This window comes from Cohaesibacter sp. CAU 1516 (genome assembly GCF_005771485.1).
GTDB classification, from domain to species: Bacteria; Pseudomonadota; Alphaproteobacteria; order Rhizobiales; family Cohaesibacteraceae; genus Cohaesibacter; species Cohaesibacter intestini.
On the sequence record NZ_VANT01000003.1, the window covers coordinates 1 to 438,220 of the forward strand.

Consider the following 438,220-nt stretch of genomic DNA (forward strand, 5'->3'; position numbering starts at 1 on the left):
CAAAATCAAACAGTTCCGCGCCATCGCCACCAGATATGAAAAGAACCCGCTGAACTTTCTGGCGGCCATCAAACTCGTCGCAACACTTGTCTGGATCAGAAGTTTATGAGTCTACGGCCTAGTATTTCAAAGGATCATGGAACGTCTCCATATGGGCGCGCACCCAGTCGAGAGGGTCCTGCACATCAGGCGAAGGCTGGGTTGGTGCCTCCTCGCCCGTCACGTCTAGTGGGGCTTCGCGGGTTTGCCCATCGACCCAATCGTCGCCTTGCCCATAGATCGGACGATCATTGGGTTGCGAGGGTACCTGACGTCCGGACGGATAGCCGGGATAGATCCATTTGCTGTGGGCCCAGCCTTCAAGGCCGCCTTGTGTGCGGACGTAATACCAAACCCCGTCGGCATCCAGAACATCAAGGATGGTGTTCGGTGCCATGCGAGCCAGTGGCCGGGACTTGGATGAGGGATATTGTCGCAGGGTGAGAAAATTGTCGCCATAGGGGTTCAAGCCACCGACATAGTCGGCATTGGCTGGAAGCGGAAGGGCCCAACTGAAAACCAGCGATGCGGTGGCAAACAGAAAGCTTCCAATAACGAGGCGACGGTTGATCGCATGGCCGTGTGGTTCTGGCATTGTCATCACATCCTCTCCTACTCGAAGCCTTTTTGCATTTCTTGCAGCAGATCCTGCATGTCCTTGTCTGCATCCTTGTCGACATTCTTCTCTGCGGAGGTGTCTGGCTTCTCTGCTGTGGTGTCTGGCGCATCGCCCGGTGGGGGTGCGGCGGCAGAGCTTGGTGGTTCGGTTTTGCTGAACAGATCCGCGCCCGGGCCTTCAAACGAAACGAAACCGGACGGACCGAACAAGGCTGCAAAAGGGTCCTGATCGGATGGCAACAGGGAGAAGGCAGAAATCAGCGCCAATCCGTCCGGTGTTCGGATGATAACCGTGCGGCCACTGACTGGCAGCAGCCCTCCGGCGCGCAGATCGATATGACCGTCGACATCTTCGCCCGCCACTTCGAAGCGCCCGGACTGCATGGCAAAGGGGGCGCGCCGCGTCACTTGTTTCAGAAAGCCGTCGGCGACAATATCGGCGCTTTTCCGCTGCATGGCATCAAGGTGATCGCCTTTGAGCGGATCATAGCCAAGGAAAGAAACGGTCACAGCAATGAGACCGGATTCCTTTGGCACCGGATCCCAGCTTTTGGCCCGGAAATGCCAAACCTCGATGGCTGCGTCCTCACGGGTATCCACCTTCCAGCCCCGTTCTGGCAAATGGACACCAATGCCGCTGGTGCCCAGCTCGATGGCACCAACCTGGCTCCATCCCGCCATCAGTGCCCACGCCAAGCCCGCCAAAGCAACTATGGCCATTTGTCTGAAAGTCTGTCTCATGTTCCACCATCTCTCATTGTTTGCTTGCGGTGAGTCGGAAGCGCTTGCCACCGTCCCGCTCTGTCATGACCAAGGCAATGGCCCCTTGTTGCAGTGTGCCGGTGACATCCACGTCCCCCGCATAGCCATAGGAGGCGCTGTAGCGGAAGGAGGCGTTGAAGCGATCATTTTCCAGTCTTGCCGAGAATTGGCCACGGGCCTGATAATTGTTTGTGCTCAAGCTGCCGCTGATCTGATCGCCTTTCACCTTGATCGTCACGGTGGGCCGGACATCGCTCATATAGGCAAAGCTGCCCCGATAGGTGCCGTCATGCTGTTTGTTCGCCTCGTCGTCTTTCACCCGACGTGCTGCAAATTTGAAGTGGTCCTTTTGCTTGTTGGCGGGACCAATGTCGCCGCTGATCTGGTCCTTGGTCACCGTGCCCGTCATCCGCATCGAAACCGTCTGACCACCGGGGCCATGCAGGGTGAAAGTCTGATCGAACCGGCCATTGCGGACCGTCGTCTGGAAGCTGTGCGATACATTGCCGTGACTGATGCGGAACTTGCATGTCAGACGGTTGCCGCTTCTTTCGAACTCAATGGGCTTTTCCCCCGGTGCAAGGCGGCTCGAAATGGCGATTTCGCCTTTATAGCGTCCATCCTCTGCGACGCCCGTATCCCCTCTTGTGCCGCGGGTGTTTGATGGTGCGGTTTCGAAGGGATTGGTCGCTTCGTGGTTTTCCCCGTCCGTCTCCGGCTCGCCAAACGGGTTGGCATTTGGAACCGTTTTTGTTGTCCCATTTCGTGTTTGCGGGCTTGTTGGAGTGTCGGTTGACGGGCTACTCGGATCATCCTTGGCCTTGCTATCGGACGGGGGTTGGTCTGGCTGTTTGCTTTGGGTCTGGTTTCGGATTGCAGATTGGTTGACCGCCGTCTCAAATGGACTCTTGGTCTTGCTGGCGGAGAGTTTTCTCTTCAGAGTCGCGATCTGCTGCTGCCTTCCCTTGTCTGGGCATAGAGAAACACTTTGCTGGAAACTGGCGAGCGCTTGCTGATTTTGCCCCAGCCGCAAGGCATTGAGGCCATCGCTCCATTTGGTCCGCGCCTGCTGATAGCGTGCATTGCCGTTTGCACAGGGGTTGGCAGCCTTGATTTTTGCGGCTTCCTCACGGTCTTTTTGCTGCTGCATCAGTGTCTGCAGCTTGGTGCGCATTTGCTCCATCATCGATTGCCGTTTGGCATCGGGACAAAGCGCGAGGCTTTCCTGCAAATGGGCAATGGCGCGGGGATAGTCGCGGCGACCTGCACTTTGCAAGCCCTCCGTCCACATATATTCCGCTGCCTTGCGCTCGGAGGAACCCGATTTGCAGCTTTGGACTGGAGCCACCGGCTTTGGTGGTTCAGGCGTTGGGGACGGGGCGGAGGCGTGGTCGACAGGCTTGTCTGTCGGTTTTGTTTTCGTTGGACCAAGCAATTTCTTGCGCAGGCCTTCCACCATCTGTTGCCGTTTTGGGTCAGAACAAAGCGCAAGGCTCGCCTCGAAATGGGCAAAGGCGCGGTCATAGTCGGACTGGCTGACAGCGCTCAGTGCCGTCTGCCACATTTGGGCCGCAGCCTTGTGCTGATTGCTGCCCGGCGCGCAAGGGTCAACCGGCGGCTTTGGAGGGTTCGTCGGATTGGCAATGATGGTTTGCGGATCTCTGGCACCTTGCTTGTCGCCCTCTTTCTTAGACGACTTGTCGTCCGCACTGGAGGTGGCCGGACTGGTGGTCGTTGGACTGGTGGTCGTTGGACTGGTGGTCGTTGGAGGCTTGCCTTTGGTCTTTGCTTTGTCAGGAGTCGTCTTTGCTGACGGATCAGGCTTTTTGCCCTTGTCCGGCTTTGTTTTTTTGTTGTTGATGCTCGGTTTAACCGGCTTTTTCAAGAAGGAAACGGAGGTGTTGGCGCTCGCCAACTCCTTGCCGTTGCGATCAAGGATTGTCAAACGGATCGCAGACGTTCCAGCCTCCGAGCGCGTCAGGGTCGGCCAGGAGCCGGCCGGATTCGACAGACTGTCTCCCTCCCCCCCTTGCCAGCGCCATTTGATGGCGTCCGGCTTCTTGCCGGAGCCGAAGTCGGCGGACAGATCAATCGCCTCACCCACATAAAAGGTGGTCGGGGTGGCATCAATCAGGCCTTTAGATTTCGCATCCCAGACTTTGACGGGAGGCCCGCGCCGTTTTGCCTTGATGGCTAGGGCTATGGTCGCGAAGTGATATGCTTTGCTGACCGAAGCGAGCCTGTCACCCGTCGCAGCCAGCGCCACATCGGCGGCAACCGGCACCGTTTCTCCGGTTCCTCCGGTAAAGGACAGGCTTCTGCTCGTGTTGCTCTTGTCTTTGCGGTCAGATTGTTGGCGATTGGCTTCTGGCGGGTCAGGCCATTGGACCGCGATATAGCGATCCTCAAGATCCGGGCTGGCGGTGAGAGAGGCCGTGACGCTCTGGCCCGCTGCGGCTGCCTTGGCCGGACTGAACTGCAGATCGAAGGTCGGGATCAGGACCTTCAGTTGCGCCATCTGGCTTTTGACCGTCTCGCTGCCGTTGGAAATTTCGGCCCAGATTTTGACCGGGCCCGGACGGGTGAAGGTCACCTTGCTGCGACCATCGCTCGAGACGGCGGGATCGAAGGACAGCGCAGGGCTTGATTTCCAAGCGTAACGAACCTTGGCTGGCGGCAGCAGGTCTTCAGTATCGTCGGCAGCACCAATATAGATTTCACCGGCTTTGGATTCGGGAACAGCAACCCCGGATGTCTCAAAGGTCGGCGCTGCCACCGACAGGCTGTGGCTTTGGCCCAAATAGGCACCATCCTTGCCAAAACCAAGGGATATGGCGGGTCCTGTGCCGCTGATCGTCACTGACGGCTTGTCAGGTTTGGTGGATTCTTTATTCTTTTGCGGTTGGGTCCGGTCGTCCTCGTCAATTTCTGACTCGTCAATTTTTGGCTCGTCAATTTCCGGTTCGGTTTCCGCGTCCCCGATTTTGAAGGGATCGCTCCCCTTGTCATCGCCCGTCATCACTTGTCCCGGGTCATTGGTGTCCTTTTGCTGACCCCAAGGGCTGCTGCTTTCGGGAGACGTGGCCGTGTCGCCTGCCGTGTCGCTTGTCGGGACGTCGCCGGCGGGCTCGTCGGTGGGGAAGAGGTCAGACAGGGCATCATCAACGGCAGTGCCCGACGGTTTTGGAGGATCGGACGGCGTCTCATCTGCAGGCACAGGGTCGGGACGCTTGACGTCCGGTTGCTTGATGTCGGGCTTCGGCTCGATGCGATCCATATACAGAACCGTGACCTTCGCCTCATCGCCCCTGATTGATTTGGCAAAGCGCAAGGGCTTGAAGCCGGGGGCTGACAGGGCATAGCGAATGCGCCGCCCCTTGGTCACGATCACAGGCAGACGCACATAGCCAGCCTGCGCGCTGCGGCGCATCCAGTCTCGCCGAACAATATGATCACCATCGCTGAGGCTGAGACCGGAAATAACGGGAGGGTCACCACGATCCCGTGCATGGATTTGCAGAATATGGATCTGCTTGGACCGGTAGCGCTCGATCAGGCGCTTCATGGTCATTCTGGCATCGCGGTCAAACAGACACAGGCCGATATATTCCTGCCGTGCCATGCGGCCAGCAGCCAATATTGCCTCGCCGCCAAGATTCACCACACGGTCGATCTGATCGGTTTCCCCCGCCAGTTTGAGGATGTTGGCGAAGGCCTTGGTCTGGAAGGTCTTTGCATGGCTGGAACAAAGATCATAGCCGGGCAGATAGCGACGTGCAGCGGGCTCAGCGCGCCCGCGCTCGGACGCGAAGGTCGCCAGTTCCATGAAGCGGTCTGTGTCCGCTAGGCCGCGATTGCGGCTCCATCGGCTTTGCCGCAAGGCCTGAAAGGCCCCGAGCAAATTGTGAGCCTGAAGGCTCGACAGGAAGGCATGGGTACCATCGGGTGCATAGAAGAAGGCCGCATCCGCCTCGAAATGCTGCCAGGCCTGCACTTTGTCCAGCGCGGCTTCAGCCTCGTAATAGGTGAAGAAGCGGAAGCAATCCAAGGCGGCACGCCGGTCAATCAGAAAACGGGTCAGTGCCTTTTGCTGGTCACCACCAATGCCACCGCAAATGGAGCCCATGCGGGCTTCATGCAGCTTCTTGTCAAGCGCCTTCAGCGCCTTGGCAAATTCCTTTGTGGCAGCAGAATAGCCCTCGATGATCTTGCCGATACCCGGCACATAGCCAGAGAAGGTCTGCATATATCCCAGAACACCGTCAATCGCGTCCAGCCGAGAGATGGGATTGTTGGGATCAACATTGCCCGGGTCAAACACGGCAACGAAATCGACAACCTTGCTGGCATCATCGATATAGCCTTCGGCACTTTTGAACATGTCCGCCACCTTCTGGACCGACTTGAAGACCCCTTGATGCCGCATTTTTCGTTCCAGCGCGCTGAGCTGATACATGTAGCCATAAAGATCATCGGCTCCAGTGGCGGACTTCAAGGCTTTGTCGAGTTGTTCCCCATTGGGCAAGAACTCGAACCCGACCTCCTCCTCGAAATCCTTGAGCATCTTGAGAGCATCGTCCCCCAATATGGTCTTGATCGCAGTGTCGCGCACCTCCCCCGTGGTTTCGGTGATCAGTCCCTTGACGCCACTGATGCTGTCCTTCTGGGTCCGGCGGGTCGTTGCGTTGCGCCAGTTGGAGATATGGTGCTGGAAGGTTGCCAGCTTTTTGTAGATGCCCTTGAAATGGCCATGGGTCTTTTGAAATTTGTCACGCAGATCATCCCGCGCCTCGACATAGATTTTCTTTTCCTGATCGATGGGGCTTTCCGCGCATACAGGCAGCGGCATACAGGCGCTCACCACAAACACCATCGCCGCGATGACAACAAGCCACCGGCCCAACCAAGGTGAAAGGTCAAGCAGAGATCTTTGATGTGGGCAATGGAGCATGATGAACCTCCCGGGCCTGGCGCGACACGCACGAACGGCGACAGGAGAGGGTCCTTGCCGAACCTCGGCATCACACCCTTCTACTGTCTCAAAATGCAGGCAGACACACCATACTACATCTGTCTTCTGCGACAATCTGACAGAGAAGATAACCTTAGCTTGTCTGGTTGAAAGCAAATGAGATGGGCGTGCCGTTAGAGCAGCCGACCCGCGACCAAGAGGCGGGTGGAGCGCTGGCACATATCCACTGACGCATGGGATAAAACGTGCCGGTTTCCGGCCTGACGCCCAGTTTCCCGCCATGGTTGAGATGCACAAAACTCTTCCCTCTATAAATGGTTGAAACTGAAAATTTCGAGCCCTCCTCCACCATATGTACCTTCACGCAATCGACTGAAATGCAACACTATCTAACTCATCAAATGTCCATATTATCGTTATAATTCAATGATATAATCAAATGTAAAATAGCATTTGACATTTGTAATTTGCTTCTCTAGCCTCTGGATCATGCAATGCGTTCCTTGTCCGCCGGGAGTGGACATGGCTCTGATGGCCGTAAGGACAAAGGCGCAGGAGGAGTGGAAATGTCTTCCAAATTCTATGATGGCCAAATGGGCTTTCTGGCGCTGATCAACGCGCTCGTTTTGATAGCCTCTTGGTTTCTGGTCGGCCCCAAATTTGTGGGCCTGTACAATATGCAATCCATGGCAACTCAGGTTTCCGAACTTGGTCTGCTGGCCCTCGGCGTGATGCTCGCCATGGCAGCCGGGCGGGGTGGCATTGATCTGTCCGGGATCGCGCTTGCCAACCTGTCCGGGGTGATTGCCTTCATGTTGACCCCGCTCATCACCACCGCACAGGAAGCCCCGCTGCTCTATTGCTGGACGTTTGCCGGCATTTCCCTCGTGGTTGGTTTTCTCGGCGGGGCAGTGAATGGCGCTCTGGTAGGCTATGCCGGGCTAACGCCCATCATCGCAACATTGGGCACACAAATGGCCTTCACCGGCATTGCCGTGGGCCTGACTGGTGGATCGGCCCTGCGCCTTGGTTATATTCCGCCGCTGGATGATTTCGCCAACATGCCGTTTATGGGCGTTCCGATCAGTTTCGCTCTGTTTGTCGGGGTCGCGTTGGTGCTGGCGCTAATGCTTCGTTACACATCCTACGGCATGCGCCTGTTCCTGCTGGGCAGCAATGATCTGGCTGCGCGCTATAGCGGCATTCCTGTACGGCGCATGTATTTCATGACTTACACCATCGCAGGCATGCTGGCCTCCTTGGCCGGTGTCATCATCGCGGCGCGCACATCATCGATCAAGTGGGATTATGGCTCCTCTTATGTGATGGTTGCGATCCTCATTGCCGTGATGGCCGGTGTGAAGCCCGAGGGCGGCTATGGACGCGTGATCTGTGTCCTGATGTCGGCCTTTGCGCTGCAGGTCATGTCGTCCCTGTTCAACTTCATGCATTTGTCGAATTTCTTCCGCGACAGCGCCTGGGGGCTGCTGCTGCTGCTCTTCCTGGCCGCCTCGCGCGTGGATCTGACGACCTATCTGCATTTCAGACATCCAGCCGTACCCAAGAAGGCTTGATGCAAAGGACTTTCCATCCGGACCGAAGGTGATCTGGATGGGCTTGGCGATCCGGGCGGCGCCCCTTGCGCCCGAAGCATAGTCGCACCGCGGGCAAGAACCTTGTGTGGAGGAAAGTTATGAAACATTCTCAGCTGCTTCTGGCTGGCATTTCAGCTCTGGCGATGGTTGGCGTGAGCCTTCCTGCTCTTGCTGCCGACAAAGAAATCGTAACCGTTGTAAAGGTCACTGGCGAAAACTGGTTCACCCGCATGGATGAAGGGGTTCAGGCCTTTGACAAAGACACCGACGGCATCAAGGCGCGTCAGGTCGGTCCGGCCAAGGCCGATGCGGCCCAGCAGACCGCCATCATTCAGGATCTGATCGCGCAGGAAGTCGACGCCATCACAATCGTACCGATGGACCCTTCCGCGCTTGAAGGCATTCTGCGCCGTGCCATGCAGCGTGGCATTGTTGTCACGACCCATGAGGCCGATAATCTGCAAAATACACAGGTCGACATGGAAGCCTTCGACAACCATGAATTCGGCGCCCACTTTGCCAAGCAGATTGTCGATTGCATGGGCGGTGAGGGCAAATGGACTTCCTTCGTTGGTTCTGTCGGCAGTCTGACCCATGTGCAATGGGCAGATGGTGGCGAAGCCTATGCCAAAGACTTCCCTGGCATGGAACTTGTTTCTCCCAAGAACGAAAGCTTCAATGACGCCAACCGTGCCTATGAACTGGCGAAGGAAATCCTGCGCACCTATCCCGACATCAAGGGTTTCCAGGGTGGATCTGCGATTGACGTGATCGGCATTGGCCGCGCCGTCGAGGAAGCTGGTCTTGAAGACGAAACCTGCGTCATCGGTCTTGGTCTTCCAAAAGATACCGGTCCATATCTTGAAACCGGTGCGGTTGACTCCATCGCATTCTGGGATCCAAAGGATGCCGGTTATGTGATGAATATCCTGACCAAAATGACCCTTGAAGGCACCGAAATCAAAGACGGTATGGATCTGGGTGTTCGGGGCTACAACAATGTGAAAGTCTCTCAAGGTCCCGGCGAAGGCATCATTGTTCGCGGCCAGGCCTGGGTCGATGTCGATAAGTCCAACTACAACGACTATCCATTCTAAGACTTGAGGTCTTTCTTCTGGTCCGGCGGTCAAATGTCGGGCCAGCCTTGGGCTTGAGGCTCAACCATTTTCGCAAATCAGGAGCTGTTGTGGTGACTAAGTCGGGTTCAGGTTCAGAGCATCCACAAGACAATGTGGTTCAACTCTCCGGCCATCAGCATGCCGAGCCGTCCACGCCCTTCCTTGAAGTGCGCGATCTGCACAAGCGCTTCGGTGGTGTGCATGCGCTGCAGGGCGTGAGTTTGAAGATCGAGCGCGGTCAGATCTATCATCTGCTCGGAGAAAATGGCTGCGGCAAAAGCACATTGATCAAAGTGATTTCAGGGGCGCATCTGCCCACCGAAGGGCAGTTGATCGTCAATGGCAAGGAGCAAAAGGACTTCAGTCCCATCAAGGCGCTGGAAGCCCGGATCGAGACCGTCTATCAGGATCTGTCTTTGTTGCCAAACCTGACTGTCGCCGAGAATATCGGCCTGTGCCAGCAATTGGTCAGCTCCAACGGTGCCCTGTTCCGCCGTCTCGATGGCGGACAACTACAGGATACAGCCATCCGCGCCCTGCAAGTGGTGGGCCTTCCCATTGATCGGCGGTTCCGCAACACTGAAGTGTCCCGTTTGCCGATTGCCACGCGCCAGCTCGTTGCCATTGCCCGCGCGGTGGCCAGCAAGGCCGGGCTGGTGATCATGGATGAACCCACAACCGCCCTCACCCATTTCGAAGTGAAGAATCTCATCGCTGTGGTGCGTCGCCTGCAGGAAGACGGTGTTTCCGTCCTGTTCGTGACCCACAAGCTTGATGAATGCAAAGCCATCGGCGGGCATGGTCTGGTCATGCGCGATGGCAAGCTTGTCTGCAATTGCGACATTACCGATATCACGACCGCGCGTCTTGGCTATCTGATGACCGGCCGCGAGCTTAACGAGGGACGCTATCGGGAAGCCCAGAAAGCAGGCGATCCGTTGCTCCGCCTCTCCGGCCTTGGCAAGTCCGGCGCTTTTGTCGATATTGATCTAGCTCTCGCACGCGGGGAAATCCTCGGTGTGACCGGATTGCTGGATTCTGGCCGAAACGAGTTGGCCAAGGCGCTCGCAGGCGTGGAGGTTGCCGATACCGGAGAGGTTTTCCTTGATGGTGCGCTGGTCGATCTGTCCTCACCGGGCGACGCCAACAAAGCGGGCATCGGATACGTGCCGGAAGATCGCCTGACAGAAGGCCTGTTTCTGGAGAAACCCATTCTCGACAATACGGTGATGGGCATTCTGGCGCGACTGCGCAACAAGATCGGACTGCTGGACAAGAAACGGGCCGTCGCCGAAACGGAAGAAATGATTGACGATCTGCAGATCGTTGCACCGGATGTCTCTGCACCGGTTCAGTCACTGTCCGGTGGCAACCAGCAAAGGGTGTTGATTGGACGCTGGCTGAAAACCACGCCCAAACTCCTCATTCTTCACGGACCAACCGTCGGGGTCGATGTCGGATCGAAAGACACGATCTATCGCATCATCCAACGGCAAGCCGAGGCAGGCATGGGGATCCTGATCATCTCCGATGACCTGCCGGAATTGCTGCAGAATTGTGATCGCGTCGCGGTCATGCGCAAAGGCAAAATTGCCTCGATATTCCCGGTAGAAGGCCTGACACAGGACAAGCTCTATGCCGAAATGGGCGCCGGACTCGATTTGAAAAAAGACATGGCCAGTCAGGGAGCGAGCTGATGACCGACGCAACCTTTGAAATTCAGACGGGAAAGCGGGAAAGCCTGTTTGCCAGAACCACCGATTGGTTCGCTCGCAACCCGATTGCCTTTCCGATCCTGCTGATCGTGATTGTTTGCCTCGTTGTCGGCAGTATCAATCCGGCCTTTTGGCAATTGGCGAATGTCTTCGACATTCTGCGGGCCTCCGTTATTCGCGGATTGTTTGCCCTTGGCGTGCTGGTGGTTCTCGCAGCCGGTGGGCTGGAAGTGTCCTTCTGCTCGGTGGCCGCCCTCGTGATGTATTCCGTTACCATGCTGGTGGTCAATTTTGCTCCTGATCTTGGTATGGTGCCGATCCTGCTGATGGGGGCTCTTGGGGGCACCTTTCTGGGACTGATCAACGGCCTTTTGGTCAACAAGCTCAAGGCACCGTCGCTGATTGTCACAATCGGCACGCAATATGCTTTCCGCGGTTTCCTGCTGACTTTCATCGGCACCTCGCTGTTCATGAACATTCCAGCCTCAATGGACAATTTCGGGCAGTTGACCCTCGTCACCCTGACCAACGAGTCCAATTTCGAAGTGAAACTGCCCGCCTATGTTCTGATCCTCGTGCTGGCGGCCTTGGTGACATGGTACATTCTCAACAAAACCCTGATCGGACGCGCCATCTTCGCGATTGGGGGCAAGTCGGATATTGCTGAACGGCTCGGCTTCAGCGTGTCGCGCGTGCAGCTGTTTGTCTTCTCTTATGCCGGATTGCTGGCAGGCATTGCAGGAATTCTGCATGTCTCGGCAAACCGGCTCGCCAATCCGTTTGATCTCGCCGGAACCGAGATGCCTGTGATTGCTGCGGTGGTTCTGGGTGGTGCCCGGATTACCGGTGGGTCTGGCACCGTCGGGGGCACCATGTTGGGTGTCATTCTGATCACGCTGGTGTCCAATGTGCTCATTCTGGTGGGCATTCCTTCCACCTGGCAAACCTGTATTCTGGGTGGTTTCATCCTTGTCGCCGGGCTGTTCTTTATCTTGGCCGACAAGAAATAGAGCGGTCTTCCGATGCCCTGCCAATTGCATTCAAGGCCCGTCAAGCGGCCAAATATTGAAATAGGAGCTGCAAATTATGCAAAGGTTCATCAACAATCCCGATGACATCGTGGATGAAACGGTCCGTGGCTTCGTTAAAGCCCATGGCGATCTGGTTAAACTCGATCCGGGCAACGCGCGTGTCGTGGTGTCACAAAGCGCCAAGGCAGAGGGACGGGTCGGCATTGTCACCGGCGGCGGCTCTGGTCATGAACCAGCCTTTGCCGGCTATGTTGGTCGCAACATGGTCGACGCTGTGGCCGTTGGTGAGCTCTTTTCTTCGCCAACCGCCAAGAGTTTCCATGATGCGATCCGGGCAGCCGACAATGGCGCAGGCGTCGCTATTCTGTACGGCAACTATGCCGGGGACAATATGAATGTGAAAATGGCCAGCAAACTGGCCAAGAAAGACGGGATCCCGGTCGCCACCGTGGTTGCTAATGATGATGTCTGCTCTGCGCCGATGGCAGAACGCGAAAAGCGTCGCGGCGTCGCAGGCGAGATCTTTATGTGGAAGATCGGTGGTGCCAAGGCTTCGATCGGAGCCTCCCTCGAAGAGGTTCAGGCATCGGCCCAGAAGGCCATCGATCATTGCCGTTCGGTCGGGCTTGGTCTTGGTCCCTGCACCCTGCCCGCCGTCGGTCATCCCAACTTCAAGATCGAGCCGGGCAAGATGGAAATCGGCATCGGCCACCATGGCGAACCGGGAACCCGCGTCGAGGATCTGGGCACTGCTGACGAGATTGCCGACCAGATGGTTCAGATCGTGCTGGATGATCATGATCTGGCCAAGGGCACCGAGGTCGCCGTTCTGGTTTCGGGATTGGGGGCGACCCCTGTCAACGAGCTGTATGTGCTCTATGATCGCATGGAAAAGCAGATCGCCGAACGCGGCTTGTCGGTTTATCGCGCCTATGTCGGCAACTATTTCACGTCGCTGGAGATGGTCGGGGCCACCCTGACCGTGATGGCACTGGATGATGAGCTCAAGGGGTTGCTCGATATCGAGGCAGAAAGCCCCGGATTCAAATGGAGAGGATGATGGCTGAATTTGCAAATGCAGGGGCTGGCGGGCTGGTTGCCGATCTGGCGAAAGTCATTGTCGACAACAAGGCCTATCTGTCCGAGATCGATGGCAAGATTGGCGATGGAGACCACGGCGTCAACATGGCCAAGGGTTTTGGCAGGTCAGCCGAGCGGCTGACCGGAGAGGAAAGCCTGAGCGACGCGTTTTCCCTGCTGTCCGATGTTTTGATGAGCGAAATCGGCGGCTCGATGGGCCCGCTCTATGGCATGATGTTTTCCGGCATGGCCGAGGCTATCGAGGACGAGGACATGATCGATGCCGATGTGTTCGGCGCGATGCTGCAGAACGGGCTTGATGAGGTGATGGATATCGGTTCGGCCAAGCTCGGCGACAAGACGCTGCTGGATGCCTATATCCCGGCAGTGGCAGCCTACAAGGCAGCCCTTGCGGATGGCGGCACAATGCCCGCAGCCCTCGACGCCCTGTGTTCTGCTGCACAGGCCGGTCGCGACAGCACCATCGACATGGTTGCCAAGGTTGGCCGTTCGGCCCGTCTGGGGGATCGGTCAAGGGGGGTGCTGGATGCCGGCGCAACCTCGTGCAGCCTCATTCTGTGCAGTCTGGCGGATGGGGTAAAACAACGCCTTCAGGGGTGAAGATCATCTTGCGGAGGACGGGGCCGCAGGATATATTTCCGCCCATGAAGCAAGTAGGTGTTGACGATATTGTTGCCGTGCTGCGCGAGGCGGCCGTGCGCATTGGTGATTGCGTGGATTATCTGGGTCGGCTCGATGGAGAAATCGGGGATGGCGACCATGGATATACGATGGCGCGTGGCTTCACGGCCATGGTGCGAGCACTGAACGAGATAGAGACGCAAACGACGGATTTGACGTCTCTTTTCTCGCTCTGCGCCAGCAGTTTTCTAGATTCCGTCGGCGCTACGACCGGCCCCCTTTACGCCTCTGGCCTGTTGCGCGCGGGTCGCTATGCGGAAGGCCGTTCATCATTGGATGCCGATGAGGCCCTGATGCTGCTGGTGGCCATTGGGGACGGGATCGGTGATCGCGGAAAAGCGATTGCAGGCGACAAAACCATGATGGATGTATGGCTGGCCGTGGGCCAAACGATCAAGGCATCCCGGCAAAATAGCCTCCCACTCGAGCAAACACTTACGGACATCAAGTCTGTTGCCAGACATGCTGTCGAGAGTACCCGTTCGATGATGGCTGTGCGCGGACGCGCCTCGCGGTTGGGCGAGCGTTCTTTGGGTCATATCGATCCCGGTGCCGCCTCAGCTGCGATCATCGTGGAGTGCTTTGCGGATATTCTGTCGCAAAGGATTCTCTGATGGCTCAGAAACCTACTGCGCAATCTGCACGAAGTGAGCGACTGGCAAGCGATGATGACACTGCCATGCCGCTGCGCTTTGGCAGGGATCCACTCCTTTGGGCCTCATGGCTCTATTACGAAGAAGGCATGACCCAGAGTGACATTGCCCGGATCATCGGGGTGTCGCGCGCCACTGTCATCGCCCATCTGGCGGAAGCCCGCACACGCGGTATCGTCAACATTTCGATTGAGACCAACCGGCTGCGGTCGCTGTCGGTGTCAAAGGCCTTGAAGGATCATTTCGGCCTTAAGGATTGCCTTGTCATTCCCGGTGAAGGGGGCGAGCGGTCTCTGATTGAGCGACTGGGGGCTGCGGGCGCGCAGGTGCTGCAAACGCTGTTGAAATCCGGAGACACAATCGGGGTAGGATGGGGGCGCACCGTTCTGGCGGTCGCCGAAGCTCTAACCACCTCCAGTCTGCAGGATATGCGCGTCGTTCAGATCACCGGGTCCACCTCGGCTCATGTGCCCTATGCCCCGGCGGCTTGTGCATCGAAGATGGCGTCGGCGATCAATGCCGAATGCATCCCCTTGTCCGCACCCGCCATTGTTTCCAACCCGGACCTCAGGTCGATTTTGACCGAAGAACCCCTGATCCGTGAACAACTGGCCTGTCTTGATGCGTTGGACCGGATCATTTTCGGCATTGCCTCAATGCGTCCCAATTCGACCTTGCACAATTCGGGCTTCTTTCACAATGACGGTGCCATGAGCAACGCCTATGCGACCGCAGTTGGGGCCATCGCCGGGCGATATATCGATGATCGCGGTCATCCGGTGCATGGGCCCCTAGACCCGCTGACGGTGGGCATCACCCTGTCCAAATTGCACGCGGTCAAACAGCGGATCGCCATTGCGGGGGGAATTGACAAGGTGCCGGCCATTCTGGCGACCTTGCGCGGCGGTTATGCCAATATTCTCATCACCGATGTCACCACCGGGATGGGTATCCTGAATGCCGAAGGCAAGAGCCATCTGGTTCAGCGCATGCCGCATGAACCGGAAGAAACCGAAGTCATTCAGCGCACTCAGGTGAAGAAATTCCTCAATGCTGCCGAGGATATGGTGGATGAAGCATTGGAAGGGGCCGTGATGGAACATGCTGCCTTCCTTGAGCCCGCCAAGCAATCCAATCGGGCACTGGTTGCCAGGAATGGCCCGCGCCCGGGCAAGGTCGGACTGGTGATTGGCGGGGGGGCAGGACATGACCCCGGCTTCCTTGGCTATGTCGGGCCCGGCCTGGCAGATGCCGTCGCCATCGGCAATATTTTCGCTTCGCCTCCCCCTGCCCCGATTCTTGACTGCACCCGCGCGGTGAATCGCGATGCTGGCGTCGTGCATCTGTTTGGCAACTATTCGGGCGACATTCTCAACTTTGAAATGGCCGCAGAAATGGCGCAGGCAGAGGGCATCGAGGTGCGCACGGTGATCACGACAGACGATGTCGCATCTTCTCATCTTGACGACCGCGAAGGGCGTCGCGGGGTGGCGGGCAACGTGTTTGTCTTCAAGGTGGCGGGCGCTGCCTGCGACCAGATGATGAGCCTTGATCGCGTCGAAGAACTTGCCCGCAAGGCCAATGAGCGCACCTGCACATTTGGCGTTGCCCTAGAGCCTTGTTCCATGCCGGAAACGCGCCGACCAACCTTCCTGCTTGGCGAAACCGAAATGGAGGTCGGCGTCGGCGTCCATGGGGAGCCGGGTATCGCACGTCAAGCGGTGATGACGGCAGATGATGCCGCGGACTTGATGGTTGATCGCATCCTCGCGGACATGAGCCTCGAGAAGCTGGATGAAGTGGCTTTATTAATCAATTCGCTTGGGTCAACGCCCTTGATGGAGTTGTATATTATTGGCCGCCGGGTCCGTCAGCGGCTCAATGCCAAGGGTGTGAAGATCATCCGCAGCTGGACCGGCAACTATTTCACCTCACTGGACATGGTGGGTGTGTCCATATCGATGATGCATCTGGATCATGAACTGCTGACCCTGTTGGACCATCCCTGCAATTCCGCCTTTTTCAGGATCGGGGATCACTGAAGCGCACACTGTTCTTGCCAATGCCCGTGGCGCCTTCAACGCTCGTCGCGTCGATGGAAAGACTGTGGTGAAGGCTGCGGTTTCACCCTCTAGCTCATGTTTGAAAGCGCTCCTGCATACCGAGCCACGCGATCAGTCCAATCATAATTCATGCTCGCACCGGCCGAAACAAGACGCCTCATTGTTTCATGGGCTGTGGTTCCGTCTCTTGTTCTGGCTCTGGGGACGAAGCGGCGTCTATCAGCCAGTTCTCGAACAGGTCATATGCGGGACTATGCTCCTTCGTGGTCAATCTGGTTATCCAATACCTGCCCGTTGTGATTTCTTCTTCAAAACACCGCACAAGGCTGCCCGCAGCCAATCGGGATTCAAACATCCTGAAGGGCAGCAAGGCGATGCCATATCCGTCCGTCACCAGATCTGCCATTGCCACTGAGGAGTCAAATATCGGCCCTTCCAGAAGCGGCGCAGCCATCCCCGCCTTGCTGAACCACAAAGGCCACTCATCGGAGCGGTATGATCTGAGAAGCCTCTGCTTGTGCAAGCTGGTCTTGCCCTCCAGCCTTGCTGCAACAAGCGGCGCACAAAGCGGTGTCAAAGGCGCTGTCATCAGAGGTTTCGCCTCCAGCCCGGGCCACCGGCCCTCCCCGAACCGGATCGCTGCATCCAGCCCTTCCTGCGCGATGCTCACCCGGTTGTTGTTTGTGTAAATCCTGATGCGTATTTCGGGATGCAGATGCTCGAACTCTCCCAACCGTCTCAGGAGCCATCCTGTGGCAAAGGTGGTGACGACCCCGAGATTGAGTGTCTCCTCAAAGCGCCTGCCCTGAAATCTGTCGAGAAGCCCCCCGATCCGGTCGAAGCTGGTGGAAAGCACGGGCAGGAGCAATCGCGCTTCTGCTGTGAGCAAAAGTCCTCCGCGGGTTCGGTGAAAAAGCTGAAAGCCCAACAGGTCTTCCAGCCGTGCAATCTGATGACTGACCGCCGCTTGCGTCACACGCAGCTCAACAGCGGCATTTGTGAAACTGCCCTGCCTTGCGGTTGCTTCAAAGGTGCGCAGGGCATTCAGAGGGATATCCGGGCGATCCATTTACATGACTCAATCTTATGCTGATCAGGAAAATTAGTCGTTTGATAGCATATTTCGTCGCGTGCATAGTGATAAAAATGACTTTTCTTAATGATCCCGTCATCCTGCTTGCCGATATTCACCAAGATTTTTGGCACCCTCGGCGACATCATCGGCGGCATCTTCACGCGTCAATCAACAGGAGTAAATCCATGACAGAAAATTGCCGCCCTTCGCTGAGGGCCGTCTTTTTGGGCTTTGCGCTGTATGCAGCCTTTTCCAGTCTCGCTGTGGCACAAGAGCTTGGCGAGACCGTTGCCGCATGGGAGACCAAACTGGATGGCCGCATCGGCGTGATCTTGCGCGATACAGCGTCCGACTGGACCTATAGCCATCGCTCAGATGAACGCTTCCCCATGGCCAGCACTTTTAAATCCTTGCTTTGCGGCGCGGTTCTGGGAGAGGTTGATGCAGGCCGCGAAAGCCTGACCAATCAGGTCACATACAGCAAGAAAGATCTGGTTTACTGGTCTCCCATCACCAAAAAGCATCTTGCCAGTGGCTTGCCAGTCTCAGCTCTGTGCGAGGCAGCGGTCACCATGAGTGACAATGCCGCTGCCAACCTGTTGCTCAAACGGGTGAACGGGCCTGCTGGCCTCACTGGCTTTTTGCGAGGGATCGGCGATGCGACAACCCGTCTGGACAGATGGGAACCTGAGATGAGCAAAGGCACGCCGAAAGATCCCAGAGACACAACAAGCCCGCGTGCCATAACGACCTCGTTGCACAATCTTCTGTTTGGCGGTGCCCTTCAGCCTGCGTCTGCTGCTCTGCTCAAGCAATGGATGATTGATGATCAGGTCGCCGACAAACTGATCCGCCCCCATGTTCCAGACGGCTGGATCATCGGCGACAAGACCGGCAGCGGCGGTCACGGCACGCGGGCAATCGTTGCCTTTTTGCAAACGCCGAAGGGTCAGACCTTTATGGCAGCGATTTACATCACGCAAAGCAAGGCAGGAAAGGATGCGCGGAACCAAGCCATCTCGGCAATTGGTCGAGCCATGATTTCCGAGATCAAGAAGCACTTTTGAAATACGAAGCCACGTCTTTCTACTCGTTTTGTGCGCGGTGGATGGCTCGGATGCTCAACTGCGAAGACAAGCGCCACATGATCGATACAAGTGCGATCGACACCACCCCATCCAATAGATAATGCCAGGCGAGAAGGAAGGACCCCAAAAATATCAGGATTGCATAGGAAAAGCCGATGATGAAAGCGGTGTATCCGTATTTCTTGAATGAAATCGCGATCAGAAACGCAAGATAAACATGGATACTCGGCATCGCCGATATGCCGGAAACCGGTATGTCGGCATTGCTGTATGCGTCCAGCAGCAAGCCTTGCAGAACAACTGCCCACACACCGCTTGTTCGCGCGTGGATATCATTCAGTGTCAGGTTCAAAGCGTCATATGCATCGATTCCGGCAAAAAAACTCCCATGGAAGACAGGGCCGACTGAAGAGAAAAGCAACGCAAGAATATTTCCGGCCACAAGCAACCCGAAAACATAGCAATAGAGAATGCGGATCTGCTCTTTTGCGTCCTTTTTGAGGGACAAATAAAAAGCAAAAATCACGATGATGGCCGTCCAGCCAAGATAAAGGGCGTCCAGAAACACAATCAGATACTCATATTGATAGACCCAGCCGAACAGTTCATGCGGAAACTGACCAAAGAACAATCGGTGTTCCAGATCTGCTATGGCCGGATCGGCATAGAAGGGAACCAGTTTCGGGATCGTGGATTTGAATATGGAGAATGAGGTGTAGGCAATTATGAAAATGCAATAGGCATTCAAGAATTGCCCCGCCCGATGCCCATTCCGCAAAGCGGAATAATAGCTTTGCATCAAGGACAGGAACGGTCTTTCAGTGCCCTTGAGGCGTATTTTTGTATATCTGAGTAAAGTGAGAACAAGAAAATACGAAAAGAACAAAATGAATGACGTGTAGAAATAGGCAATCCCAACGCGAAAGACCGGAGTGATGCCTTTCAAGTATGAGACCGTCAAAAAACCAGACATATGCAGGATGACGATGATGTAGAAATCCCGGTAGAGTTTGCTGGCTTGAAGAAAGCCGTGAAGGAAAATGGAAATGGCTTCCTTCGGATAGGGAACATTCTCCAATTTCGTTGGAAAACTGGCACTTCTCATTATCCTGATCCCAACAGATTTGGTCTCGTCAAGAGAAGTGTGAAGAAGAAAAGAATTGGTTTCAAGTGAACTAGTACACAATAACAGGGCAGTACTGGACCAAAGAATATATCGATGGGTCGTCGGATCTTGTAAGCTTTATCTAACTCAGCATCGGGGTAAGGCGCCCGCAACGCAACCATTTGGCGTTTGAGTGCTGTTGGGAGACAAACAGCAATCTGGTTTCCCCGCTGCACGACTAACACACGAAGATCTGGTGGTAGAAGATGGTTGTCAGTTTTGGTCTCGAACGCCTTGGGTTGCTTTCCCAGAAATATCCAAGATCGATGCTCGGTGCCGTTCTCCTTGCCTGCATCTTCTTTTTATATGGGGCGGCTCATCTTGGCATTGATAGCAATATCCGTGACTTGTTCAAGTCCGACAACGCTGCCTATGGCAAATTCGAAGAAGCCACAAAACAGTATCCCAGCCGGGAAAATGACATCCTGCTGCTTGTCGAAGGCGACAATCTGCTCGACCCGGACATACTGCATCGCTTGGGCGAGCTATCGCTCGACGTGATGCTGCTGGATGGTGTGCAAAAGGTCATCTCGATTTTCGATGCCCAACATGTTCCCTCCCAAAGCAATCCTTCGTCCGGCTTCATCATACCCGACGCGTTTGACCCAACCTATGACAGGAATGAAGTGGCAGCGGCCCTCAAGAAGCACCCCTTTGTCGCCAAGACTCTCCTGTCAGATGACGACAAGGCGACGCTATTCATCATCAATCTCGATGAGGGGCTGACGGATCTTGCGCAAGTGCGTTTGCTCTGTGATGAAATCAAGCAACTGGCGAAAACAGGCACCGCTGGACAATCGGTTCGGGTCAGCCTGACCGGTATTCCCGTTGTGCGTACATTGTTGCTGGATGTCCTGAACTCGGACAAGTTGACGTTCCGACTGGCATCCTACTTGCTCAGCATATTGCTCGCATGGCTCTTTTTCGGACAGTTCCGGTATATGATCCTGGCTATTGCGCCGCCTCTGGTTGTCACCATTTGGCTGCTTGGAGGCATGGGATGGACCGGACGCAATATCAACGCCATCACCAATGTGGTGCCGACCTTGGTGATGATCATTACCTTTTCCAATGCCATCCATTTCCTGATTGCTCTTCGGCGACACCAATTGGCGGGGCTGTCGCGCGATGATGCGATCGCAACAACCATCCGGACAGTCGGACCGGCCAGCGTCCTGACATCCATCACCACGGCGATTGCCCTGATATCCCTCACCCTTGCCGGTCAGCCCACAATCACAACCTTTGCCCTCACCGCTGCCTATGGAACAGCTCTGGCCTTCATTGCCGTTCTGGCCATCATTCCCGCGCTGGCAACCCTTTTGCTCAAAGAAGGGCATGTCCCGTCGGGTGGCCACCGTTTTGCAAAACTGGTTGCGTATCTGAGCGAAGCTGCCAGCAGTCTGGTCATGAAATGGGGCAGAGGGATTGCCCTGAGCGGGGCGCTGATGGTCGCCGCCGGCGGGTACCTCTATTCACTCAACGAGCCCCATTTCTTCTATACCGATCATCTGCCACGGGACAGCGACGCCTATCATGCGATCAAGACGATCGACCAGAAGCTGAGTGGCACGAGCAACATTCAGGTTTTCTTGCAGTGGCAATCGGCACGCAGCGAGGTGAGCGCGGACATGATCGACCTGATTGGAGAGGTGCATCGGATCCTGAAGGCTGAGCAGGACATCAGGCAGGTCTGGTCCCTTTACAGCCTCTATGATTGGCGGCGCAAGGCAGGCAAGACCGATGCAGAGATACGGGCCTTTTTCCATGAGAATGTGGATTCCCTCGGGACATTCATATTGCTTCCCCAACGCTCGGCCCTTGTGAGTGGCCAATTGCCCGAGATGGATGCGCAGCAACTCAACCCCTTGCTCGAGAGCCTTGAAACGAAGCTGTCACAGCTGGCAATGCAGTATCCTGACGCCGATATCACGGTCACGGGCATCGCTGCACAAACGGCGCGGTCCACCAGAGATATCATCGGCAATCTCAGCGCCAGTCTTGCGGTCGCGATTGTCCTGATCATTGTTTTGATCGGTTGCCTTCTCCGCTCTCCCATCACGGCTCTTTATGCAATCTTGCCGAACCTGCTGCCGCTGACCAGTGTGGGCGCTTTTCTTTATCTCTCCGGGCATGGTTTGCAGTTCAACAGCATCATCGCCTTGACGGTTGGATTTGGCATTGCGGTGGATAGCACCATTCACATGCTGAATTACTATCATGGCACCAGGGCCGCCTTGCCGATCTGGCAGGAAAGGCTCAATGAGACCATCAGACATATCGGGCCGGCTCTAATCGTTTCGACATTGGCCTTGCTGACAGGGGGCGTGACGATCCTGAGCCCGATGCCAACAACCCAGCTTTACGGCATTCTGTCTGTGATGGTGCTGGTGATGGCGCTGATCGGCGATCTTCTGGTCCTGCCCGCCATCATCAGGACGTGGGAAAGCACCCGCCCCAAAGCTTCGTGATGCAATCCGGATCCCGGTTTGACTCCATGTTCGCCCCCCTTTGGCGACGAACTCCCTGCGACAATGCCGGATGAATGCGGTGGCATCATCGGCAGGTTCGATGCAGGGCCGAAATATCAGCGCACCGGGCTGCCATTTGCATCGAAGCGGTAGGCTCGGCTCATATCCGGTGTCAGATAGACCGGACCGTGGGTCGTGAATGGTGCTCGCCCTGCCGCACGCACCACCAGTGGCTTGTCGCAAAAATCGGTTTCGACATGCAGATAGGTGTCCGAGCCCAAAGCCTCGGCAAGGATCACCTTGCCCTGCCATTCTCCACTCTCGCAGGAGGCGTTGATATCTTCAGGCCGCAGGCCAAGCACATGAGCCTTTTGTTTTTCCGCAAGGGCACCGGTGATGAAGTTCATTTTCGGGGACCCGATGAAACTGGCAACAAACTGGCTCGCGGGCTTGTCAAAAAGCTCCATCGGCGTGCCGACCTGTTCGATCTTGCCACCATTCAGCACGACAATCCGGTCTGCGAGCGTCATGGCCTCATACTGATCATGGGTCACATAGATCATGGTGGTATCACTCAGTTTCCCGTGAAGGCGAGCGATCTCGACACGTGTGTCCGAGCGTAAAGCGGCATCCAGATTGGACAGAGGTTCGTCGAACAGGAAGACCCGCGGCTTTCTGGTTATGGCCCGGCCAATGGCCACACGCTGGCGCTGTCCGCCTGAAAGCTGCTTGGGCTTTCGATCCATCAGTTCGGTGATCTGTAGCATTTTCGCTGCTTCTTCGACCCGAGAGCGGATTTCCTCTTTGGTCAGTTTCGCCTGCTCCAGCCCGAACGCCATATTCTCGAATACATTCATGTGCGGATAAAGGGCATAAGACTGGAAGACCATCGACACCCCCCGATCAGCGGGCAGAACGTCATTCATATTCTCGCCATCGATAAGCAGGTCCCCTTGCGTGATATCCTCAAGGCCGGCAATCATCCGCAGAAGGGTCGATTTTCCGCAGCCCGAAGGCCCGACGAAAACCACAAACTCTCCCTTTTGAAGCGAAAGATTGATATCGCGCAGCACCTCGACCCGGTCGTAGCATTTACGAACATTGATCAGCTCAACAGTGGCCATGGTTACCCCTTTACCGCGCCTGCAGTCAGGCCGGATATGATTTTTCGTTGAAAGGCTAGAACGAGCAGAATAAGTGGCACGGTGACAATCACCGAAGCCGCCATGATATTGCCCCAGGGCACCTCAAACTCGGATTGACCCGAAATCATGGCAATGGCAACAGGGACCGTGCGTTGCGCGTCTGTCGACAGGAAAGTGAGGGCGAACAGGAACTCGTTCCATGCATGAATGAAGGCCAACAATCCGGTTGTCACCATAGCGGGCCACAGAAGCGGCAGGAAAATCCGGCGAATGATGGTCAAGGGTTTGGCGCCGTCCATGATCGCTGCCTCTTCCAGCTCGATCGGCAGTTCACGCATGAATGTCGTGAGGACCCAGACCGTGAATGGCAGGGTGAAGATCATGTAGGAGAAGACCAGAGACCAAAGCGAATTGAACAGGCCGAACGCGCGGATCATTGCAAAGAGCCCCGAAAGCACAGCGATTTGCGGGAACATCGATACCGACAGGATCGTGAAAAGCAATGCCCCCCGACCACGGAAGCGGATGCGCGCCAAACCATAAGAGGCCGTAACCGCCAGCACGAGGGAGGCAATCACCACGACAGTTGCCACGAAGACCGAATTGAGGATCTGGGAGAAGAAATAGCCGTCTTCGAATGCGGAAATATAGTTCTTTATATCGAAATCGCGCGGGAAATAGTCCACTTCAAACAGGGACTGTCCGGATTTGAAGCTGGTCAGGATGGCATAGTAAAAGGGAAACAGGGCCTGCAGTACAATCACCGCCAGAAGGATATAGAAGCCGAAACTCTTGAGCAGGTTGACTTGTTTACGCGTCATGACTTGTCCCCTGAAAGATCCATTTTGGTGCCATAGATGAAGCTGATTGTGATGAGGGCAATGATCAGGAACAGAAGCGTCGACGCCGCCGACCCATAGGCGAAATTGTCATAATCAAAGAGATTTTCCCGCGCAAAGACCGACATGGAGCGCGTCTCGTCGGAATTGGGCGTCATGATATAGACGACATCGAACACGCGTAGGGCATCAAGGGCACGAAAGACGATGGCGACCAGCACGGCTGGCATGACCAGAGGCAGGGTCACCTTGCGAAACAGCTTGATTGGTCCGATCTGGTCGAGACGCGCCGCCTCATAGATGTCACGCGGGATCATCTGCAGTCCAGCCAGAATGAGCAGGGCCATGAAGGGGGTCGTCTTCCAGATGTCGACGATCAGGATTGCGGTCATGGCTGTATCAGGCGACGCTGTCCATGCGATCGGTTTGGAAATCAGACCGAGAGTCAACATCAGGTCATTGATGATGCCGAACTGGTCATGGAGCATCCAGACCCATAATTTGGCAGACACAACAGTCGGAATGGCCCACGGCACCAGAACGGCGGCGCGCACAAAACTGCGGCCAGCAAACTGCTTGTTTAACACCAGAGCGATAATCATGCCGAATACTGTTTCCAGCGAAACCGAGATAAAAGCAAATCGCAATGTGTTCCAAACGGCTTGCCACCAGCGTTCATCCGCCAGAAGGCCGAGCCATTCCCCGTCGCCATCGCCATAGTCAAGCCATTCGAGGTAATTCTGAAGCCCGACGAACCGGGCGCTATCGATGGAATTCAGCGAGGCATCCGTGAAGCCGTACCAGATGGTTTCGGCCAGCGGGTAAAGGGCAACGATGGCCAACACGACCAGCATGGGAGCGACAAACATCCAGGCAGAACGGGTGCGCTGCCTTATCAGTCCCGTCTGCCGGGCTCCCGATCCAGAAGTCATTGGTCCACTCCTCATGGCGCACTTGGATATGCTCTTGTGGGTGGGTCCGGCACCGAGCGCCGGACCTTTGTGATTGCTTTGTCAGAAGGGCTTGAGCCCTATTTCCAACCCGACCCTTTCAAGCGTTTCAGGCGTGCGGCGAGCTTGGCCACCGCTTTGGTGCCTGTGGTCTTTCCTTCCAGAACATCGTGGGCTGCGGTCCAGATTTCCGACGATGCCTCATTATAGGAGGTTTTGGTCGGAGCGGATGGGCGGATGATGGCATTCTCGATCACCGGTTTCCAAAGCGGAATGAACTCGACTTTCTCTGCCACTTCCTTGTCATCATAGACAGGCATCAAGGTTGGTGGACGCGAGCTGTCGATTGCCCGGGCCTTCTGACTCTCGTAATTGTTGAGGAAACGCACCAGATCAATCGCCTCTTCGGGATGCTTGGAATATTTGGAAACACCCAAATGCGAACCGCCCAGAATGGAGGCAGGAGAATGGGTGCCATCGGATGGCAGGACGGTCACGGCGACGCCATCCTTGATCGGGCTGTCATCTCCCTTCACCAGCGCATAGGCATAGTTCCAGTTGCGCATGAAGACCGCGTTGCCAGACTGGAAGATGCCGCGCGCGTCTTCCTCGGCATAATTGAGGACACCTTCAGGCGAGATGCCTCCGATCCAGGTGGCCGCCAGATCAAGAGCCTTGGCCGCCGCCTCGTTATTGACCGAAATCGTGCCATCTGGTTCCACCACCTGACCACCGCCGCTCGACGCAATCCATTCCATCGCGTTGCAGGTCAGGCCTTCATAGGCGGCCCCCTGAAAGACATAACCCCACATGTCGGTGTGACCGGCGGCGCGCTCCGCATCCATCACGTCCTTTGCGGTTGCCGTCAACTCTTCCCAGGTTTTCGGGACGGGCTTGCCATATTTTTCCAGAAGGTCAGCCCGATAGTAGAGGGCTGGACCGCCAAGGAACATCGGCAGAGCGACCAGCTTGCCATCCACCTTCTGGGACTGCAGCGCCATTGGCGAAAAGTCATCAATGATGTCCTTGGTGGCGTCGGTGAGGTCAACAAAATGATCGGCGATCTGTGGTGCCCAAATGACATCAAGACGGTAGACATCAATGTCGGCATTCCTCGCGGACAGCCAGAGCTTGAACTGGGCAAACTGGTCAGTGGTCCGCTCGGGCATGGAAACGATTGTCACCTTGTTGCCACTCTCAACCTCGTAGCGATCAAGTGCTGCGCGCAGAACATCATGATCCCGTCCGACGGCACCATGAACAATAGAAAGATCAGTTGCCAGAGCGCCTTGCGCCATCAGCATGGTCGATAACAGGCCCAAAGCCAGAATTGTCTTGTTTCTCATCATCGTCATTCCCCTGTTTGGTGATTTTATCTCATGCGCCGCTTCGGCAGTAGATGGGGCTTGCCCAAGCCATCTGACCACCCGCCTGGCGTAGGCGTAGATAGACATTTTCGCCATCCTTAAAAACTCCGAGCGGCACCGTACCCTGCCACTGCCATTGCCGAGGCAAAGGCAGTGGATGAAAGCGGTAAGCTGGCGTGTCGATGACGCCGAGATTGCCCGAAAGAGCGCCTTCAAGCAGCCGGGATGCAGGGATATCGAGATGCACGCCGCAAAGATCTGCATGGACCACGCTGTTGGCCGACAGGCGGCAGTGCAGCGCGATGCCCTGCGTCGCTGATGTGGCATTGTTCGGATTGGCTTCGGCAGTCACGCAGAAAGCTGCCCGATTGTCCGTTAGCAGCGCCGTGGGCAGGGCATAGCCTGCATCATCGCCTTCAAGAGGCGAGACAACTTCGGCGCCCCTGAAGCGCGGTTCCAGACCAATGATTTCGCCATCAGAGAGCGCGATGCTCCCCTCCCAGAGATGCGACCTGCCACGCGCCCCCCACCCCATTTCCAGATAGAGGATGGTCTCGAAGGTCTCATCCGACGAACAATCTGCGGAAACCGGGTTCGGGTCGAGTGTTGGAGACACACGGGCAAACAGCTCACCATTGCGGATCACGTCGATCATGTCGATAAATCCGCCGCCAATGGCTTCGATTTCCAGCATCGTATCCTGCTGAGGTGCAACGACACTGCCCTGGATCGCGTCGCCGATGGCACTGAGCAGATGAATGCGGTCGCCGGTCAGCGCGTTGGTGTGGCGATCGGTCATTGCCTGCCAGATATCACCGCGTTCCCGCGACGGCCCATAAGCAGCCATGCGACCATGGCCATAGGAGCCGGGAAATGCACTGTGATGGTCCGTGTTGCCGACAATGCCGAAAATGTGGCCCTGTTTGAGCCCCCAATCCATGGTCGAATGGCCATCAACCGGCCCCATGGAATGCAAATAGCCGCGCTCGGTTTCTGACATTTCGGCACAACCATGCATGGAGATCATTTCAACAAAGGGCGAGAGGTCTGCATCAAAGCTGTTCCAATTGATGCCGCGCGCCCCTTGCCGATAGCCGATATGATGGGGAAAGGCGAACGCCTTGCCCGGCAGGTCGCTTTGCAACACATCCTTGAGCTCGCCGGGACTGTTTGCCAGATGGAGCGGCTGAATGGTGAGATCCCGATAGACGATGGTGTAGTCGCCATGCGCGTTGGAGTGGATTTCGTAGCCGGGATAGACCACGAAGCCGTCCTTGCTGGCATCGGCAAGGGCGCTGAAATGTCCGCTCCAACCTGCAATGAGCTTGGCAAATCCCTTGACGTGAAAATCGACGATATGTGTCACACTCGGCTCGTCCACCGGCATGTCTGGCCAGTGAGCATGGCCAGTGATCGAGAGGAAGTCCAGTTGCAGGGCGGCACGTGCCAAGGCATCGGCAAAGCGCCCGTGCCCATAGGAAATGTCACAGTGATTATGGATATCACCATAGGCTGGCACAACACCAAGTCGCTTGGCCAGTGGCATCAGATCGGGATTTGGCAGGGCGATTGGATCGACGGGCATCAGATGAACTCCAGAGTCTCTAGATTGACGGTGCGACCGCCCGAAGAGAGGGACTTGTGCGCAGCCGTTACAAGGCGCAAAGACGCAACGCCTTGCGCAACACCGACCGGCGGGACATCGCCATCGACCAGACGTCGCAGGCTGCGCACCAATTCCTTGTCAGCCCCGAAATGCGAGCTGTCCCGATCCGGGCTTGCCATGGGGATCACCTCTCGTTTGCGGCCATAGTCACTCACAAGATCGATCGCGCCTGAGGCTCGCTCCATCCGCAGCCGCCCGGCGCTGCCAATGATTTCAAGGGTTTCCTGATCCTCCGAATAGGGACCGAAGATCGCAAAGAAGAGTGTGGCCACCATGCCATTGTCATATTGCACCGTTGCAACCATGTGATCGTCGATGTCGGAACCGGGTAAATAGACGCAATTGTCATTGCGGTCTTCTGGTGCGGTTGCCGTCAGCCACGATTTGTTGGGCACCCGTGCAACACCTTCAGCGATGTCAATGAGGGTTTCATGACGGCGATAGGGACAATCCCGGCTGCATTCGGAACAACGCTCGGGCGCGTCCGGGTCAGCTTTGAATATTTCGGATCGGCCACCAAAGGCCGAGAGGGACACCGGGCGGGCACCGGTCACCCAGTTGAGGACATCGAAATGATGGGAGCCCTTGTCGTTGATCGCACCACCAGATGCGGCATTGGTCCGGTGCCAAAGCTGAAGATAGCGTGTATAGGGGATGACAGAGCGCAACAGCACCATTTGCGGGTCACCGATGCGCCCATTTCGCGCGAGATTGAACGCTTCTATCCATGGGCGCTCATAGCGGCGGGTGAATCCCATCATGATCGGCTTGCCCGATGCTTTCTCGACATCTGCAATGGCTTCCGCATCCTTAAGCGTGACCGAGATCGGCTTATCGAGGTAAATCCGCTTGCCCGCCTTTGCCGCGATCTCGACCGGCTCCAAATGGGCGTTGGTATGGGTTGTCACGAGGACCAGATCGACATCCTCGCGCTCTATCGCCGCTTTCATGCTGTTGGATGCTTCGACCTGATGATCGAGACCGGCCTGAATATAGAGATTGGTGAGATGCTCTGCGGCAAGCGCTGTCCGGTCTGGCAGACGATCATGAACCACTTTGATCCGCAGACCGGTTTCACCTGCCAGCTCTGCCATGCGACTGCCGACATAATAGATCCCGCGTTCCCCGGCACCAATGATGGCGACGCCGATGGTTTGATCTGGTACGGGATGAGAGGAGGAAACAGCGGACATAAATGATCCTTTTCGAGGTCTTATGCCGCCAACGCTAGTTGAGTACAACTATTCTGAAAATGGGATTTGTACCCACTTTCAAAGAATCTACCTATCCTTCCTCTATTCGGTCAGGTCATCCACGCTGCCAAAACGCTGCAATCGGATTGGCAGATAATGTGTTTGGGGTTCCACATCCTCTCCTGCGACCCTTAACAACATGATCTTCTCAAACCAGTCGAGTTTTTCAGCGTTGCTGCAGCCGACAACGTCAAACAGGTTCATATGCTCTGAGGCAAAGTCAACACTTCCGAGCATCACGACGGACAGATCCCGCCCTATTTCAACACCGAGCTCGCGCAAGACCATCTCGAGCCCGTAGCCTTCCACGATGCCCCATACAATCAACGCGGTGAAGGGAAAGGCACCCGACGCGTCTCTTGCTCCGGCAAGGCACGTCCGGATCTGGTCACTCTTGTAGGACCCGGGCAAGGCATCGATTTCGTAAAGCCAGCTTTGCCCGCCATGATCAGCCCGCGAGAGCAGCTGATATTCACGGCGCGCCATGGCAATCTGGCGCGCTGCATGAGCGGATGTGAGATAGGCGATCTTCTGATGCCCCAGATCCTGAAGATAGAACCAAGCGGACGACAATGCCTCGCGCCAGTTGGTGCCAATGCCATCAAGCCCCACTCCGGTCGCGGAAATGCCGTCGACAATAACGCTGTTGGCGTGTTGATGAAGTTTTGCCAACAAAGGCAACGGGATCAGGGCAAAATGCACTTGCACCAAACAGGTGCGAAAGCGCCCCAACCTTTGCAAAACGGATTCTGCATGGCTGTTGTCGGCAAAACCCAAAACCAAAATACTGACACCGTGCCCTCTCATGCGTTTTTCGATTTCGAGCAGCAGATTGTTTGCCAGTCTGCTATCGGAGAGCCGGTAAAGCACGAGCACGTCGGCTTCATATTCATCCTGTTCGGGGTCCGGCTCGCTTGCGATGGTGATGCCCGCCCCGCTCCGCGCGGTGAGCCGCCCCTCGGCAATGAAGGGGGCGAGAGCAGACTGGATGACACGCTGGGCCGTCGAAAATTGCTTCATCATCGTGCGCACGGGTGGAAGCTTTCCCCCCGGCCCACGGCGCTCGATTTCGTCGGCTATCCATTGAGAGACTTCGTCGCGGCGATTGCCCTGTCGATCGGCCTTGGTCATGAAACTTCACTAGAATATTGGTGATGAATGCGCCGACATGCTACCCGGAGCACGGCGGCCTCACAAGATGACATCAGCTACACAAGGTGACATCTGGTTTGAACGATAGCAACTTTCCCGTCAATTTGTTCCCAGTCCGGATCCTCCACCAAATGGCTTGGAACCGAACTCGATGACCCCGATGAAGGATCCGCATCACTCTCAGTCATTGCCATGGCAAGCCTCCAGATGTCAGGAAGGGCCTTCGCGATTGGCACGCAGCGATTGCAGCAGATGAAGCTTTGATCCGGAAATAATTTTTTTGAGTTCAGCATTCATCTTTGACAATTGTCAAGCGAGCGACATATCACCTGCTATATCCTCCCGCCCATGGATCTGCTTCGTCAACATCTCGCACCCAAAGGCGTGCCATCGAACATGTGGTTCGATGCGGTACGGCGACAAGCAACACTGCTCATGGGGCTGTGTGTTGTTTTATCGCTGACGCTGATGCAATGGCAGGTCTGCACTTCGGCTCTGGCCAATGAGTCCAGCTTGATGGTGATCTGCACAGATGGTGGCATTTCAGTCGTGGAAGTGGCTGGAGAACAGAGCAACAAACAAAAATCCTGTAACCGTTGCCCCGATTGCCAAACATGCTCAAGCGGCGCTTTTGGCATGCCCGATTCCGTTTCGGAATTCGTAACCTTCTTCTCTTCTGGCCACTATTCCAAGTCGCTTTATGAAACGCTTCATATCGGCACGCCTGACCATTTATTGCCCTTCTCGGGTGCCCCCCCTCCTAACGAGCTAGACCAGACCATGTTGACCTCTCTTTCAGAGTCGGTGCGTTTTGCATCGTCCGAAGTAAGCATAATGCCGGAGTCGATCTCATGGCATTAGGCAATCAAAACCAACCAGATCCCCATTGTCGCCATAGAACCATTTCCAAGGCACACGTCCTGAGTCTGATCGTGTTTGTCTTGACGATTTTGTGCCTTCCCTTTGCGTCCCAAGCACAGAATGGCACCCCGGTTCTGACAAAATTCCTCAAAGAGGTTCCAGCCCAGGAGCTTGTTGCAGAAGCGACCGCATATGGTCCGATCAGCAGCGATGTTCCCATAGCGCCGCTTATGCGCGGCAATGATCTGTTGGGCTACGCTTTCATAACGTCTGATTTCGTGAGCACGACCGGTTACTCTGGCAAGCCCATCCATGTGATGGTGGCAATTTCGCCGGAAGGCAAGTTGCTGCGGACCAAACTCGTCAAACATTCGGAACCCATCGTCCTGATTGGCATTCCCAATCACAAGATCGAGGCCCTGACCGACACCTATTCGGGGTTGAATATCGTTCACGAAGCGGAGACCGGTGGGGCTGGACACGATCTGGATATCATTTCGGGTGCGACAGTCACCATCATGATCATCGATGATTCAATCGTGCGGTCGGCCATCAAGCTTTCCAGAAAGCTGGGGCTGGGAGGATTGCAAGCCGAGATCGGAAGTGACTTGCCTCCCCGCAAACTCAAGTCCGACTATCTGGAAGACACCGACTGGCACACATTGGCGGGAGACGGCTCGATCCGTCGATTGACGCTCGATATCGGTCAGGTCAATTCGGCCTTTGAGAAGACCGGAGACGAACGATCCATCAAGCGCCCGGAACCAGGCGAGCCGTCAAACACCTATATCGATATGCATGCCGCTCTGGTATCTGTCCCGGCCATTGGGCGAAACCTGCTTGGCGAGGCGGAGTATAAGAATCTCACAGACTGGCTGGAAGAAGGCGAGCATGCAATTCTGCTGCTCGGACGCGGCGTCTATTCCTTCAAGGGGTCGGGCTATGTCCGTGGTGGTATTTTCGACCGGATCCAACTGATTCAGGGCGACAATTCGTTGCGTTTCCGTGACCGTATGCACCGCCGTCTGGGGGCCTTGGCTGAAGAGGATGCTCCGAAATTTACTGAGCTGGACATTTTCAAGATTCCTGCCGATGCGGAGTTCGACCCGGCAAAAGCCTGGCATATCCAGCTGCTCTTGAACCGGGCCGTCGGGCCGATTGAAAAGACATTCATCACCTTCGATCTGGGCTACAAGTTACCCGAACACTATTTTGAGCCACGGCCAATGGCGCCGCCAGCTACCAGCGTGGTGGATAAGGATGAAGATGCCGCTGCCCGCTCATTCCTATGGAAACGGGTATGGACTGAAAAGCGGGTGGAAATTGCCATCCTTGTGGCAATGCTCACTGTTCTGACCGGAACCTTCTTTTTCCAGATGCAAGTCACCCGAAACGCACGCGCCTTCTATTGGTTCCGCATGAGTTTTCTTGTGGTGACGCTGGTCTTCGTTGGCTGGCATCAAAATGCCCAATTGTCTGTGGTCAACCTGATGGCACTGGGTTCCTCTTTCGTGGAAGGCTTCAGTTGGGACGCCTTTTTGCTCGATCCACTGGTCTTTATCCTGTGGTGCTCGGTTGCCGCCGCCCTTCTGTTCTGGGGACGGGGTGCTTTTTGTGGCTGGCTTTGCCCGTTTGGCGCCTTGCAGGAATTGACCAACCAGATTGCACGCTTCTTCAAGGTGCCGCAAATCGTCGTTCCCTGGGGGCTCCATGAACGCCTTTGGCCGATCAAGTATATCATCTTCATGGTGCTTGTTGGTCTTGCAGTCGTCTCCGTTCCGATGGCTGAGGGATATGCCGAAGTTGAGCCTTTCAAGACCGCGATCATTTTGAAATTTGTCCGTGCATGGCCCTTTGTGGCTTTTGCGGTCGTGTTGCTGATCGCCGGCCTCTTCATTGAGCGTTTCTATTGTCGCTACCTGTGTCCTTTGGGGGCTGCTTTGGCGATCCCGGGGCGTATTCGCATGTTCGACTGGCTCAAGCGGTACAAAGAGTGCGGCAGCCCGTGCCAGATTTGCGCCAAAGACTGCTTCGTTCAAGCCATCCATCCAACAGGAGAAATCAACCCGAACGAATGCCTGTCCTGTCTGAACTGTCAGGTTCTGTATCAGGATGATCAACGATGCCCGGTCCGGATCAAGATTCGCAGGAGTCGGGAAAAAATCCAGAGAAGCAACGCTCAATCGGCGGGGGCTTTCGAAAAAGTTCTTGCTTCACCAATCAACAAAACTCAGTAGGAGAGAAACATGACAACAGAAAAGAAACCGAAAGAAGGCATCTCACGCCGCGGACTTCTTGGCGGTACAGGGGCAGGTGCGGCTCTGGCGACGTCCATGGCGGTTGCTGGTGGCTCAATGCTGTCTTCCACCGCGCCCGCGGCTGCAAAGAACAGCTCGCACCTGGAACCGGGTGAGCTGGATGAATATTACGGCTTCTGGTCATCCGGGCAATGCGGTGAGATGCGCATTCTTGGATTGCCATCGATGCGCGAATTGATGCGCGTGCCTGTGTTCAACCGCTGCTCGGCCACCGGCTGGGGCAGCACTAACGAATCCAAGAAAATCCTGACGGAAGGTCTGCTGCCCGAAACCAAGGAATTCCTGGCCAAGCGCGGCATGGAAACCTATGACAATGGTGATCTCCACCACCCTCATATGTCATTCACCGATGGCACCTATGATGGTCGCTATATCTTCATGAACGACAAGGCCAATACCCGCGTGGCCCGCGTGCGCTGTGATGTGATGAAGTGCGACAAGATCATCGAGATCCCGAATGCCTCTGACATCCACGGCCTGCGCCCGCAAAAATATCCGCGCACCGGTTACGTCTTTGCCAATGGCGAGCATCGCGTACCGTTGGTCAATGATGGATCCACCCTTGATAGCCCGGAAGACTATGTTGCGATTTTCACGGCCATTGATGGCGACACCATGGAAGTTGCATGGCAGGTTATCGTTGACGGCAATCTTGACAATGTCGATGCGGACTATCAGGGCCGTTATGCCGTATCGTCCTGCTATAACTCTGAAAATGGCGTGAACCTCGCAGACATGACCGAGTCCGAAATGGACCATGTGGTCATTTTCAACATTGCGCGCATCGAAGCTGCCGTTGAGGCGGGCGAATATGAAGTCCATAACGGGGTCAAGGTTCTGGACGGCCGCAAGGGTTCCAAGCTGACCGCTTACATCCCGATTCCAAACAGCCCACACGGTGTAAACTCCTCACCGGACGGCAAATATGTCATGGTCAATGGCAAGCTGTCGCCAACGGTATCCATTATTGAATATGACAAAGTGGAAGCTGTCTTCAATGGTGCAGAGCCGCGCTCCTGTGTCGTCGGTGAACCTGAACTGGGCCTTGGCCCGCTTCATACCGCTTTTGATGGCAAGGGCAATGCTTACACCACGCTGTTCCTGGACAGCCAGTCGGTCAAGTGGAACATCGACAAGGCAATCCGCAAATATGCTGGTGAGGATGTCGATCCGATCCTCTCGAAAGTTGATGTCCAATATCAGCCGGGCCACAACCATACCTCGATGGGTGAAACCAACGAAGCTGATGGCAAATGGCTGATTTCACTCAATAAATTCTCCAAGGACCGTTTCCTGAATGTCGGACCTCTGAAGCCAGAGAATGAGCAGTTGATCGACATTTCCGGTGACGAAATGAAAGTGGTGCATGACGGCCCGACCTTTGCCGAGCCCCATGACTGCATCATCGTACACCGCTCCAAGGTCAACCCTGTCAGCGCCTGGAAGCGAGATGACCCGACTTGGGCCGATGCGCAAAAACAAGCGGAAGCCGACGGCGTGGATCTGGAATCCGGTCACGATGAAGTCATTCGCGATGGCAACAAGGTTAGGGTCTACATGTATTCCGTAGCACCGACCTTCTCCATGGAGAAATTCACCGTCAAGCAGGGTGACGAGGTCACGATCTATATCACCAACCTCGACGACGTTGATGATCTGACCCACGGCTTCACACTTGGCAACCATGGCATTGCCTTTGAAATTGCGCCACAGGCAACCGCCTCGGTGACATTCACCGCAGACCGCCCTGGTGTTCACTGGTTCTATTGCCAGTGGTTCTGTCATGCACTCCATATGGAAATGCGTGGCCGGATGCTGGTTGAACCTGCTTAAGAGAGTGGAGAATCGATGCTTCGCACATTGTTCATAGCCGTATTGTTTCTTCAATCATCTTTCGTGATGGCAAGGGAAATACGCGTTCCTGCACATAGCGGAGCGTTGGTTGATGCTCTCAAGAATGCGAAGGCGGGTGACATCATCCGCCTTCAATCCGGCACCTATGAAGGCTCGTTCACCATTGACACCCCGATCACGCTCGATGGTGCGGGCAAAGCCGCAATCGTCGGCAATGAGATCGGCTCTGTGATTTCAGTCCTGTCACCTGATGTAACAATCAAAGGGCTGACGGTTACCGGATCTGGTTCCAAGGGCGATGGTCGTGACGCCGGTATCTATCTGAGCAAGAAGGCGACCAATGCCGTGGTATCGGACAATCGCATTTTGGGCAATCTTGTCGGGGTGGACGTACATGGATCCAAGAATGCTCTGGTCACCCGCAATGTGATTGAGGGACGACAGGATTTCCGAATGAATGATCGGGGCAATGGCGTGTATGTCTGGAACGCGCCCGGTGCCAAGGTCATCCAGAATGATTTTCGCTGGGGGCGCGATGGTATTTTCGTGAATACATCGAAGCGGAATGAGTTTTCCGGCAACCGCTTTCGCGATCTGCGGTTCGCCGTGCACTACATGTATGCCAACGACAGCATCGTTACCAATAATCTCTCCGAAGGAAATCACTTGGGATACGCCATCATGTATTCGAGGAATGTCGTGATTAAAGGCAATTACTCCAAAGGGGATCGCGATCACGGTATCATGATGAATTACACCAACAGCAGTACCGTCAGCGGCAATCACATCGAAAGCGTTGATGACAAGTGCGTCTTTATCTACAACGCACATAAAAACAGGTTTGAAGGCAACTATTTTGCCGGTTGTGGCATTGGCATTCACTTCACGGCTGGGTCTGAACGCAACCAGTTCAGCGGCAACGCCTTTGTCGCCAACCGAACCCAAGTGAAATATGTCGGCTCCCGCTGGATTGACTGGAGCGTTGATGGAAAAGGCAACTACTGGTCTGATCACGCAGCCTTCGATCTTGACGGCAACGGAATTGCAGACAACGTCTATCGCCCAAATGACATTATGGACCACATTCTTTGGACGCAGCCAGCGGCCAAAGCACTGCTCGGCTCACCTGCCGTGCAGTTGATCCGTTGGTCTCAGTCAACTTTTCCTGCACTTTTGCCCGGAGGTGTTGTTGATCGTGCACCCCTGATGCAACCCAAACTGCCAAGTCGCACGATCTGGGAGGATTTCTGATGCCTGCGCTCGACATTAAGAACCTGTTCAAACGGTATCATTCGCTGCAAGCCGTCTCTGACGTCAGCCTGCAGATCGAAGCGGGAGAACGGGTTGCGCTGCTGGGCCACAACGGAGCAGGCAAAACGACGATCATCAGAATGATCCTTGGCCTGACCGCGATTTCTCAAGGCAACATCTCCATTCTCGGGGCTGAACCGGGAAGCCGGAAGGCGCGGAACGTAACCGGTTTTCTGCCCGAAAGTGTTGCTTTTCATGGATCCTTGACCGGCAGGGAACAACTGCATCATTGCGCAAGACTGAAATCTGCGCCGCTTTCGCAAGCTGATGCCCTGCTTGAACGTGTGGGTCTGGCCCACGCTGCCGACAGAAAAATCCGCACCTATTCAAAGGGCATGCGGCAGCGGGTCGGGCTGGCTCAAGTGGTTTTGGGTGATCCCAAACTGGCCATTCTTGATGAACCGACCAGCGGTCTTGATCCGATTTCTCGTCATGAATTCTATGATATCGTCGAGGAACTGGCCCAGAAAGGGGCCGCTATATTGCTGTCATCCCATGCGCTGACCGAACTGGAGCTGCGCACGGATCGTATTTCGATCCTGAGCAAGGGCAAACTGGTTGCCAATGACAGTCTTTCCCGGTTGCGCATGTCCGCAGACCTGCCGATCCGGGTCACGGTTACGGCCACTCCGGAAACGGTCGGGGACATTCACGGCAAGCTTGGAGGGCATCGGGTGAATGGCCAGTTGATCGAATTCTACTGCCAACCACAAGAGAAGGTGCAATTGCTTTCCTCGATCACCGCGCTTGGCTCCATTGTCAAGGATGTCGACGTAACCCCTGCCAGCCTCGAACAATTGTATCGTCATTACAGCGGCGTGAGTGAGGAGATGCATTGATGTCTGTATTTGCCATTGCTCGTTTGGAACTGCTCATCGCCCGGCGCAATTTGTGGGTCACCATCGCTGTTATGGTCATGGTTCTTTTTGACATTGTCCTGACCTTTGCCGGGGATGCTCCCACTGGAATCCTGGGCGTTAACCCCTTGACCATCGCGTTGACATCCATCACCACCTTATCGGTCTATCTCATCCCGCTCATCGCTCTGCTTCTATCTTTTGATGCTATTTCCGGCGAGAGAGAGCGCGGAACCCTGACCCTGAGCCTCTCCTACCCGCTGTCCAGACTTGAAATCCTAATCGGCAAGTTCATTGCTCATTTCAGCGTGTTGGCTATCGCCATAGGCATCGGGCTTTGTCTGACGGCAACCCTTGTCACATTCAAGCATGGTGCCGAGCATCTCGCCCTCGCACCCTTGTTTAAACTGTATGTCACCTCCCTTGCCCTTGGCTCCTGTTTTCTGGGGTTGGGGTATGCGATCTCAATCACCGTGCGCCAGTCCGGGGCTGCTTCTGGCATCGCCATCGCCCTGTGGTTGGTTTGTGTTGTGCTCTACGATCTGGCCCTGCTCGGTGCGCTGGTTTTCGATGAAGCCGGCTATTTCACCAAGAGCGTGTTCCCGTGGCTTCTGGTCTCCAACCCGGCTGACGCCTTCCGGTTGATCAATACCCCCTTCTCCGACGGTGGCATGATCGGGTCTGGCGTTTCATCCGCCAGCCATGCGATCGGGCTTGTCGGACAAGTGGTTTCCCTTGCGCTTTGGCCTTTGATCGCCCTTTCGATTTCTTCGTTCTTTTTCAAAAGGATGGAACCATGAAACAACCGGCCGTCGCCCTTCTTTGCCTCCTGACAATGCTCGGAGCCTGCAGTGAGGAAACGCAACAAAGTGCCATCCCGGCCCCCATTGCGCTGACCGATGAAGCCGCAGGGCATTATTGCCAGATGGCGATCCTGGAACATCCAGGTCCGAAAGCGCAATTGTTCGTCGAGACCCTGCTCCATCCCCTCTGGTTCTCTCAGGTCCGTGACGGGCTTGCCAAGATCAAGTCTGCAGAACGGAGTGCGGACATCATCGTTCTGTATGTCAACGACATGGGGGCTGCGAAGAGCTGGGAAGAGCCGGGAACTGAAAACTGGATCCGCGTGGAAAAGGCCTATTTTGTGGTCGGATCGAATGCCATGGGTGGCATGGGGGCGCCTGAATATGTTCCCTTCTCCGACAAAGCCAAGGCTATGGACTTCATCACCAACCATGGTGGCAGCATCATGCGGTTTGAAGACATCACGGCTGAGGAAGTGCTCTCGCCCATCGATGTTGCCCTGCCCGTTTCAAGTCCTACAGAAAAAGGCTAGGCTCAATGTGTCTCACCAAGCCCAGCCTTGCGCACTTCAGGTTTATGGGGAGCGGATTACTCAGCTGAAGAGATCAATCGCCTGAGTTTGGCAACAGCAGAGTCATGGCTCTCACCAAAGCCAATGGTCGCACTGAGTCTGTTGCCCTTCGCCATCAGGTAAACTGTGGCTGTATGATCAATCGTGAAATATCCCTCTTCACTATTCGGCTCGTTTTTCTTCGCATACACTTTATACGTCAAGCACCTGCTGCTGCGTCCCATAAAGGCCCACAAGCTGATCGAAAAAAGCACCAACATAGGAAGCCAACGTTTCCTGATCATCCCGCTCAGCATCAACGGAGACAAACACATAGTGTAGAGCGTTCGCCTCTTCGCCCAGATCTTCAACCCAGCCGACCATTTCTGCCAGAGTTGTAGGGCAAACATCCGGACAAAAGGTATAGCCAAAGAAAATGACCATGGGCTTGTCATTGAAATCGGCCTCGGTAACCGCGCGACCGGTGTGGTCGGTCAGATTAAATGCACCAGCTATGCTCACCTTTTGACCTCCAGAGGGCGGCGCGAAACTCTCTACCACCAGTTTGTCGAGCCCGCACCAAGGCAACAAAAAAGGCCGGTTGCCCGACCCTTTTGTTCACAAAAATAGCAAGACAGCTAGACAGGCTGTTCCAACGCAGACGTCAGCTCATCGATAAATGTCAGGCATTGTTCCAGCTGGTCAATCTCGACAAACTCGTTCGGCCTGTGAGCCTGCTTGATCGAGCCGGGCCCGACAATCACCGACGGAATATTGCCCTCGGTCTCAAAGACACCCCCTTCCGAGCCATAGGACACTTTGCCACCCCATTCCGGCATCAGATGGGCATAGCATTCAAAAGCCGCACTGCCACGCGCCTCCCCCATGGCGGGATAGGCAAAGATCCGCTCCCATGTGACACCGCTTGACGGTGACTTGGCTTTCATTTTGGCAACCACATCAGCCTCAATGCCTTCCAGCAAGGCCTGCATGTCGCCCTCGGCATCCATGCCACTAATCGAGCGCAGTTCGAAAGTGAAGCTGCATGTGTCCGGCGTCACATTGGTTGCGACCCCGCCCTTGATCATCGTCGTCAACATGGTGGCATGGGGCACGGTGAAGTCCGCATCAAACGGCCCTTCGAGCTGATAACGGTCGGCGCGCTCGGCAATCGTCGCGATGATCCGGGTGGCATATTCCACCGCATTGACATGGTCGGGGGCAAAGGAAGAATGACCAGACGTGCCCTTCACATGGGCTCGCATCGCGATTTTTCCCTTCTGGCCGGTGATCAATTTCATCTCCGATGGCTCGCCAATGATGGCAAGTTCCGGTGGCACATCCAAAGCCGCCAGCCAGCGGGCAATGGCCGGAGCTCCCAGACATCCCACCTCTTCATCATAGGAGAAGCAAATATAGACCGGGCGTTTGAGATCAGCCTTAGCGATCACCCCGGCCTTGGCCAATATGCAGGCAGCAAAGCCTTTCATGTCACAAGAGCCGCGACCATAGATTCGACCCTCCCGTTCGTCGGCCACGAAGGGCGGGGTGATCCATGTGTCTTCCTCGGCAGGCACCACATCCGTATGACCGGATAACACAATGCCGGGTTGGTCGGCCGGACCAAAGCGGGCAATCATATTGGCTTTGGTGCCGTCTTCATTGGGCAGGATGGTGATATCCGCCCCCAATTTAGCGAGAGTTTCGGCTGCATAGTCGATAAGCGCTCGGTTTGAACGACTGGATACGGAATCATATCCAATCAAAACCCCCAAATGCGCCTTTGCCCACTCAAGAGCTGAATGCTGGAGCGTAGGGGCTTCGATGGTGAGGCTCATTGGTCTCACGCCTTTCTATTTCTGGATTTGAGGAATTCTCGTCGCACCGTGAAGCCGACGACTAGGACGATCAGCACCGCAAAAATAGCCGTGATGGGAGAGGAAATCAGGACGGATGGATCGCCACGGGAAATGGCTAAAGCGCGGCGCAAATTCTCTTCGATCATCGGCCCGATGATGAAGGCAATCAGGAAGGGAGCCGCCGGGATGTTGAGCAGGAACATCCCAAAGCCTGCAACGCCCATGATCAACAGCACCGCCACATCAAACATGCTCGACGCGATGGAATAGATGCCAAACAGACAGAGCAGCAGAACCACCGGCGCCAGCAGGGTTTGCGGCACGCGGGCCACATGGGAGAAACCATGCATGATCACCTTGCCTGCAAAAAACAGCAGCACCGACGAAAACAACATGCCGATAAACAGCATATAGACTTCATGGATGTTGGTCTGGAACAGCAAAGGTCCGGGGGTCAGCCCCTGAATCATGAAGGCCCCGAGCATGACGCCGGTAATGACGTCACCGGGCACGCCCAGCGCCAACAGCGGGATCATGGTCGCACCACAGGCCCCATTGTTGGCGGCTTCTGACGCGGCGATGCCTTCCAGCTCGCCTTTGCCGAAATTGTCGCTGTTTTTCGACGTCCGCTGCGCTTCGCCATAGGAGAAGAAAGCCGCCGCCGATGGCCCGATGCCCGGAATGGCCCCAAGCACAGCGCCGATGGCCGAGCCACGCAGGATCGATTTGAGCGAGCCCAGAAACTCTTCCCGGGAGACCTTCTGATCCCCCAATTTGGCGGCTTCATCCTTGTGCGCCGCCCGGAAGACAATCAGCTTCAGCAATTCCGGCAAAGCAAAAAGGCCGATCAGCACCGGCGCAACCGACAGCCCCGCCTGCATGTCATCGGTGAAGGCAAAGCGGAAGGAACCATATAGATCTTCCCCGGCGGTGGCCAACAACAGACCAAAGCAGGCTGAAATCAGTCCAAGCAGCAAAGAGTTACCAGACACGCCCGCAACGGTTGTGAGGGCAAACAGCATCAACATGCAATATTCCGGCGGGCCAACGCGCAAAGCCAGAATGGCCAAAGGCGCTGCCAGAAAGATCAGCGACAAGTTGGAGATAAAGTCCCCTATCACTGAGGAATAAAGCGCCATATTCAGCGCCTTGCCCGCCTTGCCCTGACGGGCGAGCGGATAGCCATCAAGCGCAGTACAGGCCGCAGAAGCCGTGCCGGGGGTCTTGATGAGGATCGCGGATACCGAGCCGCCATAGGTTGAGCCCTTGTAAAGCGCGACCAACAGCAGGATCGAGGGAACAGGTTCCATGTAAAAGGTAAAAGGCAGGGCGAGGGTGACGGCCATGGTGCCGGTCATGCCGGGAATTGCCCCGATGATCACGCCGCCCCAAATGCCAGCGGCCATGATCAGAAGATTCTGCCAAGTTGCAACCGCCTGCAGGGCCAGAAGAATGTCTTGCGCCATCTATAGTTCCGATCAAAAGCCAAAGGGTTTGGTCAGGATGCCGACCGGGAACTGGGTTCCCAAGGCTGAGTGAAAGATCAGCTGCAGCAGGACCGGGCCAATAAGGGAGAGTCCCGCAATCCAGTAGCGATAATCACGCTCGCCGGTCAGCAGAATCATTGCGCCGGTCAACGCCATCGAGGCAAGCAGGAAGCCGACATAGGGCATCAACAGAATAAAGGCGACAAAGGCCACCATAGCGCCGATGAAGCGGATGATTTGGGTCGGAATCGATGACCCGTCGCTTTCAATCAGCTCACTTGCGGGCATCCGGCCCGTCAGAGCCAGAATGAACAGCAGCACGCCAAGGCCAATGCCAATGATGGAGATGGTACGCGGCCACATGTCCGGCGGCGGCGCAAAGCCGGGAATGAAGGCCGGGCGAGGCACATAAACCGGGATCAGGATCAGGATGACAAAGGCGAAGAAGGCGACAATTGTCACTCCACTGAACCACGGACTGCGAAAAATGGAAGTCTGCATGGCGGGGAGTTCCCAACAAAGGGCGAGGCCTGAAAGAGGCCCCGCTTACTGTCAGATGGAGGTGTTTTTGATTGTTATTAGTTGGGCAGATAGCCGAATTTTTTGGCAAGCCCATGGAACAGGTCATACTGCTCTTTGGCGTAAGCGGTCATGTCAACCGAGCCTACGGTGGAGATAGAGCCACGACGGGCAGCCAGTTCCAGCCAGGTCTTGTCGGTCGCGACCTTGCCCAGAACCTCATGCCATTTGGCAACAACAGTGTCCGGCAGACCCTTTGGTGCATAGAGCGCGCTCCAGCCGGTAACCTGACCGGCCTGTTTGTAACCAAGCTCGGTTGCGGTTGGCACGTCTGGCAGCTTGTCCATCCGCGATGGAGCGAAGACCATCAGCGCTTTCATGTCGCCGCTTTCGATATGCGGAATGAGCGAACCGGCAGAAATGGCAAGAAAGTCGACATGGCCACCAAGCAGAGCCGTCGCCAGTGCACCGCCGCCTTTATAAGGCACCAAAGTGGCAGCGGTCAGTGGGTCAAGGCCAACGTCAGACAACAGAGCCTGCGAGGTGAAGCCGTCAATCGCCGTCGCGCCAGAGGCCGCATAGGTCATCGCGCCATTGCTGTCTTTGACGGCTTTGAGCAGATCATCCACGCTGTTGTAAGGGGAATCGCCTTTGACGGCGAGGATCATCGGGGTTGCTTCCAGCGCTCCGAGGAAGGTGTAGGCATCCCAATCAACCGAGGCTTGCGGATTGACGGCCGGGGTCAGCGCCATGCCAACGCGGGCCAGCAGCAGGGTATAACCGTCCGCATCAGCCTCGGAAACAGAACGAGCACCGTTCATGCCACCGGCACCGGGCTTGTTGACCACGGTGATTGGCTGGCCGAGATAGCCTTTTGCGGTTTCGGCCAAAGCACGACCGGCAAGGTCGGATGCACCACCCGGGCCATAAGGAATGACAAGGGTAACAGCTTGTGTCGGATAGCTGTCTTCAGCCATGGCAGCGCCAGTGAAGAGAGCTGTCGCCATCGCGAGGGCGGACACAATTTTTTTCATTGTTTTTGAACCTTTTAGATTGCGGCCCGAAACAGACCTTTGGAAGGGGATTGGATAATCCACACAGAATTTGTTCCACAGTATTCCTTTTTTTGCAAGAAAATATGATAGTATGCAAAATAGTAATACTGAGACGAAAAGAAATGATGAAAATCCGCGAATTACAGGCTTTTGACGCCTATATCCGGTTGGGGGGCATGGGCAGTGCCGCAGAGGAGTTGAATCTCAGCCAACCGATGATCAGTCGTCTGTTGACGGCGCTTGAGGCACGGGTGGGATTCGCCCTCTTTCTGCGCAAGCGCAACAAGCTGGTGCCAACGCCAGAGGCCTTTCAGTTTCATCAAACGGTGGTGCGGGGGCTGGAAAGCATCCGGGCGCTAACAGAAGAAGCCAGCGCCATAGCCAACAACCAGCGCGGCCATCTGATCATCGCGGCCCAGCCAATCTTCTGCGATACATTCCTGATTGACGCCATTGCCGATTTCCAGAAAAGCCATCCCCATGTCAGTGTTCGCCTGCGCGACAGCGGGATGAGCGAGATCATGCGGATGGTGCTGGAACGCAGTTGCGATCTCGCTTTTGGCATCACCCTTGATGCAGACCCCTATGGCGCCGATGTTACTTCACTGGCCACCTGCGAGGCCCGCTGCCTGATGCCCAAGCACCATCCGCTAAGCGGGGCGAAGGCCCTGACTTTGCAACAATTGAAAAAGGAGACCTTTGTCGATCTTGCATCGGGCAGCCCCCTGCGGATGCGGATCGACTATATGATGCATTCCATCGATGTGGAGCGCTCGATTGTCGCCGAAATGCGCACCCTGCATGGCATCGTCCAGCTGGTGGAAAAGGGTGTCGGACTGGCCATTGTCGACCCGGTCGCCGGGCTTTTGCTCGACCATGACAAGGTGGTCGATTGCCCGCTTTTGCCAGCCATTCGCTGGGACATTGCCCAATTCGTGCCAAAGGATCGCCCGCTAAGTGGCATCGGTCAGGCTTTCTCCGATGTGGTGGCCAACCAGATCAGCTATCTCAAGACCGAAGGCGTCATCAACTGACGCCCCCGGTCACACTTGTTGTGAACAGGCGTCTCCCTGGTGTTTAGTCCGCTTTATCGCTCTGGGCTGAAGCGGCTGTATTTTGGGGAGTTTCGACATCCAGACCGGCAAGCTCCGAGGTGATGCCATTGATGTCGCCCCCCTTGATCCCGACTTCCTTGAGCAAAGAGTCCAGAAGTGGTGCCTGTGCCCGATAGCGCAAGGCGCTATTTACGACATTGTCTGCCAGATTGCCATCATGCCCAGCCTGGGGAGTGCCGTTGCCACCGCTTCCAAGCCCCTCAACCTGCACAATTTTAATGCCGTCGATTTTTTCGATCGGCTTGACGCTTTCGCGAATGATGCTGTCCAGATTTTCAATCAGCTTGATCTTGATCTGCATGGCGATCTGCTCTGCAGAGAGGAGGTTCTGGGCTTCGTTCATTGATCGCGTCCCTTCTGCGTCAACGCGATAGCGAATTTCAGCGGCTTCAGCCCGCAATTTGTCTGCGGTCGCTTCCCCTTCGGCTTCCTCTCGCAAGGCTTCTGCGCGGTCACCGGCAGCCACTTTCTCGGCTTCAGCCTCTACCTTGATGCGGATCGCGCTGCGTTCGGCTTCCTTGCTCGCTTCGATCAGCTCAATCGCCTTCAAGCGTTCGGCAATTTCGTTCTCGCGCGATGTCGTTACTTTTTCTTCCGCCTGAACAGCTTTCGCTCTGGCGATATCGGCTTCGGCTTGTGCCTCTGACTGTTCCTTGGACTTTTCGGCGATGGCAATTTCTCTCACCTGTTCGGCCAATTCAATTGCTTTTTGCTTTTCAATTTCTCTTTCGCGCACCAGACGTTCCATCTCGATGCGTTCTTCTGCCACGGCCTTGTCGGCGAGGATTCTCGATTTCTCGACATGTTGCTTGGAGTTGATCTCAGCCTGCTCGGCCTCTTGCTCTCGCTCGGCTTTGTTTTTAGCAATCTCGGCAGACTGAGCTGCTTGACGTACCTGCACTTCACGTTCCTGCTCCATGCGTGCATATTCTTCGTCCCGTCGAATATCGAGACTGAGCTTCTCACTCTCCAGATTCTTGGTCTTGATTTGAATCTGCGTGTCCTGTTCGATGTCGTTGCGGATTTTCTTGCGCCGCTCGATCTCTTCGGTCAGGCGGGTCAAACCTTCGGCATCAAACGCGTTGGATGGGTTGAAGTAATCCATGCTGGTTTGATCAAGGCCAGTCAGAGAGACAGACTCGAGCTCCAGACCATTCTTGAGCAGGTCTTCCATCACTGCCTGTTGCACTTTCTGGACAAAATCCGTGCGCTTTTCATGCAGTTCTTCCATTGTCATTTCCGCCGCAACGGATCGCAGGGCATCAACGAACTTGCCTTCAACCAGCTCTTTGAGTTGTTCGGGCTGCATGGTCCGGCGACCAAGGGTTTGGGCCGCAGCCGCGATGGATTCCTCGGTCGGTTGCGCCCGGACATAAAATTCTGCAACCACATCAACGCGCATCCGGTCACGCGTGATCAAGGCTTGGTCATTGTCACGTCGCACAGCCAGACGTAGCGTGTTCATGTTGACCGGGATGGTTTCATGCAAGACCGGCAGCACCAACGCACCGCCATTCATGATCACCCGTTGACCACCAAACCCGGTTCTGACGAACGAGATTTCCTTTGATGCGCGCACATATAGACGCGCCAAAATCATCCCGATGACCAAAAGCGCAATAACGATGATGATGGCTGTGGTGCCAACGCCTAGCAAACCACTGAATGTGTTCTGTGTTTCATACATTGTAGTAGATCCATTGAAAGAACTTGAAAATACCCGCTATTTCAGAGCATTAGATGTCGATTGAATGCCGTAATAGGTGTTGTCGTGCAGGCGGACCAGCAACAACCGATCTCCTTGCCTGTAGCTTTCGTCCTCATTGTCCGGGGCGAGCATGATATAGTGAGTGAGGCCAAACCGGTCGGTTACCTTGGCTTGGGCCGGGAAATCATGTCTCGCTTCCCCCAGAGTGATTGTTGCGATTTTACCAATCAGCCGATTTCTGGATATGGCTGATGTCTCATCTCTTGGCAGGACAAGGGCCAGAAATCGTTTGCCGAGGCTTAGCACCGGAATGGATAGAAGAAGGGCCGGCAAAACCGCAACGATGGCAGGCAGTGCGCTTCCGAATATTGACAGGCTCAGACCTTGGATCGTCAAACCGATCAAACCGAAAGCAACAAGCAAGACGATCAGTGAAAAAATCACCGGTACCCGCCCCAAGCGTAACCAAGACAGGAATTGACCGGTCATTGAAGGTGTCTGCATGTCCGGTACATCGACATCAATGTCGAGCTCCGTACCCAGATCAATATCTGGCAGCAGCCCATCCAAAACCCCGAAAATGCCCGCGCCAATCAGCAGACCGACACCTTCAATCGCTGCCAAAACGAAGACTACGAACAAAGCCACCAGAAAAGGATGGTTTGCTGGCTCGCCAAAATAGGACAGCAAAATCATGACTTGAGCCTATTCTTCAAGGCGAGACTTGATCGCTGTCAGTCTTTCCTTGATCCGGTTATTCTGGCTGAGTTGTTCCAACTCTTGCATTTGAGCGGCGGTTTTTGCGCTTGCGGCTCCCTTGGAAGGCGGAATGCCTTGCCGTTCCATTATGCGATCGAAGGCTTTGGTTGCCTTGGAGATGTCGGCTTGGGCTGCAGATGGACCGCCAGTCTGGCCGGTTTGTGATGCGGCCTTTGCCTCGCGAAAGGCTTTCAACTCTTCAGCCATTTCCCGCTTTTTGGCTTGCAGGGCCGCAATATACCCTTCGAGTTCCTTTTCATTTTCGGATGCATCGGCGATGGTTTGCTCCAACACTGGCAATTGGGCTTCGATATCCAGTTGCTGAGCGATGGCTGCTTCTGCAAGATCTTCGCGCTTTTCGGTCAGCGCGATCTCGATTTTGGAACTCAAATCGTCGTGTTGAGCATTCTTGTCGGCCAACTTTTTGTTCGCGACATGCTTGGCGGCAATGATTTTGCCCAGTTCGGCGCGCACATCTTCGATGGCATCATCAACTTCGCGGATGGCTTGCTCCATCATTGCCTCAGGCGCAGCATCTTCAACCGTGTCCAGTAGGGCATTGAAGCTGCCGCTGATGATCCGCCCCACAATTCAAGACATCTGAGGCATTTCGTTCGCAACCCAGAAGGCATTTGCTGCTCTGCACTGGCAAAAATACTGTGCTCTGCTCAAATGGCAGGAAGGACCAAGCGGCTCAGCGGCAATGCCATATGGCGACTGTCGGGACCAAGCCGCGATTGCTTGTCACAAACTTGGATGGCGGTTTCGCATGAGCACGCACTGCACGCGTCCAATCCGAGCCCATTTGAGACCTTGGTTCAAGGAATGATAATTGAAGAAAGTTCGCAACACAGGTTCATGAGGCATGGTTGAAAAATAAAGAATAGTAAGATATTGTGAGTATAGTTACTTATATATCAAAGATTGATTGGAATAATATGACTAACAAATACCGAAGTTTTTTTCGTTTACTCGCTTTTGTATTCGTATTCATCAGCACTCAAAACCTCGCCCAAGCGGGGTTTTGTGGGAACTATATTCAAACCGCATCAAACGCTGGGCAATGCAAAAACTGCCGTCTGACGATTGCGGATAACCCGGAAATTCAGAAATATTTCGTCACAGCTAACAACGGTTGGCAAGCTGAGCTGACATGGACACATGGCGACGATTCGAACGCTACAGGCTCGGGAAATTGGAACAATGGACAGCATTTTGACATCGATTTAAGCCAGCAAGGACGTCGACTTAATCTAATTATGTCCAATCCTGGTAGCGGTCCTATCCGGGCGACGTTTAATTGCCTCGATGCAAAGACTTCTCCAAAGAATTGTGTCGATCACGACAGAAATGGGAATCCATTTCGCATCCCATGCCCGAATAGGAATGGATAGAAATTCATGAGAGCCCAGCCTCATAAAAAGCAGTTTAGCGGGTCTCTCCGGGACGATTGCCCGCCCAGGTGAGGAGCGCATCAAGCGCGGGGCAAAGCGATTGCCCCCAATCGGTCAGGCTATATTCCACTTTCGGCGGCACCTCAGGATACACCGTTCGCTTCACGATGCCATCGCCTTCCATTTGCCGAAGCTGTTGGATCAGCATCTTCTGCGACACCCCGGGGATCGCGCGTTCCAGTTCGGAAAAGCGCAGGACCCGCCCTCCGAAAAGATGGAACAGGATGATCAGTTTCCATCGTCCCTCGATCATGCGAAGGGCGGCTTCAACGCCTTCGGTTGCACTTTCCTGTGTGTATTCGCGGGGCGTATCCATCTGATCAGTCATAAACATACTTTCAGGTAAGTATCTGACTTATTTGTGTGTTCTTGTTGTTTTGCCAGCCTAGCAGTACATGTTCTCCAGATCAAATAGAAACGGAGACATATACGATGACCAATACTGTACCTATTGCTGTTCTGCGCTACTTCGCAGCCCGATCACCGCAGGCCGTTGTTAACTGTTTTAGTGACGATGGCACCGCGATGGATGAAGGCAATATGTATCATGGCAAGGCCGAAATCCTTCAATGGCGTGAGGCCGCGAGCAAGATCCAGTTTGAAGAAGAAATTCTCTCCTCAAGGCAAGACGGGTCGCAAACAATCGTGTCCTGTCGTCTGACCGGCGACTTCAAGGGAAGTCCTGTGAATCTTGACTTCTGTTTCGAGTTGGACGGGGACCAGGTCAGCAGACTGGAGATTGCGTGATGACGTTTAATCTTGAGCTTGCTGGCAAGCGTATTCTTGTAACCGGTGGCACGGGGGGAACGGGTGCAGCTGTGGCTGAGTTCTTCGCAGAGCAAGGTGCTCGCGTTATGATCACGGCACGAAAGCCCCCTGTACGTTTGACAATAGCCGCGAGCTTTGTCGCTGCCGATGTCACCACATCTGAAGGATGCACAACTGTTGGCAAAGCGGTTGAGGATCAATTCAACGGGCTTGACATCCTTGTCCATGTTCTTGGTGGGTCAGCCGCACCGGCTGGTGGGTATTCTGCTCTGACAGATGAGGAGTGGGATCGAACCATTGCTCTCAATCTCATGGCAGCGGTCCGTCTTGATCGTCTGCTGCTGCCCGGAATGATCGCACAAGGCAGCGGTGTCATTGCCCATGTCACGTCAATCCAGCGTCAGATGCCACTGCCGGAGTCAACAACGGCTTATGCCGCCGCAAAAGCGGCACTATCAACCTACTCGAAAAGCCTGTCCAAGGAAGTTGGGCCGGCAGGGGTCAGGGTCGTCAGGATCTCGCCCGGCTGGATCGAAACAGACGCAGCACTGGCATTGGCCGATCGTCTGGCAGCAGAAGCCGGAACCGACCGTGAAGGCGGCAAACAGATCATCATGCAAGGCCTTGGCGGGATCCCGATTGGTCGGCCGACACAACCTGAGGAAGTTGCAGAATTGATCGGATTCCTGTGTTCGCCACGAGCAAGCGCCATTACAGGCAGCGAACATGTGATTGACGGAGGAACTGTACCTGTAGCCTGAAGTGAAGCTTCCGAAGCTTGTCGCCTGTTAGCCCTGACTTATTGCATGCAGTCGGAGTGCCCGCTTTGAGAAAGGGGCCGCTCGATTGGTCACGAAGAAGGAGGGCTTGGGAAAGAACAAGCCGTGAAAACCCTATGAAAACTATTTGAAAACCGCGGCTATGAGCGTTCCCATAATAGTCTCTAAGCCATTGAAAGAGTGATGGAGCGGGTGAAGGGAATCGAACCCTCGTCGTAAGCTTGGGAAGCTTCTGCTCTACCATTGAGCTACACCCGCTGAGTGGGTGCAATATCGAGCATTTGGGTTTTTATCTCAAGGGTGTCACACAGGTTTTTTGACATATTTTTGACAGACGAGACCGCTCGGCCCTCTGAGCTGGTAAAAGCCCTTATTTTTGCAGCAAAATGCTTGCAATGGAGCACACTTGCTGGAAAGAAAGCAAATCAGCACCATATGAGTTCAATTGATAATTGTTGATTTGAGAGACAGGGTTTTCGCGATGCTTGATCGAATCAAGACCATTTTGGCGTCCCGCACCTTTGAAATGGCCATCACGGCGGTGATCATTCTCAATGCCATCACGCTGGGGCTCGAAACATGGCCGGCCGCGCTTGACATGTTCGGTCCGTTGTTTCACTTCATCGACAAGTCGATCCTGGTGATTTTCGTCATTGAGATCACCTTGCGTCTGATTGTCCACCGGCTGCGTTTCTTCACTGACCCATGGTCGATTTTTGACTTTGTCGTGGTGGCGATTTCCCTGATGCCCACCACTGGCGCCCTGTCCGTGCTGCGTGCTCTGAGGGTCCTCAGGGTCTTGCGGCTGATCAGCTTTGTTCCCTCTTTGCGACGCGTCGTCGGCGCGTTGCTTGAGGCCTTGCCGGGGCTTGGCTCGATTTCGCTGCTGCTGGGTCTGCTCTATTATGTCTTTGCGGTGATGGCGACCAAGCTTTACGGTACGGAATTCCCTGACTGGTTCGGCACAATTGGCGAATCCGCCTATACCCTGTTTCAGGTCATGACGCTGGAAAGCTGGTCAATGGGGATCGTGCGTCCGGTCATGGAGGCTCATCCGCTGGCCTGGCTGTTCTTTGTGCCCTTCATTTTGATGACCTCTTTCACGGTGCTCAATCTGTTTATCGGCATCATTGTTTCGGCCATGCAGTCCGAACATGAAGCCACAGCCGAGGCCGACCGCGCCGCTCTGCATGAAGAAACATCGACCGTGATGCTGGAAGTCAGGGCGATGCGGGGTGAGATAGCCGAGTTGAAACAGTTGCTCGCCGAGCAACGCAAAGGCTGACACGGCCTTCTGTCGACTGACGTGCCGAAAGGACGATGATGATGACCCGCCCGCTGCTTTATTCCTTTCGCCGTTGCCCTTATGCCATGCGGGCACGGATGGGATTGTGGGCATCCGGCATCACCGTAGAGCTGCGCGAGATCGTGCTGAGGGCCAAACCGGCCCATATGCTGGAAATTTCACCAAAGGGCACCATTCCGGTGCTGCAATTGCCCGATGGCACCGTGATTGACGAAAGCCTCGACATCATGCTCTGGGCTCTTGATCAGCATGATCCACAGGGCTGGCTCACACCTGAAGCCGGCAAGCGGGCCGAGATGCTGGATTTGATTGCCGAGATGGATGGCGGTTTCAAGCACCATCTGGACCGCTACAAATATGCGACCCGCTATGAGGATGTGTCAGAAAAGACGGAACGGGACCTGGCCCTGACAGCGCTCAGTCCGCTGATCGACCGTCTGATGCGGCATGATCAGTTGTTTGCAGACCGGATAGCGCTGGCCGATATCGCTTTGTTCCCCTTTGTACGGCAATTTGCCAATACCGATCGAGACTGGTTTGATGATGCCGTGCCGCCGCGTCTGCTTGCATGGCTTCAGGGCCATGAACAATCAGCGCTGTTTTCGTCGATTTTCAGGAAATGGCCAGTCTGGCAGGACGGGGATCCGGTGACCCTGTTTCCGGGGCCTGATTGACGCACAATGCGGTGTTAATTGGACATCCAGCGCAGGAGGTTGTTGCCAACCTTCTGTTTGTGCATCAGATCAGCGACCGTTCGGCCCATGGTTCCAAGCATGGAAGAGGCGTGCCACAGGGTATAGATCGCTAAGGGTTTGGTCCCGAATTTCGCCTTGTAGGGTTCATCGCCAACCGTCAGATCGAAGGTCTTGATACCGTCCTTGATGCAATCGCGAATGATGTCCTCGGTCATCAACAGGCCGGGTGAGTATTTGCCCATGCGCTCATAATCCACGCCCATGATCAAATAGAGATAGCGGTCGCCGTCATGCAATCCAAACTGGACAGCAACGATATCGCCGTCATAGGTGAAACTATAGGTGCGCGAGAAGCCTGACTCGGCCGAATGGCAGGCAAGATCGACATAGAAGCGGAAACTGCTGCCATCCTGAAGCATGTCCTTGCCGGGGCGATCCGCGAAGCGCTCCTTGTGATAGAGCTTGAGATGGTTGAAGGCCTCGGTGATATCGGCGGGATCGGTCAGGCGATTCATCTGCCAATCCCCATTGCGCATCATGGCGCGGCGTTTTTTGTCGCGGCTCTTGCGCTCAGCCTTGGAGATGACGTCCGTCCGCCAGCTGTCATAATCGCTGCCCAGTTCCGCGACATGGGCGCTGAATTTGGCTCGCTCCATACAGGCGTTGGGCAACAGGCGCAGGAAGTTCGGATCGTTCGACGGCATATGCTTGATACGCAGCATGTCATAGCGGCCCAGCACCCGATCAAGCTCGACACTCAGGGTGGAGGGGTTCGGAACCCATTGCCAGAAATTGGTATGCAAAGTGGGAAGGGCGTAATCAACCAATCCAAGATTGGCAAATTCAAGAATGTTGGTGCCCATTTTCTTGCGGGCGACAAGAGGCAATATGCCGACAAGCTGACCGCTCTTCTTACAGCGGAATTGCAGGGTTTTGTTGCGCAGGCCGATTTGTTTGCGCACATGCTGTTGCATGGCGGTTTGCCAGACAGGATGCTGAAAGGCGGTGCAATCAGATTGGGTATACAGATCTGAATATTCCTCGGATTGGAAATCAAAATCCTCGGAAACGTTCAATTCCATCATCTTTCGCTCTCATCATCTTTTGCATATCGAGCAACTGCAACCTACACAGTCAGATCGCTATATTTGGCTCCCGAAACAGTGACGCACGGGCGCTCCGATACTCACACAATAATCATAAGCAAGTGTAAACTCATATCTTCTGCGCGTTTGAGCGGCATAGAGCCTTTTGGGCAAGGTGGAGCAAACGCCCATTGGTTATGCAACCAAAAGCTTTAAATTTGATTTACTGAGCCTGTGCGACAAATGTCCCTGCGGCGGGATGACCGGTTCCGTTCCCTCAATAGAGGTTCAACTCGTGCAGAAAGTCTTTCATGGCTTCGATTTGCGCTTCCGGCCCCTCGACCAGAATATCGACGCCGGTTTCGGTATAGTGACGGTCTTGTACGTCGAGCCTGAGGAGACCGATCTGGCGTTCCAGATCGGCGGTCTGATCGAAGCGGCCCTTAACCGTATATTGCATCAGGCGCTGCCAAACGACAAGCTGTGCGGCATCGATCGCCCGGCTGGCTGCGCCGGAATAGGCTCTGGCCAATCCGCCCGCACCCAGCTTGGTACCTCCGAAATACCGCACCACGATCACCCCACAATCGATCAACTCGCGGCCAATCAGCACCTTGAGCATCGGCATGCCAGAAGTGCCAGCCGGTTCGCCATCATCCTTGGCGCCTTCCTCGATATGGTCGTCGTCATGAATGCGGCGAAAGGCGGTGACATGATGGCTGGCTTTGCGATGCTCAATGCGCAAGGCCTCCAGCCGGACCTCGAACTGATCAATCGGCACCAGAAAGGCCAGAAAACGTGATTTCTTCTCTTCCAGCTCGGCGTAAAATTCGGCTTCTATGGTCTTCAGTTCGGCCATCAGACGGCCTTGAAATGCTTGGATAGCTTCAAGCCCTGCGCCTGATAGTTGGAGCCGATGCCAGAGCCATAGAGCGCCGTTGGGCGGGCGCGCATTTTCTCATAGGCAAGGCGACCAATGATCTGGCCATGCTCGACAATGAAGGGCACTTCGTGGCTGCGCACTTCCAGCACGGCACGGCTGCCGGTGCCACCGACTTCGGAATGACCAAAGCCGGGATCAAAGAAGCCCGCATAATGGACGCGGAATTCGCCGACCAGCGGATCGAAAGGCACCATTTCGGCGGCATAGAGCGGCGGCACATGGACCGCCTCGTTCGAAACCAGAATGTAAAATTCATCCGGATCGAGGATCAACTCGCCCCGGCCACGGCCTGGGATCGGCTCCCAAAAATCGAGCATATCGAGGGCGTCGCGCTGGTCGACATCAATGACCGCCGCATGGCGTTTGGCGCGATAGCCGACAATGCCGTCGCCGGCCAGATCAATCGAGACCGCAATGCCATCGGCGATGAAGGGATCTTGACTGGCGACCAGTGTCTCAGCGGCATGGAGCGCGCGATGCTCTTCGTCGCTCAGCACCACCCGGCCCTGCCGGAAGCGGATTTGTGTCAGGCGCGAGCCTGCACGGGCAAAAATGGGAAAGGTGCGTGGGCTGACTTCCAGATAGAGCGGGCCTTGATAGCCTTTGGGGATCTTGTCGAACTGCTGCGCCCTGTCAGCAATGATGCGGGTGAAAATGTCGAGCCTGCCGGTCGAGCTTTTCGGATTGGCAGCGGCGGCAATGAAGTCGGGCAGTTTCAGACTTTCCATCAGCGGCACGATATAGACGCAACCGGTTTCCAAGACCGCCCCTTCGCTTAGATCAATCTGGTGGAGCTGCAGGTGATCAAGGCGCTCTTTGACGGACCGGTTGGGGCCGGGCAGGAACGAGGCCCGCACACGATAGGCGGTGGAACCGAGGCGCAGATCAAGGCTGGCTGGCTGGATCTGGTCAGCGTCTCGTGGCCTATCAAAACCAATCGCTTCGGCCTGGACCAGAGCGGCAATATCCGCATCATTCAAAATACCGGTGCCGGGAAAGGAAAGAGCGCTCATGGATCGGGCCTTGCAGGATGGAGTGGATTTGATTGTGTGTAGCAAGGGGAGAGAGGAGGAGCAATCGCGAACTTCGCCACTAAGTGGCAGATCGTCTGTTTGGGACGCCCTGAAGATGCTCTTCTCACACATATCTCTTGCCGCAATTCTGACAACCGCTATTGTGCTTACGGAGTTTCGCGGGCGGGTGCGAGTCGCACGCAATGAGTCAAATTTTTTCACGCATTTTGTCATTGCATTTGATCGAGCAGAGGAGAGATCAATGTCCATTTTGAAACGGGGCCTGAAAGGTGCACCGGTCAAGCGGTTGCAGGAAAAACTCGGCATTGATGCCGACGGGGATTTTGGTCCGGGCACTGAGAAAGCGGTCCGGGCGTTTCAACAGGCCAACGGCTTGGCGGTTGACGGCATTGCCGGGCCGGACACATTCACCGCCATGGGGCTGCATGAGCTGGTCTTGCTGCGGGTTGGCTCACGCGGGGCAGCGGTCAAGGCGTTGCAGGAAGATCTTGGCATCGGGGCTGACGGCATTTTTGGTGCTGGCACCCGCAAGGCGGTGATGGCATTCCAAGAAGAAAACGGCCTTGATGTTGACGGCATGGCTGGCCCTGCAACGCTCTCCAAAATGAAGAGCTTTGCCTCAGTGGTCACCGATGCGGTGGTTGAAAAAGCTGCTGTGAAAGCCGATGAAGAGCATTTTGAAAGCGAAGACCTGCCGGAACTAAAGGGTGCGGACGTGGTCAAGGGCTCGGTCGAGGCCGCCCCAGACAATTCCATCTGGGGCAAGGTTAAAGGCTGGTTCGGGTGAGATAGACGCCATTTGAAACCATTTCTGAAGAGAGACAACCACGGTTGCCTCCCTTCTTTTGTTCAAACCGCCAATTTGTTGACAGCCCTGCCCTTTCGCCTTATAAGCAATGCACTTCGTGGTCATTTGAGCCGGTCGGCTTGCCGCCACGTTAAATAAGGATGCTAAAAGGCCGGGGGACGAAGAGATGAACCCGGTCGTGCTTTAACAAGCGTTGCCGGGTTTTGTGTATCTGCTCCCGGCTTTGAAGAGACAGGATTGTGTTATGTCAGAGACCAAAAAGCCTTCCACCCTACGTCCGGCCACCGAGATGGTCCATGGCGGCGTGATGCGGTCCCAGTGGGGCGAGACATCCGAGGCTCTGTTCATGACGCAGGGCTATGTCTATGACAGCGCCGAAAGCCAGGAAGCCCGCTTCAAGGGCGAAGAGCCGGGCTATGTCTATTCGCGCTATGCCAACCCGACCATTTCGATGTTTGAAGAGCGGATGGCTCTGCTGGAAGGGGCTGAAGCGGCGCGCGGCACCGCCTCTGGCATGGCGGCTGTGACGGCGGCGATGCTGTCCTGCGTCAAGGCGGGCGACCATGTGGTTGCGGCCAGCGCCCTGTTTGGCTCTTGCCTTTATATTGTCAGCGAGCTGCTGCCGCGCTTTGGTGTGGAATGCACTTTGGTCGATGGCACCAATCTTGACGCATGGAAAGCGGCGATGCAGCCCAACACCCGCGCCTGCTTCCTTGAAAGCCCGACCAACCCGGTGCTCTCGGTGATTGATATTGCAGCCGTTGCCGCCATTGCCCATGAAGCCGGTGCACGGCTGGTGGTCGACAATGTGTTCGCCACGGCCCTCTGGCAAAGCCCGCTGGCGCTCGGCGCCGATGTGGTGATCTATTCGGCCACCAAGCATATTGATGGTCAGGGGCGTTGTCTGGGCGGTGTGGTGCTTTCCAGCGAGCAATTCATTGAAGAAGAACTCAAAGACATTCACCGGCATACCGGCCCATCCCTGTCGCCTTTCAATGCGTGGGTGATGCTCAAGGGTCTGGAAACCTTCCCGCTGCGCGTCAAGGAACAGACCCGCAGCGCCGGATTGCTGGCCGATCGGCTGGCCGGTCACAAGGCGATCGAGCGGATCTATTATCCGGGCCGCGACGACCATCCGCAGGCGGAGCTCTGCAAGCGGCAGATGCGCGGTGGATCGACCATGGTGGCGATTGATGTGGCTGGCGGCAAGGGCAAGGCCTTTGCGCTGGAAAATGCCCTCAAAGTGATCAAGATTTCCAACAATCTGGGCGATGCCAAGAGCCTGATCACCCATCCGGCCACCACCACCCACCAGCGTCTGGATGATGATCAGCTGGCCGCCGCTGGCATTGGCCAAGGCACGTTGCGCCTGTCGGTCGGTCTGGAGGATGTCGAAGATCTGTGGGACGATTTCGAGCAGGCTCTGGCGCGTCTTTGAGGGCATTTGTGGGACAAAATACCCACTTGCTTTTGCGGTTATCTTCGCCAGATTGGAGCTTTGATCAGATTAGCAGGTGGTTCATGTTTCCCGACCCGAAAATCCCGTTTGAACTCGACATCACCATTCAGCCCTCTGATATCGATGAGCTGGGCCATGTCAACAATACGGTCTATTTGCGTTGGGTGCAGGATGCGGCGGTGACCCACTGGGGTCATGTGGCGCGTCCGCATGAATTTAACAGCCTGTTCTGGGTCGTGATGAAGCACGAGATCGAATATAAAAGACAGACCTTCCTTGAAGATGATGTCTATGCCCGCACATGGATTGGCGGGCGGCAAAATCGGCATTTCGAGCGCTTCACCCATATTCTGCGCCGCAATGATGGCAAGCTGCTGGCCAAGGCACGCACCATGTGGGTGCCGATCAGCGCCGAAACGCGCAAGGCGGTGCCGCTGACCGACGAGCAGAAGGCCCGCTATTCGGTCGCACCGGATCAGCTTCACACGCTGGAAACCTATTGATGCAAAAAGCCTCCAAACAAAAAGCCCGGTGGGATGTCCCTCCGGGCTTTTCTTTTGTCTGATGATGTCAGCGCCGCTTATTTGCTGGGAGGCACCAAAGCGCAAAAGGCTCCGCTGGCGGCTTCGTTCGAACCCAAGGCGATGGCTGCGGGCGCGCTGTAAGGATTGAGCGGCTTGCTGTTGGACAGATCGACCGCCAAAATGGCCGCCAGTCCGGCAAAGGTGGCAAAAGCTGCCATGGCACGGCTTGTCACAAAATTGGCCATCATCAGCTCTCCAATCCAAACGGTTTGCGCAGGCGGATGCCGACCCAAGAGCCAGCAAAGGCGGTGGCGAACCAAACCCAGCCATGCAAGCTGCCGGTGGAAATGCCCGAGAAAAAGGCTCCCACGTTACAGCCCAGCGCAAGGCGCGAGGAGTAGCCCAGCAGGAAGCCCGCTACAATGGTGGCGATCCATGCCTTGAGTGGCAGTTTGGGGATTTGCGCCCCAAGACCTGAACGCCAGACGGCAATGATGAAGGCTCCAAGAATAATGCCCAGATTGGTCAGCGAGGTATAGTCGGTCAGCAGGCTGCTGATCAGCCGTTCGTGATGCACCTCGTTGGCCCAGAAAGGCGAGGCAGACAGGTCCGCGCCCAAGGCGGTGGAGACTTTTGCCCCCCAAAGGCCAAGGCCATAAACCACGCCCCATGGCTGCCCGGCAACGACAAAGTTGGCCAGAGCCAAAGCGGCCAGCAACAGAGCGGCAATGATCAGACGACGCGGGATCTTGCGGGCTTCCCTAGGGGCCAAGGCCCAGACCAGAAGGCCGATCAGGGCAAGGCCCGCAAGGGTGATGCCAAGGCCGGTGGTGCCTTCAAGCACGATCAACGGCAGGGAGCCCAGACCATTCCACCAGAGCAGATGGTAAGAGCCAGCAAAGGCACCGATGATGAAGAAGGGCAAAGCGACGACACTGACCGGGTTGCCACTGCCCGCATTGACCAAGGTGCCAGAGCCACAGCCCAAGACCAACTGCATGGCCATGCCAAAGACAAAGGCTCCACCAACCATGGCATAGCCGACAGCACCATGGGCACCGATCAGTTCGGGATTGTCTCCGGCCAGCAACGGGAAGGCCACCAGTGCCACCAGAGCAATGGCCAGCAATTGGGCGATCAGGCCAGCAGGTTCGCGGCGCAGGATCATCGCCCGCCATGGACCGGCAAAGCCGAAGCGCAAGCCTTCGAGCGTTAGACCGAAGCCAATGCCGATGGCCAGAACCAACCCGTAACGGACGCCCGCGGCGGCCATGAGAGCCAGAATGAAAAACAGGGCCACCCCGCCAAGGGCCGCACCTGAAAGAATGCGAGCCCCCTTTTTCGGGGGCTCGATGCTTGCTGTGATATCAGTCACCGGATTAGCTGCCCGTTACCTGTTTGATGAGGGTCTGGAACAGACCCGGGGTGTTGGCCATGTCGTGACCGGCATTGGAATAGCCAACGAGAGAATCTGGGTAGAGCTTCACATCGTCCAGTTCCGCCAGTTCAGACAAGGCGAACCAGTTGGTGGCAGCCCAGTGGCCGGTATTGCAGAAGCTGACCAGCTGTTCGCCACTTTTGAAACCAGCCTCGGCTGCCAGTGCCTTGGCTTTGGCAGCGTCCGCGATGACCGGCTTGCTGTCGAACCAGCTGGAATGGACGAAATATTCCGACTGCGGCAGTGTGCCTGGTTTGGCGGCTGCCGGGTGCTTCTTCTCGCCTTTCCAGAATTCTTCCGGACGGGCATCGACCAGACGGGCTTTTTCTTCGCCATTGACGATTTTCAGCACGTCATCGGTGGTCGCCAGCCACTGGCTGGAGAAGGTGACCTCGATGGTGCTCGGGGTCAGGCTTGCTGCCCCTTTGGCCAGTGGAAGGCTGGCTTCCGTCCAATTGTTCAGGCCGCCATTGAGAATGGACAGATCCTTGAAACCGGCGGACTTGAGCGTCCAGTAAACACGGGCAGCGGCACCGAAGTCGGAGATGTTGGCACCCTGATAGGCAATCACTGTGGCGCGGTCCTTGGTGGCGCCGATCTCACGCAGTACCTTTTGTAGATGCTCCGGGGAGACCAGTTTGCCGGGATTTTCCTTGGTGCCACGGAACAGGCCGTAAGGCGCATTCACAGCCCCTTGGATATGGCCCTGCTCAAACAGGCTGACGCCGTCTTTGCCTTTGCCACGAATATCGATGATCAGCGGATTGGCATCGGTTGTCGAAAGGGTCTGCGGGGAAACCAGCGGGCCAAAGGTTGCAGCGGCAACCGGCGCGGTCAACAGGCCAAAGGCGGCCAGGGCGAGGGTCATCAAATGTTTCATTATGCTTCTCCTGATCGGGTCGCAGCCAAGGGCCGCACCGCAATCGCGCTGGGGTTCGGGAGGAATGGGAGTGTGCGGGAACTGTTTTTGTTCTGGATGCCCCTGACGACATCCCCTTTGTTCGTTGCGGCCCATTGTGCATCTGATGCTAAAAAACGCAAGAAAGGCTATCTTAGAGTCATCGCGATGGAGGAAAAATCATTCCAATAGTCAGCTCTTAGTTGGGTTCAGTTACCCTATCTGACACCATGCGTCCGAAATTCAAGAAAATCATTCTATACTCCAATAGAAGATCACGTCTTTTGTTCTCTTTTTGTTTTCTTTTTCTGACACGCGCGCTGTGATCTGTTAGGCTGGCGACAAACCAGAGAGAATGAGGGATCAATATGGAACCGAGACTTTCAATTGTCACGTTGGGCGTGGATGATCTTCAGCGCGCGGTCGCCTTTTATCGCGACGGGCTGGGCTGGGAAACGGGTTACAAACCAGAGGATGGCATTGCCTTTTTCAAGACAGCCGGGACGGTTTTTGCGCTCTATCCGATCGACAAAATGGCAGAGGAACTGCCCGACCCAGATTTCAAACCCAAAGCGGGGGCCTGTGGCATCGTGTTGGCGCATAATTGCCGCGAGCGGGCTGAGGTGGATGGCGTGCTGACGCTGGCAGAGACAGCAGGCGGCAGCATCAAGAAACCGGCGCAGGATACCTTTTGGGGTGGTTATTCAGGTCATTTTGCCGATCCGGATGGCTATTTGTGGGAAATCGCTCATGGGGCTTTCCCGATTGGCGACGATGGGCATTTGATCCTGCCGTAAGGGATCAGGCCCCTTTGGCTTGACAGCCGCAGGCTTGTTTTTTGCCGGACACTTTGTCAACCCCTTTGCCAGATGCCTCACCTGCCACTGGCTTTTGTTGGCAATCATCGGCCCACAGGGCTGCGGTTTCGATCCGCAAATAGATGAGTAGATCATACAAAGCCTGCGGGCTGTAGGTATGCGGGTTCGGGATCCCGATCAGCGCCGCGCAGAATTCCGAGCAGAACCAGCGGCTTTCAGAATGGCGATTGAGAGAGAAGACATGGCTGAGCAGGATGCCGGGATAATCATAGCGCGCGCCGGCAGATTCTGTCAGCAAGCGATCCGCCCGTTCGGGATCAAAGAAACATAGGGGCAGATGAACCAGATCCCAATGGTCCGGATGCAAGTACACGTCCTTGGACCGAACGCCTCCATCTCGCGAGGAGGAGGAATGGCACAGCACCGTTTGCTCCAGTTCCGCAAGGGAGAAGATCACTTCGCAGTGGGAATAGTGCGATCTGGTCGACCAACGAACGAGTTTGTTCTGAAAATCGCCCCGCGCCTTGTAAAAGGCGAAGGTCAAACCATCGATTGCACAGTGAGAAAGCTTCATGTCCGGGACGTATCCTCGTCTGACAGATCATCATGGCTGAACACTCTGGTCGCCAGCACGATCCGCGAAATGGTGGTGATAGCAGTAACGCCAGCAAAGACATAGGCGATCAGAGCGAAATGGTCGGGGAAAATACAAAAGGCGGCGAAAACAGCGAATGTTTCACCGGCCTCTGCCAATCCACCCGTGAAGTAAAGCGACTTGGATCCATGGCTTTCGGTGTTGATCTGGCGCTTCTCGGCCATGATCGCATAGGCCAGAAAACTTGCCCCGTTGGCATAGAAAGCCATTAGCAAAACGGCCGCCGGCAGGGCATTGTCTTCCGGACGCGCGAAGGCAAAGGACAGCGGGATGAGGCCGTAGAATATAAAGTCGAAGACAATGTCGAGATAGCCGCCCAGATCGGTTTTGCGGCTGGCGCGGGCCACCGCACCGTCAAGGCCATCCATAACCCGACTGACCAGCAACACCGACAAACCCAGCCAGTAGGCCTCCATGACAATCGCCGCTCCCGCCAAGCCCCCCAGCAGCAAACCAAGACTGGTGATCTGGTTGGCCGTGATGCCGTTTCGGGCAATCCATCGTCCGGTTTCATTCATCGGTGGATCGATGAAGCGGCGCAGGCGGGCGTCAAACATAATCGTCACTTTCCATGCAGCTCAGTCTTGGGGCGCTTGTGTCTCGTGGACTGAACCAAGGGCCAGTCCGGGGGCTTTGTCATTCATAAGGGGCTTGGCCGACCAAATTGCCATGCACATTTGATAACTTTTTCGCTAGAAACACTTGAAGTCCATTGGTTTCTCTGTCTTGACTCGACGGGAAATCATGGCGACCAAATGATGGGCAGACCGTCAGGCGACCGCTCCCGAGGATAAAGCGTGTATACCTATAAAGCGATAACAGATTCGGTGCAGGTGATGGTTGAAACGGAATATCAGCCCCACCGCTCTTCACCGCAAAAAGGCCACCATGTCTGGGCCTATCACATCGAAATCAGCAATCTGGGACAGAGCGATGTCCAGTTGCGGTCACGCTATTGGCGAATCATCGACGGGCAAGGCCGCCTTCAGGAAGTGCGCGGCCGTGGGGTCGTCGGCGAAGAACCGCTGATCGAGGCAGGCGATTCTTACTCCTACAGTTCTCAATGTCCGCTCGACAGCGAGTCCGGTATCATGTCGGGACATTTTCAGATGGAAGCAGAGGATGGTTCGCTGTTTGAGGTGATCATCCCGTCCTTTTCGCTTGATATCCCGAACCGAAGCATCACACTGAACTGACCCTGTCCACATGGCCCTTCGCGGCCTGCTGTGACAAGATTGTCTCTTTGAGGAAGGCACTGCTCTCAGATGTTGCTCGATGTAAGGCCTGTCTTGCTGGTGATCGGCGCACTGCTTTCCGTGCTGGGAGCAGCCATGTTCCTGCCCGCCCTCGTCGATTTCGCCATTGGCGACCCGCAATGGCGGGTGTTTGCCACCTCAGGCGCAATCACGGTCTTTGTCGGCGGCGGGCTTTGGCTGGCAACGCGGAGTGGCAAGGTGGACTTCACCCTCCGGCAGGCCTTTGTGATGACGGTCCTGTCCTGGTTTTCTCTGGCGGCCTTTGGGGCCTTGCCGCTTCTATGGTCAGGAGCCGCCCCAAGCTATACGGATGCCTTCTTTGAAAGCATGTCGGGAATCACCACCACCGGTTCGACCGTCCTGTCAGGCCTTGACCAAATGCAGGCAGGCGTTCTGCTCTGGCGGGGCATTCTGCAATGGCTTGGCGGGTTGGGTGTGATCGTGATGGCAATTGCCGTCCTGCCGATGTTGCAGGTGGGTGGCATGCAGCTGTTTCAGGCAGAGGCCTTCAGCACAGCGGAGAAGATCCTGCCGCGGGCGACGCAGATTTCTGCTGGACTGACGGCTCTTTACATCGTCTTTACCGCGCTTTGCAGCATTCTGTATCACGCTGCCGGGATGGATGCGCTGGATGCGGTCGTCCATGGTATGACAACGGTCGCCACAGGCGGCTTGTCCTCGCACGATTCCTCCATCGGTCATTATGGCAGTGCCCAGATCGAAATCATCGCCATCATCTTCATGATCATCGGCTCCCTGCCCTTCATTCTGTATATTCAGGCACTGCGCGGCCACAGCAGGCGCCTGTTTTCGGATTCCGAAGTGTTGACCTTTTTCGGTCTGCTGGCTTTTTTCACCTCGATCGCGGCCTTCTATGCCATCGAGTCCGGCCTGTTTCAGGGCGGCGAAGCCTTGCGCCATGCAGCCTTCAATGTGGTCTCGATCATGACCGGCACCGGATATGCCTCGACCGATTATCAGGCATGGGGGCCGTTCACCATCGCCTTTTTCTTCTTCATCATGTTTATCGGCGGCTGTCAGGGATCAACGGCTTGCGGCCTCAAGATTTTCCGGTTGCAGGTGATGTTTCAGGTGATCAAGCAGCATATCAACCGGATCGTCTTCCCCAATGGCGTTTTCGTCAAGCGCTATGGCGGCTATCCGCTTGATGACAGTGTCTCGGTCGCGGTGATGAGCTTCTTCTTCCTTTATGTTCTGAGTTTTCTGGTGCTCGGCATATTGCTACAACTCACCGGTCTGGATTTTGTCACCGCCCTGTCGGGGGCAGGCACGGCCATTGCCAATGTCGGGCCGGGTGTCGGCCATATCATCGGCCCGGCAGGCAATTTCCAACCTCTCAATGATGTTGCAAAATGGTTGCTTTCTTTTGGCATGTTGTTGGGGCGCCTCGAATTGCTAACCGTACTGGTGCTGTTTCTGCCACGCTTCTGGATGGATTGAACGAGAATGACCCCTGAGAAAAGAAGACTGGCGCCGGATGATGCTGCCGCCAATGGCTATATTCTGGATAGCGGTCCCCTGAACCGGTTGGCGCACGCTCGCTGGACCTTGGTGGTTGCGGCCATAGGCCTGTTGTGGCTGCATCTTCAGGACCAGATCCAGCTTCTCCATGTCGCGCTTGTCATGGGCGCTGTGGTCTTGGCGACCATGATCCTGCCGCGCCGCCCCAAGGTGACGAGGCTAAAGGTGCGAGCCGAAGCACGCCGCCTGACCATGATGCCGGACATTCACATGCGCAAGCTGGCGGCTGCACTGCCGGACCCTTGCTTCATTCTTGACCGGCGCGGCATCGTGCGGTTCACCAATCAGGCTGGCTCGACCATCTTCGGCAATGTTAAGGAAGGGGACCCCCTATCCTTTCGCATCCGCCAGCCGGACATGCTGGCGGCGCTGGATCATGTGCTGGATGGCGGGCAGATGCAGAAGGTGGAATATTCCCTTAAAGACCATAGCGAGCGGCTTTACGAGGCTTGGGTGACGCCGATCCATCTGTCCGGCGACCAGCCAGCCGGGGAAAGCCCGGACTTTATCTTGATGTTGCTGCATGATCAGACCGAGCAGAAGAATATCGAGCGGATGCGGGCCGACTTCGTGGCCAATGCCAGCCATGAATTGCGCACGCCTTTGGCGTCTGTCATTGGCTTCATCGAAACCTTGCAAGGGCCTGCCAGTGGCGACAAGGTGGCAACCGAGCGCTTTCTGGGCATCATGCTCGATCAGGCTGAACGGATGTCACGGCTGATCTCGGATCTGTTGTCCCTGTCGCGGATTGAAATGAAAGCCCATGTTCAGCCGGACACGCGGGTGGATCTGAGCAAAATCGTGCGCCATGTGGCCGACGCCCTGACCCCGCTCTCCAAGGAATATGATGTTGCCATCACCCCCTGTGACTGTTCGGTTAGCCGCTGGGTGTCAGGGGACCGGGACGAGCTGGTTCAGGTGTTTGAGAATCTGGTCTCGAACGCCCTCAAATATGGTCAGAGCGGCAAGCGCGTTGAAATTCTCTGCGACCTTCTGGATGATCCAGCCGACGGGAAATCCTATTATTCGGTGAAAATCAGAGACTTCGGCCCCGGAATCCCGGCAGAGCATTTGCCGCGCCTGACCGAGCGTTTCTACCGCATTGATGTTGCCTCATCGCGTGAGCAAAAGGGCACTGGTCTGGGGTTGGCGATCGTCAAACATATTTTGACTCGCCATCGTGGCAAGTTGTTGATTGAGAGCAAGGCAGGGGAAGGTGCGACCTTTGACGTGCGACTCCCTGTCACAGAGATCGACACTTTGTGACAAGAAAATGACTATACAAAAAATTCTCCAACAAATACAGACTCTTAAATTGTCATAATACTGAAATATAAGTGTCATATACCCATCACATCCGAGCGATAGGGTCCGCCTGTCTCGAGCGATTGACGGCTTTTGCGAGCGCACATTTCGTGCCCGATGCCAAGACGCCCGTACCTATCAAGAACGGTCATGTTGGGTCATAGAAGACCTGTCCGTTCAAAAAACTGACTTATGGAGAGGTCACGTGAAATTTGCTTCTTTTGCTAGTGTAGCTGCTCTTGCTGCAACCACCATTCTCGCCGGCACCGCTGCTCAGGCCCGCGATCAGGTTCAGGTTGCCGGTTCTTCCACCGTTCTTCCTTACGCAACCATCGTTGCTGAATCTTTCGGTGAAAACTACCCAGACTTCAAAACCCCAATCGTTGAATCTGGTGGCTCTTCCGCTGGCCTGAAAGAATTCTGTAAAGGCACCGGCCCAGAGACCATCGACGTTGCCAACGCTTCGCGCAAAATCAAAGATTCCGAAGTCAAGTCTTGCGGCGAAAATGGCGTCAAGGAAATCGTTGAAGTCAAAATCGGTTATGACGGCATTGTCTTCGCTTCTGACATCAATGGCGCTGACTTTGCATTCGAACCAATCCACTGGTTCAACGCTCTGGCACCAAAAACCGTTGTTGACGGCAAGCTGGTTGACAACCCGAACACCAAATGGTCCGAAATCGACGCTTCCTTCCCAGAGTGGGAAATCGCTGCTTACATCCCTGGTGAAAAGCACGGTACCCGTGAAGTGTTCGAAACCAAGGTTCTCGAAGCTGGCTGTAAAGCCGCTGGCGCTTTCGATCTGTACATGGCTTCCGGCCTGGACAAAAAAGCAGCTGCCAAAGAGTGCTTCAAGGTTCGTAAAGACGGCAAGTCTGTCGACATTGACGGCGACTATACCGAAACCCTTGCTCGCATCGACTCCAACAAAACCGGCATCGGCGTCTTCGGTCTTGCTTTCTACGAAAACAACACCGACAAGCTGAAAGTTGCCACCATGTCCGGTATTGCTCCAAACGCTGCCGTGATCGCTGATGGTACCTATCCTGTGTCCCGTCCTCTGTTCTTCTATGTCAAGAAAGCGCATCTGGGCGTCATTCCTGGCCTGAAAGAGTATGTTGACTTCTTCATGTCCGACGACATGACCGGTGAAGGTTCTCCGACCGCTGAATATGGTCTGGTTCCTGCTCCTGCTTCCGAGCGTGATGCGATCCACGCTGCAATCAAAGAAGGCAAAACCCTCTAAGGGTTGCCGTCTGGCCATGCGCGCGATGCGCGCATGGCTTTTTTTGTACCCAGATTTCAGCCGCTTCTTGCCATTCGGCTGAGCCTCCTGACAGGCTCTGGTAATCGACACCATGCCCGCCGTCAGGAACCTTCATTGAGGCGTTTTCCGGCCTTGGCCTGACATTCGTTGCGCGAGGGCAACCGCGAAACAGATGGGGCAGACCGGAGAAATCTCAGAGTTGAAACTGCGTCACTAACGCATTGTTCAAGGGACAGGTCGCTATGAGCCCGCTTTGGCTTCTGGCTGCTATTTTTGTTTTCGCACTGGTGGGATCCTTTCTCGGGCGCAGCCGCGCCATAGCCAGCGTCAACGGAAATGTGTCAGCTCTCCATTCACGACCCGGATATTACGGTTCCTACGTTCTAATCTGGACTGCACTCCCAGCTATCGTTTTCATGGTGGCTGTGATGATTGCTCAGCCGATTGTCAACAATTCCGTGGTCGATACCGAATTGCGGACAGGCTACCTGCAGGCCTGTTCCCATGCAATGGGCGGCATCGAAGGGGAACAGGACGCAGACCAGCCGAAAATCTGCTCTGACAAGGATGAGTATGAAGCCCACGACACCCGTCGGGCTCTGATGTTTGGCGTCGTCAGCAATGTCGCCGATGGCCTGACCTACCTGTCCGAACACGAACGGATCCAGCTGCGCAGTGGCCTGATTGCAGTGCGGCCAACCCTTGCAAAATATGGCGTCGCACTTGCAGAGAATGTCAACAAGACCGTTGTTCACACCGCCTATCGGTTGAATGAGGTCAAACAATTGACCAGCTATGTGATGTATGGCGGCATTGCGCTGTTGCTGTTTCTTGGTCTGTTTCTGTCCTATCGTCGCATCCAGCCAGCCTTGCGGGCCCGCAATCTGGTCGAAGCCAATGTCAAGGTTGCCCTGATCCTGGCCTCATCGATTGCCATCCTTACCACGGTCGGCATCGTCTTCTCGATGCTGTTCGAGGCAATCCACTTCTTTGGCCATGTCAATCCGCTGGACTTCTTCTTCGGCACCTCTTGGGACCCTCGTTTCTCGTCAGTTGGCCGTCAGGTCGATTCAGAAGGCGGCACCTTTGGCCTCATTCCGCTGCTTTGGGGTACGCTTTATATTTCGATGGTCGCCCTACTGGTGGCTGTGCCAATCGGTCTGTTCGCCGCCATCTACATGGCGGAATATGCCACCAAGCGGGTGCGGGCTACTGCCAAGCCTCTGCTGGAAATTCTGGCCGGTATCCCAACCATCGTTTACGGTTTCTTCGCTCTCGTGACGATAGGCCCATTCTTCCGCGATGCGGGTGCTTCGATCGGCCTGACCATCTCGGCCAACTCGGTGCTGACAGCCGGTTTCGTGATGGGTATCATGCTGATCCCGTTCATCTCGTCCCTGTCGGACGACATCATCACCGCGGTGCCGCAGTCGCTGCGTGATGGATCGCTCGGTCTGGGCGCCACCCGATCGGAAACCATCAAGCGGGTGATCTTGCCTGCGGCCCTGCCGGGCATTGTCGGCTCGATCCTTCTGGCCGCCTCACGCGCCATCGGCGAGACGATGATCGTGGTGATGGCTGCGGGTATTGCCGCCAACCTGACCGCCAATCCGTTCGAAGCCGTGACCACGGTGACAGTAAAGATTGTCAGCCAGTTGACCGGTGACCTTGAATTCACCTCGCCGCAGACCCTTGTTGCCTTCGCTCTGGGGATCACCCTGTTCTGTATCACGCTAGGGCTCAACGTCTTTGCCTTGCACATCGTGCGCAAATATCGGGAGCAGTATGACTGATGACTGATACCACACCAAATCAAGTCGACTCGGTTGTTGAAAATGCCCATCGCGAGGTCGGTCTCAAGAAACGCTACGCGTCGGAAACGCGCTTCCGTCTGGGCGGGGTTGCAGCGATCGCAATGGGCATCCTGTTTCTGATCATCCTGTTCTGGTCGATCGTCTCAAAGGGCTATACCGCCTTTGAACAGACCCAGGTCCGTCTCGATCTTTATCTTGACGAGCAGGTTATCGACCCGTCGGGCAACCGATCCCGCAGTGAATTGCAGCGGGCCATTCGCTACAACAAGATTATTGAGCCGGCCTTTTATCGCGCTCTGGGCATTGATCCCAAGGACAAGACCAAGCGCAAGGAAATGCGGGAAGCCAAAAAGCTGATTTCCCGCGGTGCCGCCATTGAAATCCGTGACATGGTTCTCAACGATCCTTCGCTGATTGGCAGCCGGAAAACCATGTGGCTTTTGGCCGACGGGGATGTCGACAGCTTCGTCAAGGGACAGATTTCCCGCGACATTCCTGAAAGCCGTCGCCAAATCAGCGACCAGCAAATTGGCTGGATCGACGATCTGCGCGAACGGGGCATCATGGACAAGAAGTTCAATACCGGCCTCTTCACCTTCGGTGCTTCGTCCCGTGCCGAGACGGCCGGTATCGGGGTTGCGGTTGTCGGGTCAATCTTCATGATGATCACCGTTCTGGTTCTGGCTCTGCCAATCGGGGTGGCTGCATCGATCTATCTGGAAGAGTTTGCACCCAAAAATCGCTGGACCGACCTGATCGAGGTCAACATCAACAACCTTGCTGCGGTGCCTTCCATCGTGTTTGGCCTGTTGGGTCTGGCCGTCTTCATCAACTTTGCCGGTCTGCCACGGTCCGCATCGATTGTCGGCGGTCTCGTTTTGACGCTGATGACCCTGCCAACCATCATCATCGCTACCCGCTCTGCCTTGAAGGCGGTTCCACCGTCCATCCGGGAAGCGGCCCTCGGGGTTGGTGCATCCAAGACACAAGCCATTTTCCACCATGTGCTGCCCCTTGCCTCTCCGGGCATTCTAACCGGCACCATCATTGGTCTGGCTCAGGCCCTTGGGGAAACCGCACCGTTGCTGATGATCGGCATGGTGGCGTTCGTCAAGGATTTTCCAGTCAATCCGTTTGATCCGGCGACCGCCCTTCCGGTCCAGATTTACATGTGGGCCGGTGCAGCGGAACGCGCCTTTGTCGAGCGCACCTCGGCTGCCATCATGATCCTTCTGGGCTTCCTCGCCCTGATGAATATTTCTGCGGTGCTTCTGCGTCGCCGCTTCGAGCGTCGCTGGTAGTCAGCGACGCCGTGAACCAACGTTATTCCCGCGCTCGCCGATGACCACAGGTCAATCGAGTTCAGAACAAGCGAGCCCCGAACAGGATAGTGAAAGCATTGACCATGCAGGATACCAACCCGAATATTCAGAACGCCTCCGCGCGTGCGAAGCCGATCAAGATGTCCGGCGAGAAAGTCACCGTCCATTATGGTGAGAAGCAGGCTCTGTTCGATGTCGATCTGAAGATCGAAGAAAATCAGGTCACCGCACTGATCGGCCCGTCCGGCTGTGGCAAGTCGACTTTCCTGCGTTGCCTGAACCGGATGAATGACACGATCGACATTTGTCGCGTCGGCGGCGCCATCAAGCTTGGCGACAGTGACATTTACGACCCAAAGGTGGATGTGGTCGAGCTGCGTGCCCGCGTTGGCATGGTGTTCCAGAAGCCCAACCCATTCCCCAAGAGCATCTTCGAGAATGTGGCCTATGGCCCGCGCATTCACGGTCTTTGCCGCAACAAGGCCGAGATGGAAGAGGTTGTTGTCTCTTCCTTGCAGAAGGCCGGTCTGTTTGAAGAAATCAAGGACCGCCTTGATGAGCCAGGCACCGGCCTGTCCGGTGGGCAGCAACAGCGCCTGTGCATTGCGCGCGCCATCGCGGTCAGCCCGGAAGTCATCCTGATGGATGAGCCCTGCTCGGCCCTTGACCCGATCGCCACGGCAAAGGTTGAGGAGCTGATTGACGAATTGCGCGAGAATTACACCATCGTCATCGTGACCCACTCCATGCAGCAGGCTGCCCGTGTGTCTCAGCGCACCGCTTTCTTCCATCTTGGCAATCTCGTCGAGGAAGGCCAAACCGATATGATCTTTACCAACCCGAAAGATCAGCGGACGCAGGACTATATCACCGGCCGCTTCGGCTAAGCTTTTTGACTTCGCGGCAGGCTGGAATCAGCACATTCTGGCCGCCAAATGAGCGACTATCAGGGGAATACCAAGAATGTCTGATCATATTGTCTCGTCCTATGATGACGACCTGCGCGAGCTGACCGGCCGCATTGCCGAAATGGGTGGCCATGCAGAGCGCATGGTGGAAGAAGCTGTTAGTTCTCTGGTCCGCATGGACATGAGTGCGGCCCATGCAACGGTCGCAAAGGATGCGCTCATCAACAAGCTGGATCAGGAAATCGAAGAGAAAGCCGTTCTCACCATCGCCCGTCGCCAACCAATGGCGAAGGATTTGCGTGAGATTGTGGCAGCCCTGCGCATTTCCATCGATCTGGAGCGCGTTGCCGATCTGGGCAAGAATATTGCCCGCAACGCCTTGGCTCTGGAAGGCCGCAGCCATCCAAAGCAGTTGATGCACGGCATCGAGCATATGGCCGAGATCACCCTTGACCAGCTGCGCCGGACGCTGGATGCCTATACCGCCCACGACGAGAATGTGGCATTGGCCGTGGTCCAGAAGGACCGTGAAGTGGATGCCCTGTACAATTCGTTGTTCCGTGAGTTCCTCACTTACATGATGGAAGATCCACGCAACATCACCGTTTGCACCAACCTGCTGTTTGCTGCCAAACATCTCGAACGCGTCGGAGATCATGCAACCAACATCGCTGAAACGATCTATTATGTGAAAACCGGGCATACGATGGATGATCGTCCCCTGTGATGCTCAAGGAGCCGTCTGGTCTCCTGACATCGTCCATCAAAAACGGGCATGACGTCGTCTTGGATGTCGTGCCAACTTGAAGGTATGATCCGATTTTTTGCCCCTGCAGGCACGGATCTTCGGAATGTGGAACATTTGGCTATGAGCCCCAAAGTAATGATCGTGGAGGATGAAGAAGCCCTTAGCCTTCTTCTGCGTTACAATCTGGAAGCCGAAGGCTATCAGGTAGAGGTTATTGCCCGCGGTGATGAAGCGGAGAGCAGGTTGCAGGAAACCCTTCCAGACCTGTTGCTTCTGGATTGGATGCTGCCGGGACTGTCTGGCATCGAATTGTGCAGGCGCTTGCGTGCGAAACCGAAAACCCTCAAGCTCCCCGTCATCATGCTGACGGCGCGGGGCGAGGAATCCGAGCGCATTCGCGGACTTTCCACCGGTGCTGATGATTATGTGGTCAAGCCCTTCTCCGTACCAGAGCTGATGGCCCGTGTGCGGGCAATCCTGCGCCGGGCCAGCCCGGATCTGGTCGCAACCATCCTTAAGGCCGGAGATTTGGAGCTAAACCGGGAGACCCATCGCGTCAAACGCGCCAATCGCGAGGTCAATCTGGGCCCGACCGAATATCGTCTGCTGGAATTTCTGATGCAGAATCCGGGCCGTGTCTATTCCCGCGAACAGCTGCTCGATGGGGTCTGGGGCCATGATGTCTATGTCGACGAGCGGACCGTAGATGTCCATGTGGGGCGCCTGCGCAAAACCATCAATCGGGGCCGGGTGAAAGATCCCATCCGCACCGTGCGTGGCTCAGGCTATAGCTTCGACGACCAGTTCTCTGTCGAGTGATCCCGCACCGACCCTACCATAAGAAAAAAGCCCGGATCTTTTGCAAGGTCCGGGCTTTTTTGATTGTCAAATGGTCGCGCCTCTAGTTGCTGGCGACCTGCGCACTATTGCGCTTCTTGAACAGGCGGAAGATGCCGCGGCTCTTTGGCTTTTTTACTGTTGCGACCGAGCGCTTGGGCTTGGTGATTTTTCTCACCACGCGCTGTTTCTTGACCTTGGCCGGCGTCTTCTTGGCATATTTCGGCAAGGAGGGTTTGGTCAACACAATGAAATCCGTGCCTTGTGGCGTGGTTTCGCGGCTGAAGCCTCGATCGGATATGGTGAGCGATGCACCATTGCCAATCAGGTGATTAACCTGCGCGCGGACATGATCAGGAATGATGACACGATCGAGAATGTCTGTGGACGCCACGATCCCATCATCGGCGCCCGGATCAGTCACCCCATAGCGGTCTTGCAGCCTGGCTGTCAGCATGTCACCAAGAGCCAGCGCCCGCCAATCAAGCTTACCCTCTTCTTCACGCGAAAGCGACGCGGTGAAGAGGTGAGCGCCGAGCACTTGCTCAGGATTGCGGATCTGGATCGGAGCATCGAACAGGGGCTTGAAATTGTGACGCACAAAGAGGTGGCCAGTCGGCACTGCGCCCTTGCCTGCTGCCTGATACAATTGCGCCAGCAGGGTCTGATCGATCTTGGTGGAGATTGAAGACTGGCGGCTTTCGATGCTGTCTTTCTTGGAGGCGACAAAAGCGTTGACAGCACTCAGTGTCATTTTGCCCACAAGGCCATCGGGCGCGCCCGCATCAAAGCCCAGTTTGTTCAGCAAGGTCTGGACTTCATGGACCAGATTGCCTTTGGCCTGACGGGTGATGAAAATACGCAAGGGCTTGTCGCTCTGGCGGATTTCAGCAAACCGGTTGAGGCGCTTGGCCATTTGATGGGCCAACGGATCAAGCGGTGGCTTGTCGGACAGGAGGGCAACCTTGCCAAAGGTCTTGCTGGCCTGCCGTTCGACTGCCTGTACGGACGACAGTTTGTCGAAAGAGGTCATTTCCTCTGGCTGGAACAGCGCCGGATGGGCAATCAGTTCCGGTGCAGCATCACGATTGGCAATCACCACATGGGCGCCACGCTCGGTGAGGCTGAAAAGCTTTTTGGCAAAGCCGTTGGGCAACCGGATGCAGCCATGGGACGCCGGATAGCTCGGCACAGAATTGGATTCATGCAAGGCAATGCCAGACCATGTCAGGCGCTGCATGTAAGGCATCGGCGCGCTGTTATAGAGGTTGGAGAAATGGCGGCGACGCTTTTCCAGAATGGAATAGATGCCGGTCGGGGTGGTGTGGCCGCGCTTGCCGGTCGAAACACGCGAGGTCGCAATTTCCTCACCGCCCTTGAAGACCCGCAGACGCTGATCCTTGCGCGAGACAATGATCTGCACAGGCGCGTCCAACGTAGGATCCAGATGTTTTTCAGCCTTGCTGGAAACAGGCAGTTGCGAGACAGGCGTGCCAGCCGCAGCTCCGACAGCGGTGCTGGACAGAAGCACGGTAACAGTGAGCATCAGCTTGCTCGGCGCTTTCCCTTGGTGAACCAATTCTTTTCCCTCATTCGATCGGAAACCACCCCATCCTTGGTCAAACGTTCCATACGTCAGGCCCGGATTTTCCGGCTGGCTTCAATTCAACATTCGGGCCGAAGGATGATCCTGAGAACCACCCACGCCGGCAGCAATACACATTCGAGAATATCGTATCAGTATATCTGTCTATATTGGTCAGACAAGAATATTTTCCTCAGGAGAGGCGTTTTCACCCAGCGCGGTGCCAACCGGAAAAAGCGCTCTATTCTGCCATTTCCCCATCCCCATCGGAGTCTGTCTCACGCAAAGTTGATCGCCTTACCCAAACGTCAAAAAGGTGACAACCCTGCAAAGAGAAGCAAAACTTAACTTTTCTTAACGTTTTGCGCAAGAATACTTTAGCGACACTCCCTAAACCAAATAGATACGCCATATTTTTAAACAATCTATTTAAGCGCAGGAAATTTCGACTCTCGCACTTGTGTTTGCCGGGAACTTTATCTGTCCATAACCTCGAAATGCCCCTGATTGCCCCGACTTTATATTGACACCGCTACTAGGGTGCTTATGGTTTGGCCGAATACTCGTGCAAGAGGGTGTGTGCGGGTGATTGAAGCATGTGCCATATCCAATCTTGACTGGCCCAGAGATGGATGTTGTACAGAGACAGTTTCCGTCTTTGCAATGACCGAGCCATCTCGCTTGGTGCAAGAAACGGAAGACAGATTGCGCCGTTCCCCGCACCGGCTCACCGTGGCTTTGTCACCGGAACCGGGCAGGACGTGCACTTGAGAAAAAGGCAAAAAGACATGACGCAGGTTGACTTGGCTTCCCTTCAAACAATGATCGACGACGCGTTCGAGAAACGCGACAGCATCACCAACACCACCAATGGTGACATTCGCGGCGCGGTCGAAAAGGCGCTGACCTTGCTGGATAGTGGTCAGGCGCGCGTGGCTGAAAAAGGCGCTGATGGCAATTGGGTGGTCAATCAGTGGCTGAAGAAAGCCGTGTTGCTGTCTTTCCGCCTCAACCCGATGGAAATCATCAAGGGTGGTCCGGGCGATGCAACCTGGTGGGACAAGGTGCCTTCCAAGTTTGACGGCTGGAGCGGTCTTGATTTCGAGAAAGCCGGTTTCCGTGCCGTGCCAAACTGTATCGTGCGCCGCTCTGCCCATATCGGCAAGGGTGTGGTGCTGATGCCATCTTTCGTCAATCTGGGGGCCTTTGTTGGTGAAGGCACCATGGTCGACACCTGGGCAACTGTTGGCTCCTGTGCCCAGATCGGCAAAAATGTGCATATTTCCGGCGGCGCTGGTATTGGCGGCGTGCTGGAACCCTTGCAGGCCGGTCCGGTGATCATCGAAGACAATTGCTTCATCGGTGCGCGCGCCGAGGTTGCCGAAGGCGTCATTGTCCGTGAGGGCTCAGTGCTGTCGATGGGTGTCTATCTTGGTGCCTCCACCAAGATCGTCGATCGCAATACCGGTGAAATCTTCATGGGTGAAGTACCGCCTTATTCCGTGGTTGTCTCCGGTGCCATGCCAGGCAAGCCGCTGCCAGACGGGTCTGCTGGTCCGAGCCTTTACTGCGCGGTCATCGTCAAACGTGTCGACGAGCGCACCCGTTCCAAAACCTCGATCAACGAGCTGCTGCGCGATTGATCCCCTAAAGATCTTTGACATTCTCGAACCCCGCACTGTTCCAGTTGCGGGGTTTTTGTTTGTCTTATCCCCAAGGGCGCTTGCCCCAGAGTGCATTCGGAGCGCCAGATGAGATCGTCGCTCCCCTGACCGGTGGGCTAGAGAATGAAAATGGTGATGACGGTTAAGAAAGTCCCCCTTTTGGGGACAAATGGCGTTATCCTTTCAAACATCCAAATGTGCATACCTTCAGCACACCACCTGTAAGATGTCACGGTCACCTCACACGGGCCGAAGCCCCCCGAGGTGTCCGGATGGATTGGATCATGCTATGACCTTCGAACAGCTGCTGTTTGACAGCCGGGGCACAATCAATCGCCAGCAATTCTGGCTGGCCCATCTGTGGCTCTTTCCGCTGGAGATTGCGGCGGCCTTTTTGTTCCGTGTGCATGAAAACTATCTCTGTGCGATGGATCCCACCACGACCCTCGGTCAGGTCTATTATGGGGCACTGGCCGTGATGGCGGCGACCTTCTTTTTCATGTGGTACTGTGTCGTCATCAAGCGGTTGCGGGCGCGCGGTCGGGGGCATCTGAGCTTTTTTGCCTATGCCCTGCCGATCCTTGCGACGCTGAGTGCTTTGGCCCCCCATTATCCCTTGTCCTGTTCTATACCCATTGAGGGGCGGATTGGGTATCTGGCACTGATCCTGCCCTTCTGGCTGATCTATTTCATCGATCTGGGCCTTTTGAAAAGCAAACTGTCCACAAAGGATCCCGCTCCTGACGAAGAAGCAACACAAGAGGATCAGGTGCATCGCAAGACGGATGCGAGCGCAACCTCCGACAATTCTGCCAATTTCCCGGTTGCGGGAAAATAACCAGTCGGGTCAGCATGTTTGCATTGCTGCTTCCTGGATATTCGGGATTGAAGGCTGGGCGCGGCTTCACTATGGTAGCGCCCGCAGACTTCGATTTGCAACGTCGCAATCTTACGTCCCGCAAATCATCGATTTGTCGCCTGTTGCCAGATTTCTGTCGCAGACGGGCCCTAGACTGCGTGACACCGAGCAAATCGGTTCTCTGTGCCATGAAGCAATCCTGCGCATGTCCATTTGCCGATTTGCTGCCGTGATGCCCGTGCCGTTCGCCCCGCTTCCTGCGGATGAGCGGCTTGAGACTTTGTTGTGCACCCGATCCAGACCGGCCAAGCCTACCGAGGTGGCCGAACCGGTTGCCGGGATCCGTCCAGACCATGAAAGCAGCCTCTGTCATGACCAACGCCCCCACCGCATTGGAAGTCACCCGAAATCTTATTCAATGCCCCAGCGTCACTCCGAAAGAAGGTGGCGCGCTCGCCTATCTCGACACATTGCTGAGCCCCAAAGGCTTTGAAGTGCAGCGCCCCGTCTTCAGCCAGGACGGCACGCCGGACGTGGAAAATCTGTTTGCCAAGATTTCGGGCGGCGAAGGCCCGCATCTGATGTTTGCCGGACACACCGACGTGGTGCCAACGGGGGATGAAAGCCTTTGGACTTTGCCTCCCTTTGCCGGTGAGACTAAGGACGGCAAGCTCTATGGCCGCGGTGCGGTGGACATGAAGGGGGGCATCGGTGCCTTTGCCGCCGCTGCGCTGAAATTCATCGAACTGCATGGCCTGCCGCAGGGCAGCATCTCCTTTCTGATCACCGGCGATGAAGAAGGCCCGGCGCTCAACGGCACCATCAAGTTGCTCGAATGGGCCAAGGAACGTGGCGAGAGCTTCTCTGATGCCATCGTGGGCGAGCCGACCAACCCGGACGCTTTGGGGGATGCCATCAAGGTGGGTCGTCGTGGCAGCCAGTCAGGCACCCTGACGGTGACCGGCCAGCAGGGCCATGTGGCCTATCCACATCTGGCGCACAATCCGGTGCCGGTTCTGGCAGACATCGTTGCCCGTCTCAACCATGCCATCCTTGATCATGGGACGGATTATTTCCAGCCGACCAATCTGGAATTCATTTCCTTCGATGTCGGCAACGAGACCTGGAACCTCATTCCGAAATCAGCCAAAGCGCGTTTCAACTGCCGCTATAATGATGTCTGGAACCCTGAAAAGATCGCCGATTTTGTCCTCAGCCACGCCAAGGACATGCTGCCAAATGACAATTTCGACGTGACGCTGGATTTGCAGCCGGACATTTCGCAGGTCTTTCTGACCAAGTCGGAGAGCCTGATCAACAATTTCACCGCGTCGGTTGAGCGCATCACAGGCCGCACGCCGGATCATTCCACTGATGGCGGCACATCGGATGCCCGCTTCATCAAGAATTATTGCCCGGTCATCGAATTCGGTCTGGTCGGCCAAACGATGCACAAGATCGATGAGAATACCGACATCAAGGATCTGGAGACCCTGAGCGAAATCTATCTCGACTTCCTCGAGCATTATTTCGGCATCAAGGGATAAATCTCGTTGAAAGATCGATCGGAAAAGGGCTGGCATTGCTGGCCCTTTTTTGTTTCGACTTGCTTGTAAAGAACAGGGGCATTATGTCTCTGCCCATCGGCACCTTTCATCCGTGGTTATTCCAAAGAGGCCCCATGTCTTACATCCTTTATCATCTGGAACTGGCCTGGGCCTTTGTTCGCGGGCAGGATGACGCGCTGTATGGAATGGATGTGTCACGGCGCGGGCTATGGCTGTCCTTTCTGGCCATTGTGATCGTCGAGCCGATCCGCCTGCTTTATGCCTTCCTGTTTGGTCAGATGGACAATTTCTTGCTGTTCCGCGAGGGGGGATTGGGGCTGTATGGCTTGGAATTGCTGTTGGACTGGGGCATGGGTCCGCTGGTCTTTTTCGGCTTTTGTACGATCTTTGGCTTTCGCGACCGGCTGGTGCCGCTGATTGTCAGCATGAACTGGCTCGGCGTTGTGGTGCTGATGATCATTCTGTTGCCCGGCGCCTTTGCCTTGTTGAGCTTTGTGCCCGCGATCCTCGCATTGATGGTCTTGCTGGGCATTTATGGCTTCACGCTCTGGATTTCGTACCGGCTTTATCGCTTTGTGCTTGGTTGTCCACCTAGCATGGCAATTGGCCTTGCGGTGTTGATGCTGGTCTTGGCGCTATGGTCGATCATGGTGTTTGACCGCCTGACCGAAGCCCTGCCTGCCGCTTAGCCCTTGCTATGGCCGCGCCATGGGGCTTCGGGGATGACGAAATCGGCATCTTCCGGATAGTCGACTTGCGTTAGGTAAAGCCCGTCCGGAGGCGCAACAGGGCCGCAGGCGCGGCGGTCGCGGGCTTCCAAAATGTCACTGACCCATTCGACCGGCTTGCGGCGTGATCCGACCTCGGCCAGCGAGCCGACGATCGAGCGGATCTGGTTATGCAGGAACGAGCGTGACATGGCGTCCAGATAGACCCACTCGCCCTCGCGGGAAATGGTCAACTTCTCCATCGTCCGCCACGGGCTTTTGGCCTGACAGGCGGTGGCGCGGAAGGTGGTGAAATCGAAATGGCCAATCAGCCGATTGGCGCCTTCCTGCATCAGATCAACATCAATCGGATAGCTATATTGCCAAGCGCGGCCCATTTCAAAGGTCAGCGGTGCCCGACGATTGCAGATGCGATAGCGATAATAGCGGCGGGTGGCCATGAAGCGGCTATCGAAGGCATCCGTCACCTTTTCGATGCCCAGAATAGCGACGCCGGTTTCCTTCAAAAAGTGATTGAGCGCCTCGCGCACTTTCTGGCTATGCCAATCGCGCATCAGATCGAAATGGGCAATCTGCCCGGTGGCATGGACACCGGAATCCGTTCGCCCCGCACCAAACAGGGTGACCTGCTCGCGGGTGAATTTGAACAGGGATTGTTCGATCAGCCCCATCACGGTCGGCGCATTGTCCTGCCGCTGCCAACCGGCAAAGGGACGGCCATCATATTCAATCAGAAGCTTGTAGCGAGGCATCCTAGCCGATCACCTCACCGACTTTCAAATCTGCACCGCGCTGGAACTCGTCGGCCTTCATCGCGCCCTTGCCGGCCCGTTGCAGCTCGATGAGGCGAATGGCCCCTTCGCCGCATGCGACCGTCATGTCGTCGCCAAGCAAAGTGCCGGGGGCGCCTTGGCCATCGGCCAGCTCGGAGCGCAGGATTTTCACCCGCTGGGCCTTGCCACGAATGGTCATTTCGCACCACGCACCGGGGAATGGCGACAGACCACGGATCTTGTTGTGGATCTCGGATGCCGGGCTGGCAAAATCGATCCGCGCCTCGGCCTTGTCGATTTTCTTGGCGTAGGTGACGCCTTCCTCAGGCTGCGGCTGCGAGCCAAGGGAGCCACGGGACAGGGCCGCCAAGGCACGGACCATCAGGTCAGCACCAAGCACCATCATCCGGTCATGGAGGTCTTGGGCGGTCATGGTGTTCGTGATGGCAATGGTCTCGGACATGGCAATATCGCCGGTATCGAGCCCTTCATCCATGCGCATCACCTGCACACCGGTTTCAGCATCCCCTGCCATGATGGCCCGCTGGATGGGGGCCGCGCCGCGCCAACGAGGCAGCAGCGAGCCATGCAGATTGAGGCACCCCTCAACCGGTGCATCCAATATGGCTTTGGGCAGCAACAGGCCATAGGCGACAACCACCGCAACATCGGCATCAAGGGCGCGGAATTTTTCCTGCTCTTCTTCCGATTTCAGCGAGGTGGGGGTGAAAACCGGCAGGCCAAGCAAAGAAGCCTTTTCATGCACCGGCGTCTTGCGTTCATCCATGCCACGACCGGCGGGACGCGGCGGCTGGCTGTAAACCGCAACCACGTCGTGGCCCTGCCCGACAATTTCCATCAGGGTCGGAACCGCAAAATCCGGGGTTCCCATGAAGATGACACGCACCATGATTGATCCTTGCTTCTGGTCTTGGCGCCTTTCGCCCGGGGCGATGACAGCGCAATGGGCATTTCAGCGCAAGCGCCCTAAAGTATGCCCTGCTTTTCCTGCTGCTTGGCAAGTTTGGCGAATTTCTTGATCACCCGGTCGCGACGCAATTTCGAGATATAGTCAATGAAGAGCGCACCATTCAGATGGTCGAATTCATGCTGCACACAGGTGGCCAACAAGCCATCGCAATGCATTTCCTGATCCTTGCCAAACTGATCCATATAGCGGATCTTGATCTCGGCGGGACGCTCGACCTCGGCATAATATTCCGGGATCGACAGGCAGCCTTCTTCATAGGTGCTGATCTCTTCCGATTTCCAGATGATTTCCGGGTTGATGAAGCAGAGCGGCTTCTTGTCGTCGCCTTCCTTGGCACAGTCGACGGTGAAGAGCCGTCTTGTCACACCAACCTGCACGCCCGCCAGACCAATGCCCGGTGCGTCATACATGGTTTCAAACATGTTTTCGACAAGGCGTCGAAGGTCATCATCGACGCGCTCGATGGGAGCCGATTGCTCGCGCAGGATCGGGTCCGGCAATTTTACGATATCCATTACAGCCATGGGAGGTGATGTAAGGCCTGGCATGGCTGGCGTCAATCACAAACAGGGCCAATCGGGCCGATTTCCGGGGGTTTTGTCGAAAAGGAGGAGGCGGTGTCCGACTGCCGTGTTCTCTTTTTGTTTCTGACTCTGACGAATCGATCTATAGTGCGCGGCATGAATGAGATCGCGATCACCATTGGCCAGCATGGCTTTACCCTGTTTGACCTGCTTCTTGGCGCCATCGGCCTTTTCGGGTTGATGCTTGTGTGGGTGCTGATATCAGTCCAAAAGCAGTCTCGCGAGCGCGATGATGCGTTTGCCGAAGCGCGGGCGCAACGGGCACAGGTGGAAGAACTGACACGGCTGCAGACCGAGATGACCGGACGCATGCAGACCATGTCGGAGATCTTTTCCTCCCGCCAGAGTGAAATGGCCCAAGCCCTGACCAACCGGATGGACGGCATGGGCCATCGCCTGACCCAGACCGTCTCCAAGAGCCTGACCGACAGCCAGAAGGCGACAGGGGACAATTTGCGGGCCCTGCATGAAAGGTTGGCAGTGATCGACAAGGCACAGGGCAACATCACCGAACTGTCGGGCCGGGTGGTCGAGTTGCAGCAGATTTTGGCCAACAAGCAGACCCGAGGCACCTTCGGACAGGGGCGGATGGAGGCCATCATCGAGGATGCCCTGCCGCCTCAGGCCTATGATTTCCAATATACCTTGTCCAACAACAACCGCCCCGATTGCGTCATTCACATCCCGAATGACGCGGCCGTTCTGGTGATTGATGCCAAATTTCCGCTCGAGGGCTGGAGCGCCGTAAAGGATGCTCAAAATCCGGACGAGGACAAGCAAGCCCGGACACGCTTTCGCAACGACGTCAAGAAACACATCAAGGACATTGCCGAGCGCTATTTTCTGGTTGGCGAGACGCAGGATACGGCCTTCATGTTTGTGCCGTCCGAGAGTCTGTTTGCCGATCTGCATGAGCAGTTCGAAGATATTGTCCAGCTGGCGCATCGCAGCCGGGTGGTGATTGTGTCGCCCTCTTTGTTGACCCTGTCGATACAGGTGGTGCAATCGGTGCTGAAAGATGCCCGGATGCGCGAGCAGGCCCATATCATCCAGCGCGAAGTGGCTTTGTTGATGGAAGATGTCGCCCGGCTTGATGATCGGGTGTCCAAGCTGCAAAGCCATTTTGGCCAGACCCAGAAGGACATCGACCAGATTCTCACCTCGACCGGCAAGATCGTCAAACGGGGTCGCCGGATCGAGGATATCGATGTCAGCGAAGCCGAACTGGCGATCCGCGATGGGCAACATGCCCCTCAAGCCGACGTGGCCAACGCAACGGCTGCATCGGCCCCGACTGCCGAGCCGCACCCTCAAGAGATTGCTGGTTCGCCTCAGCCACGCCGCCCCTTTGGCATCGCATCACCGGACAAGCCGCGCGAGAACGACCCGACCGAAGCCCAGATCGAGGCGCGGATGGCCTCTCTGTTTCATATGGATGATCGCTGATTGCTTGCCGGTCTCACCGGGCGGTGGGCTGACTATGACCGCTGGCTCAGTCATCAAACTGCAACACCCCTTGCTTATCTATCTTTGCTCTCCCTCTTCCCTCAATCAGAGGCGTTCCATGACCCTGTCCTCCCTGCCTAAAGAGCTGCATTTTTTCTCGTCCACGCTCAGCCAAACGCCGTTGCGCCATATGGGCATCCGGCACACAACAGATGGTGTCTTTCTGAAAGAACCGGGCAACACGATCGTGTGTCACTTGGTCAAGGATTCTCTCTCTGCCAAAGCCGTGCTCGATGCGCGCACCCGCATGCAGTCGCTGCCAGAGGCTGAGAAGCTTGCCTATACCGCGGTAAGCAGTCTGCATATGACGCTGTTTCAAGGCATCATCGAAGGGCGCCGGGCGCTGCCCTATTGGCCGGAGGATCTGGCCCTTGATACGCCGATCGACGCGATGACCAAGGCCTATATCGAGCGGCTCGACGGTTTTGAAGCGCCGGGTCGTTTCAAGGTGGAAGTCATCGGTGCGACGCCCAATGGCCTCACGGTGGCAGGTGTCACAGAAAAGGACCGGCAGGGGATGACGGTCTGGCGTGACAAGCTGGCCGGTATTTTCGGCTATCGCCATCCTGATCACGAGACCTATATGTTCCACATCACCTTTGCCTATCTGCTCGAGCGCTTCAGCGATGAAGCGATGCTGACATGGGAAAAGGCTTTGAAGGAAATTGTCGATGATCTACGCGAGGCCGCGCCGATCATCGAACTGGCACCGCCTGCCTTCTGTTCGTTTGAAGACATGAACCATTTCGAAGAATTGGTTGTGCTGAAATAGATCTCAGCCGAACGCCTTGCGGCTGCGGATGGCCTGCAACAGGGTGCCTTCATCGAGATAATCCAGCTCGCCGCCAATGGGTACACCATGGGCGAGCTGGGAGATGGTCACTGGCTCGAAGCTCGGGTCGGCGGCTTGCATGGCTTTGGCCTGAGCCTGCAATTGATCGGTGATATAGTGGGCCGTGGTCTGGCCTTCAACGGTGGCATTGACACCGAGAATGATCTCCCTGATTTCACCCTTGGCGGTGCGGGCCAGCAGACCGGCAATGTTGAGATCATCCGGACCGACGCCATCAAGCGGCGACAGGGTGCCGCCAAGCACATGATAGCCGGCATTGATCACCGAGGCGCGTTCGAGCGCCCAGAGGTCGGAGACATCCTCGACCACCACCAGCAACGACGGGTCGCGGCGTATGTCGGTGCAAATGGTGCATGGGCTGGCACTGTCGATGTTGCCGCAGGTCTCGCAAACCTGCACCTTCTCGACCGCTTCGGCCATGGCGGCGGACAGAGGGACGAGGAGCTGTTCCTTGTTCTTGATCAGATGCAAAGCCACACGGCGGGCCGAGCGCGGCCCCAATCCCGGCAACCGCGAAAGCAATTTGATCAGCGCCTCGATTTCCGGACCAGCCATCGATTTTGCCATTGTCGTCTCTTCTCATCTCAAGCCGCACAATGCGGGCAAATGATCATGCTTTGTTGGCGATGGCGGCAGCGGCGGCCTCCATGGCGGCAGCGCCGGTCTTGTGAGTGTTTCTGACCGCCTGTGCGATCAGAAAGGCAGCTTCATGCCTGCAGGCAAGCCAAGGTCACCTGTCATTTTCTGCATTTCTTCCTGCATGGCCGCTTCGACCTTGGCTTTGGCGTCATTGTGGGCTGCCATGATCAGATCTTCGAGAATTTCCGCATCGTCCGGGTTGATCATCGATGGATCGATGGAGATGGCGACGATTTCGCCCTTGCCGGACAGGGTCACCTTGACCATGTCGCCACCGGACACGCCGGTTGCCTGCATCTGGGCCACTTCTTCCTGCATCTGAGCCATTTTGGCCTGCATTTCCTTGGCCTTCTTCATCATTTTCATCATATCCATGATGGTCATCCTCGTCGTTTGTCGTTGGGCGATCGCCTCGGCTTGTCCCGAAGAGTCGAGACAGGGACGGATCGCATATATCGGCTTCTGCCGCCGGTTATTTCAGAAAGCCGCTTTCAAAAAAAGCCGGATAAAGGTCTGTCTGGATAAGGGGCCATCGATGACCCTGCCTGCAAGGGGCTAGTCGTCAAAGCCAAGCTCGGACCCGTCATCAAGCGCAAAGACCACGGCATCCTCATCCTCGTCTGCCGGGTCTTCGATGACGGGGGCAAGGAATTCTTCTTCAAAATCACGATGGATGCGGACGTCGACCACTTTGGAACCGGGGAAAGCCTTGCGCACCGCTTCGACCAGCGGATGTTGGTCGGCGGCTTCGCGGACTTCGCGCTCGCGCTCTTCCTTGCGCTCGGAGAGGGTGGCTCCGCCCCCTTCATTGGCCAGATCCACATGCCAGCGATCACCGGTCCATTCACTGAGTTTGCGACCGATTTTCGATTGGAAGCCTTCACTGTCGAAACCATCATAGGCAATGACCAGATGGCCCGGTTCGACCGAGACAGGCCGCACGGCGCTTTCCAATTGCAGCTTCAAAGCAATGTCACGATTTTTGTGAGCCAGCGCCACGATCTGCTCAAAGCGGGTGATGACCGGTTTGACCGATTGATTGCTTGGCTGCGGGCGGTTGGCGTCGACCGCTTGCGGGCTGCGGGCCGCCAATTGCTTTTCGCTCTGGCTGGCAACCAGACGCAGGTTGGCCCTGTCGTCTCGGTCCTCCCTGTCTTCCTTGATCGGCTCGACATGCCCCATTGGCATGGCAGCGGGTGTGGTCGCGGTGCCAGCCCCCGCATGCATCGCGGTTGGGGCACCACTTCCGCCATTATTCCCATAGGGTGGCGGATCACTCGGTGTAGCACGGGCCTCTGATCCAGCCGGCAGACGGGCATCTGGCGGGGTGGATGGGCCCGACCCAGCGCCTGATGGCATTGGCGGGCGATAATCCTTGTTGGTCAGCATTTTCAGCGCTTCATCCGGGCTTGGCAGATCGGCGACATAAGCAAGACGCACCAGCACCATCTCGGCAGAGGCCAGCGGGCGGGGCGAGGATTGCACTTCGGTCAGCCCTTTGAGCAGCATTTGCCAAGCGCGCGACAGAACCCGCACGGACAGCTGGGAGGCAAAATCGCGCCCGCGCTTCTTCTCAGCCTCGGTTGCGGCCGCATCGGAATTGGCGTCCGGGGTCAGCTTCAGCCTTGTGACCAGATGGACAAAGTCGGCCAGATCGGACAAAACCACCGCCGGTTCAGCGCCGATATCATATTGAGCTTTCAGTTCCTCCAAAGCAGTGGCGATATCGCCCTTCATCACCGCTTCGAACAGATCAATCACCCGGGCACGGTCGGCAAGACCGAGCATCTGGCGGGTGGTCTCAGAGGTGATTTTGCCTGCCCCGTGGGAAATGGCCTGATCGAGCAGAGAGAGCGAGTCGCGGGCCGAGCCTTCGCCAGCCCGGGCGATCATCTGCAGCGCGTCCTCCTCGATATCGACCTGCTCTTTTTCGCAAATGGTCTTCATATAGGCGGCCATCTCGGCTGCATCGATGCGGCGCAAATCAAACCGCTGACAGCGGGACAGGACCGTCACCGGCACCTTGCGGATTTCGGTGGTCGCGAAAATGAATTTCACGTGCTCGGGTGGCTCTTCCAGCGTCTTCAACAGGCCGTTGAAGGCGGCGGTGGAGAGCATATGCACCTCATCGATGATATAGACTTTGTAGCGGGCGCTGACCGGTTTGTAGCGGACCGCTTCGATGATCTCGCGGATGTCATTGATTGAGGTGTGAGAGGCGGCATCCATCTCCATGATGTCGACATGGCGGCCTTCCATGATGGCCTGACAATGGGAACCCATTTCTTTCATGTCGATGGTCGGCTGATCGATCTCGCCGGGAATTTCATAATTCAGCGCCCGGGCCAGAATGCGGGCCGTGGTGGTTTTGCCCACCCCGCGCACCCCGGTCATCATATAGGCCTGCGCAATGCGGCCGGTCGAGAAAGCATTGGTCAGGGTTCGGATCATCGGATCCTGACCGATCATGTCATCAAAGTTCGCGGGGCGGTATTTGCGCGCAAGAACGCGATAGCCCTGATCTGACTGATGATCCGCAATGCTCATAAAGCTGTCCTGACCTAAAAAGCTGAGATTCTATCCCTATCCATAGCAGAGGAGGCGCAAGCCCGTCACCTGTCTTGTGGCATACGGGGACGATCTGTTGACAGGCAGCAGGGCGCACAAAAGCACTGGCTGGAACAGCGGCTTGGATAAATTTTCTGGGAATAAGTGGAAGGCTGAACAGATGACCCGCTCTGGACTCGTTGGGGCTGCTTCCTTCCGGACCTGACCCGATTGGCGAGGGGAACGTCCATTGCCAACCTTCCGTCTGTTCATATGTCACTTGTTGCATGCTAAAGCAAGGGGCATAGTCGATTCATTTTACAAAAGCGGAGCTTTGGTATGAGCCAATTCACACTTGATCCCCAACTTGGCGCCGACAGTCTGCCTTTGCTCGAACTTGATCTGTGCACCCTGCGGGTGATGAATGATGCGACCTATCCATGGATATTGATGGTACCAAAGCAAGCGGGCCTTGCGGAGCTGATCGACTTATCGATAGAGGATCAGCATCGATTGACCGACGAAATCCGGGCGGTTTCAACCGCGCTGCAAGCGGTGACCAAGTGCGACAAGCTGAATGTCGCAGCCCTTGGCAATATGGTGCGCCAACTGCATATCCATGTGATTGCCCGCTTTGAAGGGGATGCAGCCTGGCCCGGCCCGGTCTGGGGCAAGGTGCCAGCGGTGGCTTATGATGAAATGGACGGCAATGCCTTGATTGCTGACATGAAGAGAGCCATCATGGCAGAGCTTTAAGCCGTTTCTGGCTTTGCCCTGCCCTCCTCTTGTTTGCCTCCCCTTTTTTGACCAAAACTTCTATTGAAGACCCAACGGAGTTGACCATGTCGGACTTTTTCGCCGGACCCCGCCACAATCCATCATTTGAGGGGTTGGGATATGCCCACAATCGACTCGATCGGGACACCGAGCATCGCACCGAGGCCACGCTCAAGGATCGAATGGCCCACGACCGGGCCCGCTTTTATTTGTTTGATGGGGATCGGTTGCTGGTGCGGGTGAAGCCGGATCGGTTTGATCCGCTCTATTGCCAAAAGATGGCTTCCGAGCTGGGTGCGGATATGGATCGGGTGATCCTGCTTGGCACCGACCCTGTCGAGGACAATGCCCCACGGCTGGCGGCCCCGCTGTTGCCAGAGCGGGCAGCGGCCTATGAAGAGCATGCGGACTATCAGTTGGAGACCGTGCGGGCCGTTGGCTTGAAAGACATGCTGCCCGCGGATCAGCTGGGTGCGGTGGCGCAGGCGCGTAGCTTGCTCAATTGGCATGACACCCATCAATATTGTGCCAAATGCGGTGCCAAGACCCATGTTGCGCTGGCTGGTGCCCGACGGGATTGTCCCTCTTGCGAGGCGGTGCACTTCCCGCGCACGGATCCGGTGGTGATCATGTTGGCGATCCATCGCGATGCGGAAGGCGTCGAGCGTTGCCTGCTGGCGCGGCACACCCGGTTTGAAGATCCGATGTTCTCAACGCTTGCCGGTTTCATGGAACAGGGTGAGACACTGGAAGATGCGGTCCGTCGGGAGATTTTCGAGGAAGCGGGTGTCCGGATCGGGGCGGTGCGCTATCTCGCCAGCCAGCCCTGGCCTTTCCCTTCGTCGCTGATGCTTGGCTGTTTTGCCGAAGCGCTGTCGACGGATCTGACGCTCGATGACACCGAGCTGGGCGAGGCCCATTGGTATAGCCGTGAGGCGCTGAAGGTGATGATGGAACGGCCGGTCGGCTCGCCGGAGCCGCATGTGCCCGGTGGTTTTTCGATTGCCCACTGGCTGATCAAGGAATGGGCCGAGGCAGATCCTGCATAAAAACCTGCTTTTGGGGCCCTGCCCGCTTATTCTGCCGGAATGGCACTGGCCCGATCTGAAGCTTTCTGTCTTTTGGTTTTGCGGCTTTCTGCAAGGCACAGGATCATCGCACGCATCGGCTGTTCGATCTGGCGCGCCGAGATCATCGCTACGATGGTGCTGGCAATGAGGCCGACAATGAGAATGGCTGTGAAGGGCACAGTCTGCATTGGTTCAAGGATGTGCCGCCAGCCAAAGCCGAGCAGGGTCACGGCCAAAACCGGGTGCCAGAGATACATGCCAAAGGACACGGCAGCAACAGGCATCAGTGGTCGCAGGTAACGGCCCTTTTCGGGGGATACCAAATCGATGCAGCCCGCAACATAGAGCGACAGCGCAATCACAGCGATGGTCAGATATCCCGACGAAACGCCACTGATCATCATGATCATCGACAGCGCGAACAGGCCCCATGGGGCAAGATGAGACTTCACCTTGACCGGATGACGCAGAATGCAATCGGCCAGAATTGCTCCGAGCACAAAGTCCGCCAACACCCGATAGGCCCCCCACGTATTGGCTTCAAGCCAGGTGGGGAATGGCATCAGTTCGAGTTTCGTTGCCCCTTCCAGGACTGCAACACAGCAAAGCAGCAGGGTGACCAAACCGATCAATCCATTGCGGCGATAGATGAACACGATCAAGGGAAAAGCCAGATAGGCGAACCATTCCGCTGACAAAGACCAGGAAACATAATTGTAACCCAGCACATCGCCTGTCCCCCAGGCGTTGATCAACAACAGCTCTCGCCCGAGTTCCACAAGACTGTAGCGCTCCGGATCAGCGGTGGAAACCACTCCGAAATGGACGGCCAGTGCGACAACACAAAAGAAGCTTAGCGTGACCAGATGCAGCGGATATATCCGCGCCAACCGCCTGACGATAAAGACGCGCAGAGACTGCCAGTTCTGGATCCGATCAGCATAATGAAACCAGATCAGCAGGCCGGAAATGATGAAAAACATGTCGAGCATCGGCGTCAGGCGTTCCATGCCAATGTTCAACGCCTGATAGAATTCCGGGCCGTAGGCGCTGAAATGATAGATCATCACCAGAATTGCTGCGATCAGGCGCCAGACAGCGAATAGTCCAAAATGTGGTTTTGCTTTTTCTGTCATGCCTTCATTCTGCTTTTTGTCTTGTCTAGTCCCGTCAGACGCCAATCAACGCCACGATTTGCGTTGTTCGGTGAAGGATAACTGAAATGGATAAAGGCACCTACAATGGGAAAAGAATAATTCCTGTTAACCTTACCGATTCAGTAACCAAAGTCCGGGCGCAACGTCATTGGTGGGCGGCAAGGCGGCACTGGTCACAAAAGCGTGTTCACCGATCAGGTAATCCGGATGATAGGATCTTCACGTAGGAACCGTGTGCTTTGCGCATTTTTCTAGGGGAGATAGAAATGGATATGAAGATCAATCGACGCACAGCGATGCTGGCTGCTGCTGGTGCAACCGGTGCGATGCTGGCCCCGAAAGTCAGTTTTGCCAATGGGGATAACAAGGCAATGATGCCGATGGCCAAGGCACGGGGCTTCAAGGTCGGCTCCTTGGATGTCGTGGCTTTGCTGGCGGGCTCGGTGCCGCGCGATAACCCGCACGGCATTTTCGGCCTGAACGTGTCCGACGACGACTTTGCAAAGGTCAGTGCGGCAAACTTCATTGGCACCGATATGGCACAATTCTATTTCACGCCGACATTGGTGCGGGCGGGTGGCAATGTCATCCTGTTCGATACGGGACTGAATGCCGCAGGCATCACGGCTGCTCTGGCCGAGGCTGGCACAATGCCGGAAGATGTGACCCATGTGGTCATCACCCATATGCATGGCGATCATATTGGCGGTCTCATGGATGGGGATATGCCGACCTTTGCCAATGCGGTCTATCTGACGGGCCAAAAGGAATTTGATCACTGGTCGAAGGCCGACAACAAGAATTTCGACGCCAAGGTCAAACCGCTGGCAGAAAAGATGACCTTCCTGAATGATGGAGGCTCGGTTGCATCAGGCATCACCGCGGTTGCCGCCCATGGTCACACGCCGGGCCACATGGCCTATATGCTGGAGAGCGACGGGCAGCAATTGTTGCTGATGGCCGATACGGCCAACCATTATGTCTGGTCGCTGGCCTATCCCGACTGGGAAGTGAAGTTTGATATGGACAAAGCAGCCGCTGCGGCAACCCGACGCAAGATCCTTGGCATGCTGGCAGCGGATCGGGTGCCATTGATCGGCTATCACATGCCCTTCCCGGCCGCCGGGTTTGTGGAACAACGCGACACCGGCTTCCGCTATGTCCCGGTGAGCTATCAAATGATGCCGGCCTGAATGTCCGCCCGCCCGACTGTTGGCTGACTGTCAGGATCATTGAACTGACGTCATGAAACGACAAAGGACAATGGGGCTCACCGAGCCCCATTGTCCTATGGCTACACAGTCGGTCTGATCCTCACTTCGCGATCAAGTCGCGGCAACCCGCCATGCGTTGGAGCCGGTTGATGTGTGATGATGGCGGTAGAAATCCTCCGCCGACAGGGGACGACAGAAGGCAAAGCCTTGCAGGATGTCGACCCCCATGATGCGCAAAATCTCGGCATGTTCCATGCTCTCAACCCCTTCAGCCACCGAGCCGATGCCAAGAGTGCGGCCGATATGGATGATGGAATGGACCAACTCGCGCTGGTCTTCGCGCTCGATGATCGGCAAGACCAGTTCACGGTCAATCTTCAGACGGTTCGGTAGCAGGTGGGTCAGGCTGACGATCGAGGCGTAAGCGGTGCCGAAATCATCGATTTCAATGTCGATGCCCATATCGCGAATTTGCCGGATATTGGCCGCAACCTGCGCGTCGCTACGGTCCAGGAAGGTGGATTCCACCAGCTCGAAGGTCAGACTTTCGGGATTGATATCGAGCTTTCTGAGATTGCCAATCAGATCCTTGTCACCAAGACGTTTGGCAGAGACATTGACCGACAGGCGCGGCACGACAAAGCCCTGTTGATCGAAGCGCTTCTTGGTGGCAATCACGTGGTCAAGAATCTGGGCGTCAATCGCCCCCATGACGCCAAGGGCTTCAGCCGTTTCGACAAACTCGAACGGACTGACCAGGCCGCGCTCTGGATGCTGCCAGCGTGCCAGCGCCTCGGCTCCGACCAGCTCGTGGGTCTTGGCGGAATATTGTCCCTGATAGAAGGCGATAAACTCGCGGTTTTCGATGCCGCGCAGCACATCGTCGGCAAGACGGCGTTGCTGTCGGGCTTTCTGAACCAACGGCTCACTGAAGAAGCTATAACGCCCCTTGCCTGTCTGTTTGGACTGATAGAGCGCAAGGTCCGCATTGGACAACAGCTTGTCCGGATCGTTTTTGGCATCCACCGAGAGGGCAATACCGATGCTGGCCCCGATGCGGCATTTCCTGCCGTTGAACTCGATCGGGGTCTGGAGGGCTTCGAGCACCTCACCACACAGGGCGACGGGACGCTCCAGTTCTTCATCGGTTTGGCAGAGAATAATGAACTCGTCGCCACCAACACGGGCGGTGAATTCCTCCTCGCTGATCACTCTACGCAATAAGGAAGCCACTTCAACGAGGATCGCATCGCCTGCGGCGTGACCGTAATTGTCATTGACTTCCTTGAAGCCATCGAGATCTATCTTGATGAGACATGTCTGATCATCAATACAGGGACCGTCACCGTTGCGTCGGTGAAGCAAGTCGTCAAGATAGCGACGATTTGGCAGTCCGGTCAGGAAGTCATGCAGGGCACTTTCCCGGATTTTCACCTGAGCCTGTTCCAGTGCCAGATAGCGGCGCTCGCTTTCGGCGCGCGCTTCTTCGAGTTCGTGCTCGCGGGCGACATCTTCCGAAATGTCCCAGTTGACCCCAATCAGCCGGCGCTCACCACTGGCACTGACCAGCAACGAGCCGACAGCCCGGATGGTGAGTTCCTTGCCACCTGCAGGTCGGATCCGGAATTGCGATTTGAACAGGGTGCCATTCTCGACCGCAACACGAATCTCCTCGATCACCCGGTCCCTGTCATCGGGGTGGAGTCTGTCACGCCAGAATTGATCCGTGACATCTTCATGGAGAGGCAGCCCATGCAACTCCTTCATGCGCTCGTCCCAATGGGTTTTTTCCAAGGCCGGATCGAACTCCCAAACCCCGATTTTCGAGGTTTGCAACGCCATTTCCAGACGTTTGGTCATATGGGCGAGTTTTTGCTGATTGGCCAGATTGTCTGCCAGATGAACCCCGCGTTCCTGATAAAGGCGCCCAATCCCGTAAATCGGCACAACAACCAAAAAGAAGATGCACAATCCGACGGCACGGATGAACCACACATTTTTTGAAGTGGTCGCCCATCCCCCCTTTGGAATCGCATAGAGGATCCATTGTCCCGAGCCGAAGTCAATAAAGTTGCTGACCGGATCATTCTCCAGAATCTTCGCATCACCAAAAAACTGATTGCCGGCAAAACCTCGTCCATCACGCCCCACCAGCGCGAATTCAACCTCAGTGTTATCGACGATCCCCGATAATTTCAGCAGCGTGTCGGCATCAATGACCGCCGCCAGAAGACCCCAGAATTGCTCTCTGCCGTTGGGGAGACGATTGAAAATCGGATAGCGGGCAATGAACCCACGCCCACCCTGCACCAGATCGACTGGCCCGGCAAATATCGTCTCCTTTGTATCCCGGGCCTGCAAAGCCATGGCCTGTTGTGCTTCATTGGTGCGATAGTCCAATCCAAGCACTGCCTCATTGCCCTCGAGCGGGTGGACCATGGAAACGACAAGGTCCGGTGCGACGGCAAAGCTCTGGATGTCGCTGCGGGCATTATCAAGACTGTTGGCGAGAGCAGTGAAACGCTCCTGATCAATGTCGGAATCCGTTGCAATGGTTGCGGCCAAACCACGAACCAGCTCGACATTGGCGGTGATGCGGCCCTGCAAGCGAGATCCGATCAGGTTGGTTTTCTGCTGAAGGTACCTGCGCATGTCATTGTGCTCGAATTCACGACTGACATCTTCGGCAACGAAGGTGGCGACCACGACCACCAATGCAGCAAAAAACGCGGGCAAAGTCGAAAGCGCGAAGAATCGCGTTCGTGCTTTGGAAGCAACAATTTCACTGGTTTGCGTTCGAGTCGTCACTGCAAACACCCATTTTTTTGTTCGCGGTCATTTTTGTTTTTGTCTGGTCGAAGGTAACAAGAAAACATTGACAAAGGGTGAGCGACATCAATCCTTTTTAGGAATAAACTGCACAAAATCCGAGCAACATGAGGCTTCGATCAGAGACAAGGCTTACCAAGATAGAAAAAACCAAATGCATTGACTGATGCAGTTTCATTTTATTCAACGTTGTATTTATCTAATCTCCTCTCGTTTCACTTCCAGCCTTTGCCGTAAGCAGAATTGCTTTCCCGACCGTGCCGATGCATGCTAGGTTTGTAGGGAGTTTTGATGTATTTTCGGGGGGATTTAAAATGACTATTCGGTGGTTTCAAATAAATATAAACAAAACAATCCTGACCTTGATCCTTGCCATGTCTTTCGGCATCGCGTTGCTGCCGACGGGTCAGGCCTCTGCCGACAGCTGCTGGTGGCACAATGGGTCGTTGATGCGCTTGGTGGCACAAGGCAATAACCGCTGGTTCTATTATGAACAACCCCGCGCAGGCCTTGCGGTCGGTCCTGGTACGCTGCTGTTCAACGGCAACAAGCAGGGGAACTGGTATGTCGGAACGGCACGGGTTTTCTCAAAATATTGCCCCGGATCTCCCCTGCCCTATCATGTCGAGGGCCCGGTCGCGACGAACCAGCTGAAAGTGACTGTGCAAGGCAACAGGGAAGTGCAAAATCGCTGCCGCCCGACTGGTCGCTGGACGACAGACACACTGGTCTTCACCTACGCCTATCGGTGCTAGAGCCACCCAAAGCCCGCATCAACCGGGGCTGCCCCTTTAGCGGTTGGTCCGCTGCACTGCCAAAGGCCCCATGACCCGAGCAGGCCATGGGGTTCGGTCTTGGCTGTATCAGACCATGGCTGATCAAACATCCGGACTTGGACGCAGAGCACGGTTGGCTTCCGGTTCGGCATTTGTGTTGCGATAGCTATGCGCTGGATAGACTCCGAGAATCTTGAACTCGGCGGAGAAGAAGCGCAACTCTTCGAGTGCCAGCTCCACGCGAGGGTCATCCGGGTGCCCTTCAATATCGGCGTAGAACTGCGTAGCGAAGAACTTGCCGCCGGTCTGATAGCTTTCCAGCTTGGTCATGTTGACGCCGTTGGTCGCGAAACCACCCATTGCCTTGTAGAGCGCGGCGGGCACGTTGCGAACCCTGAAGAAGAAGGTCGTGACCACAGGCCCAACCCCGTGGTCGGCCTTGATCGGATATTTCGACAGGATGATGAAGCGGGTGGTGTTGTGGGTTTCATCCTCGACATCCTGTTTGAGAATATCCAAATCATAAATGTCAGCGGCCAAGTCCGAGGCAATGGCTGCCTGAGAGGGATCCTTGCGCTCTGAAATCTGCCGGGCGGAGCCTGCTGTGTCCGCTCCGATCACCGCACGCACGCCCATTTCACGAATCACCTTTCGGCATTGGCCAAGGGCCATCACATGGCTCTGAACGCTTTTCACCTCATCGAGAGATGCCCCCCGCACCCCCACCAGTTGGTGATGAATGGGCAGGAAATATTCACCGATGATGTGCAGGTCCGAGGTTGGCATCAAATGGTGAATGTCTGCAACGCGGCCAGCCACCGAATTCTCCACCGGAATCATCGCCAGATCGGCATCATCATTCTGAACCGCATTAAAGCAATCTTCAAAAGTCGCCATCGGTACCGCTTCAAAGTCGGGATAGACATTGTTGCAGGCAATATGGGAATTGGCTCCGGGCTCTCCCTGAAAGACGACTTTCTTGATGGTCATGTTGGCTCCTTGGCGAGCGAGCGCATGGCTTGCCACGCCTCTATTGGGATGAAGACCCCGGCTGCCGCACGACAGCCGGGGTCAGATATCTGTCTATTTTTCTTGCCTTTTCCTCTTGTCTTTCACACACGTCCCGGTGGATCCGGTGTCAATCAGGATTGGAAGGCAAGGATGGCTTTAGCTTTCTCAAGATCGGCAGGCGTGTCAACCCCGAGCGGCACGTCGTCAACGATCGACACATCGATCCGCATGCCAGCTTCAAGTGCCCGCAATTGTTCCAGTTTTTCGCGCCCTTCAAGGGGAGAGACATTCAGGCTGATAAAGCGTTCCAAAGCCTTGCGGCGATAGCAGTAGAGGCCGATATGGTGATAGAGCGGACCATCACCAAAAGGGGCGGTCGCACGGGTGAAATACAGCGCCCGCATGCGGTCCTTGCTCAACGGAGAACCAACGACCTTGACGACATTGGGATTGGTCTTTTCGGCTTCTTCACGGATCTCGACCGCCAGCGTGGTGATATCGACCTCAGGGTCTTCCATCGGCTCAAGGCAGGAACGGATCACGGCTGGATTGATGGTCGGCAGGTCCCCTTGCACATTGATCACATAATCGATGCGCTTGTTCGGGTCGATATGCTCGAGCGCTTCAAAGATGCGGTCGGAGCCAGAGGCGTGATCGGGATTTGTCACGACGGCGTCGCCACCTGCATCACGCACTGCCTGAGCGATCTGGTGACAATCTGCGGCAACCAAAACCTGCCCGACGTTGGCTTGCATGGCACGCCGCCATACATGAACGATCATCGGTTCCCCTGCAATATCGAGCATGGGCTTGTTCGGCAGACGGACAGATGTCATCCGAGCGGGAATGAGAATGACCGATTTCCCTGGATGATTTACAGCCGACATCAAAAATTCCTCCAATATTGTTGAAAACGAAGCAATCTGTGGCGAAAGTCGATCCATCTTAGCCGGTATTCCTATGGACATTTATTAGTAAAAGCTAGTAGTTTCCGCTTCAAATAGTTATTGCAACAGTCATGAGCGCGACATGGGCGCGCGATGCTGTTAGGATAATGTCCGTCACAAAGACCCCGGAGCAAGGACCAATGAACTTTTTCGAACTGAACAAAGCCTTTGGCGCGCTGTTGGCCGCGCTGATCTTCATCATGGTGACAGGCATGGTCACGGGTTACATTTTCCATGAGGAAACACCCGAGACACCGGGTTACGTGATTGAGATTGCAGACGCATCCGATACCGGCGGTCCGGCCAAGGAAGCCGAAGAGGAAGTGGATTTTGCCACCCTGTTGGCTTCAGCCGATATCGACAAGGGTGAAAAGGTCACCAAGAAATGCCAGTCCTGCCATACGTTTGAAGCCGGTGCCGGCGCCAAAACCGGTCCGAACCTGCATGATGTCTTTGGCCGTGCGGTTGCCAGCGTCGATGGCTTTGGCTATTCCGATGCCATGACCGAATTCGGTGCAGGCAAAAGCTGGGATGCAGACACGCTCAACGCCTTCCTGACCAAGCCAAAGGATCTTGTTGGCAAGACCTCCATGGCCTTTGCCGGTCTGAAGAAGGATACCGACCGCGCCAACCTGATCGGTTATCTGCAAAGCCTGAACAACTGATCGCCGCCTCAAGCGCAAACAGGGTACAAGGCCGGGGATTTCCCCGGCTTTTTTTGTGCCCGGATCTAGGCAAGAAGAGGCTGGAATAATCGATCAGGACCGAATAGTCTTTGCATGGCTGCAACCAGGCCATACGGAAGAAGAAAGGCACCCCCATGAAAAGCGTGTCCCATCAAGCTCTTATCATTATTGACTTGCAAAATGATTTCTGCCCCGGTGGTGCGCTGGCCGTGCCGAACGGCGATGCCATCATCAGCCGGATCAATCAGATGCAGCAGAGCTTTGACCATATCGTGTTGACGCAGGACTGGCATCCAGCGGGGCATAAATCTTTTGCCTCAAGCCATCAGGGCAAGACCGCTTATGAGCATGTCACCATGCCCTATGGTGATCAGATCCTCTGGCCCGACCATTGTGTTCAGGGCAGCGAGGGCGCCGCCTTCCACAACGATCTGGAAACGGACTGCGCATCCATGATCTTGCGAAAAGGCACCAACCCGGCGATCGATAGCTATTCGGCCTTTTTTGAAAATGATCATCACACGCCAACCGGGCTCGAGGGCTATTTGCGCGAAAGGGGCGTGGTTGCCTTGATGATGGTGGGTCTGGCCACCGATTTCTGTGTGCGTTATTCGGCTGTGGATGCAGCCAAGCTGGGCTTTGATGTGTCCGTCGATCTGGCGGCTTGCCGGGCCATCGACATGGAAGGGTCGCTCGCCGCAGCGTTGCAGGATATGCGTGACCATGGGGTCCAGTTCTTCGACTGATCCTGTTGTTTCTGTTTGTCGCTTCGGACCTGACCCTTAGGGACAGGCCACAAAAAGGACTTGCAACCGACGGTCTGCTGGGCCAGCCTGTCGTGCAATTTGAATTCGGGTAAGGAGACTCCATGCCAACGGATCTCGCCGCGCGCGTCTACAGCCATCGCTGGAAAATCGATCCCATCGTCCGATCGCTGATCGATACTGATTTCTATAAGCTCTTGATGGCCCAGTCGGTCTTTCACAACAGATCGAATGTTCATGTCACCTTCAGTCTGATCAATCGGTCAAAAGATGTGCCATTGGCCAAGCTGATCGATGAAGGGGAGTTGCGCGCCCAACTCGACCATATCCGAACCCTGCGCCTGTCGCGGGGGGAAAGCACGTGGCTGCGTGGCAACATGTTCTATGGCAAACGGTCGATGTTTCATCCCGATTTCATGGAATGGTTCGAAAATCTGACCCTGCCACCCTATCATCTGGAACGGGTCGGCGATCAGTATGAGTTGAGCTTTGAAGGGGACTGGCCGGCAGTGATGCTGTGGGAGATCCCCGCTCTGTCGGTGCTGATGGAACTCAGGTCGCGAGCAATCCTGCATGAGATGAAGCAGTTTGAGCTGCAGGTGCTTTATGCCCGGGCAATGACCAAGCTTTGGGAAAAGGTCGAGCAGCTGCGGACCATCGGGGATGTCAAGATTGCCGATTTTGGCACCCGCAGGCGTCATTCCTTCCTGTGGCAGGACTGGTGCGTGCAGGCAATGCATGAAGGCTTGGGCGAGAATTTTGTCGGCACCTCCAATTGCCTGATTGCCATGCGACGCGAGCTCGAAGCCATCGGCACCAATGCGCACGAGTTGCCGATGGTCTATTCAGCGCTCGCCACCAGCGACGAAGAGCTGGCCAACGCCCCCTATCAGGTGCTCAAGGACTGGCAGGCAGAGCATGACGGCAACTTGCGGATCATCTTGCCCGATACCTATGGCACCAAAGGCTTTCTGGAACGGGCACCGGATTGGCTGACCGGTTGGACCGGCATCCGCATCGACAGCGGCAATCCGGCGGAAGCGGCAGAAATTGCCCTTCAATGGTGGCGTGATCGCGGCGAGGATCCATCCGAGAAAAGGATCATTTTCTCCGACGGGCTGGATGTCGAGATGATCGCCGAGCTCTATCAGCAATTCAACCATCGTGCCCGCATTTCCTTTGGCTGGGGCACCTTGTTGACCAATGATTTCCGCACATTGGTCAAAGGCGATGGGCTGGCGCCTTTTTCGCTGGTCTGCAAGGCGGTGTCGGCCAATGGCAACCCGACGGTCAAACTGTCGGACAATCCGAACAAGGCCATGGGGCCCGCCAGCGAAATCGACCGCTACAAACGTGTGTTCCGGGTCGGAGACCAGACCGCGCAAGATGTCATCGTATGACAAGGAAGACCGAAGCATGAACCAGCCAAACCAGCACAAACCGAAGAAAAGCTCGAAGGATCGGGTCCGCGAGGCTGGCGAGGCGCTTGGTCTGGCGATTGAGATCGTGACAATGCCCGCCTCCACCCGCACGGCGGAAGAGGCGGCAGAGGCCTGTGGCTGCGCAGTGGGGCAGATCGTCAAGAGCCTGATCTTCGAACGCCACGACAATCAGCATCTGGCACTGTTGCTGATCGCGGGGGACAATCGGGCGGATATGGATCTGGCGGCTCGGGTGATCGGCACCAGCCTTGACCGGGCGGACCCGAAAAAAGTGCGTGCGGACACCGGATTTGCCATTGGGGGCGTCGCCCCGATTGGCCATTTGTGCGAGATGGAAGTCTATATGGACCCGGCCCTATTGACCCACGCCACCGTCTGGGCAGCGGCAGGGGCGCCGAACTCGGTGTTTGAGGTCAAGCCGGATGCCTTGCAGGCGGCCACCAAGGCAACCTTGCTCGCCTAGCTGCGATTGTCATGACCATCCAGTGTGCTTTGGTAAGGTGATGGACAGCTCCATTGGGCCTATGATTTTGTATGCCTTACGAAAAGTTCATTGAAACTTGACAGACAACGCCACAATAGCGTCCGATTGCATCACAAAAGTGATTTGAAAATCGTACTTTGCGACTACATTGCATTTTGTGCTCATAATTTCGCCTACTCGACCCGACGCAGCTTTGCTAAGGTCTTTGCAGGTTAGTCCATTCAAAGGAGAAGTCTTCGTGCCTCAATCCATGCGCCAAAGCTGTTTCAAGTCCCTGCGCGCGCCCCTGATGGGGCTGCTGCTGCTGTCGAGTGGAGCCGTTGGCGCACTGGTGGAACCGGACCGGGCCGAAGCACTGGAATTCGAAACCTGGCTGCATGGCACCTCGCTGATGGGGGATGTGAAATATCCTACCGATTTCACCCGCTTCGATTACGTCAATCCCGACGCGCCAAAGGGTGGCACGGTCAAGATGGCGGTGCAGGGAAGCTATGACAGCTTCAACCAGATCATCACCAAGGGCGATCCGGCCAGTGGCCTTGGCTATCTCTATGATACGCTGATGGCGGCAAGCTTTGACGAAGTGTCGACCGAGTATGGCCTGTTGGCCGAGGCAATTTTTGTGGGGCCGGATTTCTCCTTCGTGAAATTCCGCCTCAGGGAGAATGCCACATGGCATGATGGCCAGCCTATCACGGCGGAAGATGTGGTCTGGTCGTTTGAGCAGCAAACCAAACTCAATCCTCAGGTCGGCTTCTATTATTCCCATGTCACCAAGGCGGAAGTGACCGGCGAGCGCGAAGTGACCTTCAGCTTCGATCAGACCGGCAACCGGGAATTGCCCCATATTGTCGGCCAGCTTTCGATCATGCCGAAGCATTGGTGGACGGGCACAGATGCAGACGGCAACCCGCGCGATATTGCCAAGAGCACGTTGGAGCCTCCGCTTGGCTCCGGGCCCTACAAGATTGGAGAATATTCGGCGGGCAAGAGTGTCACTTTCACGCGGGTGGATGATTATTGGGCCAAGGATCTCAATGTCAATGTCGGACGTTACAATATGGATGAGATCCAGATTGAATATTTCCGCGACGACACCGTGATGTTCGAGAATTTCAAGTCCGGCGGCTATGACTATCGGGTCGAGACCACGGCCCAACGTTGGGCGGTGCAATATGACTTCCCGGCGGCCAAGGATGGCCGTGTGGTCACCGAACTGTTCCCCGATACAGCACGCGGCGTGATGGTGGGGTTCATTCCCAACCTGCGACGCGAGAAATTCAGCGATATCCGCGTCCGCAAGGCGCTCAATTATGTCTTCAATTTCGAGGAAATGAACCGCACCCTGTTCTTTGATCAATATAGCCGCATTTCGAGCTACTTCTTCGGCACCGATCTGGCCAGCAAGGGCGCAGCTGAAGGGCGGGTTGCTGAATTGTTGAGCGCGTTGGGCGACAAGGTGCCGCCCGCTGCCTTTGAGCCTTACACCAATCCCAAGGTCGAGAGCCGGGAAGATTTGCGCGACAACTTGAAAAAGGCACTTGAGCTGTTCAAGGAAGCGGGCTGGGAGCCACGCACCGAGGTGGATGAGGAGAAGAAACCGCAAGGCTTTTTCCATTCCATCATGGTGACGCTGGGGTTGGCGAGCGACCCGACCAAGGTCGTCATGCGCAACGACAAGGGTGAAGCCTTCGAGATTGAATATCTGCTCAACAGTTCCGGGTTCGAGCGGGTCGCCTTGCGCCTGCAGGCCTCGCTGGAGCGGGTCGGGATCAAGCTCGATATCCGGATGGTCGACAGCTCGCAATATATCAACCGTCTGCGCAGCCGCGATTATGATCTGATCTATTCCGGCTGGGCGCAGAGCCTGTCGCCAGGCAACGAGCAACGGGAATATTTCGGCACGGAAGCGGCGGACCGTGATGGCTCGCGTAACTTTGCCGGCATCAAGAATGAGGCTGTCGATGCTCTGATCGACAAGATCATCTTCGCCACTGACCGGACCGAACTGGTGGCAGCAACCAAGGCAATGGACCGGGTGCTGCTGGCCAATCATTATACGATCCCCGGCTGGACCCTGCCTGCGGACCGGATTGCCCGCTGGGACAAATTCTCCCATCCCGCCCCGCTGCCGATGATGAGTGTGGGCTTCCCCGATATCTGGTGGTGGGACAAGGACAAGGCTGCTGCGGTAGAGGCCAAGAATTGACCTCCATCTTTGTCAAAGCGATGGAGCAAGCCAACGGATTATGGAGCAAGACGCAATGCCAAAAGGGATAGCCCCGACCCAGCCTTTGACGCCCCCCCTCACCCGGCGCGCCTTTCTCCAAAGCAGCGCAACGGCGGCTCTCACCCTTGGCACGGTTGCTTTGGCGATGCGGCCACTGGTGGGCTTTGCCAGCGTCGAACGGCATGGATTGTCGGTGTTTGGCGAACTGAAATATCCGCCGGGCTTTGCGCAGTTTGGCTATGTCAACGCCACAGCCCCCAAGGGTGGGCGGTTTTCCTTCTCGGCGCCAAGCTGGCTCTATAACCAGAATCCGCAGACCTTCAACACACTGAATGGCTTTGTGCTGAAGGGCGACGCGCCTCCGCGGATCGAGCTGTTGTTCGATATGCTGATGGTCCGCGCCCATGATGAGCCGGATGCGGTCTATTGCCATTTGGCGCAATCGGTCGCTCTGTCTCCCGATGGCAATCACCTCAGCTTCCGGCTGCGGCCAGAGGCTCGCTTCCATGATGGCTCCAAGGTGACCCCTGACGATGTCGCCTTCAGCTATCTGGCAATCAAGGAGAAGGGTCATCCGAACCTGAAGCTTGCCTTGCGGGCGCTGGACATGGTCGATGTGGCCGATGACATGGTGACTCTGGTGTTTGACGGGACCCAGTCGCGGCAGGATCCACTGGAGGCAGCCTCAACGATCCCGATTTTCTCCAAAGCGGATTTTGACGGCAAGGCCTTTGACGCCTCCTCCCTCACCCCGCCGGTCGGCTCTGGCCCCTATAAGATCGGGTTGATCAATGCGGGCAGCGTGATCGAATTTCACCGCGATCGCGATTATTGGGGCAAGGATCTGCCGACCGCCGTCGGACACAACAATTTCGACATCATCCGCCTTAGTTTCAGCCGGGATTCCACCACGACCTTTGAGAGCTTCAAGAAGGGGGATCTGAATTTCTGGCTGGAATTCTCCTCCAAGCGCTGGGCGACGCAATATGACTTCCCGGCAATCCATGATGGGCGGGTGAAAAAGCTCGAACTGCCCGATGACCAGCCATCGGCGGCACAAGGCTGGTTCTTCAACACCCGCCGGAGCAAATTTGCAGATCCCCGGACGCGGGAGGCAATCGCCACCACCTTCGACTTCGAATGGTCGAATGAAAAGCTGTTTTTCGGCCTCTATCAGCGCACCCAATCCTTCTTTGAACGCACCAAGATGAAGGCGAGCGGCAAGGCGGAAGGCAAGGTTTTGGCCCTGCTGGAGCCGTTTCGGGATCAGTTGGACCCTGCGGTGTTTGACGAGCCTTACACGCCACCGGTTTCGGACAGCTCCGGGCGGGATCGCAAGCTTTTGGCCCGCTCAATCCAGCTCCTCAAAGAGGCCGGTTGGACCCAGACCGAGGTTGGTTGGGTCAACGGATCGGGCGAGACGCTGGAGATCGAACTGCTCGGCAACACTCCTCTGTTTGAGCGGATCATCAATCCATGGGCCGAACGTCTGGCGCTGATTGGGGTGCCATTGCGCTTCCGTCTGGTGGATCCGGCCCAATTCCAGCGACGGCTGGATGAGTTTGATTTTGATCTGGCCGGGCGGCGTTATTCCATGTCGGCAACCCTTGGGCCTGCGACACGCTCGGTCTGGGGATCAGCTTCAGCAGAGACCAATGGCAGCTATAATCTGGCGGGTCTGAAGCTTGCCGCGATGGATGCCATGATCGATGCGGCGCTGGCTGCTGAGAGCCGCGAGGATATGGAAGCGGCCGGACAAGCCATCGACCGGATCTGGCGGGCCGGACATTACTGGATTCCCAACTGGAACAAGCCGGTCCACACGATTGGCCTTTGGCAAGGCATTCAGGCCGGTGAAACTGCCGGACTTTACGAATTCTACCCTGAAAGCTGGTGGTGGATGAAAGGTTGACGCCTTACTCGTTGCACATTCTGTGTGCCAGACTGTATCAGCGTCAAAAGAGAGATCTTGGTTAACAAAGTGTTATGAGCCTTTGTGCATCACTGAAGACCAAAGAGAGAAGAACCACGTTCGCGCAAGAGGCGTAACAATCAAACGCAACAAACTGTCCACGCGCGAAGGGAAATGGAGAGGGAATGGGCGCCTATATTTTACGACGTCTGTTGCTGATCATTCCGACATTGATCGGGATTATGGCAATCAATTTCGCAGTCATCCAGTTTGCCCCCGGCGGACCGGTTGAACGGATCATCGCGCAGGTGACCGGCACCGATGTCTCTGCCACCGAGCGGATTTCCGGTGGCGGTGATTTTGCCGGAACCGGCACCGGACCATCTGCCTCGAGCGGCGAGGACATCACCTCGCGTTATCGTGGCGCACAGGGGCTGGATCCCGAATTCATCAAAGAGCTGGAAAAACAGTTCGGCTTTGACAAACCACCACTCGAACGCTTCGGTCAGATGCTGGTCAATTATGCCACCTTCGACTTCGGCGACAGCTATTTCCGCGATATTGGCGTGCTGGAACTGATTGCCGAAAAGATGCCGGTATCAATTTCACTTGGTCTCTGGATGACGCTGATTTCCTACATGATTTCCATCCCGCTTGGCATTCGCAAGGCGGTCAGCGATGGCAGCAAGTTTGACGTCTGGACCAGCGCCGTGGTGATCATCGGCTATGCCATTCCGGGCTTTTTGTTTGCGGTTCTGCTGGTGGTTCTGTTTGCCGGTGGCTCCTTCTTTGACTGGTTCCCGCTGCGCGGACTGATCTCGGACAATTTCGACCAGTTGAGCTGGTGGGAGAAGATCCTCGACTATTTCTGGCACTTGGCCCTGCCGCTCACCTCGATGGCACTGGCGGCCTTTGCCACCACCACGCTTTTGACGAAAAACTCCTTCCTTGATGAAATCCGCAAGCAATATGTGGTGACCGCAAGGGCAAAGGGCCTGACTGAACGGCAGGTGCTGTATGGCCATGTGTTCCGCAATGCCATGCTGATCATCATTGCGGGCTTCCCCGGTGCCTTCATTGGTGCCTTCTTTGGCGGTTCCCTGCTGATCGAGCAGATTTTCTCCCTCGACGGGCTGGGGCTTTTGTCGTTCGAAAGCGTCATCAACCGGGATTATGCAGTGGTCTTTGCGACGCTCTATATCTTCTCGCTAATGGGACTGGTTGTCAGCCTGATTTCCGACCTGACCTATATGTTGATCGATCCGCGGATTGATTTTGAAAGCCGGGAGGTCTGATGATGCGATTGCCATTCAGCCGCAAAAAAGACCCGTCCAAGCAGACGCCGGGCTTCTTTGCCAACCTGTCGCCGATCAATCAGCGGCGGTTGAAGAATTTCAAATCCAACCGGCGCGGCTATGTTTCGCTCTGGTTGTTTGCCGTCCTGTTTGTTCTCACCCTATTTGCCGAGTTGCTCGCCAATGACAAGCCGTTGCTGGTCTCTTACAAGGGCGAGTTGCTGTCCCCCTTGGTAACCGACTATCCGGAAAGCAAGTTTGGCGGGTTCCTGCCCAAGACCGATTATCATGATCCGGTGATTCAGGATGAAATCAACGAGAATGGCTGGGTCCTCTGGGCCCCGGTGCGCTATGGCTATCGGACGGTCAATATCGACCTGCCAACCCCGGCCCCTTCACCGCCGAGCTGGATGCTCGACAAGGAGGTGCGTTGCGCGCCCTATGACATGGGCGTTGAAGATCGCAATTGCTCCATTGGCAACTGGAACTGGCTCGGGACCGATGATAGCGGCCGGGACGTGCTGGCACGCCTTATCTATGGCTTTCGGATTTCGGTGCTGTTCGGCCTGACGCTGACGCTGTTCTCGTCGGTCATCGGGGTTGCTGCGGGTGCGATTCAGGGCTTTTTCGGCGGTCTGACGGACCTTCTGTTCCAGCGCTTCATCGAGATCTGGACCTCGGTACCACAGCTCTATCTGTTGCTGATCATTGCCGCCATCATCACCCCCAGCTTCTGGATTCTTCTCGGCATCCTGTTGCTCTTCTCCTGGGTGGCGCTTGTTGGGGTTGTGCGCGCGGAATTCCTCAGGGCGCGAAACTTCGAATATGTGTCCGCCGCCCGTGCCCTTGGCGTCTCCAACGGGACCATCATGATGCGGCATCTGTTGCCCAATGCCATGGTGGCGACGCTGACCTTTATGCCCTTCATTCTCAATGGATCGATCACCACGCTGACCTCGCTCGACTTTCTCGGCTTCGGCCTGCCGCCCGGCTCCCCATCGCTTGGGGAATTGCTGGCGCAGGGCAAGAAGCACTGGGAGGCGCCGTGGCTGGGGCTCACCGGTTTCTTCTCGATTTCGATCATGTTGAGCTTGCTGATATTTGTCGGCGAAGCCGTGCGCGATGCCTTTGATCCGCGCAAGACATTCCAATGAGGGGTGAAAGAATGAACAACAATAAAACGCCCCTTTTGCAGGTCGAGGATCTCTCCGTTGCCTTCCGTCAGGATGGCACGGAAAAGCTGGCCGTCAACAAGGTTTCCTTTAGCCTCAACCGCGGTGAGACGCTGGCTCTGGTCGGGGAATCCGGCTCGGGCAAGTCGGTGTCGGCCCTTTCGGTTCTCAAGTTGCTGCCCTATCCGTCCGCATCCCACCCGTCAGGCAAGGTGCTGTTTGATGGCATTGATCTGCTCAATGCCAATGACAAGCTGCTCCGCTCGGTGCGTGGCAACCGGATTTCGATGATCTTCCAGGAGCCGATGAGCTCGCTCAATCCGCTTCATACGGTGGAGCAACAGATCGGCGAGGTTCTGTCAATCCATCACGGCATGGGCGAGAAACAGGCCCGTGCGCGGGTGCTGGAACTGCTCGAGGATGTTGGTATTCGCGAACCGGAAAAGCGCCTCAAAAGCTATCCGCACCAATTGTCCGGTGGCCAGCGCCAGCGGGTGATGATCGCCATGGCGTTGGCCAATGAGCCGGAAATCCTGATTGCGGATGAGCCAACCACCGCACTGGATGTGACCGTACAGGCGCAAATCATCGAATTGCTGCGCGCCTTGCAAAAGAGCCATAACATGGCGCTGCTCTTCATCACCCACGATCTTGGCATTGTCGAAAAGCTGGCAGACAGGGTGTGCGTGATGACCGATGGCGAGATTGTCGAAACGGGTCCGACGGCCGAGATTTTTGCCAATCCACAGCATCGCTACACCAAACATCTCCTGTCGTCCGAGCCAAGCGGCAAGGCGCACCCGGTGGCACAGGATGCTCCAATTCTGCTGGAAACCGAGGATCTCAAGGTCTGGTTCCCGATCAAGCGCGGCTTCTTGCGCCGCACCGTTGGTCATATCAAGGCGGTGGACGGCATCTCGCTGTCGATCCGGGCTGGTGAGACGCTCGGCATTGTCGGGGAATCCGGGTCTGGCAAAACCACGCTGGGGCTCGCGCTGTTGCGAATGATTTCGTCCGACGGTCCGATTGTCTTTCAGGGCAAGGGCCTCGATCAGCTCGACAACAAGGCCATGCGTGACAAGCGGCGGGACATGCAGATCGTGTTTCAGGATCCGTTCGGCTCGCTGTCGCCGCGCATGTCGATTGCCCAGATTGTGGCAGAGGGTCTGGCCATTCATGCACCCGACCTCAGTGTCGAGGAACGGGATGCCAAGGTGGTGCAGGCCTTGAAGGAAGTGGGCATCGACCCGGAGACCCGCCATCGCTATCCGCACGAATTTTCCGGTGGTCAGCGGCAGCGCATTTCTATAGCGCGGGCCATGGTGCTGGAGCCATCCTTCGTGATGCTCGATGAGCCGACCAGTGCGCTTGACATGAGCGTGCAAAGTCAGGTCGTTGATCTGTTGCGTGATCTTCAGGCCCGCCACGGGCTGACCTATCTCTTCATCAGCCACGATCTCAAGGTGGTGCGGGCCCTGTCCAACCGGGTGATGGTGATGCGGCAGGGCAAAATCATCGAGCAAGGCGATGTCGAGCAGATTTTCGACGCGCCGGAAACCGACTATACCAAGGCCCTGATGGCAGCGGCCCTTCGGATGGAGACCGCCCCAACGGGGGTCGTTGCTGACTGAAGGCTCTTCTGAAAGATCAAGACAATGATTATTCTCCTCTATGCCAATGGCTGGGACATGGATGCGTGGGCAACACGCATTCGCAAGGAACTGCCCCACGCGACGATCATCTCGCCGGACACGCTCACCAATCCGGCCAGTGTCGATTATGCGATGGTCTGGAAGCCGGAACCGGGCTATCTGGCAGGTTTTCCCAATCTCAAAGTGATTTGCTCGCTCGGTGCCGGGGTGGATTTCCTGATGGCAGATCCCGATTTGCCAGCGGTCCCGGTGGTGCGGGTGATTGACCCGGATCTGACGGGCCGGATGAGTGAATATGTGCTGCTGCAATGCCTATTGCATCACCGCCGGACCCTCTCCTATCTGCGTTATCAAGCCGCCGGTATCTGGAAGGATCAGGCCGATGTGGCGGCCCGCGATATCCGCGTCGGGGTGCTTGGGCTGGGTGTGCTGGGCCTTGATGCGGCCAAGAAACTGCAAATGATCGGCTATGATGTGGCTGGCTGGAGCCGATCACCGAAACTGATTGAGGGTCTGTCAACCTATTCCGGGCCTGACGGGCTTGATGCGATGGCCGCGCGGACAGACATTCTAGTCTCGCTGTTGCCCCATACGCCTGAAACCGAGGGGATGCTCAATCTGGATCTGTTCCGCAAGCTTGCGCAGAACGGGCCGCTGGGTGGTCCAGTGGTGATCAATGCCGGGCGCGGCAAGCTGCAGGTCGAGCGTGATATCATGGAAGCGCTTGATGAAGGCAGCCTGATCGGCGCGTCTCTGGATGTGTTCGAGGAAGAGCCTTTGCGGGACGGCAGTCCGATCTGGTCGCATCCTTCGATCATTCTCACCCCACACAATGCCGCGGTCAGTGACCCGATCGCCACAACGGCCTATCTGGCTCGTCAATTGACGCTATTTGAGGCGGGCGAGCCGATGGAAAGCGTGGTTGATCGCAACGCGGGATACTGACCCCCGCACCTTTGTTGTCTTGTCTTGCAAGGCTGCGGATCAGGGGCCGCTTGGTCCGGCTTTCTCTTTGACGGTTGACTTCAACCGCAATCAACGCTCTCCTATGGCAATATACCAAATTGCATTTTCAAGGAGACCGGATTTTGAAGAGACTGTTGTTGCTTTTGATTTTTCTGACCCCGTTGCCCGCATGGGCGGACGGGTTCGGCTTTGAAACGCCTTCGGGCAATATCTATTGCAATGGGCATATCAGCGACGGTGGAGGCATTTCGTGCGAGATTGTCGTACGACAGGGCCCGCCAGCCAGACCCAAACCGTCCTCCTGTCGCCAGAGTTGGGGCCACAGTTTTTCTCTGCAAGGATCAGGGTCGGCCGAACTGATTTGCGGTCCCAAACCGTCGCGGGTCGGCTATTCCGAGATCGCTGCCTATGGGCAGTCGGGCACGTTTGGCGATATCACCTGTTACTCGGAGCGCACCGGCTTCACTTGCGAAAATCGAAGCGGGCATGGCTTTTTCCTCTCCCGGCGCAAACAGGAAATTTTCTGACACAAAAACGGCATGGGATGCACTTTGCCTTACTGACAGGCCGACGTCCCTCGCCTTCCCACCCTAGAGCGCCAACCGTCTCACGGCGCGCAGATCACCATATTCGTTGGCCGCGATCCGCTTGAGCGCATCAGACAGCGGTTCCTTGGCCACAGCCATATGATGGCCGTTGGCATGGAGCAGCGTCTGCGCGTCGCTCATCACGCCGACATGACCGGGCCAGAAGAGCAGATCGCCACGCTGCAGGGACGAGAGCGCAGTGTCAAGATCAAGGGAAGTGCCCGCTTCCTTTTCCTGCATCGAGGCATCACGCAACATCGGGATGCCCGCCATTTCGCAAGCAAGCTGCACCAAGCCGGAGCAATCGATGCCAAGGGAGCTTTTGCCACCCCAGAGATAGGGCGTGCCAATCAGGCTTTCTGCAACACTGACGAAATCGGTCGCTTTATGCTGACGCTCCACCACATGCTGGGCAACGACCCATCCGGCTTCGCCGTTTGGCATCGGCAAGTTGACCAGTTTGCGATAAAGGGTGCCGCGGACCTCTTCCTCTTCGCCCAGCACGAGGCCAGCCCCCATCGACAGGAAGGTGGCGGCGGGGAATTTCAGATCCGGCCCCGGATAGACAAAGGTGCGTACGGCGCTGACTTTGTGGGTTGGTTCCCCGGCGGCGAACTCATCGGACAGGTGGCCTGAATAAGGCCCAATGGCGTCCGTTGGCATATAGCCGACATAGCCGTCCCCCGCCAGTTGAACCCAGCACCAGCCCTTGTCATCCTGCTCGAAAACATGAACCACCTCACCCAGCAGGGCCTGACTGTCAAGGCCACTGCGTCCGTCCGGCGCAGCTTTCAGAGGCGCGACGGGGACGCGGACACGCATCACATGGGGGGTTACGAACCGTTCGGCCTCGACCTGCCCTTCAAGACGTTTATCGGCTAGGTCGGGACGAAAGGCATTGAGGGACGGATTGAGCATGGTTATTTCCTGATTGGAGATCTTTTGCGCTAGAGGTAACTGCCTTGCCCTCACTCTGCAAGGGCGGCGGTCGTCTCAACGATTTTGTGGCCCAGATCATGCACATAGAGCGCTCCCTTGACCGTACGCAGGATGACGACATTGCGTTTGTCCTGATCATCGCGGCGGCGGGTCAGAAGGCCCATGCGGCCCATTGTGTCGAGTGCTCTTGTGATGGCGGGCTTGGTGACACCGAGCTTGGCTGCCAATCCGCGCACCGTGTGGGGTGGCGTTTCGAGATAGACGGTCAAAAGCACGGTCATCTGCCGAGCGGACAGATCCGTGTCATCTTTGAGCACCAGATCGTGGGTGACATCGTGCCATAAGTTCAGCGCCTGACTCGCGCTCATTGTCGTCGCCATGCAACACCTTGCCTGTGGGCCAATTCTATCTCGTTCCGGCTCCGGTATAATGTGCGCTGATTCACAGCTTGGATGCAAGTGCGAAGGGAATTGCCGCAAAGCGACAATCCCCGTTTGCGAGGCCTTACTTGGCGTATTTTGCCTTCAGATGGCTGTAAATGGCGCGAATGGCTTGTGCTTCGCCGCCCTTTGGCCGGGCCGGTTGCGCCGCTGGTGCCCAGCCATAAATGTCGAAATGAACCCAGCTGCGGCTCTTGTCGACAAAGCGGCGCAGGAACAGGGCCGCGGTGATCGATCCGGCAAAGCCGCCGGTGGAAATGTGGTTCACATCGGCAATGTCTGACGACAGATTGCCGTCATAGCCCGGCCAGAGCGGCATGTTCCAAAGCGGGTCCCACTGGCTGCGGCTTTCCGCAGAAAGAGAGGCAACCAGGTCCGCATCATCGCTGTAGAAGGGGGGCAGATCGGGGCCGAGCGCCACACGGGCTGCGCCGGTCAGGGTGGCCATATCAATCATCAGCTCTGGCTCTTCCTCATCGGCCAGTGCCATGGCATCGGCCAGCACCAGACGGCCTTCGGCGTCGGTGTTGCCGATTTCGACGGTCAGGCCCTTGTGGCTCTGCAGCACATCGCCGGGACGGAACGCATTGCCGGAGACCGCATTCTCAACCGCCGGGATCAGGACACGCAAGCGTACGGGCAATTGCGCCGACATAATCATCGAGGCAAGGCCAAGCACGTTGGCCGCGCCGCCCATATCCTTTTTCATCAGCAGCATGGACGAAGAGGGTTTGAGATCGAGGCCGCCTGTATCGAAACAGACGCCCTTGCCAACGAGAGTGACCTTTGGCGCGCTCTCGTCACCCCAGACAAAATCAAGCAGGCGTGGCGCGCGCGGAGACGCTCTGCCGACCGCATGGATCATCGGGAAATTATGCTCCAGCAGCGCTTCACCCTTGATGACGGTGAGGATCGCTCCATGGGTATCAACCAGCCCCTTGGTTACCGCTTCCAGCTCATCCGGGCCCATATCATTGGCGGGAATGTTGATCAGATCGCGGGCCAGATTGCTGCCCTTGGCCTGACGCAGGACATCCTCGCGATCAACCCCTTCAGGCCAATCAAGCTCCGGCATGGGTTTGGTATTTTCCTTGTAGCGATCAAACCGATACGCCCCCAGATGCCAGGCCAGCACCGCCAGAAACAAAGCCTGATCATCCTCTGCCAAGACATCTTCGATCACATAGTGATAGCGGCCTTCCGGCAAACGTACGGGCAGCAGACCGGCGAGCAATGGCGACCGATTGGGGTTGCTTTGCTTGCCAATGCCAAACAGGACCGCTTCGATGGATCCATCAAGGGAGGGGATCAAACAAATCTCCCCTTCCTTTGCCGCAAAGCCGGTGCTTTCCGCCCATTGGGTGCCAGCTGCCGACATGGCCTTGGGCACATGGCTTTCCCCATCGGAGGCGACGAAATGAATTGGCGTGGACTTGGCTTGTTCAGACATGCTTTGAGAATTTCCCGAGTGGTTGCCCGATGCCCGATATGGCGGGATGGCATCGGATGGAATCAGACCGCCGATCAAGGCCAAAGATTACTGCAAGCGCCTGCGGAAGGGAATGACCGAATGGCTCCCCTGTGCTGGCTTCGCGCGCCTTTCGGAGGGCTTTTTGCGAAGGGCGGAGCATAGAATGCATGCAAATTGCACGAATTAACCAAGCATTAGGGTTAATTGTTTATTGCTGAGGGAAGAAAGCATCGTGCATCAGTCCGCCCGCAATCTGTGGGACTGCCTGTTGCCGTTCTGCACGAGGATTGCGTCATGACAAGTGGTTCCTTCACCCGCTCCCCTTCCCCAGCACGGGCCCGCAAAGCCTTTCTTGTGGCTTCTGTCGCGCTGCTGGTGGCTGTGTCGGGTTGTTCATCGAACAAGAAGAGCGTCTCGGCCTCTGATCATCAGCGCACGGGCTATGCCAGCGAACAGGCCTTGCAGGATTCCATCCACTATTGGGAAAAGCGTTACAAGAACAATCCCAAGGATGTCAAAGTCGCTCTCAATTACGGCACGGCACTGCGCCATGCCGGTCGTTATGAGCAATCTCTGGCGGTGATTGAAACCGTGGCTGCCACGGAAACCAAGAACCGTGTCGTGCTGGCAGCCTATGGCAAGGCACTGGCCTCGATCGGACGGTTCCAGCAGGCCCTCACCGTGTTGCAGCGCGCACAAACCCCGACAACCCCGGACTGGCGGCTGGAATCGGCCATGGGTGCCATTCATGACCAGTTGGGCAATTTCTCCACCGCGCGCGACCATTATGACAAGGCCCTGTTGCAGGCACCCGGCGCTCCGAGCGTGCTGAGCAACTATGGCCTGTCCTATCTGCTGGAAGGCGACCTTGCGTCTGCCGAGGGGTATTTGCGCGAGGCGGCCAAACAGCCGGGGGCGGATAGCCGCGTGCGGCAGAATTTGGCTCTGGTGCTGGGACTGCAAGGCAAGTTCAGCGAAGCGGAAGCGATTGCCAGCAACGAGCTGTCACCACAGCAGGCCGCAGCCAACATGGCTTATTTGCGCACCATGCTCAAAGAGCGTGGCAATTGGAAGACCCTGAAGAAACAAGGCTAATCACCAACATCCCTATCTGAAATGACAAAAGGTCGATGCTGCTGCATCGACCTTTTTTGTCTCTTGGGTGGGGTTTGGGCTTGTTGTCCCGATCAGCCCCAGAAGGAAATGGCCGCCGGTCCCAGAACGGCAACAAAAATTGCGGGCAGGAAGAACAGGATCATCGGCACCGTCAGTTTCGGCGGCAGGGCCGCTGCCTTTTTCTCGGCTGCTGTCATGCGCATGGTGCGGTTTTCATTGGCCATCACACGCAAGGCATCACCAAGCGGCGTGCCATAGCGTTCGGCCTGAATGAGTGAGGTCATCACCGCGCGTACACCTTCCAGCCCGGTGCGGGTCGACATATTCTCATAGGCAATCTTGCGATCCTGCAGATAGGACAATTCGGCGGTCAGAAGGGTCATTTCCTCGGCCAACTCAACGCTCGACTTGCCGATTTCGGCAGCCACTTTCTGAAAGCCTGTTTCTGCTGTCATGCCGGATTCGACGCAAATCAGCAGCAGATCGAGCGCGTCGGGCCAAGCGCGGGTGATCGAAGCCTGCCGCTTGGAGATCAGGTTGCGAATATAGAGCGCCGGGGCGTAGTAGCAAGCATAGGCAAACAGCAGCGACAGAAAGATCTGGACCATCGGCGGATAGTCAGGCTTGAGGACAATGAACAAATAGAAGAGCGCCACCATCAGACCGACCATCGGCCCGACGATCCGGGCAAAGGTGAAGGTCATCAGGTGATTTTCACTGCGAAAGCCCGCCTGTTTCAACCGAATGCGGCTTTCCTTGTCGGCAAAAGCATCGCGCATTTTGAAACGGTCAACGATGTTCAGGATCACCGCCTTGGGCTCCTGGCGCAGAGAGGGTTTGCCGCGACCATCGTTGTTCAGGGCTGCCCGCTCCCGGCGGCGGATCTGTTCGCGTTCAGTCGCCACCTCTTTCATACGGCTGCCAAGCTTGTCCGTTTCAAGGAATGGCATGGCTGCAGCAAGGATCGACGCGACCACGGCGATGGCCGTCATCACCGCAAAAATGTCCTGAATATCAAAGCCAATCATGTGCCATATTCCTTGTCAGACCCAGAGATTTCCCGACAGCTCAGCAGTCAGGATTTCCGGGATCAAATATCGAAGTTGATCATGCTGCGCATCATGATGATGCCAATCGCCATCCAGACGAAGGTCGCCGCCATGACCATGTGCCCCATCGGGTGGGTGAACATCACCATGATGTAGTCGGGCGAGGTCAGATAGGTCATGAAGGCAATGATGAAAGGCATCGCCGCGATGATGGCCGCAGACGCCTTGGCCTCCATCGACATGGCCGAGATCTTTTCCTTCATCTGGGCACGGGACCGGAGCACGCGCGACAGGTTGCCTAGAGCCTCGGACAGGGAGCCACCGGCCTGGGCCTGAATGGCAATGACGATGGCAAAGAAGTTGGTCTCGGCAATCGGCACCCGTTCATGCAGGCGCGGCACAACCGCAGACAGGGGTAGCCCCATGGCCTGCTCGTCCACCAGACGCTTGAATTCGGAGCGAACCGGCTCGGCGGTTTCGGAGGATGCAATGACGATGCAGTCGCCCAGTGGCAAGCCTGTACGAATACCCCGGACGATGACGTCGATGGCATTGGGGAACTCGGCGATGAACTTGTTTATCCGCTTCTTGCGTTTGCGTGCCAGCCAAAGATTGGGCAGGCCGATAAGGCCGACAATACCAATGCCCAGTGAAACCAACAGGCTCATGCCACCAATCAAGGCACCCAGAAAACAGATGGCCCCGCAAATCATGCTATAGAACCAGAATGTGCGCGGCTTGATTTCCAGACCGGCCTGAACCAGACGGGCGGACAGGGTCTGTTTTTTCTTGGCACCCTGCTTCTGGGCCTCTTCGATCTTCTTCAGGCTGGTTTCGAGATCCTTGCGGCGATCAGCGCTTGCGGCCTTGATCCGTTTGTCGGCCAGATGGACACGGCTAATCGAAATGGTTTCCATCCGCTGACGGCGCCGATGGTCCTTGGAAAGCTTGGGGTAGAACAAGCCCCACGCAATGCCAACCACCGCGAAAACCACGAGCGCAAACAACGCAATCGTGAAGATCAGGTCATCTGTGACAAAATCCATGCTCGCTCCTTGTCAGCCTTCTTTTCTACCCAGTGTGCAGTCTCCCGGTTTGGCCTTTGCCGGACAGGAGGCTTTGTGTCGTCTGGCCTATGCATTCGGAATGCACCGTTGGAAAGGCCAAAAATCAATAGCCATCGCTATCTGAGGCCGCATCGAGAGCGGCAGCCAGATTGGCTTCTTCGTTATAATATCGGGCCCGCTCCCAGAAAGCCGGGCGCCCGATGCCGGTGGATTTGTGCTTGCCAATAATCTTGCCGTTGGCGTCCTCACCCTGGATCTCATAAAGGAACAGATCCTGCGTCGTGATCACATCCCCTTCCATACCCGTGACTTCGGTGATGTGGGTGATGCGGCGCGAGCCGTCCCGCAGGCGCGAGGCCTGAATGATGACATCAATCGAGCCGACGATCATTTCGCGGATGGTCCGGGTGGGCAGGTCATAGCCGCCCATGGTGATCATGGCTTCCAGACGCGACAAGGCTTCACGCGGCGAGTTGGCGTGCAAGGTGCCCATTGAGCCGTCATGGCCAGTGTTCATTGCCTGCAAAAGGTCAAAGGCTTCAAAGCCACGCACCTCACCGACGATGATGCGTTCGGGACGCATACGCAGGCAGTTTTTGACGAGGTCGGTCATGGTGATCTGTCCCTCGCCTTCCAGATTCGGCGGGCGGGTTTCCAGACGGACCACATGGGGCTGCTGCAGCTGCAATTCGGCGGCGTCTTCACAGGTGATGACGCGCTCATCGACCTCGATATAGTTGGTCATGCAGTTGAGCAACGTGGTCTTGCCTGAACCGGTACCACCCGAAATGACCACATTACAGCGGACCTTGCCGATGATCTTGAGGATCTGGGCACCTTCCGGTGAAATCGAACCGAACTTGACCAGCTGGTCAAGGGTCAGTTTGTCTTTCTTGAATTTACGAATGGTCAGGGACGGACCGTCGATGGCCAAAGGAGGCGCGATGACGTTGACACGAGATCCGTCGGGCAGGCGGGCGTCACAGATCGGGCTTGATTCATCCACGCGACGACCAACCTGCGACACGATCCGCTGACAAATATTCATCAGCTGGCCATTGTCACGAAAGCGGACGTTGGTCAGATAGACTTTGCCCGAGGTTTCAATATAGGTTTTCTCGGCCCCATTGACCATGATATCGGCGATGTCGTCGCGGGCCAACAGCGGCTCCAGCGGACCATAGCCAAGCACGTCGTTGCAGATGTCATCAAGCAGGTCTTCCTGCTCGGCAATCGATAGGACGATGTTTTTCAGCGCGATGATCTCGGAAACGATATCGCGAATTTCCTCGCGCGCCGTCTCTGCGTCCAAGCGCGCCATCTGGGCCAGATCAATGGTATCGATCAGGGCCCCGAAGACGGAGGTCTTGATGTCAAAATACTGTTCGGAACGGCCTGCCTGAGAGGATTCTTCAATCCGCTGATAATTCACTTCGACCGCTTGCTTGTAAGCGCTGTCGTCCTGCTTCTTGGCCTCTGGCTTGGCAGGAGAAGGCTTGGGTGCCACCGGGGCCTTCCGCGCACTATCTGTTCCACGTTTTCCGAACATATACTCTCACCAGTTACTTCGACTTTTTCAACTTGCCCAACAGCGGGGCAAGCAAGGATTTGCTGGCTTTCGGTGCATCAGAGCGACCGGTGATGCCTCCAGCAATGGTATCGAAAATGTCTGCGGTTTTTGCATTTGATCCCAGTTCACTGATCATCTGGCCATTATTTGCTGCCATACCGAAGGTAGCGGCATCGAATGGAATTTCGACATAGTTGGTCAGTTCAAGAGCCGTTGCAAATTCCTTGGCCTTGATTTCCGGACGCTTTTGCATGCCGGTCTGGTTGATCACCAGATGAGGCGGCCTGTCCCCGCGCCGTTCCTGCCCGAGCAGGTCGAGCAAATTTTTGACATTGCGCAGGTTGGCCAGATCCGGTGCCGCCGTGATGACAATTTCGTCGGCATTGAGCAGCAGCTGGCGGTTCCATTCGGTCCAGACATGGGGCAGATCCATGACGATATAGGGGGCGCTATTTTGCAGCAGCTCCATCATGTGGCCGAAAAACTCACCGTCATAATCGCAGGTATTGTCGAGCACGGCGGGCGCCGTCAGCAGGCTCAGGCGCTCGGAACATTTGGTCAGCAGACGTTCGAGAAACTGGTCATCGAGGCGGTCAGCTGCCTTGATGGCGTCGGCAATGGTCTGGGGTGGATCTTCGTTAAAATCGAGCCCGGTGGTCCCGAAGGCGACGTCGAAGTCGGAAATGATCACGTCCTGCTGGAATTTCGAGGAGATCGACCAACCGACATTGTGAGCGAGAGTGGAAGAGCCGACTCCACCCTTGGCGCCAATGAAAGCAACGGATTTGCCAAGCGGTTCGGCTTCCGGGCTACCGAACAGGTCGCTGAGGGACTTGATCAGCTCGATCTGGCCGACGGGTGCTACGATATATTCCGACACACCACGGCGAACAAGATCGCGGTACATCTGCACATCGTTGATATGACCGATCAGCACCACTTTGGTGCCGATGTCACAGACTTCCGCCAGCTTGTCGAGATCGTCGACCAGTTGATCATAACTCTGATTGGCCTCAAGCAGGATGAGGTTCGGCGTCGCGGCTTCGGAGAAGAATTCCGTCGCCGAGCGAATGCCACCCATCACCGCTTTCAGATGAACACGCGCCATCCGGCGGTCGGCGGCAACCGCCTCGACCGTCTCGAGAATTTGCGGCGTATCGCAGAAAGCATGAATCGACACACGGGGGAGCGGGCGAATTTCCGCCAGTTCTTCAACGCCCGCGCTGGCAAATTCCTGCTCGAACGCAGCCAAGTCATTGTCCAGCTCAAAACCAGACTCAGGAGCTCTTTGTTCGCTCATTTGCTAACCTCTGAACTCGATCCAACGGAGGTCCCCAGATCTTGTGACCAGGAGGCTTCGCCGTTGCGATATTTTTCGGTGGTCGTGGCTCGGCGCATGCTGTCGCGGGCATCCCAGCCACGCGGTTGCACCAGATCCTGCGGATTGGCGACCATGGCGGCGAAGTTTGCCTGCGTGGTGCACCCGAAATCGAAATGGCTGCGATTGTCCTTCTGCTGCCCCAGATCCGCAGGATGCGTGCCGCAAGGCAGGGTTTTGGCCACAACGCGGGGATAGGCCAAGCGGACCGGCGCATCGCTCGCATTGGCTGCACCATAGGAGATCATGTCGATCTGGCCAGGCTTGACACCGGAACGCATCAATTCGGTCCGCACCTGCTTGGCCATGTAGCCAGCGCTGCTTTCATTCTCGGCCCCGGATGGCACCATGATCTGGATGACGGCCGCATTTTCATGCTTGAAATCGCGAGCATAAGCGGCAACAGCCGACCGGGAGGATGGGGTCAGATTTTCGCTATGAATTCCGACCGGAATGTCGATGGTGCGAGCCGCTTGCTGCAAAGTGATCGGATGGCGCAAGCGATAATCATCACTCACGGAACCGGTGATTTCACGTTTGCTGTCGCAGGCAACCAGCGTCAAGGCACAGGCGGCGATTGCGGCCGCTTTCAGCAACCGGCCAGAAGACAGTGCGTGCGGTTGTGTGTCGGACATCGAAACGACCTCTTTCCAATATTTCATCTCTCTGCCCTCAATCATAGCTGTAGCCAAAGCGGCCGTGATACCGGACCCCACGGCGCCCCTTGCCACCGCTCATATCGTAGCGACGGGTAAGCTGACCGAGGAAAATGGCGTTCATGTCGGATGCCGGCTCGACATTCTTGGTTGGCAGCGAGGCCTTCGACTTGGCGATGGGTTCAACAATGTATGGGGTGACAAAAATCACCAGTTCGGTCTGGCTGCGTTTGAAGTCGCGCGAGCGGAACAACTGGCCAAGCACTGGCAGATCCTTGAGGAACGGGAAGCCATCAATATTCTGACGAATTTCATCGCGCAACAGACCGGCCATGGCCATGGTGCCCCCGGATGGCAGCTCGACGGTGGTCGAGGAACGCCGCACCCTGAGGCCGGGAATGTTGACCGAGTTGGTCACGCTGCCCAAACGAACAGAGGTATCCGAGGAGATTTCCGACACTTCAGTCTTGATCTGCAAACTGATGCGGTTCTCCGACATCACCACCGGGCGGAAACCGAGCCCGACACCGAAGGGCTTGAACTCGATGCCGATCCGGCCATCTTCAACCCCAACGGGGATCGGGAATTCACCACCTGCCAGGAAGTCGGCCTTTTCGCCCGAAATCGCGGTCAGGTTCGGTTCAGCCAGCGTACGGATGAGGCCGGCGCGTTCCATCGCCTGCAAAGTACCGCTCGCATAGTTTGAAGCGGAGCCGACGCGCAGACCAAGCACAGTCTCGGACAGGTTGACCAGCGTCGCAGAAAAGGGGTTTTCGGTCAGGCCAGCACCGGAAACATTGCCTGCGGTGAAGGAACCCTGAAGGTTGACGCCCAGCTGTTTCAGGGCGGTCCGTTCGACCTCGGCAACGGTTACGCGCAATTGAACCTGCTCGCGGGCCTGCACGGAAATGTAGTTGCTGACCTTTTTCTTGTCACCAACATAGGTGGCAGCCAGATCCATGGCTTTCTGTGAGTCGGCCGGGTTGCGCACGGCACCGGACAGGGCCACGCCTTCGCCGACACCCTCCACCTGAATGTTGGATCCCGGAATCATCCGGCGCAGCAAGGCAGCAAGGGCGGTATTGTCCCGCGCCACATTGATTTCGAAACTGGCGATTTGGCCGCCACTGCCGTCAAACAGGACGACATTGGCCTGTCCAACCTTCATGCCGATGATATAGACGCGTCGGGCCTTGCGGACGACGGCATCGGCAACGGTGGGGCTGGATACCAGCACATCGCGCACATCGCGCGGGGTCTCGATGACAATCGATTTGTTGAGGCCGACCGTGATGTGACGACCATGGGCGCTGGCGGACTGAAGCCGTACGGTCGAGTCTGCGCTAACGGGCGCTGAGCCAAGGCCAAAATAGACAAGGCCGATGACGGCCAGCATCAGGGCTGTGAGACGGGCCGCCTGCCACAACCAGATTTCAACGGCTGCCGACAGGGTCCTGGAGCCATTGGCGGGCTCGCTCGAGAAATGTCTGCTCATTGCTTTACCGTCCTCTTGCTCAACTGTCCTGAACGCACAAGGGTGATCGTGCCGCTCTGCGCCTCCTCGCGGCGTTCATCGCCACCAGCATCCTCAAGGGACCTGAGGGCGAGGGACAATGCACCCTGCTGCTGGGCGGAAACCAGAATTTCACTCTGGCTTGGAGAAAGTTCCAGCGTTGCTGTCTCACCAACCACCACCTTGGTGCCGTCCTGATCTTCGATGGTCTGGTCGATCGCCAGAACCTGAATATTGGTAAGGATCGTCTCGGAGGTGACCCGCTTGTCGCCTTCTTCGGTCAGGATGACGTCAACGCGATCCTTGGGCAGGATAAAACCGCCTGCACTGGTTTCCGGAGAAATGCGGGTTGCCACCGCACGGAAGCCCTTGGGCAGGATCGATGACATGAAACCCTTGCCGGCGATGGCGATCTTGCCTTCATTGATCGGCTCTCCTTGCAGGAAAGAGCCACGAGCCACCGCACCGACCAGTTCGCTGTCTGCCTCTGGGCGATCGTCACGCAGAATATAGCCCGGGCTGGTGCTGTCGGCTGGCCATTTGCGCCAAACGAACATGTCAGCGGTGAAACTGGAGCCCAGCGATACGGTTTTAGCTGCAGTGAGGACTTCCACCACGTCCAGTACCGGCGCTGCAACCTCCTGCTCAACCGGTCCTTCCGGCTGCTTGTCACCCATGGAGCGGGCAAGCATCATGGCAATCAGGCCAGCAAGCACAGCAACAACAACAACAGCTATACGCGCAACTTTCATAACTCGGATTCCCGTCCTTATGCGATGACAGTCAGCAACAGGCGCACCTGCTCCTTTGCTGTAGTGTCCAACACTTATGGTTAACGACAAGTAAGCGAGCGTGCTTAATATGCCGTTAAAGTCGCATTTTGCGGCAAAGAGGGAGGCGAGACTTAAGGGTAGACGCACAAAACGCCCGGACGAAGACGGCCGAGCGTTCGATCAGATGGTACGGTTGAAGGCGCTTCGGGTCAGGATATCGCCAGACGAATGCCGGTCTGCATCCAGTCCGATCCCGCATAGATCTGCAGGCCTGCAATGGCAAAGGCAACACCATAAGGAATGCGTTTGATGCTGTGCAGGCGATAGACCCAGTTCGTCCGGATGAGGAATTTGGGTAGCATCTGGGACCGAAAATAGAGAAAGAAAATCCCCATCAAGGCGCCATAGACGGACGTCAATGCAAAGAACAGCAATGCCAGTTCAGGCCCGAGCCACAGGGAGGCCACAGCTGCGAACTTCGCATCACCACCGCCAATCGCCTTGACCATCCAGAGGCCGAAACAGATGACCAAAGTCACCACGGCCACACCAAGATGGGTAAAGGCCTCGGTCCAGCCCATACCGATGCCATAGGCAAAAAGCGGAAATGGCACCATGAAGATGAGGGCCACCCGGTTGGAAATGCGCATATTGAAGATGTCCGAGCTGCCAGCATAGGCAAAGACCAGCGGCGCAAACAAAAGCAAGGCCCAGGCAAAGATGGTGTCGATCATGTCATAGGCTCCCGTCGGTTGGATATCTTCAAACAGAGCTTGCGCCCGTCGCAAAGATCATGCGGGAAAATCGTTATCAAAGCATTGATTTTCTTGATACAATCTTCCAAATCGACGAAAAAAGGCCGCCCGTTGAGGCAGCCCTTTTCCAATCAAGACCGGCGCGCCAGCAAGCGGCGCATTGCCAGCTGGACATTACTTCACAGCGTCCAGTTTGCCTTTGATGGTGCCGAACAGGGACGTGATGGACCCTTCGAGGTTACCGGCTGCGGTCACGATGCCAACGCCAATCAGGCCAGCGAGCAGAGCGTATTCAATAGCGGTTGCACCAGATTCGTCTTTCATAAAGCGAGCAAAAAGTTTCATTTTGGACTCCTAGAAATTCCATTTGTTGACAGCTCTTCCGTCTGGCGGCTTTTGCTTTTATTGCGTTTTGACTGCGCCCCTCAGACAAGAATACTTTTAGGGCAAATCTCTTTCTAACTGGTTAAATATCACAATAACACTCGCTCAATCGCAACCATCGGTAAGTCATGGTTAAATTTTTACATACAACGCATAAGCCTAAATGATATATTAATCCAACAAAAGCATGGTTAATTGACCCTTTAAGGTCAATTTATACTTATATTTATTAAAATCATCCGATCATATCGTCAAATTAAACACAAATAATATTGCATGAGAGATGGATAGAAGCCCAACTCTTTTACATGCAGTCACCAAACTTGGGGCTTCCAATTCTCACTTCCCGGTGTCTTTAAGGCTTCCTTCACCATTTTTTTCCATGATTGGCATGAATGTTCAGGCTTTTAGGGCCTGTTTTGTCGTCGCCAAACAGTTGGTTGTGCAAACCACAGGTATGAATGCACTTTGTGTTCAATCCCGTTCAATGAGATTGCAACCGCTGACGGGGTGCACAAACCATGTGGGAAGTATGGGCAATCACGCCGGAAGAACCGGTGCCCTTCGGAGGTTGAAATGAAATTTGCGTCCGCACTCTTTGCTCTGCTTCTGGCTGGCGGCTCGTTGGCCCCTTCCCTCAGCCTTGCGCAATCCTATCCGGTGATCGACGTGAAGGTGGATCGTGCCAAGGTGATGCGTGTCTCTCGGCCCGCTGCGATGATCATTATCGGCAACCCGGCCATTGCGGATGCGACGATCAAGGACAGCCAAACCCTGATTATCACCGGCAAGCAATATGGCTCGACCAACCTGATTGTTCTGGATGCTGAAGGGGAGCCGATTGCCGATGAGTTGCTTAATGTGTCTGCGGCCAACGAGAACAGCGTAACGGTGTATAAGGGTGTGACACGGCAAACTCTCAATTGCGCACCGGACTGTTCACCTGTTTATCGCATGGGTGACGAGGAAAAACACTCCGTGGCACTGGCCCAGCAGATCGAGACCTACAAGCGGATGTCAAAGGGCGAGCAAATCGAGATCGATGGCAACGAATAAGTCCTCTACCTCTTGTATGACCCCAATTCCAAAGGCACGGTCTTCCGTGCCTTTTGCTTTATATATAGGGGCACATGGCGCCAACCCCACCGTTCGGCACAATTCCAGCCTCTTTTGCATTGTCCCTTCCCGGCGCGGTCCACGAAGCAAGAAGGGGGTGTTTCCCCCTCTCCCATTAACAGTTGCATTTTCTCAGCCTTCGTCGTGGGCTTGCCGTTAACCACCTTTCCCAATCATTCCTAAACTCTTTCCTGTCATTCTTAACCAGAATTCGCGCCAGAGATGCGTCTTCATTCCACTGTCCACTCTGAGTGCGGTGGGGTGAGATGCCGCTGTCCGGCGCGCTTGTCCTGTTGGAAGCATCATCTGTTCAGACAAAACGCGACAAAGCTGTCTGTTGGTCAAGGGGAATGGCATATGCATGCATCGTCAAAAAGGTCCGGAATGGTCAGCAATAGCCGCTTTGGCAGACTGCGCGCCCAGTTCGGGCAAGGTGTCCGGCGATTCTTCTGCACAGATGAGTCCGGTGCAACGGCTGTTGAATTTGCCATTCTCGCCGTCCCCTTCATCATCACCATCGGCCTTAGCCTGTTTTTCGGTTACATCTATGTGATGACCATTTCGCTGGAGGATGCGGTCAGCGAAATGGGGCGCCAGATCCGGGTGGGCAAGATCGACGCGCAAGGGATCACCAAAACCGGTTTCAAGGCGCTGGTCTGTGACGAGGTTGTGTTCAGCAAGGACAATTGCCTGGACAATCTGGTTCTGGATGTTCACAGCGCTCCGGACCTCAAGGATGTGTCGCAAGACAAACCATTTACCAACGGCCTGCCGGACAAGACCAAAGAAAAATACAAACCGGGCGAGGGCAGCGACTATGTCATTGTCTCTGCCTATCTGCCGGCAACAGAATATGTGACGCTTCTGAACTCCTTCAGTTCCTTTCCCAACAAGGAACTCATCCTGACGGCCCGGACCGTGTTCCGCAATGAGCCCTTCTAGAGAGTCAACATGAGCGATCACGCGCAGTTCAGACAGGATAAAGCCATGACATTTTTCGCGAAAATTCGATCCTGCTTCCAGTCATTCCGACGCGATGAGAGCGGAACGTCAGCGGTTGAGTTTGCCATCGTCATGCCCATCCTGCTGGCGGTGGTCATTCCGCTTTCGTGGGAAGCATTGAATGCGGTTCTGGTAAAAAACAAGGCCAACCAGGCCGCCACGCTGCTTGCTGACCTGACCACGCAAGGCACCAACTTGTCAGAGGACAAGTTCAATATTCTCAAAAATGAGATCATCAAGGAATTTCTCTATCCCTATGACAACCTGACCTACCGGGTGCGGCTGATCGGGGTGAAAGTGGATGCCAACAAGAAGATCATCAAGGTCAAGGATATGGATCACGGCACTGCTGAGCTTGACCCCTATGCCCTGCCTGCGGGGTTGGTCGTGCCAAACTCCTTCTACGTCATGGCGGCAGCCGAGATCGATTTCGAAGCCAGAATTGGCAACAGCATCTTTGGTGGCATGACATTCAAGGACAAGGCGATCATGGTGCCGCGTCTGACAGCCGAGATTGCGGCGAAGTAAGCGGATCAAGCTCCGCCGTCCCGTACAAAAAAGGGTGCTGATCACAAGATCAGCGCCTTTTTTGTTGGCCATCCGGTTTGCCGTGTCTCACCCGTCTGCTCAGCGCGCCGTGGCGACCGCAATCAGCGGCGCATAGCTTTCCAGTGTGACGGACTGAAAGCCTGCATCATAATAGCGCTCGACCGCATCATAGGCATCCGGGTCATCCTGCTTCATGCGTTTCAATATCCTGATCAGCTCTGCCCTTTGTTGCTTGGGCATTTGATTATGGACCGCATGAGGGCCCGCTGGGATCGGTCTTGAGCGCCAGATGGAGAGGAAATCCGGTTGGGCGGGATTGGGGTTGCGGCTGGTCTTCTTGGCTGCCAGATAGGCAGCCACCGCGCCTTCGCTGGTAAAGAGCGACTGGTTGAACTGGGTTGTTGACCAGACAAGGGCGGCATCCACTTCGCCTTTCTCCAGCATGTCAAGGGCATCCTGCGGGGTCTCGCGGCGATAGAGCGCTGACAGATCCCTTTCGGGATTGAGCCCCTGCAAGCCGAGTTCATGCAGGGCGACATAGAACGGCAGCGCGCCGGACTTTGACGACAGGGCCATTGAGCGGCCAGTCATGTCCGCCAGCGTTCGGATGTTGCTATCCCCGCGCACCACCAGCAACATATAGATGCCATCGGGTGCCTGTGTCGAAAAGGGAGCAACCAAAGGCATCAGGCAGCCGCAGGAGGCATGGGCCATGGCAAAGGTGCTGGCCGGATAGATGGCATAGTCAATTTGACCGGATGTGTGCGCGGCAATCAGCGCTTGCATGGCTCGAAAGCCGACCACTTCGACCGGCTGACTGAGGCTTTGTTGCAGATAGCGCCGAAATGGCTCGATGCGCCCCTGCAAATAGGCAACACCGCGCTCGGCAACCATCCCGATCCGCAACGGCTTTGGCATGTCTGTCAGATCAACCGGATTTTCGGCTCCGCTCCCCTTGTCAGGCATGGGCTGGGACAAGTCCACAATGGACGCACTATTCGGCGCGGCTGTTGTATCGGGCTGGCCTGTCACATCGGGATCAGCCGTGCCTGTCAGATTCGGGTCGGTTTGCGTGGGTAGTGCAGGCAAAGCGCGTGTTTCCACGGCACCTTGCGCAAAGCCGGTCACAGGCATGCAGACCACAAGCAACAACACCAGCCATGAGGCCGCCAACAAAGGCCAGTGCTGGCGTGTTGACCCGTGGCTTGTCCGAAAGTTTCCCATTGTCACTCAATACCGCGTTTTTTGAAGTTCGAATCATATATTGGACATCATGCTGTGTTACGGCTTCAGGATCAATCACGCTCGGCATGTGAAGCGCCTTTGAAAAGCGCGCCAAACAGAGCGATTTGCCTGAAACTTTCTGCCCCCCGGAGCCGTCCGACCCTTGCTGGCCGGATTGCAACAGGATGGCAAAACACCACGTCACATTGCTCAAATCTGACGGCGAATAATGGGGCTTTTATGACCAAGAATCCGACTATTGTGGTTTTCGACATCGGCAATGTATTGATCCGATGGGATATGCATTTTCTCTATGAATCCTTTTTCCCCGACCGGGCGGCGACCCAGGCCTTCATTGATGAGACCGGGCTGGCAGACTGGAATTTGCAGCAGGATATGGGCCGTGACTGGTGCGAGGCCGAAGACGACCTGATCGGCCAGTTTCCTCATTATGAGCAGGAAATTCGCGCCTTTCGCGCCCGCTGGCATGACACGGTGCCGGGGGTCATTGCCGGGGCCGTGTTGATCAAGGAACGGCTGGAAGAGCAGGGCGTGCCGCTTTACGCAATCACCAATTTTGCTGCTGACACCTTCGCTGAAGCACAAGAGCGGTTCCCGACGCTGCGCGCGTTCAGGGACATTGTCATTTCCGGTGAGGAGAAGGTCATCAAGCCTGATCCGGTCATTTATCAGCGTTTGCTAGAGCGCAATGGCCTTGAGGCTGCTGACTGCCTGTTCATTGATGATAGCGAGAAGAATGTGGCTGGCGCACGGGCCGTTGGCATGCACGCCCATCATTTCCGCAGCCCCTATTGGCTGGCAGAAGATCTCAAACGCCATGGCTTTGCCATTTGACTGGACGTCGGGCTCTAGTGGCGGGACACCCTGTGCCGTCACCCTCTCGCGCTCTGCCGGGGTTAGTCAATTTTCGAGGACGAGCTTGCCGTTGCTGATTTCAAACCGCTTGAGCTGTTTCAGATAGCTCATGCCCAGCAACGTGATATCCAAAACACCCTCAGGTGCGATGGTTGCCTTGATGTTGCGCTCTTCGGTTCGACCAACGCGGACGGACCGCAGCTTGGCGCTGGCGAAATAGGTCCGGCCATTGGCCGTGTTGACCGGGATGGTGAAGTCCGACCTTGTCGGCCGAAGGCCAAGCCGGCGGGCATCGTCATAGCTCAGCGCGATCATGGTTGCGCCGGTATCGACCAGCACCCGGATCGATTTGTTGTTGATGTGGGCACGGGTGAAGAAATGGCCGTTTTTGTTGGCCTTGAGGATGGTCTTGCCGACCCGTTTGACGCTGCTCTGGTGATAGGAAGATTGCGATCCGTTCGGCGAGACCTGCGTGCTCTTGGCTTCGACCGCGTCGCTTTCCAGATAGCCATTGGTCTTGAGCCAGTCACTGGCCAGCATGGGGATCTGGGTGAAGATACCAATCGCCAAAATCGCCATGATCAGATAGCGCGCCATGGATGCCTCTCTTTTCCGTCCGTCGTTGGTTCATCATGACGGGCACGGCACGGAAAAGTCGTTAAGTCGCGGCAGCACCAACCGGTTTTTTGGCCCATAAAGTAAACAAGGCCTGAAGCGGATGCTCAGGCCTTGCTCTCATTGTTTCATTTGCAGATTGTTGCCCGCAATGATGCTTATTTGGTGCCATACATCCGGTCACCGGCGTCACCCAGACCCGGCAGGATGTAATTTTTCTCATTCAGCTTCTTGTCGAGCGCTGCGGTGATGATCGGCACATCCGGATGGGCTTCGGTGAAGGCCTTGATGCCTTCAGGGGCGGCCAGCAGAGAGACGAAGCGCAGATTCTGTGCGCCGCGCTCTTTGAGCTTTTCGATCGCCAGAATGGCCGAGTTGGCAGTTGCCAGCATCGGATCAACGGCAATCACCAGACGGTCTTCGAGATCTTCTGGTGCCTTGAAATAATATTCAACGGCTTCGAAGGTCACCGGATCGCGATAAAGGCCCACATGGGCGACGCGGGCGGATGGAACCAGATCGAGCATGCCTTCAAGCAGACCATTGCCCGCGCGCAGGATGGAAGCAAAGACCAGTTTTTTGCCAGCCAGCGTCGGGGCATTCATTTCCATCAGAGGGGTCTCGATGGTTTTGGTGGTCATTGCCAGCTCGCGGGTGGCTTCATAGCACAGCAGATGCGAGATCTCCCGGAGCAGCTGGCGGAAGGAAGCGGTGGAGGTGTCTTTCTCACGCATGATGGTAAGCTTGTGCTGGACAAGCGGATGATCGACGACGGTGACCTGCTTCATTGCTCTCATATCCTTCGCTAATGGCCAATTTTGCCATTCTTAGCCCAAGGACGTGGAAAAGGGCAAGCTGCCAGCGGTGCACATCTGCGATGATGAACCGGATTCTGGCCTGCCCTTTGGTTCCAATTGCGCCTTAGGACGCATCAAGGCGAGCGAGGAGGCCGTCTCGCGTCTCTTCATCAACAAAAGCGGCCTGAAGCGAGCGGCGGGTGAAGCCTTTCATCTCTGATTCTTGCCAGCCATGGAGCGCAGCGAGCGAGTCATACTCTTTGCCAATGGTGGTGGCAAAGAAGGGAGGGTCGTCGGATGATATGGTGGTCAGCACTCCAGCATCCATCAGCCTTGGCAGTGGGTGGGTGGCAAGGTCTGGATAGAGCCCCAGCGCCACGTTGGAATGCGGGCAGACTTCAAGCACGATGCCCTCGTCCCCGAGCCGCTTGATGAGATCTGCATCCTCGATCGAGCGCACCCCATGGCCGATGCGTTTGACTGGCAAATGATCAAGGGCGTCGATGACACTTTGTGGCCCGCCAAACTCCCCTGCATGGGTGGTGCAAAGAAGACCGGCATCCGCCGCGATGGCAAAGGCTGGAGCAAAGGCTTCCTGGCTATGCATGCGTTCGTCGCCGCCCATGCCAAAGCCCGTCACCAAAGGATGGGGCTTGGCAGCCACGGTCTTGGCGACGCCAACCGCTTTTTCCGGCCCCATATGGCGCACACAGGTGACGATGAAACGGGCATCAATGGGGAAGCCATCAGCCACGCAAGTGGCGCGCGCCCGCTCATAGCCCGTTGCCACCCCCTCCAGCAAATCATCATAGGACATGCCCAGCAGGGCGACATGGTCGGGAGAGATGAAGAATTCGGTATAGAAGCAGCCTTCTGCAGCGTTGCGCAGAAGATAGTCTTCGGTCAGGTCGGCATAATCTTCGGGCGTGCAAATGACCTCGGCCACCTTGTCCCAGCATTTAAGGAAGGTGGTGAAATCGGACCAGATGTAAGTGCCGTCATCGCGCATGAAGTGATCGAGATTCTTGCCGTGACGGGCGGCCAGTTTGCGGACAAGTTCGGGATGGGCGCCGCCTTCGAGATGGAGATGCAGCTCGGCTTTCAAAAGGCTTCGCCCACTTGGTGTGATCGCATTGTCTTTGATGGTCTTTCCTTGCATGGCATTTCCTTGTTTTTTTCTTTGTTTTACTGGCTTTGTTTTGGGGACCGCTGGGCTTCGCACCAAGTGCAGAAAACCCGCCGATGGGCGCGATGGGCGACCGGCGGGTCTGATGAGGCGCTGTGTGGATGCTCAGTTTTCCGTCAGGAAGGAGCGGCCATGTTTGCCCGGCGCAAGGCCCAGATGGTCGGCGACCATCTCGCCAATATCGGCAAAGGTGGCTCGCTGGCCTGCATAGCGTCCCTTGATGTCAGGACCAAAGATCAACACAGGCACCTGCTCACGGGTATGGTCTGTACCTTGCCAGGTTGGATCACAACCATGATCGGCGGTTAGGATGACCATATCGCCGGGTTGTAGCATGGCTTGAAGTTCCGGGATGCGCTGGTCGAAATATTCAAGCGCGGCAGCATAGCCCGGCACATCGCGACGATGGCCGAAATGCATGTCGAAATCGACAAGGTTGGAGAAGACCAGATCGCCATCCTTGGCCAGTTTGATGGCTTCGAGGGTGGTTTCAAAAATCTCCGGGTTGCCGGTGGCTTTCATCTTCTTCGTCACTCCTTGGGCGGCGAAAATATCCGATATCTTGCCCACCGCCAGCACGTTGCGGCCCGCTTCTTTGGCCCGGTCGAGCAAGGTCGGCTCCGGTGGCAGGACGGAAAAATCGCGGCGATTGCCGGTGCGTTCGAAATCGGCTGGCGTCTCGCCGATGAAAGGACGGGCAATGATGCGGCCGATGTTGTAAGGGGCGACCAGATCATAGGCGATTTCGCAGATCTCATAGAGCCGCTCAAGGCCGAAATGCTCTTCATGGGCGGCGATCTGATAGACCGAGTCCGCAGAGGTGTAACAGATCGGCATGCCGGTGCGGATGCTTTCCTCGCCCAGCTCGTTGATGATCACTGTCCCGGAGGCATGTTTGTCGCCCAGAATGCCCGGCAGGCCGGTTTTCTCAAGAAAGGCTTGGGTCAGTTCAGGTGGGAAGGTGGGTTTGGTATCCGGGAAATAGCCCCAATCGAACGGCACCGGCACCCCGGCAATTTCCCAATGGCCGGACGGAGTGTCCTTGCCTTTGGAGACTTCGACCGCATTGGCGCAGATCCCCGTCGGCTCACCTTGATAGGTGAGGCCATCTGGGCGCTTGCCGGCGGCTTTTTCCGCCACCAGACCAAGGCCGAGCCGGTCCATATTTGGGATGCTCAGCGGACCGGAGCGCAAGCCCTGACGGTCGCCTTCCCCTCGTGCGCACCGTTCAGCAATATGGCCGAGCGTGTTCGACCCCTTGTCCGAGGTTGGACGCCCATATTGCTCCGCATCGGGTGCATTGCCGATGCCGAAGGAATCGAGAACCAGTAGAAATGCCCGTGCCATAACGCACCTCCTTTATATTTCGGGGAGCGACCGGTCTATTCATTTGTGACGGACCGCTCGACCCGCTTGTTTTTATGTTGTCGTTACTCAGTGTCGTGATCGATGATCTGATAGACTGTGCCGCTTTCGACCGGCGCATCGCCGAGGCGATAGGCACCCTTGATGCGGGCAGCGGCAGCGTCGATCTGATCCTGACTGTTGGCATAGACCCGAGCAATCGGGCGATGAGCGTCAATCTTGTCGCCAAGGCCTGCCAGATTGTCGAGGCCGACGGAATGGTCGATGGCGTCAGCAGCGCGCACGCGGCCCCCGCCCAGTTCAACCACGGCGATGCCCACTTGCCTCGTGTCAATTGCGGAGACGAAACCCTCACCATCCGCATGAATATCAGCCACCAAGGGCGCCAGCTTCAAGTGATCTTCCATATTGTCAATGAAGTCAGCCGGGCCACCCAAAGCGGTGACCATCTGGCTGAATTTCTCGGCCGCAGCCCCGGAGCGGAAGGCTTCCTCGATTTTGGCCGTGCCTTCTGCGCGGTCAGCGGCCAAGCCGGTGATCAGCAACATTTCGGTGCACAGCGCGACCGTGATGTCCCAATTGCGCGGATCGATGGCGTCACCAGTGAGGAAATTGACCGCATTTTTCGTTTCGATCGCATTGCCTGCGGCACTGGCCAGCGGCTCATTCATGTCAGTGATCAGCGCCGAGGTCTTCACCCCTGCCCCATTGGCAACCGTGACGAGGCTTTTGGCCAGCGCGACACTGTCCTGATGGGACGGCATGAAGGCACCGGAGCCGGATTTGACATCCAACACCAAGCCTTGCAGACCGGCAGCCAGTTTTTTCGACAGGATCGAGGCGGTGATCAGATGGATCGATTCCACCGTCGCGGTGACATCGCGGATGCCATAAAAGCGCTTGTCGGCAGGGGCCAGATTGGCGGTCTGTCCGATGATGGCGCAGCCGACTTCCTTGGTTACCTTGCGGAATAGGTCATTGTCGGGCTGGGTGACATAGCCGGGGATGGAATCGAACTTGTCCAGCGTGCCGCCGGTATGACCAAGGCCGCGACCGGAAATCATCGGCACAAAGGCCCCGCAAGCGGCCAATGCCGGGGCGAGCATCAGGGAGGTGTTGTCACCAACCCCGCCGGTTGAATGCTTGTCGACCACCGGGCCGTCGAGCTCGGACCAATCCAGCACGGTGCCGGAATCGCGCATGGCCAAGGTTAGCGCCACCCGTTCATCGAGCTCCATGCCCTGAAAATAGACCGCCATGGCAAGGGCCGAAATCTGACCTTCGGTGACATCGCCTGAGGTGATGCCATCGACGAAGAACTGGATTTCCGCCGCAGTCAGTGTGCCGCCATCGCGTTTCTTGCGAATGATTTCCTGAGGTAGCATCAATAGCCCTCGCTTGCTTCGGCCTCTTTGCCGTCCATGACAGCCAAAAGCGCATCAAGCACACCAGAGGCGCCAAAGCGGAAATGGGCAGGCGTTGCCCAGTCGGACCCCATAAATTTCTCGGCGATAGCGAGATAGGTGGCGGCATCGTCCAAGGTGCGGACGCCACCTGCTGGCTTGAAGCCAACGGGCTTGCCGCTCTGGGCGATGACATCGAGCATGATTTCGGCGGCTTCCGGGGTGGCATTGACTTCGACCTTCCCCGTAGACGTCTTGATGAAATCCGCTCCGCCTGCAATGGCCGCTTCGGCAGCCTCGCGGATGACGTCCGCGTCTTTCAGCTCGCCGGTTTCCAGAATGACCTTCAGTTTGACATCGCCCGACAGGGCTTCCTTGACACGGACCACCATGGTTTCGCCATAGCCACGACGGCCATTGGCAAATGTCTTGTATGGCAAGACAAGATCAATTTCATCAGCGCCATCGGCGATGGCAGCTTTGGTTTCCTCGATCGTGGCGAACAGATCATCGCCGCCGTGAGGGAAATTGACCACAGTCGCGACCTTGATACCGGTCCCCTCAAGGCAGCTTTTCGCCTTGGCGACGAACCGGGGCCAGACGCAGACTGCTGCGGTGTTGCCGTGTGGGGTCTGGGCTTTTTGGCAAAGCGCCTCAATGGCGGCCTCGTCGCAATCATCGTTAAGATTGGTCAGATCGAGCAGGGAAATGGCTTTTGCAGCCAATTGCTTGTTATCCATGGATGCGTCTCTCACAGTGTGGCCTTTGGCCAATTGTTTCTTAGAAAGACAGAAAGACAAGCCTCGCGCTGGGACGCGCGAGACGCTCTTCCGTCTTGTTTATTCTTTATAACGCGCCTGTCAGGCAGCCAGTGCCTGCAAATAGGCCCGAATGACCTTGATCAGCTTCTGGGCTCCGATAGGGCCCACTTCCTTGGTCTCTTCATGAGACAATTCGGTACCCGTCATGCCTGCGCCATAGTTGGTGATGGTGGAAATGGCAGCAACGCGCATCCCCATCCAGCGTGCGAGAATGACCTCTGGCACAGTGGACATGCCCACGGCATCGGCCCCCAGCATCCGCACGGCGCGGATTTCCGCTGGCGTTTCAAAGTTAGGCCCGGAAAACCAGGCATAGACGCCGGACTTGAGATCCACCGAGGCGCTGGCGGCCGCCACCGTGAGGTTGGAGCGGAGTTGGGCGTCATAGGCTTCGGTCAGACCGACAAAGCGATCGTCGGTTTCCACACCAATCAAGGGTGAACGCCCGGACCAGTTGATATGATCGTCAATCAGCATCAACTCGCCGGGAGCGATTTCCTCGCGCAGGGACCCCGCCGCGTTGGTCAGCAGAATGTGATCGCAGCCCAGCGCCTTCAGAGTCGCCAAAGGCTGTTTCATGATGGTTGCGTCTCCACGCTCATAGAAATGGGCGCGACCCGCAAGAATAGCAACCTTTACCCCCATCAATGTGCCAACCACCAGCTCGGAAGCATGGGAAGAGACAGAGGAAACCGGAAAGCCCGGTAGCTCGTGATAAGGAAAACGAACGGCATTTTCCACTTCATCGGCCAAGGTGCCGAGACCGGAGCCCAGCACCATGCCGACCTCGATGGGGCCCTTGATTTTGTCGAGAATGCGTTGCGCGGCATCGTGAGCGAGACCCTTGATGGTCATTGTCGCTTCTCCTGTATTGCGCCTGCCGTCACCCTCTGAGGGATGGCAGGAATGAACTGAATGAGAGCGAGGCGGGCAATGGCCCCTTATGGCTGATCGCCTTCGGGCCTCGCCCTGCTCGTCTTGATGAATTTAAAGACCGAAGGCTGCGGGCAGCAAATCACCAAGCAGAAAACTCTGCTTGATGCCGTCAAGATCGGCGGCATGGACAATTGTGTCCGGTCCGCCAAATTCCTTGATCCGCTGACGACAGCCGCCACATGGGGTGATGGGTGGTGTGTGATCGGCAATCACCACCAGTTCGACAATCTCGCGACTTTCCACCCCATCACAAGCCATGATCATGGCAGAGATGGCCGAGGTTTCGGCACACCAACCTTCGGGGAAGGCCGTATTTTCGATGTTGCAACCCGCATGAACACTCCCTGCCCGGGTGCGCAAGGCGACCCCGACCAGAAGCCGTGAATAGGGTGCATAGGCCTGAAGTCGTGCCTTTTGGGCGAGGCGCAAGAGCTCCAGGCTCTGTTCGGTAACGTTTGTAGACACCGTAACTGGGGACATCTTTGGTTGATACTCCTAGCGTTCCTTGGTGTAAGGGGTGCCGCTGGCTTTGGGCGGGATGGCCTTACCAATGAAGCCTGCAAGCAGGATCACTGTCAGAATGTAAGGCAGGGCCTGCATGAACTGCACCGGCACCTGACCGACGAGTGGCAAACTGGCGCCCTGCATGCGAATGGCCACCGCATCAAGGAAGCCGAACAGGAAGCAGGCGCCCAACGCATTGACCGGTTTCCATTTGGCAAAGATCAGGGCGGCCAGCGCGATGAAGCCACGACCAGCGGTCATGTCCTTGGAAAAGCCTGCCGACTGGGCGATGGCAAGGTAGGTGCCTGCCAGACCACAAAGTGCACCGGTGATCATCACGGCGCGATAACGCAACCAGGCAACAGAGATGCCTGCGGTGTCCACTGCGCCGGGATTTTCGCCAACCGCCCGCAGGCGCAGACCGAAGCGGGTGCGGAACAGGATCCACCAGGTCACGGCAACGGCGACCACCGCGACATAGACAAGAAGATTGTGACCCGACATCAATTCCGAATAGAGCTGACCTATGATCGGCACATCCTTGAGGCTTTCGGCAAAGGGCAGATCGATCGAATTGAAGCGGGCTTCGCGCTGCAATTGTGGGGTCTTGCCACCCATCGAGAACCATGCCTGCCCCAAAAGGGCGGTGAGACCGGCAGCGACGAAATTGATGGCGACGCCAGAGACAATCTGGTTGCCACGCTGGGTGATCGAGGCATAACCGTGGATCAGCGCAAAGAAGATCGAGACGACAATCGCCATCCCCATGCCAAGCCAAGCCGAGCCAGTGAGCGCGGCAACGGTCCCGGCGGCGAAGGCCCCGGCCAACATCTTGCCTTCAAGGCCAATATCGACCACACCGGAGCGCTCGGAATAAAGGCCAGCCAGACAGGCCAAGAGCAAAGGCACCGACAAGCGAACGGCAGAATCGAGGATCAGGGTGAGGGTAATCAGAAAATCCATGATCGCTCTCCCTTACGCTTCGCTCATGACATCTTTGGAGCCCAAGGCTGCAAAGAGGCGGATGAGAGCCGGGCGGAACATATGCTCCATGGCCCCGGCAAACAGAATGACCAGACCCTGAATGGCGATGATCATGTCGCGGGTGATCTTCGGCATTTCAAAGGCCAGCTCGGCCCCGCCCTGATAGAGCATGCCGAACAGCAAGGACGCCAGAAGGATGCCGACCGGGTGATTGCGGCCCATCAAGGCCACCGCAATGCCAACGAAGCCATAGCCGGTGACATAATCGAGCAGCAGGCGGTGCTGCACGCCCATTACCTCATTCAGCGCCATCAGACCGGCAAGGCCACCGGAAATCATCATGGTGATGATAATGATGCGCGGCACCTTGATACCGGCATAGACGGCAGCATCGGGGTTGGTGCAGATGGTGCGAATGGCATAGCCAAGGCGGGTGCGCCAGACCATCATCCAGACCAAAGCCGAAGCGACAAGGCCAACCACGAAGGACAGGTTAAGTGGTGATTTCGCCACCTTGATACCGAACCAGCCCAGAGCGTCATGCATGAATGGCAGACGTCCGCCTTCAAGGAAGGTACGGCTTTCCGGCTGCATCGAGCCCGGTTGCTTGAAAATTTCGACCAGCAAATAAGCCATCACCGCTGAGGCGATGAAGTTGAACATGATGGTGGTGATAACGATATGGCTGCCACGTTTGGCCTGCAGATAGGCCGGGATCGCCGCCCAAGCCGCCCCAAACAAAGCCGCGCCCATCAGGGCAAAGGGAAAGGTAATCCACCATGGGACATAATGATCAAGCGCCAGACAGGCGAGTGCCACGCCGAGGCCGGCAAAATAGGCCTGCCCCTCGCCGCCAATATTGAACAGGCCAGCATGGGCAGCGACCGCCACTGCAAGACCGGTGAAAATGAAGTTGGTGGCGTAATAAAGGGTGAAACCGACGCCTTCGCCATAGCCAAGCGAGCCTTGCACCAGCCAGTAGACCGCTTCGAGTGGATTCTCACCGATCAACAGCACCACCAGACCGGACACCAGAAAGGCTGCGGTCAGATTGAGCAGAGGGATGAGGCCGTAATCGACCCATTTGGGCAATTTTGCAAGGGGAGCACTCATTTCTCGCCTCCTTTGGCTTCTTGCGAAGCTCTTTCCTTGTGTGATTGGACCTTGGAGGTGTCTTCCACACCCGCCATCATCAGACCCAGCTCCTGCTCGGAGGCCGTCGGCGGACGTTCGCCAACCACCTTGCCCGCAAACATCACCAACACACGGTCGGAAAGGGAGCGAATTTCATCGAGCTCGACAGACACCAACAGGATCGCCTTGCCCGCATCGCGCATTTCGATCAGACGCTTGTGAATGAATTCAATCGCCCCGATATCGACGCCGCGGGTTGGCTGGCCCACCAGCAAAATATCCGGATTGCGTTCCATTTCGCGGGCCAGCACCAGCTTCTGCTGGTTGCCACCCGAAAAGTTGGCCATCTTCAAATGCGGATCCGGCGGGCGGACGTCAAAATCCTCCATATGATGCTGGGTTTCCGCCAAAATGGCATCGAGATCAAGGAATAGGCCCTTGCCATATTTTTCCTGATCCTGATAGCCCAAAATCATGTTCTCCCGAGCGGGGAACTTGGTGACAAGACCGGTGCGGTGGCGATCTTCAGGCACATGGGCCATGCCACGATGGCGCAGCTCCAAGGCGTCGGCGTTCTCGGCAACGCCAATCGGCTCGTCATTGAGCAGCACCCGGCCCGAGCGGGCCCGGATCATCCCGGCAATGGCTTTTATCAGCTCGCTCTGACCGTTGCCAGACACCCCAGCAATGCCGACAATCTCGCCTGCGCGCACGGAAAAGGACACATCCTTGACCAGATCGACACCACGCTTGTCGGTGACGGTGAGATTTTCGACCTTGAGGACTTCCTTGCCCGGATTGGCCTCACCCTTTTCCACCCGCAGCAGGACCCGACGGCCGACCATCATTTCGGCCAGCGCCTCAACAGAGGTGTCTTTGGTGTGGACATGACCGACCATCTCGCCACGGCGCATAACCGATACTTCGTCGGTGATCGCCATGATCTCACGCAGCTTGTGAGTGATCAGCAGGATGGTTTTGCCCTGATCGCGCAATTGTTCGAGAATGCGGAACAAATGGTCTGCTTCAGCCGGGGTCAACACCCCGGTCGGCTCGTCGAGGATCAGGATGTCGGCACCCCGATAAAGCGCTTTGAGGATCTCGACCCGCTGCTGCAGCCCGACCGGCAGATCTTCGATCAGCGCATCGGGGTCGATGTTCAACTCATATTCGTCTGCCAGACGCCGAAGCTCCTTGCGGGCCTTGGCAAAACCGCCAGCCAACGTCGCTCCGCCTTCGGCGCCAAGCACGATATTTTCCAGAACCGAGAAATTATCGACCAACATAAAATGCTGGTGCACCATGCCGATGCCGATGCTGATCGCCTTCTGGCTGTCGGAAATCAGTTCCTTCCGGCCATTGACAAAAATGTCGCCAGCGTCGGCCTGATAGAAGCCATAGAGGATCGACATCAGGGTGGATTTGCCCGCGCCATTCTCGCCGATGATCCCATGGATCGAGCCTTTATTGACCGTCAGATCAATGTTCCGGTTGGCATATACGGGGCCAAAGCGCTTTTCGATGCCCTCCAGGCGAATGGCTGCGACGGGATCAGTCGGCCCGTTGCCGGCCCCACCTTCAGTGTTTCCGCCTTGCTTTTGCGTCGTCTCGTCCAAATGCAAAGTCATGTTCCCCATTTCAAACCCCTCCCGGCATTTCTGTCTGGTCGGTCAGAAGCGGTTCTGGCCAACACTCCGGTCACAGAGATTCAGGACCCGCTTTCGCTTGAGCGTCTTTCACCACAAACGTGGTGTCAGCGCATGGCATCAGCGGTGTGGGTGGGCGTTTCCCAACGGACCGTGTGGCCCTTCGGCTTATCCGGCGTCTCCGGGGATACGGCGACGTCGTGTTGTGTCTCTTTGTGTCTCTGGGATACGCCCCGCCGAAATAAGCGGGGCGTTGAAGCAGATTGCCTTAGAATGGGCAGGTATTGTCGGCACGATAGTCATGCACAACGATTTTGCCTTCGACAATGTCTTTGGACGCCTGAGCCACAGCAGCACGCATGTCTTCGGTGATCAGGTCCTTGTTGTTGGCATCGTCAGCCCATGCCACGCCGCCTTCAGCAAGACCAAGCACGTTGATGCCCGAGCTCCAATTGTCGTCGGCCAGATCTTTGAAGGCTTTGTAGACAGCGATGTCGACGCGCTTAACCATGGAGGTGAGGACTTTGCCCGGATGCAGGCCATTCTGGTTGGAGTCAACACCAATGCCCAGTTTGCCAGCGTCAGCGGCTGCCTGCAGGACGCCAGCGCCCGTGCCGCCAGCAGCATGATAAATCACGTCAGCGCCACGATCGATCTGGGATTTGGCCAGTTCGCCACCCTTCACAGGGTCATTCCATGCAGCGCCAGTGGTGCCGGTCATGTTTTCAAACACTTCCAGATCCGGGTTGGCTGCTTTGGCACCCTGCTTGTAGCCGCAGGCAAAAGCACGGATCAGCGGAATGTCCATGCCGCCAACAAAACCGACTTTGCCCGAACTGGCCGCTTTGGCAGCCAAAAGACCAACAAGGTAGGAGCCTTCATGCTCCTTGAAGACCACGGAGCGGACGTTTGGCAGATCGACAACCATGTCGATGATGGCAAACTTGGTTTCCGGGAATTCCGGTGCCACTTTCTTCAATGCTTCCGCATGGGAGAAACCGATAACGACAATCGGGTTGTGACCTTTTTTAGCGAAGCGGCGCATGGCCTGTTCGCGCTGGGTGTCATTCTGAATTTCAAAATCGCGGTAAGCGCTACCGGTGTCTTCCTTGTATTTCTCAGCGCCGGCATAAGCGGACTGGTTGAAGGACTGGTCATTCTTGCCGCCGAGGTCATAGACAACGGCAGGATTGATGTCTGCAGCAAATGCAGCGCTTGCAGCCATTGCGGCAGCAAAAGCAGCGGCACCCATAAATTGACGCAACATGTAAAACCCCTTTTGTCGATATCTGTTATGCTTGTTGAACCGATCTGACGAACGATTTTCGTCATGCCCTGCCCCGCTTCAGTCCAAGCCGCCCGAAATTGGCAGCGCCTGATAGTCCGCAGGGGCGGCATTGGACGTTAGTCTGGCACGGTCCGCCCTTGATTGCAGCCAGAAAATTTTATTTCCCCCATCGTGATAGCGCATTGCTTCACGCCAAGGACTGCAATTGATGCATATGCCGCTGCGACATTCTGTATTCAGGGTTTATCCGGAGGGTTAAGCACGCTTTTTGCGTCCACACCTACGCCAAAATGCGATCATCCGCCGAACAAGTCTGGATCAATGATCTGTTTTTGAGATCATTCAATATACAACCGTTGCCTTTTGTGCGACTTTTTGACAGTTGATAACTTGAACGATCGTGCGAACTTCCTGCCTTTTTCACACTGATGTCGTCAAAAACAAGTCAATCGGAGCGTTGAACAAGAGACTCAGTCGGCAAAAAGACCGCTTTTCGCGTACTCAAAGCGCTATGAATCGCCTTTGGTGGGTTTCTTTCGCGCTGGTGATTTCACGCTCGCTTCCCCTTTGAGCGCGGTTACCCCTATTTGCCCCGTGGTTTGGCCCGCCGTGTTGCTTGTGTCGTCAACGGATCATCGGGCCAGACATGCTTCGGATATTGGCCGCGCATGTCGGCTTTGACATCCTTCCATGAGCCACGCCAGAAGCCCGGCAAATCGCGGGTGACCTGCAAGGGACGATGGGCGGGCGAGAGCAAATGCAGCAACAGGGGCAATTTGCCACCCATGATGGACGGATGGCTATCAAGACCGAACAATTCCTGCACCCGCACGGCCAGAACCGGTCCATTTTCTGCCCCGTAATCAATCGGTATTTTCGAGCCTGTCGGCACGACAAAATGGGTCGGCAGAACAGCATCCAGCGAAGCAAGGCGGTCATAGGGGACTTGGGCTTGCAGAGCCGACTGGAGATCGCCGCTGGTGATGTCAGACAGGGCCGTTTTGCCGGCAAGGAAGGGCTGCAACCAATCCTCGAGACTTTCCAACAGCCCGGCATCGGAAAAGTCTGGCCAACCCTCCTCCCGCTCGGCGACGAAGCGAATGCGACCGCGCCAACGCTGGGTTTCCTTCGAGAAGGGCAAGACCCGCAGGCCTTCCTTGCGGATGGCGGCAATCAGGGCTGCGCTGATGGCGTCCGGGGATGGCTGCTTCAAGCGCTTTTCTGCCAGCACGATCCGACCAAGGCGAGTTTCGAGCTTGGCGGAGACAGTTCCGGTCTGGCGATGATAGGTGACAGCTTCTTCTTGAGTGATCAGGTCGGCAAAGTTGTCGACCACCGTCTTGCGGTCAATCGGGGCTGCCAGCGTGATGCGGGCATTGCCTGCAGCACCTTGCAAGTCCGCCACCACCAAAAACATCTCGGTGTTGAGCGGGTCTTCCGGGTCGAGCACCCCGCCCCGCCCAGAGGCCAGCAAATAGCGCCCCGCCGCGCCGCGCCGCATGGCGATGCGGTCGGGATAGGCCAGTGCCAGAATGGATCCAGCTTCTTCGGGTGGGATTGCGCCTTTGCCAGATGCCTTGCTCCAGCGGCTGGCCAAGGCCTTGATGTCTCTGGCCCTAGGCAGGCGGTTGCTGTCGAGATCCTGCAGCAGGCGTCTTAGATCATTGTGCCGCATGCGGCCGCCTTCGGTCAGCAAAGCCGCGATGCGGGCAGCCAGAGGTTCGCCCCCCTGCCTGCGACTGAGCACCAGCATATGGGCCAAACGCGGCGGCAGAGGCAAGGTCGCAATGGCCTTGCCATGGGCGGTCAACAGGCCCTTGTCATCGAGGGCACCAAAATCCGTCAGAAGCTTGACCGCCTCGCTCCATCCGGCAGCCGGGGGCTGATCAAGCCATTTGAGATTGGTTGGGTCGCTCTCTCCCCACAAAGCCAGATCAAGCACCAGTCGGGAGAGATCGCTTTCGAGAATTTCCGGCGGCTCAAAGGCCGGCAGGGCAGCGGTTTGCCCCTTGTCCCACAGACGATAACAGACACCGGGCTCGGTCCGGCCAGCGCGGCCCTGTCGCTGGTCGGCGCTGGCGCGGGAGACACGGACGGTTTCCAGTCGCGAAATGCCCAGATTGGGTTCAAAGCGCGGTCGGCGAACCAGCCCCGCATCGATGATCACCCGGACGCCATCGATGGTCAGCGAGGTTTCGGCGATCGAGGTGGCCAGTACGATCTTGCGTTTGCCTGCGCCAACGGGGCGGATGGCGAGATCCTGCGCCTTGCCATCCATTGCGCCATAAAGCGGGGCAAGCAGGATGTCCTTTGGCAGGCGCTTGGCGAGACGCTCCTCGGTGCGGTGGATTTCGGCCTGACCGGGCAGGAAGACAAGCTGGGATCCTTCCTCTTCCTCCAAGGCCTGCATGACGGCGGCGGTGACGGCATCCTCGAGCCGGCCTTGCGGTTTGCGCGGCAGATAGCGGGTCTCGACAGGGAAGGTGCGGCCCATGGATTGGACAATCGGCGCATCGTCAAGGATTGAGGCGACGCGACCGCCATCAAGGGTGGCCGACATGACAACGAGACGCAGATCATCGCGCAGGGCGGCTTGCACTTCCAAGGTGAAGGCCAGCGCCATGTCGGCATCAAGGCTGCGTTCGTGAAACTCGTCAAACAGCACCAATGAGACCCCTTCCAACCCCGGATCATCGACGATCATCCGGGCAAAGACCCCTTCGGTGACCACTTCTATGATCGTGTCTTTCGAGATGCGGCTTTCTATGCGGACGCGATAGCCGACGCGCTTGCCAACCGGCTCGCCTAACAGCTCGGCCATGCGGCGGGCGGCGGCACGGGCGGCCAGCCTGCGCGGCTCCAGCATGATGATCTTTCCCTCTCGCCATGGCTGATCGAGGCAGGCGAGCGGCACGCAGGTGGTCTTGCCCGCGCCCGGTGGAGCGATCAGCACCGCGCGGCCCGCATCACCCAGCGCGCTCAACAAAGACGGCAGGGCTTCACGAATGGGAAGATCAGGCAAGGGGATGGCATCAAATTTCGACATGTCTTCGCCTACCCGCTTCGATACAGGAAGGCAAGCCATTTGCTGGCGCAGCCGCTGGTTCAGCCGGTGACCAGTTTGGGAACATCAAGCCGAATGACCCGACCACCAGCCGCGTCGGCATCGGCTTCATCATGGGTAACAAGCAGGATCGGAAGGGCACGCTGCCGCGCTTCCTCAAACACCCAGTGGCGCATCTGCTGCCTGAGATTGGCATCGAGCTTGGAGAAAGGCTCATCCAGCAACAGGGCGCAAGGATTCGACAACAGGATCCGGGCAAGCGCCACGCGGGCTTTCTGCCCTCCGGACAGGGTGGCTGGATCGCGGTCGGCAAAGCCGGTCATCTCGATATGATCAAGCGCCGCTTCAATATGCCCCCGTCTCTTGGCCCCACGCAAGGAGGATGCCAGACCGAAGGAGAGATTGTCTCCCACCGACATGTGCGGGAAAAGCAAGGGATCCTGAAACAGAATACCAATATGGCGTTTTTCCGCAGGCAGCTTTGTGACGTCCCGACCCTGAAGCAGGATCCGCCCTTCCGCCTCGAATTCGGATGACAGAAAGCCACCGAGAAAGGACAACAATGTTGACTTTCCAGACCCTGATGGCCCCATGATGGTGAGGATTTCGCCAGCTGCGACCGACACGGACAGATCGATCAGCAGGTCTCCCCTGAGGCGGATGCGGACCTTGTCCAGTGTCAGGTCCCTCTCATTGCCAGATTGCTTTGCCATCATGTCGGGCATTGTTTCAAGGTTGGATTTTTGTGCGGGCTTTTGGAGCACAGTATCAAGCATCGTTGGTCTCTCCTAGCCGTGTACCGGCTTCATATCGCCGCGATTGCGGAATACCAGCGCAGGCAGAGCCGTTGCCAGCAGAAAGCCAGCGAATGGCAAAGCCATTTGCACCAGAGCATAGACACCGATGAGGCGACGGTTGCCGCCAGCACTCAGGGCTACGGCTTCGGTGGTGATCGTGTCCCAGCGGCCGCCGCCGATTAACAGGGTTGGCAAATATTGCCCGATGGAAACCGCAAAACCGACGGCGGCGGCGGTGAGGATCGGGCGCAGTAGCATCGGCAGGCGCAGGCGCAGGAAGGCCACCCACGGTCCACAGCCCAAAGACGCTGCGAGCTGGGCGTAGCGTGGGTCAAGACTGCGCCATGGGTCGGCCAGTGACAGAAAAATATAGGGCAATACGAAAATCAAATGGCTCAGAACCAAAGTCGGCAAACTGTGGGCGCTGCCGCCAAGCAGAAACAGCAGTTGCAAGCCGAACAGAAAGGCGACTTGCGGCACGATGAGCGGCACATAAAGCAGCATCAGGCTGCGGCGGGATGTCTTGCGGCGGGATCGGTTCTCCGATTCCAGACAGGCGATGGTTACGACCAGCGCAATCAACGTGGCCAGAGAGCCGATCAGGACGGAGTTGATCAACGGGTCCCCCATCATCGTGGCTTGCCGCTCCCAACTGCGCATGGACAGGGTCGCGGGAAAAGCATCGGGGAAGCGCCACAAACCGGCAACCGACCACAACCCCATGCCTGCCAAGCCGAGCACCATCACCAGAACAGCGGCAATGGTTGCCATCGCGGCAGCCCCTCGCAAAAGCAGATCCTGTTGAAAGCGCGCACCTGAAACCGCCAGATGCCGAAAGAGTCGACCGGTCAATTTTTCACCGACCCACCAGAGCAGAAGAGCGAACAAAGTGACAGCCAATTGCAGAATTGCACCGGCCGAGGCGAGAAAGCGGTATTCAAGATCCGGGTCACTCATCCAGCGGGTCAGCTGCACGGCCAGTGTTGGTGGGTTTGTGGGGCCAAGGATCAGCGCCACATCGACCACCGAGGTGGCATAGGCGATGACGGCAAAGACCGGCAAGCGGATCTGGGCATAAAGGCGCGGCCAGACCGCATAAATCCAGGCAGACATCGGACCGTATCCCAATGTCCGTGCGACATTTGCATGGCGGCGTGGATTGACTTGAGGCAAGGCCGCAAGGCTGACCAACAGCAAGAAGGGCAGCTCCTTGGTCGCAAGGCCGGCAATCATTGCCAGCCCCAGACCGTCATGGGGGAAGATCCAGTCCGGCGGTCGGCTCCAGCCAGACAGGTCAGGGGAAATCATCCTTGTCAGCCAGCCCGATGGAGCGAGCAGGAAGGCGAAGCCCAACGCGGTAGCCGCATGCGGAATGGAGAGCAACGGGCTGACCAACCGCTCGATCCAGCGAAAGAAGGCTGTCCCCGACCATGCACCGAGCAAACCGATGGTGATCAACAGCGCAATCAGCGTTGTCACCAGACCCGCTGCCAAACTGAGCATAATGGACTTGCCAAGTCCTGCTGTGGCAAACAGGGCGCGAAATGGGTCGAGCGTCACAGCATCGGCTCCCAGCACCGGCAGCCAACCAAAGGCAGGCGCCAGCGATCCTGCAAGGCCCGCAAGAATCGGTCCCAGCATCAGGATCAAAGCCACAGCGGGCGCTATGAGGGTGGTGCGTGAGGACATGGGGCTTATGCCTGCTTCCTGTCAGAGCGAAGGGTTCCTGTCGACGTTAAGGCTGTCAGCGAAGGGCACGTCTTGTTGCCTAAGACACTGGGCGGGGCATTGTAAACACCCCGCCCGATTGCTCGGCTCGGTGCCTATTGCACGGCGTAGCGTTTGGTCCAGTCGGCCTCGAAGCGGGTCAACCAGGAGGCGTGCGGTTCCGACAGGGCCGGGCCGAATTCTTCTGGCTTCAGGGTGGCGATACCAAGATCAAGCGCCTCAAAGCGGGCCTTGTCCTTGGCACTGAGGCTGGCGATATTCAGAACCGTCGGATCACCCCAGACCTGCGGGTCCTGCTTCACCGCCTGGGCTTCGGGCGACAGCAGGAAATCGGCCAAGACCAAAGCACCAGCCTTGGCGTTGGCATTGAAGGGGATCGCGACAAAATGGCTGTTGCCGATGGTGCCGCCCTCGAAGGTGAAAGAGCGGACGGTGTCTGGCAGTTCCTGATTGGCAATCGACGCGGATGCATCGCTTGGATTGAAGGTGAAGGCGATTTCTGTTTCGCCGTCGGCCAGCAAGTTTTTCAGGCTCGAGACATTGTCCGGGAAGGCCTTGGCCTGCCGCCACAGATGGGGGTGTAATTCGTCCAGATAGGCAAACAGTTTGTCGGCGACCGGCTGATAGGTGGCATCTGTTGCCTCGCTTGACAGGACGGCGGGATCCTCAGCCAGTTCCAGCGCCAGTTGCTTCAAGAAGGTGGAGCCGATGAAATCCGGTGGCTTTGGATAGGCAAAGCGGCCGGGATTTTTCTTGGCCCAATCGAGCAATTCGGCGGCGGATTTTGGCAGGTCTGTGGTGATCGCACTATCATAAAAGAAGGACAGCTGCGCCATGCCCCACGGGCTTTCCAGTCCATCGGTGGGAATGGTGAAATCGGTGGTGAGGGTCGGCTTGCCATCGATATCGGCATATTGGTAGTTGGGCAGATCCGGAGCCCAGCTCATGGGCAGCAGCAAGCCTTTTTCCTTCAGGGAGGCGAAGTTTTCGCCGTTGATCCAGACCAGATCAACCGAGCCACCTTCTTCCTTGCCTGCTGCTTTTTCCGCGATGATCTGGGAGACCACATTGGCGGTGTCGCTCACCTTCACATGCTTGACGGTCACATCATACCGCGCCTTGAGCTGTTGGCCTGCCCAGTCGATATAAGCATTGATCCGGTCACCGCCGCCCCAGGCGTGGAAATAGACGGTCTGGCCTTTGGCCTTGGCAAGAACTGCCTGCCAGTCCTTGACATCAAGGTCGGCGGCAAAGGATGCACCGGACGAAAGAGCAAAGCTGCCAGCCATCAGAGCCGAGCCAAGCAGCAGGGTTCGACGTGTGAAAGTTTGGGGCGAAAACAGGTTGTGAAGGGCAGACATTCCGGTTTCTCTCTCCTTTGCGTCCCAATCGCCAGACTTGTGCGACGATGTGGACATCAAATTCTCTGTGTTTCTCGACTTCGCGGCAATCCAAGAGATCAGACCCCTCTTAGAGCAACGGGACTTGCACACTTCCTCCTTTGCGCCTGTCCGGCCAATGTTGGCATCAAACAACAAACCGGACCGCAGCACCATAAAAATAGCGCTATAGGGGATGAGTGCCTGTGCTTGTTGTTTCAGTCGGGCAAGCACACGGTCAATTCACAACTACTTGAAATCCATAACAATCACGACGCTTCACACAGCAAAAAGGCCCGCATCCGGCTGGATGCGAGCCTTGGTGTCAGCAATGATGCCGGGCGCGATCAGTCGCCAGCGCCAGCATCTTCAGCCTGCAGCTGGGCATATTTCTGATCGCCAAGCTGGTCGAGCAGATTGAGCTGGGTTTCGAGATAATCGATATGGCCTTCTTCGTCGGCCATCAGCTCTTCGAACAGCTTCATGGTGATATAGTCGCCGGCTTCGTTGCAGCATTCGCGGCCTTCTTTATAGAGCGCGCGCGCAGAAATCTCACCTTTCAGGTCGCTTTCCAGAATTTCCTTGATGGTCTGACCAATCATCAGTGGATCGAGCTGCTGCAGGTTTGGATGGCCTTCGAGGAACAGGATGCGCTCGATGAATTTATCGGCATGTTCCATTTCCTCGATCGATTCCGCGCGCCATTTGGCCGCCATTTTGGTGTAACCCCAATCGTCGAGGAGACGATAATGCAGCCAATATTGGCTGACCGCCGTCAGTTCACTGCGCAAACCCTTGTTCAAATACTCAATGACTTTTTCGTTACCCTTCATGATGGTCCTCTCCACGATGGTGTGTGGTCAATCTTCAATATGTCCGGCAGCCGTCCACAGGCCATGGAGCGGCGGTGCTTGATGTCGCATCGAGTCGTCTTTGGCGGAAAGTATACCGCCGGTATGAGACTGCGGATATGCGGCAAACTACCAAAGTGCTGGCGGGCAAAGTCCACTATCTTAGAATGATTCTAATTTAGAGACACAAAGGGGTCTCGTCAAGGTAAAATGCGCAGGATTGACGCAATCAGCGCTTATTCTCCGGCTTCCACTTTTTCGCGATCAAGATAGTGCGGTACGCGGATTCGGGCGATTTCATCTCTTTGGGCAATGGTCACATCATAGCCCTTGGAAAGCAACAGGGCATCGATCGAGGGTCGGCAACAGCCGCATTGGGGACGACAGCCACAGCCACGATAGATCAGATTGGACCGGATCGGACGATCGGGATTTTCGTTCCGCAAACGATCTGCAACTTCAATGATTTGCCCATCGGTGATGCGATTGCAATGACATATGATCATGGAGGGCGATTCCCGGTTTCTTGCCTGCTTAAAATTTGAGCCTGAAATTCACATATAGGCGGTCACCAAAGGATTGGCAAATCCGCTTGCGCACCTTATCTTGAGTTGGAAAGGAATTTGGCATGACCAATAGCGACAAAAAGACACTGGTGCTAACCGGCGCGAGCCGCGGCATCGGACATGCAACTGTGAAGCGCTTCTCCAAGGCGGGATGGCGGGTGATCAGTTGCTCCCGACAGCCATTTTCCGACAAATGTCCGTGGCCAATGGGGGAAGCAGATCATATCCAGATCGACCTGTCGGACCCGGACAATCTGGGTGTCGCGGTCGGTGAGATCCGCAAGCGACTGGCGACCGAGGGCGGCAAACTGAATGCGTTGGTCAACAATGCGGCCATCAGCCCGAAAAATGAAGAAGGACAACGACTTGACAGCCTCGAGACACCAATGCATTTGTGGCGACAGGTCTTTCAGGTGAACTTCTTCGCGCCGATCATGTTGGCCAGGGGCCTGTTTTCGGAACTCAAGGCAGCGGAAGGGTCGATCGTCAATGTGACCTCGATTGCCGGTATGCGGGTGCATCCTTTTGCCGGCACGGCTTACGCAACCTCAAAGGCGGCCCTGGCGTCACTGACCCGAGAAATGGCAGCCGATTTCGGACCGCACAATATCCGGGTGAATGCCATCGCGCCGGGCGAGATTGACACCTCGATCCTGTCACCGGGGACGGAGAAAATCGTCGAGACCATTCCGTTGCGTCGCCTGGGCGCCCCGGGTGAGGTAGCCGACACGATCTTCTATCTCTGCTCAGAGGAAAGCAGCTATGTCACGGGCAGCGAGATTCACATCAACGGCGGCCAGCACGTTTAGGCCTCCAGCGATATTTCCTCCCAATTTCAATCACTTATTCGCAGAAGGCCCCTGATTGCGAAAAAATGAATACTGCAATGCACATTATAATTTTTGCATTGATTCCAGTATTTTACAGAAGTTTTTCGCAACAGTCTGTCAAGTTATGCTGCGACGCATTATCATTTCTTGCAAATGTGACATTGTGTCGCACATAATTCCCGCTAGGATGGTCTCATACGCAGAAACGCGAATGAACCGACAGGCAGAGCTAACCCCTCTCAGTACATCATACAAAGAGGGCGGTTTTGTCTGCTGGCGGGAGGACCCAATGACAGACGCAATCGATGCCGGATCCGTAACTCTTGAGGGCAAACACAAGGATGCAGCACCGGCACGCAAGATGCCCAAGCCGATTATCCAGACCCTGACAACCGACGATCTGACCGAAGCGCTCAGTGCGGGCTTGCGTGACTTTCAGGCCACCGCGATGTATGGGCTGTTCTTCGGCGCCTTCTATGCCATCGGCGGCTGGTTGCTTCTGTGGCTGATGAGTTCCTACAATCTGCCCTATCTGGCCTATCCACTGGCTTCCGGCTTTGCACTGATTGCACCCTTCATTGCTGCTGGCCTGTATGAAATCAGCCGCCGCCGTGAACTGGGACTACCGCTCGGCTGGTCCCATGTGCTGGGCGCGATCTTCAGCCCCCAGAGCAAGGAGTTGCGCTGGATGGCGCTGGTGACCGGCTTTGCGTTCATCATCTGGATCGATATTGCCATCTTCCTCTATGTGATCTTCTTTGGCTTGCAAAGCATCAATGTCAGCGAACTGATCACCACCATTGTCACCACACCGGAAGGGGCGCTGTTCCTGCTGGTCGGCAATCTTGTCGGGGCGGCGCTGGGCGTGGCGGTGTTCTCCATCACCGCCATTTCCTTCCCGTTGCTGCTCGACAAGGATGTCGACTTTATCACAGGCATGATCACGTCGATCAAATGTGTCCTGACGAATCAAAAGGCTATGCTGAGTTGGGCCATATTCATCGCTTTCATGCTGATGATCAGCCTTGCCTCTTTCCTGTTGGGACTGATCTTCGTGCTTCCTTTGCTCGGTCATGCAACCTGGCACCTATACAAACGTGCAATTCTCTTTGAAGAAGCAACATTTTCTGATGCAACCGATGATATACAGTGATAGAGTGAGGGGTAGTTTCTTTGGCTCGTCCCCAAAATTGGCCAAAGAGACCGAGTTCATCTGACGAGATGACCGATCGCGAATATTGCGAGGAAAGACCGGAGCCTACCTGCTCCGGTCTTTTTGCATGTCAGAGCGATATTTGCAGGCAGCCTGCCCGACAGTTACAGCGGATTGGCGCGACAAGTCCTGCCTGTATTTTCCAATTGACCCCAACCAAAAACGGCCCTTCTGTATCAACGAGAAGGGCCGTTTGTTGTGTGATGCGCCTGCGTGAGCGGGCTGTGGTTTGTTTGAGGTCTATTCCGCAGGCTGTGTGCCACCGGAGGACCGTTTGGACGATCCATGCAACAGCAGGGAAACAAACCTGCGGATGTCTCCGCCAACGCCGAACAGGCTGGGCACGAGGAACAGCACAAACAGGGTTGCGACCGCAAGACCGAAGACAATGGTGATTGCCATTGGTTTGAGGAACTGCGCCTGAAGGGATGCCTCGAACAACAGCGGTGTCAGACCACACACTGTGGTCAGGGAGGTCAACAGCACAGCGCGCAAACGGTCGCAGCTGGCCCCGATGGCGGCTTTGCGCAAGGACTCCCCATGGGCAAGACGCTCATCCAGCCGGCTGACCAGAATGATCGAGTCATTGACCAGAATGCCCGCCAGACCCAACAGGCCAATCAGCGACATGATGGTCAACTGGAAGCCCAGCAGGTAATGGCCGAGCACGGCACCAACCACACCAAATGGAATGATCATCATGATGGCGAAAGGCCTTGTGTAGGAGGCAAAAACCCATGAGAGCACGATAAAGATGGTTATCAACGCGATGACCACACCGAGTTTCAAGTCAGCAAAGGCATTCATCCGCTCTTCGTTGCGTCCGGAAAAGTGGTAGTCCACCCCATATTTTGCTGCCACTTCGGGAACCAGACTCTGACCGAGATCGGCCACCAGCTCGGTGACTGTCACCACGGCGGAATCCACATCACCAGTGACAGCCAGCGTCGTTTTGCCATCCTCGCGCAGGATGGAGGAGAAGCCCTGACGGTCCCGCAAGGAGACCACTTCAGTCAATGGCACGAACTTTCCACCCGGACTTTTCAGCCAGATGGACCGCAGATTGTCTTCGTCCGTGCGCTTTATCTGCTGGATACGGACATCAACCTCTTCATCCATGATCGAGAGTTTGCGGGCCACACGGCCATCAACCAGATCGCGCACCTGTTCACCGACCGTTTGGGGGGTGAAGCCAAGGGAACGCCCCCGCGCAGTCAGCTCTAGCACCAACTCGGGCTTGCCGTAGGGCATGTTGTCGTCCAGTTCACTGACACCGGGATAGCTCGACAGGCGCTCCTGCAGCTCCAGCGACGCCAGTTTGAGCTGTTCTGGACGTGCTCCGGTGAGGCGAATATCGAGGTCAGCCCCCGGAGGCCCGCCGCGACGGCCCCGGATGGATGCACGTTTGAGACCCGACAAGTTGGGCAAGTTGCGACGCAAGGCATTCTGGAATAAAGGTGTACGCACGGTGCGTATCTCGGAACTGGTCAAGCGCACCTGCAGAGAGGCCACATTGTCAGCGGTCGCATATCCCGACTTGCCAAGGGTGACGAAGGTACCCGTGACGAGCGTCTCGTCGCCACCGACCTGCTTTTCGGTCTGATAGACAATCTTCTCCACTTCATCTGCGATTTCGCGCGCCCGTTCTTCCAGAATACCGACATTGTAGACCAGCGAGATGGTGATGCTTTCCGCTTCAGCCGAAGGGAAGAAGACAAAGCCGACACGTCCGCCCTTGACCACGCCGACAACAACGATCATGGCCGCCACACAGAGGGCCAGCGTGGTGTAACGCCAATTGTAGGACAGGGTCACCAGCTTACGGAAGGGACCGTCGCGAAAAGCAGCAAACCCATTGTCGAACGCGGCGCGGAAGGCACTGTCCTTCGGGCGACCGGCATTGGTGCGGATGTCGACTTTGCGTGCCCTTTTCACCAGCACAAACTCGATCAGGCAGGCAAAGACAAAAGCAAGCCCGACCAGCGAGAGGAGTGGCATCAATCCCGCTCCGGGCAGATTGGCATGAACCCAGTGCCAGCTGGACTCGGTGACACCACCAAATTTGGCGACCAGCTCTTCGGACATGCCATAGAACAGCACCAGCAAGGAGACGGTGACCAAGCCGATCACGATCACCCGCTGGACGTTCCAGCCGCGATGATGGCTTGGGGTCATGGAATGGGCAAGGTGACCGGGCAAAATGAAGAAACATTCAATCAGGCTGGCGACCAGAACTGAAATCACCACGATGGGCAGCACACCCATGATCTGACCGATCGTGTCGCCAATCAGCAGAATGGGTGAAAAGGCAGCCACTGTCGTCAGCGATGCTGCGGTGACCGGCATCAGCATGCGAATGCCCGCCCCTTCGGCGGCCACGGGTCCGGGCATGCCGGACTGGAAACGGGTGGTGGCTTCTTCACCAACGACAATTGCGTCATCGACAATGATGCCGAGCATCATGATGAAGGCAAACAGTGACATCATGTTGATGGTTTGGCCCAAGGCCAGCATGACGATACAGGCTGCCAGCATGGCAATCGGGATGCCCGCCCCCACCCAGAGAGCGGTCCGGATATTAAGGAACAGGGCAAGGATCAGCATCACCAGCACCAAGCCCGAAGCAGCATTTTTCACCAGAAGAAGGATGCGATCGACAAGGGCTTCGGAGCGGGAATCATACTGGATGACCTGCAAGGTCGGCGGGAAGGTGCCTCTGACCTCAGAAAGATACTCATTGACGATGGCGGAGGCCTTGAGCGAATCCGAACTGGCGGCCCTGCGTACGGTCACCTGAATGGCAGGCTGCTCCTTCATCCGCCCCTTGACGGCGTCCGGGTCCAGTCGACGCTGGATCGGGGCGATGTCCTCCAATGCCACCGTTGAACCATCGGCTTCGGACTTGATCTCGATCTGCGACAGGCTTTCGGGATTTTCCTCCACTGCCAACGTACGGACCTGCTTTTCGATGCCATCCTGCACCTTGCCGGATGGTTGGTCGCGGCTGTTCCTTGAAACCTGATCGGCCACATCCTTGACCGTCAGACCCAGTCGACGCAGGTCATAGTCGGACAGACCGACATAGAATTCCTCGTCCCGCATCCCGGTGAACTGCACCGTATCGATGCCCCGGTCAATCAGATCATCCCGGATGGACTTGGCAAATTCTCGCAAGGCGCTTTCGGCAAAGGGGCCGGTGATAATCAGGCGTGCGACATCATCGCGGAACTGTCGGAAGGAAACCTCCGGCTCGTCCGCCTGATCGGGCAAGGTGGTCACCGTGTCGAGATTGGCCTCGATATCGCGCAAGGCCATTTGCATGTTGGTGCCTGGCTTGAATTCGAGCGTAATCGAACCAGACCCTTCACGCGCATAGCTGTCGACATTCTTGACGCCATCGACAAAGCGGATCTTCGGTTCGACAACCTCCAAAATCCCGGCTTCGACATCTTCGGCACTGGCGCCTGTCCATGTCACGGACACACGGATGGTGTCTGTCGCAATGGAGGGAAAGAACTGGCTGTTCATGCGTGCAAGGGAAAATAGCCCCCCGATTAACAAAAGAGCCATCAACAGATTGGCGGCATTGGGATGATGGACAAAGAAGGAAACCGCCCCGCCCCGGCGAGCCTTGTCAAATCGGCTCATTCCTTTGCTCCCTGCTTGGTCTGTTTGTCTGTGCCTTCAGCTGCGGGCCTGCCGCGCTTGTCGGCTTTGGTTGCGGATCCGGGGCGCACCTCTTCGCTGCCGGGCAGCAAGACTTTGAGGCCCGGTCCTGCCTCTGCAACACGGGTCGAGACGATCTGATCTTCAGATGTGAAACCTGAACCATCGATCAACACATCGTCGCCGAGATAGGCAAGAATGGAGACCTCACGCGGCTGCATTCGGCCATCCTCCACCACATAGATCAGATTGCCCTGATAGATGGCAGCCTGCGGCACGGTGATGGCATTTTGATAAAGCTTGTCAGGCACCTGCAGCTCGACAAAGGTGCCCGAACGCAAGGCCGAACCTTTGGTCAGGCGGGCATAGACCTCGATCCCGCCATTGGCTGCGTTGACTTCCGGGGTGATCCGTTCGATCACCGCGTCGTGGCTCTGCACCCTATCGCCAAGCTTCCAGAGTACCTTGATGTCGCGGCCTTTCAGCGCAATCCCGTCCGAAAGCAAGCGACCATATTGGGCGTCCGAGAGAGTGAAACGCACATCCATCTGGTCAGGATCATAGAGTGAAACAAGGGTATCGTTGCCGGATACGGAGCGACCGAGATCGACATTCTTGCTCTGAACAAGTCCAGTGAAGGGGGCTTTCAGGCTGGTGTCGGCCAGATTGCGGCGCGCCTGCTTCAACCGCCAGTCAAGGCGTTCGATATTGGCATTCTGCTGTTCGACCCGGGCCCGCAGGACCGCCAGATTGTTGACCCGTGCATTGACCGACTGTTCCCGCTGAGACAGGGTCAGTTTTCGGTTTTCAAGGGCTTGTTTGGTCAGGCTACCGCTTTCCACCAGGGTCTGGGCGCGCTGCAGATCATTGGCGGCAAAGTCGCGCTGCTCAATCAGGAAGGCAAGTGCGGCCTCATCACTGGCAAGCGTCGCCTTCGTTTCGGCGAGCTTGGCCTTGGCCTCCATCAGATTGGCTTCGGCTTCGGTAACGCCGCCCTCATAATCGAAGGGATCGATGCGGACCAAAGCGTCGCCCTCCTTGACCAGCTGCCCTTCGGCCAGCGCTGGATTAACCCAAATGACCTCGCCATTGACCAAAGTCCGCAGTTCAACCTTGCGGCTGGCAGACACAGTGCCATACAGCCGGATCTTGGGGCGGTAATCGCGGACCAAAGCAGGCCTTGCCTGAACCGCATAGGCCTTTTCACGCGGCGCCCGTTTGTGAACCTCGGGTTTGGTGACAACCAATTGCCAGGAGAGGAAGCCAGCCCCGGCAATCACGAGAAGTGGCAAGAAGAGCTTGGAAAAGACATTGACAACGCGCATTGCACCGCTCTGCCGATCAGTCCGGGAGGCAGAGGACTCGGTTTGGCTCTGATCAGGCAAGTCGGTCACGTCAGCACCGAGAGCGGCTTTGCCTCGGCTGGGTGCGGTCTTGTTGGTTTCGTCCGTGTGATAATTCATGATGTCGGGTCAATCGCTCTTGCCAAAAGATCAGGCTTGGTTCGGCCTGTTCAGGTTGGCGTCGTGGTCGTCTTGGAACTGCTCCGGGCACCCGGTCAGTCTTGATATACCCAATGGGCAAAAAGAACTTTGTGGTTGTTGCATATAGCTATGAATGAACCCCTTCTTTTCCAGGCCAATGAGGCTAAAAGGGCATCCGTCCAACCAATTTTCCGTCTCGTCTCTTGCGAGACATCCTATCAATCTTCCAACAAAGCGCCGAAATCTGCCTATTTCAAGGCGCTTAACACATATGCTTCGCAAATGCAGACCGGGCTTGTTCCCTTGCTGCTTGTCAAAGGTATCTCAAGCAACCCACCCTCTGGCAAACATTTCTTTGCATCAAAGTGTAACAGCTTTTTTCTCAGCTTATGGAATTGATACAATTCGGGAGTGCAAGCAGATCACCTTCAAGGGCAATGTTTGGCAACAAAAAAGGCCGCCGGGATCACCGACGGCCGAAAGCAAGCAGGTATGGTCTGAACTGCCTTGGATGGCCTCTACTGATCGCGCCCTGTTACCTGATCTCGCGCAAAGGCATATTTGGACGAGCAGAATTCGCAGGTGATCTCGATCTTACCATTCTCGATCATGCCATCGAGCTCTTCGGCAGTGAAATTGTTGAGCATCGTCTCGATCCGCTCATGGCTGCAGCTGCAACGATCCTCGATTGGCATGGCATCAAAGACCCGTGGACCATTTTCGTGAAACAGACGATAGAGCAGGGTCTCGGCGGACACCGCCGGATCGGTCAGTTCGTGGTCGTCAATGGTCGCGACCAGCGCTTCGCATTCGCGCCATGCATCCACTTCGTCGACATGCAGGGTTTTTTGCTGCTCTGGATCGGGATGATCACCGGGATGCAGATCACGATGCGGGATCTCACCACTGGATGATGGCAGATACTGCACCAGCAGCCCGCCGGCAATCCATTCGGATTTCGGCTCGCCGCCTTCCTGCCGGGTCATCATCTGGGTCGCTGCCAGCCGCACACGCGTCGGCAATTGCTCGGACTGCATGAAGTAGCTGTGGGCGGCTTCCTCTAGGCTTTTGCCGTCAAGCACCACGACCCCCTGATAGCGGTTCATATATTGTCCCTGATCGATGGTCATTACCAGATGCCCTTCGCCAAGCAGCTGTTCGGGGCGTGTTTCGCCCCGCTCGATCAGGTGCGCCACGGCTTCTTCGTCAAAGCGGACATAGGCCCGCACAGCATCGGGGGCATCGAAATCGACCACCAGCATGTTGACCGCGCCCTTGGTCTGGACCTGCAGGATCAGTTTGCCCTCAAACTTGAGGGACGATCCCAGCAGGGCCGTCAGGGCAATGGCTTCCGCCAACAGACGGTTGACGGCATCGGGATATTGATGGCGGGTGATGATGTTGGTGACGCTGTCGTTCAAATGCACCATCCGGCCACGGACATCCAGTCCGTCGACCTGAAAGGGCAGAACGCGGTCCATTTGCTGAGCAGTTTTGGCCATCTGCGTGGCAGTCTGTTCGGTCATTGGCTTCCCTCTTGTGGCACCAGATCTCGGCTACGGCTTGTTGCCATCAACCGCACTCCGGCCCGCTGGATGCATTGAAGAGGCGGGTTTGTCCCCGACAATGCGCACTCCTTATGCATCGCTAATGGCAAATGGCAAAAGGGTGGATGTGTTTCCATCCACCCTTTTCAAGAATAACACATCAGCGTCAAGTCACGGCTTTGCTACACGCGACTTTGTCGGCCTCAGTCACCAATTGCCTTGTTGAAACACCAAGCCATGATGCCTTTTTGCGCATGCAGGCGGTTTTCCGCCTCGTCAAACACCACCGACTGCGGACCATCGATGACCTCATCGGTCACCTCTTCGCCGCGATGGGCAGGCAGGCAATGCATGAAAAGCGCATCATCCTTGGCAAGGCCCATCAATGTGGTATTGACCTGATAGGGTTTCAAGAGATTGTGCCGATGCTCGGCATCCTCATCGCCCATCGACAGCCATGTGTCGGTGATGATCAGGTCGGAGCCGTCTGCCGCGTCCCCTGCGGTATCGCACAATTCAATCCGGACGCCGCGCTCGCGCAAGCGGTCGATGACCGTGGTTTCGGTCATCAGCTCATCGGGAATTGCCACGCGAATGGTGAAGTCAAAATGCTCGGCAGCATGCATCCAGGAGACCAGCACATTGTTATAGTCACCGACCCAAGTGACCGTCTTGCCCTCGATGGAGCCGCGATGCTCCTCATAGGTCATGATGTCGGCCATGATCTGGCAGGGATGGGAATAGTAAGTCAGACCATTGATCACCGGCACATCGGCATTCTTGGCCAGCTCTTCCACTGCCTGATGATCGAGCATACGGATCATGATGCCATCGACAAAGCGAGACAGAACGCGCGCGGTGTCAGGGATGCTCTCACCACGACCGAGCTGCATTTCCGCACCGGTCAGCATCAGGCTGTCGCCGCCCAGCTCGCGCACACCGACATCAAAGGAAACGCGCGTCCGGGTGGATGGCTTGTCAAACACCAGCGCAATAACCTTTTCATCGAGGATGTCGGTCCGGCGCTTGGTTTTGCGGTCGGCCTTGATTTTGTGTGCGGTGGCCAGAATGGTCTTCAGATCATCGGCCTTCTGGCATTCGAGATCAACAAAGTGGCGAATAGGATCGTTCGACATAATCGCAATCCTCCCTTACTTACCGTTATGCGCCCCATGCGCGGCACAGGTCTGCAACGCATTTTCAAGGGCTTTGACTGCAAATTCGATTTCGTCCTGACTGACCGTCAGGGGTGGCATGATACGCAGGACATTGTCCCCGGCAGGGACGGCCAGCAATCCTTCGGCCCGGCAGGCTGCAAGCAGCTCGACGGGGGGCATGGTGAGTTTCAACCCCAGATGCAGACCGCGACCACGCACTTCGACAACCTGCTCAGGAAAGCTGTCTTTGAGCGCAGCAAGCTTTTGCTTGAGCAGCAAACCAGCCTGACGCACATGATCAAGGAAGCCGTCTTCAAGCACCACATCAAGCACCGCGTTGCCGACGGCCATAGCGAGGGGATTGCCACCATAGGTTGAGCCATGTGTGCCCGGGATCATGGCTTCCGCCGCCGCCTCGGTGGCCAGACAGGCACCAAGCGGAAAGCCGCCACCGATGCCCTTGGCAATGGCCATCAGGTCTGGCACCGCACCGGATTCTTCATAGGCAAACAAATGGCCGGTCCGTCCGACTCCGGTTTGAACCTCGTCATAAATCAACAGGATGCCATTTTCGTCGCACAATTTGCGCAGGGCTCTGAGGAAGCCCGGATCGATTTCACGGATGCCACCCTCGCCCTGAATGGGTTCGATCAACACGGCAGCCGTCTCGTCATCAATCGCCGCCTTGACCAGATCGATGTCCGGGGCGGCAAGACTGACAAAGCCAGCCGCTTTCGGGCCAAAGCCTTCGAGATATTTCTCCTGCCCGCCAGCAGCGATCATGGCCAATGTCCGACCATGAAACGCGCCCTCGAAGGTCAGGATCGCGGTTTTCTCCGGATGGCCCTTGGCAAAGTAATAGCGGCGCGCGGTTTTCACCGCGCATTCCAGCGCCTCCGTGCCAGAGTTGGTGAAAAACACCTTGTCGGCAAAGCTTGCGGCGCAGAGCCGGTCACCCAGCTTCTGCTGACCGGGAATGTCATAGAGATTGGAGACATGCCACAGATTTTCTGCCTGATCCTTGAGGGCAGCAACCAGATGCGGGTGGGCATGACCAAGACTGTTCACGGCGATCCCGGCCGCAAAGTCGAGGAATCGTCGGTTATCTTGCGTTGTCAGCCAGGCGCCCTCTCCCTTGACGAATTTGAGATCCGCACGTGCATAAGTGGCAAACAGCGAAGATTGGGTCATTGTCTTTATCCTCGTCCCAAGGCCTTGGTCTCCATTGCGCTTCCTGTCGGGATGATCGGCCCATTATCTTTAAAGGCGCGCCCGATCATCACATCGCTTGCAGGGGATGAAGGCAATGACGCAAATGCGATATCCCCACATCCTCACAGCCGGAAGGCTTTCAACAAAAAAAGCTGCCCAACCGGCAGCCAAGAAAGCACCACTTGTGCAGTATGGCTAATGCTTTGTCAATTCCGCGTTTTGAGGATATTTTCGATATTTTCTGCTTTTGATCAGGTAATCCACAAAATTATCTGCGCCAAAATCCAGATTACTAGCCCATCAGTTCAAAACCCGTCACTGAGCCACCAATCAGGGCGCATTGGATGCCATTGAACTCGACTGCTCAATATGCACTAAATGCACGTCATGGCCTTTTGGACACGTTTTCATGATCAGGGCGTTGTGATTTATTCCGGCGCGCACAGAGCCAGGAGCATCTGTTCCCTGCTGATCAATGAGGATGTGAAACAATGGGTCTGACCCTATGTGACTCAAAGGGAAGCGAGAGCTGCTCTTTTGGTTATCACATGCCTTTTCAAGCCTTACAAACAGCTTATCCACAGGGTATGAACAGTTATTGGGGAATAAACGCAAAATTAATTTGTTCCTCCATTTTTGGACACGGTTTGATTCGAAATTCTGGGGAAAAGGATTAATTCAAACCGGCCACCTGTTGTAACGCTGAGTAACCATATAGTAGTTTACCATTTATTAACGACTATATATCGTGCGGCAAAACCAAAAATCTCATCAGAAGGCAAAAACCTTTGGTTGCAACATGCAACCGGGGTGCGGCGGTACTTTTTGCCTTTTGACCAGTCTAGACGGAGGCTAAATTTATGTCTTGGACTGACGAACGTGTAGAACTATTGAAGAAGCTCTGGGCCGATGGCCTGAGTGCCAGTCAGGTAGCAGCGGAACTTGGCGGAGTGACGCGCAATGCCGTGATTGGTAAAGTTCATCGTCTTGGCCTGTCCGGCCGGGCAAAAACAACCACCACTGCGCCTCGCGCGCGCCGGAGCCGACCTCAATCGTCTCGTCCGGCCCGCCCGTCAAGCGGACCTGCGCCAACGGTTGGCGCAACGGCCTTGAAGGCCGATGCGAAACCGCAGGCAACTCCGCAGCCAAAAGCCGAGCAGAAACCAGCAGTCGATGCTGTGGTCGTGCCGATTTCCAAGCGCGCCACGATCCTGACCCTGACCGAGAATACCTGCAAATGGCCAATTGGCGATCCGGGCGACAATGACTTCCATTTCTGCGGATGCAAATCCGAACAAGACTCGCCCTACTGCAAGTATCATTCTGAAATTGCCTATCAGCCGAATGCTGACCGGAGACGCGCCAAAAAGGCCAGCTGATCTCCTTCACCGTTGCTCGATATAGACCATGAAAACCGCTCCGATCCTTCATCGGGGCGGTTTTTTGTGCCTTTTTCAAATGAGCGAGTTGATCCTTCCCCCAATTCTTCCCATCAATGGCCACACTCTATCGGTATGCTCCGGACGACCGCAGTTCAAACGGATCTGTTCATGCCTTCCCGTTACTCAAAGCGCACCCTCTGGCGCACCGCCGCCGGCCTCTTCCTGGCCCTTCTGGTCGGCGCCGCTCTCACCAGTCTGGCAGGCGTCTGGCTCGCGGGACCTTCCGCTGTCGCGGCCCCTGCCCTTGTGGCAACTGGCCTAAGAGCCGATGCCCTGATCGTGCGCAAGGGTGACCGCACGATGACACTGATGCGCGCAGGCAAGCAAGTTGCCCAATATAGTATCCGGCTGGGCTTTTCTCCCAAAGGCGACAAAATGCAAGAAGGAGATGGGCGCACACCGGAAGGTGTCTATCGCATCAACCGCCGCAACCCACGCTCCCGGTTTCATCTCTCGCTCGGACTTGACTATCCCAAAGCAGACCAGCGCGCCAAAGCCCGTCTTGCGGGACGCAATCCGGGAGGAGACATCTTCATTCACGGTCAGCCAAATGCCCTGCGCCCCTTTGGACTGACCCTGCCGCATAATTGGACCGATGGGTGCATTGCTGTCTCGAACAGGGACATGGAGGACCTCTATGCCCGTGTCCCTGTCGGCGCGAGGGTAACAATCCTGCCCTAAAGCCGTTTTTTAACTGCGCGAGCAGAAAGCCCGACCCGGTAAGGGTCTCCTTTTAGAAGCCGCTTGAAGAACGCTCAGACTCGCCCCATATTGGAAGAGAACCCGGATGCTCAGCAGAGGTCTGGAAAACAGGGTGTGGTTTTGCCTGCCCTTTATCTTTCAACGACCCTATGACGGTGACACTGGACGTAGCACCGAACGTAGGGACAGCGCGTCGCTTAACAAGAAGGACCGCCAATGTCTCGCATGTCTGCTTTTTCCAGCCCTTTTCTGCTTGGCTTTGATGAAGTCGAGCGCGTTCTTGACCGGGTGGCCAAGGGCGCCAATGAAGGCTATCCCCCTTACAATATCGAACGTCTGGATCCCACTGAGTGCAAGTTGCTTGAAGGCAATGGAGGCAGCGGCGACGTGCTGCGCATCACCCTTGCTGTGGCAGGCTTCACCCGCGACCAGCTTGATGTGACCCTGGAAGAGAGCCAGCTGGTCATTCGCGGTCGCCAGATTGATGATCAGACCCGCCAATATCTGCATCGTGGTATCGCCGCCCGCCAGTTCCAGCGCTCCTTCGTGCTGGCCGAGGGCATAGAAATTCTTGGAGCCGAACTGAAAGACGGGCTATTGTCCATCGATCTCGCCCGGCCCGAACCAGAGAAAGTTGTCCGTAAAATCGCAATTGACGTCAAAGAATAAGGCCCTTCCCTCAGGTCCGGCGGTCTGTTCAACCTCCCATGAATGCCGCACCGCTCGACCCAACATGTGAGCAACGCCATGTATGAAGACGAAATGTTCGAAAGCGAAGAGATGGAAGACGGTTTGGAATCCATCATGCTCGAGCGCCGGATGGCTTATGTGCGTCAGGTGACAATGGATGATGTGATGGAAATGTTTCCCGAGGCACCGGAACTCCCGGTCAGTCAGGAATTGTGGGCTCTGCTGGATGTGCAGGGGCAGCCGATCGCCTTGGCCGGCTCGGAATCCGCCGTCAAGCTGAGTGCCATGCGCCATGACATCGAGACCGTCAGCGTTCACTAACGCCAAATGGCTACATAGCAATCACACCAATGCAAGACCGGTCAGGCTTCCCTGATCGGTTTTTTGTTGTCTGATTGCCAACCCTACACAAGGGCAGGTATCAGACCGATACCAATACCAAGCGCGCTGGTCACACCAAGGCAGGCAAGGACCGACCATTGCCGCCAGTGCAACAAATAACCAGCAGCCAAAGCCAAGCCGAAGACAGCAGGGTTGAAACTGTCCCACTCGGGCAGATGCAACAGGATCGGCCCAAATGCCTGCTGTTGTACCGTGCCAAACAGCACATGCAGGGCAAACCAGACCGAGAGATTGAGGATGACGCCGACGACCGCTGCGGTGATCGCCCGCAAGGCTTCGCGCAGGCGCGGGCGGTGGCTGATCCATTCGATATAGGGAGCCCCGGCAAAGACCCAGAGGAAGCAAGGGGCGAAGGTCGCCCAGAGGGTCACCATTGCTCCGACCAGTCCAAGCCAGAGATTGACGCCTCCGTCGGCCCGAGCGGCGGCCAGAAAACCAACAAATTCAGTCACCAGAATAAGCGGACCGGGTGTGGTTTCCGCCAGTCCCAAGCCATCCATCATTTCGCTGGCAGACAGCCAGCCATGGGAATTGACGGCGTCCTGGGCCATATAGGCCAGCACCGCATAGGCTCCACCGAAGGTAACGGTTGCCAGTTTGGCAAAGAAGAGACCGATATTGCCGAGCATGGCGGGTTCCACCAGCCAGCCGATCAGGCCAAGAGGCACCAGCCAGAGCGTGAGCCAAACAAGGATGGTGGCGAGGGTTTGCCTGAAGGGCACAGCCTTGACCGCCTCACCCTCGTTGCCTGCAGCCCCTGCAGGCATGCGACCGGCGTGCCAGACGCCATAAGCGGCCGCAAGCGCGATGATCAACGGAAAAGGCCATTGCAGAAAGAAGATGCCGACAAAGGCCAGACCGGCAATCAGCCAATGGGCTGTTCCGTCGAGCGCTTTTCTTGCCACTCGCAACAAAGCTTCAACAACGATAATCAGGACAGCGGCCTTGATGCCCATGAACAGGGAGGCAGCCAAAGGGGTTTGCCCCGCCAGTGCGTAAAAGGCTGCCAGTGCCAGAATGACAAGCGCACCGGGAATAACAAAGGCCAGACCGGCCATCAGCCCGCCGAGAGATCCATGCAGCCGCCAGCCTGAATAGGTTGCCAGTTGCATCGCTTCCGGCCCGGGCAGCATCATGCAGAAAGACAGGGCATTGAGGAACTGCCGCTCGCTCAACCAGCCCTTTTCGTCGACGATCATCCGATGCATCAGCGCAATCTGGGCAGCCGGACCACCAAAGGAAAGAAGCCCGATATGCCACCAGACATGATTGGCCTCAGCCAGCGTTGGAGACGGGTTTGTCGTCGGTGCAGTTGCCGACGGATCCTGCTGCTTGTTGGACACGCTTTTCCTTCCTCAACGGGCCGCTTGTCAGGCGGCTGCCATTCCTGTCAGCAGATATGACCCTGCCAAGACTGCCTTTGTGGCCTGTTCGTTTGACAGGTCGATAACAAGGGGAGGAGAAAATAGGCTCGTCGGGAGCGCTTCAGCCCGGATGCTCAGAAGCGCATTCAGGCAGCGTTGGATTCCTGAACGACACTCAAAACAGCGCGGATCTCATCGCCTTCGGTTGCGGCGCGCAGTTTTTCCAGAGTGCCTTCACTGCGCAACACGCGGGCAATGCGGGCAAGGGCCTTGAGATGGTCGGCTCCAGCCCCTTCGGGGGCGAGCAGCAGAAAGACGATATCGACCGGCTTGTCATCCATCGCGTCGAAATTGACCGGCTTGTCCAACAGAGCGAAAATGCCGTGGATGCGATCCAGATCCGGCAACTTGCCGTGCGGAATCGCCACACCTTGACCGACACCCGTCGAGCCGAGGCGTTCGCGTTGCAGCAATTTCTCGAAAATTTGACGCTGAGACAAACCCGTCAATTGGGCGGCTCGCTCTGACAGCTCCTGAATTACCTGTTTCTTGCTGCTGGCCTTGAGCAACGGAATGATGGATTCAGGGGCGAGAAGATCGTTCAGTTCCATGAAACTCTCATCTGTCAAGCATTCCACCCCCGCATCATCTCTACGCTGGCAGAATGCTTCTGTTTCTTGAGCGACCAACCACACTGCCCCCGACATGACTGTTCGGAGGCAGGTTGATCTCGAGCCAACACCATCGGTGTCGGCATTATCAGGCTTTATTTGGTGAGGGAAGGATTGACCCAACCAACATGGCCGTCCTTGCGTTTATAAACCACGTTAATAGCATCATCTCCCGCATTTCGGAAGACCATGACCGGGGCTTCGGTCATGTCGAGCGCCATCACGGCATCGCCAACGGTCATCGTCCGGATGGGCGACGTGGATTCAGCAATGACCACCGGGGTGAAGTCTTCAGGGACCTCATCCTGCGTATCAGGATTCTGGATCACGCCATATGCCACTTCAATCGCCTCAGGCGATCCGGCACGTTCCGTCCGATGGCTTTTCAGGCGACGTTTGTAGCGCCGCAAGCGCTTGTCGATGTGCTCGTTTGCATTCTCGAAACTTCGCTGCGGGTCAGCGTCTGAACCGCTTGCTTGCATGACCATCCCGGTATCGAGATGGATGACCAGATCACTCTTGAATCCGATCCCCTCTTTCTCCAAGGTCATATGACCTTTATAGCCACCATCGAAATATTTTTGGACGGTTTCGGCAACGCGATCTTCGGCATAACTGCGCAGTGAATCACCAACATCTACTTGTTTGCCTGATACTCGAAGCGTCATGGAACCCCCTATTTTTCTTGGGTCAATGGGATGACCAACCTGTCTTCATCCCTTTATCAACGCGCGCCGTATAATCCTGCTATCGGTTAGGATGCGGCCATCCGCGTCAGTACATGGTTGAGTGTCGGGTCGGCCAAAGCATGGCACATGGTCCCGGTACAGTCACATGCAACCGGGCAGCGCACACATATGCGCTGGGCCGATGAATGTCAATGTATGGGAAAATCTGTCATGCATAGCTTCAGTCTGCCAAATAAATGCGGCATTGACCAGAAGACATGACAAACAGGGGACAGAAAGCGCATGGCATGCGCATTTATCCACTAACTTTCATGAATTGAAATGAATGAAATGTAGAAACTACCAAAGTATTAAGAAAATTTCACAATCACGCATAGTTCCTGTTTTCAACTGCAGGATTTCAAGTCTTGACAGACCGCTTTTTTGCTTGTTCAAAACCGGGCAATTCTGCCGATTCAATCACCGCCTTCGTGACAAAAAGCAGCTACCAAAGCGAGAATCAATCAGCCTTGAGCGGCTTTTTTCTCGCGCCGCCGCTGAACGGACGACGGAATATGCATCGCTTCGCGATATTTGGCGACCGTCCGCCGAGCAATATCGATGCCGCTGTCCCGCAACAAGGTCACAAGCGCATCGTCGGATAGAATCTTGCTAACGCTCTCGCCGTCGATCGCTTGACGAATGCGGTGCTTGACTGCCTCAGCCGAGTGACTGTCGCCGCCCGAGGTGGCCGCGATGGCCGAGGTGAAGAAATATTTCATCTCGAAGGTGCCGCGGTTGGTGGCGATGAATTTGTTCGAGGTCACACGACTGACCGTGCTTTCATGCATCTGGATGGCATCTGCGATGGTGCGCAGATTGAGGGGTCGAAGATGGGTCACACCATGGGTGAAGAAGGCATCCTGCTGCTTGACGATTTCGGTCGCGACCTTGAGGATCGTCTGGGCACGCTGATCAAGGCTCTTGACCAACCAATTGGCGCTTTGCAGGCAATCGACCAGAAATTCCTTTTCCTTCTTGCCCGATGCGGTCTGGTTGATCTCCGCATAGTAGGTCCGGTTGACCAGCACCCTTGGCAGGGTGTCGCTGTTCAATTCCAACCGCCAGCTGCCGTCACTTGCCTGCTTGACAAAGACATCAGGGATGATTGGCTGGACCGTCAGATGGCCAAAGCCACCACCGGGCCGGGGATTGAGTGCCCGGATCTCGGCCACCATCTCGGTCAGATCATCCTCGTCAACCGCGCAAAGCTTGCGTAGGGCAGCGAAGTCCCGCTTGGCCAGAAGTTCCAGATTGTCCAGCAGTGCAGCCATCGCCGGGTCGAACCTGTTCTGTTCCTTCAGTTGCAAAGCCAGACATTCAGACAGGGTGCGTGCAAAGACACCGGCCGGCTCGAAGGTCTGCAACACAGCCAGAACCGCCTCAACTTCCTCATCATCCACACCAAGCCGATTGGCAACCAGGGTCATGTCCGATTGCAAATATCCGAAATCATCGAGTTCATTGATCAGGAATTGTCCGATGATCCGCTGTTTCGGGTCAGCAATCGCGGTCGACAACTGCTGTTCAAGATGATCACTGAGGGAAAGCTCGCCAGCCAGCACGGCTTCCAGATCATAGTCGGGGTTTGCCCCCCCATTGCGCATGGGGGTCGACATCCACGGATCATTCAACTGAGGGCCGCTTTGCTCGGCAGAGCCGTGATCATCCGGAAAGACATTGTCGAGGCGGGCATCGAGGTCATTGGAAATGGCTTCCATATGCTCGGGTCGCTCGTCGCCAAACTGCTCGGACAGGTCGGGACCACTGCTTTCCCCGCCAAAGTTTTCGCCATCAGAGGCTTCGCCTGAAGCCTCCGTGTTGCTGCGTTCCGCATTGGCAGGAGCATCCCCGTCAAAACGATCGCTGTCAGAGGTATCACCCGACTCGGAGCTGGACGTCTCGTTGGCATATTCACCACCCGTCGCCTCCAGCAAGGGATTGCTTTCAAGCTCCTGCTGGACATAGGAAACCAGATCGAGATTGGACATCTGCAACAGCTGAATGGCCTGCATCAGCTGCGGCGTCATCACCAGCGATTGGCTTTGGCGAATATCCAGTCTGGGTGTCAGAGCCATTCTTGATCCCGTTCCGCGTGAATTGGTACGACTTTTGCTTGTTCTTTATATCAGCCCTTTTGCCATTTGCACAATTTCTAAAACTGCCTCCCGGCATAAAGGGGCATCGGGTTGGTCTTAACGTGTGCCTGGCACAAGACCAAAATCATAAATATCTATTTATTTTCTAGAGCTTACGATAAAATTTGACCGTCAACCATAAAACGCGCATTTCCGTGTGTGGCTCTGAATTGTCGTTGAAAACTGACCTCGGCAGCTCGAATGCGGTATTATGTTTGCACAAAATACAAGCAGTTGGAGCCGCGTCCTGGACCCATTGGGAGAGGTGCTGACGCACAGAATGGAGCGTTATCCAGGCTCAAAAGATCACATCGAGAAGCCTTCGCCCAAATAGAGGCGACGGACATCCGGGTTCTGAATGATCTCTGTCGGTGTGCCATTGGTCAGTACGTTGCCAGAATGAATGATATAGGCACGATCGATCAAGGACAGGGTTTCGCGGACATTGTGATCGGTGATCAAAACACCGATGCCGCGGGCCGTCAGATGGCGGACCAATTGCTGAATATCGCCAACCGCGATGGGATCAACGCCGGCGAAGGGTTCGTCAAGCAACATGAAGGATGGACGAGAGGCCAGAGCACGGGCAATTTCCAGCCGACGACGCTCACCACCGGACAAGGCAATCGCCATGGATTTGCGCAAATGGGTGATGGAGAATTCTTCCAACAGCTCATCGAGCTGTTCACGACGCTTCTTGCGATTGCGTTCAACCAGCTGCAGCACGGCCATGATATTGTCTTCGACATTCAAACCACGGAAAATCGAGGCTTCCTGAGGCAAATAGCCGATGCCAAGCTTGGCGCGACGATACATCGGCATGCGCGTGATGTCGAAACCGTCGAGGGAAATATACCCCTTGTCCGGGCGAACCAGGCCGGTGATCATGTAGAAAACCGTCGTCTTGCCTGCCCCGTTGGGGCCCAGAAGACCAACCGCTTCCCCCCTTTTGACAGCCAGTGAGGCCGATGTGACCACCGTGCGGCGCTTGTAGCTCTTGCCAATGTCATGAACAACCAGCCAGCCGGGGCCATCCTGCATCAGGGGGTCAAACTCCTGATCAGCCTCAGCATCCCTATCAAGTTGGTTCTGGCCGTTGGTCTCTTGCATCGATTGCGCGGGTCTTCTTGATCATGGCGACAGGGTCGTCATGCCAGTTTCAACATGTCACTGTCAGTTTGGGGTCGAAACTGGTTACAAGCACCGGCTTCGGGTTCGGTGTTCGGGGCTTTCGGGCTCCGAACAGATTGTCATTGCTCTTAAATCCTAAGCGACGCATTGTCGAGGAGTTTCAGGCTGGATCCTTGTGTTTCTCTATTTTCGATTGGGTATGAACAGGCCCTGAACCCGCCCCTTGCCTTTTCCATTGGCATTGCCGGTTTTGGCAGCGGACAGCATCTGGGCAGCCCCACTTTTCATGTTCACCGTCAGCTTCGAGCCTCGCAGCACATTCTTGCCCTGCGTCAGGACCACATTGCCGCTCAATGTAATGACCTCGCGGACCATGTCGACATAGGCGCGATCGCCCTTGGCATTCTGATCCTTTTGTGAAATGCGGACACCGCCATCGGCCTCAAGCCGGGTGATGGACTGCGCAGTTCCCACTCCCCCCCCGGAATAATGGACCGTCAGGCGTGCGGAATTGACAATGGTGTCCCCTTGTTTGGCGCGGACACTGCCTTTGAAGACGGCGATCTTCTCCTTGTCGAAGATATCGAGTTGATCGGCTTCGATTTCAATCGGCGCATCGGGATTGGTCCTCAGACCTGATGTGACTTGCGCCATGCCTTGCGCGGATACCCCACCTGTCAGCAATGCAAGCATCAGCAACATGGTAAGGGTGAGCGTAGCGAGTTGCATTTTGGCAGAGGTCGTTTCCGCCTTTGCCGTGACCTGCGCACGAGCCGCTGGACGGGGGCGATGATGCATACTGAAAGAATCCATGACTAATTGCTCCCTTGTTGCGGTGCTGCACTGCTTTCACCATTGATCAATGCGGTGTCGATGCGCAGTCGAACATTGCCCGTAAAACGGATCAGATCTCCGCTATCAATCGCCTCGAGTGTGTCGGCTTGCAGCAAAATGTCCTTTGAGGCAATGCGAACCGGCTCGGTGGTGCGCAGATAATTGTCCTTCATCTTCACTTCCACCGCTTCTGTTTTCAGGCCATAGCCCTGAGAAGATTTCACATCGACCGCGCCGCTCAGCTCCAAAAACTCGTCCTTCTGATTGAAGCGGCCTGCATTGGACGTGAAGGTGACCCAATCGGCGTTGGGCATGGTGATCCGGGCAGACAGATCTTCAAGATTGACCACGTCAGGCTCGGAGAGCTTCTGAATGGCCTTCACCGCCTTCACCTCATAGGCCCGGTCATCGGAAAAGCCGTTGAGGTTCGGGTTTTGCATGATGATCTCATCCTGCTTGAAGGCCTCTTCGTTGCTTACAACCTCTTCAGGCAGCGGAACAGTTTTTTGATTGACGGCCCATGTGGTGAAGCTTCCGATGATGCCAAGCGCGATGAGTGGCAACAGCCATTTCAGCCATGTCACCCGGCGGGTGTGGCGCTGGGCGGATCGAAACGCCTTGTGCTGCTCATCCTCTGTGATGATGCGCATGTTGGAGAAGGTGGAGGCGCCATCCTTTGTCGGTTGGATTGATGTCGGATGTAGCGGTTCTGGCCCCAGATCTGCCGAGATATGATCGGCTTCGATGAGATCCGATTCAACTCGTTCTGCCTGTTCGTGTTGAACGCCCCCCTGACGAACAGCCTCGCGACGCGCCGGATCCGGAATGGCTGGGCCACGGCGCGTTTGAGGAAACGGGTCGTCCTTCGGGTCGGTCATGAATGGTCTCTCTGCTCTTCAGCTGTCTGAGGGGCGCACCAGATTTTGTTGGCAGTTCGGGCGACCGTCACACGACGGGCACCTCCCATACAGGGGATCATGTCTGGCATATGGCGTATATAGCAGGGAAATCAAGGCGCAAATATGCTGTCTTCTGCCCCTGTCAGCCTGTTGCCGGGCCTTCCGGAAGGGACTGTCGCCCGACAGGTTGAGGGGGGGGGATGACGCCCCCTCCCCGTGATCCCGTTGGGACCATTCAATCAGGAATGGGCGAAAATGTCATTCTCGTCCCAACCGGCCAGATCGAGCTTGGCGCGGGTTGGCAGAAAATCGAAACAGGCCTGTGCCATGTCCTTGCGATCCTCACGGGACAGGCGGGCCCGGAAAATACCCATCAAACCATGCAGATACAGCACATCAGATGCCGCATATTTCTTCTGGGCATCGGTCAACATGTCCGCGCCCCAATCAGAGCTTTGCTGCTGTTTGGAGATATCCACTTCGAGAAACTCCCGACAGACATCCTTCAGACCATGGCGATCGGTGTAGGTGCGGGTCAGTTTGGAGGCGATCTTGGTGCAGAAGACCGGGTCCGGCATCACCCCGAAGGTGTGATAGAGCACGGCCAGATCAAAGCGGGCAAAGTGGAAGATTTTGGTGACTTTTTCATTGGCCAGCAAGGTGCAGAGATTGGGCGCTTCGGTCTGTCCCTTGGCGATCTGGACCAGATCGGCAGATCCGTCTCCGGGGGACAGTTGGACAACGCACAGGCGATCCCGATGCGGATCGAGCCCCATTGTTTCGGTGTCAATCGCCACCGCATTGACCTGATCATAATGGTTGAGGTTGGGGAGATCGCCTTGATGCAGCCGTATGGTCATCTATTTGCAATACCTTGGATAATGAAACGGGGTAAGACCGCGTTGCATGATTGTCGAATGGGCGATGAGCCCGGATGGCCCATCGATGGTGAAACAAAGCTTAAAAGGTTCGTTAACGACTCTCAAGACTTGATCGGCGGTAGCGCACATGATCACCACCCTTTCGGTCAAGCCTTATAATGATCGGTAGGCTGGCTCAATATTGCACCTTGCAGATGTAACGCTCGAAAACCCAGCCGGATGGATAGGCGTCATGGGGAGCAAAGAGATAGGGCAGCACCTGCACCTCGCGCCAGCCGGCAGTGCCGCTTGGCTCGAAACTGCGCAATGGCGTTTCCGGTCCAAGGCGCATGATTTCAACGCAATGGGTTGCACCACAGCTGCGCAGAGAGAGATAATTGTCACCGTTGGGATCAAGACGGCAGGTGACATAATCCTCACCGTCATAAGCAACGGCCACAGGGGCAGAAACGGTGATACCTGTCGCCAAGGCAATATCCACGGCGAGGATGATCGCCAGTTTGGTCAGTTGTGATTTGATAGAAGCCATCAACGCCTTCCTTCCAAGTCTCATGCCAAGAATGTACCGGGATCCCCTGATCCTAGCATTGCGCAGTCCCCTGCATGAAGCGCAACTGCGACAGCGCTACCATTGGGCGCAGGAAAAGCGGTCTTGATGCCCACAGCTAAGGCTTTGCGCTGGTGCTCGGCGCTGTCAGGGCCTCAAGCACATAAGGATCCGGCAGAGTTGTCTCTGGATTGACCATGGCAAATCCGTCAGAAAAATCCCAATGGGCCCAGCCCAGACAATGGCTTTCAGCCGCCGTGCGCACGGCGCGCAGCCAATCAGTACGGGCAAAGCGGTCGACATCGAAGTCGAGAACCCCAAATTCGTTGATGATCACGGCAACCCTATGCTGACGCGCCCAAGAGGCGGTGGCCGACAGCTCGTCCCTGATGCGCACGGCATCCCATGGGGTTCCATAGGCATTGCGGATCTCCTCGACCGCATCCGTTTCTCCCGCCGCAGAGAACAGCCTGATCTGTTCCTGCACCGCTGGATGATCGATACTGCCCGGGAAAGGCAGTTGCTTGAGACGGGACATAAAGGATCCCTCATCCCACGTCATGGCCTGATGGGTGAAGAGGAAGGGATCATAAAAATGGATCGCATAGATGATGGTGTCGCCTTTGAGCGGGGGGGACTCCACCAACGGTTCGTGGCGCTGGAAGACAGCCGGGCCGACCACGAGCCGACGGCCCTTGTCCACGTCATTCAACCAGCTGATCAGCTTTTGGGCCTGCGGCCACCAGACATTCTGGGGCGGGGTCGGCTCGTTGAGCAGCTCGAAATAGACCTGTTCACGCGGCCAGTCGCGCCCGCGTTCAACAACATGCTGCCAGGCTTCCTGCAATTGTCCGAAGGCCCGTTTGGGGGCCATGCTGTGCAGCTTTTGAAAGCGGCCTGCTGGGTGCATGTCGACCGAGACCGCAAAGCCCAGCCCGACAAGGCGGGTGACGGTTTCATCAAGTTGATCAAGATAGGCCCGCCGGTGATCGGCGTCATGATAGGCCGATATCAAATTTTCGCCATCGACCGGTAGACGGATATGCTGCAGGCCCTGCTGTTTGAGGGCGGATAGCAAGGCATCATCGGGCTTGAAACCACTATAAAGTGGATCCCAATTGGGCAGATTGAAACCACGCGCCAGCAAAGCCCGATCATTGCCCCGCCTGAATGGATGATCCTGCGGGCAGTGGGCATAGGGATCCGAAGGGTTGGTGCCTTCGTCTGCGTGAAGAATTGCAGCGGGCTGCCCCACCGAGATGGCCAACGCCAAAAAAACGGATTGCAGCCCGAGGGACAGAAAAGAACGCATGACTTGCCTCAGTGGGTTTTTGTCAAAAGCAGCCAGACCGCATGGGGATTGGTGGTGACATAGCGCCAGAAAAGCCGTTTGGGTTCCTGTCCGATGCGGTAGACCCATTCGAGTCCCGATTTCTGCATCCATTGCGGCGCGCGTTTATTCTTGCCCGAGAGGAAATTGAACAAACCACCAGAGGTCTTGATGACGCCAACACCGGTAAGGCGAGCCTTGTTGCGGGAGACAAAATCCTGCTCACGCGGCACCCCCATACCAAGCCAAAGGATATCCGGCTGGGCTGCATTGACTGCCTCGATCACCGCATCCTCTTCCTCCGGTTTGACATAGCCGTTGCGGAAGCCTGCAATAATCAGCTTGGGATAGAGCGCCTTCATGTTGGCCACAGCACGTTCGATTTCATCTTGCGAAGCACCGAGGAAATAGAAGCTCACCTGTTCGGCCTCGGCCATACGCGCGGTGTTGTGTACCAGATCGGTGGTTGCAACCCGTTCAGGCAGTTTGGATTTGGCCAGTATTCTGGACGCCCTGACCAAGGGCTCGCCGTCGGCATGGATGATGTCAGCTTGCTCGAACAAAGCCTTTACACCGGGCTCCAGTGCACACATGGAGAGCACCTGACCATTGGCAGAGGTGGAATAGAGGGGAGGCTGGTCCATGCCCCTCGCCGCGACTGCGTGATCAATCATCCGCCTGGCTGCGCCGTCCAGATCCTCGACGGTAATCGGCAGGCCACCAATGATCGGCTTGGAAAGGTCTGTCATGCTTCTTCGAAATCCCCCAAATACTCGATTAGAATGTTCGGGGGATTATAGGCAGGAAAGCTTAATTTTGGGTTTGGTCCATCACCAGCCCGACGGCATTTTCCTCTGCCCAGTCCTGCCATTCGAGCATCTCGTCGGACGGCAAATTCTGCTCGTCGAGCACCAGAACGGCCGCATCGGCCAACTGGATCAGATCTTCAAGCACGGCCGGATGGGCAACCTGATGGGTTTCGAGAATGACAAAGCCATAGCGATCCTTGCACAGGGTCAACAGGCTGGTCAGTTCGCGGGCAAGCTCGTCTTCAAGGCCGTTTTCCATCAGCAAGGCGGAGCCGATCAGGAAGGGTATCTGGTCGAACCCTTCAAATTCCTGCAAGCGGGCAACCCGCTCGGGGGCCGCAACCGTGCTGCCTTTGCGGGGCGGCGGCAGGTCCTTTTCGGCCTGATCCTGCAGCGAAATGACCACCGGATGAAATCCCTCATCAAAGGCGAATTCCCGGAACAGGTCGGAGGTGGCTTCCTGACGGACCCCATCCTGCGCGGCAGCAACCAGCAGGCAAACATGGTCTTCTGCCAATCCAGCGGCCAGAAACTGCTCCAGTTTGTCCTGATGCGTGTTGAGCATGGTATCCAGCACCCGGTCCCGGTTATCCACGTCGTGATACGGCATGGACATCAGAACGGCAGAGGATGTGAGGCGGGTCCGGCGTCGAGACGGGCGCTTTTCCGCACGCGCGGCCTCACGGGTCCTCGTGGCAGCGGCGATCCGTTCTGCACGGGCGGATTGCCGGGATTTTGGCTGGGTCTGCTTCAGGTGAACCACTCGGTCTTCCAGCTCCCCTTCAGCGTCGACAGCGCTGAGATCGCCTTCGTTGGAAGTCAGCTGCGCTTCATCGAGGGAAAGCTCTGCCTCTAAAAGGGATAGATCTTCCTGCAAGGCCGTGTTGTCGTTGTCGTCGGGCTGTTCCGTCACAAGGGTGGACTGAGAATGCGGTTCCTCCGCATCGGTATCCAGATCCACATCCGGGGTCGATACGACATCTTGATCGACGGTGTCCGAGACGGCAACGGTCTCATTTGCCTTGGTGGCATCATCTGCTATCGCCTCGTCCGGATGGGCCTCGTCCGGCTGCGTGTCGGTGTCTGACGGCAGCGAACGCAAATCGCGTGCCGCAACCGCCTCAAGCAGGGCTTCGGGCGGGCAATCCATCACATCCACCCGGCGGGAATCGGACGGTGCCATCAAAGGGGGATCTTGTGGCCGGATTGCCGCATCCGCAGACCTCTGGTGCTGCAGTGATTGTGGCAATGGCAGCATCATTGCCTGCCGCACCATGGCTAGCAACAAACCAAGAAAGGCTCCCAGCACCACAAGAACCGGCAGAACCAGCTTCAGGGATGGCTTGTTGGACTTGATTGGCACAGGCGCAGGCGACACGATGCGGGCTTCGCTGAATTGGAAATTGCTCTGCTCGTCCGTAATCTTGTAACGCTCAAGAAACTGCTCATAGAGATTGCGGTTGGCGGTGGCCTGTCGTTCAAGATTGGCAAGCTCAACGCGGGCCGTGTTTTGCTTGATGGCTCGCTGGCGGGCATCGGCCAACTGGCTCTCAATGGATTGTTTCTTGGCTTTGGCCGTTTGATAGGCCTGATTGGTACGCTGAACAAGGCGGCGACGCTCCTGCGCAACCTGACCGGCAATGATGCGTTGCTGTTCGGCATTGGCAAGCACGCGTGGATGGCGAGAGCCAAGGGTCTGGTTCAATTCCGCGGCCTGACGGCGCAACCGGTCCTGTTCCTGCAACAATTGATCAAGATTGACAAACTGGTTGCTCTGGCCATTGTTGGCACTGGCCGGTTCGCCATTCTTGCTGGCCTGCAAATAGCGGGCACGCGCTTCGGCCAACTCGGTTGAGACGGTTGCCAGTTGCTGGACCAGAGAGGTCAGCTGCTGGTCATCCAGCGTTCCCTGCGCCCCGGCATTGACGATGCCCGAACGGGCCTGAAAGGCGGCGACCGCATCTTCGGACTTCTTCAGATTGGCCTGCAACGCAGTCAATCGCTCCGAAAGCCAGCGAGAGGCATCGGCACTGGTCTCGGCGCGGAAATCCCTCTGATCCCGGACAAAGGCTTCTGCCACGCCATTGGCATATTTGGCTGCATTTTCCTTGTTTTTGGACTTGTAGTAGACCTCGACAATATAAGTAGCGCCCTGCCGATAGGCCGACAGGTTGCTGCGGAACATACCGATCAGTTCGGTCTTGCTGGTCGCCTTGGCAAAGGTGGGATCGGATTTTACATCCAGCTCATCAACCACCTTGCCAAGAAAGCCATCGCTGTTCATCACTTCGACATAACTGGTCAGGGCGGCGGCATCGCCACCGATACCGGAAAGCACCGCTTCGTTGTTGGTGACGCGCGGCTGACGCGGATCCACGAGAATGAGAGCCTTGGTGCCGTAGGTGTTCGGCACCAGCAGATAGATCCCCATTCCCACGATCAGCACAACGAGCGCAACTTTGATGATGCTGCGCAAATTGCCAAGCAGGAATCGGGCAATGGACAAGGGGTGGATCAGTCCGGCCCACGTGTCGCCACCGGCTCCCTCACTGGCTGATGGATAAAGCGGCTCAGCCCGTCGAGGTTGCGGATCGGTGTTGATGGGGGAATGTGCACGCACGCCCTGATCGTTGTTGACTAGCTCTTCCCCGGAAGGTTGCCAGTCCAGATCCTGTTTCCTGGTCTTCTTCTTGCGTCCAAACATTCCACTGATTCCGTTGTCAGAAGGCATGACAAAGGGCGAGCTGACAGCCCACACTTGCGGCTAGTATCACTGGACGATATTGAGGTTTGGTTAACCATAAGTGGAAATGACGAGCCTTTCGCTTCCATCTCTTTTCATTGACAGCGAAGGGCTATGTCTCAAAGGGGTGCCGGGTGCGTGGCTCAGCGCGAGCCTTTCGGGCGATAGATCCTCTCGGCAATCCAGCGCAGCAGGGACCATTTTGGCCGCAAAATCGCACCATCGATCACTTCCAGATTGCCAGCCCGATTGAGCGTGTGAAGTTTGCGCCCCGGCCAGTGGCTGTTTGGTTCGAGCGTCTTGATAACCCGTTGCTCGTAATGCTCCGGCGAAAGGTGTGTCACCTCGACCAGTTTCAGCGCGGCCCCATAGGAGGTCGTGCAATCCTGCACTGGGCGAAGCAGACTTTTGCCACGCACAATCATATTGCCAGCCGGGCGAGCGGTTGCCTTGTCGATCAGCACCGGATTTTGCGCGTGCGGTTGCCATGGTCCGAACAGATCATCAGCATAAAAGAGCGACAGGCAATCGGAATAGCCCCCAGCCCCGTCGCGGGTGACGCAGAAGATCCACCAGCGGCCCTCCCATTGAGCGATGGTCACATCGGCGGCATCAAGTCCGGTCAGAAGCACCTTTTCACGCTGCCAGCCAACAGGAAACGCCTCCGTCCTGTAGAGCGCCACGTCCCCATTGGCCGAGGTTTCCGGGATCATGTAGGTCTGATCCTGATGGCGAATGAGATAGGGGTAGGACAGGTGATAAGGTTCTTCAAGGCAGCATTCGACAGGGCCGGGTTTGCCCGCCTCATCGAAGGTCACGACCGACAGGACCCCTTTCTGGGTGCGCTGATCGAGGTCTTCAAAGAACAGATAATGGCGGCCACCTTCTTCCCAAGGCACCGGGTCGGCATAGAAATGGGTTTCCTTGTCCCGTAGCACCTGCCATGTTTCACCCGCCAAGGACTGACGGCTCCAGACATCCTCGTCCTCGACAAACCGCCAGCCGACCCGCCAGTGGCTGGGGCGAAATAGGCGGTAATAGATCTGTTTGAGCCTGTCCTTGAAACGAGATTTGGCGGTTCGCTTCTTCAGGATCCCGGCATCGGGCAGGCGGGCCAAACGGGAAATGAGCGGCTGAACCCAGCGGTGGTGATGACCAATCCAGGCATCAATAAGCGTGATGACCCGGGCGAAGACCTGATCCATCGAGCCTGTAACCCCAGCGGCCAACTCACCGGAAGGAGCTGCCGTCGCGACGATTTTCCCCGTGCTGGTGCGCAAGGCAATCTGCGGCATACCGGAGGCCATGATCGAGGCGACCAGCGCCTTCTCCCCTGCATGACCATTATATAGCAGCGTGACACTTTCATTGCTGGAAGGAGGACGCCCATCTCCAACCAAATCAATCACCAGATCGAAGGTCTCGTCCGGTTGAGCCCGTTCGTGGAACCGTTCCAGCTCACAGACATCCATCGGCGTCGCACCATGGTGCTGATTTTTGTGATAAGAGCCTTCCTCGGCTTGGAACAGATGTTCGATATGCTCCGGCAGGGGGGACGCATCCGACACGGCAACATGAATGCTGGCGGCGTGATTTTCGGTCAGGCGACGGGCGAGGCTCTCCATCCATTGGCGACAATGGGATGGGTCGATGTAAAGTCCAATTTTCATGCGGCGGCCTCTTCGGCCCGTGTTTGTATTGGCTTGCCCTGATCCATGATGAGCTGATCATAGGCATTGATCATTGCATCAAGGGAGTAGAGTTTCTTCAATTCTCGGGCCGATTCTGCCATTGCGGTGGCACGTCCCTGATTGGAGAGCAGCTCGCGGATCGGCTCGAAAAAGCTGTCCGGCTCATCAGAATTGGCAAAGAGGGCGCAAGGGCCAAGCTCGGTCTGTAGAACTTCGCGCAAAACCGGCAAATCGTTGGCCACGATGGGCAAGCCGGCCTGAGCGGCTTCGACCGCGGCGAGGCCAAAGGTTTCGGCTTCGCTTGGAAAGACAAAGAGATCGAGGGCGGCGAGAAAATCCCCCACCTTGTCCGGTCCCATCTCACCGGTGAAATGCAACCGGTCAGCCACTCCCAACCCTTCGGCGATGGAGCGAAGACGCAACTCATCTGGCCCCTGCCCCCCAAGCGCAAGATGCCAGCATTCATTGTGGGTGAGCGCCCGGATGGCCACATCCAACCTTTTGAGCGGATTGAGACGGGCGACCGAGCCAAGCAGGATCACATCCTGTGGCAGACCAAATTGTTGGCGCGCTGCTGATCGGCCGAGATTGGAGCTTTTGTCGCGGAATCCGTGGGGCACATGAAGCATGCGCTTTTCATACCGGTCCGGATATCCTGCATAATCCCCTGCGGTGTCGGCGGAATTGACGGTGATCACATCATACATGCCAATCCGGCCCCACAGCTTGTCGATGGCGCGGATCTTGTCATTCATCGTCTTGGGTGCAGAGACCTGATTGGCAATCACATGACGCACCCCTGCCAGTCGCGCGGCGGGTGCGCCAAACAGGTTGCCATAATGCTGGAAGGTCAGCACCACATCGGGTTTGATGGCTGCAATCTGCCTGATCAGCCGGAACAGGAATTTGGCAAAAGCCATCGCCGAGCGCGGGCGATCCTCGACACAGAAGACCGTGTTGGGAGGCGCCTCGAAACTTGAGGATTTGCGATAAAAGAAAAGGTGATGGATGTCATAGCCCTTGGGATCAAGCCCCTCGCCCAACAGGCGCGAAATCTCCTGTGCTCCAGCATTCTCGGCCTGGGTCTGAATGAACAGAATCCGCGGTCGCGATGACATGGCTAACTCCCCTTGGTCTTTCTCGTTCGAAAATACACGTTCAAACACATGAAGGCGTGATGTGGGCTATTGATCGGTTTCGGGCTGGACGTCCGGACTTTCATGCAGGAAGCGGAAGATGGACGGGTCCATGCCCGTCTTGCTGCGGCATTGGATATTGAGCCAGATTGCCATGATCACCATCACAGCCGCCGTCACCATGGCAGCCCCCGTGATGCCATAATGCGGGATCACCAGAAAGAAGCCAATCACCCGCAGCACAACCGATAGGGTGACCGTTGTCATATAGGGGCTCTCGTGGCCCGTCAGCATCAGGAAGCTGGGGGATGGACCATTGGCCGCAGTGATTGCCGTGCCGATCGACAGGATCAACAGCACGTGGAAATAGTCCATATAGATGTCGCCAAACAGCAACAGCATGTAATGGCCGAGCAGCAGCACGCAGCCCATGCCGCCCACCACGATGATCAGCGTCATGCCTGCCATCAGATTGAGGCTATGCTTCACGGCTTCGACGTCCCGGGCGAAATAGAGGCTTGGAACGCGGCGGGTGCCGAAGGTGTTGATGCCACTGGCGGCCAGTGCAAAGGCATTAGCCAGACGGGACGCCACAAAATAAGCCCCGGCAAGCATCGGATCGAGCAGCAGGCCGATCAGGAATACTTCCAGATGCTGATTGGAGGCTTCCATGATGGAAGCGAGCCATAGACGCACAGAACGGGGCGTCCATTGGGCGAAATCATATTCGGGCGTCGGGGTGCCGATCTCGGCCCGGACGCGGCGCCAAGAAAGATAGGCCTGCGAGGCAATGACAAGGGTCAACCCCACCGCAAAGACGGCAAGGATCTCGGCCGTGTCGACCATTCGCCCCATAAGCAGACAGACAGCAAGAAAGACAATTGCCAATCCTCGCCATGTCAGCTCATAGTGGGCGTCGCCGAGTTTGATGCCGACCACCACACGGGCCACGTGCGAGCTGAACAGCGACAAGGTGTTGGTGGCCATGAAGGCAATGACGGCCACCACAAGAAACCATTTTTCCAGTCCCGTTCGCTCGGTCCAGCTGTCACTGAATGCAAAGAACAGAAACAGCAAGGCGGAGACAATGATCACCCCGAACACGGAAGAAATCCAGCCATAGCGCAAGGCCCCAAGCGCCAGACCATGCTGGCCGCTGGTGCGATATTCGCTCCAGTTGCGGACGATCTGCAGCTCTTGGCCGGCTGCAGCGACAATCGACAGCATTGAGGCGACAGAGAAAAGGACTGAAAAGTGCCCGAACTCTTCGGCACCGGCCGCGTTGGCTGCCAACGAGAAGAGGCCGAAGGCAATCACTGCACTGACCACCTTCATGGCCAATGTCCCGGCAATGCCCTGGGCAACCTTGTTGCCGATAATCTGTAGAAGACGCGCCCGCAAGGAGAGGGACGCCTGCGCAATATCTGTCATACCTGTTTCCTGCCGAACCAGTCAGTTCCCCCAATGGCGCCTGCCGCATGCCCCCATAGGATCCAGCAGGCGAAAGACCTGAAATCAGAATGCAAGCATGCATGCTGGTGCGGCTCTTCAATAGAAAGACTATAAACAGGCTTATAGAATATTCCGTTACCTGACATGTTTAACTAGGTCTTAATCGCGTTTGGTGTCGGCCACACCTGTCGTCAGCGCTTTACCAGTCGTGGGGGTCCCCGGTCCAATTGAGGAAGGATCCGGTGTCCTCAAGGGTCAGCCGATCGATGACGTCGGCCATCTGGCGGGCACTGTCTTGGGGTGTGATGTCGGCCTCAACGCCGCCCATATCAGTCTGGACCCAACCGGGATGGAACAGGATGCAGGCGATATTCTCAGGCTTCAGGTCCGCCGCCATCAGCTTCATCACCATATTCACCGCTGCCTTTGACGACCGATATGCATAGCGGCCTTTGCTTTGATAACTGAGTGCACCGAGCTGGCTGGAGATGGTGACGATCTTTGCCCCGTCCGTTTCTCGGGCGGCGGTTTTCAGGTTTGGCAGCAGGCTTTGGACCACACGCATCGGCGCCATGCTGTTAACCGCAAAGACGTGCGACCATGCATCATAGTCCATGTCATCGATGGACTGTCGATCACCGCCCATGATGCCCGCATTGTTGATCAACAAATCAACGGCCTGCCCCTCAAGTCTTCCTGCCATGGCATCCAGACTGGCTTGGTCGGTGACATCGGCCTTGTGCAAGGTGACACGGCCAAGATGATTGGTGACCAGTTGGCGCAAATCATCGGCCTTCTCTGGTGCCCGACAGCAGGCATGAATATGCCAGTCGGGGCGATCAAGATAGGCACGGGTCAATTCCAGCCCGATGCCGCGATTGCTGCCGGTGATGATGCAGTGTTTCATAATGCCTTGCCCCTGTGTGATCTGCCAACAAGTGATTTCCCCCTGTTTGAACAGGATCCGGATGTCACAAGCAAGACAGTATTAACTTGCTTTCAGGAATGATTGCAATCCAAGGTAGATCTGACATAAAGAATTGTTTATATCCTTATTGCTTTGTGCAAAGAGCCACGGTATAACAGGGCCAACAAACGGGCTGATCGGTATATCGCGCCCGTTTTCGTGCTTTATGTGACACAAAAGACGGGCCTTGATGCGGGCCCTCAGGCAAAGGAATGAACATGGCTGACTATGTTGTCAAAGACCTGTCCCTGGCGGACTGGGGCCGCAAGGAAATCGCAATCGCCGAGACCGAAATGCCGGGCTTGATGCAGACCCGTGCGGAATATGGTCCAACCCAACCGCTGAAAGGCGCCAAAATCACCGGCTCGCTGCATATGACGATCCAGACCGCTGTGCTGATCGAAACCCTGCAGGCACTGGGCGCTGAAGTCCGTTGGGCGACCTGCAACATCTTCTCCACCCAGGACCATGCCGCTGCGGCCATCGCCGCCACCGGCACCCCGGTCTTTGCCGTCAAGGGCGAAACACTGGTAGAATACTGGGATTATGTTGACCGCATTTTCGATTGGGGCAACGGCGAAGGCCCGAACCTGATCCTCGATGATGGCGGCGATGCGACCATGTATGTGTTGCTCGGTGCCAAAGTCGATGCAGGCGAAGAGATCATTCCAAATCCGGAAAATGAAGAAGAGCATGTGGTCAAGGCCCAGATCCTGAAGCGCGCCAAGGCGACACCGGGCTGGTTCACCAAAATCCGTGATGGCATTCTGGGCGTTTCCGAGGAAACCACAACAGGTGTGCACCGTCTCTATCATCTGGCGAAAGCCGGTGATCTGCCGTTCCCTGCAATCAACGTCAACGACTCTGTCACCAAGTCGAAATTTGACAATCTCTATGGCTGCCGTGAGTCCCTTGTCGATGGCATCAAGCGTGCAACCGACGTGATGATTTCCGGTAAAGTTGCCGTGGTTGCCGGATTTGGCGATGTGGGCAAAGGCTCGGCTGAATCCCTGCGCTCTCAGGGTGCCCGCGTGATTGTCACCGAGATCGATCCGATCTGCGCATTGCAGGCCTCCATGCAGGGCTATGAAGTCACCACCATGGAAGATGCCGTGCCACAGGGAGACATTTTCGTCACCACCACCGGCAACAAGGACGTCATCACCATCGAGCATATGCGTGGCATGAAAGATCGCGCCATCGTTTGCAACATTGGCCACTTTGACAGCGAGATCCAGATCGGTGCCCTGAAAAACCTGACCTGGCACAATGTCAAGCCGCAGGTTGATGAAGTCGAATTCCCCGATGGCAAGCGCATCATCGTTCTGGCCGAAGGTCGCCTCGTCAACCTTGGCTGCGCCACCGGTCACCCATCCTTCGTGATGTCAGCATCCTTCACCAACCAGACACTGGCCCAGATCGAGCTGTTCACCAATCATGGCGGCTATGGCAAGGATGTTTATGTCCTGCCCAAAGCGCTGGATGAGAAGGTTGCGATGCTGCATCTGGAAAAACTCGGCGTCAAATTGACTCAGCTGAGCAAGGACCAGGCAGACTATATCGGCGTGCCTGTGGAAGGACCGTTCAAGCCAGAGCATTACCGCTATTAACAGAATAATTAACCAAATGTTAAGGAATGGCAGAAATCCAATAGGTTCGACTGCCTGAACCTTTCATCTGTAATGAATGCGCCCTTTTCGTCAGTGAATAGGGCGCATTTTTTTTACTCAAATGCATTGCGGACTCTTCTGCCAGAGTCCACGAAGCGGTAATGTAAAGTGATTCGATTGGAACCGGTGGAGGCCCCGGCTCCGGTCACCAAGATGCGTATTCAAGCTGTAACATTTGCGTGTGCCCGAGGCAGTCTTCATGAATCAATCGATTCAGGGATCGTGGGTGGATTCGGTCAACGTCATGTGGATTGACCAGATTTTCCACACGCAAAAGTCATGTTGCAAACAGCGCAAACGAGATAATGAACCGGCTTCGTCCGGTTCTGATCACCTGCTGAGATGGGGGCATCGATACAGGGGATCAAAGAGAGGAAGAAGATCACTCCGCACCGCCCAGAGCGCTGGAGGGTGGATCTGATCAAGCGGCGAAAGGGCGAGCAAGATGCCGATCAACGGCCTGTTCGGAAACAAGAGCAACAATAGACGTCTCAATTCTTCTATCACCTCCTCCAACCGGACGAAGGGGTCTCGCACCTCCATACGCATCGGATTGCTGGGACTGATTGGCATCACCTTCACCAGTCTCATGGTGCAGGCGCAGGAAGGGATGACAAATCAGACCGTAACGACACCGTTGTCGCCAGAGGCGTCCGGTTTGTCGCTTGAGAGCGGTGCGGCGCTGATTGCGCCCTTGACCGGAATGGTCACAACAGCGGAATTGCTGGTGCTTGTCCTGCTCACGGCCAGTCTGTTGTTTGCTATCGGAGCGGGCGCAGCCTTCATCGGCGAACGGCGCCGCAATCGTGCCAATCTGCGCTCCGCCCATGAAGCCATCACCACAATCCAGTCCCGACTTGATCAATCCGAAAGCCTGCTCAATGCCCTCGACCAGCTGATGATCATCTGGAATGGCGCCCAGCGCGATCCGGATTTTCGCGGCAATCTGGGCAACAATGCCCATTTGTTTCCGCAAGGCACGTCGATCCTTGCCTTCGGTAACTGGTTGCATGTGGAATGCGCGCAGGAAGTCGAGCTCGCCATCGAACAATTGCGCAGCACCGGACAGCGCTTTTTGCGCACCGTGGAAACCCTTGACAATGCGCTGGTCGAAATCAGCGGACGAACGTCCGGTGCACGAGCCATTGTCCAGTTGCGCATGCTTGATGGTGCGGAATATGACCGCGCCCGTCTCGATCACGAGGCCGCCCGTCAGGCCAGTGAACTGTCCCGCCTGAAGCATCTGCTTGATGCAGTACCAATGCCGATCTGGTCGCGCGATGAAGACGGTCATCTAAGCTGGATGAACAATGCCTATCTGTCGGCGGTCGAAGCGGACAGTCTCGATCATGCCCTGCGCAATCAAACGGAGTTGCTCGATCACCGCGGTCGGGATGCCGTTCAGCAGGCCCATGGCGACGGCTCCAGTCTTGATTCCATCACCCACCGCCTGCCGGTGATCGTTGCTGGCAAACGGCAGATTTTCGAGGTGCTCGACATCACTGCCCATATGGGCACCGTGGGCATCGCCATTGATGTTTCCGAAATCGAGGCAAAGGAAAAGGCACTTGAGCGCACCCAGGCCTTCCACACCTCAACAATGGATCAGCTGACCACTCCGGTGGCAATTTTCGACTCCAATCAGAATTTGCACTATTACAATGCCGCCTACAGCCAGCAGTTCAAGCTGGATCCGGTCTTTCTTGATGGCCATCCAAGCGAAAGCGCTGTTCTGGACCGAATGCGGGCCAATCGCAGCCTGCCCGAGCAAGCCGACTTCCACGGCTGGAAACTCGATTTCCTTTCCGCCTATCGCAATGTAGACCCGAGCGAGCATTGGTGGCACCTGCCCGACGGCCAGTCTCTGCGCGTGGTGGCGACCCCCAATCCGGATGGGGGCGTGACCTATCTGTTCGACAATGTCACCGAACAGTTGGAACTGGAAAAGCGCTACAATTCCCTCATTCGCATTCAGCAGGAAACCCTTGATCATCTCAATGATGGCGTGGTGGTGTTTGGCTCGGGCGGACGCCTCAGGGTCTCGAACCCTGCCTTTTCCAAGGTTTGGAATTTCCCCACGGATCGTCTGGAAGAATCGCCACACATCGCTGCCGTGCTTGAATGGTGTCGCCGCAAATGCAACGATGAAGTCGCCTGGAATGAATTGAAGCGCAGCATTGTCGGTCTGGAAGACAAACGCATGAGCGTGCAGGGCCAGCTGGAATGCAATGACGGCACCTTCCTTGACTATGCGTCGATCCCGCTGCCTGATGGTGCAACCATGGTGACCTTTGTCGATGTGACAGACAGCGTCACCGCCGAGCGCAACCTGCAGGAACGCAACGAAGCGCTGTTGGCCGCCGATCAGCTCAAGAACACCTTCGTCCAGCATGTCTCCTACGAGCTGCGCTCGCCGCTCAACAGCATCAGCGGTTTTACCGAGCTGCTGCAAGGCGAGGCCTTTGGAACGCTCAACGAAAAGCAGCGCGAATATGTCGATCATATCATGACCTCGAGTTCGTCGCTGCGTGCCATCGTCAATGACATTCTCGATCTGGCGACCATCGATGCGGGCATCATGCAGCTCGAGCTGGAACAGATCGACCCGGTGGAATCCATCCGCGCCGCCGCCGAAGGCCTGCAAGACCGCCTTGCCGATAAAGAAATCCACCTCGATATATCGGTCGCCGAGAATATGGGCCAGTTTGTCGGTGACGAAAAACGCGTGCGGCAAGTGCTTTTCAACCTCATATCCAACGCCATTGCCTTCTCTGAGGATCATGGCGAAATCTCGGTCCATGCGGACCGGCTGAGTGATGCCATCACCTTTGCCATTCAGGATCATGGCTGTGGCATCCCTGAGGATTATAAAGAGACGATCTTTGATCGCTTCGAAAGCCGCAACACGGCGGGGAACCGACGCGGGGTCGGGTTGGGATTGTCGATCGTCAAGAGCTTTGTCGAATTGCACGGCGGCAGCATCCAGATTGACAGCAGCGAGGGAGGTGGGACAATTGTCACCTGCAGCTTTCCCATTGATCCTCATTTAGCCCGCGCCGGAGAAAGTGCGGCTGCGGAATAAACTCGACAGACGCCCTCGCAATGGGATAAGACGGAGCCCGCATTTTTCTTTCGGGTTCCGGTCACTGACAGGCATCCTGCCATCCCCTCAAAGATCAGGCCGAAAGCCGTGCAAAATTCCGGTTGATAGCCCAGCAGGTTGCCAATGTCAGACCCAACATGTCCCTCTTCCGAACGCAATGAAACCGTCTGGTCCTTTTGCTTTGCATCACTGGATGAAGCGGCATCCGTCGCTCTGGCCGCCGATCTGGCGGGCGTGATCGGGACCGGGGATTGTCTGGCACTGGACGGTTCCGTTGGCCTTGGCAAGAGCACCTTTGCCCGCGCCTTGCTGCGTGGCCGGGCGGAGGATCCCGCACTCGAAGTGCCGAGCCCGACCTTCACGCTCGTTCAAACTTACGACATGCCGAGCGATCAAGAGGATCAGGAAAGCCTGGAGATCAGCCATTTCGATCTCTATCGGATCGGCGACTTCGATGAGCTTTATGAAATCGGCCTTGAGGAAAGCTGGCAGCAGGGAGTGGCCCTGATCGAATGGCCAGACCGGGCCGAAGAACTGCTACCTGAGGACGCCCTGTGGCTGCAATTTGAACCCGGAGCGGATGACGATCACCGCAAGCTCACCCTGTCAGGGACAGGGGCGTGGGGCAACAGGCTGCAACGGCTCTGCCTCAAGCGCGCCTTGCTGATTGCATCGGGTTGGGGCGGCGGGATGATCACCCCGATCAAGGGCGATCTGTCGCCGCGCAGCTATGGCCGCGTTTCGCTGAGTGATCAGGCATCGCAAGACAGCTTTGAGGTGGATAATGCGGGCGCGCAAAAACACGCCATCCTGATGGATATGCCAGCCCGGGACCCCGGTCCCATTCTTGCCGACGGCCGGGTCTATGATCTGGTGGCCCATCGGGTGACTGCGTTGGCTCCGATGGTCAGCATTGCCGAAGGGCTTGCCGACCTTGGCCTGCGGGTGCCTCAGATTTATGGGGTCGATCAGACCCATGGCCTGATGCTGTGGGAGGATTTTGGCGGCGTCACCTTGGCCGAAGGGCCGGAGGAACCGATCGCCGAGCGCTATATTGCCACCGCCCAACAACTGGCCATGCTGCATCGCCAGCCATGCCCGAAACGGTTCGAGGGCACGGGTGGGACGCATCTGCTGTCGCCCTATGATCACGCGGCTTTTCTGGTCGAGCTGGACGTGTTTCTCGATCATTATTGGCCCCATGTCAAAGGCAGGGCCTGTCCCCAAGAGGAACGGGCACGCTTTACAGCCCTTTGGGCGCCTCTATTGAATCGGCTGCAAGAGGCCGAGCAGGTGCTTGTTCTGAGGGATGTGCAGGATCCCAACTGCTTTTGGCTGGGAGATGCGCCAGATGGTCAGCCCGTCGGCTTCATCGATTTTCAGGACTGCCTGATTGGACCGGTGGCCTATGATCTGGCGGCCCTTGCAACCGACGCCCGGGTCACCATATCCGATAGACTGGAAGAGGATATCCTGTCGGCCTATCATTCGGCACGCGATATCACCGGGGAAAGTCGGGAAGACTTCGCTGTCCTCTATTGCCTTTGCGTTGCCCAGCGCACTATGAAAAATCTCGGTGCTTTCGCACGCGCTGCCGATCAATGGAACCGGCCTTCCTATCTGGCCCATATTCCTCGATCTCTGAATTATCTTGGCAAGGCATTGGCCCACCCGCTGCTTTCGGACCTGAAAGACTGGTATGACAGCCATCAGCTTGACGGCTGACCCAGCCGACACTCAAACAAACCAAAGACAGACGGAACTCTGCAATGACGACATTTTCGCGGCCCACAACTGGCATGATCCTCGCAGCAGGCCTTGGCAAGCGCATGCGCCCTTTGACAGCGATCACGCCCAAACCCCTGATCCCGGTGGGCGGGCATGCGATGATTGATCGAGCGCTGGATGCGCTCATTGATGCAGGCGGCAAGCGGGCGGTGATCAATGTGCATTATCTCGCTGATCTTGTGGAGGTGCATGTGCGTCACCGCAAAGACATTGACATCAAGATTTCCGACGAACGGGAAGAATTGCTGGAAACCGGCGGAGGCATCACCAAGGCACTGCCGTTGCTGGGTGATGATCCATTCTATTTGCTCAATTCAGACAGTTTCTGGATGGAGGGGTCGATCCCCAACCTCGATTTGCTGGCCCAGCATTGGCTGTCAGATGATATGGATGGTCTGCTTTTGCTGTCCCCTACGGTGGATGCGGTTGGCTATCATGGCCGAGGGGATTTTCAGATGGATCCGTTTGGCCGTCTGCGCCGCCGCAAGCCGCATGAAGTCTCACCTTATATCTATGCGGGAGCTGGCATCTTGCATCCACGGCTGTTCGAGGGCTCCGTTGCAACCCCCCACTCTCTCAACGTACAGTTTGACAAGGCAATCGAATCGGGGCGACTGTTTGGCCTGATCATGGATGGCCAATGGCTGCATGTGGGCACACCCCACGCCATTCCATTGGCCGAACGTGCCATTGCCCATAGCGCAACACGGGGACTGAATACCTGAGGCGCGCCTCCCAGACCAATTGTCAGGACCCAAAATGGACGCCGCGCCCTCGATATTTTCCATCTCGCCCACCAGCCCCTTTCTGGCGACCCTGATTGATGCCTTGATCGAGGGGCGATTGCTGCCGCATTTTCGGGCCGACAATCCGGCTGATCTGGGACGCGCCATTGTCTATGTGCCGACCCAACGTACGGCGGATGCGCTCAAAGAAGCGTTTCTGCCGCACCTTCAAAGCCGTGGCTGGCAAAGCGTCATCTTGCCCAGAATCCATGTCATCGGCGACATGGATGAGGATCTGATGCCGTTCAAGGTGGCGGCTGGCGGCGATGATGGCTTTTGGCAATTGCCAACCGCGATGGACAGTCTGCAACGGCGGCTTTCCATGACATCGCTCGTCCATCGCTGGGCGCAGAATTATGCCCGTGAAGCCCTGTCCCTCTCGGCCAGCGAGACGCTGCATGTGTCCAACACACCCTCGGATGCAGCTTATCTGGCAATTGATCTGCTGGCCTTGATTGATGCGGTCCATCGCGAGCGCTCCGACTGGGCCTTGCTGGAAGGGTTGGTGCCCGAGGACTACAGCGCCTTTTGGCAGATCAGTCTCAAATTTCTTGAAACCGCCACCAGCCTCTGGCCGGATTATCTCAAAGCTTTGGGGCTGGTTGATCCGGTCGAGCGGCGCAACGCTGTCCTCAAAGCCGAGATCGAAGCCATCAAGGCCCATGACGGGCCGGTGATTGCCGCTGGCTCCACCGGCTCGATTCCCGCGACCGCCGATCTGTTGCAGGCGGTGGCCCATCACGCCCAAGGGGCCCTGATCTTGCCGGGGCTTGATTGCCATCTTGACGAAGAAAGCTGGCAGGCCATCGGCGCTTTGCATCCGGCGATTGGTCAGGCGGCTGGGGTGGCAGGTCATCCGCAGTTTAACCTCAAGCAACTGCTCGACCAGATCGGCGCGAAACGCACGGACGTGGTCGATCTCTCTAGCCTTTCCCAGACGCAAAGCGACCGGATCCTATTGGTCAGCGAAGCCTTGCGGCCAGCGGAAACCACAGACAAATGGGGCGAGAGCCTTGGCCGCCTCAGCGATGCAATGCGTCAGGAAGCGCTCTCTGGTGTGGCCTTGTCTGAGGCGGAAAATGAACAGGAAGAGGCCCGCATTGCGGCGCTGGCCTTGCGGGAAGTGTTGGAGCGGCCTGACGCGCGGGCGGCTTTGGTGACCCCGGACCGGGCTTTGGCGCGGCGGGTGCTGCTGGAGCTGAAACGCTGGAATATCGACGTCGAGGATACCGCCGGGATGCCACTGGCGGAGACGCCGCCTGCTTTGTTGCTGCGCTTGATGGTGGAATGTGTCATTGATCGTTTTGACCCGGTGCGGCTGTTGGCTTTGCTCAAGCATCCGCTGACCAGCTTTGGCCTGCCGCGCAGTGAGGTGCGCCGGGCGGCCCGCTTCCTTGAATTGCAGGTGTTGCGCGGGCCACGTCTTGGGGCGGGCATTGAGCCGATCCGGCAGGAATTGCAGCGCAAGCGTGAGGAAGCTGAAAAGCGCCATGAAAGCGGTGATTTCAAGACCGAAATCTGGGATCTCTGTGCGGGTCTGATCGATCAACTCGAAGCCTCACTCACGCCCTTGTTGGCACTGACGGAGCAAAAAGACAGCGCCCATTTTGCCCAATGGATGGCAGCGGTGATTGCGTCGCTCGAAAAGGTGGCAGCAGATCAAGAAGGCACCCCGGATCGGCTTTATGATGAAGCGGCGGGACGGGCTTTGCTCAACTTCTTTGACCGGGCGGGCCAATGGAATGAGGGTGCTTTGGCGCTCGATGGCCGCGATGTGCCACCCTTCCTTGTGGCGCTGATGTCGGGCGAGACGGTGCTTTCGCACGGCGAAGGCGACCCGCGGCTGCAATTGCTCGGCACGCTGGAAGCCCGCCTGCTCGATGTCGACCGGGTGGTGATTGGCGGGCTGAATGAAGGCTCGTGGCCGGGGGAAACCAAGAGTGATGCCTGGCTGTCGCGCCCGATGCGAGCGGGCATGATGCTGGAGCCGCCGGAGCGCCGGATTGGTCTGGCCGCTCACGACTTTGCCCAAGCGATGGGCCGGGCCGAAGTGGTGCTGATCCGGTCGCTTAAAACAGGCGGCCAGCCGACGGTGCCCAGCCGCTGGCTGCAACGACTGGAAGCGGTTTCTGGCCCTCTGGCGCGGGCCGCGATGCGTGAGCGCGGGGCTTGCTATGGACGCTGGGCCAAGGCGCTTGATGCCCCGCAGCGGGCTGTCACTTTGGCGCGCCCGGAGCCAAAGCCGCCGCTTGAGGCGCGACCACGCCATTTGTCGGTCACGGAAATCGAGACTTGGGTGCGCGATCCTTATGCGCTTTATGCCAAGCATGTGCTGGGCTTGCGGCCTTTGGATGACATTGGCACCGCGCCGGGCGGGGCAGAAAAAGGCTCGATCATTCACGATATTCTGGGGGACTTCACCCAGAGCTGGACCGGCCCTTATGATGAAAGCGCCGTTGAAAAACTGCTGGAACTGGGGCGCGAGGCTTTCCAGCGGCTGGAGCATTTCCCCGAATTGCTGGCCTTCTGGTGGCCGCGTTTCGAGCGGATTACCCGCTGGTTTGTGCTGGAGTGGGAACAGCCACGCGCTCACGAGATTGCCGGACGCTATGCGGAGATTTCCGGCGCCATCACCCTGCCTGTGCGCGGTGGCGACTTCCATTTGCGCGGCCGGGCCGACCGGCTGGATATCAGCCTTGATGACCGGCTGCATGTGATTGATTTTAAAACCGGCACGCCGCCAAACGCCAAGCAGGTTTTGCCCGGCTTTGCGCCGCAATTGGCGCTGGAAGGCTATATGGCCAAGCTTGGCGGCTTTAGCGACATTCCGCACGGCATCGAGATGGCCGATATGGCCTGGATCCGCCTGTCAGGCGGGCGCAAACCAGGCGAAGTCAAAAGCGGGGTCGAGAAGGATTATGCAGCGGAAGATGTGGTTGAGCTGATCGGAAAACGCCTGCTGGCGCTGATCACCGCCTATGACGACGTGGCCAAGGGTTATCCATCGCGGGCGCGTCCGATGTTTGAGCGGTTCGAAAGCCCCTATGACCATTTGGCGCGGGTCAAGGAATGGTCTTTGCATGGGGAGGAGAGCTGAGATGGCCTTTCAAATTCCAGCCGATACGCTGCTGGCGCAAGCCAATGCCTCCCACCCGGATTATTCCGCATGGGTGAGCGCCAATGCGGGCTCGGGCAAGACCTTTGTTTTGGCCCGCCGCGTGATCCGCCTGTTGCTCAATGGCACCGAACCCTCGCGCATTCTCTGCCTGACTTTCACCAAGGCGGCGGCGGCGGAAATGTCGAACCGGGTCTTTGCCGAATTGTCCGGTTGGACCGAATTGCCCGATGAGGCTTTGCGGGAAAAACTCACTGAGATTGAAGGCAAAGCCCCAACGGACGCCATGCTGCAACTGGCGCGCCGCCTGTTTGCACGGGCGCTGGAAACGCCGGGCGGGCTGAAAATCCAGACGATCCATGCCTTTGCCGAGCGGTTGCTGCATCAATTTCCGCTGGAAGCCAATGTGCCTGCGCATTTTGAAATTCTCGATGACCAATTGGCCATCGAGCTGATGCAGAACGCCCTTGGCCATGTGATGCGCTCGGCGCGGCTGGGTCATCGCCCTGACTGGCAAGAGGCGCTCAATCTGCTGATTGATCATATGGGGGATGGCGACATCCAGACCGCTTTGGCCGATCTGGTGCGAAGGCGCGATGGCTTCGGCCGCTTCCTTGAAATGAGCGAAGGCACAAAAGCCGCCGATGGGGAAACCGGGCTGGAGGCGGCATTGGCTGCGCTCGCCCATGGGCTGGATCTCAGTCCCTCTGACAGCCTTGCAGACCTGACCGCCAGCATTCCATTCGGCCCCGGCTTTGATCGCGATGCGATTGCCGCGCTCGCCCCTTTGTTTGAGACCGGCGGCAAGCGCGACAAGGATCAGGCGGCCTTGATGCGGGCTTTGCTGGCAGCCGACAATATGGCCGAGCAAGTCAGCCTGTGGCAGCAGATTTTCCGCAAGAAGGACGGCGCGGCCAAGGCCGACAGCACCTTTGCGTCGAAAAAAATGCGCGAGGCGGAGCCGTCCCTTTCGGGCCGCACCGACCGCGAGCAGGCGCGCCTTGATGCCTTGGCGGACAAACGCAATGCCCTTGTGACCCTTGAGGTCAGCCGGGCGCTCTTCACACTGGCGGACGGCGTGATTGGCCATTATGAACGGGCCAAGGCGGCACGTGGGTTGATGGATTTTGACGATCTGATCCTGAAGGCCGCAGATCTGCTGCGCCCGGTCAATGCGGCGGCTTGGGTGCATTACAAACTCGATCAGGGGATTGATCATATTCTGGTCGATGAGGCGCAGGATACCAACCCGCATCAATGGGCGATCATCCGCCAGCTTGGGGAAGAATTTTTCTCTGGCGACGGTGGCCGGGTTGAAAATCGAACGATTTTTGCGGTTGGCGACGAGAAACAATCAATCTATTCTTTCCAAGGGGCAGAGCCCAAATGGTTCGCCGACATGCGCCGCTTCTTCAAACAGCGCGCCAACGAAGCGAAAAAGCCGTTTCATGACATCAAGTTGCGGCTGTCCTTCCGCTCGACGCCGCATGTGCTGCGCTCGGTGGATTCGGTCTTCTCGATTGAGAGCACCTATGATGCCCTGTCGTCCGACAAGGAAGCCACGGTGCATGAACCGATCCGTCAACGCGACCCCGGACTGGTGGAAATCTGGCCGCTTTATGAGCCGGTTGAGCAAGAGATTGATGAGGATTGGGCCAAGCCGCTCGATGCGCAGGGGGATCTCAGCCCGCCGGTCCAATTGGCCCGAACCATTGCCCGCACCGTGCGCCACTGGATTGAAACGGGCGAGCGGCTGGAAGGCAGCGGACGCGCCATCACGGCTGGCGACATTCTGGTTTTGGTGCGCAAACGCGGGGCCTTCGTCACGGCGGTCAATCGGGCGCTGAAGGAAGAAGGCCTGCCGGTGGCAGGCGCCGACCGGTTGGCGCTGCTTGATCATATCGCTGTGATGGATTTGCTATCCCTGGGGGATGTGATGCTGTTGCCAGAGGATGATCTGTCGCTCGCCGCTGTGCTAAAAAGCCCGCTGTTCGGCCTGTCGGAGGAGCGGCTGTTTGACCTTGCCCATCAATCGGGTGGACGCCGCCGCAGCCTGTGGGACAGCCTGAAGAGCCGGGCCGAAAGCGGCGCACCGGCAGACGCCGACTTTGCCACTATTTTCGCGCAATTGTTCCGCTGGCAGAGCCAGATTGACTTCCAGCCGCCCTTTGACTTTTTAGCCCAAGTGCTGGGGCCGGATGGCAAACGGCAAGCCTTTGTTGAACGGTTGGGACCAGAAGCCGATGAAGTGATCGACGAATTGCTGTCACGGGCGCTCGATTTTGAAAAGACCCAGACGCCGAACCTGCAGGCCTTTCTTGCTGCGATGCGACAGGGTGGCGCGGAAATTAAGCGCGATATGGGCGCCGCTGATGACCAGATCCGTGTCATGACGGTGCATGGCTCGAAGGGTCTGGAAGCGCCGATTGTCTTTCTGGTCGATGGCACCGGACAGCCAGCCAATGCACGCCACCATCCGCACTTGGTGACGCTGACCCATGACGATCCTGATCCTCTGTCCGACCATCCCGACCTGATGGTCTGGAAAGCGCCGACCGCCAACCAGCCGACCCCGGTGAAGCAGAGCCTGAGCAAGCTTGACCGGGAAGCGGAAGAGGAATATTTGCGCTTGCTTTATGTGGGCATGACTCGGGCCGAAGACCGGCTCTATCTCTGCGGCTATCGCGGCAAACGAGAGGCTTCGGAAAATTGCTGGTATGAGGTGGCGCGTCGGTCCTTGTCGGACAAATTGCTTGAGGTGGCCCATCCGCTGAGCGGCGATGTGGTTCATCGCTGGCAATTGGAGGGAAGCTTTGTTGCCAAGGATGGCAAACAAGAGGGGCAAAAAAACGCTGATATCCCGCACGCTCCCTTGCCGCACTGGCTTAGGCAATCGGCAAGCCCTGCCCCTACGGCTCAGTCGATGCTGCAGCCTTCGCGTGCTGCGGATATGCAAGAGGCCGAGCACAGCCCTGTGCCAACCCTTGGTTCTGATTTGGCCGGGACGCGGACACCACAGATCCACGATTGGGAACCACGGCGGCGCGGGTCGCTGATGCATGCTCTGTTTGAGCATCTACCACAGGTGAAGCAAGCGGATCGGTCTGCGGCAGCGGATGCCTATCTCGCACGGATGGCAAGCGACATGCCTGCCCCCGCCCGCAAAGCCCTGCTCGAGGAAGTCGAACGCCTGCTCGATCACCCGGACTACGCGGCTCTGTTCGGCAAGGATAGTCTGGCAGAAATTTCCATTTCCGGTCAGGTGGTGATCGAGGGAGAAATACGGTCGGTTTCCGGCCAGATCGATCGGCTGCTGGTGGAAGAGGATCAGGTGACTTTGGTCGATTACAAGACGAATCGTCTCGTTCCGACCGACCCGCGCGACATCCCCTTTGCCTATCAGGTGCAGCTGGCGCTTTATGGTCATTTGCTGGCACCGCTCTATCCCGGCAAGGCAATCACATGTAAACTGTTGTGGACGGCCTCCCCCGCCATGATGGCGCTTTCGGCGGATCAGCGGCATTCAGCATTGCGTGAGATCGGCGTTGATCTTGCTATTGGTTCTTGACGCGCGCTGGGGGAATACCTACCTTCAAGGCAACAGACCAATATTCACTTATCAATGAATATTGATGAATAACCAGCCCTGACCGTTTCAATATCCCGATCGGCAAGGGCGCATATGGAAAAGAGGCATGTTATGGCTATCGTAAATGCGACAGACGCGAATTTTGCTGAAGAAACCCAGGGCGATGTGCCTGTGGTCGTGGACTTCTGGGCAGAATGGTGCGGCCCCTGCAAAATGATCGCTCCGATCCTGAATGAAATCGACACCGAGAAAGCCGGTGCGGTGAAAATCGTCAAGGTCAATGTTGATGAGAATCCGAACACTGCTGCTCAGTATGGCGTTCGCTCCATCCCGACCCTGCTGCTGTTCAAAGGCGGTGAGCCGGTTGCCATGAAAGTTGGCGCGGCTCCAAAATCCGACCTTGAAAAATGGATCGAAACCGGCGCTTGAGCCGTCGATCCCATTTTCGGTTAGTACAAAACCCGGTCAGCCCAGCTGATCGGGTTTCTTTTTGGGCACATTCCACCTCACAAAAGCCGGAGTCTGGTGGCAAGGGAGATCGCCCGCAAGGCACGACAGCACGATCGCCGCCACAAATTGGGCGACACGGCGTGCGGATGGGGTATTTTTTTGGAAAAAGTCTCCCCAGAATAACGAAAGCCCACCGGGGGAGGAGGTCCGGTGGGCTTCGTTGCAAGATCCAAAACCGGGAGGAGGATGTTTTGGATCTATCAGGCTTTTTGGGAGGAGAAGAAAGCCTGAATTTGCAGAAACTGTGGGCTTTCGCTTGAGACAAGTCAGAAGCGAAAGTCTTTATTACACGCGGGCAGCTTCCCGAGCGATAGAGGTGATGTCTGCGCGGGAGATACCCAGATCGTTCAGATCGCGGTTGCTCAAGCGGCTCAGTTCATCAACAGTGTCACGGTAGTTGCGCCACTGACGGTAATTTTTCACAACGTTATCAAGCATGATAATCATCCTTTCACTGTGGCTTCGGTATCGAGTTCTTTTTGTTTCTCTTTGCAACGAAGCGGGCCGTAACTCGATTTAAAGCGTCGCTCCGTTGTGTTGATTTGTATATAGCTCATAGCTCGGGCATTTACATCGCTCAGTTTTGCATAGCTGTCTTGCGAAACATGCAAAACCATTGCTACTCATTTTTTATCCATGCATAAAACGCATGGCTTGAGGTGCTCAAGAATATTATTCCATTTTTTTCAATGACTTAGCTCGATTTACTACGCAAATCACCTTACAACCTTGGTTTAAGACAAGCGTTTGTATTTTACAGGTTTGGAGCGTTTTAAACCGGCATTTGGGGCCCGAACGCAAAATTTTGAAGCAATTCTAATCAGTTACGGAGCTGCGTCCTTCTGACCCACGCTAGAAGCATTCAAAATTGTAACGATTTCCATTCCAACCGACGGAACGGGTCTCCGGAAGTTTCAGGCAAACGTTTGCGCGAAATGCTGCTTTTTACGGCATTTGCCTAGCCGAATGGAGCGGTTATTGAGCACACACTCCAGTTTCTTGTCAAAAAATGCATATCTCGAAAAAAATTTTAGCCGTGATGCACGGGGCTTGACCCTGTGCGAAACTCGTTTTGGAGCGCCTTTTTTACACAGGCGGGGTGCCATTGGCCGCCAAAACGGCGCCTGCGAGATAAAGAGATCCACAAATCAGGATGCGTGGAGCCCCCTGAAGCTTCTGTAGATCGAGTTTTTTGAGGGCTTCTTCCAAAGATCCAGCGGCGGAAGCCGGAATTCCGGTTTCCTGAGCAATGCGCGCCAGCTCCACCGGTTCGATTCCGGCGGCTGACCCGGAGACTGGGACGGTGATGATCTCTTTTGCCAACCCCTTGAAAGGCGTAAAATAGCCCGACGGATCCTTGGTGCTGAGCATGCCAACAATCATATGCAGCGGTCGGGGGGCTTTTTCTTCCAGATCCGCCAAGGCCGAGGCCAACGCCAAACCGGCTTGCGGATTGTGGCCACCATCGAGCCACAGTTCGACCTCGCGCGGCAACAGATCAAGCAATTGACCCTGTGCCAGCCGCTGCAGACGCGCTGGCCAGCGGACATTGATCAGCCCAGCTTCGATCGCTTTGTCATCAAAATCCGGCATGACCGCTTTCAAGGTGGCAATTGCCACCCCGGCATTCATCAACTGATGACGTCCGCCGAGGCGTGGCAGAGGCAGATCTAGCAATCCCCTTTCGCCCTGAAAAACCATGCGGCCATGCTCTTCGTAGCTCATCCAGTCCTGGCCGCCGATCAGCACAGGCCCGGCGCGCACGGTACGGGCTTCAGCCTCAAGCACTTTGCGGACCACATCGCCCTGTGATGCAAAAATAGCCGGCACACCAGGTTTGAGAATACCGGCCTTTTCCCGCGCGATGCCCTCAAGATCAGGCCCGAGAAAATTCTCGTGATCATGGGCGATCGGGGTAATCACACTGGCAAGCGGCTTGTCGATGACATTGGTGGCGTCAAGGCGCCCGCCCAACCCCACTTCGAGCACCAACAAGTCGGCGGGATGTTGGGAGAAGAGCAGAAAGGCCGCCACAGTGGTGATCTCAAAGAAGGTGATTGGTGCACCGTCATTGGCTTTCTCGCAGATCTGCAAGGCCTCCACCAAGGCTTCGTCGCTGACAAAGCTGCCTGCAAGACGGATCCGCTCATGGAAATGAACCAGATGGGGCGAGCTGTAGACATGAACCTTGAGGCCAGCCGCTTCCGCCATGGCGCGGATGAAGGCTGAGGTCGACCCTTTGCCATTGGTTCCGGCCACATGGATGGTGGGCGGCAGGGCATGGTGCGGATTGCCCAGCTTGTCGAGCAGGACATGCATGCGTTCCAAGCCCAGATCAATGCTTTTGGGATGCAGCGCGATCATGCGCTCGAGTATCGCTTCTGCCTGTTCCATCATTGCCGACCAGTGTGTTGGATTTTGGATCGGTTCTGTATATCCGTCGGCCAAGCCCGTGGCAATCGACAAGTGTGGCTCTCACGTCAGGCCAAACGGGGCGTCACCACAAAAAAGCCCGGCCTCTTCCGAGGTCGGGCCGAATGATGGCAGGTAGGCAAGCCATGCCACCAACAAGAAAGGGCTTAGCCCTTGTTGTTGGATGTTTCTTCCGCAGCCTCGTCAGTTGCCTTTGGCTCGTCCTCAGCGGCAACCGTCTCTGCTGGATCAGCGGCTTGTGCAGCGACCGGGGCTTCTTCAACCGCCTCGACCGGCTCTTCTTCAACGAGATCAGCCATGGGCACGGGGGCCTCTTTGGGCTCTGGGGTGTCGGTGTTGGTGAAGAAGCGGCACAGGCGGGCAATGGTGCTTGGCAGATCATGACGATGGACAACCATGTCGACCATGCCATGCTCCTTGAGATATTCGGCACGCTGGAAGCCTTCTGGCAGTTTTTCGCGGATCGTCTGTTCGATCACGCGCTGACCGGCAAAACCGATCAAAGCCCCCGGCTCGGCCAAATGAATGTCACCAAGCATCGCGTAAGAGGCCGTCACGCCACCGGTCGTCGGATCGGTCAGGACCAGAATGTAAGGCAATCCTGCTTCGCGCAGAGCCTGAACGGCGACGGTCGTGCGCGGCATCTGCATCAGAGAGAGAATGCCCTCCTGCATGCGTGCACCACCAGAAGCGGTGAACAGAACGAAAGGCGTTTTGTCTTCGACGGCACGCAGCATACCGGTGATCAGTGCCTCACCTGCGGCCATGCCAAGGGAACCGCCAAGGAAGGTGAAATCCTGCACGGCGGCGGTGAGCAACAGGCCCTCGACCGTGCCTTGCGCGACAGAGACCGAATCCTGCTTGCCCGTTTTGGCGCGCGCATCGCGCATGCGGTCGACATAGCGCTTGGTGTCGCGGAACTTCAGCGGATCCATCGACGCTTCTGGCAACTCCAGCAGGCTATAGTCGCCATCATCAAACAGGAAGCCGAAGCGCTGGGTTGCATTCAGCCGCATGTGGAATTCAGAGTTCGGCACGACGAACTGATTGTTTTCCAAATCCCGATGGAACACCATTTCTCCGGTGACCGGGCATTTGATCCAGAGATTTTCCGGTGCTTCCCGCCGGTTCAAAATCGAGCGAATTTTCGGTCTGACGACAGTGTTAATCCAGTTCACGAACCACTTCCTGATCTATGCCCTTTTGGGCTTGTTCTGCTGCATCCCTATCCCGGCTTGGATGAAGCCAGGGTGAGATGCCTTCCCGTTCTGTTGCATCCCGCCCGAACCATGCCCTCGCATGAAGGTCACTGGCAGCGTAGGCGTGGCCCTGACCCCATGAGACCGCCAGCCCCTGCAAGTGGGGCGGGTTCCTCTGATCATGAGACCGAGCAAGGTCAATCCCCGCAGCAGCGCGAGGTGTTCACAATGTTGGTGGCTAACAAAAAGGCCTCAAACGAGGCCGTTGTCAGGCCGTGCCATACAATACACGCAAATGTGACGATGGCACGACCTTATTTCAATGCCTGAAGCGGGTTTCAGGGTCAGTTATTGACGAAAATCCCCCTAAAGGGCAGGGCGACCTTCCCTAACGTAATTAGATTCAGACCCGACTGATCGGGCCCTGACAGTCAGCTTCTGGCTTCAGCGCAGCCCTTGGCAAGGCCTGCAACAATGTCCGTTACAGCGCTAACGGTGGAGGCAGTGGGTTTGCCATTGTCATCGAGGCTTTCTCGAATGGCATTGACCAGCACCGAGCCGACCACAACCCCGTCAGCGGTCGCGCCGACAGCAGAGGCTTGCTCTGGGGTTTTCACACCAAAACCGACGGCGACGGGCAGATCGGTATGGCCTTTGATCTGCTTGACCGCAACCGCCACTTTGTCGGCATCCAGTGCGCCGGTGCCGGTGATACCGGTGACCGAAACATAATAGACAAAGCCGGAGGTGTTCTGCAGCACTTTGGGCAGGCGGGCATCATCGGTGGTGGGCGTTGCCAGACGGATGAAGTTGAGGCCGCCGTCCCGGGCCGGAAGGCACAGTTCGTCGTCATGCTCAGGCGGCAGATCGACGACAATCAGCCCATCGACGCCTGCAGCTTTGGCATCGGCGACGAATTTTTCAGACCCCCAGATATAGATCGGATTGTAATAGCCCATCAGGATGATCGCGGTTTCATTGTCTTCCTTGCGGAAGTCGCGCACCATCTGCAGGGTCTTTTCGATCGTGTGGCCACCGGCCAAAGCCCGCTGGGTGGCCAGCTGGATCGGCACGCCTTCGGCCATCGGGTCGGAGAAAGGCATGCCCAGTTCGATCACGTCGATGCCCGCTTTTGGCAGAGCCTTGAGCAGGGTCAGTGAGGTGTCGAGATCCGGATCCCCGGCGGTGATGAAACCGACCAGAGCGGGGCGATTTTCGGCCTTGCAGGCAGCAAAGCGGGTATCAATACGAGTTTTTTCCATTGCTTTTGTTCCTGCTGCTTATTCCGAAATCGAGCCAAGACCGAGATACTTGCTGACGGTATTGACGTCCTTGTCGCCACGTCCGGACAGGTTGATCACGATGATCTGGTCCTTGTCCATGCTCGGTGCCCGCTTGATGACTTCGGCGATGGCGTGGGAGCTTTCGAGCGCAGGAATGATGCCTTCGGTGCGGCAGAGCAACTGGAAAGCATCGAGGGCTTCTTTGTCGCTGGCCGAGACATAGTCCACACGGCCGGAATCGCGCAGGTAGGAATGCTCCGGCCCGATGCCCGGATAATCAAGACCGGCAGAGATGGAATGACCTTCCAGAATCTGGCCATCCTGATCCTGCAGCAGATAGGTACGGTTGCCATGCAACACACCCGGCTTGCCTGCATTCAATGAGGCGCAGTGGGCTTCGGTATCAAGACCGTGACCGGCCGCTTCGACGCCGACAATCTGAACGCCTTCATCCTCAAGGAAAGGATGGAACATGCCAATGGCATTGGAACCACCACCAAGGCAGGCGACCAGCATATCGGGCAAGCGCCCTTCAGCAGCCTGCATTTGCTCTTTCACTTCCTGACCAATGATCGACTGAAAGTCCCGCACAAGGCGCGGATAAGGATGCGGGCCGGCGGCGGTACCAATGATATAATAGGTGTTGTCGACATTGGTGACCCAGTCGCGCAGGGCTTCGTTCATGGCATCCTTGAGGGTGCCAGCACCAGCGGTCACCGGATTGACCTTGCCGCCAAGCAGCTCCATGCGGAAGACATTCGGGGCCTGACGCTCCACATCGGTCGCCCCCATATAGACTTCGCACGGGAAGCCGAAGCGGGCGCAGACGGTGGCTGTGGCCACCCCGTGTTGACCGGCACCGGTTTCGGCGATGATCCGGGTTTTTCCCATCCGTTTGGCTAGCAGGATCTGGCCAAGGCAGTTGTTGATCTTGTGGCTGCCGGTATGGTTCAGCTCTTCGCGCTTGAGATAGATCTTCGCGCCGCCCAGCTCTTCGGTCAGGCGCTCGGCATAGTAAAGCGGGCTCTGACGACCGACATAATGTTTGTGCAAGTCGGCCAGTTCGGCATGAAAGGCCGGGTCGGCCATGGCTTCATTATAGGCCTTCTCGAGCGAGAGGATCAGCGGCATCAGGGTTTCGGAGACAAACTGGCCGCCATAGATCCCGAAAAAGCCGCGCTCGTCCGGCCCCTGAAAGCGGGAGTTTGGCAGGGTCGATGTATCTGTCATGGCAATTTCCTTGCGCATATCTGGCTGTCTTTGGCGGAAGGCTGACGCCTTCAATCCGGCACCCTTTATGCGGCGCCTTTGGCTGCAAAGACAAAATCAATGATCTTTTGCCGGTCCTTGACGCCCGGCTCACTTTCCACCCCGGATGACACATCCACCCCTTGGGGATGGATCAGGCGGATTGCCTCGGCCACATTGTCCGGGTCAAGACCACCTGCCAGGATGAGCGGTTTCGATAGCTTGAGATTCTTGATCAGTTGCCAATCAAAGCTGATGCCATTGCCGCCCGGAAGATCGGTTTTCATCTCCTTGGGGGGCTTGGCGTCCAACAACAGCATGTCGCACACGGCTTCATAGGAAGCGATGGGTGCCAGATCTGTTTCATCCCGAATGGCAAGCGCCTTCATGACCGGACGGCCGAAGCGTGCCTTGATGTCTGCCACTCTTTGAGGGGATTCAGACCCGTGCAATTGCCAGATATCGGGATTGATCGACTGGTCGATGGCCTCAAGCTCATCGTCACTCGCATTGACAGTGAGGGCGACTATGGACGCTTTGCCGCGTACCGGACCCACCAGTTCCTTCGCTTTCCCATATTCCACATGCCTCGGGCTTTTTGGAAAAAACACAAACCCAATCCAGTTTGCACCGGCTTGCAGGCAGGTCTCGATCATATCTGGTGTCGATAGCCCGCATATCTTTACATACATGGCCAACCCTCTCGATGCAATGGTTTTGGGGGTTTTGGGGTTTTGGGGTTTTGGGGTGATGGCCCGGATGCATCTAGGTCATCTGTTCGTATATATATCGTGCCGCGGCCAGATCCTCAATGGCGGTGCCGACCGACTTGAACAGGGTGATGTCTTCGTCACGAACCCGTCCCTTGCATTTACCCTGTGTGAGGCCAAACAGATCACCGCGAATGTCGTCAGGCTCCAAAATACCGGTTTGCAGAGGCTGGACGATATCGCCGCCCTCCTTGGTCGCCCCGGCAATCGTGTCCAGATAGACCTCGGCACGTGTGATGCATCGATTGTCCGATTCCCGCATATCCGGCCGGAAGGCGCCGACCAGATCGAGATGGGCACCGGGCTTCAGCCATGCACCGTCAATCAACGGCTGGGTTGCCATGGTGGCACAGGAAATGATGTCGCCTTCCGCCACGGCCTTGGCCCGGTCATCGGCCACCTCAACCGTCACATCCAGGCCATCGAGCCCAGCGGCAACCCGTTCGGCCTTGCCTTTATTGCGACCCCAAATGATGATCCGCCTGATATCGCGCACGCTCATATGGGCGCGGATCAGATGCTCGGACAGCGCACCGGTCCCTACCATGGTCAAGGTCTTGGCATCCTTGCGCGCCAGATAGTCGGCAGCAAGCGCTGAGGCGCAGGCGGTGCGCCAGACTGTAAGCGAAGGCCCATCCATAATGGCGCGCACCGTGCCGCTTTGTTGATCGAGCAGGAAGTAGGCTCCAAGGATCGACGGCAAACTGACCCGCGCCTCATTGTCCGGGAAGACTGTCACCATCTTGATGCCGATATAGCCATTGTAGGAGGTGCCGTTGGCTTGAGCATCACTCCATGCAGGCATCAGCAACAGGGTTGCGTCGGACTGATCCGGCAGGGAAATGGTATGATGATGGCGTACTGGAGTCACATAGCGCGCCTGAAAGGCCTGCCGGAGTGCCTCCACTAGCGCCTTGTAATTCATGGCCCGGTTGATGGTGGCGGCATCCAGAAACTGCATGGAGGACCCTTTCTTGGATTGGATACAATGTTCAGCTGTCTCTTTATATAACGAGCCTGTCTCCCCGGCGCAATCGCCTCGCGCATCAACAAGGGCCCACATGCGGACATAGGGGTCAGCTGAATACAAAAATGCCAGCCTCAAAGGCTGGCATTTTCACTCGCATTTCCAAGCTTGCGCCTGTCTTGCCTGACGTCTTCTATGTGCCGCGGTCTGTGACAGCAGACATCGGCCGGAATGATCAGGCCGCCGGGCGGGCGATATTATCGTCCGAAGGCGCAGGCAGAGCCGGCGCGTCACTTTGCGGTAGCGTGGTCAGCTTCTCGACCCGCTTCTGCTGGCGATCGGCTTCATTGCGCCATTTGCGTGCTTCATAGCGTTTTTCGCGGGCTGTGCGGCGGTGGCGTCCCTGCTTCATCCAAGCCATGAAGCCACCAATCAGGATGCCCACCAGAAGGGATCCGAACATGACGACATAGAGCGGGACCGAGAAGTCCAGCGCAGGCTGTTCAGGGGAGAAGGGGTCGAGCGCCAGATTGACGCTATGACGGTTGGCTACCGCGAGCGATACAAGCACAATGCCGACCGGCACCAGTATGAGCAACTGGAAGAGACGCTTGATAGCTTTCATGATCGTGTGAAATCCAAGTTAGCGGCCAAGGAGTTATTCTCCCGCATCTTCGCCATCATTGAGGCGTTCGCGCATTTCCTTGCCGGTTTTGAAGAAGGGAACAAATTTCTCGGCCACAGGTACTTTCTCACCGGTTCTCGGATTTCGGCCGACTCGCGCCGGACGATTCTTGACAGAAAAGGCCCCGAAGCCACGCAACTCGACCCTGTCGCCGCGCGCAAGCGCATCGGAGATTTCATCAAGTATGGCATTCACGATATGCTCAACATCCCGTTGATAGAGATGTGGGTTCTGTTCTGCGATAGTCTGTACCAGTTCGGACTTTATCATCGTCCGCTCCCCTTCGTTCCTGTGCCCTATATGGCGAGATACGTACGCGCCATGTCCCCGGCTGATGCAAAAGCGTAATATGCTATTATTGTTCGCTTTTTTGAGCCTGCCAAACTGAAACCAGTCCGTCAAGTTTCCCAACCTGTTTTCGTGTGTCAATCAGGTCAAAAAGTGGTGCTGGTACCCATTTTGAGAGGAATTTGCTGGCCAAACCGAACGGAAGGTCGTCCCGCAGTGGAGCAGGCTTCCATTCTATGACCTTCAGATCGGCGCTCAAATCATGCTGTTTGATCAGCCAATCCTTGGCTGTTTCCGGCCCTCCAAGCTCATCGACCAGCTGCAATTCGACCGCCTGACCGCCGGTTACAACCCGACCATCGGCCAGCTTGAGGGTGGTTTCCCTGTCGAAAGGACGGCGGTTGGCGACAAGATCGACAAACCATTGGTAGGAATCGTCAATCATCCGCTGGATCATTGCTTCGGCTTCGGGATTGCGCTTTGAGAAGGGATTCGGTTCCGCCTTCAAGGGCGTGCTCTTGATGGCACGCATTTCAACTCCCACCGTGTTCATCAGCTTGGTCACATCGGTATATTGGAAGATCACGCCGATCGAGCCGGTGATGGTCGAGCGTCGGGCGAAGATCCGTTCCGCTGGCAGGGAGACCATATAGCCAGCAGAGGTCGCTATGCCATCCATGCTGGTGACCAGAGGCTTTTTCTTGGCCAGCTTGCTCAGGGCCTCATACATCGCTTCACCGCCAGAGGTGGAACCGCCGGGACTGTTGACCGACAGAATCACTCCCTTGACCGCATCGCTTTGCTCGAGCTTGCGGATCAGGTCGAGCTTGCGCTGTTCCCCGAGAATCACACCGTCGATTGTCAGCTTGGCGATATGCGGACTGTTGCGCTTGAGATCGGGACTGTTGGCCACAACCGAGTAGCCGGCAACAGCTACCAACAAAATGAGAGACAGGATGGCAACAATGCGCCAGATGGACAGTTTGCGGCGCATTTGGCGCCGTTCGAGCGCGTGGTCTGTATCGAATATCATCTTTGCTTCCCGCATCGCTCAGCCATGGCTGCGCAAGGCTCCAAGTCTTTGTTGGTTTCAGTCGTTGGCTTGATGGACGGATCCTAACCAAGAGTATCGGCTTTGATTTAATACCCGCCTTGGACGGATTTGCAACGATCTTGACCGGTCGAGTTTAAGAAAGGGTTTGGGTGAACGGCAATTGGGCAGATTTTCGCATCAGGCAAAAGTCTTGCTTGATCAGCCGCATCGCCCATATTCCGCTCTGCCGCAAGGCAACAAAAAACCGCAGATGCAAGGCATCTGCGGTTTCTCATTTCAAATGTCATCCCTTGCGGGGCGACAGCAAATCTTAGTCGTCGTCGCGGGCTTTCAGTGCAGCACCGAGAATGTCGCCAAGGGATGCGCCAGCATCGGAAGACCCGAACTGTGCAATGGCTTCTTTCTCTTCTGCAACTTCCAGCGCCTTGATGGAGACGGACAGTTTGCGGTTTTTCTTGTCGAACTGGGTGATGCGTGCGTCGACTTTTTCACCAACCTGGAAGCGGTCGGTGCGCTGGTCGCCACGGTCACGAGCAAGGTCACCACGGCGAATGAAGGCGGACATGTCGCTGTCAACAACTTTGACTTCGAGACCGTTTTCTTTCACTTCGGTGATTTCACAGGTTACGATTGCACCACGCTTCATGTCGCCGGAAGCTTCCTCGAACGGATCGCTTTCAAGCTGCTTGATGCCAAGGGAAATACGCTCTTTGTCGACATCCACATCGAGGATGACGGCTTTGACCATATCGCCTTTGTTGTATTCTTCGAGAACCTGCTCGCCAGGACGGTTCCAGTCCAGATCGGACAGGTGAACCATGCCGTCGACTTCGCTTTCGAGGCCGATGAAGAGACCGAATTCGGTCTTGTTCTTGACTTCGCCTTCGACAACGGTGCCGGCTGGGTTTTTGTCAGCAAAGACAGCCCATGGATTGTCGAGGGTCTGTTTCAGGCCGAGGGATACGCGGCGTTTCACAGGATCGACTTCCAGGATCATCACTTCCACTTCCTGAGAGGTGGAAACGATTTTGCCAGGATGGACGTTCTTCTTGGTCCAAGACATTTCAGAAACGTGGATCAGGCCTTCGATGCCTGGCTCCAGTTCAAGGAATGCGCCGTAATCGGTGATGTTGGTCACGCGACCGGTGAATTTGGAACCAACAGGGTAACGCTGTTCGATCTCGGTCCATGGATCAACTTCAAGCTGCTTCATGCCGAGGGAAATGCGGTGCGTTTCCTGATTGACGCGAACGATCTGAACCTTGACGGTCTGGCCGATGGTCAACACTTCGCTTGGATGGTTGATGCGGCGCCATGCAATGTCGGTGACGTGCAGCAGGCCGTCGATGCCACCCAGATCCACAAATGCACCATAATCGGTGATGTTTTTGACAACACCCTCGACGGTCTGGCCTTCTTTGAGGTTCTGAACCAGCTCGGTGCGCAGTTCGGCGCGGGTCTCTTCCAGAATGACACGGCGAGACACAACGATGTTGCCACGACGCTTGTCCATTTTCAGGATCTGGAAAGGCTGTGGGTTGTGCATCAGTGGGGTCACGTCGCGAACCGGGCGGATATCCACCTGAGAGCGCGGCAGGAAGGCAACAGCGCCATCCAGATCGACGGTGAAGCCGCCTTTGACCTGGTTGAAGATGACACCCTGAACTTTTTCTTCTGCTTCGAAGGCTTTTTCCAGCTTGCCCCAGCTCTCTTCACGACGTGCTTTGTCGCGGGAAAGGACAGCTTCGCCCATCGCATTTTCGATACGCTCGAGGTAGACTTCAACCTCGGAGCCAATCTCAAGACCACCGTCTTTTGCCTGTGCACCAAACTCCTTCAGCGCAACACGGCCTTCGACTTTCAAGCCAACATCGATGATTGCCATGTCTTTTTCGATGCCGACAACCGTGCCTTTGATCACGGAACCTTCATGTGGCTCCGTTTCACTGAAGGACTGGTCGAGCAGCGCGGCAAAATCGTCCATGGTCGGATTAAGATCGCTCATAAAATCTCCTAAATAGCCCCCGATGGGGCCCGGCGCGCCAATTGGTTCGTGTTTCACAAAGCTTCCTTCCGACCCTGTCTTTTTACAAAGACAAGCCCACCCTTTTTGAAAAAGGTATGGTCCGGCGCGTAAACGGCCGGTCAGAAGCCGAATTTTTTGATATTCCGTCCCGAATCCAGGGAGGGTGTGGACAGGCCCGTCAAGGTCCCCTTGCTCAACTTGCCCGCATCCCCCGTTGCATCCTGCCGTACATATCAGAAAAAGATCAACCGATCAGTCACTTAGCGACGACAAAAAGGGCACATCTGCGCCCTCGCCTGTCAGAGACTGCAATTTTTCTTTTCCTCAACGATGCGCACGGCATGCTGGAATGCGCTTTCTATATCCAATTTTGATGTATCAAGCAAGTGGGCATCTGCTGCAGGCACCAGCGGCGCAACCGCGCGGTTTTGGTCACGTTCGTCCCGCTGTTTGACGTCAGCAAGCACCTGCTCATAGTCAGCCGCCTCCCCACGGGAGAGAATCTCGTCCGTACGGCGGCGCGCGCGCACCTCGGCGCTGGCGGTGACAAACAGCTTCACATCCGCATCCGGGCAGACGACCGTACCGATATCGCGACCATCAAGCACCGCACCGCCAGGGCGGTTGGCAAAGGTGCGCTGGGCTTCCAGCAAGGCTGTACGCACCTTTGGCATGACGGCGACCTTGGAGGCTGCATTGCCAATTTCATGGGCGGACAGAACCAAGCGATCAAGACTGGCAAGGTCAAGCGCTGCCGCCGCTTCGGCAGCCAGATCCTCGTTATCCAGAGGCAGGCCAGCGCGCAGCAAGGCGTGCGCCACGGCGCGGAAGGTCAGACCCGTATCCAGATGAGGGATCTCAAGCATCGCAGCGAGTTTGCGTGCCATGGTCCCTTTGCCCGATGCAGCCGGGCCGTCAATTGCGATAATCATGCACCAATGTCTTTCCAATGGATGGCCAATGGACGGCCAATGGACGGCCAATGGACGGCCAATGGTCGGCATGCGGGCCTCAGAGTGGGCCTCTGCATAGTCAGGCATTCATGTATCCGAGTCGCCGTGCGAGGGACAGGCCTTGGAAGCGAGAAACTTGGCAAGGGGTAACCTTATCCGTGCAACGGTGAGGATTCCGCAATCAGGTCAATTGGTTCGCTTCGAGAAATTCCAGTGCCCGGATGCCATACCAGCAGAAGGCCTCGCCATCGACAAAGGCGTGCGGGAATGGCAGGTCCTCCAAGATGGCCTTCTTTTCCAAAAAGGGATAGGGCTCTGAAGCAAACAGTAGAAGGGTCGTGGCCGGATCGTGGCCGTCCAGATTGATCGTTGGATAGGCCTCTTCGAAGGTGGGAATCTCCAGACCGACTGATGACAATATGCTGCCGATGAATGTGTCCCGACTGACCGCTTTCCAGGGATCTTGCCAGATGACATAGAGGATGGTGTCAATCGGGCCGGTTGGCTTTCGGCCCCATTCGATCAGGCCGGGCAGTGTCTGGCCTGACGCCCATGCTGCGGTCGGTGCGGACGCAATGCGCGCCCATCGGTCTGCTAGTTCATCAAGGTGTGGTGATTTTAGCAGGCCTGCCAGCCGCCTTGTCTCCTTGGTGACATCGGCAATGCTCTTCACATGGGTCGCGTGCCACGCAAAGTCCGTTTGCTCGGTCATGAAGCGAGCATTTTCTTCCCTGTCCAGCAGAATCAAATCCGGCTGCAGGGCCTTGATTGCAGGCCAATCCCAATCCTTGGTGCCGCCGACAATCGGGATGGATGCCAGTTGGTCAGCCGGATGGATGCAATATCTTGTGCGCCCGACGACGTTGACGCCGCAGCGCACAAGCGTTTCAGTCCAGCTGGGGACAAGGGAGATTACCCGCAAGGCCTCACCCGAATTTTGCCCCAAGGCCTGCCATCAGATCGGCAAAGCCCGGGAAGGACGTATTGATGATGGCCGCATCGTCAACGGTGACCGGCTTGTGGCCAGCCAGCCCAAGCACCAGGAAGCTCATGGCAATCCGGTGGTCTAGATGGGTGACCACCGTGCCTCCGCCAATCGCATTGGCACCGCCAGTGACCACCAACGTATCCTTGCCTTCCACATGGGGCACGCCATTGGCTTTGAGGCCAGCGGCAACGGCGGCCAGACGGTCGCTTTCCTTGACGCGCAATTCTTCCAGCCCTTCCATCCGGGTTTCGCCCTTGGCAAAGGCAGCCGCAACGGACAGGACCGGATATTCATCGATCATCGACGGGGCGCGGTCCGCAGGCACGGTCACACCAGTCAGACTGGAGGACCGCACACGAATGTTGCCGATCCGCTCGCCGCCACTTTCACGCTCATCCTCAATGGTGATGTCACCGCCCATTTCGATCAGGGTGGAGATCAGGCCGGTGCGGGTATCATTGAGCAGGATGTTTTCGATCAGCAGATCGGAGCCCGGAGTGATCAGGGCTGCCACAATCGGGAACGCGGCGGAAGATGGATCGCCCGGAACGGTAACAGTCTGGCCTGTCAGCTCCTGCAGGCCTTCGATGGTGAGGACGGTTTCGCCCGCTTCATTGATTTCTTCCCCCAACTCGGCGCCAAAGCCGCGCAGCATCTTTTCGGTATGGTCGCGGGTTTTGATCGGCTCGATGACAGTGGTGGTGCCAGCCATGTTCAGCCCGGCCAGCAGGACGCAACTCTTGACCTGAGCCGAAGCCATCGGCACCCGATAGGTGATCGGGCTTGCTGGATCGGCCCCCTTGATTGTCAGAGGCAACCGGTCGCCAGAGCGCGAGAGGACCTGTACGCCCATCTCCCGCAACGGATTGAGCACCCGCCCCATCGGGCGTCCAGACAGGGAGGCATCGCCCAGGAAAGTGGTGGAAAAGGCATGCGCCCCTGCAATCCCCATGACAAGGCGCGCACCGGTGCCCGAATTGCCAAAATCAAGCACCTGGTTCGGTTCGATCAGCGAACCGGTGCCAAGGCCTTCCACATGCCAGACCCCGTCATCATCTTTTTCAACTTTTGCACCGAAAGCGGCCATCGCCTTGGCGGTGTTGATCACATCTTCTGATTCCAGCAATCCGTGGATGGTCGTCTTGCCGCGCGCCAGAGCGCCGAAGATCAGAGATCGATGCGAGATGGATTTATCTCCCGGAACGCGCAAGCGGCCTTTCAGTCCGCTGGAGGTCTCTGCCGAAAGCGGAGACATGTTGGTGGCGTCGTGAGCCATACTATCCCTCATTCCTATTTTTTTATGTGGCCGCGCCTGATTGCTCTTGTCTCGTCTCTCACATCAGGGGCCGTAATTATGATCAAACAGGCACCGACTTACACCAAATGACGCACTACGTCACGCCACTACACATATAAAAACGCAAATTGGCCCCGGTTTCGCCTTTTAGCTTTTGACAGGCAGCGCAAGGTTAGATAAGGGAGATGGTCAAACTCACACAAGATTCAACAATTCAAGTCGAAGAGGCAAAGCTGTGGCACGACCAGAATTGGGTACAAAGCGCGTCTGTCTGGAATGCGGCGCCAAATATTATGACCTGAACCGCGATCCCATCACCTGCCCCAAATGTGGCACCATCTTTGAAATGGACACTCCGAAACCCGCCGAAGTGGCAGAGGTGGAAGAGCAAGAAGATGAAGTCGTCGCCGAAAGCGATGATGCTGCAGAAGAAGCTGGGGCAGAAGTCATTTCTCTGGAAGACGCCGACGCAGAACAGGCATCAGACATTGATGTTCCTGATCTCGACGACGACGACAGCAATGATGACGATGACGTTTTCCTTGACGATGAGGAAGATGAAGAAGCGCTTGGCGCCATCGGTCTCGACGTTGCGGTTTCTTCCGACGACGAAGACTAAGCTGAACAGGTGCGCTTCGGCGCAAATGACCAGATCCGGACCACCCAACCGGACCCCCAAAAAGCGCGACGCTTGCCGTCGCGCTTTTTTTTCGTATGAGCCTTGTTCAAGCGTTCACGCCATCTTCCGGAAGGGCGCGACCAGCGTCTCACTCCACAAGCTGTGGCTTGTGACGCCCTTGATTTTTCACAAGCTTTGGAAAAATCACAAACTGATGAAATTGGCTATTGATTTCACTGAAACCGTTCAATATGTTCCGCTCACCACCGACGGACACCCGTCACAAAATGTGGGGCTATAGCTCAGTTGGGAGAGCGCGTGAATGGCATTCACGAGGTCAGCGGTTCGATCCCGCTTAGCTCCACCATTTCTTCCCATGTCATCTATATCTCTCAATACCGTTTGATTTCAGGCGTTTAGTTTGCTGTATTGGTACACAACACTGGTACACAAAGACAGAGAACACCCCTTTGCCACGCGCCACTCGCTTGGCTCGTTCAGAACGCAATCTTGGCTTTGAAATCGGCGGAATAGCGCTTTCTCTTCGTCATGTCGGATCGTCTTTCTTTTCAGGCGATCCACCTTAACATATGGTCCAAATTCCAGAACCACCTCTCTAGGTCGATCTTGGTGAGCATCTCAGCCATCTTCCCGGCCCACCGATAAGCACGACGTTTTCAGCATTTTCTGTGAACTCGCCGCGATGGAGTTGTCGGACGATGAGTTGAAGAAATGTTGCGTCTCAATCGAATGTCCCGAATGCGGAAACTGGCTACAGGGAAGAAGCCCCTTGCGAGGGTCCGCTGAGGGCCGCGATTGCTAGTGCAGTCGCAAACCTTGTCTCGGGGCCGGAGGACTAGGCTACCTCCCTTGCAGCCTAGCCTCCCAGATACATGCGCCAACTATATTCTGGCCTGAAGCCAAGCAACCTTTTGGCTTTGTCGTTGGAATAAAAGGTCTCCGTGAGGCCCATCTCTCGACAAGGCACACCCTGATAATATGTCTCGGTCAGTTCAGATGTGCTTGCTGCAACCGAATGATCGTCATTTGATACGTTGAAGATCTCGAAGCCGAGCCCGTCAGTCTGAAGGCAGCGGTCAACCATCTGCCCCAGATCCCGCGCATCGATATAGGCGAAGATATTGCGCCGCCGCAGCGAAGCGTCGGCCAGATAGGCAGGGAAATCCTGTTCATATTCGTGGGGTTCGATCACATTGTTGATGCGCAGCCCATAGATATCGAACCCACTGCGCCGCTGAAACGAGCGGGCCGTTACTTCATTGGCAACCTTCGACATGGCGTAGCTGTCTTCGGGAATGACTGGATGTTCTTCATCAATCGGCAAATAGTCCGGTTTGCGCTCGCCGTCGGCAAAACAGACGCCATAGGTCGTCTCGGACGATGCGAAGATGATCTTGCGCACCCCGAATTTCACCGCCGCATCGATGACGTTGTAGGTGCCGATCGTATTGACCCGATAGCATTCATTGTCCGAGGTCAGCAGCAAGCGCGGCACCGCCGCGAAATGCACAACAGCATCGAACTTTGGCACCCCTTCGCCCGGCTCCAGTTCGTCAAATCCGGCATAGCTTGCCATGACATCGAACATTTGACCTGCATCTGTGACATCGGCCAAACGGTTCTCGACACCGGGTAGATCCAGTGGAACCCGATCAACATTGAGCACACGATGGCCTTTTTCAACCAGATAAGACACAGCATGGCGTCCCGCCTTGCCCGATCCGCCGGTAAACAAAATCCGCATGAGAGTCCCCCTCCAATTTTACAGGCATCACCATACGCCCAAATCCCTGACCACTCAAATGGATGCAACCAGAGAATGAGCAGATTGGTGGGGAAAGACACAAGCATGCTGCCCTTCGATCCCCCCCTTCAATCCAAACAACTCAGCAGATCGATAGAGGCATAGCGAATGTCTCGAACGGTCGTTCTGGCTGCCCAGCGGTCACAGGGCCACAGGAAATGCTGCACTCCGTTCGAATGGCAGAACATCAGAAGCTGAGGCGTGTCCATCACGCAGGATTTGCCCTTTGAACCTTTCCGTGAAGGCGTAAAGGTCCACTATCTCTGGAGCGTAGAAATGCAAATTGGTCACGGACGGTGTCAAGTCTTGCTCGCTGGCAGCGTTTGAACGCGCGGCAATTTCTAAGGGCAACCTATTGCACCATTTGGACACCGGCAAAAGCTTGTTAATCGGGCCTGAAGCGGATGTGCAGTGCGCCGTTGTCATGCGTCACTTCGGCATTGGTTCTGAAAACATCCTGTATCAAATCTTCCGTCAATACCGCGTGTGGCGTGCCGCATGTGTGCATGGCTCCGGCTTCAAGGATCATGATCCGGTCGCAGAACATGGCTGCGAGATTGAGATCATGCAGGGCAATCACACTGGTCAGATCGAGGTCGCGCACCAGTCGCAAGATTTCTATCTGGTGGTGGATATCGAGGTGATTGGTCGGCTCGTCAAGGAACATCACTGTCGGGTCTTGAGCCAAGGCTCTGGCAATATGGACACGCTGGCGCTCGCCGCCCGAGAGGGTTTGCCAGGCTTGCCCGCTGTGGCTTGACATATCCACGCGCTCAAGGGCTGTCACCACAGCAACCTCATCAGCATCCGTCCAACCGGACAAAGCGGAGCGATGCGGCGTCCGGCCCAATCGCACCACATCGCGCACCGTCACATTGGTATCTGTTGCTGCATTCTGATGCACAAAGGCGATTTCACGCGCCAAGGCACGTCTTGGCACTTTGGCAATATCCCTGTCGTTGATTGCCACCTGGCCGGACTGCGGCGATTTGAGACCTGCCAGCAACCGCAGCAGTGAAGACTTGCCGGACCCGTTTGGGCCGATGAGGCCGAGGGTTTCCCCTTCGCTCACATCAAGGGAAACGTCACGCACGATCTCTCTGCGCTTGACGCCCCAGACGAGATTTTGGGCTCTCACGCTCATGATTGTGGCCTCGCACGATAGAGAATGATGGCAAAGAATGGCACACCAACCAGCGCTGTCACGACCCCGATGGGAACCGTTTGCTGACCTGCGACCACGCGCGATGCGATGTCGGCAACCACCATGAAGATGGCCCCCACAATGGCTGAAGCCGGCAACAGGCGCAGATGCATCGGCCCCACCACATAGCGTGCTGCATGGGGTACCACCAATCCGACAAATCCGATTGCCCCGACCATGCTGACGATGGTTGCTGTCATCAAGGCGGTCACCGCAAACAGGATCAGACGGATCCGCGCCACCGGCACGCCAAGAGCGGCGGCATCCTCATCACCAAATGTGAAGGCGTCAAGCGCCCGTCCCATCCAGATGCAGATTGCAAGGCTGGTCGCGATAACAATCAGCAAAAGCTGGAAATCGGGCCAGCGAACACCGCCAAAGCTGCCCAGAAGCCAGAACATGACATCCCGGGCCTGCTGGGCGTTGCCCGACGTTGTGACAATATAGGAGGTCAGCGCATTGAACAGTTGGGAGGCTGCGACACCGGCAAGAATGGTATGGTTCGGTCCGCTGGTGGCGCCGTTCGAAAGCAAAGCCACCAAGCCGAATGCGGCAAAGGCCCCAGCAAAGGCGCCGAACGGCAAGGACATGCTCCCCGCACCGATCCCCAGCACGATCACGCAAACCGCACCAGTGGATGCGCCTGCAGAAATGCCAAGCACAAATGGCTCAGCAAGGGGATTGCGCAGCAAGGCCTGCAAAATGGCCCCACAAATGGCCAAACCAGCCCCGGCGAGGGCCGCCACAAGCGCACGGCTCAGGCGCAAGCTCCAGACCACGCTTTGCTCGATCGCAGGAATATCGGCTTGTGTGAAGCCAAGCTCATTGGTGATGGCCAGAAACACTGTCCGGAGGCTGATATCATAAGCGCCAATCGCCGTCGCAAAGGCGACGGCGAGAGCGAGTGCAGCCATTGACAGGCCCAGAAGCACAAACAAACGAAGGGCTCCGGGTTCCGGCTTTTTAAGTCGTGTCACGGCAAATCAAGCGTCTTGAGTTGTTCGGCAACCTGCTCCGCCCCATAAAGTGTGCGGATGCTTGGATTCATCGCCGCACCGCTCATCACCACGACACGCCCTGATTTGACAGCCTCCATTTGGCTAACGGTCGGGTCGGACTTGAGGAAGTTGATTTTGTTCTCAGCGGTGTCCAGATCCCAGCGATTGCGGTCGACTTGAGCGGCGACAAACACCGTTGGTTTGGCAGCGATAATGCCTTCCCAGCCAACGGCGGGCCAATCGGCTTTGGTCTGTACCGCGTTTGAGCCGCCCAGAATGTCCGCGATATAGCCTGATGGGCCGTTTCCGCCGCCCAGATAGGCATCGTCTGCGGGCGATGGGCTGGAGAACCAAAACAAAAAGGTCAGATCCTTCTGGTCGGCAAATTCGGCGCGCAACTTGGCTTCGCGTGCCTTGAAATCTTTGATCAATGCCTGACCGCGATCGGCCACATCGAAGATCCGGGACAGATCGTCAATCTCCTTGTAAAGCAGATCCATGCTCCACAATGCGTCGCGGGAGCCATAGGCGTCACCAGCATCGAGTTTGGTGGAACAGGCGCTTGGGGAGAGATAGGATGGAACGCCGAGCGCAGTCAAATCGTCTCTTTTGGCCACCTTGCTGTCAGGGCCAAGCAGGGTTGTCAGCATCGCTGCCACGAAATCCGGCTGCTTTGAAAGCACGGCTTCCAATGTCGGGAATTCAACAGAGAGCAGATCGACCTTGCTGTTGGCATTGGCGAGGTTAGGCAACACCTTGTTCGGCCAGAAGGCGGTTGCAGCCATGCGGTCTTCAAGGCCGAGCAGCAACATGATTTCAGCGCTGTTCTGCCCCAGAGCAACAGCCCTCTGAGGTGCCTTCTGGAACGTCACAGACTGACCACAATTCTCGATCGTCAGAGGGTAGGTTGTTGGTTCCGCATGCACGGCAGAAGAGGCGATGGCACTTGCAGCGCTGGCAACAAGAGTGATGGACCTGAGGGACATAATACTTCCTAATTATGAATACCAAATTCAGGTTATCGACTACAAGCATTCCATTTTTAAATCAAGAGTATCATACTCAAGTTTACACGGTTTTGGATAGGGTTTGCAGGATTGATCTGTTCCTCCAGCATTCCCTCGGCTGGGAGATACCGGTTTTCAAACCAGATGCAGCCAAGTGTCGAAGCGACCAACGGGGTTTTCTGGCCACTTCGACAGCAAGTCACAATCAGGCCGATTTGGCGATGCGCTCGACGGCGTCATCGGTCCACCAGACGCCATTGGCGACCATGCGGAAATTGATGATGGCAGCGAGATAGCCGTCACCTTCGGGCACCTTGGCACCAGCGGTGGCATCGCGCACCACGGCCACTTCATAGCCAAGCTCGAGCAGATCATAGAGATGGGCCTGGGTGCAGAGATTGGCCGACATGCCAGCCAGAATGACCTTGTCGATGCCGCGTTTGCGCAGCTGCAGGTTCAAGTCATTTTGCGCCGGGCTATAAACCTTGTGTGGCGAGCAGACAATGGTCTCGCCATCTTCGATATATTTCTTATATTGCGGCATCCAGTCGGCACCGGAGCCTTCGAAATTCTCGACATTCAGCGGCCCGAGACGATCGAACATGCCGATCGAATGCATGGTCTTTTCCAGCGTCCCCTCAAACTGCCATTTATGGTCATGGGGGTAATAATAGTGTGGTGAGATGAAGACCGGCATGCCAGCAGCTTTGGCAGCCTTGAACAGGCGCTCGATATTGTCGACGGTGCCCTGCTCGGTCACGCTCTCGCCAACCACGCCCCAGGTCACGCCTTTTTCCGACAGAAAGTCGATCTGCGGATCGGTGACAACCAGAGCCGTGCGGCCCGGATCGATGTCCATGTCCACCTGCGGCAGGCCCGGCTTTTCTGGGTCAGCATAAAGCGCCATGGCTTCTTTGGTGGCGGCCATGGCAGTGCCAGCAGATGAGGCCATGCCAACGGCACCGACAGCGGCGGCCCCTGCGGCGCGCGCCAACAGACGGCGGCGAGCCAGATCAACGGATTCTTGCGTGACATCGCATCCGCATTCGTGGTGATGATCGTGTTTGATGGTCATGATTTGCTCCTTGAAACTGTTGAAGAAAAGGTTGTCTTTCTTTGGCTTGGTCTTGAAGGCAGAGAGGAGAAAAGCCGTTGGTCAGGACACAGCTTTCCCGATCGCGGGCATCAACGCCCACGGCTTGTTGTTCGCAGTCCACTTTCCAGTTGGGTTGGCACCCGGCAGTTCTCAGCTGGAGGCCGAAGGTCAGGGGTCAGCCAGCCATTGGAGGCTGGATGAGCTTTTGTTTTGGCCCGACCTGATAGCGCTTGAGGCCACAGGCATTCGGGCGCGAAGGCTCTTGCCGTCTGTCCTGCGCGTCAGGGCGTTGGGCGGGGATCCAGAGGGTCATCGAAGCCCCCTGGCCGGTTGGCCGGTTGCTGGCTTCCACCCGGCCGCCATGGCGTTCGGCGATCAGGCGGGTGATCCATAAGCCAAGGCCACTGCTCTCTTCCCCGTTCCTTGCCCGCGCCGACAGCCGGGTGAAGGGACGAAAGGCCCTGTGCAAGTCGCCCTCCTGAAAGCCCGGTCCTTCATCGTCGACCCGCAGGTAAGCCGTGCCATCCTCTTCGATCCCCACTTCGCATTTGATCTTGGAATTGGAAAAACTGTGGCGCACTGCATTGCCAATCAAATTATCAATCGCTTCAAACAGCAGGTCCTGATCGCCACTGACCGTCACAGGCGTCAGGGCACAGCTCTCAAAGGTGATCCCGCGCTGTCGGGCCCGGGGTTGATTGACCGACATGGCCAGTTCCAGCACGTCGATCAGGTTGACCCTGTCCTGACGGCAGGAGAGCGGGTCCCGCCCTTCGCGGGCCCGTTCCAGCACCGCACTGAGCATTTTGCTCAGCTGGGAGATGATCACATCCGCCTTGGCGGCATTGCGAGCGGTGCGGCTGCCGGCTTCTGCGCTGTCCTCAATCGATTCGATGAGCAGCGACAGATTGGCCAAAGGTCCCTTCAGATCGTGGGTGACAATCGACAGGGCATTGGCATACGCGGACGGATCAGACGTCTCGTTCAGCGCGTCTGTCTTGGGAGGATTGATGCCGCGAAGCAAGGCAGCCATATTGGCCGTGCCTCCGCCACTGTCTCGATAGTTGTTGGTATGCATGGATAGACCCCTCTTGGCAAATTCAAGAGCCTGACGCCAGCGGCGTTTGCTCTCATTTGCGATAGGGAGACGTTAACCCAAATGGTGGGGGCAAGACTTGGCAGCATCCGCCAACATCATTGCAGTTTCTGCCAATGGTATATGTGCGTATTCAGGAAAGTGTCGCTTGCCGGTAGCGCGCGGGCGCCTGCCCTTCCCATCGCTTGAAGGCGCGACTGAAGGTGCTCTGTTCCGAGAATCCGGTCAGAAAGGCGATTTCGGCAATGGACGCTTTGCTCTCGCGCAACAACTCTCTGGCTAGCGCAGATTGTGCCTGTTCAACCACATCGCGATAAGTCATCCCTTCCTCGGACAAGCGGCGGTAGAGGGTTCGCTCACTCATGCCCATATCGCGAGCCATCGCCGCTGCATGCGGCACGCCACTGCTCAAGTTCGCTGTCAAGCGATGGAGCAGTTCATTACGTGTGGCGGAGGTGTCGGCAAGAGATTCGATTTCTGTTTCGAGATGGCCAACCATGAAGTCGAAGACCGCCTTGTCCCCCACACGATTGGGCAAATCCAACATAGTGGGATGCATCGCGATGCTATTTTGCTCTGCCTCGAAAATGACAGGACATTTGAAATAGTCTGCATATCGTTGCGGATCGGAGCGGCACGCATGGCGGAACGAAACAAAATCCAGTGTCAGCGATGGGCCAACAAACTGGTACATATTGCGAGCAAAAGCTGCTAGCGCACATTCATTGCGCAGATCAAGCGCCGTGTGATGCTCGGTTTGCTCTTCAAACAACAACGCCGCACGATCTGTCTCTTCCTTTAATCGGTAGATGGCTGTGTCTGTGGCCAAACGATAATAGCGCTCAAGACGCGCCAAAGAGGTGCGTAGGGTCGGCGCAGTTTTGATCGCCAGCCCCAAAACACCCAGATCTTCGGCTTGGAGTAAATTGGCATAGGTGGCAACAAGTGCCACTTCATCTCTCTGATGGGTGCGTATCCATTCAATGAGATCGAAATATTCCGTGCCGATGAGACGCCCGTCCGCCGGTTGAGCAACCCGGTGAACAATTTCACCATCGCTCCAAAGGCAGCCATCTTCCGATAATGACATGCCCGCGGCCTTGGCCATTGTGCGGGCAAATACAAATGTAACGTTGGGCATGCGGCAAATGACATCAGAAAGAAACAAATTGAATGGAGTTCAAACGCCAATAGAATTGGGCAAAAATAACAGCCCCGTTCAAACCGACGATGCAAATAGTGCGAGACTGGGACACTGCCCAAAGATCACAAATATTTGAATATCTCAAATCTAGCAGTTAACTGCATTGGTCGCAACTTTGTTTGGTGCTGATGGAAGCTGGCTGAATTGGTCTGCAGAGGCAATAGTCAGACGGGATCGCGTTACGGTCTATAGGGCTCCAGAATGATGGGTTCGGCAATGATCTCCGGCGATTTGAGGGTCATTATCAGATTGTCCTGCTCGGCGAGCAATGTCATCTGGCCATTCCGGCTGTCTTGGAGGGTCAGGATGGCACCGGACCAGCTCACAACAGGCTCCTCCTTGAGCGGCGGGGCAGACCATGTGATGAAGCTTTGCAGAATATCCTGACGATCATGCACCATTTTCAAGGTGATGGACCTTTTGTGCCCCAGACGAGCGCAAAGGATCTTCAACTCCAGCAGGGTTGCATTGGGATTGGTGCCAGTGATCTGGCAATGGAGTGTGCGGGTGATGCCATCTTCTGTCTGGGTGACAGATCCAGACCCGCGCCATTGCCCCGTGTAAAGGTCAACCACTTCGTCAGCATTCAGCAGCTCCCCTTCGGTCGCGCCGATGGGCGTCGTGGGGAGAAGATTGACCGCTTGCGTGGCATGGGATGGCCTCAGGACAGCCAAGGTGACGCATATGATCATTGCAAGCCGGGCAAATGGCATCAGGTTTTTATTGGTCATGGTCGCGTTCATTCCTTGGAAAGACAGGTCCTCGACAGGCTGGCTTGAGTAAGGCTGGCAAGATCAGCAAATCTGCTATCCATGCTGCAATCAAGGCAAGGGCAATTGCGGCCCCCATCAAGAACAGGCCGGGCAAGGCACTGGAGAGCAGCAGGCCAAAGCTGATGATCAGCACGAGGCTGGTCAACGTGATCGGCTCATGGGTTGCAAGGATGCCTTGGCGAATGGAAAATTGCTTGTCCGCCCTTTGCTTGCTGTTCCAGATCAAATGCGCCGTATCATCCACGATGATGCCAGACGCAATGACCAATGCAACTGCCATTGCGACATTAATATAGCCGATTGTAAGGGCAAACAGAGCATGAACCAGCAGCAACGGCAGGGCGTTGGCGATCAGAGCGGCCACGCCCATGCGAGCAGAGCGATAGAGCACAGCAAAGAAGGCCGACTGCAACAAAACTGAGATGGCCAGAACAATTTGCAATCGCTTGATGGAGCGGGTGACTGAATCAGCGACCAGAACAGGATAGCCGGTGATATCGGCCTGATAGTTTGGACCAACTCGACTTTTCACATCCTGCATCAAGGCCTTGATTTGCCGGGCGTCGAAGGCAATCGGCATGTGGATTGGCGCAATCAGACGATTGTGCTCCGTGACATTTCTGAGCAAAGGATCGATCTGGGTTTTGGAAAGCCTTTGATGATAGATCCGGTCCAGAACAGCTCTGGCATTCTCTACACTGATATTGGGTATGGTTGCGAAGACCGGTGCCAGAGCGAGATCGGCCTTGGCTGCGACATGCAGCCCCTGTTTGACGGATCCGTCGGGCAGATTCTCGTCAAACTGAAAGTTAACCGGGGTCAGCAGAGTTACGACGAGCGCCACCGTCAGGAAACTGAGGGATGTGATCTGGATGGTCCGTTTGCTGCGCATGGTGGCTTTGATGATCCTCAAGAGGATCGCCAGAGACCGCCTCTTGAAATTCTTCTTGGGCACGGCGGCCGGGGTTGCGGCGATGCAGATGTCGCTGACAAGCAGGATTGCGCCATACAAGCAGACCATGCCCAATGCACCGCAGAGGGCCAGACGGCTCAAAATCTCGCTGCCCTCGAAGGCTAGCGACCCAAAGGCTGACGCTGTGGTCAGGGTGGTGAAGGTGATGGCAGGCAACACATGAACCATTGCCGCTCTGGCATCGCGCCGTGTGGCCTTCCTGTGGTGCATGGCGCGCTTGATATGCAACATATCGCAAAGCCCGAGGGTCAGTGCAATGCTGGGGATCAGGCTGTTGAAGCTGTCGAGGGGGATGCCGAAAAAGGCGAGCGTGCCAACATACCAGATCACCCCGACGGCGGGGGGCACAAGGAGCAGGAAACCGGTCTTTGCGCTGCGAAACCAGAAGGACAGGATGGCAAAGACAACCAGCCCGGTTATGGCGGGCAAATACTTGTTCTCAAGGGTCAACTGGCTGGTGATGGCCTGCTCGATCGAGATCATCCCGATGCCTTTGACACAGTGCTGGTTGGGATTGTCGCAGGATAGATGGGGTTTCAGGGATGCTTCCAGCCCTTCCTTGGGGCCCTGAAGAATGATGACACTGGTTCTGAGGTCGGGACCAAGAAGAGACTGAGCCAGCATATTGTTCTGCCGAAAGGCACTCAGAACCATCTGTGCGTCGCCCTTGCCCCCCAAAGCCTGCTCGAGATCCTGATCTGGCGACGAGGCTGGCACGGAAAAGATCGAGACGACCTGTTCGATGTTGGGATCGAATTGAAGGTCGAGAACCAGATTGCTCAGAAAGGTCAGATAGTCCGCAGCTGAGGCGTCTTTCGCAGTGACCAGTAGAGCGGCTGACGGATTCTGCCAACCGCTCAGCTCGTGCTGTTCCACAGCCTTGGGGCGCTGGATGATGGCGCTCATGTCGGCTTCTATTCTGACATCAAGCGCATGGATCGAACAGGTCAGTGTCAGACCAATCAGCACAAGAAGTCGAGCCAGGAAAGCCGCTTGCCTCGCCATGCCTATTTATCCTTGAGAGCAAGCAACGGCGCGTCCGGCTCAAGGGAATGCGATTTCATGTGGCTGCCACTGGCCAATCGCACCAGCAAATAGCGCAACAGGGGCAGACTGTGCATCACTACAAAGCCCAGACGACGAAAGCAGGTCATTGTGAAGCCACGCAGGGAGAAAACAAACAGCAGCATATCGGTGGTGGCAGACATCAACCGGGCATCGCGTGTGCGCCGCGCATTGTAAATATCCAAAGCAGCCGCCAGATCCGTTGTTTCCCATTGGTTCGTCAAACCCTGCCGGATCACCGGAATCAGCTCTGCAATGTCTCGGAAGGTGTAATTCACGCCCTGTCCGGTGATCGGGTGGAAGGTGTGGGCAGCATCACCAACCAATGCCAGTCGCTCAGCAACAAATGCGCTGGCCATACTGGTGTTGAGAGGAAAGCTGGCGATCTCGCCTGCCAGCGCGCAATCACCCAGATGACGTTTCAAGTGGGGCGCACAAGCAGCCATAAAATCCTGTTTCGACAAAGCCTTTAAGCGCAGCATCTCTGCGGTGGGGACACTCCACATGATGGAGCTTTTGGACACACTGAGCGGCAACACTGCCAGTTGCCCGCCTTTGAAAAAGGTCTGGTACGCCGCACGCCTGTTCTGCATGGCATGGGAGACCGTGAAGACAAAGGCATGCTGATTGCGTGCCTTTTGCGTGCGCTTGATGTTCATCTTAGCCGCAGTATGGGAATTTTTTCCGTCACACCCCAGAACCAGCCCTGCGGACAGGCTTTTCCCCGAATCCAACCGCGCCAGACAGCCCTTCTGCGTCAGTTCATAGGTTTCGACAGCGCAATCGAACAGAATAGTGATGGATGAATAGGAAGAAATTCTGGCAATCAGAGCCTCCATCAAGACATGCTCCCTGACGATGTAGCCAACTTTTTCCGATTGGCTGCGATCATGGCTGAAGGACAGAGATTGCATCCAGCCAAAGCCATGGTCTTTGATGGCTGTGCCAAGGCCGTCATAGATCCGGATGGTGGTGATTGGATAGTCTTTTCCCTGCAAATCGTCCCAGATACCAAGGGCTTCGAGAATCCGCCGGGTATAGTCAGACAGGATGAAAACACGGTTGCCAGATGTTGCGAAACCTTGCTGCTTTTCAACGATTGTAACGGAAGCGCCCAACTGAAGGGACACCAGAGCGGCGGTCAATCCGGCAACGCCCGCGCCTGTGATCAATAAATCGGAACGAATAATTTGCTTCATGCATCTTGCCCGAAAAATATATATGCTTTTTAAATACCTTATATCGAAATATTTGTCGACTTTGACAAAAATGGCAAGTCCTATCCGTTCTGGACGGCTGAAGGTCCACGGGCTTCAAGGCCTTCCTGATAGAGAGATAACGCAAGGGTTGCATAAAAGGTTGCAGTGCCCGTGTAACAGCAATACCAGACCCCAGCGACTCCGGAGGAAAAAAAGTCTATGTCATGCCATCCGCCATCGGCTTCTTGTCGCCGGATCAGCCACTGCGCAGCCTGTTGCGCCTCAGGGCAACCAGCCTCCCCTGCCGCTACATAACACATCAGGACAGATGCGGTATGAACGGTGCTTGATGGCGCTGGTACATACTGCTTGGCATGGAATGAGCCGATGCTTTCGCCATAGCCTCCATCTTCCTGTGCGATGCTCTTGAGCCATCGGACGGCCCGCTTGACGCTAGGTGAATCGGCTTCTCCCGCACTGCAAAGGGCTTCAATGGCCGCGCAGGTGGCCGCGAGATAATGGACGAACCAGGAGCAAACCCATTTGTCTTCTTCTTGGGATGCATGAAGATAGGCCACCCCGTCCTGCATGGCTTGCCTCGCCTTGGGGATGTGCGCCTCCAGCCCCGCATAGGTCCGGGCAATCAACTGGGCATTCAAACAGACATTTCTGGCGGTGATGAAGGGGCATGACGGATCATACATGAACCAAGCGCCCCCTCTTAGGAATTTAACCCAGTTTTTCTCCCCCCTGCTCCAGCTGGCCCATGCTCCCTTCCCGTCTTGCATCGCCCAGAGCCAATGAAAGGCCGAGAGGACCGAGCGCCGTTGCTCCGGCGTGTTTTGCCAATTGGTCAACACACCCATCACGGCCAAAGCAGTATCATCGGCATCAGGGCAATAAAGCCCATAGCGGTGGAACGTCCAGGCACCGCTTTTCGCCGGATCGTAACTGCGATCACGGGCCACCAGTTTGTGCTCGACATCAAACACATGAAAACTCTGGCTGGATATCAAGAAATCGCTGCCTCTGGCGATGGCTTCGGCTGAGTCTTCCTTTGACATATGTTCAAGGGCACGCAGGGCATGGCCTGTGTCCCATGTGGCCGAGTCACAAAAGCCCTGCGCTCGGCCATCCGGGGTGTCGGCTTGCCATGTCTCAAGCGCCCTCAAGGCCCGATCAATGACCGCTCGATGGGCATCGGCATCGGCACAATAGAGGCTATGAGCAGAAAAGATTGTCATGTGAACCAGCGAGAAGAAAGTGCCATCCTCTTCCACATGGCCCAGCAGCCACTGGACAGCCTTTTCAAAGTGCTTTGGCGTTCCAATCAGGGCACAGACACCCTTGAGCAGAACATTGACCAGACGGGGACCTCTACCGAAATTGCGGCGGGCACTTGCAAGCCAGTTGGACTGCCATTGCGCCGTCGGAATGCGGGTCTTGGTGTGGGGGGCAGTGCAGGCAAACCCGCTCTGGATGATACTGAGCGGGATCAAGCCCCACTTCAAAACCCCGATGTCATAAATATTCGGATGCCACCAGTGCGGCAGGGAGACAATCCATGTGGGACAGAAGGGAATCTCGTCATAGGAGAGGTGGCCCGTGAAGGCAAAATAGCCCAGCCAGAAAGCATCCAGTTGCGGAGTTGGCTGACTGTCCAGCCAGTCCCGCGCCTTCAAACCCGCCTCGCGCCCTTCTCGGGTTTGTGCCTGTTCCAGCGCAATCGCGCAAATGGCCGTGACATCCGGATCCGCCACGCCATCAGGCAGGGCTGGCCATGCACCGCAGGCAAGTTGACTGTTGGCCAGATAAAGCTCCAGCGGCACAACAGGAAAAGTGTCATATCTGCCCATGGCCTGCAGGCCTTGCAGATAAAAACCCGTCGTGCGCGCATCATTATAGACCGGCCGGTCCCACGATCCGTCGGCCAGTTGCCAAGTATGGAGTCTGTCTCGCGCCTTCTGCAAAACATCTTCAAGTGTCTTGAGGGCCATCATTGAGCGTTCCACATATCAGATCACATCCAGCAGAGGAGAAACCCTGCAAAGCCCGGTTCTTTGCCTGCTAATTCAGGGCCCTCACGATACCGGACTTGATGTCCTTGCCATGGGACAGGCCCTGTACCTTCTCAACGATCGCAGCGGCATCAATCCCGTGGTGGCGATACAGATCGCCGATGGTGCCCGTTTGGCCAAAATGCTCGACCCCGAGCGAGATGGTCTGATGACCAATCACACCGCCCAACCAGGCCAATGTGGCCGGATGGCCGTCGATCACCGTGATGATTTTGCAGTGGGATGGCAAGGCACTGAGCAGGCTCTCGATATGGGAATAGGCCGCCAGATTGCCACGGGAGCGGGCGCGTTGCGCTGCGGTCCAGCCGGCATTGAGGCGGTCTGCCGAGGTGACGGCCAGCACCCCGATGTCGCGACGGGCTTCGGCGATGGCGCCAGCCGCCTTGATCGCTTCACTGGCAACCGCGCCCTGATAGGCAATCACCACCTCGCAGTTGGGGCCCGGCTCGCGCAGCCAATAGGCGCCGTCAATCACCCCTTGGCGATAGGTGTCATTGGCTCGCTTGACCGGTTGCTCGATCGGGTTGGTGGTCAGGCGCAGATAGACCGAACCGCCGGTCTCATCGCGCAGCCAAGTGCGTTCATCCGGGTCCCCTTCCCCATCGCGCTGCATATAGTCAAAGGCCCATTGCATGATGATGCCAAGCTCGTCGGCAAAGGCCGGTTCAAAGGCCGCCAGCCCATCCTGACTCATGCCGATCAGCGGTGTACCGACCGACTGATGTGCCCCGCCCTCAGGGGCAAGGGTCACACCGGATGGCGTGCCGACAATCATGAAGCGGGCATCCTGATAGCTGGCATAATTGAGTGCATCCAGACCACGACAGACAAAGGGATCATACACCGTGCCAATGGGAATCAGCCGTTTGCCGAAAAGGGAATGGGACAGGCCTGCGGCACCCAGCAGCAAAAACAAGTTCATTTCCGCGATGCCTAGCTCGATATGCTGGCCAGCCGGATCAAACACCCATTTTGCCGTCGAGGGAATGCGATGCTCGATAAAGGCATCTGCCAGTGCTTTACGCGCAAACAATTTGCGGCGATTGACCCACGGGCCAAGATTGGTTGTACCGGTCACATCCGGTGATGTGGTGACAATGCGGGCCGCCAGCTCGCTGTCCCCCTTGGAAAGATCATCGAGGATCTTGCCAAAGGCGGCTTGTGTCGAGATGGCGCGTTCTGTGGTCAGCTCGATGGCTGGCACAGCGATTTTGTCGTCGTGATAGCGGCGGGTGCCCTTGGCAAAGAAGGGCACGTGATCCAGAAAGGCCTTGAAGGCCTCGACATTGTCGATTGTAGCAAGGGGGTCCCATTCGTCGCCCTTGGGGACACCCATGTGGGATTGCCAGTCTGCCATCTGGCTTTTGTTCATCAGGCCGCCGTGATTGTCCTTGTGGCCGGCAATCGGCGTCCCCCACCCCTTGACGGTGTAGGCAAGGAAGCATGTCGGCCGGTCATGGGTCACAGAAGCGAAGACATCGGCCATCGTGGTGACGCAGTTGCCACCAAGATTTTCCATCAGTGCGGCCAAGGCTTCATCCGAGCGCTTGTCGATCAGAGCGGACACATCCCCCTGATCGCCCAGATCATCCATCAGACGCTTGCGCCAGACCGCGCCGCCCATGAAGGTCAGCGCAGAATATTGCTGATTGGGGCAGGCGTCGATCCAGTCGCGGAGCTTGTTGCCGCCCGGCTCCTCGAAGGCCTCTCGCTGGAGCTTGCCATATTTGACCCGAACCACGTCCCAGCCGAACGCATCGAAGATCTTTTCGATCCGCTCGAACAGGCCCTCCCTGACGATGCCATCAAGGGACTGCCGGTTATAGTCGATGATCCACCAGCAGTTTCGCAGGTCGTTCTTCCAACCTTCCTGCAGGCATTCGTAAATGTTGCCCTCGTCCAGTTCGGCATCGCCCACCAAAGCCACCATGCGGCCCAAGGCCTGATCCTGTCCCCAGTTTTTGGCTGCGATATAGTCCTGAATGAGAGAGGCAAAGCTGGTGATGGCCACCCCGAGCCCGACAGAGCCGGTGGAGAAGTCGACATCATCGCTATCCTTGGTGCGCGACGGATAGGATTGCACCCCGCCAAAGCCGCGAAAATTCTCCATCCGCTCACGGCTGAGATTGCCCATCAGATATTGCATGGCATGAAAGACCGGAGAGGCATGCGGCTTGACCGCAACGCGATCTTCGGGTTTGAGGGCCGAAAAATAGAGTGCGGTCATGATCGAAACCATCGAGGCCGAGCTGGCCTGATGGCCACCGATCTTGATGTCATCGGTCTTGGGGCGAATATGATTGGCGTGATGGATCATCCAATGCGAGAGCCACAACAGGCGCTGTTCGATGGTCTTGAGGTGGTTGTGGCTCATTTTACTCTCCATTGACAAGTTCAATCTGAACGATGCCTCAGCCGTCCTGCGTCTCAAGGGACTGGTGCTCCGCTTGAGACGCAGTTAATCACTCTAGCCGTCTTTGTAATAGTAGCTATAGCCATTGAGGGCCGGTGCGCCACCCAGATGTGCATAAAGCACCTTCGAGCCCTTCGGGAAAAAGCCCTTCTTGGTCAGATCAATCAGGCCCTGCATGCTTTTGCCTTCATAGACAGGGTCCGTCATCATTGCTTCAGTGCGGGCCGCAAGGCGGATGGCATCGTTGGTCTCATCCGAGGGGACACCATAGGCCGGGTAGGCATAGTCCGGATTGATCACGATTTCATCTTCTCGCACCTTGCGGCCCAACCCGACAAGCTCTGCAGTGTTATCAACAATGGAGCGAACCTGTGAACGGGTTTGTTCAAGCGTGAAAGAGGCATCGATGCCAATCACACGATCCGCGCGATCCTGCGCCGCAAAGCCGACAATCATGCCCCCTTGCGTGGAACCGGTCACCACACAGACGACGATATAGTCGAACTTGAAGCCAAGCTCTTCTTCCTGCTGGGCCACTTCCTCGGCAAAGCCGATATAGCCAAGAGCGCCAAATTTGTGCACCGATGCCCCGGCCGGGATAGGATAAGGTTTGCCCCCGGCATCCTTGACCGACTGGATGGCATCTTCCCAGCTTTTGCGGATACCGATGTCAAATCCGTCATCCACCAGACGGCTGTCAGCCCCCATCAATTTGGTCATCAGGATGTTGCCCACGCGGTCATAGACTGCGTCATAGTGCGGCACCCATTTTTCCTGAATGACCACGCATTTCATGCCAATTTTGGCGGCCGTCGCCGCCACCATGCGCGTATGGTTGGATTGCACCCCACCGATGGAGACAAGTGTGTCTGCCCCCGAGGCAATCGCATCGGGCACGATATATTCCAGTTTCCTCAGCTTGTTGCCACCCATGGCAAGGCCGGAATTGCAATCATCGCGCTTGGCATAGATCTCAACATCTCCGCCCAATGCGTCCGTGAGGCGTGGCAGATATTCGATCGGCGTGGGACCGAAGGTCAGGGGATATTTCTCGAATTTATCAAGTAACGACATGAGCAGGTCTCCTGTTGGAATTGCCCCAAACGCTAGCAATTTTTCCATGAAAGGTGCTCTCTAATTTACCTCATAAATTTCCTTGAACTATCGAATTTTTCTCCATATTCTCAATTTTTCTCCATAAATTGAACAAATTTGGAAGATTCTTTCATGCCAGAACTGGACCGGATAGACCGAAACATCCTGCGAGCGCTGCAAGAGGAAGGTCGCCTGTCCAATGCGGACCTTGCAAGCCGGGTCAATGTCAGTCCCGCGACCTGCCATCGTCGCACCCAACGCCTGTTTGACGATGGCTATATCGAAGGGGTGAGTGCACGCATCAATCCCGAACAGGTCGGCATGGGGGCATTGGTCATGGTGGGCGTGGTTCTTGATCGCTCCACGCCAGAAAGCTTTGCCGAGTTCGAGCAGGCGGCAAACCGGATGTCGGTCATTCTGGACTGCAATCTGGTTGCTGGAGACTTTGATTATCTGCTGAAGATCAGAGCCAGGGATATGAACGACTTCAACAAGTTGCACGGGGAGCAATTGATCGCCTTGCCGGGCGTGCGTCAGACCCGAACCTTCTTTGTGATGAAAGAGGTCAAGAACAACGCCCCGCTGACCTTCTGAGCCCCAAACCTTCTGTGTCCCAGACATTTCAACGCCACGAGCAGCCAACTAATGGGCGAGGACAGATCGCCCTTGTGGCATCAGCGCCCGGGTCCAGTGCGCAGCCGAGCCTTCCATCATGTCGGCGAGGATCAATCCGGTCGTCGGCCCGAGGGTCAAGCCCTGATGCCCATGGCCGAAATTGAACCACAGGCCCTTGTGGGCCGGAGCGGCCCCGACCATTGGCAGCATGTCCGGCAGGCAAGGGCGATGGCCGAACCAGACATCGTCCGGTCTTTCCTCTCCGACCTTCAGAATCTGTCTGGCGCTGTTCAAACCGTGGCGCAGCTGCTTGAGATTGACGCCTCGATCCCGTCTGGTCAGTTCCGCGCCGGTCACAATGCGCAAAGCGTCACCGATCGGGGCCAGTACAACGCCATTGGCAAAATCATGCAGGGGTCGGGTGGGGGCATCCGTCACGTCATACTGCTTGTGATAGCCCCGTTTCCAGACCATTTTCAGTCGATAGCCGTGCCTTTCAAGAAGGTCCGGGGCCCATGGGCCCAGCGCGATGACAATATCGGATGCTGTGATTTTGCCTTCGGCGGTGGTCACCGCCCATCCCGCCCCTTCCGGGGTCAGGCTCATCGCATCGCCCTGCAGCAGCAGTCCTCCACGCCGCACAAACAAGGCCTTGTAGGCCATTGTCAACGCCAAAGGATCTGTGAGGCTCCAGCTGTCGGACCAATGGATCGCACCGGCCAGCTGTGTGGTGATTGCCGGTTCTTCCTTGGCCAGCGTCTGGCCATCAATCACGCGCAACGGCACATCATAGTGGGTCTGAAGATAGTCGGCCTCCAACGCCTTGGCATCCATCGCTTTCTGATCACGGCAGATCGAGAAAAAGCCATCGCGGCGGATCAGGTCTTGCGCCCCTGATGCATCAATGAAGGGGGTGTGATCACGCGTTGCGCGATAGGCAAGCTGGGCGTAGGTTTTGGAGATTTCTGCATGCTTGCCAGCTTCAGAATAGCGATAATAGGCAAACAGGGCGGGCAAGAGTCGGGGCAGATCGCGCCAATGATAGACAATGTCATTGGTCAGCCCGAGGCCATAGCGCAGCAACGTCGGCAGATGATGGGTGATGTTGTAAGGCTCAACCGCCTCTCGCTGGATGATCCCTGCATTGCCATAACTGGTCTCCATACCGGCCTGTTGCCGGTCGAGCAGGGCAACGGAATGTCCACGCTCTTGCAGGGCGAGCGCGGAGCTGAGTCCGACGATGCCCGCTCCGAGGATAAGTGTCTCGGTCATAGCCTGTTCGTCTTTCTTCTTTCTTCCCGTTCCCCGATAACGGGGCTTTTCCCATTGGCGTCAATCATCGAGGCGCAACCGATTATCGGTCTCACTGACAATTGTTGGTCTCACTGGCAGCGCGTTGGCTGGATCGGAGCTCATGTCGCAGTCTCTTTTGAAAGACTGGTAGGGTGTCCCAATTCCATACCCCGGTCAACAAAGGCCTGAAATTTCAATTCCGGCACAAAGGCTCCTCCCGTTGCCCAGACCACATGAATGGCGTTCGAAAGGGGCTTGCTGAGCAGATGCCGATCAGCGAATGCCTGTCCCTCCAGACTGTTGGCAATGAAGTGCGGCCCCGCGAAGCCGATGGTCGCAGAAGGTTCCAATTGCAGCGAAGCGCCATGATAGGCCGTGGCGACCCAGCGAAACAGATCTTCATCGCCAACCGTATAAACACCAGCCAGCCGGGTCTGCATGCGTTCAGCAACCAGATCCGACATGGTTGCCACTGCCATGCCATCGGCTTCTGTCCGATTGGTCAGGCCAACATCATAGACTGAGATCCGGGCGTCCCGGCCATGCATCATGCGCAGCATGGCTGAAGCAGACTGGCAAGGTTCGGCAAAAAAGCAATGAACATGCGCCCCGAACAGACCGCGCGCGCCGTAGGCAATGCCGCCGGGAGCCCCGCCGATGCCGCAGGGCAAATGAAGAAACAAGGGCTGATCAGGACCAACAACAATGCCCGCCTCGCGCAGCTGTATGTCCAGTTCGCCAGCCGCTGCCATATAGCCTTGGAACAACAGCTCTGAATGCTCGTCATCGACAAAATAGGCCAGAGGATCATACCGGGCTGCATCCCTTGCCACGGCAACCGCATGATTATAGTCACCGCGATGCTGCATGACCTTGACACCATAGCGTCGCAGCCGTTCGATCTTCCACGTCTTGGCGTCGGATGACATATGCACGATGCTGTTATATCCGAGATTCTTGGCGGCCACACCGACACTCAGACCGAGATTACCCGTTGAGCCCACGGCAATCGTGCGCTGCGAGAAAAAGGCGCGTGCAGCGTCTGATGCCAGTTTGCAGATGTCATCATTTTCCGAAAGGAACCCTTCCGCAAGGGCCTGTCGGCGCGCGGTCATCAGGACTTCGAACAGACCGCCACGTGCCTTCACCGACCCGGCAACCGGCAGATTGTGGTCGCCCTTGACAAACAGGCGACCAAACTTTGGATCCTCATAGCCCAGTGGAGCCTTCAGGCTCTCCACTTCGATCAGCTCGGATTGGATCTGACCTCCGCTCTGTTCAAGGACCGGGAACAGTTTTTGCAACAAGGGTGCCAGCATAGCCCAGTCTTTATGCACCTGTTCCAGCGTCTGGGCGGCTTCCCCATCGCAGGAGGGTTGATAATTGGGATTGCACCAAAGCGTCGGCTCCGCCGCTTTGGCTTTGTCGAATGTCGACTGGTTGGCAAAAGGCGGCAGTTTGCTGGTCATCCCATGATTGCCTTTCGAAGCATGTTACCCGCCAGCAGCAGAATGGTGCAGGCAAAAACCAGACGCAGTTGTCTGGGTGACAGGGCGTGGGCCATCTTGACGCCAATCGGAACGGTCAGCATCGTCGTGGCCACAATCATCACGACGGCGGGCAGATTGACATACCCAATGGTCATGGGCGGTTTGCCTGTAATCTGCCAGCCGGTGGCCAGAAAGGCGATGAAAGCGGGAATCGAGATCATCAGGCCAAAACCGGGGGATGTTGCAACAGCCTTGTGGGGCGGCACATTGTAGGCGCTGAGCAACGGCACAGTGAAGGAACCGCCGCCAATGCCCATCAGCGCCGAGAAAAATCCGATGATTGCCGCATAAAGAGAGCTGAGGATGCGACCGGGCAATTGATCGGCCAGCCGCCAGTCCTTTTTGCCCAGCAACATGTAGAGCCCGATCAGAACACCGATGCACCCGAAGACAAACTGAAGTTCCTGTGACCGCAGAGAGGCCGCGGCAAAGACCCCAAGAATCGAACCGATCGCGATGAATGGCCCCCAGCTTCTGATCAGTGAGAAACTCACCGCCCCCCTCTTGTGATGGGCCATCACGGAGCGAAGGGACGTGAAGATGATGGTACCAGTGGATGTCGCCACACAGATCTGCATCAGCTGGTCAGGCTGATATCCAAGGCTGGTAAAGGCATAAAAGAAGGCCGGGACGAGGATAATCCCGCCACCAACACCCAGCAAGCCGGAAATGATACCGGCAATGCCGCCGGCAAGGGCCAGAATGAGCACCAGCGGGAGCAATTGTGTCATGAAGGCAGGTCCTCTTCGATTGTGTCGTTGCTGAGCGCTATATCCCAGAACAGTCCCTCACCGCCAGAAGGGCTTCGCGGAGCAGGGACTTAAGAATTGGCTCATTTGGAGCATGCTGGCTGCAGGCAGCATAGAGATGGGGACTCCAGACTGTAGGCAGTCCGAGCACGTTTGCAAACCAGTCATTGGCAAGAGAACCGCCCAGATCGGGCAACAAATGCGGCGCTTGGCCGGTTGTCTTTTCGATGGAGGTTTGTGCAAAGCGCACTGGGATGGGGTCTGGATCGAGGCGGCTCGCCGTGAGCATGCCCCGGCTGACCTCGATGAGGTCTAGCATGGCGACCCCATACGCGTCGAGATGGCGTCTGAGAGCAGGACCATAAAGATTTTTTTGAAAACGACAGTGGCAGGTGATTCTGGAGGGCTATTTTGGCGGACACTGCCGCGTGGGCAACGAAAGAATGCGCACGCGCATCCGCGCAGCCGGCAATTGCTATCATTCGCACTTGGCCAGCCTGACAGGCATACCGGTGGATGAAATCAGAACCGGTTGATAGGGGTCTTTACCCTTGACCCTGAGGCGATGGGGCGTCCAGGGCTGTTTTCTCCAGATGCCCGGCTGATACCTGACTGATATCTGGCCCTGATCTCTGAAGCAATCGGGAGCTATCGGTTAAAAGCAACCTTTGATTTTGGCGCCGGATGCGGTCGTTTTGACCTTCACGCTCTGACCCGGAGGGCACTCAGCGCCATCACCATAGACAACGGATGTTCCGTCATCCCGCGCGCAAACCTTTGCTTTGGCACAATATCCCTGCACGACCTTGCCCCCTGTTGAGAGATGGTCGCGCCCACCCATGGGGCTCATGCAGCAAATCTCGCCAGCGGAGCAATCATTCTTGTCCTTGCATGCATAAGCATCGGACCACGAGATGGTCGAAACCACCGCGAGGCTTGCGACCAGAATAAACCCAGACCGTATAAGCATGAAATCGCCTCCCTTTGGCACTCAGTTGACTGTTGCTTCACATCGGGTTCGATTTTGCTCTGGCGGTGAGACTGCAACAAGGCTGCAAATTGTCCCGCTTCATTTGTACCAATTGCCCAGACTGCAGCACAAGCGCACACTGGGATGACCGTTGAGACAGACGACCAGCCGGGAGGCAATGATGTGGATGATTCTCCGTAATTCCTTACTGTGGGGTCTGATTGCAGCCTTTATGCTGCCTTTCCCATTTGTCCAACGGGCTATCGCTGGCGGCGAGAGCGCAGAAGTCGCCAAGCGGGCCCTGTGCGAAACCCAAATGTCGGTGTGTGAAGAAAGATTTGGCAGGTCTGACACCTGCGACACCGGATATCAGCATTGCATCGACAAAGGTGCCTTCCCGATGCCTGACATGTTGCTGGATCCGATAGAGGATGACGGATGCGAAAAACAAATGAGGGAATGTCTGGATCCGGATTGGGAACCTCTGTCGACCCACAGTGACGGCACCCCGGTGCAAGGCGACTGATCTGTGAAGATGGCTGTGAGCTGTGCGTCGAGAGCACGGCCTGTGGTGCCGGGAATGGCACCAAGGCGAGCACCGACCGGAGATGCTCTGATATCCAGTCGGTTGATCCATGCAGATTAGGATGCAGGCAGCAGGACTTTGTCGATGACGTGGATGACGCCATTGGACTGTTCCACATCCGCGATCGTCACGTTGGCGACGTTGCCCTTGCCATCCTTGAGCATGACCGTGCCGCCATCATACATGGCAGTGAAGGTGCAGCCACCCACGGTTTTGACCGGGTGGGCACCCTTGTCGTCATCCACCATCTTCATGATGGCATCAGACATGGCGTCGGCAGCCACGACGTGACAGGTCAGGATCTTTGTCAATTGATCCTTGTTTTCCGGCTTCAGCAATGTCTCTACCGTGCCTGCAGGCAAAGCGGCAAAGGCGTCATCGGTTGGCGCAAAAACGGTAAACGGCCCCTCGCCGGACAGAGTATCGACCAGACCAGCTGCTTTCACCGCAGCGACAAGGGTTTCGTGATCCTTGGAGTTCACGGCGTTTTCGATGATATTCTTGGTTTCATACATAGCAGCACCACCGACCATCGGATTTTTGTGATCGTCCGCATAAGCGAGGCTTACGGCGGAGGTCATGGCGATGGCAGTGGCAGCAAGAAAGGTTGTCGTACGTGCAAAGGTCATTGTGTCTCTCTCCAAACTGTTTTTTTCACGACCGCTTTTTTGCGGACATCAATAGACACGAGAGACCCGTCACATGAGTTTCAGCTTTTTTTAAAAAATTTTTATATCTGAGAAATAGCACCGACCGCCAGAACCGGACCTGTTGCCTGACCAGTTGGGGATCCGCCTGCCGGTTCATCACTGATTGCCAGCACACCACCGGGCATTTTGGCGCGCAAGGCAGCGGGCACCTGAAGCGAGGCATGCGCTTCTCTTGGCAGCACACCAAGGGAAATGGGCGCGTTGTCCCCTTCGATCAGCCACAGCTCAAAATCCCGCTCAGCAGCCGCTTCCCCCTTGGTCCGGTTGAGCCGCAATTGCCCGGAACTGGCTTCATAGAGCGCAACCAGCTGGACCAGATTCGCCTCACCCGAAAGGTTGGCGACATAGGTTCCCTCCGGCGCATCCGTGGGACGCAGTGTGGCAAATAACAAGGAGGCCATCACAACAATGGCAACCAGTGAGGCAAAGGCCAGACCTCGCCAAAAACCGATGCTTGACCACAGTCCCTTGGGCGTGGCTGGTATTGAGGACGCACCGAACAGGCGTTGCTCGATCAGACCATACATGGCCGGTGGAGGCGGGGTCGCTTCGATCTCGTTGGTCAGCGGTTCGAAATGGCCTTCCCAGACATCGACCTCTGCACGCAGATCCGGCTCCTGCTCCAGACGTGCGGAAAAGCGCTGACGCTCCGCATGGGGCAATACGCCAAGGGCATATTCCGCCGCGAGCAGCCGGTCATCGCGATCCATTTTCTTGTCCACCGTCATGCTTCAAGACACTTTCGCAAAGAGATGAGGCTGCGCCGCAGCCAAGTCCGCATTGTATTCAGGGGCACACTGAATTGTTCTGCCAACTCCTGATAGCTGTATCCTTCCAGATAGGCCCCCCGCACCGCATCGGCGCGCCGGGTCTCAAGCTCTTCAAGGCAGGCAGTGATGCGTGCACCCGTTTCGGCACTGATCACCAATCGCTCGGGATCGGGGCTGTCATCTGCTCCGGCCAGTTCCTCATCAAGCTCGACCGTCTCCGGGCGCCGTGCCCTGAGCCGGTCAATGGCATTGTTGCGCGCAATCGCAGCGAGCCAGGAAATCGGACTGTTGCCGGTCACAGTAAAGCGCGAGGCGTTGTTCCAGACCTTCACATAGGCTTCCTGCAACACCTCTTCCGCCTCAGCCCTGTCTTTCAAGACACGCAGACAGATGCCAAAGAGTTTCGCACTGGTTGCCTCATAAAGCGCAGCAAAGGCAGACCGATCACGCAGGGCAACGCGAAAAATCAGTTCGGAGATCGGATCGGCCATGTCTATCCTTGGAACAGATTGTCTCTTTGTGGAAGGCACCAAGTCTTGGCATCCACACGTCAGATGCCACGCGCGGTCCCTCATAACATTGCGGTCAGCCCGGTTTGAGCCTCTTCTCTTCGCCTTCGACTATGCAGGAACAATATGGAGGCGTCCAGCCGAATAAAGAGAGAGAGATCGACATCGCATTTGCCCCGGTAGAGAACGGAGCTTTGCGATATCGTTGATGTGAAAGCTTGAATGCAGCCGGATTGATCAGGTGCTGGATCGCACGATCAGCTCATAGCCGATGTCGATCTTTGCCTCATCAGCCGACAGGCTGGCGCCATTCATACATTCGACCAGCATGGTTGCCGCCTTGTGACCCATTTCATAACGCGGGGTGCGGATGGTGGTCAAAGGTGGATTGATGCAGCGCGAGGGTTCAAGATCGTTGAAACCGGCAATGGCGATCTGGTCAGGTACCGCAATCTGACGGCGCTGGCATTCAAAAATCGCCCCCATCGCCAAGTCATCATTGATACAGAAAACCGCATCAAGGTCCGGTTGCTTGGAGAGCAGATCATGGAACAGGTCACCACCGATCTTGACCGAGGATGGTGCGTGAGAGACGGAGCGCCCCTCGATATTGTCCAGTCCGGCATCCTTCAGCGCCTGAAAGTGGCCCTGCATCCTTTTCTGGGTGCGAGGATCCATCTGGGCACCAATGAAGCCGATATGGCGGCGACCACGATCGATCAAATGGCGGGTGATGTCATAGCCCGCCTGATAATGTGACAAGCCGACATTCATGTCGATGGCCTGACCATCATAGTCCATGATCTGGACGATGGGGACGCCAGCGGCCTCTAGTGTCTTGCGGCAGGTGTCTGTCTGATCAACCCCCGACAAGATCAGGCCATCGGGATTGTGTTCGAGAAACTTGGAGACCAGCTTTTCCTCCTCAATCGGGGAATAGCGGGTGTTGCCAATCAGAACCTGATAGTTGGTGGCGGAAAAGACGTCATCAATCGCCCGCATGACATCGGCGAAAACGATGTTGGTGATCGAAGGAATGATTGCGCAAACAGTGTAGCTTCTCGCCGAGGCCAACCGGCTGGCCGAGAGGTTCGGGATATAACCGAGTTTCGCCACGGCCTCCCTCACCCGCTCACGTGCCTTCTGCGAAACCTTGTCAGGTTGTCGAATGGCTCGGGATACAGTGATGGGACTGACGCCTGCATGTTTGGCGACATCCTGCAATGTGGCTCTTCTCGTTGAACGCCTTGAACTTTCGTCAGCCATCATGGTCTCTTGATCTGGTTCCAGCCCTGCGGCATCTTCGCTCGCTTCAGCGATAGAGAATTGAATCTGCAAGGCTTCTCATCCAATCTAGCAGTAGCTCGGGGCTGAGGCAATATGCCTTCCATCCACAGGGAGAAAAGGGGCATGATAGATTGTCGTCAAAATGATAGCGCTATCATTTTTCTTGGTGTATAGTTTCCGGTAGCCGAGGAAGCTCAGTTATTATGATCCCAAAATGATAGCGCTATCATTTTGGTGATGGGAGAGGAACGACTGCATTGCGCGGAGAAGGCATGATCATCGTCGTTATGGGAGTGAGCGGGTCTGGCAAGACCACGGTGGGAAGTGCGTTGGCCGATAAACTGGGCTGCGCCTTTCGGGATGCGGACGCCTTGCACCCGGCTGAGAATGTACTCGCCATGGCCGAGGGAAAACCCTTGACCGACGCCATGCGAGAACCATGGCTGACGGTTCTGGAAAGCTTGCTGTTTGACCATCAAAGCCGAGGCGAGGCGCTGGTACTGGCCTGTTCCGCTTTGAAACGGGCTTATCGGGATCGGCTGTTTGAGCGGATATCCGGCGGCCTGTTTGTCTATATCGCAGGGACCCGCGATCAGATCCTGCCACGTCTTATGCAACGGCAGGGGCATTTTTTCCCATCCAGCCTGCTTGATAGCCAGTTCAGGGATCTGCAGGAACCCGCAGAAGATGAACCGGTCCTGACCGTGCCTGTGACTTTGTCGGTGGAACAGGCCGTTGCGGAAATCCTGCCTCATCTATCACATGACGCTCAGACACGGGAGGAATGAGCTCCATAAAATCAGGTCAAGACATGGACCGGGTCCATTGCATGATCCGATCCGGATCACACTGAATTCTATCTCAATCGAGAAACCTGGGAGGTTACTGATATGAAATTCTCTACTCTTGCACTGGCAGCCGCCTTTGCTGCCACTCTGGCTGCCCCTGTGGCGGCGGCCGACAGCTACAAGCTGAAATTCCAGTCGAGCGATAATTCGGGCAACCCGAACTATGTCATCCAGCAGGAATGGGCCTCTCGCGTTGGCGTCATGACCAATGGCCGTGTTGAAATCGAAATGCTGCCGGTCGGTTCAATCGTCAAGCACACTGAAACCCTGACCGCAATCAAGGCGGGTGTGCTCAGTGGTCATGTGACCGCAACCGGCTATTTCTCCGGCAAAGACCCTGCCTTTGGCCTTCTTGGCAACACGGTTGGTGCGTGGAGTGATCCGAACGAAATGCTGCTCTTCATCGAGCATGGTGGCGGTCGCGAACTGTATGAAGAGCTGCTGGCTCCTTATGGTGTTCAGTTCATCGGTGCCTCTGCGACCGGTCTTGAAGCCTTTGTTTCCAAAGTGCCGCTTGATGGCGTTGACGATCTCAAGGGCCTGAAACTGCGTGCGCCTGAAGGTCTGGTCCAGTCGGTCTTTGCTGCAGCAGGTGCCGCTCCGGTGAACCTGCCCGGCTCCGAAGTCTACACCTCGCTTGACAAGGGTGTGATTGACGCCGCCGACTATACCGTCTTCTCGACCAACCACCAGCAAGGCATGCATAAAGTGGCCAAGCATCCGGTCTATCCGGGCTTCCACTCCCTGCCCACCATCGAAGTCTCGATGAACAAGAAGACATGGGACTCCATGCCAGCAGATCTGCAGGAAATCCTGCGCGTTTCCGTGCGTGACTTTGCCCGTCAGATCACCTCGAAGCTGAAAATGCAAGATCTGGCAGCAGTGGCAGAAGCCCGCGCGTCTGGCGATATCACCATTCATGACTGGTCTGCGGAAGAGCGGGCAAAATTCCGCAAAATCGCGCAGGAGCAATGGAAAATCTTTGCACAGAAGTCTCCAAACGCTCAAAAAGTCTATGAAGTGATTTCCAAATATCTCAAGGAAACCGGCCTGATCTAACAGGCAAGCGAGAGATTGCTGGCCGGACCTTGCGGGTTCGGCCAGTGAATTTGCGGCGGAGGAAGGCAAATGGAACCAGAAAAAACATCATCAGACAATCAGCGGGACCCAGCATCCCCTGCCCCGGTTCAATCGCCGGTTCTGACCCTGCTGGATCGGGCCATCATTCGAGTCGGCCATACGCTCAGTTTGCTGTTTTTCGTCTCCTGCCTGATCATCATATTCGAGATTGTCGCGCGGTATGTGTTCAATTCGCCGACCTTCTGGGTGCATGAGACAACCACACTCCTGTGTGCCTTGCTGTTTGCCTATGGCGGTGTCCATTGCATGGCCAACAACAAGCATATCCGCATCGGACTGATCTATGACACCGTGTCCGCCAAGGTGCGGCGCTATCTCGACATCCTGATTTCAACCCTGCTGCTGATCTATGCGCTCATTCTGGCCTATGCAGCAGGGCTGGTCGCCTATGAAGCCCTTTACACCCCTTGGGGCGCGTTCCGCATGGAGACCAGCGGCAGTGCGTGGGATCCGCCCTTCCCGGCAATTATCAAGAGTTTTCTCTTTCTGGTGCTGGCCCTGATGGTCGTCCAGACCGCCCTGCACTTGGTTCATCATATCCGGAGGAAAGTTGATGCCTGAACTTTTCGATCTCAGTTCCATTGGCATCGCTTGGGGCAGCATCCTGTTGCTGGGCATGATGCTCACTCTGCTGGCCACCGGCATGCCACTGGCCTTTGTCACCGGTCTGGTTGCCGCCTTCTTCACCATCTTCTGGGTGGGACCGGAAACGGCGATGATCACTGCCAGCCGGGTCTTCAGTTTCACCACCTCTTACGTTTTTGTCGCCGTGCCGATGTTCGTGCTGATGGCGTCGATCCTTGACCGGTCAGGCATTGCACGGGATTTGTTCAACGCCATGCGGATGGTGGGCGGTAGCCTGCGCGGCGGTGTGGCAGTCCAGACCCTGATTGTCGCGGTCTTTCTGGCGGCCATGTCAGGCATCATTGGCGGGGAAACCGTGCTGTTGGGTCTGCTGGCCCTGCCCCAAATGCTGCGCCTGGGCTATGATCGCAATCTGGCGATCGGGACGGTTGCCGCAGGTGGGACCCTTGGCACCATGGTGCCGCCATCGATCGTGTTGATCATTTATGGCCTGATTGCCAATGTCTCGATTTCCGATCTGTTCACGGCGGCTTTCCTGCCTGCCTTGATGTTGGCCTCCTTCTACGTGATCTATGTTCTGACCCGCTGTTATCTCAATCCGGCGATGGCTCCGATTGCCACCGGCGATGAGCTGGAAATGTCCACCGCAGAGAAATTTGCTGCTCTCAAAGGCGTGGCTTTGCCAGTGGTCATTGCGATGTCCGTGCTGGGCAGCATCTATGCAGGCATCGCCTCGGTGACGGAAGCCTCAGGCATTGGTGCCTTCGGCATCGCGTTCTCGACATGGGTCCGTGGGGAATTGACTTGGAAGTTGCTCAAAGAGAGCGCCATCCAGACCCTGAATACCTGCGGCATGATCATCTGGATCGGCATTGGTGCCAGCGTGCTGGTGGGTGTCTATAACCTGATGGGTGGCATTCACTTTGTCGAAACGCTGATCCTCAATTTCGGAGACGGCTCGCCGCTGGCGATCATCCTGTTGATGATGGCTATCCTGTTCATGCTGGGCATGTTTCTCGATTGGGTGGGCGTGGCCCTTCTGACCATGCCGATTTTCGTACCGATCGTGATGAAGCTGGGCTACGACCCGGTCTGGTTCGGGGTGGTCTTTGCGATGAACATGCAGGTCTCCTTCCTGTCACCCCCCTTTGGTCCTGCGGCCTTCTATCTGAAGTCCGTTGCACCGGAAGGCATCACGCTGAACGACATTTTCCGTTCGGTGTTGCCCTTCATCGCCATGCAAATTCTGGCGGTTGCCCTGCTGATCGCCTTCCCGACACTCGCTCTTTGGTGGAAATAAAATGAAACATGCTGATTTTGCCGTTATCGGTCTTGGCGTCATGGGGCTGGGACTGGCGGAAAATCTCGCCCGCAATGGGGTACGCGTCGCCGGTTTTGATCTGGATGCGGACCGTCGAGCCACTCTGGCAAGGCTGGGTGAGCGGACGGACGGGATCACCACCGCCGCCACCTTGTCCGATCTGGTAGCGACCCTTTCGGTGCCGCGACAGATCTTGTTGATGGTGCCAGCCGGTACACCGGTTGACCGGGCCATTGCCGATCTCAGACCACTCCTGTCTGCTGGCGACTGCATCATCGACGGTGGCAACTCGCATTTCCTTGAGACCGAGCGACGACATCAGGGACTTGTAGCGGACAAGATCCACTTTTTCGGCATGGGCGTTTCCGGCGGCGAAGCCGGGGCGCGCAATGGCCCGGCCCTGATGCCCGGTGGCGACCGGGCGGCCTTTGACAAGATGGAGCCAATCCTCAAGAAAGTGGCAGCCAAGGCGGCAGAAGACGGGGAGCCATGCGTTAGTTATATCGGCGCAAAGGGCGCTGGTCACTTTGTCAAAATGGTCCATAACGGCATCGAATATGCCGAAATGCAGCTGCTTGCCGAGATCTATTACCTGCTCACCCGGGTTTATGGCCAGCCAGCCAGAACCATCGGTGAGATTTTCGAAGGCTGGAACCAGGGCGAGGATCGCTCATACCTGCTGGGCGTCAGCGCAGCTGTGTTGCAAAAGGACGATCCGGAAACGGGCCTTGCGGCGGTCGATATCATCCTTGATCGGGCGGGTCAGAAAGGCACCGGTAAATGGACGACCCAGACAGCGCTGGATTTGGGTGCCGGAGTGCCTTCCATTACGGCGGCACTGGATGCCCGGATCCTTTCCTCCATGACGACGGCGCGGTCGGCTTTGTCTGCCAGTTTCGAAAGCCCCCCCCTTGATCCGCTTCCACTTGATGCAGAGATACTGACCCGAATGCGGGACAGTTTGCTGGTTGGGCGAATCATCGGCTTTGCCCAAGGGCTGGAAATGATGAAGACGGCCTCTGAGGACCATCAGTTCGGACTTGATCTGCCGGCCATTGCACGCGGCTGGCGTGCGGGCTGCATTCTGGCATCCCCATTGCTCGATCATATTGCAGGTGCCATTGAAGGGACGGACGACTTTGTTCATCTTCTGGCACTGCCATGGTTCAAAGCGCAGCTCGAAGACAAGCTGCCAAGCCTCAAGCAGATGATCCTTGCCGGTCTGGCTGCGGACCTTCCGTTGCCGGTGATGACCGCCTCCAAGGGCTATGTCGACAGTCTGCGCCAGACGCGTCTGTCGGCCAATCTCATTCAGGGGCAGCGGGACTATTTCGGTGCCCATGGCTTTGAGCGCACCGATCAGGCGGGGTCCCATCACCTCGCATGGTGATGGGCTTCAATCGACCAAGCGCTCGCCCCCCGGTCCGACGGGAATGATCGAGCCTTCGGCGGCACGTGTCTCGATTTCGTCTCGCAGCAGAGACGTCAGGGCCTCGACCATCGGGTCGGGGTCATCGCTGCGGTGACGGATCACCCCAAAGGCCACCCAGCGCGTCGGGTTCAGCGGACGGGTCGTCACCCGGCGGTCATCCATGGCCAGCATGCTGAGGCGATCGATGATGGTCAGCCCCGCCCCATTGGCCACCAGATGCTGGGCCATTTGCGATGAGCCGGTCAGAATTTCCTGTTCTATTTTCACCTCATGGGCTTCAAACAAAGCGTCGGTCTGCTTGCGCAGCAGCATACCGGGAAATTGCTGGATCAGCGTCTCGCATCTCAGGTCTTCCGGCGTGATCACCTCTTTTTTGCAAAAGGGGTGATCGGTTGGCATCAACACTTCGAGTGCGGCGCGGGCCAGCGGCGTGCTGGTTGCCGCGCGATGGGCAATCGGCACATTGCCAAAGCCCAAATCATATTCCCTGCCATTAATCCAGCTTTCGATATCCCGGTGGGAGCGAATATCGAGGGATACCTTGACGCTCGGGTGTTTCTTGGTGAAGCGGGCCATGGCCGGAGCCATCACAGACAAGGCCGCCCGTGGCATGGTGACCACACGCAGATGCTTGAGCCGGTGCGCACGGATTTCATCGGCAATACGCGGAATTTCCTGCAACCCGGCCAGAATGCGCCGCGCTTCGCGGTCAAAGGCCACGCCCTCATCGGTCAGATGCAGGCGCTGCCTTTCCCGCTTGAACAAGGTCAGCCGCAATTCCGCCTCCAGCACCGCGATCAGACGGCTGACCGCTGGCTGGCTGAGATTGAGCAGCTTGGCGGCACTGCTGACCGTGCCTTCCTGAACCACCGCGTTGAATGCCTGAAGTGCTTTGATATTCACGACCGCCGCCCCTCTAGTTGATCAGATATTTGCATAATATCATTTAACCTATGCATTATCCATATGATAGGATCACACCTATACTGATGGGCAGTTCAATATTCAATGCACAAGAGGCTCATCATGTCGCCAGACGCGACCCTTTCATGGTCCCCTTCTGTCACGGACCTGATGCAACAGCTGCCAGAGCGGCGCAGCATCGATGTAAACGGCCTGCCGATCTCCTACCGCGACAAGGGGACAGGCCAGCCCATCTTGTTTCTCCATGGCCTGCTTGGCAGTGCGGATAGCTGGGTGCTTCAGATGCATGGCCTCAGCGCCAAGGCGCGCGTGATTGCGTGGGATGCGCCGGGCTATGGCCAGTCGGCAGACATGGAACCGGATCTTGAGATGTTTGCAGAGCAATTGCGCGGCTTCATCAATGCGCTGGCGCTGCCGTCTCTGACTCTTGTCGGCCATTCGATGGGCGGCACCTTGGCAGCCCGGATTGCGGCGGATCCGGTGCCTTTGCTCGACCGGCTGGTCATTTCCTGCAGTCATGCCGGCTATGGTGAACCAGCCGACACGCCTCCAAGCGAGAAGCTGGTCGAGCGGATCCACATTCTCAAACAACAGGGGGCCGAGGCCTATGGACGCAGCCGCGCGACCCATATGGTCGCCCATCCGGTTGATCCCTTCGCACTGGAACTCGCCGCCTATGTTGCCGCAGGCACCCGCGCGGATGGGCTCTATTCAGCAACCCGGATGCTACAATTTGCCGATTTACGCCCTTTCTACAAACAGATCCGCCTTCCGACATGGATTTTGTTTGGCGGTGCGGACCCGGTGGTGCGGCCAGATCTGTCGGCTGAGCTCAAATCCCTGACCCCACAGGCCACCCATATCACGTTGCCCAATGTGGGCCACGCCCCTTATCTGGAAGATGCGGAAGGCTATGAGGCCGTTCTTGCTCCGATTCTGGAGACATCGCTTCCGTCCCGCTGACGCCCAATTGATTTCTGGCAATCAACGAACCTGAATTATTCTGGGAGGATTATATGTTAGGTTTCCTCATCGGCCTCGTGGTCACCATCGGCGTGGCCTGGCTCATCATCAAGAAATATCAGGCCCACACGGTCCTGCTGCTGGCGGGTCTGTTGCTGCTCACTCTGACCCTGTTTGTGGCCCCGGACACATCCATCCTGTTCAAGAAGGCAAAGTCGACCGGGCTGTCGCTGTTTGATATTTTCGACTATGTCCGGGGGTCTCTGGCTTATCGGGCCGCAGGCCTTGGCATGATCATCATGGCGGCGGGTGGCTTTGCCAAATATATGGATCATATCGGGGCGACCGATGCGATGGTCAATGTGGCCATTCGCCCTTTGGGCTTGCTCAATGCGCCCTATATGGTTTTGGCGTTGGGCTATGCGGTGGGTCAGTTTCTCAACATCTTCATTCCCAGTGCAGCGGGCCTTGCCATGCTGTTGCTGGTCACCTTCTTCCCCACCTTGGTGCGCCTTGGCGTGAGTAGAGCAGCCGCGGCCGCGATGATCGGCACGACCGCCGTGCTCGATCTGGGGCCAGCGTCCGGGGCGTCCAACCTTGCGGCCAAAACCGCCGAGCTGGATGTGGCGGTCTATTTCGCCCAGCATCAGTTGCCAGTCGGTCTCGCTGCCATCGCTGTCATCACCATTCTGACTTATGTCAGCGGACGCTATTTTGATGGCAAAGCCGGGCATGTGGTTGCCGCAGATGGTCCACGCTTGCAGGCAGAGGGCGCAACGGACAAGCCAGCAGCGCCTGCCTTTTATGCGCTTTTGCCAATGATCCCGCTCACCCTGATCCTGATCTTCTCCAAGCTGGTCATCAGCTCGGTCAAGCTCAATGTGGTCACGGCGATGCTGATCGGCGCTTTGATCGCCCTTGTTTGTGAGATCATCCGCCATCGCGATGGCAAGGCTGTCAGCAAGGGCTTCATGGCCTTCTTTGACGGTATGGGGCAGATGTTTGCCCGCATCGTGTCGCTGGTGGTCTGTGCCGAGATCTTTGCCGCTGGCCTCAGAACCATCGGTCTGGTCGATTTCCTGATCCAAAGTGCCCAAGGCGCAGGCTTTGGCATCACCGCCATGACGTTGGTCATGTGTGCCATGGTGACGGTGATCGCGGTGATTACCGGATCGGGCAATGCGGCCTTCTTTTCCTTTGGCCATCTGGCGCCGAATATCGCGTCGAGCTTCGGAGCCACCTCGGTTGCCATGCTGCTGCCGATGCAGTTGACCGCCGGTCTCGCCCGCTCAATGTCACCGGTTGCAGGCGTCATCATCGCGGTGAGCGACGCGGGCCAATGCAGCCCGATCGAGATTGTCCGCCGGACGGCCTTGCCAGTGCTGGGCGGCATCGTAACGGTGGTGCTGACCAGCGTGATCTTTGCCTGATGCAAAGGCAAGAAAAGGGGGCACAGAGCCCCCTTTTTGTTCGACATTCACTCTGGTCGAGCTGCCTTTCGCAACAAATCCTGGCACGGCATAAACACGAAAGATCAGCCGAATTTGAGGAACAATTTGGCATAGGCGGGCTTCAAGCCCTTGATGGCCTTGGCGACCGCCATCGGGTCATCGTCGTCAAGCGCAGCACGCAAGCCATTGATCGATTGATGCAGGCCATTCAGCAGCGCCTTGAATGCGTCCTGATCCTGATAGGCCACAGGAATATGCGCGGTGATGTCCTTGGCGAGATAGGCCAGCACACCCAGTTGCTCGTGGATGTCTCCCGCCAGTTTTGGGCTCCAGCTCTCCTTGGAAACCTTCACATTGAGGAGATGTTCCATCTCGCTGTGATAGGTGATGTAGCTTGAGAAAACACGAATGCCGTTGCGGTCCCGCAAGCCGTCCAGCTCATCGCGGATCGCTTCGAGAATTTCGTGGGCTTCGGCCACCTTGCCCTCTTTGGTGGCGGCGTCTGCCTTCACCGCAATCGCTTTGATATCGGTGAGGGTCTTTGACCAGTTGGCCTCCCCTTCATAGCGGGCGGGGGCCGTGGTGTAACTGGTCAGGATGGTGCCATCCCAGATTTTCAGGAACTTGCCAATGGCCATCTTCGTGGCTTCGGCAGCGTTCTGATTGCTTTTGAATAGCGCGACCCGATAAGGAGCATAGGCCTTGTCGACATCCTCATCAAAACCTGCCATGGCAGGCAGGCTGCTGGCGGTCAGAAGCAGGACGCCAAAGAGCGGTTTGGTCCAGTTTTGCATGATCAATCCCCATAATTAGTTATATTCGAAACCATGATATCATTGCCTTCATACTATGGGAACAGAGCCGCTTTTGCCCGTATCAAAGTGTCTCGGATTGTATCTTTGTTTGTCTGCTCAACTTGCCCAATTCAGCCTTGGATATATCGCTACACATAATTCGGGGATGCATGACCCCAATCCTTCCTCCACGTTTGGTGCAATCGCTACGTCTTCCTGCGTATAAGGCAGGCAATCACTTGTGCAAAAGACCATTTTCGCCCTTCTGGCGGTATTTTGATCAAAGAATTCCGACAGCAAACGAAATTTATTGCCATCAACTTCTCATGATCCAATCGGGAGACACCATAAAATGAAAATGAAGTTTCTTGGCATTGTTGCCGCTGCTGCCGTCAGCTTTGGCTTTGCCTCTGTCGCTCAGGCCGACCTGTTGGCCGACATCAAGGCAAAAGGCAAAATCACTGCTGCCACTGAAATGCACTATGCCCCTTATGACATGCTCAAGGATGGCGAATATCAGGGCATTTGCCGCGACATGTTTGATGAAGTGGCCAAGGAACTGGGCGTCGAAGTGGAATATCTCGATTTGCCATGGCAGTCGATCCTGCCGGGACTGGAAGCAGGCAAATTCGACTTTGTCCATGCCCCCGTCACCATGACCGCTGAACGGATGAAGCGCTATGCCTTCACCCTGCCAATGGGCAACGCCACCGTGGCTCTGGCCAAGAAAGCTGGCGACGACAGCATCATGAAGGCGACTGACATTGCAGGCAAGAAAGTCGGCTCGCAGAAAGGCTCCGCCGAGCTGGCTGAGTTGGAAAAGCTGGCTGGCAGCGTTTCTCCTGCGGCTGATGTGCGCGGCTATGTCAATATCGATGAAGCGCTGGCCGATCTGGCGGCTGGCCGCATTCAGGGCGTTGCCAATGCTGTTGGCCTGATGGGCTATGCCGCAACCCAGCGTCCGGGTCTGTTTGAACTGGTGTTGCCGCCCTTTGGTGAGCCAGCCTATTTTGGCTGGGTGGCCCGTCATGGCGAAGACAGCGCGACGCTGGTTGCCGCCATCAATGAGGCTCTGTTGAAAATGCACAAGGATGGCCGCCTCAAGGCAATCAACGAAAAGTGGCTCGGAGCCAATCCGGAGTTGCCAACCGAGATGCCGGTCGTTAAATAAGCACGCGCATGCATCCGGCAAATCTGTGTCGGATGCATCTTTCCTTTTGCCTTTTTGCGAGCAACGATGCGGAGTCCGAACAATTGAGCTTTTCGTTCGACACGATATTGCACAATTTTCCCTATCTGCTGGCAGCTGCCAGATGGACTCTGCTGATCTCGCTGTCCGGCATGGCCATTTCTCTGGTCTGGGGCATTTTCCTGTGCGCCGGCCGAATGTCTAAAGGGCACCTTCTGTCAAATGTTGCCGCCCTCTATATCAGCTTCTTTCGCGGCGTGCCTTTGCTCGTCCAGCTGCTGATGTTCTATTATATGCTGCCCTATATCGGCATCGATCTGCCCGCCGTGCAGGCGGCCATTTTGGCGGTTGGCATGTGTTCGGCAGCCTATACGGCAGAGATTTTGCGTGGTGCGCTGATGGCGATCCCGGCGGGGCAAAGCGAAGCGGCCCATGCCCTTGGCATGTCGAGCCTGTCCCTTTGGAAACGTATTCTGGTGCCGCAAGCCATCCGCATCAGCATGCCCAGTCTGGTCAATGAACTGATCCTGTTGGTCAAGGTATCGTCGCTGGCCAGCGTGGTCGGCATTGGTGAATTGACCCGTATTTCGCAGAATATCGCTGGCGAGACCTATCGCCCGCTGGAAATCTATCTGGCGGCAGCGGTCATTTATTTTGTCATCAATTGGATCCTGTCAATCGGTGGTCGTCTGATTGAGCGCAAATTGCAGGTCGGATAGGAGCGGATATGGAGCTTGATCTTTTTGTCCGCTATGGCCCGGCCTTGTTGTCCGGCTTCGGGGTGACCATCCTGTGCTGGCTGGTGGGCTCGCTCGGCGGGGTGGTGTTTGGCTTTTCGCTCGCCTGCCTCAATCGTTGGGGGCCGCGGCCTCTGGGCTGGTTGATCTATGCCTATGTCGAGGTGATCCGCGGCACCCCCTTCATGATCCAGCTGTTCATCCTCTATTATGGCGGGCCTTATATCGGGCTGGTGCTGGAGCCGGTGGAAGCGGGGATCCTGAGCTTCATTCTTTATGGCAGCCCCTATTTTGCCGAGATTTTCCGCTCCGGCTTCAATGCGGTGCCGCAAGGCCAGATCGAGGCGGCGCGCTGTGTCGGCCTGTCGGAGAAGCGCATCCTCTGGCGGATCATCCTGCCGCAAATGCTGGTGCCGATTACCGCACCGCTGACCAATTTCTTCATTATCCTGACCAAGGAAACCGCCATCCTGTCCGTGGTGACCGTGCCTGAGCTGCTCTATGAGACCCAAACCATGGCAGCGGAAACCTTTTCCTTCGTCGAGCCCTTCCTTGCGCTGTCGCTGTTCTACTGGCTGATGGTGCTTGGCGCCAACTGGCTGGGCAAAAGGGTGGAAGCGCGCGTGACCCGTCACCTGCGCCGCGCCTGATTGGAGAGAGATTTGACCGAGACATCCATGCCCTATTCCTCCCCGTCCGACGATGTGATCATCGCGGTGCGTCAGCTGTCGAAACATTTCGATGATTTCGCCGCACTGAGCGAGATTTCGCTTGATGTGCATCGCTCCGAGGTCCTGTGCCTGATCGGTCCGTCCGGGTCGGGCAAGTCGACCTTGCTGCGCTGCCTCAATTTTCTTGAGGAATATGACCAAGGCGAAGTGCGGCTGGATGGCGATCTTATTGGCTGGAAAGAGGGAGGCGCATCCCCGCGCAAGGCCCTGACGGGCGAGGCGTTGCGCAGCCAGCGCCAGCAGATCGGCATGGTGTTCCAGCATTTTCATCTTTGGCCGCATATGTCAGCGCTCGACAATGTGGCCGAGGCGCTCGTCAGCGTCAAAGGCCTCAGCCGAGCCAAGGCCCGCACCAAAGCCCATGAAGCCCTGACCAAGGTGCATTTGTCCGACAAGGCAGAGAGCTATCCGGCCAATCTCTCCGGCGGGCAGCAGCAGCGCGTGGCCATTGCCCGGGCCATTGCGATGGAACCAAGGGTGATGCTGTTTGATGAACCGACCTCGGCGCTCGACCCGGAACTGGTCGGCGAAGTCTTGAGCGTGATGAAGGAAATGGCATCGGAAGGCATGACCATGGTGGTGGTGACCCACGAAATGGGCTTTGCCGCCCATGTGGCCGACAGGGTGGCCTTTCTTGATGCAGGCCGTTTGGTGACCTGTGTGCCACCAAAAGAAATCTTTGCGCAAGAACCGGAAGACCAAAGGGTGCGCGATTTTCTCCAGACCTATCGCGACCGCAACGTGGTCTAGAGACAAAGCGAACGAACGCGCACAGCAGAGCAAGCCTCCCCACTCACTCCCTGCGCACGCCTTCCCGCTTCAGCCTTCACGCCCCGCCTCAGTCGTCTTGCTTTGGAGGGCGCCTCGTTCAGGCTTGGGGTCCGAGTTCCTCATTGTCTACATCACGGGTCAGATCCTGCTCGGCGTCGTCGGTCTTCTGTTTGGTGAAGCCGGTGATGCCTTCGGCATATTGCTCGAAATCCCGCTTGATCTCCACCGGACTGCCGACATAGGCGGTGATCAGTTCTGACAGCGACCTTAAGGCATGCATATGGATCCGCTCGTATCCGTGGGAGGCATCAACACCAAAAGTGATCAAAGCGGTGCGGACATCGGCCCCGGCCTCCACGGCACTGGCGGAATCCGAGCGGTAATAACGGAAGATGTCCTTCTGGAACCGGATGTCATTTTCCTTGCAAAGGTCAACCAGCTTCTTGGTCAGATGATAGTCGAACGGTCCGGTCTGGTCGGCCATGCCGATGGTGACGCCAAACTCGTCGGAATTCTGCCCCGGAGCCGAGGTGCCGTTGTCGACAGAGATCATCGACGCGACCTCCGGCGTGAGCACGGAAGACGCGCCGACGCCGACCTCCTCGGCAATGGTGAACAGAAAATGGATGTCGACCGGGGTTCGCAATTCGGCATCCTGCATGGCCTTGAGGGCCGTCAAGGCCACAGCGACACCAGCCTTGTTGTCAAGATGGCGGGAAACAATGAACCCGTTGTCGATGAATTCTGCCTGCGGATCGATGGAAACAATGTCGCCGACATCGATGGTCAGCTTTTCCAGATCATCCCGGTTGCGGGCCAGCGCATCGATACGTAATTCCACATGGTCCCAGCCGATCGGAGCCTGATCGATTTCCTCATTGAAGGTGTGACCGGACGCCTTCAACGGCAGGATGGTACCGCGATAGGCTCCGTCTTCGGAAAAGATTGTGGCACGAGCGCCTTCGGCAAACCGGGCTGACCAGTGACCAACCGGCACCAGTGCCAGACGGCCATTGTCCTGAAGCATCTTGACCTGCGCACCCAGCGTATCAAGATGGGTGACAATCGCGCGGGCACCCTTGCGGCGCGATCCCTGTCGGATGGCGCAGATGGCACCGCGCCGGGTCAGTTCGGCCTCAAGGCCCAGTGCCTCCAGCTCCTTGGTTACAAAGCGGACGATGGTGTCGGTATAGCCGGTCGGGCTCGGGATTTCCAATAACTGTGACAGGATGGATTGCAGATAGCCGGTATCAATTGCCAGCAATGTCATAACTTTCAGGCCTTATTCGGTTGCGTCTCGGTTCTGTTGCTGCTGCCGGACTGCGGCGGGCATCGAGCGCGGAAAGAGGAGATCGACAAAGCGTTCCGCAGTCGGCTGGGGCTCGTGATTGGCAAGGCCCGGCCGCTCATTGGCTTCGATGAAGACATAGTCCGGTTGACGATGATCCTTTACCATAAAATCGATCCCGGTGACAGGGATGTCAATCGCCTTGGCAGCCTTGACTGCGGCATCAATCAATCGCGGATGCACTTCTTCTGTGACATCGACAATGGTGCCGCCCGTATGGAGATTGGCGGTCTTGCGGACGGTGATTTCCCGGCCCCGTTCAGGACAGTCATCCATCCCCAGACCCGCTTCGATGACGCATCGTTCGGTTTCGGCATCGATCGGGATGGTGCTTTCGCCCCCGGTCGCCGCAGCGCGCCTGCGACTCTGGCTTTCGATCAATTGGCGGACGGTCTTTTTGCCATCACCAATGACCTTGGCTGGCAGGCGCAGGGCGGCGGCAACCACCCTGTCATCGATGACAACAAGACGTAGGTCATGGCCCTCATAGCAATCTTCCAGCAGCACATCGGGGCAGACTTTGCGGGCACGCTCGATGGCGGCCAAAACCGCGTCATAATTGCTGACACCGACTGCAATGCCCTGCCCCTGCTCACCGCGCGAGGGCTTGACGACCACGGAATCGTGATTGCGCAAAAAGCTCGAAATATCGGCCCCTTCGGCAAGATCCAGTTGCGCGGGAACCGCAACACCGGCTTGTTCAACCAGCTTGCGGGTCATCCGCTTGTCGTCGCAAATGGACAAGGTGACAGCGCTGGTCAAGTCGGTCAGTGACTCGCGGCACCGCACCGAACGGCCGCCATAGGTCAGACGGAAAAGGCCATAGGCCGCATCGAGAATCTCGACATGAATGCCGCGTCTGAGCGCCTCATCAACGATGATCTGGGCATAGGGATTGAGGCCCGTCTTCTGCTGATCGCCGACAAACAGCTTTTCGTTGATCTGGTTCTTGCGTTTGATGGCAAAGACATTGACCCTGCGAAAACCGAGCTTCTCGTAAAGGGCAATGGCCTGTTCGTTGTCATGCAGCACCGACAGATCCATATAGGAAGAGCCGCGGGCCTTGAATTGTTCGGCCAGACGGCGCAGCAGGGATTCCCCCAGGCCCGCATGGGGCGCGGTGGGAGAGACCGCAAGGCACCAGAGGGACGAGCCCTTGTCCGGATCGTCAAAGGCCTTTTCGTGATCAATTCCCATCACCGATCCCAGAATGTCGCCGGTCTGGGCATCTTCAGCCACCAGCATGGTAACCGTGCCGGCATCCCTGTGTGACCAGAAAAATTCCGGCGGGATGGTGATCATTCCCCTTTCTGCGAGGATGACGTTTGTGGCATCGGCGTCGGCTTGGGTGGATATCCGACGAATATGGAAGGTCTGCCGCCGATCGCGGGCTGGGCGATAATTGGCCAGATCCAGGCGATAGGTATGGGACGGGTCAAGGAAAAACTCCTGTGGGGCTTGGGCCAAAACAACATGCGGATCGCGGACATAGAAGGCGATGTCTCTCTGCTCAGACTTCTCTTCTCGCATCACCTCGATCAGCTCCTCGGCATTTTCAAAGGTGTTGCCGAAAATCAGGCGACCCCAGCCGCAATCCAACGCCACGTTGGTGCGTCTGATTTCGTGGGAGGCATGGAGCGAGCTCATGCCTTCCTGCCTGATGCGCTGCAGCCGGTGTTGGGCCACGTGACGCTGTTGAGGCATTTGCTTCTGTTTTTCCCGGTCGGTGCTCATTGCATCAGACCTCCTGCGCTTGCAGCCACAATTCCAGCAAAGCAACCTGCCACAGCTCGGAGCCGCGCAGGGGCGTAATGTGATCCGAAGGCGCATCAAACAGCCGATCCAGATAGGATTGCTGGAACAGACCGCGATCCTTGGCAGCTTGCGAGCCAAGGGCATCCTTGACCATTTCAAGATAAGGGCCTTCGATATATTTCAGCGCCGGCACCGGGAAATAGCCCTTGGGTCGATCAATGACCGCCGACGGGATCACCTGTCTGGACGCCTCCTTCAACACACCCTTGCCGCCATGGGCCAGTTTGTGCCTGCTGGGAATCCGCCCGGCCAGTTCCACCACCTCATGATCGAGGAACGGCACGCGGGCCTCAAGGCCCCAGGCCATGGTCATATTGTCGACCCGTTTGACCGGATCATCGACCAGCATGACGTTGGTGTCGAGGCGCAGGGCCTTGTCGACCGGATCCGATGCACCCGGACGGCAGAAATGCTCTGCAAGAAAGGCAAGGCTTTCATTGCGGTCGGCGAGATAATCGGGATTGAGATGGCGGGCCATGCGCTTCTGGTCGCGATCAAAAAAGGCCAGTGCGTAGCTTTCAATCGGGTTCGGAGCGCTCTGCAGCGGCTTGTACCAATGATAACCGCCAAAGACCTCGTCAGCCCCCTGACCCGACTGCACCACCTTGATGGTTTTGGAGACTTCACGGCTGAGCAGATAGAAGCCGATATTGTCATAGGAGACCATCGGCTCAGACATCGCTTTGATGGCGTGAGGCAGATTTTCCATCATCTCGGCAGACGGAATGTGGATCTTGTGATGGTTGGTACCATAGTGATTGGCGATGAGGTCGGAATATTCGAACTCGTTGCCTTTCTCATTGTTGGCATCTTCAAAGCCGATGGAATAGGTCGCCAGGCCCTCCTGCCCCTGTTCGGCCAGCAGGCCGACAATCAGCGAACTGTCCACGCCACCGGACAGCAGCACGCCAACGGGCACATCGCAGACCATGCGGCGGCGAACAGACTTGCGCAATTCTTCGAGCAGCAAGTCACACCATTCGCCTTCCGAGCGGGCTTCATCTTCGGCGCTGCGCTCAAAAGTTGGCTCCCAGTAGGTTTTTTCGGTCGAATTGCCTTTCGCATCAATGATGCGCAGGGTCGCTGCAGGCAGTTTGCGCACACCATTCAGGATCGTGCGGGGTGCAGGCACCACCGCGTGCCATGTCATGTAATTGTGCAAGGCTGCGCGGTCGATAGACGTATCGACATCGCCTCCGGCAAGGATCGATTGCAGGCTGGAGGCAAAGCGGATATGTCCGGGGCCTTCATTCAGATAGAGCGGTTTGATGCCAAACCGGTCGCGGGCCATGATGATCCGGCCAGTACGCTTTTCATGAATGACGAAGGCGAACATGCCTTGCAGGCGCGGCAGGGCGTCTTCTCCCCATTGAGCCCAGGCCTTGAGAATGACTTCCGTATCCCCATGCGACTTGAAGCGATGACCGGCCTTTTGCAGCTCGGCGCGCAGTTCGGGATAATTGTAGATGCAGCCATTGAAGACCATGACCTGCTCATTGTCTTCATCAATGAAGGGCTGGCTGGACGCATCGGACAAGTCAATGATCTTCAGGCGCCGATGTCCCATACCCAACGGGCCTTCGACATGGGTCCCTGACGCATCGGGGCCACGCGAGGCGAGGCGGTCTGTCATGGTCTGGATTTTTTCGAGGGGAACGTGAGTGCCATCGAACCTGACTTCGCCGCAAATTCCACACATATTAAAATAGAGTCTCCTGCTGTTGATTTCAGCTCTAATAATTAGTGTCGTAATGGTTACTATACAAGCCTTATGGCGAAAGCATGTCATTTTTGACGTGGAAGACTTGTGTGAACGCGCATAGCCGCATCCGTTGCCCGACCCCATGGGTGGACGGATATCCCGACGGCATCAGGGCGAGATCCTGACCTTGGAACTTGAGCTGCATGTGGGGCGGTCATTGGGCAAGAGGGAACGCAGCTGCGCCCACGCAAGGCACAGGCAAAGGTTACCATGCCCCCATCAGGGTCAGGGTCAGGGTCAGGGTCAGGGTCAGGGTGCCCCAAACCATGTCCGTGCAGTGGTCAAGCGCTTGTCGCTTGTCGCTTGTCGCTTAACGCTAAATTCCTTGTTGCTATTTGCCTTGCTGCGATTTCTGAAAGGCTTGCTGCACATGAATATGACGATGGGGGGACGCTTCCTCTTCATCTTCATGGACGTGATGCTTGCCGTTGGCACTGATTGGCACCAGCGACAGAGCTCCGTGGGCCACTCCGCGCTCCAGAAACAGCGTTTCGGCGGCAGAGGCAATGTCACCGAGCTTGCCTTGCGTGACCTCGATTTCCAGCGCGGTGGAATGATCCAGCGGCACAGACAGAGAGGTCAAGTGACGGTCATGGGCATCAAGCCGCCGCTTGGCCAGCCGGGCACCCAGATTGCGCTTTGTCTGATCGACAGTATAGGAAACAATTCCCAAGCAATCCGCGTCATCCGGGCCGTCATGGCGGTCAAGCATCGCCCGACGAACCAGATCGCGAATGGCTTCTGACCGATTTTTTGCACCGCTATCCCCCATATATTGGTCTAGGTCTGCGGCAATTTCATCGGAAAGCGTAATCGTGATGCGCTTCATCTCTTCCCCGGTCCTTTCGCTGTTTTCTTGGCTTTTCAGCCGGTGGTGAGCTTACCAGTAAAGAGCCTGGATCAGAAGAAGCAAAAAAAACTACGTATTGTGCAGAATGGGTCCGTATGATTTATCTGGCGATAATTCATACCATTCTTCCTCCTCCCACAAAGGATCCTCTCTGCATGACCTCTTCTGCCCGCGCCCTCACGTTGGCTTTGCTGCTTGCTCCTGTTGCTTTCCCGGCATCCGCTCATTTTCAGGAAATCATTCCATCGGCAGACATTTTGGCCGATGGCGGTACAGTGGATGTGAGCCTCGTCTTCACCCATCCCTTCGAAGGCGGCCCGGTGATGACCATGGCCAAGCCGACTGCGGTGGGCGTTTTGAAAGACGGGGAGAAGCGCGATCTGAGCGGCAAGCTTGTGGAAAAACCAATCGGCAAGGCAATGACTTACAGCTTTACCCACGAGTTGGCAGAGCCCGGCGCGTCGATCTTTTATATCGAGCCTGCCCCTTATTGGGAGCCCGCGGAAGGCAAATATATCATCCATTACTCGAAGGTCGTCGTCGACAGCTATGCCTCGGGTGATGGCTGGGATGCGAGCGTTGGCTTCCCTGTCGAGATCGTGCCCCTGAGCAATCCGACCGGCCTTTGGACCGGCAATCTGTTCACCGGCATTGTTACCAAGGGCGGTGAACCGGTACCCTTTGCCGAAATCGAGGTGGAAGTGATCAATGATCAGGGCATCAAGGCACCGAATGATGCCTATATCACGCAGGTAATCAAGGCCGATGCCAATGGCACCTTCTCCTATGCCATGCCGTTTGCCGGCTGGTGGGGCTTTGCCGCGCTGATCGATGGCGACAAGCCGATGACGTCTCCAGACGGCAAGAGCGTACCGGTCGAGCTTGGCGCCCTGATCTGGGTGAATGCCAAATCCGCACAATGATCCGGGCTTTCCGATAAACCAGCCAGCGGCTTCCGGCTTCGGCCGGGGGCGGCTATGCGCCATTGGTGCTTCTTGTCTGTCCGCCTTCACCATTGTAAAAGCGCGCAGTCATAGAGGTGATCCAGCCTCCGACCAACCGATCAAACCGGGATGACCCTTTTGATGTTCCGCCCTTCAATCCTGCCACTTGTCCGCCTGATCTGCCTGCTGTTGATGTGCCTTGGCGCGTCCGCTCCCGCCATTGCCCATAGCCTTAAACTGTTCGCGACTGTCGAGGGCGACGTGGTGCGCGGCTATGGCTTTTTTGTTGGCGGAGGTCGCCCTCAAAATGTGCGCTGGTCGGCCAGAATGGAGGGCAAGATTGTTGCCGAGGGCATGACCGATGATCAGGGCGCTTTCCGCTTCCCTGTGCCTCACACCGTCACGGCTCCCTTGACGGTCACGATCAATAGCGGTGACGGCCATGTTTCCTCTCGCGCCTTGAAGGCGGAACGGTTTGGAGCCGAGGGAATACCCTCCCATGTGCCACAATCCTTCCCTCATCCAGCACCACAAGAAGCGGCTGCGTCGGGCACCGGGAACGGCCTCACGGAAGCGCAGATCCGCACAGCGGTCGCACGGGAGATCACCCCTTTGCTCGAACGCATCGAAGAGATGGATGCAAGGGTGCGACTTGCCGATATCATTGCAGGCATCTGTTTGATTTTCGGTCTCGCAGGCCTCACCCTGTGGGTCAAGGCAAAGCGATCGGTTGATTAACACACTGTGCGAGAGCCCCCCTCTTCTGGCACCCAGCCAGAGCGTGAAATGTGGCTCCAGATCGCCGTCAGATCGCAGCAAGGCAAAAGCGGTTTTGGCCACGGAGCTTTAATTGTTTTCGCCTTGTTAACCAACAAGAAAGCCTGCCCGCCACCTCTACGCAGTTTAACACAAAAGGAACCTATGCTCCGTATCCTTGGGTGGAGATACATCCAGCGGACAAAGAAAAATCATGTGGCGGAAACTGCTCTCATCCAAACATCTCGAGCCTGCACTGGTCTCCCTCCTCGCCATTTTGGTGTGGATCTATGGAGAACAACATGATGCCTTTGAAACGCTTGTGACCTTCATGGAGGCCCATGAAGGATGGGAGCTGGATGAACTGTTTCTGGCAGCTGTGGTTTTTGGTTTGGCCGGCGCCTTCAACTATTACCGGCATCTTTACAAACAGTCCGAGGAAGGCAAGCGCCGTGCCCGCGCCGAGAGCGATCTTGACTGGTTGTCTCGCCATGACAACCTGACCGGTCTTCCCAACCGCCATTATCTCAAAAGCTTTGTCGACAAGACCGAGCGTGGGTTTGGCAAGAAGAAAAATCAAAGCGAAGCCAAATCCTATGGCCTGATCGCCCTTGACCTGGATGGGTTCAAGAAAATAAACGATCTGACAGGCCATGCAGGCGGCGACCGCCTGCTCAAGCAAGTGGCAGAACGCATCACCTCGAATGAGGCGATCAAACTGGCCTTCCGTTTGGGCGGTGATGAATTTCTCGCAGTTGTCAATCTTGCTGAAACGCCAGATCTTGAGGCCGTCGCCGAGAATCTGAGAAACAGCATTCTCAAACCCATTGTCATTGACGGCATCACCAACCATATTGGCGTGTCGGTCGGTTTGGCCAAATATCCGCAAGACAGCCGCGACCTTACCGGTGCGATCAACAATGCTGACATCGCCATGTATCACGCCAAGCGGTCGGGCAAGAATTGCGTTGCCACGTTCGAACCAGAGATGCTGGAATTGAAACTTCAGCGTTCACAATTCGAGCAGGATTTGCTGGCAGCCATGGCCCGCAACGAGATCAAGCCGCATTATCAGCCGCTGTTTGACCTGAAAGCCGGCGAATTGCGCGGGTTTGAAGCCTTGGCTCGCTGGACCCGCAATGGGCACGGTCCGGTTTCGCCTGAAAAGTTCATTGCGCTTGCCGAAGATATGGGTGTGATCACCGAATTGTCGGACCAATTGCTGTTGCAGGCTTGTAAGGATGCCAAGACATGGCCCGCGGATCTGACCTTGTCCTTCAACCTGTCTCCGCTGCAGCTGTCAGACCGTCTGGTCGGTCTGCGCATCCTGTCGGTTTTGGGGGAGGCCGGACTTCCGCCGCATCGTCTGGAAGTGGAAATCACGGAATCCTCTCTGGTCAACGATATGGAGACCGCAAGCTTCGTGCTTAAGAGCCTGCACAATGCCGGTGTCCGGATTGCCCTTGATGATTTTGGCACAGGCTATTCGAACCTGTTGCAGCTCTCCAATCTTTACTTCGATCGCATCAAGATCGACCGCAGCTTCATCGCCAGCGTCAATACCGACGAAAAGCAGATGCGGATCGTCAAGACCATCCTATCGCTGGGAGAAGGCCTTGGTCTGCACACCACCGCTGAAGGCATCGAGGAAATGGAACAGATGTCGATCCTGAAGGATCTGGGCTGTGATTATGGACAGGGCTTTCATCTGGGCAAGCCAGTTGATGCCGCGCAGACAACCGATTTTATCGTCGCTCATTTCGAGAAAAAGGCATCAAAGCTTCGGGTCAGCGCCTGAGCGCAGATTTATCAAAGCGTTTCAGCCACCATCGAACGACAGATACCAAAAAGAGCAGTCGCCCGCGCGATTGCTCTTTTTCGTTCAATGGCTGGTGAAGTTATGGCCCGCGTTTTTGTGGCCAGTGAGACGTCTCGTCGCCCCGTCACGCCGGTCACTGGCGGCAACAAACCGCACGCCTGCCGCAAAACAAAAAGACCTCTCTGAAACAGAGAGGCCCAGTTTGCTTGATCAACAGGGGTCGTCTTGACCTCAGGCGGTCCCACCGCCATAGGCATCCAACGTTTCTTTTATGCCTTTGTCTTCCAGCATGCTCACCCATTTGACAAAACTGTCCTTGAATGGGGTGTTTTTGGCAATGTCGCCATAATATTGCTGCTGTTCGATCCAGAGAACCGGGTTCTTTTCGGCTTCTCTGGCCACTGCTTGCAGAGCGTCCCAATTCGGATCATTGGGCTCTATGATGCTGCCATCGTCTCGTTTGGCGAGGCAGTAACGCAGCCACAAGGCACTCATCAGAGCCAATCCGTCGGTTGGCTGTCCATTCTGAAGGGCGGAATGGATCGACGGAATGATGAAGCCCGGCTGACGGCTGGAGCCGTCAAAGGCCACGCGTTTGGTGGTGTCCACGATCTCCGGATTGGAGAAGCGCGTCACGATCAGGTCGAGATAGCTTGCCGGATCCATGCCGGGAACCGGCTTGACATTGGCAAGAACCTCTTCTTGCATCGCCTTTTTGAAGAAGCGATGGATGGAAGCATGCTCCATGCAGCCCGAAATGGTGATGATGCCGAGCAGATCTCCGGGCATGGAGATCATCTGATGACCGCCATTGAGGATGCGCAGTTTCATCACCTCGAAATCATGCACGGCGTCGGAGAAGGTTGCTCCGGCCTTGTCATAATCCGGACGTCCGGCACAGAAGTCATCCTCAATCACCCATTGGCGGAAATTCTCATGGGTCACAGGTGCGGCATCCTTGATGCCGAAGGACTGTGCCATGTCCATTTCCTTCGGTCCGGTGGCGGGCACGATGCAATCCACCATCGAATTGGGGAAGCTGCAATTGGCATCGATCCACGCGGCGAGATCCGGGTCTGACATGCGGGCAAGGGACACGATTGTGCGGCGCAGAATGGCCCCGTTGCCCTGCAGATTGTCACAGCATTGACCCGTGAAGGGCCCTGCCCCGGAAGCTCTGCGCAGTTTCAAAGCCGCGATGATGGCCCCAAAGGCGGTTTTCGGTGTGGCCGGATTCTCTGCATCATGGACAATGTCCGGGTGATTGCGGTCAAACTCGCCGGTGGCCGGATCGAAATAGTAGCCCCCTTCGGTTACAGTCAAGGACACAATGCGGATATCAGGCTCCGCCATCCGGGCGATCAGAGCGGCATTGTCCGGCTCGACGGGAATAAAGTCGATCATCGCGCCGGTGATTTCAGCTGACTTGCCCTTGGGGTCAAGCTCAACGAGGGTGGTCAGGCAATCCTGCGCCAGCAACCGCTCGCGCTGGGCGGCATCGGCCGGGCGCACGCCTGCGCCAATGATCGCCCAGTCATGGGCCAGCCCCTGCTCCATCAGCCGGTGTAAATACCAGGCCTGATGGGCGCGATGGAAGTTGCCAAGACCGATATGGACAATCCCCGGCGTCAGCTTCGAGCGATCATAGCTGGGAACCGCAACGCCGTTTGGCACTTGCTCAAGCGTATCGTTGCTAAGAGAAACTAGCTCATCCATTGTCCACCATCCACATTATAGGTTTGCGAGACAATGTAATCGGCGTCATCGCTCGCCAGGAAAATAGCCATGCCCGTCAGATCCTCTGCGGTGCCCATACGCCCATATGGCACGCTCAATCCGACTTCGCGTTTTTTCTGACCCGGTTCCTTATTCTCGTATTTGGCAAAGAAGGCATCGACACCATCCCAATGCTCGCCATCGACGACACCGGGAGATATGGCATTGACGTTGATGCCGTGCTGGATGAGATTGAGACCGGCCGACTGGGTCAGGGAAATGATGGCCGCCTTGGTTGCGCAATAGACTGCAACCAACGACTCGCCGCGGCGTCCCGCCTGGCTGGCCATATTGATGATCTTGCCCTTGATGCCCTTGTCGATCATGTGGCGGGCGACGGCCTGCAGCGTGAACAGCGTGCCGCTGACATTGATGTCAAAAACCCGTTGGAAGTCGTCCCGGTCGATTTCGACGATCGGGGCGGCGGTGAATATTGCGGCATTGTTGATCAGGATATCGATCTGGCCGAAGGCATCGATGGCCTGGGCAACGCCCGCATCGATGCTTTCCTGACTGGTGACATCCATTTTGATGGCAATCGCATTGTCGCCCAGTTCGGCGGCGGAGCGCTGCGCTCTTTCCAGGTCAATGTCCGCGATGGCGACCTTTGCGCCTTCGCGGATATAGGCCTCGGCAAAGCTGCGACCGATGCCGCGCGCTGCACCCGTAATTAACGCATTTTTGCCTGCAAGACGTTTCATTGGACCCGCATCCCTTCTTTATCGAACTTGTGAATCTGGCCTGCTTCAGGCGTCAGATAGACTTTGTCACCATTGTTGATTTCCATATCACCGCCCATGCGAACGGTCATGGGGTCACAGCCGGGCACGTCATGCACGTGGATGAAGGTGTCCGAGCCGAGATGTTCTGCCACACCGACCGTGCCTTTCCAGCAGCCTTCGCTCGGTTCAGACGCAACACGAATATGCTCAGGACGAACGCCGATCGTATGGGCTCCCATCTTGGCTGCCACATCGCCTTCGAGAAAGTTCATCTTTGGCGATCCGATGAAGCCGGCAACGAACTTGTTGCGTGGGGTGCGATAAAGCTCAAGCGGTGAGCCGACCTGCTCGATGACACCGGCCTGCAACACGACGATCTTGTCTGCCATGGTCATGGCTTCAACCTGATCGTGGGTCACATAAATCATCGTGGTGCCCAGACGATTGTGCATCTCGCTGATCTCAAGGCGCATGCCAACACGCAGAGCGGCATCGAGGTTGGAGAGTGGCTCGTCGAACAGGAAGGCGGTCGGGTCGCGCACGATGGCTCGACCGATGGCGACACGCTGCCGCTGGCCACCGGACAACTGGCCCGGCTTGCGATCGAGATAGTCGGTCAGGTTGAGCGCCTTGGCAGCCGCCTCGATACGCTTTTCCTGCTCGGCTTCACTCATGCCGGACATACGCAACGGAAAGGCGATATTCTTGCGCACGGTCATGTGCGGATAGAGGGCATATGTCTGGAACACCATCGCCAGACCGCGCTTGGAAGGGGGGATCTCGGTGACATCCTCCCCATCGATCAGCACCCGACCGGCCGTGACATCCTCCAGACCGGCAATCAGGCGCAGAAGGGTCGACTTGCCACAGCCCGATGGGCCAACAAAGACCGTGAATTCCCCATCTTCGATGGTTAGGTTGAGTTCTGGAATGACCGCGAGATCGCCGAACTTCTTGGTCACGTTTTCAAGTTTAATACGTCCCATGATCTTTTCCTACTTCACAGCGCCAAAGGTCAAACCCTGGACCAATTGTTTCTGACAGAACCAGCCGAGCACGATGATCGGACCCACGGCTGCCGCGGATACCGCCGACAGGCGACCGAAGAACAAGCCTTCGGGGGCACGGTTGCCTTCAATGAGTTTGGACAGGGTGGCCGCGTCCGTCGTCGTCAGGCGGACGGTCCAATAGGCTTCGTTCCAGCAAAAGATGAAACAGAGAAGGGCCGTTGAAGCGATGCCCCCCCATGCAAGTGGCACAAGGATTTCCTTGATTTCGCCCCATGTATCCACACCGTCCATCTTGCCCGCTTCGATGATCTCCTTGGGGATCTCCTTGAAATAGGTGAAGAGCATCCAGACCACAATTGGCAGGTTGATCAGACTGAGCACGATGATCAGCAGGAAGTGGGTATCGAAGATCCCGAGGAAGTTTTTCGTCAGGAAGGTCATCGGATAGAGCACGGCCGCGGCTGGCAGCATCTTGGTCGAGAGCATCCACATCAAGACATCCTTGGTGTGGCGGCTCGGATTGAATGCCATTGCATAGGCTGCGGGAATCCCCACCGCGAGGGTGAAGAGGGTCGCAAAGACAGAGGTGATGACCGAGTTGGCGGCAAAGCGCCAATAGTCGTAATTCTCGGTCATGTTGGTGTAGTTTTCGAGCGTTGGCGTGAAGTAGAACAGATATTCAGGCTTCACAGCGTCGGCGTCGGTCTTGAAGCTGGTCAGGACCATCCAGAAGATCGGAAAGAAGAAGGTCAGTCCCACGCCCCAAGCCAGCAGCATGCGGCTTGAGCGTCCCAGTGTCGAGGATTGTGCAACAATAGCCATTGATCCGCTCCTCATTCCATCAGAGTTTTGCCAACCATGCGCAGAAGGAAAATCGCGACAATGTTGGCGAGAATGACCGCAAAGATGCCCGTAGCGCTGGCGGCGCCGATATTGTTGTTGGCAAATTCACCGATCAGATAGGGAAGATTTTTGTTCCCGTTGCCGCGACTGACAATCTCGATCTCGGCATAGAGGGACAGGTGGAAAATGGCCTGAATCATCACCACGATGGCAATCGGTCGACCCAGATGCGGCAGGGTCAGGAACCGGAATTGCGACCATGGACCAGCACCATCCAGAACCGCAGCTTCCTTCTGCTGCTGGTCTTCAGACTGCAAGGAGGTCATGAAGATCAGGACGGCAAAGGGCGTCCACTGCCAGGTCACCATGATGATCACGGCATAGGCGGAGGTTTGCGTGGCGCGGAAGGAAATCGGCTCCAATGTCGGCCATAGCGAGAAGAACCAGCCAACGATGGGCGCATCCTTCAAACTCATGATCACGCCATTGATGCCTTCGATGGCGATCCCCTGCAAACCCAGCACAGGATCCAAAATCATGTTGATCCAGAGCACTGCATTCACGGCAGGCATGACGAAGAATGGCGAAATCAAAAGCACGCGAACGATGCCGCGGCCCGGAAAGGCATTGTTGATCAGGATCGCGATCAGGACACCCAGAATCACCGTCAGGAACAGAATGCTGCCAACGATGAACAGGCTGTTCTGAATGGCGAACAGGAAGTCTTTCGAATGCAGTACGAAATCGTAGTTGCCAAAACCGCGCCAATTATCGATTGAAGGCGAGGTCCATTCGGGGCGACGCAGATTGTTCAGAACATAACGAATGAACGAGAAGAACAGCGTCATGCTCAAAGGCACCAACATCCAGACAAGCAACAGCAATACGGCCGGCGTCTGAAGAAGGCGTGGTAGTTTTCGATTATTCATATCGGTAACGCTCCTGCGACCTGTTTCAGTCACCGTCCACGTTGCGGTATACTTGTGGGGTGTCAAGCTCTCGTCCCATGACGAGACGTGGCCAACGGGGCCAATCACCTACCCGATTTGGGTAGAGGCCCGGCATAGAGCCGAGCCTCTTGTCTGGGAGTTGGGAGAGCTTACTCGAAGTAGCCAGCTTCTTTCATGATCGCTTCAGCAGCTTCCTGCGAAGCTTCAAGGGCTTCTTCGACAGATTTTGCGCCGGACAAAGCAGCAGCCATTTCCTGAGCCACAGCGGAGCCAACTTCCGGGAATTCCGGAATAGCAGCGAACTGAACACCGACATATGGCTTCAGATCGGTTGCTTCTGGTGCAGCCGTTTCGATGGCTTTCAGCTCAGCTGCTGCAAATTTGGCAGCTTTCTGGAATTCTGGCTGAGCATAAGTCGACTTGCGGGTGCCGGTTGGAACAGATCCCCAGCCGAAGTCCGGATGGCTGGCAACAGCCTGGATGTAATCCTTGGAGGTTGCCCATTCGATGAAGGCTTTTGCTTCTTCGCTCTGTGGGGTGCCGGCAGGAACCGCCATTGCCCAAGCCCAGAGCCAGTTGGCGCCAACCGGGTTGCCGGCATTTGGAGCCTGAGCATAGTCAACACCATCGACCTTCAGGAAGGACGCTGCAATCGTGGCGTCAATCCACATGCCGCATTTGCCTTCATTGTAAAGGGCGAGGATTTCGTTGAAGGAGTTGCCTTCGGAGCCTGGAGGGCCATAGGTGCCGAGCAGATCAACATAGAAGCTGATGGCTTTTTTCCACTCTTCGGTGTTGATGGTCGGACGGAAATCCTTGTCGAACCATGCGCCGCCGAAAGAGTTGATCATGGCGGTCAGGAACGCCATATTGTCACCCCAACCCGGCTTGCCGCGCAAGCAGACGCCATAGACACCCTTGTCCGGATTGTGGATCGCAGCAGCAGCCTTCTTGATGTTCTCCCAGCTGTCGTTGTCCTTGATGGTCACGCCAGCAGCATCGGTCAGATCCTTGCGATACATGACCATCGAAGACTCGCCATAGAAAGGCGCAGCATAGAGCTGACCTTCATGGGACAGGCCGTTGCGAATGGCAGGCAGCATGTCGTCGACATCGTAGTCTGCCCCAAATTTCAGAGGCTCGATCCACCCAGCGGCACCCCAGACAGGGGTTTCCTGCATACCAATATTGATCACGTCATACTGACCGCCACCGGTGGCGGTATCAGATGCGACCTGCTCACGCAGGACACCCTCTTCGAGGGAGACCCAGTTGAGTTTCACGCCGGTTTTCTCGGTGTAAGCTTCTGCAACTTTCTGCATGTTGATCATGTGACCGTTGTTCACAATCGCGATGGTCAAGGTGGTATCAGCCGCCATTGCACCAGTTGCAAGCATGGTCAGGGCCGTGGTTAGGCCCAGGACGTTTTTGTAAAGCATCTATTCTTCCTCCCTAGATTGCTTTTCGTCTAGGGGAAATGAAAACACATCCATATCGCGCGGTCAACTATTTTTTTACGCGCGTAAATTTTATAGAGATTACGCCGATTTGCGCATGATCAGTTTGCCTTCAAAAAAGATATCTGGCCGCTCGGTCGGAACCTGTTCCTCCTTCACAGCATCGAGAAGCGCCTCAACTGCGCGCTTGGAAATCGACTCATAATCCTGAGCGATCGTCGTCAAGGGCGGGTAGGTGAAGCGCGAGAAGGGATGATCATCCTGCCCGGCAACACGAATGTCCACATCGGGACCAATGCCCACTTTGAGACCCTTTTCATGGCAGGCGGCCAGGAAGCCAATGGCCAGGCGATCGTTGGAGCAGAGCACGGTTCGGGACTTGAACGCCTTGTCGGCAAAGGCCTTCATACCACCCGCATAGCCGATATCTTCCAGCCGCCAGCCCTCACCATCAATCTGGACGATCTCCGGCGCCAGACGATGATATTCCATCGCCGAGACATAGCCCTGACGGCGTTTTCGCGCGTTCGGGTTTGGTGGCGTTTTCATTTCCAACAAGGCCGGAGGTTCGCCGGTTCGATGCAGATACTCAACCATCAGCGCGGTGAACTGGGTATTGTCTGAGCCAACAAAAGAAAGACCCAAATCTTTGATATTGCTATCAAAAAGAACAGTAGGCACATCCTTGCAGAAGGCTGCAACCGCGCTTTGATCAGACAGGCGACCAAGGGGCGCAAGCAACACGCCTGTCGGCTTCATGGAGCGCAAATTGTCGAAGATTTCACATTCCTGCTCCGCAGTGCCGTTCGAGCTGAACATCGAAGGCGAATAGCCTTCGGCCACACATTTGGCGGCCAGCATACGGGCAATTTCGCCGAAGAAGGGGTCCGTCAAATAGGGTACGACAATGCCAATTGTCTTGGTCAGACGGCGGTTCTGATTAATGGCATAAATGTTCGGTCGATAATCGAAGCGCTCCAGAGCTTCTTCAATCTTCTTGCGCGTTGAGGGCCGCACACTGTCCGGATTGTTGAAGAATTTGGAGACCGTCGGGCGGGACAAACCACTCGCCTCGGCGAATTGTTCCATGTTGCGGATTTTCGGTGTTCTGATCATGGTGCCTTCGTCGTGTTGGTAACCTATGCAGGTAACCATATTTTTTTTACGCGCGCAATTTTTAAAATTCACAAATTTTCGTTCAAACTTTCTAGAAATGCGCAAATTCGCTGATAGCAAGACAAGTTTGCGTTAAGATTGAGGCATTTCCATCTAGTAATTCGCATGAGTGTCAAGCGGACCATCGGTGAGGATCCGTTCGAGCGGGCCTGATGCGCGTCACATATCCTTGCACTTGATAGGGAGATTGGCGGCTCCCTCAGCCTTGCGGGTCCATCGGTGTTGTCATCAATGTGATTGGCGGTTGATTGCGCGGATCCCTATCTTTGGAACAGTGGCCGTTTCCTCCATGACAAGTCTGGGAGACGGCAACACTCGAAATCAACAAAGGAGATCATCATGAAGAGACGGACCTTTCTTCTGTCCGGTGCGGCAGCCCTATTAGGCGCAGGCGCGTCAGGTCTGTTGATAAGAAGTCAGTCTCACGCGACTGAAGCCGGCAGCTTTCCCCTGACCTTGAGCGACGCGGAGTGGCGCAAGCGCCTGTCTGATGAGCAATATCGCGTGTTGCGTGATCACGGCACTGAGCGCGCCTTTACCAGTCCACTCAACGACGAGAAACGCACTGGCCTGTTCCATTGCGCCGGCTGCGATCAGGCGCTCTATTCCTCCAAGACCAAATATGAAAGTGGCACCGGCTGGCCGAGTTTTTACGAAGCCCTGCCCGATGCAGTCGGCACCAGCGTCGACAAAAGCTTTTTTATGACCCGGACAGAGGTCCATTGCAGCAATTGCGGCGGCCATCTGGGGCATATCTTTGACGATGGACCCCAGCCGACAGGCAAACGCCATTGCATCAACGGGGTCGCCATGACCTTTACACCGGAAAGTGCCTGATCCGGGTCCGAGACATCTTTCACCCAGCAGCCTCTCCATCTTTGCTGCTTCAAAACAGGCGGCTTTCGGGCCGCCTGTTACTGTCTGCGGCGAATCGTCAGCCATTTGTCTTTGCAACGATATCAAGGCATGTTAGGCGGTAAGATAAGGCGGGAAACGCCACGAATGGAGGGGGACTTATAATGACCGATCAAGATCAAAAGCTGACAAGCCCGTCGGCCCTGCGCAACCGCGAGCCGATCCTGCAGGTTTTGCGGGACCACCTGCCCGCATCTGGCACTATACTGGAAATTGCCAGCGGATCCGGGGAACATGTGGTGCATTTTGCCAGCCATTTGCCCGACTTGATCTGGCAACCCTCGGACCCCTCCCCCGAGGCTCGGTCTTCCATCTCAGCCCGCATTGCAGAAGAAAAACTCGAGACCATTCTGCCACCGCTTGATCTGGACGCATCGACTGATACCTGGCCTCTGGACAAAGCAGACGCCATTCTGGCCATCAATATGGTGCATATCAGTCCATGGGCTGCAACCGAAGGCTTGCTGGCAGGAGCCGGGCTGTTGCTCAGCTCCGGTGCTCCACTGGTCCTCTACGGCCCCTATCGGCAGCAAGGCGTGCCGTTCGTGGAAAGCAATGTGGCATTTGATGCGAGCCTGAAGGCCCGCAATCCCCTTTGGGGCATTCGGCAACTGGACGACGTCATTGCCTGCGCCAAGGCCAACGACCTTGCGCTTGATGCCGTGATCGAGATGCCCGCCAACAATCTGAGCGTGATTTTTCGCCGTGCGTGAGCCCCACCACACACAGCTCTCTATATAATAATGTGTGCGCCGTCATTCGGCCCCCGATCCGGTGCCGATATCATGGCATTTTAACACGTTTCAAACGGGCTTCATGGGCGGTCTGCGTCAGGCCCCTATATTATAATGTCTATGGCGCTGAGCTGCATCGGAGGCTCTTCGGTCCGAAGGTGTATTTTGTGCTCTGCAACAGCCCTTCAAACGCCCTTCCGGCGTCGGCAAGATCGTCCTGCCATCTCTTCACCTCCTCGCGGTCTCTGGACAGGGGTGACAAAGGCCAATCATCTCGTCTTTCAAGCGTGAAAAAGTCACCCTGATCCGGTTGATCTGTTCCGCCAGTTGGCGATCCGATCGCCCTTGGTGCAATTTGGTTCAATCGACGCCAACACGACGAAAGGATGCAGGCAAAGCCGGTCGGTCGTGCCTACGCATTAATCCACATATAATTGCCCGGACGCTATAACACTTTGACTTGTCGCGATGTTTGCGCTGCCATCCGATCCGGGCAAAGTGGATTGCCGAGGCAAGACTCACACTGCGTGAATGGAAGCGAATTCACGAAAATATGGACAAAATGACGCAGTTCAATCGTTACAAACAGCGCTTTCATAGCAGTTTTTGCACAATTTGATATGCGGCTAAGGTATAACAGGCATGATTGACGCTTACGGAGGCTGAATCTGCGTTTTATAGGGTTCATACGCTTGTCGTGGGGGGTGAAGAAGAGTAGTTTTCGATCAGTTTCTGAGCAGGATGAGATACATCAAGGGGAGGTTATCTCTAACATGCTAGAAGCGGGGTAACGTCCTCTTCCCCGCTGTTTCAATGGGGCAGCGGAGTGGTCCACAATCAACGACATCGAGGTAATTCATGAGCAATACCAAGAACGCAAAGCTGCTTGCTTGGGTCGACGAAATGGCTGCGCTTTGCAAGCCGGATCAGGTTCACTGGTGTGATGGTTCTGACGAAGAATATGATCGTTTGTGTCAGAAACTGGTTGACGCCGGCGTCTTTACCAGATTGAACCCAGAGAAGCGCCCGAACAGCTATCTTGCTCGCTCCCACCCGAGTGACGTAGCGCGTGTTGAAGAACGTACCTTCATTTGCTCCGAGAAAGAAATCGACGCAGGCCCAACCAACAACTGGATGGACCCCAATGAGATGCGCCCGATCCTGAAAGACCGTTTCGACGGTTGCATGAAGGGCCGCACCATGTATGTCATTCCATTCTCCATGGGTCCACTTGGCTCCCCAATCGCTGAGATTGGCGTACAGGTCACCGACTCCGAATATGTGGTGGTCAACCAGAAAATCATGACCCGCATGGGTCAGCCAGTACTCGACGTTCTTGGCGAAGACGACTTCATCCCTTGCGTCCATTCCGTTGGCGCTCCGCTCGAGCCAGGCCAGGAAGATGTGCCATGGCCTTGTGAAGGCGAAATCAAGAACAAATATATCGTTCACTACCCAGAAACCCGCGAAATCTGGTCTTATGGCTCCGGTTATGGCGGCAACGCTCTGCTCGGCAAGAAATGTCTTGCTCTGCGTATCGCTTCCACCATGGCGCGTGACGAAGGCTGGCTCGCTGAGCATATGCTGATCCTTGGTCTGGAAAGCCCAGAAGGCAAAAAAGACTATCTGGCAGCTGCTTTCCCATCTGCCTGCGGCAAGACCAACCTCGCCATGCTGACGCCTCCAGAAGAAATGAACGACTGGAAAGTCTCCACCGTTGGTGACGATATTGCATGGATCAAGCCTGCTGCTGATGGCACCCTGCGTGCGATCAACCCAGAACGCGGCTTCTTCGGCGTGGCTCCGGGTACCTCCTACGAGTCCAACCCAATGGCAATGAAGAGCTTGGAACCAGGCAATGCCATCTATACCAACGTTGTTCTGACCGACGACGGCGACGTATGGTGGGAAGGCATGGACGGCGAGCCACCTGCACATGGCATCGACTGGAAAGGCAATGACTGGACCCCAGAGTCCGGCGAAAAAGGTGCCCATCCAAACAGCCGTTTCTGCGTCCCTGCTGACCAGTGCCCAATCATCGACCCGGCTTGGGAAGATCCGGATGGTGTGCCAATCTCTGCATTCCTGTTCGGCGGCCGTCTGGCCAAGACCTTCCCACTGGTCTATGAATCCTTCGACTGGAACCATGGCGTCTTCTGTGCTGCCACCATCGGCTCCGAAGCCACCGCTGCCGCCATCGGCGTGTCCGGTATCCGTCGTGACCCATTCGCCATGTTGCCATTCATGGCCTACCATATGGGCGACTACTGGAACCACTGGATCGAAATGGGCAAACGCGGCGATCTGAAACTGCCAAAAATCTTCCGGACCAACTGGTTCCGCAAAGACGAAAACGGCAAGTTCATCTGGCCTGGCTTCGGCGACAATATGCGCGTCCTGAAATGGGTTATTGATCGTGTCGAAGGCAAAGTGGATGCCGTCGAAAGCCCATTCGGTTACATGCCAACCTATGACGATCTGGAATGGGCTGGTCTGGACTTCTCCAAAGAGCAGTATGCTTCCATCACCGACGTTGAAAAAGCCGGTGGCCTGGAAGAAGCTGCTGAGCTGAAAGAATACTTCAAGAAGTATGGCGACCGTTTGCCAGTGGCAATCTCGGAAGAACTGGCCAAGTTCGAAGCCCGCTTCGAAGCAGCTCCGGATGTCTGGAAACTGCCTTCCTAATCCCTAACCGGATTGGACTGAATTCATGCTGCCTCTTCCCCACCGGGGGAGAGGCTTTTTTTGTTGCGCGGTACCGTGCCATGGATGCGCGTCAGATGGTCACCGTGAGAGACCGCATCACCTTGCCTTGGCCACCAGCCATCAGACTGGTGATTTTGCCGCCCTTGGTCTCCAGTTCGACATGAATAAGGCTGGGCGATGCCGGTGTCATGAACGTGCCTTGCTCGATATCGTAAATCTCTTTGGCATTCGGGCCGAAATCATGCAGCAGGCAGGCCAGAGGCCCGGCGGCCATCCCGGTGGCGGCTTCTTCCTCGATCGCATAACGTGGAGCGAACATTCGCGCCGTGGCGTCGCGCTTGGTCGCACTCTGGTCGGTGGTAAAAATATAGTAGCCGATCAGATCCAGCCGCTCACTGATATCGGAAATCGCCGCGAAGTCGGGCTTCAGGCTCGCAAGCTGTTTTCCGCTTTTGACCGCAAGGACAATGAAGCTGTTGCCCGTGTTGACCAGCACCGAGGGGAAAGTCGGGTCCAGCGCGCCTTCCTCAAGGCCCAGAGAAGAGAGGACAGCCTCAAGGCTCACGCCAGCCTCTTTCCAGTCCGTCAGTTTTTGATATTTCGGTGCAAGCTGCTCCATATAGGCGGCCCCTGCCTTCATGCGGATGCGGCGCGGTCCATCAATCGTTTCTTTCGAGGTCTCGGGATTGTCGATGCGGCTCAGGGCATCAAGATGAGAAAAGGCTGCGATGGTCGCGTGCCCACAATGGGCGATGCGGCGGTTTGGCGTGAAGAAGTCGAACTTGAAGCCTTCGCTCGCAGATTGCGACACAAAGGCGGTCTCTGACAGACCGACACTGGCGGCGATGGCCAGCATATCGGGCTCAGTCAGGTCGTCAGCATCAAGAACAACGCCAGCCGGGTTGCCGCCCTTGTCGCCATCAACAAATCCATGGACGATTTCAACCGCGATATCGCGGGGATTGGTTGTGGTATTGGTCATTGAAAAGCTCCTTGTCAGTAAGATTGCTTTCAGATTAATTGGCTCTCTGCCGCCTCGATATGCGTATGGTCTGTGCCGAAGAAAAGGATTGAAGGGCCAAGCTCACGCAAAGGTGTGGCGAGGTGATCAAGGGGCGATGGCCCCGGTGCGTCCCTGCTTGCACCAAGATTGCAAAGCCATTGATGAAAGCGCAGCTTGTTCATATCTTTGCTTCGCACCACGGCCAAACGGCGTAGCGGTTACTTATCAAGTCAAAAGCCGGATTCGAGGCTGGACAGAAGCAGGAAAATTGGGTCATCTAGCGGCTGAAACTTGTCCCCCGGACGTCACCATGCCTTGCTTGCAGACAAGACAGTGCGGACCGGGCCAGAAAGCCCTTCCGACAGTCATTTCGGGCTTGCCTCACCAACGAATGAAGGACGTTTTCATGACCTTGCCCTTGCACACCACCGCTCTAGTTCCTGCGCTGGCGCTCACCTTTGTGGTGGCCAGCCTGCCAGCCTTGGCCGCCAATGAGTGCGCCAGCGGCAAAACCCTCGTCGACGGCAAGCTCACCATTGCGACCGGCAACCCGGCCTATTTCCCCTGGGTGATTGATAACGCGCCGGAAAGCGGCAAGGGCTTTGAGCCAGCGGTCGCTTATGCGGTGGCGGACAAAATGGGCTTCGCGCGGGAAGATGTGGTCTGGGTGCGCACCAGTTTTGATGAATCAATCCAGCCGGGACCGAAAGATTTCGACGTCAACATGCAGCAATATTCAATCACTGCCGACCGCGACAAAACCGTCGATTTCTCCGCCCCCTATTACACCTCGGCCATGGCTGTACTGACCACCAAGCCGGTGGTCGAGAAAGGCGCAAAGCCAACCCTTGAATCGCTGAAAAAACTGCAATGGGGCGCCCATGCGACAACCACCGCCGTGCCGATGCTGGCACAGCTGGTTGGACCAGAAAGCGACCCGCTGCTTTACAATGACAATGCGGATGTGACCGCAGCCATTCAGGCCGGTCAGATCGATGCGGCTCTGTTCGATTTACCAACCGCGCTGTATCTCTCCGCCGTTGTGGTCAATGACGGGTTGTTGCTTGGGCAGTTTCCGGCAGACCGCAGCACCAACCCCGATCAGTTCGGCATGCTGATGGAAGAAGGCAACCCGCTGAAGGCCTGCCTTGATGATGCCATCAAGGCACTGACCGAGGATGGCACTTTGGCCAAGCTGGAAGCCACCTGGCTGGCTGAAACCACGGGCGTGCCGGTCATCAAATAATGAGCGATATGCAAATGGGACTGACCCGCCGACAGGCGTTTGAACGCAAGCTCAGACGCCGCTCGTTGCTTCTTGCGGCTTTGTCGACCTTCGCCGTGCTGGCCGCGATCATTCTGCTCGTCCCGTTGACGCCGGGATGGGAGCGGGTCAAGCAGAGCTTTTTCAATTGGGATGTGGTGGTACGCAGCTTTCCCAAGCTGCTGGACGCCTTCATGCTGGATGTGGCGATCTTTGCCTGGTCGGTGCCCTTAATTGCCATGCTGGGGCTGGCCATTGCGCTGGCGCGCGATGTGCGCGATCCGGTTCTGTATCCGCTCAGGATGTTTGCCGCGCTTTATACGGACATCTTTCGCGGCGTGCCGGTGGTGCTGGTGGTCTATCTGATCGGCTTTGGCATTCCCGGGCTTGGTCTGACCCGTCCGTTCAACTCGCCCTATATTTGGGGCACGGTGGCTCTGGTGTTGACTTATGCTGCTTATGTGGCCGAGATTTTCCGATCCGGCATTGAAAGCATCCACCAGTCCCAGCGCAGCGCCGCCCTATCCCTTGGCCTGTCAAAGGCCGATGTGATGCGCTATGTGGTGTTGCCGCAAGCCATCCGACGGGTGATCCCGGCGCAGATGAATATCTTGATCGCGCTGCAAAAGGATGTGGCTTTGCTGTCCTTCATCGGACCGGTGGAGATTTTCCGGCAGGCGGGGGTCTTTAAGTCGCTGCTGGCCAACTTCACGCCTTATGTGGTGGCCGCCGCCATCTTTCTTGTTGTCACCATCCCGGCTACACGACTGGCTGATCATCTGATTGCCAAGCAAAATCGGGCACGCTCATGAAATTGCGACTGAACAATCTGCATAAATCCTTCGGCCCGGCCAAGGTGCTGAATGGCATCTCGCTGGAGGTGGATGAAGGCGAGATGGTCTGCCTGATCGGTGCTTCCGGCTCGGGCAAGTCGACCTTGCTGCGCTGTATCAATCTGCTTGAACCGGTGGATGACGGCGAAATTTGGCTGGAGGGCGAGGAGATCGGCGATCCGGCCCTTGACCCGCAGCCCATTCGCCAGCGGATCGGCATTGTCTTCCAGTCCTTCAATCTCTTCCCGCATATGACCGCGGAAGAGAATGTGATGCTGGCCCCAAGGCGGGTGTTCAAGGCTTCCCGCGACGCCTTGCGGCCCGAGATCGAAACGCTTTTTGACCGCTTTGGGCTCAAAGACCGGATGGGGCACTATCCGGATCAGCTGTCCGGCGGTCAGCAGCAAAGGGTGGCGATTGTCCGGGCGCTGGCGATGCATCCGGAAATCATGCTGTTTGACGAGATCACGTCGGCGCTCGATCCGGAACTGGTCGGCGAAGTGCTCGAAGTGCTGAAATCCCTCAAGCAGGATGGCATGACGATGATCCTTGCCACCCATGAAATGGCCTTCGCGCGGGATGTGGCCGACCGGGTCTGCTTCCTTGAAAAGGGGCGCATTCTGGAGCAAGGCACGCCGGAAGAGATATTCTCCCATCCGAAAGAAGAGCGCACGCGCGATTTTCTGGCCCGTGTCTTGCGCGCAAGTTAAGCGCCAACCGCTGCCCATTTAAATCCCCGCCCTCCTGTCGGATGGCGGGGGTCTTGTTTCTTGGCTCGCGCCCGTCAATGGCGATCAGGATCCACAAGAGGGGATAGATCCTCGGTCAAGTTTACTCCTCCTCGCCATGAAAAATGGCGTGTGAGCGCTTCAGCAAGCCATCGGTCTCGGCTGCCAGATGTTGATAGACCTCCTGATTGATCCTCTGGTAGAGCGCCACATTGCTTGGCACCGGTTCAAAGGTATCTTTGCGGCGGACCATCTTGTCTATGGCTTCCTGTCGGTCGGCATAGATGCCCAGCGCCAAAGCGGTGCAGATGGCCGCGCCCATGCTGGCCGATCCATTGACCTCGTTGCGAAAGGCGGGGACACCAAACACATCGGCAAAGATCTGCATGAAGAGATCGCCGTTCGAGCCGCCACCACTGACAATAATCCGGGTGGGGGCAACGCCGCGTTCGTCGCACATGGCCTGAACATTGTTCTTCATGGTCAGCGCAATGCCTTCGAGCACCGAGCGGAACATATGCGGGCCTTTGTGATTGCCGTTAAAGCCGATCATCACGCCGCGCTCATGCAAGTGACTGGGCCGGGCAAGCCAATGCAACAGGGTGTAAAGGCCATCGCAGCCGGGGGAGACCTCTTCGGCTGCCCGCTTGTTGAGATAGGCTTCCGGGCTCAGCCCTTGCGCTTCGGCCTCAGAGACAATGTCGCCGCCGAGCAGATCCTTGATCCAGGTAACCGTCGACATGCCCCGGCGGATGCCGGCGCTTTCATAGAGAAATTCGCCGGGAACCGCGCCGGGATTGGCAAAGAAACTGGTCGCATCCTGACGGTTTTCATCGCCCACCATCATCGAAGTGATGTAGGTGCCGAGCGAAATCAACACGGTGCCATCATTGACGAGGCCCGCGCCCAAGCCTTCAACGGCCTTGTCATTGGCGGTGGCAACGACCGGCAGACCTTGCGGCAGCCTCAAGACGTGGGAAGCAAAGGCATTGACATGGCCAAGGATGGTGGCCGGGTCAACGAGATCAAACAACATGTCGCGCGGGGTGGTGTAGCTGTCGAATGTCTCCTGATCTTCGAACCAGTCAAGGGTGATCGGATCAATTGGCCATGGCCCGACATAATTGCTGCGCGTGTCTCTGGTCTCTCCGGTCAGACGATGGGTGAGATAGCCGGTGGTGGTGGTCACATATTTGACCGTGTCGTCTTCGTGCTGATAGGGGCGAGAGAGACGCAAATCCATCCAGCTCTGCACCGGCGAGGCCAGCGACCCATCGGCGCGGATCAGAGTGCGGCAGCAGCGGATCGAGCCAAGGCCAACGCCTGCAATGGCCCCCTTGTCGCCATCGAACTTGGCAAACAGGGCCTGACAGGCCTCGATCAGGCTGTCCCAAAGATCGTCATCGGGATGCTCGGCACGGTCTGCTCCATAAAGATGGATCGGCTGCAGCTTGACCGTGTGGGAGCAGAGTTCATGGCCGGTCAGATCGAAGATCGCCACTTTGGTGCTTTGCGTGCCACCATCAATGGACAGGATGTATTGTTTGTCTTTTTGCATCATTGTGTCTCCACCCAAAGAGAAAGGACAGACCTCGCCCGCGTCTGGGCGCCATTCGGGGATGGACGAGGTCTGTCAGCGGGCCACCCTGCTTGCAGCCACCATGCAGTCGCCTGTCAGCAGGGGGCGATCCGACCGGACAAGAGCCCTTCCGGTCGGACATTATCAGCGCATCAAATAGCCACCATCGACGGTCAGCACCGTGCCATTGACATAGTTCGAGGCCGGACTGGCCAGAAAGACAGTCGCACCCATCAAGTCAGTGGTCCAGCCCCAACGGTTGGCCGGAATATGTGAGAGAATTTCTGCATTGCGCTTTTCATCCTTGCGGGTCATTTCAGTCAGCGGCGTTGCATAATAGCCCGGAGCGATGGCATTGACCTGAATGTTGAACTGGGCCAGTTCATCGCACATGGCCTTGGTCAGGCCGACAATGCCATGCTTGGTCGAGGCATAAGCCGGAGACCATTGCCCGCCCAAAAAGGAAAAGAGCGAGGCGATGTTGATGATCTTGCCGCTTTTTTGCGCGATCATGTGGATGCAGGCTTCGTGGATCATTTCAAAGGCGGCGGTCAGGTTGACCGAGACCATCTTGTCCCACTGGGTGCGGCAGAATTTGGTGACATCCTTTTCGTTGATCGAAATGCCCGCGCAATTGATCAGAATATCGACGCTGCCCCATTGCTCCATGCAGGCGTCGACGACACGCTTGCATTCTCCTTCCTTGGTGATGTCGGCTTCGATGAAGCGATATTCCACTCCGCAGGCCTCGACGAGAGAACGGGTGGTGCCATCATCTTCCATCAGGCTAGGCACCATGATGTTGGCGCCCGCCTTCGCTAAGGCGGTCGAGAAGGCCTGTCCGAGACCACCATTGCCGCCGGTGACAATGGCATTCTTGCCCTTGCAAGAGAAGAAATCCATATTGAAGTCAGACGGTTCCATTGCTTTGCTCCTCCTTGATCTTATTGAGCAACTTGTCGACGAATGTGAGTGCATCGCCTTTGACGACGATATCGGAAAGGCTGCAGATTGGTGCATCCACATTGGTATTCACTGAGATGATATGCTCGGCATCCGCAAGCCCCACGACATGCTGGATGGCACCGTTGATGCCAAGCGCCAAATAGAGACGAGGGCTCACCCTTTTGCCCGACTGGCCGACCTGTTGGCTGCGATCAGCAAAGCCCGCATCAACCATTGCACGGCTGGCAGAAACCGCACCGCCCAACGCATCGGCCAGCGGCTGAAGGGCAGCAAAATCACGCGCAACGCCGCGGCCACCGGAAATCAGGATATCACTGTCAAGGATGTCGGGCCGATCGATCTCTTGCCGGGCAATCCGTCGAATATCGCTGGCAGCAAGGTTCGGAAGCTGGGGGCGAAGGATTGCGGTTGGGCGCTCCGCTTGGTCAATGGGCACAAACCGGCGCGGCTGGATGGTCAAGACCAACGGGCGTGCTGGATCGGCTTCAAAGCGGCCAATCGCTTGACCAACATGGGTTGGGCGCTCGATGATTGCCTTGCCCTGCTCGTTGCCAATGGCCGAGACAGAGGTGACGATTGCAGCCTCGATCCTGACCGCGAGACACGGGGCGCAGTCACGACCCAACAGATCATCTGCCATCAGAATGGCGTCATAGGCGTGGGTCTGGTGCAAAGCCGCCATCACCCCGCACATTTGTCGTGCATCCGATCCATCGATGTGGTGATCACGCACGTCGAGGATCGCATCGACTTTGCCCTTGAGGGCATCGCAGGTGCCGTGGATCAGCAGGACATGAAGCTGACGGCCTGCATCGGGGAACAGCGCATCGGCTGCAGCGAGCAGCTCCTGTTGTTCCCGATCCCGTTCCGGGTCCATATGGATGAGTATCCGGCGCATGTCAGATCAGTCTCTCTTCGCACAGATAGTGATAGACCTGCGCGATGCCCTCGTCATTCAGGTCAACCTTGCGTGGGTTTTTGCGTCGTTTTTGCCGTTTCATGAGACCTGTCAAACGGATGACAGCGTCGCATGGCTGTGTGTTTGCCTCTTCAGGCCCTTCAATCATGTCGCCTGGACAGCGCAATCTGTGCGAGACATCCTTGGCCCGATCCTTGAGACGGACATAGGGCAAGGCATAGTCACTGCGTGCGTCAAAGCCAAGAATGGCAGGCCCACGCACCGCGTAACGTGTCACAAAGCGCCCTTCCCGCCGTTCCAATTCGCCGCAATGCTTGGTGAAACGGGTGTCATCAACCCGGCAGATGCCGGAGAGATGGTCGATCCCGAGGACGCCCGCCAGAGCCGGGGCCAAAGGGGCCGCCGCTTGGCCATGGGTATCACTTCCGGTGAGGATCCAGTCATAGTCGGCAGCGGGAAGACTGCTACCGACCATCTTTGCCAGAGTAACTGTGTCGCTTGTTGCCATCACGGTTTGTGGTAGCAGGGTCGCCTTGTCCACCCCCAGCCGCAGGATGTCCTCGATGTGGGGAAGCGCTGCTGAGGTGGCCAGAGCCAACAGGTGAAGAGACAAATCCGGTATCTGTTGGCGCAGAGACAAAGCGAAGCCTAGGGCTGCCGCATCGTCTGGACACAGCCTTCTGTGGCAGCCATCCCGGATGGTGATCTCACCCCGGATGGTGGACTGGCTGTTTCCAAAAGGATCCATCCAGTCACCATCCGGGACAAAGCGGGCGACACAGACAAGCTTCATCAGCCTTGCACCACCACGCCGCTCGGAGCCTTTGCCGCAGCGGAGGTGACCCTCGCGTCGACCTTGTTCAGGCGTTCATAGATGATGGCCAGAAGGATGCCGATCACCCCAAGCGCCGCCGAGACGAGGAAGTAGGCCGTGTAGCCTCCCTGATCGCCATAGGTGGTCCAGAGATAGGAGTTGAGCTGCGGCAGGATGATATCCGGCAGATAGCCGATCAACGAGATAAGGCCGATGGCGGTGCCCATCATCACGGCTTCGATCTGTGACTGGCCGAGCAGTGACCAATAGGTGCCACGCACCGCATAGAGGAAGGCCCCCAGCAGGATGATCAGAGCCGAGAAGAGAGTGGCCGACAAGCTTGTGGGCATCATGACAAGGATCACAAGCAGAGACACGGCACCCGTGATGGCCACAGCGTTGGTATAGGCCCGGCCAATACGGTCCGCCATGAAGCCCCCAATGAAGCCACCGACCGGGCGCATCCAGAGGACGATTGCGGTGACGGTTGCCACACTGACCGCATCCATGCCGACATTGGTCTGCAGGAAGCCACCCAGATAATAGACAGTCCAGAAGACGGTATAGCCCATGAAGATGATGGCGCCCATCAAATAGACATACTTGTTGGTCAGCAGCTTGCCGCAATCGGCCAAGCGGAACTTGTCATCGTCGCTATGTTGACCGGAGGCAACGGCATGCTCTTTGAGCTGTTCGTCGCTCTCGACAAAGAAGGCAATCAGAACGGCAGCAGCCAGCACAATGACGGAGAAGATATTGATGACAGCGACCAGCGCTTCGCGCTTGTCGGCAATCTCGATGCTGTTGCCAAGGATCCAGGCAAAAGCTGCCAGACCGATTGTGCCCATCAAGGCTTCTACCACGCCGCGGCCACCATCCAGCACCCCAAAGAAGCGACCAACCTCTTCCGGTTTGGCCAGCATCTTGACCAGTTTCATATGGGAAGACCAGAAGGTGAAGACCGAGAAGAAGCCCCAGAGGAAGAAGACAATCTTGACCGAGCCTTCCGATGGCACTGTGCCGAACCAGAAGCCACACAGGGCAACCCCGGCCAGCGACGTGGAAATGAGCCATTTGGCAGAGAATTTGTCTGCCAGATAGCCCGAGGGCAGATAGCCGATGATATAGGCGGTGCCAAGCACCGAGTAGAAGTCATTGAGGCTGGTCAGCGGCAGATTGTAAACTTCGAGAATCGTTTCCTGATAATTGGTGCGCAGATAGATCACCGGATAGATGGCACCGGCGGCTAGCAAAACCAGAAAGAACTGGAAGTAACGCCGTAGATTTTCCTTGGGCATGAATGTCCTCCCGACATAGAGACAATGAACACAAGCGACGCGAAGCAATGCCTCCCATTCTTCTCGTCGCTGTTGGTTTGATCAATGTTGGTTTGGTCGGGGGATCCTGCCCTTGGCAAGGTGATGGCCTTGTCGGTGTCAGGGAAGCTGCGCCCCGATCCGGTTGGGCAGACGTGCGGGATATCGCCCCGAACGCCCACCCTTTGATGTGACTTAGTTTTCGTCCTGATAGATGTATTTGTTGACTTCATCCTGCGGGAAAATGGTCCCGTGGTTCATGATGCCGTTTGGATCAAAGGCCTGCTTGAGCTTTTCGAGCATGTAATAGGCCGAGCCATGTTCATCTCTGGTCCACTCGGAGCGATATTTGCCGATGCCGTGATGGTGGCACATGGAGCCGCCATGCTTGATGGTCTCTTCCACGATGATCTTCTGGATCGGATGGTGATAGGCAAGCAACTCATCTTCTGGCGCACAATGGATGTCGTAATTGTAGACGAAATACATGTTGGTGCCGTTGATGTAGGAGTGGGAGGAATGCCCGCCCAACATGGTGAGATCTGTGGCCCGTTCGAATTCGTCGCGGATGCGAGCGATGACCCGGTCGTAGATGATGGGAATAGTTTCCCAATCCGCCGAGATCTCGGTGGTGTAACCGGCATGACTGTCGCTTTTGCGCATCTCTTCAAACTCGTCGTCAATGTCCTTCTGGGACCAGTTGAGACGATTGAACCAGTTGGCAATCAACGCGCTGTCCACCTGCTGGATGATGCCATCCTTGAAGGTCTCGACGGCGGCTTCGATGCCTGTGCCGGTTGCCTCGACAATGCCTTTGGGGCCTTCTACCATGAAGAGCAGGACGCATTTGTTATCGTGGAAGTGATAAAAATGCTGGGCGGCATCCTCTTCGGAATAGACGCGGGCGACGGAGGGCCGGAAGCCGTTGACCATCACTTCACGCAGGATCTTGATACCGGTCTCCACATCCTTGACCAGATAACCGTAGAATTTGTTGTTGTCCGGATAATATTTGAAAATCTTGATGGTGACTTCGGTGATGTAGCAGAGCGCGCCTTCATTGCCGATGACGATATGACGAATGTCCGGGCCACCAGCGCGCCGGGAGACATTCTTGATGCGCGAAATGGTGCCATCAGGAAACACCGCTTCCAGACCGACCACCATATCCTCGATGCCGCCATAAAGGGTCGAAAACTGACCGATCGAGCGGGTGGCGACCAGACCGCCATATTTGGCTACTGGTTTGGATTGGGGCGAATGACCGGTGGTGAAACCGATTTTGCGCAGCTCGTCTTCCAGCTGCTGCAAAGGCACACCGGCCTGCACCGTGGCCTGGCTGTTATAAGGGTCAAGCTTGATGATCTTGTCGAGCTTCAACGTGTCGACGACCAAGGTCACGTCTTTCCAGTTTTCCAGCCCGCCTTCGGTTGCGGTCATGCCGGCACGTGGAATGACATTGATATTGTTGGCGTTGCAGAATGACAGGATTTTTGCGACTTCCTCGGCATCGCCCGGATAGACGATGGCAATGGGGGCCGGAACGTCGAGAACCTTGCGCGCCTTGGCGTATTTCTTGTAGCGGTCCGCAGACGCGTCATACAAGGCATCCGGATCGGTGTTGATCTGTTCGGCGGGTATGATGGTTGCAAGTTGGTCCAGAAGCGTGACGGCGTCCAATGTAATTCTCCTGTTAGAACCATCCGTGCGGGGATTTTGCAACGCGGATGGCGGTCAGTTCCTGCTCGCTTGAGGTCAGACCTGTGGAGAGCGGCCACGTCACTCAAGCAAGCTGAAAAGTTTCCTTCGTTCTGACAGGAGGGTAGGACTCAATGGAAAATTATTCAAAATAGATCGGGAGATTTTCTATTTTTATGCACTATTTGGTGTGTTTATGGAAAATTTTCCGAAACAATAACGGAAAATTTTCCATTTTGCCTATCCTTTCAGGTCGAGACTTGCTACGATAGCCGGACAATGCAGACAGGATGGCGCGTATGATCAATATCGACTTTGGCATTCTCAATCCACTGGAGAAGAAAATCCACGCGGCTCTGACCGATCAGAGCAAGTATGTCGATACGATCCGCATCACCGACGCCGCCGCTTTATGCAATTGTTCGGTGTCAAAAATCTCGAAATTCACCAAGAAGCTCGGCTTCACAAACTATAAGCAATATCTGGATTTTCTCTATGGCCGCACCCAATTGCGCGCTGATCATTCCTCCGAGCTTGATCGGCTGGAAAGCTTCATTCAGACCTTTGACAGCCAGAAGGTGCGCGACGTTGCCAAGCTGATTGCCGAGAAGGACAAGCTGGTATTGCTGGGCTATGGGCCATCCTATGTTTGCGCCCAGTATTTTGAATATCGCCTCAAAACCTGCAGCAACAAGGCCACCATTGCGGTGCCGGACGAATGGTCGGCCCGCACGATGATCGATGACAACAGCCTGCTGCTGATCCTGACTGTCACCGGCAGCTTCAAGAGCTTTGCCGATATCTACAAGGACAGCGAGGAAAAGGGAGGCAGCGTTGCTCTGATCGTTGAGGAGTATAATCCCAACCTGATCCGGCAATATGACAAGATCTTCTGCCTGACGCGGGAGGTCCAATCGCGCGGCCTCAAACCCTATGAGAAGAACCGCACCCTGTTCTTCATTTTCATGGAAGAGGTGATCCGGGAGTTGACCCGGATGCCCTGATCCGCTCCCGTAGCGTATGATCTTGCGGCCTATCTCAGGGCGCAACTATCGGTGACCACGGTCATGAACCGATGCTTGCCCTGATGCAGATGCAAGCAGGTCAATGGACCACCACCCACCGCCTTGGTGTCGATGCCTATGCGACCCTTGCCCATCCTCGGCATCGGCGCGGGGCTGTGGCCATGAATGACCAACCGGTCGGAGGCCTGCTCCTTCACGAGAAACTCGTCCCGGATCCAGAGCATATCCGTTTCTTCTTGCGCTTCTATTGGCACGCCAATGCGCAAACCTGCATGAACGAAATGAGCCTCGGGAATGGTCAGCGACAAAGGCAAGGCTTCAAGGTAAGCGATATGTTCTGGCGGAATGCGCGTTTCTAATTCAGCCTTCAAGTCAGCCTTGGATCCTTCCTTCGCAACCAGCTTGTCGACATCAATGCCATAGGACATCAGCGTTTCACGACCGCCCCAGTCGAGCCAGTGGGCTTCAAGGTCGGGCTGATTGATGAATTCGAGAAAGGCCTGATCATGGTTGCCGCACAGGCTGAGCCGCTCGATGCCATCGGGCAATTCTGACAGACAGTGATCGAGCACACCCTTGCTGTCCATCCCGCGATCCACCAAATCTCCGAGATAAAGGATCAACTTGGCCCCTTTCAAATCGGCAGCGATTTCAAGGATACGGGCCTCCATTTTTTGCTGCACATCGAGACAGCCATGGACATCGCCGATGGCGAAGATGTGGTCCGGCGCAACGGGCAGCGACAGGCGCGCCCGCCCGCCCATCTCTTCAGCCAGATTGGTGGCATGGTCTGCCGGAAACGATCTCATGGTCATGTGGATCCCCCACGCCTGAAGTGTATTTGCCAGATCAAGCCTTGTAACCGGATTTGGTGCTGAAAGCCAACCGGCTTGTCATCGGATCAGACTGTCCGACGGTTTCAAGCCGTGGCCGACAGCTTCATTTCCCTGTCACAAAACGGATACACAATTGTCATTAACACATTTTAGAACGCACTGACTCTTTTCCAATCCAACTTTGATCAAGCCATTTTTGCATGTCCCTATCCTCCGCCTCTCCCTTGGCCCTTTGCATTCGGGCGCTTTCCATGAGCTATGGCGAAAGCCAGGTGCTGTTCGACATAGATGTCGATCTGGCACCGGGGCAGGTGCTGGGACTGTTGGGACCGTCCGGCTGTGGCAAGACAACCTTGCTGCGGCTGATTGCCGGTTTGCTGATGCCCGATGCAGGACAGATTGATATTGCCGGACGGATTGTTGCCGACCGCAACGGGGGCATTGCCCATCCACCAGAAAAGCGTGGTCTTGGCATGGTGTTTCAGGATTATGCCCTCTGGCCGCATCTCTCGGTCGCCCGCAATGTGGCCTTCCCGCTGGAAATGCAAAGAGTGCCGGCGGCCGACTGCAAAGCCCGCGTGATGGCTGCCCTTGACCGGGTTGGTCTTGGCGCCATGGCCGAACGCCGCCCGTCGGATCTGTCTGGCGGTCAGCAACAAAGGGTGGCGATTGCACGGGCGATTGTCGCCGAGCCGCCGTTGGTGCTGTTTGATGAGCCTTTGTCGAACCTCGACCGCGAACTGCGCGAGACGATGATTGATGAACTGGGCGATCTGGTTGCCGATCTCAATCTCAGTGCGGTTTATGTTACGCATGATCATTCCGAGGCGCTGACCCTGTCAAACAAGGTTGCTGTGATGCAGGGCGGACGGATCGAGCAACTGGCATCGCCTGATGTGTTGATCCATGCGCCGGCGACCGCCGGAGTGGCTGATTTTTTAAGGCTCGGTAGCCTGTTGCCAGCACGACGGACTGTCGATGGCTGGGTTCTCGACCCATCGAACATCACCCTGCCCGCCAACGGGTTTGCAGCAATGACCGGCGAGCGGGCCCAAGTGTTGCTGCCCGAACAAGCCCTGCGGCTGGATGGTTCGGGCGCGCAAAGCCTGAAAGCCGAAGTGATGCGCAGCCAGACCCGGACCACGGGCAGCGCACTCACCTTGAAGATCTGTGGCACGGATCACCTGATCCGCTTGCTCAGCCCGACCAAAGCAAATCCCGGCGCCATGCTGGACCTGACCTATTCCCCGAACGACCTGCGCTGGTTCCCGGCCGCGCCTTAACTTACAGATTGGAGACTGACATGCGTAACCTGATCCTCGCCCTGGCCGCCGGCCTGATGGCAACCACTGCCGCTCATGCGGACATCACCGTTTATTCCGCAGGCCCCGGTTCTCTGGCCAAAAACCTGATCAAGGGTTTCACCGCCAAGACCGGTATCAAGGCCAACCTGTTTCAGGCAACAACCGGCAAGGTGATGGCCCGTCTGGAAGCCGAAAGCGCCAATCCTGTCGCAGACGTGGTTGTTTCTGCCAGCTGGGGCACCGCCACCGACTTTGAAGCCAAGGGTCTGTTGCTGCCTTATGCCAGCCCGAATGCTGAAACCGTGCCTGACTTTCTGAAAACCAACGGCGCTGTCGCGCAGGGTGTCGCCGGTATCATCATTGGTTGGAACTCGAAGTCCGGCACTCCGAAACCGGCCGACTGGTCCGATCTGGCCAAGCCAGAATACAAGGATCTTGTCACCTTGCCGGATCCGGCAGCGTCCGGTGGCACCTATACGCTGGTTGAAGCCTTCACCGCCAACGGCATGACCGATGTGCTCGAGGGCCTCAAGGCCAATGGCGCGATTGTTGCTGGTGCCAACAAAGCAGCTCTGAACCCGGTTCTGCAGGGCGCAAAAGCGGCTGTCTTCGCTGGTGTTGATTACATCACCATGGGAGCTGCGGCCAAAGGCGAGAGCGTGGAAGCCATCTTCCCGACCTCCGGCACCGTGGTCGCTCCACGGCCGATGATGATCCTCAAATCCTCCAAACAGCAGGAAGAAGCCCAAAAATTCATCGACTATGTTCTGTCTGCGGAAGGTCAGAACGAAGTGGCCAAGGTCTATCTGATGCCATCACGCACCGACATCAAGGTTGATCGCCCACTGATCGGTGACCTGAAGCTTCTGTCCAAGGATGGTGCGCCATCCCGTGAAGACGTTCTGGCTGGTTTCAAGGGCATCTTCAACTGATGGCACGGGGGGCGATAACATCAGGCGCCGAAGGCAGTGCACTGCTAAGATGGATCGCCACCATCGGTCTAATGGTGATTGTTGCCATCCCCGTCCTCTTCATCGTCATTCAGGCGATTTTTCCCAACATCGGGAGCGGCTCTTTTGCCGCTCCTTTCTCGCTCTTTCTCAAGACGCTCGCGGACCCCGAGTTGATCGGGCTTGGTCGCAATACATTGTTTTTGGGGGGTGGCACCCTCTTTTGCGCGGCCCTGTTGGCAGTGCCACTGGCAGCCTTGCGGGCGCTTTATCGCATTCCCGGTGCGCTGATCTGGGACGCGATCCTGCTGATCCCCTTCATGATTCCCCCCTATATTGCTGCCCTTGGCTGGATCATGACCTTGCAGCCGCGGGGGTATCTGGAACAACTGACAGGCATCAATCTGGCCCCTCTGCTCTTCTCGGTGCCCGGTATCATGATCATCATGGGACTGAATACCTTCTCAGTCGTCTATTTCGTGCTGTCGCGGACTTTCGAGACCATTGGCGCACGCTATAGCGATGTGGGGCGGGTGTTCGGAGCGGGCCAGTGGCGGTCCTTCTGGCGCATCACCTTCCCACTGGCGATGCCGGGGTTGGCGGCAAGTTTGCTGCTGGTCTTTGCCATGTCGATCGAGGAATATGGCACCCCTGCCGCCCTTGGTCGCCGGATCGGCTTTGAAGTGCTGGTGACGGGCATTGAAAACCGAATATCCGAATGGCCAATCGATCTGCCCGGAGCAGCAACCCTGTCTTTGGTTCTCGTGCTGCTGGCGCTGGCTGCCTTCATGGTGCAACGCTGGCTTTTGACCCGGCGGGACTATCGCATCATTGGCGGCAAGCCACAGGCCAATGACAAGCGTGATCTGGGTGTCTGGCGATGGCCGTTGACCTTGTGGTTCGCCTTTGTCGCCTTTCTCGCCACCGGCTTGCCAATCCTTGCCATTTTGGCAACGGCCTTGTCGCGCACCATTTCCGGTGGGCTCGCCTTGTCGAATCTCGGATTTGACAATTTCCAGCAGTTGCTCGGTGTCGGCAGTGATGGGCTGGTGGCCCTTGGCAATTCGCTGACGTTGGGCGCAGTCACTGCGCTTTTTGCGGGGCTTCTGGGGGCAATCACCGCCTATTCGGTGGTCAAGGGGCGTGGGCGCTTGCGCATTGTGCTCGATGGGTTGTCGATCACACCCAATGCCCTGCCCGGCGTCGTGGTGGCCGTTGGCATCATTCTGGCATGGAATCAGCCATGGCTGCCAATCACCCCTTACAACACGCCCTTCATTCTGTTGCTGGCCTATATCTGTATCCTGTTGCCGCAGCCGGTGCGCTATGCGACTGCCTCATTGCATCAGTTGGGTGACAATCTGGAAGCCGCAGCGCGGGTCTCCGGCTCGGGGCCTTTGCGAGCCTTCTGGCGGATCATCCTGCCGCTGATCCTGCCCAGCATGATCACCGCGATGATCCTCGTCTTTGCAGTGGCCTCGCGCGAACTGGTTGCGTCTCTGCTGGTGGCTCCGGTCGGTTTTCAGACCATCGCCGTTTTCATCTGGCAACAATTTGATCAGGGGTCGATGGGGCTTGGGATGGCAATGGCCTTCTCGGCGGTTGTCATCACCACCCTGATCCCGCTGGCATTGATTTCCTTATTAAAGCGGCTATCCCATGGCAACGTGGCGGGCCTCAACTGAGACCTTTCTGCTGAGACCTTTCTGTTGCCCGGCGCAGCGATTATGCGTCGGTTTTGCCAACGGGTCTTTTAAGGGGCGTTTTGGTGTCGAACTCGATCTCACCGGGCACGCAGGCCGAGCAGGTCGGACCGCCAGAGGTGCAATCGGAACAGGCTCCGCGTTTGGCCCAGAGTTTGCGATAGAGATAGAACAGCGCCACGGCCACAATCAGAGCGACGGGCAACAGATCCCAGAGACTGCCTCTGCTGCTCTCAAGCAAGGTGGAGGTGGCGCTCTCAGCCGCATGTGCCATCATCATCATTGTCCCATCCTCCCGCGTCTCGCTTCATTGCGCCCACTGACAAGTCCCACAAGGATCAGTAAGGCCAGTGCCGACAGATAAACCATGGTCATCATCTGAATACCGGTCACCCCGGTCATGTGACCAATGGTGAAGACAAGACTTGAAACCGTCAGCCCCAGCATGGTGGGAAACAGAATGGCAAACAGCATCCATTTGTAGGATCCGGTCTGGACCTTGACCATGACGGTGGTCGCCAGACAAGGCGGATAAAGCGCAAAAAACAGGATCATCGAAACGGCCAGCAAGGCGGTGGCGCCAGCAGCTTCGGTCTCGGCTCCCATGCGTTGTTCCAGCGTGGCATTCTGATCTTCATCCTGCTGGAACAGGACCCCGAGGGTGGCAACCGAGCTTTCGCGAGCGGCAAAGGAGGACAACAAAGCCACATTGATCTTCCAGTCGAAGCCGGCAAATTGCGTCACAGGTTCCATCGACCGGCCGACCATGCCGAGAACGGAGTTGGTAATCCGTGCCTCTTTCATGACCCGGCGGATCGACTTGCGGGTCTTGACCAGTTTTTTCAGAGCCTTCCCGGCTGCCTTGGCCTGCTTGTCGCCTTTCGGTGCTTTGACCAACGCGAAGTAATCCGGGTTGCGGGCCTGAAAGGTGTCATTCACGGCCTTTGAGGCCTCAGCGCCGGAGGCATTCAGCTTGGCCCGCTTGAAGTCGGTGTAATAATTGACCAATCCAACAATGTGGGCGTTGCCGGCAAATTCTTCATAGGCATTGCCGCTCATCTTGGCCTGAAACGCCTCGATGGCAGCCATCCCTTGGGCCTTGAAGTCATCCATGCGCTCATCCGACAGGCCGGGAAACTGCAGCAGGGTGAAGACGACCACGGCAACGGCAACGACGATGGTGCCAACCTTCTTGAGATAGATCCATGTGCGCTCGAAAGAGCGGCGCAATACTGCGGTGAGTGTTGGCATATGGTAGGCGGGCAACTCCATCACGAAGGGGGAGGTTTCCTGCCCTCTGAGCACGGTAACGGTGAGCAGTTTCGAAACCAGCAGCGCAAAAATGATGGTCATGGTCGAGATGTAGAACATCATCAGCGACTTGTCTTCGACGAAGAAGATGCCGAGCAGCAGGGTATAAAGCGGCACTTTGGCCAGACAATTCATGAAGGGCACGGCAAAGATTGTCGCCATGCGGGCACGGTTGTCCGGGATGCCCTTGGTCGACATGATGCCCGGCACCGCGCAGCCCCCGGCAAATACACCACCAAGGATCAGCGGCAGCGTGCTCTGGCCATGCAGGCCGAACCGATGGAGGATCTTGTCCAGAATGAAGGCAATCCGGGCCATATAGCCGGAATCTTCCAGAATCGCGATCAGCGCAAACAGGATGATGAAGATCGGTACATAATTGAGCAGGGTGTTGGCCGAATCCACCAGCCACAACCCCATGGAGCGGCTGTAAGGGTCTTCCAGAAACCCCGCATCGGGCAACAGGCCCGCCATGATTTCGCGCAAGCTGGCAAGGAATGGCCATGTATGATTGGTCAGCTCATATCCCCAGACAATGGAAATCTGATAGATCATGAAAACGGTGAAGACCAGAAAGACCGGTGCCGCCCAGCGATTGAGGACCACCCGGTCGATCTTGTTGGAAACGGATTCCCCGGCATTCTGGCCGCCCTCCACATGGGCATCGAGCAGCCTTTGTACCTGTTGATCGCGCATCGCTATGACATGATCGGATGCCGAGAGACCTTCAGCCACTTCAAAAGACGCCGCCATGCTTCTGGCCGCTTCAAGGATCGGAGCAGCCTCGGCCGAGCCAATCGTTTCAGCCAACAACGTCTGGGCCTGACTGTCCTGTTCAAGGAGCTTGATGGCCAGCCAGCGTGCAGGCAAATTCCAACTGGTGGCACAACTGGCTACAGACTCTTCAAGCTGCTCGATCCGGGCTTCAAGTGCCCCATAATCGATGGCGCAGTCGGGCTGTGGTCCACTTTGGGCCGTGTGAGAGATGGCTTCGCGCAGGGCATCCCGCCCCACAGCTTTTGACCCGATGGTTTCCACCACCGCCAGTCCCAGTGTCCTGGAGAGCCCTGCCAGATCGACAGAAATGCCTCGCCTTTTCGCCATGTCCATCATGTTGAGGGCCAGCACCGCCTTCAGCCCCATTTCCAGCAACTGGAACGTCAAATGCAGCGACCGGCGCAAATTGGAGGCATCCACAACATTGACTGCGACATCTGGTCGCTCCCGGATCAGGAAGTCTCTGGCGACCCGTTCTTCGAGCGAAAAGGAGGTCAAACTGTAGGTGCCCGGCAGGTCCACAGCTGTGACTGAGAGGCCTTCGAAATTGTAGCGGCCATACTTCTTGTCGACCGTCACCCCCGGATAATTGGCGACATGCTGTCTGGCACCGGTCAAGACATTGAACAGGGTTGATTTTCCCGCATTCTGCTGGCCTGCCAGGGCGACCTTGATTTGCTTGGTCATGATAGCTCCCTGATCACCTCTATTGTCCCGGCTTCCCGGCGGCGCAAGGTGATGTCTGTCGCGTCCAACCTCAGCTCTATGGGATCATTCAAGGGAGCCGCTCTGACCACCTCAACACAGCTGTTGGGCATCAAGCCCAAATCCAGAAGCCGCTGCCGCACCGCTCCGACCGCATTATGCTTGCGGATACGCACCCGAGTTCCGGGCAAGGTATCGTTTAAAGTCAGAGGCTTAGTCAGCTCTTCCTGCATTGGGATCTTGGTCATGAAAGCACCGGGTCACTAGAGGCTATCTCATATGGCCATCCGATAGGAGAGGTCGGGACGATCAGCATGAGAATGCGAATGATTACTATTTACAACAAACGGAACCGAGAATAAAGTAAAAGTTGAGGAGAAGGTTCAAATTTACACCTCTCTGAAAGTAGAAGATGTCTTTTGGAATGATTCTTAAAAGTAACTTTCGTTCCCTTTGATACTTTTACTATAGGTATTTCTACTATTCGGGATAAAACGCAAATGAAACAACTGATCGCCCTTTCGATGTTTGGCTTGATGACACTTGGTGGTCCTGCCCTCGCCCATACCCCCGTTTGCGCCTGCTACGACAATGGCGACGGCACCGTCCTGTGCGAAGGCGGCTTCTCCGACGGCTCCTCGGCATCCGGCGTCGGGCTGCTTGTCTATGATGGCGACGACAAGCTGATCCTTGAAGGCAAAATGAATGAAGACAGCGAGTTCGAGTTCAACAAGCCCGATGGGGACTATCATGTCATCTTTGACGCAGGCCCCGGCCATGAAGTGACTATTGACGGCAGCGAAATCGTCGAGTAGCTGCCAAGGCAGCCACAATCCATCGATGTGATGGCCCGGTTGACTGACATTTGTCCACCAGCCACGCCAACGCATCGCCTCCCTCCTCCAACCCGTTTCACACTCCGAAATCAGATCAACGCCGACGGACTGCTGTTCGGCGAACGGGAAGCCTTTGGCTTTTCGCGGTCTGATGGAGGCGCAAACAAGGAATGAATGCATGAAATCCCTCCTTTCCGGCGTGGCCATTGCTGCCATTGCCATGACCTCTCAGGCGAACGCCCATTTTCAGTTGCTCTATACACCGCACGTGATGCTGGACAAGGCGCAGGAGATTCCGCTCAAACTGATGTTTGGCCATCCGATGGAAAATGGCCATGCGATGGATATGGGCAAGCCAGACGCCTTTGATGTCTATTTCAAGGGCAAGAAGAAAGATCTTCTTCCCACCCTCAAGCCGATCATGTGGACGGGCGCCCACAACGAAGCGCACGCCTTCGAGACGAGCTACAAAGTCAAGCGCAATGGAGACTATATCTTTGCCCTGACCCCTGCCCCCTATTATGAAGGCAGCGAAGACATCTATATCCAGCAGATCACCAAAAGCTACGTCAACAAGGCGATGCCAACCGATTGGAATGTGCCGCTTGGCCTGCCAACCGAAATCGTTCCGCTCAACAAACCCTATCAGAATTTTGTTGGCGGCACCTTCACCGGTCAATTGCTGTCCGGAGGCAAGCCGGCGGCGGGCGTTGAATGCGAGATCGAATATATCAATCCGGCCATTGATGTGGAGAAGAACGCCTTTTCCAAGGACGCCTCAGGCCCGGTCCCTGACAGTGCGATGGTTGCGGTTACCGATCCCAGCGGCCTGTTTACCTTCGGCTTGCCGCGCGCTGGCACCTGGGGCTTTGCCTGTCTGGGCGCCGGTCCGGTGACCGAGCATGAGGGCAAAGCGCTGTCGCAGGACGCCGTGCTCTGGATCGATGTCAAACCCTTCCAGTAGGCGGAACGTCGCGGCCTGTGACAAGGCCAATAACAAAGACCCGGCTTCATTGCGAAGCCGGGTCTTTGTTGGTGTTTGCAATGGATAACGGTGTCAGCGGTTCGAGCGGTAGGCAATGTCCGCCTCGATGCTACGCTCAATCACGGCACGGCCATTGGGCAGGTCATTGCCATCCAGCTTGTGCTGGATTTCTTCCTCATTGAGGCCATACCACACCCAGCGACGGCGCAAACGGCGACGCAGCTCTTCTTCCGGCACATCAATCAAGATCGTCATGTCGAAATAGGGATGCAGTTGCCGCCATGGCTCATCCTTGAGCAGCAGATAATTGCCCTCCACCAGAATGAGTTCCACATCAGACGCGATAATCCGGGCGCTGCCACGGGAGATTTCCAATTGCCGGTCAAAGACCGGGACCGCAACGCGAGTCTCGGAGGGATCTTTCAAGCGCTGAAGCACCGAGCGAAGACCGCCGACATCGAAGGTATCCGGCGCGCCTTTCCATGGCCGCCTGCCCATTTCGTGCAGAACCGCATCATCATAATGGAAGCCGTCCATTGGCAGGACGGCCACCTTGCCCGGATGCAGCGCTGCCAACGCTTCATACAAAGCATCGGCAGCGGTGCTCTTGCCAGAGCCGGGAGCGCCGGCAATGGCAACAAATTTCCGCCCCTGTCGCCCATCCATCAAGGCGTCGACACGGGACAGCAGCGCTTCAAATTGATCCAGTTTCATCGATATCCCATCAAATCAGATGATATTGCTCGGACTTGTTGCGCAGGAAAGACAGGCCTTTGGACATGACCTCGTCGTGGTTGTTGGCAACAGGCCGCCAGACCGACAAACCATAGGCGACTTCCGGCGGCATGTTGATGAAGCTTTCCATTGCCAGCCCGCCCTTGAAGTTGATGGCGCGCAAGGTAGCAAAGATTTCATCCCAGTCGCAGGTTCCCTCGCCCGGGGTCCCCCGGTCGCTTTCGCTCAGATGAATATATTTGATATAATCGCGGGCGTCGAGAATGCCGTTGCCTGCCCCCTTCTCCTCGATATTCATGTGATAGGTATCGAGATGAATGAAGATATTGTCCGCGCCGATCCGCTCGATCATGTCGCGGGCCTGCCAACCGGTGTTGATCAGATGATTCTCATAGCGGTTGACCGGCTCGATACCAAGCTGCAGGTCCAGCTTCTTGGCGTAGGCGGCGATTTCAGTCATCACGCGGGCGATATTGTCATATTCCGCCTGCACGGGCGGCACACCGGTGCGTTGGCCAATGCCGCCATAGATGACACCGCTGAGGGCCTCTCCACCGAGGGCCTTGGTCTTGTCAACGGCCAGCTTGAGATAGTCGATTGCCTTGTCCGGTGCGACGGATGCCCAGCATTCTTCTGGCAGGCCGAGGGAACAAACGGCGCGCAGCGCATTCTTCTCGATCAGGTTGCGGGTATGGTCTGTATCTACATCGTGGGGTCTGAGCATGGGAATTTCGATGAAATCGACACCATATTGCTTGGCACCGGCCACCGCACGCTCGGCACCTTCGCGGTCCCAGTTCATGGTCCACATGCTTGTATGAACGCCAAAGCCTTCCATGGTCATTCCTTTCTTAAATAGCTGATTAAAATCTTGATGTGATGAGACCTGAGCATCATCACCGCAATCAGGAACAACCCCCACACGGCGGTGGCGAGATGCTGGTTGGCACCAACCAGATTGAGGCCCGAGGACAGGATTTGCAGAATGAAGAGCGAGATGACCACCGGCACCACCCGACCATGCCCACCGAACGGATCAACACCGCCAAGGAAGCAGGCCAGAACCGTGATCAGCAACAAGGCTTCGCCGTGGCCAACGCGCACCGAGTTGAAGCGCGCCGCCATCAGAATGCCAGCGATGGCGCAGAGCAGACCCGAGAAAGCATAGATCAGCACCAAGGTTCGCTTGGTATGAAGACCCGCATATTCGGCGGCCTGGATGTTGGAGCCGGTCATATAGACCGAAAAGCCGTGACGGGTGCGCTTGAGCAGGATATGCCAGCCCACCGCTACCAGCAGGAACAGGATGAACGGCACTGGAATGCCCATCACGCTGCCATGACCAATCACCCGCATATAGTCGGGGAAGCCGGAAATGTCGCCGCCGCGAGTCAGGAACTCTCCCAAGCCTCTGAGGAACACCATCATGGCCAGCGACACCAGAATCGGGTGCGCTCCGACATAGGCGACGATGGCTCCGATGGCGGCACCGGCCAGCATGCCCACTGCAATGGCTGCGATGACGCCAATGATGAACGCCTCGATACCAGCGTCCGGGCCACCAAATTGCAGCAAGACCCAAGCCAGTGTCAGGCCGGAAATGTTGGCGGTGTAAATGATCGCCAGATTGAGGCCGCCGGACAGGACTGGCCCGAGCATGGCAAGCGTCAAAAAGCCAAGCAAAGGCAGCTGATAGCCCATCGAGGACAGGCTGGGGACGGTCAGAAATTGCGGAGCGGCCAGACTGAAGGCCCCTGCGATGACAACCAGTAGCACCAGCAGGCCGGAGGTGTCCGAGCCGAAGACCGACGTTCGTTTTGAAGGTTGCTTGCTCATTTTGCAGCCTCCCTTCTGAATTTGAAGAGATCGGAGAAGTTGAGGTTCGACGTTGAAATCGCCACAAGAATGGCAGCACCGATGATCATCTGGAACGCGAAAGGCGAAACGCCGAGCAGGTTGAGACCATTCTGGGTGACGGCAACAAACATCACGCCAATGACACAGCCAAGGATCGAGCCTTTGCCGCCGCCAAGGCGGGCACCGCCCAGAACAACCGCGGCCAAGACATCAAGCTCACGGCCAAACAGGGCATTGGGGACCACTTCCTGCACGATATTGACCTGCATGAGACCAGCAATGCCCGCCATCATGCCCATCCAGCCAAAGGCCAGCGCCTGCATGGCGGCCACATTGACCCCGGCCCGTCGCGCCCCTTCGGGATTGTCACCAAAGGCATAGAGCTGGCGACCAAGATTGGTGCGGCGGATGAGGATCCATGTGGCAATGACACAAACGATCATCACCCCGACCGAGAGATTGAGCTCGGCCCATGACCCATCGGCAAGTTCATGCTCGAAGATGAAGATGCGATCGGTCAGCCAATCGGGCAGGTCATAGATGCTGCGACCACGGGTGAAGAACATCAACAGACCGAAAAAGGCATTGTAGGTGGCGATGGTGATGACAATGGTGACGACCCGGAATGTGTGGATCAGGATCATGTTGATCAGGCCAAGGCCGATGCCAATGATGGCACAAATGGTGAGCCCGAGGACCCAATTGCCACCATCAAGGGAGAAAAGGATCTGGACGCCAACATATTGCACCACCGAGGAAGCCACGGCGAAGGAAATGTCGATGCCGCCTGCTATCAGCACCACAAGCAGGCCGACCGCCCAGATCAGGTTAATCGCATTGTTGTTGAGAAGTGAGGTCAGATTGACCAGAGTGAAGAAGCTGTCTGTCAGAAGGGACAGGGCAAGGCAGATGGCGAGAAGCACCACGGCCATGCGGACTTCGATCTTGTTGTCACGCAGGAAGCTATGCATAGATCCGCTCCTCCAGCTGTGGCACCGTGATGTCGTGCGGATTATACGCGTCGACGATGCGGCCATCGGCCATGTGCAGAATCCGGTCCGAATGGAACATAACCTCGGTGACCTCATCCGAGATGAGCAGAATGGCAAGGCCATTCTCGGCAAGCTTGCGCACGATGCGGAAAATTCCGGCGCGAGCGCCGACATCGACGCCGACCGTGGGACTATCGAGAATGAGCAAGCGCGGATCGGTTGCCAGCCACTTGGCAAGAACCACTTTCTGCTGGTTGCCGCCGGACAGGGACGAAATCGGGTCGTCCTGATGGCCGATCTTGACCCCGAGATCCTTGATCCAGCTGCTGACCAGCTGTTCCTTCTTGGTCATGGAAATGAGCGGCACTTTCATCAACAGCTTTTGCAGCACCGAGATCACCGTATTGTCGGCGATGGATTGCTTTTGCAACAAGCCCAGTGTCAGACGATCCTCTGAGACATAGGCCATGCCCTTGCGAATTGCGTCGCGGATGGAGGAGGGTTGATAGGTCTGGCCATCAAGGGTCATCGCACCGGTATCGGATCGGGTCATGCCCATCAGCACATGGGCCAGCTCGGTGCGCCCCGCACCGATCAGACCAGTGAGACCGACCACCTCGCCGGCCCGAATGGTCAACGAGACATCCTCGAATTCACCGATGCGGCTGAGATGGGACACTTCAAGCACCGGCTCGGCATCGGTCAGAGTGCGGGCATCAACAGAATGCTCGATCGTCTGCCCGGTCATCAACTCACCAAGCTTGGCCTGTGTCATAGTGTCGGTGGAATAGACACCGACCAGTTTGCCATCCCTGAGCACAGTCACCCGCGATGCAATGTCGATCACTTCGGCCAGCCGATGGCTGACAAAGACCACGGCAACCCCATCGGACGACAGCTTGCGGACAATGGCCAGCAAGGCGTCGGTTTCCGACTTGGTCAGGGAGGCCGTTGGCTCATCCATGAAGATCAGTTTGGCGTCATTCATCAGGGCGCGGGCGATGGCCACGATCTGCCGCTGGGCGATGGGCAACGCTTCGAGCGCCATATCCATGTCGAGGGCTACGCCGAGGCGTTCAAGGACTGCCTTTGCGCGTGCCCGCATGTGAGCGCGATGAACGCCACGCGGTCGCAAGCCAACCAGATCGTCAAAGGCGATATTTTCCTGAACGCTCATATGCGGGAAGAGCGCCAGATCCTGCCAGATGACCGACACGCCTTTGGCGCGGGCCTGAGTGGGTGAAATGGAGTTGAGCTGTTCGCCGAACAACTCCATTTGGTCTGCCTGTTCGGGCTGATAGACACCGGTGATGACCTTGATAAGTGTGGATTTGCCGCAGCCATTTTCTCCGGCGAGACAATGGACCTCGCCGGCCAGAACTTCGAAATCCACATTGTCGAGTGCTTGCAAGCCACCAAATGCCTTGGAGATGCCCTTCAGACGCAGCGCGAATTGCTCGCGATTGCCATTCGTCATTGTGTCTTGACCTTGTGAGAAAATGGGCGCGCGAGATAGCTGTTGTCTTGATTGCTGCCTCGCGCGCCCGCTCTGCTTGGAGGATAGTCTCAGAGGCCCATATCGGCCAGACCGTCCACGGTGCTCTTGTTCACTTCGAGCAGGTTGTCGGTGATGATGTCACGCTCTTCAACCATTGGCTCGACAACGCCAAGACCCGGGATGTCCATGCCGGATTTCACTTCCTTGCCCTCGACCAGCATTTTGCCAAGGGTTACGAAGACTTCGCCAGCTTGCGCCGGATTCCACATGTAACCGCCCAAAAGTGTGCCTTTGTGCACCATCTTGCGGCCCTGCCCCGGAGAGAATGGACCAAGCACATGGATTTTTCCGGTTTTGCGACGTTCTTCAACAGCGCGCCCTGCGCCGATCGGTCCCTGACTGCCAAAAGCGAGGAAGCCTTTGAGGTCGGGATTGGCTGCGATCAGATCGAGTGCGGTGGAGCGGCTGTCGTCAACATTCTCTGCAACGCCATACCGTTCGCCTACCAGTTCAAGCTCTGGATGGTTTTTCGACATCCATGCGATGGCGGCATCGGCCCAGGCATTGTGCAGAGGCACAGTCAGGGAGCCAACATAAACAGCATATTTCCCCGGACCATCGGCTTTCTCGGCCAACAGCTTGGCATGGGCTTCGCCAAAGCCAGCGGCGGATGCCAGCTCAAAGTTCCAGTCCACATTCGTCAGACCGGGTCCTTCATGGGAAATGACAATGATCCCAGCGTCGCGCGCTTTCTTGAGCACCGGTTCCAGAGCGGCTTCGTCGTTTGGTACGACGCCAATCACGTCAACACCCTTGGCGATCAGATCTTCGATGGCCTGAACCTGCAAAGCAGGGTCGGCAGAAACCGGACCGATCATTTCTGCGTTGACGCCGATTTCGGCTGCACGCTTGGTGATGCCATTCTCCATGGCATTGAACCACGGAATGCCGCCAATCTTGACAACAACACCCATGGTTGGTTCTGCGGCACTTGCACTTGTTGCAAGACCGACAGCCAGAGCAAGGCCGGCAATGCAGCCCAACAGTTTGTTCTTCATGGTCTACCTCCCAAGTATTGATTCAATCTGAATGCCAGATGAACCTGAAAAATCGATTGTGCAAACTCCTAAACCGCGAACGAGCAGAGCTTATTCAGCAGCTCAATGCGGAACTTTTCCCATTTTGCACAATCGATATTTCACATTAATGCAAATATGGATTAACCTGTCAATATGTTCATCACCAGCTCAATTAGAAAGACGATCCGCTCTCCATGAAACGCACGCCCAAAAGCACGATTTATGACATTGCCGAGAAGGCTGAAGCGTCGCCTTCCACAGTCAGCGCAGCCCTCAACGGCACCTGGAAAAACCGCAGAATCCGGCAGGAAACGGCCGAACGGATCATTGCGATTGCACGCGAATTTGGCTACTCGGCCAATCTTCAGGCCCGCGGCCTGCGCACGGCCCGCTCCGGTCTGGTGGCCTTGCTGATGCCCGACTACAATCGCTTCTTCTCCAGTCTGGCTGAGTCCTTCTCCCTGCGTGTGCGTCAAAATGGCCTATGCCCGGTGATCGTTTCCACAGACCGCGATCGCGAGGAAGAACTCTCAACAGTTGAAAATCTCGCCTCCTACAATATTGACGCGTTGTTTGTCGTCGGCGCATCCAATCCCGAAGATATCAGCCATTATTGCCAGCAGGCCCATATCAGCCACGTTTTCATTGACCAGCCCTGCAAGCTTGCGCCATCGGTGGTGACGGATCATGCGGCCGGCGCCCGTGCCCTGACCCGCGAAATTCTTCGTAGCCGGGTTCCGCTCGGCGCGTTGGAGCGGGACCGTCCCTATTTCATCGGTGGCGACGCCAATCTGCCAGCAACGGCGCTGCGCATCGAAGGTTTTTGCAGGATCGTCAGCGAGCGCCTTGGGGACTGCCGGAAGGATCAGATCAATGCCTGTGGCTATGAGCTGGACAATGCCGAGCTGGAAATCAAGCGGCTCTATGAGCGGCTGGGCGGCTTGCCGAGCGCTTTGTTCATCAACTCCCTGACCGTTTTTGAAGGCATCCTGCGCTTCCTGATCACGATCCCCGAAGAGGAAATCCGTGCCTGCTCCCTTGGCTGTTTTGACTATGAACCTTTTGGCAGCCTGTTGCGCTTTCCGGTTCACATGATCCGTCAGCGGCACAAAGAACTGATTGATCAGGCCTTTCAGCTGCTGGACGAGGGCTCAGCGCCGGGCACCCTGATCGAGGTCAAGCCGCAGCTTTACAGAGCCATGGATGCGGCCCCGCATCGTCTGGACGAGTAAGGACCGCACAGCCGCTGAAGGATGCAGATCTATTGCGGCATCGTCACATGGGCCTGCAACGCATAAGCCTCTCGGGCCGCTTCCGCACTGGCATGCAATCCCGCCCCCTGCATGGCGAACATCGAAGCGCCAAGCACCGTGGTTTCGGGCTCATCAAGCACATAGATCGGGATGCCGAGTGCGTTGGCCTTGAGCTGCGTCCAGAACTGGTTGCGGGTGCCGCCACCGACCAGAGTCAGTTTCGACGCCTTGAACCGTCCCACCTGCTCAAGCAGGGCAAGCCCGGTCTGGAGGCGTTTGACAAGGCCATTGAGCGCCGCACGAAACAGAATGCCGCGATCCACATCAAGGGACAGGTTGGACATCTCTCCCTTGCCGATCAACATGTCAGGATGAAAGGTCATGCCGAGACAGTCTTCTGGCGCGGCCATGGCATCGCGGATCATGATGTCATATTTCTCGCTGCCGGACAGATCGGGATACATGACCCGCGCCACCCATTCGACAACGGCGGATGCCACATATTGATAACCCGGCGTATAATGACCGCGCTTGACGTCCCATTCGCAGGTGAAGGCATCCTGAAAAATGTCAGCGGACGGCAGATCGATCGTCGCACAGCGGGCCATCAGGATTTCCCATGTGCCGGACGACAGGACCGGCTGATCAGCGCTGGCACCGGCACCAAAGATGGCGAATTGCGTGTCATGACCAGCCGAAACCACCGGTATCCCCGCCTCCAATCCCAGTGCGGTCGCCATTTCTGGCAACAGGGGACCAATCACCTCGCCAGGGAAGACCGTTTCGGGGAACAGGGAGCGTCGTGCTCCGACAGCATCAAGGATCTCGGCGCTGAAATCCTGCGCCTTCAGGTCGGTCATCTGAGCGGTGCCGACCATCGTCGCATCGTTGGTCAATCGTCCGGTCAGTCGATGGGTGAAGAGCGAGCTCATGAACAGGAAATGCTCGGCATTTGCGAGCAGATCGGGATGGTTTTCGCGGAACCAGACAAATTTGTTCAAGGTGTTGAAGGGGAAGCGCCCTACCCCGCTCAGGGTCATCAGGCGGTCGGGATCAATGTAGTTTGACACATGTTCCTGTGCCTCAAGGGTGCGGGTGCATTTCCAACTGATGACCGGATGCAACAAACTTCCCTTGGCATCCAGAAAGGTGCCATCTGCGCCAAAAGTGGTGACTGTGACCGCCCGAATGCGCTCCGGCCCGACCTCTTGGGCCACCCGCCGGGCACATGTGACCAACTTGTCGAACAATTGCTCGAACGGCCAGTAATGCCAGTTTTCATGCTGCGGATCGGCAATGGTGACATTCTTTTCCGCCGCCCGCGCCAGCACCGTGCCGCTTTGCCCCACCGCAATGGCCCGCACATTGGTGCTGCCACAATCCAGCACCAGAACAGCCTCTTCCCCCATAGTCTCCTCCCGTGACATCCTCCCGATGCTGCCAACGTGTCCATTACCCTTGTGGCATGGCACCGACGACACCGTCTTCATTGATCCGGCAGTGGATCCGTTCTGCATTCGCGATCTGCATGAAACCGCCGCGCTCTTCCTTGCTCTTGTCGCAGAGCATTATATGGTCACGGCTGCTGCGCCGCATGGCCCGCTTGACCCCGGCATTCAGAGCATTGCTATCCCACGCGCCGCTCTCGTCCATGAAACCGGCGCAGGAATGAAAGCACAGATCGGCCTGAAATTCATGGATGTGGTCGACGGTAATCGTCCCCAGAAAGGCGCCATATTTCTCATAATATCGGCCACCGACACCAATCACCCGAATATTGGGTTTGTGGACGAGATCAAACACAATGCGCAGGGAATTGGTGATCACCGTCAGGGGCATGTCAGGCAGCATACGCGCGAGATACCAGCAGCTGGAGCTGGGATCGAGCATCAGGGTCTGCTCTTCATGGATGAAAGGCAGCGCGTGACGGGCCATCGCCTCCTTGGCGTCGGAATTGAGGGATTGCCGGGAGCCAAAGGCCAGCACATCATGACTGTCAAGCAAAGAGGAGGCCCCACCATGGGTGCGGCGCAAATAGCCCTGCTCTTCCAATAAGCGCAAGTCACGGCGAATGGTTTCCACCGCAACACCAAACTGTGCAGACAAATCGGCCACACTGATTGATCCGAGGTGATCCACCCGATTGACGATGTCTTTCAAACGGCCTGGCAGCATACCCTTCTCCAAAACGGTCATATTCGGTCATCAATCTGTCACAAATTTCCGCCAACCACAAGAGCGATGCTCTATGTCGCATGCGTTTAACTCGGGACAATTGCTGTCATTTTTACCATTTACGTCCAATTGCATGAATATGAGGCCAAATGACACAGAGTCTTGCAGCTATTGTCGAATCCCTGTTCCCATGATAAAACGGGCACAAACAGTCAACCCCAATTTGGAGCATTCCCATGTCTGACACGACAGAAATCCGTCAGAGCATCATTGATGCCTGCCTTGAAATGAATGCCAGCGGTCTCAATCAGGGGACAGCCGGCAATATTAGTATTCGCGTCGAGGATGGCATGCTGATCACTCCGTCGGGCATTGCCTACAACCAGATGACGCCGGACGATATCGTCCATGTGCGCGCCGACGGGTCCTATGGCAACAATCAGGTCCCGTCCAGCGAATGGCGTTTCCATCTGGCCTGTCTTGAAGCCCGCTCCGACGCCAATGCCGTGGTGCATAACCACGCGCATCATTCGACCTGCGTGGGGATCCTCAACCACCCCATCCCGGCCATTCACTATATGGTGGCAGCCGGGGGCGGCTATGACATTCCGGTGATCGATTATGCCACCTATGGCACCCCTGAACTGGCGACATTGGTGCGCGAGGGAATTGCCCAGCGCAAAGCCATTCTAATGCGCCATCACGGCATGATCGCCACGGGGGCGACGCTGGCTCAGGCCATGTGGCTGGCAGTGGAAGTGGAAACCCTTGCACGGATGTATCTTGAAGTTCTGCAGATCACCGATACGCCTCCTTGTCTGCCGGATGCGGAAATCGATGTGGTGCTGAAAAAATTCGAGAGCTACGGCCTGCGCGAGAAGAACTGACCGCATAAGGCTCTTTATCGGCGACATAGCAGCTCTTTGGCCGATTTCTGTTTGACGGATCCGATTCCGGGCATTAATCCCTCAAGACAGAGGAATTGATGCATGACGCCGAACGAAGAAATCAGACTGATCTTGATGTCCATCCGCAAAATCGCGCGGGCGCTGGATATCCATTCGCGCTACCTGAACAAGGAAAGTGGCCTGACACTGCCACAACTGATTGTCTTGCACTGTGTACGGGATCTTGGTGCGCCTTCGGGTAGCGCCATCGCCAAGGCGGTGGATCTGTCTCCACCGACGGTGCTTGGCATCCTTGATAAGCTGACCGCCAAAGGATTGATCGAGCGGCAACGACTGGAGAATAATCGCCGCGTCGTTGTCTCTCGTCTGACCGAACAGGGCGAGGCACTTCTGGCTGACAGCCCCTCGCCGCTTGGCGAACAATTTTCCAGCCGCTATTTCGCCCTGAATGAAGAAGAGCGACGCAAACTGATCGACTCTCTGGAAACCTTCGCCGACTTGACCAAGAGCGAAAAACTCGACGAGATTGCCAAACTGGTCAGCAGCACTGTGCCGACCAGTCAATTGTAACGGTTCATTCTCAACGAGTTTCCTGCGTCAGATCACCACGATCGATGACTGATTTGGCACGCGCTTGTGCAGATCGATGATGTCGTGATTGAGCAGCCGCACGCAGCCGGACGACACCGCCTTGCCAATCGACCAGACCTCAGCCGTGCCATGCAGGCGATAGAGAGTGTCGCGTCCATCCTGATAGATATAGAGGGCGCGCGCGCCGAGCGGATTGGCCGGCCCCGGAGGCATGCCGCCATTTTTCCAGCTCCATTTTTCCAGCTCAGGCTGACGTTTGATCATCTCTGCCGGTGGTGTCCAGGTGGGCCAGATCCCCTTGCGGGCAACAATGGCACGTCCTGACCATTCGAACCCGGCCCGCCCCAGTCCGACGCCATAGCGCATGGCGCGCCCATTCTCGAGCACCAGATAGAGATAGTAATTCTGCGTGTCGACGATCAGCGTGCCGACCTTCTCCGAGGTGCGATAGGCCACCTCTCGGCGCAGAAAACGCTTGTCGATCTTGCCAAGGTTGATGGCATCAAGGGGAAACCGTTCCTTGGGCAACGGGCCATACATGGTCGCATAGGGGCTAGGGGTGGCCGGGTTCAACCCATCAGCGCCTTTGCGCGGCCCACAGGCAGCAAGGGTGGCGCTCGCCAACATGAGACCTGTGGCGCGGAGCATCTGCCGACGGCTCAAACCCGTTGGGAGCGGGCGGCTGGGCGTTGGAAATTCATTGTCTTTCGTCATTGTTTCTACCTGATCTATGCCGCATGGACCTTTGTTGCAGTCCATGCCGACCTCTGCCGGATGCGTCCAGTTGCCTTGGAAAATCGGCGCAGCGCGAACAGAGAGATGACTTTTTGTCAGTCATCACGGGAGATTCATACCCCTCGCCACACCTCTCTTCCGGCTGGAAACGAGCGTGACAGCGGCACGAAAATATGGGTCTTCTTCATCGGATTTATGGATCGGACGTTCGGTCTCACCCAAAGCGCGGGGGTGGCGGGTCCGGGGCGATGTCACGCCGTGCGGCAGTCTTGTCCCAAGGGATAAGGAAGGGTCTGAGGCCGCTGCCGGTGACATGCGACACGACGACCTGAATGGCCAACATCGGTCCGTTGCATTGCAAGGGGCCGTCAGCCTGCCCGTTCGGACATTTCCGGCACGGGGCAGGCGCTGCTACTTGGTTGGCCAAGGTCCGCAAATTCTTGACACCGGTCATGATGCTGTCGCCATGGACTGCGGGCGCCTTGGAGACAACCAGAATGGTGCTGGAAAGCAGCAGAGGCATCGACAGACTGAGCAGCAACAGCACACTCAGCAGACGCAATTTGGAACAGGTTGCGAGCATCAATGGGTCAATGTCTGAGCGCACATCTTCGGATCGGGCGGCGCAGGGTCTGGCGGGATTGCTGCTAAGGGTTACCCCTTATTCACCCTATCCACAACCAAAACCCGTTGCCCACGCCACTTTCCTGGCCTGCCGTTGCAAACACATCACGTCCAAGCTCGCACAAGCTCGCATTGCCCGTCAGGCCAGTTTGAAACGCTCCAGATGTCCGGTGCAGGGATCAGATTGCAAGTGGGACCAAATGGACTGCACGAGAGGCGATTTTACCTCGCGTTTCTTGCAGACCCAGATATCGAGCTCGGTGTCATATTTGCGATTGTCCGCCAAGGCGATTTCACCACTGCGAACGCTGTCATAGGCACTGCAGGCGGGAAGCCAGAGCATCTTCTGCTCATAGATGGCCAGTTTCTTCATGAACTCGCAGGTGCCGCTCTGGGCAGCGCAGACAAATTTCGGATCCTGCGCTGTCATGCGTGAGAAAATCAGGTCCTCAATGCGCGAAAAATATCCCGTCAGGCCGTAGCCGACATACTCCAGTCCATCACGGGGCGGATTGTTGATGTCATAGGCTGGCTCACCCTTTTCGTTCAGGGCAGTACAAAGATGCATAATATCTTTCCCGAGGGTGATGAATTCGAACTCACGGGGGTCGAGCACGGTCGGCACCTGTGGATGGTGAAACAAGACCACCAAATCCATTTTCCAATCCGCCAGCATTTCGATCATTTCACCGAAATCATAGGTGTCGATGGAAACGGAGAAGTCGCCGCAGGCCACCTTGATCTGCTGAAGCCATTCAGGAACAAAACTCAAGGCCAGCGTGGTCGCTGCCGCAATGCGGATATCCGGGGCAGCACTTGCGTTACGGCGTTGAAACTCAACCCGGTTCAGTTGCAATTCGCGCAGGATATTCTGAGCAGTGTTGTGAAAGGCCGCACCGTCCGCCGTCAGTTTGACCGGATAGGAGGTGCGATCAAACAGGTCCGTTCCAAGCCAGTTTTCCAATGCCTTGATGCGGCGCGAGAAGGCGGATTGGGTTATATGGCGCTCTTCAGCGGCCTGCGAAAAACTGCCGGTTTTGCTCAAAACCAGGAAATCAGTCAGCCAGTTCGTGTCCATTGCATGCTCTTTGACCGTATGCGGAAATTATGGGCAGCCTATCACATTATGCGAAATTTGCATAACAACCCTGTTGGTTGATTTCGGTTAATGGATATAGGCTGTTGGAGTCACCTGAATGTGCGATCCCCGCTCGGTCAATGAAGCGGGGGCGGCATTCTTCCATCGCAAATCGCCCACGGTTTGCGAGTTGAGATCAGATTATCCTAGAGGGAGATTGAACGTGAATTTTCCATTGACGTTTAAAGGCCTGTCCATGGCAGCTGCGCTGGCTGCATCCGTCGCCATTCCGATGGCTCCGGCCTCAGCCGAGACGCCCAAAGACACCTTTGTGATTGCGCGCAACACCGCCGATGCCATCACGCTTGATCCGGCAGAAAGCTTCGAGTTTACCGGCGGTCGCATCATCGCCAACATTTATGAGCGTCTGTTCTTCTTCGAACCGGGCGATCTGACCAAGCTGGTTGGCGGCATCGCGGGCTCCTATGAGTTTTCCGAAGACGGCAAGAAAATCACCGTCAAGCTGAAGTCTGGCCTGACCTTCCATTCCGGCAACCCGGTTACGGCTGCTGACGTTGCCTATTCGCTGGGCCGCGCGGTCAAGCTCGACAAGACCCCGGCTTTCATCATCAAACAGATCGGCTGGACCGCGGAGAATGTTGATGAAGCCGTCAAGGCAATCGACGACACCACCGTTGAAATCAATGTGCTGGCAGACATGTCTCCTGCGCTGGTGCTGAACCTGCTCTCTTCTTCCGTCGCTTCGATCGTCGACATGAAGGAAGTGGAAGCCCACGCGGTTGATGGCGATATGGGCTATGCATGGCTGAAAGACCATTCCGCAGGCTCTGGCGCTTACAAGCTGAAAAGCTGGAAGGCCAACGAGCTGGTCATGCTCGAAGCGTTTGACAAGTTCCGCTATGGCGAGCCACCAATGAAGCGCGTCGTGATCCGTCACGTGGCCGAGCCTTCTGCACAGCGTCTGCTGCTGGAAAAGGGCGATGTGGATGCAGCAATGGAACTGACCTCGGATCAGCTCAAAGGGCTGGAAGGCAATGCGGATGTGGCCGCAAAGTCCTATCCGAAGGGCTATCTGATGTATATCGCGACCAACATGGAACATCCGATCCTGTCCAAGCCAAAGGTCCGCGATGCGCTGCATTATGTCGTCGATTATAAAGGCATGGTTGGCTCGATTCTGGATGGCCAATACAAGATCCACCAGAATTTCTGGCCATCGGGCATGTGGGCAGCGGCGACCGAAGCCCCTTACAGCTACGATCTGGACAAAGCCAAGGCCCTGCTCGCGGAAGCTGGCGTGGAAGAAGGCACCAAGATCACGATCGACACCCTGAACAAGTCACCTTTCAAGGAAGTGGCGCAGAATGTTCAGGCCGCTCTTGGCAAAATCGGCATCGAATCCGAGATTATCCTGTCCGACGGCAAGACCCTGTGGCCAAAATATCGCGCCCGCAAACATGAGCTGATCATTGCCCGCTGGGGTCCTGACTATTCTGATCCGCATTCCAACGCCGATGCCTTTGCCCACAACCCGGACAATCGCTTCGAAGCCAAGCTGACCGGCAAGCTGACCTGGCGCAATGCCTGGGATGCAAAAGGTCTGACCGAGTTGACCAATGAAGCTGCGGCTGCGTCCGATCCGGCCAAGCGTGAAGAACTCTACGCCAAGCTGCAGAAAATGGTGCGCGAAGATTCGCCATTCACCATTATGTTCCAGGCCATCGGCACCTTCGGCCAACGTTCCAACGTCGACGGCTTCGTCAATGGCGTGACCTCTGACCAGGCCTACTACTGGACGGTCACCAAGTAAGCTGATGCGCCCCTCTCCCTACTGTTGAGGGGCGTTTTTCTTTTTGGTTTCCAAAATGGTAGGGGTGATGCAACCGCATCCCCTCATGCTTGCAGTTCGGGCACAACCAATCGCGGCGGATTGGGGCCCGGACTGTGTCAAACCAGACAGCGCGCCCCCAACAAGATCAGCCCCCTTAAAGCGCGGGACAACTCACCGACATGGCGCGTCCTTTACGGGATATTTGCGGGATTTCCTGAATGACAGACAATTCCATCTCACAGACGACCGAGTCACCGGGCAGCGGGCCAGATTTTGCGCCGCTTCTTCGCACCTTGAAGAAGATCGGCAGCGGCCTCGCCATGCTCATTCTTACTTTCATCGGCCTGACTGCCGTCACCTTCATCATTGGCCGGATCATGCCCAATGACCCGGTGGTGGCCATTGTCGGTGACCGGGCTTCCAAGGAAGTCTATGAAGCGATGTATATCCAGCTCGGCCTCGACAAGCCGATCTGGGAGCAATATGTGATCTTTGTCACCAATATGCTGCAAGGGGATTTTGGCAATTCGGTGATGACCACCCGGCCGGTGCTCGAAGATATCAAACGCTTCTTTCCGGCAACGTTGGAGCTGGCGACGCTGGCCACCTTGGTGGGGATCATCATCGGTGTCCCTGCTGGTGTCATGGCCGCAGTGCGGCACGGCACGATAGTTGACCATATTGTTCGCATCATCGGTCTTCTTGGTCATTCGATCCCGGTTTTCTGGCTCGGCATGGTCTCGCTGTTGATCTTCTATGCCAAGCTTGACTGGGTGGCAGGTCCGGGGCGGATCGACTTCTTCTATGACGGCATTGTCGATCCGGTGACCGGCATCATTTTGATCGATTCCGCAATTGCTGGTGAGTGGGAAGTGTTCCAGAATGCCGTCTCCCATATCATCCTGCCCGCCTCGATGCTGGCTATCTATTCGTTGGCCTATATTGCCCGCATGACCCGCTCTTTCATGCTTGACCAGCTCAATCAGGAATATGTGCTGACCGCCCGGGTGAAGGGCCTCAAGGAAGGGGCCGTGATCTGGCATCACGCTTTCCGCAACGTCCTTGTCCAGTTGATCACCATTATCGGCCTGACCTATGCCAGCCTGCTCGAAGGCTCGGTGCTAACCGAGACAGTCTTTGCATGGCCGGGGATCGGGCAATATATCACCAGTTCCCTGTTCAATGCCGACATGAATGCGGTGATTGGCGGCACGCTGGTGGTTGGTGTGTCCTTTGTGGGCATCAACATGATTTCCGACATGCTGTATCGCATCGTTGATCCGAGGGCGAAATAATGACTGATAGCGCCATCAAACCAAATACCGGATTGCGTGCCTGGCTGCTCGCCGATTTCCCGGATACCGCCTTTCAAGCCCGCTGCCAGCGCGCCTATATTGGCTGGCTCAGCTTCAAGACCAACCCGATTGCCATGCTCGGCCTGTTCATCGTTGGCTTCCTTTGCCTTGTGGCTTTGTTCGCGCCGCTGATTGCAGGCACCGATGGCAATGAACAGGAGCTCGCCAACCGTTTGCAGCCCGCCAGCGCCGCCCATTGGTTTGGCACCGACGAGTTGGGCCGCGATGTGTTTGACCGCATCGTCTGGGGCTCACGCGTCACCCTTTATATCATTTTCCTTGTCTCGATCATTGTCATGCCAATCGGCCTGATCATTGGCACCGCGGCGGGCCTGCTCGGAGGCATTGTCGACAAGGTGCTCATGCGCATCACCGACATTTTCCTTGCCTTCCCACGCCTCATTCTGGCGCTGGCCTTTGTGGCCGTGCTGGGTCCGGGGCTGGAAAATGCCGTGCTGGCCATCGCTTTGACCACATGGTCGCCATATGCCCGTCTGGCACGGGCCGAGACGCTGACCGTGCGTTCGAGCGAATATATCATGGCCGCAGAGATCATGGGTGCCTCGAAGATCCGCATTCTCTTTTCCCATATCATGCCAATGTGTCTCAGCTCGACCATCGTGCGCCTGACCCTTGATATGGCGGGGATCATTTTGACCGCCGCTGGTCTTGGCTTTTTGGGGCTGGGCGCTCAGCCGCCGCTGGCGGAATGGGGGGCGATGATTGCTACGGGGCGCGACTTTCTGCTCGACCAGTGGTGGGTACCAACCATTCCCGGCATTGCCATTCTGGTGGTCTCCCTTGGCTTCAACCTGCTTGGCGACGGCCTGCGTGACGTGCTCGATCCACGCAGTTCGGGAGGCCATTGATCATGGATGGAACAATGAAGAAAGCAGTCCCTACACCGCCGCAGGATACGGACCGAAGCGATGAGACACTGATTTCGGTCAAGGACCTGCATGTGCGCTTCACCACCCCCAAGGGCCCGGTTCATGCGGTGCGCGGCGTCAGCTTTGACCTCAAGCGCGAACGGCTTGGCATCGTCGGGGAAAGTGGCTCGGGCAAGTCCCAGACCGGCCGTGCCCTGTTGCGCCTGACGGCAGGCAATGGGTCAATCGAGGCCAGCGAGATGATGTTTGACGGCATCGATCTGATGCAGGCCAGTGAGAAAAGCATGCGCGCCATTCGTGGCTCGCGCATTTCGATGATCATGCAGGATCCGAAATACTCACTCAATCCGGTGATGACGGTTGGGGCGCAAATCGCCGAATCCTGCCGCGAGCATGAGAAAATCTCCAAGGCCGAAGCCAAGAAGCGGGCGCTGGCCATGCTGGAGGCGGTGCGAATCCGCGAGCCGGAAAAGGTCTATAACCTCTATCCGCATCAGGTCTCCGGCGGCATGGGACAGCGGATCATGATCGCCATGATGCTGATCACAGATCCGGAAGTGATGATTGCCGACGAACCGACCTCGGCACTGGATGTCACCGTGCAGATGCAGGTGCTGGCCTTGCTCGACGACATGGTGCGCGAGCGCGGCATGGGGCTGGTTCTGATCAGCCACGACCTGCATCTGGTTTCCAGCTTCTGTGACCGGGTGCTGGTGATGTATGGCGGCCGGATCATGGAAATTCTCGATGCCAAGCATCTCGATCAGGCCCAGCATCCCTACACCAAGGGCCTGTTGAGCTGTTTGCCACAGATGGATGGCCAGCATGAGGAACTGCCCGTGCTGCAGCGCGATCCAAACTGGATGACCGAAGACCTGAGCGGAGGGTCCAACGCATGATGATCTCCATTCGTGATCTCAATATTTCCTTTGGTTCGGGCAAGAATGAAATTCAGGCCCTCAAAGGCGTCACTCTTGATGTCGCCGAAGGGGACAGCTACGGCCTTGTCGGCGAGTCCGGTTCGGGCAAGTCGACCGTTTTGCGGGCGATGGTGGGCATTTATACCCACTGGACCGGCTCCATCCGCATCGATGGGCACGAGCTGACAGCCAAGCGCTCTCTTGCCTCGCGCAAGCATATGCAGATGGTATTCCAGGACCCTTATGGCTCGCTGCATCCACGCCGAACCGTGAATGACACCCTGCTCGAACCGTTGGTCATTCACAAGCTCGACAATCACGACACCCGGATCGTCAAGATCCTCAATGAGGTGGGGCTGGGGCCGGAATTCCGCTTCCGCTATCCGCACCAATTGTCCGGCGGTCAGCGGCAGCGTGTGGCCATTGCCCGGGCGCTCATTCTGGAGCCGGAAGTGATCCTGCTGGATGAGCCGACCAGTGCGCTCGATGTGTCGGTGCAGGCCGAGATCCTCAACCTGTTGTCGACGCTGCGCAAGACCCATGGCCTCACCTATATCATGGTCAGCCATGATCTGGCGGTGGTTGGGCATCTGTGCAGCAAGATTGCGGTGATGAACAGGGGCGAGATCATCGAGGAAATATCCGAAGATCAGCTGCGCAGCGGCGATGTCTCCCACGACTATACCCGCCAGCTCTGGACCGCCTCGCACGGCTACGACCGTGCGGCGCTTGAAAATTTCAAGGAATTTGCCTGACCACAGGCAGACTTCCCCCTCCCCGGCATTGTCGCCAAAACGGGCAATGTCGGGGAGCTTTCCTGATCCCCGGCGTGCAGTATCTGATGGCCCGATTGTCGGGTTGCCCGCCTGAAAATGACGAAACGGGGCCTTCTGCGACAGCTTGAAGGCCGCGAACGGGTGCGCCTAGCCCCGACGCAACGATAAGGACACGAGACATGGCAGACAGATTGATCCCGGTTTTTGACGGACATAACGACACCCTGCTGCAACTGACCGAGGCCGAACGCAAGGGAGCGCCGATCTCCTTCATGGATGGCGACGAGAGCCTGCATATCGATTGGCACAAAGCGGGTGCTGGTGCTTTTGCGGGCGGGTTCTTTGCGATGTTCGTCCCGCCGGTCAAGGAAGGAGAACAAGCGCTGGAGCTGCATGAAATGCTGACCCCGGTCGAGCAAACCTATGCCCTTGACTACACCATGCATCTGGCCTCTTCGGCCTTCCGTCTGGAGAAGGAATCCGGCGGCTCGGTTCGGATCTGTCGCTCGGCCACTGACATCCGCAAGGCGATGAGCGACGGGGTGATTGCCATGTTGCTGCATATTGAAGGGGCGGAGGCCATTGATCCCGATTTTCACGCGCTTGAGGTGCTTTACGGCGCAGGCCTGCGCTCCATCGGACCGGTCTGGAGCCGGGCCAATATTTTTGCCACCGGGGTGCCGTTTGATTTCCCCGGCTCACCGGATCAGGGGCCGGGCCTGACCGAAAAAGGCCGTGAGCTGGTGCGGCGCTGCAATCAGATGGGCATCATGCTCGATCTGTCCCACCTTAATGAAAAGGGCTTTTGGGATATTCAGAAACTGACCAGCGCGCCGTTGGTGGCGACCCATTCCAATGTGCACGCACTGAGCCACACCCCACGCAACCTGACCGACAAGCAACTCGATGCAATTGCTGAAAGCAAGGGCGTGGTGGGCCTCAATTATGCGGTCGGCTTCCTGCGCGAAGATGGCGACCAGAAAAATGCCGATACGCCGATTGAGCGGATGCTGACCCATATCGATTATTTGCTCGCCAAGCTCGGTGAAGACGGCGTGGCACTGGGGTCGGACTTTGATGGCTGCACGGTACCAGAGGCCATTGGTTCATCGGCAGGCAATCCCAAGCTTATCGACGCCATGCGCAGCCATGGCTATGGCGAGGCCTTGATCGAAAAGATCGCCCATGGCAACTGGATTTCCCTGCTCGAACGCAGCGGAATCTGACGCAATCACATACATCCTGCTGACACTCAGGGCGGCACTCCCTTGCCGCCGCCCTGGGTGTCAGTGTATCGGGCTGCCATCGCCCCATTCGGGCACTCAAAGGGGATGCATCGCAAAATGTGACCAATACAAGGCCATTTCGCGATGCCATCATGTGGCTGTTGACGCTTGATGCACGCAGGGGTAAGTGCAGCGCCATTGGCATCAATGGTTGACTGGCCTCAACCTTTTTGTTGCAATCACAACTGCCCACCATCCTGACTCAAGAGAGTTCTACCTTGCCCCGCAGCCTTTTATCCATTGCCTCGCTTTTGCTGGGATCTGCCTTTCTGTTCTTTGCGGGCGGTCTGACCGGCGTCCTGTTGCCCGTTCGCGGCGGCATCGAAGGTTTTTCGAGCTTCTGGCTTGGTTTGCTGGGAACCGGGTGGGCGGTTGGCTATGTATCAGGCTGTCTTTATGTGCCGCGGATCGTGACCCGCTCGGGCCATATTCGGGCCTATAGCGTGATGGCAGCTTGTGCCTGCATATCGATCCTCTTGACTTCCATGCTCATGGTTCCCATCGCCTGGGTGGTGCTCAGGGCATTGGCTGGTTTTGCCTTTGCGGGCGCGGCAATGATCGTGGAAAGCTGGTTGACCGAACGCTCTTCAAGCTCGGTTCGCGGGGTGATTTTCGGCACCTATACGATGGTCAACCTGTTTGCCACCACGGTGGGGCAAATGGTGATTGCCGTTGTGCCTGCCGAAGGGGTGCATCTTTTCACCATTTCGGCGATTTTCTATGTGGTCGCGTTGCTACCAACGGCACTGACCCGCTCGCCAGCCCCCGCTCCTTTGGCACGGGTGACGCTGGATGTCGCCAAATTGTGGCGCAACTCGCCGATTGCGGTGGTGGCTGTCTTCCTGACGGGCGTATCGAACGGCACCTTTGGCACGCTGGCTGCGGTTTATGGCCGTGATATCGGTCTTGATCTGGCGGGTATCGCTCTGTTTGTCAGTGCCTCGATCCTGGCAGGGGCCGCAACCCAGATCCCGGTGGGCTACATCTCGGACAAAATGGATCGCCGCTATGTGGTGATTGGCATCGCCATCGTGGCGATCATTTCTGACGGCTTCTTTCTTAACAATGCGCCCAAGGATACATGGTCGGCGGTGATCCATGCGGCGGTGTTCGGGGCGGCAATTTTCACTTTCTATCCGGTGCTGGTCGCCCATGCCAATGACCATGCGGCGCCCGAAGACAGTCTTCAGACCAGTGGCGGCTTGCTTCTGATGATCGGGGTTGGTTCGATTGTCGGGCCGCTGATTGCCGGTGCATTGATGAGCGCCTGGAACGAGCAAGGCCTGTTCATCGTGACGCTGGTGTCCCACACACTCATTTTGCTCTATGCGATCTGGCGTCTGACTCAGCGCAAGGCAGCACCCGGCGATGAAAAGAGCCGCTTCATTCCAATCGCTCCCATGCGCACCCGGACGCCACAGACCATTTTGATGGCCGATCAGTTGGCCGAACCAGAGGCCGACGACGGGGGTGAGACGGCGACCGGCGCAAGGCAGCCTTAAGAAACCCGCACCTATCGCAGCTGCGCCGTGGCCTTCATGGCCATGGCCCCATCGTGACGCCGCACCCACAAATCGCACGTCTTGCCATCGGCGCTCATTTGGCCGTGAAGCGTGAAATCATGGATATCGAACACGGTGGCCAAGGCGCGGAATTCAAAGCGTTCAATTTCGGCATTCGGTGCGTTGCGGCGCAGCAAGTCCATGAGCATCGTGGCGAGCAAGGGACCGTGGACAATCAAACCTTCATACCCTTCCGAGCCGGTGCAGAAAGGTTGATCATAATGGATCCGATGGCCGTTGAAGGTCAGGGCTGAATAGCGGAACAGCAGCACAGGGTCGGGATTGATCGCCATGCTGAAATCCGACGTCACGGGCGCTTGCTTCGGGGCGACGACAGGCGCGTCAGCCTTTGGCATTTCGCGATAGACAATATCGTGATCTTCATCGACACAGAGAGTGTCGCCGTCAAAAATCTGATGGCCGACCGTGACGAAAACCAGCTTGCCGGAGCGGCCTTCCTTGCCCTCGACGGATTTGACGGTCGAAACCTTGCGCAAGGTCTGGCCGATGCGCATCGGGGCATGAAAGGCGAAGCGGCTGGCCGCCCACATGCGGCGCGGCAAAGGCACCGGCGGCAAAAAGCCCCCCAAGGCGGCGTGGCCGTCATAGCCCGCCTCGGACAGCTTGAACAAAGGCAGGAAATGCAGCCAGTGCCAGAGATGCGGCAACTCGGAGCCGTCGATATAAGGCGCGTCATCGCGGTTCAATGTGGCGGCTAGGGCATTGGATGGGAAGGGCGCGATCCGCTCCGTCAGGCTTTCCGATTTGCCGATCCATTGTTCCAGATGCTGCATATCCATGCTGAGGCTTCCTTGCTGCTTGTCTTGCGATGCATAGAAGATAGCTCCAATCGGGGGCGGACGAAAAGTCCGCGAAAAGAGCCTGTTTGCAGATGCCAACAAAAAAACCCGCAGCCGTGCCCGGCGCGGGTTCTTTGATGGATCGTCGGTGCTGAAAAGTCGCTATTCTTTCTCGGCTTTGGAGATTTCGGTCACGCCGCCATTGGCACCGGACCAAGCCAATGGATCATTGAGGAAGGCCTCGACCTGCGCGTGGGTTTCGTCATCGAAATAGCCATGCTTGCGCGAGACCGCCAGCACATCGCGCCAAGTGGCCAGATAATGCAGCTTGATGTCGATTTCGGCAAGATTGTCATGCACTTCTGGGAAGATATCATAATAGAAGAGCACGATCGTGTGGTTGATCTCGCCGCCTGCCTTGCGGATGGCTTCGCAGAATTTGATTTTGCTGCCGCCATCGGTGGTCAGATCTTCGACCAGCAAGACGCGCTTGCCGTCGATGCTGCTGCCTTCGATCTGGGCGTCACGGCCAAAGCCTTTTGGCTTTTTGCGGACATAATGCATCGGCAGGTCGAGCTTGTCGGCGATCCATGCGGCGAAGGGGATGCCTGCGGTTTCGCCGCCGGTAATCGAATCGATCTGCTCGAAGCCGATATCCTGCAGGATGACTGAAGAGGCGAAATCCATCAGCGTGTTGCGGATGCGCGGATAGGAAATCAGTTTGCGGCAGTCGATATAAACCGGGCTGGCCAGACCGGATGTCAGCATGAAGGGCTCATCGGCACGAAAATGCACCGCTTGGATCTCAAGGAGCATCTTCGCGGTCAATTCGGCGATCAGTTCGCGATTTGGGAAGGAGCTTGGCATCATGAGGTCACCTATCTGTTTCGTGTCATCCGGACAAAGTGCCCAAGCCCTAATGGTTTCCCCCCATCAAGACAATGTCAAACCGGAAAGGGCACAGGGCTGTTGTCGCTTTATAAACAGCAAACTTGTGGCAAGATCGCAGAAAATGGCCGTTGATGGACCCTATGCTCGCAAGATGGCCTCAAAGTCCGACAGGTCTTTGGTGACCTGAAGGGCGCCAGCTTCGCTCAACTTGCCCGCCTGCCAGTCGACGCACTCCCTGAGATGGGTGCCGCCGACAAAGCCGAAGACCGCCTCGATACCGGCAGCCCGTGCGCCGATGGTACCGGCAATGCCATCCTCGATCACCGCCGTACGCGCTGGATCTGCGCCCAAGGCTTCAAGAGCATGGAGAAAGATGTCGGGGGCCGGTTTGCCATTGGCCACACGATCGGTACTGTATAGGCGATCTTCGAAGCGATGGCCGATGCCGACCACATCCAGTGCATGCTGAAGACGGCCTTCACTGCTGCCCGTGGCGATGCAGTAGCGGATGCCTTCTGCCTCGAGATGATCGAACAGGGACAGAGTGCCGGGCATCAGGGCAAGATCTGTTGTGAAGCGCGCAAGGATCCGCTCATTCCACAAATTCGGGAATTCGTCTCCGGCATCCCTGCCAGCGGTTTTCTCGATATAGGCGCGGGTTGAGGCATTGGAATGGCCCAGAAACCCCTCGACCAGTTCGTTCCAGCTCTTCTCGATACCAAACATCGCCATTGAGCGTTGCAACTCGTCCAGGGAGATTGTTTCACTGTCGACGATCACGCCGTCAAAATCGAAAATAACCGCTTCAAATCTGCTCATCCCCGTGCCCTTCATTCGCCTGGATTTTACCGGCGGCACCCTTTCATGAGTGCTGACCAATAGCAAGCCCCGATGGCGACCAAAGTCGAAGACAGGTCGATCGGGGCTGACGGGTCGGTCAAAAAACAATCAGTCCTGCAGTCGATTATGCATTGAGCATCGCAGTGACTTCGGCAAGCGTCGGCGCAGCACTCGACGCCCCGCGCTTGGTGGTCGAAAGCGCACCGCAGGCAGCCGCAAACCGCACCGCGTCAGACAGGCTCAGACCATCGGCCAGAGCATAGGCAAGACCACCATTGAAGCAGTCACCAGCGGCCACCGTGTCAATGGCCTCAACCTTGAAAGGCTCAACGAAGCCTTCCTCGGTTGCGGACTGGAAATAGACCCCGTGCGCTCCGAGTTTGATAATGGCGACCGGAACACCGCGGGCCCGCAATCGGGTGGCAGCTTCGGCTGCCTCGGCGCGGTTGGATGGACGCAGGCCGGTCAACAGGCCGGTTTCGGTTTCATTCGGGGTGATGATATCGATTTGCGACAGCACCGCATCGGCCAACCCTTCAGCGGGTGCGGGCGCGGGGTCAAAGATGACCCGTCCCCCAGCTTCACGCACCAAGGCGGCAGCTTTGAGGCCCGCCTGCATCGGGATTTCCAGCTGCAGCAGCAGAATGTCGGAGGCCTTGAAGACGGCTTGGGAGCGCACGACATCGCTCTCATCAATCGCCATGTTGGCACCGCCAATCACCGTGATGCAGTTTTCCGCCTTTTCATCGACGCCAATCACCGCGATACCGGTCTTGTTGTCCGGGTCGGAATAGATATGATCGGTCGGTACATTCAGCTCGGTCAGAGCCTTGAGCGCCGTTTCGCCGAACATGTCCGGGCCGATGCGGCCGATCATGGCCGTCTGTGCTCCCAGCTTGACGCAAGCGACCGCCTGATTGCATCCCTTCCCCCCAAGGCCGAGGCCATAGGTGTCCCCATGCAGGGTTTCGCCCGGTGCCGGCAACCGCTTGGCATAGGTGGTCAGGTCGATATTAATGCTGCCAAAAACTGCAATGGACATGGAAGTACCTCTTGGAATTACGTCTCACGGATGGGGCGCGGGGGAGAGACCGATTCCCGTACCACCAGCGAGGGTTCGAACTGGAGCAGTTTGGGCATATCGGCTTTGTTTTCGAGATGGTCGATCAGAATGTCGGCGGCTTTCAGACCCAGCTCGAAGCTTGGCTGATGCACCGTGGTGAGCGATGGGGTGAGATAGGCGGCCAGCTCGAGATCATCGTAACCGATGATCGAGATGTCTTCACCGACCTTCAGACCCTTTTCCTGAATGGCACGATAGGCCCCGATGGCCATCATGTCGTTGCAGGCAAAGACCGCTTGGGGGCGCTCCGCTGCTTCCAGCACCTTTTGCATGGCACGGTAACCGCCGGGGGCGCTCAGCTCATCGGACACCACCCAGTCGGAGCGGATGGCATGGTCGCTGGCTTGCATCGCCTCGATGAAACCGCGATAGCGATCACGACTGCGGGGGTGCTCAACCGGACCGATGAGGCAGCCAATCTCGGACAGGCCCTGTTCGAGCAGATGATTGGTTGCCAGCCTGCCACCGAGGATGGAATCGTCAGCAATGGCGCAGCCATCAACGCTCAGTTCGAAATCGAGCAGAATCTTCGGCAACTTTTTCAGACTTGCGAGCTTTTCATTGAAAATGGCATCGCTGGATGTGGTCATCACGACCAACGCATCAATGCGCTTTTGCAGCAATGTCTGGAGATAGGACAAATGGCGCTCGTGGTCGTCGCCAGAATTACACAGGATGAGGCTGTAATGCTTCTGGTAGCAGCCTTCCTCGACCCCTTGCACCACTTCGGCAAAGAAGGGGTTGGTGGAGGAGGAAACCAGCATGCCGATGGTCTTGGTGGATTTGACCTTCAGCGCACGGGCCAGAGAGCTTGGCTGATAGCCAAGATGCTCTATGGCCTTTTCGACCTTTTCTTTTGTCGCGGGCGCTACGAAACGGGTCGAGTTGACCACATGGGACACGGTGGTGACCGAGACACCTGCTTCCTGTGCCACATCCTTGATGCTGATCATGGGTATCGGCTACCTGTTCTGGCGGCTTCCGACAGCTCCTTTGTCAGGGCAGGTCAGAGATGCCAAGCCTCTGGTCTCCCGAGCAATCAGAGTGATGTCTGTCATTCGTCTGGCTCGGAGAGGGACCCGGCACGCATGCGCCGGGTCCGGGTTCAGTTGACGGAACGTTCCGCCCTTAATCCCTTACTTGGTAATGACTTGCAGTGCAACAGGGGTGTATTCCGGCACGCTTTCGCCTTTGAGGATCTTGTCGGCAACTTCGACACCCATGGAACCGATCATGCCAGCCTGCTGGGCAACGGTGGCCAGCATTTCGCCATCATTGACCGATTTCACGGCGTCATCGGTGCCATCAAAGCCAACGACGATGATGTCGCGTTTGGCCGCTTCGATTGCCTTGATCGCGCCCAGAGCCATTTCGTCATTATGGGCGAAGACGGCGTTGATTTCCGGCTGGGCCTGCAGGATGTTTTCCATCACGTTGAGGCCTTTGGTGCGGTCAAAGTCAGCGGCCTGAGAGGCAACCACTTCGATGCCGGTCGCGGTTTTGATGGCTTTGTTGAAGCCTTCACCACGGTCACGGGCAGCAGACGTGCCGGGAACGCCTTGCAATTCAACAACCTTGCCTTTGCCTTTCAGGGTGTCGATGATCAACTGGCCAGCCATTTCGCCGCCCTGCACATTGTCGGATGCGATATGCGAGACAACCTTGCCAGAGCTGGCACCACGGTCGAGGGTGACAACCGGAATATCCTTGCGGTTGGCTGCCTTGATGGCAGAACGCACAGCGTCGGAATCGGTCGGGTTGATCATCATCAGTTTGATGTTTTTGTTCAGCACATCTTCCACATTGGCCAGTTCCTTGGCAGGATCATTCTGGCTGTCGAGCACCAGCAGTTTGTAGCCCAGCTCGCTTGCCTTGGCTTCTGCGCCTTCCTTCAGGGTGACGAAGAACGGGTTGTTCAGCGTCGAGACGACAAGCGCGAGGCTGTCCTGAGCCATAGCGGACACCGAGGTGCCAAGCATCATGGTGGTGGCGAGTGCCATACCGAGCAGTTTTTTCATAGGTTCTCTCCCTAGGTTACTTCGAGTGCAGTTACGCATTCTTCCCGCGTTGGTCGAGCATGACGGCGAGAAGTATGACGCCTCCCTTGGCGATCATCTGGTAGTAGGACGACACGTCCAGAATATTGAGGGCGTTGTTGAGGGTGCCAATGATGAGGGCACCAATGAGGGTTCCGGTGATGCGGCCCTTGCCACCGGCCAGCGACGTGCCACCAAGCACAACGGCGGCAATGGCATCGAGCTCATAGGCAAGACCGGCGGTTGGTTGGGCGCTTTCAAGACGGGCGGTTAGAACAATCCCGGCAAGGGCTGCCAGCGCACCGGATAGCGCGTAGACGGTGATTTTGACCCGTGTGACATTGACACCGGCAAGCTTGGCAACCTGCTCATTGCCACCGATGGCATAGACATAGCGGCCAAAGCAGGTGTGGTTGAGCATGTACCAGCAACCGGCAAAGACGACGAAAGCCAGAATGACCGGGATCGGGATACCAGCCACATAGCCGCCGCCGATCTGGTAGAAACTTTCAGCGACATCGAAGTCGCCGGTCGAAATGGGGCGCCCTGCAGTGAAGACCAGTGTCGCACCGCGAAACATGGTCATGCCGACAAGGGTGGCAATGAAAGGCTGCACGCCAAAGAAGCTGACAATCGAGCCCTGAGCTGCGCCCATCACCGCACCCACCACAATGGTGACTGCCAGCGCCACGAAAAGCGGGGTATCAAGCCCGATCATGGCGGCGCAAATGGCACCGGTCAGGGCCAGCACCGAGCCGACCGACAGATCGATGCCGGCGGTCAGGATAACGAAGGTCATGCCCGCCGCAATCACCGCATTGACCGAGGTCTGACGCAGGATGTTGAGCAGGTTGTCAACGGACAGGAAAGACGGGCTGATCAGGGAAACAAGCCCCATCAGGACCAGCAGGCCAATCAGCGGAATGTTGTTTGTAGCGAAGCTCTTCATGGTCATCGAACGGTTCCTTCCCCTTAATCCTTCAAGCCAGCAACAATGCAGTGCATGATGCTTTCCTGATCGGCATCCTCCCGGTCAAAGGCACCGGTCATCTTGCCAGCAGACAAGACAAGGATCCGGTCGGAGATACCGAGAAGTTCGGGCATGTCGGAGGACATCAGCAGGATGCAGAGGCCTTCCGCCTTGAGTTTGTTGATCAGAGTATAGATTTCACGCTTGGCCCCGACATCGACGCCGCGCGTCGGCTCATCCAGAATGAGAATGCGCGGCCGTGGGACCAGCGACTTGGCAATCGAGACCTTTTGCTGGTTGCCGCCGGACAATTGCGAGACGATGGCATCCACTCCGTGGGTCTTGATCGAGAAGGCATTGATATATTCGCCGACCTTGGCCCGTTCGGCCTTTTTGTCGAGCATGCCCATCTTGTTGGAGAAGAGGCGCAGACCCGTCAGGGCCATATTTTGTCTGAGGCCATGCATCTGGATCAGGCCTTCGAGCTTGCGGTCTTCGGTGACATAGCCGATGCCAGCCTTGACCCCTTCAAGCGGGGTGTTGATATGACAGACCTCGCCGTCAATCAGGATCTCGCCTGCCTTGGCCGGATTGGCTCCATAGATGGCTTTGGCCAATTCTGTACGCCCTGCTCCGACCAGCCCGGCAAAGCCGACAACTTCCCCAGCCTGAGCGGTGAAGGAAACCTCCTTGATGCCCTTGGCCTTGAGGCCACGCACCTCGAGCGCCGTGGCCTTTGGCTCGGCCTTGACGTAAGGATATTGATCAGACAGGTCACGCCCCACCATGTGGCGGATCAGATCGGCTTCGTCGATCTCAGAAACCGGACCCTGATGGACCATCGAGCCGTCGCGCAAAACAGCAACATCGTCACACATCTGGAAGATTTCACCCAGACGGTGGGAGATGAAGACCATCCCCTTGCCCTGTGCGCGCAATTGATCGACCACATCGAACAGAATTTGGGTTTCCACATCGGTCAGTGCGTCGGTCGGCTCATCCATGATGATGATTTCGGCATTCATCGTCAGAGCACGGGCAATTTCGACCATTTGCTGCTGGGCAATGGAAAGCGTGCCCAATTTGGCGTTGGGATCGATCTGTTGCTTCAGGTGGGTCAGCCAGTGGCGGCTTTCCTTTTCAATCGCACCCCAGAGGATGCGGCCGCTGGCATCGGTCGGCTCGCGACCTAGGAAAATATTCTCACCTACACTCAGTTCGGGCAGCAGGTTCAATTCCTGATGGATCATCGCGATCCCGGCATCAATCGCCTGACGGGCGGTGGTGAATCGCACCTCTTCGCCCTTGTAATGCATGGTGCCACTGTCCCGACTGTAAATGCCGGTGATGATCTTCATCAGGGTTGACTTCCCAGCACCATTTTCCCCGGCCAGTGCCACAACGCGTCCGGCATCGACGTGAAAGTCGACATCCTTGAGCACCTGTACTGTCGAGAAAGACTTGCTGACCTGACGCAGTTCCAGCAATGCAGACATAGCCGGACCTCCTGTCTTCTTCTGGTTTCAAAAAGATCTATTGGCACAGATCAGAATGAAACACCGGAATAGAGAATGATGTTGGCGTAGGGGGTGCATTCGCCGGTTCGAACCACGGCACGCGCCGTTTCGGTTTCAACCTTGAAGCTTTCATGCGCAACCGTCTGGATTTCGATCTGGTTGCCTTGGGTCAGAGCCAGTTTTTCGATCCACTCAACGACCTGCTTGTGAAAGCCTGGCTGTTGGTCAACCATTTCGGTCGCAATCAGAACCCGCTCAACAAAGAGTTCAGCCGTCACCGCTGACAAGGTATCCATAAAGGATGGCAAGCCGCGACTGACGGCCAAATCAATGCGCTCAACACCATCGGGAACAGGCAAGCCAGCATCGCCGATGCAAAGGGCATTGCCATGCCCCATCTCGGACACAACACGGGTGATGTCGGAATTCAAAAGAACCGCTTTACGCACGAAGTTCCTCCCTCGTTTGCAGTCATGGCAAAAAAAGTATCACGAAGCAAACGATTGCGCAATCGTTTGCTTTGACCACTAAAGTCGATATTCATGATACTTGACTCAGCCTTTTGTCGAGAATTCTAGCAGCACATTAATCCATGTCTGTGACACGATCAGGACTATTCCGAGGCAATTTTCTGGTGAGGTGCCCGCGCATCCAAGGACTGACTAGGCAATTTTCGGTGGCCTATTCTCTTGTTTAACACTGAAAATATCGAGATATTCCAGATACTTTCCTTCTTGCGCGTAAGAATGTTACCAATTAACGCCACGTCACCATCTTCTCAGGACTTGGGGATTTGGTGTAGACTTGAGGCTCATGTGTGTGGGGCGAACGGCTTACTGGCTGCGTCAACCTTCAATGGGGCAATGACAGCCGGTCGACATTGTAATCGGCAGTGGATAAATATCACTGACCATCTAGCCCCACGGGACTGTGGCACTTTTGAGCAGGAGAAAAGATGTATCCAAGCATGCATATCAATCACCGAACAGCCGATGCCTTCGTGCATGGCGCGACGCTTTTGGCGGTGGGGGTCATGTGCGGACTCGTCTCTATGCGGATATCCGATGGCATCGGGCTGCAGAAAACCGTTTTCAGCATTCTCTATATGGTCTGTTTGCTTGGATCAGCGCTGGCCTCGGCCATTTATCATTTCGGGCCGTGGCATAACGTTCGCCTATCGTTGCGGCGGATCGATCATGCGGCCATCTATGGTCTGATCGCGGCGACCATCACGGCAGTGCTGAGCGACCTTGACCCGACCTTTGTCTTCATCTTTGCCGGCATCATCTGGACCGTGACGCTGCTGGCGATGCTTTGGAAGATTTTTGGCAGCCATGTCAAGAGCCGCTGGTCCACTCTGTCCTATGTCGGCCTCGGGGCGATCGGTTTTGTCGGTCTGGTGTTCAATTTCACCGAGTTACCACTGGTCACGGCCATCACGATTTTTGTTGGCGCGGGCTTTTATCTCTCCGGCATTCCCTTCTATGCCCGCAAGTCGATGCCCTATCGCTATGCGATCTGGCACGTCTTCGTGCTGCTTGGCACGATCAGCTTCTTTGTCGGCATTTTCAACGTTGTCTGAGGCGCGAGAGTCGGGATTTTTTCACCCTGCCTTCTTGATGCCATGCAGCTTCATCTTGCGATAAAGGGTATTGCGGGAAATGCCCAGATCTGAGGCACAGCGCGAAATATTCCAGCGGGTTTGGAACAAAGCTGCCTCGATCAGTCGTTTTTCTCTATCCGACACATCAAGATGCGCGCGCAGGCCAGTGCCAGCCGTCGCGTCACACGGTTGCCATTGCTGGTTGCTGTCAGGCTGAGCAGGCTCGCCCTTGCCCATTGAAGGCCCATGGAGCATGCCAAGATGATCCGGGGTGATCGGTCCACCATCAGCCAGAATGGAAGCGGTTTTCAGCGCATGCTTCAATTGGCGGATATTGCCCGGCCAGAGATGGGCCTCGATCATCTGTCGCGCCTGACGGGAAAAAGAGGCCTCATCGTCCAAACGAGCCTTTGGCAGCAGACGCGCGACAATATGATCGAGGTCGGAACGATGCCTCAGAGACGGCAGTGGCAGAGAAAAGCCGCAAATCCGGTAATAGAGATCCTCACGGAAGCGCCCTTCGGCGCAAAGCCGTTCAAGGGGCTGGTGGGTGGCAGCCAACAGGCGAATATCAAGATCAACCCCCTTGGTGCAGCCAAGCGGCGTCACCTTGCGCTGCTCTAGCACCTGCAACAGGCGGGTCTGGGCGGACAGGGGCATGTCGCCGATTTCATCGAGCAACAAGGTGCCGCCATTGGCCGCCAAAATCTGCCCCTTGAAACCAGCGCTCTGGGCGCCGGTGAAAGCACCCGCCTTATAGCCGAACAACTCCCCTTCGATGAGATTTTCCGGCAGCGCACCGCAATTGACCGCCACAAAGGGGGCCTCGGCCCGGTCAGAGGAGGCATGAAGGGCACGGGCGAAGCTGTCCTTGCCAACCCCGGTCTCTCCGGTGATCAGCAGCGGAATGTCATTGTCAAACAGCTTCTGTGCCTTTGCTGCCAAGGCCTGCAGCGGCGCGTCTGCGCCGATCAGTTGCGCCAGTTCACTTTGTTTGGGCGCGTGTGATGCGTGTCGCTGGGCCGGTTTGGATCGTTGGGATCGCACGGGATTTTGTGGCACCTGCCAGCCCGGTGTCAGCGGATGACCGCCTTTCAAGGCAATGGCTGTCGGCCGTTCTGTCCGATTGGGTTCGATCAAACGGGCATGCAAATGGGTCGCGCTTGGCGCAAACGCATCTTGCAGGCCGATCTGGGCAGGCATGCGCCCGGCATTGGCCAGATGGCTGGCCAGCCGATCCCGCTCCATGGTCACCAGATCGCCAATGTCGCGGCCAATCAGCTGGCTGCGGTCGGAGACCGAGAGATGCAGCTTTGCCTGCTCGTCCAGCCCGACAATGCGACCATTGTAATCAAGGGCGATCAGCCCCTCTTCGAGCAGGCCGACGCGGTCCGCATCATGATGAAAGCGCATGATCCATTGATCGGCAAAGTGATCCTGAAAATTGCGGCGCGACATCAGTCGAGCAGACATTTCCAACAGCGCACGGGTATGAGCGAGCAGATCCGGATCATCCTTGCGGCCAATGCTGGAAACATCAAACAGCGCGAGCACATCGCCCTCAACATCAAAAACCGGTGCGCCGATGCAAGTCAGGCCTGCATGGCGGGAGTGAAAATGCTGATCGCGATAGACGGTCAGTGACTTTTTCTCGGCGATGGCCGTACCAATGCCGTTGGTGCCTTCGCAGGCTTCGCTCCAGTCCGCACCGCGTCTGAGGCCCGACTGGCGGAACAGGTCATCAAGGGCCGACTGAACCGCAAATTCGATGATCGTTCCATGCCGGTCGGTCAGAATGACCGCGTGGCCGGAACCTACGATATTCTGAAAGATATGCTGAACCTGCGAGCGGCAGGCAGTGAACAGAGAGCCAAGGGATTCGATGGAATCGCGCACGCGCTCGCGGCGGATGACCGCCTCCCGGCGCTGGCACCCTTGATCGAGGCCATAATCCTCGCGGCAACGGCTCCAGGATGCAGATAAGATTTCGTGATCGCGTGAGCCATGCCCCACGCGTTGCAGATCGCGATGCGCCATCAAAGTCCTCCCCTGCCCGCGCCGCCTTTTTCTGGTTCGGCTTCGGGTGCGTCTAAATGTATCATGACTGAGGGGTATCGCCAAATTTGCCAAGGCCTTTTGACGTGGTCGCGCGGCGCGGCTGTCCCGTCTGCACCATCTGCGAGACAATCGACGCAACAAACTGTCCCACGCATGACACAGTGTGCGGTTGCAGCAATCATGATCTTTCAATCACTTAGTCAGTTGGCATGAAACTTCCTTCTCTTGCTGTATCAAACAATCCACATGACGCAGCATTTCTGGGAGGAAAATCATGAACGTCATTACACCACAGACCCGCAGCGCGGCACTCGATACGTCCCATCTGAACATCGAATGGCCGTTCAAGCCCCGCTATGGCAACTTTGTAAACGGCACCTTTGTCGAGCCGAAGTCCGGTCAGTATTTCGAGAATGTCACACCGATCACCGGGGAAGTGATTTGCGAAGTGGCCCGCTCAAATGCTGACGATATTGAAGCCGCGCTCGATGCGGCCCATGCGGCCTTCCCGGCATGGGGTAAAACCTCGCCGACCGAGCGCTCCAACATGCTGCTCAAAATGGCCGACCGGATGGAAGCCAACACCAACTTGCTGGCCGTGGCCGAAACGATCGACAATGGCAAGCCGATCCGCGAATCCATTGCCGCCGACGTGGCACTGGCGATTGACCATTTCCGCTATTTCGCAGGCTGCATCCGGGCCGAAGAAGGGCATATTTCGGAAATCGACCACAATACCTATGCCTATCACATTCCGGAGCCTCTGGGCGTGGTTGGTCAGATCATTCCATGGAACTTCCCGCTGCTGATGGCGGTCTGGAAGCTGGCTCCTGCCTTGGCGGCTGGCAACTGCGTGGTGCTTAAACCTGCCGAGCAGACCCCGGCCTCGATCATGGTGTTCCTCGAGCTGGTCGGTGATCTGCTGCCAGCGGGCGTCCTCAATGTGGTCAATGGCTTTGGTTTGGAAGCGGGCAAACCGCTGGCCTCATCCAATCGCATCGCCAAGATCGCCTTTACCGGCGAGACCACGACCGGTCGCCTGATCATGCAATATGCGGCGCAAAACCTGATCCCTGTGACGCTGGAACTGGGTGGCAAGTCGCCAAACATCTTCTTTGAAGACATCATGGAAGCCGATGACGCCTATTTCGATAAGTGCCTTGAGGGCTTCTCGATGTTCGCGCTCAATTCCGGTGAGGTCTGCACCTGCCCGTCGCGCGCGCTGATCCAAGAATCAATCTATGACGATTTCATCGCCCGGGCGCTTGAGCGGGTCAAAAAGGTCAAGCAGGGCAACCCGCTGCAGATGGACACGATGATCGGTGCGCAGGCCTCCGGCGAGCAGAAAGAGAAAATCTCTTCCTATCTCGACCTTGGCAAGGGCGAAGGGGCGGAATGTCTGCTTGGTGGCACAGTCGCCAACCTGCCCGGTCTTGAAGGCGGCAACTATATCAATCCGACCGTCTTCAAAGGCTCCAACAATATGCGCATCTTCCAGGAAGAGATTTTCGGGCCGGTTCTCTCGGTCTGTACCTTCAAGGATGATGACGAAGCGCTTGCCATCGCCAATGACACCGACTTCGGCCTTGGTGCTGGCGTCTGGACCCGCAATGGCAACCGGGCGTTCCGCTTTGGTCGCGAGATTCAGGCCGGTCGTGTCTGGACCAACTGCTACCATGCCTATCCGGCCCATGCGGCCTTTGGCGGTTACAAGCAGTCGGGCGTGGGGCGTGAGAACCACAAAATGATGCTTGAGCATTATCGCCAGACCAAAAATATGTTGGTGAGCTACTCCACTGACGCTCTGGGCTTCTTCTGATCAAGAAGACGTCTCCCAAGACGCACCCGTCTGGCAGAAGATTGGCCAGACGGGCCTTCCTTTCCCTTCCTCTCCTCGCGGAGTCCGACATGTCTCATACAGACTTGCCCACAGTAGCTGCGACCAGCGCAGCCCTTACCCTGTTGCAGGAAATCAAGACCCGCTACGGCGACAATCTGCTGTTTCATCAATCAGGCGGCTGCTGCGATGGCAGTGCACCGATGTGCTTCCAGACAGACGACTTTCTGATCGGCGAGCAGGATGTGTTGCTGGGAGATCTGGAAGGCGTGCCCTTCTATATCAAGCGCCAGCAGGGGGAACGCTGGGGAAGCAGCCAATTGATCATTGATGCAGTTGATGGCAATGGCGGCATGTTCAGCCTCGACAATGGCACCGGCAAGCGCTTTCTGACCCGGACGGAAAGCTGCGCCTTGCCTCAAGCGTAAGCCTGTCTTTGCGTGGTTCGCACAAGCTGTTGCCGACAAATACGCTGAGACACGACAAAATTGCGCTAGATTAAAGCAGCCCCGAAAGCATGGTGATAGGAGGGAACATTCCTGTTCCCTTTTTCAGACGGGCAAGTGTGCTTGCCATCCAAGACCATGCCGATCAGATGCCTCATAGTTGATGACGAAGCTCCGGCTCGAGACGAGTTGGGCTATTTGCTGTCCTGCTATCCGGACCTCACCATCATTGGCGAAGCGGCCTCAGCGTCAAAGGCCGTGAGCCTGTGTCTCGAACGACAGCCGGATCTGGTTTTTCTAGACATCCAAATGCCAGGACAAAATGGGTTCGAGGTCATTCGTGCGCTGCAGATGGCCGACTGCCCGCTGCCTCTGTTCGTCTTTGTCACCGCCTATGACAGCTATGCGGTCAAAGCCTTTGAGGCGAGCGCGGTCGATTACATCCTCAAGCCGGTCTCGGAAGAGCGACTGGCCCACACAATCGAACGGGCGCGGGCTTTTCTGGGGCAGCAGATCAACCCGCTGCAAAAACAGCTAGAGAGCCTGTTGACCAAAATACAGGGGTCGGACCATACGCCTCTGCCGACCACTCATCGCATTTCAGTCGAAAAACACGGACGGATCCGACTGATCGATCCACGCGACATTGTCTTTTGCAGCTATGACGATAGCCGTGTCATGGCCCATACTCGCGACGACATCTTTCCCGCTTATGGCATCGCTTCGATGGACCGGATGGAAGAGCATCTGGCGGGCAGCACGTTCTTTCGCGCTCACCGCTCTTCGCTTGTCAATCTTGAAGCCGTTGTGGAATTCAGCCCCTGGTTCAATGGAAAATACAGCCTTGTCATGGGCGACAAGGCGCGCAGCAAGCTGACCGTCAGCCGTTCCCGTGTCAAGGAATTCAAACAAAGGCTGGGATTGTAAGCCCTGCCTGCCCGGACAGCCGCCCTGCCCTCGCCCATCGGAAAGCCGATAGCATGTCGATACTGACCCTGATTGCCACCCTTCTCAAACATGTAGGCCTGCTGGTTGCGGGGGCTTATGTCCTGTTGAGCCTGTCACCGGTTCAGGAAATGAATTTCAACCGCCGCGGCTTAAAGAACCGGCTCTTCATGATCCTGTTTTTCGGTTTTTTGGGTGTGCTGGGAACCTATAGCGGCAATGCGATCTTTGATTCCATCGCCAACTTGCGGGCCATGGCGGTGATCACAGGCGGTCTGTTTGGCGGTCCTGTTGTCGGCCTGGGAGCCGGGCTGATTGCCGGGGGACATCGCTTCCTGATCGATCCGTGGGGCTTTTCGGCGCTGGCCTGTTCCATGGCCACCCTTCTGGAAGGGCTGATGGCCGGAGCCGTGCAGGTCAAATTGCAGGACCGCGCCATGCGCTGGCAGGTGGCTCTGGTTTTGGCGCTGATTGGCGAAAGCATGCATATGGGCATGGTGCTGGTGCTGTCCCAGCCTTTGGAAGAAGCGATTGCCCTGGTCCGTGTGATCATGTTGCCAATGTTGATCGGCAACAGTCTGGGCGCCGTGTTGTTCGTCCATGTGATCAACTCCATTCAGGATTTTCGCGAGCGCAAGGCCTCGGACCAGACACAGAAGATCTTTGACATCACCAACACCACGGTGGCCTATTTGCGGGCCGGATTGAACGCCCAGAGCGCGCAGGCGATGGCCGAGGTCATTCATGACCGGTTACCGGTGGCAGCCGTGTCCGTTACCGACACCAGAACCGTGTTGGCCCATGTCGGGGAAGGCGACGACCATCATTTGCCCGGCCGTCCGCTGGTCACACGGGCCACCAAACAGGTGATCGCCTCGGGCGAGCAGATTTTTACCCGTGACAAGGACTTGATCGGCTGCAGTCACCATTGTTGCCCCCTGACCTCGGCCATCATCGTACCGTTGCGCAAGGGTGGTGCGATTGTCGGGACATTGAAATTCTATGGTTCGCCGAGCTATGAGATGAACAAAATCCTGTTCGAGGTGGCCAAGGGGCTGACGGATCTGTTTTCGATCCAGCTGGAACTGGAAGATATTCAGGTCAAGGACCGTTTGCTAGCCCATGCGGAAATTCGCCATTTGCAGGCCCAGATCAACCCGCACTTCCTGTTCAACTCCCTCAATACCATCGCCTCCTTCTGCCGCACGGCTCCGGACCGGGCACGTGAACTGATCCTCGATCTGTCGCTCTATATGCGCAAGAATCTCGATTCCAGCCGTGGTTTCATCCGGCTGGCGGATGAGCTGGCGCAGGTCAATTCCTATCTGGCGATCGAACAGGCCCGCTTTGGCGATTGCATTCGCTCGAGGATCGAGGTGGAGCCGGGGTGCGAAGACTGGCCGATCCCTTCACTGATCATCCAGCCTTTGGTGGAGAATGCCGTCAAACATGGCCTTCGGACCCGCGAGGATGGGGGCACCGTCGGCTTGACCATTTGCCAGAAAAATGGCGAGTTGCAGGTCACGGTCTTTGATGACGGGTCGGGCATTCCGGAGGATCTCTTGTCCTCGCTGCTCGAACGGCGGGCAATGGAGTCTCAATATGATGGCATCGGGCTTCGCAATTCCCACCATCGGCTGGAACAGATCTATGGCACGGAATATGGCATGCAGATCGACAGCATAGCGGGACAAGGCACAACCATTTCCTTCTCGATCCCTTATCGCGAAGAAATGTTGCCTCTGGCCAGCTGAGACTGCGCGCTGAGAGGCTGCGCCGCAGCCCTAGCTCCCCATTTCGGGATGCGTTCCATTGCTTGCGCACCTGATGGCTGGGCTCGGCCATCCGTCTTTCATCGACTCAGGTGAACCATTCCTGCAGCCTCTTTGCGTTCTGTCAGAGAAATCCGCTTCCCCGTCGACCCATCCAAAGTGCATTTCAGAGGCTCAAAGCGACGTTTCAGCGAGAATCTCTTGTCGCACGAAGCGCTTCAGACATATTTTCGGGCCGATTTTAACCTGCTCGTCGTTCCACTTAGAGCCGCTGCAGGGATTGTCTTATCCCTGCCAACATGCTCAGAGCTTTATCTTTGCAAGGAGAAGATAGGATGCTCTTTTTCCTCATCTGTGTCGGGCTGCTCGTGCTCGGCTATTTCACCTACGGTGTCTTTGTCGAAAAAATATTCGGCCCGGAACCGAACCGCAAAACTCCATGCTGGACCAAGGAAGACGGCGTTGACTATGTCAATATGCCAACCTGGAAGGTCTTCTTCATTCAGCTGCTCGACATTGCCGGTCTTGGCCCGATCTTCGGCCCGATCCTAGGCGCCCTTTATGGCCCGCAGGCCATGCTGTGGGTGGTCATCGGTTCGATCTTTGCCGGTGGTGTGCATGACTATTTCTCCGGCATGCTGTCGGTCCGGTCCGGCGGCAAGTCGATTCCGGAAGTGGTCGGTGATGAAATGGGCATGGCGGCCCGTCAGGTCCTGCGTGTCTTCTCTGTCGTTCTTTTGCTGCTGGTCGGCGTGGTCTTCATTCTCGGCCCGGCGAAACTGCTCTCCAACATGACCGGCTTCAACGTATCCCTGCTGATCGGTGCAATCTTCGTCTATTATTTCATCGCCACGATCCTGCCGATCGACAAGATCATCGGCAGCCTCTATCCAATCTTCGGCGTGCTGTTGCTGTTCATGACCTTCGGCGTTCTCGGCGGTCTGATCTTCAATGGCTATGAATTGATGCCGAACCTTGACTTTGCCACCAACGTGCATCCCAAAGAGCTGCCAATCTGGCCATTGCTCTTCATCACCCTGTCGTGTGGTGCCATTTCCGGCTTCCATTCCACCCAGTCGCCTCTGATGGCGCGCTGCATGCGCAACGAAAAACATGGCCGCCCGATCTTCTACGGTGCCATGATCGTTGAAGGCATCATTGCCCTGATCTGGGTTGCTGCCGGTGTTTCCTTCTATGAGAATTCCGGAGCCCTTCAGGCCGTGATCGCATCTGGCTCGCCAGCTGCTGTCGTCAATGAGGTCTGCAACACCCTGCTCGGCCCAGTCGGCGGCTTCCTTGCCATTCTTGGCGTGATCGTTCTGCCCATCACCTCCGGTGACACGGCGTTCCGGTCCACACGCCTTATTCTGGCTGAAAGCTTCCGCATGGATCAGACCAAGATTGCCAAGCGTCTGATGATCGCCCTGCCGCTGTTCGCCATTGCCTTCATGATTTCGCAAGTGCCATTCGCAGTGGTCTGGCGTTATTTCGGCTGGTCAAATCAGATGTTGTCGATGCTGGTTCTGTGGTCCGCCGCCATCTGGCTGGCCCGCAATGCCAAGTTCCACTGGATCGCAACCGTTCCTGCCGTCTTCATGACCGCAGTGGATGCTGCCTTCATCCTGCAGGCCAAAATCGGTCTCGGCCTTCCGGCAACCTTCTCCAACATCGCTTCGGTGTTCATCGCCTTGGCCGCGCTGGTTGCCTTCCTGATGCTTGTCCGTCCCGCCGGACAGGTGAGCGGTGGCATGAAGCCGGGCGCCACCCCATAAGCGCCTGACCATCGCATTCAAGAAAGCCGCGCTGGAAGTGTTTCCAGTGCGGTTTTTTTGTCGACACAGCAATCAGGCACTGCCCGACGCGGACAGTGCCTGATGAAAGACCTGTAGTCTGTGAGTGCCTTTAGCGGTTGCGAGCCGCCAGACGATCAAGATTGATGACAGTGGAGAACATGATCCGCTCATGGCTCCAGTCGTTTGGCTTTTGCATCATCACCGCGACCAGCCCGACCAATGCCAACACCGGAATCAGAATGGCGGAAAAAAGCGCACGATTGCGTTTGGCATTGCCACCAGCCAGCAGGGTCAGCATCCGCTGTTCAAGGAAGGCCGAGGATGGTTTTCCGGTGATCGACAGATCGAGCTGCACAAAGGCAACGCTGGGACGGGCCCGCAAGGTTTGCTCGCGGCGGCGCAGGCCCAACTCGCAGGTTCTAAGCAGGCATTCGCAATAGTCGCGGATGTCGACGCCATTGCGGGAGATCACCTGCTGATCGCAGCTCAGTTCTCGCAAGCGCTCGATATCACGCTTGAGGAAATGGAAGGCCGGATTCCAGAAAAAGACCGGGCGCAGAAATTCTAGCACCAGCTCCCACTCTGTGTCCCGTTGCCGCAAATGCTGGAACTCATGGCCCAAAGCCATACGCAGATCCTTGCTTCGCGCGAGCATGTCGACCGGCACCACGATGTAGCGACGGAACAGGCTGCGTGTCGAAAAAGGCGTCGTCACGGTTTCCGACAGGATCAGATGGACATTGCCAAAGCTGCGCCATTCATAGCTTTTGTTCAGGATCACATGGAGGCGATAAAGGCTGAGGCATAGACGGCCAAGCCCTATAAGAAGCCCGAGGCCCAGAAGGCCTGCGGTGATCAGTGCAAACCCGCTTTGAAGCGCAAGGAAATCATCGGTCAACCGGGCGCGAAGGCCCAACAAGAGATCCAGCTCGGCTGCCTTGATATCAAGGGAGCCTTGCAGATATTGCGAGACCATCAGATCGGACAGACTGAAGGACAGCGCATGTTCCGCCCCTTGGGGACGCATCATCTGATCGGACACCATGACCAAAAGGGGGAACAGGAAACAGCTCAAGACCAGCATCTTGAGCAGTTTGAGCGCCAAGGCCTTGTCGCCGGCAATGCCGGTGGCCCTCATGGTGGCACGCGTTCCAACCCAAATTCCAAAAGCGGCAATCAGCAGGATGTTTACATTCAGATAGACATCAAGGATCGAACCGACCGTTATCATTCTTCATCCTCCCCTCCACCAGTGCGCGGATCTCGTCGAGCGCTTCCTCTGACAGGTCGTCATCATCGACCAGTCGCGCCACGAGTGCTGCCGGGGTATTGTCGAAGAGTTTCTCCGAAATATCCTTCAGAAACCGCGTCTGATAAGAATCCTTTGTCAGCAGGGCTTGATAGACATGCGTCTTGCCCTCTTTTCGGCTTTCGACAAAGTTCTTTTGCTCCAAAATCCTCATGATCGTTGCGGCGGATGTGTAGGCAAGGTCGCGATCAGGTGGCAACATGGCCAGAATATCGCGCACATTTGCCTCACCCAGCTCCCAAAGTCGGGTCATAAATTCCAACTCGACCTCGGTCAGAAATTCGCTTCTTTTCTTTTTGCGCATAAGAATTCCCGCTGGCAAACCGTCGTTTCATGAGGCGGGCCCGTTCCGCTCTTCCCAAATATCGGAAAAGGACCCTGCTCCCCTTTTCATCCCCTGCCCTCGCTGGAAATCCACCACGCGCAGAAGGTATGATCAGTAAATACTAAAGTTTTCGCAGATCCAAGCCTTTTTTGGAATTTTGGCGCATGAATGGCTTGAATTCGCGCTTTTCACTAGACTTTCCAGAAGCAGAAGGTCGCCCAGGCAAGCGCCAGTCCGAGCGGCGCCCAGAGCGGCATGCCAAACAGACCAAGCCAGGCGAGGAAAATATAGGCTGAGCCCAAAAGCGAGATGAAGAGGCGATCGCCGCGGGTGGTGACGAGGCCGAGCGCACCCAGACGCTCGTCGCCACCGGGATTGCGGATTTCCAGCGCCGTGATGATACCCATCGCCGAGAAAATTCCGATGAAAACCAACGCCGTTGGCCACGTCCATGCCATCCAACTGAGCATCATACCCTCCCCAGGGCAAAGCCCTTGGCAATATAGTTACGCACGAAATAGATCACGACCGCGCCGGGAATGATGGTCAGGGCCCCGGCGGCGGCCAGCAGTCCCAATTCATAACCGGCGCTTGAGGCCGTCTTGGTCATCGTGGCGGCAATCGGCTTGGCAGCCACCGCCGTCAGGGTTTTGGCGAGCAAAAGTTCCACCCATGAGAACATGAAGCAGAAGAAGGCTGCCACACCGACCCCGGCACTGATGGTTGGCAGAAAGATGGTGGTAAAGAAGCGCGGGAAGGAATAGCCGTCAACAAAGGCGGTTTCATCCAATTCCTTCGGCACGCCGCCCATGAAACCCTCCAAAATCCAGACTGCCAGCGGAATGTTGAACAGACAGTGAGCGAGCGCCACCGCCAGATGAGTGTCAAACAGGCCAATGGCAGAATAGAGCTGGAAGAAGGGCAGCGCAAAGACGGCAGCCGGGGCCATGCGGTTGGTCAGGAGCCAGAAAAAGAGCTGCTTGTCGCCCAAAAACTTGTAGCGCGAGAAAGCATAGGCTGCGGGCAAGGCCACACTGACCGAAATGATGGTGTTGATCACCACATAGGTGATCGAGTTGATATAGCCCCAATACCAGGTCGGGTCGGTGAAGATCACCCGGTAATTGTCCAAGGTCCATGTCTGGGGAACAAGCGTGAAGCCGGACAGGATTTCGCCTGTGGTCTTGAAGCTCATGGCCAGCAGCCAATAGATCGGCAGCATCAGGAACAGGATATAGAGGGTTGGTACGATGTATCTTTTTTTCATGATCCGATCCTCCCTAGTGGTCAGTTGGCTTGTCGACCTGCTGAACATCGCGGTTCATCAGGGTGTAGAAGAGCCAGGACACCAGAAGCGTGATGGCGAAATAGATCAGCGACATGGCAGCCGCCGGGCCGAGGTCGAACTGGCCAAGGGCGATCTTGACGAGGTCGATGGACAGAAGCGTCGTCGAGTTGCCCGGTCCCCCTCCGGTCAGGGTGAAGGGTTCGGTATAGATGTTGAAGCTGTCCATGAAGCGCAGCAGGATGGCGATGGTCAGCACCTGCTTCATTTTTGGCAGTTGGATGTAGCGGAAGACCGCCCAGCGCGAGGCGCCATCCACCTCGGCGGCCTGATAGAAGGCATCAGGGATCGAAACCAGACCGGCATAGGAGAGCAAAACCACCAGCGAGGTCCAGTGCCAGACATCCATGACGATGATTGTCACCCAAGCGGCAAAGGGGCTTTGGGTCATGTTATAGTCGATGCCCAAGGTGTGGTTCATGAAGTAGCCGAGCAGGCCGATATCCGGCAGGGTGAAGATGTTCCACATCGCGCCGACCACATTCCACGGAATCAGCATGGGCAAGGCCATGGTGACCAGGCAGACCGGCACCCAGAAGCCCTTTTTCGGCATCGACAAAGCGATGGCGATGCCGAGCGGCACTTCGATCACCAGAATGAGGCCGGTGAACAGGAACTGGCGCCCCAGCGCATTGTGGAAGCGCTCGGAGGTGAGGATCTGTTGGAACCAGTCCAGCCCCTGCCAGAAAAACAGATTGTCGCCAAAGGTTTCCTGCACCGAATAATTGACCACGGTCATCATCGGGATGAGGGCGTTGAAGGCCACCAGCACGAGGACGGGCAGAACGAAGAACCAGGCTTTTTGATTGACGCTTTTCATTGTCATGCTCCTTTGCGGGCCGTGGCGATCCAACCATCCCGGTAAAGACGGGTGCGGTCGGCATCGAGCGCCAGATGCACTTCGTCGCCCGGATTGGGGGGCTGCTGTTCGGTGATGACGGAAATGGACGTGTCGCCAACCATCGCTTCGACCACATTGTGACGGCCAACATCCGCGACCTTGCGGACGCGCGCGGCAAGGCCGGTTTCGGCAAAGGCGATATGCTCTGGCCGGACACCAATTTCGGTCTTGCCGCCACTGCCGCCCGTTGCCCCGCCGGTGATATCGCCTTCAAGGGCAATTTGGTTGCCATGGAACAGGGCCGCGCTGCCTTTCACCTCACAGGGCAGGATATTCATGCCCGGCGAGCCGATGAAATGGCCGACAAAGGTGTGGGTGGGGCGTTCAAATAATTCCACCGGGGTGCCGATCTGGACCACTTCGCCGTCCTGCATCACCACCACCTGATCGGCGAAGGTCAGCGCCTCGGTCTGGTCGTGGGTTACATAGATCATGGTGGCCCGGAGTTCCTGATGCAGTTCTTTCAGTTTCGAGCGCAGCTTCCATTTGAGATGGGGATCGATAACGGTCAGTGGCTCGTCGAACATCACCACATTGATATCCTCGCGCACCAAGCCGCGGCCCATGGAGATTTTCTGCTTGTTGTCCGGCGACAGGCCCGCTGCCTTGACCTTGAGCATGTCGGTCACCTCGAGCATGGTGGCGATGGCCATCACGCGGGTGCGGACGGTGGCTTCGTCCACGCCGCGATTGCGTAAGGGGAAGGCAAGATTGTCATAGACGCTCATCGTGTCATAGATGACCGGGAACTGGAAAACCTGCGCGATGTTGCGCTCAGCCGGTTTGAGGGTCGTCACATCCTGTTCGTCAAACAGGATCTTGCCTTCCGAGGGGACCAGAAGACCGGAAATGATGTTGAGCAAGGTCGACTTGCCGCAGCCCGATGGCCCCAACAAAGCGTAGGCCCCGCCATCCTGCCAGGAAATATCCAACTGCTTGAGGGCATAATCATCCGGTCCCTTGGGGTTCGGATAATAGGAATGCCGCAAACCTGAAAGCGTAATCTTTGCCATGAGTGCTGTTCCTTCAAACGCATCGGCTGCTATGGCTGGCTATTGTGAGCCCTTGGTGGTTCTGGCCATCGCGCGATGCTGAAAATGCGAAACGGGTTGCTACCGGGATGCCCGCTCCCAAATGGAATAGCGGGCAAATGGCATCAGCGCGCCCGTTGACCGTCCGGGTGGAAATAGAAGCAGTCCGCCGGGTCCATGTAGAAGACATGGTCGTCCCCGACCTTGTAGGGATGGACCCCGTGGGCCAGTGACACCCAGGAACGATCGCCCAAGCGAAAATGGGCGCTCGACTCCGAACCACTCAGCTCGGTCACCAGCACGGTTCCGGTCATGGCCACATGATGATCGCCCCGGCGCACCGGGCTGACATGATGGGGGCGGATAGCGATTTCATAATCGCCGTCGGCGAGATCGGCCGACGGACCGGAGGCCTGCCAAGTGACATGGCCATTGAGGCGGATTTCGCTGCCCTGTTTGGTGATCCGGGCTGCATTGATCGGCGGATCGGAAAAGACATCGGCAGAGACCAGATCATGAGGATCTCGATAGACTTCAGCGGTTTTGCCAAACTGGGTGACACGGCCATCTTCCATCAGGGCGGTATAGCCGCCCAACAACAGGGCTTCTTCCGGCTCGGAGGTAGCATAGACCACCACGGCTCCGCGCCCGGCAAACAGCTCGGGCAACTGGGCACGCAGCTCTTCACGCAGCTTGTAGTCGAGGTTGGCCAGAGGTTCATCGAGGAACACGGCCTTGCTTTCCTTGGCGATGGCACGGGCAAGCGCTGTGCGCTGCTGCTGGCCGCCGGACAGTTCGTGTGGGCGGCGATGGAGCATCGGGCGCAGTTGCAACAAATCGGCAGCTTCCTCGACACGGCCTTCGATTTCCGACTTGGCCATGCCTGCCACCTTCAGCGGCGAGGCGATGTTTTCGAACACGGACATATGCGGATAGTTGACGAAGAACTGGTGGACCAGCGAAATGGTCCGCTGCTGGGTGGTCTGTTTGGTGACATCCACCCCGTCCATTTCGATGGTGCCAGAGGCGCAGCGATCCAGCCCCGCCATCAGCTTGATGAGCGAGGTTTTGCCCGCTCCGGTTTCGCCGAGCAGAACATTGAAATGTCCCGGCTCAAGGCGCAGCGAGGTCTCCTTGATATGGAGGCGTCCATCGACCTGCTTGGTGATGCCTTTGAGTTCTAGCGTCATGTTTGAAATCACCCCGGTCGGCCATGCCGACCTGACTTGCTGCCCTACTGTTGGTCCGACTTGCTGGTATAGGTGCCTCTGCTAACCGAGGCTTTTTCGGATGCACCTGCCCCGGCCGGTCAGTCGCATGCAAAGCTGACAGCCGGTTGATGGCAGGGCGGAGGATTTGGATGAGACGAGATGCTCACCGAAGGCCGACCGGGGAGACCCCGGCCGGTCGGTTTGGTCTTTGTTAGTTGGCGTTCCACCGTGCAACCAGATCGTCATAATTGACGGTCTCGCCCTGCGGCTTCTCATTGTCCAGTTTCGGCTTGGCGCCGCCATTCTGGTACCACCAATCGGCGTCTTTCTCTTCATTCAGACGCGGACCACAGCCGCCATAGACATTGGCGCGTTCGTCTGCGACCTGCATGCGGGCCATGACCTGATCCATTTCACCGGCCAGACGATCCATGGCTTCCTGTGGGGTGAAGGCACCGGAGTTCACGTCCCCGATATTTTGCCACCACAACTGGGCCAATTTTGGATAATCAGGCACGTTGATGCCGGTTGGCGACCATGCAGTACGATCCGGCGAGCGGTAGAATTCGACCAGACCACCCAGTTTCTGAGACCGCTCGGAGAAGCTCTCATGATTGACCGAGCTGTCACGGATGAAGGTCAGACCAACGTGGGACTTTTTCACGTCAACGGTCTTGGAGACCACGAACTGGGCATAGAGCCAAGCGGCTTTGGCGCGATCAACAGGGGTGGATTTGAGGATCGTCCAAGAACCCACATCCTGATAGCCAACCCTCTGGCCTTTTTCCCAGTATGGACCATGAGGGCTTGGCGCCATGCGCCACAATGGGTTGCCCGCATCATCCACGGTGTTGTTGCCTTCGGACTTCGGCTTCACCATGTCGGCGGTGAAAGCGGTGTACCAGAAGATCTGCTGGGCGACGTTGCCTTGGCTGAGCGCTGGCAGGGACTGGTAGAAGTCGTAGGAAGCGGCACCCGGAGGGGCATAATTGCGCAGCCATTCGTCCCATTTGCGGATGGCATAGACAGCGGCAGGACCGTTGGCAGCACCGCCACGGGTGACAGAGGCACCGACCGGGTTACAGGAGCCTTTTTCCATGCGAATGCCCCATTCATCGATCGGCACACCGTTCGGCTCGCCTTTGGAGCCAGCACCGGCCATCGACAGCCAGGCATCGGTCATGCGCCAACCAAGGTCCGGCGCGCGCTTGCCATAATCCATGTGGCCATAGATCTGGACACCGTCAATTTCCTTGACGTCATTGGAGAAGAATTCGGCAATGTCTTCATAAGCGGACCAGTTAACCGGCACACCCAGATCATAGCCATATTTCGCCTTGAACTTGGCCTGAATGTCGGGATTGTCGAACCAGTCCTTGCGGAACCAATAGAGGTTGGCAAATTGCTGGTCTGGCAGCTGGTAAAGGTCGCCATCCGGGCCAGTGGTGAACTGGGTGCCCATAAAGTCCCCAAGATCGAGACCCGGGTTGGTCACATCCTTGGCGTCGCCTTGCATGAATTTGGTCAGATTGTAGGCCAGCTGCAGGCGGGAATGGGTGCCGATCAAATCGGAATCGTTGACATAGGCGTCATACAGATTGCGCTTGGTCTGCATCTGCGTCTGGACGGCCTGTACCACTTCTCCTTCCCCAAGGATCTGGTGGTTGACCTTGATCCCGGTGATTTCCTCAAAGGCCTTGGTCAGCACTTCCGACTCGTAGGAATGGGTCGGAATGCCTTCGGACAGGACGTTGATCTCCATGCCCTTGAATGGTTCGGCTGCCTTGATGAACCAGTCCATTTCCTTCATCTGTTCGTCTTTCGTCAGAACGGATGGCTGGAATTCGGAATCGATCCATTTCTTGGCGGCAGCGCTGTCTGCCTGAACGGCAGAGGATGTGGCAATCATGGCCGAAAGGGCCACTGCCGATAGCAGAATATTCCGCATTCTTTACTCCTCCCAAAGTAAGTTGGCCAGTCGACAAAACTGGTGCCACCATTCTCTGATCAAGGCGCGAAAAATGTCAAACTAAAATTTTAGTAGTAAAAAAGAAAAGCATAAGTTGTTGAATGTTCGTAATAAAAAGAGACGCAACTTGTGACGAACTATTCGGACTTGTGAACTTGGGAAGGCCTCACCCTTGGGCAGAGTTGCAAAAGCTGGATGCGCCGATGGACGATTCACCCTGCCTTGGGATGGCCGCTTGATCCGGGTATGCAAATGGATGAAGTTGTGCTGAAAAACAGCCCCCGGTGAAGAGAAGGCAAAAGAAAGCCCCGGCACGATCCGTGTCAGGGCTTTTCGCTGTCAAACGTGGGTGTCGCAATTTCAATTCATAATTCAGTCGCCCAGAGCCTTTCCGGGTTGCTTGCCTTATAGCGACATAATACCACATGAGGTGGTTCGTGAGTTGCGGCGGTTTGCGCTATCAGCCCTGCGGCTTTTGCATGGCATTGACTATTTTTCAGAATCGTCTGGCTCTGGATGAACCTTGTCCTCCCACATCAACACGGCCGGCGCGAGGAAAGTCAGCATCAACAGACGGAAGACATGCTGCGCAGCAACAAAGGTGGTGTCGACATCCATGATCACCGCCATGGCTGCCATGGCTTCCAGTCCGCCCGGAGCAAAGGCAATCAGCAATTGCGCCAAGGGCATATCGAGCAACCATGCAGCCAGCGCTCCCCCGGCGACGGCCATCAACGAGGCGAGAGCCATGGCCGCCAGACCGGCGCCCGCTGCCCGTCGCAACTGCTCCAGGGTGACATTGGAAAAACGACTACCGATGATCGCCCCCATGACGGCGAAGGCGATCATGGTCAGCCATGGGGGCATCTGGCCTTCGACGACACCACTGACATGGACGCTGGTCGAAGCCACCATGCCGCCAAGCAGAAAGGCGGCAGGAAACCGGATCCGCAACAGGCCCAGACCGATCACTGCGGCGGCCGGAGCAAGGGCCAAAAGCGAGAACAAGGGCATGATCGGGCGCGGGGCCGAACTGCCGATATGCCCCAACCCAAGCATCATCACCGCAAACGGGACCACCACGGTCAAGGCCATCACCCGGATCGACTGAATGATCGAAATCGACGGAAGATCGACATTTTTCTGGCTGGAAAGGCCCAGAATGAAGCTCAGATGCCCGGGCGATGACGCCAAAGTTGCCGAACGCATGTCAAAGCCCCAGAGCCGATTGAGCATGGAGCGGCTGCCAAAAAAGGTCGCCAGCAATGAGACGACCAGAATGACCGAAGCCAACGGCCAGAGGCTGATCGTGTCGATCACTTCCGGGGTCACTCCGGAGCCCATGGACAAGCCGATGATTGTGAAGCAAATGTTGCGCAACAGGTGGGGGATGTCGAGAACAAAGCCGGACAGGCAGGCGACAGTGACAAGGATGGCGGAACCGGTCAGATAGGGAGCAGGAAAGCCTGCCAGAGACGCAAGAAAGCCACCCACAGCTCCAATGCCGAGGGTCAGACTTGTTTGCTTGATCATGTTCCCATCCAGACTGAAGTGGGGCATCTGGTGGTCTCCGTGGCGTGATCCGGACCGGACAGACGGCAAGGAAGCCAGAACTGTAACGCGTCCGATAGGGGCAGTGCGGCAACAGACGCAGAGCAAGGCGGCCAGACATCGCGATAAGACACCGCGATGGTCCGCTTGGGAGGGCTGTTGCATCGAAAAGCTGATCCCAGTCGATACGCCTATTCCCAGCAATGTCAAGTGGTTGCATGCTTTTGCATGGATAGTACCGCGCCGGAAAGCTGGCGGCTAACCGGCGTTCAGACCCGTTGTCCGCTTACTGCGATTTCAGCGCCTTGTTCCACTTTTCAACAATGCGGGCGCGCTTGACCTGATCGAGATAGACCATCAGGCTTGGTCGAACGGCAATGGGCCTTAGTCGGCTGCCATGGGTCTTGGACATCTGCGTGAATGTGTTCTTGCCGCTGACCATGGGATGAAGCGCTGGCAGGCGAACCTGCCTGGACATGATCTCCTGCCCATGCTCACTCATCAGGAAAGTCAGGAACCGTTTGCCCAGCTCCGGCTCACGGGCGGCTCGGGGCACTAGCGCGATGCGCGACATGACCAGCGTATAGTCTGTTGGCAGGATGATGCCCAGTTCGGGGTGCGATTCAACCCAGTGGTTGGCGTAGGATCCGAGAATATTGTAACCCAATGCAAACTGCCCCTGCGCGACCCGTTGCAGGATGGCCGATGAATTGGAATAGAGCTTGACGCCCGCGCTGCCCATGGCACTGACCAGATCCCAGAGATTGCGATCGTGCTTCTCATCCATGGCAAGGAACATGTAACCGAGCCCGGCGCGTTCAATGTCATAAGTCGCCACACGGCCAAAATAGATGTCACCCTGCTCGCGCAGCAGCTTGGTCAACTCCACGCGCGAATGGGGGGGCTCGGTATTGGCGAAGGTTGGCTTGTGATAGACGATGACAGCCGGTTCAAACGTCAAGGCAAAGGCCGTGTTGCGCCAACTCGCCCAGTTGGGCCAAAGGTCTTTCTGTGGCACCACCACAGGCTGGGCATAGCCATCATTGGCAAGCTTGATCTGAAGATCCATGGCCGACGAAATGGTCAGGTCAGCGGTTGCGCCCGACCGGTCGCTTTCCGTGGTTACCCGTTCATAGACATCCTGCGTCAGCATTTCGACATAGGAAATGGCAATGTCGGGATTGGCGGCGCGAAAGGCTTCCAGCAACGGCATGGAAAGATTGGTGTCCAGCGACGAATAGATCGTTACCGTGCCCGTCTCGTTGGCCGGGTCGAGCGCTGGAAACAATGTGCCATTCACCGATGCGGCATGGATCGGCGTTATCCAGCTGATGATCAGCAGAGCAATCACGCTCAGCCAACATATCGGATGTCGGCCCCTTCCCTTGCGGACAGCCCTTCCCGTGCGGACAGATGGCGTCATATCGTCTTGATCCTCCCCAATCGATCTTCAGCCCGCTGCATCCGTGCGGTTCCCTGATCCGCCCAAATGCAGCCTGTCTCTAGAGGTATCGTGTCAGTCCGGCACAATCAACCATGCATTCCCCTGCTTGTCCCAAAGACCCTATGCATTTCGTCGCCGATGCATAATTGCTTGTGAAAAGTCTCTCCTGTGGTGAAAAGCCAGAGACACCCTTTCAGAAATGGCACGCAACGGGCATGATTGCGACCGTGAAACCCAAAATTTGCTGGGCATCGACGTCGGGATATCCTATGACGAGGACAAGACGGCAAGCGGGAGGCATGCATGCGCATTTTGGTTATCGAAGACAACACAGCCCTGTCTCAGGGTCTGGTCAAGATCCTTGCAGGCCATGGCTATGCCGTTGATTGCGTTCACAGTGGCAGCGATGCCGATGCCGTACTGACCGCCCAGAGCTATGATCTGGCGCTGCTTGACCTCAACCTGCCGGAGATGGACGGGTTTGAAGTGCTCAAAACCATGCGGGCCCGGAAAAATGACACGCCAGTGCTGATCCTCACGGCACGTGACGGCCTTGAAGATCGTATCCGGGGGCTTGACCTGGGGGCAGATGACTATCTCACCAAACCGTTCGAAATCTCCGAGCTTGAAGCCCGCATCCGGGCGCTGCTCAGGCGACGCTCGGGGGCCATGGCGGCCAAGCTGGATTTCGGCTCGATCAGCCTCGACATGACAAGCCGAACCCTGTTTGCCGATGGCTCGCCAATCGAGATTCCGGCACGGGAGTTCAACGTTCTGGAAGCGCTGATGCTGGCCAATGGGCGGGTTTTGTCCAAAACCCAGATTCTGGAATCCCTGTCGAGCTTCAAGGATGAGTTGAGCGAAAATGCCGTGGAGCAATATATATCCCGCCTGCGCAAGCGGCTTGCGCCGCAAGGGGTGAAGATCAACACCGCCCGCGGTCTGGGCTATTATCTCAAACAACAGGATGGCCAAGCATGAAGCCCCCGGCTTCCCATGCGTCCTATTCCCTGCGCACGCGGTTGCTCCTGTGGCTGCTGATGCCGCTTGGCTTGATTTCTCTCCTGTCGTTGCTCGACAGCTATTTCAGCGCCCGCCAAACCGCCAATGACGCGGCGGATCGGGTTCTGGCTGGCTCGGTTCTGGCCATCGCCGAACGGGTCTTCGTGAATAGCAACGGCGAGCTTGATGTCGATATTCCCTATGTGGCCCTCGACATGCTGACCTCTGCGGCGCAGGACCGGGTCTTCTACCGCATTGATGGACCGGACAATCGTTTCGTAACCGGTTATCGGCAGTTGCCGGTGCCGGACAGCCCGGCCAGGCTGCTGTCACTTGGGCCAATGCAGTTTCATGATTCCCGGTACCGCCTTGATGACATCCGCATCGCTGTGCATCATTCCGCAGCCTCCTCGGGACTGAAGTCGATTCCCTTCCGTGTCAGTGTGGCGGAAACCACCGTGGCACGGGCACGGCTGACCAATGAAATCCTGCTCAGAAGCGCCTTTCGGCATCTGATCCTGATCCTGTCGGCTGGCATCATCGTCTGGTTTGCTGTGACATGGGGCCTGAAGCCTCTGGAAAAGCTGGAACAGGCCATTGGCCGACGCAGTCACGATGACTTGCGCCCCATCGAGCATACCGTGCCGCAAGAGGTGAATGGCCTCGTCCAGCATATCAATGCCTTCATGGCCGGGCTGGCTACGGCGATTGCGGCCCTCAAGCATTTTACCGGCAATGCCAGTCACCAGATCCGAACGCCATTGACCATCATCCGCACCCAGATCACGGTGGCCCAGCGGGCCAAGACCGTCGAAGACATGCATGACGCCCTCGATGCCTGCAATCTGGCGATCGGCGACGCAGAGCGGATGATTTCGCAAATGATGGTGCTGGCACGGGTCGATGAGAAAGCCTCGCAGGAACTGCGCAAGGCACGGGTCGATCTGGCCCATGCGGCACAGCAAATTACCATGTCTTTCGTGCCGACGGCCAGTTCCGCAGGCTTTGATCTGGGGTATGAGGGTGAGGATCACTTGATCTGTGTCGGCGACCCGGTGCTGATCGGGGAGCTGCTGAAAAATCTCATCGACAATGCCATCAAGCATGCCATTGGCGGCGACGAAATCACCGTGCGGGTGACCGCTGTCGATGGAGCGGCCATGTCGGCGGATGCCTTGAAAGCCGAGACTTCCACTGACCATAGCACTCACGACCTTGCCGCCATGCGCTGGGCTTGCCTTGAAGTGCAGGACAATGGTCCGGGCTTGCCAGCAGATGCGCTGGCCAGTGCAACCCGCTTTTCAACCAAGTCACACAGCACCAAGGGGACCGGGCTGGGGCTGGCCATTATCAAGGAAATTGCCGCGCTGTTCGATGGGCGAATGAGCCTGCAGCCTGATGAAGCGGTCAGCGGCAGTCTGATCAGGGTCTATTTCCCGACCATCCCGCTGGAGGACGAGACCTGACAGGATCGCGGCAAGGCAGCTTGGACAAGCTCTGATCAGGCGGGATCAGGCAAGGGGCACCAGATGGTTGTCCCATTGATGGCTGTAGCTCTCGCGACTGACCCTGTCACCCTCCGAGCTGACACAAATCTCGCCAGTGCCAGCGGAACGGATCAGCTCCGTGCCACGAAGTGCCACCCCGCAGACATCGGCTTCCTCGATCGCTTCGACCAGATGGCCGGTGCGGGCATCCATCAACAACAACAGGTTACCGCGCGGCGATGTGGCTGCAACCAGACCACTTTCGGCCGAATAGGCGATGCTGCCAATATAGCCTTTGAGGCGCTGGTGCAGATGGTCTGGCACCTCCAGAAGACGCAGCGTCTGCCCCGGCTTATGCAGGCCGATCAGGGCCGGGCTGCTATGGATATCTCCCTGCCATTGCATGCCGAAGGCTACCTGTCCGTCCGAGCCGACGCCGAGATGACGGATGGAATTTTTGTGCATCCGGCGCGGCAAGACCAGCTGGTCTGTAACGTCACCTTTTAGGGTCATATAGGTCAGATTGGGTTCCATCACCGGGATGTTGAGCTTCTGTCTGCCGCTGTCCGGATGGGTTTCGATGCCGCCATTGGCAACAACCAGATGCTTGCCGTCGGGCATCAGTTTGACATCGTGGGGGCCGATGCCATTGGATGGAAACTCGCCAATGCGTTCATACCAGCGATCCACGCTCCAGACGCCAATCATGCCGTTCGAGTTTTCGAAGTCGTTTTCGCTGGTGAAGAGAATTTTGCCGTCCGTTGTGTAGGTGCCATGGCCATAGAAATGCCGCCCTCTTGGGGGTTCCAGCACCTGACGGATCAGGCCATCCACACAATCGACAACCAGGGCAAATCGACCTGGCCGACGCGCAAAACCAACAATTTCCGGCTGTCTGGGATGGGCGGCTGCCGCATGGCCACGATCCGGCAACGGCACCTCGAAGGAAATGCCTCCTTCATGGTTCAAACCAAACAACGCATAAGCGCCATTGTTCTTTCTGGCAGCGGAAATATAGGATGTCGGACCAATGCTGGCCCAAGTGAGGGTCGGACACAGGCCGACCGCTGCCATGCCAGCCATGAAAGAGCGGCGGTTGGTCATTCTGTCAGTCTCCATCCAGTGAGTTGAAACCAGCGCCAATGCCGAGCTTCTGGGCTAGATACACGTCCAGATATTCAAGAATCTGGGTTATGGCCACCTGCAACGCTTCGACCCGGATACGCCCCTGAATGGTGGCTACGGTGGAAAAGGTTGGGTCGTTGAGGTCTTCGGCCAACTTCAGGGCATTGGCAAAACGGCCATCGATATCAGCATCGCCGTCCGAAAGGATCATCGCCAGTTCACGGGTGGACTCGATCGCCATTTGAACATTGCGCAGCGAGCGCCCCGAGCGCCAGGCTTCAGCACGGCGCGGGCGGGGCTTTTTGAAGCTGCCCATCGGGCGGCCAAGCCGGGTCTGTGCGGTGAATTCAAGGCCGGTCTTGAGCGCGGTGTAGATCTGCTGCACTGCCTCGGCCTTGTCGCGGTAGATGTCGTTGCCCGGTTCGGTGATGCGCGTGGCGTAATCGGTCTGCCAGTCCGCCAATATCGCCTCGACATTGTGGGTGATGTCGGCGGTGATCAGCTTGGCGAGATCGCAATAATGCCTGGCAGGTGTCTCAACAAAGCGCTTGTCATAAAGCAGGAAATCGAGCGCATAGAAACCCCGCCCCGCAATCGAGACATGACGGAAGTCTTCAAGGCTCTTCAACGCCGGATCATCGCCCTTCAAAAGCCGGTGAAGGGTCTTTGGTGTGAAGCCCTTGCTGTCGGGCCAGAAAGCCAGCGCAAAGGCTCGATCGTCCTGCTCTGAGGGACCAAAGCGCAAATGGCTCACAGCAATCCAGGCATCAAAGGCCGTGTGATAGGCATCCCTGACTTGTCCTTGATTGGTCCCGCATGCATTTTTGGCGGTCTGTTCGAGCGCCTCGGCGCGTTCGAGCAACGTTTCATAGCGCGGAATGATATGCGCCTGAACAATCGCCTCAAGGTCCACCTCCTCTGCCGGGGTCGCGGCAAATGTGGGGCTTGTACCCATCAACAAGGCAAAAAGGGCGAGGCAGTATTTCAGCATTGTAGCATCCAGTTCCCGTCATGCACCTCACAGTGCGCAGACTGACAGTCGGTCATTGCGCGAAGGAATACCCCATTCCCACAGACGCCAAGCCAACATTTATCACTTATCGGCATGTCTGTCATATTACAGACTTGTCAAAAAACGGATCAGGGCCTGTCTTTGGTCCGGTTCCATGGCAACCACGGCGTCGCGCTGGCTTTGCGCTTCGCCCCCATGCCACAAAACCGCTTCAAGCAGCGTGTGGGCACGGCCATCATGCAAATAGCTAGCCTTACCGGTTACCTGTTCGCTCAACCCCAGCCCCCAGAGCGGCGGGGTGCGCCACTCGCGGCCATTGGCAACCGCTTCGGGACGATTGTCGGCCAAGCCGTCCCCCATGTCATGGAGCAAAAGGTCGCTATAGGGCCAGATCAGCTGGAAGGATTGCTCGGCGCGGTCCGCCAAGCGATGGGTGACAAAGGCGGGGCGATGGCAGGCGACACAGCCGGTCTGATGAAACAGCATCTTGCCCCGGAGCACCTCGGGGTCATCAACATGCCTGCGCGCAGGCACCGCCAGATTACGGCTATAAAAGGTCACCAGATCAAGGCCGGTCTCATCCACTTCAAAGACGCGGCTGTCGCGATCACCATGGGGCGCTGCGCGGCACAGATCCTGTGCCTTGGTGCAATCGCCCCACGGTTTTTGAAAGAGTGGCGTCGAGATGCCGATATCACCGGAAAAGGCATCGGCTGCCTGTTGGCGGACGGTGGGCATGCCAGCCTTGAGACCGAAACGACCAAGCATCGGACGGCCATGTTCAACCGACCAGACACGATTGGGTCGACCTGAAATACCATCTTCATCGCGATCATCCGGGTCGGCCAAGGCCAGAATATCGGCTGCGGGAATGGCTTCGAGCAGGCCTAGCCCGATCATCGCCGGGGCAACGCGCGGGCTGAGCATTGCACCCTTGTGCAGCGGCCCATAGCCCAGTCCTGTCACCTGGTAGGTCGGCATTTGCAGGGTCGCAGTCTCACCGCCATTGAGCGCAACCTTTTTTTCCTCATAGCTCACTTTGAGCTGATATTCGGCCCCGTGGCCGACGGCACCGAAATCCTGCAGCTGGTAGCCATAGGTTGGATCGGGGCCATAGGCGTGATAGCCCGGTATCTTGTCCTGCAAGGAATGCGAGGCAGCAGGCACCGAAACCCGCAGCAGCATCGAGACCGCACTGTCTTCATCGCTCTGCGGAGGATGGCCACGCCCGTCATTGATGTGGCACCGGCCACAGGAGCGGGCATTGTAAAGCGGGCCGAGACCATCGGAGGCTTTGGTGGAGGAGGGAGAGGAGACCCATAATTTCTCAAACAGGCTGTTGCCAAGCTCGAAATCGAGGGTCTTGTCAAAGTCCATGTTGCCAGAGGGCTGCGCAAAAGCCCGCTCATCCGACTTCGCTTCGACTGTGGCCGCCCCTGCGGACATCCGCTCGAAGGGCTGAGGCTTTGAGAAATCAGACGGGTATGCAGTCACCGCCCTGATGCGGGCACGCTCGGCCTTGGTCCGGGGCACCAGATCAAGGTGGGGATCGTCGTTGATGGCGTCATAGATGACCGGGACGGTCCGGTCTGCTGGACTGAGGGGATCCGCCAACGCTGTCTCTGCAAGGCAGACTGCGGCGGCGAGGATCAGAAATCGGGTCATCAGGATGGTCAATTCGCAGGAGAAAGGGTGCGGCCCTTGAGAACCGCACCCCGCAAGAGATCTATTCAAAAACCTTGCTTGGATTGTCAAGGCTGTCGGAGCCTTCAAACTCAACCTGATCAAGCTTCAAGGCTGAGACCACACGCTCGATGCTCTTGGTCTGGTCGACCAGCGCATCGACGCCCCCCATGATCAGCGCTTCGCCGCCCTTGTTGCCACGCTCCAGCATGGAATCGTAGCTGAAACCGGCTTCCGCTGCCGATTTGATGCGGCCAAGCTTCATCATGGTGGTGGAGAGTTTGCCCCGCAGTTCGGCATCCAGATCCTTGTCGGACTTGGTGACCAGAGCAGACAGGGACGCCCCGTTGACCCGGGTGCCATCAATCCGGACATATTCGCCCAGATAGACATTCTGGATGCCCAGACCATCATAATAATGGCTGTTATGGGTGTTGTCCGAGAAGCAATCATGCTCTTCTTCCGGATCATTCAGCATCAGACCAAGGCGCATGCGCTCACCGGCCTGTTCCCCATAGGACAAGGAGCCCATGCCGGTCAGAATGGTGATGATGCCAGCATTTTCATCGGCGGTCAGTGCCTTGCGTGCATCGCCTTCTGGCGCCCACTGGGCAGACATCCAGCCAAGATCGGAGACCAGCAGATCGGTCGCAGCCTTTAGATAAGCCCCGCGACGGTCGCAATGGCCGTTGGTACAGGCGTCCCCCTTGGCATAGTCGGTCCAGGCGCGTTCCCCGGCCCCATGTGCGTGACCATGGGTGTCCTGACCCCAGAGCAGGAACTCGATCGCGTGGTAACCGGTTGCCACGTTGGCTTCGACACCGTCGGCTTCGTGCAGGGTGTCTGACAGAAGCTCAGGGGTGATGTCGGTTGCGTCGATTTCCTTGCCAGACAGCTCGAATTTCGGATTGGCAATGACATTCAGTGCGGCATAGGCATTTTCATCGGTCGGACCGCCATAGGAGGCATCGACATAATCGATCAGGCCTTCATCCAGCGGCCATGCATTGACCTTGCCTTCCCAATCATCAACGATGGCATTGCCAAAGCGATAGACCTCGGTTTGCTGATAAGGCACGCGAGAAGCCAGCCATGCGGCCTTGGCTTTGTTCAAGTTGGTTGCCGATGGATCGGCGATCAGCGCGTCGACAGCGGACTGCAGCTTCTTCGCCGTTGCAAGGCTGTCTTGGTATTTCGCCTCAGCAATATTGGCATAGGTTGCCAGAATGTCGCTTTTCTCGGATGCCTGGACACCAAAGGTCAGCCCCATCGTGGCGGCAATAGAACCAAAAATCATAAGGTCGCGTTTTTTCATAACGTCGCCCTTTCCCCTTTTTCAATATATCTTGTCGACCCCGACATCCGCCCTGTCAGGGAGGGAAAGCCCCGGCGGTCGACCTTGAACCTCGTGTTTGGCACTGTGTGATCTAAACACGGGTTGCCTCACGCAGCAAAACCTGAATTAAAATCTCAGAAATGTAAAGTTGAATTTTTGATACATAATAAAAATGCTGTTGAGAGCGACTCTCAACAGCACCATATTTGCCATAAAAATCAGATAGTTTCAGATTTATGTATTAATTGCTCTACTCACCTTCAGGCAAGGACATAGGCACGCAGAGCATCAAAATGGGAGAAGGAAAAAGTGTGTGGCAGGCTTTCCAGTGGGGCCTTGCGATAGCCTTCACTATAGAGCGCAAAAGCGGGACCTGCGACACGCGCGGTCTCTGCATCGACTTCGCTATCACCAACATAGAGGCACTGATCGACGCTCAGATTGCCATCCCCCAGAGCAGAAAGGGTGGTCAGCAACGGCTCGGCTGCGGGCTTGCGCTGGGGCAGGCTGTCGCCGCCAATCACTTTGCCAAAATAGTGTGCCATATCCAGTTCCTTCAGGATCAACAAGGTCTGGGCTTCTGGCTTGTTGGTGCAAAGGCCCATCGGGATGCCCGCCTCGGCCAGCGCATCAAGGCAATCGCGGACGCCGGGATAAAGGGTGGTACGCCCGGTCAGAGCGGCATTGTAATGATCGAGAAACGCCTTGATGAAGCTTTTCTGGCTGGCCTCATCCAGAGGCAGGTCAGTGGCCTTGGAGATCCGTTCCACCAGATTGGCAACGCCATTGCCAACAAAGGACCGGATCGTCGGCAGGTCCAAAGGTGATTTGCCCTGATCCTGCAACAATTTCTCGGATGCCCCATGAAGATCTGGAACACTGTCGATCAGGGTTCCGTCGAGATCAAAAATAACTGCCTTCATGGTCTTCCTTTCCTTTGTCAGCGGGCTCGTTTCACGGTCCCGCCTTTCCCGTCGTGATGGCCAGAATATGATCGGGCTTGATATGATCGGACACCCAGTCGGCGGCGCTCAGATCATCTTGCTGGCAATATAGGCTCGGCGTGGCATATACCGCCAGCCCCGCAGCCTTGGCCGACGCGATGCCCGACTGGCTGCCTTCAAAGGCAAGACATTCTTGAGCGGTCAGGCCCAAGCGATCAAGCGCCAAATCATAGAGATTGGACTCGGCCCCCTTATGGCCCATATCCTCACAGGCCGCAACGACTTCGAAGATTTCATCCGCCTCTTGCCCCCAGCAAGAGCGGCACAGGGCCTCTACATGGGGGCGCTTGGCGGTGGTGGCAATGGCCAGCCGCAAGCCCCGATGCAAGGCATGGGCGATCAACTCCTTCACCCCGGCCCGCAACGACAACAGGCCCTCGGACAGCAGATCGCGATAACGGCGCATCTTGGCCTTGTAGATGGCACGGATTTCCGGGTCTTGCAGGGTGCGCAAACCATTGGGATGAGCTTTTTGATAGGCCCGCATCCGTTCCTTGCCACCGGTGATGCGGAGCAATTTGTGGTAGGTCTCTTTCGACCAGTACCAGTCGAGGTGAAAGAACTCGAAGGTGTCATTGAAAGCGCGACGATGCGCCTCCTCGGTTTCCGCAAGGATCCCGTCGACGTCGAAAATCAGTGCCTTGATCATAGTTCCCCCCAATTGCCACCCTGCTTGACGCTCTGTCTGATGGATATGGTAAAGTTTCTCACCCTCAAAAGAGGGCCAAAAGGTGAGGTTATCGTCGGTCTGATGGCACCACGCCGGACAGACGGTCGAGTTCCTCGTCGGACATGGCGTGATAGTCCACGACCCGCGTCACATTGTCCGCCGACCCAAAAACATAAGCGGTGCGCACATGCAGTTTGGGTGCGGTCAGGGACAGAATGTCATTGACACTGTCGGTTGCCCGCCCACCGGCCTGTTCAACCAGAAAGGCGATTGGCGCGGCTTCGTAGACCATCCGCAACCGGCCTGCGCCATAGCCATCACGCTGGTCGGACGGATAGAGAAAAATCCCACCCCGGCTCATGATGCGATGGGTCTCGGCCACCAGAGAGGCAATCCAGCGCATGTTGAAATTGCGACCCTTGGGGCCTTCAACCCCGGCCATGCAGCCATCGATGTAGGTGCGCACGGGCTTGGTCCAGTGGCGATAATTGGACGCATTGATGGCATATTCCGACGAAACCGAAGGGATCGTCACATTCTCTCGTACCAGACAGAAACGGCCACTGTCAGGATCGAGAATGTAGAAATGCGTGCCGTTGCCGAAGGTGATCATCAGTCCTGTCTGTGGCCCATAGATGACATAGCCTGCGGCAATCTGTTCATGGCCGGGGCGCAGAATGCTGGCCTCGGCATCGGCCTTGGCGTCAAACAGCGAAAAAATGGTGCCAATGGAGACATTGACGTCGATATTGCCCGAGCCATCAAGGGGATCGATGGCAATTGCCATCGCACCGTCCGGGTCGAGGGGCAGGATGTCTTCCTGTTCCTCGGAGGCATACCAGCGGACATTGGCAGTGCTGAGCGCAGCGCGAAACAGGTCATCGGCGATGACATCAAGCGCTTTTTGCCCATCTCCGTCGCTGTTCATCTCGCCGACTTCCGTGCCCAGGGCCTGTTCCAGAGGCCCCTTGGCAATGATGCGAGAAACGTCACGCGCCGCTCCACACAAGGCGTCTATGGTGGTGAACAACGCGGCGGGAATGCCGTCGGCTGCGATATTGTGATCCGGTTTCTGTTGAGGCGTCAACATGTTCCCATAAACTCCCACTTGACGGGTTGGTTCTTTCATCCCACAGTTTCAACGAAAGAAAAATTTAAAAATTTCTATCTCATCTTAAAGAAAATCGAATGCAGAAGATCAATGCAGTGACCTTGAAGCAGTTGCGGGCGCTTCGACACGTGGCCGCAGAGGGATCGATTTCCGGTGCGGCGGCCGAGCTTGGTTTGACCGCCCCTGCTGTTCATACCCAGATCCGTAACCTCGAGAAAGCCCTAGATTGCGCAATTCTCGAACAGTCCGGTGCCTTTGGCGCCCGCTTCACACCGGAAGGGCAAGTGATGCTGGAAGTGGAGACGCAGATCAGCGCCAGCCTGACCAACGGTCTGGAGCGCATCCGCTCACTGCAGCATGGCCAGAGCGGGTTGGTGGTGCTCGGTGTGGTCAGCACGGCGAAATATTTCGTCCCCGGCCTTGTCGCCCAGATCAACCGGGCCTTCCCCGAAATTGATGTCATCCTGAAGGTTGGCAACCGACAGGAAATCCTGCGGGAGCTCAATGACAGCAGTCTCGACCTGATCATCATGGGACGGCCGCCCAGAAGCCCGATCAACATTGCCTACAATATTGGTCCCCATCCCCATGTCATGGTGGCCTCCAGTGACAATCCCCTTAGCCATCGCCGCGATATTCCGGCGATGGATCTTCTGGCCGAGACCTTCCTTGCGCGGGAAGAAGGATCGGGCACCCGGTTGCTGATGACCCGCTATCTGGACCGGATCGGCGAGGGCGTGCCCTATCGGATGATCGAGATGGGATCGAACGAAACCATCAAACAGGCGGTGATGGCCGATCTGGGTGTGGCGATGATTTCACAGCATACGGTGACCGAGGAAATCCGGTCAGGGCGGCTGGTGGCGCTGGACGCGCCGGAGCTGCCAATGACCCGGCAATGGTATGTGCTGCATCGCGAGGATCTGACGATCTCCAAGACGACGGAAACCGTGCTTAATTTCATTCTGGCGCAGAATGCCGCGTTTCTGCCAAGGCTCGATTGACCGTCCACGACCCCTCTCCCCGTCATACGGTCCAACAGTTTCAAAGGCTTAAAGGCGCCATTTTGTCCCTGATACGGGTCTTTGGCGAATTAGGCTTCTGTTAACGATATGCTCAGGCTTGTTTGTTAAGCTTGCCTTGTCCGGGTCAAAGATTTTGCCTATATCATGGGTTCAGTCTTGTCATGGTCACCATGGATTATGGCAAATCGCCCCTATCCTACGGGGGCATTTTGCTTTAGGAATCGGGACTGGGTGCTGGAGTGTATTGAGTATGCCATTTGGTCCAAAAGGGAATCGGCTTGATAGCCGCTGCCGTGCTTTCGCGGCGGTGCGCTCACGGCTGTCCGCACCAGCGCTAGCCTTGTTGCTTGCAAGCACCGGCCTCTCGGCCCCCGCACAGGCCTTTGAATTTCTCGGGTTCAATTTCGGGTCCGAAGACAAGAGCGCTAAAGAACAGGATATTCCCGATCCAGTCTCCTATCAGGCCGCTATGTCTGGCATAGAAGGGGACCGCAAGGCGGCGCTCAAAGACGCCTCTGTCCTCATAACCAAACAGGAACAGCCTGTCTCGGGCACGACCGGATTGCTGGTTCGGGCGCGCTCGGACCAGAAACGATTGATTGGTGCCCTCTATCAACAGGGGCGCTATGGCGGGGTTGTCGAGATCCGGGTCAATGGCCAGCCTTATGAGGATGTGCCGCTGGATGCCGACCTTCAAGCCCATGGCCCTGCGCAGGTGGAAATTAAGGTGCAGGAAGGCCCGGAATTTCGCTTTGCTGCGCCAAAGGCGAGCCTGAGCGACGGCACGCCGATTGCCCTTGCGGACTATGGCATCATCGAGGGCAAGATTGCCTTGTCCGAGCAAGTGCTTGAAGCGGAAGACGCGATCGTTGCGCATTATCGACGCGCAGGCTATCCGTTGGCCAAAATCAGCCAGCGCCAGCTCGAAGCCGACCATGATCGTAACCTGCTCGATGTTTCACTTGAAGTGGAAACCGGCCCGCAGGCACGACTGGGTGCCGCGCAGATATCCGGGTCCAAAAGCGTCGATGCAACCTTCATTCGCCGTCAAGCCGATGTACCCGAAGGGACGCTTTACACACCCGAGGCCATTCAGGCGACGGCCAAGCGGCTGCGGGCGCTTGGGGTGTTTGACAGCGTGATTGTCAAGACCGCCGATGAGGTTGGCCCGGATGGTACTGTGCCGGTGCTGATCGACGTCAAGGAACGCAAGATGCGCACGCTGGGCGCAGGGGTCACGGTGGGCAATACCGATGGCATCGGCCTTGAGACCTTCTGGACCCATCGCAACATTTTTGGCCGTGCGGAAACCCTGCGCATCGAGGGAGGCATTGCCCGAATCGGGCAAAATGATTTCGACCAGCTCGACTATGATGCCGCGGTTCTGTTCGCCAAGCCCGGTGTCATTGGCCCGGCCAGCACCTTTGATGCCAAGCTGAGCGTCAAAATCGAGAATCCCGATGCTTTCCACAAGCGTGCCATCAGCGGCGAGGTCGGCATTCGACAGCAAATGTCCGATGAATTGTCCGGCCGCATCGGCATCAATGTGGAATATGCCCGGGTCAAGGACAGCACAAGCTCCCAGACGAGCCTGCTGACAGCCCTGCCGATGGAGTTGAGCTGGGACAATCGCGACAACAAGCTCGACCCGACCGAAGGCTTTCAGGTGCTGCTCGAGGCAGAACCGACCATCAGCGCCAGCGATGACGTGCACTTTTTCAAGATCGGTGCCACCGCGACCGCCTATTATGCGCTTGATGAGGCCAAACGCTTCGTGCTGGCAGGCAAGATCGCCGCCGGGTCGATCATCGGGGCCAACAAGAGCGATATTCCGGCCGACCGCCGTTTCTATACCGGTGGTGGTGGCTCGATCCGTGGCTATGCCTTTCAGGCGGCTGGCCCGCGGGATGCCGCCAACAAGCCATCAGGCGGGCGTTCCTATGCGCTTGTCTCGGTGGAAGGGCGCATGCGGGTGACCGACACGATCGGTCTTGCGGCGTTTGTCGATACGGGCGGCAGCTTCAATTCGACCCTGCCCGGCAAGGATGGCGACTATTATACCGGCGTCGGAGCCGGGATCCGCTATCTCACCCCTGTTGGCCCATTGCGGCTGGATGTGGCTGTTCCTCTGAAGAAAATCAAAGGCGAGCCACAATATGGTGTTTATTTGGGGTTAGGTCAGGCCTTCTGATACGGGGTTGGTTCGTCTTCATCGGACGCCGTGCCCAAGAGATGCTCCGCGTGTGAATGCGTGGACTTGTCGCTGCAACCTGTCACCAGAGATCATGACAATTCGGGGATTAGATGAAAGCTGCTTCCTTCTGGCAAAGTGTTCGTCCTTGGCTCAAGCGTGGTCTGATCGCCGTTGCTGCGCTGTTTTTGCTGATCGGACTTTCCGTCGCGGGTTTGCTGGGCACCGGAGCGGGACGATCTCTCAGCGCCGATCTGATCAACCGCTTTGCCAGTTCTGAGGATCAACGAATTGAGATTACCGGGCTTGATCGCCTGATTGGCGGCGTTCGCATCAAGGGCCTGACGCTGGCTGATCGCGACGGCGTTTGGTTGGAAGCGTCCGATTTCACCTTCACCTACAGCCTGTCGGATCTCTTGTCCCTGCGGCTCTCCTCGGACCAGTTGAGCCTTGGCCGTCTGGTGGTGCATCGCGCCCCGATCAGTGCAGCGCCTGACCCTGCCCCCGTCTCGGATGGACCATTGATCCCCGACCTCCCCGCCCTACGGGCCCGAATCGAGCAAATTGCCATCTCGGAAATCGTTCTTGGTGAAGACCTGCTGGGCAAGCCAGCAAACCTGTCTTTGGCCGGGCACTTGACGATGGAGGATGCTCCGCTGCATGTCAGCGGCGCACTGAGCGTGGCACATCGCGACCAAGGGGACGGAGCGATCAAGGCCAGCTGGGATTTTCTGCCGTCCGAGAACAAACGACAGATGGCGCTGGAGCTGGATGAACCACGCGGCGGCTTGGCCGCCCGACTGCTGGACATGGCCGCGCTGCCTGCTGTGCGCCTGTCCTTGCGCGGCGACGGTCCTGCAGAGGACTGGCGCTCCAAACTGTCCGTATCGCTTGACGGCACCGCAATTGTCGAAGGTGGCCTGACAGCACAGCTGACCAATGAGGCAAAGCAGATCCAAGCCGCATTGACTGGCAATCTTGCGCCCTTTGTTCCCGGCCAGTTGGTGCCATTGGTGGCAGGGAAAAGCCAATTGACGCTGGAGGCCAAGGAACAGGATCAGGTTATCACCCTGTCAACCTTCGACTTTGCCTCTGACCTTGCCCATGTCAGCGCCTTTGGAACGGTGGATCTGGCCAATCAACAGCTTGATGTCTCCTCGGAACTTGCCTTGGGGCAGGATGGGCTCGCCATATCTTTCCAGATGCCCGATGCTGCGCCGGTCCTTGTCGAACCGATTGCCTTGGCAATGCGGATGCAAGGCCCGCTGACGAAAGCCCGGTTCCGGGCGCAACTGGCCGCAGAACGCATTGCGCAGGACGCTTTGGTGATCTCTGAGACAAAAGCGGATTTGGTCGGCTCCGACATTGATTTTCAGGCAGGACAAGGCGCCCTGACGACCGAGTTGACTGTGGCATCCCTCAAGACCGGGTCCGCGCAGGCAGACTCCCTGCTTGAAGGACCGATCCAACTGACGGCTGCAGTCAGTCTGGCCGATGGCAATCTTTCGATTGCCCAAAGCCAATTGAAGGGCCAGCATCTCACCGCCGAGGTTGCGGGCACGGTGGCACAGGACGAACTGGCACTTAAAGGACAGGCGAATGTAAGCGGACTTCGTCGCATCGATCCGCAACTGGCTGGAAGGCTTCTGGCCAAATTCTCGACCAGTGGCCCCCCCGCAGACCCCGCTGTTTCCCTCAATGTAACCGGTCAGGATGTGGCCATTGCCGGCAAAGCGGTCGAAGACCTCATCTTGACGCTGACGGCGGATGCAGCCCCGACGCTAACGCTGGACATGTCTGGGCGCTATGACGACGCCCCCTTGTCGGTCAGCTCTCGAGTGACCAGCGACGAGACGGGTGCCATTGCGATAAAGGATGTGAGCGTCAAGGCACCGGGCGCGGATATTTCCGGTGCTCTGACGGTGTCACCTCAAGGGATTGCTGCTGGCGAGCTGAGCGTCAATGTCGCCGCGCTCGACAAACTCGGTCCCTTGCTCTTGCAACCTGATCTGAAAGGCAGCGTCACAGGCACCCTCAACCTCAATGAACAAGGCGGCAAGCAGGCCGTGTCACTGGCAGCCCGTGCCCCTGATATCAGCCTGCCCGGTGTGCGGCTGGTCAGTCTGGATCTCAATGGCAGTCTGTTCGATCCCGCAGGCACACCGGCCACCAAGCTGACCGCTCGCCTTGACCAACTGACAGCAGGCGGTGAAACCCTGCGTGGCCTCGAAGCCAAGATCGACGGATCCGGTGGGCAACTGCCTTTCACCGCCCGTGCCAGTTTGTCCGGTCAGCCTTTGAGGCTGGATGGTACATTCCTGCAGGAAGATGGCCAGATGGCTCTGGCGCTCAACCGCTTGCAAGCCAGTTGGAAGGGCATTGCCGTCAAGCTGACGGAAGCGACGCAAATTGACCTGAGCAACGGCGCACGCTTCATCAAGCCGCTCACCCTGTCAATCGATGGCGGACGCGCGACCCTGACAGGCGCCGCCGCCGATACGCTTGATCTGACCTTGTCGGTTGCGCAATTGCCTTTGTCGATTGCCGACAAGGTGGCCAAGACGGGAGAAGCGATCTCTGGCTCCTTATCGCTGGAGGCCAAAGTGTCTGGGGCATCGTCGAACCCGCTGGTGCGCTGGACGGGAACAGTGTCAGGCCTCAGCGCCCGGACCATGCGCAACACGGGAACCCCTGCCCTTGGCATTCAAAGCGAGGGGCAGTTTCAGGGCAGCAGCATCGTGATGAAAAACCGCATCACCGGTGGCGGGGCCGATCTTAGCCTTGCCGGGCTGGTGGCTCTGGAGCCGCAGCGGCTTGATCTCGACGTCAAAGGTGGTTTGCCTTTCGGCCTTGCCGCCAGAGCTCTGGCTGATGCGGGAATCCGGCTGGACGGCAATGCCCGGATCGAGGCAAAGATCAAAGGATCGCCGTCCGCCCCGGATGTTTCAGGCCTGATCCGCACCAAGGGCACGCGACTGATCGAATTGTCCTCGGGCGTGGTGGTACGCGATCTGTCCGGTCAGATCGTGCTGGGAAAACAGCAGGCACGGCTTGAATCCTTCACAGGCCGGTTGGGCAAGGACGGGACCTTGAAGCTCGGCGGGACAATCGGCATCGATCCACAGCAAAGCCTGCCCGTTGATATCAAACTGAGCTTGCGCGATGGGGCCTTCAAGCATGAAGATATTTTGACAACCCAGTTCAATGCAGATCTGGCTCTCAAGGGAGCACTGGCAGGCGCCTCGGTGTTGACTGGAACGATCAATCTTTCCAGCACGGAAATTTCCATCCCGGAAAGCCTGCCGGGCAGTATTTCCCCGGTGGCGGTGGAGCATGTGAACGCCACTGGCAAAGTGGCAGAGCAGGCCAAACGCTTCAAGCCAAAGGAAGAGGCCGGTGCGTCGCAGGGCTCCTCCATCGGACTTGACCTCCTGATCGCCTCGCCACGGCGGATCTATGTGCGCGGTCGCGGGCTTGATACCGAAATGGGCGGCACCATCCGGATAACCGGCACGACCGACAGCCCCAACCCGGTTGGTTCGGTGTCGCTTCTGCGCGGGCGAATGGATCTTCTCTCCCGCAGGCTCGATTTTGACAGTGGCACAGTCACCTTCGCGGGCAGCCTTGATCCGGCGCTCGATTTCAGCGCCACCACCACAAATGCCGGGGGCAGTTATACCCTGAGCGTCGGCGGCTATGCGTCTTCGCCGGAGATCGCCCTCTCCTCCTCGCCAAGTTTGCCACAGGACGAAATTCTGGCGCAGATTTTCTTCAATGAGAATATCAGCGATCTGTCGCCGATCCAGCTGGCGCAACTGGCCAATGCGGTGGCGACCTTGAGCGGGGCGAATTCCGGCCCCGGTCTGGTGGACCGGCTGCGCAGTCTGGCAGGCATCGACAATATCGATGTGAAATCGGACGCAGAGACCGGGGAGACAACCGTCGGGGTTGGCCGCTATCTCAATGATCGCACCTACATCAACGTGGAAAAGGGTGCGACCAGCAACTCAGGCAAGGTGACGATCGATCTGGAAATCACCAACCAACTCAAGGCGCGGGGAGAAGCGGACGTGACCGGCAAGTCGAAAGCAGGGATTTTCTTTGAACGTGACTATTGACGCCTGAGACGCGCTTGAGACGCGCCTGAGACGCGTCTGACACGCGTTGCGAACAATCCGCTCACTCCGGTGCCCAGCTCACTTTAGCGACATACGGTACTTTTTCAGGATCGCTGCATGAGTGCCATCCTTCTTCATGGCATCGAGTTGATCCTGCAAGGTCCGAACGATGGCGTCCGGGGTCTTGATGCTCAAGGCCAGATAGAGGGCGCTGCGCTGCAATTCATAGATGACCTCATAGTCTGAGGGCTTCTGTCCCATTTCGGCCAGCTGATACATCGAAACACTGGTTTCGTAGGCAATCGCATCCAGCCGGTTGGCGATCAGTTTCTTGTAATTCTGACCATTGAGCAGGACCGGTTCGATGCGGCTGCGGGGCATGTTGATTTCCTGCAGCAACAGATGGCCTATATCATCCCTGACGGCGCCAATGCGCAGGGTAACCAGATCGCTGAGCGACTGGATCTTCAAGTGCCGTTCCTTCTTGGCGATCACTCCGACCACCGTTGGCACAAATGGACCGACCCATTTGAACAAATATTCGCGGCTCGGGGTGCGGGTTGTCGAGAAAAGCGCTTGATCCTCTTCGGACTGAACCAGCTTGTAGGCACGAGTCCAGGGCAAGAGGCGAATGTCCGCGACGCCCAGCTTGCTGTCCACACGCTTGAGCATTTCAGCCATGATTTCAGTGCTGACCCCTTGAAGGCGGTTGTCTTTGCTGAAATTGAAGGGCGGATAATCCTCGGTCATAATCGACAGGCGATCCACCGGACTGTCGGCCGAAGCTGGCATCAACGCCGCTAGCATGACAGACAAAGCTGCCAGAAACGGGATCACAATATGCTTCCAAATGGCCATCTTGGCCTCCTCCTTACCCGGCCATGGCCCCACTTGCCCACCGGGCATCCTCGATAAATTGATCGATGGGCACCGGTCGGGAATAGTAATATCCCTGCGCCATGTCCGCGGCAAGATCATGGACCCGTTCGGCATCCTCTTCCGTTTCTACCCCTTCAATGACCACATCGAGATTGAGTTCGTGAGTCATGGCAACAATGCCTTGCAGCAAGGTCTGGGTCTTTTGGGCGCGCACCGGATGGGACTCAGCATCTGCCATCATCCGCACGAACGACCGGTCGATCTTGAGAATACTGACCGGAAATTCATTGAGATAGCTGAGCGAAGAATAGCCGGTGCCGAAATCATCCAGCGCAAAGCGGCAGCCAAGGGCACTGATCGCATCAAAAATCTCGCCAAGATGCTCGATCTCCTGCATCAACACCGTTTCGGTGATTTCCAGCACCAGTTTTTCCGGCGGCAAGCCATGTTGCATCAATTTCGTCGCCAGTTTGGCAGGTAGGCCAGGCAGGAACTGCGCCGCAGACAAGTTGACGGTCAGGTAGCAATCCTTGAGCAGCGGTATCGTCTGGAAGGTGGCCAGATGCTCGATCGCCAGATCGATCACCCGATCGCCGATGTCTAGGATTTGCGTCGACTTTTCCGCCGTTTCAATGATTTGTTGTGGCGGCATCAGGCCATTCTCGGGATGATTAAGACGCAACAAGGCCTCAAGTCCCGTCATGCGATCCTCTTGAATGTCAATGATCGGCTGGAGGTGCAATTCGAACCAGTCGTTCGCCAGTGCCTGATTGATCAACTGCTCGATTTCAAGGAACTGACCGGCATGCTGCCCCAGCTTCTGGTCATAAAGCGTGTAACCATTGCGACCGCTATTCTTGCGGTGATACATGGCCACATCGGCAGACTTGATCAGCTCACTGGCGCTTTTTGCATGGTCAGGATAGATGGCAATGCCAATACTGACCGCTACCTTGAAATCGTGGCCGCGAATGCAGTGGGTCTCGCCAAGCGCCTGCTGGATTGCCTCGGCCAGTTCAACCACCCGATCAACTGCATTTTCTCCCTTGACGACAACAGCAAATTCGTCGCCACCGAACCGCCCGACAAACTCATTCTCCTGTGTCAGGCCGCTGACGCGATTGGAAACCAGTTGCAGCAGTTCATCACCCGCCCCGTGACCGAGATTGTCATTGACCCATTTGAAGCGATCCATGTCGAGGAACAACAACCCCATGCTGGAGCCCGTGGCGCTTGCTTCCTCGACACCGAGCCGGATGACGTTGGCCACGCCTTCGCGGTTCATCAAGCCGGTAAGGCTGTCGGTTTCCGCCAGCACGCGCAAGGCGTCCTTCGCCTTTCTCATGCTGGTGAAATCGGTCATCACCGCCAGTGTCATCTGTTCGCCAGTCAGGCTGTCACTGTCGATGGTTTCACGGATCAGAATGTCGATGATCGTGCCGTCCTGTTTGCGAAAGGCACAGGTCACTTCGGCAAATTCACCCGCCTTGAGCCCGCGTGTGTCGGGCTTGTTGAAATATTCGGCCAGATGCTGCTCTGGAATGAAATCGGAAAATCTCCGCCCGATCACCTCAGCTTTCCCATAGCCGGTTTCGGCCAACCAGAAATCAGATACCGCCCGGATCACGCCGTGGGAATCGAGGGAATAGAGCAGAGCCGGGGTGTTGTTATGCCAGTCCGTCAGTCGCTTGTAGGCGCGCTTGATACGCAGGCTTTCGGATTCCAGCTTGTTCTGCATATCGTTGAAGCTGGCAGAGACGCGGGCGATTTCGTCGTCTTCGGTAAACTCCACCAAATGCTTGCGACCAGTTGCCTGCGTCGCGGCAATTGCCTTCATCAATCGGAAAATTGGACGGTCGATCCAGTAGCGATTGAAGAACAAAGCCGCGAGCAAAATGGCGCCAATCGAAATCGACATCAGAAGCAACGACTTCAACACGACCGACCAGATGGTTTCGGTGATGCCGAAGTGATCGAAATGCAACTGCAGCCGCCCGACCTTGACAATTTTCCCATCGACCTCACGCTCAACTATGGTGCTGAGAACCGAGTGATCGCCATGGCTATACCAATGATCTTGCGTGGCACTTTCAACGCTGACCAGCAAGGTCTCGCGATGGTCATAGATCCGGACCTCGCAGATATTCTTTTCCAGCAGCATGGTGTCCGCCCAACTGGGCAGGCTGTCATAATCGAAATCCCACAGAGGTTTTTCCAGAGAGGCTGCGTTGGTCGTCAGAAGCGCATTGTTGCGATCGTTGAACTCATCATTCAGGGACCGCTTCATGACGCCCACATAGATGGCAAGCAACGGCACATTGACGACCAGCAAGGTCAACAACATGAGGGCCATGAATTTCCGATGAATCGACTTGCCTAAATATGCTCGCATGCAGAGTCTCTTGTTCTTTTCTTGCATCCAATCATATGGACGTAAAGAAAATAAGAATCCCTCCAATTTCCCCTAAGTATTTTTGCTGCCCCATATGTGTTAATACATATTCCTCAATAGCTTGGAGCGTGGTTGCACAAAAAAGCGCGCCCCCAACACAGGGCCGCGCTTGTCTTGCTCTTTGCAGTTTTTGCTGCCGATCAGCCGAGGCCATGATCTTTCATGCTGGTGGCTTCCTGCGTTTTGAATTGATGGAAGCGCGGCATGAACTTGTCCCATTCGACAGTGTGGGCATCAAATTCCGGCCCATCGATGCAGGCATGCAATCTGAGTGGTTTGCCCTCTTCCGTCAGAACAGGCACCATGCAAGCCCCGCACATGCCGGTGGCATCGACCATGATCGAGTTGAGGCTGACCACGGTTGGCACCCCGTAAGGCTGGGTCAAATCACTGACCGCACGCATCATCATCGGCGGGCCGACCGAGATCACTTCGGCAATAGCACGGCCCTTGGACGTCTTGCCATCCTTCAGCATGGCCTCAAGCGGTGTGGTGACAAAGCCTTCGATACCGAAGGTGCCATCGTTGGAGCAATAGATGACATCGAGTTGATCGCCATATTTGGCTTGCAGTAGGCCCATCCGTTCGTCATCGCCGGTCCAGAAAAGATGATCGGCAGAGCGGAAACCAATGATCATGGTGACATGATTGCCCTTGGCCAGATGGGCCTTGGCGATTGGATAGATCGCAGGCAAGCCAACACCGCCAGCAGTGAAGACCACGGTTTCCTTGTCGGCATCATAGCCATGGACGGCGCTTGGTGCCCCCAATGGCCCGGCAATGCCGGCAAAGGCATCGCCTTCAGCCATCTTGTTCATCAATTTGGTTGAGGTGCCCATCCCCTGAATGACCAGATCGATGGTGCCCTGCTCAACATCCCAATCCGCCAAGGTCAGCGGGATCAGCTCGCCATCCTCGGTTGCCAGAATGCGGACAAATTGTCCGGCGCGGGCCGATTGGGCCACGACAGGCGCTTGCACCGTCATCTCTACAATGCCATTGGCAAGGTCGATATGCTTGGTGACGGTATGCTCTGCCTGTCCCAGGCCAGTGAAGTGATCGGCCGTTTTGACGCGGGTGCGAATCTCACTGGCATCAAGATTGATGGAGCCGACAATTTCGCGTGCTGCCGCTTGACCATCACCGGCAGCCAGAATGGCCGTCGAGCCACCACGGGCAGCATCGCCCCCGGTATAAACATCCTTGATCGAGGTTTCCTGACTGTTCTCCTCAACCTCGATGGTGCCCCATTTGCTGAGCTTCATATTCGGCTCGGAAGCCGGAATGATCGGGTTGGACTTGTTGCCAAGCGCCATGATGACCAGATCGGCGGGCATGTCGATCTGCTCGCCGGTTGGCTGTGGCCGTCTGCGACCAGACGCGTCCGGTTCGCCCAACTCATTGACGTCGACCACGGCGTGGGTGACAAAATGGGTGTGGTGATCGCCGACAAACTCCTTGGGTCCGCGCAATTCGGCCAGCTCGATGCCTTCCTCCAGCGCGTGATGCAGTTCCTCGACACGGCAAGGCATTTCCGATTGGGTGCGGCGATAGACAATGGTCACCTTACCCCCCAGACGTTTGGCCGTCCGGGCCGCATCCATCGCCGTGTTGCCGCCACCGATGACGAGGATATTCTTGTCCTTGACCTCTGGCAGCGGGGTTTCATAGCTGGGATCACGACCGCGCATCAGATTGACGCGGGTGAGGAATTCGTTGGCCGACATGATGCCAAGCAAATGCTCGCCGGGCACATTCATGAAGGTCGGCAGGCCTGCGCCGGAGCCAACGAAGATTTTCCAGAAGCCCGCGGCTTTCAGATCTTCGAGGGTGGCAGTTTTGCCAACAACGAAGTTTTTGACGAAGCGTCCGCCCAATGCGTCGATTTTGGCGACCACATCGTCGATCAGGCTGTTGGGCAGCCGGAATTCTGGAATGCCATAACGCAGCACGCCGCCCAACTCGTGGAAGGCTTCAAATACCGTAACGGGGAAGCCTTCGACCGCCAGCAGATAGGCATTGATCAGACCGGACGGACCGGAGCCAACCACAGCGATGGGGGGCTTTTCGGCCTTCTCCCACGGGCTGACAATGCCAGTAAAGCGGGCCATGCGGTCCGGCTCGGCCAGTTTTTCATGCTCGGGCAGGTACCATTCCAGCTGGCCGATTTCGATCGGCCGTTTGGTATGTTTGCAAACGCCCTGACATTGATGCTCCTGCGGGCAGACGCGGCCCGTGACATTGGGCAGCGGGTTGCAGCTCTCGATCAATTCCAGTGCCTGACGGATCTTGCCCTTGCCGAGCAGATCGATCATTTCGGGAATATGAATCTTGACCGGGCAACCGCCGATCTTTTCGCTCTTCTTGTGGCGTTCCATGATGACGCCAAGCTCACACGGGCGATCCTCGCATTGCTTGTCGCGCAGCACTTCGAGCCAGACAAACAGATCCACCTCACGCAGGCTATAGCCGAGCGCCTGATAACCAAGATAGCCTTGGTTGACCAGCTCAAAGTCACGGCTTCTGTCTTCCGGCGGGCGGACATAGGGCGGGATGAAATTCTCCGCAGGCCAGCCTTCCGACAGACCCTTGAACATCGGGTAGCGGTCAGACAAGTGGGCATCGATCGCCCGGATGAAGGTGCGCTTGAATTTGAGCGGCAGGCCCCAGAGAAATCTCTGGAGCACCGTGCTCATGTCATCATCGCGCAGCAACAGGGCCCAGAGGGTTTTGGTGAAACCCTCTGCCAGCTCGCCTTGCTGGAACTCCCATGCCACGGCCTTCATGCCGTCATTGACGAACAGGGAGCGCAGGGACCTGGGGTCCGCTGCGAGATGCTTTTTCAGAACGTCGAGTTGCTGGGCAAACAGCGCGTCCTGATCGATGGCTGTATCGACACTCATTTGACGATCTCCGCATCACAGGTGGCTGACACCCGATCAAGCCGGGCGCGCAATTGCGGGGTCATCTCGACCGCTTCCAACGCACCGGGGATGGTGTGGGCCACCGATTTGGCCTGACCATCGACGATGATCTTGGTCAGTTCGAACAGCTCAGGCACTTCCTCGTAACAGGTCTTGCAGTCGGTGCACAGGCTCATATCCTCATCGTGGATATGCGGCACGCTGGAGCCGTTTGCTGCCGGGGCTGCAGCAGTGGCCGCTCCGTTGGCAGCTGGTGCCGCAGCGCTTGGCGCCAGAGCATCGCCCAAGCCGAAGGCGGCGGCCGGAGCACCAGACGATGCCGCCAGCTCACTCATGCCGGTGGCGATGCTGTCCATGCTGGTCTCACGGGCGTCAAGGGCCTCTTTGTATTTGGCTTCAAGGCTCGCGAGTTCGGCCTTGTGGGCCTTGTCGAGGGCGACCACATGGAGACCGGCCAGATGCTTGAGGGTGCGCCAATAGCGGCGGCGTTCCTCAACCAGATGGACGATGGTGGCACCAACCTCCATCTTGACCAGATTGCGGTTCTTGTCGGTGGTCAGCACATAGGCAACCATCCGTCCCCGCTCAGCTATTGGCAGGTCGATATAGTCATGGACCGGCGCTGCCTCGACGCCGTCTTTCAACGGGCGGAACTGCTTCTTGAAGCGGGTTTCATCCAAAGCGAAGTCGGCGGGCGTGACTGGCACATCCATCAGTTTCAATGCACCATCCTCGAGATATTCGAGGCTGCGAGTTGCCCAGTCCTGATCCAGCGCCGGGTTGCCATCGAGCGAAAAGCGCTCGGCCAGCGTGTCACCCGCCCGTGGGTCATGGACAAAGAGCGGGCTGACGCGGGATTCGACCGCCAGCTTGGTGCGGCGATAGGCAGCGTCATCGGCGATGCCATGTTCCCCCTGACAAGGGGTATAGACATCGAGCAGGGCTGGCGAGGTGGTTTCTTCCAGATAGGCCCGCAAGCTTTTGAGGAAATGCCCCTGCATCGCTGTGGCGCTTTGCACCACAAAGACCTGCGGATGGAAGGCGGCGATCAGACCAAGTTCCTTGCGGTCTTCCTGCTTGCCTGCCACGGCCGGACCAAAGCGGGCCAAGTCACTATCCTGCCCGGAGAGCGACGCGGTGGAGGCCTGACCACCGGTGTTCGAATAAACCCCCGAGTTCAGCACCATCACCTTGACCGGCGTGTTGCTGGACAAGAGCCGAGACAGGGCACCGAAGCCAATGTCATAGGCTGCACCATCGCCGGAAATATTCATCACGGTTGGCATCAGGGCACGTTCGGCCTTGGTGAATTGCTGCCACTCGAAATTGCGCAAAGCCATATCATCCGTTGCCGGATCATAGGCATCAGCCAATTCGAGCTTGGCAATGCGGATGGCCTTGAAGTCGACCGCGGCACTTGCCGACAGCCCCTCAAAAATCCCCTTGGACAAGGCCGGGCTGTCCTGGAACAGGCTGTTCACCCATGGGTCATTATAGGGGTTGAACGGGAAGGTCGAGGCATAGACCGAGCTACAGCCGGTGGCGTTGGCCACCACCATCGGGGCCGGACCATTGCCGGTTGGGCCGCCTTCGAGCAGGAAGAGGCGTTTTTCCAACACGTCCAGCGCGCCATCAATGCGAGCCAGACGGGCCGCATCGTCGGTGACGGTCTGACGTTTGGCCTGAAGCTGATTGAGCAAGCCTTCCAGCTCACGGATATGGGTCCGCTGGCGACGCTCATTCAGCGCATGGGTGGCCGAAACCACCTGACGGATCGCGGTCACCTCGCCGCAACCACGACAAGCCCCATGGCCGCCGGTGGTGGCGTAATAGGTGTCACGGTCCAGCATCATCCGCTTGAGATCGCCCTCTGGCTCAAAGGCAGGCTCGATGAAGCGTTGCGGCGTGCTTGGGGTTTTGCTGTAGAAGGCAAACTCCCCTTGCAGTTTTTCAAGCAACGCCGCGTCCTGATCTTCGACCGACAGGGCACCGGGGCCGCAAATGTCGATACATTCCAGACAGCCGGAGCATTTCCAAGGATCAACCGCCAAGGCATAAAGCCCACCCGACCCGGTATGGTCTTTTTCCGGTGTGTCAAAGAAAGGCCGGGTCTTGGCGACTGGCAGAATGGCGACAGCTTCAGCGATGCGGGCAAGATTGCTCTTGACCACGGCGCTTTCGACATAGAGCTCTTCCACCGCATCGGCGACAAGTTGCGCAAAGGGCTTGCCATCCGTCGAAGCTTGCAGACGGCCTCGGACAGCCGCCCCAATGGTGCGGACATATTCGCGGACCACTTCGCGCTGGGCGGCAGGCATATCAACCTCTTTTGACGCGGTCATCAAGAGATCATCAATGTCGAGCACGCTGGCTGGCAGGGCGGCATCCGGGCAGACCATGGTGCAGTCGATGCAGCCGGTGCAGAGGTCCGGGTCAAAGACCGGCACCGAGCGACGGAACAGGCCCTTGTCCTTGGCCGCTGCCGTCCCAGATGGCATGAACATGCCTACCCCCGGCAGAACCGGCGCTTCCCCGATGGTCCCGTCCCGGAATGCCGAGGCCATGGTTTCTTCGTAATAGTCGTGGTCGAACATGCCGACCGGCGAGGCATCATTGGCGATGCGGCAGGCCGAGGCGGAAATGCTCGCTGCAAAGGCTGGAGCCTGATCAGGCATTTTGGCGATTTCCGCCAGATCGTTGGCTTCATAATCCATCTGGCGGGTGGCTTCGAGACCATCGCGGATCACCGCCATGTTGCCCTCGACCACGGCCTGGCCCTTGGAGCCGAATTTCTTGGCAATCTGGTTGCGCACCATATCGAGAACGGCTGCTTCATCCGCCCCTTGGGTGACGCGCTCCACATGACCACAGACCGCGCCGATGAAGGCGATGCCCATCATGCGGGTTTCAAGCTCGGGTGATGGGGCGTGTTTCTTGGCGATGGCAAAACCGTCGAGCACTAAGAAATTGATCTTGCGCTTGATGATCGTGTCGCGGAAGGCCTTTGGCAGATCACGCCAGACCTCGGCGCGGCTGAGACTTGACTGAAGGATAAAGGTACCGCCCTCAACCAGACCGCGCAGCGGGTTGGAATGGGAGAAGACCTTGTGATCGGGAGAAATCACCACTTCGACATCTTCAAGATCGGCGTTGGTGATCTTCACCGGTTCCGGGCTCAATGTGATGTAATAGTTGGTCGGTGCGCCACTCTTTTCTGAGCCATATTTCGGCGCGGATTTGGAATAGAGCCCCAAGGCATTGGCCAGAATGTCGGTCAACAGCTTGCCCGTGGCGATGGTGCCGTAGCCACCGACTGAATGGAAGCGGATGCGCAAGGCACCGTCTGGCAGCAGATTCGGGTTGGGCTTGGTTTCAAGCGCCATCATTTCCGTTTCCGGATAGGCGTCTTTGAGTTTGGCTTGCAGCGCGCCGACAGCCGGGCTTGGATCGGCAACAAAGAATTGGCTACCCAGATAGACAAAAGGCTTCTGGGCATTTTCCATATTCTCATAGGCCGCAATCAGATGGCGTGGCTGGAGATCATGGGCCCCAAGGCCGAAAATGGCAGTGGTGACTTTGGGCATATGCTCAAGTGCCGGAATGCCGGCATAGCGTTCGCCGTCGCGGTTTTCGACCGCCTTCATCAAAGCTTCCTTGACGAAGGTGGTCAGTGCAGTGACATCCGAGCGCTCCAGGATCGTGACCGCCTTCTTGCCCTGCAAGGCCTCGACCAGATCAGCTTCCGGGAACGGCTGAAGCAGTTTGACGGAAATGACGCCGACCTTCTTGCCCTGCCGCCGCAGATAGGCTGCGACCGCTTCGGCGTCGTCGGTGACAGAACCAAGGCCGATCAGTACCATCTCGGCATCATCGCATTCAAAGCATTTGAGCGGCGCATAATCACGCCCGGTCAGAGCGGAATATTCAGCCATCGCATCGCGGACAAAGCCCGGCACGTCGCGGACAAAGTGGGTGCGGTGATCGACGGCACCGGCCTGATAGTCGGGCTGGTTCTGCACGCCACCGGTCAGGCCCGGATTGTGAATATCGACCTGTGCAGGAACCCGCTGGCGGGTGCCTTTCTCAAAGGCATTGAGCCATTGACGACGCCATTGGTCGTGCAGTTCGGCCGGCACGAGGGCCAGGGTTTCATCAATCAACTTGGCGTCGCGATCCTTTTCGATGTCTTGCGCATGGGCATCGAGGAAAGCGATCAACTTGGTGTAGATGTCGGTTTCCATGTCGGCGCTGTGGCGGCCCAGATAGCGCTTCAATTGGAAGACACGGCCCTTGGCACCGAACAGCATCTCTTGGGCCACCGTTGGGCAAGGGATGCGATCATTGGGATCACCGATGAAGGCGCGGAGCAACTCATCCTCCGGCATCATCACTTCGCTCATCATGTGCGATGTGACAAAGCCATCCATGGCATTGGTCACCGGCACCATCGACATGGCGCTGACCTTGTAGGAAATGGCGGCCAGATCGGCGGCTTCCTGCGGGTTGGAGCCAAACAGAATGGTATAGCCCGATGGCAGCAAGGCATAGACGTCATCATGACCGGCCATCACATTGAGCGAATGGCGGGAGACGGAGCGGGCTGCCACCTGCATGACAAAACCGCCGACTTTCTTGCCGACGGTTACATAATGGGATTCGAGTCCATAAAGCACACCCTGTGAGGAGGAGGCGTTGGAAATATACTGCCCCCCGGTGAGGGCTGCACCCAGCGCGCCCGATTGGGCGGAATGCTCGCCTTCCGGCTCAAAGAAGAAGGGGTGTCTACCCCAAATATTGACCCCACCGCCTGCGCGGAAGGCTTCGTATAACTCAGCAATTTCGGTCGATGGCGTGATCGGATAGCCAATCACCCCGCCGCATACCTGGCCCATCACCTGCGCGATGGCACCATTGCCGTGAATCACTGTCGAAATGCCCGGGAATACCGGTTTTTTGGAAACTTTCTGGTCCATTTGCTCCACCCGACGACAGCCGCAGCGGGAGCAATCTCCCCTTAGAGGGTCTGTCGTTAAAGAATAAGACGCCTGCTAGGTCGATACAAATCCGGTCATGATCTGGTCGTGATCTGGTTTTGGTGGCTGAGATATGGCTCAGCTGGTTTGTATCGGCTAACGGATGAGAAATTAAAATTGGCTGTCTTTTGTTATGGTGGCCATGGCATACTGTCTCGGCAATTCAATCGCACTGCGTCGACCCTCCCTATGCTTTGGTCGTAGAAACCTTAGAACATTTGTCGTAGTTGGAAGTTGACCTGTATCAACTCAGTCCGCCAGCTCGCCGCTGATGGAGGATGCGACCGCGCGAAAACCGCCTCCCTGATATGCGATTTTGCAGTCGATTTCTTCCTAAGAACAATAACTAACAAACTGTTCTTATTTATCTTTTCTTCTCCAATTGACTCTTCGAAAGCCGTTCCACGGCACGCAGCGTTATCCGTGTTTGACCGGATGTGAGCCGTGCGTCTGACACGGGTCAGCTGCGCCGTCAGCGCATCGCTCAGTGTGTATTCAAGGCGTCTGTTGCGACCGGTTGTCTCAGTTGGGACTTTTGATCTTGTTAAAGAGGAGTTTTTTATGCTTGTTTAAATCTACGTGTTTTTTTGTATTTCAAATGGAACCGTTGCACCGCATGCGCCTCGCTCCCGCCCCTTTCCTGAAGATGCCGCCGCGCCGGAAGCCCGGCAGGGCCGCCGTTGGCTGGGCATTGTTGGCGATGTGGTTGCAGGTGGTGTTTGCCGGTCTGCATCTGGCGACCGTCTCGCACGCGCTCGGCGGACCGGTTGCGCATCAGGCGGCGATCTGGACCATCTGCACGGCAGAGGGGAATATCCTGACCCTTGATGAGTCTGGCGACCCGATCTCGCGGGGGATCGAAACGCTGTGCGCCATTTGCGTTTCAGGGGTCGCTGACGGGCTGGTGCTCGATATGCCGCAGCCGGTTGCACTCAATTTCTCGCCACCAATCCTGTATGATCGTCCCCTGTCCGGCTTTGATACGCCATGGTGGAAACAATCCCCAAGGGTGGGGACAAGCCGCGCACCGCCACTCCTCTAGGACACGTCCATTCTTTTCACGCGTCACCGCCCCGCCAGCCATTGCCAATTGTCATTTGCCGGGGCGACCCTGTCCTGCTGATACAGCATCACCAAGAGAGCTGTCATGGAACCCATTTATGACGACCTGTTCGTCAATCTCTCGCGCTGGCAATTTGCCGCCACGGCGCTTTATCACTTTCTGTTTGTGCCCCTCACTTTGGGCCTGACATGGATCCTCGTGATCATGGAGTCGGTCTATGTGATGACCGGCAAAGAGATCTATCGCGATATGACCAAATTCTGGGGCAAGTTGTTCGGTATCAACTTTGCTCTGGGCGTGACCACCGGCCTGACGATGGAATTTCAGTTCGGCACCAACTGGTCCTACTATTCCCACTATGTCGGCGACGTCTTTGGCGCGCCGCTGGCAATTGAAGGCCTGATGGCCTTCTTTCTTGAATCGACCTTTGTTGGCCTGTTCTTCCTTGGCTGGGAAAAGCTGTCCAAGCGCCAGCATCTGGCGGTGACCTTCTTTACCGCGCTTGGTTCCAACCTGTCGGCACTGTGGATTCTGGTGGCCAATGGCTGGATGCAAAATCCCGTCGGCTCAGAATTTTCGGCTGAGACCATGCGGATGGAAATGACCAACTTCGCGGAAGTGGTGCTCAATCCAGTTGCGCAGGTGAAATTCGTGCATACGGTTGCCGCGGGCTATGTCACAGCCTCGATGTTCGTCATCGGCATTTCCGCCTGGTACATCCTCAAGGGCCGCGATCTGGCCTTTGCCAAACGGTCCTTCTCGGTTGCTGCGGGCTTCGGTCTTGCTGCGTCGCTGTCGGTCATTGTGTTGGGCGACGAGTCCGGTTACGAGCTGGGCGATGTGCAAAAGGTAAAACTGGCGACCATCGAAGCGGAATATCATACGGAAGAGGCACCAGCCGCCTTCAATGTCATCGGCATCCCGAATGACAAGGAAATGCGGGTTGATTATGCGTTTCAAATCCCGTGGGCCATGGGGCTGATTGCCACGCGCTCGTTCGATAAAGAGGTCACCGGCATTTCCGAGTTGAAAGACCAGCATGAAGTGCGGATTCGCTCGGGCATGATTGCCTATGACTATCTGACCAAGCTGCGGGCAGGTGACAAATCAGAAGAGACCAAGACCGCCTTCAACCAGCATAAGGCCGATCTGGGCTATGGCTTGTTGCTCAAACGCTATATCGACAATCCGATGGAAGCGAGTGAGGCGATGATCAAGGCAGCCGTTGACGATTCCATTCCTTCGGTGCCCTATCTTTTCTGGAGCTTCCGGATCATGGTCGGCTTTGGCTTCTTCATGCTGTTCCTGTTCAGCCTGTCCTTCTATTACAACGCCAAACGCGTGATCGAGGAAAAACGCTGGCTGTTACGCATGCTCGTCATTTCCATTCCCGTGCCATGGCTCGCCTGTGAGCTGGGCTGGTTCGTGGCCGAATATGGTCGCCAACCATGGGCAATTGGTGAGGTGCTGCCAACCTTCCTTGCGGCCTCCAGCCTGACGATCAGCGATTTGATCTTCTCGCTTGTCGGCTTCCTCACCTTCTACACCTTCCTGCTGGTCATCGAAATGTGGCTGATGGTGAAATTTGCCCGTCTGGGGCCGAGCGCTCTGCATACGGGCCGCTATCACCATGAGCAATTTGACCGCTCCCCTCTGGCCCCTGCCGAATGACGGGTATTGAGAAGGATTCTGACAATGCTACTTGATTATGAAGTTCTGAAACTGGCCTGGTGGGCGCTCGTGGGTGTGTTGCTCATCGGCTTTGCCATCACCGATGGCATGGATATGGGCGTGGGCAATCTGTTGCCCTTCCTTGGCAAGAATGATGCTGAGCGCCGCATCATCATCAACACGGTCGGGCCGCACTGGGATGGCAACCAGGTCTGGTTTATCACGGCGGGTGGGGCGATTTTTGCCGCCTGGCCTGCGGTTTATGCTGCGGCCTTCTCCGGCTTTTACATGGCCATGCTGTTGGTGCTGTTTGCGCTCTTCTTCCGGCCTGTCGGATTTGACTATCGCTCGAAGATCGACAATCCCAAATGGCGCAATGCCTGGGACTGGGGGCTGTTTGCAGGCGGCTTTATTCCATCCCTGATTTTTGGGGTGGCCTTTGGCAATCTGCTTCAGGGCGTGACCTTCCATCTCGATGAGTTCCTGCGGGTCACCTATGATGCAACCTTCATCTGGGCCTTGCTGCCGTTGCTCAATCCCTTTGCCATTCTGGCGGGACTTGTTTCGGTCGCCATGCTGACCGGTCACGGCTCAACATGGCTGCAAATGCGAGCGGATCATGTGGTCGCCGCACGTGCCCGGACCATGGGCATGGTTTTCGGGGTCGCCACCAGCGCGCTGTTCACTCTCGCCGGGCTGTGGATCTGGATTGGCAATTTCGACTATTTCGTCATTGTCAGCCAGCCTCCCCTTGATGCCCTTCCCAACCCACTGGCCAAGGAAGTAGCCATGCAAGCGGGTGCCCTGTTCAATATCTATCAGGATTATCCGATTGCCATGCTGGCTCCGGCACTCGGCATTTTTGCACCACTGCTGATGGCTTTGATGAGCCGGATTGGCCGGGGTGGCTTTGCCTTTGTCTTCAGTGCCCTTGGCATGACGGGGATCATTTCGACCGCCGGTTTGTCAATGTTCCCGTTCATCATGCCATCGATCAGCGATCCGGTCTCATCGCTGACCATCTGGGACGCGCCATCCAGCCACCTTACCCTGACAGTGATGTTCTGGGCGGCTGTGATCTTCGTGCCGATCGTGCTCGCCTACACCATCTGGTGCTACGTGCGCATGTGGGGTCGGGTCACACTGGAAGAAATCGATGCCCGCTCTCATTCTGCTTACTGAGCCTCACGAAAAAGGAGATAGACTATGTGGTATTTCGCCTGGATTCTGGGGCTGACGGCGGCCCTTTCGATCGGCATCATAAACGTCATGTGGTACGAAGCCCAACACAGCTTCGATGACAAGGAAGGGGCCGACGAGGCCTGATCTTCCCCCGAAACTGGCCGGTGGACACCTCTTGCCCACTGGCCTTACTCTTTGAGAATGAGAGCCGCCCTTGATGTCCAAAGCCAATCTCTCCCGCTATCTCAAGCGCGAAGCCAAACGGATCGAGCAGCCGATCCGTTGGTCGATCGGCTTGAGCTTGATGAGCGGCTTGTTGTTGATCGGGCAGATGGGGATGATTGCCAGCATCATTTCCGATGTGCTGACCAAGCATGCGGGCCTCGCAGATGTCATGCTCCCGCTCTGCCTGCTGCCGCTGCTGTTTCTTGCCCGCGCGTTTTTGTCTTATGGCGCGGAAAAGCTGGCGCTGCATGCAGCGATTGACCTCAAACATGATGTGCGTGGCCGGTTGCTCAAGCGGCTGATTGCCAAAGGGCCGATCCGCAGTCGCGAAGGCGATAGCGCCACTGGCGATCAGGTCACCATGCTGACCGAGGGCATCGAAGCTTTGGAAGGCTATTTTGCCCGCTATTTGCCTGCGATGGTGATGATGGTCCTGCTGCCACTTGCCATTTTGGCGGTGACTTTGGTGCGTGACTGGCTGTCGGCCTTGGTGATGGTGATCACCGCGCCTTTGATCCCCTTCTTCATGATCCTGATCGGCAAGGGCACGGAAAAGCTCAACCAGAAGCAATGGCACAAGCTGGCGGTTCTGTCGGCCCATTTTCTCGACATGATCCAGGGTCTGACGACGCTCAAATGGTTCAACGCTTCCCGGCGCGAGGCCGAGAGCGTGTCACGGATGGCGGATGATTATCGTCGCACCACCATGAGTGTGCTGCGCGTCGCCTTTTTGTCGTCCTTGGTGTTGGAATTTTTCGCCACCATTTCCATTGCCATCATCGCGGTCTTTATCGGCTTTCGGCTGCTCTATGGGGAGATGAGCTTTTATGACGGCTTTTATGTGTTGCTGCTGGCCCCGGATTTCTATTTGCCGCTGCGACAAATGGGCAGTCATTATCATGCAAGGATGGAGGCGGTTGGCGCAGCAGAACGCTTTGTCGATCTGATGGAAGAGGATGAGGCGCCAAAGACGAAAGAAACCTCCCTGTCAGTGCCGCAAGCGGGTCTGTCGCTGAGTTTCGAGCATGTGCAGTTTGCCTATGATGATGGCACGGTGGCTTTGCAGGATGTGTCCTTCTCCCTGTCTGCGGGGCAAAAGCTGGCTCTGGTGGGACCGTCCGGGGCGGGGAAAAGCACCATTCTGGATTTGCTGCTGGGCCTGATCCAGCCAACCGGTGGCCGCATTCTGGTCAATGGGGTGGATCTGTCTCACCTGCCAGTGGATCTGTGGCGGCTGCAGCTTGGCTATTTACCGCAAGCCCCGACGCTCTTTTCCGGCACGATTGCCGAAGCGCTGCGTTATGGCTGCCCGGACGCGCCGATGGAAGCGATCATCGGGGCCGCAAGGCAGGCCGAGATCCATGACTTCATAATGTCTTTGCCAGACGGCTATGACTCCGTCTTGCAGGAAAAAGGCGGTGGGCTGTCCGGGGGACAAATTCAACGCATCGCCATTGCTCGGGCCTTGCTGCGCGATGCGCCCTTGCTGCTGCTTGACGAACCCTCGGCCCATCTGGACCGGGCGACAGAGGGAAAAATCACAGCGGCTCTCCAGCATTTGCTGCAAAACCGAACCGCAATCACGATTGCCCATCGCCTGAGCACCATCAAAGAGGCGGATTTGATACTGGTGCTGGAAGGCGGGACAATTGTTGAAAGCGGCACGCATGATCAGCTGATGGCAGCCAAAGGGGCCTATCTGCGGCAGGTAACCGCAAGCTTTGTTGCGGCGGGCGGTCAGGAGGGGCATGATGGCTGATATTCGCTTGTTGCTCTCCTTGATGCGGCCATGGCTTGGCTGGATCCTGCTTGGCATCTTTCTCTCGCTCGTCACGCTGTTGGCCAATGTCACCTTGATGGCAACCTCGGGCTGGTTCATCGCCTCGATGGCACTGGCGGGGCTTGCCGGGGTCAGCATGAATTATTTCACCCCGGCGGCGATCATCCGGGCGATGGCCATCACCCGCACCGTCGGGCGCTATGCGGAGCGGCTGGTGACCCATGAAGCGACATTGAGACTGGTGGCCCATTTGCGGCGCTGGTTTTATGATCGCCTCGAACCATTGGCCCCGGCGGGCCTTGTGGCGAGCAAGAGTGGCGACATTTTTTCGCGCATCGGCTCTGACATTTCGGTGCTGGAAAATTTCTATCTCCGTGTCTTGGTGCCTGTGTCCGTGGCGCTGATTGCCCTGCCTTTGTTCCTTGTGTTTCTATCCCACTATTCCGGCTGGCTTGGCTTTATCGCCGGGCTGCTTTATCTGCTGGTCGGGCTGGTCCTCCCTCTGTTCCTGCATTGGGCAGGCAAGGATGCGGCGCGCGCCCAGATTGGAGAGGCCGCCGACATGCGGGCAGATCTGGTCGAGGGACAGCAGGCCTTGCGCGAAATGCTGGTCTATGGCCGGGCTGATGCCTATCATACCAGCATCTTGCGTCAGTCGCAGCGCATCGCGAGCCACCAAAGGGCACTGGCCAATCTTCAGGCGGTTTCACAAAGCAGCATCAATTTTGCGGCCAATCTGGCGCTTCTGGTGGTTCTGGTGACCATCATTCCCCACGTCCAAAGCGGTCTTCTCGCTGGGCCGATCCTGCCGATGCTCTGTCTGTTTGCGCTCGCCAGTTTCGAAGTCATTCAGCCCCTGCCACTGGCGGTGCAATCCTTGCTTGAAAGCCAGACGGCAGCGGCGCGCATCTTCGGGCTTGTCACGGTGCGTCGCAAGCGGGTGTCGACCTCTTCGGGACGCCCTGCAGCGTCCCATCAAAAGCCGGATTATGACCATCCGGCGCTGGAGTTCCTGAAAGCGGGCTTGACCTATCCGAACCGGGAGGCCCCGGCATTCAGCGGCCTCAGCCTGACCATCAACAAGGGTGAACGGGTTGCGCTGGTTGGTCCGTCTGGCTCGGGAAAATCCAGTGTCATTCAGGCCTTGTCCGGTTTCTGGCCGCTGACTGAGGGCATGATCCTCGTTGATGGCACACCCCATGATTGCCTGAACGAAGAAGCCTTGCGCGCCCATTTCGCCGTCGCGCCGCAAAAGCCGCACATCTTCAATGCCAGCGTCCGGGGTAATTTGCTGATTGCCAACCCGAAGGCTAGCGAAGCAAACCTTCTCTCCGTATTGGAGCAGGTGCAACTCAGGGCCTTTGTTGAAAACCTGCCCAAGGGGCTGGATACGGCCTTGGGTGAAGCGGGAGACAGCCTGTCGGGCGGACAGGTCCGGCGGCTCGCCATTGCCCGGGCGCTTTTGTCCCCTGCCCCCATCCTGTTGCTTGATGAACCGGGCGAAGGGCTTGATGCTGAGATGGAACAGAGCATTCTCAAAACAATCATTGCGCAGGATGCCCGCACCCTATTGCTGATCACACATGGGCAGGCAGGCCTTGAATTGATGGATCAGATATATCGCTTGCCGGAAAAAGCAGGCTAAAGAGACGTCAGACAAAGCTTCATTATACTATCGTCTTATAAAACATCGCTATCCACAAGCGCCGACCCCGAACTTGAGCCAATGGCCACGCTAAGCTGTCGTCATCCTGTCGTCAGGCAGGCATATCCCGCCAAAAGCTTCCCAAATTTCGCGACATCCCGTCGCATATTGTATCGATTTAAATTCTCGGTGATCTGAAGCCCCAAGTTGGCGATTTCATTGACACGGGTCAATGCATCAAGACCTGTCAGGCGTAGCGTCAGATCAGTTGTTGCTGTGCCCACAGATGATTTGCCGGAGGCGATTTGCTGGAGGACCGGGCGCAGGGGTGCAACAGTGGGAGTGAAATAATGTCCGATCGCGAACAGGAGGGCGGTCTGACGGCCGCCAACCAGTCGCAGGGCGTGGCCAGCATGGTCACGTCCCGCTTTCCGATTGTCTCGCGGACCGATTTTTCCGAGACAACCTTTCTTCTAGACATTCTGCATCCGACCATGGCCCGGGCCGCAAAGCCCGGCCAGTTTGTCATTGTGATGCTGGATGAGCATGGCGAGCGCATTCCGCTGACCATCGCCGATTTTGACCGTGACAAGGGCACGATCACATTGGTGGTGCAGGCAGTGGGAAAATCAAGCCGTCAGATGCAGGCCGATTGTCAGGCAGGTGGCGCGATCTATGCCATCGTTGGCCCGATGGGCATCCCCAGCGAGATATCCAACGCCAAAACGGTCATTTGCGTTGGTGGGGGGTTGGGCGTTGCGCCGATCTATCCGCAGGCGCGCGCTTTCAAGGAAGCCGGAGCCTATGTGATTGGCGTTGTGGGGTTTCGCTCGGCCAATCTGATGTTCTGGGAAGAGAAATTCAAGGCGGTCTGCGACGAGTTCATCGTCTGCACCGATGATGGTTCGGCGGGCTTGCACGGGCTGGTCACCGATGGCATCGAACAGGCGATTGCCAAACATGGCACCATCGACGAGGTGGTGGCGATCGGCCCACCGATCATGATGCGGGCCTGCGCCGAGACAACCCGGCCCCACAAGATCAAGACCATGGTCAGCCTCAATCCCATCATGGTGGATGGCACGGGTATGTGCGGCGGTTGCCGGGTGCGGGTCAATGCGCAAATCAAGTTTGCCTGCGTCGACGGGCCGGACTTTGATGGCCATCAGGTGGATTTTGACGATCTCTTCTCGCGGCTCCATCGCTATCGCGCCGAAGAGAAGCAAGCCATGGAACGCTATTCGGACAGTTGCCGTCGCCTGATCGCGGCTGACGCAGCCGCAGCCCAAGAGGGGGGCAAGTGATATGGTCCGCAAGACAATCAGAACCATCCCGCAAGAGCGGGCTCTCATGCCGGTGCAGGACCCGGACATTCGTGCCACCAATTTTGACGAAGTGGCGCTGGGCTTTGACATTGAAGCAGCCAAACTGGAAAGCGAGCGCTGTTTGATGTGTCCGGAACCGGCCTGCGTGGAAGGCTGTCCGGTCAAGATCGACATTCCCGGCTTCATCGAAAAGATCCTTACCAAGGATTATCGCGGCGCCTATGATCACATGACCAACGCCACCATGTTGCCAGCGGTCTGCGGTCGGGTCTGCCCGCAGGAAGATCAATGCGAGGGCGTGTGCGCGGTTGGTGCTGGCACCGGGCTGGAACCGGTCGCCATTGGCCGTCTGGAACGCTTCCTTGGCGATATGGCCATCAAGGAAGGCTGGAAAAAGTCGACCCATATCGAGCCCGCTCCCTTCAAGGTGGCGATTGTTGGCTCAGGTCCGGCAGGCATGGCCTGCGCGGCTGATCTGGCCAAGGCGGGCTGCAAGGTGACCATCTATGAGGCCCTGCACAAGCCGGGCGGCGTGTTGCGCTATGGCATTCCGGAATTTCGGCTGCCCAATGATGTGGTGGATGCGGAAATCGCCAATCTAGATGCCCTTGGTGTCGAAATTATCTGCAACACATTGGTTGGACGGCTGTTCACCATCGAGGACATGCTCGGTGACATGGGCTATGACGCGGTCTTTATCGGCGTTGGAGCCGGGACACCTTATTTCATGGATATTCCGGGAGAAAATCTCAACGGTGTCCTGTCGGCCAACGAATTGCTGACCCGCTGCAATTTGATGCATGCGGGCGAGTTCCCGGCCTTTGACACCCCGCTCGGTCTGGGCCGCAAGGTGGCGGTGATCGGCTCTGGCAACACTGCGATGGACGCAATGCGGGTCTCCAAACGCCTCGGCGCGGAAGAGGTTCACTGCATCTATCGCCGCTCGGAAGTGGAATGCCCGGCGCGGGCTGAAGAGCTGCATCATGCGCAGGAAGAAGGCATTGATTTTCACTGGCTGACCAACCCGGTCGAGATCCTTGGCGATGCCAACAACAATGTGCGCGGCATCCGCTGCATTCGCATGGAGTTGGGCGAGCCGGACAAATCCGGTCGACGCCGTCCGGTGGCCATTGAAGGCAGTGAGTTCGACTTTGAAGCAGACACGGTGGTCTATGCCATCGGCACCTCGCCGAACCCGATCCTTGGTCAAACCTCGACAATCGGCCTCAACAAATGGGGCTATATCGACACCGACGAGAGCCTCGCCACCTCACTGGCCGGGGTTTATGCAGGCGGCGACATTGTTACCGGTGCTGCCACCGTCATTCAGGCGATGGGGGCGGGCCGCAAGGCTGCCAGCAGCATCAAGCACTATTTGCGTATCCGTGACAGCGACGTGGTCTACACGCCCGAAGAACACGGATTTGCCCATAGCCTGTTTGGCATTGATACGGACGAGCAGAATTTCGTCCGAATTCGTCAGATCTGAAGAGCGGAGCCCCCACAATGACATCTGATAGCTCTCAGCCTATCGCACAAGACACCCCACTTCCCGCCGCCGGGTCTGCCACTGGTGCCAAGACCGCCATGCGACCCGCTGAAGTGATCCATGAACATATCATCGAAATTGTCAGTGATTCTGGTGAAGGCGCGCAGAGATGCGGCCAGTCGCTCGCATCCATCGCGGCCCGTTCGGGCATGGGCATCTGGACGGTGGAAATCATCCCTGCCGAGATCCAGCCACCACCCCGCTCTGTCGCCGGTGCCAGTGGTAACCGGGTGCGAATGGCCGCCCACAAGGTGACCAATGTTGGCGATCAGGCCGATCTGGTCATCGCCTTCAACGAACAGGTTTTGCTTAGCCGCCTTCGGGCCGGAGAGATCAAGCAGGGTGCGACCATTCTGCTTGAGGACATGTGGAAGCGGGATGCCCATCAGCCGATTGCCGATGCCTATGCGGACGTGTGCGCCGAAATCCGCGCCGGTGGTTATCGCTTGATCGAAGTGCCGATGGAAGCGGAATGCCAGAAATATGTGCCGGACCCGCGCAAGGGCAAGAATATGTTCGTGCTGGGCATGCTCTGCTCGATCTATTCCCTTGATGAAGAGCTGGCAGCGTCACAGGTGAAGCTGACCTTCATCAAAAAGGATCGCAAGATCATCGACGCCAACCTTGAACTGATGGCAGCGGGTCGAGTATGGGCCAATGACAATCTTGACATGCACTACCGCATCCCTGCCCCGCCGGTTGAAAAGCCGCAGGTGGTAACCAACGGCAATGCGGCCTTGGCTTTGGGGGTTGTGGCCTCGGGCATGGAAGTCTGTGCCATGTATCCCATCACGCCAGCCACCTCGGCCTCGCATTATCTCTCGAGCATTTTCGAAAAAGTGGGTTGCGTGGTGCATCAGGCCGAGGATGAAATCTCGGCGGCAACCTTTGCCATTGGCGCTTCTTATGCGGGCAAATGTGCCGTAACCATCACGTCCGGTCCCGGCCTGTCACTCAAACAGGAAGCCATTGGCCTTGCGGTGATGGCGGAAATCCCGCTGGTGCTGATCGATGTGCAGCGTGGTGGCCCCAGCACCGGTTTGCCGACCAAGGTCGAACAAAGCGATTTGATGGCCGCCATTTTCGGTAGCCATGGGGATGCGCCCAAGGTGGTGATGGCGGTCGATAGCATTGAGGATTGCTTCTATTCGGTGATCACCGCGCGCAAGATTGCCGAGACCTTCAATATGGTGGTGATGATCCTGTCTGATGCCGCCCTGTCGACGGCGCAACAGCCTTTTGACCGCCCGGTCTTCAGCGCCGATTGGCTGGCCCCGCCGGTCAACCAAAGCGCGGTGCCGCCGGATGCCAAGCCCTATGACTGGGACGAGCGAACGGGCATTGCCACCCGCTTCATTCCCGGCCAGCCAAACGGCATGCACTGCCTGACAGGCTTGGCCCATGATCGCAACAGCCGGGTGGCCTATGACCCGAAAACCAACGAGGAAGGGCTGATCAACCGGACCCGCAAACTCGCCGCCCTGCAAAAGACCCTGCGTCTGGCACCGGTCTTTGGCGACGAGGAAGGGGATTTGTTGCTGATCGGCTGGGGCAGCACCCGCGGGGCCATCGAAGAAGCTGTGACCGCCCTCAGGCAAGAGGGCCACAAGGTTTCCTCCCTGCATCTGAAGTATCTCCAGCCGATGGCGTCAGGCATTGACGAGGTGATGGGTCGCTTCAAAAAGGTGATGACGATCGAGAATAACTGGAATGATCCGCTCTCCGATCCGCTGATCAATGCGGACAATCGCCGCTATTCGCAACTGGCGCTGCTGCTGCGGTCGCGCTGGCTGGTGGATGTCGATTGCTGGGGCAAGTCCCATGGCCAACCGCTCAAACCTGCCCAGATCAAGGCCGCAGCCTTGGCCAAACTCGAACAGGCATGAGGTGAGATTATGACTGCTACAATGAGCCAATGCCTGATGAATATGGTCCAGACGGACTATGGGATCGGCGACTATCAAAGTGCCATCGCGCCGCGTTGGTGCTCGGGCTGTGGGGACACGGCCATTCTGACCGCGATGCAGAAACTCTGCCGGGACGAACAACTGGCTCCGGAAAAGACCGTCTGTGTTTCCGGGATCGGCTGCGCCTCGCGCTTGCCGCACTATATGAATGCCTATGGCTTCCATGGCATTCATGGCCGGGCCCTGCCGATTGCCGAAGGGATCAAGATCCGCCGACCTGACCTCAATGTGTTTGTGACGACCGGGGATGGCGACTGCTGTTCCATCGGGGCGGCGCACTGGCTGCATGCGATCCGGTACAATATGAATATGACGGTGCTGCTGCATGACAATAATGTCTATGGGCTGACGAAAAAGCAGGCGTCACCGACCTCACCAAAGGGACTGAAAAGCAACACGACCCCTTATGGCGCGGCGCTTAATCCGCTCAATCCGCTGACGGTGACGTTGGGGGTGGCCAACGTGTCCTTTGTGGCGCAGGCGGTCGACTGGATCCCGGATCTGCTTTATGACATCCTGCAAAAAGCCTATCATCACAAGGGCTTTTCCTTCATCCGCATCCTGCAACGCTGCCCGAACTTCATGGATCATCATTTTGATGAGGCGGTGCGGGATCCGCTCAAGACCCGCATCCTGACCCATGCAGACGGGTTGCGGTTGAAACCGGAAATTTCCCGGATCTACAAGAATCAGGAAACCCACGACCCAATCAACATGGAGCGGGCCTTGGCTCTGGCCGCGATGCAGGAGGAGCTGCCGGTCGGCATCCTCTATAACAACCCGTCGGTGCCTTGCTATGACGAATTGCGGGCAGGCGAGCGGCCCAGCACGCCGGGGCTGGTGGAAACTGTCCTCAATGAGGAATTCGACAAGGTGGGCATCTGGCCGCAAAGCCAGCCAACGCCACAAGCCGGGGAGTAGAGATCATGGCACAAGCACAAATCATTGCGGCGCCCATGACACCAAAGACGCCAACAGACCCGCACCCTGCCGGGGCGCAATCCCGCCTGTTGCCGGCTTTGTTTGCCCGCTACGGGAATTTGACCGCCCTGCGGCACGATTATCCGCTGGTGTTGGTTGAAGGGGAAGATGCTCCGCAAATCATCCGGCCCCTCAGCCGGATTGTCGATGATGCCCTGAAAGCCGCCGCGCCATTGGGACCGGACGGGGAAGCTATGCGACAACAGGTCTTGCAGCTGGAACAACGGATCCGCGAGAAGGTCGCAGAAGGCAGCGAGGAGCTTCTCTCCGAGCTGTGGCGGGTTTGCGAGGCGGATCTGGTGCGCGAGAGTGGCGAAGCACCCTTCGGCCCGATGGATCGCAATATGGATCTGGCCCGACAGAAAGTGTCGGTCGATGGCAAGGTCATCGGCTGTGATGCGGCTACACCGGACCGCATCCTTGGTCATGCCTGGCAGAAGGTGCATCACAAACGCGCCCGGCAGTTCCGCAAAAAGGTAGACGGCCTGATCCTCAAGCTGACCGATATCCTGAAGTCGGATCACATGAAGTCCGACGAGGCCCACAGTGCCGATGCCCTGTCAAAGGCGATGGGCATGGACACTGACAACTCGATCGATTTTTCGATGTTGTCGGATATGCTGCATCGGGTGCAACCGGAAGACCGGCTGCCACAAGACCGGGTTGAGCGGATCAAGCATGCGCTTCATGTGCTTCAGACACAGGCCTTCTTCGGCCCGGGTCGGGCGTCCTACACCGAGCCGGGCAAGGCGATCTGCTACAGCTATGTCTTTACCAGCTGTTCGAGCGCGCTTGACGCCTATCGGGAGCGCCTTCCCAGTGTTGTCGAGTTCGTCAAGGCGCTGACCATTGCCGAAATGGAAGTTCAGAACAAATATGTCTCTGACTTGCATGACGGGATCTTTGCCACCTTTGACGAGCATGATCTGACGGCTGAACAAATGGCATTGCTGCCCTCGGCCATGATTTATCTGCGCGACGGGGTGACGGATAGTGCAGAATTGGCCCGGGCCTATGAGGCGCTGGCCTATGGTTTGCCGATCAAGGTGCTCATTCAGGTGGATGACGTTTTGGGGCCAACCTCACCGGAACCGCCGCGCAACTCGTTTGGCGCTGGCACACCAAAGCTTGCCGCCATGGCGATGGGCTTGAACAATGCCTTTGTGATGCAGACCAACAGCGCCCACCTCTACCGGATGCAGGATGCCCTGATGCATGGCATGGCCTATGACGGTCCGGCCATGTTCAGCCTCTATTCGGGAGCCAGTGAAACCGTTGAGGGGATCGCACCTTACATTCTGGCAGCCGCGGCAGCGGAATCCCGGGCCTTCCCCAACTTCACCTATGACCCGTCCGCCGGGCGGGATATTGCCGGGCGGTTCGACCTCTCGGCCAATCCGCAAGTGGAGGCTGACTGGCCGAGCCATGAAATCAGCTTTGAGGACCAGAATGGCAATGCGGTCACCGAGTCGGTGCAGTTCACCTATGGGGACTTTGCCCTGTGTGACCGGCGCTATCGCCGCTTCTGTCATCCCGTCAGCAAGAAAGGCTGGAGCGGTGACATGGTTGCCTTTGCCGAATGGATGAAGGTGCCGCTCAACAGCGACGACATTCGCCGCCCCTTTGTTCTGGGGGTCGACGATGATCTGCAAATGGCTCGAATTGTGGTGGATGACAAGATCTCCAGCGCTGCACGGCAATGCCTTGACGGCTGGAACCGGCTGCAGGAAATGGCTGGGATCAACAATTCCCACACTCTCGCGGCATTGGCAGCCGAACGGGTCAAGCGTGAGGATTTGGCCCGAGAGCAGGCCAATTCGGAACCGACAGCCCCAGTGGCTCCCACATTGTCCAGCGCACCAGTGGACCCGATCGTTGAAGCAGCCGAGGAAGCAGATGCGCCATCCGAAGGCAGCCCATGGATCGAAACGCCTCGTTGCACTACCTGCAACGAATGCCGCCAGATCAATGACCGGCTGTTTGGCTATAACGACAATCTGCAGGCCTATATCGCCGATCCGGATGCGGGCAGCTATCGGCAGTTGGTCGAAGCGGCCGAAAGCTGTCAGGTCAGCATCATCCATCCCGGTTTGCCACGGGATCCAGATGAGCCCAATCTGGATGAGCTGAAAGAACGCGCCAAGCTGTTCAACTAGTCTCGCCCAAAGTGCGATTCCAGAATCACCCCGGACAGGCAACAGCCTTTCCGGGGTTTTTCTTTTGCCCCGCTCGCTCATCCACATGGCGGATTGACGCAGAGTCAATGCTTTGGAACGCCTTATCTTTTTTGATCTTGCGTATGCTTTCCTCGTGGCCCATCCTGCGGTATCGTCTGTTTTCGGTGGCACTTGTCACATTTTTATTGAATAGTACCTTGATTAAACGTTTAATTATAGAAATTTGTCGTTTGAATATAAGTCCGTCCATGACCGGACGAGTGGGGAACTATGGTCAGTATCAAGGACATTGCAGCTGATGTGGGCGTCACGGCTGCAACCGTATCCAACGCATTGAATGGCAAAGGACGCGTCTCTGAAAAGCTGGTCGGACGCATCAAGGCGCGGGCCGAGGAGCTGGGTTATCGACCGAGTTCTGCTGCCATTGCCCTGAAAAGCGGGCGCAGCAACATTCTCGGACTGGTGATGCCAGACCTGACCAACCCCCTCTTTCCGCATCTTGCCCAAACCCTGTCCATGGCCGCAGAGGACCGCAATCTGGCAATCCTGATAGCCGATTCCCGCCGCAGTGCCACAGAGCAGCAACAGGCCATGCAGCGGTTGGTGAGCCGCGGCATCGATGGCTTGATCATCGTGCCGCAAAGGGGAACGTCGCCAGCCCCGGTCTCCGTGCCGATGGCGATTATCAACGCGGCGTCTGACCCGCAAAACACGGTTTCGTCCGATCATCGTGGCGGCGGAGTGATAATCGCCCAACACATTTTTGAGTTGGGCCACAGACATGTCGCCCTGCTCGGCGAGGACCCGGTTTCCGAGGTGCAGCGCGACAGGATCACGGGTATGCAGTCGGTGCTGGATGGCCGGACCGAGCTGAAAATCCAATGGGGGGATGCCGGTTTGGCTGCCCTTCCCCAGATTGTGAAGGATGGCGCAACGGCCATTTTGACCACTTCTGACATGCTGGCGCTGAAGGTCCGCTCGCTGTTGATGGAAATGGGCCTGAATGTGCCTGAGGATGTCAGCCTCACGGGCTTTGACGACACGACCTTCGGGCGCTTGATGTATCCGCCACTGACCACGATTTCACAGGATGCCAAAACCATCGCGGAAAAGGCTGTTGCCTTTCTCGCCAGCCAGATCGACGAACGCTGCAAACGCTTGGCGGCCAAGAAAGACACGCCCCCACTTGCAGCGCCACCCGAACCCGGCCAAACCATTCCCATGCATCTGGTTGCCAGAGACTCCACCTCGAGACCCAAAAAACCTTCCCAACAGGAGACATGATCATGAAGCCCTTCCTTACGGCTGCCCTACTCGCGACGGCGAGCGTGGCCCTTGTTCCGGCGGCAAACGCTGCCGACAAGACCCTGACCATTTCGGTCTATTCCTTTGCTCAGGATGCCTACAAAAAAGCCCTTTATGATCCGTTTGAAGAGATGTGCGGCTGTGATCTGGTGGTGGAAACCGGCAATTCGGTCGAGCGCATGGCAAAAATCGAGGCCAATGCCGCCAAACCGGTGATCGACATGGCTGTCATTTCCTCCCATGACGCCCTTGCGCTGGCGCGCAAGGATCTGATTGCCGATCTGGATGCCTCCAAACTCTCCAACATGTCCAAGCTCTATCCTTCTGCACAGGATCCGCTGGGCAATGGTCAGGCCGTTGGCTACACTTTTTATGCCAGCTCGATTGTCTATCGCAAGGATCTGGTGTCGATTGACAGCTGGGCTGACCTCTTGACCAATCCAAAGCTTGCCAACAATGTGGCCCTGCCCAACATCACCGGCACCCAAGGCCCATTGACGCTGATGATGCTCAACAAGGCCAATGATCAGGGTGGTGATTTCTCCAAGACCATCAGTGATATCGGCAAGGCGTCCGACAAGATTGTCACCTTCTATTCCCGCTCCTCGGAGCTGGCGCAGCTGATGAATCAGGAAGAAGTGATTGCCGCACCTGTGGGTCGCTTCGCATGGAGCCGTTTCAAGGGTTCGCCACTGCCCTTCGCCTGGGCCAACCCGAAAGAAGGACAGGCCGGTGGCATGAATGTGATGATCATGACCAAAGGCAATGGCAATGAAGAGCTGGCCTATCAGTTCATGGATTACTGGCTCTCGACCGAGGTTCAGACCCGGATTGCCGAGGCGCTGATCGACAGCCCGGCCAATATGGAAGTCAAGGTCAGCGACGAAGTCGCCGAAAACCTGACTTATGGCGCTGATCTGATCAACTCACTCAACATTCTGCCGCCAAGCGAAATCATCGACAACCGCGGCAAGTGGGTCGAGCAGTGGAATACTGAAGCGATCAAATAGAAAACCAGCAAGGGAGGGAAGAGGCAGCATCAAGACGCAGTCCCTTCCTTCCTTTTTGACTTTCCCAAGGGTCCATAGATGTTTCTTGATCAACGGCAAGGGCTTGCCCTTGCCATGCCAGCGGCTTTGTTCGCATTGCTGATGTTTCTGGTGCCAGTTGCCATCCTGCTGTCCGAGGCCTTCCGGTCCGACGGCGGCTGGTCGCTGTCGGCCTATTTTGAGTTTTTCGCCAAACCGTTGAACCAAACGGTGTTCCTGCGCACGCTAAAGCTCGGTGCGATGGTGGCCGGAACGGCAGCCATCATCGGATATGCCGCCGCTTTCTGCATCGTTAATCTGGAGGCCAAGGCACGGGGGCAGATATTTGGTCTCGTTGTGTTGCCGCTGATGATTTCGCCGGTGGCGCGAACCTATGCGTGGATTGTCATTCTGGGGCGTACGGGCATCGTCAATGACGCGTTGGTCGGCTTGGGTCTGACGGACACACCGATCCGTCTGCTTTTCACCGAAACCGCGGTCTTTCTGGGGCTGTTGCAACTCTTCCTGCCACTGATGATCATTTCACTGGTGTCCTCGATGGAGAATATCCCGCGCGACGTGATCCCGGCAGCCCGGGTTCTGGGGGCCAACTGGCTGCAGGTCTTTGTCAAGGTCATCCTGCCATTGACCAAGGAGGGGTTGGTGATTGGCGGCACACTGGTCTTTACCGGGTCTCTCACCGCCTATATCACCCCTGCGATTCTGGGTGGCTCCAAGGTTCTGATGCTCGAAACCCTGCTCTACCAGCGGGTCAATGTGTCGAATGACTTTGTCTCGGCCAGCGTGATCGCGATGATCCTGATCGTCATGTCCTTCTCCACCAATCTGCTGCTCAAGCGGATCGCAACGGCGCGGAGGTCCTGAGATGAGACAGTTTGCCAACTGGGCCATATTGGGCCTGACGCTGACCTTTCTGATCGGCCCGTTTCTGATCATCATTTTTGCTGGCGCTTCGGCAGGGGATTTTCTGGCCTTTCCACCTGATGGCCTGTCGCTCAAATGGTATGCCAAGGTCTTCACCGTCGAAAGCTTCCGCGCCAGTTTTGCCCTGTCCCTGTTCCTTGCGGTGTTTGGCACATTGACCGCTTTGCTGATCGGCATTCCGGCGGCCTATGCACTCAATCGCTACAAACTGCCCGGAGCAGAAACGATCCGCACCATTGTCGCCGCGCCGATCATCGTGCCGGGCATCATTGTCGGTCTCGCCTTGCTGCGTTATTTGGTGGTGCCGCTTAATTTCGGCATCACGCTGGCGCTGTTTCTGGCCCATACGGCGTTGGTTTTGCCCTATGCGGTGCGGGTGGTCAGCTCGAGCCTGCATAATCTGCGCTCGGACATGGAAGAAGCCGCCGTGCTGCTTGGCTGCACCCGGCTGCAGGCCTTCACCAAGGTGGTGTTGCCGAACATTCGCGGCGGCGTGCTGGCAGCCTTCATTCTGGGTTTTGTGACCAGCTTCAATCAGGTGCCGGTGTCGCTGTTCCTGTCCGGACCCGGGGTGCGAACCCTGCCGATCGACATGCTCTCCTATATGGAGATCACCTATGACCCGTCGGTCGCAGCCCTGTCCGCCCTGCTCGCTTTTATGTCGCTCGCCATTGTCTTTGCCGCTGAGCGCCTTTTGGGATTCTCTCGTTATGTCTGATCAGTTTGTCCATCTTCAGAGTCTGACCCTGTCCTATGGCAAGTCGATTGCCGTGCCCGATCTCGATCTTTCGGTGCGCAAGGGGGAGCTGATCGCCCTGCTTGGTCCTTCCGGCTGTGGCAAGACCACCACCATGCGGGCGATTGCCGGCTTGATGCCACCAACGAGCGGCAGCATTCATATTGATGGCGTGGATGTCACCCGCATGCCCGCCAACAAGCGGGGCATTGGTTTGGTCTTCCAGTCTTATGCCCTGTTTCCGCATTTGAGCGTGTTTGAAAATGCCGCCTTTGGCTTGCGGCTGCAAAAGCTGGCTGACAAGCAAATCCAGTCCAAAGTTGGCGTCGTGCTGGAAAAGGTCGGCCTTTCGGGTTTTGAGAAGCGCAAACCGGCAGAGCTGTCCGGTGGCCAGCAGCAGCGCCTGTCTCTGGCCCGCTCGCTGGTGATGGAGCCAAAGGTTTTGTTGCTGGATGAACCCTTGTCGAACCTCGATGCAAGGCTGCGGCTGGAGATGCGCACCGAGTTGCAACGAGTTCAGCGCGAGACGGGCATCACGATGGTCTTTGTCACCCATGATCAGGCCGAAGCGTTGGGCATGGCGGATCGAATCGTCTTGATGCGCGATGGCAAGATTGAGCAGATCGGCACGCCGGAGGATCTCTATGCACGTCCGGAAACCGCCTTCGCCGCCGACTTTATCGGCTTTGAGAATATCTTTCGCGTGGAGGACGGGGCTTTGGTGTCCGACAAGGGACGGCTGCCTTTCGCGGGCAATTCGGCTGCGTCGATCCTTGCCTGGCGTCCGGGAGGCGTGCAGGTGGGCAGCGGGCCGCATCAAGGCGAAATCCTCGGCACAGCCTTTGCCGGAGACTGCCGGGAATATGTGATCGACAGCCCATTGGGGCCGATCAAGGCAGAAGCGCCGATTGGTTTATCTGCCAAACTGGGCGACATGATTGCTTTTGATCTGCCACTCGATACCGCCCGCCCACTGAAAGCCTGACGCGATGCTGTGGGTGGATACGGATTTTGGATTTGATGACCTCTGGGCCTTGCTGATCCTGAAGACGCGCGATGTCGCGCCTGCTGGCGTGTCGTTGGTGGCGGGCAATGCGCCCTTCTCTCAGGTAACAGCCAATGCCCTTGGTGCCAATCTGGCCTATGGGCTGTCGCTGCCGCTGTTTGTTGGCGCAGACAGACCCTTGGTGCGTGAGGCGGAAACCGCCACAGCCATTCTCGGTCCCAAAGGCATGCGCAGTTTGGGGCAGGAATTGCCCGAAGTGCCGAGCGACGCAGACCTCCCACCAGCCCTTCCTGCACTCATCAACTGGCTCGAAAGCGCCAGAGAGGGTGAGACGCGGGACATATTGGCGCTTGGGCCGCTCACCAACATCGCCCGATTGATCGAAGTCGCACCGGAAGCCGCCGCGAAGATTACCCGGCTCGTCTGGATGGGCGGCAGCAACGGGCCGGGCAACCATACCCCCCATGCCGAATATAATGCATTTGCCGACCCGGAAGCTGTCTCCATTGTCGCCCAATCAGGTCTTCCATTTGACGTGATCGACCTCACCCTGTGCCGCAAGGTGCAGTTCACGGCTGCTGATTGTCCGTCTTGTGACCAATTGACGGCTGATCTGTTGGGCGGCTATCTCCAAATCGCACAGGAACGGGGACGCGAAAGTATGTCGATTTATGATCCGGTGGCAGCCTTTGCCCATCTGGATCCGGCATCCTTTGTCTTTCTCCCCGCCCATATGCATGTGACCACAGAGCGGGGAAGCCATTATGGTGCCACCCACTTTGACCCCACATCCACCAGTCGGACACGACTTGCGACGGCAGCACCAGCTGATTTGTCCGGTCAATGCCTTGGTGCTTTAAGTCAGGACCGCAACCATGGCCATTGATCGTGATCTCACAGACCCGGCACTGCGTGGTGCAGCCGTCGCTGCTGCCAAGGGCACAGAGCCATTTGACATTTTGATCCGCAATGCGACCGTGCTCGATATGGTCACGGGGCGGGAACGGTTGGCCGATATTGGTCTTGTTGGCGGGCTGATTGCTTCGGTCCACACGCCCGATGCTGTCGCCAAAGCGCGAACCGAGATTGACGCGACGGGTCTTCATGCCGTGCCGGGGCTGATCGATACCCACATGCATATCGAAAGCTCGATGATCACACCGGCGGAATATTCAAAAGCGGCGCATCAGCGCGGCATCACCACGATTGTCTGGGACCCGCATGAGCTGGCCAATGTCGCCGGTCTGGACGGCATGACTTATGCGTTGGATGCGGCGCGCGATGCCCCTTTGCGGATTCTCACACTGGCCCCGACCTGCGTGCCCTCGGCCCCCGGATATGAGGTGGCCGGTGGTGATTTCGACGCGGATGTGATTGCCTCATTGCTGGCCCGTGATGACATTCATGGTGCGGCGGAACTGATGACCATGCAGCCGCTGATCAACGGTGAGCCGCGGGTCAAGGATATCGTCGACGCCGCACTTGCCAGTGGCAAACGGATTTGCGGCCATGCTCGAGGCCTGTCCGAGCGGGATCTGTCGGCCTTTGCGGCGGCAGGCATCGAAACAGATCATGAGCTTTCCTCCGCCGACGATTTGATGGCCCGCCTTGAAGCAGGCATGACGGTCGAGCTGCGCGGCTCGCATGAATATCTGCTGCCCGACTTTGCAAAAGCCCTTTTGTCGCTGGGACATATGCCGCAGACAGTGACCCTTTGTACCGATGATGTCTTTCCCGACGACCTTCTCAACAAGGGCGCGCTCGATCACATGATGCGTCTGCTGATGCAAGTAGACCTACCGGTCTGGTGGGTTTATCAGGCAGCGACCCTCAATGCAGCGACGCGAATCCGGCGACCGGATCTGGGGCTGATCGCGCCGGGCAAGCGGGCGGATCTGCTCTTGATGGATGATCTCAAAACAGTATCTTCCCTATACGTCATATCTGACGGTTACGTAATCAAAAAGCCCGCTTTTGGCCCCACAGTCGCAACAGAATCACCTGCCCGCAGCACCGACACTGGCACAGTGCACCCGGACGATGAAAACCGGCCGCTTGGCGACTCCGTCAAGACCAACCTCTTTTCTCCATCCGACTTCGAAATTGCGGCAAAGGGTGACCGTGCCCGAATCGCCACTCTGTCCAAACCACGGTTTCCCGACTGGGGCGAGCGGTGGGTGCCGATCCACAAGGATGTGCTGACGCTGCCGGACGACATGATGCGCATGGCAATCGTCAATCGCCACGGGCAGTATAGCCCGGTGCGGGTGGCCTTCATGGAGCATTGGGGACACTGGTGCGGAGCCTATGCCTCGACCGTGTCTCACGACTGCCACAACCTCACGGTTTTTGGACGCGACAGCACCGATATGGCAATTGCTGCCAATGCCTTACGGGATATGGATGGCGGTTCGGTGGTGGTCAGGGATGGCGCTGTGATCGCGGCGCTGGCGCTGCCCATTGCCGGATTGATAAGCCCACAAAGTCTGGAACAGGTGGCGGCTGGCTTTGCCGCAATCCGCACGGCGATGGATGAGGTGGTCGACTGGCAACCGCCCTATCTGGTCTTCAAGGCTTTGTTCGGAGCCTCCCTTGTGTGCAACAAGGGACCGAGGCTGAGCGATGTGGGGCTCGTCGACATATTTGAGCAGCGCCTTTTGGAGCGCTGTATTCTGGAGACAGCTATTGATTCATGAGTGAGTCAGCAATCATTAAGGCCTCTCCTTTGGGCGAAGGGACCTTTGGACTCACAATTTGGCGAACAAATGCCTCTGATTGCGATTTCCCCTAAGGGAACCGGGGCCTTACGCTCACGTTAAAGAAAGAATTTATTCACGCTTCGCAAGTGTGTTTTCTTTTTGAGTTAAGTATTTTCACTTATTTAAATCGGCCTGACCCTCCATTTTTAGCCTTTCGTCTATTTCTGGATTTGATCTCGATCCTATAATGTCATGGGCGAAGGGGCTAAGACTTTAGTTGTTGAGGATCTTCGCAACATGCAAGTGATGCAGAGATGCCCGCGGGAGGTCCCGCTCTTTCCTCAGAAAACGAAGCGACCGGTTGGTCGCGCTCAAACAAAACGGTTATATTATGGCGATTTCCAAAACTCTCGCAGACGAGTTGGAGAAACGGCGCGCCGCAGCCCTTGAAGGTGGCGGTCAGAAAAAGGCAGACGAAAGACACGCGAAAGGTCGTATGACCGCCCGCGAGCGCCTTGAAGCCCTTTTCTCCAAAGGGACATTCCAAGAATTTGGTTTGCATGTCCAGCACAACACTCGCAACTTCGGCATGGAAGGCAAATCCATCCCTACCGACGGTGTGATCACTGGTACCGGTTTTGTTGACGGACGTCCGGTCGCTGCATTCTCGCAGGACTTCACCGTTGTCGGCGGTTCCCTGGGTGAAATGCACGCGAAGAAAATCTGTGCATCTCTGGATCATGCTGTGAAAGCTGGTGTTCCGGTCGTTGGCTTCAACGATTCCGGCGGGGCCCGCATTCACGAAGCGGTTGGCGCTCTGTCCGGTTACGGTCAGGTCTTCTATCGCAACGTGCTGTTGTCTGGTGTTGTTCCGCAGATTTCCGTTATTGCCGGTCCTTGTGCTGGTGGTGCTGCTTACAGCCCTGCGCTGACCGACTTCATCATCATGACCCGCGAAAATGCGCAGATGTTCATCTGTGGTCCTGAAGTTATCCGTGCTGTGACCGGTGAGGTCTGCACCATGGACGATATCGGTTCCGCGATGGCTCATGCTTCGGTTTCCGGTAACATCCACTTCATCGCAGAAAATGATGCGGACGCTGTTGCAACCGTTCATCGTCTGCTGTCGTTCCTGCCATCCAACAACATGATGGATCCTCCGCATCGCATCGAGCAGGATCTGCAGATCAAGGATGACGTGGAACTCGACAAACTGGTTCCAGAAGATCCAAAAGCACCATTCGATTGCCGCGACGTTCTCAAGCGCGTTGCCGACGATGGTGACTTCCTGGAAATTCAGGAGCATTTCGCTGCCAACCTCGTCATCGGCTTCGGTCGTGTCGGTGGTATCGTTTCCGGCTTCGTTGCCAACCAGCCAAAAGTCAAAGCTGGCTGCCTGGACATCGACGCTTCGGACAAAGCAGCACGCTTCGTTCGCTTCTGTAACGTTTACAACATTCCTATCCTGACCTTCGTTGACGTCCCTGGCTTCTTGCCTGGCGTGAACCAGGAGAAAATGGGCATCATTCGCCACGGCGCAAAAATGCTGTTTGCTTACGCATCTGCTACCGTGCCGAAAATTACCATCATCATGCGTAAAGCATATGGCGGTGCTTACCTGGCAATGTGCTCTGAAGATATGGGTGCTGACCGTGTCATCGCTTGGCCAACCGCTGAGGTTGCCGTTATGGGCGCTGAGGGTGCAGTGAACATCCTGTATCGTAAGGAAATGAAGGAAGCCGACGACAAGGTCGCTAAGGCAAAAGAACTGGCCGCAGAATATCGCGAAAAGTTCGCAACGCCTTACCTGTCCGCTGGTCGCCTGAACGTTCACGACATTATCCAGCCACGCGAAACCCGTGGTGCAGTTGCTCTGGCTCTGCGCGGTCTGATGTCCAAGCGTGAAACTCGTCCGCCGAAGAAACACGGTAACATTCCGCTCTAATCAAAGGACATATCTATGTTTGCTGATGCAATTGGTTTGATCCTGACGGGCTTTAGCGTTGTCATGGTCGCCTTGGCTTCCCTCTGGGCAGCATGTGCGGCGATTGGGTATTGCTTTACCAACGCTGCCATCAAGGCAAAAGCTGCAGCAGTATTCGGGGGAGCAGATGCAGCAGCTGCAGCTGCTCCAGCTCCCGCTGCTCCGGCGGCACCGGCTCCTACGAGCGGTGTACCACCTCATCATCTGGTCGCAATCGCTGCGGCTGTGGCCTCCACTCTTGGCGGTAGCTACGTTGTCACCAACGTTGCAGCTCCTGCTCACGAAGTGTCTGCTTGGCCAACCGAAGGTCGTAACTCGATCTATTCCAGCCACGTAACCCGCCACGGCTGGGGCGCTCCAATTCCGACCACCGTAGTTGCTGGTCGCGCAACCACTACGAAAAGAGGATAATCCTATGAAACGCTTGCGTGTCACTGTTGAAGGCATCGCTTACGATGTAACGGTGGAAGATCAAGACGGTGCTGCTGCACCAGCTCCTGCCGCCGCTCCTGCTCCGGCACCAGCTCCTGTAGCTGCTCCGGCTCCTGCTGCTGCCCCAGCTCCTGCTGCTCCGGCTCCAGCTCCTGCTCCTGCCGCTCCGGCTCCTGCTGCTGCTGCTCCTGCAGCCGGTGGCGTTCCAGCTCCTCTGGCTGGTACCGTGGTTAGCGTAGAGGTTTCTGTTGGTCAGCAGGTTGCTGCCGGCGACACCCTCGTTGTTCTGGAAGCAATGAAAATGAACACCAACATTACCGCTCCTGCCGCTGGTACTGTTGCTGCCGTTAACGTTGCTGCTGGCGCTTCCGTGACCGAGGGTCAGGCCCTCGTAACTCTTTCATGATTGAGAGGTAAATCCAATCATGTCTGCAACAACCCAAACCGTAACGCAAGCAGTCGACCACGCCGCTCAGGCCGTGGCTGCTGCTCCGGCGGCGGCTGCGGCGGAGATGTCTCGGATCGAGCAGCTCTTCCACATGACCGCAATCGGTGATGTCACATGGCAAATGATGGTCATGTGGGCTATCATCGCCCTGCTGTTCTATCTTGCAGTCGCAAAAGAATTTGAGCCTCTCCTGCTCATCCCAATCGCTTTCGGCGCCTTGTTGGCCAACCTGCCAACGCAGGGTCTGGTGAACCTGCCTCACGGCGATCACCCTGGTGGTTTGTACTACTATATCTCCAAGGGTGTTGAGTTCGAGATCTTCCCGCCCATCATCTTTATGGGCGTGGGTGCTCTGACGGACTTTGGTCCGTTGATCGCTAACCCGCGTACCCTGCTGCTCGGTGCTGCTGCACAGTTCGGCGTGTTCGCAACCTTCATGGGTGCAATTGCCATCGGCTTTACGCCTCAAGAAGCTGGCGCGATTGGTATCATCGGCGGCGCCGATGGCCCAACCTCCATCTTCCTGGCCAACAAGCTGGCTCCGCACCTGATGGCTCCGATCGCTGTTGCCGCCTACAGCTACATGGCACTTGTGCCTATGCTGCAGCCACCGGTAATGGTCGCTTTGACCACGCCTGAAGAGCGTATGATCCGCATGAAATCCCTGCGTCCGGTTTCCCGTCTTGAGAAACTGATCTTCGCAGGCATGGTAACCGTTGTTGTTATCCTGCTGGTTCCTGCGGCTGCTGCTCTGATCGGCATGCTGATGCTCGGCAACTTCCTGCGTGAAAGCCAGGTTACCGAACGTCTGACCAAAGCTGCGCAGAACGAGATCATCAACATCACGACCATCTTCCTTGGCACCTCTGTCGGTATCACCATGACCGGCGAAGCCTTCCTGAACGGCTCGACCATCGGCATTCTTGCTCTGGGTGTTGTCGCTTTCGGTATCGCAACTGGCTGTGGTGTTCTGATGGCGAAGGTTATGAACAAGTTCAGCAAGGACAAGATCAACCCGTTGATCGGTTCGGCCGGTGTGTCTGCTGTGCCAATGGCTGCTCGTGTGAGCCAGGTCGTTGGTCAGAAGTACGATCCAGGCAACTTCCTGCTGATGCATGCGATGGGTCCAAACGTAGCTGGTGTTATCGGCACCGCTGTTTGCGCCGGCTTCTTCATCGCTTGGTTCACCTAGGATCGGATTTGGGGCCGCGTGCCCCACTTCCCAAAAGACGAAGCCCGGACGGTTCCCCGTCCGGGCTTTTTTTATGTCGGGATAAGACCCGGGCGCTGTTTATTGCGGAGCCAGCGCCCGGGCGGATCCTGAGGCCTGCCCGATGGATGATCAGGCTTCAAGATCGAAGCGATCGGCATTCATCACCTTGGTCCATGCTGCCACGAAGTCGGCGACGAACTTGGCCTCATTGTCATCCTGCGCGTACACTTCTGCATAGGACCGGAGGATCGAGTTGGACCCAAAGACCAGATCAACACGGGTGGCAGTCCATTTGACCGCACCAGTCTTGCGGTCACGCAGTTCGTAGAGATTGCCCTCTTTCGGGTTCCACGTGTAGGCCATGTCGGTCAGGTTGACGAAGAAGTCTGGCGTCAGCGCCCCTTCACGATCGGTGAAGACCCCATATTTGGTGCCACCATAGTTGGTGCCAATGACACGCATGCCACCGACCAGTACGGTCATTTCCTTGGCGGTCAGGCCCATCAATTGGGTGCGATCAAGCAGCAGTTCCTCAGACGAGACCACATAATCGGCCTTCTGCCAGTTGCGATAGCCGTCGGCAACCGGCTCGAGCGGATCGAAGGATGGTGCATCGGTCATCTCGTCGGTTGCGTCGCCGCGCCCCGGTGCGAATGGCACGGTTACATCATGGCCTGCAGCCTTGGCCGCCTGCTCAATGCCGACATTGCCGGCCAGCACGATGATATCGGCAACGCTGGCACCGGTTTCGGCGGCAATTGGCTCCAGCACCGAGAGAACGCGGGCCAGACGGTCCGGCTCATTGCCCTGCCAGTCTTTTTGTGGTGCCAGACGAATGCGGGCACCATTGGCTCCGCCCCGCATGTCGGACCCACGATAGGTGCGAGCACTATCCCAGGCGGTGGACACCATGTCAGTGACACTGAGACCGGAGGCGGCGATTTTCGCCTTTGCGGCTTCAACATCATAGGCGGTGCTGCCTGCCGGGATCGGATCCTGCCAGATCAGATCTTCCTGAGGCGCTTCCGGGCCGATATAACGGACTTTTGGTCCCATATCGCGGTGGGTCAGCTTGAACCAAGCGCGGGCGAAGACTTCGGAGAAATAGTCCGGATCCTTGTAGAAGCGTTCGGAAATTTCACGATAAGCCGGATCCTTGATCATCGCCATATCGGCGTCGGTCATGATTGGATTGTAGCGAATCGAGGGATCTTCCACATCAACAGGCTTGTCTTCTTCCTTGATGTTGATCGGCTCCCACTGGTTGGCACCGGCCGGGCTTTTCTTCAGTTCCCAATCATAGGTGAAGAGCAGGTAGAAATAGCCATTGTCCCACTGGGTCGGGTTGGTGGTCCATGCCCCTTCAATGCCGCTCGAGACGGTCTGGCGGCCGTGGCCGGAGCCATTAGGATTGTGCCAGCCGAGGCCTTGCGCGTCGACATCTGCGGCTTCGGGGTCCGGGCCGAGCAAGTCGGCATCGCCATTGCCATGGCATTTGCCAACCGTATGGCCACCGGCAGTCAGGGCGACGGTTTCCTCGTCATCCATTGCCATGCGGGCAAAGGTCTCGCGAACATGCTTGGCGGTTTCAAGCGGATCAGGATTGCCGTTCACCCCTTCCGGGTTCACGTAAATCAGGCCCATCTGTACGGCTGCGAGCGGATTGGTCATGGTGTCCGGCTTGGCCAAATCGCCATAACGCTCGTCACTTGGTGCCAGCCATTCTTTCTCGGCACCCCAATAGATGTCCTGTTCCGGATGCCAGATATCTTCGCGACCAAAAGCAAAGCCAAAGGTCTTCAGCCCCATCGATTCATAAGCCACGTTGCCAGCCAGAATCAACAGGTCGGCCCAGCTCAGTTTGTTGCCGTATTTTTTCTTGATCGGCCAGAGCAGGCGACGGGCCTTGTCGAGGTTGACATTGTCCGGCCAGGAGTTGAGAGGCGCAAAGCGCTGGTTGCCTGTGCTGCCGCCGCCGCGCCCATCGGCCAGACGATAGGTACCGGCAGAGTGCCAGGCCATACGAATCATCAGGCCGCCATAATGGCCCCAGTCCGCAGGCCACCAGTCCTGACTGTCCGTCATCAGAGCGGTGAGGTCGGCCTTGACGGCTGCCGCGTCCAGAGACTTGACTTCTGCGCGATAATCGAAGCCGTCATCCATCGGATTGGTCTTGGTGTCATGCTGATGCAGGATATCGAGGTTGAGGGCATTGGGCCACCAGCTCGTCGCTGACTTGCTGGTTTCCGTGTTGCTTCCGTGCATGACCGGGCATTTGCCGGTTGTGTTGGTTTTATTCTGATCCATCGGGTCCTCCGTTACAAGCTTACTTGGTGCATGTCGCAGCTGGTCTGTTGGTCGCCTGCGCGTAATGCGCGCGCAGATCTCGTTTTGATTGCATCCACACTAGCAAGGGAATGTGATAATTTAAAATTGCATTTTCTGAATTGGCTGATAAGATTTTCTTATGAACAGGATCTCCATGAAACATCTGCGTTATTTCGATGCTCTGGCCCGACACGGTCATTTTGGTCGGGCCGCGGAAGACTGCGCCATTTCCCAGCCGGCCCTGTCGGTGCAGATCCGTGAGCTCGAGCAGTTGATGGGCGTGCCTTTGGTGGAGCGTGGATCGCGACAGATCCATCTGACCGGGCTCGGCGTGGAATTTGCGGAGCGGGCGCAAGCGATATTGCGCTCGGTGGGGGAGTTGGAAGATCTCGCCCGCGCCGCCCGCGGTCCCTATTCGGGACAATTCCGCTTTGGCATCATTCCAACCATCGCCCCTTACTTGCTGTCAGACATCATCAAGACGCTGAGCGTACGCCTGCCCGGCCTTGAATTGCGGCCAAGGGAGGCGAAAACACCTGTTCTGGTGCAGGATTTGCTCGAAGCGCGGTTGGATGCCGCCATTTTGGCGCTGCCTTTGTCGGAAAGCTCCTTGCATGAGGAAGCTTTGTTTGACGAGGAGTTCGTGCTGTTGCGCTCAGCCGCCGATGTGGAAAAACCGGTGCCGAAACCGGACGGATTGAGGAAAATGCAGTTGCTGTTGCTCGAGGAAGGCCATTGTTTCCGTGATCAGGCGATTTCCTATTGTTCAAGCAATGCGGTGTTACCACGCAATCTGATGGAAGGCAGCTCACTGAGCACATTGGTGCAAATGGTCGGGGCCGGAATCGGCGTCACTCTGATCCCGGAAATGGCGGTCGGCGTCGAAGTGCGCTCGGCAGCGGTTTCGATTGCGCATCTGCCGGACCCACGGCCCATGCGGACCGTCGGGATGGTTTGGCGCAAGACCAATCCTTTGCTTGAACAATTGATGCAGATCGCCGACATTGTCAGGGAGATCGGACTGAACAAGCCTGCCTTGCCGGGTGACCCTTCCCTTGTCAGCGACGCTGATGCGGCTTATCCCCCCAGCCGTTTTGTCTGACCACGGGATTGCCCCGCCGGGACAGGCGACAAGAAGGAGACAAGATCATGTTGCTGGATACCCCTCTTTGCGATTTTGGCTGGGACGCACCGGATTTCACACTGAAAGATGCCCATGGCAAGGCGCACCGGATGCAGGATTATGTCGATAAGGGACTGTTGATCGCGTTCATTTGCAATCACTGCCCCTATGTCAAGGCCATCGCCGACCGGCTGGCGGCTGATGCCCGAGTTCTGCAGGACAATGGCATTGGCGTGCTTGCGGTGATGTCCAATGATTATGCCAACTATCCTGACGATGCACCGGGCAAGATGATCGAATTTGCCGCCAAGCATGATTTCCCCTTCCCCTATTTGATCGATGAGGATCAATCCGTGGGTCGTGCCTATGGTGCGCTTTGCACACCGGACTTTTTCGGCTTGAATGCAGACGGCAAGCTGCAATATCGCGGCCGTCTGGACGATGCGCGCATGGAGGATGCGGCAGGGCGCACACCGGAGCTGGTCAATGCCATGCTGGCCATTGCCAAGACCGGACAAGGGCCACAAGACCAGTCGCCCAGCATGGGCTGCTCGATCAAGTGGCGCGAAGGTTAAGTGTCCTGCAGCCTATTCCTTTCTGCGTGAGGCAATCCACCTCATTCAATTGCCCATGCAATTTTTGCTAAGCCAAAGCCAAGGACCGAACGGCAAGTCGGCCCTTTGGCGCTGGATCAATGTCAGCGCCTTGCGGGGCGGTTAGACTGTTCTCAACCACGGGCTTTTCGAGGACCTCAGTATGAAGATCGATTGGGAACAGCACCGCCGCGAGGTGCACAATCTGGGGCAGGTGCAGGACTTTCTGAAGCAGATCGTCTATGGCGGCAATGATGGCATTGTCACCACCTTTGCCATTGTCGCCGGGTTTGCGGGCGCACAGGCCGAAGGCACGGCCCAGATCGGGGCCATTGCCGTTCTGGTCTTTGGCCTTGCCAACCTGTTTGCCGATGCCGTTTCCATGGGGCTTGGGGAGTTTCTCTCCACCCGGTCACAAAAGGACATCTATCTCAGCCAGCGCAAATTCGTCTATCACGAGCTGGAAACCAATCCGGCTCACGAACAAGCCGAGTTGGTGCAGATGATGACCGAACGCGGCATGGAGCAAAAGGCAGCGCACGAGGTTGCGGACAAGCTGATCAAGTGTCCCGAACTGGTCGCCGACCTGATGATGAGCTACGAGTTGGAAATGCACGATATGCGGCAGGTGTCTCCAGCGCTCGACGGGCTGGTGACCTTCCTTGCCTTTGTGCTGTTTGGCTCGGCGCCGTTGGTGCCCTATTTCCTGATGGATGCCACCGACACAACCTTCCTTCTGTCGGTTGTCGCGACCTTCGGTGCACTGGTGGCCTTGGGACTGATGCGCTGGTGGTCAACCCGCGAAGGGCTGCTGCGCTGCGTAGGCGAGACGGTTTTGGTGGGCACAGCTTGTGCGCTGGTGGCCTTCATCGTCGGGGCGCTGGTCGGCTAGGTTTGGCAATCCCTATTGGGGACGGGTGGGATCGAGATATCGCTTCAACAGCCAGTCTGCGCCCTTGTGCAGACTGAGGGTCATGGCGACAATCAGCACCAAAGCGGCAAACATCAACTCGATCCGGGTGCGGGCATTGGCCATCAACATCAAATAGCCAAGGCCCTTTGACGCGCCGATCCATTCGCCAATCACCGCCCCGGTCGGTGCATAGGTGATGGCAATGCGAATGCTGGCGGCCAGATGCGGCAGGGCGTGCGGCAAGCGCAGCCAGAACAGCGTTCGGACGGGACTGGCCCGCGCGATGTGGGCGAGGTCCAGCGTGGCAGCAGGGGTCGAGATCATACCATCGAGCAGTCCCGACATGATCGGAAAGAAGACCAGCAGGATCGTCATGACGACTTTCGGCTCCATACCATAGCCGAACCACAGGGTGAGGATGGGGGCGAGGACAAAAACCGGAATGGCCTGAGACGCATTGAGGATCGGTCGCAGGTTGAGCCTTGCGACTGGCGACAGCATCATGGCCACCGCAAAGGCCACGCCGAGCGCCGCGCCAATAACAAAGCCTGCGGCAACTTCCCCCAGCGTGACCAGCAAATGCTCGCCGAGCAAGGCGCGGTTGGACCATATAGCTTCAGCCACTGCAATCGGGCCGGGCAGAATGAAACGCGGCACCAGCTCGAGCCATGGTATGGCCTGCCAGAGGAGCAGCAAGGCGAAAGGCAAAATGAGCTTTTTCATGCGCTCCTCCGGATGCGTCGGATCAGGTCTGCTGCCGCCATGGCGAGCGGCATATGATCAAGGGAGTGGGGGCGCGTGCCCCGCAAGGGTGGCACAGGCTGAAGCTGGTGATTGGCCAAAAGCCAGATCTGGTCGCCCAGCCGCAGAGCCTCGAACGGATCATGGGTGACCAACAGCACCCGGCGCCCGGCAAATTGCGCGTGGGCCAGTTCCTGCATCGCTGCGCGGGTGGCTGCATCAAGGGCCGAGAAAGGTTCGTCGAGCAGGATCAGATCCGCGTCGCTCATCAAGGTGCGGGCCAATGCCACCCTCTGACGCTGACCACCGGACAAGCTGTCAGGCATGCGGTCACCCATATCGGCGAGCCCCACTTCAGACAATAAATGCCGGGCCTTTTGCCGGTCAGGCTTGCGCCCGGCCAACTGCTCGACCAGCATGACATTATTCAGGATCGAGAGGCGCGGTTGCATCAGATCGGCCTGCGCCATCCAGCCGACGCGGTGGGGCACACTGAGGGTGCCTTCAAACCGGGCCGAAATATCCAGCCCGGCAAACAGCCGCAGCAAAGTGGATTTGCCCGCCCCGGACGGGCCGAGCAAACAGGTCCACCCCATGGGAGGGGTCAGAGAGAAAGGCTCAATGAGCCTTTCTCCGTCAAGCATCAAGTGCCCGGTCACCTCTATCCGCACAGATGCGGTCATTGCGTCCCCAGATCGCGGGCGATGGTCTCAATTGCGGGCACTTCATCAATCATGCCAACCTCCTTGAGATAGGCACCGAAGGCCCTGTAACCCGCAACATCGAGGCTGATCGGGTCGGTCGCGAATTTCGGATAGGTGTCAAACCAGGCCGCATGATTGAGCTTGTCGTCGAGTTCCGCACCATAGGATTTGAACTCATTCCACGTCCCTTCCGGGTCGGCAAGGATGTCCTTGGTGGCACGGGCTGTTGCACTTAGGAATTTTTTCACGTCCACAAAGTCGGTGCGCTCGGCGCTCGCTTCATAGATCAGCTCTTCATAGCTTGGCACGCCATGTTCTTCTGGCAGGAAGCATTTGCCTTTGCGATCAACGGCTTCCATTTGATGCAGTTCGAAATTGCGGAACGCCCCGGAGGTGGCATCCACCCGGCCAGCAGCCAAGGCGGCGGTCAAAGCAAAATTGACATTGATCTGCTCGACCTCGGATGGTTCGACCCCATTGCTGCGTAGCATGCAGTGCAGCAATGCTTCTTCAATGCCGGGCACCGAGAACCCGACGCGCTTGCCTTTCAGGTCGGCGAGGCTTTTGATCGGCCCTTCAGCATCAACCATGACGCAATAAAGCGGCGAGCTGACAAGCGTGCCAACGCGGACCACCGGCAGGCCTTCTTTATGCTGCAAATAAAGCTGTGGCTGATAGGACACCGCCAGATCGACCTTGCCAGCAGCGGCCATTTTCGGCGGATCGCTGGGGTCGGCGGGCGCGATGATCTCAACATCAAGGCCCGCTTCTTTGAAATAGCCGCGTTGTTTGGCGATGATGATCGGGCCATGGTCGGGATTGATGAACCAGTCGAGCATCACAGAGAATTTGGTTTCGGCAGCGGTGGCGGTCGTACCTGCGGCAGCAGAAGCCGACAATATCAGAGCAGCGAGAAGAGATTTCATGACATTACGTCCTTAGGGCAAAGAAATGGTCGGTCGGGCCGTGACCATGACCAACAGACAGGGCATCGGCGGCAGCAATCGCCTCAAAGATGAAGGCCTTGGCGGCTTTTGCGGCTGTAAGGCCATCGCCAGTGAGCGCCAGATGGGTGGCGAGCGCCGACGACAGGGTGCAGCCGGTGCCGTGGGTGTTTTTGGTATCGATGCGGCGTGACGGCAGCCAGACGGTCTGATCCTTGGTGAGATACAGATCCGGGCTGGTCTCATCAGCCAGATGACCGCCTTTGAGCAACACTTGCTCAGGACCCAAGGCCAGCAAGGCGCGGGCCTGCTGTTCCATTTCGGCCTCATCCCTCGCTTCGTCCACTCCGAGCAGGTCGGCGGCTTCAGGCAGGTTGGGGGTGATCATCGTGGCGCGGGGCAACAGGATGGTGCGCATGGCGTCCACCGCATCGGCCCGAAGCAGGCGGTCACCGCCCTTGGCGACCATCACCGTGTCGAGCACCATCGGCGCGTCACAGGGTTTGAGCGCGTCGGCCACCGCTTCGATGATCTCGGAGCTGCCCAACATGCCGATCTTGATGGCATCAACCCGGATGTCATCAAGGATCGCTGCGATCTGGGCGGTGACGAAATCCGGCTCGATGGTCAGAACACCGCTCACCCCTTTGGTGCTCTGAGCGGTCAGCGCGGTGATGACGGCCATGGCATAGCCGCCATTGGCCGAAATCGACTTGAGATCAGCCTGAATGCCCGCCCCACCCGACGGGTCAGACCCGGCAATCGACAGGATATTCGGGGTTCGGGATGCCGCCATTAGGCCTGCCTCCATTGGGCGACCAGTGTTTCGGTTGCCGCCTTCGGGTCATCGGCGTCAGAAATCGCCGAGACGATGGCAAGCCCTGCGCAGCCTGCCGCCTTGACCGCCGGGATATCGGCTGCCTTGACGCCGCCAATCGCAACGCTTGGGACCGGGGCAGCCGCAACGATATCCGCCAGCCGCTCAAAGCCGATGGGCGGTGCATGATCGATTTTGGACGGGGTGGCCCGCACCGGACCGATGCCGACATAGTCAAGGGTGCCCTCCGGCAAAGCCACTGCGACCGCCATTTGCACTTCATTCTCGACAGAAAGGCCGAGAATCTTGTCGGGGCCGAGCTTGGCGCGCATGGCCTTTGGGTCACCATCGGACTGGCCCATATGCAGCCCCGCCGCGCCGCAGGCCAAGGCCACCTCGATGCGGTCATTGATGATCAAGGGGACATTGTGGCGTTCGGCCAGGGCCACCAATGTCTTGGCGCGGGCGATCAGGTCTTCATCGGACGCAACCTTGTCGCGCAGCTGGATGATGCTGGCACCGCCTTGCAGGGCAGCTTCGACCAGCTTTGCATCCGGGTCATGTGGGGTGACGAAATAGATGGACAGATCCATGATCAGGCCTCCTCGATCTGTGCCCCGGCGGCAAGGTCGGCTGGCGTGATCTCATGAAGGGCATCAATGAAGGCGACCGCAAAGCTGCCGGGCGCGGTGGCTTTTTGAGCGGCGCGTTCGCCCGCCAAGCCGTAAAATGCGATGGCCGCCGTGGTGGCTTCCAATCGGTCTTGCCCGACGGCAAAAGCAGCAACCACACCGGTCAGCGAACAGCCAAGGGCTGTGACCAGCGGCATCAGGGCATGGCCATTGGCGATGCTGTAGGCTTTGTCGCCGTCGGTGATATAATCCACCTCACCGGTCACAGCGACAATAGCGCCAGAATTTTTGGCAAGCGCGATGGCGGCATCCTTGGCGGCGTCAACGCTGTCTGCGGCATCAGCCCCTTTGCCTTTGGCGACCATGCCGCCAAGCGCCATGATTTCAGAGGCATTGCCGCGAATGATGGATGGATTGCAGGCGAGCAGTTTCTCTGCCGTCTCGCGGCGGAAGGCGGTGGCCCCGGCAGCAACCGGGTCGAGCACCCAAGGGGTGCCAGCCGCATCAGCAGCCTTGGCGGCGCTCTCCATCGACTTGACCCAATCGCGAGACAGGGTGCCGATATTGATGGTGAGGGCTGAGGTGAAGCTGGCAAATTCAGCAGCTTCTTCCTCGGCATGAACCATGGCTGGCGAGCAGCCAGCGGCCAACAATACATTGGCCATGACATTCATGGACACATAGTTGGCTATGTTCTGGACGAGTGGCGCATTGGTGCGCATGGTCGATAGATAATGGCCCCAGTCGGTCATTCCAAACTCCTTCTGAGGCGGATGGAATGTCTTCGGGCCTGCCCCCATTATGACCGGGGACCGAAACCGCGACTCCCTCCGCCAGTATTAACTGGTTCAGGTTCAAAGGGTGCTATCTCAGCCCGATGTCGGGCGCCCCTGTCACATCCCCTAGATAAGCGCGTTTGGTGGCCAATTTCCAGAGCCATCGACAGATTTTTCTCACTTTGCCCGGTGACAAGATACAAAAAACCCGCCCGATCGCCTGTCTGGTGCGGTCTGGTGGGTTTTGTCAGAGGGATCGATTTCTGTGCATCACCACAAGAAAGGCTCAGAGGGTCACCGTGCAGAGGATGCATTCATGGTCGGACAGCGGTCCTTGCCCATCGACAGAGGGCAACAAAGGCAGGGCTTCCCCACCAAAGCCACGGGCACAGAACCAGTCCAGCTTCATTTGGCGGGTGTCATGGGGGGTGATCAGGCTGTTGCGGGTGGTGACGCCATCCGCCGTCAGGTCCCAATGATAGCCGCGCTCACGAGCGAGATCGAACAGGGTTTCGACGCGCCAGTCATAGTCTGGCGGGATGTGATTGCCGGTGTTGAGGTCACCGCCAATCAGCACCGGCAGACCCGGCGCAAAAGCCTCGATCCGGTCGAGCAGATCGGCAAATTGACTGTGGCGATGGGCGGCATCCGCGTTGCTTTCCAAGTGGGTGGAGACAACGCAGATCGCGCCCTGCTCGGTTGGCAGAATGGCGGCGACCGCCATCCGTCCGCCAACACGCGGCTGATCCGGATCGGCCCCCGGATTGGCATCAAGTGAGAACCAATGGCCTTTTTCGTCCAGCCGGAACAGAGCCAGCTTTTCAAAAGGCACGGCAGAGAGAATGCCATTGCCATGCCAGCCGTCGGCATTGAAGCTATCGGAACAGAAGACCCGCTCGGTCGGACCGCCGAGATCCATTTCGAAAAATTCCACCCCATAGGCATAATGCATGCCCAAGGCCTTGGCCATGTCGGCGGTGGTGTTGGCTTGCGACGTCCGGGCCATGCCCTTGTCCATTTCGCTTAGCAGCACCACACTTGGAGCATGGTTGGCCAGATGGGCGGCGCTGCGATCCGGGAACAGGCAGCGTTCGACATTCCATGCCGCAACCGCAAAGCTTTGCGGCAGGCGATCCAAATTGCCCGTGCCCCCCACTTCCAACTGGGTCATGGCAGGCAGGGAGGCCAGCAAGGTGTCATGGACCATCGCGGTGCGCTCGGAGGCCAGAATTTGCTGTTTCTGATCATCCGTGATGCGGGTCAGGGTCGAGACAAGATTGGTCCCCTCATGCGACATCATAGGCGGGCTCCGCTGTCTTTGGAGAAGAAATGCACCGCGCTTGGCTTGATACCCAGTTTCACCGGACCGATGCCTGTCGGGATATGCTTGGGCACACTGACGGAAATGTCCTGCCCGCCGATCTTGCCATGCAGCAAATGATGCGCACCCAACGCTTCGACAATCTCGACATTGCAGTCAAAGCCATTGTCGACATGGATGTCGATATCTTCTGGCCGGATGCCGACCAGGAAATCGCCCTTGGCGTCTTTTGGCAGGGCGGTGTCGAGATGGATATCCTCGCCAATCATCGGGCGGCCATCACCGTTGACCTTGCCATTGAGCAGGTTCATCGGAGGTGCGCCCATGAAGCCAGCCACGAAGGTGGAGGCGGGATTGTTGTAGATTTCGTCCGGGGTGCCGATCTGCTCAATACGCCCTTCATTGAGGACGATGATCCGGTCAGCCATGGTCATGGCTTCGATCTGGTCGTGGGTCACATAGATGGCAGTGACACCGAGGCGGCGCTGTAGCGAGCGGATCTCGATGCGCATCTGGTTGCGCAATTTGGCATCGAGGTTGGAGAGCGGCTCGTCGAACAGGAACAGTTCCGGATTGCGGACGATGGCGCGGCCCATGGCCACGCGCTGGCGCTGGCCTCCGGACAGCTGGCTCGGACGACGGTCGAGATAGTCGGTGAGATTGAGCATCTTGGCTGCATCCAGCACCTTCTGCTCGATCTCGGACTTGGGCAGACCACGATTTTTGAGGCCATAGCCCATATTTTTGGCGACCGTCATATGCGGATAGAGGGCATAATTCTGGAACACCATGGCGATGTTGCGCTGGGCAGGCTCGACATCATTGACGACCCGCTGGCCGATGGAGATCGTGCCGCCGGAGACCTCTTCAAGGCCGGCAATCATCCGCAACAGGGTGGATTTGCCACAGCCGGACGGGCCGACGAGGACAACAAACTCGCCGTCGGGAATTTTGAAGTTGCAAGGTTTGACCGCTTCGAACCCGTTTGGATAAATCTTGCGGACCATATCAAGCGAAACTGAGGTCATGTTGGGTATCCTTATTTGTCGGATTCAGTGAGGCCCTTGACGAACCAGCTCTGGAAAAAGACCACGACGGCCACAGGCGGGATGACGGCCAGCAAAGCCAGCAGGTTGCCACGGCCATATTCGGGGATTTGCCCGTCATACATGGTCTGGGTGATCTGCTTGATGCCTCTGAGCAAGGTGAACATGCCTTCGTCGGTGGTGATCATGGTCGGCCAGAGATATTGGTTCCAGCCATAGACGAACATGATGATGAAGATGGCGGCGATCATGGTGCGCGACAGGGGCACCAGAATGTCGATAAAATATTTGATCGGCCCGGCCCCGTCGATGCGGGCGGCTTCGGACAATTCCTCTGGCACCGACAGGAAAAATTGGCGGAAGAAGAAGGTTGCCGTCGCCGAAGCCACCAAGGGCAGAATGAGGCCGGTATAGCTGTTGAGCAGCCCCAGCTTTTGGACGATCTCGTAGGAGGGCAGAATGCGCACCTCGAGCGGCAACAAAAGCGTGGTGAAGATCAGCCAGAAGGCAAAGGTGGCAAAGCGCAGGCGGAAATAGACGATGCCATAGGCGGCCATCATCGAAATGACGATTTTGCCAAGGGCAAAGCCAACCCCGAGGATCAGCGAATTTTTGAACATGTTGAGGCCGGTATTCTCGCCGGAGAACCCAGACGCGCCGAACAGAGCCTTGTCGAGATTGTTGCCGAACTCGTCGCCGATGGTCAGGCCGGGGCCGTTTTTCAGCACATCGACGTCAGACATGGTGGTCATTTGCAGCACCATCAGCAGCGGCACGATCATCAGCAAGGCACCGAAAATCAGGATGCCATGGTCGACAATGGCGCTGAGTTTGATGCGGTTTTTCCAAGCCTTTGGCGTGGTGACCGGATTGGTTTCAGTTTGGTCAGTCATGATGCGCCCCTCAGGTATAGTGAATGCGCCGCTCAACGAGGCGGAACTGGAAGATGGTCATGGCCAGAACCAGCACCATCAGGATCACCGACTGGGCCGAAGAGCCGCCCAGATCGTTGCCGCGGAAGCCGTCGACATAGACCTTGTAGACAAGGGTCATCGGGTTGGAAGCCGGTTCCCCACGCAGCACCGTGTCGATCGTGCCGAAGGTGTCGAACAGCGAATAGGTGAAATTGGTGATCAACAAAAAGAAGCCGGTCGGGGCCAGTAGCGGGAAGGTCACATCCCAGAAGCGGCGCTGGGCCGACGCATTGTCGATGCGGGCCGCTTCCATCACCGAGCGCGGGATGGATTGCAGGCCGGAGAGGAAGAAAATGAAATTGATCGGGATCTGCTTCCAGACCGAGGCCGTGATCATGACAATCGCGGTGTCGGTATAGTCGAGGCCAACGCGGAAATCATAGCCGAACTGAGCGAGAAATTCGGTAATCGGGCCCCAGCGCTGGGAGAACATGACAAGGAAAATGAAGCCCGCGACCGGTGGCGCGACCGCATAGACCCACATCAGAAGCGTGCGATAGGTGCGCGCGCCGCGAATGACCTTGTCGGCCTTGACCGCAAAGAGCAGGGCAATGGCCAGCGACAGGAAGGTCACCGACACGCTGAAGACAATCGTGAAACCGGCAATTCTGAGATATTCGGCATTGTTGAAGATGTCGCGATAATTGTCGAAGCCAACGAAGGTGGATCCAAAACCAAACGGGTCTTCCAGATAGAAAGACAGGCGCAGGGCCTGCCATGCCGGCCAGTAGAAAAAGATGACAATGATCGACAGCTGCGGCAGCAGGAAGAACAAGGGCAGCCATTTGTTGTTGAATGTGGCGCGTTTCACGTCTTGGCCTCTTGAAGCTGGCGCCCTTGGACCACTCCCAAGATAGGAGGCAAACCCAAAGCGCAAAAGAGAAGAGACGACCGCGCGGGAAGCGCGATCGTCCTTTGGAGAGCTCAGAAATGCTTATTTCTGGGTCTTGGAGAAGCGATCAAGAAGGCCGTTGCCTTCTTTCTCGATGGCAGCCAGAGCGTTGTCGATGTCGGTTTCACCATTCAGGAAGCGGGTGAATTCACGGTTTTCGACGTCGCGGATCTGAACATAGAAGCCCATGCGGTAACCGCGGGTATTTTCGCCGGACTGCAGGGAGAGCTGCTTGATGCCAACTTCGGCAGCTGGGAAGCGGTCATAGTGACCGTCTTTTTTGGCCAGTTCGTAAGCCGCCGTGGTGATCGGCACATAGCCGGTCTGCTGGTGCCAGAAATACTGGATTTCAGGGGAGGTCAGGAACTGGAAGAAAGCAGCGGTTGCCTGATTTTCTTCAGCTGGCTTGCCGGACATGGCAAACAGGGACGCGCCACCGATGAAGGTCTGATAGCCTTCTTTGGTGATGGCTTCCCAGTAAGGCAGGTTGGTCGCAGACCATTTGAATGGCAGGTTCTTTTTCAACAGGCCACCGAAGGACCCCGAAGAGCCAATCCAGAGGGCAACATTGCCATCTTCGAATTGAGACTGATTGTCACCCCAAGAGGTGCCATAGAAACCGAAATAACCCTGATCCAGCCATTTCTTGACAGCGGTCCAGTGCATTTTCTGCTCTTTGGAATTGATCAGGATCTTGGTGTCTTTGGCGCCAGCGTAACCATTGTTGTTGGTGGCGAATGGCAGATTGTGGCGAGAGAAGAAGTTCTCGACAAATTCCCAAGGCAAGTGAGACTGAGCGAAAGGAACGTAACCAGCATCTTTCAGGGCTGGAGCGGTTACTTTTTCAAACTCTTCGTAGGTTTTTGGGGCTTCAACGCCAGCTTTTTTCAACGCATCTTCGTTGTAATACATGATTGGCGAAGAGGAGTTGAACGGCATGCCGATCATCTTGCCATCATTGTCCGCATAGAAGTAACGCACACCGGAAATGTAGTTTTCGATGTTGAAGTCTACACCATTGTCAACCAGCAGATCCTGCACGGGAACGGTTGCGCCTTTGGCGCCGATGATGGTTGCGGAGCCAGCATCAAAAACCTGCATGATGTTTGGCTGTTCACCAGCGCGGAAGGCGGCGATGCCAGCGGTCAGGGTGTCTTCATAGCCGCCCTTGAAGACCGGGGTGATTTTATAGTCGCTCTGAGAGGCATTGAATTTCTCAGCAATCGCATTGACGGTTTCGCCGAGTTGGCCGCCCATTGCATGCCACCAGGTGATTTCGGTTTGCGCCTGAGCGACGCCAGACATCAGGCTCAGCGCGACGCTGGCTGCTGCGATTTTCAAGAGTTTCATTGTTTGCTCCAAACAAATGTGCCTTACGGCTTGCATAATATGTAACCGACACGCACTCTCATGCCGGATTTCAAAACCAATTCGGGTCACGACCCGATCTGTCGTCAGGCAGCCGTAAATCCTTGACCGGACAGGAAGCATTCCCTCCATGCTCCAGTCCGGCTCTGGTCGCGTCCTCATCGCGATTCTGAACTGACAATCCAGCCCAGCACCCCTGCCCGGCATCCTAGCCAAGGCACTTGATGAGGGATGAGACCAAATGAGATATTGCGTCCATCCTGCACACGTGTTCATATAGAGACCGAGTGTTACAGCGATGTGACGCATTGGTGGCAATTGTTTAAAATGATCAAATGCCCGGAGTGACCGGATGGACATGGCCAACAAGGATGACGACAACCAGACAGGGGTGAGGCGTGGGCAACAGGGCCGCGGACGCCGGGTGACGGCGTCTGATGTGGCAAACGCTGCGCGGGTCTCCCGGTCCGCGGTGTCACGCGCCTTCACGCCCGGAGCCTATCTCGATAAAGACAAACGAGCGCTGATCCTGAAAACGGCTCACCAGCTTGGCTATCGCCCCAACGCACTGGCCGCCAGCCTGCATGGCAGCAGCACCAATCTGGTGGGAGTGGTCGCCGGTTCGCTCGACAATCTGTATGATTCCGAATTTCTCGCCCAGTTGATTGCTGGTCTCAATCAGGCCAATAAATGGCCTTTGGTGCTGGCTGGCGGAGACAGCTGCATCGAAGAGGCCATCCTGTCGATCCTTGATTATCCCCTTGATGCGCTGATCATACGAGGCGGCAGCATTCCCTCTTCGCTGATCGAGACCTGCGCCAAATTGAACATTCCCCTGCTCTTTTCCGGTCATGTGGTCGATGCCCCTTTCACCGATTGCGTCTGTTGTCGCAATGGGGCGGGCGCGGCTTTGGCGGTGGATCATCTAGTTGAGCGTGGCCGCACGGCCTTTGGCTTTCTGGGCGGGCCATCCTCGCGCTCTTCGACTCTGGAACGCCTCGAAGGCACAGAGGAAAGGCTCAAGCATCATGGTCTTGAGCTTCAGATCAGGCACTTTTGCGACTATAGCTATGAGAATGGCCGAAAGGCAGCCAAGGAGATGCTGGCGCAGGCCAAGCTTGATGCGCTGCTATGCGCCAATGATGCGATGGCGCTGGGGGCCTTGTCAGCGATCAGAGCGACACTCGGTCTAAAGGTGCCAGACGATCTGTCGATTATCGGCTTTGACGACGTGGCGCTTGCGGCATGGCCGGATTTCAATCTGACCACTCTGCGCAATCCGATTGACCAGACCGTAGCAGAAATCCTACGCCTGTTGGAGCTACGCCTCGACAGCCCCGACAAGCCCAATGAGGTCGTGCTGGTCGATCCGGTTCTGATGCGGCGCGGCACCGATTAATCACAGGCCGCTCTCAACCCGCAATCCTCACACAAAGAGACCGCCTCCGTCTTCATCGCCATTGATGTCGAGAGACGTCTGGCCTATGTCTCTTTTGATACTCTTTCCTATCCCTGTTCCGACGGAGTGCCTTTGTCATGTTCGATACCAGCCATCCCATGTTTCGTCCGCTCTGGTTCCGTCTGGGCCTTTGCGCTTTCCTTATTTTCTGGACCGGGCTGGAATGGCACTTCGGCAATCAGACATGGATGATTTTGACCGGTGTGATCGCACTGGTCTGTATCTATAAACTTCTGATAGAGTATCAGCCACCCGCCCCCAAGGCAGACGATGATGCGTCCAGCCTGCCAGACGATTCCCAAGACTGATCGATCAGAACCAAGCCACAGGATCCATGCCGATGACCCCGAAACTTGCCGTTTCCATTGATGACATCCATCAGGCCGCCAAGCGGTTGCTCGGACATGCCGTCCGCACACCGTTGCTTGAGTTCGAAGCCCTCAATGCACGGGTCGGCAAGCGGGTGCTTGTCAAGTTCGAAGGGGTACAACGCACTGGCTCGTTCAAGTTCCGTGGCGCCTATAATCGCCTCTCCGCCCTTGATTTGACTGATCGGGCAAAGGGGGTGATCGCCTGGTCTTCGGGCAACCATGCCCAAGGGGTGGCAGCGGCTGCCAAACTGCTTGGCATGCCCGCCACCATCGTCATGCCTGCCGATGCTCCGGCAATCAAGATGAACAACACCAAGGGCTTTGGCGCCAAGGTCGTGACCTATGACCGTTACACCGAATCCCGCGAAAAGATCGCCCTTGCTCTGGCAAAGGAAACCGGCGCTGTGGTGGTGCCAAGCTACAATGATCCTTTCATCATTGCCGGTCAGGGCACAGTCGGGCTGGAAATGGTGGAGCAGGCGCGCGCGGCAAATGCCAAAATCGGCGCGGTGTTGGCCTGTTGTGGTGGCGGTGGTCTGTCATCCGGCATCGCCACGGCGATCAAGGCCTATCATCCGGATGCTTGCGTCTATTCGGTTGAACCGGCCGGCTTTGACAGCATGGCCCGATCCCTTTCGAGCGATCAACCACAAGGCAATGCTGATAACGCCCGCTCCATCTGCGACGCTTTGCAATCGCCCTATCCGGGCGAAATGACCCTCGCGATCAACAAACAATTGCTGGCTGGCGGACTGGCCGTTAGCGATGAGGAAGTCAAGGAAGCGATGCGCTTTGCCTTCACCGACATGAAGCTGGTCACCGAGCCGGGCGGCGCAGCGGCGCTGACGGCTGCCTATTTTGGCAAGGTGCCCGATTTTGACGGCGATCTGGTGTTGGTGATTTCCGGTGCCAATGTCGATCCAGAGCTGTTTTGCCAGATCCTGTCTGGCGCATGATGCACGACACAGATATGGCACAAGCCTCCCTTTGAAAGGTGGCTTTCATTGAACTGAGCCTCACACCGGCAGGTGTGGCTTGTCTGCTTTTGCCTGATAGGTGAATGCGGGCATGTGGCTTTGCCGCCATGCGGCCAGCACCTGCGGGGCGTCGGTCTGAATGACGCCGATGCCCGCTTCGGTCAGACTGCCCCAAATGGCATCGGGAGCCTTCTGGGCTGCCTTGTCGGAAAACCCACAGCATGCGACCCTGTCGAGGGTGTTGACCCAAAGGGTGAGACCAGCCTGTTCAAACTCGGCACGATGGGCGACGAGCGTATAAAGACTGTCAAACCGTGCCTCGACAAGGGTTGCTTCGACGGCCCGCAACTGCTCGATCATGGCGCTGCAATTTTCGGCGTCAAAGCGGGTCTTGGGCATGACCATCAGGCCGTGCTCTTCCTCCAGCGCCAGCAAATACTGTGCGTCGACTTCCGTTTGCACGGTCACCTTGATCGAGGCCTCGCCCTGCATGTCCATCTGGGCGACCAGCTTGGCAACAAAGGCCAAATCCTCTTCATGCTTGACATCGAGATTGAGGAAGATGCGCCGCTTGGCCAACTTCAGTGCCTCGGCCAAAGTTGGAATGACATGGTGGCTGAAGCCTGACCCGCTGCCGCCGCATCCCTGCCGCAGGGGCATCGCCTGCAACTGGGCAATCGACATCTGATGACACGGAAACTCCGATCCGGTCATACGGGTCAGCATTTCGTCATGCATCAGGAAAAAGACGCCATCATCGCTTCTTTGAATATCGATCTCTGCCACCTCGAAACCAGCAGAGACCGCCGCATCGATGGAGGCAAGGCTGTTTTCAGGCGCATTGACCCAATGGCCACGATGCGCAACGATTGCCGGTTTCAACATCAGTGCATTAAAGAAATTGCGATCCCGCATTTCGGGTCCCCCATGCGCTGGTTCCCACAAACCAGTCGCAGATTGATTCTGCAGCATCGGGCTGAGCAAGAGCCAGACAATGCCTTGAGCATTTTTCTGGCTGGACTATGACAGATACCCACGGGCAATTCATGCCCGTCATTGCATATTTCGGGTAGATTTTCGAAATGCGACCCGCATTTTCAATTTTCCGGGGAACCCTTGTGAAAAACCACAAGGGTAGTGACTTTCCTGTATCTTGCGTCTACGTATTTATCCTGATTTTTACTTCGCGTAACGCAGGCCCGCCTGTTGGCCATCGTTCCAAACCACTTGAGCCGTACGCACTTCTGTGCCGATCTTGACGCGCACGGTGGAGGCTTTCAGGTCTTTTGGAAGACCTGACACACCAAGTCCGATCTTGGACATATCGGTGACGTCGACTTCAAACTGTTCCTTGTCGGTGATGATGAAGGCACGATCCTGCACTTTCGCACGGACAAAGCTGCGTTTGTCGGCATCTTTGAGTTCATTGCCGAGCGCGTCCGACAGCTCGTCAAGGATACTCAGAACCTCGTGACTGGCATCGTCCATTTCCCGAAGCGCGGTGAATGCTTCGCTTAGATTGCCCTTTTCATAAAGAGCAAGCGCTTTCTTGGCCGATGAATGGACACGATCATGGGGGGCAAGAAGAGACTTGAAGATCGCGTTGGAACTAATGCTTGAATTGCCGATTCCTTCATACCATTTGCCCAGACGGCAGTCGTGATGATCCGGTACGTCACCGGACTGCCACTCATTGCGCCCCATGACAGCATCCAGCACGTGTTTCTTGAACAACACATGGTCGATTTTCGCCATCTCGCACAGGGACCGGTTCGAACTGCCCTCAAACCAATCGGTCGCACTGCGGGAGAATTGATCGTTGCTTTCCTGCATGGCCTTGACCATTCCCTGCAGCGTGCGCTCATTCTCGCTGGTCAGATCAGCAACGCCGGTGACACTGCCAGCAATTTCATGGCTGGCCTTGGTCTGTTGCTGCAAAATGGTAGACACTTCATGCATCGAGCCGGACACTTCCGTGACCTGACCGCGCAGCTGTTCCATCATCTGGTTGGCCCCCAGAATTCTGTCCTGACCTTTTTCGATGGCATCAAGCGACCCGCTGATCGAGGACTGAATGGAAGTCATGCCCTGATTGAGCGAGTGAATGCGAGTCGAAATATCTTCCGCCGCCTTGTTGGAAAGGGACGCCAGTTCCTTGACTTCGGCCGCCACAACGGCAAAGCCCTTGCCTGCTTCGCCTGCGCGAGCCGCTTCGATGGTCGCATTGAGGGCCAACAGATTGGTCTGGTTGGAAATGCTTTCAATGACCGACAGAAATTCTCCGATCTGGTGGGAGGCCTCCATCAGCCCGGTCAAACTGTTCTCGGTCTGCTTGGAGGTCTGAGCAATGTCATTCATGGCATCAAGCACGGTGCCCATGGCTTCCATACCTTCGGTGACCGACTTGGTGGCATGGTTGGCATTCTGCGACGTGCTGTCACTATTGTCCGAAATTTGCTCAGTCGAAGCCACAAGCTCGGAGACCGCTGCCGAGATGGCTTGGCCGCTTTCTGACGCCGTATGCGTATTGCGCGCCAATACTGCCATATCCATCGAGATCGAGTTGATGTCCTGCAAGGTCTTGGCAAGATTTTTCAGGTTCCTGAGGCTGGTTTCTTCTTTGAGTTTCTCTTCTGCCACCCGCTGGACCGTGCCGTTGAAGGCACCAATCGAGGTTACTATATCGATGAAAAAGCGACCAATCAGCGCCTGCAACTGTTTGCTGGCCCGACCCGGATGGAGCTTGTTCTTCGAGATAACCAGCGGGATCACCTGTTGCAGGATGCTGCCATAGGAGGAAACATACCACTGGACGCTGAGATCGGTTCGGACATGCGCTTCACCGACACGGATACAATGGCCCTCAAATTCCAAATCCGTTTCATTGTTCAGGATGAACTCCCAGTGCTTGGTCTGGGCCTTTTTCAGATTCTCAACCTTGCTCCCACCATCGCCCAATTTGGCGGACAGTTCAGGATAGTCGGTCAGGTCCTTGTAGAAACGGTCAAGAATACCGGGAAGCTCGGGCGCAATGGTACGCCAGGCTTCCGAAGCAACCTGTGTTTGCGTGTTCGGGCCGGACAAAAAGTCCACATAGATGTCACGGACGCCGTCTTGTGCGGCTTTTTTCGGAGGAAGGGGCTGAGCTGCAGCTGATTTCATAGCAAATCACCTTGATCTGTGGTTGCAACAATCAGACCTTAGTCAAGTTAATATTTACTTTTGATCGCAATCGACAAATTGGTAAAAAACTTCAGAAAACGGCGAATTCACGTCATTTCAGTGACAAAGCTCCTCTCTGAGGCTCAACATTGGATCCAATTTTGATCAATCTCACCATAAGTTCTTTTACTTGCAACAATTCAGTTAATCCGCAGGCGGATAAACTGTCTGGGCCTTGACGGTTGAGTAAACAAAACTCGTGTCGATTGACGCCACGCCACCAATCGGGTGGATTTTGGAGCGGATGAAGCGCTCATAATGGTCGAGCCCGGGCACCAGAACCCGCAATTGATAATCCATCTGCCCAGTCAGGACATGGCATTCGAGCACTTCATCGATGGCCTGAATATGGCGCTCGAAATTGCGCACCGCATCTTCATTGTGTCGCTCAAGGCGGATGCGGACAAAGACCATCACGGGCAACCCGTAAGCAACCGGATCAACATTGGCACTGTAGCCCTTGATCACGCCTTTTTCCTCCAGAATGCGCACACGGCGCAGGCAGGGGGAGGGAGAGAGATTGACCTGTTCAGCCAGCTCCAGATTGGTCATGCGCCCATTCGTTTGCAAGGCACGAATGATCTGTCGATCCTTATTGTCCATTTTAGGCCTCCATATTGGCAGATAATGCCAAAATTTACCGCTTCATTAGCAATATTGGCACCATCTGCCAAAGGGAATAGGGCAAAATGGTGAAAAGCGAAAAGGACAAAAATAATGACCAATCATCAACAGGGATTTTCCACCCGCGCGATCCACCATGCCTATGATCCGCAGGAGCATGAGGGTGCCTTGACACCCCCGTTGCATCTGACATCGACCTTTGCCTTTGAATCAGCGGAAGCCGGTGGCGAGATGTTTGCCGGTGAACGTGAGGGCTATATCTACAGCCGGATTTCCAATCCGACCTCCGCCCTGCTTGAGCAACGCATCGCAACTCTGGAAGAGGCCGAAGCCGGGCTGGCGCTGGCCTCCGGTATGGGAGCCATCACGGCAACCCTCTGGACCCTGCTGTCACCGGGAGACGAGGTGATTGTCGACGAGACGCTTTATGGCTGTACTTTTGCCTATCTGCATCACGGACTGGCCAAATTTGGCATCACCATCACCCATCTCGATTTGACCGACCCGGCCAATCTGCAGGCGGCAATCAGCGACAAGACCAAGCTTGTCTATTTTGAAAGCCCGGCCAATCCGAACATGCGTCTGGTTGATATCGAGGCGATTGCCTCAATCGCGCATGCTGCCGGGGCAAAGGTGGTGGTCGACAATACCTATGCCACCCCTTACCTGACCCGCCCGATTTCGCTGGGCGCCGATCTGGTGGTGCATTCAGCGACCAAGTATCTTGGCGGTCATGGGGATGTGATTGCCGGTTTTGTGGTTGGCTCCACCGAGCAGATTACCGAGATCCGGCTCTATGGCATGAAAGATATGACCGGCGCGGTGATGGCGCCCTTCAATGCGATGCTGATCCTGCGTGGCCTCAAGACTCTTGCGCTGCGGATGGATCGCCATTGCGCCTCGGCGCTGACGGTGGCCAATTGGCTGGAACAGCAACCCGGTGTCGACCGGGTCTATTATCCGGGGCTTGATAGCTTTGGGCAGAAGGAACTGGCAGCCAAACAGATGCATAAGCCCGGCGGCATGATAGCGTTCGAACTTGAAGGCGGGCTTGAAGCAGGGCGGACGCTGATGAACCGGCTCAAAATGATCCAGCGGGCCGTGTCTCTGGGGGATGCGGAAACCCTCATCCAGCACCCCGCCTCGATGACCCATTCCACTTATACCGCAGAAGAGCGGGCCGAACATCTGATCAGCGACGGCCTGATCCGCATGTCGGTCGGGCTTGAAGAGGTGGCGGACATTTTGTCGGATCTCAAGCAGGCGATGGACACTGGCTCCGTATGACGAAATCGGGCATTCTCTGGCATGATTCGATCTCCGACTGAGTGCTAGAGAGTTGCCCATGGCCAAAAAAACAGCGATCAAGGAAACCGCACTTTACGAACCGGTGAAGCAGTTTCTGGTTGCTCAGGGCTATGAGGTGAAGGGCGAAGTGGGCGCAGTCGATATCGTCGGCTGCCGAGCGGAAGACGATCCGGTTGTGGTCGAGCTGAAAACCGGCTTTTCCCTCACCCTGTTTCATCAGGCAATCCAACGCCAGAGCATGACCGATGCTGTTTATATCGCCGTGCCGCAAGGCTCCGGCAAAGCCTATCATCGGGCGTTCAAGTCGAACAAGAGCCTGTGCCGTCGCCTCGGGCTGGGGTTGATCACCGTGCGACTGGGCGACATTCCGGCATCAGCTCTGGTTACCGTGCATGTGGACCCGGCCCCCTACAAGCCCCGCCAGATGAAGCCGCGCAAAACGAGGCTTTTGCGCGAATTTGCCCGCCGGGTCGGCGATCCCAATGAAGGGGGGCAGACCCGCAAGGGTCTGATCACCTCTTATCGGCAGGACGCGCTCAAATGTCTCAAATTTCTCTCGCAGGCGGGTGCGACCAAGGCATCGGACGTTGCCAAGGCGACCGGGGTGGAGAAGGCCCGCCCCATCATGGCAGATGACCATTATGGCTGGTTCGAGCGGGCGGATCGCGGCATCTATCAAATGACACCGAAGGGCGAAGCCGCCCTTGAGCAATTTCGCGACGAGCTGGCGGGACTTGATGTCACGCTTGCGGACGGGGCAGCAAAGGCGTAAATCCTGAAGTGAGACCGTCCCCCTGTTCGGAGCCATCCATGAAGATCGCCCTCACATCGCAGAATTTCAAAACTGTCACCAATCATGCGGGCCGCGCCCGACGCTTCCTCGTCTATCAAGTCGAAAGTGGTCAGCCGCCCGTGGAGATCGAGCGCATTGATCTGCCAAAGGACATGTGCATTCATGAATTGGGCGGGCAAATGGTGGCCCATCCGCTCGATGCTGTGGATGTGTTGATCTCTGCATCCTTCGGTCCCGGCTTTGCCCGCAATATGGCACGGCGCAATGTCATTGCCAGTCTGACGGAAGAGACGGATCCGATCCGGGCAATCGAGCAGTTTGTGGCAGATGGGCAGCGTCTACCCGGTGGTGAAGGATGCGGCCATGATCACAATCATGATCATGGTCATGGTCACGGGCACGGGCACGGGCACGATCATGAGGATGGGCAGGATACGTGCCACTGTCACTGAGATCCCATAAGTCGGCCACATAACGCGAACGCGGATCAGGTTACATCCAGTATCCGCGTCTCAGGATGATCTCGGGTCATGGCCTCACACCAAGCGTCCACCTGATCGTCGGCAACCAAAGCAACAATTGCCCCGCCAAACCCGCCGCCGGTCTGGCGGGCCCCCTTGGCGCCAGCTGCGAGCGCTGCTTCAACCAGAGCGTCGGTTTCCGCCACCGTGATGGCATAGTCATTGCGCTGGGAGGCGTGACTTTCAACCATCAGGCGGCCAAAGGTGGCGGCGTCGTGGGCTTTCAAGGCTGCAACCCCATCAAGCACCCGTTGGTTTTCGGTGACGATGTGGCGGGCGCGGCGGGTTTCCACCCCGCCCAACGCTTCGATCCGATCCAGATCCTCCATCCCGACATCACGCAACTGGTTGATGCCGAGCATGGCGCAGGCGCTGGCGCATTCCTTTACCCGTTGCTCATAGGAGCCGTCGGTTAGCTTGTGGGTGACGCCGGAATGAAGCGTGATGATCTTGTGGTCAGGGAAAAGCGGAGCGAGTTCATATTCCATAGACCGGGCATCGAGAAACAGCGCCATCGCTTCTGCGCCAACGGATGAGGCAAACTGATCCATGATGCCGCAGGGCATGCCAACAAACTCATTCTCCACCTTGCGAGCCGTATGGGCGATGGCGACCGGATCGACGGACACCCCCAAATAGGCGGCAATGGCGCGTAGGCTGACCACTTCCAATGCGGCGGAGCTGGAAATGCCCGCCCCCATCGGCAGACTGCTGCCAATGGCAAGCCGATAGCTTGCATTCAGGTCCGGCTTATGCTCGGAGAGCTGGAAACTGCCAAGGATGAAGTCGCTCCAATGGTTGGACTTGCTGCCTTTGAGCGCGATGTCACAGATTTCATCGAAAGATTGGCTATAAAGCGTGGCAAAGCCGGGTTTGTCTCCTGGACCGATGGCAATGCAGACTTCCAGTGTCAACGGCATGGGCAGGACATAGCCGCCATTATAGTCAGTATGCTCGCCCAGCAGATTGACCCGGCCGGGGGCAGTGGTGACATGGGCGGGTTTGGTGCCAAACTGCGCCTCATAGGCATCGGAAACACTTTGTATCAGGCTGTCATGGCTCATTTCGCCGCTTCCTTGTAATGAATATCCGACAGGCTGCGGAGCCGTTCGGCTGCACTTTCGGCGGTCATGTCCCGTTGGCTTTCGGCCAGCATCTCGAACCCGACCATGAATTTGCGCACCGTGGCGGAGCGCATCAGGGGCGGGTAGAAATGGGCGTGCAACTGCCAATGGTCAAAGCTGCCCTTCATGGTTGGCGCGCCGTGCCAGCCCATCGAATAGGGAAACTCGGTCTGGAACAGATTGTCATAGCGGCAGGTCAGGCGTTTGAGGATATCGGCACAACCATTGCGCTCGCCATCCGTCAGATCGGTGAGGCGCAACACATGGCGTTTGGGCATGACAAGGGTTTCAAACGGCCATGTGGCCCAATAGGGCACAACAGCGATCCAGTCATCATTCTCGACGATGGTTCGCTCACCGCGCGCGCTTTCAGAAATGGCATAATCGACCAGAAGGATCGTGCCATGTTTGTCATGATAGGCCTTTTGATGGTCGTCTTCACGAGCAATTTCGTTGGGTAGATAGTTGGTTGCCCAGATCTGGCCATGGGGATGGGGCTGGGAGCAGCCCATCATCTCACCCTTATTCTCGAACAGAGCCACCCAACCATAGGTCTGGCCCAACTCCGCGAGTTGATCGGCCCAAAGATCCACCACCTTGCGAATGCTGGCCCGCGAGAGCTCGGGCAGGGTCAGGTCGTGGCGTTCGGAAAAGCATATGACGCGCGCCGTGCCCCGCACGGTCTCACTGATAAACAGGCGCTCGTCCCCTGCCCGGTCCAGCGGCGTGTCGGTCAACAGGGCCGGGAAATCATTGTCAAAGACATAGGGCCCGCGATAGAGCGGGTTGACCGCACCAGACGTTCGAGCATTGCCGGGGCAGAGATAGCAGCCCGGATCATGAGCCGGCTTGTTGCTGACAATCGGTTTTTCCTCTCGGCCCATCCATGGCCGTTTGTTGCGATGCGGGGAGACCAGCACCCATTCGCCTTTCAAAGGATTGAAACGTCGGTGCGGGTCGTCCTCAAGATTGATTGCACGCATTGTTTACTCCCTTTGTTGGGCCTGTTGCCGCATGTTCGCTCACGTCATTTTTACCGGAAAGAGTATGACTTTTCAATAGATGAAATAGAGTTTCATTATTTGAAACATATAGTTATAGAAACGAAAAGGGCCGCCTTTGGCGACCCTCACTCTCTGGTTTGTGCTGGTCCAATCCAATCGGATCAGGCCGAAATCGGCTCCAAATCGAAGGCCGCGGCCATCAACTGTTTTGTGTAGAGCTCACGCGGTGCATCAAAGACCTGATCGGTGAGGCCTTCCTCGACGATTTCGCCCTGCTTCATCACCATGACATAGTCGGACATGGCCCGCACGACCGTCAGATCGTGTGAGATGAAAAGGTAGGACAAATCATGGGCCTTTTGCAGATCACGCAGCAATTCGACAATCTGCTTCTGGACCGAGCGATCCAGCGCCGAGGTTGGCTCATCGAGCACCACGATGCGGGGTTTGAGCACCATGGCGCGGGCAATGGCAATGCGCTGACGCTGACCGCCTGAAAATTCATGCGGATAGCGGTTGCGCATGGCCGGATCAAGCTGCACCTCTTTCAGAGCCTCGATGGCCCGTTGGTCCCGCTCCTTGGCGGAAATGCCCGGCTGATGGACCAGAAGACCTTCGGTGATGATCTGGCCGACCATCATGCGCGGCGACAGGGAGCCAAAGGGGTCCTGAAAGACCAGCTGCAACTGACGACGATGCCGCCGCATGTCTTCATCAGAGATTGTGTTCATGTTCTTGCCATCGAGCATTACGTCACCGGTGGCATTGTTGAGCCGCAGCAATGCCCGACCAAGGGTCGATTTGCCCGACCCGGACTCCCCCACAATGCCGATGGTCTGGCCTTTGCGCAGACGGATGTCTACGTCATTCACCGCCTTGAGGGCGTGAGTATGCTGACCAAACAGCCCCTCGGTGATGTTGAAGGTGACGTTGACATTCTTGCCTTCCAGCAAGGTCGGCGCATCGATGGGAGGGGCAACCTTGATGCCTTCGGGCTCGGCGGAGAGCAGCATCTTGGTATAGTCATGCTGCGGATTGTTGAAGATGGCCTGGGTTTCCCCCTCTTCCACCACGTCACCGGTTTTCATCACATAGACCCGGTCGGCAAAGCGCTTGACGATGTTCAGGTCGTGGGTGATGAACAGAATAGCCATGCCCAGCTTCTTTTGCAGCTCGGCAAGCAATTGCAGGATCTGGGCCTGAATAGTCACGTCGAGCGCCGTGGTTGGCTCATCGGCAATCAAAAGGTCCGGATTGTTGGCAAGCGCCATGGCGATCATCACACGCTGACGCTGGCCGCCGGACATTTCGTGGGGGTAGGATTTCAACCGTTTTTGTGGCTCGGGGATCCCCACCAGCTCGAGCAGTTCCAGTGCCCGGTCCATGGCGCGCTTCTTGTCCATCTTCTGATGCACCCGAAGCGGCTCACAGATTTGCCGCCCGATCGTGTAGAGCGGGTCAAGCGAGGTCATGGGCTCCTGAAAGATCATGGTCATCTTCGAGCCGCGATAGCTGTTGAGCTTGCGTCGTGGTAAGCCGAGAATTTCATCACCGGCATATCTGACCGAACCGGTCGCCTGACCATTGTCGGCCAACAGGCCCATGGCCGACATCATGACCTGGCTCTTGCCTGAGCCGGACTCACCCACCACCGCGACGGTTTCGCCCTTTTGCACGGTCATATTGATGCCGCGCACAGCGTGGATGTCCTTGTCAGAATTGGTCTCGAAATGGACATTGAGATTTTCGATTTCGAGTAAAGGTGCCTTGTTTTCCATTGTCATCACTTGCTCCTATCGATCCTTCGGATCCAACGCGTCACGCAGACCGTCACCGATGAAATTGAGCGCGAACAGGGTCGTGGTGAGGAAAATAGACGGGAAGATCAGCATCCAGCCAGCCCCCTGAAGATTGCGTGCGCCTTCAGAGATCAGCACACCCCAAGAGGTCATCGGCTCCTGAACCCCAAGGCCAAGGAAGGACAGGAAACTTTCCAGCAGAATAACCTTTGGCACCAAGAGGGTGACGAAAATCACCACAGGCCCCAGCGTGTTGGGAATGACATGGCGACGCAGTATGCCGCGCGCCCCGACGCCCATCGCTTCGGCGGCGAGTACATATTCCTGCCTCTTGATCGACAGGGTCTGACCGCGGACGATCCTCGCCATATCGAGCCACTCGACAGCCCCCACGGCTATGAACATCAGGACAAAGTTTCGCCCGAAAAACACCACCAGAAGGATGACGAAGAAGATGAATGGCAGGGAATAGAGCACATCAACAACGCGCATCATAATCAAATCGGCCCGGCCACCCAGATAGCCCGACAACGAGCCATAGGTGACGCCGATCAACAGGGCAACGCCGGACGCCAAAAGGCCGATCAACAAGGACACGCGACCGGCAATCAGGGTGCGGGTCATCAGGTCGCGCCCGTTGGCATCGGTGCCAAAGTAGAAATGCATCTTGTCGATCTCAGCGATCAAGGTGGCGCTTTTCTTGTCCTCGGAGAAGGCCTCGAACCGCGCATTGGTGAACAGATCAGACCGGTCGACATATCGCACGGTATTCTCGCGGATGGCACGCCGGGAAGACTCCACCTTGGCGATCACTTGCGTGTCGGTGATCTGCACATCACTTGCGGTCAGGCGGGCGCGTTTGAGCACCTTCTCAAGCACAGGCGAGATCGCATCCTGACGCGGATAGGCCTGCATGGAAGCTGGCACTTTGACATAATCCCGATAGACCGCATCGAATGAATGTGGCGACAACATTGGGCCGAAGAAGCAGGCCACGGTAATGACAAAAAGAGCGATGAAAGACGCCATGGCGGCGCGGTTGGCGCGCAAGCGGGCCCAGGCATCGTCCCACAGGGAGCGACCAACCTGCGCCTCGATGACGCGTTCGGTGGCCTGTCCGGCTGGAGTTTTCAGTTTTTCTGGGGTCATGTGTTTCTCAATCGTACCGCACGCGTGGATCGAGCCAGGCATAGAGCAGGTCAACGATCAGGTTGAAAATCATGATGAAGACGGCAATCACAATCACGGTGCCCATGACGAGGGTATAGTCGCGATTGAGCGCGGCCTGCACGAAGTAGCGACCAACGCCGGGAATGCCATAGATGGTTTCAATCACCACCGAACCGGTCAGCAGGGCGGCAGCCGCCGGGCCTGCATAGGAGACCACGGGCAACAGGGCACCACGCAGGGCATGAACCACGACCACCATCCATTGCGGCAGGCCGTTGGCACGCGCAGTTCGGATATGGTGTGAGCGGAGCGCTTCGATCATCGAGCCGCGGGTCAGGCGGGCGACAATGGCCACCTGCGGCAAACCAAGCGTCAGAATCGGCAGAATCTTGTTTTCCCATGCACCATTGTTCCAGCCCCCGACCGGCAACCAGCCAAGCATGACACCGAAAATCAGCGTCAGAACCGGGGCGACCACGAAGTTGGGAATGGTGATGCCCATGGTGGCCATGGTCATGACCGCATAGTCGGGACCCTTATTCTGTTTCAGGGCCGCCAGAATACCCAGCGATCCACCGACAAGCAGCGCCAGCAGAAGCGCAAAGCCACCGATTTCGATGGAAATCGGCAGTCCCTGACGGAACAGGTCGCCAACGGTGAAGTCACGGAAGAAGAAGCTTGGGCCCAGATCTCCTCTGAGCACGTTGCCCATATAGATCAAATATTGTTCCCAGATGCTTTTGTCGAGCTGATAGATCTTGTTCAGATTCTCCATCACCTTGGCTTCGAGCGGACGTTCGAGATCGAACGGACCACCGGGAGCCACACGGATGAGGAAGAACGAGATGGTGACAATGAGAAACAATGTCGGGATAGCGGTCAGCAAACGCTTGAGCACATATCTCAGCATAGTGCGTCCTTCTCGGGCGTATCTCTTTTATTGCTGGTTTTCAGGGTCCAGTCGGATACGCGTTTTACCTGGAATTCAGGATATCCGTCTCGCAATTGGCGAGACAATATCGCAAACGGTCTTCGTCCGCTTGCAGTCGAGTTGATCAGGGTGTCGTCAACGAAGGACCAAACCCATGCTCGCTCTTACCGTTTGACTGCGCGGACTTCGACCGGACCATAGCCGGAAAATCCCCGAGCCGTTTTGACTCAGGTTAAATGCGCAGGATCTTGGTTTGTTTCATTGGTAGCGAGCATCGTGTGATCCGGATGCTAACCTGTTGCAATCAAAGGATCTTTCCGATGAAAGGGCCGCCACAGGGGCAGCCCTCTCCTTTGGATCAGGTCCTTAACCTTCCACAGACATCCAACGGGATGGGTGGATGTTGAGGAGGTTGTCCTTGAAGCCTTTGAGCTTCGGAGACACCAGATTCATGGAGCCGTAATACATCAGCGGAATGAACGGCAGATCGCGCATGAAGAGCTTTTCAGCTTCGAGCAGATAGCCTGCACGCTCATCCAGATCGACCGTAGCAGCAGCCTTGTCCATCAGGGCATCATATTCAGGGTTCTTGTAGTTGGCATAGTTGAAGCCATCATTGTCGGATTCGACCATGAACAGGAAGTTCTGCGGATCGGAATAGTCGCCAATCCAGCCAGCACGCGCGACATCATAGTCGCCTTTGTCGCGCAAATGGGCATAGTGGGTTTTGGTGTCCGTGTTGAGCAAAGTCACCTTCACACCAATCGGCTTCCACATGTCAGCAATCGCCACAGCGGTGTTCTTGTGGTTCTCGGAGGTATTGTAGCGGATTTCGATTTCCAGCGGATTGTCTTCGCTGTAGCCAGCTTCCTCAAGCAACGCACGGGCCGCATCTTCACGATCCAGCTGGTCCATGTCCTTATAGTCGGCAAAGGCAGGCTCGCCATAGTTGCCGATGCCCGGTGGCACGAAGGAATAACCGGCAACCATCGTATCGCCCCAGATTTCCTCAGCGAGAAATTCGCGGTCGATGGACATGGAGAGCGCCCGGCGAACCTTGGGATCCTTCAGTTTTTCCTTGTCAGCCCTCACGGCATAATAATAGGTGCCGAGATATGGCGCGACGCGGAACTGATCCCCCAGTTCTTTTTTCATGAAGTCGATCTGCTCGACCGGCGCGTCATTGTTGGAATGCAGCTCACCGGCCTGGAAGCGACGCAACGCAGCACCGCGGTCTTCGGTCGGGTAGAACATCACCGAGTCGATTTTGACATTGTCGGCATCGTGGAAATATTTGTTCTTTACTGTCTTCACGTGGCTGTTCGGAACGAACTCGGCCAAGGTGAAAGGCCCATTGGAGACGAAATTCTCCGGCTGAACGAAGTCACTACCATATTTCTCGACGGTTGCCTTGTGCACTGGCAGGCCGGTCTGGTGACCGAGCAGCTCGATGAAATAAGGGGTCGCAGCTTCCAGTGAGATTTCAAGGGTCTTGTCATCAAGCGCCTTGACACCCAGCTCGGCTGGCTTCAACTCGCCCTTGTTGACTTTTTCCGCATTCTTGATCGGATAGAGAATGTTGGCATATTTTGCGCCGGTTTCCGGAGTCTGGATACGCTGCAGCGAGAAGACGAAATCATGGGCGGTCACCGGATCACCGTTGGACCATTTGCCATTGTCACGCAGTTTGAAGGTGTAAACCAGACCGTCGTCAGAAACCGTCCAGCTTTCCGCTGCGCCAGGGATGGTTTTGCCATCCGCGCTATAGGAAACAAGACCTTCATAGAGATCACGCAGGATATGCGCTTCATAGACGGTCGATGTCTTATGCTGATCGAGGGTTTCGGGGTCCGCAGCGTTGCCACGGTGGTAGACCATTTCTGCGCTTGCAGAAGTCGCCACGAGCGGCAGCGCACAGGCGCCGGCCAGCAGCATCGCTGCAATGGTTTTCTTTAGCATCAAATTGACTCCCTGTTGTTCCCTAAAGACTTGGTGCTTTAGCGTCGGAGAAGTTAAATCGAATAATCCGAAACTGGCAAGCCTTTCACATCATTTTACCTGTAACAGCTCGTCAAACGAATGATTGTTGTGATTGTTCTGTGGTTATCGAAAGAAAGTAATTGCGGCTATTTTGGGCACCAATGTCTGGTGGTCAAATGCAACCAAAACGATTTTCAAGATCCGTCCCCATCGCTTTTATTCGTAATTTCACCCATTTCTGGTTCCGAGCATCTAGGGCGGGTTTCTATCTATAAGTACAATATCTTAGCTTTAGTCTCTAATTGGGACAACTTATTAAATAAAACGTGAACTCAGAGGTAAAATATCGTGCATTTTGCGTCATATCGGTAATCCTACTGAGTCAGAATGCCTCATTCCTCATGATTGTCTTTTTGATTCATAATTTTCCTATCTGTTTTTTGGGAGATAGGATCATGGGTTGTGCGGGCGACAGGATCAGGATTTCAGATTGTGAGCTTGATGCAGCATTTGAAAAGTATATGAGTGCACTTTCACCAGCATTGGGAGGGTACCGTGCTCGTGAAGCGGGACTTCGAGATTACTGCACAGGGCTGCTGCTGGATGTTTCTCGCAAAAGCATCGAGCCGATTGCAGCCCAGATAGCACCTGACCGGGTAAGCGCTAAGCATCAGTCCCTGTTGCACTTTGTCGGTCAGTCCGAATGGTGTGGCGAGCGCCTGATAGGGGCCGTTTGTGCTCAAGTGCTACCCAGAATGGAAAGTCGAGAGAAGATTAGTGCCTGGATCATTGATGATACAGGGTTTGTCAAAAAGGGGGAACATTCGGTTGGTGTTGGCCGACAATATTGTGGGCAGGTTGGCAAGAAAGAGAATTGTCAGATAGCGGTTTCACTTTC

The 438,220-nt window shown here is 56.7% G+C and carries 372 protein-coding genes, 2 tRNA genes, 1 other RNA gene, 1 pseudogene and 2 riboswitches; of the genes and pseudogenes, 159 read left to right on the plus strand and 217 right to left on the minus strand.

Annotated features, from left to right (window positions below; genetic code table 11):
* Nucleotides 1–109, plus strand: a pseudogene (locus tag FDK21_RS09710) (IS5/IS1182 family transposase); the annotation flags it as partial.
* A 9-nt stretch (nt 110–118) separates the two neighbouring features.
* On the opposite strand, the gene FDK21_RS09715 reads toward FDK21_RS09710, so the two are convergent.
* From FDK21_RS09715 to FDK21_RS09725, 3 genes are read right to left on the minus strand one after another with little or no spacing between them, the layout of a single operon-like run.
* Entirely contained in the window at nt 119–640 is a 522-nt protein-coding gene (locus tag FDK21_RS09715; protein WP_138148374.1) for an SH3 domain-containing protein, read from the minus strand.
* An 11-nt stretch (nt 641–651) separates the two neighbouring features.
* Nucleotides 652–1,398, minus strand: coding sequence for a hypothetical protein (locus FDK21_RS09720; protein WP_138148375.1), 747 nt, complete (start codon nt 1,396–1,398; stop codon nt 652–654).
* A 13-nt stretch (nt 1,399–1,411) separates the two neighbouring features.
* Complete coding sequence (locus FDK21_RS09725) at nt 1,412–6,268, minus strand: hypothetical protein (RefSeq protein WP_138148376.1); 4,857 nt, start codon at nt 6,266–6,268, stop codon at nt 1,412–1,414.
* Nucleotides 6,269–6,957: 689 nt separating this feature from the next.
* Between FDK21_RS09725 and FDK21_RS09730 the strand changes: the two genes are divergently transcribed.
* The 8 genes from FDK21_RS09730 to FDK21_RS09765 all read left to right on the plus strand — a co-directional run bounded on the left by FDK21_RS09730 (nt 6,958) and on the right by FDK21_RS09765 (nt 16,327).
* A complete protein-coding gene (locus FDK21_RS09730; RefSeq protein ID WP_114011429.1) occupies nt 6,958–7,965 on the plus strand; it encodes an ABC transporter permease in 1,008 nt (335 codons plus the stop codon).
* Between the two features lie 164 nt (nt 7,966–8,129).
* The gene (locus FDK21_RS09735; protein WP_245418555.1) at nt 8,130–9,083 is read left to right on the plus strand and encodes an autoinducer 2 ABC transporter substrate-binding protein; all 954 of its coding nucleotides are present in this window, start codon (nt 8,130–8,132) and stop codon (nt 9,081–9,083) included.
* Nucleotides 9,084–9,217: 134 nt separating this feature from the next.
* The gene (locus FDK21_RS09740; protein WP_114011431.1) at nt 9,218–10,801 is read left to right on the plus strand and encodes a sugar ABC transporter ATP-binding protein; all 1,584 of its coding nucleotides are present in this window, start codon (nt 9,218–9,220) and stop codon (nt 10,799–10,801) included.
* Nucleotides 10,801–11,829: an ABC transporter permease gene (locus FDK21_RS09745; protein ID WP_114011432.1), complete on the plus strand. Its 1,029-nt coding sequence runs from the start codon at nt 10,801–10,803 to the stop codon at nt 11,827–11,829. The genes FDK21_RS09740 and FDK21_RS09745 overlap by 1 nt, the downstream gene beginning before the upstream one ends.
* Nucleotides 11,830–11,905: 76 nt before the next feature.
* Entirely contained in the window at nt 11,906–12,910 is a 1,005-nt protein-coding gene (locus FDK21_RS09750; RefSeq protein ID WP_114011433.1) for a dihydroxyacetone kinase subunit DhaK, read from the plus strand.
* Complete coding sequence (gene dhaL, locus FDK21_RS09755; protein WP_138148377.1) at nt 12,910–13,551, plus strand: dihydroxyacetone kinase subunit DhaL; 642 nt, start codon at nt 12,910–12,912, stop codon at nt 13,549–13,551. The genes FDK21_RS09750 and dhaL (FDK21_RS09755) overlap by 1 nt, the downstream gene beginning before the upstream one ends.
* Nucleotides 13,552–13,595: 44 nt before the next feature.
* Nucleotides 13,596–14,246: a dihydroxyacetone kinase subunit DhaL gene (gene dhaL, locus FDK21_RS09760; protein WP_114011434.1), complete on the plus strand. Its 651-nt coding sequence runs from the start codon at nt 13,596–13,598 to the stop codon at nt 14,244–14,246.
* Nucleotides 14,246–16,327: a bifunctional sugar-binding transcriptional regulator/dihydroxyacetone kinase subunit DhaK gene (locus tag FDK21_RS09765; protein WP_138148378.1), complete on the plus strand. Its 2,082-nt coding sequence runs from the start codon at nt 14,246–14,248 to the stop codon at nt 16,325–16,327. Before dhaL (FDK21_RS09760) ends, FDK21_RS09765 begins: the two co-directional genes overlap by 1 nt.
* A 178-nt stretch (nt 16,328–16,505) precedes the next feature.
* Here FDK21_RS09765 and FDK21_RS09770 read toward each other — a convergent pair whose 3' ends face one another.
* Nucleotides 16,506–17,417, minus strand: a complete 912-nt coding sequence (locus FDK21_RS09770) for a LysR family transcriptional regulator (RefSeq protein WP_138148379.1) — start codon at nt 17,415–17,417, stop codon at nt 16,506–16,508.
* 191 nt (nt 17,418–17,608) lie between these two features.
* On the opposite strand from FDK21_RS09770, the gene bla reads away from it, so the two are divergent.
* Nucleotides 17,609–18,490, plus strand: a complete 882-nt coding sequence (bla, locus tag FDK21_RS09775) for a class A beta-lactamase (RefSeq protein ID WP_138148380.1) — start codon at nt 17,609–17,611, stop codon at nt 18,488–18,490.
* A 19-nt stretch (nt 18,491–18,509) separates the two neighbouring features.
* On the opposite strand, the gene FDK21_RS20625 is transcribed toward bla, so the two are convergent.
* Entirely contained in the window at nt 18,510–19,484 is a 975-nt protein-coding gene (locus tag FDK21_RS20625) for a phosphatase PAP2 family protein (protein ID WP_210238733.1), read from the minus strand.
* A 398-nt stretch (nt 19,485–19,882) separates the two neighbouring features.
* Here FDK21_RS20625 and FDK21_RS09785 point away from each other — a divergent pair, with 398 nt between their 5' ends.
* On the plus strand, nt 19,883–22,147 hold the full coding sequence (locus FDK21_RS09785; protein ID WP_138148382.1) for an MMPL family transporter: 2,265 nt from the start codon (nt 19,883–19,885) through the stop codon (nt 22,145–22,147).
* Between the two features lie 116 nt (nt 22,148–22,263).
* On the opposite strand, the gene FDK21_RS09790 is transcribed toward FDK21_RS09785, so the two are convergent.
* The 7 genes from FDK21_RS09790 to FDK21_RS09820 all read right to left on the minus strand — a co-directional run bounded on the left by FDK21_RS09790 (nt 22,264) and on the right by FDK21_RS09820 (nt 30,498).
* Complete coding sequence (locus tag FDK21_RS09790) at nt 22,264–23,271, minus strand: ABC transporter ATP-binding protein (RefSeq protein ID WP_114011440.1); 1,008 nt, start codon at nt 23,269–23,271, stop codon at nt 22,264–22,266.
* A gap of 2 nt (nt 23,272–23,273) precedes the next feature.
* Nucleotides 23,274–24,113 (minus strand): carbohydrate ABC transporter permease, encoded by an 840-nt coding sequence (locus FDK21_RS09795; RefSeq protein ID WP_114011441.1) that lies wholly within the window; start codon nt 24,111–24,113, stop codon nt 23,274–23,276.
* Nucleotides 24,110–25,063: a sugar ABC transporter permease gene (locus tag FDK21_RS09800; protein ID WP_246657544.1), complete on the minus strand. Its 954-nt coding sequence runs from the start codon at nt 25,061–25,063 to the stop codon at nt 24,110–24,112. The genes FDK21_RS09795 and FDK21_RS09800 overlap by 4 nt, the downstream gene beginning before the upstream one ends.
* Nucleotides 25,064–25,161: 98 nt before the next feature.
* Nucleotides 25,162–26,427, minus strand: coding sequence for an ABC transporter substrate-binding protein (locus FDK21_RS09805; protein ID WP_210238734.1), 1,266 nt, complete (start codon nt 26,425–26,427; stop codon nt 25,162–25,164).
* A 31-nt stretch (nt 26,428–26,458) separates the two neighbouring features.
* Entirely contained in the window at nt 26,459–28,033 is a 1,575-nt protein-coding gene (locus FDK21_RS09810) for a hypothetical protein (RefSeq protein ID WP_138148385.1), read from the minus strand.
* Complete coding sequence (locus FDK21_RS09815; RefSeq protein ID WP_138148386.1) at nt 28,033–29,307, minus strand: Gfo/Idh/MocA family oxidoreductase; 1,275 nt, start codon at nt 29,305–29,307, stop codon at nt 28,033–28,035. The genes FDK21_RS09810 and FDK21_RS09815 overlap by 1 nt, the downstream gene beginning before the upstream one ends.
* A gap of 102 nt (nt 29,308–29,409) precedes the next feature.
* The gene (locus FDK21_RS09820) at nt 29,410–30,498 is read right to left on the minus strand and encodes a substrate-binding domain-containing protein (RefSeq protein ID WP_114011446.1); all 1,089 of its coding nucleotides are present in this window, start codon (nt 30,496–30,498) and stop codon (nt 29,410–29,412) included.
* A 369-nt stretch (nt 30,499–30,867) separates the two neighbouring features.
* On the opposite strand from FDK21_RS09820, the gene FDK21_RS09825 reads away from it, so the two are divergent.
* The 7 genes from FDK21_RS09825 (at nt 30,868) to FDK21_RS09855 (ending at nt 39,056) form a co-directional block, all read left to right on the plus strand.
* Nucleotides 30,868–31,380, plus strand: a complete 513-nt coding sequence (locus FDK21_RS09825) for a hypothetical protein (protein ID WP_138148387.1) — start codon at nt 30,868–30,870, stop codon at nt 31,378–31,380.
* 71 nt (nt 31,381–31,451) lie between these two features.
* Nucleotides 31,452–33,617 carry a NosR/NirI family protein gene (locus FDK21_RS09830; protein ID WP_210238735.1) on the plus strand — a complete coding sequence of 722 codons (2,166 nt, stop codon included), beginning with the start codon at nt 31,452–31,454 and terminating at the stop codon, nt 33,615–33,617.
* A gap of 9 nt (nt 33,618–33,626) precedes the next feature.
* Nucleotides 33,627–35,531, plus strand: a complete 1,905-nt coding sequence (gene nosZ, locus FDK21_RS09835) for a TAT-dependent nitrous-oxide reductase (RefSeq protein WP_138148389.1) — start codon at nt 33,627–33,629, stop codon at nt 35,529–35,531.
* Nucleotides 35,532–35,546: 15 nt separating this feature from the next.
* A complete protein-coding gene (locus tag FDK21_RS09840) occupies nt 35,547–36,803 on the plus strand; it encodes a nitrous oxide reductase family maturation protein NosD (protein WP_138148390.1) in 1,257 nt (418 codons plus the stop codon).
* Complete coding sequence (locus FDK21_RS09845; protein WP_138148391.1) at nt 36,803–37,702, plus strand: ABC transporter ATP-binding protein; 900 nt, start codon at nt 36,803–36,805, stop codon at nt 37,700–37,702. Before FDK21_RS09840 ends, FDK21_RS09845 begins: the two co-directional genes overlap by 1 nt.
* A complete protein-coding gene (locus FDK21_RS09850) occupies nt 37,702–38,520 on the plus strand; it encodes an ABC transporter permease subunit (RefSeq protein ID WP_138148392.1) in 819 nt (272 codons plus the stop codon). The genes FDK21_RS09845 and FDK21_RS09850 overlap by 1 nt, the downstream gene beginning before the upstream one ends.
* The gene (locus tag FDK21_RS09855; protein ID WP_114011453.1) at nt 38,517–39,056 is read left to right on the plus strand and encodes a nitrous oxide reductase accessory protein NosL; all 540 of its coding nucleotides are present in this window, start codon (nt 38,517–38,519) and stop codon (nt 39,054–39,056) included. Before FDK21_RS09850 ends, FDK21_RS09855 begins: the two co-directional genes overlap by 4 nt.
* 231 nt (nt 39,057–39,287) lie before the next feature.
* Here FDK21_RS09855 and FDK21_RS09860 read toward each other — a convergent pair whose 3' ends face one another.
* The 5 genes from FDK21_RS09860 to FDK21_RS09880 all read right to left on the minus strand — a co-directional run bounded on the left by FDK21_RS09860 (nt 39,288) and on the right by FDK21_RS09880 (nt 43,973).
* Nucleotides 39,288–39,596 carry an SCO family protein gene (locus FDK21_RS09860; RefSeq protein ID WP_171022018.1) on the minus strand — a complete coding sequence of 103 codons (309 nt, stop codon included), beginning with the start codon at nt 39,594–39,596 and terminating at the stop codon, nt 39,288–39,290.
* 116 nt (nt 39,597–39,712) lie between these two features.
* A complete protein-coding gene (gene argE / locus FDK21_RS09865) occupies nt 39,713–40,912 on the minus strand; it encodes an acetylornithine deacetylase (protein WP_138148394.1) in 1,200 nt (399 codons plus the stop codon).
* A 5-nt stretch (nt 40,913–40,917) separates the two neighbouring features.
* On the minus strand, nt 40,918–42,399 hold the full coding sequence (locus tag FDK21_RS09870) for a tripartite tricarboxylate transporter permease (protein WP_114011456.1): 1,482 nt from the start codon (nt 42,397–42,399) through the stop codon (nt 40,918–40,920).
* 12 nt (nt 42,400–42,411) lie between these two features.
* Nucleotides 42,412–42,921 (minus strand): tripartite tricarboxylate transporter TctB family protein, encoded by a 510-nt coding sequence (locus tag FDK21_RS09875; RefSeq protein ID WP_138148395.1) that lies wholly within the window; start codon nt 42,919–42,921, stop codon nt 42,412–42,414.
* A 77-nt stretch (nt 42,922–42,998) separates the two neighbouring features.
* On the minus strand, nt 42,999–43,973 hold the full coding sequence (locus FDK21_RS09880; protein WP_138148396.1) for a tripartite tricarboxylate transporter substrate binding protein: 975 nt from the start codon (nt 43,971–43,973) through the stop codon (nt 42,999–43,001).
* A gap of 143 nt (nt 43,974–44,116) precedes the next feature.
* Between FDK21_RS09880 and FDK21_RS09885 the strand changes: the two genes are divergently transcribed.
* Nucleotides 44,117–45,028, plus strand: a complete 912-nt coding sequence (locus FDK21_RS09885; RefSeq protein ID WP_114011459.1) for a LysR family transcriptional regulator — start codon at nt 44,117–44,119, stop codon at nt 45,026–45,028.
* A 43-nt stretch (nt 45,029–45,071) separates the two neighbouring features.
* On the opposite strand, the gene FDK21_RS09890 is transcribed toward FDK21_RS09885, so the two are convergent.
* From FDK21_RS09890 to FDK21_RS09905, 4 genes are all read right to left on the minus strand, one after another.
* The gene (locus FDK21_RS09890) at nt 45,072–46,796 is read right to left on the minus strand and encodes a flotillin domain-containing protein (protein WP_138148397.1); all 1,725 of its coding nucleotides are present in this window, start codon (nt 46,794–46,796) and stop codon (nt 45,072–45,074) included.
* A 36-nt stretch (nt 46,797–46,832) separates the two neighbouring features.
* Nucleotides 46,833–47,513 carry a YqiJ family protein gene (locus tag FDK21_RS09895; protein WP_138148398.1) on the minus strand — a complete coding sequence of 227 codons (681 nt, stop codon included), beginning with the start codon at nt 47,511–47,513 and terminating at the stop codon, nt 46,833–46,835.
* 9 nt (nt 47,514–47,522) lie between these two features.
* Nucleotides 47,523–48,164, minus strand: coding sequence for a PspA/IM30 family protein (locus FDK21_RS09900; RefSeq protein WP_210238736.1), 642 nt, complete (start codon nt 48,162–48,164; stop codon nt 47,523–47,525).
* A gap of 840 nt (nt 48,165–49,004) precedes the next feature.
* Nucleotides 49,005–49,358 carry a helix-turn-helix domain-containing protein gene (locus FDK21_RS09905; RefSeq protein ID WP_246657545.1) on the minus strand — a complete coding sequence of 118 codons (354 nt, stop codon included), beginning with the start codon at nt 49,356–49,358 and terminating at the stop codon, nt 49,005–49,007.
* A gap of 104 nt (nt 49,359–49,462) precedes the next feature.
* Between FDK21_RS09905 and FDK21_RS09910 the strand changes: the two genes are divergently transcribed.
* Nucleotides 49,463–49,777, plus strand: a complete 315-nt coding sequence (locus FDK21_RS09910) for a nuclear transport factor 2 family protein (RefSeq protein WP_114011462.1) — start codon at nt 49,463–49,465, stop codon at nt 49,775–49,777.
* Nucleotides 49,777–50,559 carry an SDR family oxidoreductase gene (locus tag FDK21_RS09915; protein WP_114011463.1) on the plus strand — a complete coding sequence of 261 codons (783 nt, stop codon included), beginning with the start codon at nt 49,777–49,779 and terminating at the stop codon, nt 50,557–50,559. The genes FDK21_RS09910 and FDK21_RS09915 overlap by 1 nt, the downstream gene beginning before the upstream one ends.
* A 202-nt stretch (nt 50,560–50,761) precedes the next feature.
* Here the strand turns inward: FDK21_RS09915 and FDK21_RS09920 are convergent.
* Nucleotides 50,762–50,835 (minus strand) — tRNA-Gly (locus tag FDK21_RS09920).
* 223 nt (nt 50,836–51,058) lie between these two features.
* On the opposite strand from FDK21_RS09920, the gene FDK21_RS09925 reads away from it, so the two are divergent.
* Both FDK21_RS09925 and FDK21_RS09930 read left to right on the plus strand, forming a co-directional pair.
* Nucleotides 51,059–51,862, plus strand: a complete 804-nt coding sequence (locus FDK21_RS09925; RefSeq protein ID WP_114007576.1) for an ion transporter — start codon at nt 51,059–51,061, stop codon at nt 51,860–51,862.
* 41 nt (nt 51,863–51,903) lie between these two features.
* Nucleotides 51,904–52,557 (plus strand): glutathione S-transferase, encoded by a 654-nt coding sequence (locus FDK21_RS09930; protein ID WP_210238738.1) that lies wholly within the window; start codon nt 51,904–51,906, stop codon nt 52,555–52,557.
* 14 nt (nt 52,558–52,571) lie between these two features.
* Here FDK21_RS09930 and FDK21_RS09935 read toward each other — a convergent pair whose 3' ends face one another.
* The 3 genes from FDK21_RS09935 to FDK21_RS09945 form a co-directional block, all read right to left on the minus strand.
* A complete protein-coding gene (locus FDK21_RS09935) occupies nt 52,572–53,663 on the minus strand; it encodes a GNAT family N-acetyltransferase (protein WP_138148400.1) in 1,092 nt (363 codons plus the stop codon).
* 277 nt (nt 53,664–53,940) lie between these two features.
* Entirely contained in the window at nt 53,941–54,522 is a 582-nt protein-coding gene (locus FDK21_RS09940) for a YigZ family protein (RefSeq protein ID WP_138148401.1), read from the minus strand.
* Nucleotides 54,522–55,619 (minus strand): 2'-deoxycytidine 5'-triphosphate deaminase, encoded by a 1,098-nt coding sequence (locus tag FDK21_RS09945; RefSeq protein WP_138148402.1) that lies wholly within the window; start codon nt 55,617–55,619, stop codon nt 54,522–54,524. The genes FDK21_RS09940 and FDK21_RS09945 overlap by 1 nt, the downstream gene beginning before the upstream one ends.
* Before the next feature lie 262 nt (nt 55,620–55,881).
* Here FDK21_RS09945 and FDK21_RS09950 point away from each other — a divergent pair, with 262 nt between their 5' ends.
* The 3 genes from FDK21_RS09950 (at nt 55,882) to FDK21_RS09960 (ending at nt 58,410) form a co-directional block, all read left to right on the plus strand.
* Complete coding sequence (locus tag FDK21_RS09950; protein ID WP_171022019.1) at nt 55,882–56,427, plus strand: peptidoglycan-binding protein; 546 nt, start codon at nt 55,882–55,884, stop codon at nt 56,425–56,427.
* A gap of 108 nt (nt 56,428–56,535) precedes the next feature.
* Nucleotides 56,536–56,615, plus strand: a riboswitch (SAM riboswitch).
* Nucleotides 56,616–56,692: 77 nt separating this feature from the next.
* Complete coding sequence (locus FDK21_RS09955) at nt 56,693–57,886, plus strand: O-succinylhomoserine sulfhydrylase (RefSeq protein ID WP_138148403.1); 1,194 nt, start codon at nt 56,693–56,695, stop codon at nt 57,884–57,886.
* Between the two features lie 83 nt (nt 57,887–57,969).
* Complete coding sequence (locus FDK21_RS09960) at nt 57,970–58,410, plus strand: thioesterase family protein (protein WP_138148404.1); 441 nt, start codon at nt 57,970–57,972, stop codon at nt 58,408–58,410.
* Nucleotides 58,411–58,487: 77 nt separating this feature from the next.
* Here the strand turns inward: FDK21_RS09960 and FDK21_RS09965 are convergent, their stop codons facing one another.
* From FDK21_RS09965 to FDK21_RS09975, 3 genes are read right to left on the minus strand one after another with little or no spacing between them, the layout of a single operon-like run.
* Nucleotides 58,488–58,676, minus strand: coding sequence for a hypothetical protein (locus FDK21_RS09965; protein WP_210238739.1), 189 nt, complete (start codon nt 58,674–58,676; stop codon nt 58,488–58,490).
* Between the two features lie 2 nt (nt 58,677–58,678).
* The gene (locus FDK21_RS09970) at nt 58,679–59,806 is read right to left on the minus strand and encodes a YeeE/YedE family protein (protein WP_210238740.1); all 1,128 of its coding nucleotides are present in this window, start codon (nt 59,804–59,806) and stop codon (nt 58,679–58,681) included.
* A gap of 4 nt (nt 59,807–59,810) precedes the next feature.
* The gene (locus FDK21_RS09975; RefSeq protein WP_114007585.1) at nt 59,811–60,749 is read right to left on the minus strand and encodes a rhodanese-like domain-containing protein; all 939 of its coding nucleotides are present in this window, start codon (nt 60,747–60,749) and stop codon (nt 59,811–59,813) included.
* Between the two features lie 386 nt (nt 60,750–61,135).
* Between FDK21_RS09975 and FDK21_RS09980 the strand changes: the two genes are divergently transcribed.
* Nucleotides 61,136–61,564 (plus strand): VOC family protein, encoded by a 429-nt coding sequence (locus FDK21_RS09980; protein WP_114007586.1) that lies wholly within the window; start codon nt 61,136–61,138, stop codon nt 61,562–61,564.
* Between the two features lie 4 nt (nt 61,565–61,568).
* Here the strand turns inward: FDK21_RS09980 and FDK21_RS09985 are convergent, their stop codons facing one another.
* A complete protein-coding gene (locus tag FDK21_RS09985) occupies nt 61,569–62,159 on the minus strand; it encodes a hypothetical protein (protein WP_138148406.1) in 591 nt (196 codons plus the stop codon).
* Complete coding sequence (locus FDK21_RS09990; protein WP_138148407.1) at nt 62,156–62,797, minus strand: CDP-alcohol phosphatidyltransferase family protein; 642 nt, start codon at nt 62,795–62,797, stop codon at nt 62,156–62,158. The genes FDK21_RS09985 and FDK21_RS09990 overlap by 4 nt, the downstream gene beginning before the upstream one ends.
* A 240-nt stretch (nt 62,798–63,037) precedes the next feature.
* Between FDK21_RS09990 and apaG the strand changes: the two genes are divergently transcribed.
* The 9 genes from apaG (at nt 63,038) to phoB (ending at nt 73,221) form a co-directional block, all read left to right on the plus strand.
* The gene (gene apaG, locus FDK21_RS09995; RefSeq protein WP_198662753.1) at nt 63,038–63,436 is read left to right on the plus strand and encodes a Co2+/Mg2+ efflux protein ApaG; all 399 of its coding nucleotides are present in this window, start codon (nt 63,038–63,040) and stop codon (nt 63,434–63,436) included.
* A 69-nt stretch (nt 63,437–63,505) separates the two neighbouring features.
* Entirely contained in the window at nt 63,506–64,957 is a 1,452-nt protein-coding gene (locus FDK21_RS10000; protein WP_171022020.1) for a TrkH family potassium uptake protein, read from the plus strand.
* Between the two features lie 6 nt (nt 64,958–64,963).
* On the plus strand, nt 64,964–66,304 hold the full coding sequence (locus tag FDK21_RS10005; protein ID WP_138148408.1) for an ATP-binding protein: 1,341 nt from the start codon (nt 64,964–64,966) through the stop codon (nt 66,302–66,304).
* A gap of 244 nt (nt 66,305–66,548) precedes the next feature.
* Nucleotides 66,549–67,589, plus strand: a complete 1,041-nt coding sequence (locus FDK21_RS10010) for a substrate-binding domain-containing protein (protein ID WP_138148409.1) — start codon at nt 66,549–66,551, stop codon at nt 67,587–67,589.
* 263 nt (nt 67,590–67,852) lie between these two features.
* Complete coding sequence (gene pstC, locus FDK21_RS10015; RefSeq protein ID WP_138148410.1) at nt 67,853–69,403, plus strand: phosphate ABC transporter permease subunit PstC; 1,551 nt, start codon at nt 67,853–67,855, stop codon at nt 69,401–69,403.
* A complete protein-coding gene (pstA, locus tag FDK21_RS10020; protein WP_138148411.1) occupies nt 69,403–70,725 on the plus strand; it encodes a phosphate ABC transporter permease PstA in 1,323 nt (440 codons plus the stop codon). Before pstC ends, pstA begins: the two co-directional genes overlap by 1 nt.
* A 104-nt stretch (nt 70,726–70,829) precedes the next feature.
* The gene (gene pstB / locus FDK21_RS10025) at nt 70,830–71,633 is read left to right on the plus strand and encodes a phosphate ABC transporter ATP-binding protein PstB (protein ID WP_114007594.1); all 804 of its coding nucleotides are present in this window, start codon (nt 70,830–70,832) and stop codon (nt 71,631–71,633) included.
* A 76-nt stretch (nt 71,634–71,709) separates the two neighbouring features.
* Nucleotides 71,710–72,381: a phosphate signaling complex protein PhoU gene (phoU, locus tag FDK21_RS10030; protein ID WP_114007595.1), complete on the plus strand. Its 672-nt coding sequence runs from the start codon at nt 71,710–71,712 to the stop codon at nt 72,379–72,381.
* Between the two features lie 141 nt (nt 72,382–72,522).
* The gene (phoB, locus tag FDK21_RS10035) at nt 72,523–73,221 is read left to right on the plus strand and encodes a phosphate regulon transcriptional regulator PhoB (RefSeq protein WP_138148412.1); all 699 of its coding nucleotides are present in this window, start codon (nt 72,523–72,525) and stop codon (nt 73,219–73,221) included.
* A gap of 82 nt (nt 73,222–73,303) precedes the next feature.
* Here phoB and FDK21_RS10040 read toward each other — a convergent pair whose 3' ends face one another.
* Nucleotides 73,304–74,785: a L,D-transpeptidase family protein gene (locus FDK21_RS10040; protein ID WP_138148413.1), complete on the minus strand. Its 1,482-nt coding sequence runs from the start codon at nt 74,783–74,785 to the stop codon at nt 73,304–73,306.
* Between the two features lie 827 nt (nt 74,786–75,612).
* Between FDK21_RS10040 and dapD the strand changes: the two genes are divergently transcribed.
* The 4 genes from dapD (at nt 75,613) to FDK21_RS10060 (ending at nt 79,604) form a co-directional block, all read left to right on the plus strand.
* Nucleotides 75,613–76,467: a 2,3,4,5-tetrahydropyridine-2,6-dicarboxylate N-succinyltransferase gene (gene dapD, locus FDK21_RS10045; protein WP_114007597.1), complete on the plus strand. Its 855-nt coding sequence runs from the start codon at nt 75,613–75,615 to the stop codon at nt 76,465–76,467.
* Nucleotides 76,468–76,777: 310 nt separating this feature from the next.
* Nucleotides 76,778–77,326, plus strand: coding sequence for a DUF805 domain-containing protein (locus FDK21_RS10050; protein WP_171022021.1), 549 nt, complete (start codon nt 76,778–76,780; stop codon nt 77,324–77,326).
* A 374-nt stretch (nt 77,327–77,700) separates the two neighbouring features.
* Nucleotides 77,701–78,894 carry a succinyl-diaminopimelate desuccinylase gene (gene dapE / locus FDK21_RS10055; protein WP_246657546.1) on the plus strand — a complete coding sequence of 398 codons (1,194 nt, stop codon included), beginning with the start codon at nt 77,701–77,703 and terminating at the stop codon, nt 78,892–78,894.
* A gap of 134 nt (nt 78,895–79,028) precedes the next feature.
* Entirely contained in the window at nt 79,029–79,604 is a 576-nt protein-coding gene (locus FDK21_RS10060) for a hypothetical protein (protein WP_138148415.1), read from the plus strand.
* Here the strand turns inward: FDK21_RS10060 and truA are convergent.
* From truA to def, 3 genes are all read right to left on the minus strand, one after another.
* Nucleotides 79,601–80,395, minus strand: coding sequence for a tRNA pseudouridine(38-40) synthase TruA (gene truA, locus FDK21_RS10065; protein ID WP_138148416.1), 795 nt, complete (start codon nt 80,393–80,395; stop codon nt 79,601–79,603). The two genes, FDK21_RS10060 and truA, sit on opposite strands and share 4 nt — an antisense overlap.
* A gap of 1 nt (nt 80,396) precedes the next feature.
* Nucleotides 80,397–81,323 (minus strand): methionyl-tRNA formyltransferase, encoded by a 927-nt coding sequence (gene fmt / locus FDK21_RS10070; RefSeq protein ID WP_138148620.1) that lies wholly within the window; start codon nt 81,321–81,323, stop codon nt 80,397–80,399.
* Between the two features lie 80 nt (nt 81,324–81,403).
* The gene (gene def, locus FDK21_RS10075) at nt 81,404–81,931 is read right to left on the minus strand and encodes a peptide deformylase (protein ID WP_114007602.1); all 528 of its coding nucleotides are present in this window, start codon (nt 81,929–81,931) and stop codon (nt 81,404–81,406) included.
* 156 nt (nt 81,932–82,087) lie between these two features.
* Here def and rmuC point away from each other — a divergent pair, with 156 nt between their 5' ends.
* Both rmuC and FDK21_RS10085 read left to right on the plus strand, forming a co-directional pair.
* Nucleotides 82,088–83,437, plus strand: a complete 1,350-nt coding sequence (gene rmuC / locus FDK21_RS10080; protein WP_138148417.1) for a DNA recombination protein RmuC — start codon at nt 82,088–82,090, stop codon at nt 83,435–83,437.
* Between the two features lie 118 nt (nt 83,438–83,555).
* Nucleotides 83,556–84,269 carry a DUF1868 domain-containing protein gene (locus tag FDK21_RS10085; RefSeq protein ID WP_138148418.1) on the plus strand — a complete coding sequence of 238 codons (714 nt, stop codon included), beginning with the start codon at nt 83,556–83,558 and terminating at the stop codon, nt 84,267–84,269.
* A gap of 3 nt (nt 84,270–84,272) precedes the next feature.
* On the opposite strand, the gene recR is transcribed toward FDK21_RS10085, so the two are convergent.
* The 4 genes from recR to ffs form a co-directional block, all read right to left on the minus strand.
* Complete coding sequence (gene recR / locus FDK21_RS10090) at nt 84,273–84,917, minus strand: recombination mediator RecR (protein ID WP_138148419.1); 645 nt, start codon at nt 84,915–84,917, stop codon at nt 84,273–84,275.
* A 126-nt stretch (nt 84,918–85,043) separates the two neighbouring features.
* Complete coding sequence (locus FDK21_RS10095) at nt 85,044–85,367, minus strand: YbaB/EbfC family nucleoid-associated protein (RefSeq protein WP_114008533.1); 324 nt, start codon at nt 85,365–85,367, stop codon at nt 85,044–85,046.
* Between the two features lie 177 nt (nt 85,368–85,544).
* Nucleotides 85,545–87,536: a DNA polymerase III subunit gamma/tau gene (locus tag FDK21_RS10100; RefSeq protein ID WP_138148420.1), complete on the minus strand. Its 1,992-nt coding sequence runs from the start codon at nt 87,534–87,536 to the stop codon at nt 85,545–85,547.
* 165 nt (nt 87,537–87,701) lie between these two features.
* Nucleotides 87,702–87,798, minus strand: an RNA gene (ffs, locus tag FDK21_RS10105) — signal recognition particle sRNA small type.
* A gap of 77 nt (nt 87,799–87,875) precedes the next feature.
* Between ffs and FDK21_RS10110 the strand changes: the two genes are divergently transcribed.
* Together FDK21_RS10110 and nudC are read left to right on the plus strand one after the other, a co-directional pair.
* Nucleotides 87,876–88,292 carry an HIT family protein gene (locus tag FDK21_RS10110; RefSeq protein ID WP_138148421.1) on the plus strand — a complete coding sequence of 139 codons (417 nt, stop codon included), beginning with the start codon at nt 87,876–87,878 and terminating at the stop codon, nt 88,290–88,292.
* 86 nt (nt 88,293–88,378) lie between these two features.
* Nucleotides 88,379–89,362: an NAD(+) diphosphatase gene (gene nudC, locus FDK21_RS10115; RefSeq protein ID WP_138148422.1), complete on the plus strand. Its 984-nt coding sequence runs from the start codon at nt 88,379–88,381 to the stop codon at nt 89,360–89,362.
* A 26-nt stretch (nt 89,363–89,388) separates the two neighbouring features.
* Here nudC and FDK21_RS10120 read toward each other — a convergent pair whose 3' ends face one another.
* Nucleotides 89,389–90,519 carry an acyltransferase gene (locus FDK21_RS10120; RefSeq protein WP_138148423.1) on the minus strand — a complete coding sequence of 377 codons (1,131 nt, stop codon included), beginning with the start codon at nt 90,517–90,519 and terminating at the stop codon, nt 89,389–89,391.
* A gap of 287 nt (nt 90,520–90,806) precedes the next feature.
* Between FDK21_RS10120 and FDK21_RS10125 the strand changes: the two genes are divergently transcribed.
* Nucleotides 90,807–91,733 carry an MBL fold metallo-hydrolase gene (locus FDK21_RS10125; protein WP_114007609.1) on the plus strand — a complete coding sequence of 309 codons (927 nt, stop codon included), beginning with the start codon at nt 90,807–90,809 and terminating at the stop codon, nt 91,731–91,733.
* A gap of 132 nt (nt 91,734–91,865) precedes the next feature.
* Here FDK21_RS10125 and FDK21_RS10130 read toward each other — a convergent pair whose 3' ends face one another.
* Nucleotides 91,866–94,406 carry an EAL domain-containing protein gene (locus FDK21_RS10130; RefSeq protein ID WP_138148424.1) on the minus strand — a complete coding sequence of 847 codons (2,541 nt, stop codon included), beginning with the start codon at nt 94,404–94,406 and terminating at the stop codon, nt 91,866–91,868.
* 43 nt (nt 94,407–94,449) lie between these two features.
* Between FDK21_RS10130 and FDK21_RS10135 the strand changes: the two genes are divergently transcribed.
* The gene (locus FDK21_RS10135) at nt 94,450–94,746 is read left to right on the plus strand and encodes a hypothetical protein (RefSeq protein WP_138148425.1); all 297 of its coding nucleotides are present in this window, start codon (nt 94,450–94,452) and stop codon (nt 94,744–94,746) included.
* A 211-nt stretch (nt 94,747–94,957) separates the two neighbouring features.
* The gene (locus FDK21_RS10140; protein WP_114008534.1) at nt 94,958–95,338 is read left to right on the plus strand and encodes a hypothetical protein; all 381 of its coding nucleotides are present in this window, start codon (nt 94,958–94,960) and stop codon (nt 95,336–95,338) included.
* Nucleotides 95,339–95,461: 123 nt separating this feature from the next.
* On the opposite strand, the gene FDK21_RS10145 is transcribed toward FDK21_RS10140, so the two are convergent.
* Entirely contained in the window at nt 95,462–96,349 is an 888-nt protein-coding gene (locus FDK21_RS10145) for a prephenate dehydratase (protein ID WP_114007611.1), read from the minus strand.
* 152 nt (nt 96,350–96,501) lie between these two features.
* A complete protein-coding gene (locus tag FDK21_RS10150; protein ID WP_114008535.1) occupies nt 96,502–97,257 on the minus strand; it encodes a 3-deoxy-manno-octulosonate cytidylyltransferase in 756 nt (251 codons plus the stop codon).
* A 200-nt stretch (nt 97,258–97,457) separates the two neighbouring features.
* On the opposite strand from FDK21_RS10150, the gene FDK21_RS10155 reads away from it, so the two are divergent.
* The 11 genes from FDK21_RS10155 (at nt 97,458) to FDK21_RS10205 (ending at nt 110,447) form a co-directional block, all read left to right on the plus strand.
* Nucleotides 97,458–97,982, plus strand: a complete 525-nt coding sequence (locus FDK21_RS10155) for a cytochrome c family protein (protein ID WP_157967490.1) — start codon at nt 97,458–97,460, stop codon at nt 97,980–97,982.
* Between the two features lie 155 nt (nt 97,983–98,137).
* Complete coding sequence (pncA, locus tag FDK21_RS10160) at nt 98,138–98,749, plus strand: bifunctional nicotinamidase/pyrazinamidase (protein ID WP_138148426.1); 612 nt, start codon at nt 98,138–98,140, stop codon at nt 98,747–98,749.
* Nucleotides 98,750–98,871: 122 nt separating this feature from the next.
* Nucleotides 98,872–100,167 carry a nicotinate phosphoribosyltransferase gene (pncB, locus tag FDK21_RS10165; RefSeq protein WP_114007614.1) on the plus strand — a complete coding sequence of 432 codons (1,296 nt, stop codon included), beginning with the start codon at nt 98,872–98,874 and terminating at the stop codon, nt 100,165–100,167.
* Between the two features lie 16 nt (nt 100,168–100,183).
* On the plus strand, nt 100,184–100,672 hold the full coding sequence (locus tag FDK21_RS10170) for a YbaK/EbsC family protein (protein WP_114007615.1): 489 nt from the start codon (nt 100,184–100,186) through the stop codon (nt 100,670–100,672).
* A 259-nt stretch (nt 100,673–100,931) separates the two neighbouring features.
* Nucleotides 100,932–102,902 (plus strand): extracellular solute-binding protein, encoded by a 1,971-nt coding sequence (locus FDK21_RS10175; protein WP_246657547.1) that lies wholly within the window; start codon nt 100,932–100,934, stop codon nt 102,900–102,902.
* Nucleotides 102,903–102,957: 55 nt separating this feature from the next.
* Nucleotides 102,958–104,835 (plus strand): extracellular solute-binding protein, encoded by a 1,878-nt coding sequence (locus tag FDK21_RS10180; protein WP_171022022.1) that lies wholly within the window; start codon nt 102,958–102,960, stop codon nt 104,833–104,835.
* A gap of 185 nt (nt 104,836–105,020) precedes the next feature.
* Complete coding sequence (locus FDK21_RS10185; RefSeq protein WP_114007618.1) at nt 105,021–106,130, plus strand: microcin C ABC transporter permease YejB; 1,110 nt, start codon at nt 105,021–105,023, stop codon at nt 106,128–106,130.
* 2 nt (nt 106,131–106,132) lie between these two features.
* A complete protein-coding gene (locus FDK21_RS10190; RefSeq protein WP_210238757.1) occupies nt 106,133–107,284 on the plus strand; it encodes an ABC transporter permease in 1,152 nt (383 codons plus the stop codon).
* An 11-nt stretch (nt 107,285–107,295) separates the two neighbouring features.
* On the plus strand, nt 107,296–108,933 hold the full coding sequence (locus tag FDK21_RS10195; RefSeq protein WP_138148429.1) for an ABC transporter ATP-binding protein: 1,638 nt from the start codon (nt 107,296–107,298) through the stop codon (nt 108,931–108,933).
* Between the two features lie 24 nt (nt 108,934–108,957).
* Nucleotides 108,958–109,899, plus strand: coding sequence for a glyoxylate/hydroxypyruvate reductase A (locus tag FDK21_RS10200; RefSeq protein WP_138148430.1), 942 nt, complete (start codon nt 108,958–108,960; stop codon nt 109,897–109,899).
* Between the two features lie 143 nt (nt 109,900–110,042).
* Complete coding sequence (locus FDK21_RS10205; RefSeq protein ID WP_138148431.1) at nt 110,043–110,447, plus strand: DUF6636 domain-containing protein; 405 nt, start codon at nt 110,043–110,045, stop codon at nt 110,445–110,447.
* A 63-nt stretch (nt 110,448–110,510) separates the two neighbouring features.
* Here FDK21_RS10205 and FDK21_RS10210 read toward each other — a convergent pair whose 3' ends face one another.
* The 3 genes from FDK21_RS10210 to FDK21_RS10220 form a co-directional block, all read right to left on the minus strand.
* Entirely contained in the window at nt 110,511–111,425 is a 915-nt protein-coding gene (locus FDK21_RS10210) for an NlpC/P60 family protein (protein ID WP_138148432.1), read from the minus strand.
* Between the two features lie 50 nt (nt 111,426–111,475).
* Entirely contained in the window at nt 111,476–111,826 is a 351-nt protein-coding gene (locus tag FDK21_RS10215; RefSeq protein ID WP_114007624.1) for a MarR family winged helix-turn-helix transcriptional regulator, read from the minus strand.
* A 124-nt stretch (nt 111,827–111,950) separates the two neighbouring features.
* Complete coding sequence (locus FDK21_RS10220) at nt 111,951–113,336, minus strand: leucyl aminopeptidase family protein (protein ID WP_138148433.1); 1,386 nt, start codon at nt 113,334–113,336, stop codon at nt 111,951–111,953.
* Between the two features lie 315 nt (nt 113,337–113,651).
* On the opposite strand from FDK21_RS10220, the gene FDK21_RS10225 reads away from it, so the two are divergent.
* Nucleotides 113,652–114,452 (plus strand): tetratricopeptide repeat protein, encoded by an 801-nt coding sequence (locus FDK21_RS10225; RefSeq protein WP_114008537.1) that lies wholly within the window; start codon nt 113,652–113,654, stop codon nt 114,450–114,452.
* A 92-nt stretch (nt 114,453–114,544) separates the two neighbouring features.
* On the opposite strand, the gene FDK21_RS10230 is transcribed toward FDK21_RS10225, so the two are convergent.
* The 9 genes from FDK21_RS10230 to FDK21_RS10270 form a co-directional block, all read right to left on the minus strand.
* Nucleotides 114,545–115,501 (minus strand): type II secretion system F family protein, encoded by a 957-nt coding sequence (locus FDK21_RS10230; protein ID WP_114007625.1) that lies wholly within the window; start codon nt 115,499–115,501, stop codon nt 114,545–114,547.
* Nucleotides 115,502–115,563: 62 nt separating this feature from the next.
* Complete coding sequence (locus tag FDK21_RS10235) at nt 115,564–116,568, minus strand: type II secretion system F family protein (protein WP_114007626.1); 1,005 nt, start codon at nt 116,566–116,568, stop codon at nt 115,564–115,566.
* A gap of 124 nt (nt 116,569–116,692) precedes the next feature.
* Nucleotides 116,693–118,138 (minus strand): CpaF family protein, encoded by a 1,446-nt coding sequence (locus FDK21_RS10240; protein WP_138148434.1) that lies wholly within the window; start codon nt 118,136–118,138, stop codon nt 116,693–116,695.
* Between the two features lie 13 nt (nt 118,139–118,151).
* Nucleotides 118,152–119,459: an AAA family ATPase gene (locus FDK21_RS10245; RefSeq protein WP_138148435.1), complete on the minus strand. Its 1,308-nt coding sequence runs from the start codon at nt 119,457–119,459 to the stop codon at nt 118,152–118,154.
* Nucleotides 119,456–120,172 (minus strand): CpaD family pilus assembly protein, encoded by a 717-nt coding sequence (locus FDK21_RS10250; RefSeq protein ID WP_171022023.1) that lies wholly within the window; start codon nt 120,170–120,172, stop codon nt 119,456–119,458. Before FDK21_RS10250 ends, FDK21_RS10245 begins: the two co-directional genes overlap by 4 nt.
* A gap of 37 nt (nt 120,173–120,209) precedes the next feature.
* Nucleotides 120,210–121,688 (minus strand): type II and III secretion system protein family protein, encoded by a 1,479-nt coding sequence (locus FDK21_RS10255; protein ID WP_114007630.1) that lies wholly within the window; start codon nt 121,686–121,688, stop codon nt 120,210–120,212.
* The gene (gene cpaB / locus FDK21_RS10260) at nt 121,685–122,458 is read right to left on the minus strand and encodes a Flp pilus assembly protein CpaB (protein ID WP_114007631.1); all 774 of its coding nucleotides are present in this window, start codon (nt 122,456–122,458) and stop codon (nt 121,685–121,687) included. Before cpaB ends, FDK21_RS10255 begins: the two co-directional genes overlap by 4 nt.
* A 230-nt stretch (nt 122,459–122,688) precedes the next feature.
* Nucleotides 122,689–123,213 carry a prepilin peptidase gene (locus FDK21_RS10265; protein ID WP_114007632.1) on the minus strand — a complete coding sequence of 175 codons (525 nt, stop codon included), beginning with the start codon at nt 123,211–123,213 and terminating at the stop codon, nt 122,689–122,691.
* Nucleotides 123,214–123,408: 195 nt separating this feature from the next.
* On the minus strand, nt 123,409–123,579 hold the full coding sequence (locus FDK21_RS10270; RefSeq protein ID WP_114007633.1) for a Flp family type IVb pilin: 171 nt from the start codon (nt 123,577–123,579) through the stop codon (nt 123,409–123,411).
* Between the two features lie 615 nt (nt 123,580–124,194).
* Between FDK21_RS10270 and FDK21_RS10275 the strand changes: the two genes are divergently transcribed.
* The 3 genes from FDK21_RS10275 to FDK21_RS10285 all read left to right on the plus strand — a co-directional run bounded on the left by FDK21_RS10275 (nt 124,195) and on the right by FDK21_RS10285 (nt 126,264).
* A complete protein-coding gene (locus tag FDK21_RS10275) occupies nt 124,195–124,674 on the plus strand; it encodes a pilus assembly protein N-terminal domain-containing protein (RefSeq protein ID WP_114007634.1) in 480 nt (159 codons plus the stop codon).
* 444 nt (nt 124,675–125,118) lie between these two features.
* Nucleotides 125,119–125,676, plus strand: coding sequence for a TadE/TadG family type IV pilus assembly protein (locus FDK21_RS10280; protein WP_171022024.1), 558 nt, complete (start codon nt 125,119–125,121; stop codon nt 125,674–125,676).
* Nucleotides 125,677–125,721: 45 nt separating this feature from the next.
* The gene (locus FDK21_RS10285) at nt 125,722–126,264 is read left to right on the plus strand and encodes a TadE/TadG family type IV pilus assembly protein (protein ID WP_171022025.1); all 543 of its coding nucleotides are present in this window, start codon (nt 125,722–125,724) and stop codon (nt 126,262–126,264) included.
* 99 nt (nt 126,265–126,363) lie between these two features.
* Here FDK21_RS10285 and FDK21_RS10290 read toward each other — a convergent pair whose 3' ends face one another.
* Nucleotides 126,364–127,509, minus strand: a complete 1,146-nt coding sequence (locus FDK21_RS10290) for a PhnD/SsuA/transferrin family substrate-binding protein (RefSeq protein WP_138148439.1) — start codon at nt 127,507–127,509, stop codon at nt 126,364–126,366.
* Nucleotides 127,510–127,749: 240 nt separating this feature from the next.
* On the opposite strand from FDK21_RS10290, the gene FDK21_RS10295 reads away from it, so the two are divergent.
* Nucleotides 127,750–128,364 (plus strand): HAD family phosphatase, encoded by a 615-nt coding sequence (locus FDK21_RS10295; RefSeq protein ID WP_138148440.1) that lies wholly within the window; start codon nt 127,750–127,752, stop codon nt 128,362–128,364.
* Between the two features lie 66 nt (nt 128,365–128,430).
* Here the strand turns inward: FDK21_RS10295 and FDK21_RS10300 are convergent, their stop codons facing one another.
* The 18 genes from FDK21_RS10300 to FDK21_RS10385 all read right to left on the minus strand — a co-directional run bounded on the left by FDK21_RS10300 (nt 128,431) and on the right by FDK21_RS10385 (nt 149,389).
* Entirely contained in the window at nt 128,431–128,982 is a 552-nt protein-coding gene (locus FDK21_RS10300; protein WP_138148441.1) for a TIGR02281 family clan AA aspartic protease, read from the minus strand.
* Nucleotides 128,983–129,158: 176 nt separating this feature from the next.
* A complete protein-coding gene (upp, locus tag FDK21_RS10305; RefSeq protein WP_114007640.1) occupies nt 129,159–129,788 on the minus strand; it encodes a uracil phosphoribosyltransferase in 630 nt (209 codons plus the stop codon).
* A gap of 133 nt (nt 129,789–129,921) precedes the next feature.
* Complete coding sequence (locus tag FDK21_RS10310) at nt 129,922–130,956, minus strand: adenosine deaminase (protein ID WP_138148442.1); 1,035 nt, start codon at nt 130,954–130,956, stop codon at nt 129,922–129,924.
* A gap of 132 nt (nt 130,957–131,088) precedes the next feature.
* Nucleotides 131,089–132,330, minus strand: a complete 1,242-nt coding sequence (locus FDK21_RS10315; RefSeq protein ID WP_138148443.1) for a phosphopentomutase — start codon at nt 132,328–132,330, stop codon at nt 131,089–131,091.
* Between the two features lie 83 nt (nt 132,331–132,413).
* Complete coding sequence (gene deoA, locus FDK21_RS10320) at nt 132,414–133,733, minus strand: thymidine phosphorylase (protein WP_138148444.1); 1,320 nt, start codon at nt 133,731–133,733, stop codon at nt 132,414–132,416.
* Nucleotides 133,733–134,491, minus strand: a complete 759-nt coding sequence (gene deoC / locus FDK21_RS10325) for a deoxyribose-phosphate aldolase (protein ID WP_138148445.1) — start codon at nt 134,489–134,491, stop codon at nt 133,733–133,735. Before deoC ends, deoA begins: the two co-directional genes overlap by 1 nt.
* 120 nt (nt 134,492–134,611) lie before the next feature.
* Entirely contained in the window at nt 134,612–135,427 is an 816-nt protein-coding gene (locus FDK21_RS10330) for a purine-nucleoside phosphorylase (RefSeq protein WP_138148446.1), read from the minus strand.
* A gap of 132 nt (nt 135,428–135,559) precedes the next feature.
* Nucleotides 135,560–135,988: a cytidine deaminase gene (locus FDK21_RS10335; RefSeq protein WP_138148447.1), complete on the minus strand. Its 429-nt coding sequence runs from the start codon at nt 135,986–135,988 to the stop codon at nt 135,560–135,562.
* Nucleotides 135,989–136,003: 15 nt separating this feature from the next.
* Nucleotides 136,004–136,975 (minus strand): ABC transporter permease, encoded by a 972-nt coding sequence (locus tag FDK21_RS10340; RefSeq protein ID WP_138148448.1) that lies wholly within the window; start codon nt 136,973–136,975, stop codon nt 136,004–136,006.
* A gap of 12 nt (nt 136,976–136,987) precedes the next feature.
* The gene (locus FDK21_RS10345) at nt 136,988–138,109 is read right to left on the minus strand and encodes an ABC transporter permease (protein WP_138148449.1); all 1,122 of its coding nucleotides are present in this window, start codon (nt 138,107–138,109) and stop codon (nt 136,988–136,990) included.
* A complete protein-coding gene (locus tag FDK21_RS10350) occupies nt 138,106–139,767 on the minus strand; it encodes an ABC transporter ATP-binding protein (RefSeq protein ID WP_246657548.1) in 1,662 nt (553 codons plus the stop codon). Before FDK21_RS10350 ends, FDK21_RS10345 begins: the two co-directional genes overlap by 4 nt.
* A gap of 277 nt (nt 139,768–140,044) precedes the next feature.
* Nucleotides 140,045–141,043 carry a BMP family ABC transporter substrate-binding protein gene (locus FDK21_RS10355; RefSeq protein ID WP_198662755.1) on the minus strand — a complete coding sequence of 333 codons (999 nt, stop codon included), beginning with the start codon at nt 141,041–141,043 and terminating at the stop codon, nt 140,045–140,047.
* Between the two features lie 604 nt (nt 141,044–141,647).
* On the minus strand, nt 141,648–144,110 hold the full coding sequence (gene hrpB / locus FDK21_RS10360; protein WP_138148450.1) for an ATP-dependent helicase HrpB: 2,463 nt from the start codon (nt 144,108–144,110) through the stop codon (nt 141,648–141,650).
* A gap of 59 nt (nt 144,111–144,169) precedes the next feature.
* Entirely contained in the window at nt 144,170–144,841 is a 672-nt protein-coding gene (locus FDK21_RS10365) for an ATP-binding cassette domain-containing protein (protein ID WP_138148623.1), read from the minus strand.
* 75 nt (nt 144,842–144,916) lie between these two features.
* Nucleotides 144,917–146,614, minus strand: coding sequence for an ABC transporter permease subunit (locus FDK21_RS10370; protein ID WP_138148451.1), 1,698 nt, complete (start codon nt 146,612–146,614; stop codon nt 144,917–144,919).
* Nucleotides 146,615–146,748: 134 nt separating this feature from the next.
* Nucleotides 146,749–147,942 (minus strand): ABC transporter substrate-binding protein, encoded by a 1,194-nt coding sequence (locus tag FDK21_RS10375; RefSeq protein ID WP_138148624.1) that lies wholly within the window; start codon nt 147,940–147,942, stop codon nt 146,749–146,751.
* Nucleotides 147,943–148,379: 437 nt separating this feature from the next.
* Complete coding sequence (gene bfr / locus FDK21_RS10380; RefSeq protein WP_114007652.1) at nt 148,380–148,865, minus strand: bacterioferritin; 486 nt, start codon at nt 148,863–148,865, stop codon at nt 148,380–148,382.
* Nucleotides 148,866–149,119: 254 nt separating this feature from the next.
* Nucleotides 149,120–149,389: a (2Fe-2S)-binding protein gene (locus FDK21_RS10385; RefSeq protein ID WP_138148452.1), complete on the minus strand. Its 270-nt coding sequence runs from the start codon at nt 149,387–149,389 to the stop codon at nt 149,120–149,122.
* 122 nt (nt 149,390–149,511) lie between these two features.
* Here FDK21_RS10385 and FDK21_RS10390 point away from each other — a divergent pair, with 122 nt between their 5' ends.
* Together FDK21_RS10390 and FDK21_RS10395 are read left to right on the plus strand one after the other, a co-directional pair.
* The gene (locus FDK21_RS10390; RefSeq protein ID WP_114007654.1) at nt 149,512–150,258 is read left to right on the plus strand and encodes an SDR family oxidoreductase; all 747 of its coding nucleotides are present in this window, start codon (nt 149,512–149,514) and stop codon (nt 150,256–150,258) included.
* Nucleotides 150,259–150,568: 310 nt separating this feature from the next.
* Nucleotides 150,569–151,432 (plus strand): DUF2189 domain-containing protein, encoded by an 864-nt coding sequence (locus FDK21_RS10395; RefSeq protein WP_171022026.1) that lies wholly within the window; start codon nt 150,569–150,571, stop codon nt 151,430–151,432.
* Between the two features lie 300 nt (nt 151,433–151,732).
* Here the strand turns inward: FDK21_RS10395 and FDK21_RS10400 are convergent, their stop codons facing one another.
* The 5 genes from FDK21_RS10400 to FDK21_RS10420 all read right to left on the minus strand — a co-directional run bounded on the left by FDK21_RS10400 (nt 151,733) and on the right by FDK21_RS10420 (nt 160,537).
* Entirely contained in the window at nt 151,733–155,140 is a 3,408-nt protein-coding gene (locus FDK21_RS10400; RefSeq protein ID WP_138148454.1) for an efflux RND transporter permease subunit, read from the minus strand.
* The gene (locus FDK21_RS10405) at nt 155,137–156,621 is read right to left on the minus strand and encodes an efflux RND transporter periplasmic adaptor subunit (protein ID WP_138148455.1); all 1,485 of its coding nucleotides are present in this window, start codon (nt 156,619–156,621) and stop codon (nt 155,137–155,139) included. Before FDK21_RS10405 ends, FDK21_RS10400 begins: the two co-directional genes overlap by 4 nt.
* 539 nt (nt 156,622–157,160) lie before the next feature.
* Nucleotides 157,161–158,168 carry an Hsp33 family molecular chaperone gene (locus FDK21_RS10410; RefSeq protein WP_138148456.1) on the minus strand — a complete coding sequence of 336 codons (1,008 nt, stop codon included), beginning with the start codon at nt 158,166–158,168 and terminating at the stop codon, nt 157,161–157,163.
* 224 nt (nt 158,169–158,392) lie between these two features.
* On the minus strand, nt 158,393–159,325 hold the full coding sequence (gene argF, locus FDK21_RS10415; RefSeq protein ID WP_138148457.1) for an ornithine carbamoyltransferase: 933 nt from the start codon (nt 159,323–159,325) through the stop codon (nt 158,393–158,395).
* Nucleotides 159,326–159,340: 15 nt separating this feature from the next.
* Nucleotides 159,341–160,537, minus strand: a complete 1,197-nt coding sequence (locus FDK21_RS10420; protein WP_138148458.1) for an aspartate aminotransferase family protein — start codon at nt 160,535–160,537, stop codon at nt 159,341–159,343.
* Nucleotides 160,538–161,418: 881 nt separating this feature from the next.
* On the opposite strand from FDK21_RS10420, the gene FDK21_RS10425 reads away from it, so the two are divergent.
* From FDK21_RS10425 to FDK21_RS10440, 4 genes are all read left to right on the plus strand, one after another.
* Nucleotides 161,419–161,937, plus strand: coding sequence for a GcrA family cell cycle regulator (locus FDK21_RS10425; RefSeq protein WP_114007662.1), 519 nt, complete (start codon nt 161,419–161,421; stop codon nt 161,935–161,937).
* A 171-nt stretch (nt 161,938–162,108) separates the two neighbouring features.
* Nucleotides 162,109–162,681, plus strand: a complete 573-nt coding sequence (locus FDK21_RS10430) for a L,D-transpeptidase family protein (protein ID WP_171022027.1) — start codon at nt 162,109–162,111, stop codon at nt 162,679–162,681.
* 237 nt (nt 162,682–162,918) lie between these two features.
* On the plus strand, nt 162,919–163,371 hold the full coding sequence (locus FDK21_RS10435; RefSeq protein ID WP_114007664.1) for an Hsp20 family protein: 453 nt from the start codon (nt 162,919–162,921) through the stop codon (nt 163,369–163,371).
* Between the two features lie 78 nt (nt 163,372–163,449).
* Entirely contained in the window at nt 163,450–163,713 is a 264-nt protein-coding gene (locus tag FDK21_RS10440) for a DUF1150 family protein (protein ID WP_157967497.1), read from the plus strand.
* An 83-nt stretch (nt 163,714–163,796) separates the two neighbouring features.
* Here the strand turns inward: FDK21_RS10440 and chrA are convergent, their stop codons facing one another.
* The 16 genes from chrA to FDK21_RS10520 form a co-directional block, all read right to left on the minus strand.
* On the minus strand, nt 163,797–165,137 hold the full coding sequence (gene chrA, locus FDK21_RS10445) for a chromate efflux transporter (protein WP_138148460.1): 1,341 nt from the start codon (nt 165,135–165,137) through the stop codon (nt 163,797–163,799).
* 167 nt (nt 165,138–165,304) lie between these two features.
* Nucleotides 165,305–165,769, minus strand: coding sequence for a PTS IIA-like nitrogen regulatory protein PtsN (ptsN, locus tag FDK21_RS10450; RefSeq protein WP_138148461.1), 465 nt, complete (start codon nt 165,767–165,769; stop codon nt 165,305–165,307).
* Between the two features lie 155 nt (nt 165,770–165,924).
* Entirely contained in the window at nt 165,925–166,497 is a 573-nt protein-coding gene (gene raiA / locus FDK21_RS10455) for a ribosome-associated translation inhibitor RaiA (RefSeq protein ID WP_114007668.1), read from the minus strand.
* Between the two features lie 524 nt (nt 166,498–167,021).
* Nucleotides 167,022–168,635 carry an RNA polymerase factor sigma-54 gene (gene rpoN / locus FDK21_RS10460; protein WP_138148462.1) on the minus strand — a complete coding sequence of 538 codons (1,614 nt, stop codon included), beginning with the start codon at nt 168,633–168,635 and terminating at the stop codon, nt 167,022–167,024.
* A 366-nt stretch (nt 168,636–169,001) separates the two neighbouring features.
* Nucleotides 169,002–169,736: an LPS export ABC transporter ATP-binding protein gene (lptB, locus tag FDK21_RS10465; protein WP_246657555.1), complete on the minus strand. Its 735-nt coding sequence runs from the start codon at nt 169,734–169,736 to the stop codon at nt 169,002–169,004.
* A 273-nt stretch (nt 169,737–170,009) separates the two neighbouring features.
* Nucleotides 170,010–170,639, minus strand: a complete 630-nt coding sequence (locus FDK21_RS10470) for an LptA/OstA family protein (RefSeq protein WP_138148464.1) — start codon at nt 170,637–170,639, stop codon at nt 170,010–170,012.
* 2 nt (nt 170,640–170,641) lie between these two features.
* The gene (gene lptC, locus FDK21_RS10475) at nt 170,642–171,538 is read right to left on the minus strand and encodes an LPS export ABC transporter periplasmic protein LptC (protein WP_138148465.1); all 897 of its coding nucleotides are present in this window, start codon (nt 171,536–171,538) and stop codon (nt 170,642–170,644) included.
* A 260-nt stretch (nt 171,539–171,798) separates the two neighbouring features.
* Nucleotides 171,799–172,419: a ribonuclease D gene (locus tag FDK21_RS10480; RefSeq protein WP_138148466.1), complete on the minus strand. Its 621-nt coding sequence runs from the start codon at nt 172,417–172,419 to the stop codon at nt 171,799–171,801.
* Nucleotides 172,420–172,615: 196 nt separating this feature from the next.
* Nucleotides 172,616–172,969, minus strand: coding sequence for a hypothetical protein (locus tag FDK21_RS10485; RefSeq protein ID WP_138148467.1), 354 nt, complete (start codon nt 172,967–172,969; stop codon nt 172,616–172,618).
* Nucleotides 172,970–173,105: 136 nt separating this feature from the next.
* On the minus strand, nt 173,106–174,299 hold the full coding sequence (locus FDK21_RS10490; protein WP_171022028.1) for a cellulase family glycosylhydrolase: 1,194 nt from the start codon (nt 174,297–174,299) through the stop codon (nt 173,106–173,108).
* 8 nt (nt 174,300–174,307) lie between these two features.
* The gene (locus FDK21_RS10495; protein ID WP_138148469.1) at nt 174,308–175,066 is read right to left on the minus strand and encodes a WecB/TagA/CpsF family glycosyltransferase; all 759 of its coding nucleotides are present in this window, start codon (nt 175,064–175,066) and stop codon (nt 174,308–174,310) included.
* A 61-nt stretch (nt 175,067–175,127) separates the two neighbouring features.
* Complete coding sequence (locus tag FDK21_RS10500) at nt 175,128–177,830, minus strand: GumC family protein (protein WP_171022029.1); 2,703 nt, start codon at nt 177,828–177,830, stop codon at nt 175,128–175,130.
* A 182-nt stretch (nt 177,831–178,012) separates the two neighbouring features.
* Entirely contained in the window at nt 178,013–179,539 is a 1,527-nt protein-coding gene (locus tag FDK21_RS10505; RefSeq protein ID WP_138148471.1) for a hypothetical protein, read from the minus strand.
* Nucleotides 179,536–180,678 carry a glycosyltransferase family 4 protein gene (locus tag FDK21_RS10510; RefSeq protein ID WP_138148472.1) on the minus strand — a complete coding sequence of 381 codons (1,143 nt, stop codon included), beginning with the start codon at nt 180,676–180,678 and terminating at the stop codon, nt 179,536–179,538. Before FDK21_RS10510 ends, FDK21_RS10505 begins: the two co-directional genes overlap by 4 nt.
* Nucleotides 180,679–180,744: 66 nt before the next feature.
* Complete coding sequence (locus FDK21_RS10515; RefSeq protein WP_138148473.1) at nt 180,745–182,127, minus strand: lipopolysaccharide biosynthesis protein; 1,383 nt, start codon at nt 182,125–182,127, stop codon at nt 180,745–180,747.
* Nucleotides 182,128–182,347: 220 nt separating this feature from the next.
* Nucleotides 182,348–183,055, minus strand: a complete 708-nt coding sequence (locus FDK21_RS10520; RefSeq protein WP_138148474.1) for an SDR family oxidoreductase — start codon at nt 183,053–183,055, stop codon at nt 182,348–182,350.
* Between the two features lie 272 nt (nt 183,056–183,327).
* Here FDK21_RS10520 and ahcY point away from each other — a divergent pair, with 272 nt between their 5' ends.
* The 7 genes from ahcY (at nt 183,328) to trxA (ending at nt 197,594) form a co-directional block, all read left to right on the plus strand.
* Complete coding sequence (gene ahcY / locus FDK21_RS10525; RefSeq protein ID WP_114007682.1) at nt 183,328–184,725, plus strand: adenosylhomocysteinase; 1,398 nt, start codon at nt 183,328–183,330, stop codon at nt 184,723–184,725.
* Between the two features lie 505 nt (nt 184,726–185,230).
* On the plus strand, nt 185,231–187,867 hold the full coding sequence (locus FDK21_RS10530) for a PAS domain-containing sensor histidine kinase (protein ID WP_114007683.1): 2,637 nt from the start codon (nt 185,231–185,233) through the stop codon (nt 187,865–187,867).
* Nucleotides 187,868–188,011: 144 nt separating this feature from the next.
* A complete protein-coding gene (gene tsaE / locus FDK21_RS10535; protein ID WP_138148475.1) occupies nt 188,012–189,613 on the plus strand; it encodes a tRNA (adenosine(37)-N6)-threonylcarbamoyltransferase complex ATPase subunit type 1 TsaE in 1,602 nt (533 codons plus the stop codon).
* A gap of 44 nt (nt 189,614–189,657) precedes the next feature.
* Nucleotides 189,658–190,401, plus strand: a complete 744-nt coding sequence (locus FDK21_RS10540) for a nucleotidyltransferase family protein (RefSeq protein WP_210238741.1) — start codon at nt 189,658–189,660, stop codon at nt 190,399–190,401.
* 34 nt (nt 190,402–190,435) lie between these two features.
* Nucleotides 190,436–193,558, plus strand: a complete 3,123-nt coding sequence (gene addB / locus FDK21_RS10545) for a double-strand break repair protein AddB (protein ID WP_138148476.1) — start codon at nt 190,436–190,438, stop codon at nt 193,556–193,558.
* 1 nt (nt 193,559) lies between these two features.
* Nucleotides 193,560–197,144 carry a double-strand break repair helicase AddA gene (gene addA / locus FDK21_RS10550; RefSeq protein WP_171022030.1) on the plus strand — a complete coding sequence of 1,195 codons (3,585 nt, stop codon included), beginning with the start codon at nt 193,560–193,562 and terminating at the stop codon, nt 197,142–197,144.
* A 114-nt stretch (nt 197,145–197,258) separates the two neighbouring features.
* Nucleotides 197,259–197,594, plus strand: a complete 336-nt coding sequence (gene trxA, locus FDK21_RS10555) for a thioredoxin (RefSeq protein ID WP_280955298.1) — start codon at nt 197,259–197,261, stop codon at nt 197,592–197,594.
* 366 nt (nt 197,595–197,960) lie between these two features.
* On the opposite strand, the gene FDK21_RS10560 is transcribed toward trxA, so the two are convergent.
* From FDK21_RS10560 to aroA, 14 genes are all read right to left on the minus strand, one after another.
* The gene (locus FDK21_RS10560) at nt 197,961–198,113 is read right to left on the minus strand and encodes a DUF1127 domain-containing protein (RefSeq protein ID WP_114008542.1); all 153 of its coding nucleotides are present in this window, start codon (nt 198,111–198,113) and stop codon (nt 197,961–197,963) included.
* Nucleotides 198,114–198,761: 648 nt separating this feature from the next.
* The gene (locus tag FDK21_RS10565) at nt 198,762–200,069 is read right to left on the minus strand and encodes a folylpolyglutamate synthase/dihydrofolate synthase family protein (protein ID WP_114008543.1); all 1,308 of its coding nucleotides are present in this window, start codon (nt 200,067–200,069) and stop codon (nt 198,762–198,764) included.
* 185 nt (nt 200,070–200,254) lie between these two features.
* Complete coding sequence (accD, locus tag FDK21_RS10570; RefSeq protein WP_138148478.1) at nt 200,255–201,286, minus strand: acetyl-CoA carboxylase, carboxyltransferase subunit beta; 1,032 nt, start codon at nt 201,284–201,286, stop codon at nt 200,255–200,257.
* Between the two features lie 452 nt (nt 201,287–201,738).
* Nucleotides 201,739–202,569 carry a tryptophan synthase subunit alpha gene (gene trpA, locus FDK21_RS10575; protein WP_138148479.1) on the minus strand — a complete coding sequence of 277 codons (831 nt, stop codon included), beginning with the start codon at nt 202,567–202,569 and terminating at the stop codon, nt 201,739–201,741.
* A gap of 18 nt (nt 202,570–202,587) precedes the next feature.
* Nucleotides 202,588–203,820 carry a tryptophan synthase subunit beta gene (gene trpB, locus FDK21_RS10580; protein WP_138148480.1) on the minus strand — a complete coding sequence of 411 codons (1,233 nt, stop codon included), beginning with the start codon at nt 203,818–203,820 and terminating at the stop codon, nt 202,588–202,590.
* A 65-nt stretch (nt 203,821–203,885) separates the two neighbouring features.
* Complete coding sequence (locus FDK21_RS10585) at nt 203,886–204,536, minus strand: phosphoribosylanthranilate isomerase (RefSeq protein ID WP_114007690.1); 651 nt, start codon at nt 204,534–204,536, stop codon at nt 203,886–203,888.
* Between the two features lie 67 nt (nt 204,537–204,603).
* The gene (locus FDK21_RS10590) at nt 204,604–205,569 is read right to left on the minus strand and encodes an ornithine cyclodeaminase family protein (RefSeq protein ID WP_138148481.1); all 966 of its coding nucleotides are present in this window, start codon (nt 205,567–205,569) and stop codon (nt 204,604–204,606) included.
* A gap of 241 nt (nt 205,570–205,810) precedes the next feature.
* Nucleotides 205,811–206,200, minus strand: coding sequence for a LapA family protein (locus tag FDK21_RS10595; protein ID WP_138148482.1), 390 nt, complete (start codon nt 206,198–206,200; stop codon nt 205,811–205,813).
* Between the two features lie 33 nt (nt 206,201–206,233).
* Nucleotides 206,234–206,530 carry an integration host factor subunit beta gene (locus tag FDK21_RS10600; RefSeq protein WP_114007692.1) on the minus strand — a complete coding sequence of 99 codons (297 nt, stop codon included), beginning with the start codon at nt 206,528–206,530 and terminating at the stop codon, nt 206,234–206,236.
* An 85-nt stretch (nt 206,531–206,615) separates the two neighbouring features.
* Nucleotides 206,616–207,581 carry a signal peptide peptidase SppA gene (sppA, locus tag FDK21_RS10605; RefSeq protein ID WP_157967499.1) on the minus strand — a complete coding sequence of 322 codons (966 nt, stop codon included), beginning with the start codon at nt 207,579–207,581 and terminating at the stop codon, nt 206,616–206,618.
* 331 nt (nt 207,582–207,912) lie between these two features.
* A complete protein-coding gene (gene rpsA / locus FDK21_RS10610; protein ID WP_138148483.1) occupies nt 207,913–209,607 on the minus strand; it encodes a 30S ribosomal protein S1 in 1,695 nt (564 codons plus the stop codon).
* 320 nt (nt 209,608–209,927) lie between these two features.
* Complete coding sequence (gene cmk, locus FDK21_RS10615; protein ID WP_138148626.1) at nt 209,928–210,560, minus strand: (d)CMP kinase; 633 nt, start codon at nt 210,558–210,560, stop codon at nt 209,928–209,930.
* A gap of 202 nt (nt 210,561–210,762) precedes the next feature.
* Nucleotides 210,763–211,503: a helical backbone metal receptor gene (locus FDK21_RS10620; RefSeq protein ID WP_138148484.1), complete on the minus strand. Its 741-nt coding sequence runs from the start codon at nt 211,501–211,503 to the stop codon at nt 210,763–210,765.
* Between the two features lie 4 nt (nt 211,504–211,507).
* Entirely contained in the window at nt 211,508–212,845 is a 1,338-nt protein-coding gene (aroA, locus tag FDK21_RS10625; RefSeq protein WP_138148485.1) for a 3-phosphoshikimate 1-carboxyvinyltransferase, read from the minus strand.
* Nucleotides 212,846–213,101: 256 nt separating this feature from the next.
* On the opposite strand from aroA, the gene FDK21_RS10630 reads away from it, so the two are divergent.
* Nucleotides 213,102–213,485, plus strand: a complete 384-nt coding sequence (locus FDK21_RS10630) for a TIGR02300 family protein (RefSeq protein WP_114007698.1) — start codon at nt 213,102–213,104, stop codon at nt 213,483–213,485.
* A 291-nt stretch (nt 213,486–213,776) separates the two neighbouring features.
* A tRNA-Ala gene (locus FDK21_RS10635) sits at nt 213,777–213,852 on the plus strand.
* Between the two features lie 510 nt (nt 213,853–214,362).
* Here the strand turns inward: FDK21_RS10635 and FDK21_RS10645 are convergent.
* From FDK21_RS10645 to FDK21_RS10705, 13 genes are all read right to left on the minus strand, one after another.
* A complete protein-coding gene (locus FDK21_RS10645; RefSeq protein ID WP_138148486.1) occupies nt 214,363–215,250 on the minus strand; it encodes an NAD(P)-dependent oxidoreductase in 888 nt (295 codons plus the stop codon).
* 445 nt (nt 215,251–215,695) lie between these two features.
* A complete protein-coding gene (locus tag FDK21_RS10650; RefSeq protein WP_138148487.1) occupies nt 215,696–216,454 on the minus strand; it encodes an ABC transporter ATP-binding protein in 759 nt (252 codons plus the stop codon).
* Nucleotides 216,451–217,428, minus strand: coding sequence for an iron chelate uptake ABC transporter family permease subunit (locus tag FDK21_RS10655; protein ID WP_138148488.1), 978 nt, complete (start codon nt 217,426–217,428; stop codon nt 216,451–216,453). Before FDK21_RS10655 ends, FDK21_RS10650 begins: the two co-directional genes overlap by 4 nt.
* A 59-nt stretch (nt 217,429–217,487) precedes the next feature.
* Nucleotides 217,488–218,498 carry an ABC transporter substrate-binding protein gene (locus tag FDK21_RS10660; protein WP_138148489.1) on the minus strand — a complete coding sequence of 337 codons (1,011 nt, stop codon included), beginning with the start codon at nt 218,496–218,498 and terminating at the stop codon, nt 217,488–217,490.
* A gap of 226 nt (nt 218,499–218,724) precedes the next feature.
* A complete protein-coding gene (locus tag FDK21_RS10665; RefSeq protein WP_138148490.1) occupies nt 218,725–219,594 on the minus strand; it encodes a cysteine hydrolase in 870 nt (289 codons plus the stop codon).
* A gap of 196 nt (nt 219,595–219,790) precedes the next feature.
* The gene (locus tag FDK21_RS10670) at nt 219,791–220,693 is read right to left on the minus strand and encodes a HAMP domain-containing sensor histidine kinase (RefSeq protein ID WP_138148491.1); all 903 of its coding nucleotides are present in this window, start codon (nt 220,691–220,693) and stop codon (nt 219,791–219,793) included.
* A gap of 151 nt (nt 220,694–220,844) precedes the next feature.
* Complete coding sequence (locus tag FDK21_RS10675) at nt 220,845–221,801, minus strand: AraC family transcriptional regulator (protein ID WP_210238742.1); 957 nt, start codon at nt 221,799–221,801, stop codon at nt 220,845–220,847.
* Nucleotides 221,802–222,094: 293 nt separating this feature from the next.
* The gene (locus FDK21_RS10680; RefSeq protein ID WP_138148493.1) at nt 222,095–222,646 is read right to left on the minus strand and encodes a hypothetical protein; all 552 of its coding nucleotides are present in this window, start codon (nt 222,644–222,646) and stop codon (nt 222,095–222,097) included.
* The gene (locus tag FDK21_RS10685) at nt 222,636–224,666 is read right to left on the minus strand and encodes an MMPL family transporter (protein ID WP_138148494.1); all 2,031 of its coding nucleotides are present in this window, start codon (nt 224,664–224,666) and stop codon (nt 222,636–222,638) included. The genes FDK21_RS10680 and FDK21_RS10685 overlap by 11 nt, the downstream gene beginning before the upstream one ends.
* A 2-nt stretch (nt 224,667–224,668) precedes the next feature.
* Entirely contained in the window at nt 224,669–225,925 is a 1,257-nt protein-coding gene (locus tag FDK21_RS10690; protein WP_138148495.1) for an FAD-dependent monooxygenase, read from the minus strand.
* Between the two features lie 80 nt (nt 225,926–226,005).
* Nucleotides 226,006–227,922, minus strand: coding sequence for a prenyltransferase/squalene oxidase repeat-containing protein (locus FDK21_RS10695; RefSeq protein WP_210238743.1), 1,917 nt, complete (start codon nt 227,920–227,922; stop codon nt 226,006–226,008).
* Nucleotides 227,923–227,992: 70 nt separating this feature from the next.
* Nucleotides 227,993–230,377 carry a 1-deoxy-D-xylulose-5-phosphate synthase N-terminal domain-containing protein gene (locus tag FDK21_RS10700; RefSeq protein WP_171022031.1) on the minus strand — a complete coding sequence of 795 codons (2,385 nt, stop codon included), beginning with the start codon at nt 230,375–230,377 and terminating at the stop codon, nt 227,993–227,995.
* 93 nt (nt 230,378–230,470) lie between these two features.
* Entirely contained in the window at nt 230,471–231,490 is a 1,020-nt protein-coding gene (locus FDK21_RS10705; protein ID WP_114008548.1) for a 1-aminocyclopropane-1-carboxylate deaminase, read from the minus strand.
* Nucleotides 231,491–231,628: 138 nt separating this feature from the next.
* Here FDK21_RS10705 and FDK21_RS10710 point away from each other — a divergent pair, with 138 nt between their 5' ends.
* Complete coding sequence (locus FDK21_RS10710; protein WP_171022032.1) at nt 231,629–232,105, plus strand: Lrp/AsnC ligand binding domain-containing protein; 477 nt, start codon at nt 231,629–231,631, stop codon at nt 232,103–232,105.
* Nucleotides 232,106–232,153: 48 nt separating this feature from the next.
* Here the strand turns inward: FDK21_RS10710 and FDK21_RS10715 are convergent, their stop codons facing one another.
* The 5 genes from FDK21_RS10715 to FDK21_RS10735 all read right to left on the minus strand — a co-directional run bounded on the left by FDK21_RS10715 (nt 232,154) and on the right by FDK21_RS10735 (nt 236,688).
* A complete protein-coding gene (locus FDK21_RS10715; protein ID WP_138148499.1) occupies nt 232,154–233,398 on the minus strand; it encodes an FAD-dependent oxidoreductase in 1,245 nt (414 codons plus the stop codon).
* A gap of 140 nt (nt 233,399–233,538) precedes the next feature.
* Nucleotides 233,539–234,888: a D-serine ammonia-lyase gene (locus FDK21_RS10720; protein ID WP_138148500.1), complete on the minus strand. Its 1,350-nt coding sequence runs from the start codon at nt 234,886–234,888 to the stop codon at nt 233,539–233,541.
* On the minus strand, nt 234,885–235,700 hold the full coding sequence (locus FDK21_RS10725) for a sulfite exporter TauE/SafE family protein (RefSeq protein WP_114007714.1): 816 nt from the start codon (nt 235,698–235,700) through the stop codon (nt 234,885–234,887). Before FDK21_RS10725 ends, FDK21_RS10720 begins: the two co-directional genes overlap by 4 nt.
* A 37-nt stretch (nt 235,701–235,737) precedes the next feature.
* Nucleotides 235,738–236,037 carry a hypothetical protein gene (locus FDK21_RS10730; RefSeq protein WP_138148501.1) on the minus strand — a complete coding sequence of 100 codons (300 nt, stop codon included), beginning with the start codon at nt 236,035–236,037 and terminating at the stop codon, nt 235,738–235,740.
* Between the two features lie 336 nt (nt 236,038–236,373).
* Entirely contained in the window at nt 236,374–236,688 is a 315-nt protein-coding gene (locus FDK21_RS10735; protein ID WP_114007716.1) for a hypothetical protein, read from the minus strand.
* A 181-nt stretch (nt 236,689–236,869) separates the two neighbouring features.
* Between FDK21_RS10735 and FDK21_RS10740 the strand changes: the two genes are divergently transcribed.
* Nucleotides 236,870–237,214 carry a hypothetical protein gene (locus FDK21_RS10740; protein WP_138148502.1) on the plus strand — a complete coding sequence of 115 codons (345 nt, stop codon included), beginning with the start codon at nt 236,870–236,872 and terminating at the stop codon, nt 237,212–237,214.
* A 116-nt stretch (nt 237,215–237,330) separates the two neighbouring features.
* Here FDK21_RS10740 and FDK21_RS10745 read toward each other — a convergent pair whose 3' ends face one another.
* From FDK21_RS10745 to FDK21_RS10760, 4 genes are all read right to left on the minus strand, one after another.
* On the minus strand, nt 237,331–237,855 hold the full coding sequence (locus tag FDK21_RS10745; protein WP_138148627.1) for a fasciclin domain-containing protein: 525 nt from the start codon (nt 237,853–237,855) through the stop codon (nt 237,331–237,333).
* A gap of 149 nt (nt 237,856–238,004) precedes the next feature.
* Nucleotides 238,005–238,694, minus strand: a complete 690-nt coding sequence (locus FDK21_RS10750; RefSeq protein ID WP_171022034.1) for an anti-sigma factor — start codon at nt 238,692–238,694, stop codon at nt 238,005–238,007.
* Nucleotides 238,695–238,708: 14 nt separating this feature from the next.
* Complete coding sequence (locus FDK21_RS10755; protein WP_138148504.1) at nt 238,709–239,245, minus strand: sigma-70 family RNA polymerase sigma factor; 537 nt, start codon at nt 239,243–239,245, stop codon at nt 238,709–238,711.
* Between the two features lie 255 nt (nt 239,246–239,500).
* Nucleotides 239,501–240,529 (minus strand): LacI family DNA-binding transcriptional regulator, encoded by a 1,029-nt coding sequence (locus FDK21_RS10760; RefSeq protein ID WP_138148628.1) that lies wholly within the window; start codon nt 240,527–240,529, stop codon nt 239,501–239,503.
* Between the two features lie 293 nt (nt 240,530–240,822).
* Between FDK21_RS10760 and FDK21_RS10765 the strand changes: the two genes are divergently transcribed.
* The 5 genes from FDK21_RS10765 to gndA all read left to right on the plus strand — a co-directional run bounded on the left by FDK21_RS10765 (nt 240,823) and on the right by gndA (nt 245,834).
* Nucleotides 240,823–241,338, plus strand: a complete 516-nt coding sequence (locus FDK21_RS10765) for a gluconokinase (RefSeq protein ID WP_114007720.1) — start codon at nt 240,823–240,825, stop codon at nt 241,336–241,338.
* Between the two features lie 102 nt (nt 241,339–241,440).
* Nucleotides 241,441–242,457: a TRAP transporter substrate-binding protein gene (locus FDK21_RS10770; RefSeq protein ID WP_114007721.1), complete on the plus strand. Its 1,017-nt coding sequence runs from the start codon at nt 241,441–241,443 to the stop codon at nt 242,455–242,457.
* Between the two features lie 69 nt (nt 242,458–242,526).
* Nucleotides 242,527–243,099: a TRAP transporter small permease gene (locus FDK21_RS10775; protein WP_114007722.1), complete on the plus strand. Its 573-nt coding sequence runs from the start codon at nt 242,527–242,529 to the stop codon at nt 243,097–243,099.
* Nucleotides 243,092–244,423 (plus strand): TRAP transporter large permease subunit, encoded by a 1,332-nt coding sequence (locus FDK21_RS10780; RefSeq protein WP_114007723.1) that lies wholly within the window; start codon nt 243,092–243,094, stop codon nt 244,421–244,423. The genes FDK21_RS10775 and FDK21_RS10780 overlap by 8 nt, the downstream gene beginning before the upstream one ends.
* Nucleotide 244,424: 1 nt before the next feature.
* Entirely contained in the window at nt 244,425–245,834 is a 1,410-nt protein-coding gene (gndA, locus tag FDK21_RS10785; protein ID WP_138148505.1) for an NADP-dependent phosphogluconate dehydrogenase, read from the plus strand.
* Nucleotides 245,835–245,840: 6 nt separating this feature from the next.
* On the opposite strand, the gene FDK21_RS10790 is transcribed toward gndA, so the two are convergent.
* Nucleotides 245,841–246,779, minus strand: a complete 939-nt coding sequence (locus FDK21_RS10790; protein WP_138148506.1) for a LysR family transcriptional regulator — start codon at nt 246,777–246,779, stop codon at nt 245,841–245,843.
* A 123-nt stretch (nt 246,780–246,902) separates the two neighbouring features.
* Here FDK21_RS10790 and FDK21_RS10795 point away from each other — a divergent pair, with 123 nt between their 5' ends.
* Both FDK21_RS10795 and dcuC read left to right on the plus strand, forming a co-directional pair.
* Nucleotides 246,903–247,763 carry an alpha/beta hydrolase gene (locus tag FDK21_RS10795; protein WP_171022035.1) on the plus strand — a complete coding sequence of 287 codons (861 nt, stop codon included), beginning with the start codon at nt 246,903–246,905 and terminating at the stop codon, nt 247,761–247,763.
* 53 nt (nt 247,764–247,816) lie between these two features.
* The gene (gene dcuC / locus FDK21_RS10800; protein WP_138148508.1) at nt 247,817–249,193 is read left to right on the plus strand and encodes a C4-dicarboxylate transporter DcuC; all 1,377 of its coding nucleotides are present in this window, start codon (nt 247,817–247,819) and stop codon (nt 249,191–249,193) included.
* Nucleotides 249,194–249,297: 104 nt separating this feature from the next.
* Here dcuC and FDK21_RS10805 read toward each other — a convergent pair whose 3' ends face one another.
* Nucleotides 249,298–250,008, minus strand: coding sequence for a hypothetical protein (locus FDK21_RS10805; RefSeq protein WP_138148509.1), 711 nt, complete (start codon nt 250,006–250,008; stop codon nt 249,298–249,300).
* Between the two features lie 352 nt (nt 250,009–250,360).
* Here FDK21_RS10805 and FDK21_RS10810 point away from each other — a divergent pair, with 352 nt between their 5' ends.
* The 4 genes from FDK21_RS10810 (at nt 250,361) to FDK21_RS10825 (ending at nt 253,415) form a co-directional block, all read left to right on the plus strand.
* Nucleotides 250,361–251,179, plus strand: a complete 819-nt coding sequence (locus tag FDK21_RS10810) for a transporter substrate-binding domain-containing protein (RefSeq protein ID WP_246657549.1) — start codon at nt 250,361–250,363, stop codon at nt 251,177–251,179.
* 83 nt (nt 251,180–251,262) lie between these two features.
* Nucleotides 251,263–251,916, plus strand: coding sequence for an amino acid ABC transporter permease (locus FDK21_RS10815; RefSeq protein WP_246657550.1), 654 nt, complete (start codon nt 251,263–251,265; stop codon nt 251,914–251,916).
* An 8-nt stretch (nt 251,917–251,924) separates the two neighbouring features.
* Nucleotides 251,925–252,584 (plus strand): amino acid ABC transporter permease, encoded by a 660-nt coding sequence (locus FDK21_RS10820; RefSeq protein ID WP_138148511.1) that lies wholly within the window; start codon nt 251,925–251,927, stop codon nt 252,582–252,584.
* A gap of 27 nt (nt 252,585–252,611) precedes the next feature.
* Nucleotides 252,612–253,415 (plus strand): amino acid ABC transporter ATP-binding protein, encoded by an 804-nt coding sequence (locus tag FDK21_RS10825; protein WP_114007732.1) that lies wholly within the window; start codon nt 252,612–252,614, stop codon nt 253,413–253,415.
* 118 nt (nt 253,416–253,533) lie between these two features.
* Here the strand turns inward: FDK21_RS10825 and FDK21_RS10830 are convergent, their stop codons facing one another.
* From FDK21_RS10830 to nikR, 4 genes are all read right to left on the minus strand, one after another.
* Nucleotides 253,534–254,706 (minus strand): osmoprotectant NAGGN system M42 family peptidase, encoded by a 1,173-nt coding sequence (locus FDK21_RS10830; protein WP_114007733.1) that lies wholly within the window; start codon nt 254,704–254,706, stop codon nt 253,534–253,536.
* A 12-nt stretch (nt 254,707–254,718) separates the two neighbouring features.
* Nucleotides 254,719–256,518 carry an N-acetylglutaminylglutamine synthetase gene (gene ngg / locus FDK21_RS10835; protein ID WP_138148512.1) on the minus strand — a complete coding sequence of 600 codons (1,800 nt, stop codon included), beginning with the start codon at nt 256,516–256,518 and terminating at the stop codon, nt 254,719–254,721.
* A gap of 4 nt (nt 256,519–256,522) precedes the next feature.
* The gene (locus tag FDK21_RS10840) at nt 256,523–258,298 is read right to left on the minus strand and encodes an N-acetylglutaminylglutamine amidotransferase (RefSeq protein WP_138148513.1); all 1,776 of its coding nucleotides are present in this window, start codon (nt 258,296–258,298) and stop codon (nt 256,523–256,525) included.
* Between the two features lie 394 nt (nt 258,299–258,692).
* Nucleotides 258,693–259,190 (minus strand): nickel-responsive transcriptional regulator NikR, encoded by a 498-nt coding sequence (gene nikR / locus FDK21_RS10845; RefSeq protein ID WP_114007736.1) that lies wholly within the window; start codon nt 259,188–259,190, stop codon nt 258,693–258,695.
* 176 nt (nt 259,191–259,366) lie between these two features.
* Here nikR and FDK21_RS10850 point away from each other — a divergent pair, with 176 nt between their 5' ends.
* From FDK21_RS10850 to FDK21_RS10860, 3 genes are all read left to right on the plus strand, one after another.
* Complete coding sequence (locus tag FDK21_RS10850; protein WP_138148514.1) at nt 259,367–260,134, plus strand: DUF4198 domain-containing protein; 768 nt, start codon at nt 259,367–259,369, stop codon at nt 260,132–260,134.
* Between the two features lie 162 nt (nt 260,135–260,296).
* Nucleotides 260,297–260,893: a cobalamin biosynthesis protein CbiL gene (locus FDK21_RS10855; protein WP_138148515.1), complete on the plus strand. Its 597-nt coding sequence runs from the start codon at nt 260,297–260,299 to the stop codon at nt 260,891–260,893.
* Nucleotides 260,894–261,125: 232 nt separating this feature from the next.
* Complete coding sequence (locus tag FDK21_RS10860) at nt 261,126–262,709, plus strand: EAL domain-containing protein (protein WP_138148516.1); 1,584 nt, start codon at nt 261,126–261,128, stop codon at nt 262,707–262,709.
* Nucleotides 262,710–262,961: 252 nt separating this feature from the next.
* Here the strand turns inward: FDK21_RS10860 and FDK21_RS10865 are convergent, their stop codons facing one another.
* From FDK21_RS10865 to FDK21_RS10895, 7 genes are all read right to left on the minus strand, one after another.
* Nucleotides 262,962–264,446: a mannitol dehydrogenase family protein gene (locus FDK21_RS10865; RefSeq protein ID WP_138148517.1), complete on the minus strand. Its 1,485-nt coding sequence runs from the start codon at nt 264,444–264,446 to the stop codon at nt 262,962–262,964.
* Nucleotides 264,434–265,207, minus strand: a complete 774-nt coding sequence (locus tag FDK21_RS10870; RefSeq protein WP_138148518.1) for an L-iditol 2-dehydrogenase — start codon at nt 265,205–265,207, stop codon at nt 264,434–264,436. The genes FDK21_RS10865 and FDK21_RS10870 overlap by 13 nt, the downstream gene beginning before the upstream one ends.
* A complete protein-coding gene (locus FDK21_RS10875) occupies nt 265,204–266,214 on the minus strand; it encodes an ABC transporter ATP-binding protein (protein WP_138148519.1) in 1,011 nt (336 codons plus the stop codon). The genes FDK21_RS10870 and FDK21_RS10875 overlap by 4 nt, the downstream gene beginning before the upstream one ends.
* Before the next feature lie 9 nt (nt 266,215–266,223).
* Complete coding sequence (locus tag FDK21_RS10880; RefSeq protein ID WP_138148520.1) at nt 266,224–267,060, minus strand: carbohydrate ABC transporter permease; 837 nt, start codon at nt 267,058–267,060, stop codon at nt 266,224–266,226.
* Between the two features lie 11 nt (nt 267,061–267,071).
* A complete protein-coding gene (locus tag FDK21_RS10885) occupies nt 267,072–268,010 on the minus strand; it encodes a sugar ABC transporter permease (RefSeq protein WP_114007742.1) in 939 nt (312 codons plus the stop codon).
* 170 nt (nt 268,011–268,180) lie between these two features.
* Nucleotides 268,181–269,470, minus strand: coding sequence for a sugar ABC transporter substrate-binding protein (locus FDK21_RS10890; RefSeq protein WP_114007743.1), 1,290 nt, complete (start codon nt 269,468–269,470; stop codon nt 268,181–268,183).
* 99 nt (nt 269,471–269,569) lie between these two features.
* Nucleotides 269,570–270,604: a LacI family DNA-binding transcriptional regulator gene (locus FDK21_RS10895; RefSeq protein WP_138148521.1), complete on the minus strand. Its 1,035-nt coding sequence runs from the start codon at nt 270,602–270,604 to the stop codon at nt 269,570–269,572.
* 399 nt (nt 270,605–271,003) lie between these two features.
* Between FDK21_RS10895 and msrB the strand changes: the two genes are divergently transcribed.
* The 3 genes from msrB (at nt 271,004) to FDK21_RS10910 (ending at nt 274,998) form a co-directional block, all read left to right on the plus strand.
* Nucleotides 271,004–271,501, plus strand: a complete 498-nt coding sequence (gene msrB / locus FDK21_RS10900) for a peptide-methionine (R)-S-oxide reductase MsrB (protein ID WP_138148522.1) — start codon at nt 271,004–271,006, stop codon at nt 271,499–271,501.
* Between the two features lie 182 nt (nt 271,502–271,683).
* Complete coding sequence (locus tag FDK21_RS10905) at nt 271,684–272,292, plus strand: DUF938 domain-containing protein (protein ID WP_138148523.1); 609 nt, start codon at nt 271,684–271,686, stop codon at nt 272,290–272,292.
* Between the two features lie 879 nt (nt 272,293–273,171).
* On the plus strand, nt 273,172–274,998 hold the full coding sequence (locus FDK21_RS10910; protein ID WP_138148524.1) for a phosphoenolpyruvate carboxykinase (GTP): 1,827 nt from the start codon (nt 273,172–273,174) through the stop codon (nt 274,996–274,998).
* 91 nt (nt 274,999–275,089) lie between these two features.
* On the opposite strand, the gene FDK21_RS10915 is transcribed toward FDK21_RS10910, so the two are convergent.
* Nucleotides 275,090–276,001: a PhzF family phenazine biosynthesis protein gene (locus FDK21_RS10915; RefSeq protein WP_138148525.1), complete on the minus strand. Its 912-nt coding sequence runs from the start codon at nt 275,999–276,001 to the stop codon at nt 275,090–275,092.
* 427 nt (nt 276,002–276,428) lie between these two features.
* On the opposite strand from FDK21_RS10915, the gene FDK21_RS10920 reads away from it, so the two are divergent.
* Genes FDK21_RS10920 through FDK21_RS10930 form a run of 3 tightly spaced genes read left to right on the plus strand, consistent with a single transcriptional unit; the run spans nt 276,429 to nt 278,829 of the window.
* Nucleotides 276,429–277,268, plus strand: coding sequence for an ABC transporter substrate-binding protein (locus FDK21_RS10920; protein WP_138148526.1), 840 nt, complete (start codon nt 276,429–276,431; stop codon nt 277,266–277,268).
* Nucleotides 277,268–278,098 carry an amino acid ABC transporter permease gene (locus FDK21_RS10925; RefSeq protein WP_210238744.1) on the plus strand — a complete coding sequence of 277 codons (831 nt, stop codon included), beginning with the start codon at nt 277,268–277,270 and terminating at the stop codon, nt 278,096–278,098. The genes FDK21_RS10920 and FDK21_RS10925 overlap by 1 nt, the downstream gene beginning before the upstream one ends.
* Nucleotides 278,095–278,829: an amino acid ABC transporter ATP-binding protein gene (locus FDK21_RS10930; protein ID WP_138148527.1), complete on the plus strand. Its 735-nt coding sequence runs from the start codon at nt 278,095–278,097 to the stop codon at nt 278,827–278,829. Before FDK21_RS10925 ends, FDK21_RS10930 begins: the two co-directional genes overlap by 4 nt.
* Before the next feature lie 121 nt (nt 278,830–278,950).
* Here FDK21_RS10930 and FDK21_RS10935 read toward each other — a convergent pair whose 3' ends face one another.
* The 6 genes from FDK21_RS10935 to FDK21_RS10960 all read right to left on the minus strand — a co-directional run bounded on the left by FDK21_RS10935 (nt 278,951) and on the right by FDK21_RS10960 (nt 286,121).
* Nucleotides 278,951–280,405: an FGGY-family carbohydrate kinase gene (locus tag FDK21_RS10935; protein ID WP_138148528.1), complete on the minus strand. Its 1,455-nt coding sequence runs from the start codon at nt 280,403–280,405 to the stop codon at nt 278,951–278,953.
* 165 nt (nt 280,406–280,570) lie between these two features.
* Complete coding sequence (locus tag FDK21_RS10940; protein ID WP_114007753.1) at nt 280,571–281,350, minus strand: SDR family oxidoreductase; 780 nt, start codon at nt 281,348–281,350, stop codon at nt 280,571–280,573.
* Nucleotides 281,337–282,290 carry an electron transfer flavoprotein subunit alpha/FixB family protein gene (locus tag FDK21_RS10945; RefSeq protein ID WP_138148529.1) on the minus strand — a complete coding sequence of 318 codons (954 nt, stop codon included), beginning with the start codon at nt 282,288–282,290 and terminating at the stop codon, nt 281,337–281,339. Before FDK21_RS10945 ends, FDK21_RS10940 begins: the two co-directional genes overlap by 14 nt.
* A 1-nt stretch (nt 282,291) precedes the next feature.
* The gene (locus FDK21_RS10950) at nt 282,292–283,104 is read right to left on the minus strand and encodes a hypothetical protein (protein WP_138148530.1); all 813 of its coding nucleotides are present in this window, start codon (nt 283,102–283,104) and stop codon (nt 282,292–282,294) included.
* Nucleotides 283,104–284,423 carry an MFS transporter gene (locus FDK21_RS10955; RefSeq protein WP_138148531.1) on the minus strand — a complete coding sequence of 440 codons (1,320 nt, stop codon included), beginning with the start codon at nt 284,421–284,423 and terminating at the stop codon, nt 283,104–283,106. The genes FDK21_RS10950 and FDK21_RS10955 overlap by 1 nt, the downstream gene beginning before the upstream one ends.
* Nucleotides 284,424–284,636: 213 nt before the next feature.
* Nucleotides 284,637–286,121 (minus strand): FAD-binding oxidoreductase, encoded by a 1,485-nt coding sequence (locus tag FDK21_RS10960; protein ID WP_171022036.1) that lies wholly within the window; start codon nt 286,119–286,121, stop codon nt 284,637–284,639.
* 317 nt (nt 286,122–286,438) lie between these two features.
* On the opposite strand from FDK21_RS10960, the gene FDK21_RS10965 reads away from it, so the two are divergent.
* Nucleotides 286,439–287,143 carry an SIS domain-containing protein gene (locus tag FDK21_RS10965; protein ID WP_138148532.1) on the plus strand — a complete coding sequence of 235 codons (705 nt, stop codon included), beginning with the start codon at nt 286,439–286,441 and terminating at the stop codon, nt 287,141–287,143.
* 29 nt (nt 287,144–287,172) lie between these two features.
* On the opposite strand, the gene FDK21_RS10970 is transcribed toward FDK21_RS10965, so the two are convergent.
* Nucleotides 287,173–287,979: a metallophosphoesterase gene (locus tag FDK21_RS10970; protein ID WP_138148533.1), complete on the minus strand. Its 807-nt coding sequence runs from the start codon at nt 287,977–287,979 to the stop codon at nt 287,173–287,175.
* Nucleotides 287,980–288,200: 221 nt separating this feature from the next.
* Here FDK21_RS10970 and FDK21_RS10975 point away from each other — a divergent pair, with 221 nt between their 5' ends.
* From FDK21_RS10975 to FDK21_RS10985, 3 genes are read left to right on the plus strand one after another with little or no spacing between them, the layout of a single operon-like run.
* Entirely contained in the window at nt 288,201–289,283 is a 1,083-nt protein-coding gene (locus FDK21_RS10975; protein WP_138148534.1) for an ABC transporter ATP-binding protein, read from the plus strand.
* Between the two features lie 20 nt (nt 289,284–289,303).
* Complete coding sequence (locus FDK21_RS10980) at nt 289,304–290,236, plus strand: extracellular solute-binding protein (RefSeq protein WP_138148535.1); 933 nt, start codon at nt 289,304–289,306, stop codon at nt 290,234–290,236.
* A complete protein-coding gene (locus FDK21_RS10985; RefSeq protein ID WP_138148536.1) occupies nt 290,236–291,939 on the plus strand; it encodes an iron ABC transporter permease in 1,704 nt (567 codons plus the stop codon). Before FDK21_RS10980 ends, FDK21_RS10985 begins: the two co-directional genes overlap by 1 nt.
* A gap of 40 nt (nt 291,940–291,979) precedes the next feature.
* Here the strand turns inward: FDK21_RS10985 and FDK21_RS10990 are convergent, their stop codons facing one another.
* The 3 genes from FDK21_RS10990 to FDK21_RS11000 are packed head-to-tail and all read right to left on the minus strand — an operon-like array spanning nt 291,980 to nt 294,998.
* Nucleotides 291,980–292,240 carry a hypothetical protein gene (locus FDK21_RS10990; RefSeq protein ID WP_138148537.1) on the minus strand — a complete coding sequence of 87 codons (261 nt, stop codon included), beginning with the start codon at nt 292,238–292,240 and terminating at the stop codon, nt 291,980–291,982.
* Nucleotides 292,237–294,732: a ferrous iron transport protein B gene (gene feoB / locus FDK21_RS10995; protein ID WP_138148538.1), complete on the minus strand. Its 2,496-nt coding sequence runs from the start codon at nt 294,730–294,732 to the stop codon at nt 292,237–292,239. Before feoB ends, FDK21_RS10990 begins: the two co-directional genes overlap by 4 nt.
* Nucleotides 294,729–294,998, minus strand: a complete 270-nt coding sequence (locus FDK21_RS11000; protein ID WP_114007764.1) for a FeoA family protein — start codon at nt 294,996–294,998, stop codon at nt 294,729–294,731. The genes feoB and FDK21_RS11000 overlap by 4 nt, the downstream gene beginning before the upstream one ends.
* 252 nt (nt 294,999–295,250) lie before the next feature.
* On the opposite strand from FDK21_RS11000, the gene FDK21_RS11005 reads away from it, so the two are divergent.
* A complete protein-coding gene (locus FDK21_RS11005) occupies nt 295,251–295,565 on the plus strand; it encodes a hypothetical protein (protein ID WP_114007765.1) in 315 nt (104 codons plus the stop codon).
* A gap of 199 nt (nt 295,566–295,764) precedes the next feature.
* Nucleotides 295,765–296,550, plus strand: a complete 786-nt coding sequence (locus FDK21_RS11010) for a DUF4198 domain-containing protein (protein WP_138148539.1) — start codon at nt 295,765–295,767, stop codon at nt 296,548–296,550.
* A gap of 93 nt (nt 296,551–296,643) precedes the next feature.
* Here the strand turns inward: FDK21_RS11010 and FDK21_RS11015 are convergent, their stop codons facing one another.
* From FDK21_RS11015 to FDK21_RS11040, 6 genes are all read right to left on the minus strand, one after another.
* Nucleotides 296,644–297,285, minus strand: a complete 642-nt coding sequence (locus tag FDK21_RS11015; protein ID WP_138148540.1) for a nucleoside/nucleotide kinase family protein — start codon at nt 297,283–297,285, stop codon at nt 296,644–296,646.
* A gap of 10 nt (nt 297,286–297,295) precedes the next feature.
* Complete coding sequence (locus FDK21_RS11020) at nt 297,296–298,144, minus strand: sugar phosphate isomerase/epimerase (RefSeq protein ID WP_114007768.1); 849 nt, start codon at nt 298,142–298,144, stop codon at nt 297,296–297,298.
* 2 nt (nt 298,145–298,146) lie between these two features.
* Nucleotides 298,147–299,142 (minus strand): ABC transporter permease, encoded by a 996-nt coding sequence (locus FDK21_RS11025; RefSeq protein WP_138148541.1) that lies wholly within the window; start codon nt 299,140–299,142, stop codon nt 298,147–298,149.
* Nucleotides 299,139–300,134: an ABC transporter permease gene (locus tag FDK21_RS11030; RefSeq protein WP_114007770.1), complete on the minus strand. Its 996-nt coding sequence runs from the start codon at nt 300,132–300,134 to the stop codon at nt 299,139–299,141. The genes FDK21_RS11025 and FDK21_RS11030 overlap by 4 nt, the downstream gene beginning before the upstream one ends.
* Nucleotides 300,127–301,632: a sugar ABC transporter ATP-binding protein gene (locus FDK21_RS11035; protein WP_138148542.1), complete on the minus strand. Its 1,506-nt coding sequence runs from the start codon at nt 301,630–301,632 to the stop codon at nt 300,127–300,129. The genes FDK21_RS11030 and FDK21_RS11035 overlap by 8 nt, the downstream gene beginning before the upstream one ends.
* Nucleotides 301,633–301,721: 89 nt before the next feature.
* Nucleotides 301,722–302,627, minus strand: coding sequence for a substrate-binding domain-containing protein (locus FDK21_RS11040; RefSeq protein ID WP_245418363.1), 906 nt, complete (start codon nt 302,625–302,627; stop codon nt 301,722–301,724).
* A gap of 299 nt (nt 302,628–302,926) precedes the next feature.
* Between FDK21_RS11040 and FDK21_RS11045 the strand changes: the two genes are divergently transcribed.
* Nucleotides 302,927–303,964, plus strand: coding sequence for a LacI family DNA-binding transcriptional regulator (locus tag FDK21_RS11045; protein ID WP_138148543.1), 1,038 nt, complete (start codon nt 302,927–302,929; stop codon nt 303,962–303,964).
* Nucleotides 303,965–303,993: 29 nt separating this feature from the next.
* Here FDK21_RS11045 and fucK read toward each other — a convergent pair whose 3' ends face one another.
* Both fucK and FDK21_RS11055 read right to left on the minus strand, forming a co-directional pair.
* Nucleotides 303,994–305,394, minus strand: a complete 1,401-nt coding sequence (gene fucK, locus FDK21_RS11050) for an L-fuculokinase (RefSeq protein WP_138148544.1) — start codon at nt 305,392–305,394, stop codon at nt 303,994–303,996.
* A 43-nt stretch (nt 305,395–305,437) separates the two neighbouring features.
* A complete protein-coding gene (locus tag FDK21_RS11055; protein ID WP_171022037.1) occupies nt 305,438–306,160 on the minus strand; it encodes a DeoR/GlpR family DNA-binding transcription regulator in 723 nt (240 codons plus the stop codon).
* Nucleotides 306,161–306,396: 236 nt separating this feature from the next.
* Between FDK21_RS11055 and FDK21_RS11060 the strand changes: the two genes are divergently transcribed.
* Together FDK21_RS11060 and FDK21_RS11065 are read left to right on the plus strand one after the other, a co-directional pair.
* The gene (locus tag FDK21_RS11060) at nt 306,397–307,047 is read left to right on the plus strand and encodes an L-fuculose-phosphate aldolase (protein ID WP_138148546.1); all 651 of its coding nucleotides are present in this window, start codon (nt 306,397–306,399) and stop codon (nt 307,045–307,047) included.
* 102 nt (nt 307,048–307,149) lie between these two features.
* A complete protein-coding gene (locus FDK21_RS11065) occupies nt 307,150–307,638 on the plus strand; it encodes a MarR family transcriptional regulator (RefSeq protein ID WP_114007777.1) in 489 nt (162 codons plus the stop codon).
* Between the two features lie 27 nt (nt 307,639–307,665).
* On the opposite strand, the gene FDK21_RS11070 is transcribed toward FDK21_RS11065, so the two are convergent.
* From FDK21_RS11070 to FDK21_RS11080, 3 genes are all read right to left on the minus strand, one after another.
* Nucleotides 307,666–308,373, minus strand: coding sequence for a L,D-transpeptidase (locus FDK21_RS11070; RefSeq protein ID WP_245418324.1), 708 nt, complete (start codon nt 308,371–308,373; stop codon nt 307,666–307,668).
* Between the two features lie 235 nt (nt 308,374–308,608).
* The gene (locus FDK21_RS11075; RefSeq protein WP_138148547.1) at nt 308,609–308,977 is read right to left on the minus strand and encodes a hypothetical protein; all 369 of its coding nucleotides are present in this window, start codon (nt 308,975–308,977) and stop codon (nt 308,609–308,611) included.
* A 180-nt stretch (nt 308,978–309,157) separates the two neighbouring features.
* Nucleotides 309,158–310,096, minus strand: a complete 939-nt coding sequence (locus FDK21_RS11080) for a LysR family transcriptional regulator (RefSeq protein ID WP_114007779.1) — start codon at nt 310,094–310,096, stop codon at nt 309,158–309,160.
* Nucleotides 310,097–310,319: 223 nt separating this feature from the next.
* Between FDK21_RS11080 and FDK21_RS11085 the strand changes: the two genes are divergently transcribed.
* The 7 genes from FDK21_RS11085 (at nt 310,320) to FDK21_RS11115 (ending at nt 318,677) form a co-directional block, all read left to right on the plus strand.
* Nucleotides 310,320–311,927, plus strand: a complete 1,608-nt coding sequence (locus tag FDK21_RS11085; protein ID WP_171022038.1) for an ABC transporter substrate-binding protein — start codon at nt 310,320–310,322, stop codon at nt 311,925–311,927.
* Between the two features lie 239 nt (nt 311,928–312,166).
* Nucleotides 312,167–313,243, plus strand: coding sequence for an ABC transporter permease (locus FDK21_RS11090; protein WP_138148549.1), 1,077 nt, complete (start codon nt 312,167–312,169; stop codon nt 313,241–313,243).
* Entirely contained in the window at nt 313,243–314,172 is a 930-nt protein-coding gene (locus FDK21_RS11095) for an ABC transporter permease (protein ID WP_114007782.1), read from the plus strand. The genes FDK21_RS11090 and FDK21_RS11095 overlap by 1 nt, the downstream gene beginning before the upstream one ends.
* Before the next feature lie 14 nt (nt 314,173–314,186).
* The gene (locus tag FDK21_RS11100; protein ID WP_138148550.1) at nt 314,187–315,092 is read left to right on the plus strand and encodes an ABC transporter ATP-binding protein; all 906 of its coding nucleotides are present in this window, start codon (nt 314,187–314,189) and stop codon (nt 315,090–315,092) included.
* Entirely contained in the window at nt 315,089–315,868 is a 780-nt protein-coding gene (locus FDK21_RS11105; RefSeq protein ID WP_114007783.1) for an ABC transporter ATP-binding protein, read from the plus strand. The genes FDK21_RS11100 and FDK21_RS11105 overlap by 4 nt, the downstream gene beginning before the upstream one ends.
* 200 nt (nt 315,869–316,068) lie before the next feature.
* Entirely contained in the window at nt 316,069–317,115 is a 1,047-nt protein-coding gene (locus tag FDK21_RS11110) for a dipeptidase (protein WP_138148551.1), read from the plus strand.
* Between the two features lie 278 nt (nt 317,116–317,393).
* On the plus strand, nt 317,394–318,677 hold the full coding sequence (locus tag FDK21_RS11115) for an MFS transporter (RefSeq protein WP_138148552.1): 1,284 nt from the start codon (nt 317,394–317,396) through the stop codon (nt 318,675–318,677).
* An 11-nt stretch (nt 318,678–318,688) separates the two neighbouring features.
* Here the strand turns inward: FDK21_RS11115 and FDK21_RS11120 are convergent, their stop codons facing one another.
* The 9 genes from FDK21_RS11120 to rbsD form a co-directional block, all read right to left on the minus strand.
* Entirely contained in the window at nt 318,689–319,537 is an 849-nt protein-coding gene (locus tag FDK21_RS11120) for a MaoC family dehydratase N-terminal domain-containing protein (RefSeq protein WP_138148553.1), read from the minus strand.
* A 162-nt stretch (nt 319,538–319,699) separates the two neighbouring features.
* On the minus strand, nt 319,700–320,407 hold the full coding sequence (locus FDK21_RS11125) for an orotate phosphoribosyltransferase (protein ID WP_138148554.1): 708 nt from the start codon (nt 320,405–320,407) through the stop codon (nt 319,700–319,702).
* Nucleotides 320,408–320,566: 159 nt separating this feature from the next.
* The gene (locus tag FDK21_RS11130) at nt 320,567–321,247 is read right to left on the minus strand and encodes an HAD family phosphatase (RefSeq protein WP_157967507.1); all 681 of its coding nucleotides are present in this window, start codon (nt 321,245–321,247) and stop codon (nt 320,567–320,569) included.
* A 145-nt stretch (nt 321,248–321,392) separates the two neighbouring features.
* Entirely contained in the window at nt 321,393–322,310 is a 918-nt protein-coding gene (gene rbsK / locus FDK21_RS11135; protein WP_138148555.1) for a ribokinase, read from the minus strand.
* Between the two features lie 17 nt (nt 322,311–322,327).
* The gene (locus FDK21_RS11140; RefSeq protein WP_114007790.1) at nt 322,328–323,344 is read right to left on the minus strand and encodes a LacI family DNA-binding transcriptional regulator; all 1,017 of its coding nucleotides are present in this window, start codon (nt 323,342–323,344) and stop codon (nt 322,328–322,330) included.
* A 183-nt stretch (nt 323,345–323,527) separates the two neighbouring features.
* Nucleotides 323,528–324,409, minus strand: a complete 882-nt coding sequence (rbsB, locus tag FDK21_RS11145; protein WP_114007791.1) for a ribose ABC transporter substrate-binding protein RbsB — start codon at nt 324,407–324,409, stop codon at nt 323,528–323,530.
* Between the two features lie 31 nt (nt 324,410–324,440).
* A complete protein-coding gene (rbsC, locus tag FDK21_RS11150; RefSeq protein WP_114007792.1) occupies nt 324,441–325,382 on the minus strand; it encodes a ribose ABC transporter permease in 942 nt (313 codons plus the stop codon).
* 17 nt (nt 325,383–325,399) lie between these two features.
* Nucleotides 325,400–326,893 (minus strand): sugar ABC transporter ATP-binding protein, encoded by a 1,494-nt coding sequence (locus tag FDK21_RS11155; RefSeq protein ID WP_138148556.1) that lies wholly within the window; start codon nt 326,891–326,893, stop codon nt 325,400–325,402.
* A 50-nt stretch (nt 326,894–326,943) separates the two neighbouring features.
* Nucleotides 326,944–327,363: a D-ribose pyranase gene (gene rbsD / locus FDK21_RS11160; RefSeq protein WP_138148557.1), complete on the minus strand. Its 420-nt coding sequence runs from the start codon at nt 327,361–327,363 to the stop codon at nt 326,944–326,946.
* Between the two features lie 506 nt (nt 327,364–327,869).
* On the opposite strand from rbsD, the gene FDK21_RS11165 reads away from it, so the two are divergent.
* Nucleotides 327,870–328,496 carry a hemolysin III family protein gene (locus FDK21_RS11165; protein WP_114007795.1) on the plus strand — a complete coding sequence of 209 codons (627 nt, stop codon included), beginning with the start codon at nt 327,870–327,872 and terminating at the stop codon, nt 328,494–328,496.
* 21 nt (nt 328,497–328,517) lie between these two features.
* Here FDK21_RS11165 and FDK21_RS11170 read toward each other — a convergent pair whose 3' ends face one another.
* On the minus strand, nt 328,518–330,554 hold the full coding sequence (locus tag FDK21_RS11170) for a sigma-54-dependent Fis family transcriptional regulator (protein WP_138148558.1): 2,037 nt from the start codon (nt 330,552–330,554) through the stop codon (nt 328,518–328,520).
* A gap of 295 nt (nt 330,555–330,849) precedes the next feature.
* Here FDK21_RS11170 and adh point away from each other — a divergent pair, with 295 nt between their 5' ends.
* The 5 genes from adh to FDK21_RS11195 all read left to right on the plus strand — a co-directional run bounded on the left by adh (nt 330,850) and on the right by FDK21_RS11195 (nt 337,347).
* On the plus strand, nt 330,850–332,394 hold the full coding sequence (adh, locus tag FDK21_RS11175) for an aldehyde dehydrogenase (RefSeq protein ID WP_138148559.1): 1,545 nt from the start codon (nt 330,850–330,852) through the stop codon (nt 332,392–332,394).
* Between the two features lie 89 nt (nt 332,395–332,483).
* Complete coding sequence (locus FDK21_RS11180) at nt 332,484–332,840, plus strand: DUF779 domain-containing protein (RefSeq protein ID WP_114007798.1); 357 nt, start codon at nt 332,484–332,486, stop codon at nt 332,838–332,840.
* A gap of 141 nt (nt 332,841–332,981) precedes the next feature.
* Nucleotides 332,982–333,785 (plus strand): LytTR family DNA-binding domain-containing protein, encoded by an 804-nt coding sequence (locus FDK21_RS11185; protein ID WP_210238745.1) that lies wholly within the window; start codon nt 332,982–332,984, stop codon nt 333,783–333,785.
* 53 nt (nt 333,786–333,838) lie between these two features.
* Nucleotides 333,839–335,557, plus strand: coding sequence for a LytS/YhcK type 5TM receptor domain-containing protein (locus FDK21_RS11190; RefSeq protein ID WP_138148560.1), 1,719 nt, complete (start codon nt 333,839–333,841; stop codon nt 335,555–335,557).
* 353 nt (nt 335,558–335,910) lie between these two features.
* Nucleotides 335,911–337,347 (plus strand): carbon starvation protein A, encoded by a 1,437-nt coding sequence (locus FDK21_RS11195; RefSeq protein ID WP_114007800.1) that lies wholly within the window; start codon nt 335,911–335,913, stop codon nt 337,345–337,347.
* A 130-nt stretch (nt 337,348–337,477) separates the two neighbouring features.
* On the opposite strand, the gene FDK21_RS11200 is transcribed toward FDK21_RS11195, so the two are convergent.
* The 10 genes from FDK21_RS11200 to FDK21_RS11245 form a co-directional block, all read right to left on the minus strand.
* Complete coding sequence (locus FDK21_RS11200; RefSeq protein ID WP_114007801.1) at nt 337,478–338,599, minus strand: M56 family metallopeptidase; 1,122 nt, start codon at nt 338,597–338,599, stop codon at nt 337,478–337,480.
* Nucleotides 338,574–338,981: a BlaI/MecI/CopY family transcriptional regulator gene (locus FDK21_RS11205; protein ID WP_114007802.1), complete on the minus strand. Its 408-nt coding sequence runs from the start codon at nt 338,979–338,981 to the stop codon at nt 338,574–338,576. Before FDK21_RS11205 ends, FDK21_RS11200 begins: the two co-directional genes overlap by 26 nt.
* Nucleotides 338,982–339,193: 212 nt before the next feature.
* Nucleotides 339,194–339,472 carry a DUF2160 domain-containing protein gene (locus FDK21_RS11210; protein WP_114007803.1) on the minus strand — a complete coding sequence of 93 codons (279 nt, stop codon included), beginning with the start codon at nt 339,470–339,472 and terminating at the stop codon, nt 339,194–339,196.
* A complete protein-coding gene (locus tag FDK21_RS11215) occupies nt 339,472–340,269 on the minus strand; it encodes a carbohydrate ABC transporter permease (protein WP_138148561.1) in 798 nt (265 codons plus the stop codon). The genes FDK21_RS11210 and FDK21_RS11215 overlap by 1 nt, the downstream gene beginning before the upstream one ends.
* 13 nt (nt 340,270–340,282) lie before the next feature.
* Nucleotides 340,283–341,173, minus strand: a complete 891-nt coding sequence (locus FDK21_RS11220) for a sugar ABC transporter permease (RefSeq protein ID WP_198662769.1) — start codon at nt 341,171–341,173, stop codon at nt 340,283–340,285.
* Nucleotides 341,170–342,261 carry an ABC transporter ATP-binding protein gene (locus tag FDK21_RS11225; RefSeq protein WP_138148562.1) on the minus strand — a complete coding sequence of 364 codons (1,092 nt, stop codon included), beginning with the start codon at nt 342,259–342,261 and terminating at the stop codon, nt 341,170–341,172. Before FDK21_RS11225 ends, FDK21_RS11220 begins: the two co-directional genes overlap by 4 nt.
* Before the next feature lie 143 nt (nt 342,262–342,404).
* Nucleotides 342,405–343,469, minus strand: a complete 1,065-nt coding sequence (locus FDK21_RS11230) for an ABC transporter ATP-binding protein (protein WP_114007807.1) — start codon at nt 343,467–343,469, stop codon at nt 342,405–342,407.
* Between the two features lie 232 nt (nt 343,470–343,701).
* Nucleotides 343,702–345,438, minus strand: coding sequence for an ABC transporter substrate-binding protein (locus FDK21_RS11235; RefSeq protein ID WP_138148563.1), 1,737 nt, complete (start codon nt 345,436–345,438; stop codon nt 343,702–343,704).
* Nucleotides 345,439–345,948: 510 nt separating this feature from the next.
* Complete coding sequence (locus FDK21_RS11240; RefSeq protein ID WP_157967508.1) at nt 345,949–346,992, minus strand: AbrB family transcriptional regulator; 1,044 nt, start codon at nt 346,990–346,992, stop codon at nt 345,949–345,951.
* A gap of 304 nt (nt 346,993–347,296) precedes the next feature.
* Nucleotides 347,297–348,361 (minus strand): ABC transporter substrate-binding protein, encoded by a 1,065-nt coding sequence (locus FDK21_RS11245; RefSeq protein WP_246657551.1) that lies wholly within the window; start codon nt 348,359–348,361, stop codon nt 347,297–347,299.
* Between the two features lie 396 nt (nt 348,362–348,757).
* Between FDK21_RS11245 and FDK21_RS11250 the strand changes: the two genes are divergently transcribed.
* Together FDK21_RS11250 and FDK21_RS11255 are read left to right on the plus strand one after the other, a co-directional pair.
* Nucleotides 348,758–349,435 (plus strand): response regulator transcription factor, encoded by a 678-nt coding sequence (locus FDK21_RS11250; RefSeq protein ID WP_114007811.1) that lies wholly within the window; start codon nt 348,758–348,760, stop codon nt 349,433–349,435.
* On the plus strand, nt 349,432–350,922 hold the full coding sequence (locus tag FDK21_RS11255; RefSeq protein WP_138148566.1) for a sensor histidine kinase: 1,491 nt from the start codon (nt 349,432–349,434) through the stop codon (nt 350,920–350,922). The genes FDK21_RS11250 and FDK21_RS11255 overlap by 4 nt, the downstream gene beginning before the upstream one ends.
* Nucleotides 350,923–350,967: 45 nt before the next feature.
* On the opposite strand, the gene FDK21_RS11260 is transcribed toward FDK21_RS11255, so the two are convergent.
* The 7 genes from FDK21_RS11260 to FDK21_RS11290 form a co-directional block, all read right to left on the minus strand.
* Nucleotides 350,968–352,047 (minus strand): DUF1513 domain-containing protein, encoded by a 1,080-nt coding sequence (locus tag FDK21_RS11260; RefSeq protein WP_138148567.1) that lies wholly within the window; start codon nt 352,045–352,047, stop codon nt 350,968–350,970.
* Nucleotides 352,048–352,051: 4 nt separating this feature from the next.
* A complete protein-coding gene (locus FDK21_RS11265; protein ID WP_210238746.1) occupies nt 352,052–353,059 on the minus strand; it encodes an imelysin family protein in 1,008 nt (335 codons plus the stop codon).
* 126 nt (nt 353,060–353,185) lie between these two features.
* On the minus strand, nt 353,186–354,745 hold the full coding sequence (locus tag FDK21_RS11270) for a di-heme oxidoredictase family protein (protein WP_138148568.1): 1,560 nt from the start codon (nt 354,743–354,745) through the stop codon (nt 353,186–353,188).
* 61 nt (nt 354,746–354,806) lie between these two features.
* Entirely contained in the window at nt 354,807–356,033 is a 1,227-nt protein-coding gene (locus FDK21_RS11275; protein ID WP_246657556.1) for an imelysin family protein, read from the minus strand.
* A 326-nt stretch (nt 356,034–356,359) separates the two neighbouring features.
* Entirely contained in the window at nt 356,360–357,022 is a 663-nt protein-coding gene (gph, locus tag FDK21_RS11280) for a phosphoglycolate phosphatase (RefSeq protein ID WP_138148569.1), read from the minus strand.
* Between the two features lie 31 nt (nt 357,023–357,053).
* Nucleotides 357,054–357,752, minus strand: a complete 699-nt coding sequence (locus tag FDK21_RS11285; protein ID WP_138148570.1) for an HAD family hydrolase — start codon at nt 357,750–357,752, stop codon at nt 357,054–357,056.
* Nucleotides 357,753–357,840: 88 nt separating this feature from the next.
* On the minus strand, nt 357,841–358,863 hold the full coding sequence (locus tag FDK21_RS11290) for a class 1 fructose-bisphosphatase (RefSeq protein WP_138148571.1): 1,023 nt from the start codon (nt 358,861–358,863) through the stop codon (nt 357,841–357,843).
* Nucleotides 358,864–358,961: 98 nt separating this feature from the next.
* On the opposite strand from FDK21_RS11290, the gene FDK21_RS11295 reads away from it, so the two are divergent.
* The 3 genes from FDK21_RS11295 (at nt 358,962) to FDK21_RS11305 (ending at nt 366,218) form a co-directional block, all read left to right on the plus strand.
* Entirely contained in the window at nt 358,962–359,888 is a 927-nt protein-coding gene (locus tag FDK21_RS11295) for a LysR family transcriptional regulator (RefSeq protein ID WP_138148572.1), read from the plus strand.
* A gap of 271 nt (nt 359,889–360,159) precedes the next feature.
* On the plus strand, nt 360,160–362,100 hold the full coding sequence (locus FDK21_RS11300) for an autotransporter assembly complex family protein (RefSeq protein WP_138148573.1): 1,941 nt from the start codon (nt 360,160–360,162) through the stop codon (nt 362,098–362,100).
* Nucleotides 362,101–362,213: 113 nt separating this feature from the next.
* A complete protein-coding gene (locus FDK21_RS11305) occupies nt 362,214–366,218 on the plus strand; it encodes a translocation/assembly module TamB domain-containing protein (protein WP_138148574.1) in 4,005 nt (1,334 codons plus the stop codon).
* A 78-nt stretch (nt 366,219–366,296) separates the two neighbouring features.
* Here the strand turns inward: FDK21_RS11305 and FDK21_RS11310 are convergent, their stop codons facing one another.
* The 4 genes from FDK21_RS11310 to FDK21_RS11325 form a co-directional block, all read right to left on the minus strand.
* Nucleotides 366,297–367,076, minus strand: coding sequence for a transporter substrate-binding domain-containing protein (locus FDK21_RS11310; protein ID WP_171022039.1), 780 nt, complete (start codon nt 367,074–367,076; stop codon nt 366,297–366,299).
* A 13-nt stretch (nt 367,077–367,089) separates the two neighbouring features.
* The gene (locus tag FDK21_RS11315) at nt 367,090–369,489 is read right to left on the minus strand and encodes an EAL domain-containing protein (protein ID WP_171022040.1); all 2,400 of its coding nucleotides are present in this window, start codon (nt 369,487–369,489) and stop codon (nt 367,090–367,092) included.
* Between the two features lie 200 nt (nt 369,490–369,689).
* On the minus strand, nt 369,690–372,452 hold the full coding sequence (locus FDK21_RS11320; protein WP_138148577.1) for a sulfide/dihydroorotate dehydrogenase-like FAD/NAD-binding protein: 2,763 nt from the start codon (nt 372,450–372,452) through the stop codon (nt 369,690–369,692).
* The gene (locus tag FDK21_RS11325; RefSeq protein ID WP_138148578.1) at nt 372,449–377,446 is read right to left on the minus strand and encodes a 2-oxoacid:acceptor oxidoreductase family protein; all 4,998 of its coding nucleotides are present in this window, start codon (nt 377,444–377,446) and stop codon (nt 372,449–372,451) included. Before FDK21_RS11325 ends, FDK21_RS11320 begins: the two co-directional genes overlap by 4 nt.
* Nucleotides 377,447–378,122: 676 nt before the next feature.
* On the opposite strand from FDK21_RS11325, the gene FDK21_RS11330 reads away from it, so the two are divergent.
* The 22 genes from FDK21_RS11330 to FDK21_RS11435 all read left to right on the plus strand — a co-directional run bounded on the left by FDK21_RS11330 (nt 378,123) and on the right by FDK21_RS11435 (nt 404,846).
* Nucleotides 378,123–378,548, plus strand: a complete 426-nt coding sequence (locus FDK21_RS11330; protein WP_138148579.1) for a hypothetical protein — start codon at nt 378,123–378,125, stop codon at nt 378,546–378,548.
* A gap of 105 nt (nt 378,549–378,653) precedes the next feature.
* On the plus strand, nt 378,654–380,240 hold the full coding sequence (locus tag FDK21_RS11335) for a cytochrome ubiquinol oxidase subunit I (protein ID WP_210238748.1): 1,587 nt from the start codon (nt 378,654–378,656) through the stop codon (nt 380,238–380,240).
* Nucleotides 380,241–380,264: 24 nt separating this feature from the next.
* Nucleotides 380,265–381,422 (plus strand): cytochrome d ubiquinol oxidase subunit II, encoded by a 1,158-nt coding sequence (gene cydB / locus FDK21_RS11340; RefSeq protein WP_138148580.1) that lies wholly within the window; start codon nt 380,265–380,267, stop codon nt 381,420–381,422.
* A gap of 24 nt (nt 381,423–381,446) precedes the next feature.
* On the plus strand, nt 381,447–381,566 hold the full coding sequence (gene cydX, locus FDK21_RS11345) for a cytochrome bd-I oxidase subunit CydX (protein ID WP_114007826.1): 120 nt from the start codon (nt 381,447–381,449) through the stop codon (nt 381,564–381,566).
* A gap of 73 nt (nt 381,567–381,639) precedes the next feature.
* Complete coding sequence (gene cydD / locus FDK21_RS11350) at nt 381,640–383,406, plus strand: thiol reductant ABC exporter subunit CydD (protein ID WP_138148581.1); 1,767 nt, start codon at nt 381,640–381,642, stop codon at nt 383,404–383,406.
* Nucleotides 383,399–385,072, plus strand: coding sequence for a thiol reductant ABC exporter subunit CydC (gene cydC, locus FDK21_RS11355; protein ID WP_171022041.1), 1,674 nt, complete (start codon nt 383,399–383,401; stop codon nt 385,070–385,072). Before cydD ends, cydC begins: the two co-directional genes overlap by 8 nt.
* Nucleotides 385,073–385,422: 350 nt before the next feature.
* Nucleotides 385,423–386,376 carry a sulfide/dihydroorotate dehydrogenase-like FAD/NAD-binding protein gene (locus FDK21_RS11360; RefSeq protein ID WP_210238749.1) on the plus strand — a complete coding sequence of 318 codons (954 nt, stop codon included), beginning with the start codon at nt 385,423–385,425 and terminating at the stop codon, nt 386,374–386,376.
* A gap of 1 nt (nt 386,377) precedes the next feature.
* Nucleotides 386,378–387,886: an NADPH-dependent glutamate synthase gene (gltA, locus tag FDK21_RS11365; protein ID WP_138148583.1), complete on the plus strand. Its 1,509-nt coding sequence runs from the start codon at nt 386,378–386,380 to the stop codon at nt 387,884–387,886.
* 17 nt (nt 387,887–387,903) lie between these two features.
* Nucleotides 387,904–389,832, plus strand: coding sequence for a 2-oxoacid:acceptor oxidoreductase subunit alpha (locus FDK21_RS11370; protein ID WP_210238750.1), 1,929 nt, complete (start codon nt 387,904–387,906; stop codon nt 389,830–389,832).
* A gap of 9 nt (nt 389,833–389,841) precedes the next feature.
* Nucleotides 389,842–390,834 carry a thiamine pyrophosphate-dependent enzyme gene (locus FDK21_RS11375; RefSeq protein WP_114007831.1) on the plus strand — a complete coding sequence of 331 codons (993 nt, stop codon included), beginning with the start codon at nt 389,842–389,844 and terminating at the stop codon, nt 390,832–390,834.
* Between the two features lie 5 nt (nt 390,835–390,839).
* A complete protein-coding gene (locus FDK21_RS11380; RefSeq protein ID WP_138148584.1) occupies nt 390,840–393,050 on the plus strand; it encodes a ferredoxin in 2,211 nt (736 codons plus the stop codon).
* Between the two features lie 291 nt (nt 393,051–393,341).
* Nucleotides 393,342–394,355, plus strand: a complete 1,014-nt coding sequence (locus tag FDK21_RS11385) for a LacI family DNA-binding transcriptional regulator (RefSeq protein WP_138148585.1) — start codon at nt 393,342–393,344, stop codon at nt 394,353–394,355.
* Between the two features lie 2 nt (nt 394,356–394,357).
* Nucleotides 394,358–395,386 (plus strand): extracellular solute-binding protein, encoded by a 1,029-nt coding sequence (locus tag FDK21_RS11390; RefSeq protein ID WP_210238751.1) that lies wholly within the window; start codon nt 394,358–394,360, stop codon nt 395,384–395,386.
* A gap of 78 nt (nt 395,387–395,464) precedes the next feature.
* The gene (locus FDK21_RS11395; protein ID WP_138148587.1) at nt 395,465–396,289 is read left to right on the plus strand and encodes an ABC transporter permease; all 825 of its coding nucleotides are present in this window, start codon (nt 395,465–395,467) and stop codon (nt 396,287–396,289) included.
* A 1-nt stretch (nt 396,290) separates the two neighbouring features.
* The gene (locus FDK21_RS11400) at nt 396,291–397,067 is read left to right on the plus strand and encodes an ABC transporter permease (protein WP_114007835.1); all 777 of its coding nucleotides are present in this window, start codon (nt 396,291–396,293) and stop codon (nt 397,065–397,067) included.
* A complete protein-coding gene (locus FDK21_RS11405) occupies nt 397,060–398,070 on the plus strand; it encodes an ABC transporter ATP-binding protein (protein ID WP_138148588.1) in 1,011 nt (336 codons plus the stop codon). The genes FDK21_RS11400 and FDK21_RS11405 overlap by 8 nt, the downstream gene beginning before the upstream one ends.
* Nucleotides 398,071–398,083: 13 nt before the next feature.
* Nucleotides 398,084–398,977: a nucleoside hydrolase gene (locus FDK21_RS11410; protein ID WP_171022042.1), complete on the plus strand. Its 894-nt coding sequence runs from the start codon at nt 398,084–398,086 to the stop codon at nt 398,975–398,977.
* Nucleotides 398,967–400,787, plus strand: coding sequence for an adenine deaminase C-terminal domain-containing protein (locus FDK21_RS11415; RefSeq protein WP_138148590.1), 1,821 nt, complete (start codon nt 398,967–398,969; stop codon nt 400,785–400,787). Before FDK21_RS11410 ends, FDK21_RS11415 begins: the two co-directional genes overlap by 11 nt.
* Nucleotides 400,788–401,181: 394 nt before the next feature.
* Complete coding sequence (locus FDK21_RS11420) at nt 401,182–402,735, plus strand: carboxyl transferase domain-containing protein (protein WP_114007839.1); 1,554 nt, start codon at nt 401,182–401,184, stop codon at nt 402,733–402,735.
* A gap of 15 nt (nt 402,736–402,750) precedes the next feature.
* Nucleotides 402,751–403,185 (plus strand): hypothetical protein, encoded by a 435-nt coding sequence (locus FDK21_RS11425; protein WP_138148591.1) that lies wholly within the window; start codon nt 402,751–402,753, stop codon nt 403,183–403,185.
* 4 nt (nt 403,186–403,189) lie between these two features.
* A complete protein-coding gene (locus FDK21_RS11430) occupies nt 403,190–403,612 on the plus strand; it encodes a biotin/lipoyl-containing protein (protein WP_138148592.1) in 423 nt (140 codons plus the stop codon).
* Nucleotides 403,613–403,631: 19 nt separating this feature from the next.
* Entirely contained in the window at nt 403,632–404,846 is a 1,215-nt protein-coding gene (locus tag FDK21_RS11435) for a sodium ion-translocating decarboxylase subunit beta (protein ID WP_210238752.1), read from the plus strand.
* A 150-nt stretch (nt 404,847–404,996) separates the two neighbouring features.
* Here the strand turns inward: FDK21_RS11435 and katG are convergent, their stop codons facing one another.
* Entirely contained in the window at nt 404,997–407,174 is a 2,178-nt protein-coding gene (gene katG, locus FDK21_RS11440; RefSeq protein WP_138148593.1) for a catalase/peroxidase HPI, read from the minus strand.
* A 160-nt stretch (nt 407,175–407,334) separates the two neighbouring features.
* Here katG and FDK21_RS11445 point away from each other — a divergent pair, with 160 nt between their 5' ends.
* From FDK21_RS11445 to FDK21_RS11455, 3 genes are all read left to right on the plus strand, one after another.
* Entirely contained in the window at nt 407,335–408,297 is a 963-nt protein-coding gene (locus tag FDK21_RS11445; protein WP_138148594.1) for a hydrogen peroxide-inducible genes activator, read from the plus strand.
* 47 nt (nt 408,298–408,344) lie between these two features.
* A complete protein-coding gene (locus FDK21_RS11450) occupies nt 408,345–408,893 on the plus strand; it encodes a thioredoxin family protein (protein ID WP_138148595.1) in 549 nt (182 codons plus the stop codon).
* A 181-nt stretch (nt 408,894–409,074) separates the two neighbouring features.
* Nucleotides 409,075–409,803 (plus strand): VIT1/CCC1 transporter family protein, encoded by a 729-nt coding sequence (locus FDK21_RS11455; protein WP_138148596.1) that lies wholly within the window; start codon nt 409,075–409,077, stop codon nt 409,801–409,803.
* A 12-nt stretch (nt 409,804–409,815) separates the two neighbouring features.
* Here FDK21_RS11455 and FDK21_RS11460 read toward each other — a convergent pair whose 3' ends face one another.
* The 11 genes from FDK21_RS11460 to FDK21_RS11510 form a co-directional block, all read right to left on the minus strand.
* Nucleotides 409,816–410,547, minus strand: coding sequence for an ABC transporter permease (locus tag FDK21_RS11460; protein WP_138148597.1), 732 nt, complete (start codon nt 410,545–410,547; stop codon nt 409,816–409,818).
* A complete protein-coding gene (locus FDK21_RS11465) occupies nt 410,544–411,248 on the minus strand; it encodes an ATP-binding cassette domain-containing protein (protein WP_210238753.1) in 705 nt (234 codons plus the stop codon). Before FDK21_RS11465 ends, FDK21_RS11460 begins: the two co-directional genes overlap by 4 nt.
* Nucleotides 411,245–412,195 (minus strand): ABC transporter substrate-binding protein, encoded by a 951-nt coding sequence (locus FDK21_RS11470; RefSeq protein WP_138148598.1) that lies wholly within the window; start codon nt 412,193–412,195, stop codon nt 411,245–411,247. The genes FDK21_RS11465 and FDK21_RS11470 overlap by 4 nt, the downstream gene beginning before the upstream one ends.
* A gap of 4 nt (nt 412,196–412,199) precedes the next feature.
* Entirely contained in the window at nt 412,200–413,009 is an 810-nt protein-coding gene (gene thiD, locus FDK21_RS11475) for a bifunctional hydroxymethylpyrimidine kinase/phosphomethylpyrimidine kinase (RefSeq protein WP_138148599.1), read from the minus strand.
* A complete protein-coding gene (gene thiE / locus FDK21_RS11480; RefSeq protein WP_138148600.1) occupies nt 413,009–413,623 on the minus strand; it encodes a thiamine phosphate synthase in 615 nt (204 codons plus the stop codon). Before thiE ends, thiD begins: the two co-directional genes overlap by 1 nt.
* A 2-nt stretch (nt 413,624–413,625) precedes the next feature.
* Nucleotides 413,626–414,414: a hydroxyethylthiazole kinase gene (gene thiM / locus FDK21_RS11485; RefSeq protein WP_138148601.1), complete on the minus strand. Its 789-nt coding sequence runs from the start codon at nt 414,412–414,414 to the stop codon at nt 413,626–413,628.
* 56 nt (nt 414,415–414,470) lie between these two features.
* Nucleotides 414,471–414,564: riboswitch (TPP riboswitch) on the minus strand.
* A 160-nt stretch (nt 414,565–414,724) separates the two neighbouring features.
* Nucleotides 414,725–415,738 carry an endonuclease/exonuclease/phosphatase family protein gene (locus FDK21_RS11490; protein WP_246657552.1) on the minus strand — a complete coding sequence of 338 codons (1,014 nt, stop codon included), beginning with the start codon at nt 415,736–415,738 and terminating at the stop codon, nt 414,725–414,727.
* Nucleotides 415,735–416,787, minus strand: a complete 1,053-nt coding sequence (ugpC, locus tag FDK21_RS11495; protein ID WP_114007852.1) for a sn-glycerol-3-phosphate ABC transporter ATP-binding protein UgpC — start codon at nt 416,785–416,787, stop codon at nt 415,735–415,737. The genes FDK21_RS11490 and ugpC overlap by 4 nt, the downstream gene beginning before the upstream one ends.
* 11 nt (nt 416,788–416,798) lie before the next feature.
* Nucleotides 416,799–417,587, minus strand: coding sequence for an ABC transporter permease subunit (locus FDK21_RS11500; RefSeq protein WP_245418365.1), 789 nt, complete (start codon nt 417,585–417,587; stop codon nt 416,799–416,801).
* 121 nt (nt 417,588–417,708) lie between these two features.
* Entirely contained in the window at nt 417,709–418,590 is an 882-nt protein-coding gene (locus tag FDK21_RS11505; protein ID WP_114007853.1) for an ABC transporter permease subunit, read from the minus strand.
* A gap of 123 nt (nt 418,591–418,713) precedes the next feature.
* A complete protein-coding gene (locus FDK21_RS11510) occupies nt 418,714–420,021 on the minus strand; it encodes an extracellular solute-binding protein (protein WP_138148602.1) in 1,308 nt (435 codons plus the stop codon).
* A gap of 370 nt (nt 420,022–420,391) precedes the next feature.
* On the opposite strand from FDK21_RS11510, the gene FDK21_RS11515 reads away from it, so the two are divergent.
* The 3 genes from FDK21_RS11515 (at nt 420,392) to FDK21_RS11525 (ending at nt 422,825) form a co-directional block, all read left to right on the plus strand.
* The gene (locus FDK21_RS11515; RefSeq protein ID WP_210238754.1) at nt 420,392–421,438 is read left to right on the plus strand and encodes a LacI family DNA-binding transcriptional regulator; all 1,047 of its coding nucleotides are present in this window, start codon (nt 420,392–420,394) and stop codon (nt 421,436–421,438) included.
* Nucleotides 421,439–421,575: 137 nt separating this feature from the next.
* A complete protein-coding gene (locus FDK21_RS11520) occupies nt 421,576–421,806 on the plus strand; it encodes a hypothetical protein (protein ID WP_138148603.1) in 231 nt (76 codons plus the stop codon).
* 32 nt (nt 421,807–421,838) lie between these two features.
* Nucleotides 421,839–422,825, plus strand: a complete 987-nt coding sequence (locus FDK21_RS11525; RefSeq protein WP_138148604.1) for a threonine/serine dehydratase — start codon at nt 421,839–421,841, stop codon at nt 422,823–422,825.
* A gap of 60 nt (nt 422,826–422,885) precedes the next feature.
* Here FDK21_RS11525 and FDK21_RS11530 read toward each other — a convergent pair whose 3' ends face one another.
* The 3 genes from FDK21_RS11530 to FDK21_RS11540 form a co-directional block, all read right to left on the minus strand.
* Nucleotides 422,886–423,761: a glycerophosphodiester phosphodiesterase family protein gene (locus FDK21_RS11530; RefSeq protein ID WP_171022043.1), complete on the minus strand. Its 876-nt coding sequence runs from the start codon at nt 423,759–423,761 to the stop codon at nt 422,886–422,888.
* Between the two features lie 264 nt (nt 423,762–424,025).
* On the minus strand, nt 424,026–426,008 hold the full coding sequence (locus FDK21_RS11535; protein WP_138148606.1) for a methyl-accepting chemotaxis protein: 1,983 nt from the start codon (nt 426,006–426,008) through the stop codon (nt 424,026–424,028).
* Nucleotides 426,009–426,212: 204 nt separating this feature from the next.
* Entirely contained in the window at nt 426,213–426,671 is a 459-nt protein-coding gene (locus tag FDK21_RS11540; RefSeq protein WP_138148607.1) for an Lrp/AsnC family transcriptional regulator, read from the minus strand.
* 114 nt (nt 426,672–426,785) lie between these two features.
* Between FDK21_RS11540 and FDK21_RS11545 the strand changes: the two genes are divergently transcribed.
* Genes FDK21_RS11545 through FDK21_RS11555 form a run of 3 tightly spaced genes read left to right on the plus strand, consistent with a single transcriptional unit; the run spans nt 426,786 to nt 429,245 of the window.
* A complete protein-coding gene (locus FDK21_RS11545) occupies nt 426,786–427,979 on the plus strand; it encodes a methionine gamma-lyase (RefSeq protein WP_138148608.1) in 1,194 nt (397 codons plus the stop codon).
* A 58-nt stretch (nt 427,980–428,037) separates the two neighbouring features.
* Complete coding sequence (locus tag FDK21_RS11550; protein WP_171022044.1) at nt 428,038–428,772, plus strand: DUF2161 family putative PD-(D/E)XK-type phosphodiesterase; 735 nt, start codon at nt 428,038–428,040, stop codon at nt 428,770–428,772.
* A 38-nt stretch (nt 428,773–428,810) separates the two neighbouring features.
* Nucleotides 428,811–429,245 (plus strand): NifB/NifX family molybdenum-iron cluster-binding protein, encoded by a 435-nt coding sequence (locus FDK21_RS11555; RefSeq protein WP_138148609.1) that lies wholly within the window; start codon nt 428,811–428,813, stop codon nt 429,243–429,245.
* Between the two features lie 35 nt (nt 429,246–429,280).
* Here FDK21_RS11555 and galK read toward each other — a convergent pair whose 3' ends face one another.
* The 6 genes from galK to FDK21_RS11585 form a co-directional block, all read right to left on the minus strand.
* Nucleotides 429,281–430,378 carry a galactokinase gene (galK, locus tag FDK21_RS11560; RefSeq protein ID WP_138148610.1) on the minus strand — a complete coding sequence of 366 codons (1,098 nt, stop codon included), beginning with the start codon at nt 430,376–430,378 and terminating at the stop codon, nt 429,281–429,283.
* Nucleotides 430,375–431,421: a UDP-glucose--hexose-1-phosphate uridylyltransferase gene (locus FDK21_RS11565; RefSeq protein ID WP_138148611.1), complete on the minus strand. Its 1,047-nt coding sequence runs from the start codon at nt 431,419–431,421 to the stop codon at nt 430,375–430,377. Before FDK21_RS11565 ends, galK begins: the two co-directional genes overlap by 4 nt.
* A gap of 182 nt (nt 431,422–431,603) precedes the next feature.
* On the minus strand, nt 431,604–433,226 hold the full coding sequence (locus tag FDK21_RS11570; RefSeq protein ID WP_138148612.1) for an ABC transporter ATP-binding protein: 1,623 nt from the start codon (nt 433,224–433,226) through the stop codon (nt 431,604–431,606).
* A 9-nt stretch (nt 433,227–433,235) separates the two neighbouring features.
* On the minus strand, nt 433,236–434,390 hold the full coding sequence (locus FDK21_RS11575) for an ABC transporter permease subunit (RefSeq protein WP_138148613.1): 1,155 nt from the start codon (nt 434,388–434,390) through the stop codon (nt 433,236–433,238).
* A 7-nt stretch (nt 434,391–434,397) separates the two neighbouring features.
* Complete coding sequence (gene oppB, locus FDK21_RS11580) at nt 434,398–435,321, minus strand: oligopeptide ABC transporter permease OppB (RefSeq protein WP_138148614.1); 924 nt, start codon at nt 435,319–435,321, stop codon at nt 434,398–434,400.
* A gap of 387 nt (nt 435,322–435,708) precedes the next feature.
* Complete coding sequence (locus tag FDK21_RS11585; RefSeq protein WP_114008571.1) at nt 435,709–437,277, minus strand: peptide ABC transporter substrate-binding protein; 1,569 nt, start codon at nt 437,275–437,277, stop codon at nt 435,709–435,711.
* 446 nt (nt 437,278–437,723) lie between these two features.
* On the opposite strand from FDK21_RS11585, the gene FDK21_RS11590 reads away from it, so the two are divergent.
* A partial coding sequence (locus FDK21_RS11590; protein WP_138148615.1) for a transposase occupies nt 437,724–438,220 on the plus strand: 497 nt, incomplete at its 3' end.

Coding starts and splice junctions, on each gene's coding strand:
- cydD (WP_138148581.1), top strand. CDS start 381,640: ATGTCCAAAGCCAATCTCTCCCGCTATCTCAAGCGCGAAGCCAAACGG.
- thiD (WP_138148599.1), bottom strand. CDS start 413,009: ATGGCGGCATCCCGAACCCCGAATATCCTGTCGATTGCCGGGTCTGAC.
- lptC (WP_138148465.1), bottom strand. CDS start 171,538: ATGACCGACCCGAAGGACGACCCGTTTCCTCAAACGCGCCGTGGCCCA.
- nosZ (WP_138148389.1), top strand. CDS start 33,627: ATGACAACAGAAAAGAAACCGAAAGAAGGCATCTCACGCCGCGGACTT.
- FDK21_RS11205 (WP_114007802.1), bottom strand. CDS start 338,981: ATGCGCAAAAAGAAAAGAAGCGAATTTCTGACCGAGGTCGAGTTGGAA.
- FDK21_RS10905 (WP_138148523.1), top strand. CDS start 271,684: ATGACCGATCAAGATCAAAAGCTGACAAGCCCGTCGGCCCTGCGCAAC.
- FDK21_RS10925 (WP_210238744.1), top strand. CDS start 277,268: ATGAGCGATATGCAAATGGGACTGACCCGCCGACAGGCGTTTGAACGC.
- FDK21_RS10915 (WP_138148525.1), bottom strand. CDS start 276,001: ATGACCAATACCACAACCAATCCCCGCGATATCGCGGTTGAAATCGTC.
- FDK21_RS11540 (WP_138148607.1), bottom strand. CDS start 426,671: ATGGACAATAAGGATCGACAGATCATTCGTGCCTTGCAAACGAATGGG.
- FDK21_RS10745 (WP_138148627.1), bottom strand. CDS start 237,855: ATGACCTCCGCCGTAAGCCTCGCTTATGCGGACGATCACAAAAATCCG.
- FDK21_RS11450 (WP_138148595.1), top strand. CDS start 408,345: ATGTTGCTGGATACCCCTCTTTGCGATTTTGGCTGGGACGCACCGGAT.
- FDK21_RS10805 (WP_138148509.1), bottom strand. CDS start 250,008: ATGCAAAACTGGACCAAACCGCTCTTTGGCGTCCTGCTTCTGACCGCC.
- FDK21_RS10855 (WP_138148515.1), top strand. CDS start 260,297: ATGTTCCGCCCTTCAATCCTGCCACTTGTCCGCCTGATCTGCCTGCTG.
- addA (WP_171022030.1), top strand. CDS start 193,560: ATGGCCTTTCAAATTCCAGCCGATACGCTGCTGGCGCAAGCCAATGCC.
- FDK21_RS11425 (WP_138148591.1), top strand. CDS start 402,751: ATGTTTGCTGATGCAATTGGTTTGATCCTGACGGGCTTTAGCGTTGTC.
- ugpC (WP_114007852.1), bottom strand. CDS start 416,787: ATGACCTCAGTTTCGCTTGATATGGTCCGCAAGATTTATCCAAACGGG.
- cydX (WP_114007826.1), top strand. CDS start 381,447: ATGTGGTATTTCGCCTGGATTCTGGGGCTGACGGCGGCCCTTTCGATC.
- FDK21_RS10155 (WP_157967490.1), top strand. CDS start 97,458: ATGAACTTTTTCGAACTGAACAAAGCCTTTGGCGCGCTGTTGGCCGCG.
- bfr (WP_114007652.1), bottom strand. CDS start 148,865: ATGAAGGGTAACGAAAAAGTCATTGAGTATTTGAACAAGGGTTTGCGC.
- FDK21_RS11240 (WP_157967508.1), bottom strand. CDS start 346,992: ATGATCAAGCAAACAAGTCTGACCCTCGGCATTGGAGCTGTGGGTGGC.
- FDK21_RS10285 (WP_171022025.1), top strand. CDS start 125,722: ATGACATTTTTCGCGAAAATTCGATCCTGCTTCCAGTCATTCCGACGC.
- FDK21_RS11260 (WP_138148567.1), bottom strand. CDS start 352,047: ATGACCAACCGCCGCTCTTTCATGGCTGGCATGGCAGCGGTCGGCCTG.
- FDK21_RS10765 (WP_114007720.1), top strand. CDS start 240,823: ATGATCATCGTCGTTATGGGAGTGAGCGGGTCTGGCAAGACCACGGTG.
- FDK21_RS11165 (WP_114007795.1), top strand. CDS start 327,870: ATGTATCCAAGCATGCATATCAATCACCGAACAGCCGATGCCTTCGTG.
- FDK21_RS09845 (WP_138148391.1), top strand. CDS start 36,803: ATGCCTGCGCTCGACATTAAGAACCTGTTCAAACGGTATCATTCGCTG.
- FDK21_RS10530 (WP_114007683.1), top strand. CDS start 185,231: ATGCCGATCAACGGCCTGTTCGGAAACAAGAGCAACAATAGACGTCTC.
- FDK21_RS10540 (WP_210238741.1), top strand. CDS start 189,658: ATGACGACATTTTCGCGGCCCACAACTGGCATGATCCTCGCAGCAGGC.
- FDK21_RS10590 (WP_138148481.1), bottom strand. CDS start 205,569: ATGCAGTTTCTGGATGCCGCCACCATCAACCGGGCCATGAATTACAAG.
- FDK21_RS10350 (WP_246657548.1), bottom strand. CDS start 139,767: ATGGGGAACATGACTTTGCATTTGGACGAGACGACGCAAAAGCAAGGC.
- FDK21_RS10440 (WP_157967497.1), top strand. CDS start 163,450: ATGTATGAAGACGAAATGTTCGAAAGCGAAGAGATGGAAGACGGTTTG.
- thiE (WP_138148600.1), bottom strand. CDS start 413,623: ATGGATCTGTCCATCTATTTCGTCACCCCACATGACCCGGATGCAAAG.
- FDK21_RS11525 (WP_138148604.1), top strand. CDS start 421,839: ATGACCCCGAAACTTGCCGTTTCCATTGATGACATCCATCAGGCCGCC.
- FDK21_RS10685 (WP_138148494.1), bottom strand. CDS start 224,666: ATGGCGAGGCAAGCGGCTTTCCTGGCTCGACTTCTTGTGCTGATTGGT.
- FDK21_RS11100 (WP_138148550.1), top strand. CDS start 314,187: ATGAAGAAAGCAGTCCCTACACCGCCGCAGGATACGGACCGAAGCGAT.
- trpB (WP_138148480.1), bottom strand. CDS start 203,820: ATGACAGATACATCGACCCTGCCAAACTCCCGCTTTCAGGGGCCGGAC.
- FDK21_RS10130 (WP_138148424.1), bottom strand. CDS start 94,406: ATGCGCAGGTACCTTCAGCAGAAAACCAACCTGATCGGATCTCGCTTG.
- FDK21_RS10470 (WP_138148464.1), bottom strand. CDS start 170,639: ATGGATTCTTTCAGTATGCATCATCGCCCCCGTCCAGCGGCTCGTGCG.
- FDK21_RS10875 (WP_138148519.1), bottom strand. CDS start 266,214: ATGGGACGTATTAAACTTGAAAACGTGACCAAGAAGTTCGGCGATCTC.
- addB (WP_138148476.1), top strand. CDS start 190,436: ATGGACGCCGCGCCCTCGATATTTTCCATCTCGCCCACCAGCCCCTTT.
- FDK21_RS10955 (WP_138148531.1), bottom strand. CDS start 284,423: ATGCCCAAGGAAAATCTACGGCGTTACTTCCAGTTCTTTCTGGTTTTG.
- FDK21_RS09945 (WP_138148402.1), bottom strand. CDS start 55,619: ATGAGCGCTCTTTCCTTTCCCGGCACCGGTATTTTGAATGATGCGGAT.
- FDK21_RS10400 (WP_138148454.1), bottom strand. CDS start 155,140: ATGAGCCGATTTGACAAGGCTCGCCGGGGCGGGGCGGTTTCCTTCTTT.
- FDK21_RS09715 (WP_138148374.1), bottom strand. CDS start 640: ATGACAATGCCAGAACCACACGGCCATGCGATCAACCGTCGCCTCGTT.
- FDK21_RS10480 (WP_138148466.1), bottom strand. CDS start 172,419: ATGACCATACGGCTGCATCAAGGCGATCTCCCCAACCTCAACCATTAT.
- FDK21_RS11035 (WP_138148542.1), bottom strand. CDS start 301,632: ATGACGAATGGCAATCGCGAGCAATTCGCGCTGCGTCTGAAGGGCATC.
- FDK21_RS10000 (WP_171022020.1), top strand. CDS start 63,506: ATGTTGCTCGATGTAAGGCCTGTCTTGCTGGTGATCGGCGCACTGCTT.
- FDK21_RS10185 (WP_114007618.1), top strand. CDS start 105,021: ATGGGCGCCTATATTTTACGACGTCTGTTGCTGATCATTCCGACATTG.
- rmuC (WP_138148417.1), top strand. CDS start 82,088: ATGAATGAGATCGCGATCACCATTGGCCAGCATGGCTTTACCCTGTTT.
- FDK21_RS10680 (WP_138148493.1), bottom strand. CDS start 222,646: ATGACCAATAAAAACCTGATGCCATTTGCCCGGCTTGCAATGATCATA.
- lptB (WP_246657555.1), bottom strand. CDS start 169,736: ATGCAGGATGGCCCCGGCTGGCTGGTTGTTCATGACATTGGCAAGAGC.
- deoC (WP_138148445.1), bottom strand. CDS start 134,491: ATGGATAACAAGCAATTGGCTGCAAAAGCCATTTCCCTGCTCGATCTG.
- FDK21_RS10085 (WP_138148418.1), top strand. CDS start 83,556: ATGACCCTGTCCTCCCTGCCTAAAGAGCTGCATTTTTTCTCGTCCACG.
- FDK21_RS11585 (WP_114008571.1), bottom strand. CDS start 437,277: ATGCTGCTGGCCGGCGCCTGTGCGCTGCCGCTCGTGGCGACTTCTGCA.
- FDK21_RS09750 (WP_114011433.1), top strand. CDS start 11,906: ATGCAAAGGTTCATCAACAATCCCGATGACATCGTGGATGAAACGGTC.
- FDK21_RS10670 (WP_138148491.1), bottom strand. CDS start 220,693: ATGCATACCAACAACTATCGAGACAGTGGCGGAGGCACGGCCAATATG.
- FDK21_RS10275 (WP_114007634.1), top strand. CDS start 124,195: ATGAAATTTGCGTCCGCACTCTTTGCTCTGCTTCTGGCTGGCGGCTCG.
- FDK21_RS10840 (WP_138148513.1), bottom strand. CDS start 258,298: ATGTGTGGAATTTGCGGCGAAGTCAGGTTCGATGGCACTCACGTTCCC.
- FDK21_RS11435 (WP_210238752.1), top strand. CDS start 403,632: ATGTCTGCAACAACCCAAACCGTAACGCAAGCAGTCGACCACGCCGCT.
- FDK21_RS10280 (WP_171022024.1), top strand. CDS start 125,119: ATGGTCAGCAATAGCCGCTTTGGCAGACTGCGCGCCCAGTTCGGGCAA.
- gltA (WP_138148583.1), top strand. CDS start 386,378: ATGGTCCGCAAGACAATCAGAACCATCCCGCAAGAGCGGGCTCTCATG.
- FDK21_RS10300 (WP_138148441.1), bottom strand. CDS start 128,982: ATGGCGCGCTATCTGATCATGGCGATTTTGGCGATTGGTATCTTCACC.
- oppB (WP_138148614.1), bottom strand. CDS start 435,321: ATGCTGAGATATGTGCTCAAGCGTTTGCTGACCGCTATCCCGACATTG.
- FDK21_RS10200 (WP_138148430.1), top strand. CDS start 108,958: ATGATTATTCTCCTCTATGCCAATGGCTGGGACATGGATGCGTGGGCA.
- FDK21_RS10645 (WP_138148486.1), bottom strand. CDS start 215,250: ATGCGGATTTTGTTTACCGGCGGATCGGGCAAGGCGGGACGCCATGCT.
- FDK21_RS10660 (WP_138148489.1), bottom strand. CDS start 218,498: ATGTCCCTCAGGTCCATCACTCTTGTTGCCAGCGCTGCAAGTGCCATC.
- FDK21_RS10565 (WP_114008543.1), bottom strand. CDS start 200,069: ATGGAACAGGCAGAAGCGATACTCGAGCGCATGATCGCGCTGCATCCC.
- FDK21_RS09795 (WP_114011441.1), bottom strand. CDS start 24,113: ATGACGCGTAAACAAGTCAACCTGCTCAAGAGTTTCGGCTTCTATATC.
- nikR (WP_114007736.1), bottom strand. CDS start 259,190: ATGAAGCGCATCACGATTACGCTTTCCGATGAAATTGCCGCAGACCTA.
- FDK21_RS10050 (WP_171022021.1), top strand. CDS start 76,778: ATGACCTTCGAACAGCTGCTGTTTGACAGCCGGGGCACAATCAATCGC.
- FDK21_RS11375 (WP_114007831.1), top strand. CDS start 389,842: ATGACTGCTACAATGAGCCAATGCCTGATGAATATGGTCCAGACGGAC.
- FDK21_RS10230 (WP_114007625.1), bottom strand. CDS start 115,501: ATGATTGGCTTTGATATTCAGGACATTTTTGCGGTGATGACGGCCATC.
- aroA (WP_138148485.1), bottom strand. CDS start 212,845: ATGGCTCACGACGCCACCAACATGTCTCCGCTTTCGGCAGAGACCTCC.
- FDK21_RS10935 (WP_138148528.1), bottom strand. CDS start 280,405: ATGCAAAAAGACAAACAATACATCCTGTCCATTGATGGTGGCACGCAA.
- FDK21_RS10215 (WP_114007624.1), bottom strand. CDS start 111,826: ATGGCGACGACAATGAGCGCGAGTCAGGCGCTGAACTTATGGCACGAT.
- FDK21_RS09940 (WP_138148401.1), bottom strand. CDS start 54,522: ATGGCCGAACTGAAGACCATAGAAGCCGAATTTTACGCCGAGCTGGAA.
- FDK21_RS10740 (WP_138148502.1), top strand. CDS start 236,870: ATGTGGATGATTCTCCGTAATTCCTTACTGTGGGGTCTGATTGCAGCC.
- FDK21_RS10665 (WP_138148490.1), bottom strand. CDS start 219,594: ATGACCATCAAACACGATCATCACCACGAATGCGGATGCGATGTCACG.
- FDK21_RS09840 (WP_138148390.1), top strand. CDS start 35,547: ATGCTTCGCACATTGTTCATAGCCGTATTGTTTCTTCAATCATCTTTC.
- FDK21_RS11445 (WP_138148594.1), top strand. CDS start 407,335: ATGAACAGGATCTCCATGAAACATCTGCGTTATTTCGATGCTCTGGCC.
- FDK21_RS11390 (WP_210238751.1), top strand. CDS start 394,358: ATGAAGCCCTTCCTTACGGCTGCCCTACTCGCGACGGCGAGCGTGGCC.
- FDK21_RS11330 (WP_138148579.1), top strand. CDS start 378,123: ATGCGCCTCGCTCCCGCCCCTTTCCTGAAGATGCCGCCGCGCCGGAAG.
- FDK21_RS10600 (WP_114007692.1), bottom strand. CDS start 206,530: ATGATAAAGTCCGAACTGGTACAGACTATCGCAGAACAGAACCCACAT.
- FDK21_RS11215 (WP_138148561.1), bottom strand. CDS start 340,269: ATGAAAAAAAGATACATCGTACCAACCCTCTATATCCTGTTCCTGATG.
- FDK21_RS09980 (WP_114007586.1), top strand. CDS start 61,136: ATGGAACCGAGACTTTCAATTGTCACGTTGGGCGTGGATGATCTTCAG.
- galK (WP_138148610.1), bottom strand. CDS start 430,378: ATGAGCCATGACAGCCTGATACAAAGTGTTTCCGATGCCTATGAGGCG.
- truA (WP_138148416.1), bottom strand. CDS start 80,395: ATGCCTCGCTACAAGCTTCTGATTGAATATGATGGCCGTCCCTTTGCC.
- FDK21_RS10985 (WP_138148536.1), top strand. CDS start 290,236: ATGGCACGGGGGGCGATAACATCAGGCGCCGAAGGCAGTGCACTGCTA.
- FDK21_RS10170 (WP_114007615.1), top strand. CDS start 100,184: ATGAACCAGCCAAACCAGCACAAACCGAAGAAAAGCTCGAAGGATCGG.
- FDK21_RS09850 (WP_138148392.1), top strand. CDS start 37,702: ATGTCTGTATTTGCCATTGCTCGTTTGGAACTGCTCATCGCCCGGCGC.
- FDK21_RS10730 (WP_138148501.1), bottom strand. CDS start 236,037: ATGCTAGACCTCATCGAGGTCAGCCGGGGCATGCTCACGGCGAGCCGC.
- dcuC (WP_138148508.1), top strand. CDS start 247,817: ATGTTAGGTTTCCTCATCGGCCTCGTGGTCACCATCGGCGTGGCCTGG.
- FDK21_RS10190 (WP_210238757.1), top strand. CDS start 106,133: ATGCGATTGCCATTCAGCCGCAAAAAAGACCCGTCCAAGCAGACGCCG.
- cpaB (WP_114007631.1), bottom strand. CDS start 122,458: ATGAAAGTTGCGCGTATAGCTGTTGTTGTTGTTGCTGTGCTTGCTGGC.
- rbsB (WP_114007791.1), bottom strand. CDS start 324,409: ATGAAAAAACTGCTCGGTATGGCACTCGCCACCACCATGATGCTTGGC.
- FDK21_RS11385 (WP_138148585.1), top strand. CDS start 393,342: ATGGTCAGTATCAAGGACATTGCAGCTGATGTGGGCGTCACGGCTGCA.
- FDK21_RS11040 (WP_245418363.1), bottom strand. CDS start 302,627: ATGGGTGTTGTTGTCAAGATTGGCGGCATTCCGTGGTTCAATGCCATG.
- FDK21_RS10245 (WP_138148435.1), bottom strand. CDS start 119,459: ATGAGCGAACAAAGAGCTCCTGAGTCTGGTTTTGAGCTGGACAATGAC.
- FDK21_RS10560 (WP_114008542.1), bottom strand. CDS start 198,113: ATGCTTGATAACGTTGTGAAAAATTACCGTCAGTGGCGCAACTACCGT.
- FDK21_RS10375 (WP_138148624.1), bottom strand. CDS start 147,942: ATGGCTGGCAGCTTTGCTCTTTCGTCCGGTGCATCCTTTGCCGCCGAC.
- FDK21_RS11380 (WP_138148584.1), top strand. CDS start 390,840: ATGGCACAAGCACAAATCATTGCGGCGCCCATGACACCAAAGACGCCA.
- FDK21_RS11220 (WP_198662769.1), bottom strand. CDS start 341,173: ATGACAATGAAAAGCGTCAATCAAAAAGCCTGGTTCTTCGTTCTGCCC.
- FDK21_RS11060 (WP_138148546.1), top strand. CDS start 306,397: ATGTCTGACACGACAGAAATCCGTCAGAGCATCATTGATGCCTGCCTT.
- FDK21_RS10720 (WP_138148500.1), bottom strand. CDS start 234,888: ATGACCAGCAAACTGCCGCCTTTTGCCAACCAGTCGACATTCGACAAA.
- dapE (WP_246657546.1), top strand. CDS start 77,701: ATGAAAGCAGCCTCTGTCATGACCAACGCCCCCACCGCATTGGAAGTC.
- FDK21_RS10345 (WP_138148449.1), bottom strand. CDS start 138,109: ATGAGTGCTCCCCTTGCAAAATTGCCCAAATGGGTCGATTACGGCCTC.
- FDK21_RS11300 (WP_138148573.1), top strand. CDS start 360,160: ATGCCATTTGGTCCAAAAGGGAATCGGCTTGATAGCCGCTGCCGTGCT.
- rpoN (WP_138148462.1), bottom strand. CDS start 168,635: ATGGCTCTGACACCCAGACTGGATATTCGCCAAAGCCAATCGCTGGTG.
- rpsA (WP_138148483.1), bottom strand. CDS start 209,607: ATGAGCGATCTTAATCCGACCATGGACGATTTTGCCGCGCTGCTCGAC.
- FDK21_RS10495 (WP_138148469.1), bottom strand. CDS start 175,066: ATGACAGACCTTTCCAAGCCGATCATTGGTGGCCTGCCGATTACCGTC.
- FDK21_RS10735 (WP_114007716.1), bottom strand. CDS start 236,688: ATGCTTATACGGTCTGGGTTTATTCTGGTCGCAAGCCTCGCGGTGGTT.
- pncA (WP_138148426.1), top strand. CDS start 98,138: ATGAAAAGCGTGTCCCATCAAGCTCTTATCATTATTGACTTGCAAAAT.
- FDK21_RS11295 (WP_138148572.1), top strand. CDS start 358,962: ATGCAGAAGATCAATGCAGTGACCTTGAAGCAGTTGCGGGCGCTTCGA.
- FDK21_RS10250 (WP_171022023.1), bottom strand. CDS start 120,172: ATGTCCGACACACAACCGCACGCACTGTCTTCTGGCCGGTTGCTGAAA.
- FDK21_RS11405 (WP_138148588.1), top strand. CDS start 397,060: ATGTCTGATCAGTTTGTCCATCTTCAGAGTCTGACCCTGTCCTATGGC.
- FDK21_RS11080 (WP_114007779.1), bottom strand. CDS start 310,096: ATGGACACGAACTGGCTGACTGATTTCCTGGTTTTGAGCAAAACCGGC.
- cydC (WP_171022041.1), top strand. CDS start 383,399: ATGGCTGATATTCGCTTGTTGCTCTCCTTGATGCGGCCATGGCTTGGC.
- FDK21_RS11285 (WP_138148570.1), bottom strand. CDS start 357,752: ATGATCAAGGCACTGATTTTCGACGTCGACGGGATCCTTGCGGAAACC.
- FDK21_RS09985 (WP_138148406.1), bottom strand. CDS start 62,159: ATGAAGCTTTCTCACTGTGCAATCGATGGTTTGACCTTCGCCTTTTAC.
- dapD (WP_114007597.1), top strand. CDS start 75,613: ATGACGCAGGTTGACTTGGCTTCCCTTCAAACAATGATCGACGACGCG.
- FDK21_RS10755 (WP_138148504.1), bottom strand. CDS start 239,245: ATGGCCGATCCGATCTCCGAACTGATTTTTCGCGTTGCCCTGCGTGAT.
- FDK21_RS09735 (WP_245418555.1), top strand. CDS start 8,130: ATGGTTGGCGTGAGCCTTCCTGCTCTTGCTGCCGACAAAGAAATCGTA.
- ptsN (WP_138148461.1), bottom strand. CDS start 165,769: ATGGAACTGAACGATCTTCTCGCCCCTGAATCCATCATTCCGTTGCTC.
- FDK21_RS11510 (WP_138148602.1), bottom strand. CDS start 420,021: ATGAAACTCTTGAAAATCGCAGCAGCCAGCGTCGCGCTGAGCCTGATG.
- FDK21_RS11225 (WP_138148562.1), bottom strand. CDS start 342,261: ATGGCAAAGATTACGCTTTCAGGTTTGCGGCATTCCTATTATCCGAAC.
- FDK21_RS10505 (WP_138148471.1), bottom strand. CDS start 179,539: ATGAAAATTGGACTTTACATCGACCCATCCCATTGTCGCCAATGGATG.
- FDK21_RS10515 (WP_138148473.1), bottom strand. CDS start 182,127: ATGACAGATATTGCGCAGGCGTCCCTCTCCTTGCGGGCGCGTCTTCTA.
- FDK21_RS10240 (WP_138148434.1), bottom strand. CDS start 118,138: ATGTTCGGAAAACGTGGAACAGATAGTGCGCGGAAGGCCCCGGTGGCA.
- FDK21_RS11130 (WP_157967507.1), bottom strand. CDS start 321,247: ATGAGCAGATTTGAAGCGGTTATTTTCGATTTTGACGGCGTGATCGTC.
- tsaE (WP_138148475.1), top strand. CDS start 188,012: ATGTCAGACCCAACATGTCCCTCTTCCGAACGCAATGAAACCGTCTGG.
- FDK21_RS10365 (WP_138148623.1), bottom strand. CDS start 144,841: ATGGCAAAGCAATCTGGCAATGAGAGGGACCTGACACTGGACAAGGTC.
- FDK21_RS09825 (WP_138148387.1), top strand. CDS start 30,868: ATGGATCTGCTTCGTCAACATCTCGCACCCAAAGGCGTGCCATCGAAC.
- pstA (WP_138148411.1), top strand. CDS start 69,403: ATGACTGATACCACACCAAATCAAGTCGACTCGGTTGTTGAAAATGCC.
- deoA (WP_138148444.1), bottom strand. CDS start 133,733: ATGCTACCTCAGGAAATCATTCGCAAGAAACGCGATGGCGGCACACTG.
- recR (WP_138148419.1), bottom strand. CDS start 84,917: ATGGCAAAATCGATGGCTGGTCCGGAAATCGAGGCGCTGATCAAATTG.
- FDK21_RS10120 (WP_138148423.1), bottom strand. CDS start 90,519: ATGACAGAAAAAGCAAAACCACATTTTGGACTATTCGCTGTCTGGCGC.
- FDK21_RS11535 (WP_138148606.1), bottom strand. CDS start 426,008: ATGAAATCAGCTGCAGCTCAGCCCCTTCCTCCGAAAAAAGCCGCACAA.
- FDK21_RS11235 (WP_138148563.1), bottom strand. CDS start 345,438: ATGCGGAATATTCTGCTATCGGCAGTGGCCCTTTCGGCCATGATTGCC.
- FDK21_RS11415 (WP_138148590.1), top strand. CDS start 398,967: ATGGCCATTGATCGTGATCTCACAGACCCGGCACTGCGTGGTGCAGCC.
- FDK21_RS09815 (WP_138148386.1), bottom strand. CDS start 29,307: ATGTCCGCTGTTTCCTCCTCTCATCCCGTACCAGATCAAACCATCGGC.
- FDK21_RS11195 (WP_114007800.1), top strand. CDS start 335,911: ATGCTCTTTTTCCTCATCTGTGTCGGGCTGCTCGTGCTCGGCTATTTC.
- FDK21_RS10705 (WP_114008548.1), bottom strand. CDS start 231,490: ATGTCGTTACTTGATAAATTCGAGAAATATCCCCTGACCTTCGGTCCC.
- FDK21_RS10490 (WP_171022028.1), bottom strand. CDS start 174,299: ATGCGTTCTTTTCTGTCCCTCGGGCTGCAATCCGTTTTTTTGGCGTTG.
- FDK21_RS10355 (WP_198662755.1), bottom strand. CDS start 141,043: ATGTTGCGTCAATTTATGGGTGCCGCTGCTTTTGCTGCCGCAATGGCT.
- argF (WP_138148457.1), bottom strand. CDS start 159,325: ATGTCGAACGATCCTATTCGCCACTTTGTTGATCTCGAATGCCAGAAG.
- FDK21_RS11270 (WP_138148568.1), bottom strand. CDS start 354,745: ATGACCCGATTTCTGATCCTCGCCGCCGCAGTCTGCCTTGCAGAGACA.
- FDK21_RS10290 (WP_138148439.1), bottom strand. CDS start 127,509: ATGGGAAACTTTCGGACAAGCCACGGGTCAACACGCCAGCACTGGCCT.
- FDK21_RS11190 (WP_138148560.1), top strand. CDS start 333,839: ATGTCGATACTGACCCTGATTGCCACCCTTCTCAAACATGTAGGCCTG.
- FDK21_RS11575 (WP_138148613.1), bottom strand. CDS start 434,390: ATGACCCCAGAAAAACTGAAAACTCCAGCCGGACAGGCCACCGAACGC.
- FDK21_RS10140 (WP_114008534.1), top strand. CDS start 94,958: ATGTCTTTCGGCATCGCGTTGCTGCCGACGGGTCAGGCCTCTGCCGAC.
- FDK21_RS10195 (WP_138148429.1), top strand. CDS start 107,296: ATGAACAACAATAAAACGCCCCTTTTGCAGGTCGAGGATCTCTCCGTT.
- FDK21_RS10150 (WP_114008535.1), bottom strand. CDS start 97,257: ATGTCGGCTGTAAATCATCCAGGGAAATCGGTCATTCTCATTCCCGCT.
- FDK21_RS11005 (WP_114007765.1), top strand. CDS start 295,251: ATGAAACAACTGATCGCCCTTTCGATGTTTGGCTTGATGACACTTGGT.
- dhaL (WP_114011434.1), top strand. CDS start 13,596: ATGAAGCAAGTAGGTGTTGACGATATTGTTGCCGTGCTGCGCGAGGCG.
- FDK21_RS09810 (WP_138148385.1), bottom strand. CDS start 28,033: ATGCCCGTCGATCCAATCGCCCTGCCAAATCCCGATCTGATGCCACTG.
- FDK21_RS10775 (WP_114007722.1), top strand. CDS start 242,527: ATGGAACCAGAAAAAACATCATCAGACAATCAGCGGGACCCAGCATCC.
- FDK21_RS11315 (WP_171022040.1), bottom strand. CDS start 369,489: ATGCGAGCATATTTAGGCAAGTCGATTCATCGGAAATTCATGGCCCTC.
- FDK21_RS11090 (WP_138148549.1), top strand. CDS start 312,167: ATGACAGACAATTCCATCTCACAGACGACCGAGTCACCGGGCAGCGGG.
- FDK21_RS11210 (WP_114007803.1), bottom strand. CDS start 339,472: ATGCTCAGTTGGATGGCATGGACGTGGCCAACGGCGTTGGTTTTCATC.
- FDK21_RS09855 (WP_114011453.1), top strand. CDS start 38,517: ATGAAACAACCGGCCGTCGCCCTTCTTTGCCTCCTGACAATGCTCGGA.
- FDK21_RS10865 (WP_138148517.1), bottom strand. CDS start 264,446: ATGGATGAGCTAGTTTCTCTTAGCAACGATACGCTTGAGCAAGTGCCA.
- nudC (WP_138148422.1), top strand. CDS start 88,379: ATGTCGGACTTTTTCGCCGGACCCCGCCACAATCCATCATTTGAGGGG.
- bla (WP_138148380.1), top strand. CDS start 17,609: ATGACAGAAAATTGCCGCCCTTCGCTGAGGGCCGTCTTTTTGGGCTTT.
- FDK21_RS09965 (WP_210238739.1), bottom strand. CDS start 58,676: ATGGCCAATTTTGTGACAAGCCGTGCCATGGCAGCTTTTGCCACCTTT.
- FDK21_RS11545 (WP_138148608.1), top strand. CDS start 426,786: ATGACCAATCATCAACAGGGATTTTCCACCCGCGCGATCCACCATGCC.
- FDK21_RS09885 (WP_114011459.1), top strand. CDS start 44,117: ATGATGAAAATCCGCGAATTACAGGCTTTTGACGCCTATATCCGGTTG.
- FDK21_RS10125 (WP_114007609.1), top strand. CDS start 90,807: ATGGATATGAAGATCAATCGACGCACAGCGATGCTGGCTGCTGCTGGT.
- rbsC (WP_114007792.1), bottom strand. CDS start 325,382: ATGACCATGAAGAGCTTCGCTACAAACAACATTCCGCTGATTGGCCTG.
- FDK21_RS11470 (WP_138148598.1), bottom strand. CDS start 412,195: ATGAAATCTCTTCTCGCTGCTCTGATATTGTCGGCTTCTGCTGCCGCA.
- FDK21_RS10060 (WP_138148415.1), top strand. CDS start 79,029: ATGTCTTACATCCTTTATCATCTGGAACTGGCCTGGGCCTTTGTTCGC.
- FDK21_RS10265 (WP_114007632.1), bottom strand. CDS start 123,213: ATGATCGACACCATCTTTGCCTGGGCCTTGCTTTTGTTTGCGCCGCTG.
- hrpB (WP_138148450.1), bottom strand. CDS start 144,110: ATGTCGAAATTTGATGCCATCCCCTTGCCTGATCTTCCCATTCGTGAA.
- FDK21_RS10945 (WP_138148529.1), bottom strand. CDS start 282,290: ATGCGCCGGATACTCATCCATATGGACCCGGAACGGGATCGGGAACAA.
- FDK21_RS11515 (WP_210238754.1), top strand. CDS start 420,392: ATGGACATGGCCAACAAGGATGACGACAACCAGACAGGGGTGAGGCGT.
- FDK21_RS11360 (WP_210238749.1), top strand. CDS start 385,423: ATGTCCGATCGCGAACAGGAGGGCGGTCTGACGGCCGCCAACCAGTCG.
- FDK21_RS10315 (WP_138148443.1), bottom strand. CDS start 132,330: ATGGCACGGGCATTTCTACTGGTTCTCGATTCCTTCGGCATCGGCAAT.
- phoU (WP_114007595.1), top strand. CDS start 71,710: ATGTCTGATCATATTGTCTCGTCCTATGATGACGACCTGCGCGAGCTG.
- FDK21_RS10425 (WP_114007662.1), top strand. CDS start 161,419: ATGTCTTGGACTGACGAACGTGTAGAACTATTGAAGAAGCTCTGGGCC.
- thiM (WP_138148601.1), bottom strand. CDS start 414,414: ATGACCGACTGGGGCCATTATCTATCGACCATGCGCACCAATGCGCCA.
- FDK21_RS11055 (WP_171022037.1), bottom strand. CDS start 306,160: ATGCTGCCAGGCCGTTTGAAAGACATCGTCAATCGGGTGGATCACCTC.
- FDK21_RS09745 (WP_114011432.1), top strand. CDS start 10,801: ATGACCGACGCAACCTTTGAAATTCAGACGGGAAAGCGGGAAAGCCTG.
- FDK21_RS10695 (WP_210238743.1), bottom strand. CDS start 227,922: ATGGCCCTCAAGACACTTGAAGATGTTTTGCAGAAGGCGCGAGACAGA.
- FDK21_RS10920 (WP_138148526.1), top strand. CDS start 276,429: ATGACCTTGCCCTTGCACACCACCGCTCTAGTTCCTGCGCTGGCGCTC.
- FDK21_RS10040 (WP_138148413.1), bottom strand. CDS start 74,785: ATGCTCACTGTTACCGTGCTTCTGTCCAGCACCGCTGTCGGAGCTGCG.
- FDK21_RS10100 (WP_138148420.1), bottom strand. CDS start 87,536: ATGAGCATTGCGGATCATCAGTCAGATCAGGGCTATCGCGTTCTTGCG.
- FDK21_RS11065 (WP_114007777.1), top strand. CDS start 307,150: ATGACGCCGAACGAAGAAATCAGACTGATCTTGATGTCCATCCGCAAA.
- FDK21_RS10675 (WP_210238742.1), bottom strand. CDS start 221,801: ATGTCATTATCGGAAGATGGCTGCCTTTGGAGCGATGGTGAAATTGTT.
- FDK21_RS10655 (WP_138148488.1), bottom strand. CDS start 217,428: ATGGCTGCACTCGCTCTCGCCGTCGCCTTTGCGACGGCGATTGGCGCT.
- FDK21_RS10930 (WP_138148527.1), top strand. CDS start 278,095: ATGAAATTGCGACTGAACAATCTGCATAAATCCTTCGGCCCGGCCAAG.
- FDK21_RS10395 (WP_171022026.1), top strand. CDS start 150,569: ATGACAGACGCAATCGATGCCGGATCCGTAACTCTTGAGGGCAAACAC.
- FDK21_RS10225 (WP_114008537.1), top strand. CDS start 113,652: ATGACAAGTGGTTCCTTCACCCGCTCCCCTTCCCCAGCACGGGCCCGC.
- FDK21_RS09800 (WP_246657544.1), bottom strand. CDS start 25,063: ATGACTTCTGGATCGGGAGCCCGGCAGACGGGACTGATAAGGCAGCGC.
- FDK21_RS11305 (WP_138148574.1), top strand. CDS start 362,214: ATGAAAGCTGCTTCCTTCTGGCAAAGTGTTCGTCCTTGGCTCAAGCGT.
- FDK21_RS11255 (WP_138148566.1), top strand. CDS start 349,432: ATGAAGCCCCCGGCTTCCCATGCGTCCTATTCCCTGCGCACGCGGTTG.
- FDK21_RS11045 (WP_138148543.1), top strand. CDS start 302,927: ATGAAACGCACGCCCAAAAGCACGATTTATGACATTGCCGAGAAGGCT.
- FDK21_RS10820 (WP_138148511.1), top strand. CDS start 251,925: ATGGAGCTTGATCTTTTTGTCCGCTATGGCCCGGCCTTGTTGTCCGGC.
- adh (WP_138148559.1), top strand. CDS start 330,850: ATGAACGTCATTACACCACAGACCCGCAGCGCGGCACTCGATACGTCC.
- FDK21_RS10500 (WP_171022029.1), bottom strand. CDS start 177,830: ATGTTTGGACGCAAGAAGAAGACCAGGAAACAGGATCTGGACTGGCAA.
- katG (WP_138148593.1), bottom strand. CDS start 407,174: ATGGATCAGAATAAAACCAACACAACCGGCAAATGCCCGGTCATGCAC.
- msrB (WP_138148522.1), top strand. CDS start 271,004: ATGAAGAGACGGACCTTTCTTCTGTCCGGTGCGGCAGCCCTATTAGGC.
- FDK21_RS10410 (WP_138148456.1), bottom strand. CDS start 158,168: ATGACCGAACAGACTGCCACGCAGATGGCCAAAACTGCTCAGCAAATG.
- raiA (WP_114007668.1), bottom strand. CDS start 166,497: ATGACGCTTCGAGTATCAGGCAAACAAGTAGATGTTGGTGATTCACTG.
- FDK21_RS09905 (WP_246657545.1), bottom strand. CDS start 49,358: ATGACTGATCAGATGGATACGCCCCGCGAATACACACAGGAAAGTGCA.
- FDK21_RS10910 (WP_138148524.1), top strand. CDS start 273,172: ATGAGCAATACCAAGAACGCAAAGCTGCTTGCTTGGGTCGACGAAATG.
- FDK21_RS09765 (WP_138148378.1), top strand. CDS start 14,246: ATGGCTCAGAAACCTACTGCGCAATCTGCACGAAGTGAGCGACTGGCA.
- FDK21_RS11105 (WP_114007783.1), top strand. CDS start 315,089: ATGATGATCTCCATTCGTGATCTCAATATTTCCTTTGGTTCGGGCAAG.
- FDK21_RS10725 (WP_114007714.1), bottom strand. CDS start 235,700: ATGACACAATTGCTCCCGCTGGTGCTCATTCTGGCCCTTGCCGGCGGC.
- FDK21_RS11265 (WP_210238746.1), bottom strand. CDS start 353,059: ATGCTGAAATACTGCCTCGCCCTTTTTGCCTTGTTGATGGGTACAAGC.
- FDK21_RS10770 (WP_114007721.1), top strand. CDS start 241,441: ATGAAATTCTCTACTCTTGCACTGGCAGCCGCCTTTGCTGCCACTCTG.
- FDK21_RS11030 (WP_114007770.1), bottom strand. CDS start 300,134: ATGCATAGCTTCCTGCGTGACAACAAGATCGAAGTCCGCATGGCCGTG.
- upp (WP_114007640.1), bottom strand. CDS start 129,788: ATGAAGCAGGTCACCGTCGTCGATCATCCGCTTGTCCAGCACAAGCTT.
- FDK21_RS10715 (WP_138148499.1), bottom strand. CDS start 233,398: ATGACCGAGACACTTATCCTCGGAGCGGGCATCGTCGGACTCAGCTCC.
- FDK21_RS11370 (WP_210238750.1), top strand. CDS start 387,904: ATGACATCTGATAGCTCTCAGCCTATCGCACAAGACACCCCACTTCCC.
- FDK21_RS10830 (WP_114007733.1), bottom strand. CDS start 254,706: ATGACATTGCTGGCAATTGATACCGGCTATCTGCAATCCATCCTGTCA.
- FDK21_RS10405 (WP_138148455.1), bottom strand. CDS start 156,621: ATGAATTATCACACGGACGAAACCAACAAGACCGCACCCAGCCGAGGC.
- sppA (WP_157967499.1), bottom strand. CDS start 207,581: ATGATATTCGATACAGACCACGCGCTCGAACGGCGCCAAATGCGCCGC.
- FDK21_RS10420 (WP_138148458.1), bottom strand. CDS start 160,537: ATGACCCAATCTTCGCTGTTTGCCACTTATGCACGTGCGGATCTCAAA.
- FDK21_RS10005 (WP_138148408.1), top strand. CDS start 64,964: ATGACCCCTGAGAAAAGAAGACTGGCGCCGGATGATGCTGCCGCCAAT.
- FDK21_RS11120 (WP_138148553.1), bottom strand. CDS start 319,537: ATGGATATGCAGCATCTGGAACAATGGATCGGCAAATCGGAAAGCCTG.
- FDK21_RS09955 (WP_138148403.1), top strand. CDS start 56,693: ATGTCAGAGACCAAAAAGCCTTCCACCCTACGTCCGGCCACCGAGATG.
- pstC (WP_138148410.1), top strand. CDS start 67,853: ATGAGCCCGCTTTGGCTTCTGGCTGCTATTTTTGTTTTCGCACTGGTG.
- FDK21_RS09890 (WP_138148397.1), bottom strand. CDS start 46,796: ATGTATGAAACACAGAACACATTCAGTGGTTTGCTAGGCGTTGGCACC.
- FDK21_RS09730 (WP_114011429.1), top strand. CDS start 6,958: ATGTCTTCCAAATTCTATGATGGCCAAATGGGCTTTCTGGCGCTGATC.
- phoB (WP_138148412.1), top strand. CDS start 72,523: ATGAGCCCCAAAGTAATGATCGTGGAGGATGAAGAAGCCCTTAGCCTT.
- FDK21_RS11520 (WP_138148603.1), top strand. CDS start 421,576: ATGTTCGATACCAGCCATCCCATGTTTCGTCCGCTCTGGTTCCGTCTG.
- gndA (WP_138148505.1), top strand. CDS start 244,425: ATGAAACATGCTGATTTTGCCGTTATCGGTCTTGGCGTCATGGGGCTG.
- FDK21_RS09880 (WP_138148396.1), bottom strand. CDS start 43,973: ATGAAAAAAATTGTGTCCGCCCTCGCGATGGCGACAGCTCTCTTCACT.
- FDK21_RS10520 (WP_138148474.1), bottom strand. CDS start 183,055: ATGAAACACTGCATCATCACCGGCAGCAATCGCGGCATCGGGCTGGAA.
- FDK21_RS11275 (WP_246657556.1), bottom strand. CDS start 356,033: ATGGGGCTGACCTTTGGTGTCCAGGCATCCGAGAAAAGCGACATTCTG.
- FDK21_RS10370 (WP_138148451.1), bottom strand. CDS start 146,614: ATGTCCTCACGCACCACCCTCATAGCGCCCGCTGTGGCTTTGATCCTG.
- FDK21_RS10975 (WP_138148534.1), top strand. CDS start 288,201: ATGTCCCTATCCTCCGCCTCTCCCTTGGCCCTTTGCATTCGGGCGCTT.
- FDK21_RS10330 (WP_138148446.1), bottom strand. CDS start 135,427: ATGACCATCAAGGGTCTCGCTCACGATGCCGCGCAACGCATTCTCGAC.
- cydB (WP_138148580.1), top strand. CDS start 380,265: ATGCTACTTGATTATGAAGTTCTGAAACTGGCCTGGTGGGCGCTCGTG.
- FDK21_RS10650 (WP_138148487.1), bottom strand. CDS start 216,454: ATGAGCGTGAGAGCCCAAAATCTCGTCTGGGGCGTCAAGCGCAGAGAG.
- FDK21_RS10210 (WP_138148432.1), bottom strand. CDS start 111,425: ATGCTCAATCCGTCCCTCAATGCCTTTCGTCCCGACCTAGCCGATAAA.
- cmk (WP_138148626.1), bottom strand. CDS start 210,560: ATGATTATCGCAATTGACGGCCCGGCTGCATCGGGCAAAGGGACCATG.
- FDK21_RS10940 (WP_114007753.1), bottom strand. CDS start 281,350: ATGGAACCGTCTGACTTCAATATGGATTTCTTCTCTTGCAAGGGCAAG.
- FDK21_RS10970 (WP_138148533.1), bottom strand. CDS start 287,979: ATGACCATGAGATCGTTTCCGGCAGACCATGCCACCAATCTGGCTGAA.
- FDK21_RS10385 (WP_138148452.1), bottom strand. CDS start 149,389: ATGATCATATGTCATTGCAATCGCATCACCGATGGGCAAATCATTGAA.
- FDK21_RS10700 (WP_171022031.1), bottom strand. CDS start 230,377: ATGAGCCACAACCACCTCAAGACCATCGAACAGCGCCTGTTGTGGCTC.
- FDK21_RS10950 (WP_138148530.1), bottom strand. CDS start 283,104: ATGAAGCTTGTCTGTGTCGCCCGCTTTGTCCCGGATGGTGACTGGATG.
- FDK21_RS09990 (WP_138148407.1), bottom strand. CDS start 62,797: ATGTTTGACGCCCGCCTGCGCCGCTTCATCGATCCACCGATGAATGAA.
- FDK21_RS11250 (WP_114007811.1), top strand. CDS start 348,758: ATGCGCATTTTGGTTATCGAAGACAACACAGCCCTGTCTCAGGGTCTG.
- FDK21_RS10110 (WP_138148421.1), top strand. CDS start 87,876: ATGAGCCAATTCACACTTGATCCCCAACTTGGCGCCGACAGTCTGCCT.
- FDK21_RS09805 (WP_210238734.1), bottom strand. CDS start 26,427: ATGAGAAACAAGACAATTCTGGCTTTGGGCCTGTTATCGACCATGCTG.
- FDK21_RS09925 (WP_114007576.1), top strand. CDS start 51,059: ATGCTTGATCGAATCAAGACCATTTTGGCGTCCCGCACCTTTGAAATG.
- pstB (WP_114007594.1), top strand. CDS start 70,830: ATGCAGGATACCAACCCGAATATTCAGAACGCCTCCGCGCGTGCGAAG.
- FDK21_RS11530 (WP_171022043.1), bottom strand. CDS start 423,761: ATGCGGGATCGCAATTTCTTTAATGCACTGATGTTGAAACCGGCAATC.
- FDK21_RS11155 (WP_138148556.1), bottom strand. CDS start 326,893: ATGTCTGCATTGCTGGAACTGCGTCAGGTCAGCAAGTCTTTCTCGACA.
- FDK21_RS11320 (WP_138148577.1), bottom strand. CDS start 372,452: ATGAGTGTCGATACAGCCATCGATCAGGACGCGCTGTTTGCCCAGCAA.
- FDK21_RS10980 (WP_138148535.1), top strand. CDS start 289,304: ATGCGTAACCTGATCCTCGCCCTGGCCGCCGGCCTGATGGCAACCACT.
- trpA (WP_138148479.1), bottom strand. CDS start 202,569: ATGGAAAAAACTCGTATTGATACCCGCTTTGCTGCCTGCAAGGCCGAA.
- FDK21_RS10760 (WP_138148628.1), bottom strand. CDS start 240,529: ATGGCTGACGAAAGTTCAAGGCGTTCAACGAGAAGAGCCACATTGCAG.
- FDK21_RS10795 (WP_171022035.1), top strand. CDS start 246,903: ATGTCGCCAGACGCGACCCTTTCATGGTCCCCTTCTGTCACGGACCTG.
- FDK21_RS10595 (WP_138148482.1), bottom strand. CDS start 206,200: ATGAAAGCTATCAAGCGTCTCTTCCAGTTGCTCATACTGGTGCCGGTC.
- FDK21_RS11335 (WP_210238748.1), top strand. CDS start 378,654: ATGGAACCCATTTATGACGACCTGTTCGTCAATCTCTCGCGCTGGCAA.
- FDK21_RS10335 (WP_138148447.1), bottom strand. CDS start 135,988: ATGTCCCCAGTTACGGTGTCTACAAACGTTACCGAACAGAGCCTGGAG.
- FDK21_RS10435 (WP_114007664.1), top strand. CDS start 162,919: ATGTCTCGCATGTCTGCTTTTTCCAGCCCTTTTCTGCTTGGCTTTGAT.
- FDK21_RS11095 (WP_114007782.1), top strand. CDS start 313,243: ATGACTGATAGCGCCATCAAACCAAATACCGGATTGCGTGCCTGGCTG.
- dhaL (WP_138148377.1), top strand. CDS start 12,910: ATGGCTGAATTTGCAAATGCAGGGGCTGGCGGGCTGGTTGCCGATCTG.
- FDK21_RS11555 (WP_138148609.1), top strand. CDS start 428,811: ATGAAGATCGCCCTCACATCGCAGAATTTCAAAACTGTCACCAATCAT.
- FDK21_RS10990 (WP_138148537.1), bottom strand. CDS start 292,240: ATGATGATGATGGCACATGCGGCTGAGAGCGCCACCTCCACCTTGCTT.
- FDK21_RS10895 (WP_138148521.1), bottom strand. CDS start 270,604: ATGATCAGAACACCGAAAATCCGCAACATGGAACAATTCGCCGAGGCG.
- FDK21_RS11550 (WP_171022044.1), top strand. CDS start 428,038: ATGGCCAAAAAAACAGCGATCAAGGAAACCGCACTTTACGAACCGGTG.
- FDK21_RS11400 (WP_114007835.1), top strand. CDS start 396,291: ATGAGACAGTTTGCCAACTGGGCCATATTGGGCCTGACGCTGACCTTT.
- ahcY (WP_114007682.1), top strand. CDS start 183,328: ATGAACATGGCTGACTATGTTGTCAAAGACCTGTCCCTGGCGGACTGG.
- FDK21_RS09790 (WP_114011440.1), bottom strand. CDS start 23,271: ATGGCCACTGTTGAGCTGATCAATGTTCGTAAATGCTACGACCGGGTC.
- FDK21_RS11020 (WP_114007768.1), bottom strand. CDS start 298,144: ATGGAAGGCTTTGGCGTTCATACAAGCATGTGGACCATGAACTGGGAC.
- FDK21_RS10965 (WP_138148532.1), top strand. CDS start 286,439: ATGATCAATATCGACTTTGGCATTCTCAATCCACTGGAGAAGAAAATC.
- FDK21_RS10340 (WP_138148448.1), bottom strand. CDS start 136,975: ATGGATTTTCTGATTACCCTCACCCTGATCCTCGATTCTGCCGTTCGC.
- FDK21_RS10885 (WP_114007742.1), bottom strand. CDS start 268,010: ATGAATAATCGAAAACTACCACGCCTTCTTCAGACGCCGGCCGTATTG.
- FDK21_RS10390 (WP_114007654.1), top strand. CDS start 149,512: ATGACCAATAGCGACAAAAAGACACTGGTGCTAACCGGCGCGAGCCGC.
- FDK21_RS11075 (WP_138148547.1), bottom strand. CDS start 308,977: ATGCTCGCAACCTGTTCCAAATTGCGTCTGCTGAGTGTGCTGTTGCTG.
- FDK21_RS10810 (WP_246657549.1), top strand. CDS start 250,361: ATGAAAATGAAGTTTCTTGGCATTGTTGCCGCTGCTGCCGTCAGCTTT.
- FDK21_RS11010 (WP_138148539.1), top strand. CDS start 295,765: ATGAAATCCCTCCTTTCCGGCGTGGCCATTGCTGCCATTGCCATGACC.
- FDK21_RS10750 (WP_171022034.1), bottom strand. CDS start 238,694: ATGGATCGCGATGACCGGCTGCTCGCGGCGGAATATGCCCTTGGCGTA.
- fucK (WP_138148544.1), bottom strand. CDS start 305,394: ATGGGGGAAGAGGCTGTTCTGGTGCTGGATTGTGGCAGCACCAATGTG.
- FDK21_RS11310 (WP_171022039.1), bottom strand. CDS start 367,076: ATGGCCATTTGGAAGCATATTGTGATCCCGTTTCTGGCAGCTTTGTCT.
- FDK21_RS11430 (WP_138148592.1), top strand. CDS start 403,190: ATGAAACGCTTGCGTGTCACTGTTGAAGGCATCGCTTACGATGTAACG.
- FDK21_RS11325 (WP_138148578.1), bottom strand. CDS start 377,446: ATGGACCAGAAAGTTTCCAAAAAACCGGTATTCCCGGGCATTTCGACA.
- FDK21_RS10295 (WP_138148440.1), top strand. CDS start 127,750: ATGACCAAGAATCCGACTATTGTGGTTTTCGACATCGGCAATGTATTG.
- FDK21_RS10780 (WP_114007723.1), top strand. CDS start 243,092: ATGCCTGAACTTTTCGATCTCAGTTCCATTGGCATCGCTTGGGGCAGC.
- FDK21_RS09950 (WP_171022019.1), top strand. CDS start 55,882: ATGTCCATTTTGAAACGGGGCCTGAAAGGTGCACCGGTCAAGCGGTTG.
- pncB (WP_114007614.1), top strand. CDS start 98,872: ATGCCAACGGATCTCGCCGCGCGCGTCTACAGCCATCGCTGGAAAATC.
- FDK21_RS10890 (WP_114007743.1), bottom strand. CDS start 269,470: ATGCTTTACAAAAACGTCCTGGGCCTAACCACGGCCCTGACCATGCTT.
- FDK21_RS09785 (WP_138148382.1), top strand. CDS start 19,883: ATGGTTGTCAGTTTTGGTCTCGAACGCCTTGGGTTGCTTTCCCAGAAA.
- FDK21_RS09875 (WP_138148395.1), bottom strand. CDS start 42,921: ATGCAGACTTCCATTTTTCGCAGTCCGTGGTTCAGTGGAGTGACAATT.
- FDK21_RS10220 (WP_138148433.1), bottom strand. CDS start 113,336: ATGTCTGAACAAGCCAAGTCCACGCCAATTCATTTCGTCGCCTCCGAT.
- FDK21_RS20625 (WP_210238733.1), bottom strand. CDS start 19,484: ATGTCTGGTTTTTTGACGGTCTCATACTTGAAAGGCATCACTCCGGTC.
- FDK21_RS09975 (WP_114007585.1), bottom strand. CDS start 60,749: ATGAAACATTTGATGACCCTCGCCCTGGCCGCCTTTGGCCTGTTGACC.
- FDK21_RS11570 (WP_138148612.1), bottom strand. CDS start 433,226: ATGACAATGGAAAACAAGGCACCTTTACTCGAAATCGAAAATCTCAAT.
- FDK21_RS10270 (WP_114007633.1), bottom strand. CDS start 123,579: ATGAAACTTTTTGCTCGCTTTATGAAAGACGAATCTGGTGCAACCGCT.
- FDK21_RS11200 (WP_114007801.1), bottom strand. CDS start 338,599: ATGATAACGGTCGGTTCGATCCTTGATGTCTATCTGAATGTAAACATC.
- rbsK (WP_138148555.1), bottom strand. CDS start 322,310: ATGTCCATTGCAGTTTTTGGCAGCATTAATATCGACCTGACCACCTAT.
- FDK21_RS10870 (WP_138148518.1), bottom strand. CDS start 265,207: ATGAAACGTCTTGCAGGCAAAAATGCGTTAATTACGGGTGCAGCGCGC.
- trxA (WP_280955298.1), top strand. CDS start 197,259: ATGGAAAAGAGGCATGTTATGGCTATCGTAAATGCGACAGACGCGAAT.
- FDK21_RS09725 (WP_138148376.1), bottom strand. CDS start 6,268: ATGCCGCTGCCTGTATGCGCGGAAAGCCCCATCGATCAGGAAAAGAAA.
- FDK21_RS11455 (WP_138148596.1), top strand. CDS start 409,075: ATGAAGATCGATTGGGAACAGCACCGCCGCGAGGTGCACAATCTGGGG.
- FDK21_RS10180 (WP_171022022.1), top strand. CDS start 102,958: ATGCCAAAAGGGATAGCCCCGACCCAGCCTTTGACGCCCCCCCTCACC.
- FDK21_RS11465 (WP_210238753.1), bottom strand. CDS start 411,248: ATGACCGCATCTGTGCGGATAGAGGTGACCGGGCACTTGATGCTTGAC.
- FDK21_RS09770 (WP_138148379.1), bottom strand. CDS start 17,417: ATGGATCGCCCGGATATCCCTCTGAATGCCCTGCGCACCTTTGAAGCA.
- FDK21_RS09915 (WP_114011463.1), top strand. CDS start 49,777: ATGACGTTTAATCTTGAGCTTGCTGGCAAGCGTATTCTTGTAACCGGT.
- FDK21_RS11395 (WP_138148587.1), top strand. CDS start 395,465: ATGTTTCTTGATCAACGGCAAGGGCTTGCCCTTGCCATGCCAGCGGCT.
- FDK21_RS11015 (WP_138148540.1), bottom strand. CDS start 297,285: ATGAAACTGGATCAATTTGAAGCGCTGCTGTCCCGTGTCGACGCCTTG.
- FDK21_RS11110 (WP_138148551.1), top strand. CDS start 316,069: ATGGCAGACAGATTGATCCCGGTTTTTGACGGACATAACGACACCCTG.
- argE (WP_138148394.1), bottom strand. CDS start 40,912: ATGAGCCTCACCATCGAAGCCCCTACGCTCCAGCATTCAGCTCTTGAG.
- def (WP_114007602.1), bottom strand. CDS start 81,931: ATGGCTGTAATGGATATCGTAAAATTGCCGGACCCGATCCTGCGCGAG.
- FDK21_RS11490 (WP_246657552.1), bottom strand. CDS start 415,738: ATGATGTCGCATGAGGGGACCAATCTTGTCTCGACCCTGACCCGCATC.
- FDK21_RS11140 (WP_114007790.1), bottom strand. CDS start 323,344: ATGATCAGCATCAAGGATGTGGCACAGGAAGCAGGTGTCTCGGTCACC.
- FDK21_RS11025 (WP_138148541.1), bottom strand. CDS start 299,142: ATGAGCAAGCAACCTTCAAAACGAACGTCGGTCTTCGGCTCGGACACC.
- FDK21_RS09910 (WP_114011462.1), top strand. CDS start 49,463: ATGACCAATACTGTACCTATTGCTGTTCTGCGCTACTTCGCAGCCCGA.
- FDK21_RS09870 (WP_114011456.1), bottom strand. CDS start 42,399: ATGGCGCAAGACATTCTTCTGGCCCTGCAGGCGGTTGCAACTTGGCAG.
- FDK21_RS11180 (WP_114007798.1), top strand. CDS start 332,484: ATGTCTCATACAGACTTGCCCACAGTAGCTGCGACCAGCGCAGCCCTT.
- FDK21_RS10310 (WP_138148442.1), bottom strand. CDS start 130,956: ATGCAAGGAAAGACCATCAAAGACAATGCGATCACACCAAGTGGGCGA.
- FDK21_RS10860 (WP_138148516.1), top strand. CDS start 261,126: ATGTGGCGGAAACTGCTCTCATCCAAACATCTCGAGCCTGCACTGGTC.
- FDK21_RS10485 (WP_138148467.1), bottom strand. CDS start 172,969: ATGGCTTCTATCAAATCACAACTGACCAAACTGGCGATCATCCTCGCC.
- ngg (WP_138148512.1), bottom strand. CDS start 256,518: ATGAGCACCGACCGGGAAAAACAGAAGCAAATGCCTCAACAGCGTCAC.
- FDK21_RS09960 (WP_138148404.1), top strand. CDS start 57,970: ATGTTTCCCGACCCGAAAATCCCGTTTGAACTCGACATCACCATTCAG.
- FDK21_RS10825 (WP_114007732.1), top strand. CDS start 252,612: ATGCCCTATTCCTCCCCGTCCGACGATGTGATCATCGCGGTGCGTCAG.
- FDK21_RS10880 (WP_138148520.1), bottom strand. CDS start 267,060: ATGGCTATTGTTGCACAATCCTCGACACTGGGACGCTCAAGCCGCATG.
- FDK21_RS11125 (WP_138148554.1), bottom strand. CDS start 320,407: ATGATGCCAAGCTCCTTCCCAAATCGCGAACTGATCGCCGAATTGACC.
- FDK21_RS10145 (WP_114007611.1), bottom strand. CDS start 96,349: ATGACCATCAAGAAAGTCGTCTTTCAGGGAGAGCCCGGAGCCAATTCC.
- FDK21_RS11420 (WP_114007839.1), top strand. CDS start 401,182: ATGGCGATTTCCAAAACTCTCGCAGACGAGTTGGAGAAACGGCGCGCC.
- FDK21_RS11170 (WP_138148558.1), bottom strand. CDS start 330,554: ATGGCGCATCGCGATCTGCAACGCGTGGGGCATGGCTCACGCGATCAC.
- FDK21_RS10510 (WP_138148472.1), bottom strand. CDS start 180,678: ATGTCATCGCGACCGCGGATTCTGTTCATTCAGACCCAGGCCGAGAAT.
- FDK21_RS09820 (WP_114011446.1), bottom strand. CDS start 30,498: ATGACCAAGGCCGATCGACAGGGCAATCGCCGCGACGAAGTCTCTCAA.
- FDK21_RS10430 (WP_171022027.1), top strand. CDS start 162,109: ATGCCTTCCCGTTACTCAAAGCGCACCCTCTGGCGCACCGCCGCCGGC.
- feoB (WP_138148538.1), bottom strand. CDS start 294,732: ATGACCAAGCAAATCAAGGTCGCCCTGGCAGGCCAGCAGAATGCGGGA.
- FDK21_RS10850 (WP_138148514.1), top strand. CDS start 259,367: ATGACCTCTTCTGCCCGCGCCCTCACGTTGGCTTTGCTGCTTGCTCCT.
- FDK21_RS11290 (WP_138148571.1), bottom strand. CDS start 358,863: ATGTTGACGCCTCAACAGAAACCGGATCACAATATCGCAGCCGACGGC.
- FDK21_RS10255 (WP_114007630.1), bottom strand. CDS start 121,688: ATGAGCAGACATTTCTCGAGCGAGCCCGCCAATGGCTCCAGGACCCTG.
- FDK21_RS09720 (WP_138148375.1), bottom strand. CDS start 1,398: ATGAGACAGACTTTCAGACAAATGGCCATAGTTGCTTTGGCGGGCTTG.
- FDK21_RS11565 (WP_138148611.1), bottom strand. CDS start 431,421: ATGCGTGCAATCAATCTTGAGGACGACCCGCACCGACGTTTCAATCCT.
- FDK21_RS09895 (WP_138148398.1), bottom strand. CDS start 47,513: ATGATTTTGCTGTCCTATTTTGGCGAGCCAGCAAACCATCCTTTTCTG.
- FDK21_RS09930 (WP_210238738.1), top strand. CDS start 51,904: ATGACCCGCCCGCTGCTTTATTCCTTTCGCCGTTGCCCTTATGCCATG.
- FDK21_RS11070 (WP_245418324.1), bottom strand. CDS start 308,373: ATGACGAAAGACAATGAATTTCCAACGCCCAGCCGCCCGCTCCCAACG.
- FDK21_RS11460 (WP_138148597.1), bottom strand. CDS start 410,547: ATGAAAAAGCTCATTTTGCCTTTCGCCTTGCTGCTCCTCTGGCAGGCC.
- FDK21_RS10235 (WP_114007626.1), bottom strand. CDS start 116,568: ATGGATTTTGTCACAGATGACCTGATCTTCACGATTGCGTTGTTTGCG.
- FDK21_RS11230 (WP_114007807.1), bottom strand. CDS start 343,469: ATGACGCTAGAACTCAAAGGCATCACCAAGCAGGTCGATGGACGCCTC.
- gph (WP_138148569.1), bottom strand. CDS start 357,022: ATGAAGGCAGTTATTTTTGATCTCGACGGAACCCTGATCGACAGTGTT.
- FDK21_RS10690 (WP_138148495.1), bottom strand. CDS start 225,925: ATGAAGCAAATTATTCGTTCCGATTTATTGATCACAGGCGCGGGCGTT.
- FDK21_RS11500 (WP_245418365.1), bottom strand. CDS start 417,587: ATGATCGTGCCGCTGCTGATGGTGCTGCAAATGACCACCATGTCTGAC.
- FDK21_RS09935 (WP_138148400.1), bottom strand. CDS start 53,663: ATGATGGAATTGAACGTTTCCGAGGATTTTGATTTCCAATCCGAGGAA.
- FDK21_RS11000 (WP_114007764.1), bottom strand. CDS start 294,998: ATGACCAAGATCCCAATGCAGGAAGAGCTGACTAAGCCTCTGACTTTA.